At 72.0% G+C, this 433680-nt stretch carries 400 protein-coding genes, 1 tRNA gene, 1 rRNA gene, 8 pseudogenes and 1 riboswitch (1 of these 411 running past the window's edge); of the genes and pseudogenes, 244 read left to right on the forward strand and 166 right to left on the reverse strand.

The features are described 5' to 3' along the window. The 7 genes from BMY97_RS11300 to BMY97_RS11330 form a co-directional block, all read right to left on the reverse strand. Window positions 1-680 carry the 5' portion of a 3-hydroxyacyl-CoA dehydrogenase NAD-binding domain-containing protein gene (locus BMY97_RS11300; RefSeq protein WP_091616574.1) on the reverse strand. It extends 268 nt beyond the left edge of the window, so the window shows 680 of its 948 coding nt (coding positions 1-680); the start codon lies at window positions 678-680; the stop codon falls past the left edge of the window. Further along, the gene (locus BMY97_RS11305) at window positions 677-1423 is read right to left on the reverse strand and encodes an acetoacetate decarboxylase (protein ID WP_091616576.1); all 747 of its coding nucleotides are present in this window, start codon (window positions 1421-1423) and stop codon (window positions 677-679) included. The genes BMY97_RS11300 and BMY97_RS11305 overlap by 4 nt, the downstream gene beginning before the upstream one ends. Before the next feature lie 5 nt (window positions 1424-1428). Further along, a complete protein-coding gene (locus BMY97_RS11310; protein WP_091616578.1) occupies window positions 1429-2202 on the reverse strand; it encodes a crotonase/enoyl-CoA hydratase family protein in 774 nt (257 codons plus the stop codon). Between the two features lie 31 nt (window positions 2203-2233). Next, window positions 2234-3391: a CaiB/BaiF CoA transferase family protein gene (locus tag BMY97_RS11315; RefSeq protein ID WP_091616580.1), complete on the reverse strand. Its 1158-nt coding sequence runs from the start codon at window positions 3389-3391 to the stop codon at window positions 2234-2236. 126 nt (window positions 3392-3517) lie between these two features. After that, a complete protein-coding gene (locus BMY97_RS11320) occupies window positions 3518-4426 on the reverse strand; it encodes a LysR family transcriptional regulator (protein WP_091616582.1) in 909 nt (302 codons plus the stop codon). Window positions 4427-4490: 64 nt separating this feature from the next. Beyond that, window positions 4491-5264, reverse strand: a complete 774-nt coding sequence (locus tag BMY97_RS11325; RefSeq protein WP_091616584.1) for an SDR family NAD(P)-dependent oxidoreductase — start codon at window positions 5262-5264, stop codon at window positions 4491-4493. A gap of 95 nt (window positions 5265-5359) precedes the next feature. Next, on the reverse strand, window positions 5360-5896 hold the full coding sequence (locus BMY97_RS11330; protein WP_091616587.1) for a TetR/AcrR family transcriptional regulator: 537 nt from the start codon (window positions 5894-5896) through the stop codon (window positions 5360-5362). 89 nt (window positions 5897-5985) lie between these two features. On the opposite strand from BMY97_RS11330, the gene BMY97_RS11335 reads away from it, so the two are divergent. Further along, a complete protein-coding gene (locus BMY97_RS11335; protein ID WP_091616589.1) occupies window positions 5986-6375 on the forward strand; it encodes an ester cyclase in 390 nt (129 codons plus the stop codon). Here BMY97_RS11335 and BMY97_RS11340 read toward each other — a convergent pair. From BMY97_RS11340 to BMY97_RS11385, 11 genes are all read right to left on the reverse strand, one after another. Continuing rightward, complete coding sequence (locus BMY97_RS11340; protein ID WP_091616592.1) at window positions 6338-7747, reverse strand: sensor histidine kinase; 1410 nt, start codon at window positions 7745-7747, stop codon at window positions 6338-6340. The two genes, BMY97_RS11335 and BMY97_RS11340, sit on opposite strands and share 38 nt — an antisense overlap. Next, window positions 7744-8430 carry a response regulator transcription factor gene (locus BMY97_RS11345; RefSeq protein ID WP_091616594.1) on the reverse strand — a complete coding sequence of 229 codons (687 nt, stop codon included), beginning with the start codon at window positions 8428-8430 and terminating at the stop codon, window positions 7744-7746. The genes BMY97_RS11340 and BMY97_RS11345 overlap by 4 nt, the downstream gene beginning before the upstream one ends. A 50-nt stretch (window positions 8431-8480) precedes the next feature. Beyond that, entirely contained in the window at window positions 8481-8675 is a 195-nt protein-coding gene (locus BMY97_RS11350; protein WP_091616596.1) for a hypothetical protein, read from the reverse strand. Then, window positions 8672-9097: a hypothetical protein gene (locus BMY97_RS11355; RefSeq protein WP_091616598.1), complete on the reverse strand. Its 426-nt coding sequence runs from the start codon at window positions 9095-9097 to the stop codon at window positions 8672-8674. The genes BMY97_RS11350 and BMY97_RS11355 overlap by 4 nt, the downstream gene beginning before the upstream one ends. 103 nt (window positions 9098-9200) lie before the next feature. Then, window positions 9201-10352, reverse strand: coding sequence for a M20 family metallopeptidase (locus BMY97_RS46975; protein ID WP_177231283.1), 1152 nt, complete (start codon window positions 10350-10352; stop codon window positions 9201-9203). Next, window positions 10349-11356 carry a ketopantoate reductase family protein gene (locus BMY97_RS46980; RefSeq protein WP_177231284.1) on the reverse strand — a complete coding sequence of 336 codons (1008 nt, stop codon included), beginning with the start codon at window positions 11354-11356 and terminating at the stop codon, window positions 10349-10351. Before BMY97_RS46980 ends, BMY97_RS46975 begins: the two co-directional genes overlap by 4 nt. Beyond that, window positions 11343-12140: an SDR family NAD(P)-dependent oxidoreductase gene (locus BMY97_RS11365; protein ID WP_091616600.1), complete on the reverse strand. Its 798-nt coding sequence runs from the start codon at window positions 12138-12140 to the stop codon at window positions 11343-11345. The genes BMY97_RS46980 and BMY97_RS11365 overlap by 14 nt, the downstream gene beginning before the upstream one ends. Continuing rightward, complete coding sequence (locus BMY97_RS11370; RefSeq protein ID WP_091616602.1) at window positions 12141-13445, reverse strand: MFS transporter; 1305 nt, start codon at window positions 13443-13445, stop codon at window positions 12141-12143. It lies immediately after the preceding gene. Beyond that, window positions 13442-14338 (reverse strand): polysaccharide deacetylase family protein, encoded by an 897-nt coding sequence (locus BMY97_RS11375; protein WP_091616604.1) that lies wholly within the window; start codon window positions 14336-14338, stop codon window positions 13442-13444. Before BMY97_RS11375 ends, BMY97_RS11370 begins: the two co-directional genes overlap by 4 nt. After that, a complete protein-coding gene (locus BMY97_RS11380) occupies window positions 14335-15348 on the reverse strand; it encodes an Lrp/AsnC family transcriptional regulator (RefSeq protein ID WP_091616606.1) in 1014 nt (337 codons plus the stop codon). Before BMY97_RS11380 ends, BMY97_RS11375 begins: the two co-directional genes overlap by 4 nt. A gap of 68 nt (window positions 15349-15416) precedes the next feature. Continuing rightward, complete coding sequence (locus tag BMY97_RS11385; RefSeq protein ID WP_091616608.1) at window positions 15417-15989, reverse strand: TetR/AcrR family transcriptional regulator; 573 nt, start codon at window positions 15987-15989, stop codon at window positions 15417-15419. A gap of 52 nt (window positions 15990-16041) precedes the next feature. On the opposite strand from BMY97_RS11385, the gene BMY97_RS11390 reads away from it, so the two are divergent. From BMY97_RS11390 to BMY97_RS11405, 4 genes are all read left to right on the forward strand, one after another. Beyond that, complete coding sequence (locus BMY97_RS11390; RefSeq protein WP_091616610.1) at window positions 16042-16491, forward strand: SRPBCC family protein; 450 nt, start codon at window positions 16042-16044, stop codon at window positions 16489-16491. Window positions 16492-16557: 66 nt separating this feature from the next. Continuing rightward, window positions 16558-17130: a TetR/AcrR family transcriptional regulator gene (locus BMY97_RS11395; protein WP_091616612.1), complete on the forward strand. Its 573-nt coding sequence runs from the start codon at window positions 16558-16560 to the stop codon at window positions 17128-17130. Window positions 17131-17166: 36 nt separating this feature from the next. Further along, window positions 17167-17538, forward strand: coding sequence for a winged helix-turn-helix transcriptional regulator (locus tag BMY97_RS11400; RefSeq protein WP_091616614.1), 372 nt, complete (start codon window positions 17167-17169; stop codon window positions 17536-17538). A 112-nt stretch (window positions 17539-17650) separates the two neighbouring features. Continuing rightward, entirely contained in the window at window positions 17651-18535 is an 885-nt protein-coding gene (locus tag BMY97_RS11405) for an alpha/beta fold hydrolase (RefSeq protein WP_091616616.1), read from the forward strand. A 9-nt stretch (window positions 18536-18544) separates the two neighbouring features. On the opposite strand, the gene BMY97_RS11410 is transcribed toward BMY97_RS11405, so the two are convergent. Genes BMY97_RS11410 through BMY97_RS11425 form a run of 4 tightly spaced genes read right to left on the reverse strand, consistent with a single transcriptional unit; the run spans window position 18545 to window position 22246 of the window. Further along, entirely contained in the window at window positions 18545-19204 is a 660-nt protein-coding gene (locus BMY97_RS11410; protein WP_091616617.1) for a response regulator, read from the reverse strand. After that, window positions 19201-20331 carry a sensor histidine kinase gene (locus tag BMY97_RS11415; RefSeq protein ID WP_245787268.1) on the reverse strand — a complete coding sequence of 377 codons (1131 nt, stop codon included), beginning with the start codon at window positions 20329-20331 and terminating at the stop codon, window positions 19201-19203. Before BMY97_RS11415 ends, BMY97_RS11410 begins: the two co-directional genes overlap by 4 nt. 47 nt (window positions 20332-20378) lie before the next feature. Continuing rightward, window positions 20379-21029 carry a response regulator gene (locus tag BMY97_RS11420; RefSeq protein WP_091616621.1) on the reverse strand — a complete coding sequence of 217 codons (651 nt, stop codon included), beginning with the start codon at window positions 21027-21029 and terminating at the stop codon, window positions 20379-20381. Further along, window positions 21026-22246: a sensor histidine kinase gene (locus tag BMY97_RS11425; protein WP_091616623.1), complete on the reverse strand. Its 1221-nt coding sequence runs from the start codon at window positions 22244-22246 to the stop codon at window positions 21026-21028. The genes BMY97_RS11420 and BMY97_RS11425 overlap by 4 nt, the downstream gene beginning before the upstream one ends. Before the next feature lie 167 nt (window positions 22247-22413). Here BMY97_RS11425 and BMY97_RS11430 point away from each other — a divergent pair, with 167 nt between their 5' ends. From BMY97_RS11430 to BMY97_RS11450, 6 genes are all read left to right on the forward strand, one after another. After that, complete coding sequence (locus BMY97_RS11430) at window positions 22414-23895, forward strand: ArnT family glycosyltransferase (protein ID WP_091616625.1); 1482 nt, start codon at window positions 22414-22416, stop codon at window positions 23893-23895. Then, window positions 23892-24506, forward strand: a complete 615-nt coding sequence (locus BMY97_RS11435; RefSeq protein ID WP_091616627.1) for a GPP34 family phosphoprotein — start codon at window positions 23892-23894, stop codon at window positions 24504-24506. Before BMY97_RS11430 ends, BMY97_RS11435 begins: the two co-directional genes overlap by 4 nt. Before the next feature lie 184 nt (window positions 24507-24690). After that, window positions 24691-25857: an acyltransferase family protein gene (locus BMY97_RS11440; RefSeq protein ID WP_177231285.1), complete on the forward strand. Its 1167-nt coding sequence runs from the start codon at window positions 24691-24693 to the stop codon at window positions 25855-25857. Window positions 25858-25896: 39 nt separating this feature from the next. Beyond that, window positions 25897-26151, forward strand: coding sequence for a zinc ribbon domain-containing protein (locus tag BMY97_RS45910; RefSeq protein WP_143086183.1), 255 nt, complete (start codon window positions 25897-25899; stop codon window positions 26149-26151). Window positions 26152-26156: 5 nt separating this feature from the next. Next, window positions 26157-27182, forward strand: coding sequence for an aminotransferase class V-fold PLP-dependent enzyme (locus BMY97_RS11445; protein WP_091616631.1), 1026 nt, complete (start codon window positions 26157-26159; stop codon window positions 27180-27182). A 34-nt stretch (window positions 27183-27216) separates the two neighbouring features. After that, window positions 27217-27885: a hypothetical protein gene (locus BMY97_RS11450; RefSeq protein WP_091616633.1), complete on the forward strand. Its 669-nt coding sequence runs from the start codon at window positions 27217-27219 to the stop codon at window positions 27883-27885. Between the two features lie 41 nt (window positions 27886-27926). On the opposite strand, the gene BMY97_RS11455 is transcribed toward BMY97_RS11450, so the two are convergent. Beyond that, window positions 27927-28862, reverse strand: coding sequence for a ferritin-like domain-containing protein (locus BMY97_RS11455; protein ID WP_091616635.1), 936 nt, complete (start codon window positions 28860-28862; stop codon window positions 27927-27929). Between the two features lie 134 nt (window positions 28863-28996). Here BMY97_RS11455 and rimP point away from each other — a divergent pair, with 134 nt between their 5' ends. The 7 genes from rimP (at window position 28997) to BMY97_RS11490 (ending at window position 35847) form a co-directional block, all read left to right on the forward strand. After that, window positions 28997-29542 carry a ribosome maturation factor RimP gene (rimP, locus tag BMY97_RS11460; protein ID WP_091617077.1) on the forward strand — a complete coding sequence of 182 codons (546 nt, stop codon included), beginning with the start codon at window positions 28997-28999 and terminating at the stop codon, window positions 29540-29542. After that, window positions 29539-30585: a transcription termination factor NusA gene (gene nusA, locus BMY97_RS11465; RefSeq protein WP_091616637.1), complete on the forward strand. Its 1047-nt coding sequence runs from the start codon at window positions 29539-29541 to the stop codon at window positions 30583-30585. Before rimP ends, nusA begins: the two co-directional genes overlap by 4 nt. A 23-nt stretch (window positions 30586-30608) precedes the next feature. After that, window positions 30609-30995 carry a YlxR family protein gene (locus tag BMY97_RS11470; protein ID WP_091616639.1) on the forward strand — a complete coding sequence of 129 codons (387 nt, stop codon included), beginning with the start codon at window positions 30609-30611 and terminating at the stop codon, window positions 30993-30995. An 82-nt stretch (window positions 30996-31077) separates the two neighbouring features. Continuing rightward, window positions 31078-34140: a translation initiation factor IF-2 gene (gene infB, locus BMY97_RS11475; RefSeq protein WP_091616641.1), complete on the forward strand. Its 3063-nt coding sequence runs from the start codon at window positions 31078-31080 to the stop codon at window positions 34138-34140. 71 nt (window positions 34141-34211) lie between these two features. Further along, the gene (locus BMY97_RS11480) at window positions 34212-34505 is read left to right on the forward strand and encodes a DUF503 domain-containing protein (protein ID WP_091616643.1); all 294 of its coding nucleotides are present in this window, start codon (window positions 34212-34214) and stop codon (window positions 34503-34505) included. 27 nt (window positions 34506-34532) lie between these two features. Then, window positions 34533-35009 (forward strand): 30S ribosome-binding factor RbfA, encoded by a 477-nt coding sequence (gene rbfA / locus BMY97_RS11485; protein ID WP_091616645.1) that lies wholly within the window; start codon window positions 34533-34535, stop codon window positions 35007-35009. A gap of 4 nt (window positions 35010-35013) precedes the next feature. Further along, the gene (locus BMY97_RS11490; RefSeq protein ID WP_091616647.1) at window positions 35014-35847 is read left to right on the forward strand and encodes an alpha/beta hydrolase; all 834 of its coding nucleotides are present in this window, start codon (window positions 35014-35016) and stop codon (window positions 35845-35847) included. 21 nt (window positions 35848-35868) lie between these two features. Here the strand turns inward: BMY97_RS11490 and BMY97_RS11495 are convergent, their stop codons facing one another. Next, window positions 35869-36252, reverse strand: a complete 384-nt coding sequence (locus tag BMY97_RS11495; protein WP_245787269.1) for a hypothetical protein — start codon at window positions 36250-36252, stop codon at window positions 35869-35871. Window positions 36253-36277: 25 nt separating this feature from the next. After that, entirely contained in the window at window positions 36278-37159 is an 882-nt protein-coding gene (locus BMY97_RS11500) for a LysR family transcriptional regulator (RefSeq protein ID WP_091616651.1), read from the reverse strand. Between the two features lie 87 nt (window positions 37160-37246). Between BMY97_RS11500 and BMY97_RS11505 the strand changes: the two genes are divergently transcribed. After that, the gene (locus BMY97_RS11505; protein WP_091616653.1) at window positions 37247-38581 is read left to right on the forward strand and encodes an aspartate aminotransferase family protein; all 1335 of its coding nucleotides are present in this window, start codon (window positions 37247-37249) and stop codon (window positions 38579-38581) included. On the opposite strand, the gene BMY97_RS11510 is transcribed toward BMY97_RS11505, so the two are convergent. Next, window positions 38578-39615 (reverse strand): TRM11 family SAM-dependent methyltransferase, encoded by a 1038-nt coding sequence (locus tag BMY97_RS11510; RefSeq protein WP_177231286.1) that lies wholly within the window; start codon window positions 39613-39615, stop codon window positions 38578-38580. The genes BMY97_RS11505 and BMY97_RS11510 overlap by 4 nt on opposite strands. 25 nt (window positions 39616-39640) lie before the next feature. Here BMY97_RS11510 and BMY97_RS11515 point away from each other — a divergent pair, with 25 nt between their 5' ends. Both BMY97_RS11515 and BMY97_RS11520 read left to right on the forward strand, forming a co-directional pair. Next, window positions 39641-40654: a DHH family phosphoesterase gene (locus tag BMY97_RS11515; protein WP_091616655.1), complete on the forward strand. Its 1014-nt coding sequence runs from the start codon at window positions 39641-39643 to the stop codon at window positions 40652-40654. 570 nt (window positions 40655-41224) lie between these two features. Then, complete coding sequence (locus BMY97_RS11520) at window positions 41225-42580, forward strand: MATE family efflux transporter (RefSeq protein WP_281246897.1); 1356 nt, start codon at window positions 41225-41227, stop codon at window positions 42578-42580. Window positions 42581-42591: 11 nt separating this feature from the next. On the opposite strand, the gene BMY97_RS11525 is transcribed toward BMY97_RS11520, so the two are convergent. The 3 genes and pseudogenes from BMY97_RS11525 to BMY97_RS49765 all read right to left on the reverse strand — a co-directional run. Then, window positions 42592-43701, reverse strand: a complete 1110-nt coding sequence (locus BMY97_RS11525; protein ID WP_091616659.1) for an FAD-dependent oxidoreductase — start codon at window positions 43699-43701, stop codon at window positions 42592-42594. Between the two features lie 47 nt (window positions 43702-43748). After that, window positions 43749-44309 (reverse strand): Clp protease N-terminal domain-containing protein, encoded by a 561-nt coding sequence (locus BMY97_RS49555; protein ID WP_425425265.1) that lies wholly within the window; start codon window positions 44307-44309, stop codon window positions 43749-43751. 54 nt (window positions 44310-44363) lie between these two features. Then, window positions 44364-44720: pseudogene (locus tag BMY97_RS49765) on the reverse strand (Clp protease N-terminal domain-containing protein); the annotation flags it as partial. A gap of 68 nt (window positions 44721-44788) precedes the next feature. On the opposite strand from BMY97_RS49765, the gene BMY97_RS11535 reads away from it, so the two are divergent. Together BMY97_RS11535 and BMY97_RS11540 are read left to right on the forward strand one after the other, a co-directional pair. Further along, window positions 44789-45148: an excisionase gene (locus BMY97_RS11535; protein ID WP_091616663.1), complete on the forward strand. Its 360-nt coding sequence runs from the start codon at window positions 44789-44791 to the stop codon at window positions 45146-45148. A gap of 598 nt (window positions 45149-45746) precedes the next feature. Then, window positions 45747-46574 carry a PhzF family phenazine biosynthesis protein gene (locus BMY97_RS11540; RefSeq protein WP_091616665.1) on the forward strand — a complete coding sequence of 276 codons (828 nt, stop codon included), beginning with the start codon at window positions 45747-45749 and terminating at the stop codon, window positions 46572-46574. A 282-nt stretch (window positions 46575-46856) separates the two neighbouring features. On the opposite strand, the gene BMY97_RS11545 is transcribed toward BMY97_RS11540, so the two are convergent. Then, complete coding sequence (locus tag BMY97_RS11545; protein ID WP_143086184.1) at window positions 46857-47357, reverse strand: Rv1352/Rv1906c domain-containing protein; 501 nt, start codon at window positions 47355-47357, stop codon at window positions 46857-46859. Between the two features lie 374 nt (window positions 47358-47731). On the opposite strand from BMY97_RS11545, the gene BMY97_RS11550 reads away from it, so the two are divergent. The 10 genes from BMY97_RS11550 to BMY97_RS11595 all read left to right on the forward strand — a co-directional run bounded on the left by BMY97_RS11550 (window position 47732) and on the right by BMY97_RS11595 (window position 57631). After that, window positions 47732-49054, forward strand: a complete 1323-nt coding sequence (locus tag BMY97_RS11550) for an MFS transporter (RefSeq protein ID WP_091616669.1) — start codon at window positions 47732-47734, stop codon at window positions 49052-49054. 23 nt (window positions 49055-49077) lie between these two features. Continuing rightward, window positions 49078-49992 (forward strand): tRNA pseudouridine(55) synthase TruB, encoded by a 915-nt coding sequence (gene truB / locus BMY97_RS11555; RefSeq protein WP_091616671.1) that lies wholly within the window; start codon window positions 49078-49080, stop codon window positions 49990-49992. 43 nt (window positions 49993-50035) lie between these two features. Then, complete coding sequence (locus BMY97_RS11560; protein WP_091616673.1) at window positions 50036-51004, forward strand: bifunctional riboflavin kinase/FAD synthetase; 969 nt, start codon at window positions 50036-50038, stop codon at window positions 51002-51004. Between the two features lie 125 nt (window positions 51005-51129). Then, window positions 51130-51603 carry a helix-turn-helix domain-containing protein gene (locus tag BMY97_RS11565; RefSeq protein WP_091616676.1) on the forward strand — a complete coding sequence of 158 codons (474 nt, stop codon included), beginning with the start codon at window positions 51130-51132 and terminating at the stop codon, window positions 51601-51603. A 3-nt stretch (window positions 51604-51606) separates the two neighbouring features. Further along, window positions 51607-52086, forward strand: a complete 480-nt coding sequence (locus BMY97_RS11570) for a 2'-5' RNA ligase family protein (protein WP_091616678.1) — start codon at window positions 51607-51609, stop codon at window positions 52084-52086. Between the two features lie 131 nt (window positions 52087-52217). Next, window positions 52218-52487 carry a 30S ribosomal protein S15 gene (gene rpsO / locus BMY97_RS11575; protein ID WP_091616679.1) on the forward strand — a complete coding sequence of 90 codons (270 nt, stop codon included), beginning with the start codon at window positions 52218-52220 and terminating at the stop codon, window positions 52485-52487. Window positions 52488-52721: 234 nt separating this feature from the next. Continuing rightward, a complete protein-coding gene (locus tag BMY97_RS11580) occupies window positions 52722-54977 on the forward strand; it encodes a polyribonucleotide nucleotidyltransferase (protein ID WP_091616681.1) in 2256 nt (751 codons plus the stop codon). A gap of 100 nt (window positions 54978-55077) precedes the next feature. Continuing rightward, the gene (locus BMY97_RS11585) at window positions 55078-56442 is read left to right on the forward strand and encodes a M16 family metallopeptidase (RefSeq protein ID WP_091616683.1); all 1365 of its coding nucleotides are present in this window, start codon (window positions 55078-55080) and stop codon (window positions 56440-56442) included. Next, the gene (dapB, locus tag BMY97_RS11590; RefSeq protein ID WP_091616685.1) at window positions 56439-57188 is read left to right on the forward strand and encodes a 4-hydroxy-tetrahydrodipicolinate reductase; all 750 of its coding nucleotides are present in this window, start codon (window positions 56439-56441) and stop codon (window positions 57186-57188) included. The genes BMY97_RS11585 and dapB overlap by 4 nt, the downstream gene beginning before the upstream one ends. Further along, window positions 57185-57631 (forward strand): tetratricopeptide repeat protein, encoded by a 447-nt coding sequence (locus BMY97_RS11595; RefSeq protein ID WP_091616687.1) that lies wholly within the window; start codon window positions 57185-57187, stop codon window positions 57629-57631. Before dapB ends, BMY97_RS11595 begins: the two co-directional genes overlap by 4 nt. Before the next feature lie 56 nt (window positions 57632-57687). Here the strand turns inward: BMY97_RS11595 and BMY97_RS11600 are convergent, their stop codons facing one another. Then, window positions 57688-58209, reverse strand: a complete 522-nt coding sequence (locus BMY97_RS11600; protein ID WP_091616689.1) for a YqaA family protein — start codon at window positions 58207-58209, stop codon at window positions 57688-57690. Window positions 58210-58372: 163 nt separating this feature from the next. Here BMY97_RS11600 and BMY97_RS11605 point away from each other — a divergent pair, with 163 nt between their 5' ends. Continuing rightward, window positions 58373-58858 (forward strand): GtrA family protein, encoded by a 486-nt coding sequence (locus BMY97_RS11605; RefSeq protein ID WP_091616691.1) that lies wholly within the window; start codon window positions 58373-58375, stop codon window positions 58856-58858. Here the strand turns inward: BMY97_RS11605 and BMY97_RS11610 are convergent. Further along, a complete protein-coding gene (locus tag BMY97_RS11610; protein WP_091616693.1) occupies window positions 58835-59389 on the reverse strand; it encodes a GNAT family N-acetyltransferase in 555 nt (184 codons plus the stop codon). The two genes, BMY97_RS11605 and BMY97_RS11610, sit on opposite strands and share 24 nt — an antisense overlap. A 62-nt stretch (window positions 59390-59451) precedes the next feature. Here BMY97_RS11610 and BMY97_RS11615 point away from each other — a divergent pair, with 62 nt between their 5' ends. Beyond that, the gene (locus BMY97_RS11615; RefSeq protein ID WP_091616696.1) at window positions 59452-60666 is read left to right on the forward strand and encodes a winged helix-turn-helix domain-containing protein; all 1215 of its coding nucleotides are present in this window, start codon (window positions 59452-59454) and stop codon (window positions 60664-60666) included. Between the two features lie 4 nt (window positions 60667-60670). On the opposite strand, the gene BMY97_RS11620 is transcribed toward BMY97_RS11615, so the two are convergent. From BMY97_RS11620 to BMY97_RS11630, 3 genes are all read right to left on the reverse strand, one after another. Continuing rightward, window positions 60671-60976 (reverse strand): ADP-ribosylglycohydrolase family protein, encoded by a 306-nt coding sequence (locus BMY97_RS11620; RefSeq protein ID WP_245787270.1) that lies wholly within the window; start codon window positions 60974-60976, stop codon window positions 60671-60673. A gap of 205 nt (window positions 60977-61181) precedes the next feature. Next, window positions 61182-62282: a DUF4097 family beta strand repeat-containing protein gene (locus tag BMY97_RS11625; protein ID WP_245787271.1), complete on the reverse strand. Its 1101-nt coding sequence runs from the start codon at window positions 62280-62282 to the stop codon at window positions 61182-61184. Window positions 62283-62293: 11 nt separating this feature from the next. Continuing rightward, entirely contained in the window at window positions 62294-62806 is a 513-nt protein-coding gene (locus BMY97_RS11630) for a toxin-antitoxin system HicB family antitoxin (RefSeq protein ID WP_091616700.1), read from the reverse strand. Between the two features lie 127 nt (window positions 62807-62933). Between BMY97_RS11630 and thyX the strand changes: the two genes are divergently transcribed. From thyX to BMY97_RS11660, 6 genes are all read left to right on the forward strand, one after another. Further along, the gene (thyX, locus tag BMY97_RS11635; protein ID WP_091616702.1) at window positions 62934-63686 is read left to right on the forward strand and encodes an FAD-dependent thymidylate synthase; all 753 of its coding nucleotides are present in this window, start codon (window positions 62934-62936) and stop codon (window positions 63684-63686) included. After that, the gene (locus BMY97_RS11640) at window positions 63686-64084 is read left to right on the forward strand and encodes an ACT domain-containing protein (RefSeq protein WP_091616704.1); all 399 of its coding nucleotides are present in this window, start codon (window positions 63686-63688) and stop codon (window positions 64082-64084) included. Before thyX ends, BMY97_RS11640 begins: the two co-directional genes overlap by 1 nt. A gap of 164 nt (window positions 64085-64248) precedes the next feature. Further along, window positions 64249-65490 (forward strand): Nramp family divalent metal transporter, encoded by a 1242-nt coding sequence (locus BMY97_RS11645; RefSeq protein ID WP_177231287.1) that lies wholly within the window; start codon window positions 64249-64251, stop codon window positions 65488-65490. 86 nt (window positions 65491-65576) lie between these two features. Further along, window positions 65577-67073 carry a serine/threonine-protein kinase gene (locus BMY97_RS11650; RefSeq protein WP_091616706.1) on the forward strand — a complete coding sequence of 499 codons (1497 nt, stop codon included), beginning with the start codon at window positions 65577-65579 and terminating at the stop codon, window positions 67071-67073. 114 nt (window positions 67074-67187) lie between these two features. Continuing rightward, the gene (gene dapA / locus BMY97_RS11655; protein WP_091616708.1) at window positions 67188-68201 is read left to right on the forward strand and encodes a 4-hydroxy-tetrahydrodipicolinate synthase; all 1014 of its coding nucleotides are present in this window, start codon (window positions 67188-67190) and stop codon (window positions 68199-68201) included. After that, the gene (locus tag BMY97_RS11660) at window positions 68198-69895 is read left to right on the forward strand and encodes a ribonuclease J (protein WP_177231288.1); all 1698 of its coding nucleotides are present in this window, start codon (window positions 68198-68200) and stop codon (window positions 69893-69895) included. Before dapA ends, BMY97_RS11660 begins: the two co-directional genes overlap by 4 nt. A gap of 78 nt (window positions 69896-69973) precedes the next feature. Here BMY97_RS11660 and BMY97_RS11665 read toward each other — a convergent pair whose 3' ends face one another. The 5 genes from BMY97_RS11665 to BMY97_RS48320 all read right to left on the reverse strand — a co-directional run bounded on the left by BMY97_RS11665 (window position 69974) and on the right by BMY97_RS48320 (window position 73234). Then, entirely contained in the window at window positions 69974-70366 is a 393-nt protein-coding gene (locus tag BMY97_RS11665; protein WP_091616710.1) for a RidA family protein, read from the reverse strand. 13 nt (window positions 70367-70379) lie between these two features. Next, window positions 70380-71327 carry an EamA family transporter gene (locus tag BMY97_RS11670; RefSeq protein ID WP_091616713.1) on the reverse strand — a complete coding sequence of 316 codons (948 nt, stop codon included), beginning with the start codon at window positions 71325-71327 and terminating at the stop codon, window positions 70380-70382. Between the two features lie 41 nt (window positions 71328-71368). Next, a complete protein-coding gene (gene wrbA, locus BMY97_RS11675; RefSeq protein WP_091616715.1) occupies window positions 71369-71983 on the reverse strand; it encodes an NAD(P)H:quinone oxidoreductase in 615 nt (204 codons plus the stop codon). A 55-nt stretch (window positions 71984-72038) separates the two neighbouring features. Then, window positions 72039-72869 carry a lysophospholipid acyltransferase family protein gene (locus BMY97_RS11680; RefSeq protein ID WP_091616717.1) on the reverse strand — a complete coding sequence of 277 codons (831 nt, stop codon included), beginning with the start codon at window positions 72867-72869 and terminating at the stop codon, window positions 72039-72041. 137 nt (window positions 72870-73006) lie between these two features. Continuing rightward, the gene (locus BMY97_RS48320) at window positions 73007-73234 is read right to left on the reverse strand and encodes a hypothetical protein (RefSeq protein ID WP_245787272.1); all 228 of its coding nucleotides are present in this window, start codon (window positions 73232-73234) and stop codon (window positions 73007-73009) included. Here BMY97_RS48320 and BMY97_RS11685 point away from each other — a divergent pair. The 4 genes from BMY97_RS11685 to BMY97_RS48325 all read left to right on the forward strand — a co-directional run bounded on the left by BMY97_RS11685 (window position 73224) and on the right by BMY97_RS48325 (window position 77932). Continuing rightward, entirely contained in the window at window positions 73224-75578 is a 2355-nt protein-coding gene (locus BMY97_RS11685) for an FtsK/SpoIIIE family DNA translocase (protein ID WP_245787273.1), read from the forward strand. The two genes, BMY97_RS48320 and BMY97_RS11685, sit on opposite strands and share 11 nt — an antisense overlap. Before the next feature lie 179 nt (window positions 75579-75757). Continuing rightward, on the forward strand, window positions 75758-76888 hold the full coding sequence (locus BMY97_RS11690) for an AAA family ATPase (RefSeq protein ID WP_245787274.1): 1131 nt from the start codon (window positions 75758-75760) through the stop codon (window positions 76886-76888). Next, window positions 76885-77448, forward strand: coding sequence for an RloB family protein (locus tag BMY97_RS11695; protein ID WP_091616721.1), 564 nt, complete (start codon window positions 76885-76887; stop codon window positions 77446-77448). The genes BMY97_RS11690 and BMY97_RS11695 overlap by 4 nt, the downstream gene beginning before the upstream one ends. A 43-nt stretch (window positions 77449-77491) precedes the next feature. Continuing rightward, entirely contained in the window at window positions 77492-77932 is a 441-nt protein-coding gene (locus BMY97_RS48325) for a hypothetical protein (RefSeq protein ID WP_245787275.1), read from the forward strand. On the opposite strand, the gene BMY97_RS11705 is transcribed toward BMY97_RS48325, so the two are convergent. Continuing rightward, window positions 77925-78551, reverse strand: a complete 627-nt coding sequence (locus BMY97_RS11705; protein WP_091616723.1) for a nitroreductase family protein — start codon at window positions 78549-78551, stop codon at window positions 77925-77927. The genes BMY97_RS48325 and BMY97_RS11705 overlap by 8 nt on opposite strands. Continuing rightward, complete coding sequence (locus BMY97_RS11710; RefSeq protein WP_177231289.1) at window positions 78551-79075, reverse strand: amino-acid N-acetyltransferase; 525 nt, start codon at window positions 79073-79075, stop codon at window positions 78551-78553. The genes BMY97_RS11705 and BMY97_RS11710 overlap by 1 nt, the downstream gene beginning before the upstream one ends. Before the next feature lie 172 nt (window positions 79076-79247). On the opposite strand from BMY97_RS11710, the gene BMY97_RS11715 reads away from it, so the two are divergent. The 9 genes from BMY97_RS11715 to atzF all read left to right on the forward strand — a co-directional run bounded on the left by BMY97_RS11715 (window position 79248) and on the right by atzF (window position 92144). Further along, window positions 79248-81296: an acyltransferase family protein gene (locus tag BMY97_RS11715; protein WP_091616725.1), complete on the forward strand. Its 2049-nt coding sequence runs from the start codon at window positions 79248-79250 to the stop codon at window positions 81294-81296. Between the two features lie 575 nt (window positions 81297-81871). Further along, window positions 81872-84520, forward strand: a complete 2649-nt coding sequence (locus BMY97_RS11720) for an AAA family ATPase (RefSeq protein ID WP_091616727.1) — start codon at window positions 81872-81874, stop codon at window positions 84518-84520. A gap of 314 nt (window positions 84521-84834) precedes the next feature. Then, window positions 84835-86289, forward strand: coding sequence for a 30S ribosomal protein S12 methylthiotransferase RimO (gene rimO / locus BMY97_RS11725; protein ID WP_091616729.1), 1455 nt, complete (start codon window positions 84835-84837; stop codon window positions 86287-86289). Then, window positions 86286-86951: a CDP-diacylglycerol--glycerol-3-phosphate 3-phosphatidyltransferase gene (pgsA, locus tag BMY97_RS11730; protein WP_091616731.1), complete on the forward strand. Its 666-nt coding sequence runs from the start codon at window positions 86286-86288 to the stop codon at window positions 86949-86951. Before rimO ends, pgsA begins: the two co-directional genes overlap by 4 nt. Beyond that, complete coding sequence (locus BMY97_RS11735) at window positions 86951-87436, forward strand: CinA family protein (protein ID WP_091616733.1); 486 nt, start codon at window positions 86951-86953, stop codon at window positions 87434-87436. Before pgsA ends, BMY97_RS11735 begins: the two co-directional genes overlap by 1 nt. A 100-nt stretch (window positions 87437-87536) precedes the next feature. Then, window positions 87537-88010, forward strand: a complete 474-nt coding sequence (locus BMY97_RS11740) for a helix-turn-helix domain-containing protein (RefSeq protein ID WP_177231290.1) — start codon at window positions 87537-87539, stop codon at window positions 88008-88010. 227 nt (window positions 88011-88237) lie between these two features. Further along, window positions 88238-89083, forward strand: coding sequence for a PspA/IM30 family protein (locus BMY97_RS11745; RefSeq protein ID WP_091616736.1), 846 nt, complete (start codon window positions 88238-88240; stop codon window positions 89081-89083). A gap of 34 nt (window positions 89084-89117) precedes the next feature. Next, the gene (gene pspM / locus BMY97_RS11750; protein ID WP_091616738.1) at window positions 89118-90137 is read left to right on the forward strand and encodes a phage shock envelope stress response protein PspM; all 1020 of its coding nucleotides are present in this window, start codon (window positions 89118-89120) and stop codon (window positions 90135-90137) included. 267 nt (window positions 90138-90404) lie between these two features. After that, complete coding sequence (gene atzF / locus BMY97_RS11755) at window positions 90405-92144, forward strand: allophanate hydrolase (protein ID WP_218156766.1); 1740 nt, start codon at window positions 90405-90407, stop codon at window positions 92142-92144. Here the strand turns inward: atzF and BMY97_RS11760 are convergent. From BMY97_RS11760 to BMY97_RS11775, 4 genes are all read right to left on the reverse strand, one after another. Then, the gene (locus BMY97_RS11760) at window positions 92113-93144 is read right to left on the reverse strand and encodes a quinone-dependent dihydroorotate dehydrogenase (protein WP_091616740.1); all 1032 of its coding nucleotides are present in this window, start codon (window positions 93142-93144) and stop codon (window positions 92113-92115) included. The genes atzF and BMY97_RS11760 overlap by 32 nt on opposite strands. Window positions 93145-93190: 46 nt before the next feature. After that, on the reverse strand, window positions 93191-93751 hold the full coding sequence (locus tag BMY97_RS11765; RefSeq protein WP_091616742.1) for a GNAT family N-acetyltransferase: 561 nt from the start codon (window positions 93749-93751) through the stop codon (window positions 93191-93193). A gap of 435 nt (window positions 93752-94186) precedes the next feature. After that, window positions 94187-94990: a DNA-formamidopyrimidine glycosylase family protein gene (locus BMY97_RS11770; RefSeq protein WP_091616744.1), complete on the reverse strand. Its 804-nt coding sequence runs from the start codon at window positions 94988-94990 to the stop codon at window positions 94187-94189. 3 nt (window positions 94991-94993) lie between these two features. After that, window positions 94994-95851 (reverse strand): ParA family protein, encoded by an 858-nt coding sequence (locus tag BMY97_RS11775; RefSeq protein WP_091616746.1) that lies wholly within the window; start codon window positions 95849-95851, stop codon window positions 94994-94996. 116 nt (window positions 95852-95967) lie between these two features. Between BMY97_RS11775 and BMY97_RS11780 the strand changes: the two genes are divergently transcribed. From BMY97_RS11780 to BMY97_RS11790, 3 genes are all read left to right on the forward strand, one after another. Further along, on the forward strand, window positions 95968-96699 hold the full coding sequence (locus tag BMY97_RS11780; protein ID WP_091616748.1) for a class I SAM-dependent methyltransferase: 732 nt from the start codon (window positions 95968-95970) through the stop codon (window positions 96697-96699). A gap of 63 nt (window positions 96700-96762) precedes the next feature. Then, window positions 96763-97980, forward strand: coding sequence for a DNA polymerase IV (locus tag BMY97_RS11785; protein ID WP_091616750.1), 1218 nt, complete (start codon window positions 96763-96765; stop codon window positions 97978-97980). Between the two features lie 1497 nt (window positions 97981-99477). Continuing rightward, complete coding sequence (locus tag BMY97_RS11790) at window positions 99478-99888, forward strand: DUF3040 domain-containing protein (RefSeq protein WP_091616752.1); 411 nt, start codon at window positions 99478-99480, stop codon at window positions 99886-99888. Window positions 99889-100100: 212 nt separating this feature from the next. Here BMY97_RS11790 and BMY97_RS11795 read toward each other — a convergent pair whose 3' ends face one another. From BMY97_RS11795 to BMY97_RS11810, 3 genes are all read right to left on the reverse strand, one after another. Continuing rightward, window positions 100101-102674, reverse strand: coding sequence for a transglutaminase TgpA family protein (locus BMY97_RS11795; RefSeq protein ID WP_091616754.1), 2574 nt, complete (start codon window positions 102672-102674; stop codon window positions 100101-100103). Window positions 102675-103002: 328 nt separating this feature from the next. Further along, window positions 103003-104268 (reverse strand): DUF58 domain-containing protein, encoded by a 1266-nt coding sequence (locus BMY97_RS11805; RefSeq protein ID WP_091616758.1) that lies wholly within the window; start codon window positions 104266-104268, stop codon window positions 103003-103005. 27 nt (window positions 104269-104295) lie between these two features. Further along, window positions 104296-105375 carry an AAA family ATPase gene (locus BMY97_RS11810; RefSeq protein ID WP_177231291.1) on the reverse strand — a complete coding sequence of 360 codons (1080 nt, stop codon included), beginning with the start codon at window positions 105373-105375 and terminating at the stop codon, window positions 104296-104298. A 272-nt stretch (window positions 105376-105647) separates the two neighbouring features. Here BMY97_RS11810 and BMY97_RS11815 point away from each other — a divergent pair, with 272 nt between their 5' ends. The 17 genes from BMY97_RS11815 to BMY97_RS11900 all read left to right on the forward strand — a co-directional run bounded on the left by BMY97_RS11815 (window position 105648) and on the right by BMY97_RS11900 (window position 124621). Then, window positions 105648-106010, forward strand: coding sequence for a hypothetical protein (locus tag BMY97_RS11815; RefSeq protein ID WP_091616760.1), 363 nt, complete (start codon window positions 105648-105650; stop codon window positions 106008-106010). Then, entirely contained in the window at window positions 106003-106560 is a 558-nt protein-coding gene (locus BMY97_RS11820) for a DUF3558 family protein (RefSeq protein ID WP_091616762.1), read from the forward strand. Before BMY97_RS11815 ends, BMY97_RS11820 begins: the two co-directional genes overlap by 8 nt. 77 nt (window positions 106561-106637) lie before the next feature. Next, window positions 106638-107207 carry a PPE domain-containing protein gene (locus tag BMY97_RS11825; RefSeq protein ID WP_091616764.1) on the forward strand — a complete coding sequence of 190 codons (570 nt, stop codon included), beginning with the start codon at window positions 106638-106640 and terminating at the stop codon, window positions 107205-107207. Continuing rightward, window positions 107204-107989 carry an ESX secretion-associated protein EspG gene (locus BMY97_RS11830; RefSeq protein ID WP_091616767.1) on the forward strand — a complete coding sequence of 262 codons (786 nt, stop codon included), beginning with the start codon at window positions 107204-107206 and terminating at the stop codon, window positions 107987-107989. The genes BMY97_RS11825 and BMY97_RS11830 overlap by 4 nt, the downstream gene beginning before the upstream one ends. Window positions 107990-108700: 711 nt before the next feature. Next, a complete protein-coding gene (gene mraZ, locus BMY97_RS11835) occupies window positions 108701-109132 on the forward strand; it encodes a division/cell wall cluster transcriptional repressor MraZ (RefSeq protein ID WP_091616769.1) in 432 nt (143 codons plus the stop codon). Between the two features lie 219 nt (window positions 109133-109351). Further along, window positions 109352-110308, forward strand: coding sequence for a 16S rRNA (cytosine(1402)-N(4))-methyltransferase RsmH (gene rsmH, locus BMY97_RS11840; RefSeq protein WP_091616771.1), 957 nt, complete (start codon window positions 109352-109354; stop codon window positions 110306-110308). Continuing rightward, window positions 110305-111009 carry a cell division protein FtsL gene (gene ftsL, locus BMY97_RS11845; protein ID WP_091616773.1) on the forward strand — a complete coding sequence of 235 codons (705 nt, stop codon included), beginning with the start codon at window positions 110305-110307 and terminating at the stop codon, window positions 111007-111009. Before rsmH ends, ftsL begins: the two co-directional genes overlap by 4 nt. Then, entirely contained in the window at window positions 111009-112943 is a 1935-nt protein-coding gene (locus BMY97_RS11850; RefSeq protein ID WP_177231292.1) for a peptidoglycan D,D-transpeptidase FtsI family protein, read from the forward strand. The genes ftsL and BMY97_RS11850 overlap by 1 nt, the downstream gene beginning before the upstream one ends. A 291-nt stretch (window positions 112944-113234) precedes the next feature. Next, window positions 113235-114779, forward strand: a complete 1545-nt coding sequence (locus BMY97_RS11860; RefSeq protein ID WP_091616777.1) for a UDP-N-acetylmuramoyl-L-alanyl-D-glutamate--2,6-diaminopimelate ligase — start codon at window positions 113235-113237, stop codon at window positions 114777-114779. Beyond that, a complete protein-coding gene (locus BMY97_RS11865) occupies window positions 114776-116305 on the forward strand; it encodes a UDP-N-acetylmuramoyl-tripeptide--D-alanyl-D-alanine ligase (protein ID WP_091616779.1) in 1530 nt (509 codons plus the stop codon). Before BMY97_RS11860 ends, BMY97_RS11865 begins: the two co-directional genes overlap by 4 nt. Beyond that, a complete protein-coding gene (gene mraY, locus BMY97_RS11870; RefSeq protein ID WP_091616781.1) occupies window positions 116302-117384 on the forward strand; it encodes a phospho-N-acetylmuramoyl-pentapeptide-transferase in 1083 nt (360 codons plus the stop codon). Before BMY97_RS11865 ends, mraY begins: the two co-directional genes overlap by 4 nt. Window positions 117385-117402: 18 nt before the next feature. After that, window positions 117403-118809: a UDP-N-acetylmuramoyl-L-alanine--D-glutamate ligase gene (murD, locus tag BMY97_RS11875; protein ID WP_091617088.1), complete on the forward strand. Its 1407-nt coding sequence runs from the start codon at window positions 117403-117405 to the stop codon at window positions 118807-118809. Further along, a complete protein-coding gene (ftsW, locus tag BMY97_RS11880; protein WP_091616783.1) occupies window positions 118796-120289 on the forward strand; it encodes a putative lipid II flippase FtsW in 1494 nt (497 codons plus the stop codon). The genes murD and ftsW overlap by 14 nt, the downstream gene beginning before the upstream one ends. After that, window positions 120286-121410 carry an undecaprenyldiphospho-muramoylpentapeptide beta-N-acetylglucosaminyltransferase gene (murG, locus tag BMY97_RS11885; RefSeq protein WP_091616785.1) on the forward strand — a complete coding sequence of 375 codons (1125 nt, stop codon included), beginning with the start codon at window positions 120286-120288 and terminating at the stop codon, window positions 121408-121410. The genes ftsW and murG overlap by 4 nt, the downstream gene beginning before the upstream one ends. Then, window positions 121403-122830: a UDP-N-acetylmuramate--L-alanine ligase gene (gene murC / locus BMY97_RS11890; RefSeq protein ID WP_091616787.1), complete on the forward strand. Its 1428-nt coding sequence runs from the start codon at window positions 121403-121405 to the stop codon at window positions 122828-122830. The genes murG and murC overlap by 8 nt, the downstream gene beginning before the upstream one ends. Further along, a complete protein-coding gene (locus BMY97_RS11895) occupies window positions 122827-123708 on the forward strand; it encodes a cell division protein FtsQ/DivIB (protein ID WP_091616790.1) in 882 nt (293 codons plus the stop codon). Before murC ends, BMY97_RS11895 begins: the two co-directional genes overlap by 4 nt. A 76-nt stretch (window positions 123709-123784) precedes the next feature. Beyond that, window positions 123785-124621, forward strand: coding sequence for an NAD(P)H-binding protein (locus BMY97_RS11900; RefSeq protein ID WP_091616792.1), 837 nt, complete (start codon window positions 123785-123787; stop codon window positions 124619-124621). A 327-nt stretch (window positions 124622-124948) separates the two neighbouring features. Here BMY97_RS11900 and BMY97_RS11910 read toward each other — a convergent pair whose 3' ends face one another. Next, on the reverse strand, window positions 124949-125383 hold the full coding sequence (locus BMY97_RS11910; protein ID WP_091616796.1) for an OsmC family peroxiredoxin: 435 nt from the start codon (window positions 125381-125383) through the stop codon (window positions 124949-124951). 241 nt (window positions 125384-125624) lie between these two features. On the opposite strand from BMY97_RS11910, the gene BMY97_RS11915 reads away from it, so the two are divergent. Beyond that, window positions 125625-126101, forward strand: coding sequence for a DinB family protein (locus tag BMY97_RS11915; protein ID WP_091617090.1), 477 nt, complete (start codon window positions 125625-125627; stop codon window positions 126099-126101). Here BMY97_RS11915 and BMY97_RS11920 read toward each other — a convergent pair. Further along, a complete protein-coding gene (locus BMY97_RS11920; protein WP_091617089.1) occupies window positions 126088-126873 on the reverse strand; it encodes a DUF1295 domain-containing protein in 786 nt (261 codons plus the stop codon). The two genes, BMY97_RS11915 and BMY97_RS11920, sit on opposite strands and share 14 nt — an antisense overlap. Further along, entirely contained in the window at window positions 126873-128141 is a 1269-nt protein-coding gene (locus tag BMY97_RS11925) for an SAM-dependent methyltransferase (protein ID WP_091616798.1), read from the reverse strand. The genes BMY97_RS11920 and BMY97_RS11925 overlap by 1 nt, the downstream gene beginning before the upstream one ends. An 83-nt stretch (window positions 128142-128224) precedes the next feature. Here BMY97_RS11925 and BMY97_RS11930 point away from each other — a divergent pair, with 83 nt between their 5' ends. From BMY97_RS11930 to BMY97_RS11980, 11 genes are all read left to right on the forward strand, one after another. Continuing rightward, window positions 128225-129496 carry an NAD(P)/FAD-dependent oxidoreductase gene (locus tag BMY97_RS11930; protein WP_091616800.1) on the forward strand — a complete coding sequence of 424 codons (1272 nt, stop codon included), beginning with the start codon at window positions 128225-128227 and terminating at the stop codon, window positions 129494-129496. Window positions 129497-129504: 8 nt separating this feature from the next. Beyond that, window positions 129505-130284, forward strand: coding sequence for a DUF1365 domain-containing protein (locus BMY97_RS11935; protein ID WP_091617091.1), 780 nt, complete (start codon window positions 129505-129507; stop codon window positions 130282-130284). Continuing rightward, on the forward strand, window positions 130277-130897 hold the full coding sequence (sigK, locus tag BMY97_RS11940; protein WP_091616802.1) for an ECF RNA polymerase sigma factor SigK: 621 nt from the start codon (window positions 130277-130279) through the stop codon (window positions 130895-130897). Before BMY97_RS11935 ends, sigK begins: the two co-directional genes overlap by 8 nt. Continuing rightward, complete coding sequence (locus BMY97_RS11945) at window positions 130894-131658, forward strand: anti-sigma factor (protein WP_091616804.1); 765 nt, start codon at window positions 130894-130896, stop codon at window positions 131656-131658. The genes sigK and BMY97_RS11945 overlap by 4 nt, the downstream gene beginning before the upstream one ends. A 242-nt stretch (window positions 131659-131900) precedes the next feature. Next, window positions 131901-133202: a cell division protein FtsZ gene (ftsZ, locus tag BMY97_RS11950; protein ID WP_091616806.1), complete on the forward strand. Its 1302-nt coding sequence runs from the start codon at window positions 131901-131903 to the stop codon at window positions 133200-133202. A gap of 119 nt (window positions 133203-133321) precedes the next feature. Beyond that, the gene (gene pgeF, locus BMY97_RS11955; protein WP_091616808.1) at window positions 133322-134029 is read left to right on the forward strand and encodes a peptidoglycan editing factor PgeF; all 708 of its coding nucleotides are present in this window, start codon (window positions 133322-133324) and stop codon (window positions 134027-134029) included. Window positions 134030-134075: 46 nt separating this feature from the next. Continuing rightward, window positions 134076-134807: a YggS family pyridoxal phosphate-dependent enzyme gene (locus BMY97_RS11960; protein ID WP_091616810.1), complete on the forward strand. Its 732-nt coding sequence runs from the start codon at window positions 134076-134078 to the stop codon at window positions 134805-134807. Window positions 134808-134887: 80 nt separating this feature from the next. Further along, entirely contained in the window at window positions 134888-135481 is a 594-nt protein-coding gene (locus BMY97_RS11965; RefSeq protein WP_091616812.1) for a cell division protein SepF, read from the forward strand. Between the two features lie 114 nt (window positions 135482-135595). Further along, entirely contained in the window at window positions 135596-135871 is a 276-nt protein-coding gene (locus BMY97_RS11970) for a YggT family protein (RefSeq protein ID WP_091616814.1), read from the forward strand. A gap of 52 nt (window positions 135872-135923) precedes the next feature. Then, window positions 135924-136775, forward strand: a complete 852-nt coding sequence (wag31, locus tag BMY97_RS11975) for a DivIVA-like cell division protein Wag31 (RefSeq protein WP_091616816.1) — start codon at window positions 135924-135926, stop codon at window positions 136773-136775. Between the two features lie 190 nt (window positions 136776-136965). Then, on the forward strand, window positions 136966-137643 hold the full coding sequence (locus tag BMY97_RS11980; RefSeq protein WP_091616818.1) for a hypothetical protein: 678 nt from the start codon (window positions 136966-136968) through the stop codon (window positions 137641-137643). A 13-nt stretch (window positions 137644-137656) separates the two neighbouring features. On the opposite strand, the gene BMY97_RS11985 is transcribed toward BMY97_RS11980, so the two are convergent. Then, on the reverse strand, window positions 137657-138403 hold the full coding sequence (locus tag BMY97_RS11985) for an ArsR/SmtB family transcription factor (RefSeq protein WP_091616820.1): 747 nt from the start codon (window positions 138401-138403) through the stop codon (window positions 137657-137659). A 101-nt stretch (window positions 138404-138504) separates the two neighbouring features. Here BMY97_RS11985 and BMY97_RS49105 point away from each other — a divergent pair. From BMY97_RS49105 to BMY97_RS12030, 10 genes and pseudogenes are all read left to right on the forward strand, one after another. Then, window positions 138505-139092 (forward strand): annotated as a pseudogene (locus tag BMY97_RS49105) (MFS transporter); the annotation flags it as partial. Between the two features lie 157 nt (window positions 139093-139249). Continuing rightward, on the forward strand, window positions 139250-139843 hold the full coding sequence (locus BMY97_RS49110; protein WP_281246898.1) for an MFS transporter: 594 nt from the start codon (window positions 139250-139252) through the stop codon (window positions 139841-139843). Window positions 139844-139883: 40 nt separating this feature from the next. Continuing rightward, window positions 139884-140486 carry a dihydrofolate reductase family protein gene (locus BMY97_RS11995; RefSeq protein WP_091616822.1) on the forward strand — a complete coding sequence of 201 codons (603 nt, stop codon included), beginning with the start codon at window positions 139884-139886 and terminating at the stop codon, window positions 140484-140486. 287 nt (window positions 140487-140773) lie between these two features. Further along, entirely contained in the window at window positions 140774-143953 is a 3180-nt protein-coding gene (gene ileS / locus BMY97_RS12000; protein WP_091617092.1) for an isoleucine--tRNA ligase, read from the forward strand. A 231-nt stretch (window positions 143954-144184) separates the two neighbouring features. Then, window positions 144185-145816 (forward strand): penicillin-binding transpeptidase domain-containing protein, encoded by a 1632-nt coding sequence (locus BMY97_RS12005; protein WP_218156767.1) that lies wholly within the window; start codon window positions 144185-144187, stop codon window positions 145814-145816. A gap of 173 nt (window positions 145817-145989) precedes the next feature. After that, window positions 145990-147468, forward strand: a complete 1479-nt coding sequence (locus BMY97_RS12010) for a potassium/proton antiporter (protein WP_091616826.1) — start codon at window positions 145990-145992, stop codon at window positions 147466-147468. An 85-nt stretch (window positions 147469-147553) separates the two neighbouring features. Beyond that, window positions 147554-147668, forward strand: a riboswitch (SAM riboswitch). Between the two features lie 40 nt (window positions 147669-147708). Further along, window positions 147709-149058 (forward strand): aminotransferase class V-fold PLP-dependent enzyme, encoded by a 1350-nt coding sequence (locus tag BMY97_RS12015; RefSeq protein ID WP_091616828.1) that lies wholly within the window; start codon window positions 147709-147711, stop codon window positions 149056-149058. Between the two features lie 30 nt (window positions 149059-149088). Further along, a complete protein-coding gene (locus BMY97_RS47760) occupies window positions 149089-149742 on the forward strand; it encodes a hypothetical protein (RefSeq protein ID WP_218156768.1) in 654 nt (217 codons plus the stop codon). Window positions 149743-149766: 24 nt separating this feature from the next. Further along, window positions 149767-150405 carry a signal peptidase II gene (gene lspA, locus BMY97_RS12025; protein WP_177231293.1) on the forward strand — a complete coding sequence of 213 codons (639 nt, stop codon included), beginning with the start codon at window positions 149767-149769 and terminating at the stop codon, window positions 150403-150405. Next, a complete protein-coding gene (locus tag BMY97_RS12030; RefSeq protein WP_091616832.1) occupies window positions 150402-151328 on the forward strand; it encodes an RluA family pseudouridine synthase in 927 nt (308 codons plus the stop codon). The genes lspA and BMY97_RS12030 overlap by 4 nt, the downstream gene beginning before the upstream one ends. Here the strand turns inward: BMY97_RS12030 and BMY97_RS48330 are convergent. Then, window positions 151325-151963 (reverse strand): annotated as a pseudogene (locus tag BMY97_RS48330) (AsnC family protein); the annotation flags it as partial. The gene BMY97_RS12030 and the pseudogene BMY97_RS48330 sit on opposite strands and share 4 nt — an antisense overlap. A gap of 9 nt (window positions 151964-151972) precedes the next feature. Between BMY97_RS48330 and BMY97_RS48335 the strand changes: the two are divergent. Then, a complete protein-coding gene (locus BMY97_RS48335) occupies window positions 151973-152200 on the forward strand; it encodes a hypothetical protein (protein WP_245787304.1) in 228 nt (75 codons plus the stop codon). Window positions 152201-152605: 405 nt separating this feature from the next. On the opposite strand, the pseudogene BMY97_RS49570 reads toward BMY97_RS48335, so the two are convergent. Then, window positions 152606-152725: pseudogene (locus BMY97_RS49570) on the reverse strand (AsnC family protein); the annotation flags it as partial. Between the two features lie 1224 nt (window positions 152726-153949). Between BMY97_RS49570 and BMY97_RS12040 the strand changes: the two are divergent. The 5 genes from BMY97_RS12040 to BMY97_RS12060 all read left to right on the forward strand — a co-directional run bounded on the left by BMY97_RS12040 (window position 153950) and on the right by BMY97_RS12060 (window position 161163). Beyond that, a complete protein-coding gene (locus BMY97_RS12040; RefSeq protein WP_091616836.1) occupies window positions 153950-157267 on the forward strand; it encodes a DUF885 domain-containing protein in 3318 nt (1105 codons plus the stop codon). Between the two features lie 13 nt (window positions 157268-157280). Further along, window positions 157281-158486, forward strand: a complete 1206-nt coding sequence (gene fahA, locus BMY97_RS12045; RefSeq protein WP_091616838.1) for a fumarylacetoacetase — start codon at window positions 157281-157283, stop codon at window positions 158484-158486. A gap of 76 nt (window positions 158487-158562) precedes the next feature. After that, on the forward strand, window positions 158563-159603 hold the full coding sequence (locus BMY97_RS12050; RefSeq protein ID WP_091616840.1) for an LLM class F420-dependent oxidoreductase: 1041 nt from the start codon (window positions 158563-158565) through the stop codon (window positions 159601-159603). Window positions 159604-159886: 283 nt separating this feature from the next. Beyond that, window positions 159887-160921 (forward strand): Ppx/GppA phosphatase family protein, encoded by a 1035-nt coding sequence (locus BMY97_RS12055; protein WP_091616843.1) that lies wholly within the window; start codon window positions 159887-159889, stop codon window positions 160919-160921. A 41-nt stretch (window positions 160922-160962) separates the two neighbouring features. After that, window positions 160963-161163, forward strand: a complete 201-nt coding sequence (locus BMY97_RS12060; RefSeq protein ID WP_091616845.1) for a hypothetical protein — start codon at window positions 160963-160965, stop codon at window positions 161161-161163. 61 nt (window positions 161164-161224) lie between these two features. Here the strand turns inward: BMY97_RS12060 and BMY97_RS12065 are convergent, their stop codons facing one another. The 6 genes from BMY97_RS12065 to BMY97_RS12090 form a co-directional block, all read right to left on the reverse strand. Beyond that, on the reverse strand, window positions 161225-163549 hold the full coding sequence (locus BMY97_RS12065; RefSeq protein ID WP_091617094.1) for a glycoside hydrolase family 65 protein: 2325 nt from the start codon (window positions 163547-163549) through the stop codon (window positions 161225-161227). 62 nt (window positions 163550-163611) lie between these two features. Beyond that, a complete protein-coding gene (locus BMY97_RS12070) occupies window positions 163612-164343 on the reverse strand; it encodes an HAD family hydrolase (protein ID WP_091616847.1) in 732 nt (243 codons plus the stop codon). Between the two features lie 9 nt (window positions 164344-164352). Beyond that, the gene (locus BMY97_RS12075; protein WP_091617095.1) at window positions 164353-164721 is read right to left on the reverse strand and encodes an ArsR/SmtB family transcription factor; all 369 of its coding nucleotides are present in this window, start codon (window positions 164719-164721) and stop codon (window positions 164353-164355) included. A gap of 64 nt (window positions 164722-164785) precedes the next feature. Beyond that, window positions 164786-165976 (reverse strand): ROK family transcriptional regulator, encoded by a 1191-nt coding sequence (locus tag BMY97_RS12080; RefSeq protein WP_091616849.1) that lies wholly within the window; start codon window positions 165974-165976, stop codon window positions 164786-164788. Between the two features lie 114 nt (window positions 165977-166090). Beyond that, a complete protein-coding gene (locus BMY97_RS12085; RefSeq protein ID WP_091616851.1) occupies window positions 166091-167398 on the reverse strand; it encodes a carotenoid oxygenase family protein in 1308 nt (435 codons plus the stop codon). A 4-nt stretch (window positions 167399-167402) separates the two neighbouring features. Next, entirely contained in the window at window positions 167403-167963 is a 561-nt protein-coding gene (locus BMY97_RS12090) for a hypothetical protein (RefSeq protein WP_091616853.1), read from the reverse strand. Between the two features lie 89 nt (window positions 167964-168052). Here BMY97_RS12090 and BMY97_RS12095 point away from each other — a divergent pair, with 89 nt between their 5' ends. The 4 genes from BMY97_RS12095 (at window position 168053) to BMY97_RS12110 (ending at window position 173062) form a co-directional block, all read left to right on the forward strand. Next, window positions 168053-168583, forward strand: coding sequence for a PadR family transcriptional regulator (locus BMY97_RS12095; protein ID WP_091617096.1), 531 nt, complete (start codon window positions 168053-168055; stop codon window positions 168581-168583). Between the two features lie 307 nt (window positions 168584-168890). Then, complete coding sequence (locus tag BMY97_RS12100) at window positions 168891-171176, forward strand: xanthine dehydrogenase family protein molybdopterin-binding subunit (RefSeq protein WP_091616855.1); 2286 nt, start codon at window positions 168891-168893, stop codon at window positions 171174-171176. A gap of 26 nt (window positions 171177-171202) precedes the next feature. After that, window positions 171203-171658 (forward strand): (2Fe-2S)-binding protein, encoded by a 456-nt coding sequence (locus tag BMY97_RS12105; RefSeq protein ID WP_091616857.1) that lies wholly within the window; start codon window positions 171203-171205, stop codon window positions 171656-171658. Window positions 171659-171817: 159 nt separating this feature from the next. Then, complete coding sequence (locus BMY97_RS12110) at window positions 171818-173062, forward strand: PucR family transcriptional regulator (RefSeq protein WP_091616859.1); 1245 nt, start codon at window positions 171818-171820, stop codon at window positions 173060-173062. A gap of 35 nt (window positions 173063-173097) precedes the next feature. Here the strand turns inward: BMY97_RS12110 and mgrA are convergent, their stop codons facing one another. Beyond that, window positions 173098-174126, reverse strand: a complete 1029-nt coding sequence (gene mgrA, locus BMY97_RS12115) for an L-glyceraldehyde 3-phosphate reductase (RefSeq protein ID WP_091616861.1) — start codon at window positions 174124-174126, stop codon at window positions 173098-173100. 388 nt (window positions 174127-174514) lie between these two features. On the opposite strand from mgrA, the gene BMY97_RS12120 reads away from it, so the two are divergent. Continuing rightward, window positions 174515-175396 carry an AAA family ATPase gene (locus tag BMY97_RS12120; protein WP_091616863.1) on the forward strand — a complete coding sequence of 294 codons (882 nt, stop codon included), beginning with the start codon at window positions 174515-174517 and terminating at the stop codon, window positions 175394-175396. After that, a complete protein-coding gene (locus BMY97_RS12125; RefSeq protein WP_091616865.1) occupies window positions 175393-176781 on the forward strand; it encodes a vWA domain-containing protein in 1389 nt (462 codons plus the stop codon). The genes BMY97_RS12120 and BMY97_RS12125 overlap by 4 nt, the downstream gene beginning before the upstream one ends. Here the strand turns inward: BMY97_RS12125 and add are convergent. Next, entirely contained in the window at window positions 176759-177742 is a 984-nt protein-coding gene (gene add, locus BMY97_RS12130) for an adenosine deaminase (protein WP_091617097.1), read from the reverse strand. The two genes, BMY97_RS12125 and add, sit on opposite strands and share 23 nt — an antisense overlap. Before the next feature lie 147 nt (window positions 177743-177889). Here add and BMY97_RS12135 point away from each other — a divergent pair, with 147 nt between their 5' ends. Then, complete coding sequence (locus tag BMY97_RS12135; RefSeq protein WP_091616867.1) at window positions 177890-178096, forward strand: antitoxin; 207 nt, start codon at window positions 177890-177892, stop codon at window positions 178094-178096. A 190-nt stretch (window positions 178097-178286) separates the two neighbouring features. Here the strand turns inward: BMY97_RS12135 and BMY97_RS12140 are convergent, their stop codons facing one another. Next, complete coding sequence (locus BMY97_RS12140; RefSeq protein ID WP_245787276.1) at window positions 178287-178886, reverse strand: TetR/AcrR family transcriptional regulator; 600 nt, start codon at window positions 178884-178886, stop codon at window positions 178287-178289. 118 nt (window positions 178887-179004) lie between these two features. On the opposite strand from BMY97_RS12140, the gene BMY97_RS12145 reads away from it, so the two are divergent. Next, on the forward strand, window positions 179005-179751 hold the full coding sequence (locus BMY97_RS12145; protein WP_091616871.1) for an SDR family NAD(P)-dependent oxidoreductase: 747 nt from the start codon (window positions 179005-179007) through the stop codon (window positions 179749-179751). Between the two features lie 42 nt (window positions 179752-179793). Here BMY97_RS12145 and BMY97_RS12150 read toward each other — a convergent pair whose 3' ends face one another. Together BMY97_RS12150 and recQ are read right to left on the reverse strand one after the other, a co-directional pair. Further along, window positions 179794-181062, reverse strand: a complete 1269-nt coding sequence (locus BMY97_RS12150; protein WP_091616872.1) for an FAD-binding protein — start codon at window positions 181060-181062, stop codon at window positions 179794-179796. Between the two features lie 73 nt (window positions 181063-181135). Further along, window positions 181136-182959, reverse strand: a complete 1824-nt coding sequence (gene recQ, locus BMY97_RS12155; RefSeq protein WP_091616873.1) for a DNA helicase RecQ — start codon at window positions 182957-182959, stop codon at window positions 181136-181138. Window positions 182960-183144: 185 nt separating this feature from the next. On the opposite strand from recQ, the gene BMY97_RS12160 reads away from it, so the two are divergent. Further along, on the forward strand, window positions 183145-183573 hold the full coding sequence (locus BMY97_RS12160; RefSeq protein WP_091616874.1) for a DUF6314 family protein: 429 nt from the start codon (window positions 183145-183147) through the stop codon (window positions 183571-183573). Between the two features lie 22 nt (window positions 183574-183595). Next, window positions 183596-183979 (forward strand): VOC family protein, encoded by a 384-nt coding sequence (locus tag BMY97_RS12165; RefSeq protein ID WP_091616875.1) that lies wholly within the window; start codon window positions 183596-183598, stop codon window positions 183977-183979. A 3-nt stretch (window positions 183980-183982) separates the two neighbouring features. Here the strand turns inward: BMY97_RS12165 and BMY97_RS46985 are convergent, their stop codons facing one another. After that, window positions 183983-184150: a hypothetical protein gene (locus tag BMY97_RS46985; RefSeq protein WP_177231294.1), complete on the reverse strand. Its 168-nt coding sequence runs from the start codon at window positions 184148-184150 to the stop codon at window positions 183983-183985. A gap of 181 nt (window positions 184151-184331) precedes the next feature. On the opposite strand from BMY97_RS46985, the gene BMY97_RS12170 reads away from it, so the two are divergent. The 3 genes from BMY97_RS12170 (at window position 184332) to BMY97_RS12180 (ending at window position 186108) form a co-directional block, all read left to right on the forward strand. Further along, complete coding sequence (locus BMY97_RS12170) at window positions 184332-184970, forward strand: hypothetical protein (protein WP_091616876.1); 639 nt, start codon at window positions 184332-184334, stop codon at window positions 184968-184970. Window position 184971: 1 nt separating this feature from the next. Then, complete coding sequence (locus tag BMY97_RS12175) at window positions 184972-185463, forward strand: hypothetical protein (protein WP_245787277.1); 492 nt, start codon at window positions 184972-184974, stop codon at window positions 185461-185463. Window positions 185464-185601: 138 nt separating this feature from the next. Beyond that, window positions 185602-186108, forward strand: coding sequence for a mycothiol transferase (locus BMY97_RS12180; protein ID WP_091616877.1), 507 nt, complete (start codon window positions 185602-185604; stop codon window positions 186106-186108). Window positions 186109-186135: 27 nt separating this feature from the next. Here BMY97_RS12180 and soxR read toward each other — a convergent pair whose 3' ends face one another. Beyond that, window positions 186136-186603, reverse strand: coding sequence for a redox-sensitive transcriptional activator SoxR (soxR, locus tag BMY97_RS12185; RefSeq protein WP_091616878.1), 468 nt, complete (start codon window positions 186601-186603; stop codon window positions 186136-186138). Between the two features lie 109 nt (window positions 186604-186712). Here soxR and BMY97_RS12190 point away from each other — a divergent pair, with 109 nt between their 5' ends. Then, window positions 186713-187306, forward strand: coding sequence for an NADPH-dependent FMN reductase (locus tag BMY97_RS12190; protein WP_091616879.1), 594 nt, complete (start codon window positions 186713-186715; stop codon window positions 187304-187306). A 42-nt stretch (window positions 187307-187348) separates the two neighbouring features. On the opposite strand, the gene BMY97_RS12195 is transcribed toward BMY97_RS12190, so the two are convergent. Beyond that, window positions 187349-188500 (reverse strand): N(5)-(carboxyethyl)ornithine synthase, encoded by a 1152-nt coding sequence (locus tag BMY97_RS12195; protein ID WP_091616880.1) that lies wholly within the window; start codon window positions 188498-188500, stop codon window positions 187349-187351. Window positions 188501-188666: 166 nt separating this feature from the next. Between BMY97_RS12195 and BMY97_RS12200 the strand changes: the two genes are divergently transcribed. Then, window positions 188667-189137: a DUF5994 family protein gene (locus BMY97_RS12200; RefSeq protein WP_091616881.1), complete on the forward strand. Its 471-nt coding sequence runs from the start codon at window positions 188667-188669 to the stop codon at window positions 189135-189137. A gap of 46 nt (window positions 189138-189183) precedes the next feature. Next, window positions 189184-189540 (forward strand): hypothetical protein, encoded by a 357-nt coding sequence (locus BMY97_RS12205; protein ID WP_091616882.1) that lies wholly within the window; start codon window positions 189184-189186, stop codon window positions 189538-189540. A gap of 6 nt (window positions 189541-189546) precedes the next feature. Here BMY97_RS12205 and BMY97_RS12210 read toward each other — a convergent pair whose 3' ends face one another. From BMY97_RS12210 to BMY97_RS12220, 3 genes are read right to left on the reverse strand one after another with little or no spacing between them, the layout of a single operon-like run. Then, window positions 189547-190044, reverse strand: coding sequence for a hypothetical protein (locus tag BMY97_RS12210; RefSeq protein WP_091616883.1), 498 nt, complete (start codon window positions 190042-190044; stop codon window positions 189547-189549). Further along, window positions 190041-191483, reverse strand: coding sequence for a sensor histidine kinase (locus BMY97_RS12215; protein WP_245787278.1), 1443 nt, complete (start codon window positions 191481-191483; stop codon window positions 190041-190043). Before BMY97_RS12215 ends, BMY97_RS12210 begins: the two co-directional genes overlap by 4 nt. 13 nt (window positions 191484-191496) lie before the next feature. Continuing rightward, window positions 191497-192183 carry a response regulator transcription factor gene (locus BMY97_RS12220; protein WP_091617100.1) on the reverse strand — a complete coding sequence of 229 codons (687 nt, stop codon included), beginning with the start codon at window positions 192181-192183 and terminating at the stop codon, window positions 191497-191499. 111 nt (window positions 192184-192294) lie between these two features. Here BMY97_RS12220 and BMY97_RS12225 point away from each other — a divergent pair, with 111 nt between their 5' ends. The 4 genes from BMY97_RS12225 to BMY97_RS12240 all read left to right on the forward strand — a co-directional run bounded on the left by BMY97_RS12225 (window position 192295) and on the right by BMY97_RS12240 (window position 196164). Further along, entirely contained in the window at window positions 192295-193200 is a 906-nt protein-coding gene (locus BMY97_RS12225; RefSeq protein ID WP_091616884.1) for a phosphatase PAP2 family protein, read from the forward strand. Between the two features lie 45 nt (window positions 193201-193245). Next, entirely contained in the window at window positions 193246-194115 is an 870-nt protein-coding gene (locus tag BMY97_RS12230) for a LysR family transcriptional regulator (RefSeq protein ID WP_091616885.1), read from the forward strand. 72 nt (window positions 194116-194187) lie between these two features. Then, the gene (locus tag BMY97_RS12235) at window positions 194188-195252 is read left to right on the forward strand and encodes a tartrate dehydrogenase (RefSeq protein ID WP_091616886.1); all 1065 of its coding nucleotides are present in this window, start codon (window positions 194188-194190) and stop codon (window positions 195250-195252) included. A 27-nt stretch (window positions 195253-195279) separates the two neighbouring features. Next, window positions 195280-196164 carry an alpha/beta fold hydrolase gene (locus tag BMY97_RS12240; protein ID WP_091616887.1) on the forward strand — a complete coding sequence of 295 codons (885 nt, stop codon included), beginning with the start codon at window positions 195280-195282 and terminating at the stop codon, window positions 196162-196164. A 186-nt stretch (window positions 196165-196350) separates the two neighbouring features. Here the strand turns inward: BMY97_RS12240 and BMY97_RS12245 are convergent, their stop codons facing one another. Next, a complete protein-coding gene (locus BMY97_RS12245; protein WP_091616888.1) occupies window positions 196351-197328 on the reverse strand; it encodes a pirin family protein in 978 nt (325 codons plus the stop codon). A gap of 68 nt (window positions 197329-197396) precedes the next feature. Here BMY97_RS12245 and BMY97_RS12250 point away from each other — a divergent pair, with 68 nt between their 5' ends. Continuing rightward, window positions 197397-197936, forward strand: coding sequence for an RBBP9/YdeN family alpha/beta hydrolase (locus BMY97_RS12250; protein ID WP_091616889.1), 540 nt, complete (start codon window positions 197397-197399; stop codon window positions 197934-197936). Here the strand turns inward: BMY97_RS12250 and BMY97_RS12255 are convergent. After that, window positions 197905-198726: an alpha/beta fold hydrolase gene (locus tag BMY97_RS12255; RefSeq protein ID WP_091616890.1), complete on the reverse strand. Its 822-nt coding sequence runs from the start codon at window positions 198724-198726 to the stop codon at window positions 197905-197907. The two genes, BMY97_RS12250 and BMY97_RS12255, sit on opposite strands and share 32 nt — an antisense overlap. Before the next feature lie 61 nt (window positions 198727-198787). Beyond that, on the reverse strand, window positions 198788-199930 hold the full coding sequence (locus tag BMY97_RS12260; RefSeq protein ID WP_091616891.1) for a zinc-binding metallopeptidase family protein: 1143 nt from the start codon (window positions 199928-199930) through the stop codon (window positions 198788-198790). 127 nt (window positions 199931-200057) lie between these two features. Between BMY97_RS12260 and BMY97_RS12265 the strand changes: the two genes are divergently transcribed. After that, the gene (locus BMY97_RS12265; RefSeq protein ID WP_091616892.1) at window positions 200058-200993 is read left to right on the forward strand and encodes a hypothetical protein; all 936 of its coding nucleotides are present in this window, start codon (window positions 200058-200060) and stop codon (window positions 200991-200993) included. 45 nt (window positions 200994-201038) lie between these two features. On the opposite strand, the gene BMY97_RS12270 is transcribed toward BMY97_RS12265, so the two are convergent. Continuing rightward, the gene (locus BMY97_RS12270) at window positions 201039-201296 is read right to left on the reverse strand and encodes a MarR family transcriptional regulator (RefSeq protein WP_245787279.1); all 258 of its coding nucleotides are present in this window, start codon (window positions 201294-201296) and stop codon (window positions 201039-201041) included. 71 nt (window positions 201297-201367) lie between these two features. Between BMY97_RS12270 and BMY97_RS12275 the strand changes: the two genes are divergently transcribed. Continuing rightward, window positions 201368-201565, forward strand: a complete 198-nt coding sequence (locus BMY97_RS12275) for a hypothetical protein (RefSeq protein WP_091616894.1) — start codon at window positions 201368-201370, stop codon at window positions 201563-201565. A gap of 226 nt (window positions 201566-201791) precedes the next feature. Here BMY97_RS12275 and BMY97_RS12280 read toward each other — a convergent pair whose 3' ends face one another. Beyond that, window positions 201792-202283, reverse strand: coding sequence for a GNAT family N-acetyltransferase (locus BMY97_RS12280; protein WP_091616895.1), 492 nt, complete (start codon window positions 202281-202283; stop codon window positions 201792-201794). Window positions 202284-202559: 276 nt separating this feature from the next. Beyond that, the gene (locus tag BMY97_RS12285) at window positions 202560-203000 is read right to left on the reverse strand and encodes an Lrp/AsnC family transcriptional regulator (RefSeq protein WP_091616896.1); all 441 of its coding nucleotides are present in this window, start codon (window positions 202998-203000) and stop codon (window positions 202560-202562) included. A 152-nt stretch (window positions 203001-203152) separates the two neighbouring features. Between BMY97_RS12285 and BMY97_RS12290 the strand changes: the two genes are divergently transcribed. From BMY97_RS12290 to BMY97_RS12300, 3 genes are all read left to right on the forward strand, one after another. Continuing rightward, the gene (locus tag BMY97_RS12290) at window positions 203153-206611 is read left to right on the forward strand and encodes an indolepyruvate ferredoxin oxidoreductase family protein (RefSeq protein WP_245787280.1); all 3459 of its coding nucleotides are present in this window, start codon (window positions 203153-203155) and stop codon (window positions 206609-206611) included. A gap of 97 nt (window positions 206612-206708) precedes the next feature. Further along, complete coding sequence (locus BMY97_RS12295) at window positions 206709-208550, forward strand: FUSC family protein (RefSeq protein ID WP_091617101.1); 1842 nt, start codon at window positions 206709-206711, stop codon at window positions 208548-208550. 57 nt (window positions 208551-208607) lie between these two features. Beyond that, on the forward strand, window positions 208608-211262 hold the full coding sequence (locus tag BMY97_RS12300; protein ID WP_091616898.1) for a protein kinase domain-containing protein: 2655 nt from the start codon (window positions 208608-208610) through the stop codon (window positions 211260-211262). A gap of 1 nt (window position 211263) precedes the next feature. Here the strand turns inward: BMY97_RS12300 and BMY97_RS12305 are convergent, their stop codons facing one another. Both BMY97_RS12305 and BMY97_RS12310 read right to left on the reverse strand, forming a co-directional pair. Beyond that, entirely contained in the window at window positions 211264-212022 is a 759-nt protein-coding gene (locus BMY97_RS12305) for a DeoR/GlpR family DNA-binding transcription regulator (protein WP_091617102.1), read from the reverse strand. Between the two features lie 60 nt (window positions 212023-212082). Further along, the gene (locus tag BMY97_RS12310; protein WP_091616899.1) at window positions 212083-213270 is read right to left on the reverse strand and encodes an acyl-CoA dehydrogenase family protein; all 1188 of its coding nucleotides are present in this window, start codon (window positions 213268-213270) and stop codon (window positions 212083-212085) included. A 164-nt stretch (window positions 213271-213434) separates the two neighbouring features. Between BMY97_RS12310 and BMY97_RS12315 the strand changes: the two genes are divergently transcribed. The 7 genes from BMY97_RS12315 to BMY97_RS12345 all read left to right on the forward strand — a co-directional run bounded on the left by BMY97_RS12315 (window position 213435) and on the right by BMY97_RS12345 (window position 220343). Beyond that, a complete protein-coding gene (locus BMY97_RS12315) occupies window positions 213435-214028 on the forward strand; it encodes a TetR/AcrR family transcriptional regulator (protein WP_091616900.1) in 594 nt (197 codons plus the stop codon). 100 nt (window positions 214029-214128) lie between these two features. Beyond that, window positions 214129-214202, forward strand: a tRNA-Leu gene (locus BMY97_RS12320). A gap of 198 nt (window positions 214203-214400) precedes the next feature. After that, on the forward strand, window positions 214401-215657 hold the full coding sequence (locus BMY97_RS12325; RefSeq protein WP_177231295.1) for an eCIS core domain-containing protein: 1257 nt from the start codon (window positions 214401-214403) through the stop codon (window positions 215655-215657). Then, window positions 215636-215983 (forward strand): hypothetical protein, encoded by a 348-nt coding sequence (locus BMY97_RS12330; protein WP_091616902.1) that lies wholly within the window; start codon window positions 215636-215638, stop codon window positions 215981-215983. Before BMY97_RS12325 ends, BMY97_RS12330 begins: the two co-directional genes overlap by 22 nt. Window positions 215984-216160: 177 nt before the next feature. Further along, the gene (locus BMY97_RS12335) at window positions 216161-217369 is read left to right on the forward strand and encodes a PucR family transcriptional regulator (RefSeq protein WP_091616903.1); all 1209 of its coding nucleotides are present in this window, start codon (window positions 216161-216163) and stop codon (window positions 217367-217369) included. Window positions 217370-217522: 153 nt separating this feature from the next. Beyond that, complete coding sequence (locus tag BMY97_RS12340) at window positions 217523-219856, forward strand: molybdopterin cofactor-binding domain-containing protein (RefSeq protein ID WP_091616904.1); 2334 nt, start codon at window positions 217523-217525, stop codon at window positions 219854-219856. A 10-nt stretch (window positions 219857-219866) separates the two neighbouring features. Continuing rightward, the gene (locus BMY97_RS12345) at window positions 219867-220343 is read left to right on the forward strand and encodes a (2Fe-2S)-binding protein (protein WP_091616905.1); all 477 of its coding nucleotides are present in this window, start codon (window positions 219867-219869) and stop codon (window positions 220341-220343) included. Between the two features lie 360 nt (window positions 220344-220703). On the opposite strand, the gene BMY97_RS12350 is transcribed toward BMY97_RS12345, so the two are convergent. Both BMY97_RS12350 and BMY97_RS12355 read right to left on the reverse strand, forming a co-directional pair. After that, window positions 220704-221786 carry an aldo/keto reductase gene (locus tag BMY97_RS12350; RefSeq protein ID WP_091616906.1) on the reverse strand — a complete coding sequence of 361 codons (1083 nt, stop codon included), beginning with the start codon at window positions 221784-221786 and terminating at the stop codon, window positions 220704-220706. 66 nt (window positions 221787-221852) lie between these two features. Further along, a complete protein-coding gene (locus BMY97_RS12355; protein WP_091616907.1) occupies window positions 221853-222311 on the reverse strand; it encodes a VOC family protein in 459 nt (152 codons plus the stop codon). A gap of 113 nt (window positions 222312-222424) precedes the next feature. Here BMY97_RS12355 and BMY97_RS12360 point away from each other — a divergent pair, with 113 nt between their 5' ends. Next, window positions 222425-223408, forward strand: a complete 984-nt coding sequence (locus BMY97_RS12360) for a helix-turn-helix transcriptional regulator (RefSeq protein WP_091616908.1) — start codon at window positions 222425-222427, stop codon at window positions 223406-223408. Window positions 223409-223586: 178 nt separating this feature from the next. Then, entirely contained in the window at window positions 223587-223745 is a 159-nt protein-coding gene (locus tag BMY97_RS46990; protein ID WP_177231296.1) for a hypothetical protein, read from the forward strand. A 13-nt stretch (window positions 223746-223758) separates the two neighbouring features. Here the strand turns inward: BMY97_RS46990 and BMY97_RS12365 are convergent, their stop codons facing one another. Further along, complete coding sequence (locus BMY97_RS12365; RefSeq protein WP_091616909.1) at window positions 223759-224733, reverse strand: helix-turn-helix transcriptional regulator; 975 nt, start codon at window positions 224731-224733, stop codon at window positions 223759-223761. 254 nt (window positions 224734-224987) lie between these two features. On the opposite strand from BMY97_RS12365, the gene BMY97_RS12370 reads away from it, so the two are divergent. Continuing rightward, window positions 224988-225749, forward strand: a complete 762-nt coding sequence (locus tag BMY97_RS12370; protein ID WP_091616910.1) for a response regulator transcription factor — start codon at window positions 224988-224990, stop codon at window positions 225747-225749. 108 nt (window positions 225750-225857) lie between these two features. Then, a complete protein-coding gene (locus BMY97_RS12375; protein ID WP_091616911.1) occupies window positions 225858-226769 on the forward strand; it encodes an AraC family transcriptional regulator in 912 nt (303 codons plus the stop codon). Here BMY97_RS12375 and BMY97_RS12380 read toward each other — a convergent pair. Continuing rightward, window positions 226742-227392 (reverse strand): hypothetical protein, encoded by a 651-nt coding sequence (locus BMY97_RS12380; protein WP_091616912.1) that lies wholly within the window; start codon window positions 227390-227392, stop codon window positions 226742-226744. The genes BMY97_RS12375 and BMY97_RS12380 overlap by 28 nt on opposite strands. Before the next feature lie 237 nt (window positions 227393-227629). Here BMY97_RS12380 and BMY97_RS12385 point away from each other — a divergent pair. The 7 genes and pseudogenes from BMY97_RS12385 to BMY97_RS12415 all read left to right on the forward strand — a co-directional run bounded on the left by BMY97_RS12385 (window position 227630) and on the right by BMY97_RS12415 (window position 234035). After that, window positions 227630-229504 (forward strand): annotated as a pseudogene (locus tag BMY97_RS12385) (peroxidase family protein). Between the two features lie 15 nt (window positions 229505-229519). After that, window positions 229520-230848 carry a cytochrome P450 gene (locus BMY97_RS12390; protein WP_091616913.1) on the forward strand — a complete coding sequence of 443 codons (1329 nt, stop codon included), beginning with the start codon at window positions 229520-229522 and terminating at the stop codon, window positions 230846-230848. Between the two features lie 24 nt (window positions 230849-230872). Next, complete coding sequence (locus BMY97_RS12395) at window positions 230873-231409, forward strand: hypothetical protein (RefSeq protein WP_091616914.1); 537 nt, start codon at window positions 230873-230875, stop codon at window positions 231407-231409. Between the two features lie 24 nt (window positions 231410-231433). After that, a complete protein-coding gene (locus BMY97_RS12400) occupies window positions 231434-232057 on the forward strand; it encodes a hypothetical protein (RefSeq protein ID WP_143086186.1) in 624 nt (207 codons plus the stop codon). Next, window positions 232054-232824, forward strand: a complete 771-nt coding sequence (locus BMY97_RS12405) for a hypothetical protein (protein WP_091616916.1) — start codon at window positions 232054-232056, stop codon at window positions 232822-232824. Before BMY97_RS12400 ends, BMY97_RS12405 begins: the two co-directional genes overlap by 4 nt. 98 nt (window positions 232825-232922) lie before the next feature. Then, window positions 232923-233363, forward strand: a complete 441-nt coding sequence (locus tag BMY97_RS12410; protein WP_091616917.1) for a nitroreductase family deazaflavin-dependent oxidoreductase — start codon at window positions 232923-232925, stop codon at window positions 233361-233363. A 15-nt stretch (window positions 233364-233378) separates the two neighbouring features. Continuing rightward, entirely contained in the window at window positions 233379-234035 is a 657-nt protein-coding gene (locus BMY97_RS12415; RefSeq protein WP_091616918.1) for a TetR/AcrR family transcriptional regulator, read from the forward strand. Here BMY97_RS12415 and BMY97_RS12420 read toward each other — a convergent pair. Genes BMY97_RS12420 through BMY97_RS12435 form a run of 4 tightly spaced genes read right to left on the reverse strand, consistent with a single transcriptional unit; the run spans window position 234006 to window position 237518 of the window. After that, a complete protein-coding gene (locus BMY97_RS12420; protein ID WP_091616919.1) occupies window positions 234006-234899 on the reverse strand; it encodes a cyclase family protein in 894 nt (297 codons plus the stop codon). The genes BMY97_RS12415 and BMY97_RS12420 overlap by 30 nt on opposite strands. Continuing rightward, window positions 234896-235375 carry a VOC family protein gene (locus tag BMY97_RS12425; protein ID WP_177231297.1) on the reverse strand — a complete coding sequence of 160 codons (480 nt, stop codon included), beginning with the start codon at window positions 235373-235375 and terminating at the stop codon, window positions 234896-234898. The genes BMY97_RS12420 and BMY97_RS12425 overlap by 4 nt, the downstream gene beginning before the upstream one ends. Before the next feature lie 10 nt (window positions 235376-235385). Further along, window positions 235386-236165, reverse strand: coding sequence for an SDR family NAD(P)-dependent oxidoreductase (locus BMY97_RS12430; protein ID WP_091616921.1), 780 nt, complete (start codon window positions 236163-236165; stop codon window positions 235386-235388). Between the two features lie 12 nt (window positions 236166-236177). Next, window positions 236178-237518, reverse strand: coding sequence for a class-II fumarase/aspartase family protein (locus tag BMY97_RS12435; protein ID WP_218156769.1), 1341 nt, complete (start codon window positions 237516-237518; stop codon window positions 236178-236180). 158 nt (window positions 237519-237676) lie between these two features. On the opposite strand from BMY97_RS12435, the gene BMY97_RS12440 reads away from it, so the two are divergent. From BMY97_RS12440 to BMY97_RS12475, 7 genes are read left to right on the forward strand one after another with little or no spacing between them, the layout of a single operon-like run. After that, complete coding sequence (locus tag BMY97_RS12440) at window positions 237677-238618, forward strand: thiamine pyrophosphate-dependent dehydrogenase E1 component subunit alpha (RefSeq protein ID WP_091617104.1); 942 nt, start codon at window positions 237677-237679, stop codon at window positions 238616-238618. Then, window positions 238611-239585: an alpha-ketoacid dehydrogenase subunit beta gene (locus BMY97_RS12445; protein ID WP_091616922.1), complete on the forward strand. Its 975-nt coding sequence runs from the start codon at window positions 238611-238613 to the stop codon at window positions 239583-239585. The genes BMY97_RS12440 and BMY97_RS12445 overlap by 8 nt, the downstream gene beginning before the upstream one ends. A gap of 36 nt (window positions 239586-239621) precedes the next feature. After that, a complete protein-coding gene (locus BMY97_RS12450) occupies window positions 239622-240929 on the forward strand; it encodes an MFS transporter (RefSeq protein WP_091616923.1) in 1308 nt (435 codons plus the stop codon). A gap of 43 nt (window positions 240930-240972) precedes the next feature. Continuing rightward, on the forward strand, window positions 240973-242412 hold the full coding sequence (locus BMY97_RS12460; protein ID WP_143086187.1) for a single stranded DNA-binding domain-containing protein: 1440 nt from the start codon (window positions 240973-240975) through the stop codon (window positions 242410-242412). Window positions 242413-242428: 16 nt separating this feature from the next. Beyond that, window positions 242429-243403, forward strand: a complete 975-nt coding sequence (locus tag BMY97_RS12465; protein ID WP_091616926.1) for a sugar ABC transporter substrate-binding protein — start codon at window positions 242429-242431, stop codon at window positions 243401-243403. Next, entirely contained in the window at window positions 243397-244887 is a 1491-nt protein-coding gene (locus BMY97_RS12470) for a sugar ABC transporter ATP-binding protein (RefSeq protein ID WP_091616927.1), read from the forward strand. The genes BMY97_RS12465 and BMY97_RS12470 overlap by 7 nt, the downstream gene beginning before the upstream one ends. A gap of 14 nt (window positions 244888-244901) precedes the next feature. Continuing rightward, window positions 244902-246122, forward strand: coding sequence for an ABC transporter permease (locus BMY97_RS12475; protein WP_091616928.1), 1221 nt, complete (start codon window positions 244902-244904; stop codon window positions 246120-246122). Here BMY97_RS12475 and BMY97_RS12480 read toward each other — a convergent pair. Together BMY97_RS12480 and BMY97_RS12485 are read right to left on the reverse strand one after the other, a co-directional pair. Further along, entirely contained in the window at window positions 246108-247115 is a 1008-nt protein-coding gene (locus BMY97_RS12480; RefSeq protein WP_177231298.1) for a LacI family DNA-binding transcriptional regulator, read from the reverse strand. The two genes, BMY97_RS12475 and BMY97_RS12480, sit on opposite strands and share 15 nt — an antisense overlap. After that, window positions 247112-248227, reverse strand: a complete 1116-nt coding sequence (locus tag BMY97_RS12485; protein ID WP_091616930.1) for a Gfo/Idh/MocA family protein — start codon at window positions 248225-248227, stop codon at window positions 247112-247114. Before BMY97_RS12485 ends, BMY97_RS12480 begins: the two co-directional genes overlap by 4 nt. A 51-nt stretch (window positions 248228-248278) precedes the next feature. Between BMY97_RS12485 and BMY97_RS12490 the strand changes: the two genes are divergently transcribed. Beyond that, window positions 248279-249481, forward strand: a complete 1203-nt coding sequence (locus BMY97_RS12490; RefSeq protein ID WP_177231299.1) for an extracellular solute-binding protein — start codon at window positions 248279-248281, stop codon at window positions 249479-249481. 6 nt (window positions 249482-249487) lie between these two features. On the opposite strand, the gene BMY97_RS49115 is transcribed toward BMY97_RS12490, so the two are convergent. From BMY97_RS49115 to BMY97_RS12505, 4 genes are all read right to left on the reverse strand, one after another. Beyond that, the gene (locus BMY97_RS49115) at window positions 249488-251008 is read right to left on the reverse strand and encodes an alpha-L-arabinofuranosidase B (protein WP_091617105.1); all 1521 of its coding nucleotides are present in this window, start codon (window positions 251006-251008) and stop codon (window positions 249488-249490) included. A 153-nt stretch (window positions 251009-251161) separates the two neighbouring features. Beyond that, window positions 251162-252142: an aldo/keto reductase gene (locus tag BMY97_RS12500; protein ID WP_091616932.1), complete on the reverse strand. Its 981-nt coding sequence runs from the start codon at window positions 252140-252142 to the stop codon at window positions 251162-251164. A gap of 70 nt (window positions 252143-252212) precedes the next feature. Beyond that, on the reverse strand, window positions 252213-252380 hold the full coding sequence (locus BMY97_RS46995; protein WP_177231300.1) for a hypothetical protein: 168 nt from the start codon (window positions 252378-252380) through the stop codon (window positions 252213-252215). Then, the gene (locus tag BMY97_RS12505; RefSeq protein ID WP_091616933.1) at window positions 252377-253438 is read right to left on the reverse strand and encodes an alpha/beta hydrolase family protein; all 1062 of its coding nucleotides are present in this window, start codon (window positions 253436-253438) and stop codon (window positions 252377-252379) included. Before BMY97_RS12505 ends, BMY97_RS46995 begins: the two co-directional genes overlap by 4 nt. Before the next feature lie 104 nt (window positions 253439-253542). Between BMY97_RS12505 and BMY97_RS12510 the strand changes: the two genes are divergently transcribed. Beyond that, window positions 253543-254139 (forward strand): TetR/AcrR family transcriptional regulator, encoded by a 597-nt coding sequence (locus BMY97_RS12510; RefSeq protein ID WP_245787281.1) that lies wholly within the window; start codon window positions 253543-253545, stop codon window positions 254137-254139. A gap of 31 nt (window positions 254140-254170) precedes the next feature. Here the strand turns inward: BMY97_RS12510 and BMY97_RS12515 are convergent, their stop codons facing one another. Both BMY97_RS12515 and BMY97_RS12520 read right to left on the reverse strand, forming a co-directional pair. Next, window positions 254171-256471 (reverse strand): beta-xylosidase/alpha-l-arabinosidase, encoded by a 2301-nt coding sequence (locus tag BMY97_RS12515; protein WP_091616935.1) that lies wholly within the window; start codon window positions 256469-256471, stop codon window positions 254171-254173. Beyond that, window positions 256468-257517: a LacI family DNA-binding transcriptional regulator gene (locus tag BMY97_RS12520; RefSeq protein ID WP_091616936.1), complete on the reverse strand. Its 1050-nt coding sequence runs from the start codon at window positions 257515-257517 to the stop codon at window positions 256468-256470. Before BMY97_RS12520 ends, BMY97_RS12515 begins: the two co-directional genes overlap by 4 nt. 162 nt (window positions 257518-257679) lie before the next feature. Between BMY97_RS12520 and BMY97_RS12525 the strand changes: the two genes are divergently transcribed. From BMY97_RS12525 to BMY97_RS12535, 3 genes are read left to right on the forward strand one after another with little or no spacing between them, the layout of a single operon-like run. Next, the gene (locus BMY97_RS12525; protein ID WP_091616937.1) at window positions 257680-258972 is read left to right on the forward strand and encodes an extracellular solute-binding protein; all 1293 of its coding nucleotides are present in this window, start codon (window positions 257680-257682) and stop codon (window positions 258970-258972) included. Next, entirely contained in the window at window positions 258969-259895 is a 927-nt protein-coding gene (locus tag BMY97_RS12530; protein ID WP_091616938.1) for a carbohydrate ABC transporter permease, read from the forward strand. Before BMY97_RS12525 ends, BMY97_RS12530 begins: the two co-directional genes overlap by 4 nt. After that, a complete protein-coding gene (locus tag BMY97_RS12535) occupies window positions 259895-260713 on the forward strand; it encodes a carbohydrate ABC transporter permease (protein WP_177231319.1) in 819 nt (272 codons plus the stop codon). Before BMY97_RS12530 ends, BMY97_RS12535 begins: the two co-directional genes overlap by 1 nt. Here BMY97_RS12535 and BMY97_RS47000 read toward each other — a convergent pair. Further along, complete coding sequence (locus BMY97_RS47000) at window positions 260691-260831, reverse strand: hypothetical protein (protein WP_177231301.1); 141 nt, start codon at window positions 260829-260831, stop codon at window positions 260691-260693. The genes BMY97_RS12535 and BMY97_RS47000 overlap by 23 nt on opposite strands. A gap of 60 nt (window positions 260832-260891) precedes the next feature. Here BMY97_RS47000 and BMY97_RS12540 point away from each other — a divergent pair, with 60 nt between their 5' ends. Genes BMY97_RS12540 through BMY97_RS12550 form a run of 3 tightly spaced genes read left to right on the forward strand, consistent with a single transcriptional unit; the run spans window position 260892 to window position 264147 of the window. Beyond that, a complete protein-coding gene (locus BMY97_RS12540) occupies window positions 260892-262199 on the forward strand; it encodes an alpha/beta hydrolase (protein WP_091616940.1) in 1308 nt (435 codons plus the stop codon). Window positions 262200-262210: 11 nt separating this feature from the next. Next, window positions 262211-263449: a kynureninase gene (kynU, locus tag BMY97_RS12545; RefSeq protein ID WP_091617106.1), complete on the forward strand. Its 1239-nt coding sequence runs from the start codon at window positions 262211-262213 to the stop codon at window positions 263447-263449. Window positions 263450-263493: 44 nt separating this feature from the next. Next, a complete protein-coding gene (locus BMY97_RS12550; protein ID WP_245787282.1) occupies window positions 263494-264147 on the forward strand; it encodes a maleylpyruvate isomerase family mycothiol-dependent enzyme in 654 nt (217 codons plus the stop codon). A gap of 39 nt (window positions 264148-264186) precedes the next feature. Here the strand turns inward: BMY97_RS12550 and BMY97_RS12555 are convergent, their stop codons facing one another. The 6 genes from BMY97_RS12555 to pstC all read right to left on the reverse strand — a co-directional run bounded on the left by BMY97_RS12555 (window position 264187) and on the right by pstC (window position 272669). Continuing rightward, window positions 264187-265377, reverse strand: a complete 1191-nt coding sequence (locus tag BMY97_RS12555; protein WP_091616942.1) for an IS30 family transposase — start codon at window positions 265375-265377, stop codon at window positions 264187-264189. Between the two features lie 71 nt (window positions 265378-265448). Beyond that, on the reverse strand, window positions 265449-267314 hold the full coding sequence (locus tag BMY97_RS12560) for a peptidase S8/S53 subtilisin kexin sedolisin (RefSeq protein WP_245787283.1): 1866 nt from the start codon (window positions 267312-267314) through the stop codon (window positions 265449-265451). A gap of 832 nt (window positions 267315-268146) precedes the next feature. After that, window positions 268147-269685, reverse strand: coding sequence for a substrate-binding domain-containing protein (locus BMY97_RS12565; RefSeq protein ID WP_091616944.1), 1539 nt, complete (start codon window positions 269683-269685; stop codon window positions 268147-268149). Between the two features lie 16 nt (window positions 269686-269701). Then, entirely contained in the window at window positions 269702-270520 is an 819-nt protein-coding gene (locus tag BMY97_RS12570) for a phosphate ABC transporter ATP-binding protein (protein ID WP_091617107.1), read from the reverse strand. 5 nt (window positions 270521-270525) lie between these two features. Further along, window positions 270526-271689, reverse strand: a complete 1164-nt coding sequence (pstA, locus tag BMY97_RS12575; RefSeq protein WP_091616945.1) for a phosphate ABC transporter permease PstA — start codon at window positions 271687-271689, stop codon at window positions 270526-270528. Then, entirely contained in the window at window positions 271689-272669 is a 981-nt protein-coding gene (gene pstC / locus BMY97_RS12580; protein ID WP_091616946.1) for a phosphate ABC transporter permease subunit PstC, read from the reverse strand. Before pstC ends, pstA begins: the two co-directional genes overlap by 1 nt. 133 nt (window positions 272670-272802) lie before the next feature. On the opposite strand from pstC, the gene BMY97_RS12585 reads away from it, so the two are divergent. After that, the gene (locus BMY97_RS12585) at window positions 272803-275085 is read left to right on the forward strand and encodes a hypothetical protein (RefSeq protein WP_091616947.1); all 2283 of its coding nucleotides are present in this window, start codon (window positions 272803-272805) and stop codon (window positions 275083-275085) included. Beyond that, a complete protein-coding gene (locus BMY97_RS12590; protein WP_091616948.1) occupies window positions 275082-275990 on the forward strand; it encodes a sortase in 909 nt (302 codons plus the stop codon). Before BMY97_RS12585 ends, BMY97_RS12590 begins: the two co-directional genes overlap by 4 nt. Before the next feature lie 72 nt (window positions 275991-276062). Here BMY97_RS12590 and BMY97_RS12595 read toward each other — a convergent pair whose 3' ends face one another. From BMY97_RS12595 to BMY97_RS12605, 3 genes are all read right to left on the reverse strand, one after another. Next, entirely contained in the window at window positions 276063-277151 is a 1089-nt protein-coding gene (locus BMY97_RS12595) for a substrate-binding domain-containing protein (protein WP_091616949.1), read from the reverse strand. Window positions 277152-277299: 148 nt separating this feature from the next. Continuing rightward, complete coding sequence (locus BMY97_RS12600) at window positions 277300-277698, reverse strand: DUF1508 domain-containing protein (protein ID WP_091616950.1); 399 nt, start codon at window positions 277696-277698, stop codon at window positions 277300-277302. Between the two features lie 150 nt (window positions 277699-277848). Further along, entirely contained in the window at window positions 277849-279522 is a 1674-nt protein-coding gene (locus BMY97_RS12605; RefSeq protein WP_091616951.1) for a TIGR04141 family sporadically distributed protein, read from the reverse strand. A gap of 505 nt (window positions 279523-280027) precedes the next feature. Between BMY97_RS12605 and BMY97_RS12610 the strand changes: the two genes are divergently transcribed. Beyond that, window positions 280028-280567, forward strand: a complete 540-nt coding sequence (locus tag BMY97_RS12610; RefSeq protein ID WP_091616952.1) for a Uma2 family endonuclease — start codon at window positions 280028-280030, stop codon at window positions 280565-280567. A 3-nt stretch (window positions 280568-280570) separates the two neighbouring features. Here the strand turns inward: BMY97_RS12610 and BMY97_RS12615 are convergent, their stop codons facing one another. Then, window positions 280571-281545 carry an Lrp/AsnC family transcriptional regulator gene (locus BMY97_RS12615; protein WP_091616953.1) on the reverse strand — a complete coding sequence of 325 codons (975 nt, stop codon included), beginning with the start codon at window positions 281543-281545 and terminating at the stop codon, window positions 280571-280573. Window positions 281546-281672: 127 nt separating this feature from the next. Here BMY97_RS12615 and BMY97_RS12620 point away from each other — a divergent pair, with 127 nt between their 5' ends. Continuing rightward, entirely contained in the window at window positions 281673-283130 is a 1458-nt protein-coding gene (locus tag BMY97_RS12620) for an FAD-dependent monooxygenase (protein ID WP_091616954.1), read from the forward strand. Between the two features lie 18 nt (window positions 283131-283148). Here the strand turns inward: BMY97_RS12620 and BMY97_RS48355 are convergent, their stop codons facing one another. Beyond that, entirely contained in the window at window positions 283149-287639 is a 4491-nt protein-coding gene (locus BMY97_RS48355; RefSeq protein WP_245787284.1) for a CHAT domain-containing protein, read from the reverse strand. A gap of 45 nt (window positions 287640-287684) precedes the next feature. Here BMY97_RS48355 and BMY97_RS12630 point away from each other — a divergent pair, with 45 nt between their 5' ends. Genes BMY97_RS12630 through BMY97_RS12640 form a run of 3 tightly spaced genes read left to right on the forward strand, consistent with a single transcriptional unit; the run spans window position 287685 to window position 290525 of the window. Beyond that, a complete protein-coding gene (locus BMY97_RS12630) occupies window positions 287685-288035 on the forward strand; it encodes a hypothetical protein (RefSeq protein ID WP_091616955.1) in 351 nt (116 codons plus the stop codon). A gap of 4 nt (window positions 288036-288039) precedes the next feature. Further along, window positions 288040-288936: a hypothetical protein gene (locus BMY97_RS12635; protein ID WP_091616956.1), complete on the forward strand. Its 897-nt coding sequence runs from the start codon at window positions 288040-288042 to the stop codon at window positions 288934-288936. 29 nt (window positions 288937-288965) lie between these two features. Next, a complete protein-coding gene (locus BMY97_RS12640) occupies window positions 288966-290525 on the forward strand; it encodes a tetratricopeptide repeat protein (RefSeq protein ID WP_091616957.1) in 1560 nt (519 codons plus the stop codon). A gap of 33 nt (window positions 290526-290558) precedes the next feature. On the opposite strand, the gene BMY97_RS12645 is transcribed toward BMY97_RS12640, so the two are convergent. Continuing rightward, window positions 290559-291230, reverse strand: a complete 672-nt coding sequence (locus tag BMY97_RS12645) for a TetR/AcrR family transcriptional regulator (protein ID WP_091616958.1) — start codon at window positions 291228-291230, stop codon at window positions 290559-290561. 50 nt (window positions 291231-291280) lie between these two features. Then, entirely contained in the window at window positions 291281-291787 is a 507-nt protein-coding gene (locus BMY97_RS12650) for a MarR family winged helix-turn-helix transcriptional regulator (RefSeq protein ID WP_091616959.1), read from the reverse strand. 89 nt (window positions 291788-291876) lie between these two features. On the opposite strand from BMY97_RS12650, the gene BMY97_RS12655 reads away from it, so the two are divergent. Both BMY97_RS12655 and BMY97_RS12660 read left to right on the forward strand, forming a co-directional pair. Beyond that, entirely contained in the window at window positions 291877-293508 is a 1632-nt protein-coding gene (locus tag BMY97_RS12655) for a CocE/NonD family hydrolase (RefSeq protein ID WP_245787285.1), read from the forward strand. Window positions 293509-293658: 150 nt separating this feature from the next. Beyond that, window positions 293659-294816 carry an alpha/beta hydrolase gene (locus BMY97_RS12660; protein ID WP_091616960.1) on the forward strand — a complete coding sequence of 386 codons (1158 nt, stop codon included), beginning with the start codon at window positions 293659-293661 and terminating at the stop codon, window positions 294814-294816. Between the two features lie 43 nt (window positions 294817-294859). Here BMY97_RS12660 and BMY97_RS48360 read toward each other — a convergent pair whose 3' ends face one another. Then, complete coding sequence (locus BMY97_RS48360) at window positions 294860-295201, reverse strand: alpha/beta fold hydrolase (RefSeq protein WP_342744028.1); 342 nt, start codon at window positions 295199-295201, stop codon at window positions 294860-294862. Between the two features lie 702 nt (window positions 295202-295903). Between BMY97_RS48360 and BMY97_RS12670 the strand changes: the two genes are divergently transcribed. The 4 genes from BMY97_RS12670 to BMY97_RS12685 are packed head-to-tail and all read left to right on the forward strand — an operon-like array spanning window position 295904 to window position 300768. Beyond that, window positions 295904-297325: a family 2B encapsulin nanocompartment shell protein gene (locus BMY97_RS12670; protein WP_177231303.1), complete on the forward strand. Its 1422-nt coding sequence runs from the start codon at window positions 295904-295906 to the stop codon at window positions 297323-297325. After that, on the forward strand, window positions 297322-298719 hold the full coding sequence (locus BMY97_RS12675) for a family 2B encapsulin nanocompartment shell protein (protein ID WP_091616961.1): 1398 nt from the start codon (window positions 297322-297324) through the stop codon (window positions 298717-298719). The genes BMY97_RS12670 and BMY97_RS12675 overlap by 4 nt, the downstream gene beginning before the upstream one ends. Before the next feature lie 40 nt (window positions 298720-298759). Continuing rightward, a complete protein-coding gene (locus BMY97_RS12680) occupies window positions 298760-299620 on the forward strand; it encodes a geranyl diphosphate 2-C-methyltransferase (protein ID WP_091616962.1) in 861 nt (286 codons plus the stop codon). 29 nt (window positions 299621-299649) lie between these two features. Continuing rightward, on the forward strand, window positions 299650-300768 hold the full coding sequence (locus BMY97_RS12685) for a family 2 encapsulin nanocompartment cargo protein terpene cyclase (protein WP_091616963.1): 1119 nt from the start codon (window positions 299650-299652) through the stop codon (window positions 300766-300768). 13 nt (window positions 300769-300781) lie between these two features. On the opposite strand, the gene BMY97_RS12690 is transcribed toward BMY97_RS12685, so the two are convergent. Beyond that, window positions 300782-302053 carry an amidohydrolase family protein gene (locus BMY97_RS12690; RefSeq protein ID WP_177231304.1) on the reverse strand — a complete coding sequence of 424 codons (1272 nt, stop codon included), beginning with the start codon at window positions 302051-302053 and terminating at the stop codon, window positions 300782-300784. A 115-nt stretch (window positions 302054-302168) separates the two neighbouring features. Here BMY97_RS12690 and BMY97_RS12695 point away from each other — a divergent pair, with 115 nt between their 5' ends. Continuing rightward, window positions 302169-302636 (forward strand): MarR family winged helix-turn-helix transcriptional regulator, encoded by a 468-nt coding sequence (locus BMY97_RS12695; RefSeq protein WP_245787286.1) that lies wholly within the window; start codon window positions 302169-302171, stop codon window positions 302634-302636. Between the two features lie 22 nt (window positions 302637-302658). On the opposite strand, the gene BMY97_RS12700 is transcribed toward BMY97_RS12695, so the two are convergent. Continuing rightward, a complete protein-coding gene (locus tag BMY97_RS12700; protein WP_091616965.1) occupies window positions 302659-303438 on the reverse strand; it encodes an isocitrate lyase/PEP mutase family protein in 780 nt (259 codons plus the stop codon). Between the two features lie 30 nt (window positions 303439-303468). Next, window positions 303469-303939 (reverse strand): winged helix-turn-helix transcriptional regulator, encoded by a 471-nt coding sequence (locus BMY97_RS12705; RefSeq protein WP_091616966.1) that lies wholly within the window; start codon window positions 303937-303939, stop codon window positions 303469-303471. A gap of 91 nt (window positions 303940-304030) precedes the next feature. Here BMY97_RS12705 and BMY97_RS12710 point away from each other — a divergent pair, with 91 nt between their 5' ends. The 9 genes from BMY97_RS12710 (at window position 304031) to BMY97_RS12750 (ending at window position 312282) form a co-directional block, all read left to right on the forward strand. Then, a complete protein-coding gene (locus tag BMY97_RS12710) occupies window positions 304031-304624 on the forward strand; it encodes a dihydrofolate reductase family protein (protein ID WP_091616967.1) in 594 nt (197 codons plus the stop codon). 35 nt (window positions 304625-304659) lie between these two features. Continuing rightward, window positions 304660-305037 (forward strand): PPOX class F420-dependent oxidoreductase, encoded by a 378-nt coding sequence (locus BMY97_RS12715; RefSeq protein ID WP_091617112.1) that lies wholly within the window; start codon window positions 304660-304662, stop codon window positions 305035-305037. A gap of 171 nt (window positions 305038-305208) precedes the next feature. Next, a complete protein-coding gene (locus BMY97_RS12720) occupies window positions 305209-305820 on the forward strand; it encodes an ANTAR domain-containing response regulator (protein WP_091616968.1) in 612 nt (203 codons plus the stop codon). Window positions 305821-306276: 456 nt separating this feature from the next. Beyond that, complete coding sequence (locus BMY97_RS12725) at window positions 306277-307455, forward strand: branched-chain amino acid ABC transporter substrate-binding protein (RefSeq protein ID WP_091617113.1); 1179 nt, start codon at window positions 306277-306279, stop codon at window positions 307453-307455. A 94-nt stretch (window positions 307456-307549) separates the two neighbouring features. Further along, the gene (locus BMY97_RS12730; RefSeq protein ID WP_091617114.1) at window positions 307550-308560 is read left to right on the forward strand and encodes a branched-chain amino acid ABC transporter permease; all 1011 of its coding nucleotides are present in this window, start codon (window positions 307550-307552) and stop codon (window positions 308558-308560) included. Continuing rightward, window positions 308557-309696: a branched-chain amino acid ABC transporter permease gene (locus BMY97_RS12735; protein ID WP_091616969.1), complete on the forward strand. Its 1140-nt coding sequence runs from the start codon at window positions 308557-308559 to the stop codon at window positions 309694-309696. The genes BMY97_RS12730 and BMY97_RS12735 overlap by 4 nt, the downstream gene beginning before the upstream one ends. Further along, window positions 309693-310622 carry an ABC transporter ATP-binding protein gene (locus BMY97_RS12740; RefSeq protein ID WP_091616970.1) on the forward strand — a complete coding sequence of 310 codons (930 nt, stop codon included), beginning with the start codon at window positions 309693-309695 and terminating at the stop codon, window positions 310620-310622. The genes BMY97_RS12735 and BMY97_RS12740 overlap by 4 nt, the downstream gene beginning before the upstream one ends. Further along, a complete protein-coding gene (locus BMY97_RS12745; RefSeq protein ID WP_091616971.1) occupies window positions 310609-311322 on the forward strand; it encodes an ABC transporter ATP-binding protein in 714 nt (237 codons plus the stop codon). Before BMY97_RS12740 ends, BMY97_RS12745 begins: the two co-directional genes overlap by 14 nt. Before the next feature lie 156 nt (window positions 311323-311478). Beyond that, a complete protein-coding gene (locus tag BMY97_RS12750) occupies window positions 311479-312282 on the forward strand; it encodes an alpha/beta hydrolase family protein (protein WP_091617115.1) in 804 nt (267 codons plus the stop codon). Here the strand turns inward: BMY97_RS12750 and BMY97_RS12755 are convergent. Both BMY97_RS12755 and BMY97_RS12760 read right to left on the reverse strand, forming a co-directional pair. After that, window positions 312251-313222, reverse strand: coding sequence for a LysR family transcriptional regulator (locus BMY97_RS12755; RefSeq protein WP_091616972.1), 972 nt, complete (start codon window positions 313220-313222; stop codon window positions 312251-312253). The two genes, BMY97_RS12750 and BMY97_RS12755, sit on opposite strands and share 32 nt — an antisense overlap. Before the next feature lie 5 nt (window positions 313223-313227). Next, a complete protein-coding gene (locus BMY97_RS12760; protein WP_091616973.1) occupies window positions 313228-313668 on the reverse strand; it encodes a PaaI family thioesterase in 441 nt (146 codons plus the stop codon). Window positions 313669-313730: 62 nt separating this feature from the next. On the opposite strand from BMY97_RS12760, the gene polA reads away from it, so the two are divergent. The 3 genes from polA to BMY97_RS47010 all read left to right on the forward strand — a co-directional run bounded on the left by polA (window position 313731) and on the right by BMY97_RS47010 (window position 317989). Further along, complete coding sequence (polA, locus tag BMY97_RS12765; protein ID WP_177231305.1) at window positions 313731-316472, forward strand: DNA polymerase I; 2742 nt, start codon at window positions 313731-313733, stop codon at window positions 316470-316472. Window positions 316473-316623: 151 nt separating this feature from the next. After that, window positions 316624-317196, forward strand: coding sequence for an EF-hand domain-containing protein (locus BMY97_RS12770; protein WP_091617116.1), 573 nt, complete (start codon window positions 316624-316626; stop codon window positions 317194-317196). 361 nt (window positions 317197-317557) lie between these two features. After that, window positions 317558-317989, forward strand: a complete 432-nt coding sequence (locus BMY97_RS47010) for a MarR family winged helix-turn-helix transcriptional regulator (RefSeq protein WP_177231306.1) — start codon at window positions 317558-317560, stop codon at window positions 317987-317989. A gap of 462 nt (window positions 317990-318451) precedes the next feature. On the opposite strand, the gene BMY97_RS12780 is transcribed toward BMY97_RS47010, so the two are convergent. The 5 genes from BMY97_RS12780 to BMY97_RS12800 form a co-directional block, all read right to left on the reverse strand. Then, window positions 318452-319024, reverse strand: coding sequence for a TetR/AcrR family transcriptional regulator (locus BMY97_RS12780; protein WP_091616976.1), 573 nt, complete (start codon window positions 319022-319024; stop codon window positions 318452-318454). Between the two features lie 11 nt (window positions 319025-319035). Continuing rightward, window positions 319036-320931, reverse strand: coding sequence for a YhgE/Pip domain-containing protein (locus tag BMY97_RS12785; protein ID WP_091617117.1), 1896 nt, complete (start codon window positions 320929-320931; stop codon window positions 319036-319038). 41 nt (window positions 320932-320972) lie between these two features. After that, window positions 320973-321632, reverse strand: a complete 660-nt coding sequence (locus tag BMY97_RS12790) for an ABC transporter ATP-binding protein (protein ID WP_091616977.1) — start codon at window positions 321630-321632, stop codon at window positions 320973-320975. A gap of 107 nt (window positions 321633-321739) precedes the next feature. Continuing rightward, a complete protein-coding gene (locus BMY97_RS12795) occupies window positions 321740-322600 on the reverse strand; it encodes a GNAT family N-acetyltransferase (protein ID WP_091617118.1) in 861 nt (286 codons plus the stop codon). A 67-nt stretch (window positions 322601-322667) separates the two neighbouring features. Continuing rightward, a complete protein-coding gene (locus tag BMY97_RS12800) occupies window positions 322668-323558 on the reverse strand; it encodes a class I SAM-dependent methyltransferase (protein WP_091616978.1) in 891 nt (296 codons plus the stop codon). Window positions 323559-323854: 296 nt separating this feature from the next. Between BMY97_RS12800 and rpsA the strand changes: the two genes are divergently transcribed. Beyond that, complete coding sequence (gene rpsA / locus BMY97_RS12805) at window positions 323855-325366, forward strand: 30S ribosomal protein S1 (RefSeq protein ID WP_091616979.1); 1512 nt, start codon at window positions 323855-323857, stop codon at window positions 325364-325366. Window positions 325367-325468: 102 nt separating this feature from the next. On the opposite strand, the gene BMY97_RS12810 is transcribed toward rpsA, so the two are convergent. Then, on the reverse strand, window positions 325469-326101 hold the full coding sequence (locus BMY97_RS12810; RefSeq protein WP_091616980.1) for a TetR/AcrR family transcriptional regulator: 633 nt from the start codon (window positions 326099-326101) through the stop codon (window positions 325469-325471). Window positions 326102-326311: 210 nt separating this feature from the next. Between BMY97_RS12810 and BMY97_RS12815 the strand changes: the two genes are divergently transcribed. The 3 genes from BMY97_RS12815 to BMY97_RS12825 are packed head-to-tail and all read left to right on the forward strand — an operon-like array spanning window position 326312 to window position 328431. Next, on the forward strand, window positions 326312-326971 hold the full coding sequence (locus BMY97_RS12815; protein WP_091616981.1) for an HD domain-containing protein: 660 nt from the start codon (window positions 326312-326314) through the stop codon (window positions 326969-326971). Between the two features lie 4 nt (window positions 326972-326975). Then, window positions 326976-327416 (forward strand): OsmC family protein, encoded by a 441-nt coding sequence (locus BMY97_RS12820; RefSeq protein ID WP_091616982.1) that lies wholly within the window; start codon window positions 326976-326978, stop codon window positions 327414-327416. Between the two features lie 43 nt (window positions 327417-327459). Next, window positions 327460-328431 carry a GlxA family transcriptional regulator gene (locus tag BMY97_RS12825; RefSeq protein ID WP_177231307.1) on the forward strand — a complete coding sequence of 324 codons (972 nt, stop codon included), beginning with the start codon at window positions 327460-327462 and terminating at the stop codon, window positions 328429-328431. Between the two features lie 10 nt (window positions 328432-328441). Here BMY97_RS12825 and BMY97_RS12830 read toward each other — a convergent pair whose 3' ends face one another. Continuing rightward, a complete protein-coding gene (locus BMY97_RS12830) occupies window positions 328442-328660 on the reverse strand; it encodes a hypothetical protein (protein WP_091616983.1) in 219 nt (72 codons plus the stop codon). Window positions 328661-328877: 217 nt separating this feature from the next. On the opposite strand from BMY97_RS12830, the gene coaE reads away from it, so the two are divergent. Together coaE and thrS are read left to right on the forward strand one after the other, a co-directional pair. Continuing rightward, window positions 328878-330065: a dephospho-CoA kinase gene (gene coaE / locus BMY97_RS12835; protein ID WP_091616984.1), complete on the forward strand. Its 1188-nt coding sequence runs from the start codon at window positions 328878-328880 to the stop codon at window positions 330063-330065. A 175-nt stretch (window positions 330066-330240) separates the two neighbouring features. Further along, window positions 330241-331458: pseudogene (gene thrS, locus BMY97_RS12840) on the forward strand (threonine--tRNA ligase); the annotation flags it as partial. Here the strand turns inward: thrS and BMY97_RS12845 are convergent. From BMY97_RS12845 to BMY97_RS12870, 6 genes are all read right to left on the reverse strand, one after another. Continuing rightward, on the reverse strand, window positions 331455-332081 hold the full coding sequence (locus BMY97_RS12845; protein ID WP_091616986.1) for a response regulator transcription factor: 627 nt from the start codon (window positions 332079-332081) through the stop codon (window positions 331455-331457). The pseudogene thrS and the gene BMY97_RS12845 sit on opposite strands and share 4 nt — an antisense overlap. Then, window positions 332078-333418 carry a sensor histidine kinase gene (locus BMY97_RS12850; RefSeq protein ID WP_245787287.1) on the reverse strand — a complete coding sequence of 447 codons (1341 nt, stop codon included), beginning with the start codon at window positions 333416-333418 and terminating at the stop codon, window positions 332078-332080. Before BMY97_RS12850 ends, BMY97_RS12845 begins: the two co-directional genes overlap by 4 nt. Beyond that, on the reverse strand, window positions 333415-334932 hold the full coding sequence (locus BMY97_RS12855) for an ArnT family glycosyltransferase (protein ID WP_425425263.1): 1518 nt from the start codon (window positions 334930-334932) through the stop codon (window positions 333415-333417). Before BMY97_RS12855 ends, BMY97_RS12850 begins: the two co-directional genes overlap by 4 nt. A 103-nt stretch (window positions 334933-335035) precedes the next feature. Then, the gene (locus tag BMY97_RS12860; RefSeq protein ID WP_091616988.1) at window positions 335036-336544 is read right to left on the reverse strand and encodes a glycosyltransferase family 39 protein; all 1509 of its coding nucleotides are present in this window, start codon (window positions 336542-336544) and stop codon (window positions 335036-335038) included. A 2-nt stretch (window positions 336545-336546) separates the two neighbouring features. Further along, the gene (locus BMY97_RS12865; RefSeq protein WP_245787288.1) at window positions 336547-337272 is read right to left on the reverse strand and encodes an ABC transporter permease; all 726 of its coding nucleotides are present in this window, start codon (window positions 337270-337272) and stop codon (window positions 336547-336549) included. A gap of 25 nt (window positions 337273-337297) precedes the next feature. Beyond that, window positions 337298-338203, reverse strand: a complete 906-nt coding sequence (locus tag BMY97_RS12870; protein ID WP_091616990.1) for an ABC transporter ATP-binding protein — start codon at window positions 338201-338203, stop codon at window positions 337298-337300. A 204-nt stretch (window positions 338204-338407) separates the two neighbouring features. Here BMY97_RS12870 and BMY97_RS12875 point away from each other — a divergent pair, with 204 nt between their 5' ends. Further along, a complete protein-coding gene (locus tag BMY97_RS12875; protein ID WP_218156770.1) occupies window positions 338408-338989 on the forward strand; it encodes a TetR/AcrR family transcriptional regulator in 582 nt (193 codons plus the stop codon). Here the strand turns inward: BMY97_RS12875 and BMY97_RS12880 are convergent. Beyond that, entirely contained in the window at window positions 338986-339504 is a 519-nt protein-coding gene (locus BMY97_RS12880; RefSeq protein WP_091616991.1) for a ribonuclease FAU-1 family protein, read from the reverse strand. The genes BMY97_RS12875 and BMY97_RS12880 overlap by 4 nt on opposite strands. 487 nt (window positions 339505-339991) lie before the next feature. Here BMY97_RS12880 and uvrB point away from each other — a divergent pair, with 487 nt between their 5' ends. Then, window positions 339992-342151, forward strand: coding sequence for an excinuclease ABC subunit UvrB (gene uvrB / locus BMY97_RS12885; RefSeq protein WP_177231308.1), 2160 nt, complete (start codon window positions 339992-339994; stop codon window positions 342149-342151). 261 nt (window positions 342152-342412) lie between these two features. Continuing rightward, the gene (locus BMY97_RS12890) at window positions 342413-342772 is read left to right on the forward strand and encodes an MmcQ/YjbR family DNA-binding protein (RefSeq protein ID WP_091616993.1); all 360 of its coding nucleotides are present in this window, start codon (window positions 342413-342415) and stop codon (window positions 342770-342772) included. 467 nt (window positions 342773-343239) lie between these two features. Here the strand turns inward: BMY97_RS12890 and BMY97_RS12895 are convergent, their stop codons facing one another. Continuing rightward, window positions 343240-343632 (reverse strand): MerR family transcriptional regulator, encoded by a 393-nt coding sequence (locus tag BMY97_RS12895; RefSeq protein WP_091616994.1) that lies wholly within the window; start codon window positions 343630-343632, stop codon window positions 343240-343242. A gap of 490 nt (window positions 343633-344122) precedes the next feature. Here BMY97_RS12895 and BMY97_RS12900 point away from each other — a divergent pair, with 490 nt between their 5' ends. Further along, the gene (locus BMY97_RS12900; protein WP_245787289.1) at window positions 344123-345292 is read left to right on the forward strand and encodes an MFS transporter; all 1170 of its coding nucleotides are present in this window, start codon (window positions 344123-344125) and stop codon (window positions 345290-345292) included. Here BMY97_RS12900 and BMY97_RS12905 read toward each other — a convergent pair. The 4 genes from BMY97_RS12905 to BMY97_RS12920 are packed head-to-tail and all read right to left on the reverse strand — an operon-like array spanning window position 345289 to window position 350284. Then, window positions 345289-346050 (reverse strand): ATP-binding cassette domain-containing protein, encoded by a 762-nt coding sequence (locus tag BMY97_RS12905; RefSeq protein ID WP_091616995.1) that lies wholly within the window; start codon window positions 346048-346050, stop codon window positions 345289-345291. The two genes, BMY97_RS12900 and BMY97_RS12905, sit on opposite strands and share 4 nt — an antisense overlap. A gap of 9 nt (window positions 346051-346059) precedes the next feature. Then, complete coding sequence (locus tag BMY97_RS12910) at window positions 346060-347025, reverse strand: ABC transporter permease (protein WP_218156771.1); 966 nt, start codon at window positions 347023-347025, stop codon at window positions 346060-346062. Then, complete coding sequence (locus BMY97_RS12915; RefSeq protein WP_218156772.1) at window positions 347022-348050, reverse strand: sugar ABC transporter substrate-binding protein; 1029 nt, start codon at window positions 348048-348050, stop codon at window positions 347022-347024. The genes BMY97_RS12910 and BMY97_RS12915 overlap by 4 nt, the downstream gene beginning before the upstream one ends. Continuing rightward, complete coding sequence (locus BMY97_RS12920; protein WP_218156773.1) at window positions 348047-350284, reverse strand: formylglycine-generating enzyme family protein; 2238 nt, start codon at window positions 350282-350284, stop codon at window positions 348047-348049. Before BMY97_RS12920 ends, BMY97_RS12915 begins: the two co-directional genes overlap by 4 nt. A gap of 280 nt (window positions 350285-350564) precedes the next feature. Between BMY97_RS12920 and BMY97_RS12925 the strand changes: the two genes are divergently transcribed. Beyond that, the gene (locus tag BMY97_RS12925) at window positions 350565-351569 is read left to right on the forward strand and encodes a LacI family DNA-binding transcriptional regulator (RefSeq protein ID WP_091616997.1); all 1005 of its coding nucleotides are present in this window, start codon (window positions 350565-350567) and stop codon (window positions 351567-351569) included. Here BMY97_RS12925 and BMY97_RS12930 read toward each other — a convergent pair. The 4 genes from BMY97_RS12930 to BMY97_RS12945 form a co-directional block, all read right to left on the reverse strand. After that, window positions 351566-352969: a S28 family serine protease gene (locus BMY97_RS12930; RefSeq protein WP_091616998.1), complete on the reverse strand. Its 1404-nt coding sequence runs from the start codon at window positions 352967-352969 to the stop codon at window positions 351566-351568. The two genes, BMY97_RS12925 and BMY97_RS12930, sit on opposite strands and share 4 nt — an antisense overlap. A 96-nt stretch (window positions 352970-353065) precedes the next feature. Continuing rightward, window positions 353066-353821, reverse strand: coding sequence for an enoyl-CoA hydratase/isomerase family protein (locus tag BMY97_RS12935; protein ID WP_091616999.1), 756 nt, complete (start codon window positions 353819-353821; stop codon window positions 353066-353068). 64 nt (window positions 353822-353885) lie between these two features. Further along, the gene (locus BMY97_RS12940; RefSeq protein WP_091617000.1) at window positions 353886-354824 is read right to left on the reverse strand and encodes an ABC transporter permease; all 939 of its coding nucleotides are present in this window, start codon (window positions 354822-354824) and stop codon (window positions 353886-353888) included. Next, complete coding sequence (locus BMY97_RS12945; protein ID WP_091617001.1) at window positions 354821-357691, reverse strand: alpha/beta fold hydrolase; 2871 nt, start codon at window positions 357689-357691, stop codon at window positions 354821-354823. Before BMY97_RS12945 ends, BMY97_RS12940 begins: the two co-directional genes overlap by 4 nt. Window positions 357692-358068: 377 nt before the next feature. Between BMY97_RS12945 and BMY97_RS12950 the strand changes: the two genes are divergently transcribed. After that, window positions 358069-359034, forward strand: coding sequence for a TerC family protein (locus BMY97_RS12950; RefSeq protein ID WP_091617002.1), 966 nt, complete (start codon window positions 358069-358071; stop codon window positions 359032-359034). A 38-nt stretch (window positions 359035-359072) separates the two neighbouring features. Next, on the forward strand, window positions 359073-361025 hold the full coding sequence (locus BMY97_RS12955) for a S9 family peptidase (RefSeq protein ID WP_091617003.1): 1953 nt from the start codon (window positions 359073-359075) through the stop codon (window positions 361023-361025). Between the two features lie 69 nt (window positions 361026-361094). On the opposite strand, the gene BMY97_RS12960 is transcribed toward BMY97_RS12955, so the two are convergent. The 3 genes from BMY97_RS12960 to BMY97_RS12970 form a co-directional block, all read right to left on the reverse strand. Further along, entirely contained in the window at window positions 361095-361751 is a 657-nt protein-coding gene (locus BMY97_RS12960) for an RES family NAD+ phosphorylase (protein WP_091617004.1), read from the reverse strand. A gap of 50 nt (window positions 361752-361801) precedes the next feature. Further along, a complete protein-coding gene (locus BMY97_RS12965) occupies window positions 361802-362383 on the reverse strand; it encodes a DNA-binding protein (RefSeq protein ID WP_091617005.1) in 582 nt (193 codons plus the stop codon). Window positions 362384-362757: 374 nt separating this feature from the next. Then, on the reverse strand, window positions 362758-363735 hold the full coding sequence (locus tag BMY97_RS12970) for a LacI family DNA-binding transcriptional regulator (RefSeq protein ID WP_091617125.1): 978 nt from the start codon (window positions 363733-363735) through the stop codon (window positions 362758-362760). A gap of 95 nt (window positions 363736-363830) precedes the next feature. On the opposite strand from BMY97_RS12970, the gene BMY97_RS12975 reads away from it, so the two are divergent. Continuing rightward, entirely contained in the window at window positions 363831-365315 is a 1485-nt protein-coding gene (locus BMY97_RS12975; protein ID WP_091617006.1) for an FGGY-family carbohydrate kinase, read from the forward strand. Here BMY97_RS12975 and BMY97_RS12980 read toward each other — a convergent pair. Further along, window positions 365303-365989 carry a helix-turn-helix domain-containing protein gene (locus tag BMY97_RS12980; protein WP_177231309.1) on the reverse strand — a complete coding sequence of 229 codons (687 nt, stop codon included), beginning with the start codon at window positions 365987-365989 and terminating at the stop codon, window positions 365303-365305. The two genes, BMY97_RS12975 and BMY97_RS12980, sit on opposite strands and share 13 nt — an antisense overlap. Before the next feature lie 576 nt (window positions 365990-366565). Between BMY97_RS12980 and BMY97_RS12990 the strand changes: the two genes are divergently transcribed. From BMY97_RS12990 to BMY97_RS13015, 6 genes are all read left to right on the forward strand, one after another. Continuing rightward, a complete protein-coding gene (locus tag BMY97_RS12990; protein WP_143086191.1) occupies window positions 366566-366964 on the forward strand; it encodes a hypothetical protein in 399 nt (132 codons plus the stop codon). 48 nt (window positions 366965-367012) lie between these two features. Further along, entirely contained in the window at window positions 367013-367351 is a 339-nt protein-coding gene (locus BMY97_RS12995) for a hypothetical protein (RefSeq protein ID WP_091617008.1), read from the forward strand. Beyond that, a complete protein-coding gene (locus tag BMY97_RS13000; RefSeq protein WP_091617009.1) occupies window positions 367351-368565 on the forward strand; it encodes a putative T7SS-secreted protein in 1215 nt (404 codons plus the stop codon). The genes BMY97_RS12995 and BMY97_RS13000 overlap by 1 nt, the downstream gene beginning before the upstream one ends. Beyond that, window positions 368565-368912 (forward strand): SRPBCC family protein, encoded by a 348-nt coding sequence (locus BMY97_RS13005; RefSeq protein ID WP_091617010.1) that lies wholly within the window; start codon window positions 368565-368567, stop codon window positions 368910-368912. Before BMY97_RS13000 ends, BMY97_RS13005 begins: the two co-directional genes overlap by 1 nt. Window positions 368913-369491: 579 nt before the next feature. Then, a complete protein-coding gene (locus BMY97_RS13010; RefSeq protein ID WP_091617011.1) occupies window positions 369492-369989 on the forward strand; it encodes an MmpS family transport accessory protein in 498 nt (165 codons plus the stop codon). Window positions 369990-370136: 147 nt separating this feature from the next. Beyond that, window positions 370137-370916 carry an ABC transporter permease gene (locus tag BMY97_RS13015; RefSeq protein WP_091617012.1) on the forward strand — a complete coding sequence of 260 codons (780 nt, stop codon included), beginning with the start codon at window positions 370137-370139 and terminating at the stop codon, window positions 370914-370916. On the opposite strand, the gene BMY97_RS13020 is transcribed toward BMY97_RS13015, so the two are convergent. After that, entirely contained in the window at window positions 370913-371599 is a 687-nt protein-coding gene (locus BMY97_RS13020) for a histidine phosphatase family protein (RefSeq protein ID WP_091617013.1), read from the reverse strand. The two genes, BMY97_RS13015 and BMY97_RS13020, sit on opposite strands and share 4 nt — an antisense overlap. Window positions 371600-371614: 15 nt before the next feature. Further along, complete coding sequence (locus BMY97_RS13025; protein WP_091617014.1) at window positions 371615-373492, reverse strand: Na+/H+ antiporter; 1878 nt, start codon at window positions 373490-373492, stop codon at window positions 371615-371617. 80 nt (window positions 373493-373572) lie between these two features. Between BMY97_RS13025 and BMY97_RS13030 the strand changes: the two genes are divergently transcribed. Further along, complete coding sequence (locus BMY97_RS13030; RefSeq protein ID WP_091617015.1) at window positions 373573-374988, forward strand: carboxylesterase/lipase family protein; 1416 nt, start codon at window positions 373573-373575, stop codon at window positions 374986-374988. Window positions 374989-375013: 25 nt separating this feature from the next. Here the strand turns inward: BMY97_RS13030 and BMY97_RS48365 are convergent, their stop codons facing one another. After that, window positions 375014-375184, reverse strand: coding sequence for a hypothetical protein (locus BMY97_RS48365; RefSeq protein ID WP_245787290.1), 171 nt, complete (start codon window positions 375182-375184; stop codon window positions 375014-375016). After that, window positions 375181-375612, reverse strand: a complete 432-nt coding sequence (locus BMY97_RS48370) for an NUDIX hydrolase (protein WP_245787291.1) — start codon at window positions 375610-375612, stop codon at window positions 375181-375183. The genes BMY97_RS48365 and BMY97_RS48370 overlap by 4 nt, the downstream gene beginning before the upstream one ends. 2 nt (window positions 375613-375614) lie before the next feature. Here BMY97_RS48370 and BMY97_RS48375 point away from each other — a divergent pair, with 2 nt between their 5' ends. Then, window positions 375615-375833 (forward strand): hypothetical protein, encoded by a 219-nt coding sequence (locus tag BMY97_RS48375; RefSeq protein ID WP_245787292.1) that lies wholly within the window; start codon window positions 375615-375617, stop codon window positions 375831-375833. A gap of 269 nt (window positions 375834-376102) precedes the next feature. Here the strand turns inward: BMY97_RS48375 and BMY97_RS13040 are convergent, their stop codons facing one another. The 3 genes from BMY97_RS13040 to BMY97_RS13050 form a co-directional block, all read right to left on the reverse strand. Continuing rightward, window positions 376103-376477 carry a YchJ family protein gene (locus BMY97_RS13040; protein WP_091617016.1) on the reverse strand — a complete coding sequence of 125 codons (375 nt, stop codon included), beginning with the start codon at window positions 376475-376477 and terminating at the stop codon, window positions 376103-376105. A gap of 178 nt (window positions 376478-376655) precedes the next feature. Then, on the reverse strand, window positions 376656-377135 hold the full coding sequence (gene rnhA / locus BMY97_RS13045; RefSeq protein ID WP_091617017.1) for a ribonuclease HI: 480 nt from the start codon (window positions 377133-377135) through the stop codon (window positions 376656-376658). A 60-nt stretch (window positions 377136-377195) separates the two neighbouring features. Beyond that, a complete protein-coding gene (locus BMY97_RS13050; protein ID WP_091617018.1) occupies window positions 377196-378023 on the reverse strand; it encodes an HIRAN domain-containing protein in 828 nt (275 codons plus the stop codon). 139 nt (window positions 378024-378162) lie between these two features. Between BMY97_RS13050 and BMY97_RS13055 the strand changes: the two genes are divergently transcribed. The 5 genes from BMY97_RS13055 to BMY97_RS13075 all read left to right on the forward strand — a co-directional run bounded on the left by BMY97_RS13055 (window position 378163) and on the right by BMY97_RS13075 (window position 384662). After that, complete coding sequence (locus BMY97_RS13055; protein ID WP_091617019.1) at window positions 378163-378948, forward strand: DUF1684 domain-containing protein; 786 nt, start codon at window positions 378163-378165, stop codon at window positions 378946-378948. A gap of 315 nt (window positions 378949-379263) precedes the next feature. Next, the gene (locus BMY97_RS13060; protein WP_218156774.1) at window positions 379264-379788 is read left to right on the forward strand and encodes a DUF4365 domain-containing protein; all 525 of its coding nucleotides are present in this window, start codon (window positions 379264-379266) and stop codon (window positions 379786-379788) included. Then, window positions 379785-380888 carry a hypothetical protein gene (locus tag BMY97_RS13065; RefSeq protein WP_091617021.1) on the forward strand — a complete coding sequence of 368 codons (1104 nt, stop codon included), beginning with the start codon at window positions 379785-379787 and terminating at the stop codon, window positions 380886-380888. The genes BMY97_RS13060 and BMY97_RS13065 overlap by 4 nt, the downstream gene beginning before the upstream one ends. Before the next feature lie 40 nt (window positions 380889-380928). Beyond that, the gene (locus BMY97_RS13070) at window positions 380929-381528 is read left to right on the forward strand and encodes a hypothetical protein (RefSeq protein ID WP_091617022.1); all 600 of its coding nucleotides are present in this window, start codon (window positions 380929-380931) and stop codon (window positions 381526-381528) included. Continuing rightward, window positions 381525-384662, forward strand: coding sequence for an ATP-binding protein (locus BMY97_RS13075; protein ID WP_245787293.1), 3138 nt, complete (start codon window positions 381525-381527; stop codon window positions 384660-384662). The genes BMY97_RS13070 and BMY97_RS13075 overlap by 4 nt, the downstream gene beginning before the upstream one ends. Window positions 384663-384670: 8 nt before the next feature. Here the strand turns inward: BMY97_RS13075 and BMY97_RS13080 are convergent, their stop codons facing one another. Next, window positions 384671-385348, reverse strand: a complete 678-nt coding sequence (locus BMY97_RS13080) for an MBL fold metallo-hydrolase (RefSeq protein WP_091617024.1) — start codon at window positions 385346-385348, stop codon at window positions 384671-384673. A gap of 474 nt (window positions 385349-385822) precedes the next feature. Here BMY97_RS13080 and uvrA point away from each other — a divergent pair, with 474 nt between their 5' ends. Further along, on the forward strand, window positions 385823-388684 hold the full coding sequence (uvrA, locus tag BMY97_RS13085) for an excinuclease ABC subunit UvrA (protein WP_091617127.1): 2862 nt from the start codon (window positions 385823-385825) through the stop codon (window positions 388682-388684). 110 nt (window positions 388685-388794) lie between these two features. On the opposite strand, the gene BMY97_RS13090 is transcribed toward uvrA, so the two are convergent. After that, entirely contained in the window at window positions 388795-389472 is a 678-nt protein-coding gene (locus tag BMY97_RS13090; protein ID WP_091617025.1) for a fibronectin type III domain-containing protein, read from the reverse strand. A 939-nt stretch (window positions 389473-390411) separates the two neighbouring features. On the opposite strand from BMY97_RS13090, the pseudogene BMY97_RS48380 reads away from it, so the two are divergent. The 3 genes and pseudogenes from BMY97_RS48380 to BMY97_RS13110 form a co-directional block, all read left to right on the forward strand. Next, window positions 390412-390945 (forward strand): annotated as a pseudogene (locus BMY97_RS48380) (sigma-70 family RNA polymerase sigma factor); the annotation flags it as partial. Next, a complete protein-coding gene (locus BMY97_RS13105) occupies window positions 390942-391634 on the forward strand; it encodes an anti-sigma factor family protein (protein WP_091617027.1) in 693 nt (230 codons plus the stop codon). The pseudogene BMY97_RS48380 and the gene BMY97_RS13105, both read left to right, overlap by 4 nt. Window positions 391635-391646: 12 nt before the next feature. Further along, window positions 391647-392087, forward strand: coding sequence for an SRPBCC family protein (locus BMY97_RS13110; RefSeq protein WP_091617028.1), 441 nt, complete (start codon window positions 391647-391649; stop codon window positions 392085-392087). Here BMY97_RS13110 and BMY97_RS13115 read toward each other — a convergent pair. Further along, window positions 392075-393514 (reverse strand): DHA2 family efflux MFS transporter permease subunit, encoded by a 1440-nt coding sequence (locus BMY97_RS13115; RefSeq protein WP_091617029.1) that lies wholly within the window; start codon window positions 393512-393514, stop codon window positions 392075-392077. The two genes, BMY97_RS13110 and BMY97_RS13115, sit on opposite strands and share 13 nt — an antisense overlap. Before the next feature lie 114 nt (window positions 393515-393628). On the opposite strand from BMY97_RS13115, the gene BMY97_RS13120 reads away from it, so the two are divergent. After that, window positions 393629-394045, forward strand: coding sequence for a winged helix-turn-helix transcriptional regulator (locus tag BMY97_RS13120; protein WP_091617030.1), 417 nt, complete (start codon window positions 393629-393631; stop codon window positions 394043-394045). Window positions 394046-394143: 98 nt separating this feature from the next. Here the strand turns inward: BMY97_RS13120 and BMY97_RS13125 are convergent, their stop codons facing one another. Then, entirely contained in the window at window positions 394144-395505 is a 1362-nt protein-coding gene (locus BMY97_RS13125; RefSeq protein WP_091617031.1) for a cation:dicarboxylate symporter family transporter, read from the reverse strand. Window positions 395506-395660: 155 nt separating this feature from the next. Here BMY97_RS13125 and BMY97_RS13130 point away from each other — a divergent pair, with 155 nt between their 5' ends. The 4 genes and pseudogenes from BMY97_RS13130 to BMY97_RS45935 all read left to right on the forward strand — a co-directional run. After that, window positions 395661-397295, forward strand: a complete 1635-nt coding sequence (locus tag BMY97_RS13130; RefSeq protein ID WP_091617032.1) for a sensor histidine kinase — start codon at window positions 395661-395663, stop codon at window positions 397293-397295. Next, window positions 397292-397966 (forward strand): response regulator, encoded by a 675-nt coding sequence (locus BMY97_RS13135; RefSeq protein WP_091617033.1) that lies wholly within the window; start codon window positions 397292-397294, stop codon window positions 397964-397966. Before BMY97_RS13130 ends, BMY97_RS13135 begins: the two co-directional genes overlap by 4 nt. Next, window positions 397967-398293 carry a hypothetical protein gene (locus tag BMY97_RS49575; RefSeq protein WP_425425264.1) on the forward strand — a complete coding sequence of 109 codons (327 nt, stop codon included), beginning with the start codon at window positions 397967-397969 and terminating at the stop codon, window positions 398291-398293. Continuing rightward, window positions 398251-398349 (forward strand): annotated as a pseudogene (locus BMY97_RS45935) (IS481 family transposase); the annotation flags it as partial. The gene BMY97_RS49575 and the pseudogene BMY97_RS45935, both read left to right, overlap by 43 nt. A 111-nt stretch (window positions 398350-398460) precedes the next feature. Here BMY97_RS45935 and BMY97_RS13145 read toward each other — a convergent pair. Genes BMY97_RS13145 through BMY97_RS13180 form a run of 8 tightly spaced genes read right to left on the reverse strand, consistent with a single transcriptional unit; the run spans window position 398461 to window position 408440 of the window. After that, complete coding sequence (locus tag BMY97_RS13145; RefSeq protein ID WP_091617034.1) at window positions 398461-399849, reverse strand: beta-N-acetylhexosaminidase; 1389 nt, start codon at window positions 399847-399849, stop codon at window positions 398461-398463. 2 nt (window positions 399850-399851) lie between these two features. Continuing rightward, on the reverse strand, window positions 399852-400718 hold the full coding sequence (locus BMY97_RS13150) for a carbohydrate ABC transporter permease (RefSeq protein WP_091617035.1): 867 nt from the start codon (window positions 400716-400718) through the stop codon (window positions 399852-399854). Beyond that, the gene (locus BMY97_RS13155; protein ID WP_091617036.1) at window positions 400709-401665 is read right to left on the reverse strand and encodes a carbohydrate ABC transporter permease; all 957 of its coding nucleotides are present in this window, start codon (window positions 401663-401665) and stop codon (window positions 400709-400711) included. Before BMY97_RS13155 ends, BMY97_RS13150 begins: the two co-directional genes overlap by 10 nt. A 5-nt stretch (window positions 401666-401670) precedes the next feature. Beyond that, window positions 401671-402954, reverse strand: coding sequence for an extracellular solute-binding protein (locus tag BMY97_RS13160; RefSeq protein ID WP_091617037.1), 1284 nt, complete (start codon window positions 402952-402954; stop codon window positions 401671-401673). 17 nt (window positions 402955-402971) lie between these two features. Then, window positions 402972-404114 (reverse strand): lactonase family protein, encoded by a 1143-nt coding sequence (locus BMY97_RS13165; RefSeq protein WP_091617038.1) that lies wholly within the window; start codon window positions 404112-404114, stop codon window positions 402972-402974. A 38-nt stretch (window positions 404115-404152) separates the two neighbouring features. Then, on the reverse strand, window positions 404153-405544 hold the full coding sequence (locus tag BMY97_RS13170) for a GntP family permease (RefSeq protein WP_091617039.1): 1392 nt from the start codon (window positions 405542-405544) through the stop codon (window positions 404153-404155). Then, window positions 405541-407136: an N-acyl-D-amino-acid deacylase family protein gene (locus BMY97_RS13175; protein ID WP_091617040.1), complete on the reverse strand. Its 1596-nt coding sequence runs from the start codon at window positions 407134-407136 to the stop codon at window positions 405541-405543. Before BMY97_RS13175 ends, BMY97_RS13170 begins: the two co-directional genes overlap by 4 nt. Further along, on the reverse strand, window positions 407136-408440 hold the full coding sequence (locus tag BMY97_RS13180; protein WP_091617041.1) for an amino acid deaminase: 1305 nt from the start codon (window positions 408438-408440) through the stop codon (window positions 407136-407138). The genes BMY97_RS13175 and BMY97_RS13180 overlap by 1 nt, the downstream gene beginning before the upstream one ends. A 152-nt stretch (window positions 408441-408592) precedes the next feature. Here BMY97_RS13180 and BMY97_RS13185 point away from each other — a divergent pair, with 152 nt between their 5' ends. The 3 genes from BMY97_RS13185 to BMY97_RS13195 are packed head-to-tail and all read left to right on the forward strand — an operon-like array spanning window position 408593 to window position 410710. Continuing rightward, complete coding sequence (locus BMY97_RS13185) at window positions 408593-409534, forward strand: sugar kinase (protein WP_245787303.1); 942 nt, start codon at window positions 408593-408595, stop codon at window positions 409532-409534. Window positions 409535-409568: 34 nt separating this feature from the next. After that, on the forward strand, window positions 409569-410327 hold the full coding sequence (locus BMY97_RS13190; RefSeq protein WP_091617043.1) for an IclR family transcriptional regulator: 759 nt from the start codon (window positions 409569-409571) through the stop codon (window positions 410325-410327). Next, window positions 410327-410710 (forward strand): RidA family protein, encoded by a 384-nt coding sequence (locus tag BMY97_RS13195; RefSeq protein WP_091617044.1) that lies wholly within the window; start codon window positions 410327-410329, stop codon window positions 410708-410710. Before BMY97_RS13190 ends, BMY97_RS13195 begins: the two co-directional genes overlap by 1 nt. Before the next feature lie 45 nt (window positions 410711-410755). Here BMY97_RS13195 and BMY97_RS13200 read toward each other — a convergent pair whose 3' ends face one another. From BMY97_RS13200 to BMY97_RS13210, 3 genes are all read right to left on the reverse strand, one after another. Then, window positions 410756-411754, reverse strand: a complete 999-nt coding sequence (locus tag BMY97_RS13200) for a 1-aminocyclopropane-1-carboxylate deaminase (protein ID WP_091617045.1) — start codon at window positions 411752-411754, stop codon at window positions 410756-410758. Then, window positions 411751-412398, reverse strand: coding sequence for a GntR family transcriptional regulator (locus tag BMY97_RS13205; protein ID WP_245787294.1), 648 nt, complete (start codon window positions 412396-412398; stop codon window positions 411751-411753). The genes BMY97_RS13200 and BMY97_RS13205 overlap by 4 nt, the downstream gene beginning before the upstream one ends. 122 nt (window positions 412399-412520) lie before the next feature. Then, the gene (locus BMY97_RS13210; protein ID WP_091617046.1) at window positions 412521-412880 is read right to left on the reverse strand and encodes a DUF1844 domain-containing protein; all 360 of its coding nucleotides are present in this window, start codon (window positions 412878-412880) and stop codon (window positions 412521-412523) included. A 232-nt stretch (window positions 412881-413112) separates the two neighbouring features. Here BMY97_RS13210 and infC point away from each other — a divergent pair, with 232 nt between their 5' ends. The 6 genes from infC (at window position 413113) to pheT (ending at window position 419984) form a co-directional block, all read left to right on the forward strand. Further along, complete coding sequence (gene infC / locus BMY97_RS13215; protein ID WP_091617047.1) at window positions 413113-413724, forward strand: translation initiation factor IF-3; 612 nt, start codon at window positions 413113-413115, stop codon at window positions 413722-413724. Window positions 413725-413802: 78 nt separating this feature from the next. Further along, entirely contained in the window at window positions 413803-413997 is a 195-nt protein-coding gene (gene rpmI, locus BMY97_RS13220) for a 50S ribosomal protein L35 (protein ID WP_091617048.1), read from the forward strand. 67 nt (window positions 413998-414064) lie between these two features. Beyond that, on the forward strand, window positions 414065-414442 hold the full coding sequence (gene rplT, locus BMY97_RS13225; RefSeq protein WP_091617049.1) for a 50S ribosomal protein L20: 378 nt from the start codon (window positions 414065-414067) through the stop codon (window positions 414440-414442). Continuing rightward, complete coding sequence (locus BMY97_RS13230; RefSeq protein WP_177231323.1) at window positions 414439-415251, forward strand: TrmH family RNA methyltransferase; 813 nt, start codon at window positions 414439-414441, stop codon at window positions 415249-415251. The genes rplT and BMY97_RS13230 overlap by 4 nt, the downstream gene beginning before the upstream one ends. A 1113-nt stretch (window positions 415252-416364) precedes the next feature. Further along, window positions 416365-417420 (forward strand): phenylalanine--tRNA ligase subunit alpha, encoded by a 1056-nt coding sequence (gene pheS / locus BMY97_RS13235; RefSeq protein ID WP_091617050.1) that lies wholly within the window; start codon window positions 416365-416367, stop codon window positions 417418-417420. After that, window positions 417420-419984: a phenylalanine--tRNA ligase subunit beta gene (gene pheT, locus BMY97_RS13240; protein WP_091617051.1), complete on the forward strand. Its 2565-nt coding sequence runs from the start codon at window positions 417420-417422 to the stop codon at window positions 419982-419984. Before pheS ends, pheT begins: the two co-directional genes overlap by 1 nt. A 293-nt stretch (window positions 419985-420277) precedes the next feature. On the opposite strand, the gene BMY97_RS13245 is transcribed toward pheT, so the two are convergent. After that, entirely contained in the window at window positions 420278-420967 is a 690-nt protein-coding gene (locus BMY97_RS13245) for a DNA alkylation repair protein (RefSeq protein WP_091617052.1), read from the reverse strand. Between the two features lie 130 nt (window positions 420968-421097). On the opposite strand from BMY97_RS13245, the gene BMY97_RS13250 reads away from it, so the two are divergent. From BMY97_RS13250 to BMY97_RS13305, 12 genes are all read left to right on the forward strand, one after another. Then, a complete protein-coding gene (locus tag BMY97_RS13250; RefSeq protein ID WP_091617053.1) occupies window positions 421098-422690 on the forward strand; it encodes an alpha/beta hydrolase in 1593 nt (530 codons plus the stop codon). 193 nt (window positions 422691-422883) lie between these two features. Beyond that, window positions 422884-423369, forward strand: coding sequence for a helix-turn-helix domain containing protein (locus BMY97_RS13255; protein WP_091617054.1), 486 nt, complete (start codon window positions 422884-422886; stop codon window positions 423367-423369). A 476-nt stretch (window positions 423370-423845) separates the two neighbouring features. Beyond that, complete coding sequence (gene argC, locus BMY97_RS13260) at window positions 423846-424874, forward strand: N-acetyl-gamma-glutamyl-phosphate reductase (RefSeq protein ID WP_091617055.1); 1029 nt, start codon at window positions 423846-423848, stop codon at window positions 424872-424874. After that, on the forward strand, window positions 424871-426031 hold the full coding sequence (argJ, locus tag BMY97_RS13265; protein ID WP_091617056.1) for a bifunctional glutamate N-acetyltransferase/amino-acid acetyltransferase ArgJ: 1161 nt from the start codon (window positions 424871-424873) through the stop codon (window positions 426029-426031). Before argC ends, argJ begins: the two co-directional genes overlap by 4 nt. Then, a complete protein-coding gene (gene argB, locus BMY97_RS13270; RefSeq protein ID WP_091617057.1) occupies window positions 426028-426948 on the forward strand; it encodes an acetylglutamate kinase in 921 nt (306 codons plus the stop codon). Before argJ ends, argB begins: the two co-directional genes overlap by 4 nt. Further along, the gene (locus BMY97_RS13275; protein ID WP_091617058.1) at window positions 426945-428162 is read left to right on the forward strand and encodes an acetylornithine transaminase; all 1218 of its coding nucleotides are present in this window, start codon (window positions 426945-426947) and stop codon (window positions 428160-428162) included. The genes argB and BMY97_RS13275 overlap by 4 nt, the downstream gene beginning before the upstream one ends. Beyond that, the gene (gene argF, locus BMY97_RS13280; RefSeq protein WP_091617059.1) at window positions 428162-429088 is read left to right on the forward strand and encodes an ornithine carbamoyltransferase; all 927 of its coding nucleotides are present in this window, start codon (window positions 428162-428164) and stop codon (window positions 429086-429088) included. The genes BMY97_RS13275 and argF overlap by 1 nt, the downstream gene beginning before the upstream one ends. Then, window positions 429085-429585, forward strand: coding sequence for an arginine repressor (locus BMY97_RS13285; protein ID WP_091617060.1), 501 nt, complete (start codon window positions 429085-429087; stop codon window positions 429583-429585). Before argF ends, BMY97_RS13285 begins: the two co-directional genes overlap by 4 nt. A gap of 61 nt (window positions 429586-429646) precedes the next feature. Continuing rightward, window positions 429647-431062 carry an argininosuccinate lyase gene (argH, locus tag BMY97_RS13290; RefSeq protein ID WP_091617061.1) on the forward strand — a complete coding sequence of 472 codons (1416 nt, stop codon included), beginning with the start codon at window positions 429647-429649 and terminating at the stop codon, window positions 431060-431062. Window positions 431063-431155: 93 nt separating this feature from the next. Continuing rightward, entirely contained in the window at window positions 431156-431785 is a 630-nt protein-coding gene (locus tag BMY97_RS13295; RefSeq protein ID WP_091617062.1) for a DNA-3-methyladenine glycosylase, read from the forward strand. A 32-nt stretch (window positions 431786-431817) separates the two neighbouring features. Beyond that, window positions 431818-433098 (forward strand): tyrosine--tRNA ligase, encoded by a 1281-nt coding sequence (tyrS, locus tag BMY97_RS13300; protein ID WP_091617063.1) that lies wholly within the window; start codon window positions 431818-431820, stop codon window positions 433096-433098. Between the two features lie 359 nt (window positions 433099-433457). Beyond that, window positions 433458-433680 (forward strand): 16S ribosomal RNA (locus BMY97_RS13305); the annotation flags it as partial.

Consider the following 433680-nt stretch of genomic DNA (forward strand, 5'->3'; position numbering starts at 1 on the left):
CAGCGGATGCCGAGCGAATTCGTCATCACCGCGTCGAGGTCCTCCGGCGTGACCACGCCTTGCTCGACGAGGTAGATCGCCTCGCGGTTCAGCGCGTTCTGCAGCCGGTTGCCGACGAAGCCGGGCATCTCCTTGCGCTCCACCACCGGGACCCGGCCGAGGAAGGCGTAGAAGTCCACCGCCGCCTGCACGGCGTCCTCGCTGGTGCGCTCGCCGGGCACGACCTCCACGAGCGGGATCAGGTGCGGCGGGTTGAACGGGTGTCCGATCAGGACTCGCGACGCATCGGTGAGGTCGCCGGTGAAGGCCGTCGAGGGGATCGCGGACGACGAGCTGAGCAGGAGGGCGTGCGACGGGGCCTCGGCCACCAGGGTGGCGAACAGGTCCTTTTTGAACTCGACGCTCTCCGGTCCGTTCTCCTGCACCGCATCGGCGCCGCGGACCGCTTCGGCCACACTGCCGGCGAGCTGCACCCGATCGGCCAGGCCGTCGACATCGAGGCCCTGTGCGGCCAGGTGCGGGGTGAACTCGGCCAGCGCGGCGGCCACCGCCTCGGCCAGGTCCGGCCGCGGGTCGCTCACCCGGACGGTCAGGCCGTGGCCGGCGAACAGCGCCGTCCAGGACAGGCCGATGGTGCCGGCGCCGATCACTGCTGCTGTCGTGAAACTGGTGTTCTTCATCGCCGGGCTCCCGTCAGGTAGTCGTGGACCGGCTTGACGGGGGCGAGGGTCAGGTCGGTGAGGATGTGGCTCGCGGAAACGACTTCGAGCACCGGCAGGTCGGCCAGCGGCGCGAGCACGTGCTCGAACAGCTGCAGGCGCGCCGGGCCGGTCCAGGCCTCCTTGACCACCACGTCGGTGATCTCGGTGCGGACCAGTTCCATCACCCGCGGCGAGCCGTCGTAGTCCGGGATCGTCTTGAGCATGAACGTCGGCACGGTGATCTGGGCGGTGGCTTCGGCGGTGTCGAGCCGGTTGTGCTTGTAGCCCATGGTCGCGGTGGCGACGCGCAGGCTGCCGTAGTCGAGCGTGCCGACCAGGGCGCCGTTGTCGACATAGAGGTTCGGCGCACCGATGGTCTTCGGGTACGCGCTGACCTCGCGGCCGGACGCGGTGGCCGGGAAGTTGTCGAGGTACATCGCGTGCAGGTACTCGCCGTGCTCCCCGTCGAGGACGACCGGGATGGCCTGGCCGGACTCGGTGTACGGGCCGTAACCGCTGACGTCGCCCATCTTCATCACCTCGAAGCGCACCAGCGGCTCCTCGAACTTCAGCGGCTCCGGGACGACGGCGCGCAGGGCGTCGGCATCGGTGCGGTAGACGATGTTCAGGTATTCGCGGTCGGTGAACCGCGGCACCACCGGCGCGAACGCGGGGTTCACCAGCGGGGTGGTGACGTGCTGCCGGACTTCCGATTCCTTCATGACTTCTACCGTCCCGTCCACTTCGGAGCGCGGCGCTCGGCGAAGGCGGTCATGCCCTCGCGGACGTCGGCCGAGGCCATCAGCGGCCCCATTTCCTCGCGCTGCGCGGCGAACGCGTCGGCGTCCGGCACACCGTCGGCGGCGCGCACGATCTTCTTCACGGCGGCGAGCGCCAGCGGGGCGTTCGCGGCGAGTCCTTCGGCCAGCTGAAGCGCGACGCCGGCCGCATCGCCCGCCGGGACCACCCGGTTGGCCAGGCCCAGCTCACCCGCGCGGCGGCCGGTCACCGGCTCGCCCGTGAGCAGCAGCTCCATGGCCAGGTGGTGCGGGATCCGCTTGGGCAGCCGGATCACCCCGCCGCCCGCGGCGATCAGCCCGCGCTTGACCTCGGGCAGCCCGAAGCGCGCGTCTTCGGCGGCGACGATCAGGTCGCAGCCCAGCGCCAGCTCGAAGCCGCCGCCCATGGCCCAGCCCTCGACGGCCGCGATCAGCGGCTTGGTCAGCGAGGCCTCGGTGAGCCCGCCGAACCCGCGGCCCGGGATCTCCGGTGACTCGCCGTTCAGCGCGGCCTTCAGGTCCATGCCGGCGCTGAACGTGCCGTCGGCTCCGGTGAGGACGCCCGCCCGCAGGCCGGGGTCGGCCTCCAGGGTGTCCAGCGCCTCCGCCAGCCCGGCCGCGACCGCCGCGTTCACGGCGTTGCGGGCCTTCGGGCGGTCGATCGTGATCAGCAGGGTCCCGCCGATCCGCTCGGTGCGCACAGTGTGCCCTTCGGTGCTCATGACTTCACTTCTCTTCTGTGACAAGGGGTTTTCAGCGACCGGCCAGCTCGGCCAGCACGGCTTCGGTGTCCTGGCCCGCGACCGGCGCCGGACGGCGGATCGAGGCCGGGGTGGCGGAGAACCGCACCGGGATGCCGACGGTGCGGATGGTGCCCTCGGTCGGGTGCTCGACGGTGTCGAGCAGGTGGCCTTCGCGGACGTAGGCGTCTTCGTGCGCCTGGTCCAGCTCCAGCACCGGGGCCATCGGGATGCTGTGCTTCGCGCACACCTCGGCCCACTCGGCGGTGGTCAGCGCCGGGGCGCACTCGTCGATCAGCTCCGCGAGCGCGTCGACGTCGGCGTTGTCGATCGCCTCGCCGTTCACGCGCGGGTCCTCGGCCAGGTCGGGCCGGCCCGCTGCGGCGAAGAAGTCGCGGAAGTTCTGCGGGTTGTAGGGGATCACGCAGGCGAGGCCGTCCTTGGTGGGCGCGGCGCGGTGGCCCTTGGACATCGACAGCGGGAAGCCCGTGGGCCCCTCGGCCGGCTCGAACACGTGCCCGGCGAGGTGCTCGACCAGGTTGAACGCGATCAGCGTGTCGGTCATCGGGATCTCGACCTGCTGGCCCTCGCCGGTCTTGTCGCGGTGCAGCAGCGCGGCGAGCACGCTGTAGGCGATGGTCAGCGACGAAACCTTGTCGCCGAGGATCGTCGGCAGGTACACCGGCTTGCCGATCGCGCGGTTCGCGATGTCGACCAGCCCGGACGCGGCCTGCACGGTCTCGTCGTAGGCGGCGTTGCCGGCGCGGTCGGAATCGCTGCGGAAGCCCTGTGCGTGGGCGTAGACCAGGCGCGGGTTGCGGGCGGCGACCTGGGCGTAGTCCAGGCCGAGCCGGGCCAGCGCGCCGGGGCGCATGTTGGTGATCAGCACGTCGGCGGTGTCGATCAGCTTCAGTGCCTGCTCGCGCTCGCCGGCGTCCTTCAGGTTCAGGGCGACGCTGCGCTTGTTGCGGTTCACGTTCAGGTTGAGCGGGGTCATACCCGGCGTGGTGCGGTACCGGCCGACCCGCACGGTGTCGGCGGGGGACTCGATCTTGATCACGTCGGCGCCCAGGTCACCGAGGATCTGCGCCGCGTACGGGCCCATCACCACGGTCGAGAGGTCGATCACCCGCACCCCGTCCAGCGGGCCGGCGGTCTTCGTGTCGTCCATCTTCTTCCCTTTCACGCCTGCGGTTTCTTGCTCTGCCACCGAAGTTAGTGGCGAACGCAGGGAAAGGGAATGATCGAAATGCTCGGAATGGTATGACTGCGGTGGTCATACCATTTTTTGGAAGGTTTAGCTGGTCAGCGGCTCGGCGAAGACCTCGCGCGCGGCGGCGACGAGGTCCGCGAGGTCGCCGGAGTCGCCCCGGTCACGTCGCCAGACCAGGTTGGTGTCCAGCTCGGGCCGGAAATCCGTGAACGGCAGCACGGCCATGTTCTCCAGCCGGTACAGCTGCATGGGGCTGGCCTCGTCCAACATGGAAATGGAGAAGGCGAGCCCGGAGGAAATGATTTCGGAAACGCCGCCGTAACCGGTGTTGGACAGTTTGATGCGTTTTTTGATGCCGAGTGAAGTCAATTGGTGGTCGAGCTGCTCGAAATACGCCGGGGTGGATTCCTCGGGTGAGGCGACGTAGGCGTAGCCGGTCAGCTCCGAAAGGCTCACGGCTTCGCGCCCGGCGAACTGGTCGGCCGGGACGACGGCGCCGAGCCGCTCGGTCATCACCGGCAGCGAGTCGAGCGCCGGGTCGGCGACCGGCATCCGGGCCAGTGCCAGCGCCAGCTTCCCCTCCTGGACGGCGGCGAGCAGGTCCGGGCTCGCCCCGGGCCAGCGCTTCAGCTCGAACCGGTCGCGCACGCGCTCGGCGAGGGCGTTCACCCGGTCGCGCAGGTCCGGGTGCACCCCGGCGGGCATGCCGAGGAAAACGGTGCTGCGCTGGGGTTTCGTCGCCTCGCGCAGCCGCCACGGGATGGCGTTCACCTGCTCCAGGATGTCGCGCGCCAGCGGCAGCAGCGCGGTGCCCGCGGGAGTGAGCGTGACGTGGTGGGTGCTGCGGTCGAACAGCTGCTGGCCCAGCTCGTGCTCCAGGTCCTTGACCCGCTGGCTGAGCGGCGACGCGGCCATGTGCAGCCTGCGGGCGGCGGCGGAGAAGTTGAGCTCCTCGGCGACGGCCACGAAGTAACGCAGGTGCAGCATTTCCACGGCGGTCAGCCTAACGGCCGGTGGCGGCCGGGCCGGGACTCCGCCACCCCCGCCGTGACCGGGTTCACCAGGTCGGGACGAGCCCGCCGTCGATCCGGAGGTCCGCGCCGGTGACGTTCGCGGACCGGTCGCCCGCCAGGTAGAGCACCGCGTCGGCGACTTCCTCGGGCTGGGTGAACCGGCCGGTGACCGAGTCCTTCGCCGCGCCCCGCACCACGTCGTCGGCGGTCTGGCCGGTGGCGCGCGAGACGGTGTCCGCCACGCCGCCTTCGCCGAGCCACAACGCGGTGGCGACGGGGCCGGGGCTGATGGTGTTCACGCGCACGCCGTCGCCGCCGACCTCGCGCGCGAGTGCTTTGCAGAAGTTCGCCAACGCCGCCTTGGCCGCGCCGTAGTCGATCACCGCGGGGTCGGCGAGCGTGCTGTTGACCGAGCTGACGGTGATGATCGAGCCGCGCCCGGCGGCGAGCATCCCGGGCAGCACGGCGCGGGTGGCGCGGACGGCGGCCATCAGGTTCAGCTCCAGCGACCGCGCCCACAGCTCGTCGGTCACCGCCAGGAAGCCGCCGGTGCGGGCCGGCGCGGAGCCGACGTTGTTGACCAGGATGTCCACCCGCTCGCCCGCGGCGGCGACCAGCTCGGCCGGCCCGCCCGGCTCCGCGAGGTCGACCTCCACCACGCGGACGGCGTCACCCAGCTCGGCCAGCTCGGGGCTCGACCGGCGCGCGCCCGCGACCACGCGCACGCCCTCGTCGGCCAGCCGCCGCGTGACGGCGAGCCCGATACCCCGGCTCGCTCCGGTGACGACCGCGATGCGGCCCTTGAGTCCCAGGTCCATGACCGGCTCCGTCCTCGCGGCCGGCACCGGTCGCGGCCGGTCGAGCGTAGCCGTCGGGGGAGGGGGAAGCGCCGGAATTGTGCGGCTTGCGGGGATCAGGCCGGTGCGCTGCCGCGGCGCAGCAGGGTCAGCAGGTGGTCCGTGCGGGCCGCTGGCGCGCCCGAGAGCGCGATCCCGGTGGCCAGCAGGAGCAGGTCCAGCGGCTCGACGTCGCCGGCGAGCCGGGCGCGGGCGGCGAGCGCGGCCGCGGTGGCGTTGATCGTCCCGTGCCACTCGGCGAACCGGGCCTCGCGGTCGCCTGGTTCGTCCGAAATGGACAGTGCCAGCTCGCGTTTGTCCTTGACGTGCTCGACGAACCGGCGCAGCCACTGGTACAGCGCTTTGTCCGGGTCCGGCGACGACAGCAGTGCTTCGCCTTCCGCGCGCAACGTTTCGACCTCACCCGCGTAAACGGCGGCGAGCAGTTCCCGGCGGTTCGGGAAGTGCCGGTACATCGTCGCGTTGCCGACGCCGGCGTGCCGGGCCACCCGGTCGAGCGGCGCGCCCGGCCCGTCCGCGGCGAAGACCTCCCGTGCGGCGGCGAGCAGCAGGGCGCGGTTGTCCCGCGCGTCCGCCCGGAGTTGCTTGGCCATCAAGGACTCCTTGCCAATCGGGGAGGTCCCCGGTTAGTGTACGGGCGGTCAACCGGGGAACTCCCCGGTTAGCGTCGGAAGGAGCGGTCATGGAACCGGCCGAGGTGCACCGCCTGGTGGTCGAGCACGCCTTCACCGAGGAAGGCCTGCGCTACCTCGCCCCGGACGTCGTCGACCATCGCGGCGGCGCGGGCGGCGACCACGTGGGTCTCGACGCCTGGCGGGAGAAGTGGGAGGCCTTGTCCCGCGGTGATTTCACGCCCGGATTGAGCGAGCTGTCCGTGCGCGTCGAGCAGAATGTCAGCGCGGGCGAGTTCTCCGTGAACCGCTACACCAGCTCCGGCACGGAGACCGCCACCGGGCGCCGTTATTCGGTGACCAGTATGGACATGATCCGGGTGCGCGAGGGCCGGATCGTCGAGCACTGGGCGCTGATGGACGTCACGGACCGGGCGGCTCAGCTGCGATCGGACCGGTAGCCATCGGGTCGCCGGTGATCGGCAGGGTGATCGTGAACGCCGCCCCGCCCTCGGGTGCCGGGCCGGCGGTCAGCGTGCCGCCCATGCGCGTGACGAGCGCGTGCACCAGTGCCAGCCCGATGCCGGAGCCGACCGGGCGGCGGTCGCGGTAGCGGGCGTTCAGCACGCCGCGCTGGAACGCCACGTCGTAGTCCTCCGGCGCGAGTCCGGGGCCGCCGTCGCGGACGGACAGGCGCGCGTCCGGTCCCGCGGTGAGGGCGAAGACCATCGGCGCGCCCGCGGGGGTGGCGCGCAGGGCGTTTTCGGCGAGCCCGTCGACGACCTGGTGCAGCCGCCGCGCGTCGGCGACCACGGGCACCGGGGCGTGGGGGAGCAACACCGACAGCGGCACGTTTTCGCGCTCGCAACGCAGCTGCCAGACCTCCGCGCAGTCGCGGACCAGTGCGGTGAGGTCGATCGTCGCGAGGTCGAGGCGGAACTCGTCGGCGCCGAGGCGGGCGAGTTCGAGCAGGTCGCTGACCAGCCGTTCGAGCCGCTGGGCTTCGCGGTGGATGGTCTGCCCGGCGCGGCGCGCGTCCGGGCCTTCGGCGACGCCGTCGGCGATCGCCTCGGCGAAACCGGTGACCGCGGTGAGCGGCGTGCGCAGCTCGTGCGAAACCGAAAGCAGGAATTCCCGCTGGCGGGCTTCGCTGTGGGCGAGCGCGTCGGCCAGCGCGTTCAGCGAGCCCGCGACCTCGGCGACCTCGGCCGGGCCTTCCACGGGCACGCGCACGTCACGCCGCCCGGTGCGCAGGCTCCCGGCGACGGCGGCCGCGCGGCGCAGCGGACGGCCCAGCAGCCGCCCGCTCACGAACCCCGCCACGGCGGCCACGAGCAGCCCGATGCCGAGCGCGAGCGCGATGTTGCGCACCAGCGCGCGTTGCGTGGCCTCACCGCTGCGGGTGGGCTGGACCAGCGCGAACGCCGCCCCGGACCCGCCGACGTCACGGACCTCCACGAGGTACTGCACCGAATCGATGGTCACCCGCGCCGAGTGGTCCTGCCCGGACGCCAGCCCGGCGCGCCCGGCCGCGCGCACCGGCACCGCCTCGCCGACCTCCTGCCCGCCCGGGCGCCGCACGACCACCGCGATGCCCTGGCCGCGCACCACGTCGGCCACCTTGCCGACGCCGAGCCGGTTGCCGATGCCGGTCGGGTCGAGCTGGCTGGCCACGACGTCGGCCTGGGCCTTCAGGGACTGCTGGAGCACGGTGTCGCCGGTGGTGCGGACCAGCCGCGCCGCCACCAGGCCCGCCACGATCACCGCGACCCCGGCCACGGCCAGGCACACCACGGTGATCCTCAGCGCGAGGGTGGTCCGCGGCCGGCTCACCCGGCGTCCGCCGCGTAGCCGATGCTGCGGACCGTCCTGATCGGACTGTGCTCGCCGAGTTTCGCGCGCAGCTGGGCCACATGCACGTCGACGGTGCGGGTGCCGGCCGCCGCGGCGTACCCCCAGACCGCGCTCAGCAGCTGGTCGCGCGAGAGCACCTGGCCGGCGTGGCGGACCAGGTACGCGAGCAGGTCGAACTCCGTGGACGTCAGCGTCGCCTCCTGCTCGCCCGCCCACACCCGGCGCCCGGCGAGGTCCACGCGGACGCTGCCGCAGGTGTGCGTCTCACTCGCCCCGGCCGGGCCGGACGCGCGGCGCAGCACGGTGCGCACGCGCGCGGCCAGCTCACGCGGGCTGAAGGGCTTGGTGAGGTAGTCGTCGGCGCCGATTTCGAGGCCCAGCAGGCGGTCCAGCTCGTCGTCGCGGGCGGTGACGAACAGCACCGGCGTCCAGTCGCCCGCCGCGCGCAGTGCCTGGCAGATCTCGATCCCGTCCATTCCGGACAGTCCGATGTCGAGCACCACGGCCACCGGCCGCAGCCGCTTGATCGTGGCGAGCGCGGCCGAGCCGTCGGCCTCCACGTGCACCCCGAACCCGTCGCGCCGCAGGTACAACGCGGCGAGCTCGGCGATCGCGGCCTCGTCCTCCACCACGAGGACGAGGCCGCGCCCAGCTGACCCCATACGGGCTCCCGTCTCCTCGGCCGGCTACGTCGGGGGAGACGCTACGCGGGTCACGGCGAGCCGTCGCCCGCCATGTCGGAGCCGATGCCGTCGAGGGTCGACTGGATGCCGTTCAGCTCGCTGGTCGCCGCCGCGCCGCCGTCGGGCGCGGCCGAGCCGCCACCACCAGCGCCGTCGCACGCGGTGACGCCGAGGAGCACGAGCGCGGCCGCCCCGACCGCGGCCGCGAACCGCGCTGTCCTCACTTCGTCCCCGCCGGCTTGCAGTGCGCCGAGGCGAAGGCGTCGAGCTTCTGCTTGGCGTCGGCGAGCTGGCTGATCCGGGCCTGACGCTGGTCGGCGCGCTTCTGCAGCCGGTCGGCCGCGGCGGTGTGGCCCTTGGCCTTCTGGTCGGCCGAGCGGGCCTTGAGGTTGGCCACGGACCCGGCCACCTCGGCACCGCCGTTGATCCGCTGGGTCAGGTTCTGGGTGCGCTTCTGCAGCTTCGGCACCCAGTCGCCGCAGACCTGCTGCGATTCTTCGGGGCTCAGGGTGATCGGCGCGACCGCCGCCGGCTGTGACGGCGGCGGGCTGGTCTGCGCCGAAGCCAGTGGCGTGATCGCCAGCAGCCCGGCCGCGATTCCGCCGCCCGCCAGCGCCAGCCGCCGCGTCCAGGTGGTTGTCCGCATGGTGCTCCTTCCCGTGACCGGAGTCTTTCCGGGCATGGGAAGGAGCCTCGCGCCCCGGTGTTCGGGGGGTGTCGGGCGAATGTTCGGGTTCGGTAAAGGCGGCTCAGGCGGTGCCGAGACGGTGCAGGACCGCCGCGGCCAGCGCCGTGCGTTCCAGCATGCCCTCGACGCTGATGTGCTCGTGCCGGGCGTGCGCGCCGTCGCCGACGGCGCCGAAACCGTCGAGGACCGGGTGGCCCAGCGCGGCGACGAAGTTGCCGTCACTGGCGCCGCCGACCGAGCACTCGCGCAGGGTGACGCCGAGGTCCGCGGCCAGCTCGCGCGCCACCTCGAACAGGCTCGCGATGGCCTCCGAACGCTCCATCACCGGCCGGTTCCAGCCGCCCTCCACCGTGACCGTCGCCCGGGGGTCGTGGGCGGTCAGCGCGGCCAGGCCGGCGTCGATCCGGGCGGCCTCCGGCGCGCTGGTCACGCGCACGTCGATCTCGCCCCGGGCCGCGCCCGCGACCACGTTCTGGCGGCTGCCGCCGGAGATCACGCCGACGTTCACCGTCGTGCCCGCCGCCGGGTCGGACAGCGCGTGCAGCGCCAGGATCGCCCGCGCCAGCTCGTCGACGGCGCTCGCGCCCTTCGCCGGGTCGAGGCCGGCGTGCGATTCGACGCCGGCCGCGTGCACCTGGAAGAGGCCGACGCCCTTGCGCGCGGTCTTGACCGCGCCGTCCGCGCTCGCCTCGAACACCAGCGTCGCGCGGGTGCCCGCGGCGGCCGCCTCGATCACCGGGCGGGAGGCGGGGCTGCCGATCTCCTCGTCGCCGTTGAGCACCAGCCGCACCGCCGGGCGGGGGAGACCGGCGGCGTCGAGCGCCCGCAGCGCCCACACCGCGTGCACCAGCCCGGACTTCATGTCGAAGACCCCGGGCCCGCTCGCCCGGTCACCGTCCACAGTGAACGGCCACCCGGCGAGCGTGCCCAGCGGCCACACCGTGTCGTAATGGCAAAGCAGGAGGACGGGCTGCCCGCCGGACCCGGGGTAGTCGTAGACCTTGATGTCGCCGTGACGGCCGCCGTCGAAGTCGCGCACCGAAGCGGGCTCGCCCAGCCGCTCGCGGAGCCATCCGTCCACCCAGGACAGTCCGCGGTTCAGGCTTTCCTTGTCGTCGCTGGGGGTTTCGATGCCGACGTACTCGGCGAGGTCGGCGAGCAGGTCTTCGCGGTGCGCGCGCACCCACTCGTGCAGGTCCCGGATCCCGGTCACAGGTGCCGCTCCAGTTCGTTCAGGTGGTCCTCGGACATGGGCGTGCCGGCTTCGACGTCGCCCAGCCGCTCGAGCATCGCCGAGAGCAGCGGTACTTCGACGCCGAGGCGGGCCGCCTCCTCCAGCACCGGCGCGTAGTGGTGGTGCACCTCGACCGGGCGATGGCGGACGGCGATGTCGCGCCAGATCCCGCTGCGGTCCTTCGGCTGGGTGCGCAGCCACGCCACCAGCCGGTCGGTCGCGGCCTCGCGTCCCGCGGCGCCCGGTCGGTACGCGGCCGGGTCGAACTGGTCGAACGGCTCCAGCGTCCGCGCGCCCGCGACGGCGAAGACCTCCGCCGTGATCGTGTGCATCAGCGGCCGGTGCCGGTCGATCAGGTCGGCCATCGGCGCGTCGGCGAGCGCGGTGGTGGTGAGCATCGCGCCGAAGCCGAGCTTCGACCACAGGTAACCCTCGACGTTCGCGGTCGCCTTCGCCGGGCCCCACGCCTGAAGGTCGGCGACGACCTCCTCGACGCGGCCGGTGATCCGGCCGTCCGGTTCACCGACGACCAGCGCGCCCAGCCCGCCGTCGCGCACCACCCCGGGCTCGACCACGTCGGCGAACAGGTTCACGAACGCGCCCACCGTGCGGCCGGCGCCGACGAACGACGCGATCAGCGCCTCGTTCAGCCCGTTCTGCAACGACACCACGAACCCGTCGCGGGCCAGCCGCGGCTCCAGCCACTGGAGCACCGGCTCGGTGGCCTGCGCCTTCACCGCGAGCAGCACCCGGCCCAGCTCCGGCGGCGCCTCCTCCGGGACGAACGCCGGGACCTCCACCCGCTCGTCGCCCTCGGGCCGCCGCAGGGTGAGGCCGCGCTCCCGGATCGCGGCGACGTGCGCGGGATCGGCGTCGACGATCACCACCGGGTGCCCGGCACGCGCGAGGTGGAACGCGAGCGTCCCGCCGATCGCGCCGCCGCCCACGACGGTGTAAGCGCGGCGCTCGTCAGACCCGGACATCCTGCCCCATTCCCTGCTGTGCCAAGGTTTCCCCGGCCCAGTGCAGCGGCAGCCCGGTGGTGCCCGCGGTCGAGCCGCCGTCCACGCGCAGCACCGCGCCGGTGATCCACCGGGCCTCGTCGCCGGCCAGCCAGAACACGGCGTCGGCGATCTCGCGCGGCTCGCCGCGGCGGCCGAGCGGGTTCACCGCCACGGCCGCGGCGTAGGCCTCGGTGACCGGATTGGCCTCGCTGTCCACGGTGACGAACCCGGGGCTGACGGCGTTCACGCGGATGCCGTGGCCGCCCAGCTCCACCGCGCACGCCTTGGTCACCATCTCCAGCGCGGCCTTCGACGTCGCGTAGTGCGCGGCGCCGGGCCGGGCGCGGGTGGCCGCGCCCGAGGAGATGTTGACCACCGCGCCCGGCATCCGGCTCGCCACGTGCTGCCGTCCGAACGCGACAGTGGTGAGCAGCGCGGCGCGCACGTTGACGTCCTGCACCCGGTCCCAGATCGCCGCCGTCATCTCCAGCAGCGGGGTGGCCGGGTAGCTGCCCGCGGCGTTGACCAGCACGTCCACCGGGCCGGCGCGGTCGACGAGCCCTTCCGCGTACCCGGTGTCCGCGAGGTCGCCCGGCAGTTCGGCGACCTCGGCGCGGTGCCGCTCCCGCAGTCGCGAGGCCACTGTGGACAGTTCCGCCGGACGGAGGTCGGACAGGACGAGCCGGGCGCCCGCGGCGGCGAACCGGTCCGCGATCGCGGACCCGATCCCGCCGCCGGCGCCGGTGACGAGCACGGTGCGCACTCAGATCTCCTTACCCTTGGTTTCCGGCATGGTGAGGTACACCGCGACGCCGATCAGCGCGGCGACCGCGACGTACACCCACACGAGATCGCCGTGGTGGTCGGCGTTGAGCCAGGTCGTGACGTACGGCGCGGTGCCGCCGAAGATCGCCACGGCCAGCGCGTACGGCAGGCCGATGCCGGTGGTCCGCACCTCCGCCGGGAACTGCTCGGCCATGATCACCGCGCAGTTGGCCGAATAGCCGACGATCAGCACCAGGCCGATCAGCTCGATCACGAACACGCTCCAGAACCCGTTGGACAGGAAGTGGAACGCGGGCCAGGCGAACACCAGGAACCCGGCGGCGAAGGCGGTCATCGTCGGCTTGCGGCCGATCCGGTCGGACAGCAGGCCGCCGAAGGGCAGCAGCACGATGAACACGACGATGGCCAGCGTGTTGGCCAGCAGCGCGGTCTTGAGCGGGATGCCGGTGGCCAGGTGCGCGTACGTCGGCATGTAGGTGACCCACACGTAGTAGATCAGCGTGCCGGCGATGGTCACCCCGGCCACGCGCAGCGCGGCGCCCGGGTGGTCGCGGACCATGGCGACCAGCGCGTTGCGCCTCGGTCCTTGGCGGATCCGGGTGAACGCCTCGGTCTCGTGCACCGAGCGCCGCAGCCACAGCCCGACCAGCCCCAGCAGCCCGGCGAGGCCGAAGGCCAGCCGCCAGCCCCAGCCGTGCAGGTCCGCGTCGGAGAGCGTGGAGTTGAGGATCGTGCCCAGCAGCGCCGCGATGAGCGAGCCCGCGCCCACCGACACCTGCTGCCAGGACCCGGCGAACGCCCGTCGCCCGGCCGCGGCCGACTCGATCAGGAACGCCGACGAGGAGCCGAATTCGCCGCCCGCGGAGAAGCCCTGCACGAGCCGGGCGAGCAGCAGCACGATCGGCGCCGCGACGCCGATGTGGGTGTAGGTCGGGCACACCGCGATGACGATCGACGCCCCGGCCATCAGCGAGATGGTGAGGGTGAGGCCCTTCTTGCGGCCGTGGCGGTCGGCGTACGCGCCGAGCACCGCGCCGCCGACCGGGCGCATCACGAACCCGACGGCGAACACGGCCAAAGTGGACAGCAGCGCCGTGGTGCCGTTGCCGCCGGCGAAGAACTGCCCGGCGAACACCGGGGCGAACGTGGCGTAGACGGCCCAGTCTACCCATTCGACGGTGTTGCCGATGGCCCCGGCGAAGATCGCCTTGCGCTGCTGCGGGTTCAGCCGGTGCGTGGCCGGGGCGGTATCCGATGTGGACGAAAAAGAAGTGCTGGTCATGGCTGCGCTCCGGCCGCGGTGAGGACGTGGTCGACGATCTGGGCGTGCGTGGCGAACCACACGCCCTCGTGGCCGCTGATGTAGTCGAGCAGTTCGGCGAGCACGGCCAGGCGGGAGCGGTGCCCGATGATGTGCGGGTGCATGGTGAGCTGGAACAGGCCGCCCTCGGCGTACGCGGCGTCGAACTCGTCCTGCCAGATGGTCAGCACCCCGCGCGGCGGCGTGTACGGCCGCAGCGAGGCGAACCGGTCCATCATGAAGTACGGCGCGTCGTCGCGGATCCACTCCACCGGCAGCTCGACGATCCCGGTCGGCTTCCCCTCGGCGAGCAGCTCGTACGGCTCGTCGTCGGCCATCAGCGAGGAGTCGTACTTCAGGCCCAGCTCGCGTGTGATGTCGAGGGTGTGCGCGGAGAAGTCCCACGACGGCGTGCGGATGCCCACGGGACGGGTGCCGGCCAGGCGCTCCAGCACGTCGGCGGCGCGGAAGGCGAGGTCACGCTCTTCGGTCGCGGTCAGCGCGGTGTTGCGCTCGTGGATCCAGCCGTGCAGCGCCACCTCGTGCCCGGCGTCCACATAGGACTTGACCTCGCCGTCGTGCAGCAGGGCCGAAACGGCGGGCATGAAAAACGACGACGGGGCGTGGAAGCGGTCCAGCAGGCGCAGGATGCGCGGGACGCCGACGCGCGCGCCGTACTCGCCCTGAGCGAGCTTGCCGGGCAGCACCTCGCCGTCGCGCAACGCCGGAGTCTCGTGGTCGGAGTCGAAGGACAGCGCCACCGCCACCTTCGCCCCGCCGGGCCAAGCGTCCGGGCGCAGCGAACGCCCGGCGCGGACGCGGTCGACGTGCCCCCGCCAGGTCGGCTCGTCCCACAGCCACGGTTGTCCGCTCACGCTTCCTCCAAGGTGGCCCGGGGCTCCGGTGTCGGCGCCCAGGCGCGTTTCAGGGTCGAGACCTGCAGGGTCACGTCGGCCTCCCGCAGCCCGGGCAGCGCGCCGACGACATCGGTGGTGTGCCGGTACAGCTCGCCGTAGTGGCGCAGCACGATCTGGCCGACCAGGTTGAACCGGCCGGTGGTGGCGGACAGGTACTTGGTGCCCGGGTGCGCGGCCAGCTGCTGGCCCGCGCGGTCGAGGTCCTTGGGCAGCACCGAAAGCCAGAGCATGAACTCCAGCGCGTAGCCGAACATCGCGGGCTCGGCGAGCGTGCGGAAGCGCAGGCAGCCGCGGCGCACCAGTGAGTCGACGCGACGGGCCACAGTGGACTCGCTGGTGCCGGCGTGGCGCGAGACCTCCTTGAACGACAGCCGCCCGTCCTCGCCGAGCGCGGCGCAGATCGCCAGGTCCAGCTCGTCGAGCTGCTCCGGCGGCCGTTCCCAGTGCTGCTCCTCGAACGGCCGGACCTCCGCTCCGCGCAGCTCGGTGACGGCTTCCGGGGACAGCTCGCCGGAGTCCCAGTCGTGGTTGGAGGTGAACGTGCGCATCACCGCGAACGTCTCGGCGTCACGCAGGTTCCCGGCCGCCGGGAAGCCGTCGAGCTGGAGGCGGACGGCGTCCTGGTAGGTCGGCAGCACGAATTCGGCCGTGCAGTCGGCACTGCCGGCGAGCATGGTGGCGTAGCGGACATCCGGCCGCGCGGCGAGCGCTTCGGTGACCTTCGCGGCCGTGCCGGGGTGGCACCGCAGCCGCGTCAGCACCGGCACGCCGAGGCCGCACCGCAGCACGTCGACCACGCCGATCACCCGCAGCTGCCCGCTTTCGGTCAGCTGCCCGGCCCGCCGCAGCACGGTGGACTCGCTCGTCCCGACGTGCCGCGCGATGGCGCCCCACGAGGCCCGCCCGTTGAGCTGCAACGCGGAGACGATCCGCCGGTCCAGCTCGCTCACCCTGACCTCGTCCTGCATGAGAGGCATCCTGAATGCAGGAAAACGTCAAGTCAAGGGGGTTCGGTGCATGAAACCAGCGTGTTACCTCAATGGCGGTGCTGGGCCGGGGCGGCTCGGCCGGGCGCGTAGCCGAGCAGGAACTGCTCCATCGCGGCGTCCACCGCCGCCCGGTCGCCGGTGGTGACGAGGTCCAGCAGCAGCCCGCGCGCGACCGCCAGCCCCAGCCTCGCCTGCGCCGCGCGGTCCGGCTCGGGCACGCCGAAACGGGCCAGCAGCGCTTCGAGCGGGGGCAGCCAGCCGGTGATCACGCGATCGAGGAACTCGGCCGTCGCCGGGGTGCCGCCGAGGGCTTGGCCGTAGAGCTGGAAGAAGAGCTTTTCGTTGTGCCGCAAGGCTTCGTCGGTGAGACGGCGCCAGAACGCGCGGGCGGCTTCGGCGGGTGGCAGACCTGGGTCGAGGTCGTCGAGGGCGGCGCGCTGGCGGCGTTCGACCTCGCGGGCGACGGCGGTGAGCAGGCCCTTGCGGGAGCCGAAGTGGTAGATGAGCATCCGGTGGCTGGTGCCGATCGTGTCGGCGAGTGCGCGCAGGCTCTGGTCCGCGCCGCCGTGGGCGATGTGCTCGACGGCCGCGGCCAGGAGCCGCTCCCTTGCTTCCGACATGTACCAGATGGTACGTGTACCACGTGGTACACGCATGCGGAGGAGGCCGATCATGGTGCAGCGCATTTCGGTGCGGGGACGGACGTCCGCGGACCCGGCGACGGTGTACGCGCTCTTGCGCGACGGAGCGAGCTGGCCGGGGTGGTCGCCGCTCGGCTCGTTCGAGCTGCTTCAGCCCGGAAACGACGAACGCGAGGGGCTCGGCGCGCTGCGGGTGTTCCGCACCGGCCGCACCCGCTCGTGCGAGGAAGTGATCGCGCTGGAGCCCGGAAAACGGTTCGGCTACGCGCTTCGCAGCGGCCTGCCGTTGCGGGACTATCGCGCGTACGTCGACCTGACCCCGGACGGCGAGGGCACGGCGATCCACTGGCACTCGACGTTCACCGGCAAGGTCCCGGGCACGGGCTGGTTCTACCGGCTGGTGCTGGGCCGCTTCATCGCGCGTACGGTGCGGGGCCTGGTCGCGGCGACCGATGCGGCCGGGGCGGCCACTGGCAAATAGAGTAGGCGCATGTCAGCGCCACGACGGGGGACCACCGGCCGCACCCAGGAGGAGCGCAGCGCCGCGATGCGGGTGCGGCTGCTCGACGCCACCGTCGACTGCCTCGTCGAGTACGGCTACGCGGGCACCACGACCACCCGGGTCGCCGTCCGCGCCGGCGTCACGCGCGGCGCGCAGGTGCACCACTTCCCGACGAAGGCCGACCTCGTCACGTCCGCGATCCGCCACCTCGCCGAGAAGCGCACCGAGGTCGCGATGGCCGAGCTGGACCGGCTGCGCGCGTCGGCCGATCCGGTCGGCGACGCGCTGCAACTGCTCTGGGAGATGCACCAGGGCCCGGTTTTCACCGCGACCGTCGAGCTTTGGGTCGCTTCGCGCACGGACGACGACCTGCGCCGTCAGATGGCGCTCGTCGAGCCGATCGCCACCGAGAGCCTGGTCGCGTTCGGCCGGGCCGTGCTGCCGGCGCAGGCGAGCCACGCCGAGTTCCTGCATTCGGTGTACACCGCGATGGACGTGATCCGCGGCATCCTCATCGCCAGCTGGGCCACCCGCGACCAGGACGGCCTCGACGCCCGCTGGGCCCGCGCCCGGCGGCACTTGCGGGTGCTGTTCACGGCCCTGCTCGACTCTCCCTGACCCTGTTACTCTCCCGGGGAGAGTAAGGAGGCCCGCGTGCAGGGGAACCCGTACGACCGCGATTGCCCGACCCGGCAGCTGCTCGACCGCATCGGCGACCAGTGGACGGTGCTGATCGTCGGCGCCCTCGTCGACGGCCCGCTGCGCTTCACCCAGATCGGCAAGCGCGTCGAGGGCATCTCGCAGAAGGTGCTCACCCAGACCCTGCGCAGCCTGGTCCGCGACGGCATCCTCACCCGCACCGCGTACCCGGTGATCCCGCCGCGGGTGGACTACGAGCTGACCACGCTGGGCCGCGACCTGTCCGAGCCGCTGGAGCTGCTGGACCGCTGGGCCCGCCGCCACATGGACCAGGTCTCGGCGGCCCGGGCGGCATTCGACGCGGAGCACACCCCCGCCTCGGCCTGACCCATCGCGTCCCCCGCGCGAGCTACGGGCAAGTGCGCTCTCGATGGTGACGATTCCCGGTCCCCGGATCCGTAGCTTTCCCGGCAACGATCCGGTTCACCAGGAGGACGCAATGACCCGTTATGGCAGGCTTTCCGCGGTGCTCGCGCTGTGCCTGATGGCCGGGGCGGTGCTTGCCGGGTGCGACGAAGCCTCCGACGCGGGCCCGGCCGCGCCGTCTGGCGTCAGCGCGTTCAATGGCGTCAAGAAGATCGAGGTAGACGGCAAGTCGGTCAACGTGTCCTGTTCGGGCTCCCAGGCGGCGGGCAAACCGGTGGTCGTGCTGGTGGCCGGGGCCGGTGACGGGCTGAAGACCTTCGAAAGCCTCCAGCAGACCCTGAGCGCGAAGAACCGCGTCTGCTCCTACGACCGCCTCGGCGAGGGCGACAGCGCTCAGCCGGACGGGCCGCAATCCTTTGACAGCACCGGAAAGGTGCTGACCGGGGTGATCGGCCAGCTCACCGGCGGCGCCCCGGTCGTGCTGGCCGGGCATTCGCTCGGCGGGCTGATCGTCGGCCGGTACGCGCCCGCCCATCAGGACCGGGTCAAGGGCGTGGTCCTGCTGGACGCCACCTCGCCGGCCCAGTCCGCGGACCTCGAGAAGGACATTCCCGCGTCCGCCACCGGCGCGGCGGCGGACCTCCGTGACCAGACCCTGGCGGTACTTCGGGGCGACAGCCCGGAAAAGCTCACGACCCCCGACGGCGACGTCGCGTCGGCCGGGAGCATTCCGGCCGAGGTGATCCAGCACGGCACGGCCTATCTCGCCGACAGCGTCCCCGAGTACGGGCCGGCGCTGGAGCGGTCGTGGTCCGACGGCCAGAAGAAGTGGCTCGGGCTCTCCAGCCGGTCCAACCTGAGCATCGCGACGAAGAGCGGGCACTACATCTACCGCGACCAGCCCGATCTCGTCGTCCGGGCGATCGAGCGCGTCACTTCCGAGGCCGCGCCGGTGTAAGCGGGTTCGTCAGGTGACCAGGCCGTGGCGGTAGGCGTGGACGACCGCCTGCACCCGGTCGCGCAGCCCGAGCTTGGCGAGGATCCGCGAAACGAAGGTCTTCACGGTTTCGTGGCTGATCACCAGCGCCTCGGCGATCTCGCGGTTGGACAGGCCGTCCGCGAGGAGGCGGAGCACTTCCAGCTCGCGGGCGGTCAGCGGGCTTTCGGGCGCGGTGCCGGCGGCGGGGCGGATCCGGGTGGCGTACTTGCCCACGAGCCGCCGCGTCACCTCCGGGGCCAGCAGCGCCTCGCCGGCGGCCACGGTGCGGATTCCGTGCAGCAGGTCCTCGGGCGGGGCGTCCTTGAGCAGGAACCCGCTGGCCCCCGCGCGCAACGCGTCGTAGACGTACTCGTCCAGGTTGAAGGTGGTCACCACGAGCACCTTGGCCGGCTGCGGCACGCCGGCGCCGGCCAGCAGGCGGGTGGCCGCGATCCCGTCGAGCACCGGCATGCGCACGTCCATCAGCACGACGTCCGGGCGCAGCCGGCCGGCGAGCTCGACCGCGGCCCGCCCGTCCCCGCAGTGGCCCGCGACCTCGAGGTCGGGCTGGGCGTCGATGATCGTCACCAGCCCGGTGCGGATCACCACCTGGTCGTCGCAGACCAGGACCCGGGTCGGCGCGGTCACGGCCGGTTCCCCTCGGGAATGCGCGCCCGCACGGAGAAGCCGTTCCCGCTCCGGCCCGCGCTGAAGTCGCCGCCGAGCACGCCGACCCGTTCGCGGAGACCGGCCAGGCCCCGCCCGCTCCCGCCGAGTGCCGCGGCCGACTCGACGGACTCGTCCGTGTTGATCTCGACGGTCGTCTCGTCGGCGCGGTACCGGACTTGCACGGAGGTGCGGCTGCCGTGCGCGTACTTAAGCGCGTTCGTCAGCGCTTCCTGCACCACGCGGTAGGCCACGGGACCGGCATTGCCGACCGGCGTGCCCTCTTCGGTGAACTCCACCGGCTGCCCGGCTTCGCGTGCCTGCTCGACGAGCGGGCGAAGCTCGGCCGAGGACGGCGTGCCGTGGCCGGGGTCGAGCACGTCGAGCAGGCGCCGCAGGTCGGTGATGGCCTGCCGGCCGGTGTCGGTGACCACGGTCAGGGCCTGGTCGAGCCGTTCCGGCGCGCCGGTGAGGTACCGCGCGGCCTCGGACTGCACGACCATCGCCGTCACGTGGTGGGTCACGACGTCGTGGAGCTCATGGGCGATGCGGGCGCGCTCGGCGGCGCGGCTGTCCTCGGCGACCCGGCGGCGGCGTTCGGCCTCGGCGGCGCGGGTCGAGCGCAGCCACCTCCCGACCGTCCAGGCGAGGGCCAGCGCCAGGTAGAACATCACGTAGTCCTCGAGGGTCTCGCCCGGGCCGAGCGAGGAGAACGTGATCGCCGCCGCGACGTACGCCGACGAGAACGCGAGCACGGTGACGCGACGATGCCGCTGCAGCCGCGAGCCGGTGTTCAGCAACGCGAGCGGCAGCGCCGAGCCCGCGAACGAGTGGTAACCACGCAGCTGGTCGACGAGAAAACCCAGTGATACCAGCACAAGGCAGGTGACCGGCCACCGACGGCACACGGTCAGCGGGAGGCCCTGGGCCGCGATCGCCACGACGGCAAGCACGTCGTAGGGCCGATCGGGCAGCCCGCCGAACACCGTGCCGTGATGGTGCAGCGCCGGCACGAGCGACCCGGCCACGAGCAGCAATCCGATCGGGATGTACCAGGCCCCGCCACGGAACCGGAGCCCGAACTCCAGGCCCCGCCGAAGAGTGATCACGGGGGAAAGCCTAGCCGCGGCGCCGGGAAGTTCTCCAGGGCGCACCGTCAGCGTGCGACCAGGCCCGCTTCGTGGGCCAGCAGCCCGGCCTGGGTGCGGTTGGCGCATTCGAGCTTCACCAGCATCCGCGAGACGTAGCTCTTCACCGTCGCCTCGGCCAGGTGCAGCCGGGCGGCGATGTCCGCATTGGACAGTCCTTCGCCCAGGCAGGCCAGCACATCCCGTTCCCGCTCGGTCAGGCCGGTGGTGCGGCGGCGGGCGTCGTCGCCGCGTTCGCGGCCGTCCGAGGACAGCGCGACGAGCCGGCGGGCGGCCGAGGGGGAGAGCACCGTGTGCCCGTCGGCGGCCACGCGCACCAGCCCGATCAGGTCCTCCGGCGGCGTCGACTTGACCAGGAAGCCCGCGGCGCCGGCGCGCAGCGCGCGGATCACGTACGTGTCGGCGTCGAACGTCGTCAGCGCGACCACCGCGGGCGGCTCCGGCAGGGCGGCGATGCGCTCGATCGCGGTCAGCCCGTCGACGCCGGGCATCCGCAGGTCCATCAGCACCACCCGCGGCCGGTGCCGGACGACCATTTCGACGGCCTCGGCGCCGTCCCGGGCCTGGGCCACCACGTCGATGTCGCCGGCCGAGCCGAGGATCGCCCGCAGGTGGGCGCAGACCATCGGCTCGTCGTCGGCCACGAGCACCGTGATCACCGCGGGAGACCTTCCTTCGTCGGGACGTAGGCGGGCAGTATCGCACCGACGGCGAACCCCCCGCCGGGTGCGGGCCCGGCCTCGAGCCGTCCGCCGACCAGCTCCACCCGCTGCCGCAGCCCGCTCAGCCCGGCGCCCGAGCCGGAGCCGGCCAGCGCCGGGTCGGGCGGCCGCGTGCCGCGGGTGTTGGTGACCGCGACGTCCAGCCCGCCCGGGTGGTAGCGCAGCGAAACCTCGGCCGACGAGCCGGGCGCGTGCTTGCGCACGTTGGTCAAGGCCTCCTGCACCACGCGGTACGCCGTGCGCGCGACCGTCGGGGAGACCGTGGCGGGGTCGCCGGTCACCGAAAGCCCGGTCGCCACCCCGATCGCGACGGAGCCGGCCACCAGCTCGGCCGGATCGCCGACCGGGGCCGGGGCCGCGGGCGGTGGCTCGACGTTCGCGCCGTTGCGCAGGACGCCGACGAGGTCGCGCAGTTCGTCCAGCGCGTACGCGCCTTCACGGCGGATGTCTTCGGCCGCGCTGCGCACACCCTCGTCCGCCGACGTGACGCGCAGCGCGCCCGCGTGCAGCACCATCAGGCTGAGCCGGTGGGTGACGACGTCGTGCATCTCGCTCGCGAGCCGCCGCCGCTCCTCCGCGCGGGCCTGCTCGGCGAGCAGGTGCTGTTCGCGCTCGGCGCGCTCGGCGCGGTCGCGCAGGGACCGCAGCAGCTGCCGCCGGGCTTCGAAGTACATCGAGACCGCCACCGGCAGCGCGGTGGCCAGCAGGCCGAACGGGGTGGTGTTCCAGGCCGGGTTCCACGGCCGGGTCGCGAGCAGCGCGAGCACCCCGGCCAGCCACAGCAGCCGCCGGCGGTCCAGCAGCCGGGCGGCCTGGCTGAGCACGACCGGGGTGATCGTCGGGACGGTCATCAGCGTCGGCTGGACGGCGGGCACCAGCAGGCCGGGGGAGAACAGGTCCGACGCCAGCATCGCCAGCGCGGCCACCACGAGGAAACCCGCCACCTGAGCGGGGAACCGCAGCAGGAGCAGCACCGAGAAGTCGCAGACCAGCTGGAGCACCAGCGGCGCGTACGGCCCGAGGGCGCCGGGGCTCGGGCCCGAAGCCAGGAACAGCCCGGTGTCGATCAACGCGAACGCGAGCGCGGAGCCCAGCAGCCAGAGCCCGTCGAACGGCCGGGGCCAGAGGCCTCGCCTGCGGCCGGATTCCTTCACGCGGCCACGGTATCCGCTCGGCCGCGCGCCCGCGCCGGACCCGCACCGGCCGGGGGACCACCGTCGACGAAAGTTGCGGGCGCCCGCCCGGCGGGCAACTTTCGTCGGCCCGATCGGCTACCGAGCGCGCTTACGCGCACCCGGTCCGAAGCGGTGGACTCGGACCCATGACGAGTGAAGGGCTTACGACGGAACGCTCGCCCGTCCACGCCGCGGCGCGGGAGGTCGAGGCGTTCGCCAGGGGACCGGTGTTCGTGATCGCCGTGCTGGTGGCCGCGGTCCTGGTGGTGACCAGCACGCGGTACGCGCACGGCTTCGACGAGCTTTATTTCCTGGTGGCCGGTCGAGATCACCCGGCCTGGGGGTATTTCGACCAGCCACCGCTCGTCCCGCTGCTCGCGGGCACGCTGGACCGGCTGTTCCCCGGCTCGCTGATCGCGTTCCGCGCCCCGATGGCGCTCGCGGCGGCCGCGGGCGTGGTGGTCACCGCGCTGACCGCGCGTGAGCTGGGCGGCGGCCGCGGAGCCCAGGTGATGGCGGCGGGCGCGTACGCGACGTCCGGCCTGATCGTCATCAGCCACTGGGTGGCCACGTATGTGCTCGACCCGTTCCTGTGGACGGCGGTGGTCTTCCTGCTGGTGCGGTGGACCCGGACCCGGCGCGACGGCCTGCTCGTCTGGGCCGGGGTGGTGACGGCGGTGTCGCTGGAGACGAAGTTCCTCATCCCGGCGCTGTGGGCGGCGGTGCTGCTTTCGGCGCTGGTGCTCGGCCCGCGTCAGCTGCTCTCCCGGCCGAAACTGTGGCTGGGCGGGCTGATCGCGGTCGTCGCGACGATCCCGGCACTGGTCTGGCAGGGCACCCACGGCTGGCCGTACGCGCACATGGCCGACGTCGTTTCGGCGGAATTCCCGGGATACCTCGCCTTCGCACGGGACGGCCTACTCGGCGCCGGCGTGGGCATCGGCGTGCTCGCGCTCCTGTACGGCGTGTGGCGGCTGCTGCGGTCGCCGGACCTGCGGCCGTACCGCTACCTCGCCGTGGCGCTGCTGCTGGTGACCATCGCGGTGCTGCTCACCCACGGCCGCTCGTACTACCTGATGAGCGTCTACTCGCTGCCGTTCGCGGCCGCGGCGACGGAGTTCTCCCGGCGGAAGCTGGTGCGGTGGTGGAAAACGCCGGTGTGGCTGGCTTTCGTCCTCTCGGCCGCGGTGACCGTGGCGGGGCTGCCGGTGTGGCCGGCTTCGATGAAGGCAACCACGTTCGGGCCCCTCTCGCTGGGCACCGTGTTCGCCGGGGGCGAGACGGCGCAGAAGGAGGTGGCCGACGGCGTCGGGCACACCTACGCCGCCCTGCCGCCGGAGGTGCGCAAGCAGACGGCGGTGTACTCGGAGATCTACCCGTTCGCCGCCGCCGTCGAGTACTACGGCCCGCAGTACGGGATCGACGACGTCTACAGTGGACACCGGGGTTACTGGTACTTCGACCGGCCGCCGGACTCGGCGCGCGACGTGCTGTTCGTGGGCTTCGACCCGAACCTGCTGCGGCCGTACTTCGCGTCGGTGACCGAGGTGGTGCCCGGGCTGATGTGGCTGTACTCCGGGCGGAAGCAGAATTGGGACCGGATCTGGCCGAAGGTGAGAGCGCAGTGACACTTTCCTTGCCCACTCGCGGTTATCTGCTCGCCTGCGGGGGGACCAGGGGACGGATCTCCGGCCGCCGCCGGGTCGCGATGCTGGTGCGCGCGGCCGTCGTCACCGACCTGCTGCACCGGGGCCGGCTGGCCGACCACGGCGGCAAGGCCGGCGTGACCGGCCGGGGCCCGACCGGCGACCTGCTGCTCGACGACGTGCTGGCGAACCTCGCCGAGGACGGGCCGCGGCCGTGGCGTTCGCTGGTGCGCCGCGACGGCGCGGACACCCTGAGGTCGCTGGAACTCCAGCTCGTCGCGGCCAATCTGCTGCGCGAGCGCAAGACGGGGCTGCTCGGCCGTTCGGTGCTCGAACTCGCCGACCCCGCGGCGGCGCGGCGGGAGCGGGCCCGCGTCGAAGCCGCGTTGCGAGACCCGGTGTCCGAAGTGGACTCCGGTGACGCGGCGCTGGCCACTCTCGCCGCGGCGGCGGGTATCGGCTTTTCCCCCAGGGACTTTCGGGCAGATTCGGCCCGGCTGGCGGAGCTGGCCGGACGCGCGGGCCCGGCCGTGCCCGCGCTGCGGCGCCTGGTCCGGCGGCAGCGCGCCGTCCGGTCCGGCGGCCACGGCTGAGGGTTCGCTGCGCGACCGTCCACATCGGCTGCGTGACATCGCGCGCGAAGGAGACGGGCCTTTCGGACACGGTTGACGGTTCCCGGGGGCAGCCCGGCCCGGGACCCACGGCGCGCCAAGGATTCTCGTGCCAGCGTCGGAATCACCGCGACTCCGGCCGAGTCCTTGTGCGAAAGGTTCCGTTGTGGCTGTTGAGACAACGGGCAGGTTCGTCGGCGACCTCCGTGACCCGGCGCCTGCCGAACGGCTCCTGTGGCCCGATGTGGCCAAGGGTGCCTGCATCGTGCTGGTGGTGCTGTGGCACGTGATCATGAAGCAGTACCTGCAGATCGACTGGCGGATTTCGACGCCGCTGCCCGGCGCGTGGGGCGCGGCGGGTGAACTCCTGCTGCCGTTGCGCATGCCCCTGTTCTTCGCGATTTCCGGGTTCTTCGCGGCCCGCGCGGTCAACCGGCCGTGGCGCACGGTCGCCCGTTCCCGGGTGGCCAAGTTCTTCTACCTCTACGTGCTGTGGCTGTCCGTGCACACGCTGGTGCTGTCGTTCTTCCCCGGCTTCGCCACCGAACACGCCGGGAGCGTGCTCGAATTCGTGTCGCAGCTGACGATCACGCCGACGAACCTCTGGTACCTCTTCGCGCTCGCCGGCTACTTCGTGCTCGCCAAGCTCTCGCGGCGGCTGCCGTTCTGGATCATGCTCGCGGCGGCGTTCGCCTTGTCCGCCACGGCATCCGCCGGGCTGGTCGCCGTCCCCGGCGATCGCGGCGGGCTGTACCAGAACCTCTTGTTCTTCCTCGCGGGCAGCTACGGCACTTCGCTCGTCAAACGCATCGCCACCGAGGCGAGCTGGCTGCGGTTCGCCCTGATCGGCGTGCCCTACCTCGGCGTGCTCGCCGCGGTCGACCACTTCGGCCTGAAGACGGTCTTCGGCCTGTGGCCCGTGCTGAGCCTCGTCGCGATCGTGCTGGGCGTGACGGCGGCCGCGCTCGTCACGCGATGGGAGCGGCCGGCGAACGCCATCGCGAGCGTCGGCAGGCGGACGCTCCCGATCTACGTCATCCACCTGCCGCTGGTCGCCGTGCTGGACGCGGTCCTGCACGATCCGCTGTCCTCGCTCGGCCCGGCGGCGCAACTGGCCGTCGCGGTCCTCGACCCCATCGTGCTGGTCGCCGCGATCGTCGCGCTTTGCCTGCTGCTGCACCGGATCCTGCCCTCGGCGTGGGTCTTCGACCTGCCCGCGCGCCGGTCCGCCGAACCCCCGCGAGCTCCGGCCCCCGACGACCGCAACGCGTCGGCGCAGACGATGCCGCTCTACTCGGTGCGGCGCCCCCAGGCCTTCCCGGGGCCGCGGTAGGGGCGTCTCCGGCAGCCCCGGCCTGGCACCATGGGGCGCATGGGAGCAAAACTTCGGCTGGTCACCGTGCGCGGGCGCGCGTTGCGGTGTGTGGTCTGCGGGCACCGGGAATTCTCCTCCCGCGAGGTGAAGCTGAACAGCACCGGCGCGGAGTTCCTCGGCCTGGGCTGGGCGAACCGGTCGGCCCTCGCGGTCATCTGCGGATCCTGCGGCTACGTGCACGAGTTCGCGGGCCCGCGCCCGGACCTGTGGCGTCCCGAGCAGGGCTACCCGGCCGAAGTCGAGGTCGACTGATTCCGGTGGCACAGGCTCGCGTCTGGGGAAGCGGTCACTTCACCGTCCCCGAGGGATACCTCAACACGCCCAGCATCGGGATCCCGCCCGCGGCGGTGGGGGAGGCCGTGGCCGGCGCCGTGGAGCGATGGCGCGCCGGGGGTGACTCGCCGTCGGGGTTCGACGAGGCCGTCGCGCGGTCGCGGAGCGGGTTCGGGCGGCTGGCCGGGGTGCCGGCGGAGCGGGTGGCGATCGGGGCGTCGGTCTCCCAGCTCGTCGCGAACGTCGCGGGCGGGCTGGGCGAAGGCGCGCGCGTGCTGGTCGCGGAGAAGGACTTCACCAGCGTCACCTTCCCGTTCGCCGCGCGGCCGGGCACCCGGCTCACCGAGGCGCCGCTGGCGAAGCTCGCGGACCACGTCGAGGGGCACGACCTCGTCGCGGTGAGCCTGGTGCAGTCGTCGGACGGGTCGGCGCTGGACGTCGCGGCGCTGCGGGCGGCGGCCGACAGCGCGGGCGCGGCCGTGCTGCTGGACGTCACGCAGGCCGCCGGGTGGCTGCCGCTCGACGTCGCCTGGGCCGACTGGGTCGTGTGCGCCGGCTACAAGTGGCTGTTCTCCCCGCGCGGCTGCGCCTGGCTCGCTGTGCACCCGCGGGCGCACGAGCGCACCCGGCCCGTCGCCGCCGGCTGGTACGCGGGCGACGACCCCTGGAAGTCCGTCTACGGCCTGCCGCTGCGCTCGGCGCCTGACGCCCGCGCGTTCGACCTCTCGCCGGTCTGGCTTTCGCACCTCGGCGCGGCGGAGGCGCTCGACTACGTCACGGGGCTGGACCTCGCCGCGGTCCGCGACCACAACACCGGCCTCGCCGATGCCCTGCTCCAGGCCCTCGGACGGCCGGCACGGGGGTCCGCGATCGTGTCGCTGGAGGCGGACCCGGCGCGGGTCGCCGCCGCCGGCGTCGTGTCCGGGTTGCGCGACGGCCGCGTCCGCGTCGGATTCCACCTCTACAACACCGCTGACGACGTCGAACGCCTTCTCACCGCATTCGGGTGAAGCCGCCGGACGCGGTGAACTACGGTATGTGCCCGTGGCTGGTCCCCATTTCACCTCTGATCCCTCGGACACGGCACCGCTCGGCGCGGTCCCCGCGCACCCGGGGCCGCCTGCGCCTGGCCGTGGCCCGGCCCGGGACAACCGCACCCTGCTGCTGCGCGGTGCGGGCCTGGTCGCGATCGCGGTGGTGTCCGGCCTGATCTGGTTCCTGATCCGGCACGACAGCACGCCTGAGCCGGTCGCGCAGCCGCCCGCGAAGACGAGCGAGTTCGACTACAAGCTCGTCGAGGGGCCGAGCAAGTCCACCGACTGCGCGGCGAAGTCCTACGGCCAGGCACAGAGCTACTTCAAGAACACGCCCTGCACCTCGCTGTCTCGCGCGCTGTACACGGTGCAGTACGGCGACGCGAAGGCGCTCGTCTCGGTGGCGCTGGTGTCCATGCCGCAGGCGAGCCAGGCGGCCGAGCTCAAGGCGCTGACCGACCAGGACGGCACCGGCAACGTCACCGACCTGGTGCGCGACCACACCTACAAGGCCGCCGGCGCGCCCAGCGTGGGCGGTGAGCAGGCCGCGTACGAGTCCCAGGTCAGCGGCTCCGACGTGACCATCGTGCTCACCGACTTCTACGCCAAGCACAAGGACTCGGTCCTGCTCAAGCGCATCGCCAAGGACGCGCTCCAGCTGTCGGCCAAGCTGCGCTGACGGATGCCGCGTTCCCCTGGGGGCGCGCGGCATCCGCCGGGCTAGGACCTCTGGCCGGGCAACGCGATCGCGGTCGGCTTCTCGCCGGCCTGCTGGCGCCACGGCGTGCCGCGGCGGGCGGCCGCGATGAGCGCCTGAAGCGCCATGCCGCGGACGCCCTTGTCGTCGGTGCGGTTCACGACGCCGAGCCACGCCGCGGCCGAGTCGGCTTCGGCGGTCGCGACCACGGAGGCGGCCGAAGCGGCGTCGGTGACCGGCTTGGCCGGCACGTACGCGGCCTCCGGCGCCACCGGCGTGCTGCCCGCGGCGGTGATCACCTGGATGAGCACGTCGCGGCGCGCGGTGTGCTCGGCGCGGCCGCTCTTGAGCGCGTCGCCGAAGTCGGCCGGCAGGAACGCCGTGACCAGCCCGTACACCCAGAGCGCGGCGTGCTCGGTGGCCAGCGCCTTCTGCAGCGGGTCGACGGCCTCGGCGGGCACGCTGCCCGACGGCGCGGCGATCGGCTGGGCGTCGTCGCCCCGGCCGATCGACGGCGCGACGCGCTGGAGCGCCGCGCAGCCGGCGGCGACCGATGCCACCAGCCCCGCGCGGTAGGCGGGCAGCGTGGGCACCAGGTCCTCGGCCTGCTTGCGGACGGCCGCGAGCCGGTCCTTGAAGCCGGACAGGTCCGCCGGCTCGGGCGCGGGGGCGGGCGTGGTCTTGGGCTGCGGCCGGTTGAGCCGGTCCACTTCGGGCTTCAGGGCGGCGGCGTGGGCGGCGCGGGCGTCGGCGATCTGGCCGGCCACGTCGCCGCCCGCGCCGGAAGCGAGCTTGCGCGCCGCCGCGGCGTCCGCCTGGGCGGCGGCCAGCAGCGGGGCCAGCGGGTCCGGGGTTTCGTCGGTGCCCGTCGTGCAGGCGGCGAGCGGGAGGGCCACGGCGGCGACGGCGCCGAGGCGCAGGACGGAGCGCCGGCTGAGGTCGGTCGGTCTTGCGGTCACGTCGGCCCATCCTGCCAGGCCCGGCACCGGCACCGCCGCTCGCGCGTCCCGGCGGGGTCGCAGGATAAGCTGGTCCACCACCGACCACCGTCGTGACCAGCCCGCGTCACCACCGCCGAACAGGAGTGCTCCACGTGCCCAACGAACTCGCCAGCCGGCTGGAGCCGTTAGTGGCCGAAGCCGTCACCACCGCGGGTTTCGACCTCGATTCGCTCGAGGTGCAGCAGGCCGGCCGGCGACAGCTGGTGAAGGTCGTCGTCGACTCCGACGACGGGATCGGGCTGGACGAGGTCGCCGAGGTCAGCCGCAAGGTGTCCGCGGTGCTCGACGAGAACGAGCACGTGCTCGCGAGCGCGTACACCCTCGAGGTCACCTCGCCCGGGCTCGACCGGCCGCTGACCCAGCCGCGGCACTGGCGGCGCGCCAAGTTCCGCCTGGTGCGGATCACCCCGGCCGAGGGCGCCGAGTACGTCGCCCGCGTCGGGCACGCCGGCCAGGAGGCCGCGCGCGTGCTCGCCGGCGGCAGCCTCCAGGACGTGGCCTACGCGTCCGTGGCCAAGGCCGTGGTGGAGATCGAATTCAAGCAACCACCGGCGGAAGACCTGAAACTGCTGGAAGAAGACGCGTCCGGCCAGAGCACCGCGGCCGGCCAGACCGAGCCGAAGGAGGAGTCGAAGTGAACGTGGACATCGCCGCGCTGCGCGCGATCGAACGGGACAAGGACATCCCCTTCGACACGGTGATCGAGGCCATCGAGACGGCCCTGCTCACCGCGTACAAGCACACCGAGGGCCATCAGGCGCACGCCCGCATCGACATCGACCGCAAGACCGGCCTCGTCCGCGTCCTCGCGCACACCCTCACCCCCGAGGGCGAGGTCGACGAGGAGTGGGACGACACCCCCGAGGGCTTCGGCCGGATCGCCGCCACCACCGCGCGCCAGGTCATCCTGCAGCGGCTGCGCGACGCCGAGCACGAGAAGACCTTCGGCGAGTTCTCCGCCAAGGAGGGCGAGATCATCGCCGGCGTGGTGCAGCGGGACGCGCGCGCCAACGCCCGCGGCATGGTCGTGATCCAGGTCGGCGACACCGAGGGCGTGCTGCCCTCGGCCGAGCAGGTCGCGGGGGAGTCCTACGAGCACGGCACCCGGATCAAGGCGTACGTGGTCGGCGTTTCGCGCAGCAACCGCGGGCCGCAGATCATGCTTTCGCGCAGCCACCCGAACCTCGTGCGCAAGCTGTTCGCCCTCGAGGTCCCGGAAATCGCCGACGGCGCCGTCGAAATCGCCGCGCTGGCGCGCGAACCGGGGCACCGCAGCAAGATCGCGGTCCGGTCCACCATCGCCGGGGTGAACGCCAAGGGCGCCTGCATCGGCCCGATGGGCGCGCGCGTGCGCAACGTGATGAGCGAGCTGGCCGGCGAGAAGATCGACATCATCGACTACTCCGAGGATCCGGCCCGCTTCGTCGGGAATGCGCTGTCGCCCGCGAAGGTTGTCTCCGTACGTGTCGTGGACGAGCGGGCGAAGACGGCGCGGGTCGTGGTGCCCGATTTCCAGCTTTCGCTCGCGATCGGCAAGGAAGGGCAGAACGCCCGCCTCGCCGCCCGCCTCACCGGCTGGCGGATCGACATCCGCAGCGACTCGGCGCCCGCCGAGGGCGAGGGTGATCAAGACCACGCCGGGCAGGCGCGGCCCGCCGCGACAACCGGTTCGGCTGAGTGAAGGTCGAAGCGCTAGACTCTGAGATGGTTCAAGGCCCGCGGCGGGCAGCCGACCCCCAGTGTGACCCGGGTTCCCCGGTACGCACGTGTGTCGGGTGCAAGACGCGGGCCGTGATCGGCGAGCTGCTGCGAGTGGTCGCGGTGGACGGGCGGCTGGTCGTCGACGAACGTCGGCGGCTGCCGGGCCGGGGAGCGTGGTTGCACCCCGGGCCGGGCTGTCTGGCCAAGGCCGAGCGGCGGCGGGCGTTCCCCCGGGCACTCAAAGCCCAGGGAGTACTCGACGCGGCGGGGCTGCACCACCACCCGGCGCTGACCGCTCTCACAGCGCGAACCGCGGAGACCGGAACCGGGACGTACCCGGAACCGACAGGAATCAAGGAAGCAGGTCGACCCGTCATGAGTCAGCCGTGAAGCTGAAGCCATGAACGCGCGACAATAAGGACGAGGTCAGCGGGTGTCTTCACCGCCTGGCCTCCCCTAGATGAGGAGAGCTGTGCCAGGCAAGGCCCGTGTTCACGAGCTCGCGAAAGAGCTCGGCATCACCAGCAAGGACGTTCTCGCCAAGCTCAAGGAGCAGGGCGAGTTCGTGAAGTCCGCGTCGTCCACGGTCGAGGCGCCGGTCGCCCGCCGCCTGCGCGACGCGTACCCCGCCAAGGGCGGGAAGAAGCCCGCACCCACTCCCGGACCGCCGGCCCGCCCCGCGGCGCCCGCCGGAAACGGGAGTCCGACCGCTGCCCCGAGCGCCCCGCAGGCCCCCCAGCCCGCCACGCCCGCGCCGCAGCAGAACCAGCAGCAGGCGCCTGCCGCGAAGGCGGCCCCGGCCGCTCCCGCGACGCAGTCGTCCGGGCCGCGCCCCGCGGCCCAGCCGGGCGGCGGACGCCCCGGTCCCGGCCCCCGGCCGGGCCCGCGCACGCCCGCTCCCGCCCCGGCTCCGGAGGTGCGTGAGGTGCCGGCCGCCAAGGCCGAGCCCGCCGCGCCGTCGGCGCCGGTCCCGAACGAGACCGCCAAGCCCGCCCCGAAGCAGGACGCCGCCGCGGCGTCTTCGGGCGCGTCCGGCTCGGTCGTCCCGCCGCGGCCGCAGGGCCCCAAGCCCGGTGGCCCGAAGCCCGGCCCGCGCACCCCGCGGGTCGGCAACAACCCGTTCGGCGTCGGTTCCGGTTCCCCGGCCCCGCGCCCGCCGCAACGTCCCGGCCCCGGCCAGGGCGGCGACAACCGGCCCCCGCGTCCCGGCGGTGCCGGTGGCGGCGGTGACCGGCCCGCGCCGCGTCCCGGCGGTGGCGCCGGCGGCAACCGGCCGACCCCGGGCAACATGCCCCCGCGCCCGAACCCCGGCATGATGCCGGGCCGGACCCAGCGTCCGGCCGGTCCCGGTGGCGGCGCCCGCGGCGGTCCTGGCGGCGGAGCCCGTGGTGGCCCCGGTGGCGGCGCCCGTGGCGGTCCCGGTGGCGGCGGCGGTGGCTTCCGCGGCGGTCCCGGTGGCGGTGGCGCCGGTGGCGGCTTCCGCCCGGGTGGCGGCGGCGGTGCCGGTGGCGGCGGTTTCCGTCCCGGTGGCGGCGGTGGTACCGGTGCCCCGGCCGGCGGCGGCGGTTTCCGCGGCGGCGGCGGTCGTGGCGGCCCCGGTGGCCGTGGCGGCACGGCGGGTGCCTTCGGGCGCCCCGGCGGCCCCTCGCGCAAGGGCCGCAAGTCGAAGCGGCAGAAGCGCCAGGAGTACATGGACAACATGCAGGCGCCCAGCGTCGGCGGCGTCCGCCTGCCCAAGGGCCAGGGCGAGACGATCCGGCTGCCGCGTGGTGCCTCGCTGACCGACTTCGCCGAGAAGATCGACGCCAACCCGGCTTCGCTGGTGCAGGTGCTCTTCCACCTCGGCGAGATGGTCACCGCGACGCAGTCCGTGTCCGACGACATCCTCGAGCTGCTCGGCGGCGAGATGAACTACGTCGTCCAGGTCGTGTCCCCCGAGGAGGAGGACCGCGAGCTGCTGGAGACGTTCGACATCACCTACGGCGACGACGCCGGTGGCGAGGAGGACCTGCAGGTCCGGCCGCCGGTCGTGACCATCATGGGTCACGTCGACCACGGTAAGACCCGCCTGCTGGACACGATCCGGAAGACGAAGGTGCGCGAGAGTGAAGCCGGTGGCATCACCCAGCACATCGGCGCCTACCAGATCGAGACCGAGCTCGAGGGCACCCCGCGGCTGATCACCTTCATCGACACCCCGGGCCACGAGGCGTTCACCGCCATGCGTGCCCGTGGCGCCAACTCCACGGACATCGCGGTGATCGTGGTGGCGGCCGACGACGGCGTCATGCCGCAGACGGTCGAGGCGATCAACCACGCGCAGGCCGCCAAGGCCCCGATCGTGGTCGCGATCAACAAGATCGACAAGGAGGGCGCGAACCCGGACAAGATCCGGCAGCAGCTCACCGAGTACAACCTCGTGGCCGAGGAGTACGGCGGCGACACCATGTTCGTCGAGATCTCCGCGCGGGAGAACATCAACATCGATGGTCTCCTCGAGGCGATCCTGCTGACCGCGGACGCCGCTCTGGACCTCCGGGCCAACCCGGACATGGAGGCCCAGGGCGTCGCGATCGAGGCCCACCTCGACCGCGGCCGCGGCCCGGTGGCCACGGTGCTGGTCCAGCGCGGCACGCTGCGCGTCGGCGACTCCGTCGTCGCGGGCGATGCGTACGGCCGAGTCCGCCGCATGGTGGACGAGCACAACGTGGACGTCACCGAGGCGCTGCCCTCGCGTCCGGTCCAGGTCATCGGGTTCACCTCGGTGCCCGGCGCGGGCGACACCTTCCTGGTGGTCGACGAGGACCGCGTCGCCCGGCAGATCGCCGAGCGCCGCTCCGCTCGCACCCGCAACGCGCTCAACGCGTCGCGCCGCAAGCGGGTCAGCCTCGAGGACCTCGACTCCGCCTTGAAGGAGACGAGCAGCCTCAACCTGATCATCAAGGGTGACAACTCGGGTACCGTCGAGGCGCTGGAAGCGGCGCTGCTGCAGCTGGACGTCGGCGAAGACGTCGAGCTGAACGTGGTGCACCGCGGTGTCGGTGGCGTGACCGAGTCGGACATCGACCTGGCGACCGCGTCCGACGCGATCGTGCTCGGGTTCAACGTCCGGGCCCAGGGCAAGGCGACCGAGCGGGCCACCCGCGAGGGCGTCGACGTCCGGTACTACACGGTCATCTACCAGGCGATCGAGGAGATCGAGCAGGCCCTGAAGGGCATGCTCAAGCCGGAGTACGAAGAGGTCGAGCTGGGCCGCGCGGAGGTCCGCGAGGTCTTCAAGTCCTCCAAGATCGGCACGATCGCCGGCTGCCTGGTCATGTCCGGCGAGATCCGGCGCAACGCCCGGGCCCGCCTGCTCCGCGACGGCACCGTCGTGGCGGAGAACCTGCCGGTCAGCTCGCTGCGGCGGTTCAAGGACGACGTGGTCGAGGTCCGTGAAGGGTACGAGTGCGGTCTGACGCTGGGCTCGTACGGTGACATCAAGGTCGGCGACTCGATCGAGACCTACGAGCAGCGGGAGAAGCCCCGTTCGTAACGGCTCCGGGTTCGGGGTGCGGTTCGCGCCGCACCCCGGACCCGGCCGGAACGGCACAACATTCACTGCCTATGTACGTCGGCGCCTTGGAGCTCGACATCCTGCTCGACGACATCCATTCGTTGAAGCAGAAGCGTTCGGTGATCAAGCCGGTGGTGGCGGAGGTGCGCAAGCGCTTCGCCGTGTCAGTGTCCGAGGCGGGGCATCTCGACCTGCACCGGCGCGCCCTGATCGGGGTGGCCGTCGTCGCCGCGGGTGGCGAACACGTCCGCGACGTGCTCGACTCGTGCGAGCGGTACGTGGCCTCGCGACCGGAGTTCGTCCTGCTGTCGGCGCACCGCCGGCTGCTGGGCCCGGACGATTAGACAAGCACTGCCAGAAGGGGAAGTTCCATGGCCGATCCGGCTCGGGCCCGTAAGCTCGCCAAGCGGATCTCGCAGATCGTGGCCTCCGCCATCGAACACGAGGTGAAGGACCCGCGGCTGAACTCGGTGACGATCACCGACACCAAGATCACCGCGGACCTGCACGATGCCACGGTCTATTACACGGTGCTGGGCGAAAGCCTCGACGCGGAGCCGGACTTCACCGGTGCCGCGGCGGCGCTCGAGTCCGCGCGCGGGGTGCTGCGCACCAAGGTCGGTCAGGGCACCGGCGTCCGCTACACCCCGACCCTCGCCTTCGTCGCGGACAGCATCCCCGACGACGCCCGCCGGATCGAGGAGCTGCTGGCCAAGGCCCGAGAGGCCGACGCCGAGGTGGCCCGCCGCTCGGCTGGCGCGCAGCACGCCGGCGAGAGCGACCCGTACAAGGCGCCGCGCGTCGACGAAGACGACGAGGACTTCGCGGAAGAGGAGACCCGGGGCTGAAGCGATGCGGTGGGGGACCGATGTCTCGCGACGCGGCGTGCTGCTCGGCGGCACCGCGGCGCTTGTCGCCGCCTGCTCCGGGCGCGCCGCCCCGGTGGGTGCTCCGGCCCCGCTCAGCCCGCCCGCCGGCTCGCCGGCGCTGACCCAGCCGGTCACGATCCAGCGGCGGCACTCGGCCGCGCGCGGGCGGGACGTCGACCTGGTGCTGATGGCGCCCGAGGGCGTGCCCGCCTCGGGCCTGCCGGTCTGCCTGGCGCTGCACGGCCGCGGGGCGAACGCGCGCACGTTCCTCGATCTGGGCGTGCCGCAGATGCTCACGGACCTGGTCCACGCGGGCGCGAGGCCGTTCGCCGTCGCGGCCGTGGACGGCGACCACTACTGGGTCGGCAACGGCACCGGTGACGACCCGCAGCGGCTGCTGACCGACGAGGTCCCGGGCTGGCTCCAGGCGAGCGACCTGCGCCCGGTGACCGGCGTGCTCGGCATCTCGATGGGCGGGTTCGGCGCGCTGGACCTGGCCCGCCGCCGCCGTGACCTGACCGCCGTCGCCACCTGCAGCGCCGCGCTCTTCCGCACCTGGTCCGAGGCCAAGGCCCGCGGTGTGTTCGCCGCCGAAGCCCAGTGGCAGGCCGCCGAACCGCTGGAACACCTCGACGAGCTGCCGCCGGGCACCCTGGGCGTCTGGTGCGGCGCTTCGGACCCGTTCCTGGCCGCGAACCGCCGCCTGATCGACCGCGCCGGCCCGGTCACCTCGAGCATCACCCCGGGCGCCCACACGGATTCCTATTGGCGCGGCGTCCTTCCCGACGCCCTGCGCTTCGTCGGCGAACGCCTGTAGCGTCCATCCACAGTGGACGGATCAGCTGTCGGTCTTCTTGGCGCAGGTGACCGGCTGCCCGGCCGCGGCCGTCGTCTTGGCCAGTTCCTTGGTCTTGTCCAGCAGGATCCGGCAGGTCAGTGCGACGTCGCCGGACGGGGTGGCGGTCACCTTGGCGTCCTGGCCCGCGCTGACGACGACGTCCAGCTTCCACGGCAAGCCGAGCGGGCCGGTCAGCTCGTGCTGGGACACGTTGTCCTGGTACCGGTCGACGGACTCGGCGTAGGCCAGCTTCGTCACCGTCCCGGAGTTCCCGGCGGTCAGCTCGTAGCTGATGGCCCAGGACTTGCCGGTGGGATTCGAGCAGGCGGTGAGGCCGGCGAAAAGCGCGAGGATCGCGGTCGCGAGAGCCATTCTCTTGATCACCCGCGGAGCGTACTGCGGCTCGGCTTCACGCGCTGCGCGTGCGAAGGGCGTCGAGGACCACGTTGACGGCGGCACGTGGGGGAGAGCCGCGGCGGACGGCGGCGGTGATCGTGCGGGTGACCGGGACCGTGAGCTCCCGCGTCGTGACGCGGAAGCGCGGGTCCACGGCCAGGCCGGGCAGCAGCGCGATCGACAGGCCGGCCTCGACGTGCTGCAGCGTCAGCAGGTAGTTGCTGAACCGGCACACCACCCGCGGCTCGAACCCCGACTCGCGGCACAGCCGGGTGGCCAGGTTCGCCATGTAGGACTGGGGTTTCTCGAACGCCCAGGACTCGCCCGCGTAGGCGGCGAGGTCCGCCGGCCCCCGCCCGGCCCGCCCGGGCGGCAGCACCAGCACCACCGGATCGGTGGTCAGCGGCACGAGGTCGACGTCCGGGCCCAGCGGCTGCTCGACGAAGTCGGTGGTGGTGATGATGATGTCCGCGTCGCCGGCCCGGAGCGCGGGCAGGCTCTCGTGCGGCTCCAGGTCCAGCAGCTCGACCTGGAGGTGCGGGTGCGCGCCCGCCAGCCGCGTGACGGCCGGCACCGCCAGGGAGTGCACGGCGCTCTGGAACGCGCCGAGCCGCACCCGTCCCACCGGCTCGTCGCCGAGGCTGCGCAGCTCCGCCTCGACGGTCTCCATGTGGTCCAGCACCGCCCGCGCGCGGCGGGCCAGCACCAGCCCGGCCGGGGTCAGCCGGACCCGGCGGCCGGTGCGTTCCAGCAGCTGGGTGCGGGTTTCCGCCTCCAGCACGGCGAGCTGCTGGGACACACTCGACGGGCTCAGGTTCGACGCCTGCGCGACCGCGCGGATGGTGCCGAGCGAGTCGAGCCGGCTGAGCAGCGACAGCCGCCAGGGGTTCAGCATCCGCCCATTCTTGTTCGGCGAACCCGAACAGCACAGCCGGAATCGTGAGATGGACGTGACGCTCGCCCCGGCTTTACCGTCGAAGCCATGGCTGCCCCCACCTCCGCCCCGTCGTCCACCGAGACCTTCTGGGCCGACGCCGACCGCCACCTGGTCCGTTATGCCGGCGCCGGCGATTTCACCCGCGAGATCATCAGCCGCGCCGAAGGAAGCTTCCTCCACACCGAGGACGGCCGCCGGATCCTGGACTTCACCTCCGGCCAGATGAGCGCGATCCTCGGGCATTCGCACCCGGAGATCGTCGAGACCGTCCGGCGCCAGGTCGGGGAGCTCGACCACCTGTTCAGCGGCATGCTGAGCCGCCCCGTCGTCGACCTCGCCCGCCGGCTCGCCGGAACGCTGCCCGCGCCGCTGGAGAAGGCGCTGCTGCTGACCACCGGCGCCGAGTCGAACGAGGCCGCGATCCGGATGGCCAAGCTCGTCACCGGCGGGCACGAGATCGTCTCGTTCGCGCGCTCCTGGCACGGCATGACCCAGGGCGCGGCGGGCGCCACCTACAGCGCGGGCCGCAAGGGCTACGGCCCCGCCGCGCCGGGCAACCTCGCCATCCCCGCGCCGCACGCCTACCGGCCGGACTTCACCACGCCGGACGGGGGCCTCGACTGGCGCCGTCAGCTCGACTTCGGCTTCGACCTGGTCGACGCGCAGTCGACCGGCAACCTGGCCGCCTGCATCGTCGAGCCCATCCTCAGCTCCGGCGGCGTGATCGAGCCGCCGCCCGGTTATTTCGCGGCGCTGCGGGGCAAGTGCCGTGAGCGCGGCATGCTGCTGATCCTCGACGAGGCCCAGACCGGCTTGTGCCGCACCGGTTCCTGGTACGCGTTCGAGCGGGACGGCGTGGTGCCGGACATCCTCACGCTGTCGAAGACGCTCGGCGCCGGGCTGCCGCTCGCGGCCGTGCTGACCAGTGCGGAGATCGAGCAGGAGGCGCACGAGCGCGGGTTCCTGTTCTTCACCACCCACGTCGCGGACCCGCTGGTCGCCGCCGTCGGCACCACGGTGCTGGACGTGCTCACCCGCGATCGCCTCGACGAGCGCGCCGCGGCCCTCGGCGCGTTCCTGCGCGCGGGCCTGGAGCGGATCGGCGCACGCCACGGGGTCGTCGGGGACATCCGCGGCCGCGGCCTGCTCGCCGGGCTGGAGCTGGTCGTCGACCGGGAGACGAAGGAGGGCTCCGACGCGCTCGGCGCCCTGGTCACCCGCCGTTGCCTGGAACTGGGGCTGCACATGAACATCGTGCAGCTCCCGGGCATGGGCGGGGTCTTCCGCATCGCCCCGCCGCTGACCGCCACCGAGGACGAGCTGTCGCTCGGTCTGTCCATTCTCGACGAGGCCATCGGCGACGCGGTCGCGCGCCTCTAGGCCGGTTTGGCCGCCACCACGAGGTCACGCACGATGGCCTGGTCCACGCGGTGCGCGAACTCCTCGTACGGCCCGCCCTCGCGGACCTCCAGCCCGGCCCGCTTCAGCACCGCGACGAGTTCTTCGCGGGGCAAGACGTTGGTGTTCCAGGAGATCCCGAGCGCGCCGCCCGGGCGCAGCACCCGCGTCCACACGGGAACGGCGGCGGCCAGGAGATCGCGCGGGCTGCGGGCGAGGCCGGCTTCGCGGTGGCTGCCGTGCTGGACGCCGTACGGAGCGTCTGTGACGACGAGGTCCACCGAGTTCGGGCGCAGCAGCTCATCGGCGGTGAGGGTGTCGGCGTTGAAGAAGGTGAGGTGGCGCGTGTCGCCGGAGCGGTAGGCGTCCTTGTCGAAGGCGTACTCGACGTCGAGCCGCCGCCCGAGCCGGACCTTGTTGCGCCGCAACGGTCCCGAGTCGGCAGTGTGCTTCACGCGCTTGGTGCGCAGCCAGGTCTTGAGGAAGGCTTCGTAGGCCTCGAAGTCCTTGCCGTCGACGTCGAGGCCGATGGCGTCGAAGCCGTACATCACGGCCTGGTTGAGCGTGGTGCCGCGGCCGCACAGCGGGTCGAGCAGGCGCAGCGGGCGGCTCGGCCACGCGGCCGGCGCGTCGGTGGCGAGCAGGGTGATGTTGAGCAGCAGCTTGGTGAACTGCTCGTTCGTCTTGCCCGGGTACTTCTGGATCGTGAGCAGGTCCGAGTCCGTCTTCGCCAGCGGCTTCACGGCGACCGGGCGCAGCACGCCCTCGCCTAGTTCGAACAGCGCGTACAGCGAGGAGAGGTTCGACAGCAGCGCGAGGTCGTCCCCGGTCAGCGGGGCGGGGCTGGTGAACTTGACGTACCCGACGCCGCCCAGCTCCACCTCCTCGACGTCCGAGAGCCCGGCGGCCAGCCCGGCCGCGCCGAAGACCGCCAGCTCGGCGCGCAGCAGCGCGGGGGACGAGGCGGCGTAGACCCGATTGGCGGACGGGTGCACGAGGATCACGTACTCAGGCATCCCGCAGAGCGTAGCGTGACGCACTGTGACAGCTACTTTGGCGCAGGACATCGAGGCCGCGGTCGCACTGCTGGCCGGGGCCACCGACGTGACCTTGCTCGGGCACGTGCGCCCGGACGCGGACGCGCTGGGCAGCGCGCTGGCGCTCGGCCGGGTGCTGCAGCAGCGCGGGGCGAGCGTGCGGGTGTCGTTCGGCGAGCCCGACGAGGCGCCGGAGACGCTGCGCTGGCTCGACGAGGGCGGCCTGCTGACCCGGGCCGACGCGCTGCCGCCGTCGGAGCGGCTGCTGGTCGCGCTGGACACCCCGACGCCCAAGCGCCTGGGGCGGCTCGCGGCGCGGGTCGACGCCGTCCGCGCGGCCGGCGGTGACGTGCTGGTCGTCGACCACCACGCGACCAACGCCCACTACGGCACCCATCACGTGGTGGACGAGAGCGCGGAGGCGACCGCGGTGCTCGTCACGCGGATCATCGAGGCGCTGGGCGCGCCGATCGACGAGCCGGTCGCGCGTTGCCTGTACGCCGGGATCGTCACCGACACCAGCGGCTTCCGGCGCGCCAGCCCCGAAACGCACCGGATCGCCGCGCGGCTGCTGGAGGCGGGCGTCGACCCCGGCGAGGTGGCCCGGCGGATCGTCGACGATCACCCGTTCGCCTGGCTGCCGATGCTGTCCGCGGTGCTCGCGGAGGCGCGGCTGGAGCCGGATGCCGCGCAGGGCTTCGGATTCGTGCACGCCGTGGTCCGCTCGGCCGCGGCCGAAACCGTGCGCAGTGAAGAGGTCGAGTCCGTCATCGACGTCGTGCGCGCGACGCGTGAGGCGGGCGTCGCGGCGGTGCTGAAGGAGGCCGGGCCTTCGCGCTGGATGGTGTCGCTGCGCTCGGCGGGCGGGGTCGACGTGTCGGTGGCCGCCGCGGAGTTCGGCGGCGGCGGACACCGGATGGCCGCCGGCTGCACGATGGAGGGCACTTCGGACGAGGTGCTGGCGGGGCTCCGCGGGGCACTGGGGCGGGCGCCGTTGCTGGGGCCTCGGAATGCCTGAGCCGGTCCAGTTCGAGGCCGGCTTCCTGAACGACCCGGTGCGCGCGTACGCACGGCTGCGCGAGGCCGGCCCGGTGCACCGCGGCTGCGAGCTTGTGATGGTGGGCGGCCGGAGGCCCGTGCCTCACGGGCGGGCGGAAACCGGTTGCCGCGGCCGAACGGAGATGGGTGGCCGGAGACCCGCAGCCGTGGGCAGGGGGAAACTGGTGGCCGCGGGTGGTCGAAAGCCCCTGCCCCATGGGTCGGCGGGAACTCGTGACTGTGGTCGGACGGAACCTCTGGCTGTGGGCGGCCAGCAGCTCGTGGCCGCCAGCGGCGGGAAGCTCGCCCCCGCGGGCGCCTGGAAACCGAGCACTGTGGGTGGCCAGCAGCTCGTGGCCGCAAGCGCCCAGCAGCCCGTGCCCGCGAGCGGCAGGCAACTCGCGCACCGTGGGTAGCCAGCAACTCGTGACCGCAAGCGCCCGGAAACCCACAGCCGCGACCAGCCAAACTCCGGGCCGCCGACCGGCCCGCAACTGTGATCCGCAGCGACCCAGCCGAAACTGTCGGTGCCGGTGGTTACCCTCCGGAGGTGCCCGAAAAAGCCCCGTTGTCAGAAGCCCCGGAGCCGAGGACCGGCCCCGGCCCCGGTGACCGCATCCCGGCCCGGCGCGTGCTCGGCCTCGCCGTGCCCGCGCTCGGCGTGCTGGCCGCCGAACCGTTGTATGTCCTCGTCGACACCGCCGTGGTCGGGCACCTCGGCGCGCTGCCGCTGGCCGGGCTCGCGCTCGGCGGGGTGGTGCTGTCGCAGATCTCCACGCAGCTGACCTTCCTGTCGTACGGCACCACTTCGCGCACCGCGCGGCTGCACGGCGCCGGGCGGCGCTCCGAAGCCGTCAGCGAGGGGGTGCAGGCCACCTGGCTGGCGATCCTCGTCGGGCTCGTGCTGCTCGTGGCCGGGCAGCTGCTCGCGGGGCCGATCGCCCGCGCGCTGTCGGGCAGCGACGAGATCGCCGCGGCCGCCGTGTCATGGCTGCGGATCGCGTTGTTCGGGGCACCGCTGATCCTCGTCACCATGGCCGGCAACGGCTGGATGCGCGGGGTGCAGGACGCGGCCCGGCCGTTGCGTTATGTGCTGGCGGGCAACGGGATCTCGGCCGTGCTGTGCCCACTGCTCGTGTATGTCGCGGATCTCGGGCTGGAGGGCTCGGCGATCGCGAACGTGGTGGCGCAGGTCGTCTCCGCGTCGATGTTCCTCGTGGCGCTGGCGCGCGAGCGCGTGCCGCTGCGGCCGGACTTCGGCGTGATGCGCGCGCAGCTCGCGCTCGGCCGCGACCTGGTGCTGCGCAGCCTCGCCTTCCAGGCGTGCTTCGTGTCCGCGGCGGCCGTCGCGGCACGGACGTCCACCCAGGCGGTCGGGGCGCACCAAGTCGTGCTGCAGCTGTGGACCTTCCTCTCGCTGGTGCTCGATTCCGTCGCGATCGCCGCGCAATCGCTGGTCGGCGCGGCGCTCGGCGGCGGGGCCGCGCGGCAGGCGCGGGGCGTGGCCACGCAAATCGTCGCGTACGGGCTGATGCTGGGCTGCTTCCTGTGCGTGCTGTTCGCCGCCCTGTCCACCACGCTGCCGCACGCGTTCACGTCGGATCCCGGGGTGCTCGGCGAGATCCCGCACGCCTGGTGGTTTTTCGTTGCCCTGCAACCGATCGCGGGCGTCGTCTTCGCCCTCGACGGGGTACTGCTGGGTGCCGGCGACGCCGCTTTCCTGCGCACCGCGACGCTGGTCAGCGCCGGCGTCGGCTTCCTGCCGCTGATCTGGCTCTCACTGGCCTTCGGCTGGGGGCTGACCGGCATCTGGGTCGGCCTGTCGCTGTTCATGGTGCTGCGCCTGGCCGCGGTCCTCTTCCGCTGGCGCTCGGGACAATGGGCGGTGGTGGGCGCCGTGCGCTGAACCGAAGGCCTTCAGGCCGGTTGGAAGAACGCCAGCATCCGCCGGGCGGCGTCCGGTGCGGTCAGGAGTTCCTGCATGTCCGCGGACATCCGGGCGGCCGCACCGGTGCGGTCGAACATCTCGCGTTCGAAGTCCCGGACGGCGGCGGGAAAGTCGTCCGGACGCGTGGCCAGCGCGAGGCCGAGCCGAGCCCCGTCGAGCAGGGCCATGTTGGCGCCCTGCCCCACGGGCGGCATCAGGTGCGCGGCGTCGCCGAGCAGGGTGATGCCCGGTGTCGACGGCCAGGTCAGGCCGATCGGGAGGGTGGTGATCGACCGTGGCCGGACCGTGTCGTCGCAGGCCGCGATCAGTGCGGTGAACCGGGGATCCCAGCCGGCGAACTCCTCGATCAGCCGTGTCCGCGCGGCGGCCGGGTCGTCGAACGGGATCCCGCTGGTGGCGATCCAGTCCGCGGTGGTGCGGTAGAAGCTGAGGTAGACGCGGACGCGGCCGTCGCCATTGCGTTGTGCCGAAAGGGATTGCCCGTCGCCGAGCACCCAGTAGTTGCCGCGCCCCACCATCGCCGCGAGGCCGGGGTGGGTCCGGTCGATGTCGGGAATGCCGAGCTCGACGACGTGCTGGCCGGTGTGCGCCGGGCGGGCGTCGGTGAGCAGCGCGCGGACCCGGGACTCCGCGCCGTCGGCTCCGACCAGCAGCTCGTACGTCGTGCTGCGCCCGCCGGAAAAGTGCGCCCGCCCGTGGCCGGCGGATTCGAAGGTGTGCCCCCAGCGCACCGTGTGCTCGGGCAGCGAATCGAGCAGCAGGCCACGCAGATCGGCGCGGTCGACCTCGGGCCGCGCGGACGGGGCGTCGTCGGGCGTGTCCTCCCGCAGCAGCAGGGTGCCGTCCGGCTCGAGCAGCCGCATGTCCTGCCCCTCCGGACGGGCGATCGCGTGGAACCGGTCGATCAGGCCGGCTTCGCGCAGCGCCCGCTGCCCGGAGTGGATGTCGAGCATGCCGCCCTGACCGCGGGCGCCGCGTGACGAATCCCGTTCGTACACCGCGGCGTCGATACCGTTCAGGTGCAGCACCCGCGCCAAGGTCAGACCGCCCAGACCGGCTCCGACGATGGCGACGGTCACGCTCGCGTCCGATCGGTTTTCTTTCCCGCCAACGGTTTCCGGCCGGTTCACCGGCGGAGCCGGGGGGCGAGCACCGAGCGCACGGCCTTGGCCACCTTGCCCGCGGCGGATCCGCCCTCTTCTTCGGCTTCCGGTTCCAGCACGCGCTGGAACTGCCCCAGCAGCTGGTTGACCGACCGCCAGAGCGGGACGAACAGGCCGGCGACCGGCCCGGCGCCCCGGATCGCACCGTCGGACAGCTCGGTGACCTTCTTGGCGAGCGCGACCGTGGCCGGGTCCCGCAGGATCAGGTGCACCTCCTCGTCGACGAGCCGGAGTTCCATCTGGCGGGCGGCGGTCTCCTCCGGGTTGGCGTCGGTGGTCGTCTCCGGGTCGAGTTCGTCGATCTTGGCGGCGACCGCCGCCGGGTCGACCCCGAGTTCGCGCAGCACCTTGGCCGCCATGCTGTTCTCCGCCCGCAGCATCGCCTCGAGCAGGTGATGGCTGCCAACCGCGGAGCCACCGGCCAGCGCGCTGGCGGTGGACACGGTGTCCTCGGTGGCGCGGGTGCCGGACGGCCACGGGCTGCCGGCCGGGACCTCCTGCGCTCCCGCCAGCTCCGCCAGCACCGTGGCCCGGATCTTGCTGATCGGGGTGATCCGCTCGGCCAGCGCCTTCGCGCCGACGCCGTCACCCTCCGCGACCAGCGCGAGCAGGATGTGCTCCGTGCCGATGTAGTTGTGGTGCAGCTGCAGCGCCTCACGCAGCGCGAGTTCCAGCGTCTTCTTCGCGCGCGGCGTGAACGGGATGTGGCCGGTCCGCTCCTCCGTGCCGGGCTTGACCACCGCGGCGATGTCGGCCCGCGCCGTCTCCTGGTCGTACCCGAGCTGGTGCAGCGCCTTCGCCGCGATGCTGTCCGGCGAGTCGAGCAACCCCAGCAGGATGTGCTCCGTGCCGATGTAGCCGTGATTGAGCCGCCTCGCCTCTTCCTGGGACGCGACGACTACCTGACGGGCCTTCACCGTGAATTTCTCGAACATGCTTCCATGGTTGCAACCCTGTCAATACAGTGATATTGACAGGGTCACTGTGCTGGAGGGAGGGTGTGATGGAGTCACCGTCGGACTGGGAGGACCGGCTCGCGCGCTGGCAGAACGAGCTGGAGCTGTTCGAGCGGCTGGACGAGGCCCCCTGGGTCACGCTGGCCAAGGCGGAGGCCGAGGCCGGCGTCTCCCGCTCGGCCCTGCGCTCCTGGTACCGCAACGGCGAGATCGAGTCCCGGCTGGTGGACGGCCCCAACGGCCCTCAGCGCCTGGTCCGGCTCGACGCCGTGATCGATCGCGCCGCCGCGTCACCGCGGATCCAGCGCCGGGCGGAACGGGAAGTCAGCCTGGAAGCCCAGGTAACCCTGCTCCGCCACCGGGTCGACCAGCTCGAGCTGCGGCTGGCCGCACTGGAACGGAAGTAACCGGCCCGGCCGAGGCGGCGTCACCCGGCTGGAACCGCGCGGCGGAGGCGATGCCAAGGGCCCGGAACCTTGCGGTGCGAGTGGCGGCGATCGGCCGGAACCCCGCGCCGGGAGCTGCGGCACCCGGCCGGAAGCGCGCCCGGAGCAGCGGCGCCCGGCTGAAACGGCGCGGCGAGGGTTGCGGCGCCCGGCTGGAACCGCGCGGCCGGTGGGGTGGCAACCCGTGCGGCGCCAGCGGTGGCAATCGGCCGGAACTGCGCGACGGAGGCGATGCCAATCGGCCGGAATCGTGCGGTGCGAGTGGCGGTACCCGGCCGGAATCGTGCGGCGCGAGTAGTGGCGATCGGCCGAGCGGCGCGGCGGGAGCGGTGGCACCCGGTCGGAACCCCGCGGCTGGGGCGGTGGCACCCGGCCGGAATCGTGCGGTGCGAGTGGCGGTACCCGGCCGGAATCGTGCGGTGCGAGTGGCGGCACCCGGCCGGAACCCTGCGGCGCGAGTGGCGGCACCCGGCCGGAACCGCCCGGCAGGAGCGGCAGCAACCGTCCACAGGCCGGAATTCGCTGGCCCGACCGGCTCCTCGATGCCACGGTGGGGGCCATGCTCATGTTCCACCAGGTCGACGTCTTCACCAGCCGGTTCCTGCTCGGCAATCCGCTGGCCGTGGTGCACGGCGCCGAGGGGCTCACCGACGGGCAGATGGCCGCGTTCGCTCGTTGGACCAATCTCAGCGAGACGACGTTCCTGCTGCCGCCGGTGCACGCGGACGCCGACTACCGGGTGCGGATCTTCACCACCGGGGGCGAGCTGCCCTTCGCCGGGCATCCGACGCTGGGGTCCGCGCGGGCGTGGCTCGAAGCCGGCGGCACGCCGAAGGCCGCGGACCTGGTCCAGGAATGCGGGGCCGGGCTGGTGCGCGTGCGGCGCAGCGCGGGGGACCGGCTCGCGTTCGCCGCGCCGCCGCTGATCCGTGGTGGCGACGTCGACGCCGTGGACCTTGATCAGGTGAAGCGCGCACTGCACCTGAAGGACGAGGACGTCCTCGGCGCGCAGTGGGCCGACAACGGGCCCGGGTGGCTCGCGGTCCTGCTCAAGGACGCCGACACGGTGCTCGGGATCGAACCGGACCCCGCCGCTTTCGGCGAGCACGACAAGATCGGCGTGGTCGGCCCCCATCCGTCCGGCGGCGAGGCCGCGTATGAGGTCCGCGCGTTCGTCGGCGCCGCCGAGGACCCGGTGACCGGCAGCCTCAACGCCGCGATCGGCCAATGGCTGATCGGCACCGGGCAGGCTCCCGAGTCCTACGTCGCCGCCCAGGGCACCCGCCTCCAACGCCGCGGCCGCGTCCACGTCGAACGGGCCGGCTCCGACATCTGGGTCGGCGGCGACACCGTCATCGGCATCACCGGGTCGGTCCGGTTGCCGTGACCACGGCCCACGGGGCGTGCTCGGCGACCTCACGGCCCAGCTAGCCGACGTGGCAATCCAGGGCCACCTGGTTGACCTGGACCTCGATGACCATGCGGATACGTCCGCGTCCCTATCCTGCTGAATCGCCCGCTGGAGCGATAAAAGGTCGACGTGCAGGTTTGTAGTCCTGGGGTCGGGGCGCCCCGGCCGCTGCCTGGCATGCAGCGTCCACTGCCGCCCGTCTCGGTACCGTTCGCCGCCGGTGCCCATGGGGATCGGCGTGCCAGCCGGGTTCGCTCATCAGGACTTCGTGAAGTCGCAGCCCTGGACCCGCACGTACTCGCCCGTCTTCACGGTGAACCGCGCAGGCCCTTGGGTGTTGTCGTTCGCGAGGATCGAATCCACCGAGCCGGAGTCGTTCTTCGCGCGCTGCCAGTAGCAGTTCGGGATGGGCGACCCGGCCCGCGGCCCGGTGCTCTTGTAGGTCCCCGGCGCGATGTCCTCGCCGACCTTGTAGGTGCCGTCCCCGAACGAGGTCTTCGGCCCGGCGGGCGCGGCGGGCTGAGCCGGCGCGGCGTTCTGCACGGGGGCGGCCGGGGGTGCCGCGGTCACGGTCACCGTCGTCGGGCTGCCGCTCGCCGCGGTCGGCGTGCTGCTGCCGCTGTTCCCGATGATGAGGCCGAGGATCAGCGTCGCCGCCATTCCGAGCAGCCACGGCCACCGCTTCGGTTTCCGGGCCGGTGCCGGGCCGGCGGGCGCAGGCGGCGGGACGGGCTGCGGGTACGGCTGGGGGCTGGACACAGTGGGTCTCCTTCAGTGAGGGGCACGAAAAGGTCGAGATGATCAAGCGGGCTGTTACGGGACGTCAGCCACCAGCCGAGCAAGCGACCGACAAGGGCGACACTGACCATCAGCCACGTCCGGTAGACGGCGAGCCGGCCGGGGAGCCGGGTGACGCGCCGGTGCTCGCGGCGGCGAGCGCCATCATCAGGCTCCGATTTCACCCCAGGGCCTGTCAGCCTTCGCCGCCCCTGGAACACCTGGATGAACGCCGTGTGGGATGCCGCACAGTCGGTACGTAACGGCTATGTTTCGAGCTTGCTGAGGCGATACAACCATCGAGGCGGCAGCGTGGGCGTCGTCCCCTGACGGTCCGCTACCTCCTGGAGGAACCCTTGTCGCCCGGCCGCGCCACTGTCCGGTCCTGGCTCATCTGGCTCACCGCGGTCACGGTCTACCTGCTGGCCGTGTTCCACCGCACCTCGTTCGGCGTCGCCGGGTTGCAGGCGGCCGAGCGGTTCGGCGTCGGCGCGGCCGCGCTCGGCACGTTCACCGTGCTGCAGGTCGGGGTCTACGCCGCGATGCAGATCCCCACCGGCGTGCTCGTCGACCGGTACGGCCCGCGGCGGGTGCTCACCGCCGCCGCGCTGATCCTCGGGCTCGGCCAGCTGCTGCTCGGCGTCGCGAGCAGTTACGGCGTCGGCCTTCTCGCGCGCGGGGTGCTCGGGCTCGGCGACGCGCTGACGTTCGTCAGCGTGCTGCGGCTCGTCGCGGCCCACTTCCCGGGACGGCAGTACGCGCTGCTGACGTCGTTCACCTCGGCGGTCGGCTACATCGGCAACCTCGCCGCCACCGTCCCGCTGACGCTGCTGCTCGACGGTCCGGGATGGACAGTCACGTTCCTCTCCGTCGGCGCGATCACCTTGCTGTACACCGTTCCCGTGCTGCTGCGGGTGCGCGACACCCCGCTCGGCGTGCCCGTGCCGGTCCGCGAGCCGGTGCGCCCGGCCGAGCTGGCGCGCCAGGTCCGCACGGCCTGGCGGGTGCCCGGCACCCGGCTGGGCTTCTGGGTGCACTTCACCACCATGTTCGCGCCGAACGTGCTGACGCTGCTCTGGGGCGTGCCGTTTCTGGTGCAGGGACAGGGTTTGCCGCCCGCGACGGCGAGCGCGCTGCTGACCGTGTTCGTCTTCGGCTCGATGGCGGGCGGCCCGCTGCTGGGCACGCTGATCGGGCGGCGGCCGTCCCTGCGGATGCCGCTGGTCGGCGGGTACCTCGGCGGCGCCGCCTTGGTGTGGGCCGTGCTGCTCGGCTGGAGCGGGCCGCTGCCGGTGGGCGTGCTGGTGCCCGCGTTCGCGTTCCTGGCGCTGGGCGGACCGGCGTCGATGATCGGCTTCGCGCTGGCCCGTGACTACAACCCGATGCACCGCGTCGGCACCGCGACGGGGGTGGTGAACGTCGGCGGCTTCGTCGCCACCACGATCACCGCGCTGGCCGTCGGCGTGCTGTTGCAGTGGACGGGCGGCAATTTCCGGGTGGCGCTGCTGGCCGTCGTGGTGGTGCTCGCGCTGGGCACCGCCCGGATGCTGGTGTGGTGGCGCCGCGCCCGCGCGCACCTGTTCGCGGCCGAGGCCCGCGGCGAGGCGGTGCCGGTGCGCATCCGCCGCCGCCCGTGGGACACCGTCCCCGAACCGGCCCGCCCGGCTGTGGCCGCCTGACCGCGTCCCATACAGTTTTGCCCGTGTCCCGCCCGAAAGAACCGCGCCGCCCCGCTCCGCCGCCCGGTCTGCTGATCGTCGACAAACCGTCCGGGATGACCTCGCACGACGTGGTCGCGCGCGCCCGGCGGATCATGGGCACCCGCAAGGTCGGCCACGCCGGCACGCTCGACCCGATGGCGACCGGCGTGCTCGTGCTCGGCATCGAGCGCGCCACCAAACTGCTCGGCCACCTCGCCCTCGACCGCAAGACCTACCTCGCCACGCTTTCGCTCGGCAGCTCCACCACGACCGACGACGCGGAGGGCGAGACCCTCACCGAAGCGGAGCCCGGCGCCGTCGCGAAGGTGACCGACGAGCGGATCGCCGAGGGGATCGCCGCGCTCACCGGCGACATCCAGCAGGTGCCCAGCGCGGTCAGCGCCGTGAAGATCGACGGCAAGCGCGCGTACGCCCGCGTGCGCGCCGGCGAGGAGGTCGTCCTCCCGCCGCGGCCCGTCACCGTCTTCCGCTTCGACCTGCTGTCCACCCGTCGCGAGGGCGACCGGGTCGAGCTGGACGCCGTGGTCGAGTGCTCGTCCGGCACCTACGTCCGCGCGCTGGCCCGCGACCTCGGCGCCGCGCTCGGCGCCGGCGGTCACCTGCGGGCGTTGCGGCGCACCACCGTCGGCCCGTTCACCCTGGCCAAGGCCCGCACGCTCGACCAGCTCGAAGAAAAGCCGGAGCTGTCGCTGGACCTCGACGCGGCCGTTGCCGCCGCGTTCCCGCGCCACGACCTCGACGCCGCCGCCGCGCGCGCGGTCCGGCACGGCCAGCGCATCCCGGCGGTCGGCATCGAAGGCACGTACGGCCTGTTCGCGCCGGACGGCCGCGTGCTCGCCCTGGCCGCCGACACCGACGGTGCGGCCCGGTCGGTGGTGGTCCTGCTCCCCGCATAGGGTGGGCTCCGAGCAGACACCGGCGCGGGGAGAGTTGAGGACAGTGCAGCGGTGGCGTGGCCTGGGAGACCTCCCGGGCGGCTGGGGACGGTGCGTGGTCACCATCGGCGTGTTCGACGGCGTGCACCGCGGGCACCAGGCGCTCATCTCGCGCACGGTGCGGGCGGCGGCCGAGCGCGGGCTGCCGAGCGTGCTGCTGACCTTCGACCCGCACCCGTCCGAGGTGCTGCGCCCGGGCAGCCATCCCGCGCAGCTGACCACATTGCGGCGCAAGGCCGAACTGGTCGAAAGCCTGGGCATCGACGCGTTCGCCGTGCTGCCGTTCACGCTCGACCTGTCGAAGCTGAGCCCGGACGAGTTCGTGCACGAGGTGCTGGTGGACCGGCTGCACACGGCGGCCGTGGTGGTGGGCGACAACTTCACGTTCGGCTTCAAGGCGGCGGGCGACGTCGCGCTGCTGCGGCGGCTCGGCCAGCGCTTCGGTTTCGTGGCCTACGGCGCGGAGCTGCAGGGCCGTTCGCTCGCCGAGGGCGACCGCGCGGCCAACGACATCACCTTCTCCTCCACCTACGTCCGTTCGTGCATCGACGCGGGCGACGTGGTGGCGGCGGCCGACGCGCTCGGCCGCCCGCACCGCCTGGAGGGCATCGTCGTCCGCGGTGACGGCCGGGGCCACGACCTCGGCTACCCGACGGCGAACCTGTCCACGCCGCGGTTCGCCGCCGTGCCCGCGGACGGCGTCTACGTCGCCTGGTTCACGCGCTCGTCGGACCCCGGGCGACGGCTGCGCGCGGCCGTCTCGGTGGGCACGAACCCGACGTTCTCCGGTCGCGAACGCACCGTCGAGGCTTTTGTGCTCGACGTCGACGAGGACTTCTACGGCCAGCACGTGGCGCTCGACTTCGTGACCCGGTTGCGCGACCAGGTGCGCTTCACCCGCTCCGAAGACCTGGTCACGCAGATCGACGACGACGTCGCCCGCACCCGCAAGGAGCTGGCCGCCGGCGACTGAGCGTGTTCCCCTGGTCGGGCACACCGCGGGGCGGAAAGGGCAGTTCCGGTCACCTGGAGGCCGCCGCGGTGGCAAGATACTCACCGGCGGTACCGACGACGTGGGGCTGAGGGGGAGCGGAACGGGTGGAGGACCACAAGATCGTTCAGCGGAACGTGGCGCTGCAGCGGGAGTGGTACGGGGAGCCGCTCGGTGACCGTGTGCGCAGGCTGGTGGTGGCCTTCGACGTGTCCCAGGCATTCCTGGCCGAGGTGCTCGGCATCAGCGCGCCGATGCTCAGCCAGGTGATGAGCGGGCGGCGCGCGAAGATCGGCAACCCCGTGGTGCTCGCGCGGATGATCATGCTGGAGCGCAAGATCCTCGTGCCCGAGGTCGCGGCGGGCAACCGCGACGCGATGCAGTCGGCGCTGGAAGACGTGCGCGACGCGCGGCCCACGGTCGGCCGGGACAACATCCCGCTCGGCTCCGACGACAAGACGGTGCTCGCCGCGCTGCGCGAGCTGGCGGAGGACGAGGACCTGACCGAGGCGGCCAAGCGCCTCGACGACGAGTTCCCGGCGATCGCCGACCTGCTCCGCCGCGCCGGGGCGAGCCACTAGCCGGTGCGGCTGTTCTCCGCGCTGAGACCGCCGGCCGACGTGGCCGCCGCGGTGGCGGACGCGCTCGGTGATGGCGATCCCGCGCTGCGCTGGGCCGAGCCCGCGGGCTGGCACGTCACGCTCGCGTTCTACGGTGAAGCCGACATCGCCGAGCGCACCTCGTTTCTGAGCGCCGCGCTGGCCGGGCGGCCGCCGGTCGAGGTCCGGCTCGGCGCCGCGGGAACGTTTCCGGGCGTCCTGTGGTTGGACTGCGCGGGAGACGGCCTCGCCGGCCTCGCGTATGCCGCGGGCGCGGAGTCCGGCCGCCCCTACCGCCCGCACCTCACCCTCGCCCGGTTCCCGCGGGAAAACGGCCCGGGGGAGTGGCCGCGAAGGCTCGCCGGGTTCGCCGGCCGGACCTGGAGCGCGGGGCGCGTGGTGCTGATGGCGAGCGACGGCCGGCCGTACCGCGAGGTCGCCGCATTCGGCCTGCACCGCGCCTGAAGGAGCAGATCACACGGCTGGTAATCTCGATGATCGGGTCCGGCTGCAGTCCGTGGCGGCCGAGACCGGCTACCCGGCCGCGCAGCGCGGCCCGGGCCCCACGGCACTGATGAGTATGAGGAGTTACCCCAGTGGCACTGTCCACCGATGAGAAGAAGACGATCCTGGCCGAGTACGGCTTGCACGACTCGGACACCGGATCCCCCGAGGCGCAGGTCGCGCTGCTGACCAAGCGCATCGTCGGGCTCACCGAGCACCTCAAGGAGCACAAGCACGACCACCACTCCCGTCGTGGCCTCCTGCTGCTGGTCGGCCGTCGCCGCCGGCTGCTGAACTACACGGAGAAGGTCGACGTGGCGCGGTACCGAGAGCTGATCAAGCGCCTCGGCCTGCGCCGCTAGCTGTAACCCGAGGGGGAGCGACCGCCGGTCGCTCCCCCTCGGCCCAGCACCACCCACAGGCGGCGCGAGCGCGCTGGAGGAACCGTCCGCCGGTCCTCGGTAGTGGTTCCCGGGCAGACGGCCCGGGGGCTTCGATCGAAGACCGGCCTCACTCCTCGAGCGTCCTCAGGCGAAACGGGTCCCAGGATGGGAGACTCGCGACCGTACGAAGGAACTAAAGAGGAGATACACCCTATGACCGACTCCACCGGAGTCACCGTGTTCGAAACCGAAGCCGTTCTCGACAACGGCCGTTTCGGCACCCGCACCGTCCGCTTCGAGACGGGCCGCCTGGCCAAGCAGGCCGCCGGCGCCGTGGTCGCGTACCTCGACGAAGAGACCATGCTGCTTTCCGCCACCACGGCGTCGAAGCACCCGAAGGAGCACTTCGACTTCTTCCCGCTGACGGTGGACGTCGAGGAGCGCATGTACGCCGCGGGCCGCATCCCCGGCGCGTTCTTCCGCCGCGAGGGCCGCCCGTCGACCGACGCGATCCTCACCTGCCGCCTGATCGACCGGCCGCTGCGCCCGTCGTTCGCCGACGGCCTGCGCAACGAGATCCAGGTCGTCATCACCGTCCAGAGCCTCAACCCGGACGACCCGTACGACGTGCTGGCGATCAACGCCGCCTCGGCGTCGACCCAGATCGCCGGCCTGCCGTTCTCCGGCCCGGTCGGCGGCGTCCGCGTCGCGCTGATCGAGGACCAGTGGGTCGCGTTCCCGACCTGGTCGCAGCTGGCGAAGGCCACCTTCAACATGGTGGTCGCGGGCCGGATCGTCGCTGATGACGTCGCGATCATGATGGTCGAGGCCGAGGGCACCGAGCAGACGCTCGACCTGATCGCCGCGGGCTCGAAGGCGCCGGACGAGGTCTCGGTCGCCGAGGGCCTCGAGGCCGCCAAGCCGTTCATCAAGGTCCTGTGCGAGGCGCAGCAGCGCCTGGCCGCGGACGCCGCCAAGCCGACCGGCGAGTTCCCGGTCTTCCTGGCCTACGAGCAGGACATCTACGAGGCCGTCGCCGCGATCGCGACCGACGAGCTGGCCAAGGCCCTGCAGATCGCCGGCAAGCAGGCCCGCGACGCCGCGACCGACGAGGTCAAGGCCACCGTGCTGGCCAAGGTCGGCCTGGGCGAGGGCGAGGCCTTCGAGGGGCGCGACAAGGAGATCGGCGCCGCGTTCAAGGCGCTGTCGAAGAAGATCATGCGCAAGCGCGTGCTCACCGACAAGATCCGGATGGACGGCCGCGGCCTGACCGACATCCGCTCGCTCTCGGCCGAGGTCGCGGTGATCCCGCGGGCGCACGGCTCGGCGCTGTTCGAGCGCGGCGAAACCCAGATCCTGGGCGTCACCACGCTGAACATGCTCCGCATGGAGCAGCAGATCGACTCGCTCTCCCCGGAGACGCACAAGCGCTACCTGCACCACTACAACTTCCCGCCGTTCTCCACCGGTGAGACCGGCCGCGTCGGCTCGCCGAAGCGCCGCGAAATCGGCCACGGCATGCTCGCCGAGCGCGCCCTGGTGCCGGTGCTGCCGAAGCGGGACGAATTCCCGTACGCGATCCGCCAGGTCTCCGAGGCGCTGGGCTCCAACGGCTCGACCTCGATGGGCTCGGTCTGCGCGTCCACCATGGGCCTGTACAACGCCGGCGTGCCGCTCAAGGCGCCGGTCGCGGGCATCGCGATGGGCCTGATCTCGGACGAGGTCGACGGCGAGACGCGCTACGTCGCGCTGACCGACATCCTCGGCGCCGAGGACGCCATGGGCGACATGGACTTCAAGGTCGCCGGCACCAAGGACATCATCACCGCGCTGCAGCTCGACACGAAGCTCGACGGCATCCCGTCGGAGGTCCTCGCGGCCGCGCTGAAGCAGGCGAAGGACGCCCGGCTCACCATTCTCGAGGTCATCGCCGAGGCGATCGACGGCCCGGACGAGATGAGCCCGTTCGCCCCGCGCGTCACCAGCGTGAAGATCCCGGTGGACAAGATCGGCGAGGTCATCGGCCCGAAGGGCAAGATGATCAACTCGATCACCGAGCAGACCGGTGCCGACATCTCCATCGAGGACGACGGCACGATCTACGTGGGCGCGGCCGACGGCCCGTCGGCGGAGTCGGCGATCGACATGATCAACGCCATCGCCAACCCGCAGCTGCCCAAGGTCGGCGAGCGCTTCCTCGGCACCGTGGTGAAGACGGCCGCGTTCGGCGCGTTCGTCTCGCTGCTGCCGGGCAAGGACGGCCTGGTGCACATCTCCAAGCTGGGCAACGGCAAGCGGATCAACAAGGTCGAGGACGTGGTCAACGTGGGCGACAAGCTCCGCGTCGAGATCGCCGACATCGACAACCGCGGCAAGATCAGCCTGATCGTGGTCAAGGAAGACGACGCTGCCCCGGCCGCCGAGTCCGCCGACGCCCCGGCCGAGGCCGAGAAGGCCGAAGCCAAGTAAGACACCGCTTCGCCACAGCGCGTAGCAGAAGCAGTTGTCCGTGAAGGCCTCCTTACCCGCGCTGGTAAGGGGGCCTTCACGGCATGTGAGTAAGGAACCCATGGCACGGCAGGTTTCCGGGCACGAGCAGCCCGTCGGCAGCACCCGCACGCTCGAGTCCACTTCGGACGGTGCGGTGGTCAGGCGGAGCGTGCTCCCCGGCGGGCTGCGGGTGATCACCGAGCACGTCCCGGCCTCGCGCTCGGCCACGGTCGGGCTGTGGGTGGGCGTGGGCTCGCGCGACGAGCCGCCGGCCGTCGCCGGGGCCGCGCACTACCTGGAGCACCTGCTGTTCAAGGGCACGGCCAACCGCGACGCGACGCAGATCGCCGAGGAGATCGACGCCGTCGGCGGCGAGTTCAACGCGTTCACCGCCAAGGAGCACACCTGCTACTACGCGCAGGTGCTCGACGCGGACCTGCCGCTGGCCATGGACCTGGTCACCGACGTCGTCTTCGAGGCGCTCTGCACCGACCGCGACATGGACACCGAGCGCAGCGTGGTGCTCGAAGAGATCTCCATGCGCGACGACGACCCCGAGGACCTGCTGCACGAGACGTTCGTCGGCGCGATCCTCGGCGAGCACTCGCTGGGCCGTCCGGTGCTGGGCACCGAGCAGTCCATCACCGACATGTCCCCGGCCGCGCTGCGCGGGTTCTACAAACGCCGGTACACGACGGGGCGGATGGTGCTGGCGGTGGCGGGCAACGTCGAGCACAGCCAGGTGCTTCGCTTGGTGCGCAAGGCGTTGCGCGACCGGCTGAACGGCGCGGGCACCCCGGTGCCGCCGCGGGCCGGGCGGGCCCGCGTCCTCACCGTGCCGAAGCTGGCGCTGCACACCGACGACACCGAGCAGGCGCACGTGATGCTGGGCCTGAAGTCGTTGTCGCGCCACGACGAGCGGCGGTTCGCGCTGTCGGTGCTCAACGCGGCGCTCGGCGGCGGCATGAGCTCACGGCTGTTCCAGGAGATCCGCGAACGGCGCGGGCTGGCGTACCAGGTGTACTCCTCGGTCGCGAGCTACGCCGACACCGGGCACATGGCCGTGTACGCGGGCTGCCAGCCGGAGAAGCTGGGCGAGGTCGCGGGCGTGATCCGCGAGGTGCTCGACCAGGTCGCGGCCGACGGGCTCGGCGAGGCCGAGGTGGCGCGGGCCAAGGGCCAGCTGCGCGGCGGGCTGGTGCTGGGCCTGGAGGACACGGCTTCGCGCATGTCGCGCATCGGCAAGAACGAGCTGAACTACGGGCAGTACCTCGGCGTGGACGCCACGGTCGCGCGGATCGACGCGGTCACCACCGAAGAGGTGTGTGCGCTGGCTCGCACTCTGCTGCGCCGCCCCGGTGGCGTGTCGGCCGCCGCGGTGGTGGGGCCGTACGCTCACGCCGACGACCTGCCGGACGACCTGCACGAGGTGATCGCGTCATGACCGAGTCCCCGATCCGCGTCGGCGTGCTGGGCGCGCGCGGCCGCATGGGCCAGACGGTGGTGGACGCCGTCGAAGGGGCGCCCGGCCTGGAAGTGGTGGCCGCGCTCGACGCGGGCGACGACTTCGCGCCGCTGTCCGCCGCGCAGGTGGTCGTGGACTTCACCCATCCCGACGGGGTCATGGACAACCTGAAGTACTTGGTGGAGCACGATTTGCACGCCGTGGTCGGCACCACCGGCTTCAGCGAGGAGCGGCTGGCGACCCTGCGTTCGCTGCTGGCGCCGAAGCCGTCGCTCGGGGTGCTGATCGCGCCGAACTTCGCGCTCGGCGCGGTGCTGGCGATGCGCTTCGCGGCCCAGGCGGCGAAGTTCTACCAGTCCGCGGAGATCATCGAGCTGCACCACAACCGCAAGGCCGACGCGCCGTCCGGCACCGCTTCGCACACTGCGCGGATGATCGGCGCCGCGCGCAAGGCCGCCGGGCTCGAGCCGGGACCGGACGCGACGACGTCCGGGCTCGACGGTGCCCGCGGCGCGCTGATCGAGGACGTGCCGGTGCACTCGGTCCGGCTGCCCGGGCTGGTGGCGCACGAGGAGATCCTGTTCGGCGGCGTGGGGGAGACCCTGACCATCCGGCACGACTCGCTCGACCGGACCTCGTTCATGCCCGGGGTGCTGCTCGGCGTGCGCTCCGTGGTTTCGCGGCCCGGCCTGACGGTCGGCCTGGAGAACGTGCTCGACCTGTGAGGGCCCGCAACGTCGCGCTGCTGCTGACCGCGGCGCTGGTGGTGTACCTGGTGCTGCTGGCCGACCGGGCGGTGGCGTTGTTCGCCACCGGGTCGGCGGCGGGCATCGCGCTCGGCGTCGGGGTGTTCCTGCTGCCGCTGCTCGGCGTGTGGATCGTCGTGGCCACTTGGCGCTCCGGCGTCCAGATCCAGCGCCTTTCGCGGCGGCTGGACGCGGAGGGCGGCCTGCCCGACGTGTCCGACCTGCCGCGCCGCCCGTCCGGCCGGGTCGACCGCGACGCCGCCGACGCCTGGTTCGAGGGCCGTCGCGCGGAGGTCGAGGAGAACTCCGGCGACTGGCGGGCCTGGTACCGCCTCGCCTACGCCTACGACATCGCGGGCGACCGGCGGCGGGCCCGCGCGACCATGCGCAAAGCCGTCGACCTGGAAGCCGCCGACCGCTGACAAAAACAGGGGTCGGCGCGAATTAGGGGTTGTCCTGACCGCCGATCCGTGCCGGGTCAGTGCAGCCAGCCGGCGAACAGCGCGGGTGACGCGGCGAGCAGGCTGAACCGCACCCAGCGCCCGGCCAGCCCGGCGGCGAGGAACGTGCTCATCCGCATCCGCACCATCCCGGCCAGCACGCTGGTGGCCATGAACGGCGGCAGCCCGACCAGCGAGCTGACCCCGTACGTGCCCGCCATCCAGTTCGGGTGCCGCTGGCAGCGCTCACGCAGGGCTTCGACCTTGCCGCGCAGCACCTTCGTCCGCCGGCGCCAGCGCTCCCGGCGCTCGCTCGGCGGCCGCTCGCGGACCCGGTGCAGCCGATCGTGGAGGAACTGCGGCAGCTTGATGCTGCCGCGCGCGGCGAGGAAGTACAGCAGCTTCCCGGCGATCTGGCCGACCGCCACGGCCGCGCCCAGCCACAGCCAGTGCGGGTTGTGCTGGCTCGCGCACAGGCCCACGACGAACAGCTCGGCGTTCACCAGCGGCACGATGGCCGAGCCGAACGCGACGCCGAAAGTGATCAGCAGCCAGCCCATCGTGCCTCCCCCCGTCCGCGATTCCGGGTGATTCCGGTCATTCCAAGCTAGCAGGCGTCACGAAAAGGTCACGGGGGTTAACCCCCCTCTTCGGCCGGGGGCGGCCACCAGAAGATCACGTGGACGTCGTTTTCCGGCCACCTGCCGCTGCCAGTCTGGCCAGGTGACCGACGCGTCTTTCGCCGATCGCTTCGCCGGTGCCTGCGCGGCGGTCGTGCGGGTGCTGCCGTTCGGCCTGTCCCGGATCGTGGCCCCGAGCTTCCTCGGCTTCGCCGTGATCAACGGCTGCACTTTCGGCGTGGACCTGCTTCTGCTGACGCTGCTGCACGGCGGGCTGGGCTGGCCGGTCTGGCTGGCCATCAGCCTGTCGTACGTCGTGGCGTTCGGGCTGAGCTTCGTGCTGAACCGCGCGCTGAACTTCCGTTCGCACGCGCCGGTGGGACGGCAGGCGGTGCTCTACGTCGTGGCGATCGGCGTCAACTACGCGGCGTTCCTGCTCGGCGTGGGGGCCGGGCTGAGCGCGCTGGGGGTCGAGTACCACCTGGCGCGGCTGGTCGCGGGCGCCTGCGAGGGCGTGTTCATGTACTGCGTGCTGCGCTGGGTGGTGTTCGCCCCGCGCGAGCAGTCAGTGCGCGAGCTCCAGCCGTAGCGTGCCGGTGAGCCGGACCTCGCGCAGCATGCCGCGGCCGGTGTCGAGGGTGCGGACGGTGCCGTCGGGGTTCCATCCGGTGCGGCGGTAGAAGCCGAGGGTGGCGTGGTCGGACTGCGCGACCCAGGTGATGCCGCGGTCCAGGCCCGCCTCGCGCAGCCCGCCGGCGGCCGTGCCGAGCAGGCGCCCGGCGTGCCCGCGGCGGCCCCAGCGCGGCTCCACGACCAGCGCCGCGATGAGCCCGGTGGCGTCCTCGGGCGCGCTGCCGTCCGCGGCTGCGGCCTCCTCCTCGGGCGCCGGTCCGGCCACGCAGTAGCCGACGGTGAACTCGCCCTCGGTGGCCAGGTAGACGAGCGAACCGGGGAACTCGATCGTCTCGGCCCAGGTGCCTTCGAGGTCGGCGGCGTCGAGTTCGTCGATGGCCTCGGCGCCCAGCAGGTCGGTGTAGGCGGCCCGCCAGGTCAGCCGCTGGATCCGGGCGATCTCGGCGGCGTCGGAAGGGGTCGCGGGACGGACTTCGGCGGCACTCACGCGGGCAATCTACCCGGCGCCCGCCCGAAACTGTCGGGGGTGGCTGGCACCATGGCGGGATCATGCAGACGATCAGCCTTCCGGTGGCCCGCCGCACGGCGCTGGCCGCACAGGGGTTCGCCGACCCCCGCCCCGCCACGGCCCCCACCCGCCGGCACCTGGCCAAGGTGCTGTCGCGGGTCCAGCTGCTGCAGCTGGACTCCGTGAACGTCGCCGTGCGCGCGCACTACATGCCCGTGTTCTCGCGCCTGGGCGCGTACGAGCCGGCGCTGGTGGACGATGCGGCGTGGTCGCACAGCGCGCGCCGTCCGCGGCTGCTGGTCGAGTCGTGGGCGCACGAGGCGAGCCTGCTCCCGATGGAGGACTGGCCGCTGCTGCGGTCCGGCGCGAAGCGCGACGGCTGGTGGCGGAACTACACGCGCGTGGTCGAGACCGTGCCCGGGCTGCTGGAAGACGTGCTGGCCGTGGTCAAGGAGCAGGGGCCGATCGGCGCGGGCGGGATCGAGAAGGCTCTGGAGGCCGAGGTCGCCGGCCGTGGCCCGGGCGCGTGGTGGGAGCGCTCGGTGGTGAAGAAGGCGTGCGAGTACCTGTTCGGGCTCGGGCAGCTGACCACGGGCACGCGGCGTTCGTTCGAGCGGCTGTACGACCTGACCGAGCGGGTGGTGCCGCCGGAGATCCTGTCCCGGCGGGTGAGCGCGGACGAGGGCGCACGGGGCCTCATCGACCGCTCGGCCCGCGCGCTGGGCGTCGGCACGGAAACCGATCTGCGGGACTACTACCGGCTGGGCCCGGAGGTGGCGCGTCAGGCCGTCGCGGAGCTGGTCGAGGCGGGCACGCTGGAGCCGGTGCAGGTGCAGGGATGGCGCGCGGTGGCGTACCGGCACAGCGAAGCGCGCACCCCGCGTTCGGTCACGGGCCGCGCGCTGCTGTGCCCGTTCGACCCGCTGATCTGGGAGCGCGACCGCACCGAGCGGCTGTTCGGCTTCCGCTACCGCATCGAGATCTACGTCCCGGAGCCCAAGCGCGTCCACGGCTATTACGTGTTCCCGTTCCTGCTCGACGGCGCGCTGTCCGCCCGCGTCGACCTGAAATCCGACCGTGCGGCCGGGGTTTTGCGCGTGCAGGGCGCTTTCGCCGAGCCGGCCGTCGACCAGCGCCGGGTCGCCGCCGAGCTGGCGGGGGAGCTGGCGCACATGGCTTCCTGGCTCGGGCTGGACGGTGTTGTGGTGGGGAAGCGGGGTGACCTGGCCTCGGCGGTGAAGAAGGACGTCGGCTGACGTTTCAGCTGCCGATTGACGTCGCCGTGCTGGGCGCCGAGCAGGTGCGGCGCAGGGCTTCGGTCGTCTCCTCGTGGCCGGGATGCCCGGCGAGTTCCCGCATCGCCTGCGGCGCCGCGGTTTCCAGTGATTCGCCCGCGACGAGGTGCGTGATCACGGCGGCTAAGGCACCTGCCGCGTAGTAACCCGTCGGGTGGCCGTGGGTGAGCTGGGCGCAGTTGGCGGCGAGCCGGAACGCGTACTCGTTGCGAAAGTCCTCCGCGGTGAACAGCGACAGCTGGGTTTCGTCCGTGATCACCGCGTCGGTCACCAGATCGGTGATTGCTGTCTGCCGCGTCGGATCCCCCTCGTTCCGGGGCACTGATCCTGGCAGAACCTCCCGCGGCGCGAACCGTCCCGGCCCGCCGCTTTCCTCAAGCGAGGCGATAAACCTTTACCCCGCAACACAATGAACGCACGAAGCGGCGGGCCGGACCGGTCACCCCCTGACCGGTCCGGCCCGCCGCCTCCCCCTTTCAGCCGGCCGCGCGGGTGACTACCGCGTTGCCCGTGCCGGTGCGCGCGCGGACGCGCAAGGCCACGCCCGCTTCGGGTGGCACGTCGGAGACCTCCAGCTCGCTGGACACCCGGCCCGCGGCCGACGCCAGCTCCACCTCGGCCGCGACGCCGCCGCGGATGCCGACCCGGACCTCGCCCGAGCCGGTGATCAGCTCGAGCGAGCCGGACGCCGCCTCGGCGACGGACAGGTCGCCGCTGCCGGTGCGGGCCATGACCTCGCCCGCGACCGCGCCCAGCCAGACGTCACCCGTGCCCGTGGCCAGGGTCGCCGACCCCGCCACCGACGACGCCTCCACCGAGCCGCTGCCGGTGCGCAGCTGCAGCCCCGCGAGGGTCGGGCCGAGCTTCACGCCGCCGGTGCCGGTGCGCACGATCGCCGAGCCGTCGGCCCGCTCCAGCACGACCTCGCCGGAGCCGGTGAGGATGTCGGCGCGGCCCGCGGAGCCGGTCACCGTGACGTCCGCCGCCCCCGCGCGGACCTCCACATGCGACCCGGACGGCGCGTGCACCTTGACCGACAGCGGCACGTTGCGCAGCTGCCACGCCTTCGGGGCCCGCACCACGAGCCGGTTGCCCGTCTTCTCGATGCGCGACTGCTGCACGGCATCGGCGGCCGAGCCGCTCGGGTCGACGCCCAGCTGGTCGCCGAACCGCTCACCGACCCACGACAGCAGGTTCGACACCCCGCTGACCCACGGCGGCTGCTCGCCCGCGTCGTGCCGCAGCTCGACGCTCGCGCCCGACTCGCGGTCGAGCACCAGCTCCACCCGCCCGATCGTGACGCCGACGTCCAGCTCCAGCGGCCCGTCCGCGTCGAACTCCTGCGTCCGCGCGGTGCCGGTGGACTCGCCCACCGGACGGCCCGATTCCGTGGCGGGCTCGGCAGCAGGCGCCGCGCCGGTTTCGGTGGCGGCTCCTGCGGCAGTCTCGGCAACGGGCTCCGCGTCGGCTCCGGCGGCAGCCTCGGCTCCCTGGCTGGACCCGGCGTCGGCTCCGGCGGCAGCCTCGGCGGCGGACGTGGTGCCCGCCGAGGTGGTGTCCTCGTTCTCGTCGCTCATGAATTCCCCTCCTAGCCCTCGACCCAGCCGTGCAGCTTGGTCTCGGTGCGGCTGCTGCCCTGGCGCCACTGCCCGTGGCGCTGGTGGTGCTGCTGCTGGGCCTGGCCGAGCGCCCCCTGCACGGCCTGCGCGACGAACGTGTTCAGCGACACGCCCTGCGCGGCCGCGGCCTGCTCGGCCTGGCCCTTGATCTGCTCGACCAGCCGGAGCGTGATGCGCGTGATGTCACCGCCGTCCAGCGGCGGCGGCGTCTGCGGGCGCTCCGGCGGCGGGGCCTCCTCGGCGCCCCCGGTGACGACCACGCGGACGTCGCGGCCGTCGAGGCGGACGTCCACCACCTGGCCGGGCAGGGCGGCGGTCACCTCCGCGGCCAGGTCGGCCAGCGCGTTCATCAGCGTCAGCCGGACCGCGGGTTCGAGCGCGGCCGAAAGCAGGGCGGCCGCACGCCGGGTCTGCTCGTCCCCGGCGGAGGCCGTGTTCGCGAGGTCTTCGCGAAGGTTCGCGATGTACGGCGTCAGGTCCATGACACCACTATGACGTCATCTGTGGCGTCAGTCAAGAAACTCATGACACCACGCGGTGTCATACCGGGACTGTCGGGGGTCCCGGTTACGCTGCCGTTCGGAGTCGCAGAGGAGAGGGAGTGCTGACGTGGCCGAGACCGTGTCGCCGAGGGTGCAGCTGATCGCGAAGACGGAGTTCTTCCCGCCGGAGGACGTGCCGTGGTCGACCGACGCCGACGGCGGCCAGGCGCTGGCCGAGTTCGCCGGGCGCGCCTGTTACCAGTCGTGGAAGAAGCCGAACCCGAAGACGGCGACCAACGCCGGCTACATCGACCACATCATCGAGGTGGGGCACCTTTCGGTGCTGGAGCACGGTTCGGTGAGCTTCTACATCACCGGCATCTCGCGCTCGCTCACCCACGAGCTGATCCGGCACCGGCACTTCTCGTACTCGCAGCTTTCGCAGCGGTACGTGCCGGAGAAGAACGCCGCGTTCGTGGAGCCGGAGGTGATCGCGAACGACCCGGAGCTGCACGAGAAGTTCCTCAAGGCCGCGCAGGCCAGTGTCGACGCCTACACCGAGCTGCTGGCCGGCCTGGAGGACAAGTTCTCCGACGCGCCGAGCGCCACGCTGCGCCGCAAGCAGGCCCGTCAGGCCGCCCGCGCGGTGCTGCCGAACGCCACCGAGACCCGCATCGTCGTCAGCGGCAACTACCGCGCCTGGCGGCACTTCGTCGCCATGCGCGCGACCGAGCACGCCGACGTCGAGATCCGCGCGCTGGCCATCGACTGCCTGCGTGAGCTGCAGAAGGCCGCGGCCAACGTGTTCGCCGACTTCACCATTTCCACGCTGCCCGACGGCACTGAAGTCGCGTCCAGCCCGAAGGTCCTCGAAGGCTGATGAAACGCCTCGCGATCGACGTCCGGCCGGGGGACTACTCGGTGGTGCGGCTGCCCGCCGACGCGCCGGTGCCGGCCGAGCTGCTGGTGCCCGGCGAGCCGGCGCTCGTCTCGGTCACCCGCACCCCGGAAGAGCTTTCGGTGATCTGCCCGACCGGCCGGGAGCCCGAGGGTGGGGTGGTCGAGCACGGCTGGCGGCTGATGAGCGTCCGCGGCCCGCTGGAGTTCACGCTCACCGGCGTGATCTCGGCGCTGGCCTCGGAACTGGCCGCGGCCGGTGTCGCCCTGTTCTCACTGTCCACTTTCGACACCGATCACATCTTGGTGCGCTCGGCCGAGCTCGAACTCGCTGTGAAGGCGTTCCGCGACAGCGGTCACGAGGTCGCGCTGCCCGCGTAGCGCATCCGTCGGTGAAGGCCCTTCGTCCACCCTCGGGCGAGGGGCCTTCGTCGTCGCAGCGAACCGTTCTGGCCGGCGCAGTGGCCGACAACACCCTTGCTTCGCAAAGTTCGGCACGCCTAAACTTCAATTTAGGGAACCCGACAGTCGGCGAGGGGGACGTGATGGCGGTGGCGGAAGCGGCGCGGCCGCGCCGGCTGGCCCGGTTGCGGGCGGGGTCGGCGCTGCTGGGCCCCGCGTTCGTCGCGTCCATCGCCTACGTCGACCCCGGCAACGTCGCGTCCAACATCAGCGCGGGCGCCCGGTTCGGCTACCTGCTGGTGTGGGTGATCGTCGCGGCCAACCTGATGGCCGTGCTGGTCCAGTACCTGTCGGCGAAGCTCGGCCTGGTCACCGGCCGCTCGCTGCCCGAGGTGCTGCGCGAGCGGATGCCCCGGTCGGCGCGGCTGGCCTACTGGGCGCAGGCCGAGGTGGTCGCGGTCGCCACCGACCTGGCCGAGGTGGTGGGCGGCGCGATCGCGCTCAACCTGCTGTTCGGCCTGCCGCTGGTCGTCGGCGGGCTGATCACCGGCGCGGTTTCGCTGGTCCTGCTGGCGGTCCAGGACCGGGGCGGCCAGCGGACCTTCGAACGGGTCGTCACGGGGCTGCTCGCGGTGATCGCCATCGGGTTCCTGGCCAGCCTGTTCGTGGCGCCGCCTTCGGCGTCCGGCGTCGCGGGCGGCCTGCTGCCGCGCTTCGAGGGGTCCGGCAGCGTGCTGATCGCCGCCGCGATGCTCGGCGCCACCGTGATGCCGCACGCGGTCTACCTGCACTCCGGCCTGGTCCGCGACCGGCACGGGGCGGCCGGGCCCGAGCAGCGGCAGCGGCTGCTGCGCGCGACGCGCGTCGACGTCGGGCTGGCGATGCTGCTGGCCGGCGCGGTGAATCTCGGCATGCTGCTGCTCGCCGCGACCAACCTGCAGGGCCGGACCGGCGTCGACTCGATCGAGGGCGCGCACGGCGCCGTCGCGACAGCGCTGGGCCCCGGCATCGCGCTGCTGTTCGCGATCGGGCTGCTCGCTTCCGGGCTCGCGTCCACCTCGGTGGGTGCCTACGCCGGCGCGATGATCATGGAAGGCTTGCTGCGCAAGCGATTCCCGATCCTGCTGCGCCGCCTGGTCACGCTCGCCCCGGCGATCGTCGTGCTCGGGCTGGGCGCCGACCCGAGCGCGGCGCTGGTGGTCTCGCAGGTGGTGCTCTCGTTCGGCATCCCGTTCGCGCTCGTGCCGCTGATCCGGCTGACCTCGGACCCCGCGCTGATGGGCGCGGAGGTGAACCGGCGCCCGACCGCGGTGGCGGCCTGGCTGGTCGCGGCGGTGATCATCGTGCTGAACGTGGTGCTGATCTACCTCACGTTCACGGGCTGAAACCGGGCGAACACGGCGGAACCGGGAGCGCGGCCGGCGGGTCGGACTACCATCCGCGCGACCCCGGACCGAGGAGCACCACCGCAGTGACCGACGAACAGACGCGCCCGCACGACCCGACCGGCCCGGCTTCCGGAGCGCGGGTGGTCGCCGGCCGCTACCGGCTGCTCGGCGAGCTCGGCCGCGGCGGCATGGGCGTGGTGTGGCGGGCGCAGGACCAGGTGATCGGCCGTCCGGTCGCGATCAAGGAACTGCGGCTGCCCGACAGCGAGGGCTCCGCCGTGTTCTCCGAACGGGTGCTGCGCGAGGTGCGCACCGGCGGCCGGCTCAACGACCCGGCCGTGGTCACGGTGTTCGACGTGGTCACCGACGGCGGCACCACCTGGATCGTGATGGAGCTGGTGGAGGCCCCGACGCTGGCCGACCTGGTGCGCGGCCAGGGCCCGCTGCCGGCGGCGCAGGCCGCGGCGATCGGGGACCGCGTGCTCGCGGCGCTGCAGGCCGCGCACTCCGCCGGGATCGTGCACCGCGACGTCAAGCCCGCGAACATCATGGTCGCGCCGGACGGCCGCGTGAAGCTCACCGACTTCGGCATCGCGCACGCCATCGACGACCCGCGGCTGACCACCTCGGGAACGATCGTCGGCTCGCCGGCTTTCATGGCCCCGGAACGGGTCGAGGGCCGCGAGGCCATGCCGGAGTCGGACCTGTGGTCGCTCGGCGCGACGCTGTTCTTCGCCGTGGAGGGGATGGTCGCGTTCGAACGGCCGACCACGGCGGCGACCCTGCACGCGATCATGACCGAGGTCCCGTACCTCACCCGGGGCCGCGGCCCGCTCGCGGCGGCGGTGCTCGGCCTGCTGGTGGCCAAGCCCGAGGCCCGGCTGACCGCCCCGCAGGCCCGCGCGCTGCTGGCCACCGCCGCCGGCCAGTCGCCGACCCCGGCGCCCGGCAGCGTGACGATGCCGCACCCGGGCGCCCAGCCGATGACCCGCGTGGCGCCGCAGCCGCCGAAGCGCGGCAGGCGCGGCTGGTGGCTGGGCGCCGCCGCGGTCCTGGTCGTCGCCGCCCTGGCCGGCGGGTTCTTCCTCGGCAAACCGGTGTGGTCGCCCAAGACCGACCCGCAGATGCTGCCCACCGTCACCTACGGCCCGGACGGCTACCTCAAGACGGCGCTGGACAACTACCAGCCCTGCTACAACGCCGTGGTCCAGCCGGGGATCGTGATCGGCGACGACAACAACGTCGAGTGCAAGAAGAGCCACACCCTCGAGGTCTACGACAGCGCCGACGCCCTGCCCGTCGAGAGCTACAGCAGCGACGACGCCCAGGTCGCCGCGTACCCCGGGCTCGACGCGATCAGCCGGGCCGCCGAGGCGCGCTGCGCGACGTCGTTCACCTCCTCGGTGGTGCCCGCGCCGCAGCGCGCCGGGCTCACCTACCGGGCCCTGGTGCCGACCGAGCGCGAGTGGAACCTGACCCCGGAGAAATCGAGCGACAGCCCGAGCCGCGAGTTCCACTGCGTGCTCGCCCGGGCCGGCAACGGGCAGATCCCGGCGCAGATCACCACCAAGGTCAAGTAGCGCCGCGCGAAGAGTTCCGGCACCCGCGCGCCGGGGGAGGAAAATCTCCGCACTTCCCGGCGCTGCACCAGGTCGGGACGGGGTTGACTCCCTTGAGGAGGTACCGTCATCACCATGTCCACTCCACCTACCGCAGCGCCCGGACGGCCGTTCGGGCGTGTGCTCACCGCGATGGCCACCCCCTTCGACCGGGAAGGGGCGCTGGACGTCAAGCGAGCCCAGGAGCTCGCCGAGCACCTCGTGGAGCTGGGCAACGACGGCCTGGTCCTGAACGGCACCACCGGCGAAAGCCCGACCACCAGCGACGAGGAGAAGACCACGCTGGTCCGCGCCGTCGTCGAGGCGGTCGGCGACCGCGCCACCGTGGTGACGGGCGCCGGCACGAACAACACCGCGCACAGCATCGAGCAGGCCCGCGCCGCCGCCGAGGCGGGCGCCCACGGCCTGCTCGTGGTCACGCCGTACTACTCGCGGCCCAGCCAGGCCGGGCTGTTCGCGCACTTCACCGCGGTCGCGGACGCCACCGAGCTGCCGGTGATGCTCTACGACATCCCGCCGCGCTCGATCGTGCCGATCGAGGTCGACACCCTGCTGCGGCTGGCCGAGCACCCGCGGATCCTCGCGGTGAAGGACGCCAAGGGCGACCTGATCGCCGGCTCCGAGGTGATCGCGAACAGCCAGCTCGCCTACTACTCCGGCGACGACGGCCTCAACCTGCCGTGGATCGCGATCGGCGGCGCGGGCGTGGTCAGTGTGATCGGCCACGTGGTGGCAGGCCGGATCCGCGCGATGATCGACGCCTACGAGAACGGCGACACCTCCACCGCGCGCACCAACCACCGCGGCATGCTGCCCGTGCTGCGGGCGTTTTCACGGGTCGGCGGGGTCACCTTCGCCAAGGCGGCGCTGGGGCTGCGGGGCTTCGGCATCGGCGACCCGCGGCTGCCGATCGTGCCCGCGACCGAGGAGCAGCTGCAGCTGATCGCCGCCGATCTTGCCCAGGGCGGCGTGCCGCTGGGCGACACGGCGGCCCCGGACTGGCATGGTGCACGGGTGGCACAAGCAGATTCCCAGGCGGCCTACGTCGCCCCCACTTCACACACCAGCGTTGGGACCCTGCCCCGGTGAGCTCACTTCCCCCCGGCCCCGGCCCCACGAACCTCCCGCCCAAACTGCCCGAAGGGGCCCTGCGCGTGGTCGCGCTGGGCGGCATCGGCGAAGTCGGGCGCAACATGACCGTCTTCGAGTACGACGGCAGGCTGCTGATCGTCGACTGCGGCGTCCTGTTCCCCGAGGACACCCAGCCCGGCGTCGACCTGATCCTGCCGGACTTCCGGGCGATCGAGGACCGGCTCGAGGACATCGACGGCCTGGTGCTCACGCACGGGCACGAGGACCACATCGGCGCCGTCCCGTTCCTGCTGCGGCTGCGGCCGGACCTGCCGATCTACGGCTCGCGCTTCACCAACGCGCTGCTCGCGGCCAAGGCCAAGGAGCACCGCCAGCGGCCGAAGCTGATCGAGGTGCGCGAGGGCGAGCGGCGCAAGGTCGGCGCGTTCGACCTCGAGTTCTTCGCCGTCAACCACTCGATCCCGGACGCGCTGGCGGTCGCCATCCGCACCCCGGCGGGCGTGGTCCTGCACACCGGTGACATCAAGCTCGACCAGCTGCCGCTGGACGGCAGGCTGACCGACCTGGCCGGCTTCTCCCGGCTCGGCGACGAGGGCGTGGACCTGTTCTGCGTCGACTCGACCAACGCCGAGGTGCCCGGGTTCGTCATGCCGGAGCGCGACATCGGCCCGGTGCTCGACGACGTGATCCGCCGCGTGGACCAGCGCGTGATCGTCGCCTGCTTCGCCAGCCACGTGCACCGCGTGCAGCAGGTGCTCGCGGCCGCGGTGCGGCACGGCCGTCGCGTCGCGTTCGTGGGCCGCTCGATGGTCCGGAACATGGGCATCGCGGCCGACCTCGGCCTGCTGGAGGTGCCCGAGGGCCTGCTCGTGGACCTCGACCAGGCGAGCACGCTGCCGGAGAGCAAGGTCCTGTTCGTTTCGACCGGGTCGCAGGGCGAGCCGCTCTCGGCGCTCTCGCGCATGGCGCGCGGCGAGCACCGGCAGATCTCGATCCGCTCCGGCGACACCGTGGTGCTGGCCAGCTCGATGATCCCGGGCAACGAGACCGCGGTGTTCGGCGTGGTCAACGGCCTGACCCGGCTCGGCGCGAACGTCGTGCACCAGGGCAACGCCAAGGTGCACGTCTCCGGGCACGCGTCCGCGGGCGAGCTGCTGTACCTGTACAACGCGGTGCGCCCGAGCAACGTGATGCCGGTGCACGGCGAGTGGAAGCACCTGCGCGCCAACGGCGAGCTGGCCATCCGCACCGGCGTCGCGCCGGAGAACGTGGTGATCGCCGAGGACGGCGTGGTCGTGGACCTGGTCGACGGCAAGGCCTCCCGCACCGGCCGCGTCGAGGTCGGTCACGTGTACGTGGACGGCCTCTCGGTCGGCGACGTCGGCGAGTCGACCCTGTCCGACCGTCTGGTGCTGGGCGAGGGCGGCTTCATCTCGATCAGCGTCGCCGTCGACTCCAGCACGGGCCGCGCGGTCAGCAGCCCGACGGTGTCGGGCCGCGGCTTCTCCGACGACCCGAAGGCGCTCGACGCCGTCGTGCCGCTGGTGGAGATGGAGCTGGCGCGCACCGAGGCCGAGGGCATCACCGACACCCACCGCATCGCGCAGGCGGTGCGCCGGGTGGTGGGCCGCTGGGTGGCCGACACCTACCGCCGCCGCCCGATGATCGTGCCCACGGTCATCCCGGTCTGAGCACCCGATCCACCCGGAACGCCGCCGATCCCTTGTGGACGGCGGCGTTCCGCGTTTTCCGTTACAGGCGGCGTGGGGTCATGCCTGGGTGATCGCGAGTGCGTCGATCTCGACGCGCGCCCCCGGGAGGACCAGCCCGGCGACCTGTACCAGCGAACTCGCCGGGAGTGGGCCGCCGGCGAGGAACTCGTCGCGTGCGGTCCGGACGGCGCCGAGGTCCGCGAGGTCGGTGAGGAAGTAGGTCAGGCGCAGGAGATCCCGCGGCGCGGCGCCGGCGGCCCGCAGCGCGGTGCCCAGGTTGGCGAACACCTGCCGGGCCTGGGCGAGGCCGTCGGAGGAGTCCACAATGGACCCGTCGGCGTCGACCGGGAGCTGTCCCGAAACCGCCACCAGACGGCCGGCCCCGGCCACGGCGTGGCTGTAGCCGTTGACCGGGCCCAGGCCCGGCGGCCGTTCGAAGCGTTCGATCATGGCGTTTTCCCCTTCAGGTGACTGTCTTCGAATTGGCCTGCACCAGCAAGGCGCCGCCGAGCAGGATCGCCGCGCCCAGGGCCTGGGGCCAGGTCAGGGCTTCGCCCAGCAGTGCCCAGGCGAGGACCGTCGCGAGCACCGGTTCGGCCAGTCCCAGCACGCTCGCCACCGGGGCGGGCAGGTGCCGCAGCGCCGAAATGCTCAGCAGGTACGGGAAAACCGTCGAAAGCAGCACCACGCCGACCACCAGGAGCCACAGCGGCGTCGTCCACGGCCCGAACGCGACGGCATCGGCCAGCAGCGGCCACGGCACGGTCCACGGCGGCGCGACCACGCACACGACCACGGTGCCGATCACCATGCCCCAGGTGACCAGGCCCAGCGGGTCGCGGCCGGCCACCGCGCGCTCGCCGATCAGGAAGTAGCCCGCCGAGCACACCCCCGCGCCGAGGCCCGCGAGCAGGCCGACGGTGTCGAGGCTGATGCCCTCCCAGACCTGCGCGACGAGCGCCAGGCCCGCCATGGCCAGCGCGATCCCGCCCCACATCGCGCGCGGCAGCCGCGTCCGGCGCACGAACCGGACCCACAGCGCGATCAGCACCGGCGAGGTGAAGTCCAGCAGGATCGCGATGCCGACCGGGATCCGGGAGGCGGCGATGAAGTAGAGCAGCTGCGTCCCGGCGACACCGAGCAGCCCGTACGCGACCAGCATCGGCCATTCCCCGCGACGCACCTTGAGCGTCTGCGGGGCGAACAGCGCCGTGCCTGCGAGCAGCAGCAGGCCCGCGAAGCCGATCCGCAGCGTCGCCGCCTGTTCCGGGGTCAGCCCGGCGAGCATGGTCGGCTTCCCGAGGATGCCGGACGTGCTGAACAGCAGCGCCGAAGCCAGCACCAGGACACTGCCGCGCCCGCGGTGCGGGACGTGGGGCCGCGGGGCGACGGCGGCCAGTTCGGTGGTCACCGCGCGACCCTACGGCCGTCTTCCGGTGCGTCGATACCGATTTACTGCTGGGCTTTCAGCCCGGTGGCCACGTGGGTGGTGATCGTGGCGAGCCGCTTGCCCTGCCGCCGCAATGCGCCCAGCGCCAGCTCGTCCGGCGCCGCGGACTTGCGCGAGACGAACGAGCCGCCGTACGGGTTGCCGGACTCCTTCAGGTGCGGGTCGCCGTAGCCGAGCGGCACCACGATCGCGCCCCAGTGGTAGAAGATGTTGTTCGTGGCCAGCACGGTCGCCTCCAGCCCGCCGTGCGTGGTGGACGCCGTGGTGAACGAGGTCGCGACCTTGTCGGCCAGCTTTCCCTGCGCCCACAGGCCACCGGTGCTGTCCAGAAAGGACTTCAGCTGCGCGGGCGGGCCACCGAACCGGGTCGGGCCGCCGACCGCGATGCCCTCGGCCCACTCCAGGTCGGCCAGCGTCGCGTACTCGTGGTGCGGGCCGGCGTCCACCCACGCCTGCCAGCGCGGATTGCTCGCCACGGCCTCGGGCGGCGCGGTCTCCGGCACCGTCCGGAGCCGGACCTCGGCCCCAGTTTCGCGCGCGCCCTCGGCCAGTGCGGACGCGAGCGCGGCGGCGTTTCCGGTGGCGCTGTAGTAGACGACGAGAATGCGGGTACTCACGCTTCGCGACTCTAGGCCAGGCCCCGGCCCGGTCCCATGATCCGGAACACGGCCGTCATCGCGACGGCTTGGCCTGCCCGGGTTTCCAGGGACTGACGGTGTCCGTCGGCCGGGTCGGGTCGGTGAACCGCGGCCGCACGGGCTCGTCGCGGCGCAGCGGCACCAGGCCGTCGGTGATGGCCTGCATGATCTTGGCGTGCGCGCGCACACCCGCGCCCGGCCGTTCCGGTTCGACCCCCGACAGGTCGACGGGGTCGCCGAAGTGCACCTTGAACCGCGGCCGCCGCAGTGGCGCGCTCAGCCCCGAACGGGCCAGCGGCACCAGGTCGGCGGGCCCGTTCACGGTCTCGGTGCCCCAGTAGACGGCCTCGTGCGCGCCCCACTGGCTGATCGGGATCACGGGCACGTCCGCACCCAGCGCGAGCCGCGCGGCGCCGGTCTTGCCGCGCTCGGGCCACAGCCCGGGATCGTGGCTGATCCGGCCCTCGGGGTAGACGATGATCGGCTCGCGGGTGGTGCGCAGCTGCTCCACGGCCTCGGCGAACTGCCCGACCGCGGTCGCCGCCACCTGGCGGTCCACCCGCAGGTGCCCGCTGACGCGCAGCGCCGGGCCGATCAACGGCGCGTCGAGGATGCCCCCGGCCAGCATGAACCGCGGGTTGATGCCGATCCGCTTGCACGCCGCCATCAGCACGAACGCGTCGAACACGCCGATGTGGTTCGCCGCCATCAGCAGCGGGCGGCCGCGCAGCGCGGGCGGGATCGAGCCGGACACGGTCAGCCTGCCGACCAGGTTGACCAGGCCGCGGTCGATGTTGAGCATCGTCCGCCAGATCGCCGGGGCGCGGCGCGGAGCCGGGGAATCGTCCTGCTGCAGCGCGAACATGCGCAGAGTTTGCCATGGCGGCGGGTACCCCCGATGGGGTGGTTCCGGCACCAGGGGCCCTGAATCCGGCACGCGGGCCGGGGGCGATTGTTTCGCCTGTGCTGAGAGTGGCGCATGGGACTATCGGCCCGGGCCCGTTACCGTGGAGGCATGGCTGGGTCGGCGACGAGGAAGCGGAGCAGTTCGAGCAGCGGCGGGAAGGCACCGGCGCGTGGTTCGCGTACCCCGGCGAAACCGCGGTCGACGGGCTCCGGCTCACGTTCACGCCCGTCGTCTTCCTCCCGCAGGCCTTCGTCCTCCGCGCGCAGGCCGGCTTCGCGAAAGCGCTCCTCTTCCGGCGCGTTCGGGCGGGGCGTGCGCGGCACCTGGAACCTGCTGGCCAAGGGCCTCGGCACGCTGGCCCGCACGGTCGGGCGCACCCGTGAGCTGGAGGCGGAGCACCGTCGTGACGGGCTCGCGCTCGGCCTGATCGCGCTGGCGATCATCGCCGCCGTGGGCGTGTGGTGGCGCGCCGCCGGGCCGATCGGCGCCGCCGTGGAGGTCGCGACGCGCACGGTGCTCGGCGCGGGCGCGGTGACGCTGCCCCTGGTGCTGGTCGTGGTCGCGGTCGCGCTGATGCGCTCGGAGCCGGACCCGGAAACCCGGCCGCGGATGGTCATCGGCACGCTGCTGGTGGTGCTGTCCGTGCTCGGGATGCTGCACATCTTCACCGCGCTGCCGGACACGAACGCGGGCCGGATGTACGCCGGCGGCGTGATCGGCTGGTTCTCCGGCGGGCTGCTCACCCAGGGCGTGACCACCTGGGTCGCGGTGCCGTTGCTGATCCTCGCGCTGCTGTTCGGCGTGCTGGTGTTCACCGGCACGCCGGTGCGCGAGATCCCGCACCGGCTGCGCACCTGGGGCCTCGACGAGGAGGAGCTCGCCGACGTCGAGGCCGAGCGCGATGCGGCCGCCGCTGCCGAGCGCGAGGCCGACGCGGTCATCGAAGCCGACCCGAAAGCCGCGCGGCTGCGCAAGCCTTCGCGTCGTCGCCAGGGCCGCGGCGAGCAGGACGGCGAGCAGCTGGACCTCGACGCCGCGCTCGCCGAGACACCCACCCCGTTGCGCCCGCCGAAGCCCAAGCCGCCGATGCCCGCCGCCGAGGTGCCGGAGAAGAAGCCTAAGAAGGCGCCCGAGCCGCCGATGGCGATGACCCGCACGGTCGAGGGCGACTACCAGCTCCCGCCGCCGGACCTGCTGAAGCTCGGCGACGTGCCGAAGTCCCGCAGCAAGGCCAACGACGCCATGATCGAGGCGATCACCGGCGTGCTGGAGCAGTTCAGCATCGACGCGCAGGTCACCGGCTTCACCCGCGGCCCGACCGTCACCCGGTACGAGGTCGAGCTGGGCCCGGGCGTCAAGGTCGAGAAGATCACCGCGCTGACCAAGAACATCGCGTACGCCGTGGCCACCGACAACGTCCGGCTGCTGGCGCCGATCCCCGGCAAGTCCGCGGTCGGCATCGAGGTGCCGAACTCCGACCGCGAGATGGTGCGCCTCGGCGACGTCCTTCGCGCGCCGACCACGGTCAAGGACAACCACCCGATGGTGATCGGGCTGGGCAAGGACATCGAGGGCCACTTCGTCACCGCGAACCTGACGAAGATGCCCCACCTGCTGGTGGCCGGCTCGACCGGCTCCGGTAAGTCCAGCTTCGTGAACTCGATGCTGGTGTCGCTGCTCGCGCGGTCGACCCCGGACGAGTGCCGGATGATCCTGATCGACCCGAAGATGGTCGAGCTGACGCCGTACGAGGGCATCCCGCACCTGATCACGCCCATCATCACCCAGCCGAAGAAGGCCGCCGCCGCGCTGGCCTGGCTGGTGGAGGAGATGGAGCAGCGGTACCAGGACATGCAGGTCAACAAGGTCCGGCACATCGACGACTACAACAAGAAAGTCCGCTCCGGCGAGATCACCGCGCCGCCGGGCAGCGAGCGCGTGTACGCGCCGTACCCGTACATCATGGCGATCGTCGACGAGCTGGCCGACCTGATGATGACCGCCCCGCGTGACGTCGAGGACGCGATCGTCCGGATCACGCAGAAGGCGCGCGCGGCCGGCATCCACCTGGTGCTGGCGACCCAGCGGCCGTCGGTCGACGTCGTCACCGGCCTGATCAAGACCAACGTGCCCTCACGGCTGGCCTTCGCCACGTCCTCGCTCACCGACTCGCGGGTCATCCTCGACCAGCCGGGCGCGGAGAAGCTGATCGGCATGGGCGACGCCCTGTACCTGCCGATGGGCGCGGGCAAACCGGTGCGCATCCAGGGCGCGTTCGTCGGCGACGAAGAGATCGCCGCCGTCGTCAACTACGCCAAGGAGCAGGCGCAGCCGGAGTACCAGGACGGCGTCACGGCGCAGAAGGCCGGCGAGAAGAAGGAGATCGACCCGGACATCGGCGACGACCTCGACGTGCTGCTGCAGGCCGCCGAACTGATCGTCACCTCCCAGTTCGGCTCGACGTCGATGCTGCAGCGCAAGCTCCGCGTCGGCTTCGCGAAGGCCGGCCGCCTGATGGACCTCCTCGAAAGCCGCGGCGTCGTCGGCCCCTCGGAAGGCTCGAAGGCCCGCGACGTGCTGATCAAGCCGGAAGAACTGGAGTCGGTCCTCTTCATGATCCGCGGCGGCGACGCCCCCGAGCCGGCCGGTGAGGACGAAGAGTTCTGACTCCCCTCCTGATGGCCTTCAGGCCGTTCTGTGCGGTTTACTGGTACAGAACGGCCTGAAACTGTCAGAAGGAGGTGGTCCGGGTGCTTCGGAGTTTCCGGCTGGGCAACCATCGCTCGTTTCGGGACGAGCAGGAGCTGCTGCTCATGCCCGCCCTGCCGGGGGACAACCGGCCGGCCGTGCCGGTGGCCGCGATCTACGGTGCGAACGCATCGGGCAAGTCGAACCTGCTTGACGGCCTCGCCCTGGTCAAAGAGCTGGTGGCCGGCCGACGGCTGTCGGGGGCCGGCCGGCTGTGGCAGGCGGTCCCCGCCACCGGGCTGGAGATACAGAAACCCTTTCGGCTCGCCTCCGGTATGGGGCAGGAGCCGTCCGTCTTCGTGACGGAGATGCTGGCGGACGGTGTTCCCCACACATACGGCTTCGTCCTGAAGGGCGGTGAAATTCTCGAGGAGTGGTTGTACTCCTATCCCGAGAAGCGCAAACGCCTGCTGTTCGAGCGGTCCGGCTCGAAGATCAAGACCGGCAGCACTCTGACGGAGGTCCGCGCGAAGATCGGGCTGCTGGAGGAGATCATCCGGCTGAACACCTTGCTGCTTCGCGAGTGCGAGAGGCTGGACCTCGGCCCGCTGGCTGTTGCCCACCGATGGTTCCAGCAGCGGTTGAACGTGGTCGAGCAGAACGAGCCGGCCCAGGGAGGATTTCTCAGCCAGTGGGTCGGCGGCTACCTCGTCGAGAAGCCGGAGCGGTTCGACCGGGTGCTGTCGCTGCTGAAGGTCGCCGACGTGGGCATCGTTGACATCATGGTCCTGGACCGGTCGGGCTATCACGGTGACGAGAACCGGCGCGAGCTGGAGGTCCGGCTGGCGCACGGACCGCAGCAGGAGTTCTTCGATCTCGCCGACGAATCGGCCGGGACCCGGAACTGGCTGGAGTTGCTGCCGTCGGTGGTGGACGCCCTCGACCAGGGAGCGGTGCTCGTGGTCGACGAACTCGAAACCAGCCTGCATCCCGCTCTGGTGACCAGGCTGATCGGGCTCTTCCGGGACGAAGCGACCAACCCGCTGGGTGCGCAGCTGATCTTCACGACGCACGACACCAGCCTGCTCGGCACGATGCTCGGCGGTGATGTCCTGGCGCGTGACGAAATCTGGTTCGTGGACAAAACCGCCGAGGGGGCCAGCGAGCTGTATCCGCTCACCGATTTCAAACCTCGTAAGGACCAGAACACCGAACGGCGTTACCTGGCGGGCGCGTACGGTGCGGTGCCGGTGCTCGGCGACTTCGCGGAAGCGTTGCAACGCGGATGACTCGTCGCGAGAACACGGCTCGCCGGCGCCGTGCGTTCCGCGAGGAGCGCAGATCGCTGCTCGTGGTTTGTGGTGCTCTCGCCACGGAGCCGGCCTACTTCGAGGGCCTCAAACGGGATCGGCGCAACCCCGCCGTCACTATCAAGATCAAGGCCAGGCCGACGGACCCGGAAACTGTTGTCAATTTCGCGGCCGGCCTGCGGGACCGTGCCGCGGGAACGCACGACGAAGTCTGGTGTGTGGTCGACGTCGACGAGTTCGACGTGAGCCGGGCGCTGGTCCAGGCCCGGCGGCGCGGAGTCAACCTCGCCGTCTCGAATCCGTGTTTCGAGTACTGGCTGCTTCTGCACTTCGAGACTTGTGCGGCTCCGATGACCCGGTACCGCGAAGTCGAGCGGCGCTTGCGGAGGCATCTCCCCGAGTACCGCAAGTCCGGGCTGCGGTTCGAGGACTTCGCCGGCGGGGTCGACGCTGCCGTCAATCGGGCCGGTAGCTCACCGGCCGGGCACGAGATCAATCCTTCGACTCAAGTCGGGGCCCTGGTCTCGAAGATGATCTGACCCCGGGTGCAACCCCGGCCGCCGCCGGTCCCGTCTGCACACCATGGACGCCAAGAGGCTCGCTCTGACCATGGGGACGCTGGTCGTCCTCGCCGCGGGCGCGGGGAGTTCAGTGGCCCTCGCGCAGACCGGTGGGGGGCCGGCGGCGCCGCCACGGCCGGCGGTCGCCGGCACCGTCACGGCCGATCCCGGGCACGACGTCTCGCTCGCCACCGGGCAGGCGGCCGAGCTGAGCACCAAGGACATCACCGTCCGCTACACCCGGCTGGTCGAGGACTCGCGCTGCAAGCCGGGGCTGCACTGCATCTGGCAGGGCGACGCGATCGTCGCCGTGACGCTGACGCAGCCCGGCCGCGGGGAGCGCACCGACACCGAGCTGCACACCGGCCGCCGCGGGCCGCACGCCACGACGTTCGCCGCGGCTCGGGTCGAGCTGGTGGGCGTGAGCGTCCGCGGCGACCGGATCACCCTGCGCGTCAGCTGAGCGGCTCGCCCCAGTGATCGAGGAACGCGACTTCCGACAGCGGCCGTCGCGCGGCCGGCTTGAAGTCCGGCACCGTGGTGTACGCGACCGGCAGCAGCCCGGCCTGCGTGTAGCCGTCCGGCACGCCCAGGATCTCCGCCGCCTCCGCCTCGTGCTGCAGGTGGTACGTGGTCAGCGTCGAGCCGAGGCCGCGCGAGCGCAACGCCAGCTGGAAGTTCCAGACCGCGGGGAAGATGCCGCCGTAGAACGCGGCGTCCACCGCGTTGTCACCGGCCGGGCGCCCGCGCAGGCACGGCACCACGAACACCGGCACCCGCTCGATCACCTCGACCAGGTACCGCCCGGACGCCAGCGCCCTGGCCGTCGCCGGGCTGTCGTCCGCCTCCGCCGCGCGGGCGGCCAGGTAGGCCTCGCCGACCCGGCGGAACAGCGAGGCCAGCCGGTCCTTGACGCCCTGGTCGCGCACGACCAGCCAGCGCCAGTCCTGCTGGTTGCCCGGGGTCGGCGCCTGCAGCGCCAGCTCCAGGCACTCCGCGAGCACGGCGGGCTCGACCGGGCGCTCGAGGTCGAGCTTGCGGCGCACGGCGCGGGTGGTGCTGAGCAGGTGGTCGGTGTCCATCAGAACTCCAGGAGCATGCGTGAGTTGCCGAGGGTGTTCGGCTTGACGTAGGGCAGGTCGAGGAACTCCGCGACGCCCGGGTCGAGCGAGCGGCGCATCTCCTCGTAGACCTCCTGCGACACCGGCGTCCCGTCGATCTCGACGAAGCCGTGCCCGGAGAAGAAATCCGTCTCGAAGGTCAGCACGAACAGCCGCTTGAGGCCCAGCTCGCGGGCTTCGTCGACGAGCCGCCCGACCAGCCGGTGGCCGATGCCCTGGCCGCGAGCCGCCTTGTCCACCACGACGGTGCGCAGCTCGGCGATGTCCTCCCAGAGCACGTGCAGCGCGGCCGCGCCGAGCACCTCGTCACCGGAGCCGACGACGACCCAGAACTCCTGGATGGCCTCGTACAGCGTGACCAGCTCTTTCTCGAGCAGCACGCGGCCCGCGTCGGAGTCGACGAGCGCTTTGATCTTGCGGACGTCGGCTATCCGGGCGCGGCGGACGGCCGGGTGGGCTGAGTCGGGAGGCACACCGGCCAACATATCGATCCGCCCGCCCGGCGCCGCCGACGGCTCGATCGGGGGACCCCCGGATGCGCCGCCGCCCAGGCCGTGACGTATAGCTAGTGCACGCAAACAACCGTGCCGTCACGTCCGGCCATCGCACCAGCGGAGTACGCGCATCGAGGCGCGGCGACCAGGGGGAGGGACACCCATGTCCGGGACCACGGCGGCGACGGCCGAACGGTCCGGCGGCTCCCCCGCCGCCTCGGCCGCGCAGTCCCGGTTCCGGCCCGAGCTGCAGGGCGTCCGCGCGCTCGCCTCGGTGCTGGTGGTCGTCTACCACGTCTGGCTGGACCGGATCTCCGGCGGCGTCGACGTCTTCTTCCTGGTCTCCGGCTTCCTGATCACCGGCCAGCTCTACCGCGCGTCGCTGCGGGGCCGGATCGAGCTGCGGCCGATGTGGGGCCGGATGATCAAACGGCTCCTCCCGGCCGCGATGACCGTGCTGCTCGCCGTGGTCGTGGCCTCGGCGCTGCTGCTGCCGGAGGACCGCTGGTTCCAGACCATCCGCGAGGTCTTCGCCTCCGCGCTGTTCTACGAGAACTGGCAGCTCGCCGCCGACTCGGTCGACTACTTCGCCCAGCACAACACCGCGAGCGTCGTCCAGCACTTCTGGTCGCTGTCCATCCAGGGCCAGTTCTACCTGCTGTGGCCGGTGATCTTCCTCGCGCTCGGCCTCGCTGTGCGCCGCTTCGGCTGGCCGCTGCGCCGCACCGTGAACGTCATGCTGGTGACGCTGTTCGCCGCTTCGCTCGCGTACTCGGTCTACCTCACCGCCGCCGACCAGCCGCTGGCCTACTTCCACGGCCTCACCCGCGTCTGGGAGTTCGCGCTCGGCGGCCTGATGGCGATGTTCCTCGACACCGTCACGCTGCCGCGCCGGCTGCGCATCCTGCTCGGCTGGGTCGGCGTTGCCGGGCTCGTGCTGTGCGGCATCGTGCTGCGCGTCGACACCGTGTTCCCGGGCTTCATCGCGCTGTGGCCGACGCTGTCGGCGGGGCTGGTCCTGGTGGCCGGCCAGACCGGCAGCGGCTTCGGCGCGGACCGCTGGCTGAGCTCGAAACCGTTGGGGTACCTGGGAAACATCAGCTTCTCGCTCTACCTGTGGCACTGGCCGGTGCTGGTGTTCTACCTGATCGTGCGCGAACGCGAGGCCGTCGGCCTGCTCGGCGGCGCGGTGGTGGTCGGAGTGTCGTTCGCGCTCTCGGTGCTGACCTACCACTTCATCGAGAACCCGATCCGGCTGTCGAAGATCGGCTCGGTGAAACGCTGGGGCGCCTACCGGTTCGCCGTCCTCGCGCTCGCGCCGGTGCTGATCGGCGCCGGCGTCTGGGGCGGGTACACCACGGCGCAGGCCAACTACTCCATCGCGCTCGGCGACCCCGACCATCCCGGCGCCGTCGCGCACACCCCGGGCTTCGTCTACCGCGGCTCGCCGTCGCCGTCGGTGGTGCCGCCCACGCTGAAGCTGCCCGAGGACTGGGCCGGCATCACCGACGACCAGTGCACGACGTCGCCGCGCAACGACGATCTGAAGGTCTGCACGCAGAACCCGGCCGGACCGCCCGCCAAGCGCGTGGTGCTGGTCGGCGACTCGCACATGCAGCAGTACCTCGCCGCGTTCCTGCCGATGGTGCAGAGCGAGGGCTGGCAGGTCACCTCGATGCTCTACGGCGCCTGCCCGTTCTCCGCGACCTCCGACCTGATGCCGGGCGACCAGCCCTGCTTCGACTGGAACAAGGCCGCGGCCGCCGAGATCGTGGCGATGCACCCGGACGCCGTGGTGACGCTGGGCAGCCTGAACGTGGGCGCCGGGATCACCGAGACCACCCCGCAGGGCTTCCTCGACCGGTGGGCGAGGCTGGACCGGGCCGGCATCCCCGTGGTGGCGCTGCGCGACAACCCGCGCTTCGGTTTCGACGTGGCGGGCTGCGTCGCCGAGCGGACCCCGGAGGACCCGGCCTGCGCCCGCGACCGCGACGACCTGCTGCCCTCGGACCCGTCCTACACGACGATGCCGAACGTCCCCGGCAACGTCTCGTTCCTGGACTTCACGGACTACTTCTGCGACGTGGACGTCTGCCCGGCCACGGTCGGCAACGTGCTGGTGTACATGGACGACAACCACGTCACCGCGACCTTCCTGACCACCTTGTCCCCCATCGTGGACAAGCAGATGAGCGCCGCCTTGAAGTGGTGATCACCGCTCGTTGACGCCCGCCCGTATGCTGTCGGGCCGGGAGAGGCGACACGGGGGAGCGGGGCACGATGACGCGCGCGGGGTGGGACGCGTTCGAGGCCGCCCAGGCGGAAACCGCCATGGGCCGCACGGCGATGCTGATGGGGCCGGACGGCACGTCGTGGCTGCTCGTTCCCGGGCAGCCGGTGCAGTGGACCCGGCCCGGCGGAGCCTGGCAGTTCGGCACGGTCCCCGCGGATCCCGGGTACCGCGCCGCCACGCGGATCGTGCCGGCTAACGGTTTCGGGCAGGCGGGCCCGGCCTCCGGTCCGCGTGCCCGGCCTGGTCCGCCGGTTCGGCCCGGCCCGCTTGGCCAGCCTGGCCTGCCGGGCTCGGCCGGGCAGTCTGGCCCGCCGGTTCAGCCCAGTCCGCCTGGTCAGCCGGGCCCGCCGGTTCAGTCCGGCCCGCCGCCCGTCCGGAGTGGTCCTCCCGGGCCGAATCGGCCCGCCGGCGCTGCGCCGCCCGCAGCCGGTACCGCCGGTCCGCCGTCCGGCCCGGTTCCGCAGCCGGCGCCCGCGCGCCCGGCCGAGGCCCCGGTGCGGGTCGAGAGCCTCGCGGGCACGGCGTTCGTCGCGGGGGCCGAGCCGGCCGGCGAGTTCGTGCGGCGGGTGGTGCAGGTCGTCGCCTGGGCCGACCGCAGCAGGCACGGCACCCAGGACGGCCGGGGGGAGCCGCCGCCGGAGCCGGTGGGGCCGAAGGACAAACGCGGCTACCTCGACGACCTCGCCCGCAACACCCGCTCGATGACGTTCGACCTGCTCTCGGCCGGGAACCGGATGTGGGAGCGACACGCGCAGGAGCAGTACGAGAAGGCGCACGCCGAGTGGGTCGTCGCGATGCAGGAGTGGGCGCAGCAGAACTCGGGCACGAAGCAGCCGAACCCGTTCGTGCTGCTCGTCGGCGAGCCCCACACCGGGCAGCGCCGGCTGTGGCGGACGCTGCAGCTCGCGCTCAGGACCGCCGGCGTCGGTTTCGAGGCCGAAGTGGCGGCGACCGCCCCGGACCTGCTGGCCGCGGCCGGCGACGAGCCGGTCGAGGTGGTGCTCCGCGATCACGTCTCCGACCAGCGGGATCCGCCGCTCATCCTGATCGAAGAGGCCGATGCCCTGTTCGCCAAGGAGCCAGGCGGCGTTCTGCGCGCGCTCCGGGACTACGCGCACGACCAGGACAGCTGCCGCCTGCTCGTGCTCGCGGGCACCGAGCGCGTGCTCGAGGTCCTGCGCACCGAGGCGCCGGACTTCGCGCAGACCGTGATCCAGTACCGGATGCCGCGGTTCGCCCAGTCCGGCCGGACGGCCGCGCTGCTGGACGTGATCGCGGCCGAACGCTCGTTCGTGCTGCCGCCCGCGGTGCGGGATCGCCTGGTCCCGCTGGCCGGGGGTGCCGGCAACGGCGCCCGCGGGGTGGAGGCGGTGCTCGACGCGGCCGCGCGGGGGGCCGTCGCCGACGGGGTGTCCCCGGACGGCCGGGTCCACCTCGGGATGGAGCACGTCGCGCCGCTCGCCGCCGCGGCGGAGCAGCGGGCGGGCCGCCCGGTCGAGGAACTGCTGGCCGAGCTGGACGCGATGATCGGGCTCGCCCCGGTGAAGGAGCGGGTGCGGGCGCTGGTCTCCGAGGCGGCGATCGACGCGCGGCGCCGGGACGCGGGCCTGCCGGTCACGGTCCGCAGCCGGCACCTGGTGCTCACCGGCAACCCGGGCACCGCGAAGACGACCGTCGCCCGCCTGATCGGGAAGATCTACCAGGCGCTCGGGATGCTGTCCAAGGGCCACGTGGTCGAAGTGGCCCGGCCGGACCTGGTCGGCGAGTACCTCGGGGAGACGTCGAAGAAGACCCGCGCGGTCTGCGAACGGGCGACCGGCGGCGTGCTGTTCATCGACGAGGCGTACAGCCTGTCCCTGGACAAGGAGGACGAGTACGGCCGCGAGGCCGTCGCCGAAATCCTGGTCCAGATGGAGAACCACCGCGACGACCTGGTGGTGCTCGTCGCGGGTTACCCGAAGGAGATGGACGGCTTCCTCGAGTCGAACCCCGGCCTGCGGTCGCGGTTCTCGTCCCGGATCGAGTTCCCGGACTACAGCAACGACGAGCTGGCCGCCATCTTCCGGTCGATGGCCGAAAGCCAGGGTTATCAGCTCGACGGCGATCTCGTCGGGGCGTTGCCCGAGGCGATCCGGCGGATCCCGCGCGGCCGGGGCTTCGCCAACGGCCGTTCCGTGCGCGGGCTGCTGGAGGCCGTGCTCGGGAAGCAGGCCGGACGGCTCGCCGCGCAGCCCGCCGGGCCCGACTCCGCGCTGGCCCTCCTGGTCGCCGCCGACCTGCCGGGGGAAGCCGGGGTCGGGGTCGCCGACGACGCCGGGCCGCGGCGCGGTCTCGAAGAGCTGCTGGCCGAGCTCGACGGCATGATCGGCCTCGACGGCGTCAAGCAGCGGGTCCGGGCGCTGGTCGCGGAGACCCGGATGGACGCGCGGCGCCGCAAAGCCGGGCTGCCGGTCGGGGCGCGCAGCCGGCACCTGGTCTTCACCGGCAACCCGGGCACGGCCAAGACCACGGTCGCGCGGCTGATGGGCCAGCTCTACCGCGAGCTGGGGGTGCTGCCGTCCGGGCACCTGGTCGAGGTCGCGCGTCCGGACCTGGTCGGGGAGTACCTGGGGCAGACGGCGCCGAAGACCCGCGAGGTCTGCGAACGTGCGATCGGCGGCGTGCTGTTCGTGGACGAGGCGTACACGCTGGCGCAGGGGACCGGGTCCGACTACGGCCAGGAAGCCGTCGCCGAATTGCTGGTGCAGATGGAAAACCACCGCGAAGACCTGATCGTGATCGCCGCGGGCTACCCGGCCGACATGGACCGCTTCCTGGACGCCAACGCCGGCCTGCGCTCGCGTTTCGGCGGCACCGTCGAGTTCGTCGACTACGACAACGCCCAGCTCGCCGCCATCTTCACCGCCATGGCGGCCGGGCAGGGCTACCGGCTGGCCGAGGACCTGACGGCCGCGCTGCCCGGGGCCATGGCCGGCCTCGACCGCGGCCGCGGGTTCGCCAACGGCCGCTCCGCCCGGGCCTTGCTGGAAGGCGCGATCGCCGCGCAGTCCCTCCGGCTGGCCGGCCCCGACGTCGACCTGGAGTCGGTCGGCGACGCCGAGCTGACCCTGCTGACCGCGGCCGACCTGCCCTCCCCGGGGTAAGCCGGGGGGCCGGGCTGGATTGTGGTGCAGGTGCAATGCGCCACGGTCATCGCGCGGGCTGGACCGCTGTGCGGGAGTGCCGCGTTCGACTGTCGCGCGTGGGTGGCCAGGCCGGACCGCTGCGCAGGTGCATTGCGCTGCGCCATGGTCACCGCGCGTGGGTGGCCGGGCCGGAGCACTGCGCCCGGCCACCATGCGGGGCAACCGGCCTGAGCCGCTCCGCAGGATCATCGCGCCCCCGCCACCGGGCCTGTCTCCTCGTCTGGGCGACGCCGTCGCCGCCTGGCCGGACCCCGGCGGCTACGCTGAACGTCGTGCCTTCTCCCACCACTGAGCCCGCCACCGAGCCGGCCACCGGCCGTCGTGTCTCCCTTGTGACGCTGGGCTGTGCCCGCAACGAGGTCGACTCCGAGGAACTGGCCGGCCGCCTGGCGGCCGGGGGCTGGGAGCTGGCCGCCGACCCGGAGGACTCCGACGTCGTCGTGGTCAACACGTGTGGCTTCGTGGAGTCGGCGAAGAAGGACTCGGTGGACACGCTGCTGGCCGCCGCCGACACCGGGCGCAAGGTGGTCGCGGTCGGCTGCATGGCCGAGCGGTACGGCCACGAGCTGGCCGACAGCCTGCCGGAGGCCGACGCGGTGCTCGGCTTCGACCACTACGCCGAGCTGTCCGATCGCCTCGACGACGTGGTGGCGGGCCGCAAACTCGCCTCGCACACCCCGTCCGACCGCCGGAAGCTGCTCCCGATCAGCCCGGTCCAGCGCCCCGCGGCGAGCGAGTCCGTCGAGGTCCCGGGGCACGCCCAGCACGGCTGGGGCCCGCGCGTGCTGCGCACCCGGCTGGACACTTCGCCGGTGGCGGCGCTGAAGATCGCGTCGGGCTGCGATCGGCGCTGCTCGTTCTGCGCGATCCCGTCGTTCCGCGGTTCGTTCGTGTCGCGGCAGCCCGACGAGATCGTCGCCGAGGCGCGGTGGCTCGCCGAGAACGGCGTCAAGGAGCTGTTCCTGGTCAGCGAGAACTCCACCTCGTACGGCAAGGACTTCGGCCGTGACGGCGCCAGCGCGCTCGAGCGGCTGCTGCCCCGGCTGGCCGAGGTCGAGGGCATCGAGCGAGTGCGCGTGTCCTACCTCCAGCCGGCCGAGACGCGGCCGCAGCTGGTCAAGGCCATCGCGACGACGCCGGGCGTCGCGGACTACTTCGACCTTTCGTTCCAGCACTCCAGCGAGCAGGTGCTGCGCCGGATGCGCCGGTTCGGCTCCACCGACTCCTTCCTCGCGCTGACCGAGCAGATCCGCGAGTACGCGCCGGAGGCGGGCATCCGGACCAACGTGATCGTCGGCTTCCCCGGCGAGACCGAGCACGACCTGGCCGAGCTGGAGCGCTTCCTGACCGGCGCCCGGCTCGACGCGGTCGGCGTGTTCGGCTACTCCGACGAGGACGGCACCGAGGCCGAGACCTTCGACGGCAAGCTGGACCCGCAGGAGGTCACCGCCCGCGTCACGCGGATCTCCGCGCTGGTCGAGGAGCTCACCGCCCAGCGCGCCGAGGACCGCATCGGCACCTTCGTCGACGTGCTGGTGGAGCAGGCGGCCGAGGACGGCGAAGACGCCGTGGGCCGCGCCGCGCACCAGGCCCCCGAGGTCGACGGCGAGTGCGTGATCCTGGAGGAGGAGCCGGCCCTGAAGCCCGGCGACCTGGTCCGCTGCGAGGTCGTCGAATCGGCCGGGGTCGACCTGGTCGTCCGCCCGGTACCGGACGCCGACCGGTGAGTGCCGCCCCCAGCGACGCCGGCGAGGGCATGACCCGCGACGGGCCGGCCCCCGCCCGCCCCGCCGAGGCCGCCGCCCAGGTGCCGGAGCCGACGCCGGTCCCGACCCTCAACCTCGCCAACCTGCTGACCCTGTCCCGGCTGGTGCTGGTGCCGCTGTTCGTGCTCGCGCTGTTCACCGGCGACGGCGCGGACACCACCTGGCGGCTGATCGCGACCGGCCTGTTCGCCATCGCCTCGGCCACCGACCAGGTGGACGGCTGGGTGGCGCGCAAGTACGGCCTGATCACCGACTTCGGCAAGATCGCCGACCCGATCGCGGACAAGGCGCTGATCGGCGCCGCGCTGGTCGGGCTGAGCGTGCTCGGCGAGCTGCCCTGGTGGGTCACGATCGTGATCGCCGTGCGGGAGATCGGCGTCACGCTGCTGCGGTTCTGGGTGATCCGCCACGGCGTGATCCCGGCCAGCCGCGGCGGCAAGGCCAAGACGATGACCCAGATCCTGGCCATCGTCGTCTACCTCCTGCCGCTGCCGGCCGGCGCGGACCCGGTCCGCTGGGCGCTGATGGGCCTGGCCGTGGTGCTGACCGTGGTCACCGGCGTCGACTACCTGGTGCGCGCGGTCCGGCTGCGGGCCGCGGGCCGTCGCGCCACCGGCGCCTGATGCCCGCCGTGCCCGACCTGGACGGCCAGGCCGCCGGTTTGGTGGCGGCGCTCACCCGGCGTGGTGAGACGGTGGCCGCGGCCGAGTCGCTGACCGCGGGCCTGGTCTGCGCCACGCTGGCCCGGATCCCCGGCGCGAGTGCCGTGCTGCGCGGCGGGCTGGTGGTCTACGCCACCGAGCTGAAGCACGTGCTCGCGGGCGTCGACGAAGCGCTGCTGGCCGCTCGCGGCGCGGTCGATCCCGAGGTCGCGGCGCAGCTCGCGGCCGGTGCCCGTGACCGCTGCGGAGCGACCTGGGGCCTGGGCCTGACCGGCGTCGCCGGGCCGTCGGCGCAGGACGGGGTGGCCCCGGGCACGGTGCACATCGGGCTCCGCGGGCCCTTCGGGCCGACTGTCCGTACCCTGGTGCTGACCGGTGACCGTGACGCCGTCCGGACCGGCTCCGTGAGCGCCGCCTTCACGCTCCTCGAGGAACAACTAGACTGAACGTGGCGTTCGCCCTTGGCGTACGCATGGTTCAAGTCCTGCGCCCGGGGCGCCGCTCTGGGTAACGTAGGAGGCACCAGTTCGGGAAGGGAGGCGCGTGATGACCGTGCTGTTGCGTGAGGCGATCGGTGATCGGCTCCGTCATGCCCGCACCAACCAGCGTCGAACGCTGCGTGACATCTCTCGCGCCGCCAGGGTCAGCCTCGGCTACCTGTCCGAGGTCGAGCGTGGCCAGAAGGAGGCGTCCAGCGAGCTGCTGGCCTCCATCTGCGACGCCCTGGAGCTTCCACTCGGCGAATTGCTGCACAAGGTCGCGGCCGATGTGTCGGCGCTCGACAAGGTCGAGGTCGCCCCGGTGGACGAGCGGGTGGTCGAGGGCGCACCCCGCGAAACCGTGCCGGAGCGCGCCGCTGAGACCTCGGCCAAGGCCGGCGGGTTCGAGGGCGGCAGCCTGGTGTCCGAGCTGATCGGCGACGATCTGTCCGACCTGCGGCTTTCGCCGTCGCCCCGGCTCAACACCACCCTGCGGACCACGATCGGCGCGCCGAAGCTCGCGTCGACCATTGCCGCATAACCACGTTTCGTGAACGGACGGCTCCGGGTTGTCACCCGGGGCCGTCCGTTTGTGTCCGGTGTCGATCAGGGCCAACCCTGAATTCCCCCGGGGTCGCCTGGAACGACGGGGACCGACCTGACACGATGGAACCCAACGCCGGGGTCGGGACGTTGTGTGACTAGGGGAGTGACGCCCCACCTCGAGGTAACTCAGGCCCGTGGGACGCAAGAAGGCAGGCGGAGGAGATGGCCAACCCGTTCGTGAAGTTCTGGAAGTACATGATGGCGGCGTTCTCGTCGAAGATCGACGAGCACGCCGACCCGAAGGTACAGATCCAGCAGGCCATCGAGGAGGCACAGCGCAATCACCAGGCGCTGACGCAGCAGGCCGCCTCCGTGATCGGCAACCAGCGCCAGCTGGAGATGAAGCTCAACCGGCAGCTCGGCGACGTCGAGAAGCTGCAGGCGTCCACCCGTCAGGCGCTGGTGCTGGCCGACGAGGCCCGCGCCAAGGGTGACGAGCAGAAGGCGACCGAGTTCGAGACCGCGGCGGAGAGCTTCGCCGCGCAGCTCGTCACCGCCGAGCAGAGCATCGAGGACCTCAAGACCCTGCACGACCAGTCGCTGCAGGCGGCCGCGCAGGCCAAGAAGGCCGTCGAGCGCAACGCGACGATGCTGCAGCAGAAGCTGGCCGAGCGCACCAAGCTGCTCTCGCAGCTGGAGCAGGCGAAGATGCAGGAGCAGGTCTCCGCTTCGCTGAACCAGATGAGCGAGCTGGCGGCGCCGGGCAACACCCCGTCGCTGGAGGAGGTCCGCGACAAGATCGAGAAGCGCTACTCCACCGCGCTGGGCTCGGCCGAGCTCGCGCAGAACTCGGTCCAGGGCCGGATGCTCGAGGTGCAGCAGTCCGCCACGCAGATGGCGGGCCACTCGCGGCTGGAGCAGATCCGCAACTCCATGCGCGGCGACTCGGTCGCGCAGGTGACCGACGGCGGTGCCGCGGCGAAGGCCCCGGCCGCCGCCAACAGCGCCGACATCCAGCGGGAGATCCAGGCCCGCGTGCAGGCCGAGCAGGGCAAGAACCCGGCCTGACCCAACAGGCCGAACCACTCCGGGGGCGTGTGTCATGGGCAGTAGCGGCAGACGGCGGGACTTCAGCGAGTTCAACGCCAAGCTCGAGAAGCACATCGAGCGGCTGCCCGACTACGCCCAGCGGGCGCAGGAGAAAGCCCAGCGCGCCCAGGAGAAGCTGCAGCGGTACTTCCCGCCGGCCGAAGAGGCCGGCGGGAAGCCCGCCGCGCAGCCGAAACCCGGCAACTTCCAGCACCGGCCGTCGCCGCCGCGGCCGATCGTGCGGCGGCCGTCCACCGTGCCCGCCACGTTCGCCGCGGTCGCCGGGCAGGTGCCCGCGGTCGCGGAGGCCCGGGCGAAATGGGACCGCTGGAACCAGCCCGCCGCGAAGCTGGAGCGGCGCAAGCGGCGCACTTCACGGGTGCTCACCCTGTGGGTCCTGATCACCATCATGCTCGGGGTGCTGACCGTGCTCGCCGGGACCGGGCTGCTCGCCTCCGGCACGCCGGAGATCGCCCAGGCCGTGCTGGCCGGGTTCGGCACCCTCGCGTTCGGCACGCTCAGCGTGCGGACCGGCCTGAAGCTGCGCGGCCTCAACAAGGTCCAGCTGCCGTCCGCGCCGAGCGGGCCCCCGCCGCTGCCCGCGGCCGGTTCCGTGGCGCGGGAGCCGATGGAACGGCTCGCGGAGTCCGAGGCCTCGCTGGGCGAGCTGCTGAACCAGCTGGCCGTGCCGTCCTCGCTGGGCACGTTCGCCGTGCCGGAGGTGTCGGTGGCCGACGCGAGGGCGACGGCCGAGCAGGCCGCGCTGGCGCTGCGCGGGCTCGCCGGGCGGATCCAGGCCATCGAACGCGGGCGGAACTCGGCGCCGGACCGGGAGCGCGGCGCGCTGGACGCCGCCGTGGGTAAGCTGCGGGAGCAGCTCGACGACGGCATCGAGGGCTACGGCAGCCTGGTCGCCGCCGCGGGCCGCGCGGTCGCCGCCAGCAGCGACGGGCTGGGCACCTCGCGGGAGGCACTGACCGACGCGACGGACCACCTCGCCGGGCTCGCGCTGGCGCTGTCGGACCTTACCTGACCTGATCCGCGGTTTTCCGCCCGGATGGCCGAGTTTGAAGCCCGGTCGGCGGGATCGACGCCGACTACGCGTGACTGCGCAGGTTTCGATTGCGGTATCGAAACAATCGTGTAATCGGAAACGTCTGGCCACGGAAACGTTGGCTGTTTAACGTTTTTCCTATGCAGTCAGTGGTGGCACCCGCCAGGAACGGTGTCGAGGCCTGAGGTTCCGCGGCACCGGACGTACACAGTGGACTTTCTCGAAGCGCCGAGGAAAGGACGCCCCGTGACCACGCTCCCGCCGGAAACCGAACCCGTCCCCGTGCCCCCGCCCAGCGCGCACCAGCGCGTGGTGGCCGCCTTCGAGCGGATCGGCGTCCTCGACCGCCCCGACATCTGGATCACCCTCCGCGCCCAGGAGGAGGTGCTGGTCGACGCGAAGGCCGTGGACGAGCGCGTGCACGCGGGGGAGCACCTCCCGCTGGCCGGGACGGTGCTCGCCGTCAAGGACCTCGTCGACGTCGCCGGCACCCCCACCACCGCGGGCTGCCCCGGGTTCTCCCGCGCGCCCGTGACCAGCGCGACCGTGGTCTCCCGGCTCACCGCGGCGGGCGCCGTGGTGCTCGGCAAGACCAACCTGGACCAGTTCGCGTCCGGGCTGGCCGGCACCCGCAGCCCGTACGGCGCGGTGGCCTCGGCGCTCGACCCGGAGAAGGTGGCGGGCGGGTCGAGCAGCGGCTCGGCCGTCGCGGTGGCGCTGGGCATCGCGGACCTGGCGCTCGGCACCGACACCGGCGGCTCGGGCCGGGTGCCCGCGGCGCTGAACGCGGTGATCGGGCTCAAGCCCACGCTCGGGCTGGTGCCGAAGACCGGGGTGTTCCCGGCTTCGCCGTCGTTCGACTGCGTGTCGTTGTTCGCCCGCAGCCTCGCCCTCGGCCAGCGCGCGCTGGCCGTGATGACCGGTCCGGACGGGCTGGACCCGGCCGTGCGCGAGTGGCCCGCCGACGTCCGGCTGAGCGCCGGGCAGCGGCCCCGGGTCGCGATCCCGGACGAAGCCGGTCTGGCCGCCCTCGGCGACGCCGCCCGCCGGGCGTTCCACGTTGCGGTGACCGCGCTGGAGGCGTCGGGCGCGATCATCGAGGCCATCGATGTCAGCACCCTGCTCGACGCCGGGAAACTGCTCTACGGCAGCGCTTTGGTGGCCGAGCGCTACGCCTCGGCCGGGGAGTTCCTCGCCGGCGGCCCGGAAGGAGCGGATGCGACCGTCTCCGGCATCGTCGCGGCCGCAGGCACGCATCTCGCCCACGAGCTGGCGGACGCGCAGACCCGTGTGGCCGAGCTGCGCGCGGAGGCCCGGAAGATCCTCGCTGGCCAAGACGCCCTGCTGCTGCCCACGGTCACCGACCATCCGGCCATCACCGAGGCGCTGGCCCACCCGGTCGGCGTCAGCAGCCGCCTCGGCACGTACAGCATGTTCGTCAACGTGCTCGATTTCGCGGCCGTCACGGTGCCGGTGGCGCCGGGGGACCAGCGGCCGTTCGGCGTGACGATCGCCACCCGGGCGTTCGAGGACCAGATCGGGATCGACCTGGCGGCGGTGCTCACCGGCGAGCAGGAGCGCGAGCCGTATCCGGCCGACGGGGTCGACGTCGTGGTGTTCGGCGCGCACCTGCGCGGCCAGCCGCTGCACGGGAGCCTCGACGGCGCCCGGTTCACCGGCCCGGTCCGGACCGCCGAGCGGTACCGCATGGTGCTGCTGGAGACCGAACCGCCGCAGCCGGGTGTGCTCCCGGGCGGGACGGGCCTCGACGGCGAGCGCTGGCGGCTCTCGCCCGGCGCGTTCGGCCGGTTCGCCGCCGGGCTGCCGGAGCCGCTGGTGCTCGGGCGGGTCGAGCTGGAAGACGGCAGCACCCCGCTCGCGGTGCTGGCAGACTCGGCCGCCGCGGGGGAAAACCTCGACCGGTACGAGTCGTGGCGCGGCTACCTGCGCTTCGTCAGCACGGCCGGCCTGCGATCCCCCGGCTGACCCGGCGGACCAGCCCCGGCCCGTGCAGCGCGAACCCGGAGTAGAGCTGGACCAGCCCGGCCCCGGCGTCGAGCATCCGCGACGCGTCGTCGGGGCCGAGGATGCCGCCGACGCCGATGATCGGCAGCCGGCCGACGGTGCGCTCGTGGACGAACCGGACGACCTCCAGCGACCGCGCGGTCAGCGGCCGCCCGGACAGGCCGCCGGTCTCCGCGGCGAGGTGCGCTTCGGCCGGGGCGACGCCTTCGCGGGAGAGCGTGGTGTTGGTCGCGATCAGCCCGGAGACGCCGTGCTCCAGGCAGACCTCCAGCAGCTCGGCGAGCGCGTCGTCGGTGAGGTCCGGCGCCACCTTGACCAGCAGCGGGGTGTTCCCGCCCAGCTCGGCCGAGGTCCGGCGCAGCTCGGCGAGCAGCTCGGCCAGCGCGGTCCTGTCCTGCAGCTCGCGCAGCCCGGGGGTGTTCGGCGAGCTGACGTTGATCGCGAAGTAGTCCGCGTACGGGTGCAGTGCGCGCAGCGAGAAGCGGTAGTCCTCAACGGCGTCGGCGAGCGGGGTCACCTTGGACTTGCCGATGCTGATCCCCAGCGGCACCCCCGGCTTGCCCTGGGCGGCCAGCCGGTCCGCGAGTGCTTGCGCGCCTTCGTTGTTGAAGCCCATCCGGTTGATCACGGCGTCGCTCACGGGCAGGCTGAACAGGCGCGGCTTCGGGTTGCCCGGCTGCGGGTGCCGAGTCACGGTGCCGACCTCGACGAAGCCGAAGCCCAGCGCGGGCCACGCCGCGAGCGCCCGGCCGTTCTTGTCCATCCCGGCGGCCAGGCCGACCCGGTTGGGGAAGCGCAGGCCGAGGAACGTCACGGGATCGTCGGTGCGGTAGACCGGGCTCAGCGGGCGGAGCGCGGGCGCGGTCCGGCTCAGCAGGGTGACGGTGCGCTCGTGCACCAGCTCGGGGTCGTGGAACGCCAGCCGGTACAGGGCGGGCCGGACGATCTTGTCGAAGAGCACGGCCCCATGCTGCCCCATCGGCCGGCGCCCGGCGTCCGGAACCCGGTCAGCGTGTGGCCTTCCACTCGTCTTCGAGCATGGCGTAGACCAGTTCGTCGGTCCACACGCCCTTGACGATCTCGTTCTCCCGGAGATGGGCCTCCTTGCGCATCCCCAGGCGCTCCATGAGGGCCCGCGACGCGGTGTTGCGCCCGTCGCACCGGCCGACGATCCGGTGCAGCCCCAGCTCTTCGAAGCCCAGCCGCAGCAGCTCGGTGGCCGCCTCCAGCGCGAGGCCCTTGCCGTGGTGGTCGGGGTGGAAGACGAAGCCGATCTCGCCCTGACGGTGCTCGGAGCTCAGGTACTCGAGGTTCAGGTCGCCGATCAGCTGGCCGGTGGCGGCGAGCTCGACCGCGACGGCGAGGATCTGGCCGTCCTGGCTGAGGGTCGAGCTGTGCACCCGTTTCGCGAGGGCGGCGGCCGACTCGGCGCGGCTGCGCGGGCCCCAGTAGAGATAGCGGGCCACGTCGGCGCGGGACTGGAACGAGTTCAGTGCGTCGAGGTCGTCCGGCGTGAACGGGCGCAGGATCACCCGGCTCGTGGTGATCGGGTAGTCGGGCCTGAGCATGCCGTTCAGGCTAGCCACTTTCGGCCGTTCGGTGTATCCGTTCGCCGACGGCGATCGCCGAAGCCGGGCAAACGAGCGCCGGACGGTCGGCGGCGATCGTCCGGCGGCGGTACTTCGTATATGAAGGGGTGCTCCCGGGGCGGCTCCCGGACGCCGTCAAACGTCCGAGCCCGAGCCGGACCGGTGCTCAAGAGCCCCGGGAGCCCGGTGGCTGCCTGGTATTTCGCTATCAGGCACACACGCGAAGCAGGCGATGAGCCGAAGGTGGCTCGTGTTGTATCGCTGCTCAAAGTCCCTACGCGTGCTATCCGCTAGCGGACAGTCACCTCACGAGTCCTGTGTGAATACAACTTAGGACCACCTCCTCTCTCGTGTAAGACCACGCTAACCGCGAACCTCGGTGCGCGGCAACATCAATTACGCGAACACCGCGCGTCAGTCCGCCGGCTGCGGTCCGGGCTGGCAGCGGGGGCAGAACCAGGTCGGCCGCCGCCGGACGCCGTCGCCTTGTCCCGCCACCCGCACGCGCCCTCCGCACCGGAAGCAGCCCGGCCGGGTCCGCTCGTACACCCAGGTGCGCCGGCCCCGGGTGGGGTCGCCGGTGGTCACCTGCTCGTGGCGCCACGCGTTGGCGAGCAGCAGCTTGCGGGCCAGCGCCACGGCTTTCGCCGCGTCCACTTCGGACACCGGCGTCCACGGGGAGACGCCGAGCAGGAAGCAGATCTCCACCTTGTACAGGTTGCCGACGCCGGCCATGATCCGCTGGTCCAGTAAAGCCTCACCGAGTTCGCGGCCCGGCTCCGCGGCCAGCGCCGCCGTGGCCCGGGCCGCGTGCTCGTCCGTCCACTGTGGATCAAGCAGGTCGGGGCCGAGGTGGGCCACGAGGCCCGGGGCTTCCGCGGACGGCACGAGTTCCAGGTCGTGCAAGCGGAAACCGACGGCCTGCACGTCGGACGTCGCCAGGATCACCCGCGCGTGATGTGCTGGCGTCCGCCACTTCGCGCCGGCGCGGTAGATCTCCCAGCTGCCGTCCATGCGGAGGTGACTGTGGAGGGTCAGGTCGCCGGAGAAGCGCGTGAACAGGTGCTTGCCGACGGTGCCGACCCCCAGCACGTCGCGGCCGGACAGGTCCACAGTGGCCAGTGCGGGATGACGGAACTCACCGCGCAACAGCGTTTTCCCCGCCAGTGCTTTGTCCAGCAGCTTCCCGGCGAGGAAGACGGTGTCACCCTCGGGCACGGCTCAGCCCGCGTTGCCGGAGACTTCCGCCGGCGTGTCGGTGGGGTCCTCTTCGCCGCGTACGCGGTGCCGCCCGGCGCGGCTGGAGCGCAGGATCTTGGCCAGCACCATGTTGAACGTCAGCGCGATCTCCTGCGCGCCGGGCGAGTGCCACTCGTGGATCGGGCTGCACGCGCCCTGCGCCTGCTGCACCGCCAGCCGGTCCGGGATCGCCGTGGGCATCACCAGCGAGCCGAAGTTCTCGCGCAGCTCCGCGACCCGGAACTGGTGCTCGTAGGAGCGCACGCGCAGCTTGTTCACCAGCACCCCGATCGGGCGCAGGTCCGGGTTGTGCTCCTCGCGGATCCGCTCGATCGCCTCCAGCGCGCGCTGGGCGCCCGCCACGGCGTACATCGTGGGCTCGGTGACGATCAGTGCGCTGTCGGCCGCGACCAGCGCCGACTTGGTCAGCCGGCCCAGCGACGGCGGGCAGTCGATGATCACCAGCTCGTACGGGTCCTCGCGCAGCGGCCGCTGGTGCAGCTCGTCCAGTGCGCGGGACAGGTTCTCCAGCCGGCGGCCGTCGGGGCCGGGCTCGTTGAGCAGCTCCAGCTCCTCCGCGCCGACCAGGACGTCGACCTCCTCGGACCACACGCTCGGCGCGATGGCGCGCTCCAGCACGGCGCGGGCCGGGGTCTCGAGGACGTCGGCGAGCGTCGCCTCGGTGTAGGGCGGGTCGAGCGAGGTGGTGGCGTTGCCCTGCGGGTCGAGGTCGGCGACGAGGGTCCGGGTTCCCCTACGCAGAGCGGCCGACGCGATACCGAGCGCGACCGTCGTTTTGCCGACGCCACCCTTGAGGCTGAGTACGGCGACCGTGTGCACTCGGCACAGCCTACGGCCCGTTCGGCGGATCGGTCCCCAGGAAGGTGTCGAACGCCGCTACCGGGCGGTATGGGTCACGGCGAGTGACCGGCGGGCGGGCACTACCCTGTCCGACTATGAAGACGGACACCGTGGCCGCCCGGGGTTCCGGCGCCGTTCGCCGGGCACTCGAGACGGAGCTGCGCGCGGCCCGCGCCCGGGGCGTGGAGCAGCCCTCCGTCGTCGACGTCGGCGGCGGCAGCGGCGGCTGGGCGGTGCCCTTCGCGTCGGCCGGCTGCCTCGTGACGGTGGTCGAGCCCAACCCGAACGCGCTGGCGACGCTGCGGCGGCGCGCGGAGGAAGAGGGCGTCTCGCACCGGATCACGGTGATCGCGGACGACTCCGACGCGCTCGCGGCCCACGTGCCGGCCGGCTCGGCCGACCTGGTGCTGGCCCACGGCCTGCTCGAAGTGGTCGACGACCCGGCCGTGGTGCTCGCCGCGCTGGCGGCCGCCGTCGCGCCCGGCGGGGCGGTTTCGGTCCTGGTGGCCAACCGCAACGCGGCCGTGCTGCACCGCGCGCTGGCCGGCCGGATCGCCGAGGCCCAGCGGCTGCTCGACAGCGAAGACGGGGTCATCCCCGGCGAGCGCGACACCATGCTGCGCCGGTTCGACAGCGCCGGGCTGACCGGCCTGCTGGTCGCCGCCGGGCTGGAAGTGACCCTGCTGCGGGGCGACCGGGTGATCTCCGACGTGGTCGCGGGCGAGGTGCGCGACGACGAGCTGGCGGAGTTCGAGCTGGCCGCGGCGGCGGTGCCCGCGCTGCGCGACGTCGCGGGCCGGCTGCACGCGATGGCCCGGCGCGCCTGAAACTGTCGGTGGTCCCGGGTAGCGTCCGCGGACGTGGGGAGAAACACCGAACTGCCCAGCGGGATGGCCCGCTACCGCGTCACCACCGGTGCCGCGGCGCTGCCGGACGACACCGGCTGCGCGATCCTGCACGTCGACATGGACGCGTTTTTCGTCTCCTGTGAGCTGCGCACGCGGCCGGAGCTGGTGGACAAGCCCGTGGTCGTGTCCGGCGGCGGGCCGCGGTCGGTGGTGGCCGCGGCGAACTACCCGGCGCGCGAGTTCGGCGTGCGGTCCGCGATGCCGTTCTCCACGGCCAAGCGGCTGTGCCCCCAGCTGGTCTGCATCCAGCCGACTTCGGGGCTGTACGGCGAGGTTTCGCGTGGGGTGATGGACATCTTCCGCGACCTGACGCCGTTGGTGGAGCCGCTGAGCCTGGACGAGGCGTTCCTGGACGTCGGCGGCGCGCTGCGGCGGCTGGGTGCCACTCCGGCGCAGCTGGGCGCGCGGATCCGCGAGCGGGTGGTGGCCGAGCACGGGATCACCTGCTCGGTGGGCGTCGCGAAGGTCAAGTACGTCGCCAAGCTCGCCTCGGGCATGGCGAAGCCGGACGGGATGGTGGTCGTGCCGGCGGCGGAGACGCTCGCGTTCCTGCACCCGTTGCCCGTCTCGGCGCTGTGGGGGGTCGGGCAGCGGACCGAGGAGCACCTGCGCCAGCAGGGGCTGCACACGATCGCGGACGTCGCGGCGGCCCCGCCGGCCCGGCTGCGGCGGTCGCTGGGCCGCGCGGTCGGCGACCACCTGTGGGCGCTGGCGAGCGGCCACGACGACCGCGCGGTGGTGCCGGAGTCGGCGGAGAAGTCGATCGGCGCGGAGCGGACCTTCGAGGTCGACCTGCACAGCCGCGCCGAGCTGGGGCTGGAGCTGCTCCGGCTCGCCGAACGGGTCGGCGCCACGCTGCGGGCCCGCGGCCTGCGCGGCCGGACGGTCTCGATCAAGGTGCGCTTCGCGGACTTCCGCACAATCACCCGTTCCCGCACCCTGTTCACCGCCACCGACGTCGCCCGCGACATCCACCGCACCGCCGTCGACCTGCTCGCCGAACACGCCCCGACCGGCGCCATCCGCCTGATCGGCGTCCGCGTCGAAGGCCTGGACACCGCCGAAGCCGGCGAACAACTCCTCCTCGCCTCAGCCGAACCCCGCTGGCGCGACGCCGAAGTAGCCGCCGACGTCGCCCGCTCCAAGTTCGGCGCATCCGCAGTCCGCCCGGCGTCGCTACTTTCGCCACGGGAGCAGTGACGCTCACGGTGCGGCGGCCTCCGGTGCGCGGGCCGGGCTGCCGTGTGGTGGGGCCGCAGAGTTACGAACCGCCGGGCCGTGGGGCTTCGGGGCGCGGGGCTGTGGGCCCGCGAGCTGCCGGGCCGTCGGGCTGCTACGCCGCCGAGCTGTGGGCCCGCGAGCCGCTGGGCCGCCGGACTGCGAGCCACCAGGCCGCAGGCACGCGAGCTGCTGGTCTGCCGGGCTAAGAGTCGCCAGGCCGCCCAGGCCGTATGCCCGCGAGCCGCTGGGCCACCGGGCTGCTGGGCGGGCCGGACTGCCGGGCTGTGGGCCCGCGAGCCGCCGGGCTGCGAGTTGCGGGGCCGCTGGGCTGCCGAGCGTTGGGGCTGCGAGCCGCACGCCAGCAGGGCTGTGGGGCCGCCGGGAGTCGGGCTGTAGGCCCGCGAGCCGCTGGGCCACCGGGCCGCAGGGCGGTGGGGCCGCAGGACTACGAGCCGCTGGGCCGTGCGGCTGTCTGACCGCCAAGCCGCCGGACTTTGGGGCCGCGAGCCACGAGCCACGAGCCTCGGGGGCTGTGGGCAGCTGGTTGCGAGCCGCCGGACCGCCCGGCGGTGGGCTGCGGGGCGCGGGGCGCGGGGCCACCGGGCCGCAGGGCGGTGGGGCCGCAGGACTACGAGCCGCTGGGCCGTGCGGCTGTCTGACCGCCAAGCCGCCGGACTTTGGGGCCGCGAGCCATGAGCCACGAGCCTCGGGGGCTGTGGGCAGCTGGTTGCGAGCCGCCGGACCGCCCGGCGGTGGGCTGCGGGGCGCGGGGCTGTGGGCCCGCGAGCCGCTCTGCTGCCGGGCTGCGAGCCCCCGCGCTGCCAGGCTGCCGGGCTGCCGGGCCGGGCTGCGGGCCGCGCGCTACCGGACCGCGAGCCGCCGGGCTGCCGGGCGCCGAGGTGTGGGGCCACGAGATGTGGGCCGCGAGTTGTGGGGCTGCCGGACTGCGAGCTGCCGCGCTGCCTGACGCCGAGTTGTGGCGCTGCCTGGCGTCGAGTTGTGGGGTCGCGAGTCGTGGGGCAGCCGAGCTGTCGGGCCGCAGGGACCTGGGGCAGCCGGGCTGTAAAGCAGTCGGGCCGCAAGCAGGCGGGGCCGCAAGAGCCGCAGGGGCGCGAGTGGATCCCGCGGCGCCCCGGCAGGGTGGCTGGCCGCCCCGTGCGGGTGATGGGTGGCGGGGCCGTCGTGTGGTCGCGGGGAGTGGTCGGCGGGGCGGGGGAGGGTGCGCGGCGGAGGTCGGCGCAGGGTGTTCGGGGGGTTCTCGACCTGGTGAAGGGCGTGAGATCGGTCGCGGTGACGGTCTGTCAACCCACGTCAGTCGAGATTTCCCCCAATTCGATCCCTTCTGGATACGGGATCGGGTAGTCGGACGCGCGCGGGGCTCGTATCCTGGACAGTGCCACCCCGCCTGGGGTTGGCTGTTGGGTCCAGGACGTTGCGCGGCCCGGCGCCCGCGACAGCTGTGCCGGAGGAGGAAAGATGCCACTCTCCGAGCATGAGCAGCGGCTGCTCGATCAGATCGAGCGCGAGCTCTATGCCGAGGACCCCAAGTTCGCATCGACGGTGCGTGGCACCCGGATGCGCCGCCCCGCTCGTCGACGGCGCATCCAGGGGATCGTCCTGTTCGTGCTGGGCGTCGCACTGCTGGTGCTGGGGGTGGTGGTGCCCGTGCTGCGGGTCGCCGACATCCCGTTGATCAGCGTGCTGGGGTTCCTCGTGATGTTCTTCGGGGTGATGATGGCCGTCACGTCCATACGCCAGGGTGACAGTGGCAAGGACAACGGCGGCCCCCACAGCAGCGGGGGAGGCGGCGGCAAGCAGTCGAGCCGTCGCAGCTCGTTCACCCAGCGCATGGAGGAACGCTTCCGCCAGCGCTTCGAAGAGCAATAACACACCGCCACCTTCGAGATCCGCGCTTCGCCCTCCCCGGGGCGGAGCGCGGATTTCTCGTGTGCGCGCAAAGACCGGCACCGCCGCACGGTGATCGGGCCGGCCCCCACGGTCAGGAGCGGGGGCGCACGGCGCTGGAGTCAGGCGCGAACCGCACGCCCTCGGCTGATCGCAAACGCTGCGGCAAGACCGGAATCGGAGCCCCAGCGGCCTCAGGAACGGCGGCGCAGCACCGACTTCGGGAACAGCCGTCCGCGCCAGGGCAGCGGGGCGGTGCGGCCGAGGCCGCGGCGCAGTTCGTCGAAGGCCGGGGCCAGGTGCGGGTCCGGGGCGGGCACGTCGCTGTACCAGGTCTTCTCGACGGCGCCGATCACCGCGCGCAGGCTCTCGCGGGCGGGGTCGTCCAGGTGGTGGCTCGCGGCGATCTTCTGGCCGGCCACGCGGACGGTGTCGCTGTCCGGGATCGGCAGGCCCCGGTCGGCGCACTCGGCTCTGAGCTCCCGCCACGCCGCGTCGGCCGCGCCGGGGGCGTGGGCCGCGATGGCCTGGAGACGGCGGCGGCGGAAGAAGTCCCGTACGGCGGCCGGACCGCCGATGCCCGCGAGCAGGACCACCACGATCAGCGCGAACCACCACGCCACCAGCGCCGCCAGGAAACCCGCCGCCGCCACGAACAGCACGCCCGCGGCCAGCGGCAGCCACAGCGCGGCCAGGTGGACGCGGTCGTCGGCCGGGACCGCGGTGGGGGTGCGGACCAGCAGGGTGCCGTCCGGCGTCGCGTCCGGTGGCGGGACGCCGGAGCCGGGCGACTGGCCACCGGGGCCGCTCCGACGGCGCGAGGAGCGCAGCAGGTACGCCGCCAGCACCGCCAGCCCGCCGAGCACCGCCAGCACGAGGGCGAGCGCGATCAGCCAGCCGTTGCTCGACCCCTGATCCGGCGCCGGCCCGGGGGCGGCCTGGCTCTGGCCCTTGTCCAGCGGGTTGTTCGCGGTCGGCGCGCTGGACTTCGACGCGGTCGGCAGGTCGTCGGTGGCGTTCGGCTGCTGGGAGCTGGAGTCGTTCTGCTGCAGGTACGGCGGGACGATGCCGCGGCCGTCGGCGAGCGGCGTCGGGTCGAAGCTGACCCAGCCCTTGTCGCCGAAGTACGCCTCGACCCACGCGTGCGCGTCCTGCGAGCTGATCGACTGGTAGTCGCCCTTCTGGACGCCCGGCGTGAAGCCGATCGCGACGCGCGCGGGGATGTGCGCCACGCGCAGCATCACCGCCATCGCGGACGCGTACTGCTCGCAGTAGCCGCGCTTGCCGTTGAGGATGAAGTCGGCCAGCGCGTCGGCGTCGGTGGCGTCGGCGGTCTTCGTGTCGTAGACGAAACCGTTCTGGGCGCTGAAGAACTGCCACAGCGCGTTGGCCTTGTCGAAGTTGTTGGTCTGGCCCGCCACGATCTGGTCGGTCTTCGCGATCACCCGCGGGTCGACGCGGTCGATGGTCGTGTACGCCGCCGGCACCTCGTCGGACTTCGGGTCGGTGACGCGCAGTTCGGCGGCGGTCGGCTCCTTCAGCGAAGCGGTTTCGGTGTACGGCGGCGCCGGCTCGCTCTTCGTGGTGAAGACGGCGCCGCTGACCCGGTCGTACAACCACTGCGGCGAGACGCCGCGCAGCGCGCGCGGGGCGCCGTAGACCGGCAGCCAGTTGTCGACCCAGCGGGTGGGCTCGATCTGGATCTGCCGGGAGACGCCGGTGCCGTCGTCGCCCGGCGCGGCGGGCAGGGTGGCGCCGGCGAGGACGCCGGTCTGGGCCTGGCCGCCGCCGCGCAGGCCCCAGCCCTTGTTCGGGGTGTAGGTGTCGAGGGTGAACGCGCGCAGCAGCCGCCGGTCCGAGCCGAGGCCGCGGACCTGGAACAGCTCGGTGTTCGCGCCCTGGTCGAGCAGGCCGCGCAGCTGCGTGAACGGGGCGACGCCGAAGCCGCCCGCGCCGTTCCCGCCCGTTCCGCCGCTGGCGCCGAACGGGATCTTGCCGACCGTGCCGACCACGGTGATCCCGCCGCCGAGCAGGCCGAGCACGATCGCGGCGCCGACCACGGCCACGGGGGCCTGCAGTGCGCGGGCGGGGCCGCCGGAGCCCGGGGCGTCGCGGTTGCGCCAGCGCCGGTGCCGGTGGCTGCCGTCGATGGCGAGCAGGCAGGGGAACGCGGCCGCGCCGAGCAGGAACGTCCACCACGGCAGCAGGCTGTCGGACAGCGCCGCGGGCACCGCGTAGACGCACAGCAGCACCAGCCCGGTGGCGGCCGGCGCCGCGGCGGCCACCGCGAGCGTGTCGACGAGCACCGCGACCAGGCCGATCGCGATGGTCACCAGGCACAGGATCGGCTGCGTGCCCTCCACCGGCGGCAGCCCGGTGCGGATCTGCTCCGCGGACGCCGCGAGCGTCGCCTGCAATTCCCCGAACGCGGTCGGGCCGGGGAAGATCTTGAGGACGCCCTGCGTGGTGAACGCGCCGGTGATCAGGAACAGCAGCACCAGCAGCTGCCCGAGCCCGACGACGATGGTCGGGGCCCGCAGCGAGCGCAGCGCCAGCCCGGTCGACGCGACCAGGATGACGGCGACCAGCAGGTACCCGAACCACGCCCAGCCGTTCACCACGCCGGTCAGGGAGGTGGCCGCGCAAAGCGTCGCGCCACCCGCCGCGGCCGGCGGCAGCACGCTGCTCGACCACGGCGCCGCCGGTGCCGGGGGCTGCGGCGTGGGAGTGTGCGGAATCGGCGGCCGCGGCGGCGCGGTGGCGGTCATCGGGCACCGCCGATCAGCATGCCGCGGCTGTGGCTGCTCGCGCGATGGCCGTGCCCGGGCTCGGCGGGGTTCGCGGTGGTGAGGGGGGTGGCCGGGTTCATCGGGCACCGCCGATCAGGATGCCGCGGCTGTGGCTCGCGCGGGTGGCTGCGCTCGGACTCGGCGGGGTTCGCGGTGGTGAGGGGAGTGCCCGGGTTCATCGCGCACCGCCGATCAGCACGCTGGAGCTGTCCGTGCCGCGCCCGAAGTGCCCCGATATGGCGTTGGTCGCGGTCGACGCATCCACTGGAGCGTTCGGCGGGGTTCGCGGAGGCGAGCGGAGCGGTGGTCATCGGGCACCGCCGATCAGGGCGCCGCGGTTGGAGCCCGTGCGGCAGAGGTCGGACCAGACTTGGGGCATGGACGACTGCGGCGAGGCGATGACCACGCCCCAGCCGGCGGCGCGGAGCAGTTCGGCCGAGTCCTCGGTGGCCGCCGCGCGCTGGTCGGGGGTGCCGGCCCAGGCGGGGGTGTCCAGCAGGACCGCGAGGCTGCGGACGCCGCGGCGGCGGTAGCGGGACAGCTCGTGCACGGACTCCGCGCTGACCGTGCCCAGCACGGCGATCAGCTCCTGGCCCTCCGCCGGGTCGTGGCCGAGGGTGATGTCGCGCTGGTGCGCGGGCTGCAGCGCGGCCAGCGCGTCGAGCACGACGTTGTCGTAGCCCTCGCCGCCGTCTCCGGGGGCGTCGGCCAGGGTCAGGCCGTGCTCGTTGACCAGCCGGACGCGGTGGCCCGACCGGCGCAGGTGCAGTGAAACCGAAGCGGCGAACGAGACGGCCCACTCCAGGCTCGCCGCCGGGCCGGTGCCGTGGTGGGCGGCCGCGCGGTGGTCGAGCAGCACGGTGGTGCCGCCGCGCCACGGGCGCTCTTCGACGCGCACCATGATCTCGTCGCGGCGCGCGGTGGAGCGCCAGTGCACCTTCCGCATGTCGTCGCCGGTGCGGTAGTGCCGCACGATCACGTCCGGCTCGCCCTGGCCGGCGTGCAGGCGGACGGTGCCGTCGTCGCCCGCGCCGGCGCCGGACCCGCCGGGCAGCCCCCACAGGGCCACCACCCGCGGGACCACGACCAGCCGCGAGTGGCCGATCAGCTCACGCTCGAACTCGCACAGCCCGAACGGGTCCGTGATGGTCGCGCGCAACGGGCCCACCTGCTGGATCCCGCGCATCACCGGCTGCAGCGGGTAACGCAGCAGCACCCGGCGGTCGTGCGGCAGCCGCTCGACGACGAACCGCGGCCGCGAGCCCAGCGCGTACGGCACGCCGTCCTCGAGCAGCACCTCGCCGCCCGGCAGCCGTCCGCTGCGCCACAGCTCGAGGTGGACCTCGCTGCTCGCGCCGACGGCGACGCGCTCCGGCCGCAGCGCCCGCGCCGCGCCGAGGCGCAGCCGGGTGGCGGAGATGAACGCGGCGACCAGCAGCGGCAGCGCCACCACGAAGATGGCGACGCGCAGCAGGTCGCGCTCGTTGAGCACCAGCGAGCACACCGCCGCGGCGATGCCCGCGGCCAGGAGACAACGGCCGCGGGTGGTGAGGCCGGACAGTGCACGCAGCATGCGGTTCTTTCTGCTTCTGGGTTCGGGCTACTGCCGGGTCCCGGCCGAGCCCTGCGGGACGGGGACACGGTGGAGCACGGCGCGCACCACGTCGGTGGCCGACCGGCGGGCCGCGTGCGCCTCGGTGGTGAGCACCAGGCGGTGCGCCAGCACGGGCACGGCGACCGTGTGCAGGTCGTCCGGGACCACGTACTCCCGCCCGGACAGCGCGGCCTGCGCCCGAGCGGCCCGCACGAGGTGCAGCGTCGCGCGGGGCGAGGCGCCGAGCCGGATCTCCGGCACCTGCCGGGTCGCGGCGGCCAGGTCCACGGCGTAGCGGCGGACCTCCGGGGCCATGTGGATCGTGCGGACCGTCTCGATCAGCCGCTTGACCGTCTCGCCGTCGGACACCGGGCCCAGGTCGGCCATCGGGTTGTGCCCGGAGTGCTCGTCGACCATGGCCAGCTCGGCCTGCTGGTCGGGGTAGCCGATGGACACCCGCGCGGTGAACCGGTCGCGCTGGGCCTCGGGCAGCGCGTACGTGCCCTCCATCTCGATCGGGTTCTGCGTGGCGATCACCATGAACGGCTCGCCGAGCGTGTACGTGCTCGTGTCGACCGTGACCTGGTGCTCCTCCATGCACTCGAGCAGCGCCGACTGCGTCTTCGGCGAGGCCCGGTTGATCTCGTCGCCCACCACGATGTTCGCGAACACCGGGCCGGGGCGGAACTCGAACTCACCGGTCTGGCGGTTGTAGATGGAGACGCCGGTGACGTCGCTGGGCAGCAGGTCCGGGGTGAACTGGACGCGGCTCACGGTGCAGTCGATCGACCGGGCGAGCGCCTTCGCCAGCGAGGTCTTGCCGACGCCCGGCACGTCTTCGACGAGCAGGTGGCCCTCGGCCAGCAGCGTCACCAGCGCGATCCGGATGACCTCGGGCTTGCCGACCAGCACCCGCTCGACGTTCGCCGCGATCCGGCGGGCCGTGTCGTGCAGCTCGTCGAGGGAGGCTCTCGGTGCGTAGCCGTTCTGTCGCCCGATCGGGTCGTCCGCCGCCGGATAGGCGGGCTGCCCGGTCGCCTCGCCCGGTGTTCCGGCGGGGGAAGCGGACTGGATTCTCGACGTCACTCGTCCTCCTGGTGGCGCATGGCTGTGCGGGTTTCACCGGCTCCGCCGGGTCGCTCGCTGTCCACGCAGCGATCAGCCTTCTCCTCAGTGTGTCAAACCTGGGCGAACTCGGCGGCGCAACCCCGCGAACACCTCCTGATGACGCTCTGCCACGGCCTTGGTTGCGCCGTTCGGGTGAGCAGGAGCGCGTTTTCGGGTGCTCCCGCTGACACACTGCTCTCACGTATGCTCCGAAACCGAGGTCGCTCGACTACGGAGAGGCGTAACCGCTCATGAGCGCACTGCCCGACGTGCCGGGCCTGACCGGCTCTGCCCGCGGCGGCTTCGCCGTGGCGCCGGAACTGGCCACCGACACGTACGCGAAGCTCGGCGCGCTGCAGGACGTCGTCGGCGAGATGGTGCGCGAGGCCAAGGTGCTCGGCCGTTCGGTGCCGCTCGGCAGCGGCTATGCGGGCGAGGTCGGCGACTTCATGGCGAAGTACGGCATGAGCGGCGGCGAGGGCTCGGCGGTCGAGCAGCTCACGTCGTTCGGCAAGGAGCTCGAAGGCCTCAAACGGCGGATCGCCGGCGCGCTCACCAAGTACCAGGACCAGGACGACGACGCGGCCGGCGGGGTGGACTGCTCCGGTGGCTGAGCGCAAGACGTTCCTCCTGCTGGTCCCCGCGCTGCTCGTGCTCGCCGCCTGCGGTGCCCGGATGCCCGCGAGCCAGAACGCGATGGCCGCCCACGCGCAGCCCTCGCCCGAAGGCGCCGCGCCCCAGACCACTGCGCCGGCCGCCCCGACGTCGCTGGCCCAGCTCGACCCGTGCGCGCTGCTTTCGCCCTCGGACCGGTCGACGGCCGGGCTGACGCAGCTGGGCAAGCCGAAGACGGTCGGCGAAGCCCGGGCCTGCGACTGGACCGTGCCGGCCACCTTCGGCGTCACCGTCACGCTCGACGAGAACGCCGGGCTGGCCAACCTCGACGTCTCGCGGGGCACTCGCACCAAGAAGAAGGTGGGCACGCACCAGGCGGTGCAGCTGGTGGACCGCAAGGCCGCCGACGGCACCTGCGCGGTGCTGCTCGGCGTCGGCGGCTCCGCGAGCGTGCAGGTCGACGTCAGCAATGCGACCTTCTCCGACAGCACCCTCGCCTGCCGCCGGGCCACCACCGTGGCCGGGCTGGTGGAGCCCAAGCTGCCCTGACCCCCACCGACCCCACCGACCCCACCGACCCCACCGACCCCGCTGATCCCGCTGTCCCGTGAAACGGAAGGTGTGCCGTGTCCGCTGCAGAGCCGGCCGTCCCGGAGCCGACGGCCCGGTACGAGTCCTACAGCCACGAGGCCCTGGCCGCCCAGGTCGAGCAGGGCAACGACCCGGTGTCGGCCGGTGAGGCCGGCGCGCGCTGGACCGAGCTGTCCGGCCGGTTCCGCGACTCCACCGCCGAGCTGGCCTCGCTGGCCGCCGGCAGCCAGGAGTCGTGGCAGGGCGAGGCCGGTGACGCGATGCGGGCGGTGCTCGGCCGAGCCGCGGCCTGGCTCGGCGACTCGGCCGCGGTGGCCGGTGTGGTCGGGGAGTCCGTGGCGGGCCAGGCCGAGGTCGCCGCGCGGGCCCGCGCGGACATGCCGCCGCCGGTGGAGTACGACCCGGCGGCGATGATCCGCTCGGCCGCGGCGAGCGGGAACGTGCTGGCGCTGGCCGGGCTGTCGGCCGTGATGGACGCCCGCCGCGCGGAAGCCGAAGCGGCGCGGCAGAAGGCGATCGACGTGCTGCACACCCGGGACGCCGCGTTGCACGGCCTCGTGCCGCGGGTGGTGTTCCCGGTGGCCCCGGAGCTGGGGCCGGCTTGATCCGGGTCTCCGCGTCGGCGTTCGACGTGCTGTGGACCGACCTCGGGCTCGGGCGGCCGCCGGTGCCGCTGGCCGTGCGCAGCGTCGGGTCCACTGAGGACGAACGGGCGGTGATCCGGGCCGAGGTCTACCGGAACCTCGGCGAGCGCGGGCTGTTCGACGGGACCGCGCTGGATCCGGCGCTGGAGAACCGGCTGCGGCTGCTCGACGGCGCCGAGCGGTTCGTGGCCTGTGAAGCGCTGGTGGACATGACGGCGGAGGTGCCGTTCCGGGCGGTGGCCGCGGTGCGCGGACGGTCCGGGGTGCTGGCCGTGCAGCCTTCGCAGACGATCGCGTTGAGCGGAATCCGCGGCGGCGAGCTGGGGACGGCGATCGTCGAAGTGCTGCCGGAACTGGGCGCCGGGCCGGGGTACGGCGTGAGCTTGCCGGCCGGGACGGTCGCGGCAGCCGAGGATCCGTCGTTCGGCGAGCGGGGCGCCCGGTCGGCCGCGGCGGCGTCGGCCGACGGCCCGGGCGCCTCGGCGGCGTCGGCGGCCCAGGTCCGGGAGGTGCTGGCCATCCAGGCCCGGCCGGTCTACGCGGCGGGCCAGTTCAGCGCGTACGCGCGGGGCGGCGACGGGCGGGTGGCCCGGGTCGGCGGGCTGACCTGGTTCGACACCGACCTGGGCGCCTACTGCGCGACCACCTCGGCAGGCCGGGGCGGGCAGGAGTGGGTGAACGTCTCGCCGGTGGACGGCAACCGGCTGGCCGAGCGCGTCGCCGGACTGTTCTCAGTGGACTGAGCCTCCCCGAACGGCGATGAAGCGGCGCACGACGCTCGGTGAGCGCGGCGCGATGGTCGGCGGTGAGGCGGCGCGGTGAGGTCGGCGCGGTGGTCGGTGGGGGCGGCGCGGTGTGGCGGCGCGCGGTGGTCGGCGGGGAGCCGGCGCGGCGAGGCTGGCGCGGTGGTCGGTGGGGGCAGCGCCGCGTGGCGGCCAGAGATGATCGGCGGTGGCCGCGGCGCGGTGAGGCGGCGCGCAATGGTCGTTGGGGAGCGGCGCGGCGATCAGCGGAGAAGCGGCTCGGTGAAGCGGCACGAGGTGATCGGCTGAGCGGGCGCATTCGTCTCCGCCGGACTGCCCGCCGGGAGCGCCCCACCCGGCCCCACCGCGGTCCCCACGGGTCCCCACCCGGGTCCCCACCAGGCCCCACCACGGCCCCGGATCCGGGCGGAATGGTGCTCACGCGGACGAAAAATGGACGCTCGACCGCCTCCCTCGGTTGCTCGGCGCCCCCGCGGCGGGGGATCTTGGCCACGGGGCCCCACTCGCCCCCCACCAGCACCCACCGCGCTGACCTGCGTAAACGACAGACACGACGGAGTGGTGGACGCGTTTGTCGCGTTGACTGTGGTGAAAAGTGGGGTACGGTGGTGGCTAGTGGGGCAGAAGGGAGCCCCGTAGCCGGAGCCGGAGTGGTTCGCCAAGCCGGAGCCGGCAGGGAGGTGGAAGCCGATGTTCCTCGGCACCCACACCCCGAAGCTGGACGACAAGGGGCGGCTCACGCTTCCCGCCAAGTTCCGCGACGCCTTGGCCGGCGGGCTGATGATCACCAAGGGGCAGGACCACTGCCTCTTCGTCTTCCCCCGCGCCGAGTTCGAGCAGATGGCTCGGAAGGTCGCCGACGCCCCGTTCACCAACGAGGCGGTCCGGGCCTACCAGCGCTACCTGTTCGCCGGAACCGATGAACAACGCCCGGACGGGCAGGGGCGCATCGCGATCGCGTCCGAGCTCCGGCGTTATGCCGGGCTCAACAAGGAATGCGTGGTGATCGGCGCGATCACCCGGCTGGAAATCTGGGACGCCCAAGCGTGGCAGGGCTACCTGGACGAACACGAGGACAGCTACGCGAAGGCTCGAGAGGAAGTTCTACCGGGCGTCTTCTAGGGGACGCAGCCAACGGAGCACCTGCGTCGTCGGGGGACGAAGGTAGGCCGTGGCCGCGCCGCCGGAGGCCCGCCCACCGCGGATGCCGTGAGGCCTCTGTCCGCTCTTTGGCCCTGGCGCACCTTCCCCGGTGCCAGGTCAGCAAGCGGGCGGACAGGGACCTGACGGCATCCGCCGCATCTTCCCCGGGGTAGCGGCACACGGAAGGGGGGAGAAGCCATGACGACCGGCCACGAGCACGTTCCGGTACTGCTGGACCGGATCATCGAGCTGTTCACCCCCGCGTTCGCGGATCGCGACGCCGTGCTGGTGGACGCGACCGTCGGCCTCGGCGGCCACTCCGACGCCCTCCTCGAAGCCTTCCCCCGCCTGCGGCTGGTCGCGCTGGACCGCGACCCCGCCGCGCTCGAGCGCTCCGGAGAGCGGCTCGCGCGGCACGGTGCCCGCGTCGACTTCGTCCACACTGTCTACGACGGACTCCCGGAAGCGATCGAAGGCCTCGGACTGTCCCGTGTGGACGGCATCCTCTTCGACCTCGGCGTGTCCTCGATGCAGCTGGACCGCGCCGAGCGCGGCTTCGCGTACTCGAAGGACTCCCCGCTGGACATGCGGATGGACCCGACCACCGGCTTCACCGCGGCCGACGTGCTGAACACCTATGCGCCAGGCGAGCTGATCCGGATCCTGCGCGACTACGGCGAGGAGAGGTTCGCGCAGCGGATCGTCCGGGCCGTGGTCAACGAGCGGGAGAAGGAGCCGTTCACGCGCAGCGGGCGGCTGGTCGAACTGCTCTACGACGCCGTGCCCGCGGCGAGCCGCCGCACCGGCGGCCACCCGGCCAAGCGCACGTTCCAGGCGTTGCGGATCGAGGTCAACGGCGAGCTGGAGGTGCTGCGCCGGGCCATGCCCGCCGCGCTGTCCGCGCTCGCCATGGACGGCCGCATCGTCGTCGAGTCCTACCAGTCGCTCGAGGACCGCCTGGTCAAGCAGGCGCTGGCGGCGCTGGCGAAGTCCCGGACGCCCGAGGGGCTGCCGGTCGAGCTGCCCGGGCACGGGCCGGAGCTGAAACTCCTGACGCGAGGAGCCGAGAAGGCCGACGAGGGCGAGATCGAGCACAACCCGCGCGCCGCCTCGGTGCGGCTGCGGGCAGCACAGAGGATCGGAGAGCCGCGATGACCGCACCCACGAAGTCCCGTCGCCGATCGGGCGAGCCGGCGACCCGCCGGCGCGAGCAGGCGGGGACGACGGTCGAGCTGGAGCCGGAGACCACCCAGCCGGCGGTGGCGCCACGCCGCGGGACGCGCGGGCGGACCACGGCGGCGGAGCGGGCGTACGCACGCCGCGCCCAGCGGGCCGATCTGCTGCAGCAGCGCGGGCCGAAGCGGCCGGAGGCCAAGGCCGAGCCGCTGAAGGTCACGCCCAAGGTCCGGCGCGGGCTGCGCTGGCCGCGTTCGCGCGCGTCCTTCGTGCTGATCATGATGGGGCTGCTCGTCGCGGGCGTCGCGTCCACGCTCTGGCTGACCACGCAGGCGATCGCCGACTCCTACCGGCTCGAGCAGCTCCGGACCACCAACGCGAGCCTGGCCGAGACCAAGGACCGGCTCGAGCGCGAGGTCGCCAAGGCGCAGTCGCCCGCGTCGCTCGCGCCCGCCGCGAAGCAGCTGGGCATGGTGCCCGGCGGCGACCCGGCGCGCCTGGTCGTGGGCCCGGACGGCAAGACCACGCTGGTCGGCCAGCCGCAGAAGGCCCAGGGCGACGACTCGCCGGCGCCCGTCGCGCAGCCGGTCGCCCCGGCGGCCGGGACCCAGGGCGGCGCCCCGATCGAAGGTGACCAGCCCGCGGTGCCGGCCGGCACCGCGGGCCAAGGGGGACAGTGATGCCGGCAGGACGTTCGAGCCAGGCGCGGGCGCGCGCGGCGGGCAGCGCGCGGCGCACCTACGCCGCGGGCACCCGCCGCGCGGTCGCCAAGCGCGGCAACGGCGGGCACCGCGGCCGGTTCTCCGCCGTGCGGCTGCTGCTGGTCGCGCTGATGGTGATCGCGGGCGGGAAACTGGTGCAGGTGCAGTGGTTCGAGGCGCCCACGCTCTCGGCCGCGGCCGAGCGTCAGCGCACGCTCACCATCGACATCCCGGCCCAGCGCGGGTCCATTGTGGACCGTAATGGCGCGAAGCTCGCCTTCAGCGTCGAAACGCGCACGCTGTCGGTGAACCTCAAGGCACTGCACAAGGCGATGGACGACTACGCCGCGAAGAACCCCACCAAGGGGCGGAACTTCGAAACCGAGGTCACCTCGGCGGCCAAGTACATCTCGTCGAAGGTGCCGAACCTGATCACCGAGCAGGAGCTGCTGACGCTGCTGCACAAGCCGGGCTCGTTCACCTATCTGGTGAACGACGTCGAGCCCTCGGTCGCCGACGACATCGTGAAGAAGTTCGCGTGGATCGGTGTCGAAAAGCGCGCCAAGCGCGAGTACCCGGGCGACACCCTCGCGTCGAACATCGTCGGGCTGGCCAACTGGCGGATGGACGACCCCGACGTCTCCAAGCACAACCTGCACGGTGTCGTCGGGCTGGAGCAGTCGCGCGACAACGACCTGGCGGGCACGCCGGGCCGCGAGATCGTGAACACCCAGAACGGCAACGACAACCTGTACCTGCCGGGCACCGAGCACGTGCTGCAGGCCGCCATCCCGGGCTCCGACCTCGAGCTGACCATCGACTCCGACCTGCAGTACGAGCTGCAGCGGCAGCTGGGCGACTACGTGGCGCAGTCGCACGCCAAGGGCGGCCAGGCCGTGGTCATGGACTCCCGGACCGGCGAGGTCTACGCGCTGGCCGACGACAAGACGTTCAACCCCAACGACCAGTCCACCTTCCAGGACGAGCTGCTCAACAACCGCGCGGTGACCACGCCGTTCGAGCCGGGCTCGGTGAACAAGGTCGTCACCGCCACCGCGGCGATCGACGACGGCGTCGCCACGCCCACGTCCACCACCTCGGTGCCCGGCCAGCTGAAGGTCGCCGACGCCACCGTGCACGACGCGTGGGTGCACGGCACCGAGACGTTCACCACCGCCGGCATCTTCGCGAAGTCGTCCAACATCGGCACCCTGCTGCTCGCCCAGCAGGTCGGCCCGGACCGCTACTCGGCGCTGCTGAAGAAGTTCGGCATCGGCCAGCGCACCGGTCTCGGCCTGCCGGGCGAGAGCCCCGGTTACGTGCCCGCGCGCAACCAGTGGTCGCCGACCACCTTCGGCAACCTGCCGATCGGGCAGGGCCTGTCCATGACCGTCGTGCAGATGGCCGGGATGTACCAGGCGATCGCGAACGACGGGCTGCGCGTGGAGCCGCGGATCGTGAAGGCGAAGAAGAACCCGGACGGCACCCTCGTGCCGGAGCCCGCGCCGAAGACCGTCCAGGTGGTCAGCCCGCAGACGGCCAAGACGGTGCGCGACATGCTGCGCGCGGTGATCCAGGACGGCAAGGGGCTCAAGGGGTCGCAGGCGGGCACCGCGCCCAGCGCCGGGCTGGACGGGTACCAGATCTCCGGCAAGACCGGCACCGGCCAGCAGGTGGACCCGCGGACGAAGGCCTACAGCGACCACCTGTACAACATCACCTTCGCCGGCATCCTGCCCGCCGACCACCCGCGGTTCGTGGTCGGCATCCGGCTCGACGCGCCGGACACCACGCTGCCGGCCGGGCACTCGGCGGGGCCGCTGTTCCACAACATCGCCTCGTACCTGACCCAGCGGTACCAGATTCCGCTGTCGGACGGGACGGCGCCCGAGGTCCAGCTCGTCGAACCCTGAGCGGCACCTGCCCCGCGAGTCCGTCAAGGCCTCCTCACCCGCGTGCGGCGCGGGTGAGGAGGCCTTGACCGCGTGCGGGCGGCGATCGTCCACATCGGCTGGTGCCGGTGCGGGAAGTCCTTGCGCCGTAACGATCTCCGTGGCCGCCATTAGCACATGTGCCGCCACCGCACACATTGGCCGTACCGCCTTGGGTCACCCGAATGCGACCTCGGTAACCTCTCGGGCGTGTCCGTGTCCTCGTCCCAGCCCCAGAGCGGGCCGGCTGCCCCGTCCCTGCCGGACAGCCCGGTGAAGGCGGTCCCCGCGCCGCCGCGCCCGGCCCGGATCGAACCGGTGCCCCTGGCCACCCTGCTCGCCCGTGCGGGCGCGCGGCTCATCGCCGACCGCCCCGAGGCGGCCGACCTCGCCGTCGCCGGAACCACGCTGCGCGCCCAGCACGTGCTGCCCGGCGACCTGTTCGCCGGCCTGCCCGGCGCCCGGGCGCACGGCGCCGACTTCAGCGACCAGGCCGTGGCCGCCGGGGCCACCGCGGTGCTCACCGACCCGGCCGGGGCCGAGCGGCCCGCCCTGCGCGACGCGGGCGTCCCGATCCTCGTGCACCCGGACCCGCGGGCCGCGCTCGGCGAGATCGCCGCCTGGATCTACGGCGAGCCCTCGCTGCGGCTGTCCGTGCTGGGCGTCACCGGCACCTCGGGCAAGACCACCACCTCCTACCTGGTCGACGCCGGGCTGCGCGCGGCCGGGCTGACCACCGGGCTGATCGGCACGGTGGAGACCCGGATCGCGGGCGAGCGCCTGGTCAGCGGCTTCACCACGCCGGAGGCGCCGGACCTGCAGGCGCTGCTCGCGGTGATGCTGGAGCGCGGCGTCACGCACGTGCCGATGGAGGTCTCCAGCCACGCGCTCGCGCTGGGCCGGGCGAACGGCACCCGGTTCGCGGTCGGCGCGTTCACCAACCTCTCCCAGGACCACCTGGACTTCCACCACGACATGGCCGAGTACTTCGCCGCCAAGTCGCTGCTGTTCGACGGCCGCTCCACCACCGAGGTCGTGGTGGTGGACAGCGCGTGGGGCCAGGCGCTGCTCACGCCGCAGACGGTGACCGTGTCGATCGAGCCGGGCACCGACGCGCTGTGGCGCGCCTCGGACATCGAGGCCACCCCGGCCGGTGAGCAGACCTTCACCCTGCACGGGCCGGACGGGCTGGCCGCCGCGGCGAAGATCCCGCTGCCCGGCACGTTCAACGTGGCCAACGCCGTGCTCGCCGCCGCGATCCTGGGCAGCGCCGGGGTCGAGACGGCCGACATCGTCCGCGGGCTCGGCGCGGTCGAGGTGCCCGGCCGGATGGAGCGGGTCTACCTGGGCCAGGACTTCACCGCGGTGGTCGACTACGCGCACAAGCCCGCGGCCGTGGCCCAGGGCCTGGACGCGCTGCGCGCGCGCACCGACGGCCGGATCATCACGGTGCTCGGCTGCGGCGGCGACCGCGACACCGCGAAGCGCCCGATGATGGGCGAGGCCGCCGCGCGCCGCAGCGACGTGCTGATCGTGACCGACGACAACCCGCGCTCCGAGGACCCGGACGCGATCCGCGCGGCGATGCTCGCGGGCGCCCGCGGCGTCGGGCCGTCCCAGGGCGGCGAGGTGCTGGAGGTCGGCGACCGCCGCGAGGCCATCACCCACGCCGTTTCGCTCGCCCGCGCGGGCGACATCGTCTTCATCGCCGGCAAGGGCCACGAGACCGGTCAGGAGATCCAGGGTGTGGTGCACCCGTTCTCCGACCGGGACGAGCTCGAGGCCGCCATTCGCAAGCATCTCGAGGTGAGTGCGTGATCGAGCTCAGCCTGGCCGAGATCGCCGACGTTGTCGGCGGCCGGCTGCACGGGACCGACGGCTCCCCGGTCGTCACGGGGAGTGTCGAGTTCGACACGCGGAAGCTGGGCCCGGGCGGGCTGTTCATCGCCCTGCCCGGCGAGCGCGTGGACGGGCACGACTTCGCCGCGCAGGCAGTGGCGGCCGGCGCCGTCGCCGTGCTGGCCGGCCGGGAGGTGGACGCGCCCGCCATCGTCGTGCCGCCGCTGCCCGCCGGGCAGGCGCACGAGCGCTCGGTCGCGCTGGCCGGCGACACCGACGGCTCCGGCGCGGCCGTGCTGGCCGCGCTGTCCAAGCTCGCCCGCCACGTGGTGGACCGGCTGGCGGCGGACGGGCTGACGGTCGTCGGGGTGACCGGCTCGTCCGGCAAGACCTCGACCAAGGACGTGATCGCGCAGCTGCTGGAGCCGCTCGGCCCCACCGTCGCGCCGCCCGGCTCGTTCAACAGCGAGCTGGGCCACCCGTGGACCGCGCTGCGCGCCGGCCGCGACACGAAGTACCTGGTGCTGGAGCTGGCCGCCCGCGGGCCGGGGCACATCGCCGAGCTGGCCGCGATCGCGCCGCCGAAGATCGGCGTGGTGCTGAACGTCGGCACTTCGCACATCGGTGAGTTCGGCTCGCGCGAGGGCATCGCCAAGACCAAGGGCGAGCTGGTCGAGGCACTGCCGGAAGCCGGTGTCGCGATCCTGAACCTGGACGACCCGCTGGTCGCGGCCATGGCGAGCCGCACCTCCGCCCGCGTCGTCGGCGTGGGGGAGACGGCCTCGGCGCAGGTCCGCGCCGCCGAGATCACCCTCGACGACGAGGCCCGCGCCTCGTTCCGGCTGATCACCCCGGCGGGCGAAGCGCCGGTGAAGCTGCCGCTGCACGGCGAGCACCACGTCGGCAACGCGCTGTCCGCGGCCGCCGTCGCGCTGGAGCTGGGCGCGACGCCCGCCCAGATCGGCGAGCACCTGTCCGCGCTGCAGCGGCGCTCGGCCCGGCGCATGGAGGTCACCACCCGCGCCGACGGCGTGACCGTCCTCAACGACGCGTTCAACGCCAACCCCGAGTCGATGCGCGCCGGGCTCAAGGCGCTCGCGTCGATGAGCGCGTCGGGCCGCCGGTCCTGGGCCGTGCTCGGCGTGATGGGCGACCTCGGCGCGGACGCGGTCAACGAGCACGACGCGATCGGCCGGCTGGTCGTCCGGCTCAACATCGACAAGCTCGTGGTGATCGGCCCGCAGGCCGCGGCCATGCACCAGGGCGCGTTCCAGGAGGGTTCCTGGGGCGAGGAGTCGGTGCTGGTGCCGGACGTCGAGGCCGCCGTCGCGCTGCTGCGCGAGCAGCTCCGCCCGGGCGACATCGTGCTGGTCAAGGCGTCCAAGGTGGCCGGCCTCTGGCGGGTGGCCGAGGCGCTGCTCGCCGATCCCCCGGAAGCTCCCCCCTCCGCACTGCCCCCTTCCCCGTCCCCCTCCTCCGAACGCTCGAACGGTGGTCACGCGTGATCAACATCCTGATCGCGGCCGCGGCGGGCCTGCTGGTCTCCATCCTGCTCACGCCCTACCTGATCCGGGTCTTCTCCCGGCAGGGCTTCGGGCAGGAGATCCGCGAAGAAGGCCCGCAGGGCCACAAGTCGAAGCGCGGCACCCCGACCATGGGTGGCGTCGCGATCATCATCGCGATGGTCGTCGGCTACTTCGTGGCGCACCTGGTCAGCTGGCTCGGCAACTCGCACAGCGCGGCCCCGTCCGCGTCCGGCCTGCTGGTGCTGATGCTGGCCGTGGGCCTGGGCATCGTCGGCTTCCTCGACGACTTCATCAAGATCCGCCGGCAGCGCAACCTGGGCCTGAACAAGACCGCCAAGCTGGTCGGCCAGCTCGTGGTCACCATCGTGTTCGCGGTGCTGTCGCTGCAGTTCGCCGACGAGCACGGGCTCACCCCGGCGTCGCAGAGCCTGTCCTATGCGCGTGACCTCGCGCTGATCACGTTCCCGTCGATCGTGTTCGTGATCTTCTGCTACATCGTGATCTCCGGCTGGTCGAACGCGGTGAACTTCACCGACGGCCTCGACGGCCTGGCCGGCGGCGCCGCCGCGATGGTGCTGGCGACGTACGTGGTGATCTCGTTCTGGCAGGCCCGGCTGTCCTGCTCGCCCAACCCGGCGCCCGCCTGTTACGACGTGCGGGACCCGCTGGACCTGGCCGTGGTCGCCGCGGCGGCCACCGGCGCCTGTGTCGGCTTCCTGTGGTGGAACGCCGCGCCGGCCAAGATCTTCATGGGCGACACCGGTTCGCTCGCCCTCGGCGGGCTGGTCGCCGGCCTGTCCATGACCACCCGCACGGAATTGCTCGCCATCGTCATCGGCGGCCTGTTCATGGTCGAGATGATCTCGGTGGTCACGCAGATCGCGGTGTTCCGCACGACGCGGCGGAGGCTGTTCCGGATGGCGCCCTTCCATCATCACTTCGAACTCGCCGGGTGGGCGGAAACCACGGTGATCATCCGGTTCTGGCTGTTGTCCGCGATCTGCTGCATGTTCGGCCTCGGGCTGTTCTACAGCGAGCAGCTCGGCTTCGGGAGCTAGGCCTTGTCCCGAGCCGCACTGGACCTCGCGGGCCGGTCCGTGCTCGTCGCGGGCGCCGGGGTCACCGGGAAGTCGGTGGTCCCGGTCCTGCGCGAGCTGGGCGCGCACGTCACGGTCACCGACGGCAACGCCGAACGGCTGGCGGAGCTGGCCGGCCTCGGCGCCGAGCTGGTGCCCGGGCTGACCGAGCCGCCGCCGGGCACGGCGCTGGTGGTGACCAGCCCCGGCTGGCGGCCGGCCTCGCCGCTGCTGGTCGCGGCGGCCGGGGCCGGGGTCGAGGTGATCGGCGACGTCGAGCTGGCCTGGCGCGTCGGGCAGCTGCGCGAGCGGCCGCCGTCGTGGCTGGTGATCACCGGGACCAACGGCAAGACCACCACCGTCGGCATGCTGGAGTCGATGCTGCGCGCGGCCGGGGTCGACGCCGTGACCTGCGGGAACGTCGGCTACGCGGTGCTGGACGCGGTACAGGCGGGGCACGCCGTGCTCGCCGTGGAGCTGTCCAGCTTCCAGCTGCACTGGTCCTCGACGCTGGCGCCGGACGCGTCCGTGGTGCTCAACCTGGCCGAGGACCACATCGACTGGCACGGCTCGATGGAGGAGTACGCCGCGGCGAAGGGCCGCGCGCACACGCACTCGCGCATCGTCGTGCACAACGCCGAGGACGACTGGTCCACCCGGCTCGCCGAGGAACACGCGCCCAAGAGCGCCCGCCGCGTCGGGTTCCGGCTGGACACGCCGTCCGCCGGTGAGCTCGGCCTGGTCGAGGACCTGCTGGTGGACCGGGCTTTTGTCGCCGACCCGGCGACCAGCGCGGAGGAGCTGGCGACGCTGGCCGACGTGCGCCCGGCCGGGCCGCACAACGTCGCGAACGCACTGGCCGCCGCCGCGCTCGCCCGCGCCCACGGCGCAAGCCCCGAGGCCGTCCTCAAAGGACTGCGCGAGTACCGGCCCGCACCGCACCGCGCTTCCGAGGTCGGCGAGATCGACGGGGTCCGCTACGTCGACGACTCCAAGGCCACCAACCCGCACGCGGCCGCCGGTTCACTGCGCTCGCACGCCAGCGTCGTCTGGATCGCCGGCGGCCAGCTCAAGGGCGCCTCGATCGACGAACTCGTGGCCTCGATCGCCGGCCGCCTGCGCGGGGTTGTGCTACTCGGGGTGGATTCACCCGTGATCGCGGCCGCTGTGGCGCGACACGCGCCGGATGTCCCGGTGAACAGCCTCCGTCCGGGTGACGATGAGCCCATGACTGCGGCGGTGAGTGCGGCCAGCGCGATGGCTCGCCCTGGTGACGTGGTGCTCCTCGCTCCCGCCGCGGCGTCGTTGGACATGTTCCCGAGCTACGGCGCGCGCGGCGACGCGTTCGCGAGCGCGGTGCGTGTCCTGGCCGACGGTGCGGCGGGGGCCCCGAATGACGGCAGTTGACGAGAAGAAGACCGAAGACCGGCCGCGGCGGCGGGAGCGCAAGGAGAGCCCGTTCGTGGCGTTCCGCTCGGCGCTGACCGCCTGGCTGTCCCGGCCGCTGGCGTCGTTCCACCTGGTGCTGGCGCTGACCGGGGTGCTGACCGTGATCGGCATGGTCATGGTGCTGTCCGCGTCCTCGGTCGCCTCCTACGACCCGAAGACCGGCAGCGGCGTCTACTCGATGTTCTTCCGGCAGCTGATGTTCGTCGCGATCGGCTCGGTCGTGTTCTGGGTCGGCCTGCGGGTGAAGCTGGACCGGATCCGCCGGATGTCGGCCACCATGGTGGTCGTCTGCCTCGGCCTGCTGCTGCTGGTGCTCACCCCGCTCGGCTCGACGGTCAACGGCTCGCAGGGCTGGTTCAAGCTGGGCGTGTTCACCTTCCAGCCGGTGGAGGCCGCGAAGGTGGCGCTGGCGTTCTGGGGCGCGCACATCCTGGTGATCAAGTACAACGTGATCCACCAGTGGCGGCACCTGCTGGTGCCGGTGGTCCCGGTCGCGCTGGTGATGTTCGCGCTGGTCATGCTGCAACCCGACCTCGGCGGCACGATCACCCTGGCCGTGGTGCTGCTGGCCCTGCTGTGGTTCGCGGGCGCGCCGAAACGGCTGTTCGGCGTGCTGCTCGCGGGCGGCCTGGCCGGCGTGCTGGTGCTGGCGATCATCGCCCCGTACCGGCTCAAGCGGGTGATGTCGTTCCTGTCGCCGAACGCCGACACCACGGTCGAGGGCTACCAGGCGAACCAGGCCAAGCTCGCGCTCGCCGACGGCGGCCTGTTCGGCAAGGGCCTCGGCCAGGGCGCGTCCAACTGGGGCTACCTGCCCAACGTGCAGAACGACTTCATCTTCGCCCTGATCGGCGAGGAGCTGGGGTTCGTCGGCTGCGCGGTGGTGCTGGCGCTGTTCGCCGCGGTCGCTGTGGTGGGCCTGCGCATCGCCACGCGCAACATCGACCCGTGGATCCGGATCGTGTCCGGCACGCTCACCATGTTCCTGGTCGCGCAGGCCGCCATCAACATCGGCTACGTCGTCGGCCTGCTGCCGGTCACCGGGGTCACGCTGCCCCTGATCTCCTACGGCGGCACCTCGCTGGTGATCACCATGCTCATCATGGGCGTGCTCGCCAACGCCGCCCGGCACGAACCGGAGGCGGTGGCCGCACTGCGTTCGCAAGGCCCGGGTAAATTCGGACGCCTGCTGCGGCTGCCCGCGCCCGATCCGTACCGCCCGCCGACCACCCGCAAGGGACAGGCCGCGCGGGGAACGGCGTCGGGGGCGAAGACAGCCCGGCCGGCGCCGCGCACCGCCCGGCCCGCACCGGCACAGGAGCGTCGCCGGACGGTCCGGCAACCCGCGCGGCGGACCACCACCGCGCGCACCAGCGCGGCGCGGACAACAGCGAACCGCGGGGCCAGGGGCACCGCGAACCGGAGAGGTACTTGGTGAGTAAGCCCGTCAAGGGAGCCGAGCGATCGCCCGTCGGCAAGGCGCCGACGGTGGTCGTCGCCGGAGGTGGCACTGCCGGACACATCGAACCCGCGCTCGCGCTGGCCGACGCCGTGCTGCGGCTGCGGCCCGACGCGAAGGTGGTGGCGCTCGGCACCGAGCGCGGCCTGGAGAACAAGCTGGTGCCCGCCCGCGGCTACCCGCTCGAGCTGATCCCGCCGGTGCCGCTGCCGCGCAAGCTGAAGCCGGAGCTGCTCGGGCTGCCGTTCAAGGTCCGCGATTCGGTGCGCCGCACGCGTGAGGTGCTCGAGCGCGTCGGCGCCGACGTCGTGGTCGGCTTCGGCGGTTACGTCGCGCTGCCGGCGTACCTGGCCGCGCGCGGCCGGACGCCGATCGTGGTGCACGAGGCCAACAAGGCGCCGGGCCTGGCCAACAAGGTGGGCGCGCGGTTCGCCACCCGGGTCGCCGTCGCCGTGGCCGGCACGCCGCTGCCGAAGGCCGAGGTCGTCGGCATCCCGCTGCGCCGATCGATCACTTCGCTGGACCGCGCCGCGCTGCGCGCCGAGGCCCGCAAGTTCTTCGACCTCGACCCGGACGCCCCGACCCTGCTGGTGTTCGGCGGCTCGCAGGGCGCGGCGTCGATCAACGCCGCCGTCTCCGGCGCCGCCAAGGAGCTGGCCGACGCCGGCATCGGCGTGCTGCACGCGCACGGCCCGAAGAACACCCTTGTGGTGCAAGAGTTCCCGGGCCGCCCGGCGTACGTGCCGGTGCCGTACCTGGAGCGGATGGACCTGGCCTACGCCGCGGCCGACGTGGTGGTGTGCCGCTCGGGCGCGATGACCGCGGCCGAGGTGTCCGCGGTCGGGCTGCCCGCGGTGTTCGTGCCGCTGCCGCACGGCAACGGCGAGCAGGCCGTGAACGCGCAGCCGGCGGTCGACGCCGGGGCCGCGCTGATGGTGACCGACGCCGACCTCTCGCCGGGCAAGATCGCCGAGCTGGTCGTGCCGCTGGTGGTCGACGCCGCCCGGGTCGCGGCGATGAGCTCGGCCGCGGTCGGGCTGGGCCACCGCGAGGCCGACGAGACGCTGGCCAAGATCGTGCTGGAGGCCGCCGGTGCCTGAATCAGCCGAGGAACCGCGGCTCCCGGAGGAGCTGCGCCGCGCGCACCTGATCGGGATCGGCGGGGCCGGGATGTCCGGCATCGCCCGGATCCTGCTGGCCCGCGGCGCGTTCGCGTCGGGCTCGGACGCCAAGGAGTCCCGCGCGCTGCTTTCGCTGCGCGCGCAGGGGGCGGAGCTGTTCGTCGGGCAGCGCGCGGAGAACCTGGACGCGCTGCCCGAGCCGCCGTCCGCCGTGGTCGTGTCGACCGCGATCAAGGAGACCAATCCGGAGCTGGCCGCGGCGCGTGAGCGAGGCATCCCGGTGCTGCACCGCGCGCAGGCGCTGGCCGGGCTGATGGCCGGGCACCGCGTCGCCTGTATCGCGGGCACGCACGGCAAGACCTCGACCACCTCGATGCTCACCGTCGCGCTGCAGCACTGCCGGATGGACCCGTCGTTCGCGATCGGCGGCGACCTCAACGAGTCCGGGGCGAACGCCCACCACGGCGGGGGCGGCATCTTCGTCGCGGAGGCCGACGAGAGCGACGGCTCGTTCCTGACCTACACCCCGTCGGTGGCGGTGGTGACGAACGTCGAGCCGGACCACCTCGACCACCACGGCACGGCCGAGGCGTACGTGCGGGTGTTCACCGAGTTCGCCGCCCGGATCGAGCCGGGCGGCCTGCTGATCGTCTGCGCCGACGACGAGGGCGCGGCCAAGCTGGGCGACGAGGCCGAGGCGGCGGGCGTGCGCGTGCGCCGCTACGGCCGCGCGGCCACGGACGCCGGCGACGCCCGGGTGCTCGACTACACCCCGGCGCCCGACGGCGGGGTCGTGCGGATCGCGCTGGACGGCGAGGAGCTCGACGTCCGCGTCGCGGTGCCGGGCGAGCACATGGCGCTGAACGCGATCGCCGCGCTGCTCGCCGGCGCTGAGCTGGGCGCCCCGGTGGCCGGGCTGGCCGAGGGGCTGGCCGCGTTCGGCGGGGTCCGCCGCCGGTTCGAGTTCAAGGGCCGCGCGGGCGACGTCCGGGTCTACGACGACTACGCCCATCACCCGACGGAGGTCGACGCGCAGCTGCGCGCCGTGCGGACCGCCGCGGGGGAGGGCCGGGTGCTGGTGGTCTTCCAGCCGCACCTGTACTCCCGCACGCAGACGTTCGCGCGCGAGTTCGCCGAGGCGCTGTCGCTGGCCGACGAGGTCGTGGTGCTGGACGTCTTCGGCGCGCGTGAGGAGCCCGTGCCCGGGGTCACCGGTGCGCTGATCGCCGACCGGGTGCGCGGTTCCGTGCGTTACGAGCCTGCGTTCGACGTCGCCGCCCGCCTGGTCGCCGACCTGGTGAAGCCGGGTGACCTCGTCGTCACCATGGGCGCGGGCGACGTCACGCAGCTGGGCCCGGAGATCCTGGCCGAGCTGGACCGGCGGACCGCCGGCGCATGAGCCCGACCAGGGAGCACCGCCGGCCGCCCGAGTCCGAGCAGGGCGAGCGGGACCGGGCTGCCCTGGCGCGGGAGCGGCGGGGACGGCGTTCGGAAGAGGAGCGGCGCCGTACGCGGTCGAGCCGTTCGCCGCGTTCGGCCGCCCCGGTTTCGGCTTCGGGTTCTGGTTCTGGTTCGGCGAAGCGCGTCCGGCCCACCCGGCGCGCGGAGATCCGCCGCCGCTGGGTGGCGCTGCTTTCGGTGGTCACCCTCGTCGCGCTGGTGTACTTCCTGTTCTTCAGCTCGCTGCTCGGCGTGAAGAACGTCGCCGTGCAGGGCGCGAAGCAGGTGTCGGCGGACCAGATCCGGGCGACCGCGGCGGTCCCGGCCGACAAGCCGATGCTACGGGTCGACGTCGACGGGATCCGTGACCGCGTGGCAGCCATGTCCGGCATCGCCACGGTGGACGTGTCGCGCTCGTGGCCCAGCACGGTGGAGATCGCGGTGACCGAGCGGGCGGCGATCGCGTTTTTCGACAGCGGCCCCGGCGGCGACGGTTTCCACCTCGTCGACGGCGGCGGCGTCGTGTTCAAGACGGTCAAGGCCAAGCCGCCGGGCCTGCCCGAGCTGAAGCTGCCCAAGGTCTCCGCCGACGACCCGGTGACCCGCGCGGTGACCGCGGTGCTCGGCGTGATCCCGCAGGCCATGCTCAAGCAGGTCACCACCGCCACGGCGCAGACGCCGGCCAGCGTCGAGTTCACCCTGGCCGGCGGCCAGACGGTCCGCTGGGGCGACGCCGGGAAGGCCGACCGCAAGGCCGAGGTCCTCGCCGCCCTGCTCACCCAGCCGGGCAAGGTCTACGACGTCTCGGCGCCGGAGCTGCCGACCATCAGCTCCTGAGTTCTTCCACTGGCCCCCTGTTCTCCGTATAGCGTACGGTGTTGTCGTTCGTACGTCATACGAGAAAGGGGACCGCATGACGATCCTGGTAACGGGCGCGACCGGCAACGTCGGGCGGCTGGTAGTGGACGAGCTGGTGGAACGGGGCGTCGCGGTGCGGGCGCTGACCGTCGACCCGGAGCGGGCGGCGTTGCCCGAAGGCATCGAGGTGGTGGTCGGGTCACTGGCGCGGCCCTCGACGCTGCCGGTGGCGTTGAAGGGGGTCGAGGCGGTTTACCTCGCGCCGATGGCCCGCACGGTCACCCGGTTCTGCGAGCTGGCCGCCGAAGCGGGGATCCGGCGGGTGGTCGCGCTGTCCGGCAGCAGCGTCGGCCAGGAGCACGAGGGTTCGAGCGGGCACGGGTTCGAGGCCGTCGAGAAGGCGGTGGCGGCCGCGGGCTTCGACTGGACCTTCCTGCGGCCGGGCATGTTCATGAACAACACCCTCGGCTGGGCGGGCTCCGTCCGCGAGGCCGGGGTGGTGCGCACGGCGTTCGGCGACGCGACCCAGACGCCGATCGACCTCCGCGACATCGCCGCGGTCGCCGCGCAGGTCCTTGTCACGCCTGGGCATTCCGGTGCCACGTATGTCCTCAGTGGACCGCAGTCGGTCACGCAGCGGGAGATGGCGGCGGCGATCGGGGCGGCGCTGGGGCGGGAGGTGCCGTTCGTGGAGCTGACCCGCGCCGAGCAGCACGCCGAGTGGGTGGCCCAAGGGTTCCCCGACCGGGTCGCCGACTGGCTGCTCGACGGGTTCGCCGGCTCGCTCGAACACCGGGAGGCGCCGACCGGGGTCGTCGAGCAGTTGCTGGGCCGCCCCGGGATCACCTACGCCGAGTGGGCGGTGGCGAACGCCGCTGCGTTCGGCGGCTGAAGAGGCCGGCGGCGGTCGGTGGGCTGGAGGCGGTTGGCGGGCGCGGCGCCTTGGCTGAACGGGCTGGCGGCGGTCGGTGGGCTGGAGGCGGGCGGCGGGCGCGGCGCCTTGGCTGAACGGGCTGGCGGCGGTCGGCGGGCTGGCGGCGGTCGGCGGGCGCGGCGCCTTGGCTGAACGGGCTGGCGGCGGTCGGCGGCTGAACGGACCGGCGGTCGGCGGGCGCGGCACCTTGTCCGCCAAGACTTTCGCCGGCCGGTGATGGTCCACTCCGGACAGTGCGAAAGGCCCTCTCGTCCGCCGGGCGAGAGGGTCTTTCGCGGCGGGGCGTCAGGCGAGCGCCGCGTCCAGGGTGATCGTGGTGCCGGACAGGGCCTTCGACACCGGGCAGGTCTTCTCGGCGGTGGAGGCCAGCTCGGCGAACTGCTCCGCCGTCACGCCGTCCAGCTTGGCGCGCAGGGTGATCGCGATGCCGCTGATCTCGAAGCCGCCGCCCTGGGCCGGGCCGAGCGTGACCTCGGCGGAGACGTCGATGGACTCCGCCTCCAGCTTCTGCGACTCCAGCACGCCGGACAGGTTCATCGCGAGGCACGAGGAGTGCGCCGCCGCGATGAGCTCCTCCGGGCTGGTCTGGCCGTCCGGGTTGCCGGCGCGGGTCGGGAAGGACACGGCGAACGTGCCCGCGTTGGACGAGTCGAGCGTGACCTCGCCCTGGCCCTTCTGCAGTCCGCCGGTCCAGTGGGTGGTCGCGTCGCGGCTGGGCATGGTGCCTCCTCGTGGGTTCTTCCGTAAGGTGTGCCGTAAAGGTAGCGCGCAACTACATTGCGCGCAAGTTATCTCGGGAAAACCTGTCGTACCCATGCGGCAGACTGCTCGCATGACCGAAACGACCGACCCGGCCGCCCGGGCCGACCCGACTGCCCCAGCCGATCCGGCTCCTGCCGCCACCGTCCCGGCCGCACTCCCGGCCGCCCAGTCCGGGCCGCCCGAGCGGCCCGATCCGCCGATGGCCGGCGACGAGCGCGCGCAGCTCACCGGCTTCCTCGACTTCCTGCGCGCCAGCGTGGTCTGGAAGTGCTCCGGCCTCACGGACGAGCAGGCCCGCCGCTCGCTGCTGCCGAGTGAGCTGACCACCATCGCCGGGCTGCTCGGCCACCTCACCCTGGTGGAGAACTACTGGTTCCGCGTGGTCCTCGACGGCCGGCCGGACGAGTGGGCCGAAGCACTGGAGCTGGACCCCGACGCCGAGTTCCGCGCCGCCCACCGCACCCCGATCGAGCGGCTCATCGCGGACTACCAGGCGGAGGCGGCGCGGTGCCGTGAAGTCGTTGCCGCGCGGGCGTTCGACGACACGGTGGTGTACAAGGAGCGGGAGCCGCTCACCGTCCGCTGGGTCGTGGCGCACATGATCGAGGAGACCGCGCGCCATCTCGGCCACCTCGACCTGCTGCGCGAGCTGACCGACGGGCTCACCGGGGAGTGAGCCGCTTCGGCGGCAGCGGGAAGAAGCCGCTCGTCCGCTCCACGTAGTGGGCGTATCCGGGCCGGCTGAGGTGCATTCCCTTCTCCAGCATGGGTTTTCCGGTGCCGCGGGCGAGCGTGAAGGTCATCACGACGGGGGAGAGGATCGTGGCCGCGCCCGGCCAGGTCGAGCACGCCAGCAGGTAGAGGCCCCACCAGACGCAGGCGTCACCGAAGTAGTTCGGGTGCCGGGTGTAGCGCCAGAGCCCGGTGTCGAGCACCTTGCCGCGGCTGTCCGGGTCGGCCTTGAAGCGGCGCAGCTGGTCGTCGCCGACCGTTTCGAAGGCGAAGCCGATCAGCCAGACGGCCACGCCGATCCAGCCCAGCAGACCGAGCCCGCCGCCGTACATCGCGAACTGCACGGGCAGCGAGACGAACCAGAGGACCACGGCCTGGAACAGGTAGACGCGCACGAACATCCGCGCGGCCGCGCGGTCGCCGGCGGCCGCCACCATCCGCGCGTACCGCGGGTCCTCGGGTTTGCCGTGGTTGCGCAGGTGCAGGTGGACGGCGAGCCGCACCCCCCACACCGCGGTCAGCCCCGCGGTCACCAGCCGCAGTGACAGCGGGCCGCTGCCGAACGGGAACGCGACCACCGCGATGATCACGAAACCGAGGCCCCAGAACGTGTCGACGGTGTCGTAGCGCCCGCGCAGCCGGGCCACGCCGAACGTCGCGGCGCCCGCGACCAGCGTGACGCCGGCCGTGATCGCGACGAGCGCGCCGAGCCCGATCACAGCCACTCCCGGGTGGCGGGCAGGCCGCTGTCGCCGTCCGCCGAGGAGCGCACCGCGAGGATCTGGTCCACGCCCATCCGGTTCTCCTCGAACGCGAGCGCGCCGCCGACCAGGTACAGCCGCCACACCCGCGCCCCGGCCTCGCCGATCAGCGCGACGGCCTGGTCCCAGTTCTCTTCGAGCGTGTCGAGCCACGCCCGCACGGTCGGGGCGTAGTGCTCGCGCATCGCGTGCACATCACGGATTTCGAAACCGGCCTTCTCCACGTGCCCCAGTGTGCGGCTCAGCGGGCGCATGGTCATGTCGGGCGCGATGTAGCGCTCGATGAACGCGCCGCCGCCGGGCGCCACCGCGCCGCGTGACATCTGCTGCAGCAGCAGCCGGCCGGTCGGCTTGAGCATGCGGAACAGGATCCGGGTGTACTCGGGGTAGTTCGCCTCGCCGACGTGCTCGCCCATTTCGATGGACGCGACGGCGTCGAACGGCTCGTCGGCCAGCTCCCGGTAGTCCTGCTGCCGGACCTCGACGCGGTCGGTCAGGTCGTGCTGCGCCAGCCGCGCCTTCACGTGCTGCACCTGCTCGGCCGAGAGCGACACGCCCACCGCCGTCACGCCGTGGTGCTTCGCCGCGTGGACGAGCAGCGAGCCCCAGCCGCAGCCGACGTCGAGCAGCCGCATGCCGGGCCGCAGCCCGAGCTTCTGGCAGATCATCTCCAGCTTGTCGTGCTGGGCCTGCGCGAGGGTGTACCCGGGCTCGTCCGAGGTCCAGTACCCCGACGAGTATGCCATCGACTCGTCCATCAGCAGCTGGTAGAAGGCGTTGGACAGGTCGTAGTGGTGGGAGATGGCGGAGCGGTCGCGCCGCAGGCTGTGCAGCACGCCGGTCAGCCTCGCCTCTTCCGCGGGCGGCTTGGGCGGGAGCCCGGCGACGCCGAGCCGCGCGGCCAGCGAGACTGCCTCCGCCCAGTCGCGTGGCGCCAGCTTGACCCGGCCCAGCTCGCCCGAGCGCGTGAGCGCCCAGATCCGCCGGAACCCCTCGGTGAGGTCGCCCTCCACGTCCAGGTCACCGGACACGTACGCCCGCGCGAGGCCCAGCTCGCCGGGCGAGTACAGCAGCCATCGCAGTGCGCGGCGGTTCTTCAGGACCACGGCCGGGCCGTCCGGGCCCACGCGCTCGCCGTCCCAGGTGCGGACGGCGAGCGGGAGCCGGGTGCCGAGCAGGCGTTCGACGAAGGTGGCCAGGCGGGTCGCGGAGCTTTTCGGCATGTCCGGGATTCGCCGCCGCCCGGCGGGCGGATGGGTCGGAACTTCGCACCCATCCACCGTCCGGGCGGCGCCGAATCCCTGACGTGCACCACACCACGGGACAACGCATCGCCGTCATCGGCAGCGGCGTGGCCGGCCTCACCGCCGCCTACCTGCTGCAGCGCCGCCACGAGGTCCTGCTGTTCGAAGCGGACGACCGGCTCGGAGGGCACGCGCACACCCACGACGTGCCCAGCGCGCACGGCGGCACGATCGGGGTGGACTCCGGCTTCATCGTCCACAACGAGCGCACCTATCCGACGCTGCTGCGGCTGTTCGGCGAGCTGGGGGTGCGCACCCAGGAGACCGAGATGTCGATGAGCATCCGCTGCGACGGCTGCGGCCTGCAGTACGCCGGCGCGAAGGGCCTGCGCGGCCTGTTCGCCCAGCGGCGCAACCTCACCGACGCCCGGTACCTGCGGATGCTCGTCGAGGTCAAGCGCTTCCACCGGCACGCGTCACGGCTGCTGTCACGGCCGGACGTCGGCGACGTCACGCTGGGGGCGTTCCTGGCCATCGGCGGCTACCCGGCCTACTTCGTCGACCACTTCATCCTGCCGCTGGTGTCCACGGTCTGGTCCGCCGACCGGACGGACACGCTGCGGTACCCGGCCCGCTACCTGTTCGAGTTCCTCCGCAACCACGGCCTGCTCTCGGTGAAGAACTCGCCGACCTGGCGGACCGTCGTCGGCGGCTCGCGGGAGTACGTCGAGCTGGCGGCCAAGCAGCTGACCGCGGTGCACCTGTCCACGCCCGTGCGCTCGGTGACGAGGCTCGCCCGCGGCGTCGAGGTCCGCGACGACGCCGACACGCCCCACCGCGTCGACCACGTGGTCATCGCCACGCACGCCGACCAGGCGCTGCGGCTGCTGGGCAAGCCGACCGCGGCGGAGCAGGACGTGCTCGGCGCGTTCCGCTACTCCCGCAACGAGGCCTGGCTGCACACCGACACGAGTGTGCTGCCCACCGTCGCGGACGCGCGGGCCGGCTGGAACTACCGCACGCCGGTGTGCGGCGCGGACAGCGACGCCGTGCAGATCAGCTACGACATGAACCGGCTGATGCGCCTCGACGAGCCCGAGGGCTACGTCGTCACGCTGAACCCGCACGCCGAGCCCGCCGACGGCTCGGTGGTCGCGAAGATGGACTACGAGCACCCGGTCTACACCCCGGAATCCGTTGCCGCGCAACGTAAATTGGCTGAGCTGAACGACGGTGTGGTCGCCTTCGCCGGTGCCTACCACGGCTGGGGCTTCCACGAGGACGGCTGCGCTTCCGGGCTCCGGGCCGCGGAGAGCTTCGGGGCGACCTGGTGACCACCGTCGTGCACCGGACCGCCCCCGGCCGCACCGTCCTCGACAGGGCCGTCCTCCATGGCGCGGCCCTGTACGACGCGACGGTCGGGCACGTCCGGAGCGCGGACCCGCCACACGCCTTCGCGCACCGGATGTACCTGTGGCACACCGACCTCGACCGGCTCCCGCGGCTGCCGTGGTGGCTCCGGCCGTTCGCCCGGTTCGACGCCCGCGACCACTTCGCGCCGGATGCCGGCGGCACCATCCGGTCCAAACTGGACGACTGGCTCGCGGTCCGCGGCGTGAACCTGCACGGCGGGCCGGTCACGATGCTGGCCTCCGCGCGCGTGCTGGGCTACGTCTTCAACCCGATCACCGTCTACTGGTGCCACACCCCGGACGGCGCGCTCGAGTGCGTGGTGGCCGAGGTGCACAACACCTACGGCGGCCGCCACGCCTACCTGCTGCGCCCCGGGGCCGACGGCCGGTCCACTGTGGACAAGGAGTTCTACGTGTCCCCGTTCCAGGAGCTGGACGGCGAGTACCGGATGCGCCTGCCGCACCCGGAAGCGCTGCTCGACCTGACCGTGGCGCTGCACCGGGGTGAAACGACACCATTGGTCGCTACGCTGAGGGGAGTCCGGCGGCCCGTGGACCCCCGCTCGCTCGCCCGGGTGGTGCTCGGCAGGCCGCTGCAGCCGCAGCGGGTGTCGGCCCTGATCCGGCGCCACGGCATCACGCTGTGGCGGCGCAAGGCGGCGATCGCCGTCCGGACCCCGCAGAACTCCGGAGGACAGCTGAATGGATGAGACCGCCCGCCCGCGCCGGGTGGCCGCCGTGCCACCCGTGCCGGGCGAATCCGGCGCACCGGCGGCGCCCACGCCCGAGGAGCTGATGGGCCGGGTCGCCAAGGGCGACGAGCGCGCGTTCGAGCTGCTCTACGACCAGCTGTCCGGGCCGGTCTACGGCCTGGTCCGCCGGATCGTGCGCGACACCGCCCAGTCCGAGGAGGTGGCGCAGGAGGTCCTGATCGAGCTGTGGAAGACGGCCACCCGCTACTCCGCCGACAAGGGCAGCGCGCTGAACTGGGCGATGACCCTGGCCCACCGCCGGGCCGTGGACCGGGTCCGCTCCGCGCGGGCGAGCACCGAACGCGAGCAGAAGGCGACGTTCGAGGCGGCCAGGGAACGCCCGTTCGACGAGGTGGCCGAGTCGGTCACCGCGAGCCTGGAGCGCTCGCAGGTGCGGCGGTGCCTGAAGTTCCTCACGGAGCTGCAGCGCGAGTCCGTGCTCCTGGCCTACTACCAGGGCTACACCTACCGCGAGGTCGCCGACGTGCTGGCGACCCCGCAGGGGACGATCAAGACGAGGATGCGTGACGGGCTGATCCGGCTGCGCGACTGCCTGGGGGTGACGGCATGACGACGCCGGACATGCACACGTTGACCGGTGCGTACGCGCTCGACGCCCTGTCGGACATCGAGCGCGCGCAGTTCCGCCGCCACCTCGAGCAGTGCGAAGCCTGCGCGCAGGAGGTCCGTGAACTGCAGGCGACCGCGGGACGGCTCGGCGCGGCGATGGCCGAGGAGCCGCCGCCCGAGCTGAAGAACCGCGTGCTCGCGGCGATGCGCACCACCCGCCAGCTCCCGCCCGACATCGTGGCGGAGCCACAGGAGGAGCCGCGCGCCCGCCGTCGCTGGGCGCTGGGCGTCGCCGCGGCCGCCGCGGTCGTCGGCCTCGCGCTGGCCGGGGTGTTCGGCGGCGTCGCGCTGCACACCCAGGGCCAGCTGACCACCGCCCAGCAGCAGCTCGGGCAGGCCCGCGACCGCTACCAGCCGGTGTCGCAGCTGCTGGCCGCGCCGGACGTGAAGACCGCGCACACGGCCGCGTCCGGTGGCGGCGGCGGGACCGTGCTGGTCTCGAAGCAGCTCGACCGCATGATGTTCCTGGAAGACGGCCTGCCGCCGTACCCGGCTGGGCACGTCTACCAGGCCTGGCTGATGGGCCCGGGCGTCGAGCCGCGCCCGGTCGGCCTGCTGCCCGGCGGCCCGGACGGCTCGCTCGTCATGGCCGACGGGCTCGGCCGCGCCGACCAGGTCGGGATCAGCGTGGAGCAGGCCGGCGGCTCGCCCACCGGGAAGCCGTCGTCCGACGTCGTCCTCGTGCTGCCGATGCCGGCGTGATTTTCCGGCTGTAGCAGACCGCCGGGCGCCGCCTCGCCGGCGCCCCTGCTCTTGCGCCCGCGTTCGTGTTGTGGCAAAACACCTTTGCCGCACACGGCGTGGCTACTGGATTCGAGCCAGCCCGGTGCCTACCGTCCTGCTCTAACGCCGGTGGTTGACATAACTCTGATTCTCGAGTTGAGGGTGAGGGTTGCGGCTCCGGCGGGCAGCACGAGCACATCACGATCAGGAAGGCGGACCCGATGACGCCCCCGCACAACTACCTTGCGGTGATCAAGGTCGTCGGCATCGGCGGCGGCGGCGTGAACGCCGTGAACCGGATGATCGAGGTCGGCCTCAAAGGTGTCGAGTTCATCGCGGTGAACACCGACGCCCAGGCACTGCTCATGTCCGACGCCGATGTCAAGCTCGACATCGGCCGCGAACTCACCCGTGGCCTCGGCGCCGGCGCCGCGCCCGAAGTGGGCCAGAAGGCCGCGGAGGACCACCGCGAAGAGATCGAAGAGGTCATCAAGGGCGCCGACATGGTGTTCGTGACGGCCGGCGAGGGCGGTGGCACCGGAACCGGCGGCGCCCCCGTGGTCGCGCAGATCGCCCGCAAGCTGGGCGCGCTGACCATAGGCGTCGTCACCCGCCCGTTCACCTTCGAGGGCAAGCGCCGCGGCAAGCAGGCCGAGGACGGCATCCAGCAGCTGCGCAACGAGTGCGACACGCTGATCGTGATCCCGAACGACCGGCTGCTGCAGCTCGGCGACATCGGCGTGTCCCTGATGGACGCGTTCCGCTCGGCCGACGAGGTGCTGCTCTCCGGTGTCCAGGGCATCACCGACCTGATCACCACGCCGGGCCTGATCAACCTGGACTTCGCCGACGTGAAGAGCGTGATGTCCGGCGCTGGCTCCGCGCTGATGGGCATCGGCTCGGCGCGCGGGGAGGGCCGCGCCATCCAGGCGGCGGAGAAGGCGATCAACTCGCCGCTGCTGGAGGCGTCCATGGACGGCGCCCACGGCGCGCTGCTGTCCATCGCGGGCGGCTCCGACCTCGGCCTGTTCGAGATCAACGAGGCCGCTTCGCTGGTGCAGGAGTCCGCGCACCCGGACGCGAACATCATCTTCGGCACGATCATCGACGACTCGCTCGGTGACGAGGTCCGGGTCACCGTGATCGCGGCCGGCTTCGACGCGGGCGCGCCGACGCACAAGAAGCTCGACCCGCCGGCGTTCGGCTCGCGCTCGGGCGGCAGCACGGCCACCGCCACCTCCGGGCACGTGGGCAACGGGCAGCCGCTCGCCGCGCCGCCGTCCGGGGCCACGCCGGTGCCGCCTTCGAGCGGCTCGGGCTACCCGGTCGCGCCGCCGCGCACGCACCCGCCGCTCCCGCAGCCCGGCACCCCGCCGGGCGGCCTGCCCCAGCCGGGCGGCGGCTCGCGCGGCTACTCGCCGATCGGCTCCGGCAACGGCGGCAGCCTGCCCAGCCGTCCGGCCACGGTGCACGACGACCCCTCCGACGACGAGGTCGACGTGCCGCCGTTCATGCGCCGGTAAGCACCGTTTTCCCGCGGCGAAGGCCACCTCGGACCGATCGAGGTGGCCTTCGCCGCGTTCGTGGCCCCTGGGCGGGAAACGACCCTGGGTCCAAGACGACGCAGTGGGAGGATGGCCGGGTGCGAGTACGACGAGTGGTCACGACCAGGGCGGGCGGCGCTTCCCGCCCGCCGTACGACACCTTCAACCTCGGCGGCCATGTCGGTGACGAGGACGGCGACGTCTTCGCCAACCGCAAGCGGCTGGCCACTGAGCTGGGCCTGGCCGAGGACCGGCTGGCCTGGATGGAGCAGGTGCACGGCCGCACGGCGACGATCGTCGACGGCACCGAGACCGCCGCGGCCGAGGCGACCGACGCGCTCGTGACGGCCGAGCCCGGCGTCGCGCTCGTGGTGCTCGTCGCCGACTGCGTGCCGGTCCTGCTGGCCGACCCCGAGGCCGGCGTCGTCGCGGCAGTCCACGCGGGACGGGTCGGCGCGCGCGTCGGCGTGGTTCCCGCGGCGCTGGCGGCGATGCGCGAGCTGGGCGCCGAACCCGGCCGCACCGAGGCCCTGCTGGGCCCGGCCATCTGCGGCGACTGCTACGAGGTGCCCGCGGAGATGGCGGCCGACGTCGAGAAGCACGTTCCCGGCAGCGCGGCCAAGACCCGCAAGGGCACGCCGGGCCTCGACCTGCGCGCGGGGCTGTGGCGGCAGCTCGCCGACCACGGCGTCGGCAAGATCGGCGTGGACCCGCGCTGCACCGCGGAGGACAAGACGCTGTTCAGCTACCGCCGCGACGGCACCACCGGCCGGATCGCGGGCATCACCTGGCTGGAGGCCCAGTGAGCGGAGCGGCCGTCGTGTGTCCACAGTGGTCCGGCGGGGGTGCCCGATGACGGACGACCGCCAGGGCGAGCTGGCCGCTTCCCTCAAGGCGGTCGAGGAGCGGATCGCCGCCGCCTGCGCGGCCGCCGGCCGGGCCCGCGGCGAGGTGCGCCTGCTCGGCGTCACCAAGACCTTCCCGGCGGCCGACGCCGCCCTGCTCACCGACCTCGGCCTGACGCAGCTCGCGGAGAACCGCGACCAGGAGGCCGGGCCGAAGGCGGCCGAGGTGGCCCGGCTGCGCCCGGACGCGGCGCCGCGCTGGCACATGGTCGGCAGCCTGCAGCGCAACAAGGCCCGCTCCGTGGTCCGGTGGGCGGCCGAGGTCCAGTCGGTCGACTCCGCCCGGCTGGCCGACGCGCTCGGCCGGGCCGTCGGTCACGCACAGGAGGCGGGGGAGCGCGCCGAGCCGCTCGACGTGCTGATCCAGGTGAGCCTCGACGGTGACCCCGCGCGGGGCGGGACGCCGCTCGGCGACCTCGCCGCGCTCGCCGACCACATCGCCCGTGTGGGGGAGTTGCGACTGCGCGGCGTGATGGCCGTGGCCCCCCTCGGCGAGGACCCGGACCGCGCGTTCGCCCGCCTGGTCCAGGCATCGGGGCGGCTGCGTGAAGATCACCCGAATGCCGTAGAAGTCTCCGCCGGAATGAGCCATGATCTCGAACAGGCGATCACGCACGGCTCGACCTGTGTGCGTGTCGGAACCGCGCTGCTCGGTGGGCGCGGTTTAGCCTCGCCGTAGGGAGTCCGCGTGGCCGTCACGTTTCGTGTGCGGCCGGGTGGGGTAGCACGGTGCGGGAGCGGCTAGGGCTAGGGAGAGGCATGAGCGCGCTGCAGAAGCTGAAGGCCTACTTCGGGATGGTGCCCGCAGACGAAGACGGCTACGAGGTCGAGGACGAAGAGTACCGCCGTGGTTACGACGACGAGTACGACACCTACGACGAGCCGCCGGCACGATCCAGGTCACGGTACCGCGAGGCCGATGACACGTACGACGAGCCCGCGCCGCGGTCCCGGTCACGGTCGGTCACGGCCGAGCCGACCACGCACGGCGCGCTGGCCGTCGACCGCCAGCCCGAGCCGGTCGCCCGGCTGCGCCCGCTTTCGGAGCCGGTGCGGACGCCGGCGCGCGACGCGCTCAGCCGGATCAAGACGCTGCACATGACGAGCTACGTCGAGGCGCGCCAGATCGGCGAGCACTACCGCGAGGGCATCCCGGTGATCATCAACCTCACCGAGATGGAGAACGCGGACGCGAAGCGGCTCGTCGACTTCTCCGCGGGGCTCGCCTTCGCGTTGCGGGGCTCGATGGACAAGGTCACCAACAAGGTGTTCCTTCTCTCACCGCCGGACGTCGACGTGACGGCTGAGGACCGCAGGCGGATCGCCGAGGGCGGATTGTTCCTGCGCGGCTGATCAGGCCGGACCGCTGAGCGCAGCAGAACGTGATTTTGTCGACTCGATGGGATGTCGCGGCCGCTGGCTGCGGCTTCTCCGTGGGTCCCCCGCTAGAGTGGTCGCGTGAATGCTGTGTGGCTGGTGGTCTGGTACGTGCTGTTCGCCTTCTGGCTGCTCTTGACGGCGCGTATCGTGATCGAGCTTGTGCGCACCTTCGCGCGTGAGTGGCGTCCCGCCGGAGGGGTTGCGGTCACGCTCGAGACCATCTACACAGTGACCGACCCGCCGGTTCGTCTGTTCAGACGAATGATCCCGATGGTTCGGATCGGCGGGATGGGACTGGACTTATCGATTATGGTGCTGCTGTTGGTTGTGTTCTTTGCGATGCAACTGGCAACTCCCAGGTGATCGGGGAAACTTGGGTGGACCCTGCAGGCCATGGAGTGCGTGAGGTGATCTGATGTCGTTGACCCCCGCTGACGTGCATAACGTCGCGTTCAGCAAGCCGCCCATCGGCAAGAGGGGCTACAACGAGGACGAGGTGGACGCGTTCCTCGACCTGGTGGAGACCGAGCTTGCCCGGTTGATCGAGGACAACAACGAGCTGCGGCAGCAGGTCGAACAGCTCGACAACGAGCTGGAATCGACCCGCGGTGAGCTCGAGAACGCGAAGGTGAGCGGTCCACCGCCGGTGCGGGAAGAGCCCTCCCGCCGTCTGGCGCCCGTGCCGCCCCCCGCTTCGGCGATGGAGCAGACACAGGCCCATTCGATGGTCGGTGGTGACAGTGGCGAGCCGAACGTCCAGGCCGCCAAGGTCCTCGGCCTGGCCCAGGAGATGGCCGACCGGCTGACCGCCGAGGCCAAGACCGAGTCCGACGGCATGCTGGCGGAGGCTCGGACCAAGTCCGAGCAGCTGCTCTCCGATGCCAGGGCGAAGTCCGACTCGATGGTCAACGAAGCCCGCACGCGGGCCGAGACCATGCTGAACGACGCGCGCACGCGGGCCGAGACGCTGGAGCGTCAGGCCCGTGACAAGGCGACCACGATGGAACGCGAGTCGCAGCGCAAGTACACCGAGACGATGAACAACCTGAACGCCGAGAAGGGCGCTCTGGGCAAGAAGATCGAGGAGCTGCGCACGATCGAGCGGGAGTACCGCACGAGGCTGCGCGGATTCCTCGAGTCCCAGCTGCGTGAGCTCGACGACCGTGGTTCGGCGGCGCCGGCTTCGGCCTCGTCGAACTCGGGCCAGCCGGCCGGCTCCGGCAACGGCCAGGGCTACTCGTTCGGCCCGCGGGCCGAAGCGGGCTGAGTCTTGTTGTGTGACAGTTTCGCTGTGTGACGTTCTCGCTGTGTGACAGCCCCGTCGTCCGCCGGATCCCGGCGACGGCGGGGCTTTCGCCGTGCGCGCGGTCGTGCCCGCCACGGAAAGCACTTGCGGGAGTACGGGGCGTGGGCGTTTCGTGACCGGAGTATTCCACCGGTTCGTGCTCTAATTCAGCGTGCTCTACATCGTCCTCGTTCTGGTGCTGGCGGCGCTCGCGCTGCTCGTCACGGCCCTCATCACGGCCACCTCGCTGTGGGCCTGGGTCTCCATCGGCCTGTCGGTGCTCGCCGGGCTGATCCTGCTCGTCGACTGGCTCCGCCGCCGCAAGCGGGCCGCCGCGGCCGAACCGTCCACGGAGGACAGTGCCGACGCCGAGGACAGCGCGGACGCAAAAGACACCAAGGACGCCGGGGACACCGCCGAGGACGCGGACAAGGAAGACGCGGAGGCGACCGCTCTCCTCCCCTCCACGGGTGAACTCGGCGATCCGGCGGACGTGCCGGACCCGGTGATCGAGCCGGAAGACGAGCCCGAACCGGCCGCTGCCGAGACCACTGCCGCGGACTCGCCCGCGCCCGCCGCGGCTGTCGCGACCAAGATCACCAAAGCGGATCCCGCCCGTGAGAACGCTCCCGGCGAGGAGGAGACGGCCGCCGACGATCTGGCGATCGTCTCGGACCTCGAGGACGAGGTGGTCGTCGTCGACGAGTACCCCCGCTACCACCTGGTGGACTGCGGCTGGCTCTCCGGCCGCGACACCATCCCGATCGCCGTCGGCGAGGCCCGGCAGCTCGGCTTCACCCCGTGCGCCCGCTGCGGCCCGGACGCCGTGCTCGCCGCCGCCCACCGCTGAAGCCGCGCTTTCCTCAGATCGTCACACCCAGCACGTCACGCAGAGCGACCGCGCCCTCCGGGGTGAGGCGGACGGCTCGGTGGGCCTCCGCGCGGCGGCGCAGCCAGCCCGCGTCCAGCAGCCGGCCGGTCAGCGCCGCGCCCAGCGCGCCCGCCAGGTGGTGGCGCTGCTCGCTCCAGTCGAGGCAGAAGCGCAGCAGTGGGCGGCGGCTCGCGGACACCGCGGCGAGGTCCACCCCCAGCGCGCCGAACACGGTCCCGGCGGCCGGGCCCAGTGCGTACGGATGTTCCTTGAGCTGTGCGGAAATCCGGTCCCCGTCGCGACGCGTCGTGTCCGGCCGGCCATCCACGGTGACCAAGGCGTCCCGCTCCAGCAAGGCCGCGGTGACGGCGACGCCCAGCCGTCCGGCGACGTGGTCGTAACAGGTCCGCGCGGACCGAAGGGCCTCCGCCCGCGTGCCCTCCTTCAGCGAACGCACCGGCCGGGCGGGGGAGAATCGCGCCAGCGTCTCCAGGAGTTCCGGCGCCGGGCCGGCGAGCCGGTAGAACCGGTGCCGCCCGGAGCGTTCCGCGGTGAGCAGGCCCGCGTCGAGCAGTTTGGCCAGGTGCGCGCTGACCCCCTGCGCCGAAAGGCCGGCTTCGGCCGCGAGCACGGACGCGGCCAGTGAACGGCCGTCCGCGAGCGCCAGCAGCACGCGCACCCGCGCCCGGTCGGCGAACAGCGCGGCGGTGCGGGCGATGTCGGCGTCTCCTTCGAGCATGCCCCCAGGGTGCACCCGGCACACTTCCACCGCGACGGAAGTTTTCGCGCGGTCCACTGGGGACCATGCGATCCGCCGTCCTGATCACCATGTGCGCCGGGATGTTCCTGGTGCAACTCGATGTCACCGTCGTCAACGTCGCCCTGCCCACGATCGGCGCCGAGCTGAACGCCGGGCTCGCGCAGCTGCAATGGGTGGTCGACGGCTACTCCGTGGTGCTCGCCGCGCTGTTGCTCACCGGCGGCGCGCTCGGCGACGCACTGGGGCATCGCGGGGTGGTGCTCACCGGGCTCGCGGTGTTCGGCGCGGCTTCCGCGCTGTGCGGTCTCGCGGGCAGCGCCGCGTGGCTGGTCGCGGCCCGCGCCGCGCAGGGGGCCGGCGCCGCGTTGCTGCTGCCCGGGACTCTCGCCGTGATCACCGCGGCCTTTCCCGAACGGCGTGAACGCGCTCGTGCGCTGGGCGTCTGGGCGGGGGTGTCGGCGCTCGCGCTGCCGGCGGGCCCGCTGCTGGGCGGCGTGCTCGTCTCACTGGCCGGCTGGCGGCCGGTGTTCTGGCTCAACGTGCCGATCGCCGCGGTCGCGATGGTCGCCACGCGCCGGCTCGTCCCGCCGGGCGTCCGGAAACCGGGCCGCGTCGACCTGCCGGGCGCCGTGACCGCCGCGGTCGCGCTCGGCTCCGGCACGTACGCGGTGATCGCCGGGCAGCCCCTCGTCGCGGTGCTCGCGGTCGCCGCCGCCCTCGCGTTCGCCGCCGTCGAACGCCGCGCGCGGGAGCCGATGCTGCCGTTCGACGTGCTGCGCTCACCGGCGACGATCGGCGCGAACCTGGTGTCCGCCGTGGCGTTCTTTGGGCTTCGCGGTCCTCGTGCTGACGCTCTACCTCCAGCGGGTGCTCGGCGCGTCCCCGCTCGGCGCCGCGCTGGCCGTGCTGCCGCTGTTCGTCCCGCTGTCGGTGCTCGGCCCGCTGAGCGGACGGCTCACCGGCCGGTTCGGCCCGCGGCCGCTGATGGTGGCCGGGCTCCTGCTCGGCGCGCTGGGCCTGCTGAACCTGCTGCGGATCGGGACCGCGAGCGGGTACCCGACCGTGCTGCCGACGCTGCTCGGCCTCGGGCTCGGCATGGGGCTGCTCACCGCCGCCGTCGTCACCGCCGCGGTGGCGGACGTGCCTTCGTCGAGCGCGGGCGTCGCGAGCGGGGTCAACAACACCGCGCGACAGGCCGGCGGCGCGCTCGGCGTGGCCGTTTTCGGTGCGGTGGCAGGAGAACCGGCCGCCCGCGGCGAGTTCGTGCACGGCCTGCACGTGCTCGGGGTGGTGGCCGCGGCGCTCTGGCTCGCTGCCGCGGCGCTCACGTTGGCGACCCAGCCCCGCCGTCTGGCTGTGTCCCGAATGCCCGCACCGGCCGATGTCGATCCGGGCGGCCGCCGTTCGTGTAGGGGGTGACGGGCCGCCCATCCGGCCCGCGCGAGCGGAGGGAAAACCGATGCGTTCGATCAGCGTCACCATGAGCGTCACTCTCGACGGCGTCGTGCAGGGCCCCGGCCGTGCGGACGAGGACACCCGCGGCGGTTTCCCCCACGGCGGGTGGGGCACCGGGTACCAGGACGAGGTGCTGGCCCGGGAGATGGGCCAGGGCATGAGCCGGCCAGGGGACATGCTGCTCGGCCGGCGCACCTGGCAGGACTTCAGCACCGCGTGGGGACCCCGCGACGACGGCAACCCGTTCACCACCCATCTGAACGCCGCGACCAAGTACGTCGCCTCGACCACCCTCGAGGACGCCGGCGCGTGGCCGAACTCCGTGCTGCTGCGCGGCGACGCCACCCGGACCGTGGCCGAGCTGAAAGCCCGGTCCGGCAACGACCTGTCGGTCATCGGCAGCGCCTCGCTCGTGCGCGGGCTGCACGCGGCCGGCCTGATCGACCACTACACGCTCCTGATCCACCCGGTGACCCTCGGCTCCGGCACCCGCCTGTTCGACGGCGTGGCGCCCCGCACCGAGTTCACCCTCACCCGGAGCGTCGTCACCACCCGAGGAGTCCTCATCACGCATTACGACCGTCGAGACAGCGGGAGCGCGCGGTGACGCCGGGTCACCGCCAACCCGCTTGCGCCCGCCAGCTAACCTGGAGTCAGCAAGGCGCTGATCCGGCCATCACCGGGGAGCCTCCGGAAGAACAGGGCGCGGCGCGCCCCCAGTAGACCCGGACGGGTGCGGCCCGTGACAGCCGTCCACGAGTGGCCCGGAGCGGAGGTTCGCCCCGGGCAAGCGGGGTGGTACCGCGTGGCGTGCGAGCGTCTCGTCCCCGTGTGGATGACCGGTGTGGCACCGGCCGTCCGTACGCGAGCGACGAACGCAAGGAGCGCACCCGGATGTACCCCCAGGCCCAGCTGGACGGAGCGGCCGGAACGAACGCCGTCCCGTCCCAGCCCTCGTTCCCCGCGCTGGAGCAGCGCGTCCTCGAATACTGGGAGAGCGACCGGACGTTCCAGGCGTCGATCGACCAGCGCCCGGCCGGGGCGAACGGCGACAACGAGTTCGTCTTCTACGACGGCCCGCCCTTCGCGAACGGCCTGCCGCACTACGGCCACCTGCTCACCGGCTACGTCAAGGACATCGTCCCGCGCTACCGGACGATGAAGGGCAACCACGTCGAGCGCCGGTTCGGCTGGGACACCCACGGCCTGCCCGCCGAGCTCGAGGCGATGCGCCAGCTCGGCATCACCGAGACCACCGAGATCGAAGAGATGGGCATCGCGAAGTTCAACGAGGCTTCGCGCGAGTCCGTGCTGCGCTACACCGACGAGTGGCAGGACTACGTCACCCGCCAGGCCCGCTGGGTGGACTTCGAAAACGACTACAAAACGCTCGACGTCACCTACATGGAGTCGGTGCTCTGGGCGTTCAAGCAGTTGTGGGACAAGGGACTCGTCTACGAGGGCTACCGCGTGCTGCCCTACTGCTGGCGGGACGCGACCCCGCTGTCCAACCACGAGCTGGGCATGGACGCGGACGTCTACCGCAACCGCCAGGACCCGGCGGTCACCGTCGGCTTCCGCCTGGAGGGCAACGGGAACGAGCTCGACGGCACCTACCTGCTGATCTGGACGACCACCCCGTGGACGCTGCCGTCCAACCTGGCCACCGCGGTGCACCCCGAGGTGGACTACGTCGTGGTGGAAAGTGAGAACCTGCCCGGCAAGCGGTTCCTGCTCGCCGAGGCGCGGGTCGCCGCGTACTCGCGCGAGCTGGGCGAGGAGCCGGCCGTGGTGGCGCGCTACACCGGGGCGCAGCTGCTCGGAAACCGTTACGCCCCGCCGTTCCCGTACTTCGTCGGCACGGAGAACGCGCACCGGGTGCTGTCCGCGGACTACGTCACCACCGAGGACGGCACCGGTGCCGTGCACATCGCTCCCGCCTACGGCGCGGAGGACAAGGTGGTCACCGACGCCGCCGGGATCACCCCGGTGACGCCGGTCGACGCGCACGGCAAGTTCGACGCCACCGTGCCCGACTACGAGGGTCAGCAGGTCTTCGACGCCAACGCCGAGATCGTCCGGGACCTCAAGAACGGCACCGGTTCCGCGGCCCGCCAAGGCGCGGTGCTGCTGCGCCACGAGACCTACGACCACTCGTACCCGCACTGCTGGCGCTGCCGGAACCCGCTGATCTACCGCGCCGTTTCCTCGTGGTTCGTCGCGGTGACGCAGTTCAAGGACCGGATGGTCGAGCTGAACCAGCAGATCACCTGGTACCCGGGCAACGTCAAGGACGGCCAGTTCGGCAAGTGGCTGGAGAACGCCATCGACTGGTCGATCTCCCGCAACCGCTACTGGGGCTCGCCGATCCCGGTGTGGCAGTCCGACGACCCGGCGTACCCGCGCACGGACGTGTACGGCTCGCTCGACGAGCTGGAGCGCGACTTCGGCGTGCGCCTGGACAACCTGCACCGGCCCTACATCGACGAGCTGACGCGGCCGAACCCGGACGACCCGACCGGGAACTCGACCATGCGCCGGGTGCCCGAGGTGCTCGACGTCTGGTTCGACTCGGGCTCGATGCCGTACGCCCAGGTGCATTACCCGTTCGAGAACGCCGAGTGGTTCGAGCACCACTACCCGAGCGACTTCATCGTGGAGTACATCGGCCAGACGCGCGGCTGGTTCTACCTGCTGCACGTGCTCGCCACCGCGCTGTTCGACCGGCCGGCGTTCCGCACCTGCATCTCTCACGGCATCGTGCTGGGCTCCGACGGGCAGAAGATGTCCAAGTCGCTGCGGAACTACCCGGACGTCAACGAGGTGTTCGAGCGCGACGGCTCCGACGCCATGCGCTGGTACCTGATGGCGAGCCCGATCCTGCGCGGCGGCAACCTGGTCGTCACCGACCGGGGCATCCGCGACGCCGTGCGCCAGGCCGTGCTGCCGCTGTGGAACTCGTACTACTTCCTGGCCCTGTACGCGAACGCCGAGGGCGTGGACGGCAAGTGGCGCACGGATTCCACGCACCTGCTCGACCGGTACGTGCTGGCCAAGACCCACGAGCTGGTCACCGACGTCGAGTACGCGCTGGACAACTACGACATCGCCGGCGCCTGCCAGACCGTCCGCGACTTCCTCGAGGTGCTCACGAACTGGTACGTCCGGCGCTCGCGGGACCGCTTCTGGGCGGGGGAGCAGGACGCGATCGACACCCTGCACACCGTGCTCGAGGTGACCTGCCGCGTGGTCGCGCCGCTGCTGCCGCTGACCACGGAGACGGTGTGGCGCGGGCTGACCGGCGGCCGCTCGGTGCACCTGACCGACTGGCCGAACGCGCTCGACCTGCCTTCGGACGCGGCATTGGTGACCGCGATGGACCGGGTGCGCCAGGTGGCGTCTTCGGCGCTTTCCCTGCGCAAGGCGAACAAGCTGCGCGTGCGGCTGCCGCTGGCGCGGCTGGTGGTGGCGGCGGGCGACGTCGAGGCGCTGCGCGAGTTCACCGACATCCTGCGCGACGAGGTGAACGTCAAGTCCGTCGAGCTGACCGCCGACGTGGCCGCGCACGGCGAGTTCGAGGTAGCGGTCAACGCGCGGGCGGCCGGGCCGCGGCTGGGCAAGGCCGTGCAGCAGGTGATCAAGGCGGTCAAGGCGGGCGACTGGACCACCGGCCCCGGCGGCGCGGTCGTGGCCGCGGGCGTCGAGCTGCTCGACAGCGAGTACGACCGCCGTCTGGTCGCCAAGGACGGCGGCGCGGCGGCCGAGCTGCCCGGCGGGAGCGGCCTGGTCGTGCTCGACACCGAGGTCACTGCCGACCTCGCCGACGAGGGCGTGGCCCGTGACCTGGTGCGCGTGGTGCAGCAGGCCCGGCGCGACGCGGACCTCGACGTCGCGGACCGCATCACGCTGGTGATCGACGCGCCGGAGGCGACGGTCGCGGCCATCCGCAAGCACGAGGAGTTCGTGGCCGCCGAGACGCTGGCCACGGCGGTGTCCTACGGCGAGGCGCCCGGCGGCTTCGAGGGCACGGTCGGCGAAGGCGTGAAGGTGCGCGTGGCGGTCGCCAAGGCCTGACCCCGGCCTCTTCCCGGCGCCGGTCACGAATCGGCGTCGGGAAGGCCGCTTTCCCTCCAGTGCTGGCCATTGTTACCAATCCGACCACAGTCACGGCGAATCGGCTGTACACAAGGGGGCACTTCGTGTCCGCCTACTTTTGGCCGGATTGGTAACAGGTTCGCCTCGCGCGCGATGGGCAAGCTGGGCCGGGTGCGCGAACGCCGCACGGGGCCAGGGGGAGAGTGCACGGTGAGTCCTGCGGGCAAAAGAGGCGTGCTGATCGGCGGCGCCGTCGCGGTGGTCGCGATCGTGGTGGCGGCGGTGGTCCTGCTCAGCGGGGGGAGCCCGGCTCCGGCAGCGTCCTCACCGGGAGAGACACCGGCGTCGGACGTGGTGCAGGCGCCCGATCCGACCTCGGCGGCGGACCAGTACCTGAAGGCCCTGGCCTCGAGCGACACCGAAGGCGCGAGCCGGCTGACCGACGACCCGTCCGGCTCGGCTGCGGTCCTGCGCGACGCCTGGGCCACGCTGAAGCCGACCGGGATGCAAGCCAAGCTCGGGACGGTCGGCGCGCCCGCCGGGGACAAGGCGCCGGCCGCGTACACCCTGACCTGGACGCTCGGCGCTGGTCACGTGTGGTCCTACGACGGCACGTTCGACGTCGTGCGCTCCGGCCCGGAATGGCGGGTGCACTGGACGCTCGCGGCGCTGCAGCCGAAGCTGCAGGCCGGGCAGCGCCTGGTCGTCGCGACCTCCTCGGGCGACGAGCCCGCGGTGGTCGACCGCGACGGCAAGCCGATCCTCGTGACCGGCGCCGGTGGCCTCCACTCGGCCGAAGGCGCGGCGTTCCCGCTGCTCCAGTCCGCGCTGACCGGGCAGGTCCACGCCACCTCCTCGGACGCGTTCGCGGTCGAGCGGGTGGACGCGTCGGGCAAGAACCTGGAGACGCTGTTCGGCAAGACCACCAGCGGGACGCAGGCGCTGAAGTCCACGCTGAGCGTCGCGGTGGAGTCGGCGGCGCAGTCGGCTGTGGACGGTTTCAGCGGCAAGGCCCTGATCGTGGCGATCCAGCCGTCGACCGGCGGGGTGCTGGCGGTGGCGCAGAACGCCGCGGCCGGGACCGGGCCTTCGGCGCTGAGCGGGCTGTACGCGCCCGGCTCGACGTTCAAGATCGCGACGGCGACGGCCGCGCTGGAGGCCGGGATCGCGACCCCGGACGCGTCGCTGCCCTGCCCGCTGACCGCGCGGATCGGCACCCGGACCATCTCCAACGAGGGCTTCGACCTGGGCACGGTCCCGATGCACCGGGCGTTCGCGAAGTCGTGCAACACCACGTTCGGCACCCTCGCTTCGCAGCTGCCCGCCGACGGGCTGGCGAAGGCGGCGAGCCAGTACGGCCTGAACGCGGACTTCGACATCCCCGGCGTCGCCACCGAAACCGGCAAGGTGGTCCCGGCCGCGGGTGCCGACGAGCAGGTCGAGGACGGCATCGGCCAGGGCACGGTGCAGGTCAGCCCGTTCGGCGAGGCGCTGATGGCCGCGACGGTGGCGGCGGGCAAGGCCGTGACGCCGAGCCTGTGGTCGGACCCGGACCTGGCGACCAAGGTGTCGACGCGCTACACCGCGCCGCCCGCGGGCGTGCTGGCTTCGGTGCGCACGATGATGCGGGAGGTGGTCACCGGCGGCACCGCGACCGGGCTGTCCCGCTCCGGCACCGTCTTCGGCAAGACCGGCACCGCCCAGTTCGGCTCCGGCGCCGAGGCCCACGGCTGGTTCACCGGCTATCGCGGCGACGTCGCCTTCGTGGTTTTCCTGGAGGGCGCCAACGATTCCGGGCCCGCCGTCACGCTGGGCGCGAAGTTCCTGGCCGGGGTGAAGTAGCCGACCGTCTTGATTGGACAGAGAATCGCCGCGCTGCGTAGTGCTTTCACGACGCTCGGTGCCGCTCGGGCGTCCTAGCATGCCAGTTGTCCGAATTATCCGGTGGTACACGAAAGAGTGAGCACCTCCGCTCATTATCCTGGACTCCGGCGGAGACCGGGAGGGAGCGGACGATGGATCAGCTTCCCGTGCTTCTGGGGGTCGGCGGCGTGGTGCTGCTCTCGTCCGTCGTCGCGGTGCGCGTCTCGATCCGGCTCGGGTTCCCGTCGCTGCTGCTGTACCTCGCGATCGGCGTGGTGCTGGGCGAATCCGGGTTCGGCATCCGGTTCGACAACCCCGCCCTGACCCAGTCCCTCGGCCTCGCCGCACTGGTCATGATCCTCACCGAGGGCGGCCTGACCACGCGGTGGGCCTCGGTGAAACCCTCGCTGGGGCGGGGAATCGCACTGTCCACAGTGGCCGTTGTGCTGAGCGTCGCGATCACCGGCGCCGCCCTGCACTGGCTGCTGGGCCTCGACTGGCGGCTCGCGCTGCTGTGGGGCGCGGTGCTCGCGTCCACCGACGCCGCGGCGGTGTTCTCCGTGCTGCGCTCGGCCGGGGTGGGGAAGCGGATCGTCGGCACGCTGGAGCTGGAGTCCGGCATCAACGACGCGCCCGCGTACATCGCCGTCGTTGTGCTCGCTTCCGGGGCCACTGTGGACTGGTCGTTGCCACTGTTGGTGATTTACGAGCTGGCCGCAGGGTTGGGGATCGGGCTGCTGTTCGGCTGGCTGGGCGCGATGGCGCTGCGGCGGGCTGCGTTGCCGGCCACCGGCCTGTACCCGCTGGCGACGGTCGCGGTGTGCGTGGTGGCGTACTCCTCCGGGCAGCTGGCGCACGCTTCGGGCCTGCTCGCCACGTACGTCGCCGGCGTGGTGCTGGGCAACTCCAAGCTGCCGCACCGCTCCGACACGCTCTCGTTCGCCGAAGGGCTCGGCTGGCTCGCGCAGATCGGCCTGTTCGTGCTGCTCGGCTTGTTCGCCTCGCCGAGCCGGCTGCTGGAGACGCTGGTGCCCGGCCTGGTCGCGGGCGCGGTGGTGCTCCTGCTCGCGCGGCCGCTGTCGGTGGTGCTCTCGATGCTGCCGTTCCGGCTGCCCTGGCGGGAGCAGGCGTTCCTGTCCTGGGCCGGCCTGCGCGGGGCGGTGCCGATCGTGCTCGCGATGATCCCGCTGTCCGAGGGCGTCCCGGGCGCCGAACAGCTGGTCGACGCGGTGTTCGTGCTGGTCATCGTGCTGACGCTGCTGCAGGGCGCCACCCTCTCCCCGCTGGCCCGGCTGCTGGGCCTGGCCAAGCCGGCCGAGGCCTACGAGATCGAGGTCGACGCCGCGCCGCTGGACGAGCTGGGCGCCGAGCTGCTGCAGGTGCGCATCCAGAAGGGCTCGAAGCTGCACGGCGTGTACATCTCGGAGCTGGGCCTGCCCGTCGGCGCCACGGTGAGCCTGATCGTCCGCTCCGGCGCGGGTTTCACACCGCAGAAGACGAGCCGCCTGCAGGTGGCCGACCAGCTCCTCGTGGTGACCACCGCGAGCGTCCGGGACGCGGCGGAGCGCCGGATCCGCGCCGTGGACCGCGCCGGTCGCCTGGCCCGCTGGCGCGGCGAAGACGGCCGCTGACTCCTCCGCCGAACGTGTGACCGCGGTCTCAGATCGCGGGACGGGGCTGGCTTGCACCCACTCCGTTCGGTTACCTTCGGAAACAGGTCATGAGTGCCAGCGCGAAGCCCCGGCTTGCTGGCCGGCAACCCTCCTACCGCGGTGGGGTGCCCCGGGTGAGGACCAGGCCGGTCGCGTATCGCGGCAGGCAAGCGCGGACCCCTCGCCGGGGGTCCCCCGGATTGCCGAGGAGGCACCCTCATGACTCTCGCCCTCGATCGCTCCTGCCCCGCTGAAGCTCTTGAAACCGTTGCGCCCCAGCCGATCCCGGCCGTCGCCGGGGCGAGCCTGCGGGTGCCGCTGGTGACCGGCGGCGAGATCGGCTACGCGAACCTCGACCACGCCGCCAGCGCGCCGTGCCTGGACGCCGTGCGCACGGCCGTCGACGAGTTCCTGCCCTGGTACGCGAGCGTCCACCGTGGCGCCGGCTTCGCGTCGCAGGTCTCGACGCGGCTGTACGAGCGCACCCGCGACATCCTTCGCCGCTTCGTCGACGCGCGCGGCACCGACACCGTCGTTTTCACGCGCAACACCACGGATTCCTTCAACCTGCTGGCCCGCGCCTTGCCGCAGAACACTTCCGTGGTCGTGTTCGACACCGAGCACCACGCCGCGCTGCTGCCGTGGCGCGGCCGGAACGTCCGCCGCGTCCGCCTTCCGCGCACGCGGCTCGCGGCAGTGTCCATTGTGGACGAAGCGCTCGCGGGCTGCCCGCAGGGCCCGCGGCTGGTGGTGGTCACCGGAGCGTCCAATGTGACCGGTGAACTGCTCCCGGTGGCCGAGATCGCCGCCGTGGCAAGGAAACACGGCGCCCGCATCGCGCTCGACGCCGCCCAGCTCGCGCCGCACCGCCGCATCTCGCTGCGAGAGCTGGACGTGGACTACGTCGCGCTTTCCGGCCACAAGCTGTACGCGCCCTTCGGTGCCGGGGCGCTGATCGGCCGCGCGGACTGGCTGCGCGCCGCCACGCCGTACCTCGCCGGCGGCGGCGCGACCAAGCTCGTCACCGAGGAGGCCGTGGTCTGGAACTCGGGGCCGGAGCGGCACGAGGCGGGTTCGCCGAACACCGTTGGCGTGTATGCGCTCGGGGTCGCGTGCGAGCAGCTGGCCGCGCGGTGGGACGCCGTGGGCGAGCATGAGGCCGAGCTGCTGGAGCGGCTGCGCAAGGGCCTGGCCGGCATCCCCGGCTGCGCCGAGCTGCGGCTGTTCGACGCGCCGGTCGACCGGGTCGGCACGGTGAGCTTCGTCGTCGACGGCTTCGAGCCCGGCTGGCTCGCCGCGGTGCTGTCGGCCGAGTACGGCATCGGCGTCCGCGACGGCGCCTTCTGCGCGCACGTCGCCACGAAGCGCCTGATCGGCGTGGCCGGCGGCGACGGGCAGCAGGCCGTGCGCGTCAGCCTCGGCCTCGGCAGCACGGCGGAGCACGTGGACCGCCTGGTGCTCGCCCTCCGTCAGATCGCGGCCCGTGGCGCGCGCTGGCAGTACGAGAAGGTGGACGGCCGCTGGGCGCCCGTCGGGGACCCGCGCGAGCTGCCGCCGTTCTGCTCCTGAGCGCCCGGCCGGTCCGCTAGGCTCCGGCGGATGGGGAGAGTGCCGCGGTACGCGTTTCCATTGGCCCTGCTGGGTTTCGCCGAGCTGGTGCTGATCGGGGTGCAGCTCGCCACCACGCAGAACCGGCCGATGCCCTACGACGTCGCGGTGGCCGTGTCGGGGAGTTCGGGCTTTGCCGCGCAGCAGCTCGTGGCCGGATTTGGGTCGGTGACGTACTCCCCCAGCCAGCCGCCTCTCGTCCCGGCGAGGTCGGTGCCCGCGCCGTTCGCGCCCTCGACCGGCTGGCTGATCATGCTCGCGCTCGTGGTGGCGGCCGTCCTCGCCGGGTACGCGGTCGCCGCCCGCCGGGCCGGGACGCCGTACCGCACCGGCCGGTTCGCGCTGGCGCTGGTGGGCGGGGTGCTGGCCGTGCCGCTGCTCGACCTGCTCGCGTTCACGCAGTTCGGCCTCCCGGCCGAGGTGCGCGGCCCGGCGCTCGCGGCGCTCGGGCTGCTGCTGCTCGCCTGGTACGAACGCAGCGTGTTCGTCGCGGTCGTTTCGGTGCTGTTCGCGGTCCTCGCCGCGGTGCTCCTGCCGTCGCTCGCCGGGGTCGTGCTTTCGGGCGCGGTTCTGCTGGCGGCGGCGTTCGCGGCGGTCGCGGGGCCCGCGAAGTGGCGTCCTCGGCCTGCCGCCGAGACCGGCTGAGCCCGTAACGTGGACAATGGTCGGGTGAGCACCGAGTCCTCCTCCTCCGAACACCACGTCGAGCAGCCTGCCGAGGCCCCCGAACCGGCTCCGGCCGAGGCTCTGGCGCCGGCGGAACCCGAGGCCGAGCCGGCCGCCCCGCTGCCCAAGCGCCGGGTCGGGCTGGTGTTCGCCGTCGCCGTGGTCATCTGGGTGATCGACCTGGTGACGAAGAACCTGGTCGCGGCGAACCTGGAGGGCAAGGAGCCGGTCCGCATCCTCGGCGGGCTGATCTACCTGCAGGTGATCCGGAACCCGGGCGCCGCGTTCTCCATGGCCACCGGCATGACCTGGGTGCTCGCGCTGGTCGCGGCGGCCGTGGTGGTCGCGATCATCTGGCTCTCGCGGCGGCTGCGCTCGATCGGCTGGGCGATCGGGCTGGGCCTGGTGCTCGCGGGCGCGCTCGGCAACCTGACCGACCGCATCTTCCGCGCCCCCGGCCCGCTGCGCGGCCACGTCGTCGACTTCATTTCGGCGTTCGCCCCCAACGGCGAGGGCTTCGCGATCTTCAACATCGCCGACTCGGCCATCTGCTGCGGCGGGGTGCTGATCGTCCTGCTGTCGTTGCTCGGCAAGGACTACGACGGCACCTCCACCCGTACCAAGAAAGAGGAATCCGCGTGAGCGCCCGGATGCTGCCCGTCCCGGACGGGCTCGACGGGATGCGCGTGGACGCCGGGCTGGCCAAGCTGCTCGGCCTTTCGCGCACGGTCGTCGCGGAACTCGCCGCGGCCGGCGAGGTGCTGCTGGACGGCCGGCCGGCCGGCAAGTCCGACCGGCTCGCCGCCGGCGGGCTGCTGGAGGTCACGCTGCCCGAGCCGGCGAACCCGGTCGAGGTCGTCGCCGAGGCCGTCGAGGGCATGCGGATCCTGCACGACGACGACGACATCGTCGTGATCTCCAAGCCGGTCGGCGTCGCCGTGCACCCGAGCCCGGGCTGGACCGGGCCGACGGTGGTCGGCGGGCTGGCGGCCGCGGGGCTGCGGATCGCGACCTCGGGCGCGGCCGAGCGCCAGGGTGTCGTGCACCGGCTCGACGCGGGCACCACGGGCGTGATGGTGGTGGCCAAGAGCGAGCACGCGTACACCGTGCTGAAGCGCGCGTTCAAGGAGCGCACCGTCGACAAGGGTTACCACGCCGTGGTCCAGGGCCACCCGGACCCGACGCGCGGCACCATCGACGCCCCGATCGACCGCCACCCCCGCCACGACTACAAGTTCGCCGTGGTCGCGGGCGGGCGCCCGAGCGTGACCCATTACGAGGTGGTGGAGGCGTTCCGCGCCGCCTCGCTGGCCCACGTCAAGCTGGAGACGGGCCGGACGCACCAGATCCGCGTGCACTTCTCCGCGCTGCGCCACCCGTGCGTCGGCGATCTGACGTACGGCGCGGACCCGGTGCTGGCGCGCAAGCTGGGACTGACCCGCCAGTGGCTGCACGCCCGCACGCTCGGCTTCGCGCACCCGGCCGACGGCCGCTGGGTGGAGTTCGAGGCGGAGTACCCGGACGACCTGGCCCACGCCCTGCAGCTCCTGCGCGACGAGAACTAGAGCTCGACCGCCCAGGTCAGCGTGCGATCGTCCGGTTCGGGGCGCGGGCTCCAGCGGACCGAGACCACGCGGGTGGCGTCCGGGAGGATGTAGACGGTGTGCCCGCCGAGCGTCTCGCCCGGCCGCACCCCGATCTTGTGCGGCGGGCGCGAAGTGAGCGAGACCGGCGCCTTGCCGACCGTGCTCCCGTCTTCGGTGACGAGTTCGAGGTAGTTGTCGGGCAGCGACGCGAAGCCGACCGAGCCGCGGTTGGTGATCTCCGTGTGCACGACCACGGACCGCTCGCCCTCCTCGAGCCGGTAGCCGGCCGCGCCGAACAGGTAGTCCGCCGGGTCCTGGACCTCCAGCAACTGCACGGTGAGCTGCTCACCCTCGAGCCCCTCGGTCGCCAGCACCTCGCCGATCCGCCCCCGCTTGCCCCCGGGCGGCCCGGCCCGCCGCGGCTCGTCGCCGCGCGCCCAGGACGCCGTCTGCGGCACGCCCCAGGTGCTCACGAGGGGATGGGACGGTGCCCCGGGTTGGTGGCCTTGCACTGCGTACGGTCCTGAGCCGGACCCGGGCACTCCCGCGTACGGCCCGGAGGTCGCGCCGGGCTGGGGCTGGGGTGCTCCGGGGTAGGGGCCCGACGGTGTGCCTTGGACAGCGTGAGCTCCGGACGGCCCACCGTGGACGGCCTGCCCCTGCGCGAACGGCGCCATCACCGGCCCGCCCCCGGCAAACCCGTTGGACGGCTGCTGGGACATCGCCCCGGACTGCGGCTGGTGCTGCTGCGGTTGTTGGTGCTGGTGCTGGTGCTGGTGCTGTTGGTGCTGCGACATCGGCTGCAGGGGTGCCTGTCCGGGCTGGTGCTGTGGTGCCTGCCCGGTCTGTGACTGCTGGGGAGTCTGGCCTGGCTGGTGCTGGGATGCTTGCCCGGTCTGTGGCTGTTGGGGAGTCTGGCCCGGCTGTTGCTGCTGGTGCTGGGGTGCCTGGCCCGGCTGCTGCTGAACCCCTTGCCCCGACGGGGATTGCTGCTGTGACAGGAACTGCTGAGGCGCCAGCGGCTGGGATTGGTGCGGCTGGATTTGCTGCAGTGACGGTTGCTGTGGCGACGGGTACTGCTGCGGGAACGCCATCGCCCCGGACGGCGGCTGCGCCGGCACCGGTCCCGACGACGGCTGCTGCGCCCCCGCCTGAGCCCACGACGGCGGTGCGGCCGAAATCGCGGCCCGCAACCCGCTGGGATCACTCTCGACCCCGACCAGCAGCGGCAGCCCACTCCCGGACAACGCCACCAGCCGATACGCGACCTCCCGCGGATCCATCCCGACCTTGGCCGCCAGCTCGTGCACCGCGGCCTTGCCAAGCTCAGCGAGCGCGGCAAGCAGTCGAACGTCGACGGGATCGGTCACGGCCACTCCCCGAACGCTACCGCCTCACCTCCCCGGATCGCGCCCGAACCACCCGTGTCCCGCCCCCCTCCCACCCCGTTCACCGGCTTTCACCCCCTTCGCGCGCGGCGGGCTCCTCGGCTCAGGCCGCTCCTGGGTTCCCTGGTGCTGGCTGTGCCTGGGTTCCGCGGTGCTGGCTGTGCCTGGGTTCCCTGGTGCTGGCTGTGCCTGGGTTCCGCGGTGCTGGCTGTGCCTGGGTTCCGCGGTGCTGGCTGTGCCTGGGTTCCGCGGTGCTGGCTGTGCCTGGGTTCCGCGGTGCTGGCTGTGCCCGGGTTCCCTGGTGCTGGCCGTGCCCGGGTTCCCCGGCTCAGGCCGTGCCCAGGTTCCGCGGTGCTGGCCGTGCCCGGGTTCCCCGATGCCGGCTGTGCCCGGCGCGCCTGGGTTCCTGGCCATGCCCGGCGCGCTTGGGTTCTCTGTTACTCGCCGCGCCTGGTGAGCCGGGCTGTGTTTGGCCGCTCCCGTTTTCCCGGCTCCTGCTGTCCCAGCCCCGAGGCGCATCGGCTCTGGCCGCGCCCGGGTTACCCGGTGCCGGGCGCGCCTGGGGTTCCCTGTCACTCACCGCGCCCGGCGTGCCGGGCTGCATTGGCCGCTCCCGCTGTCCCAGCTCGCGCCGTCCCAACTCGAGGCGCACCGGACCATGCCAGGTCGACCTATCGCCCGCTGCATTGCCTCGCCGTTCGAGTCCCACCTGCCCGCTCACTGCACCGCCACTTCGCGCGAGCCGCCTTCATCCCGAGATCGCCTACCCGCCACTCACCGCGTCACCTCCTCGCTCGAGTTCCGCCCGCCCAAACCGGTCCACCCGTCGCTCACCGCCTTGCCCCGCTGCTCGGGCTGCCTTCATCCCGAGCTCGCCCAGTTGTCGCTCACCGCGTCACCTCCTCGCCTGAGCCTCACCTGTCCGAACCCCACCCACCTGTTGCTCACCGCACTGCTCGCCGCGCGAGCCGCCTTCATCCCGAACCCGTCCACCCGTCACCCACCGCAGCACCTCCCCGACCGGACCACACCCGGCCGCCCCGCGACCGGATCCCGTCGCGGCCCGGGTCGCACGGGGAGTGACCGCCGGCGGCGAAAAGCGCCGTTCTCCCAGCGTGAACGGGACTCTCGGGCCAGGTGACCCCGACCGGAGCGGATGTCCATTAGGGTCGGAAAGGCACCTGCGCCACCGAACCTGGGGGTCCGAATCCGATGACCGTGGTCACTGTTCTCGCCGGCGAGTTCGTCGACGAGTTGTTCGCCGTCGAGCCGCTTACCGCGGCGTTGCTGGGCGTCCGGCCGGACGCGCCGGGTCTTGACGATCCGAGCGCCGAGGCCGAGGCCGCTCATCGTGGGCGGCTGTCCGCGTTACTGGAGCGGGCGCGCGCGGTCGAGGCCGCGGGCTTGTCCGGCGAGGACCGCGTGACGCGTGAGGTCCTGGTGCACTCCATCGAGGGCCGGCTGGACCTGATCGACAGCCATTTCACCGAGTTCACCGTCAGCGATCTGTTCGTCGCGCCCGCGGCGGGGCTGCTGTCTTCGTTGCCGATGGTCTCCGTCGCGGGCGGGGCGTCGGCGGAGGCGCACCTCGGGCGGCTCGCCGGGATCCCGGCGTATCTGCGCGCGATCGCCGAACGGCACCGGGCGGGGATCGCGGCCGGGCGCGTGCCGGTCGCGCGGCTGGTGCGGGGCGCCATCGCCCACCTGGACCGCTACCTCGCCGAGCCGGCGGGCGATCCGCTGCTGCGCCAGCCGGCGCCGGACGAGGAGTTCGCAACCCGCCGCGAGGAGCTGCTGCGCGACGTCGTGCACCCGGCTTTCCGGGAGTACCGCGACTTCCTCGAGGCCGAAGTCCTGCAGCACGGCCGCCCGGACGACCAGGCCGGCGTCTCCTGGCTGCCCGGCGGCGACGAGATCTACGCCCGCCTCGCCCGCCTGCACACCACCACCGCGCGCGGCCCGCAGGACCTGCACGACACCGGCCTCGCCGTGATCGCGGGCCAAGCCGAGCAGTACCGCGAACTCGGCGCGCGCGTGTTCGGCACGCGGGAGCTGCCCGAGATCTTCGACCGGCTGCGCAACGATCCGAAGCTGCGCTGGTCCAGCGCCGGTGAGCTGCTCGACACCGCCCGCTCGGCGATCACCCGCGCGGCCGCCGAGTCCCCGAAGTGGTTCGGCCGGATCCCGGGGCAGCCGTGGACGGTCGAGGCGGTGCCGGAGGACTCCGCGCCCGGCGCGCCGCCCGCGTACTACATGCTGCCCGCCGCCGACGGCTCCCGGCCGGGCACCTACTTCGCCAACACTTACGAGGCCACCGAGCGCTTCCGGCACACCGCCGAGGCCACGGCGTTCCACGAGGCGATCCCGGGCCACCACTTCCAGCTGAGCACCGCGCTGGGGCTCACCGACCTGCCGCTGCTGCGCCGGATCGGCGACTTCACCGCCTACACCGAGGGCTGGGGCCTCTACACCGAGCGCCTCGCCGACGAGATGGGCCTGTACTCCGACGACGTCGCCCTGCTCGGCATGCTCACGCTGGAGTCGATGCGGGCCGGGCGGCTGGTGGTCGACACCGGCCTGCACGCGCTGGGCTGGAGCCGCCAGCAGGCGATCGACTACCTGGTCGAGAACACGCCGATGGCGCCCGTCGAGATCGAGGCCGAGGTCGACCGGTACATCGGCTACCCCGGGCAGGCGCTCGCGTACATGGTGGGGCGCCTGGAAATCCAGCGCATCCGCGCGGCCGCGGAAGCCCGGCTCGGGAGCCGGTTCGACGTGCGGGCGTTCCACGACGTCGTGCTCTCCGGCGGCGCGATGCCGCTTTCGGTGCTGGACGGCGTGGTGTCCGAGTGGGTGGCCGGGCACGGCGACACCGTCAACGGGCTGGCCGAGGACCTGCTGGAGCTGGACTTCGAGCGTCAGCCGCTCGAGCGCACGATCTACGGCCTGCCCGGCGACCACGACAAGCTCGGCGATCCCAGCCTCGCCGGCGCGCAGCGGTACCGCGCCGCGTACGACGCCATTGCCACACGCGCCGAGGCGATCGGCCGCGCCGGGCTGTCGTCCGCCGAGATCGTGACGCGCGACGTGGTGATCACGCGCGCCCGCGGTGTGATCGACTCGCTCGACTCGCGCCTGTCCGGCTTCGCCGTGAGCGACGGCTTCAGCGCGCCCGCGCTGTACCTGCTGATGATCCTGGCCGAGCTGAAGCCCGACGACGAGGAGAAGGCCCGCGGCCATCTCAGCCGCCTCGGCGCGGTCGGTGCCTACCTCGACGCCCTGATCGAAGCCCAGCGCGCCACGATGGCCGAAGGCCTGGTGCCGCCGGACTTCCTGGTGAAGATCGGAATCGGCTACGTCGACCGTTACCTCGAGGCCGACACCGATCCGCTGCGGGTCACGCCCGTGGCGGAGATCGAGGGCTTCGCCGAGGAGCGAGACCGCCTGCTCGCCGAGGTGGTGCACCCCGCTTTCGCGCGCTACCGGGCGTTCCTCGCCGACGAGGCGCTGCCGCTGGCCAAGCCGGAGACCGAGCCGGGCATCGGGCACCTGCCCGGCGGCCAGGAGAAGTACCAGGGCCTGATCCGCGCGGAGACCACCACCGAGCGCACCGCGCAGGACCTGCACGACACCGGCCTGAGGGTCGCCGGGGAGCTCGCGGCGGAGTACCGCGAGCTGGGCGCCAGGATGTTCGGCACGGCCGAGCTGCCGGAGATCTTCGAACGGCTGCGGTCGGACCCCGAGCTGCGCTGGCGGGACGGCGAGGAGCTGCTCGACAGTGCCCGTTCCGCAGTCACCCGCGCGGAAGCCGTTGCGCCGCAATGGTTTTCCCGGGTCCCGGCGGCCAGGTGCGTGGTCGTGCCGGTGCCCGAGGCCGAAGCCGCGAGCGGCACCATCGCCTACTACCTGCCGCCCTCGTTCGACGGCTCGCGCCCGGGCACGTACTACGCCAACACGTACGAGGCGAGTTCGCGGCCGCGGTTCACCAGTGAGGCCATCGCGTTCCACGAAGCCGTGCCGGGGCACCACTTCCAGCTCTCCTTCGTGCAGGAGCTGACCGGCCTGCCGATGCTGCGGCGCGTGGTGCCGTTCACCGCGTACCTGGAGGGCTGGGGCCTCTACGCCGAGCGGCTCGCCGACGAGATGGGCCTCTACCTCGACGACCTCACCCGCCTGGGCATGCTCACCCAGGATTCGATGCGGGCCGGGCGGCTGGTGGTCGACACCGGCCTGCACGCGCTGGGCTGGAGCCGCCAGCAGGCCATCGACTACCTCATCGAGAACACGCCGATGGCGAAGCTCGAGATCGAGGCCGAAGTGGACCGCTACGTGGCGAACCCCGGCCAGGCGCTCGGCTACATGGTGGGGCGGCTGGAGATCCAGCGGGTGCGGGCCGGGGCCGAGCGGGCGCTGGGCGCGGACTTCGACATCCGCGAGTTCCACGATGTGGTGCTGGGCAACGGGATCCTCCCGCTGTCTACTTTGGACGATCTGGTGACGGAGTGGGTTTCGGCCCGCGCCGGCCGGTAGGAGGAGATCCGCGGTGACCTGGCTCGACCTCGCCGACGACACCCTGTTCGGCCTGGACAACCTGCCCTACGGCGTGTTCTCGCGCGGGGCCGGGCCCGGCCGGCGGGTCGGTGTCGCGGTGGGGGAGCACGTGCTCGACCTGTCCGCGGCGGCCGAGGAGGCCGGGGCGCCGTTCGCGGGGCTGCTCGCCGGCGGGGTGCTGAACCCGTTGCTGGCCGCGGGTCCCACGACCTGGCGGGCGGTGCGCGAGCAGGTCCGGGAGTGGCTGGCCGGGCCGCGGCACGCCGACCGGGTCGGGGCGCACCTGGTGCCGCGCGCGGAAGTGAGGAACCACCTGCCGTTCGAGGTCGCCGACTACGTCGACTTCTACTCGAGCGAGCAGCACGCGATCAACGCCGCCGCGATCCTCTTCGGCGCCGAGGCCGCGCTGCCGCCGAACTGGAAGCGCCTGCCGATCGGCTACCACGGCCGGGCCGGCACCGTGGTGGTGTCCGGCACGCCCGTGGTCCGCCCGAGCGGGCAGCGCAAGCCGCGCCGGGACGCCGAGCCTTCGTTCGGGCCGTCGAGGCTGCTCGACATCGAGGCGGAGGTCGGCTTTGTCGTCGGTGTGCCGTCCACCATGGGCAAACCCGTGCCGGTCGGGGACTTCGCCGAGCACGTTTTCGGCGTGTGCCTGGTGAACGACTGGTCCGCGCGCGACATCCAGGGCTGGGAGTCCCAGCCGCTGGGGCCGTTCCTCGGCAAGTCGTTCGCCACCTCGGTGTCGCCGTGGATCGTGCCACTCGACGCGCTGGAGCACGCCCGCGTGCCGCAGCCGGCGCAGGAGCCCGAGCCGTTCGAGTACCTGCGCGGCGCCGAGCCGTGGGGGCTGGACCTGGCGCTGGAGATCCGCCTCAACGGGCACCTGGTGTCCAGCCCGCCGTTCGCCACCCAGTACTGGACGGCGGCGCAGCAGCTGGCGCACCTGACCGTGAACGGCGCGAGCCTGCGCACCGGCGACCTGTACGCGTCGGGCACGGTCACCGGCCCGGCGAAGGAGCAGCGCGGTTCGTTCCTGGAGCTGAGCTGGGGCGGGCGGGAGCCGTTCGAGCTGGCCGGCGGTGAGACGAGGACGTTCGTGGAGGACGGCGACGAGGTCGTGATCAGCGCGACCGCGCCCGGCCCCGGCGGGCGGCGGATCGGCTTCGGCGACGTGCGCGGGCGGGTGGTGCCCGGCTGAGCCCGGCCAGGCCGCGGCTTCGTGGTAGACATGAGCGGGCGCTTAGCCGGTGGACCCTGTGCGGAATGAGGCGAGGATGCGGATCGGGACGGGAATCAACTACTCGGGTGGCTTCGCCGAGAGCGTCGCGGACATCGTGGAGCTGGAGAAAGTCGGGCTGGACATCGCGTTCGTGCCCGAGGCGTACAGCTTCGACGCGGTCAGCCAGCTCGGTTATCTGGCCGCGAAGACCGAGCGGGTCGAGCTGGCCTCCGGGATCTTCCAGATCTACACCCGCACCCCGAGCCTCACCGCGATGACCGCGGCCGGGCTGGACTTCGTCTCCGGCGGCCGGTTCACGCTCGGCCTGGGCGCGTCCGGCCCGCAGGTCATCGAAGGCTTCCACGGCGTGAAGTACGACGCGCCGCTGGGCCGCACCCGGGAGATCATCGAGATCTGCCGCCAGGTGTGGCGCCGCGAGCGCGTGGTCCACGACGGCAAGCACTATCAGATCCCGCTGCCCGCCGACCAGGGCACCGGCCTCGGCAAGCCGCTCAAGCTGATCAACCACCCGGTGCGCGAGCGGATCCCGATCCTGCTCGCCTCGCTGGGCCCCAAGAACGTGGCGCTCACGGCCGAGCTGGCCGAGGGCTGGGAGCCGATCTTCTTCCACCCGGAGAAGGCCGCCGGCGTCTGGGGCGCGTCGCTCGCCGAGGGCAAGGCCAAGCGCGACCCGGCGCTGGGCGAGCTGGACGTGTACGCGGCCCCGGCGCTGGCCATCGGCGAAGACGTCGATCACCTGCTGGACCAGGTGCGCCCGCTCCTCGCGCTGTACATCGGCGGCATGGGCGCGCGCGGCCGGAACTTCTACAACGACCTGACCGTCCGCTACGGCTACGAGGCCGAGGCCAAGCTGATCCAGGACCTCTACCTCGACGGCAAGAAGGACGAGGCCGCCGCGGCGGTGCCGGTGGAGCTGCTGCGCGCGATTTCGCTGGTCGGCCCGGCCGGCTACGTCAAGGAGCGGCTGGCGGCGTTCGCCGAAGCCGGGGTGACCACGCTGAACGTCAGCCCGCTGCTGCCCGGCCGGGAAGCTCGGGTCGCCGCCGTCGCGAAGCTCAAGGAACTCATCGGCTGAGCGAGCGGCCGGTGCGTCTGAGACCACTCGGGAAAGGGGCGTGGACCTGCGGGTCTGCGCCCCTTTCCCGAGTGGTCCCCGTCACATCCGAACGCGGGCGCTGAGCTGGGCAAACGTCCGATTGGGTTATTCTCCTGTGATCGGGCGGTGTGCCGCGGGCGGAAATTCGCCGCCGCGCCCGCGCTGAAATGCCGTAATTACCCGGCGATCCGGACTGCGGCAGGTGTAGTAAAGGTGTTTCGGGGGAAACCGGGGCGGATACGGAAGCGAGGTAGACCGGACTGTGCGCAGCATCGCGGGGCCCGCTGTCGGCGTGCTGGACGTGGGGTCGTTCGGCGCGAGTCTTGTCGTGGTCGAAGAGGGCGGCACGCCGCTGGAGCCGGCGCTGACCCACCAGACCCGGCTGCGCCTCGACCGTGAGCTCGACGACGAGGGCCGGCTGAGCCGTTGTGGGATCGACGCGATCTCCGCCGCGGTGGAGGCCGCGACCGCGACCGCGGCCCGCCACGGCATCACCGACGTCTTCCCGCTGGCCACGTCTTCCATCCGCGACGCCGGGAACGTGCGCGAGGCGGTCCGCCGGGTCGCCCACGACACCGGCGTCGAGCTGCAGTTCCTTTCCGGCCGTCGGGAGGCAGAGCTGGCGTACGTCGGCGCGCGCCGCTGGTACGGCGCGGCGAGCGGCCCGTTGCTGGTGCTGGACATCGGCGGCGGCACCGTGGAGCTGGCCGCGGGCCACGGCGAGCAGGCCGGGTTCGCCCGTTCGCTGCCGCTGGGCGCGCGCTCGGTGACGCGCGACTGGCTGCCGGCCGAGCCGCCGGTGCGGTTCAAGCGGGTCCGGGCGCTGCGCGAGTACGTGCTGGAGCAGGTGACCGAGGCGCTGGGTGACGTGACGGCCGAGTTCGCCGGCCACCGGGTGGTCGGCTGCTCGAAGGTGCTGCGGCAGCTGGCGCGCTTGGCGGGCGACCGGCCGGGCAAGGCCCGCGAGCTGTACCTGGACGACCTGCGCGCGTGGATCCCGCGGCTGGCCGCGATGCCGTCTTCGCGGCGCGCGAAGCTGCCCGGCATCACCCGCCGGCGGGCGGAGCAGGCGCTGGGTGGCGCGGTCGTCGCCGAGGCGCTGCTGACCGTGGCGGGCGGGCCGGTGAGCATCTGCCCGTGGTCGACGCGCGACGGGCTCCTGCTCACCCTGCTGGACCAGCTGACCCTGGACGACCCCGGCAAGTCCCGGCCGAAGCCCGCCCAGTCCAAGGCGCCCCGGAAGGCCCAGTCTCGGAAGGAACAGTCTCAGAAGGCGCACTCGCGTCCGGCCGCGTGAAACCCCTGGTGCGGCCCGGCTAAAGCGGGTATCCCGGAGCCATGAGCCCCCGCAGCGAGCTGTTCCCGCGTGACCACCGCGACGACGAGGAAGACGACCTCGGCGCCCTGCCCGATCCGACGCGCCTGCGCGGGGACGTACCGTCCGTGCCGGGCCCGGACCTCACCCCCGCCTCCACGAAGGACGTCGACAGCCCGCCCGGCACCGAAGAGCCCTTCGGCGACGGCACCTCGCCCGCCTGAAGCGCCCCCTCCGAAACGAACCCACTGTTGCGTTCGCGGAGAACGCCACAGCAGTGCGCGGTCACTTCTGCTGAGTCGCGAACTGCCGGACCCGGTCCGGGGTGCGCCGCATCGGGTTGCGCCCGAGCGGCTGGTGCGGCGCCGGGCCGGGGTCGATGGCCGGGATCGGCAGTTTCACCGGGGTTTCCGTCACGGTGAAGCGCTCGCCGTGGTGGACCAGCTCCAGTGGCTCGCCCTCCAGGACGTGGTAGGTGGCCTCGTCGTGGGTGATCTCGACCTGGAACCGGGTGCCCCGGAAGGCGAGGCGGAACTTGAGGCTGCCGAGCTGCCGCGGCAGCCGGGGCGCGAACGACAGCTGGCCGCCGTGGTCGCGCAGGCCGCCGAAGCCCGCCACCGCGCCCTGCCAGGCACCGGCGAGCGAGGCCATGTGCAGGCCGTTGCGGACGTTGTTGTGCACGTCGTGCAGGTCGGTCAGCGCGGCCTCGGCCAGGTAGTCGTAGGCCAGGTCCAGGTGCCCGACCTCGGCGGCGATCACGGCCTGGGTGCCGGCCGAGAGCGAGGAGTCGCGCACCGTGCGGGCCTCGTAATACGCGAAGTCGCGCGCCTTCTCGTCCGGGCTGAACGAGTCGCCGCACAGGTGCAGCGCCAGCACCAGGTCCGCCTGCTTCACCACCTGCTTGCGGTACAGGTCGAAGTACGGGAAGTTCAGCAGCAGCGGGTAGAAGTCCGGCTCGGTGGCCGCGTAGTCCCACTCGTCGTGCTCCAGGAAGCCCTCCGACTGCGGGTGGATGCCGAGTTCCCGGTCGTAGGGCACGACCATCGCGTCGGCCGCCGCGCGCCAGGTGTCGAGCTCGGTGGTGTCCGCCCCGAGCTCCCGCGCGAGGTCCGGCCGCCGCGTGCACACCTCCGCCGCGGCGAGCAGGTTCCGCCGCGCCATCAGGTTCGTGTAGATGTTGTTGTCCGCCACCGCGGAGTACTCGTCCGGCCCGGTGACGCCGTCGATGCGGAACTTCCCGTGCCGGTCGAAGTGCCCGAGTGAGGCCCACATCCGCGCCGTCTCCACGAGCAGCTCGGCGCCGTGCAGGCGCTCGAAGTCGTCGTCGCCGGTCGCGTTGAGGTAGCGCACCACGGCGTCGGAGATGTCCGCGCTGACGTGGAACGCCGCCGTGCCCGCCGGCCAGTACGCCGAGCATTCGGCGCCGTTGATCGAGCGCCACGGGAAGGCGGCGCCGTGCAGGCCGAGCTGGGTCGCGCGCTCCCTTGCTTTGTCCAAAGTGGAGTGACGCCAGCGGAGGGCGTCCCGCGCCGCGTCCGGCGTGGTGTAGGTGAGCACCGGCAGCACGAAGGTCTCGGTGTCCCAGAACGCGTGCCCGTCGTAGCCCGGCCCGGTCAGGCCCTTGCCCGGGATCGCCCGGCTCTCCCCGCGGGCGCCGGCCTGCAGCAGGTGGAAGAGCGCGAAGCGGACGGCCTGCTGCAGCTCGGGGTCGCCCTCGATCTCGATGTCGGACGTCGCCCAGAAGTCGTCGAGGAACTGCTGCTGCTCCTCGACCAGCCCGTCCCAGCCGGTCTTGCGCGCGCCGCCCAGCGCGGCCTCGGCCTGCGCGCGCAGCGCGGGCACCGACCGCTGCGCGGACCAGCCGTAAGCGAGGTACTTGGTGATCCGCAGCCGCCCGCCCTTCGGCACGTCGACGGCCACGGTGAGGCGCGCCAGGTCGTCCTCGGCGTGGATGCGCGTGCTGATGCCGTCGTCCACCTCGATGTGGTGGTCCATCGCGGCCGCCATCCGCAGCCCGGACACCCGGGTCCGGTGCACCAGCACCGCCTCGTAGTCCGCCGCGTGGCAGAACTCGCCCACCAGCGGCGAGTCCAGCGCCGCCGCCACCCGCGGGTCGTGGGTGTCCGACTCGACCGGCTCGTTGGCCAGCAGGTCGGACTGCACCACCAGCTGCAGGTCCTCGTCGAGCGGCTCCACCTCGTACCGGATGGCGGCGATGGCCCGCTGCGTGAACGACACCAGCCGCTCGGTCGTCACCCGGACCCGGCGGCCGGTGGGGGAGGACCACTCGGTGGTGCGGCGGAGCGTGCCCGTGCGGAAGTCGAGCACCCGGTCGTGCTCGCTCGCGACGCCGTAGCGCATGTCGAGCGGCTCGTCCTCGACCAGCAGCCGGATGACCTTGCCGTCGGTCACGTTGACCACGGTCTGGCCCGCTTCCGGATAGCCGTAGCCGCCCTCGGCGTACGGCAGCTCGTGCTGTTCGTAGAAGCCGTTCAGGTAAGTGCCGGGCAGCCCGCGCGGCTCCGCCTCCTCGAGCGTGCCGCGGAGCCCGATGTGGCCGTTCGACAGCGCGAACGCGGATTCCGTGCGCTGCAAGGCATCCACGTCCATGCCGCGCCACCGCAGCTCCCACGGGGAGCACTCGTAGCCGCGCGCCGTCAGGTTCAAGTCGGTCACTTGTCCTCCAGCAGTTCGGCCAGGTCGTCGACCACGACGTCGGCGCCGTGCGCCCGCAACTCGTCCGCCTGGTCCGCGCGGTTGACTCCGACCACGAAGCCGAACCCGCCCGCTTTTCCGGCCTGCACCCCGGACTGCGCGTCCTCGAACACCGCCGCGTGCTCCGGTGTGACGCCGAGGGCCTTGGCCCCGGCCAGGAACGAATCGGGGGCCGGCTTGCCCTTGAGCCCGTCGCGCCGGATCACCAGCCCGTCGATGCGGGCCTCGACGAACTTGGTCAGGTCGGCCGCGTCGAGCACCTTCGCGCCGTTCGCCGAGGAGGTCACCACCGCGATCCGCAGCCCCGCGTCGCGGGCCTTTTCCAGGTAGCGCACCGATCCCGGGTACGGGTTGACGCCGCGCTCCTCGATGATCTTCAGCACCAGCTCGTTCTTGCGGTTGCCGATGCCGTTCACGGTCGGCGCGTCGACGGCGTCGTCCGGCGTGCCTTCCGGCAGCTCGATCCGGCGCGAGCGCAGGAACTCGCGGACGCCGTCGGCGCGCGGGCGGCCGTCCACGAAGGACGCGTAGTCCTGGTCGGTGAACTCCCGGAAGGACGCACCGTCCCTGGCGCGCAGAAACTCGTCGAACGTCCGTTTCCACGCCTCGCGGTGCAGCACGGCCGTCCCGGTCAGCACCCCGTCGAGGTCGAAGAGGCAGGCGGTGATGGTGTCGGGCAGTCCGATCATGCCGCCAACCTACCGGGCCGGGCCGTCTTCCGCGGGCTTGTCCGGGTGCGGGCGCACGTGGTGGATGAGTTCGTGCACGGTGGCGTCGGCGAGCCGGTAACGCACCACGCGTCCATCGCGGTGCGCGGTGACCAAACCGTGCGCGCGAAGCAGCCGCAACGCCTGCGAGACGGCGGTGTCGGTCATACCCGTGGCCGCCGCGAGGTCGGTGACGCTGATTTCCCGCGCGTAGTGGATGGACACGAGCAGCGCGAGCCTCGACGGGTCGGCCACGACGGCGAACCGCCCGGCCCACTCGTCGATCACCGCCCGGTCGCCCAGCCCCGCGACGGCGGCGGCCACGCGTTCCGGGTCGATCAGGCGCCGGTCCGGCTCGATGCTCACAGCGGGGATGATTCCACCCGCCGGGCCCGGCGACCAGTTCGGCCGGCGCCGGGCCCGCTCACGAGCGCCGTTCGAACACCAGGCCTTCCGCGGCGCGCAGGCCGACGCTGATGGCGCCGGCCAATACCGCGTCGTCACCCAGCTCGCCCTGGACGACGGTCGGGACCAGCGGGGTGAACGCGCGCAGGGCGCGGTCGATGGGCTCCAGCAGGAGGTCGGCGGCAGTGCCGACGCCGCCGCCCAGGACGATCAGCTCGGGGTCGATCACCGCGGCCACCGACGCCACGGTGTAGGCGAGCCGGTCGGCCTCCGCCTCGACGGCGCGCTGCGCCAGCTCGTCGCCCTCGCGGGCCAGCCGGAACACCTCGCGGGCCGATTTCGCCGTGCCCAGGCCGAGTTCACGCGCGCCGCGCACCACGGACTGGGCCGCGGTCGCCTCCTCCAGGTGGCCCCGCGCGGGCGGCTCGCCCGGCTCGTCGGCCGAGCGCATGCGGCCGTAGGGCAGGTAGCCGATCTCGCCCGCGGCGCCGGTCGCACCGCGGAACACCCGGCCGTCCACCATCAGGCCCATGCCGACGCCGGTGCCGATGGTGATGCAGCCGAACACCGAAGCACCCCGCGCCGCACCGCTTTCCCCCTCGCCGACGGCCGTGAGGTTCGCGTCGTTCTCCACCATCAGGTCCGGGCCGAGCGCGGCCTCCAGGTCGTCCAGCAACCCGGCGCGGCCCCAGCCGGGCAGGTTCGGCGCGTGCCGGAAGCACCTCTTGGCCGGATCCGCGACGCCGGGGGAGCCGAGCACCCGCACCACGATGTCCCCGGCGCTCAGCCCCGCCTCCGCCACGATCTCGGCCGCGAGCTTGCCGACGGCGGCGACCAGCGCGCTGCCGGACCGCGCGGTGTTGCGCGCGTCCCGCCGCGCCACCGTGGTCCGGCCGAGGTCCGACACCGCGACCCGCAGGTGTTCGCGCCCGATGTCGACGCCCAGCACGTAACCCGCTGTGGGGTCCGCCTCGTAGAGCACCGCGGAACGGCCGGTGCCGGTCGAGGTGTGCCCGGTCGCGCGCGCGAGCCCGGCGGCTTCCAGCGCCAGCAGCGCCTGGCTCACCGTCGGCTTCGACAGCCCGGTGTCCTTGGCCACCTGCGGCCGGGTCGCCGGGCCCCCTCGGCGCAGCAGGTCGAGCACCGCCCGCTGATTGATCTTGCGCATCCCGGCCGGCGTGCCGACCGGCGGAATCCCCGCGCCCACCACCTGCAGCCCGCTTCCTCACGTCGTCCCGATGCCCCTTGGGCAGGAAACCTTCTTATCGAGTCCCCGACGCGACGATACGGGGCCTTTCTGTGGAACCGGGGGACGCCGCGCTGATCAGGCGTCCGGCAGCCAGTTCCCGTGGAAGCCGGCCGGCACGCGCTGCGGCAGGCGCACGGTCGCGACCGGCGGCGCGGCGACGTTCTGCGCGTCCAGCACCACGAGGTCGCTGGAGCCGGCGGTCGCGTCGTAGACGTAGGCGAGCAGCCAGCCCGCGCCGCCCGGGGTCTCGTCGGCGGGCACGAACACGGCCTCTCCCGGGATGCGGCCGGTCTCGAACCGGTGCTCCTCGACGGCGCCGGTGTGCAGGTCGTGACGCAGTAGCGAACTGCGCTCCTCCGGCCCGCGAGAGGCGGTGAGGTGGCCGAACCGGACGTCGGCGCCGGCCAGCCGGTCGTCGATCCGGGGGAACTCGGCGCGGCGGTCGTCGAGCCGGTCCTCGGTGACGGTGCCCGCCGCCGGGTCGACCGTCCAGCGCCACAGCGTGCCGTCCGGCTGCGGGCGGCCGGGCGCGAACATGTGGTCGTACCGCACCACGTGCAGCACGATCCGGCCATCGGCGGTGTCGTGCGCGTTGAGCGTGTGGAAGACGTAACACGGGTCGATCGTCAGCCAGCGGACGCCGGCCGCGGGGGCGTCACGGCGCAGCACGCCGAGCCGGGCGCCGTAGGTTTCGCTCCAGCTGTAAGGGATGCCGTGCCCGACCGACGCCCGGTCGAACACCACCGGCAGGTCGAAGAACACGGCGTGCGCACGGGTGAGCGCGAAGTCGTGCATCATGGTCAGCCCCGGCACGTCGATCGGCTGCTTCACGACGAGGTTCCCGGCGGCGTCGGCCCGGTAGTAGCTCACGTGCGGCGCGGTCATGCTGCCGTAGCCGAAGAAGTGCAGTTCCCCGGTCTCCGGGCAGATCTTCGGGTGCGCGGTCATCGAATCGGCCAGCTCGCCGCCGAAGTCGTACGGCCCCACGGTTTCCAGCTCCCGCGTGATCTCGTACGGCAGCGAGGACTCGACGAGCGCGAGCGTGCGCCCGGCGTGGTTGACCACGTGGGTGTTGGCCTCGCCGTTGCGCAGGTTCCGCGAGCCGTCGGCGTTGTACAGCACCGCTTCCGGCCGGTCGAAGCTCTCGGTGCGCACCCAGCGGTTGCGGTACCAGGCCGCGCGGCCGTGCTCCAGCCGGACGCCGTGGACCATGCCCTCGCCGGTGAACCAGTGCGCGCTGGCCTGGCGCGGGTTCGGGCCGTTGCGCAGGTACCAGCCGGTCAGCTCGGGCGGCAGCGCGCCGGTGACGGGCAGGTCGTACGCGGTCAGCTCGTCGTGCACCGGCGCGTAGCCGCCGGTCATCTGGAAGTCGCTGGTGGTCATGGGTTCACGCGGCTTTCCGGGCGCGGGCCTGAACGATCTGGCGGTAGCGGACGGTGAACGCGGCCGGGACGGCGAAGCCGAGCACCTTGATCACGATCAGGGCGGCGGTCGCGTGCGGCGCGGCGCTCAGGAGCACCGTCGAAGCGATCCCGGCGACGGTGAAGCTCGCGGCCCACACCGCGGTGATGACGACGTTGACGCGCAGGAAAGCCGGGTTGTCCCACACTGCCGGCGGCACCATCGTCTTGGCGATGCCGAGGGTGAACGGCCGGCGCACCGCGATCGAGCCCCACGCGGTGACCGCGAGCCAGATGTCGGAGAGCGCGCCCACGTAGTCGTGCAGCGGCGAGCCGGGGTCGGCGAAGGACAGGACGGTCAGCGCCGCGAAGAACACCGTGGCGGACAGCTCGATGACCAGCGTGTCCCAGGCCTTGCCGCGCCGGCGTTCCAGCCCGAGCAGGCCGGCGGCGAGGACCAGGCCGACCAGGCCCGAGTACCGCCAGTCGAACTGGGTGGAGACCACCGCGAAGACGATCCACGGGATGAAGCTCTTGAGGTAGTTCATGACGTCCTCCCTCGATGTTCCACTACTGACATGTCATAGTTAAAACGTCCGAGCTGGACATGTCAAGAGTGGAAGGTAAGATGACCGGCATGAGCCTTCGACACGCGGTGCTCGGCCTGCTGGCCGAACAGTCCGGCAGCGGCTACGACCTGCTCAAGCGCTTCCAGACGGCGATGGCCAACGTGTGGTCCGCCACCCAGAGCCAGCTCTACGGCGAGCTGGGCAAGCTGGAGAAGGCGTCGCTGATCAAGGTCGCCGACGAGGGCCCGCGCGGGCGCAAGGAGTACGAGATCACCGAGGCGGGCCAGGAGGAGCTGCGCGCTTGGCTGCTCTCGCCGTACGACCCGCCCGCGCCGCGCAGTGAATCGCTGCTGCGGCTGTACTTCCTGGACGCGGTTTCGACGGAGCAGGCGCAGGCCTACGTGACGGGCATGGGGGAGATCGGGCAGCGGCGCCTGGAACACCTCGATCGGCTGGAGGCGACGGTCGACTGGGACAGCGCCTCGGTTTACGGCCGGCTGGCGTTGGAGTGGGGCAAGCGCTTCTCGCGGATGCAGGCCGAGTGGGCGGAGTGGTCGGTCGCGCAACTCAAGGACTCCCCGGGCGTTCAGGGGGACTGAACGCCGGGGCTGTCGCCGCTGTGTCCGAAGTGGACGCTCCGGTGGCGGCCGGCCCAGCCGCGGTTCCGCCGTCCGCAGGAGGGCGCACGGCCGTTCCGACCAGTCCCGACTGTGGCGCGGCGCACATTGGGGGTCCGCGCGCTGTCATCTCGTCACACAAATCAGTCGACATGACTACTGCGCGTTGCGCCGGTTCTGTCACGTGCTTAGCGTGACCCGCGTCTTGCCCGATTTCCCCGTTTCCACCCCGTCCGGGCTGCGCCGGTGCAGCGGTGCTTGCCCGCGCGAGCCCCCGAAGGGATTCCCGATGGCCAGTCCTGTCACCCGCCCCGGCGAGCACGGCGAGGCCGCACCGGACGACGCGCCGGACCACGCGCCGGACGAGCAGAGCCGGGTCGGCCGCCGCCGCTTCCTGACTTACCTGGTCGCCGCCCCGACGCTGACCGTCGCCACGAAGCTCTCCTTCGACGCCCTCGCGCCCGCCGCGGCCGAGGCCGCCGTGCCGACCCTGCCGCAGCCCGCGGACATCCTCGACCTCGGCGACGTGCTGACGCTCTCGTGCGCGCCGACGTCCGGGATGCTCGTGCTGGAGGTGACCACCGGCGGGCACGTGCGGCTGCAGCTGCCGCGCGCGGAAGTGGGGCAGGGCATCAACACCGCGTCCGCGATGCTGGTCGCCGAGGAGATGGACCTGCCGCTCGAGATGGTCGACGTGGTGCTTTCCGACGCCCGTCCGGAGCTGCTGTTCAACCAGCTCACCGGCGGCTCGAACACCATCCGGTCGCTGTACGGCCCGATCCGCTCCGCCGCGGCGACGGCCCGGGCCCGCATGGTGGCCGCGGCCGGCGCCCAGTGGAACGTGCCGGTGTCGCGACTGTCCACACGCGACGGTCTGGTGCGCGCCCCGGACGGGCGCAAGGCCTCCTACGGCGAGCTGGCCGGCCCGGCCTCGCGGGCCGCGCTGCCGGTCGCGCCGGTCCAGCCGAAGGCCGAGTCGGCGCACACGCTGGTCGGCACGCCGACCTCGCGCAAGGACGCGCTGGCCATGGTCACCGGCAAGCAGGTCTACACCCTCGACCTCGACATCCCCGGCGCCATGCCGGTGATGGTCCGGCGCCCGCCGACGATCAACGGCACCGTGAAGAAGGTCAACAACGAGGCCGCCGTGCGCGCGATGCCCGGCATCATCGACCTCGCCGTGGTGTCCACCGGCGTCGCGGTGATGGCGGAGACCTTCGGCCAGGCGCTCGACGGCAAGAACGCGCTCGACGTCACCTGGAACGCGGGCACGGTCGACAGCGAGGACAACGCGTCGATCCGGAAGAAGCTCCAAGCGGCCGCGCTGCCGTTCGTGGTGCCGCCGCTGCTGACGCAGTACGTGGACGGCGAGTTCGACTTCGCGTTCGTGAGCCACGCACCGATGGAGTCGAACTCCGCGGTCGCCGACGTGCGCGAGGACAGCGCCACCATCTGGGCCGGGCTGAAGTCGCCGATCGTGGCGAAGCAGACCATCGCGCAGGAGCTGGGGCTGCCGGAGAACAAGGTCACCGTGCACGTCCAGCAGGGCGGCGGCTCGTTCGGCCGGCGGCTGTTCTTCGACGCCGCGCTGGAGGCCGCGCACATCTCGCAGGCGATGAAGAAGCCCGTGCGGCTGATGTGGAGCCGCATCGACGACATGCGCCACGGCCGCGCGCGGGCGGCCAGCCACCACAAGATCCGCGCGACCTTCGCGCTCGGCCAGGTGCTCACGTTCGAGCACCGCGTGGCCAGCGTCGAGACCGACTGGGGCCACGGCCTCGGCGAGATCCTCACCGCGTTCGCCGCGAAGCTGCCGGTGGGCGGCAACCTCAGCTTCGCGCAGACGGTGTTCCTGCTGACCGTGAAGTCGCCGTACAACTTCGGTGTCACCACTCAGCTTCTCAACGAAGTGCCGCTGAAGTTCCACACCTCGGCGTGGCGCTCGGTGTACTCCGCGAACACCCGCGGCGCCGAGGAGATCATGGTCGACGAGATCGCCGCGAAGCTCGGCAAGGACCCGCTGGAGTTCCGGCGCGAGTTCATCAAGGAGCCGCGGCAGAAGGCCGTGTTGGACAAGGTCGCCGAGCTCGGCGAGTGGGGCAAGAAGATGCCGAAGGGCTTCGCGCAGGGCATCGCGGTGCACGGCGAGTACAAGTCCTACGCCGCCTGCCTGGTCCAGATGGACGCCCGCGACCCGAAGAACCCGCGCGTCACCAAGGCCACCATCGCCGTGGACGTCGGCAAGCCGGTCAACCCGCGCGGGTTGCAGTCGCAGATGCTCGGCGGGCTCACCGACGCGATCTCGACCACGCTCACCGCGGGCCTGCACATCGACAAGGGCCTGCCGTTGGAAGGCAGCTACTCACAGTTCCACTACGCGCGCCAGAAGAACTCGCCGCCCGAGGTGAACGTCTTCGTGATGCCCGCCAACGGCGGCGACATCGGCGGCGCGGGCGAGCTGGGCCTGCCGGCGCCGGTCGGCGCGATCGCCAACGCCTACGCCCGCGCCACCGGGATCAAGCCGCGCAGCTTCCCGATCAATTTCCCGGTCGACTTCGACCCGTTCCCCCGCTGACCGTCCCCCTGCCACGAGGAGTTCCCATGCCCCAATACAGCTTCGCGGTGAACGGGAAGACCGTCACCGTGGACGCGCCCGCCGACCTGCCGCTGCTCTGGGCGCTGCGCGACAAGCTCAAGGTCCGCGGCCTCAAGTACGGCTGCGGGATCAACGTCTGCAAGGCCTGCACCAGCCACCTCGACGGCGAGGCGATCAACCCGTGCGTCACGCCGGTCTCGGAGTGCGAGGGCCGCCAGGTCACCACGATCGAGGGCCTCGCCGACGGCGACAAGCTGCACCCGGTGCAGGAAGCCTGGCTGGAGCAGGACGTCGCACAGTGCGGCTACTGCCAGCCGGGGCAGATCATGGCCGCGGTGGCGTTGCTGAAGAAGACGAAGAACCCGACCGACGCCGACATCGACGCGATCCAGAACGTCTGCCGGTGCGGCTCGTACTTCCGGATCCGCGAGGCCATCAAGGCGGCCGCGGCCAAGATGTGAGCCGTTCCGCGGATGCGGCAGGTGCTCCAGGCTCCTTGCCGCATCCGCGGAGGCTGTCATTTTTCACCCGGACGTGACGGTGCCGGTCGTGTTAGCTGTCCTTCCGGGCGGGCTCGACGAAGAGCCCCCGCGTGGTCACGCCCGGCCTGGAGGGCATCGATGCAGAACCGGACTGCGCCTCGCGGCGGTCTGACCCCCGTTGTCGCCGCGCTCGCGGCCGAGGTCGAGCGGGAGCTGCCCGAACTGGTCGAGGCCACCACCCGGCAGATCCTCGAGCAGATCCCGGTCTACCGCGAGCAGCGGTTCCTGACCCGGACCGAGCTGCGGAAGTCCGTGCGCGTCAACATCGAGTTCGTGCTGCACACGCTGCAGGGCGGCGAGGCACCCGATCTTTCCCAGGCCCGGGCCGGCGGCCGTGCGCGGGCGTTGCAGGGCGCGCCGCTGCCCGAGGTGCTGCGTGCTTACCGGATCGGGTTCACCGAGGTGTGGCACCGGTTCGTGGCGCTCACCGCGCGCGGGGACCAGCAGGACCTGGCCGGTCTGGTGGCCGTGACGTCCGCGATCTGGGCGCTCATCGACGACTACGCCGAGGCGCTCACCCTCGCCTACCGCGACACGTCCGCGGAAGTGGTCGTCGCGCACCAGAATCGCCGCTCCGCTCTGGTCGAGGCCCTGTTCGCCGGCGGCGCCGCGACCGAGGGCAAGCTGTGGGACATCGCGCGTGTGCTGGAGCTGTCCCTGGACGGCACCTTCGTCGTCGTCGCGGCCGAGACGCCCCGGCTGGGCCACGAGCCGCTGCCGCAGATCGAACAGCGGCTGCGCGCGGCCCGGCAGGCTTCGGCCTGGCGCCTGACACCGGACCTGCAGGTCGGCATCGTCTCGATGCGGGATCCGCTGGCCGCCAAGGTGATCGTGGACCTGACGGGCGCGGAGCCGGTCGGCCGCGTCGGGATGAGCCCGGTGTTTTCGGGGCTGGGCAACACGGCGCGGGCGCTGCACTTCGCGCGGGTGGCGCTGTCCAGCCTGGCTCCCGGCGCGTCCGGGCTGGTGCAGTTCACCGAATCGCCGCTCGCGGGCCTGGTGGCGAGCGCGCCGGAAGCGTCGGTGCAGCTGGCGCACCACGTGCTCCGCCCGATCCTCGACCTCCCCGGCGACGACCGCAACGTGCTGCTCCTGACCCTGCGCGCCTGGTTCGACTGCCAGGGCTCGACGAAGCTGACGTCGGAGCGGATGTTCTGCCACCCCAACACGATCCGCCACCGCCTGCGCCGCGTCACCGAGGAGCTGGGCCGCTCGCTCACGGATCCCGCCGACATCGCCGAACTGGGTGCGGCCCTGCGGGCGCTGCACTTGTTCCCGGAGACGGCGCACCTGCCGACGCCACGGCCGACGCCCGGGGGCTGACCGACGGCCGGACAGCCCCGGGTCGTCGAGGACGGTCAGGCGTCGCTGGAGCGTTTCCAGAGGTTGATGTCCGCTTCGGTGGCGTACTTGTCGATCTCGGCGAGTTCCCCGGGGGTGAAGTCGAGGTTCTTCAGGGCCGCGACGTTGTCCTCCAGCTGGCGGACGCTGCTGGCGCCGATGAGCATCGACGTCATGCGCGGGTCCCGCAGGCCCCAGGCCAGGGCGAGCTGCGCGAGGGACTGGCCGCGGCGGGCGGCGATCTCGGCCAGCGCCCGGATCTTCGCCAGCTTGTCCTCGGTGATCGTGTCCGGGTCGAGCGACTTTCCTTGTGCCGCGCGGGAATTCTCGGGCACGCCCTTGAGGTAGCGGTCGGTGAGCAGGCCCTGCGCGAGCGGCGAGAACGCGATGCAGCCGGCGCCGGCGTCCTCCAGCGTGTCCAGCAGGTGGTCGTCCTCGGTCCACCGGTTGAACATCGAGTACGAGGGCTGGTGGATCAGCAGCGGCGTGCCCAGTTCCCGCAGCAGGCGGGCGGCCTCGGCGGTGCGCTCGGAACGGTAGGAGGAGATGCCGACGTACAGGGCCTTGCCGGAGCGCACGGCCCGGTCGAGCGCGCCGACCGTCTCCTCCAGCGGCGTCTCCGGGTCGACGCGGTGCGAGTAGAAGATGTCGACGTAGTCCAGGCCCAGGCGGCCCAGCGACTGGTCGAGCGAGGCCAGCAGGTACTTGCGCGAGCCCCAATCGCCGTACGGGCCCGGCCACATGTCGTAGCCGGCCTTGGTGGAGACGATCAGCTCGTCCCGGTAGGGCTTGAAGTCCGTCGCGAGCAGGCGGCCGAAGTTCTCCTCGGCCGAGCCGTAGGGCGGCCCGTAGTTGTTCGCCAGGTCGAAGTGCGTGATGCCCAGGTCGAACGCGCGCCGGGTGATGGCCCGCTGGACGTCCAGGGGACGGTCGTGCCCGAAGTTGTGCCACAGGCCCAGCGAGATGGCGGGCAGCTTCAGCCCGCTGCGCCCGCAGCGTCGGTAGGGCAGGGAGTCGTATCGGCTGGTCGCCGCAACATAGGTCACGCCCGGATGCTAGCCGTTTCACGCAAGGCTGCTGTGTAGCGGAAGGAACACGGCCGCGCGTCGGGCCCGGCCGAGCGCGGGCGGGGTGTTCCCGCTCACGGCCGTTGCGCTGCCCCTGCGAGGCGAAAGGCACGCTCCTGGCCGGATCGAAAAAGAAGACAACACCACCGCCACCGGTGCCGGGATCGCGGTAAACCCGCCGGGGGACGGATACGTGTCCGGCCCGGGGGTGAGTAGCCGGCCGCGTGTCGGGTAAGGATCCGAGCCGGTGCGCTGCCGCCTGGCGCGAGAGCCGCGCACGGCTACTGAGCGTGCCGACCCACCTGGGGAGGGGGAGTCCCGGCGGCCCGTCCCGCATAATGGGGTAAGCAAACGCTTAGGAGGTCGCGTGGGTACCGGGTTCTTCTCCTCCGTCGACGATGTGTCGGCGAAGCTGGCCGAGGCCGGCTATCTCGCGTCGACGGCGGTGGCGACCACCGTGTTCCTCGCCGATCGGCTGGGCAAGCCGTTGCTGGTCGAGGGGCCGGCGGGGGTCGGGAAGACCGAGCTGGCCAAGGCGGTCGCCGCGGTGAGCGGGTCGCGGCTGGTGCGGTTGCAGTGTTACGAGGGCATCGACGAGGCCCGCGCGCTGTACGAGTGGAACCACGCCAAGCAGCTGCTGCGCATCACCGCCGGTCGAGAGGAGACGTGGGAGGACGCGCGCACCGACATCTTCGGCGAGGAGTTCCTGCTGCGCCGCCCGTTGCTCACCGCGATTTCCGGCACCGAGCCGACCGTGCTGCTGATCGACGAGACCGACAAGGCCGACATGGAGGTCGAGGGCCTGCTGCTGGAGGTGCTGGGCGACTTCCAGGTCACCGTCCCCGAGCTGGGCACGATCACCGCGACGCGGGAGCCGTTCGTGGTGCTGACCTCGAACGCCACGCGCGAGCTGTCCGAGGCCCTGCGGCGGCGCTGCCTGTTCCTGCACATCGACTTCCCGGACGAGGAGCTGGAACGCCGGATCGTCCGGCTCAAGGTGCCGGGCGTCGACGCCGTGCTGGCCGATTCCGTGGTCCGCGTGATCGCCGCGCTGCGGGCGATGGACCTGCGGAAGCTGCCGTCGGTGGCGGAGACCATCGACTGGGCGCGAACCCTGCTGGAGCTGGGCGCCGGCACGCTCGACGAGCAGGTGGTGCGCGAAAGCCTCGGCGTGGTGCTCAAGCACCAGGACGACATCGTCAAGGCCGGGGCCGGGCTCAAGCTCGACCAGGTGCTGGACGCGTCGTGACCGCTCCCGGCGTCACGGAGCGGCTGACCGGGTTCGTCCGGGCGCTGCGGTCCCACGGCATTGCGGCCGGGCCGAGCGAGACCGTCGACGCGGCGGCCGCGCTCGAGGTGCTCGGGTTCGACGACCGGGAGCTGGTCCGCGAGGGGCTCGCCGCCGCGCTGGTACGCCGGGACGGGCAGCGGGCGGTGTTCGACGCGACGTTCGACCTGTATTTCCCGGCCGGGGTCGGGACGCCGGAGCTGGCGCGCGAGGACCGGCCGCGTGACCTCCAGCAGCTGCGGGACGCGCTGGGCGCCGCGCTCGCCGAGGGCGACGAGCAGACCCTGGCGCAGCTCGCCGGGCTCGCGGTGGACATGCTCGGCCAGTACGGCGCCGGGTCCGGGCCGGGCGGCGGCTTCTCCGCGCACCAGACCCTCGACCGGCTCCAGCCGCAAACCCTGATCGCGCGGGTGCTCGCGGCCCTGCGCGCGGGCGGCGGCGCTCCGGCCGGAGAGACCGGGGAAGCGTTCACGGACCGGCTCACGCGGGACGAGATCCGGCGCCGGGTCGAGGGTTTCCGCGGCCGGGTGCGGACGGAGGCGCGCCGCCGGGCGGCGGAGGTCCGGGGCCGCGAGCGGGTCGCGCAGCACGCCATCGCGCCCGCCGCCGACCGCGTCGACTTCCTCGTCGCCAGCCGCGCGCAGCTGGCCGAGCTGCGCCGGACCGTGCAGCCGCTGTCACGCAAGCTCGCCACTCGCCTCGCCGCGCGGCGCAAGCGCACCACCCGCGGGCAGATCGACCTGCGGCGGACGCTGCGCCGCTCGCTGACGACCGGGGGAGTGCCGCTGCGCCCGGCGTACCGGCACCGCCGCCCCGGACGGCCGGAGATCGTGCTGCTGTGCGACCTTTCCGGCTCGGTGGCGGGGTTCGCGAACTTCACCATGCTGCTGGTGCAGGCCTTGCGTGATCAGTTCAGCAAGATCCGGGTGTTCGCGTTCGTCGACAGCACGGACGAGGTCACCCACCTGGTCACCACCGGCACGGCCGACCCCGAGCACCTGGGCGCGCGCATCCTGAGCGAGGCGGCGGTGGTGCGCTGGGACGGGCACAGCGACTACGGCGGCGCGCTCGGCCAGTTCGCGGACCGCTGGCTCGACGCCGTCGGCCCGCGCACCTCCGTGCTCGTGCTCGGCGACGCCCGCACCAACGGCGGCGACCCGAACCTCGACGCGCTCCGCACCGTCCGCGACCGTGCCCGGCACGTGTTCTGGCTCAACCCGGAGCGCCGCGCGCTGTGGTCCACGGGCGACTCGGCCGCCCTCGCCTACGCCGAGCTGGTCGAAATGCACGAGTGCCGCACGGTGCAGCAGCTCAGTGCGCTCGTCACGCGCCTTCTCCCGGTGTGAGCCAGGCCGAAATCCCTTGGTGCAGAGCCGTTTTCGTGGCCTCGGGCGCGAAGGAGGCGGTGACGCCCGCGGCGGCGATCGCGGCCAGGCGGGTGTCGTCGTAGCCGAACGCGGCGCGGGCGCGGGCGAACTCGTCGGTGAGCGTGGCGCCGGTGACCGACGGGACGTCGGTGTTCAGCGTGACGGCCAGGCCCGCGTCGACGAGCCGGGGGAGCGGGTGCGCGGCGAGCGAGGGCACCAGCCCGAGCGTGACGTTCGACGACGGGCAGACCTCCAGCGCGACGCCCCGCTCGCGCACCTCGGCGACCAGCGCGTCGTCCTCCAGGATCCGGATCCCGTGGCCGATCCGCTCGCTGTGGCCGAGGTCGAGGGCCTCGCGGATGCTGCCGGGGCCGGCGTCCTCCCCGGCGTGGTGCACGAGGTGCAGGCCCGCCTCGCGGGCCCGATCGAAAACGGCCGCGAACGGCTTCAGCGGGTACCGCTCCTCACCGGCCAGGCCCAGACCGGCCACGCCCTCGTGGCGGAGCGCGAGGTCCAGCGTCCGCTCGGCCCGCGCCACCGGCCGCCGTCGTGAGTGGTCGAGCAGCACGCGCCATTCGAGGCCGGTGCGCGCGCCGCCTTCGGACAGTCCTTTGAGGACGGAAGCCAGCGGCATTTCCAGGTCCCCCAGCCGTTCCCCGTGTGCGGCGGCGGTGAAGGTCACCTCGGCGTAGCGTGTGCCCTGCGCGAACTCGTCCTCGCAGAACTCCCGCGCGACCCGCTCGAAGTCCTCCGGCCGCCGCAGGCAGGCGCGGATCAGCGAGTTGTAGTCGGCGAACGCGCGGAACCCGTCGAACGCCGGCGCCTCGTCGGGCCGGGGCACGCCGTTGGCGCCGGCCAGTTCGCGCAGGGTGCCGGGCCGGACCGTGCTTTCGAGGTGGACGTGCAGGTGCGCCTTGGGGAGGGCGGCGAGGTCGCGCATGCCCGTGATCATGCCGGGGCGGCGCGGCCGGGGTCGCGTGGTTTTCGGTTGATACGGCGCGGTGCCGATGTCCGGAATGCTCGGCTTCCGGGAACCGCGGGTGGCCGCCGGGCGTTGAACGGGCGAGGAACAACGGGAGGATCTCTCATGGCACTGATGAAACGCCTGGCCATCCTGGCCGGCGCGGCGGGCGTCGTCCAGTCCTATGCGCGCAAGAACCCGGAGAAGGTCAACCAGGTCGTGGGCAAGGCCGCCACCTTCGTCGACGAGAAGACGAAGGGCAAGTACCACAGCCAGCTCAGCGGCGCGGTCCGCAAGGTCGGCGACGCCACCCGGCCTCGTCCCGGGCACTGACCCGGAAGTTCACCGGCCCTGCGAGCGCGCTGGCCCGGTGAGCACATCGGCTCGGTGAGCGCCCTGCCCTGCGGCGCGCCGACCCCGCGTGCCCACTGGCCCCACGGGTTCACTGGCCGCGCGGGCTCACTGGCCCCGCGAGCCCGCCCGCCCCGCTGGCCGACCGGCCGCGGGGGTTCGGGCACCATGCTCAGGCGGGTGGCCGGTTTCCGGGTGGCCAGTTCTCCAGTGCTGCGTCGGCCACCTGCTGGAGTTCGTCGTGCCCGGCGCCGCCGGCGGCTTGGACGGCGATGCCGTTCGCCACGGTCATGAGGTAGCGGGCGAGCAGTCCGGTGTCGGCCTCCGGTGGCAGGTCGCCTTCGTCGACGGCCCGCTGGAAGCGGTCCCGCAGGCGTGAGCGGGCTTCTTCGCGCCAGAAAGCCAGCGTGTCGCGCGCCGGGCGCCCGAGGTCGCCGGCGGCCAGCGCGCCCTGCACGGCCAGGCATCCGGCCGGGAAGCCGGGACGGGTGGTCGTGCGGACCGAGCCGGTGAGGAACGTCGTCGCCACCTGCCGGGCGGTCGGTTCCTCCAGCGCCTGGACCGTGTAGGCGGCGGGACCCTCGGCGTATCTCCGCATCGCCTTGCGAAACAGCTCTTCTTTGTTGCCGAAGGCCGCGTACATGCTGGTGCGGGTGATGCCCATGGCGCCGGTCAGGTCGGTGAGGCTGGCGCCTTCGTAGCCCTGCTCCCAGAACACCAGCATGGCGCGCTCCAGCGCCTCGTCGGCGTCGAAGCCGCGTGGCCGGCCCATCGGAGTCTTCTCGGCGGATGCCATCACCAACAGACTCTACCCCTTCGGTACCGATCGGTTCAGAAGTGCTAGGTTCGACTTCGGTACCGATCGATACTGAAGTAAGGGGACTCAGCCCATGGGAAAGCTCGAAGGCAAGACCGCCGTGATCACCGGCGCCGCCACCGGGATCGGGCAGGCCACCGCGGCCCGGCTGGCGGCCGAGGGCGCGCACGTCTTCCTGGTCGGCCGGCGCAAGGCCGAGCTGGACTCGGCCGCCGCGTCGATCGGGCCCGCGGCCACCGCGGTGCCGGGTGACATCGCGGACCCGGCCGACCTGGACCGGCTCTACGACGCGGTCCGCGACCGCGGCCGGGGCCTGGACGTGGTGTTCGCCAACGCGGCCACCGCCGCGTTCGCGCCGCTGGAGGAGGCCACCGTGGCGCAGTACGAAGAGATCTTCGGGATCAACGTCCGGGGCACCTGGCTCACCGTGCAGAAGGCGCTGCCGCTGTTCAACAGGGACGCCTCGGTGATCCTCAACGCCTCCATCCGCGCCGACGACGGCTGGGAGACCTACGGCCTGTACTCGGCGTCGAAGGCGGCGATCCGGTCGCTCGCGCGAACCTGGGCCAACGAGCTGAAGGACCGGGGCATCCGGGTCAACACGGTCTCGCCGGGCGCGATCGACACCCCGGGCATCAACCGGGCCGTCGGCGAGGAGAACGCGGCCGCGGCCAAGACCGAACTCGCCGCGGGCGTGCCGATCGGCCGGATGGGCCGCCCGGAGGAGATCGCCGCCGCGGTGGCCTTCCTCGCCTCGCCCGAGAGCAGTTTCGTGCTCGGCGCGAACCTGGACATCGACGGCGGCGAGAACCAGTTCTGATCAGGGCGCGCTGCGGCGTGCGGCGCGAACACCCGCACGCCGCTAGGCGCCGGCGTCCCCGAACACCGTCCGGCGGACGAACGGGGTGCGGAACTTCCCGCCCGGGTCGAGATCGGTGATCAGCGCCCGGAAATCCGCCATCCGCGGATAGTGCTCGCCGAGGGCGCTGCGGTGGAAGAGCTTGCCCCAGTGGGGGCGCGCGCCGAACGGGGCGAGCCGCTCTTCGAGCAGTGGCAGCAGGGCTTCGACCTCGGGCTGGCGCGGGCGCCAGGTGAAGTGGAAGGCCACGCGGTCGCCGCCCTGCGCCGGGCTCAGCCACAGCTCGTCGCCCGCGATCGCGCGGATCTCGGACACCAGCAGCACCGGGGCCAGCCGGTCGGCGATCCCGCGCACCGCCTCCATCGCGGCCACCGCGTCCCGGTACGGCACGAAGTACTCCGACTGCAGCTCGTCGCCGACACTCGGGGTGAACGCGAGCGCGAAGTGCGGGAGCCGCTCGTACCACGGTCCCGGCACTCCGAGCTGCGGTGTGGTGTGGCCGACCGGGACCCCGGCGGCGGGCACCGGGTGCCGGGGCCCGCCGGCCGGGATCGCGCCGTGCAGCGTGGCCGGCGCGGGCAGGCCCGGCTCGACGCGGCTCTTGACCCAGGCCGCGCCGATCTTGTCACCGGCCCAGTCCGTGAACAGGCTGACGCTGTACCCGGCGTCCTCGATTTCGTCGAAGTGCGCGGGCAGAGCGGCCCAGGGCAGGCCTTCGAAGACGTTCTGGCGGACGTCGAACGTGGGCACCAGATCCAGGGTCAGCCGCGTGACCACGCCGACCGCGCCGAGGCTGACGACCAGCCCCGGGAAGACGTCCGGGTCCCGCTCCCGCGAGAAGGCCCGCAGCTCGCCGTCCGCGGTGACCAGCTCCAGCGCCGAAACGGCCGACGCGAGCCCGTGCAGCCGCCGCCCGGACCCGTGGGTGCCGGTGGCGACGCTGCCCGCCACCGTGATGTGCGGCAGCGAGGCGAGATTGGGCAGCGCGAAACCGGCTGCGTGCAGCTGCCCGACGAAGTCGCCGTAGCGCGCCGAACCGCCGACGGTCGCGGTGGCGGCTTCGGCGTTGATCTCCACCGGGGTCTTGAGCGCGGCCAGGTCGAGCAGCAGCCCGCCGGGGACGTCGGCGATGTCGTTGAAGCAGTGCCTGCTGCCCAGCGCCTTGACGGTGGCCGCGGTCGCGACCGCCGCCCGCACCTCGTCCACCGTGCGCGGGGCCAGCACCGTTTCCGCGGCGTAGCCGTGGTTTCCGGCCCAGTTCGACTCGCCCACCGAGATGCCTCCTGCTGTCCGTGCCTACCCGACGAGGCCTGCTCACTCAGACTTATCCGCCACCGGCGTGTGCTCACTCCTCGGCCAGCGAAGCCAGCACGCCTTCCCCGTACTTGGCCAGCTTGTTCTCGCCGACTCCGCTGACCGTGCCGAGTGCCTCCAGCGATCTCGGCCGCTCGGTCGCGATCTGGCGCAGGGTCGCGTCGTGGAAGATCACGTACGCCGGGACGCCCTGTTCCTTCGCCGTGGCGGCCCGCCAGGCGCGCAGCCGCTCGAACAGCGGCGCCGCCTCCTGCGGCAGCTCGACCGCGGCGGTCTTGCCGCGGGTCCGCGACGTGCGGGCGCCGGCCGGGCGCTCCGGCTCGCGCCGCAGCATGACTTTCCGCGAGCCGCTCAGCACTTCCGCGCTGGCCTCGGTCAGCACCAGCGAGCCGTAGTCGCCCTGGACCGCGAGCAGGCCCTGGGCCAGCAGCTGCCGCACGACCGCGCGCCATTCCGACTCGTGCAGCTCGGTGCCGATGCCGAACACCTTGAGCGTTTCGTGCTGGAACTGCGTGACCTTCGGCGTGGTCTTGCCCAGCAGGATGTCGGTGAGCTGGCCGGCGCCGAAGCTCTGCCGCCGCTCGTTGCGCAGCCGGACGACGGTGGAGAGCAGCTTCTGCGCCGGGATCGTGCCGTCCCACTGCTCCGGCGGGGTCAGGCAGGTGTCGCAGTTGCCGCACGGCTGCCCGGCCTGGCCGAAGTAGTTGAGGATCTGCACGCGGCGGCACTCGACCGTCTCGCACAGCGCCAGCATGGCGTTCAGGTGCGCCGCCTGGCGCCGCCGGTGTGCCTCGTCGCCCTCGGAGCTGTCGATCATCTTGCGCTGCTGCACCACGTCCTGCAGCCCGTACGCCAGCCACGCGGTGGACGGCAGCCCGTCGCGGCCCGCGCGGCCGGTCTCCTGGTAGTAGCCCTCCACGGACTTCGGCAGGTCGAGGTGCGCGACGAAGCGGACGTCCGGTTTGTCGATGCCCATCCCGAACGCGATCGTGGCGACCACCACCAGCCCGTCCTCGCGCAGGAACCGCGACTGGTTCGCCGCGCGGACGCGCTTGTCCAGCCCCGCGTGGTACGGCACCGCCGGGATTCCGTTCTGCACCAGGAAATCCGCGGTCTTCTCCACCGAAGCGCGCGACAGGCAGTAGACGATGCCCGCGTCGCCCTTGTGCTCGGTGCGCAGCAGCTCCAGCAGCTGCTTCTGCGGCGAGGCCTTGCCGACGATCCGGTACTGGATGTTCGGCCGGTCGAAGCTCGCGACGAAGTGCTTCGCGCCGTCGAGGTTCAGCCGCGCGGAAATCTCCTTGTGCGTGGTCTCCGTGGCGGTCGCGGTCAACGCGATGCGCGGCACGTCCGGCCAGCGCTCGTGCAGCGAGGACAGCATCAGGTAGTCGGGCCGGAAGTCGTGGCCCCACTGGGACACGCAGTGCGCCTCGTCGATGGCGAACAGCGCGATCTTCCCCCGGTCCAGCAGCCGCACGGTCGACTCGACCGAAAGCCGTTCCGGCGCCAGGTAGAGCACGTCGAGGTCACCGGAGACGAACGCCTCCTCGACCCGCTGCCGCTCGCCGAAATCCTGCGTGGAGTTGAGGAAACCCGCGCGCACGCCGAGGTTGCGCAACGCGTCGACCTGGTCCTGCATCAGCGCGATCAGCGGCGAGATCACCACGCCGACGCCGGGCCGCACGAGCGCGGGAATCTGATAGCACAAGGACTTCCCGCCACCGGTGGGCATGAGCACCAGCGCGTCGCCGCCGGAGATCACGTGCTCGACGATCTCCGCCTGGTCGCCGCGGAAGGCGTCGTAGCCGAACACCCGGTGCAGGGTTTCGAGCGCGGAGGTGGGGGCGGCCGCCATGGCCGGGTCGGGGTGAGCCACCCGGCCGATTCTAGGCCGGGGGCCCGACAGAGTTCGGCCGCCCTGGCCGTCCTGGCGCGAGTGTCCCGTTCACCGCGCCGGGCGTGACCCTCCGTGTCAGGCGGTTCTGTGATCCTTCCCCGTCCGGGCGGACGGGAAACCGGCCGCGGGCGCAGAATGGCCGGGTGCCCTTCGCCATCACCGACCTCACGGCGCACTTCGCCGGCTCTTGGCGGCTGTCGAGGGAAATCGTGGCCACCGACGGCGAGCCGATCGGCACGGCGGACGGCGAGGCGGTCTTCACGGTCGAGGACGGCGTGCTCGTCTACCGCGAGACCGGCCGGATGCGGCTCGGCGCGTACACCGGCCCGATGAGCCGCACCCTGCGCTACCACCCGGCGGGCGGCGGCCGCGCCGCGGTGCACTTCGACCACGGCGGGTTCTTCCACGACCTCGACCTGAGCACCGGCGCCTGGGCGACCGACCACCCCTGCCGCGACGACATCTACCGCGGCGAGTACCTCGTGCTCGACGCCGGCCACTGGCGGCAGGAGTGGGTGGTCACCGGACCGGCCAAGGACCACGTGATCACCACCCGCTTCACCCGCGGCTGAGCCGGAACCGGAAGGACCCCTGATGCGCATCGACCGCCTGGACCACCTCGTGCTCACCGTCGCGGACGTCGACGCCACCGTCGTCTTCTACACGCGGGTGCTCGGCATGACCGAGGTGACGTTCAAGGGCGGTCGCAAGGCGCTGGCGTTCGGCCGGAGCAAGATCAACCTGCACCAGGCCGGGCACGAGTTCGAGCCGAAGGCCCGGCGCCCGGCCGCGGGCAGCGCCGACCTCTGCCTGATCACCACGGACACCCTCGACGAGGTGCAGGACGACCTCGCCCGCGCGGGCGTGCCGGTGGAGGAGGGGCCGGTGGAGCGCACCGGTGCGACGGGCCCGATCCTCAGCGTTTACTTCCGCGACCCGGACGGGAACCTGATCGAGGTCAGCCGGTACCTGCGCTGAGCCTCACCGGCGGCGGTTGCGCAGGAACACCAGCAGCACCACCACGGCCGACGCCGCGCAGGCGAGGGCGATGAGCGCGGTCGCCCAGCCGGGGATCGGCACGCCGGCGACGCTGCCGGAGCCGGGCAGCACGGCGTACGACACCGTTTCCAAGCCCAAGCCCCCGTGCACGGTGGTCCTCCCGATTCGCCGGATTCGCGCTGGTGCCCCGACGGTACCGCATCCGGCGGCGCCGGTACGGCCACTCGGCCGAAAGCGCTTGGCCTGACGGCGATTCGTGTTTCCCCGCCGCGCCAGGGGGAATCCAGCAGCCAACGGGGGGCTTCGACAACACCCAGAAGGAGTTCGTGCGATGCCCACATGGCTGATCGTTGTCATCGTCGTGGTCGCCGTGGTGGTGATCGCCGCGGTGGCCTGGCTGGTGCTGCAGGAGACGCAGCGCAAACGGCTGCAGCGGAAGTTCGGCCCCGAGTACAACCGGGCGGTGGAGGAGAACGAGAGTCCCCGTGCGGCACAACGGGATCTGGCCGATCGAGAGCGTCGCCACCGGGAACTCGACATCCACCCGCTCTCACCGTCCACTCGCGAGCGCTACGCCCAGCGGTGGGCGCTGATCCAGGAGAAGTTCGTCGACCAGCCCGCGGGCGCCGTCGACGAGGCGGACGAGGTGCTGGTCTCGCTGATGGCCGAGCGCGGTTACCCCACCGAAGGCTACGACCAGCAGCTGTCGGACCTTTCGGTGCGGCATTCGAGCACCCTGAAGCACTACCGCGCGGCGCACGACACGCACACCCGGCACGCGGAGACCGCTCTGTCCACCGAGGAGCTGCGCGACGCGATGGTGCACTACCGCACCGTTTTCGAGGACCTGCTGACCGACGGCGCCGACCGTCCTCACGGGACCGATCGCGAGCAGGCCGCCGTGCGGGGCGGGAACCGCCACGAGGGCGGCAACGAGCGCAGCACCGACGAGCGCAACGGAGGACGCTGACATGACCGACCACCAGACCCGCGGCCTGAGCACCGCCGACCTGGCCTCGACCGCACAGGGGAGCGGAACCCGGGACGTCGCCGACGAGCCGCGAAGGTCCAGTGTGGACACCGAAAGCCCAGTGCGCACCGGAGGATCACTGGACACTGTGGACACCGAGAGCACCGGGGAGGCCGGCGCCAGGTCCGGCGCGCACACCGCGGACCGGCGCGCGGCAACCGAAGACGCCCCGCCGCTGTTCGACGGAGAGGCCGTGACGAGCTTCCGTGGCCGTTGGCAGGACGTGCAGACCGGCTTCGTGGACGACCCGCGCCGCGCTGTCCGTGACGCCGACGAGCTGGTCGCCGCCGTGATCAGCGCGCTGGCCTCCTCGTTCGCCGAGCACAAGGGCGACCTCGAGGCGCAATGGCGCGACGGCGAGCCGGCCACCGAGGAACTGCGGGTCGCGCTGCGCCGGTACCGCTCGTTCTTCGACCAGCTGATCGGCTCGTAACCGCGACCGGGTTTCTGCACGCCGGGCACCGGGCCACTCGGCTCGGTGCCCGGCTTCGCGTCCGGCACTGGGCCCCGTCGTTTCCCCGGGGCATGATCGGGGTAGCAGACTTGAGGATCAAGCCGAGGAGGAACGCGGATGAACGTGGCCGAAATGCTGGCAGACGGCTTCAGCCGGATCCAGGGGGTGGTGCACGGGGCCGTCGACGGCCTGACCGGCGAGCAGCTGACCGCCCGGGTGGGCCCGGACGCGAACTCGATCGCCTGGCTGGTCTGGCACCTGGCGCGGGTGCAGGACGACCACGTCGCCGGCGTCGCGGGCACCGAGCAGGTGTGGACCGCGCACGACTGGCACCGCCGCTTCGGCCTGCCGTTCCCGCCCGCGGACATCGGTTACGGGCACAGCAGCGCCGACGTCGCCGCCGTTCGGGCCGATTCGCCCGAACTGCTCACCGGCTACTACGACGCGGTGCACGAGCAGACCGTCGCCTGGCTCTCGGAACTCCGCGAGGCCGATCTCGACCGGATCGTCGACGAGCGCTGGGACCCGCCGGTGACGCTCGGGGTGCGGCTGGTCAGCGTCCTGTCCGACGACCTGCAGCACGCCGGTCAGGCCGCGTACCTGCGCGGCGTGCTCCTCGGCTGAGCACGAGGCGACCAGGCCGAGCCCCGCTCAGGCGTAGCCCTCCGCGCGGTGGTCCGGGAGCCGTTGCGGACCGGGGCCGACCCGGCCGAGCTGGTCGCCCGGGTTGGCCAGGCGGCACTTCGTCAGGGACATGCAGCCGCAGCCGATGCAGTCGCTGAGCTGGTCCCGCAGCTGTTCGAGCTGCCGGATGCGCTCGTCGAGGTCATTGCGCCAGCACTGCGAAATCCGGTCCCAGTCGACCCGGGTGGGGGTGCGGTCGTCCGGCAGCAGGCCCAGCACCTCGCGGATCGTCGACAGCGGCATGCCCACCCGCTGCGACATCCGGATGAAGGTGACGCGGCGCAGCGTGTCGCGCCGGTAGCGCCGCTGGTTGCCCGCGGTGCGGCGGCTCCGGATCAGCTGCTCGTCCTCGTAGAACCGCAGTGCCGACGCCGGGACGCCGCTGCGGCGGGACAGCTCGCCGACGCTCAGGTCCGGCAGTTCGGTTTTCGTCATGCCCTCAGTCTGCCCGGATGCGGGGCTTGACTTCAAGGGAGCTTGAGGTTTCAGACTGGGCCGGACGGCGGGAAGTCCTTTCCCTGCCGCGAAGCACAGGAGGAAAACAGTGTCGGAAGCTCCCGTCCGGGTCGCCGTGGTCGTCGGCAGTGTCCGGGAAGGACGGTTCGCGCCCACGGTGGCGAGCTGGTTCACCGAACAGGCCGGCCGGCACGGCGGATTCGAGGTGGACGTCGTCGACGTCGCCGATCTCGCGCTGCCACTGGTGATGCCCGGCCGCGGGTCGGCACCGGCCCCGGAGGTCGTCGAAGAGGTGGCGAACCTGAGCGCCCGGCTCGCGGCCGCCGACGCGTTCGTGGTGATCACGCCCGAGTACAACCACAGCTACCCGGCCTCGCTGAAGAACGTCGTGGACTGGTTCATGGCCGAATGGCGCGCGAAGCCGGTGGCTTTTGTTTCCTACGGCGGGATTTCCGGCGGCCTGCGCGCCGTCGAGCACCTGCGGCAGGTCTTCGCCGAACTGCACGCGGTGACGATCCGGGAGACCGTCAGCTTCCACGGCGCGCACGGGCAGTTCGACGAAAACGGCTCGCCCAAGGACGCGCCGGCCACCGCCGTCGCCGCGAAGGCGCTGCTGGACCAGCTGGAGTGGTGGGCCCGTTCGCTCGCCCAGGGCAGGGCCGCGCGCCCCTATCCCGCGTGACGCCCGGCGCGGGCGGATTCGCGCCGCCCGCGCCGGCGCCGGTCAGCCGCGGACGTGCGGGTAGTCCGGCGAACGGTGCTGGAACGCCAGGATCGCCGGGTTGTGCACGTGCCCTTCGCGGATCTCGATCGCGCGCCGGACCGTCTCGCTGACGTCCCACGCGGGCGGCCCGGAGAGCACCGGGCGCAGGTGCGGCAGCAGGGCCTCGCTGATGTCCCAGCTGGCCGAATCCCACAGGTACGAGGGGCTGTGGTCCACCGCGTAGTAGGTGACGTCGCCGCCGACCACGAACGCGGGATCGGTGAAGGTGGTCGGCCGCGCCCAGCTGAAGCCCATGCCCTCGTCGCAGGAGACGTCGACGATCAGGCTGCCCGGCGCGAACGCGGCCAGGTCTTCTTCGAGCAGGAACGTCAGCGGCGCGTCGGTGTCCTGCAGCACGCAGTTGACGACGATGTCGTGCTCGGCGAGGAACCCGGCCAGCGGCACCCGGCCGTGCTCGGTCAGCGCGTGGCTGCGGCGGGGGTCGCCGGGGTTGTTGGCGTCGTGCTCGAAGTGGACCATGTTCGCGGAGTGGATCGGCGAGCCGACCGCGGACAGGCCGCGGCCGGTGAGGACGTCGACGTCGTGGATGCCGAGCGCGTTCAGCGCCGTCACCGAACCGCGCGCGGTGGCGCCGAAGCCGATCACGACCGCGCGCAGCCGGCGGCCGTAGTCACCGGTCGAGCCGATCAGCTGCAACGCGTGCAGGACCGAGGAGTAACCGGCGATCTCGTTGTTCCGGTGGAACACGTGCAGGCCGAACGAGCCGTCGCCGTTCCAGTGGTTCATCGCCTCGAACGCGATCACGGTCAGCTGCCGGTCGATGGCCAGCTGGGTGAGCTTGTCGTCCTGCACGCAGTGCGGCCAGCCCCACAGGACCTGGCCGGTCCGCAGCTCCGCGAGGTCTTCGGGCAGCGGCTTGGCGAGCAGGACCACGTCGGTCTCCGCGATCAGCTCCTCGCGGGTGCGCAGGCCGGCGACGAGGCCGGCCAGCTGTTCATCCGGGATGCCGAAGCGCTCCCCGTAGCCTTGTTCGAGGTAGATGGTCGCGCGCAGGTCCGCGTCGATCCGGTCGAGATGGCGGGGATGGATCGGCAACCGCCGTTCGTTTTCCTTGCGCGAGCTGGAGATGACTCCGAGACTGAGCTGGTGCACGTTGGCCCCTTTGCTAGAGACAAGTCTTAACACAGAACGTCGCGCGGATGGCGGGGTGTAGTGTTCGGGGCAGCCCCAGAGCATTTCGCGCGCAGGCGCCTCTGCCCGCGCCGGCCTCGGGCGACCAGGCCGGCCGGTTCGCCCGGCCGGGGACGGGAGCGCCGGCATGCCGTCGGGCCCGCAAACAATCACCACCGCACCGGAAAACACCGCCCAGGGCAGGGAAACCACGGCCGCGGCTGACCGGGTGCGGCTCAAGCCCGAAGGCCCGTCCTCGGGTCAGGTCGACGGTGCCTGGTGGCCGCGTTCGGACGACTTCGTCGCCGAGCTGCCGGCCCTGCTGGCCGAGCTGGAGCCGTCGCTGAAACGTGTCGAACACGTCACCTACAGCCTCGCCGATCGCGCCGTGGTCGCGCGCCGGCTGCCGGAGAACCGGTTGGTGCGCCTGGAAGGATTCCGGGCCCAGACCGCCGGCACCGTGACCGTGGTCGGCCCCGAACGGCGGCTGACCCTGCTGGTCGTCCCACCGGCCACCGATTCCGTGCTCGCGCACCGGGTGCTGAAAACCGCGGCGGAAAAGGGGAATTCGGCGACCGTCGAAACGCTGCTGGCCGAATGTGACGCGCCGGGACGGTAGGTCGCGGTGAGTCCAAGCCTGGCGGGAGCCGCGGGCGGGGCCTTTCGTGGCACTGTCCGAAGTGGACCGGCGGTCGAGGGCGCCCTCCAGCGCCGGGCGCAGCAGCATCGCGTGTTCGCCGAGCTGGCTGCCGCTGGACCGCCGCCTTCGCACGGCTGAGACCAGTGCGGACCGTGCGCGCGCCGGCGACCAGGACTTCGGTTACCTGCTGCGCAACGCCGTGGTCGGCGACCGCTGGGCGCGCAAGCTGCACGAGACGTACGAGGCCCGGCTGGACGAGGTCGAGGCGGCCGCGCTGACCGGCGCGGTGCAGGCCGCGCTCGAGGCCAACCTCGACCAAGCCGGCCGCCCCCGCGTCCGAGCTGGCGCTGGCCACCGTGCGCGGTTCCTGCCCACGGAGTGAGCCGGCTCAGCCGGTGCCGCATCCCACCTGGGTGGCGGTCAGGTCGGGGCCGGCGACGGTGATGCCGCCGGTACGGACGAACTGGCCCTCGGCCGTCAGCGCCGCGATCGTCGTGCAGGCGATCTGGCTCAGGCCGTCCGTGCTCAGCTTCCGCAGCGGGTAGGGCACGGTGACCGTCGGGGTGCCGTCGGCGGAGGTGATCTCGACCTGCGGGCTGACGCCGGTGGGCAGCTGCGAGACGTAACCCGACTTCTGCTCTTCGTCGCTCGGCCCGGTGAAGAGCTGCGCCAGCGCGACCTCCGGGGTCCTCGTCCCCGGCCACGAACGTTGCACGGGGGCGAGCTGCCCGTCCAGCAGGAAGTACAGCGTCAGCAGGTCGAACCGGGAGCCGGACACCGCCGGCGCGGGCCCGGCCGGGATGACGCCGGTGGGCTGGACGCCGCAGCCCGCGGCCAGCAGCGCGACGGCGGCCAGTGCGGTGAGTGTCCTTCTGCGCAGCTTCATCGAGGCTCCGGGGGACGGGCGCGGCGCGGCAGGCGCAGCACGAACCGGGCGCCGTCGAGGGTGTTGCCCGCCTCGATGTCGCCGCCGTGCAGGCGCGCGTTCTCGCGGGCGATCGACAGGCCGAGCCCGCTGCCTTCGGACCGGGCGCGCGAGCTGTCCGCCTTGGTGAACCGGTCGAACACGTGCGGCAGCACCTCGGCCGGGATGCCGGGGCCGTGGTCGGTGACCGCCAGCGTGACCGTCGTCCCGTCGCTGCCCAGCCGGACCTCGACCGGCGGCTCGCCGTGGCGCAGTGCGTTGCCGACCAGGTTGGCGACCACGATGTCGAGCCGCCTCGGGTCGAGCGTCGCGACGATGCCGGCGGGCAGGTCCGTCACGATGCCGTCCGCGGCGGACCAGCCGCGGGCGCCGATGCTGTCGGCCACCGCCGTGGCCACGTCCCACTCGTCCAGCCGCAGCTCGGCGCGGCCGGCGTCGAACCGCGAGATCTCGACCAGGTCCTGCACGAGCCGGGTCAGCCGCCGGGTCTCCGCCGACACCAGCCGCGCGGCGACGGCGGTGTCCGCGGGCAGCTGCTCGGCGTCCTCGTCCAGCACGTCGGTGACGGCGTTCATCGCGGCCAGCGGCGTGCGCAGCTCATGGGAGACGTCGGCGACGAACCGGCGTGCGTCCGCCTCCATCGCCCGCAGCGAGCCGACGGTCCGCTCCAGCTCGGCCGCGGTGCTGTTGAACGTGGTGACCAGCTCGGCCAGCTCGTCGGAGCCCTTCGCGGGCAGCCGGACGTCGAGCTGGCCGTGGCCGAGCTTGCGGGCCGCGGTGTTGAGCGCGCGCACCGGCCGCAGCACCTGCCGGGCCGCGAGCAGCGCCAGCGCCACCGCGATCGGCAGCGCCAGTGCCGCCGTCTGCCAGGCCCGGACGGCGAGCTGGTTGATCGAATCCTCCTGCGCGGTCAGCCAGACCCACGCGTAGACCTCGACGCCGGTGTGCTCCGTCGCGCCGGCGGCGGTCTGCTCCAGCACCGGCATGCCGATGAACAGCATCGGGATCCCTTCCTCGGTCACCCGCTGGAACTGGACGGTCTCGCCGGCGGCCACGGCCCGGCGCAACTCGGCCGGCACGGCCTGCGGCGTGAAATTGCTGCCCCCGGTCAGATCCCGGTAGACGACGATGGGGTTGCCCTTGAGGTTCTTCAGATTGTTCGCGAACCGGTCGAGCTGCGCCTGGTCCGGGGGCAGCCGGAGCTGCGGGAGGTAGACGGTGACTTGATCGCGCAGCTGGGTCATCGCCGGGTCCTGCACCCCGGACAGGATAGTGGTGCGGGCCGACACGTAACTCGCGCCCGCCGCCGCGGCCGCGCCCACCAGCGTCATCGCCGCGAACGAGAGCACCAGCCGGGGCCGCAGCCCGGCCAGCCACTGCCGTAACCGGTGGGCTTTCACCAGCGGCGCCGGTTCACGAGCGGCCGAAGCGGTAGCCGAACCCGCGCACGGTCTGCACGTGGTCCGGCCGGGCCGGCACGTCCTCGATCTTCGAGCGCAGCCGCTGGATGCAGGCGTCCACCAGGCGGGAGTCGCCGAGGTAGTCGTGCTCCCAGACGGCCGTGAGGATCTGCTGGCGGCTGTGCACCTGCCCGGGCGTGCGCGAAAGCTCCAGCAGCAGCTTCAGCTCGGTGGGGGTGAGCGCGACCGGCTCGCCGCGTTTGGTCACCTGCATCCCGGCGCGGTCGATGACCAGGTCGCCGTGCTGTTCGGCGTCCTTCTCGCGGGCGTCGTGGTCGGCGGTGGCGCGGCGCAGCACGGCCCGGATCCGCGCGTCCAGCACCCGCGGCTCGACCGGCTTGACCACGTAGTCGTCGGCGCCCGCCTCCAGCCCGGCGACGATGTCGAAGTCGTCGCTGCGGGCGGTGAGCATGATGATCGGGATCTGCCCGGCGGCCCGGATCCGGCGGCAGGTCTCGAACCCGTCCATGCCGGGCAGCATCAGGTCCAGCACCACGATGTCCGGCCCCCGTTCGGCCACGATCTCCAGGCCCCGCTCCCCGGTGCCGGCCGTGTGCACGGTGTGGCCCTGGCGGCGCAGGGCCAGCTCCAGTCCCTCGCGCACGGACGCGTCGTCTTCGATCACCAGGAGCTCCACCACCCGGCACATTATTCGGAACGGCGGGTTCCGGAGCCAACCGGGGCGGTTCTGTAGCGAAACCATGACACTGCTCTGACGGGACCGAGAAAAGCCGCGCCGAGACTCGCGGACATGGTTGTGATGTTCTCCGAAACACCTTCGGCCACCTCGTCCACCGCCCCGCGCCACGCACTGGTGACCGCGGCCGCGTCACGGACCGTCCTGCTGATCGCCGCCGCGGCCGGCTGCGCGGTGGCGTTCGTCGTGGCGTACCTGCTTTTCGTGCGCACGGCTTCGGGGCAGCAGGCGGAAAACGGCGTGGTGCGCAGCGCCCAGTCCAGTCGCCGGTCCACTGTGGACTGGGCTGCCCCGTTGCAGCACGCCGACCTGGTGGTCGCGCTCGGCGGGGTCGCGGTGCTGGTGCTGGCCATCGCGCTGGCGCGCCGCCGCTTCGCGCTCGGGGTCACCGCGCTGGTGCTGCTGGGCACCCCGATGCTGGCCGCGCAGCTGCTCAAGATCTACGTGCTCGACCGGCCCGGCCTGAACGACGGGTCGGCGGTCGCGAGCCACAACAGCTTCCCGAGCGGGCACGTCAGCGCGGCCACGGCGGTGGTGCTCGCGCTGGGCGTGGTGCTGCCCGCCCGGTTCCGCACCTGGGTGCTCGCCGGGGGTTCGCTCGGCGTCGCCTGGGTCGCCGCGGCGACCGTCGCGCTGGGCTGGCACCGGCTCTCCGACACCGTCGGCGGCTGCCTGCTGGTCGCCGCCGTGGTGTGCGCCGGCGCGGCGGTCGTCTCGGCCCGCCGCCCGGACGCCACGGGGGTGGCGCCGGTCCCGGTGCTGGTCACGCTGCTCGCGCCGTCGGCCCTCGTGCTGGGCGGCTACGCGGTGCTGGCCACCGCCACCTCGGCCGCCGCGCAGTTCGTCGCCGCCATGGTGCTGGCCGCGGCCTGCTCGGCCGCGGTGGTCCTGCTCGTCGCCGGCCCGCTCCGGCGCGTCAACTTCGACCCGGCACGCGCGGGTTCGCGGCTGAGCCGCTGACCGGCGCCGCGCTATCGTCACAGGCGCGGAGTGAGGTGAGGAGAAGTGGACGCGCGGCAGCTGGAGTACTTCCTCGCGGTGGTGGACCACAGCGGGATGAACCGCGCCGCGTCGGCGCTCCACGTCGCGCAGCCCTCGTTGTCGCAATCGGTCCGGGCGCTGGAACGCGACCTGGGCACCGCCCTGTTCGACCGCGTCGGCCGCCGGCTGGTGCTCACGCAGGCGGGCCACGCGCTGATCGAGCCCGCGCGCCAGGTGGTGCGGGGGCTGGCGGCCGCCCGGGCCAGCGTGGACTCGGTGGCCGGGCTGGAGGTCGGCCGGGTCGAAGTGGCCGCGATGCCGTCGCAGGCGGTCGAGCCGCTGGGCGGGATGATCCGCCGGTTCACCCGCCGCCACCCCGGCCTGTCGGTGGCCGTGCGCGCCGCGTTCACCCCCGCCGAGGTGCTCGCCCTGGTGCGCGGCGGCGCCACCGAGATCGGGCTCGCCGCCGGGCCGGAGCCGCTCACCGCGGCCGGGGTCGAGGTCGTCCCGCTGGGCCGGCAGCGGTTCGTGCTGGTCGCGCCGGCCGGCGCGCCGTTCGACGGGACCGTGGTGCGCCACGGGGACCTGGCCGGGCAGCGGATGATCGTCGGGCAGCCCGGCACCGGGATGCGCCGGCTGGTCGACGACCTCCGCGCGGGCGGGGTGGACCTGGTCGACGTGGTCGAGACCGAGCACCGCGAGGCCATCCTGCCGCTCGTGCTGGGCGGCGTGGGCGTCGCGCTGCTCGCCGACTCGTGGGCGCCGCTGGCCGAGCGGGCCGGGGCCCGGGTGCTCGACCTCGACCCGCCCGCGTACCTGCACCTCGCGCTGCTGCACCGCGCCTCGGGGCTGACCCCGCCGGCGCAGGCCTTCCTCGCCTGCGCGAGGGACTGATAGGCCCGGCCGATAAGCCGGGCCGTGATCAGGTCTTGGACGCCGCCCGGCCCGCGCTGGTGGCATGGGGGCATGACCAACCACCGCATCGCCCTGATCCCCGGTGACGGGATCGGCCGCGAGGTGACCCCGGCGGCGTGCGCCGTGCTCGACGCGGTCGGGGCCCGCCACGGCATCACCTTCGCCTACGACGAGTTCGACTGGTCCTGCGCGCGTTACCTCGCCGAGGGCGCGATGATGCCCGCCGACGGGCTCGACCGCGTCCGCCACCACGACGCGATCTTCCTCGGCGCCGTCGGGCAGCCCGGCGTGCCCGACCACGTTTCGTTGTGGGGCTTGCTGATCCCGCTGCGCCGCGGCTTTCGCCAGTACGTCAACCTGCGGCCGATCCGCGTGTTCGAAGGGGTCGAGAGCCCGGTGCGCGCGGCGCGGCCCGGCGAGGTGGACCTGGTGGTGGTGCGGGAAAACGTCGAGGGGGAGTACAGCGAGATCGGCGGCCGGCTGAACCGCGGCTTCCCGGACGAGCTGGCCGTGCAGGAGGCGGTGTTCACCCGCGCCGGCGTGACTCGGGTGGTCGACTACGCGCTGGGCCTCGCCGAACAGCGCGGCGGGCGGCTGACGTCGGCGACGAAGTCCAACGGCATCGTGCACACCCTGCCGTTCTGGGACGAGCTGGTGGCCGAGCGCGCCGCCGCCCGGCCCGGGGTGGCGGTCGAGTCCGAGCACATCGACGCGCTCGCCGCGAAGCTGGTGCTGGACCCGGCGCGGTTCGACGTGATCGTCGGGTCGAACCTGTTCGGCGACATCCTGAGCGACCTCGCGGCCGCCGTCGCGGGCGGCATCGGCATGGCGCCCGCGGCCAACATCAACCCCGGGCGCGAGCACCCGTCGATGTTCGAGCCGGTGCACGGGTCCGCGCCGGACATCGCCGGGCGCGGGATCGCGAACCCGGTCGGCGCGATCTGGACCGCCGCGATGCTGCTGGCGCACCTCGGCCACGCCGACGCCGCCGCCGAGGTCGAGTCGGCGATCGCGGACGTGTTCGCGAAAACCGCGCTGCGGACGCCGGATCTGGGCGGCAGCGCCACTACCGTTTCGTTCACCCGCGCGGTGCTCGACGCCGCCGGGGTGGGCTGAGGTGTTGTCCGAGCCGGAGGTGTGCCGATGAGTGTCCCGCTGCCCAGTCCGTTCGAGCACCGGACGGTGGACGCCTGCGGTGTGCGGATCCACTGCGCGATCGGCGGTGAGGGCCCGCCTTTGCTGCTGCTGCACGGATATCCGCAGACGCACGTGATCTGGCACCACGTCGCCCCGGTGCTCGCGCGGCGGTTCACCGTGGTGGCCGCCGACCTGCGCGGCTACGGCGACAGCGACAAGCCCGCGCCCGGCCCGGACGACGCCGAGTACGCCAAGCGCGCGATGGCCGCCGACCAGGTGTCGCTGATGCGGGAGCTGGGCTTCGAGCGGTTCGCCGTGGCCGGGCACGACCGCGGCGGCCGGGTCGCGCACCGGATGGCGCTCGACCATCCCGCCGTCGTCAGCCGGCTGGCGGTGCTGGACATCGTGCCCACGCGGCACACCTTCGCCCACGCCGACGCCGCGTTCGGCCTCGGTTACTACCACTGGTTCTTCCTGGCCGCGGGCCACGGGATCCCGGAACGCCTGATCAGCGGCGACCCGGAGTTCTGGATCCGCGCGCGGATGGGCGCCCGGCACGCCGGCGGCACGGCGTTCGACCCCGCGGCGCTGGACGAGTACGTCCGCTGCTTCGACCCGGCCGCGATCGCGGCGTCCTGTTCGGACTATCGCGCGGCCACCTCGATCGACCTGCGCCACGACGACGCCGACGCGGCGGCGGGCCGCCGGATCACCGTGCCGCTGCTGGCTTTGTGGGGCGAGCGCAGCTTCGTGGGCCGCAGCTACGACGTGCTCGACGTCTGGCGTGGTTATGCCGCCGACGTGCGTGGTCGCGCGTTGGCTTCGGATCACTACCTGCCGGAGGAGGCGCCGGTGGACGTCGCGCGGGAGTTGGTGGAGTTCTTTGGCTGAGCGGGGGTTCAGTGCGTCGGATTGCTGCGCGGCTTGATCCGCATGGTGAGTGGCGCCGGTGCGACGTGTTCGAGGTCTGGCGTGGTTATTCCGCCGACGTCCGCGGCCTCGGACCAATACTTGCCGGAGGAGGCGCCGGTGGACGTCGCGCGGGAGTTGGTGGAGTTTTTTGGCTGAGCGGGGGGCTCACCGTGCCGGATTCCCCCGCGGCCGGATCCGCACGGCGGGCAGCACCGGCGCCGGGATGCGCGGCGCGCCCGGCACCTCGGGGATCGCGCCGAACTGGTCCGACCCGGACTGCCAGGCTTCGCGGAAGGCGACGACTTCCTCGTGCGTGCGGGCCACGAAGTTCCACCACATCAGGATTTCCTCGCCGAACGGCGGACCGCCCAGCACCAGCACGCGCGCCGGGCCCTCGCCGGTGTTGGCCAGCTCCAGCTTGGCGGCGCCGGCGTCGAGGAAGCCCAGCTCGGTGCCGGCCAGTGCGGTGCCGGCGAAGGTGACCGACCCGGTGTCGACCAGTACGCCGTGCTCGAACGCCGGGTCGGCGTCAAGCGTGAGGCGCGCGCCCGGATCGAGGGTCAGCTCCGCGCCGAGCAGCGGTGTGAACGTCTCCACCGGCGAGGTCTCGCCCGCGAGCGTGCCGAGGAAGACCCGCGCGGTGGCGCCGTCGAGAACGGTGACCGGCGGGACGTGGTGCTGGAAGCCGCGGGCGGCGTGCCGGTGCTCGCCGGGCAGCGCGACCCAGAGCTGGACGCCGTGCAGCGTCGTGGTTTCCGGCGTGGAGACCTCGGAGTGGCAGATGCCGTGCCCGCCGGTCATCAGGTTCAGCTCGCCGGGCCGGACCATCGCGTGGGAGCCGAGGCTGTCCCGGTGCTCGATCTCGCCCGCGAAGAGCCAGCTGACGGTCTGCAGCCCGGTGTGCGGGTGCGAGCCGACGGCCATGCCGCCCGAAACGCGCGTGTCGTCCGGGCCGTAATGGTCGGCGAAGCACCAGGCGCCGATGAGGGAACGGCGGCGCTGCGGCAGCGTCCGGCGCACCGACATCGCCCGCACCCCGCCGAGCGGCACCTCGCGGGCCTCGAGGACCTGGACCCGGCCCGCTTCCCCGGCGGGGCCGGCGCCGCAGGTCAGCTCGCCGGGCGCGGCTTCGATGTTGCTCATCGCGGTGGACCTCCGGTGGTTGTCACGGCCTCGGCGATCACGTTAGCCGGAACTCCGATAATGGCGGCATGAGCGTGGTGTTCGTGGACGGGTGGTACGGGCCGGATCCCGGCGACTGGCAGTCGGTGTGGGCGGATCGGCTGCCCGGTTCCTCGCGGGTGCTCCAGGACGACTGGGAGCACCCGGAGCGGGCGGGCTGGGTGGCTCGGCTGGACGAAGCCGTCGCCGCGCTCGCGGAGCCGCCCGTCCTGGTGGGGCACAGCCTGGGGGCGCTGACCGTGCTGCACTGGGTGGCCGCCGGCGCCGCCCGGCCGGTGCGGGGCGCGCTGCTCGTGACACCCGCCGACGTCGAGGAAAACCAGGAGCCGGCCCTCGCCGGCTTCGCCCCGATCCCGCGCGGGCGGCTGCCGTTCCCGTCGATCCTCGCCGCCAGCGCGAACGACCGGTGGATGTCGCCGGCCCGCGCCGCGTACTTCGCCGCGCAGTGGGGCGCCGAGTACGTGTCGATCGGCGAGGTCGGCCACCTGACCGGCGCGTACGGGCCGTGGCCGGACGGTGAGCCGTTGCTGGCTGGTCTCAGCGGAGGGCGAGCAGCCAGTCCAGCGTGACCGGGACGGTTTCGAGGATCGAGATGTGACCGTCTCGGGGACGGAGCCACAGCTCGGCGTTCGGCAGGCCGCGCAGGAGCGATTCGGCGTGGGAAGCGGGGATCACGCGGTCCGCGCCGCCCTGGGCGAGCAGCACCGGGGCGGTGACGGCCGCCGGCTCGAAGCCCCACGGCGAGGTGAACGCGACGTCGTCGTCCGCCTGGGCCTCGGCGCTCCCGCCGGCCGCGCCGGCGTCCTGGCCCAGCGAGGCCCACGTCGTCTCCAGCGCTTTCCAATCGACGGGGAGGAACTGGTCCTCGTTGAACTCGGCCGCCTCGCCGTGGGCCAGCCTCGCTTCCCTGCCTTCGCGGCCCGCGCGCGGCCCGCCGTCGTCGATCATGCCCGCGTACCAATCGAATTCCTCGGTGTACGGCGCCGGGCTCGCGTAACACGTCACGCCCGAAACCCGGTCGGGCAACAGCGCGGCGCACGCCAGCGCGTGCGGCCCGCCACCGGACGCGCCCATCGTCGCGAACCGGCCGACGCCGAGCGCGTCGGCGAGCTGCCGGACGTCGTCGGCCGCCGACGCGACGGTGCGTCCCGGCTGAACCGCCGAACCGCCGTAACCGGGGCGGCCGTAGGAGATCACCCGGATGTCCCGCGCGTCCGCGGCCTCGACCAGCGGGGGCAGCAGCGCCCCGGTCTGCGGCGTGCCGTGATGCCACACCACGGTCAGCGCGGCGCCGCGGCCGGTGTCGTGGACGCGCAGCGCGCGGCCGTCGGCCAAGGTCAGATCCCGAGTGGTCCCCATGGCGGCGATCGTAGCCACGGGGCTCGTGAGTGGCTACGACGGTGAGAACCGCCCGGAACACTCACGAGCTGTTCCACGCCTGGAAAACCAGGGCCGGATGGGCCAGCAGGTCCACCGCGGTCCGGCCGAGCGCCGCGGCGGCCGCCAGCAGGACGGTGCGCCCGCGCGGGGACGCCGCGGCGGCGGCGAACTCACGCGGGCGATCGGCGTGCCCCGGGTCGACGATCGCGATCAGCGGCCGGATGGACGGCACCCGGATACTCACCTCGCCGATCGCCGAGCCGCCCGCGAAAACCCCGGGGTCCGGCGGGGTCGAGTGGATCCCGCACGCGGCGAGGTGCCGGCTGAACCGCCCGGACAGCACGGGGTTGTCGCGAAAGTGCGAGCCGGCGTCCAGCTGCTCGACGACGGCCTTCGCACCGGTGGCCAGCGCCGCCCCTTCGGCGCACGCGGTCACGTCGGCCGTCAGCCGGTCGAGTTCCGCCGTGGTCCGGGCGTGCAGCCCGAACCGCCCCTCGGCCAGGTCCGGCACGACGTCGGTGGTCTCGCCGCCGCGCGTGACGATGCCCTGCACACGCGCGCCCGGTGGCAGCCGCGAGCGCAGGGCCGCCACCCCGGTGAACGCCTGGATCAGCGCGGCGAGCGCGTCGATGCCCGGCTCCGGGGCGGCCAGGCCGGCGCCGCGGCCGTGGAACGTCAGCCGCAGCTCGGCCCGGGCGGCCAGCGGGGTCCACGTCCAGGAGTGCGCGCCCGGGTGGAACACCAGCGCCGCGTCGGCCTCGTCGAATACGCCGGCCCGGGCCGGGGCGGTCTCGTCGGCCGGGCAGCCGACGACCAGCAGCGACCCGGGGTCGCCGCCCAGCACCCGGCGCGCGGCCAGCGCCGCGCCGAGCCCGGCCGCCGCGACGAGGTTGTGTCCGCGCGCGTGGCCCAGGCCGGGCAGCGCGTCGTACGCCAGCAGCAGCGCGACGCACGGACGCCCGGCGCCGTACCGCGCGGTGAAGGCCGTCGGCACGCCCGCGACGCCGTGTCTGACGTCGAACCCCTCGGCCGCCAGCTCGGCCGTCAGCCGCTTCACCGCTTCGTGCTCTTCACCAGCCAGCTCCGGGTTGGCGTGCAGCTCGCCGGCGAGCGACCACAGGCGCTCGTCCAGACGCTCAATCTCCTGGTCCACCCGCTCGTGGCGGGCTTCGTCGGGCTCCATGCGCGGCTACATACCCACCCGCGGGCCGTTTTGACCGCGACCAGTGGGTAATTCGACCGTGGGCGTGAGGGTTCCGGTGGGGAATTCTCGATGCCGACAACGACGGGCGAACCGGGACGGAGCAGCCATGACAGCGGGGACTTACCGGGTGGTGCCGGCCGAGGTGTCGTCGATCGTGAAGAACGTGGAGGGCCTCGGCGCCTCCGCCCTCTCGGCGACCCGCGACCTGGAGACGCTGGTGATCGACGCGCTGTCGTTCGCCGGCATCGGCAGCGGGGTCGCCGCGGCGAATTCCACGCTGCAGTCCCAGATCGGCTCCGCGCTGGGCAAGCTCGTCAGCCTGATCGGCGAGGTGAACGGCAAGGTCCAGACCGCGGCCAACGGCTACACCGACGCCGACAGCGCCGTCGCCGAGGGCTTCGGCGGCGGGACCCGGACCGCGCAGGCGGCCACTCCGGCTACCGGCGGGGGCGCCGCCGCACCGGCCGCCGCGCCGACGCAGCTCGACTCCCGCGTCGTCGACTCGATCATGCAGTCCGAGGGCGCGACCGGCGAGCAGGGCGGGGTGCCCGAGGCCTACGGCTTCCGGCAGAACATGCACAACGGCTACGACCAGATCATGGCCGCCCGGCAGCAGTACGGCATCGGCAGCGCCGAGGAGCACGCCGTCGTCGCGGACCTGATGACCGGCAACGCCCGCCAGGCCGGCGCGCTCAACTTCACCGACCCCGGCACGCAGGCCGCGGTCATGTCCGGGGCGCACATGCGGGGCGCGGGCGGCGTCCGCGCGATCCTGAACCACATGGGCGGCGCGGACATCGTGCAGAGCGCGCGGACCCTCGACCCGGCCGCGGTGCAGCAGATCCAAGGCCTCTCGCCGCAGGAGTTCCAGCAGCAGTTCCACGACGCCCGGATCGAGTACGACCAGCAGGTCTACGGCGGCACGACCACCCACCAGGGCGGCCACACCGCGAACTGGTGGGACCGCTACGGCAACGGCCTCACCCAGCGCTACGACCGGGAGCAGCAGGAGTTCCTGGGCTTTTCCCAGCCCCGGCACTAGCCCGCTCAGCGCTCGCCGCAGCCGCTCGGACACCGGTCCGGGCAGCTACCGGCTTTCGTCGCCCAGCGTCGGCAAGTGGCCGGAAAAGTCGTCGGCCAGCCGGGTGAGCAGGCCGCGCTTCTCGAGCCCGTTCACGTGCCGGGTGACGTGCAGGCCCACCACCTGCATCCGGGCGGCGATTTCGCCGACGCGCAACGGCTGTCCGGCCAGCTGGAGGGTGGCGAGCACGGTCATCGCGGGCCGCTCCAGCGTGAGCCCGGCGGCTGCGAGCGCTTGCTCGAAGGGCGCCCGCGGCTCAGCCATCGCGAGCGTCCGGAAGCGGAGGCTCGCGCCCGGCATATTCCGCCTGCCGTGGTCAGCCCAGGAGGAGAACCATGACCAGGACCGTGCTCGTTTCGGGGACCGGCATCGCCGGCCCCGCCCTCGCGTACTGGCTGAACCGGTACGGCTTCGAGGTCCGCGGCGGCGGCTACCCGATCGACATCCGCGGGACGGCGGTCGAGGTCGTCCGCCGGATGGGCCTGCTGCCCGAGGTCCGGGCCACGACGTCGAGCTGCGCCGCGGTGACCTGACCGGCCTGCTGTACGGCGCACGACCACGAAACCGGGGTCGACGTGACCTTCCGCAGCGCCGGCAGCGCACCTTCGACCTGGTGATCGGCGCCGACGGGCTGCGCTCCCACGCCCGAAGCCTGTTCTTCGACGTGGTCAGCCAGATCCACCTGCCGGCGTGGTCGAAGGGACGGGTCGCGCTCGTCGGCGCCGTTTGCCCCCGCCGGGACCGGACCCGGCGTGCCGATCAGGCCGAACGGGACGGGTGCCTGACCTCGCGGACCATCTCCAGCGCGGGCCGCGGGTACCGCACGGTGCCCGCCGCGGCGAACCCGTGCCGCCGGTAGAGCGCGATGGCCGCCTCGTTGTCGTCGAACACCTGCAGCCGCAGCCGCCGGGCGCCGCAGCTCAGCGCCCAGCCGGCGACGGCCTCGATCAACGCGTCGCCGACGCCGTGCCCGCGCGCGAAAGCCGCCACGTACATCGAATGCAGGCTCACGGTGGCGTTTTCGTCGGGCACGGTGCCGCTGGCCATCCCGGCGTCGTGCCCGCCGACCTCGGCCAGCACGTTGAACGGCAGGTCGAGCAGCCGCTGCCGCCAGCGCGCCTCGGTGTCACCCTCGCCCTGCCACTCCGCCAGCCGCGCGCCGAACGCGTGCGGTGCCTCGCCGAGCGCGATGAGCCGCAGCGCCCGCCAGTCGGCCCAGTCGTCCACCGTGAGTTCCCGGATGACCGTCATACCCCCACGATCACCCGGGAAAGCGGGGCTGGGCAAGGGAGTTTCGGGCCGGCTGGTTCGCCACGCCGAGCCCGAGGAACTCGAATCGGCTCAGCTCGCCTTCAGCCGCCCGACCGGCAGACTGCCTGGCACGACAACCCGGGCAGCATGCACGCCTGGAGCGTGCAATGCAGCGCAAAGCCGGTCACTGAACTGCGGCGACGCCTGATCCACTTCCTGCCCGCCAGAGCGAAGTGTATAACGCCCTATACAGTACTACGACCGCCGCGCCTCCGGTCAGGCCGGTTCGGTCGAGCTGCCGAGGGTGATAAACGTCTTGGTGCCCATCACCCCGCCCGAGCTGCGGATGGCGTCGATGACCTCGCGCAGGTGCGTCACGTCCTTCGCGCGGATGTGGCACAGGGCGTCCGGGTCGCCGGCGATCAGGTAGACGGCCTGGACCTCGGGCAGGTCGAGGGCGAGCCGTTCGATGTCCGGTGGGCGGGTGCGGCCGGTGTAGCGCAGCTCAGTGAACGCTTCGATGCTCCAGCCGAGCTTCGTGTAGTCCACTTTCGCGGTGAAGCCGGTGATCACGCCGGCGCTCTGCAGCCGGTCCACGCGGCGCTTCACCGCGGGCAGCGAGAGGCCGACCTCGGCCGCCATGTCGGCGTACGACCGGCGGCCGTCGAGCCGCAGGAAGCCGATCAGCCGCAGGTCGATGTCGTCTACCGCGCTCATCGAGCCTCCGCGCAAGAAATCGAACAGGACCGTCGTTCCACGTTACATAGTTGCGTGCCACCCGTCGGAGTGAACACGGATCTTGCACCGTGAGAAAGTGTCGGTTCTGCTGTGTGCCACCCCACAGGTCCCCGAGCGAGAGGAGCGCCACCGTGCTCACGGAACCGGTTTCGCTGGACGACAAGTACGTCGCCGACCACGGGCGGGCGCTGATGTCCGGGGTGCAGGCGCTCGTCCGGCTGGTGCTGGAGCAGCGGCGGCTCGACGGGGCGCGCGGCCTCGACACCCGGGCGTTCGTCTCGGGCTACCAGGGCTCGCCGCTGGGCGGGCTCGACCAGGAGCTGGGGCGGGCCAAGCGGTTCCTCGACCCGGCCGGCGTGGTCTTCCGCCCCGGGGTGAACGAGGAGCTGGCCGCCACCGCGGTGGCCGGCACGCAGCTGCTCGGCAACGTGCCGGGCCGGCGCCACGCCGGGGTCACCGGCTTCTGGTACGGCAAGAACCCGGGCCTCGACCGCGCGGCCGACGCCATCCGCCACGGCAACCTGGCGGGCACGGCGAGCCTCGGCGGCGCGGTGGCGTGGATCGGCGACGACCCGGCGTGCAAGTCCTCGACCGTGCCCAGCTCGTGCGAGCCGATGGCGCAGAGCCTGGTGATGCCGCTGCTCGCGCCGGGCAGCGTGCCGGAGATCATCGAGTTCGGCCTGCACGCGGTCGCGCTTTCGCGGGCGAGCGGGTTGTGGACCGGGCTGAAGATCGTGGCGGACATCGCCGACGCGTCGGCCACCATCGACGTCGGCGCCCTGCGCCACGGCATCCCGATGCCGCCGGAAACCCAGCGCCCGACCGGGCCGGCGCTGGTCGGCGCCCCGGCGCTGGACGCCGAGCACGACCAGCTGACCCGCCGCCTCGAGCTGGCCCGCGCGTACGCCCGGGAGACCGGCCTGAACCGCGTCACCTTCTCCGCCCGCGCGCCGAAGCTGGGCGTGCTCGCGTCGGGCACCGGGTACGCCGTGCTGCAGCGGGCGGTGCAGGACCTGGGGCTCGACGAGGCCGCGATGGACGCGCTCGGCCTGCGGCTGATCCGCTTGGCCATGCCTTACCCGATCGACGCCGGTGCGCTGGCGGAGCTCACCGAGGGCCTCGACGAGGTGCTGGTGGTCGAGGACAAGGTGCCGTTCCTCGAAGGGCACCTCAAGGAGGCGCTCTACCGACGGCCCGGCGCGCCGAACGTCGTCGGCCGCCGCGACGAGAACGGCCGCCCGCTGCTCACCGCGCGCGGCCAGCTCGGTGCCGAGGACGTCGCCCGCGCGCTCGCGAAGCGGATCGAGGCCGTCGTGGGGCCGGACCGGCTGCCGCGGGCGGCCACTGTCCACTTGGGTGCGATCGCGCCGCCGCGGCCCGCGCGGATCGCCCTGCCGACGGCGACCGCGCCGCGCACGCCGTTCTTCTGCTCCGGCTGCCCGCACAACGTTTCCACGCGCACCTCGGACGACACGCTGGTCGGCGTCGGCATCGGCTGCCACGCCATGGTGGCGATCGACGGGGCGGGCCGCGGCCACCAGGTCGGCCTCACGCAGATGGGCGGCGAGGGCGCGCAGTGGCTCGGGCTCGCGCCGTTCACCGACGACCCGCACTTCGTGCAGAACCTCGGCGACGGCACGTTCCACCACTCCGGCTCGCTCGCGATCCGCGCGGCCGTGGCTGGTGGCGTAACGATGACGTACAAGCTGCTCTACAACGACGCCGTCGCGATGACCGGCGGGCAGCGCGCCGAAGGCCGGATGGACGTCCCCTCGATCACGCGGCTGCTGGCCGTCGAGGGCGTGCGCCGGATCGTGGTCACCACGGACAGCCCGGCGGACTACCGCGGCATCACGCTCGACCCGATCGCCTCCGTGCGCCATCGTGACGATTTCGCCGAGGTGGAGGCCGAGCTGTCCGCGACCGAGGGCGTCACCGTGCTGATCCACGACGACCGGTGCGCGGCCGAGGAGCGGCGGCTGCGCAAGCGCGGCCAGCTGCCCACCCCGGCCGAGCGCGTGGTCGTCAACGAGCGCGTGTGCGAGGGCTGCGGTGACTGCGGCGACGTGTCCACCTGCCTTTCGGTGCGGCCGGTCGACTCGGAGTTCGGCGCCAAGACGCGGATCCACCAGTCCTCCTGCAACAGCGACTTCACCTGCCTCAAGGGCGACTGCCCGTCGTTCCTGCTCGTGACGCCGGGCGCGCCGCGGCGGCGCGAGGCGCCGGAACTGCCGGTGGCGCTGTCCGATCCGGCGTCACGTCTGTCCGAAGTGGACAGCGTGCTGCTGCGGATGCCGGGGGTCGGCGGCACCGGCGTGGTGACGATCTCGCAGGTGCTCCAGATGGCCGCGCACCTCGACGGCCGGTTCGCGGCCGGGCTGGAGCAGACCGGGCTGGCGCAGAAGGGCGGCCCGGTCGTCTCCGACGTGCGGATCTCCAAGACCCCGCTGGTCGGCTCGCTGCGCGCGTCGCGGGCCACGGTCGACGTGCTGGTGGGCTTCGACCTGCTCGGCGCCGCCGACGCGGGCAACCTCGCCACCGCGCGCGCCGGGCACACGGTCGCCGTGGTGAACACCGCGGTGGTGCCGACGGCCGCGATGGTCACCCACCGCGTCGTCCTGCCGGGCTCGCCGGACGACGCGCTGGAGCAGATCGCCGCCGTCACCGCGGACCTGCTGCCGCTGGACGCGAACCAGCTGTCCGAGACGCTGTTCGGCGACCACATGCCGGCCAACATGCTGCTGATCGGCGCCGCCTACCAGCACGGCGCGGTGCCGATCTCGGCCGACGCGATCGAGGCCGCGATCCGGCTCAACGGCACGGCCGTCGACAAGACCCTGGCCGCGTTCCGCTGGGGCCGCGCCGCGGTGCTCGACGCGGCTGCCGTCCGGGAAGCCATCGCCGCGCCGGCAGTGGCGCCGGTCGAGGTCGGCGCCGTCGCCGCGTCGATCGCTTCCGGTGATCTGGAGGCCGTGCTGGCGCCGCGGGTCGCGGACCTGATCGGCTTCCAGGACGAGGCGCTGGCCCGCCGGTACGCCGCCGAGGTCCGCCGGGTCGCCGCCGAAGCGGCCGGGCGCACGGACGAGGAGACGGGCGCGCGGATCGGCACGGCGTTCGCGAAGGGCCTGCACAAACTGCTGGCGTACAAGGACGAATACGAGGTCGCGCGGCTGCACCTCGACCCGGTGGAGCGGGCTCGCCGTGAAGCGGAGTTCGGCACCGACGCGGACGTCGCCGTGCTGCTGCACCCGCCCGTGCTGCGCGCGATGGGGATGAAGCGCAAGATCCGCCTGCGCGGCCGCACGGCCACGGTCGCCTTCCGGGCCCTGCGCGGCGCGCGCCGGCTGCGTGGCACGAAGGCCGACGTGTTCGGCTACGCCCGCGTCCGCCGCGTGGAGCGCGCGCTGCCAGGGGAGTATCAGCACCTCGTCGACCGCGCGCTGGCCCACCTGGACGAGAAGACCGCCGAAGCCGTCACGGAACTGGCCGCGCTGCCCGACGCCGTCCGCGGGTACGAGGACATCAAGCTGGCCGCCGTGGCGCGGTTCCGGGAGCGCGCGGCGGAGCTGCTGGAGACGATCACGGCCTGAGCCGCCGTCGCGTCCACAAAGGACGCGGGACCCGCGGTGGCGGGCCCGGGCCGGGGGTGCGAGGCTCCTGCCGGAGATCGACGACGGTGAGGTGGGCGTGAACGCTCTGGCGCGCGGCGGCGGGATGCTCGCCGTCATCCTGGTGGTGGTCGGCGGGACGGCGGGGATCGGCGCGGCCGTCGGGCTCGGCGGGACGATGATCCTGTCCGGGCTGACCGCCCTGTTCTGCTTCATCGCGGCGAACGGCGGGCCGTTGCGGCCCGACCTGCGGCTGCTGGCGGTGTTCGCGCCCGCGGTGATCGTCGGCGCGGCCGGGCCGAGGCTGCTCGGCCAGTTCTCGGTGGTGGCGGCGGTGGCGCTGCTGACGCTGGTGGTGTTCGTGTCCGCGCTGCTGCCCGCGCTCGGCGCGCGGTTCGTGACGGTCGGGCTCGGCCTGGGCATGGCGTCGGTGTTCGGCTACGGCTTCCAGCTGACCGGCTCCGCGAGCACCGCGCAGATCATCGGGGCGCCCGCGCTCGCCGTGGCTGTGGTGTTCGTGCTGCGGCTGCTGATGGGCCTCGGCGACCCCGGCAAGCCGACCCGCGCCGCGCTGGCCGACGCGCTGGCCGGCCCGGACTCCGGCAGCGCCGAGCGGGCGACCCGGCTCTGGCTGGCCGACCGGCCGCGCGCCTGGCAGGCCCGGGTGCTCGGCGCGGGGCTACGCGCCCACGGCACCACCGCGGTGCTGGGCGACCGGCTCCGCGCGCTGGACCCGGAGCCGTCCGAAGCGGTCACCGCCGTGCTCGCCGCGGCCAAGGAGGAGCTGGCGCGGATCGCCGAAGCCGTCCGCGAGAAGAACGCCCCGGCCGAACTCGCCGCGGTCACCCGCGTCGAGGTGACCGTGGACCTGCCGGGCGAGACGCGCCGGCTGATCGACGAGCTGTGGACCGCGGTCGAGGCCGTGCACGCGGCGGCCGCCGTCCGGGATGAGTCCACTGTGGACTTCCCGCGCCACCTCGTCGAGGAAGCCGTGCGGCACGAGGCGGCCGGTGCGCTGTCGTGGCGCTCGGCCCAGCTGCGGCACGCGGTCCGGTGCGCGCTGGGCATGCTGGTCGCGGTCATCGTGGCGAGCCTGCGGCCCGGCGACCCGCTCACCGTGTCGTTCCTGATGACCACGTACGCGATCATGCAGCCGGAGTGGCGCGACACCCTGTCGAAGGCCTGGCAGCGAGGCGCGGGCGCGGTGGCCGGCGCCGTGGTGCTCGCGCTGGTGCTGTGGCTGCTGCCGCATTCGGCGCTGCTGCCCGTCGGGCTCGTCGCGCTGCTCGTCGGATTCCCGTTCATGCAGACGAAACCCATGGTGTTCAACGGGTGCATCGTGCTGATGAGCGTCGGGGTGAACGCGACCACGCGGCACCTCGACGCGGTGTCGGTGCTCGTGGAGTACCTCCTGCTGGTGCTGCTGGCCGTGGTGATCGGCCTGCTGTTCGGCTTCGCCGCCGTGCCGGGGGTGCCGAAGCCGTCGGTGGCGCGGCGGTTCGCCGACGCCACGGCCGCGATGGGCGACCTGCTCACCGCCGTCGCGTCCCGGCTGCGCGGCGAACCACCGGCGCAGCGGGAGCTGGGCCTGCGGTTCCGCGCCGCCGTGCGCACACATCAGGACCTGCTCAGCCCGGAAGCGGGCAGCCGTCAGCCGGACGACGCCCAGCGCGAAGCCCTCGACGAGGCGGCCGACGGGCTGCGCGGGCTCGCGTCGTCCGCGGGCGCCATGCTGCGCGGCGGCTCGGCCGGGCTGGCCGCGTTCGCCGAAGGCGCCGCCCGCGCGCTGGCCGACGGCACTGCGCCGCCCGCGCTCCCGGAGCCCGCCGACGACGAGCAGCGCCTGGTCGCGGACCTGATCCTCGCCGACGTCCTGCGGGTGCAGCACGCCCGGCCGGTGCTCGCGCCCCAGTCGTCGTAACGGCATGATCTTGGCGGATGGGGGACCGGTCCCGGTTTCGCGGCTTATGGTCGGCCTGTGACGGAAGAGGGAACGGTCCACCTGGGCCCGTACGCGCTCGAGTCGATGATCGGCGCCGGCGGTATGGGCGAGGTGTGGCGGGCGCGCGACACCGAGCACGACGACCGGCTCGTCGCGCTCAAGCTGCTGCCCTCCGGGCTCGCGCTGGACCCGGCGTTCCGGGCGCGGTTCCGCCGTGAGTCGAAGCTGGCGGCGGCGCTGCGCAGCCCGCACGTGGTGCCCATCCACCGCTACGGCGAGGTCGACGGGCGGCTGTACCTCGACATGGAGCTGGTCGGCGGCCGCGATCTGTCCACTGTGCTCATCGAGGACGGGCCGCTGCCGCCCGCCCGCGCGGCCTCGGTGGTGGACCAGCTGGCCGGCGTGCTCGACCTGGCCCACGGCGACGGTCTCGTGCACCGCGACCTCAAACCGTCCAACGTGCGGGTCCTCGACGACGATTTCGTGTACCTGTTCGACTTCGGCATCGCGAGCCGCCCGGACCTCACCGCGACCGGCGGGTCCCGGATCACCGGGACGCCGGACTACATGGCGCCCGAACAGTTCGAGACCGGGCCGGTCGACCACCGCGCCGACGTCTACTCGCTGGCTTGCCTCTTCTACACCTGCCTCACCGGCCGCCCGCCGTTCGTCACGGGCAGCCTCCCGGAAGCGATGCGGGCCCACCTCGACCAGCCCCCGCCGCGACCCGCCGCCGAACACCCGTTCCTCCCGCCGGAGTTCGACGCCGTGGTCGCCACCGGCATGGCGAAACGGGCTGAAAACCGTTACGCCACAGCGGGTGCGCTGGCATCAGCGGTCCGGGCGGCACTGTCCGGGACCGCGGCGCCGACGGTCGCGCCGCCATCGGGTCAGCCCGATGCCGGACCCGATGCCGGACCCGGAGCGGTGCCGCCGGTCCGCAGGCTTCAGCCCACCCGCAGCGACGGCTTCGCACCGGGTGGCAGCTTCGGGGCTGGGAGCCCTGGCGCGCCCGCGCCCCGCGGTGGGCCTGGGAGTGCTGGCGGGGCTGGGAATGCTGGCGCGCCCGCGAACGGCGGTGAGCCTGGGAACGCTGGTGGGCCTGGGGGTGGCGGTCCGCCCGGGGGCGCTGGTGGGCCTGGGGGTGGCGGTCCGCCCGGGGGCGCCGGTGTGCCTGGGAGTGCTGGCGGAGCTGGGAATGCTGGCGTGCCCGCGAACGGCGGTGTGCCCGCGAACGGCGGTGGGCCCGCGAATGCCGGTGGGCCTGGGAGTGCTGGTGGGGCGGGGAGCGCTGGCGTGCCCGTGCTCGGCGGTGTGCCCGGGAGTGCTGGTCTGCCTGGGGGCACCGGTGGGCCTGGGAGTGCTGGCGGGGCTGGGAATGCCGGCGTGCCCGTGCCCGGCGGTGTGCCCGGGAGTGCTGGTCTGCCTGGGGGCGCCGGTGGGCCTGGGAGTGCTGGCGGGGCCGGGAATGCTGGCGTGCCCGGGACCGGCGGCGGCAATCAGTGCTTCGCGCGCAGTGGCGGCTCCGGGCCCGGGCTCGGGAACGTCGGCGGCCCCGGGAACAGTGGCGGGCCGAGCCGTGAGGGCGGGCCCGCGCGTCGTCGGCTCCGGGTCGTCGCGCTGGTCGCCGTGGTGCTGGTGCTGGGTGGCGGGATCACGGCCGCCGCGGTGGCCGGGCAGTCTCGGCAAGTGGCGGGCACGGCTGTGCCGGTCGCGTCGGGGGCGTCCGCCGGAACACCGTCGGCAGGGAGCCCGCCCGCGGAATCGCCGGTTGCGAAGCCGAAGCCGGCGGTCCTGCCGCCGCTGCCTGCCGGGACCGTGAGCAGTGTCCCGGTCGGCCAGGCGCCGTTCGGGCTGGCCGTGGCGCCCGATGGCCGGCGGGTCTACGTCGCGGACGAGGGTGGCGGGACCGTCAGCGTCGTCGACGTGGCCACGAGCGCGCGCGTCGCGACGATCCCGATGCCCGGCAACCCCTCCGGCGTGGCCTTCACCCCCTCCGGCGACGCGGCGTGGATCGCTGTGCCGCAAGGGTTGCAGCAGATCGATACCGCGACGGCCACCGTCCTGCGGACCGTGCCGCTGCAGGCCCGCGCGTACTCGATGGCGATCTCCGCCGACGGCCGGTTCGGCTACACGGCGCTGCAGCGCGACGGGCTCGTGGTGGAGGTCGACCTGCGCGCCGGCGTGGTCACCCGGCGGTACCCGATCACCTCGCCGGACTTCGTCGCGCTGTCACCGGACGGGACCACCCTCGCGGTGACCAGCTTCGACGACCCGAACCTGGTCCTGCTCGACCGCGCGGACGGCCACGTCGCCGCCACCGTTCCGGTGGGCGGCCCGGCTTTCTCGCCGACATACAGCCCGGACGGCCGGCACCTGTACGTCGCCGAAGCCGATCGGCCCCAGGTGGATCTGGTCGACGTCGCCTCGCACAGCGTCACCGGGACTGTCACGTTCGACAAACCGGCCGTCAACGTCGCTTTCGCACCCGACGGCCGGACCGCCTACGCCCACGGCGAGGGCAACGTGCTGACGATCATCGACGTCGCCACCGGCAAGACACGCGGGACCCTGCCGGTGACGGCGGACAACTCGGCCTCGGTCGCGCTCGCGCCGGACGGGAGCCGCGCGTACGTGGTCGACCAGGACCGCGGGGTCCTGCTCGTGGCGGCGCTGCCCGCGGGCAAGTGACTCAGGCGACGTACACGTGCACGCCGAGCCCCGCCAGCTCGCGCCGCTGGTCTTCGGGAGCCGACTCGTCGGTGACGATGGCGCCGAGGTCGTCCGCGGCGCACACGTGGGCGAGCGCGGCGTGGCCCCATTTCGAGCCGTCCGCCGCGAGGATCGACCGGCGCGAGATGGCGAGCGCCTGCTGTTTCACCTCGGCGTCGCTGAGGTCGAACGCGGTCAGGCCCGCGTCGAGGCTGAAGGCGCACGCACCCAGCACCGCCACGTCGAACCGCAGCGACCGCATCGACGCCAGCGCCAGCGGGCCGGCCAGCGCCAGCTCGCCGGGGCGCGGTTCGCCGCCGGGCAGCAGGATGCGGACACTCGGCGCGTCGACGAGCGCGAGCGCGGCGTGCAGCGAAAGCGGCATCACCGTCACCGGCCGGTCGCGCAGCCACTTCGCGACCTCCAACGCCGTGGTGCCGCTGTCGAGGAGCACGGTTTCGCCGTCGGAGATCATCGACGCCACCAGCGCGGCGATCGACTGCTTGGTGTCGGCGCCGGTCGCCAGCCGCGCGTCGAACGGCGGCTCCACCCCCGTCGGCACCACCGGGACGGCGCCGCCGTGCACCCGCCGCAGCACGCCGTGCGCGGCCAGCACGTCGAGATCCCGCCGCACGGTCATCTCCGACGCGCCGGTCGCCTGCGCCAGATCGGCCACCGCGACCTGCACGGATCCCCGCAGCCGCTCGACGATGACCTGCCGGCGTTCAGCACTTCTCATGCGTTCATACTCGCACGCCACGATGGTCGTTCGCACACTCCTGGTGTGCTAACGCCCACCTCAGAACTTCACGTAGTCCGAAAGGATCGGGAACTTGCCGGCCAGCTCGTAGTCGCCGATGAGGGCGTTCTTCACGTCGAGCGAGTCGTGCGAGCCGAACGTCCTGGCGTTGCGCCAGAACCGGTCGAACCGGTAGCGGTTGGACGTGCTGCGCGCGCCGGTGAGGTCGTGCAGGCGCGAGGAAACGTCGAGGCCCGCGCGGGTGCTGGCGACCTTCGAGCGGAACCCGCGGATGCCCATCTCCCCGGCGTCCACGGGCGGGTCTTCCAGCTCGGCGGCGGTGGCCACCATCAGCGCGCGTCCGGCGGCCAGCTCGCTCGACATCTCGCCGAGCTGCCGGTGGATCAGCGGGTCGGCGGCCGCCGACCCGAACCTCGGCATGCTCGGCCGGTCCAGCTCGCGCAGATAGCCGACGGCCGCCTCGAACGCGCCTTCGCCGATGCCCTGCAGGATCGCCGCGTGCAGGAGCATCACCGCGCACAGGAAGTACGGGTCCGGCTCGTGCGAAGCGAAGTGCCAGCCGTCGGGCACGAACACGTCGCGGTAGACGATGGTCTGGCTGAAAGTGCCGCGCTGGCCCATGTTGTCCCAGTCGCCGCGGGCCTCGAGCGCGGGATCGTCGAGCCGGATCAGCGCGTGGTGGCGGGCGCTCGCGCCGTCCGGGCCGGCCAGCGCGAAGCTGACGCAGGCCAGGTCGCGGCCGCCGCCCCCGCTGTCGGTGTTGAACGTCTTGGTGCCGCTGACGACCAGGCCGCCGTCCACCCGGCGCCCGGTCACCGGGCCGGTGCCGCCGGTCTCGGCGTTCGACGCGACGAGCCGGCGTCCTTCGTGCATCAGCTCGCCGGCCAGCTGCCGTTTGGTCCCGGCGTCGAGGTCCGAGCCGTACAGCTCGCGCGCGACCAAGGCCGTGGTGGCCCAGCACTGGCCGGTGGAGCCGTCGGCCGCGGCGATCTCCGTGATCGCCTCGACGGTCTCGCGCCAGCCGCCGTACGGGCCGCCGTCCCACAGCCCGCCGAACTCGGCCGGCACGCTGATCCGGTGCAGCCCGGCCTCGCCGAGCAGGCGCATGTTCTCCGTGGGGTCGGCGCCCTCGGCGTCGATGCGCGCGGCGTCCTTCGCCAGCCGCGGCCGCAGTTCGCGCGCCCGGTCCACGACCTCGCGGCCGGTCTGGGGCAGTCCGTCGGTCATCGGCTCTCCTCACGGATCTCGCCGCGGTCGTCGAAGACCCACGGCTCGGATTCGGTGCGGTGTCAAGGGTTCCGGTGCCCGGCGCGAGAACGGGCCGGGACCGTATCGTCCCGACGACCCTAGGCGGGACGATACGGTCCTGTCCAGTGCTAACATCGCCGCCCATGCCGGAAATCAAGCGCCGAACGCCCACGGGCGCCGCCGTCCTTCGGCAGGACCTGACGGATTCCATCGTCGAGGCCGTCCTGGACGAGCTGGCCGAGAAGGGCTACCAGTCCCTGTCGATGGACGCCGTCGCGCGCCGCGCCGGCGTCGGCAAGAGCGCGCTGTACCGGCGCTGGCCGTCGAAGCTGGAGATGACCGTCAGCACGTTCGCGGAACTGGGCGTGCCGCCGGCGGCGATCCCCGACACCGGCTCGTTTCGCGGCGACCTGCGCGCAGTCCTCGACGCGGTACTGGACTGGTTGGGCGACCCGCGCATCGGCCCGATCTTCACCGACCTGCTCGGCGTCGCCCGCACCAACGAATCACTCGCCCGCGGCCTCACCGACGACATCGCCGCCCCACGCCGCGCACTGGGCATGGAGGTCCTGGACCGCGCCGTCGCCCGCGGCGAAATCCCCCCGGACATCGACCGCGAACTGGCCCTGGACGTGTTCGCCGCGCCGGTCTTCTGGCGCCTGCACGCCCGGCGCGAACCGGTCACCCCGGAGTACCTCGACCAGGTGGCCGACCTGATGGTGAAGGCCTTCACCTGACGCCCAAGGCGGTGCCGCACAACGCTTCCCCCCACCACCCGGAAGCCCGACCCCGGCGCCCGCGTGGCCGGGGTGATCGCGTAGAGTTTCCGGCAGCCACGCCCCCGTAGCCCAACTGGCAGAGGCAACGGATTCAAAACCCGTCCAGTGTGAGTTCGAATCTCACCGGGGGCACGCCACCTCGCCCCGTTTCGAACGGGATGGGCGCCGATCGGACATCGTGACGGCCTGGCTCGCGGATCGTATCCGCCGAGACTGCCCCGAGTCGGAAACCGCCTCCCGCCCGATGTGGCGAACTGTCCGAAATGGACTGGCAGGTCAGCGGACCCGTCGGTGACGGTGTGGTGACGCTCGGGCGGTGGTATGCGGGACATGGAGCATGCCCGTCCCGCGACCGAACCGACACCGGCCCGGGTGTCCGTGCCGGACATCGTGCCGGAGGTGCTGCGCGAGCCGGGACGCCCGCTGGACCGGGCGATCCAGGCTCACGCCGAAGCCGACCTGCGCTGGGACTTCAGCCGGGTACGGGTGCACACCGGTGATCGGGCCGCGAGTTCCGCGCGGGCCATCGGCGCGACCGCGTACACGCTCGGCCAGGACATCGTGTTCGGCGCCGGGCGGTACGCGCCGGGTACCGCCGAGGGGAACCGGCTGCTCCGGCACGAACTCACCCACGTGCGCCAGCAGCCCGCGAGCCCGCCGGGTCGTCCGCTGCGCGTCGGCGAGCCGCACGCGGCGGCCGAGCTGCAGGCCGGCCTGGTGGACACCGCGGGCGTGATCCGGCGCCAGACCGACCCCGAGAGCCTGACCAGGCAGCAGATCCTCGAGCTGTTCGGCCAGTCGACGTCCAAGGACGACTTCATCCTCAAACTCGGTCTCGGCCCGGTCAGCGACGACCGGCTCGGCGCCTACCTGCTCGGCAAGGGGTTCACGCCGGCCGCGGAACGGGAGGACCCGGCGATCGCGGCCATGCCGCACGTGGAGCCGGGCCGCCCCGGGGACGAGATCGTGGGGCGCGTCATCCAGCGGGAGTCGCCGGACATGATGGGTTTCGTCGGCACCTACGAACGCGGCACCGCGCGTGAGCTGGACGAACGGCAGGCGCAGGCGAACGAGCGGACCAACCTGATGATCATGGGGAACTTCATCAGCATCCTGGGCGCCACGCACCTGGACACGATCACGCCGAGGATGGGCGAGGTGCAGATCGAGCACCGGGCCGCGCCCACTCCGCGCTCCGCCGCGGGCAGGCGGCTGGCGCGGGCGCTCGGCCCGGAACCCGGCCCGCGGCCGATCCCGGGCGCGACCGAGGTCCCGCAGGCCCGCGAGCTCGCCGTGTCGAGCCCGCGCCTGCTCGGCGAGTACGAACAACTCGCGAATGCCAAGATCCCGGGCATCGTGACCGAGCTGACCAAGAGCCCGCGCCGGACGCCCAACCGAGCGCGGCTGGCCCGGCTGGGTGCCGATTTCCAGGCGTTGATGAACGAGGTCGGCAACGCGTCCACGCTGAATCCGGGCCAGCGCCGGCGCGCGGAGGCGATTCTGGACGAGGCCCGTCCACTGGGCAAGCAGCAGTACACGGACCTGCGCGGCCGGTCAACCAGCGGTTGCGGCAGGACAAGCAGCTGAACGACATCGCGCAGCGGCTGATCAGGATGGGTGACGCCGTCGACGACGGGCGCGGCGCGCTGAAGGTGCGGATCAGGGACAAGAGCACCGGCACGGTCGGCTACGAGCCGCTCAACCTCGAACACCGCATCCGCGAGACCGACAACCCGTGGGCCACCAAGTCACCGGGCAACCTGGTGGTCACCGACGCGCCGCAGAACCAGCAGTACCTGGAGAGCCTGCGCGAACTCGGGTCCATCTGGCCCAGCGGCGACCGGGTGGAGAGCTTCGTCGTCAAGCACGGGCTCAACAAGGAGGGGGTGGACTTCCGCCCGGGTGCCCGGTGACGCGGCAGGGGGCCGTCCGCTCGGCTCCCCGGCCCGTCAGTCCACATCGGACAGGCCGGGCCGGAGTGCCGTAAAATCCCGCAGGGGACATAGGCTGACAGCCACCTCGGGTGATTCGGGCCGATCCGCACGGCCCTCGGCTCCGAATCCCTGCGCGGGTGACGATGGTGGGTGCGGATGGCTGAACTGCGACCGGATGGCGGCGACACGGCGCGGTCGCTCGCGGTGAGCGTGCTGGACCGGCTCGACCAGCTGACCGATGTCCTGGTCTCCGTGATCGGCGACCAGAATCCCGGTTACAGCCTGGTCGACGTCGTGCCGCGGGACGATTTGTGGCATTCGTGCCACGACAACCTCCGGCGCGTGCTCCAGCTCGTCGGCCATGCCGGCGACGCCGAGGACTTCTACGACGCGGCGCGCGCGACCGGACGGCGCCGGGCCGAGCAGCAGCTGCCCCTCGACGATGTGCTGCGGTCCTTCCGCATCGGCGGGCGCCTGGTCTGGCAAGCGCTGACCGAGCAGGCGCGGGCGGCCAGAGAGGTCAACAACGAGGCCATGCTCGACCTCGCGACCCGGGTGTGGGAGGTCGTCGACGCGATCTCGGCCCAGGTCGCCCAGGCCTACCACGCGGCCGAGCGCAGCCTGGTGCGCGCGGACGAGCAGCGGCGCGCGTCGTTGTGGGAAGGGCTGCTGCAGGGGCGGGCCGTCGACGCCGGGTTCGCCTACGAGGCCGGCCGCACTCTCCGGCTGCCGGTCTCCGGGCCCTACGTCGTCGTGACGGCCGCGGGTCCCGGCGGTGCCGACTGTGTCGAACCGCTGGGTGCCGCGCTCGAGAAGGCCGGCGCGGCGTCGGCCTGGCAGCTGCGGGCCGACGTGCTCGTCGGCTTGGTTTCGCTGCCCGGCCGCGACGTCGCCAAGGCCGCCGCCGCGGTGGGGTCCGTGCTGAGCTCCGCGGCCGGGGTGTCGCTGGCCGTCGACGGGCTGGCCGCCGTGCACACCGCCTACCGCCAATCGGTCCTGGCGATGCGGACCGTGCCGCCGGGCCGGACCGAGGTCGTGTGCCTGGCCGAACGCCTTCCCGAGGCCTTGCTGCTCAGCTCGCCGGAATTGACCGATTCCCTGCTGCAGACCCACTTGCGCGGCCTGCTGGACCTGGGCGGGCACGAACGCGGCTTCCTGCTGGAAACCCTCGCGACCTGGGTGGGCACCGGCGGTTCGGCGACGCGCTCGGCGCAACTGCTGCACTGCCACCGCAACACCGTGCTCAACCGGATCCACCGCATCGAAGGACTGATCGAGCAGCGGCTCACCGGCGGGGAACTGACGCTGGAGCTGGGGCTGATCGTGCGCGCCCTGCCGTTCCTCCCGCCACCGCGCGTGCCCTGACCGGCACTGACTGTGCACCGTGCACAACGGCACTAGGCCAAACGTAGGCAGCCAGGGCATTCTTTCGGCGGCGTGACCTGTGTAACACTCCGGCCGGCGGCGTTCAGCCCCGCACTTCTCCGACACCGCCGTTCGAGAGGAAACCAGCCGCTCATGGCCCACCACGTCCCCGCCGCGCAGCCACCGGACGAGCCCGAATCGCGCACCCTCGGCCGCCGCCGCTTCCTAGGCTTCGTGCTCGCCGCCCCGACGCTCGCCGTCGCCGCGCAGGTGGGCGCCGCCGAACTCGCGCCCGGCCGGGCCGAGGCGGCGATCCCCTCACTGCCGCAGCCGGAAGACATCTTCGACCTCGGCGACCTGCAGAATCTCGCCGCCCTGCCGACCTCGGGCCTGATCACCGTCCAGGTCGGCACCGACGGCCGCGCGTCCTTCGCCGTCCCACGCGCCGAGGTCGGGCAGGGGATGACCACCGCGGTCGCGATGATGATCGCCGAGGAGCTCGACCTGCCACTGGACCAGATCGACGTCACCCTCGCCGACGCCCGGCCCGAGCTGCTGATGAACCAGCTCACCGGCGGGTCGAACTCGATGCGCAGCATCTACACCCCGGTCCGCACCGCCTCGTCGATCGCCCGGCAGCGGCTGCTCGCCGCGGCGGCGGCGCAGTGGGGCGTTCCGGTGTCGCAGCTGACCACGTCCGCCGGGACGGTCCGGGACTCCAGCGGCCGGCAGGCGGGGTACGGCTCGCTGTCGAAGGCCGCCGCGTCCGGCAAGACGGTCAGCGTGGTCGCCACCTTGAAGTCGCCCTCGGAGTTCAAGGTCCTCGGCACGCCGCAGAACCGGCTCGACGCGCACGCCGCGGTCACCGGTCGCAAGCAGTTCACCCTCGACGTCGCTGTCCCGAACGCCCTGCCGACCATGGTCGCGCGACCGCCGACGATCAACGGGACGCCGCGGGCGATCGCCAACGCGGCGCAGGTCAAGGCGATGTCCGGGATCACCGACGTCGTCGCCATCTCGCACGGGGTCGCGGTGCGCGGCCGTACCTTCGGCCAGTGCATCGACGCGATCCGGGCGCTGAAGGTCACTTGGGGCCCCGGCACGGTGGACGGCGAGTCGGACGCGACCGTGCTCGGGAAGCTCAAGGCCGCGCAGCTGCCGATGGCCGTGCCCGGACTGCTCGACCAGTACCTCGACGCGGAGTTCACCTTCGCGGCGGCGAGCAACAGCCCGCTGGAGACCGGCTCGGCGATCGCCGACGTGCGGCCGGACAGCGCGGAGATCTGGTCGTGCCTGAAGGTGCCGATCGTCGCGCAGGAGGACATCGCCAAGCAGCTGGGCCTGCCGCAGGACGCGGTGAAGGTGCACGTGACCCAGGGCGGCGGCTCGTTCGGCCGGCACCTGTTCCACGACGCCGCCGCCGAAGCGGCCGAGGCGTCGCAGAAGATGGGCAAGCCGGTCAAGCTGATGTGGTCGCGCACCGACGACTTCCGGCAGGGCCGCATCCACCCGATGTGCGTGTCGCGGGTGCGGGCGACCTACCTGCTGGGCAACGTGATCAGCTTCGAGCAGCGGCACACCAGCGTGGAGACCGAGTTCAGCCACGGGCTCGGCGAGATGCTGACGGCGTTCGCCTCCCGGCTGCCGATCGCCGGGAACCTCAGCTTCGCGGAGTCGATCTTCCTGCTGAGCCAGTCCTCGCCGTACAACTTCGGCGTGACCACCCAGCTGCTCAACGAGATCCCGCTGAAGTTCAACACCGGCAGCATGCGCAACATCTACTCGCCGAACGTGGTGACCGCCGAAGAGCTCGTCGTCGACCAGCTGGCGAAGAAGTTCGGCAAGGACCCGCTCGCGTTCCGCCGGGAGTTCCTCAAGGACGCCCGGCTGCGCGCGGTCCTCGACAAGGCCGCGCAGGCCGGGAACTGGGGCCGGGCCATGCCCGCCGGCACCGCCCAGGGCATCGCGCTGCACTCCGAGTACCGCGGTGCGATCGCGGTGCTGGTCGAGATCGACTGCCGGCCCGAGACCGTGAACCGCAAGGTCCCCGACGCGGTCACCGGCCCGCGGGTGACGAAGGCGATCGTCGTCGTCGACCCCGGCTTCGCGATCAACCCGCGTGGGCTGGAAGCGCAGATGATCGGCGGGCTCAACGACGGCATCGCGATGTGCCTGACCTCGAGCGTGCACATCAAGGACGGCATCCCGCTGGAAGGCAGCTGGGACGAGTACTTCTACACCCGGGAGTGGAACACCCCGCCGGAGATGCAGGTCATCGTCATGCCCAACACCTCGTCCAGCCCGAGCGGCGCCGGCGAGCTCGCGGTCGCGCCGTCGTTCGCCGCGGTCGCGTGTGCCTACGGCCGGGCCGTGGGAAAGATGCCGACCTCGTTCCCGATCAACCACGGCACGCTCAGTTTCGAGCCGTTGCCGCTGCAGCCGTCCACGCCGCCGTCGCCCACCGACGGCCTCGACCACGCCTTCTGAGGAGCCAGCCGTGCCGCAACACACCTTCAAGGTCAACGGCCGGCAGGTCACCGTCGACGCCGACGACGACCTCCGGCTCCTCTGGGTCCTGCGCGACCTGCTCGGCATCACCGGGCCCAAGTACGGCTGTGGCCTCGACGTCTGCAAGGCGTGCACCAGCCACATCAACGGGAAGGCGTTCAACCCCTGCTCGGTGCGGGTCGCCGACATCAAGGACACCGACGAGATCACCACGATCGAAGGCCTGCCCGCGACCGTCGGGAAGGACCTGCACCCCATGCAGGAGGCGTGGCTGAAGGTGGACGTCGCCCAGTGCGGTTACTGCCAGCCGGGCCAGATCATGGCCGCGGTCGCGAAGGTCAAGCAGGCCACCGCCGCGGGCCACGCCATCACCGACGCCGACCTGGACGAGATCCGCAACATCTGCCGGTGCGGCACGTACGCCCGGATCCGGGAGGCGATCCAGGCGGGGGCCGCGAACATGTAGGCGGGGGGCACCTCGTCCGGCCGCCGGTCCTGAAGACTCCGCCGGCGAAACACGCATCACAGCCCCTGGCACGCAATGTCCGTCCTCATGGGTGAGATCCTGAACGGCCCTGCCCGGTGCTGAACACGTCCATGGCCATCCGCAGTCTTGACAGGCTGCGCTAGCCGTCGCGGAGAAGTTCGGCTAACTCGTCGAGGGAATCGACGAGTTGGCCGGCGTCGCGCTGGACCAGTTGGTCATCGGCCCATAGACCCTCGAGAAGAACGCACGAGGCGGCTTGACCACACCCGCTCGTCGGAGGCGGCGATGCCGTCTACGGATAGATTCGATGCCCGCGCAGCTCGTCGGTGAGATTCGAACTCACACTGGACGGGTTTTGAATCCGTCGCCCCTGCCAAGACGGGATGAGTGCCCTGCCCGAGTTCCAGCGGTCCGCCGGCGAAGTGACGGCTGGGCGAGCGCCGGTGGGACGTAAGCCACGTCGATCGGTCCGAGGTCGACACCCGGTGGGACGATTTCGTCCAGGCGGTCGAGCAGGTCGGTGCCGAGGACGGTGTCGGCGCCGGCGAGCAGGTCCTCGAGTTGTGCAGGCGTGCGGGGGCCGATGATGGCGGCGGTGACGGCCGGATGGGCGGTCACGAACGCCAAGGCGAGGTGGGGCAGCGAAAGGCCTGCTTGGGAAGCAAGCTGGGCGAGGGCTTCGACGGCGTCGAGTTTGCGGGTGTCGGTCAGGTGCTGCCGCGCCCAGTGGAGGCGGCCGGGTGACGGGGTTTCCGCGCTGTCCTTGCGGAGGCGGCCGGCGAGCAGGCCCATCGCCAGCGGGCTCCACACCAGGACGCCCAGGCCGTGGCGTTCGCAGACCGGCAGGATTTCGCGTTCGACGCCGCGGTTGAGGATCGAGTAGTGCGGCTGTTCGGAGCGGAAACGGGCCAAGCCGCGCCGTTCGGCCACCCATTGGGCTTCCACGATGTCCGAGGCCGGCAGGTTGGAGTGGCCGATCGCGCGTACCTTGCCCGCGCGCAGCAGCTCGGTCAGCGCGCTCAGGGTTTCCTCGACGTCCGTGCCGGGTTCGGGGTGGTGGGCCTGGTAGAGGTCGATGTGGTCGACACCCAGGCGGCGCAGCGAACCTTCGACGGCGGACACGATCCACCGGCGGGAGCTGCCGCGCTGATTCGCGCCGGATCCCATGGGGCCGTTGAACTTCGTGGCCAGCACGACGTCGTCGCGCCGGCCGCGCAAGGCTTTGCCGACGATCTTCTCGGACTCGCCGTCGCCGCCGTAGACGTCGGCGGTGTCGATGAGGTTGATGCCGCCGTCGAGGGCGCGGTGGACGAGGCGCACGCAGTCGTCGGGATCGGGATTGCCGTACGGGCCGAACATCATCGTGCCCAGGGCGTAGGCGCTGACCTGGATGCCGGTCCGGCCGAGCGGGCGGGTCTGCATGCGGTGCTTCTCCTGTGCGGTGCGGGAGTGCGGCCGGGGGAGCGGCCGCACTCCTCGGGGTAGGGGTCAGTACGCGGCCGGGACGTTGACGATCCAGGTGACGCCGAAGCGGTCGGCGAGCATGCCGAAGGCGGGCGCCCACTGGGCCGGGCCGAACGCCTCGATCACGGTCGCGCCCTTGGCCAGGCCCTCCCACAGCGGGGTGACCTCCTCGATGCTCTCGCCGCTGACGGACAGGAAGAACGGCTCCTTGGTGATCGTGGTGCCGTTTTCACGACGGGTGCTCGGCACGCCCGGGGCCGCCGGCGCGTGCTCGCCGGGCACGTCGTAGGCCATGACCCGGAAGCCGTTGCCGGCGACGACCTGGCCGAACACGACGTTCGTGGCGCCGGGCAGCTCGGCGGGCATGCCGAAGTCGGCGTACGTGGCGACGGTGAGCTGGCCGCCGAAGACCGACTGGTAGAACTCCAGGGCTTCGCGGGCCTCGCCGTGGAAGTTCAGGTGGGCGACAGCGTTGAGCGACATGGGTTTTCGGTCCTTCACGAGTGATTCCTGGTGCCGGAGGCTTCCGGCGACAAGAACCACGATGTCAGCGGTACAGGTCAGAGAACGTCCGCTACTTGTGGCAGGGTGAAAACATGCCCATCGCCTCCTCGACGACGACCTCCAGCCGGCTGCTGTCCCTGCTGTCCATGCTGCAGGCCCGCCGCGACTGGCCGGGCGGCCTGCTCGCCGAGCGGCTGGGCGTCAGCGAGCGGACCGTGCGACGCGACGTCGACCGGCTGCGCGAGCTGGGTTACCCGGTCCAGGCGGTCAAGGGCCCCGACGGCGGCTACCGCCTGGAAGCGGGCAGCCAAATGCCGCCACTGCTGTTCGACGAGGAGCAGGCGGTCGCGCTGGCCGTGGCGCTGCGGATCGCCGTCGGGACGGGCGCGGGCATCGAGGAGGCCGCCGCGCGGGCGCTGGCCACGGTGCGGCAGGTGCTGCCCTCGCGGTTGCGGCACCGCGTCGACGCACTCGAGATCAGCGCGGCCGCGCACGGCGCCGATCCCCAAGTCGACACCGCGGTCTTGCTGACACTCAGCGCCGCGGTCCGCGCCGGGGAGGAGCTGCGGTTCGATTACCGTTCGCCGGGCCGCCCCGAGCAGGCCGGGCCGCCCCGCCGGGTGCAGCCGCACCACCTCGTGGTGCGGGCCGGTCGCTGGTACGTCGTCGGCTGGGACCCCGACCGCGAAGACTGGCGGACCTACCGGGCCGACCGGATGACACCGCGTTTCCCGACCGGGCCACGGTTCGCCCCCCGTGAAGTGCCGGGCGGCGACGTGGCCGCCTTCCTGTCGGCCCGGTTCAAGGGCTCCGAGGGCGCCGACGCCTGGCCCTGCCGCGGCGAGGTGATCCTCGACCTGCCCGTGGCCGAGGTGGCGCCGTTCGCCGGTGACGGTGTCGTCGAGGAATTCGGCGCCGACCGGACCAGGCTGACGTCCGGGTCCTGGTCCTGGGCCGCGCTCGCGGCGGCGCTGGCCCGCTTCGACACCGAGATCGAAGTGGTCTCCCCGCCGGAGTTGCGGTCGGCGTTCGCCGAGCTGTCCCGTCGCGCTGCCCGCGCCGCGCGGGCCGGATAGGAGTTTGCACGCAGCGGCAACGTTTGTGCACAGCGACGGCAGCCGCGGCCGTTCGTCCGGGCGAGAATGGCCAACGTGCTCAGGTGGGTGGATCTGCGGTCCCGGAGGCCGTGTCCCGCGTGCCGGGGCCGCGTTCTCGCCCTGTTCGCGCCGCTGGGCCTGCGAAACGGAGTCCGCTGTGTGGAGTGTGGTGGTGCCGGTCATCCTCGCGACGGCGGCGGTGTTCGCCGTGACCAGGTTCCGGGCGGCGGGCCGCAAGCTCGATGAGCTGCTGGCGGAGATCGACGAGCGGGAACCTCCGGCGGACGAGGGCCGTGCACCGCGCCCGGACCGCTGACGGATCGGCGCGCTCACCCCGGATGCTCCTCCCGGTGGCGCCGGATTTCCCTTGCCGCGGAACGGAAATCTCCCGGGCTGGCGCCGAATTCCTTGGTGAACGCCCGGGTGAAGTGGGACTGGTTCGCGAATCCGGCTTGACGGCTGATGCTTCCGATCGTTTCGTGCGCGCGCCGGGCGTCGAGCAGCATGGCCCTGGCGCGGTCGAGCCGGGCGCCGCGGAGGTAGCTCGCGACGCCCTCGCCGCCGAAGATCTCGTAGAGCCTGGTCCGGGAGATGTGGTGCGCCCCGGCGACCTCGTCCACGGTGAGGCCGGTGTCGGACAAGCGGTTGTCGAGGTATTCCATGATCTGCTCGCGCCGGGCGTCGCGGGTCAGCGCGTGGTCCGGGTCGCGGCCGAGCAGCGACCGCAGCACCAGATCGGCCAGTCCGCTCAGGTAGTGCATGGTCCCCACCGCCTCCGCTTCGCCGGACCGCGCGAGCTCCGTCGCCGAAACCGAGAGCAGCCGGCGGAGCGAGGGATCCAGCGGAACGGACTGCATCAGCATCGGCCTGAGCTCGCGGTACGGAACGGTGAGCCGGTCCAGCGGCACCCAGAGCCCGGTCGTCCGGCCGCGCTCGCGGCTGAGCGCCTCGTGCGTGCCGGCTCCGCCGACCACCAGTTCGCCGTGGTGGTGGGTGAAATCCGACCGTCCGTTGCGGACAGTCCACGGCGTGCCTTCGCGCAAGTACAGGGCCGCGGTCTCGCCCAGCTCCTCCTTCAGCACCCGGACCGAGGGCAGTTCGCCGTGCGCGATCGCGAACTCGTCGATCCGGACGACGCCCACATCCGCGTGGTGGTCCGCCTGCTGCGGGCTGGCCAGCGCCACCGAAGTGGTGTCGATCTTGTCCAGCTCGTGCTGGAACTGCGTCCAGGCGATGCCGCCGGGGGTCCAGCCGAGGGTGTGCCGCTGGATCAGGGGGCGGAGGGGACTGTCCGGCTGGGACACGCCGTCACCTCCGCGGGCCGCCCGGTGTATTCAGGTGGGATAGGCGTGATTCTGGGACTCACCGGTCCGGAAGTCAAACAAGCGTTAACGGCTCATCCCTCTCCCGGGTGACCGGGAAAATGCACGCTTCGGCAAAAACCGGTACAGCCGAACCACCGGGCTCGTGCCGTTCTGCCATACAGTGGGCGGCCATCCGAGGTCACCAGGAACCGTTTCCCGTTGCCGGTCCCGCACTCGCAGGAAGGGACGAAAATATGACGCAGGTCGAAATTCGGGAACCCGCGGCCGATTTCCCGTTGCGGGCGAACGCCCGGGCCGCCGCCGGTTCCGGCCGGGTCCTGGTCGTCTGCCCGTCGCTGTTCGTCCGCGAGGGCATGACCCGGCTGCTGGAGCAGTCGGGCGGCGACGCCGTCGTGCACGCGGCCGCCACCATGGACGCCGGGCTCCAGCTGGACCGGCTGCTGCGGCCCGCGTTCGTCTGGGTGCACGAGGAGGCCGATCCGCATTTCGGTTTCGTGCGGCTGTTCGCGGAAAGCCGCCATGACAGCCGGGTCGCGGTGCTGCTCAAGCCCGGGGAGCGGGTCCGCGAGCGGGCCTCGCTCGCCTTCGAGACCGGCGCTTTCGCGGCGTTCGACGCCTCGTCCGCGGTCGATCAGCTGCTGGACGGCCTGCGCCTGGCCATGCGGGGCCGCCCCCATCTGCCGTCTTCGCTGCGGCCGCCGGACGGCCACGGCGCCGTGGCCCGCCCGGTCCGCCGGCTGCTCACCGGCCGCGAGGTCCAGGTGCTGCACCTGATGGCGGAGGGCCTGCAGAACCGGCAGATCGCGGACCTCCTGTTCATCTCGGTGGAGACGGTGCGCACCCACGCGAAGGCGACGATGCGCAAGCTCGGGGCGCAGAGCCGCGCCGACGCCGTTTCGCGCGGTTTCCGGCTGCGCATCCTTTCCCCCGAAACCTTTCCGGCCCCGGTGCTTTTCCCGCGGCCGTCGAGAGCGGATTTCCCGATTCGCGGATAGCCCCGGCTTGCCTGTCCGTTCGCCCTTTTTGCCGATTCGTCCCGGCGGGTTCCCGCCCGCCGCCCGCCGCCCCGACACTGGGCGCAGGCGAGGCGAGGAGAAACCGGGATGGAAGTCTGCCAGGCGCTGCGGCGGCTGCTCGGCGACGTCGAGATCGAGCACGTTTTCCGCGACGCGCCGACCACTGTGCGCCTCGAGATCCGGGCGGGCGCGGAAACCGCGATCGGGACCGGCGCCCACGATCTGCTCCGCGGCACCTGGCAGATCGGCGGGGGCGGCAAATCGATCTTCCTCGCCGTGTTCGATCAGGCGCGGACCACCGTGCTCACCCAGGGGCGCCGGATCGACGTCCCGGCGGGCCACCTGTTCGCGGGCTCGTCGGAGGTGCCGTTCACGGTGATCCAGGAGGGCGCCTGCCGGTGGCACGTCATCCGGGTCGGCGGATCGCTGATCCAGCTACCGCCCGCGACCGTCGATCGGGTCCTCTACCGGCCGTACGCGCTGAGCCCGCAGGCGCGCCAGCTGATCGAGAACATCATGCCGATCACCGCCGGGCTCGACGGGGACGGGCAGCCGGCGGTCGATGTGGCCGGCCTCGACCACTATCTGAGCGGGCTGGCCGAGCTGATCCTCCGCTCGATCCACGCCACCGGGCCCGACGCGGGTCCCGGGACGGCGCGGCGGGAGCACATCGAGCGGTACATCCGGCGGAACCTCACCGACCCCCGGCTCTGCGTCGGCTCGGTCGCCGCCGCGCACGCGGTCTCCCGGCGCCGGCTGTACCAGCTGTTCGACGGTGCCGGCGTCGCGCGCTTCATCCGGCGGGCGAGGATCGACAAGGCGAAGGCGCTGCTCGCCGATCCGGCGTATCGGGACCAGAGCATCAGGCAGATCGCCGAGTCGGTCGGCATCCGCAGCGCGCAGCATTTCTCCCACCTGTTCCGCGAAGCGACCGGCGAGTCGCCGCTGTCCTTCCGCCGGAATGCGGTCATTCAGCTCGGCGAGCGCAGCGCGAAATAGCCGACTTTCATGAACCGGTCGCCGGGCAGCCGGTAGAGGATCTTGCCCAGATACGCGCCGGGCACCAGCTGGACGAGCTCGTCGCGGATATCCCGGATCACCAGCCGCGGGTTGCCCGAATTGGCGTAATCGATGGCCAGGACGCTGAGGTCGGGATCGTTTTTCCCCCGATCGGGGTAAGCGCTGAAATCGAAAGCCAGCACGCCGTCGGTGCCGTCGGTCATGGAGTACAGCGGCCAGAGCAGTTTCGCGGGCAGTTTCGCCGTGCGGGGCATCCGGTTCACGCCGCCGGTCGCCCCGAAGCGTTTGCCCTGCCAGGGCATCCACATCCCGGTCAGCAGGCGCACGGCGTTGTCCAGCAACGGATTCGTCGTGGTGGTGACCAGGATTCCCTCGGTGGAGCCACGCAATCCGTCGGGCGGGTCCCCGTGCCGGAACAGTTCGTTGAGTTCCCCGTCGGCCGCCGCGCGGTTCGTGGCGGCTTTGGCCGAGAGCTCTCGGCACCAGTCCCAGGCCCGCGCGGCCGCCGGCTCCCGTGCCGTGGCGGCCAGTTCCCTGATCCCGAGGAGCCGCCGCGCCACGGTGGCGGCCGCGGAATCGCCGGCCGTGCGTAAGTCTTCCATGGGAACAGTGGACTCGGCCGGGGTGCATTTCGGAATACCTCACGAAGGGGAGAACGGCGATTGTGGCCGGTGATCCGGGGTACGGTTCGCTTTCCCGAACCCGAGACGGACCGATTCCGGGGCGGACATCACCGAAGATGTGAGGATGTGGGCCGGATGGTGGATCAGGGAAAGCGCCGGGTGCCGAATCGGCTGGGCGGGCGGCAATGGCACCAGCTTCCGGCGCCGAAGATGCCGATGCCCGCGCAATTGGCCGCGTTGCCGCTGCACCTGGGCACCTTGATCAGGATCCGGCGGAAGCTCCGGGAGGAGAATCTGTACGAGGTCCCGCTCGAGGCGAACCCCGCCGCCCCGGCCGAGCCGGTCGAGCCACCGGAGGAAGCCCTGCGCGCCAGGACCCCGGACGGCCGGTGGAACGACCTGTCGGACCCGGAAATGGGCAGCGCCGGCACACCGTTCGGCCGGAACGTGCCGCCGCACCTGACCCGGCCGGACACCCGGATCATGATGGACCCGAACCCCCGTGACATCAGCAACCTGCTGCTGGCCAGGGACACGTTCAAGCCCGCGCACATCATCAACGCGCTGGCCGCCGCCTGGCTGCAGTTCGAGAACCACAACTGGTTCTTCCACGGCACCGGCGACCCGGCCGACTGCATCGAGATCCCGCTGTCCGAACAGGACGACTGGCCCGAGCGGCCGATGCGGATCCGGCGGACCCCGCGCCATCCCTGCTCCCACACGAAGACCGACCGCGCGCCGGCGTACGTCAACGAGGAAACGCATTGGTGAGACGCTTCGCAGCTCTACGGCACCGGTGCGGCGAAGCAGAAGAGCATCCGCAGCTACGTCGACGGCAAGATCAGGGTCCAGGACGACGCCCGGCTCCTGCCGCACGACGAGCTGCCCGGCGTGGACCTCACCGGGATGACCGAGAACTGGTGGACCGGGGTCGCGATGCTGCACACGTTGTTCTCCCGTGAGCACAACGCGATCTGCGACGCGATCAAGAAGGAGCATCCGGAATTCGGCGACCAGCGGCTGTTCGAGGTCGCCTGGCTGACGAACGCGGCGCTGATCGCCAAGATCCACACCGTCGAATGGACGCCCACGGTGCTGCGGCACCCGGCGCTGCAGGTCGGCATGCGGGCCAACTGGTGGGGCCTGGCCGGGGAGACCGTCGGCCGGACGCTCGGGCGGTTCAGCGACCGGGACGTGGTGAGCGGCATCGTCGGCTCCCCGCCGAGCCACCACGGGGTGCCGTTCTCCCTGACCGAGGAGTTCGTCTCGGTCTACCGGATGCACCCGCTGATCCCCGACGACTGGTCGTTCTTCGACCTCGAAAGCGGCCGCCTGGTGGAAAAGGCCTCGTTCACCGACATCCAGGGCGCGGCCACCCGGGCGTTCATGGACAAGTACTCCATGGCCGATCTGTACTACTCGTTCGGGCTGGCCAACGCCGGGCGCGTCTGCCTGCACAACTACCCGAACGCCCTGCGCCGGCTGCACCGGATCGACGGCCAGCTGACCGATCTGGCCACTTTGGACATCACCCGTGACCGCGAGCGCGGCGTGCCCCGCTACAACGACCTGCGCGAGGCGCTGGGCATGCCCCGGGCGAAGACGTTCGCCGAGCTGACCCCGAACCGGAAGTGGGCGGCCGAGATCGACCGGCTGTACAAGGGTGACGTCGACCTGGTGGACACGATGGTCGGGATGTACGCGGAAGAACCGCCGCTGGGCTTCGGGTTCTCCGACACGGCGTTCCGGATCTTCATCCTGATGGCGTCGCGCCGGCTGCAGAGCGATCGGTTCTTCACCTCGCACTTCACCCCGGAGGTGTACACGAAAACCGGGTTCGACTGGGTGCGGAAGACCACGATGAAGGAGATCCTGCTGCGCCACCACCCGGAGCTGGCGACCGCGCTGGAGCACGTGGAACTGCCCTTCGCCCCGTGGCCGGTGTCCTCGGACGAGGGGGGAGGCGGCCTGGTCCCGGACCGGCTGAAGGCCGGGGTCAAGGCGTTGAACCTGCTCAAGACCGTCGCGCGGGCGCCGCTCGACGACACCCGGGAGCCGCCGCTGTTCGCCCCGCAGCCGAAGTTTCCCTGATGGAGGGTGCCGCCCATGGTCCGCGAGTTCCCCGAGCTGAGCCTGCCGGAGAGAGTGGTGTTCACGGCTCTTCAGATCGCGCCGAACACTCTGGCCGGGTTGTTCAGCCAGCGCGACAACCTGGTGAAGGCCTTCGACAGCCTGGGTACCGAGGTGCTCGCGGCTCGGCTGCTGGCGGAACTGCGGGCGGCTCACCCCGGCGACGCGCTGTGGGCGCGGGTGCTCGGCGACCGGACGCTGCTCGTCTTCGGCGAGCCGTTGCTGCGGGAGGTGCTCGACCGGTCCGGGGACGACTTCGCGTCGGACCCGGCGGTGAAACTGCGGGGGATGAGCCACTTCCAGCCCGGCGCCCTGACGATTTCCCACGGCGAGAAGTGGCGTGTGCGCCGGGCGTTCGCCGATGCGGCGCTCTCGCCGGGGAGCCGTGTCCATCCGCTGGCGCCGCAGTTCTTTTCCGTGGTGCGGCGCGAGATCGCGGTGATGAAGGAGGGGGCGAGGGCGTACCTGCTCGACTGGGGCCGGTTCGAGGAAACCGTGGAACGCATTGCGCGCCAGGTGATCTTCGGCTCCCGGGCCCGGGACGACGGGGCGCTCACCGCGGCGCTGCACGCGATGATGGCCGAGGCGAACCAGGTGAACGGGCTCCGGAAGTCGAGGCACTTCGATCCGTTCTACCGGCGCGTGGCGCACTACGTCCGGGCCGCGGAACCGGGCAGCCTGGTTTCCCGGCTGCCGCCGGCTCCGGAGGAGGTCAGCGCGCTCACCCAGGTGACGCATTGGGTGTTCGCGATGTCGGGCACGCTGGCCGCCAACGTGTTCCGGACGCTGGCGGCGATCAGCGGCCAGCCCGCGCTCGAGCGGCAGGTGCGCGGCGAACTCCGGTCGGCCCCACTCACGACGGCGTCCGATGTGGATGGACTGAAGCACCTGGAATCCTGTCTGCACGAGAGTATGCGGCTCTGGCCGACGACGCCGATGTTCGGCCGGCGGGCCACCGCGGCGACCACTCTCGGCGGGGTGCCGATTCCCGCGGGAACGCCGGTGCTGGTGGTGAACTCGTTCAATCACCGGGATCCGGTGTCGGTCCCGGACCCGGACGCGTTCGTGCCGTTGCGCCAGACCGGCATCGACTACCGGTTCAACCAGTTCGGCAACGGGCGGCAGGGCTGCCCTGGACGTGACCTCGCGGTATTCCTGGCCAAAGCCATTCTGGCGGAGCTGCTGACCGGTTGCCGATTCGTCGAACAGGCGCGATCGAGTCTCGTCGAGGGCGGTCCGATGCCCGTCACGCTGAACCATTTTCTGCTGTGCTTCGCGATGGAGCCGGTGAAACAGATCGCATGACTCCGAAGAAAGGATCGACTGATCATGGAGAACAATTCCGCAGAGGTGGCCGCGCCGAAGCACGGCCGGAGATTCAAGACCGTCATGGCCGGGATCGGGGTCGCCGTCGGGGCGATGGCCCTGACCGGCGGCGCCCTCGCGGCGTTCACGATCCAGGGCGGCGGCGACGCGTCCGGCCGGGCGCTGGGCGCGGGTGACCTGAAGGCCCTCGTGTTCACCCAGGTCGCCGATCCTCAGGGCGACCTGCTGCCCGGCGGCACCGGCGCCGCGTCCTTCACCGTGGCGAACGCGAACGGGTTCGCCGTGCAGGTGAACAAGATCAGCCTCGGCGGGCTGACCGTGGAGCCGGTCGCCGGGCAGACCTGCGGTCCGGAGAACTTCAGTGTGCCCACCGGGCCCATCACCCTCGCCAAGCCGCTCACCGTCCCGGCGAATTCGACCGCGCAGACCGGCTCCATCCCCGGCGCCATCAGCTTGTCGGCCGATGCGGGCAACGGCTGTCAGGGCGCGAAGGTGGTCGTGAAGGTCACCGCCATCGATGCCGTGACGGCAGCGGGATAGCGAGCCGGCGGGGTGCGAGCGGGCATGAGACGACCGATGCTTCTGGTGAGCGCGATACCCGTGGTCCTGATGGTGGGCGGCGTCGCGGCGGCCGCGGAACCGGTCACGCTGAACGCGGTGAGCGAGCCGGTGGCGGACCTCCTGCCCGGGCGGACCGGCTCCGCGCAGTTCACCGTGATCAATCCCAACGGGTTCGGCGTGCGGCTGGTGTCACTGTCCTTCGACCGGGTGAAGTCCTCCTCGAACCCGGTGGGCTGCCCGGCCGGCCTGCTCGCCACCCACGACCGACAGCCGGCCGGCGGGCTTTTCGTGCCGGCGTCGGGCCGGGCTTCCTTCGCCGTGCCGGGGGCGCTGACCCTGTCCGCGGCGGCGACCGACGCGTGTCTCGGCGTGACGTTTGTCGTCGAGGCCCGGGCCGAGGGCGTCGAGGATGACCGGGGGGCGAGCGCGGTGCCACCGACGGGCCAGGAGGGCTCGGGGCCGGTCGGCGCGCCGGCGAGCAACGGCGGCCCTGGCCAAGGGAAACTGGCGTTCACCGGGGTCTCGCTCGCCATGCTGGCCGGGGTCGCGCTGGCCTTGCTGCTCGCCGGGATCACGGCGCGGCTGTCCGGAGCCCGGCGTCGTCGCGCGCAGGGGGCGCGGCGATGAACGGCGGCCGGAACGTCAAGGCGGTGGGAGGCCCGGCCGGCCGGAAGGCGCTGCTGCCCGGTGTGCTCGCGACGTTGTCCGCGCTGGCATTGAGCGTGGCTTCGTCTCCGACGGCCGCGGCCTCCTACGGCCTGACCGGGTCCGGCACCGCGAGCGGCCGGGCCGGCACGCTGATCCGTCCGGACGGTCTCATCTGGACCGACACCGGCGGCAGCTGCCTCGGAACCGATGCGCGCATCACCTTCGCCCCGCCGCAGCCGGGCGTGACCTACCAGATCCGAATGGTCGGCAAAGGGAATCACCCGGACGGGAACTACCACCCGATCGCGACCGTGGTCACCTTGGCCGGTCCGGTTGTGAACCGGCCGTTGCCCCGGGGAGGCGCCGATCCACGGCTGGAGTACCTGTTCGTGCAAGCCACGCTGGGCAACTGGGTGAGCAATTCCCACGTCGTGGGCTGTACGCCGACGAAACCGGGCGTGGTCAGGGAAGTACCGCCCGCGGTCATCCCGATCTGGGGTCTTCCCGGCTACAACGGGGCGGACACGCCGAACAACCCGAACACGCCACCGCCGCCGAGCCCGGCTCCGCGATCTGGCGCCGCCGGTGCCCCCACGGGGGCCGCCACCTCCGCGCCGACAGCGGAAAGCGCCGCTCCGCCAGGAGCCGCCGAGACCACCGCCCCACCGGTCCCGACGGAGACGTCGTCCGAGGCACCGCCGTCTCCGGCAAGCGGGTCCGGCTCATCCTCGGCCGCATCCGGCTGACGCGGCCGGCTCGGTTGCCCGGTGCGCGCCACGCCGGCATGAAACGGGGTATAGTCCGTTTGACCGTACAGTCGATCAACGAAAGAGTTGGTGGAGTCATGCCTCTCACCGGGGAGTACGAGCCGGGCGCGTTCGAGTTCAGCCGTAACCAGGTGGACCTCTACGAGAGCTCCGGCGGCACGGAGGGCACCGACAACCAGGGTGCGCCCGTGATCGTCCTGACCTCGCTGGGCGCCAAGACCGGCAAGATCCGCAAGACGGCCCTGCAGCGGGTGGAGCACGAAGGCGAGTACGCGGTCGTGGCCTCTTTGGGCGGTGCACCCAAGAACCCGGTCTGGTACTACAACGTGAAGGCGAACCCGCACGTCGAGCTTCAGGACGGCCCGGTCAAGAAGGACTACCGGGCCCGGGAAGTCGACGGCGACGAGTACGCCACCTGGATCGCCCGGGCCATCGAGGCATGGCCGGACTACGCGGAGTACCAGAAGAAGACCACCCGCCGGATGCCCGTCTTCGTCCTGACGCCGTTCGACGCGTAGGCAGCATCGGCGCGCGTGAAGGAATTTCTGCCGCAGCTGGGCAAACCACGTCCGGAGCGCGCGGACGCCGTCCGCAACCGGGCGCTGCTGCTGGCGGCGGCGCGGGCGCTGGTGGCCGAGCGCGGGGCGAGCGACGTCACGATGGACGAGCTCGCCGCGCGGTCAGGGCTGGGCAAGGGCACGGTCTTCCGCCGGTTCGGCAGCCGGGCGGGCATCTTCCAGGCGTTGCTGGACGAGGAGGAACGCTCGCTGCAGCAGGCCGTCATGGCCGGCGACCCGCCGCTCGGCCCCGGCGCCCCGGGGCTGGAGCGGCTGGTCGCCTACGGGACCGCGCGGATCGGCTTCCTGTTCGACAACCACGAGATCGCCCGCGCCTCGCTCGACGGCGGGCAGAAGATCCCCGCCGGCGAATCCCCGTTGTCCCGCTTGCACATCCGGATGCTGCTCGGCGAGATCCGGCCCGCGTTCGGGGATCTCGACGTGCTCGCCGCCCAGCTCACCGGCGCCCTCGACGGGCCGCTGATGCTCCAGCTGCCCACCGAAGACCTTTCGTCCGCCGCGGCCGCGCGACAGCGGAAGCGGCTCATGCAGGGCTGGACCGAACTCGTCACCCGGCTCTGCGCCTTGCCGCACCGCGGGCCTTCAGAAGAGGCACACGGGGTTCACCGGTGACCCGGTGCCGCCGGGGATGCGCAGGGGTGCGGCGGTGAGGAGGAATTCGGCGGTGCCCAGCTCCGCGCAGACGCGGTGGAGGCCGGCGAGGCGCGGGCAGTCGAGCAGCACCAGCCCCATGGCGACGAGGCCGATCTGGTGCAGCGGCAGCGGGACAACGCTGCTGGGGAACGGGATCTGCTCGACGCAATCTCCACTGTAGACGGCGACCTCGCGGTCGTGGAGCCACGGGAGGCAGGTCGCGTCGAGACCGGCGCGGTGGCCGGGGTCTTCGGTTCCCTGTTCGGCTTCGCGTCGTTCGAGTCCGATATGGACGAAGACCGCGTCGCCGGTCCCAACGGTGGTTCCGGAGCGGCGCTCGGCCGCGTCCAGATCGCCGGCGGTGACCGGTTCGCCCGGTTCGAGGAACGGCACGCCGCGGGCCGCCGCCACGTCGAGCAGCACGCCGCGGGTGACGATGCCTTCGCGCTGGGCGAAGATCGAACCGGTGCGAAGTCCTTGGGGGCTCAGCAAATCCGCGGAGGTGCGGCCGTTGTAGCCCCGGCCCTGCCAGAAGACGTGGGTGATGGCATCGAGGTGGGTGACGGCGAACCCGTGCGGCGCGAGCTCGAAACTGTCCAATGCCGACACCGGGCTGGTCGAGTCGAAGAGCATCCGGTGCCGGAGCGGGTCGGTGTTGAGGCGATCGGGGCTGGTGGACAGGTCCCGCCCGATCGACACGACGCGTCCGTGCCGGACCAGCGCGGCCGCGGCGCGCCGGTTGGCGTCGGTGATGTAGTTCAGGGTGCCGAGTTCGTCGTCCGGCCCCCATTTGCCGGTGTTGGAGCAGCGGTCGAACAGGGCGACGAGCTCCTCGTCCGTCACGAGGCTTCTCCTTGGGTGCGAAGGGGCGGCTGAACGAGTTCGAGCACGATCCGGTCCGGGTCTTCGAGGTAACAGGTGAACCCGCCGGTGTTGACGCCGGCGGTGATGGCGTTCGGCGGTGAGTAGAACCGGACGCCGGCGGCGGTCATCCTGGCGTAACGGTCGTGGATGTCGTCGACGGTCAGCGCGAGGTGCGCGGCGCCGGGGTTGCAGATCTCGGCCTCGCCGCGGGTGCCCCGGGGCTGGACGTACTCGACGAGCTCGAGGTCGTGGGTGGACCGCCCACGGGGCTGGCCGGGCACCACGAGCTGGGCGATCCGCAGGTGCGCCTGCGGGTACCCGACCAGCTTGCTGGTGTACTCGTTGCTCTGTTCCTGGGCGTGGATCAGCTCGAGGCCGAGCTGTTCGGTGTAGAACGCCACTGATTTGTCCAAATCGGACACCGTGAAGCTGAAGTGCCAGACGCCGTGGAGCACGTGATCACGCTCAATTCATTTCGAGGCCGCCGCAGACGTTCACGGCCTGGCCGGTGATGTAAGCAGCCGACGGCGAGAGCAGGAAGCCCGCCGTCTCGGCCACTTCGGCGGGGGAGACGATGCGGCCGAGCGGAATCTGCGCGGCCTGGTGGTCGAACGACTGCTGCGGGGTGATGTGCTCGATCTTCGCCTTCGCCTGGTGGATCGCCCGGGTCATGTCTGTGTCGACCACGCCGGGGCAGATCGCGTTGACGGTGATCGTGTGCTCCGCCAGCGCCTGCGCGGCCGAACGGACGACGCTGATCACCCCGGCCTTGCTGGCCGCGTAGTCCGCGGCCGTCGCGCGGGCGCCCCGGCCGGCGACCGACGACACGGCCACCATCGCGCCGCCGCCGTGCTCGCGGGCGCGCCGGGCGACGGCGCGCAGGACCAGGAACGTGCCCTTGAGGTTCACCGCCATCGTGCGGTCCCAGCTGTCCTCGTCGAGGTCGAGGAACGGGCTGTTGCGGATCACGCCGGCCGCGGTGACCGCGAGGGTCACCGGGCCCAGGTCGTTCTGCGCGCTCGTCACCGCTTCCTCGACTGACGCGCCGGACGTGACGTCCACTGGGTACGCCAGCGCGGTCCCGCCGGCCGAGTTGATCAGCTTGACTGTGTCCCCGGCCGCTGCCGTGGCGATGTCGGCGACGGCCACGTTCGCGCCTTCGGCGGCGAGCAGCTGGGCGCACGCACGCCCGATTCCGCCGCCCGCGCCACTGATGAACGCGGTCTTCCCGTCAAAACGTCCCACCGGACCTCCTTGTCAGGTTTCGCTTGTGTGCCACAGTTCCAGGGCGGCGTCGACCGTCTCCTGGGGGCGGCCGAGGTAGGACTCCGGCCGCAACTGCTCGATGTCGGCGGCGATGTCCGCGGGCAGGGCACCGCGCAAGGCCGTGGACAGCGGTTCGCCGGTGGCGCGGCACTGCTGCACCGCCGCGTACACCACGTCGTGCGCGTTCTCCCGGCCGAGCCGGCCGGCCAGCCGCATCATGTAGGCCTCGGCCATGACCAGCCCGCCGTCGGCGGCCAGATTGGCGCGCATGGCCTCCGGGAAGACCTGCAGGCCGCCCGCGATCGAGGCGCAGGTGCGCAGCGCCGCCGCGGACAGGGCGACGACCTGGGGGAGCACCTGCCACTCGGCCTGCCACTCGCCGGCCGCGCGTTCGTGGCCCGCCTCCATCACCCGGAACAGCGCCGAGCTGAGCGCGCCGGTGGTGGCGGACAGTCCGATGACCGCTTCGGATTCGATCGGGTTGACCTTCTGCGGCATCGTGGAGGACGCGCCCCGGTGGTGCCCGGAGGCCTCGCCGACCTCGGCGATCTCGGTGCGCGACAGGTCGACGACCTCACGCGCGAACCGGGCGCACGTCGCGGCCGTCAGCGAGCAGACCAGGCCGAACTCGGCGAGACCGTCGCGAGCCACGTGCCAGGGCACGTCGGTCGTCCCCAGCCCGAGCAGCTCCGCGACCCGGGCGCGCAGCCGGACGGCCTGGTCCCCGTAAGCGGCGGAGGTGCCGCCCGCGCCGAACAGGGAGACGATCGCGACCCGCCGGCGGGCCGCGGAGAGCCGATCACGGTGGCGGGCGAGCTCGCCGAGGAAGGTGGCGAGCTTGGCGCCGAAGGTGGTGGGCACGGCCTGCAGCGCGTGGGTGCGTCCGGCGATCACGGTGCCGGTGTGCGCCTTGGCCAGCCGGGCCAGCGCGTCGCCGAACCCGCCGAGCAGCTCGCCGAGGCGGGCCGCGGCCTCGTCCAGCTGCAGCGCCAGCCCGGAATCCATCACGTCCTGCGTCGTCGCGCCATAGTGGACCCGGCCGCGGTGCGCCTCGGGCAGCGCGGCGTCGAGCTGGCGGACCAGCGACAGGATCGGGTAGCCGACGGTGCGGGTCTCCTTCCACAACCGGTCCAGGTCGATGTTCGCCATCTTCGCGGCGCCGGCGACGGCCATGGCGTCCGCGCTCGTGATCACGTCCAGTTCGCCCTGTGCCGCCGCCAATGCGGCCTCGACCCGGAGCCAGGCTTCGACCGTGGCCTCCTCCGACAGGATCGCCGTGATGCGCTCGTCGCCGTACAAGCCGACCAGCATCTCGAAACGCTGCGGGCCCATCGCCCTCCCTCGCTCGCTGTGGTGACCGGATCGGTCAATCGATTGTCTGACCCTACGACGCCGCTCGCGCCGATTCAATGCCCGGTGCCCGTTGCGTGTGCCGAGGCCCTGTGTTTTAGTGAGATCAATCGATTGACTGGACGACCGGAGAGGTGTCGATGACGACGGATCGGCTGGTGGCTGACCTGCGGGCGATGTGGCGGATCAGGGCGTTCGAGGAGCAGATCCAGGCCCTGCACAAATCCGGGGACGTCCGGGGTTCGGTGCACCTGTGCATCGGGCAGGAGGCCGGCCCGGTCGGCGCGTGCGACGCGCTCACGGAGTCCGACGCGCTGTTCGCGACCTATCGCGGGCACGGCTGGGCGATCGGCCGCGGCACGCCGTTGCGCCCGCTGTTCGCGGAACTGCTGGGCCGGGCCACGGGAGTCAACGGCGGGCGCGGCGGTTCGGCGTACTTCAGCGCGCCGGAATACGGCTTCTACGGCGAAAACTCGATCGTCGGCGGTGGCGCCTCGCACGCGGTGGGCGCGGCACTGGCCGGCAAGCACGACGGGACCGGCCGGCTGGCGATGACCGTTTTCGGTGACGGCGCGATGAACCAGGGCGCGGTGCACGAGGCGATGAACTTCGCCGCGGTGTTCGGCCTGCCGGTGCTGTTCCTGTGCGAGAACAACCGGTATTCGGAGCTGACCCCGATTCGCGACATGGTGCGCAACGAGGCGCTGACCGAGCGGGCCGCCGCGCTCGGCCTGCCGGCCACCCGGATCGACGGCAACGATCCCGCGGTGGTGCGGGAGACCGTCGCCGGCCTCGCCGAGGCCGCACGCGAAGGCGGCGGGCCCGCGTTCGTGGAGCTGATCACGCAGCGGCTGGTCGGGCACTACATCGGCGACGTGCAGCAGTACCGGACCAGGGACGAACTGGAGGCGGACGGCCTGGTCGAGCCGATCGCGGTGGCCACCGCCGGGGCGGCCGGGTCCGGAGTGGACACCGGAGCACTGGAACGCGAGGTCCGGGCGGAGGTCGCGGCCGCGGCCGAACAAGCGCTGGCGGACCCGGCCGCCGAGGTCCGGACGGTCAAGGAGCACCTCTATGCCTGAGCTGAACTATTCCGGCGCCGTCAACGCGGCGCTGCGCCGCTGTCTCGAGCAGGTCCCGGAAACCCTGCTCTACGGCGAGGACGTGGCCAAGCCGGGCGGGGTGCACGGGGTGACCCGGCGGCTCTGGAAGGACTTCGGGGACCGCGTGTTCGACACGCCGATCAGCGAGTCGGCGATCCTCGGCTCGGCCGTCGGCGCCGCGATGATGGGACGGCGGCCGATCGTCGAGATCATGTGGGCCGACTTCTTCCTGGTGGCGCTGGACCAGATGGTCAACCAGGCCGCCAATATCCGGTACGTCTCCGAGGGGCGGCTGAAGGCGCCGCTCGTCGTGCGGACCCAGCAGGGCAACTCGCCCGCTGCGTGCGCACAGCATTCGCAGAACCTCGAAGCCCTCTTCACCCACACCCCGGGGCTGCGCGTCGCGATCCCCTCCACTCCGCAGGACGCGTTCGACGTGATGGTGTCCGCCGTGTACAACGACGACCCGGTGGTCGTGATCGACAACCGGACGCTGTACTTCGGTGCCAAGGAAAACGTCGTGACCGATGCCGCGCCGAAGCCGATCGGCGGGAGCCACGTGCGCCGCACCGGTCCGGCGGCGACCGTCGTCACCTGGGGCGCGATCACCCACCAGGTCCTGGCCACGGCCGACCGCCTCGCGGAGGAGGGCGTCCGGCTGACCGTTCTCGAGACCCCTTGGCTGAACCCGTTCGACCACGACGCGCTGCACCGGTCCCTTGTGGACACCGGTGGGCGGCTCGCGGTGGTGCACGAGGCCAACACCACCGGCGGCTTCGGCGGTGAGGTGATCGTGCGCGCCCTCGAAGCGGGCGTTCTTTCCGGACGTCCACTGAGGATCGGCACCGACGACTCCCGCATCCCCGCCACCCCCGAGCTCGCGGCGGCGCTCATCCCCGGCGCCGACCGGATCCACGCCGGGCTGAAGCAGTTCGCCGCGGGCTGATTTTCCCCTGCTGTCCCCACCCTCCCGGAGTCAACGATGACCAAGGTCCGCTACCAGGTGTTCGCGATGAACTTCGTCGCCTGCCTGATCAACTACGGGGACCGGATCGCGCTCTCGGTCGCCGCGCCGTTCATCCTGGCGGAGTTCCACTTCTCGCCCGCGCTGTGGGGCGTGATCCTCAGCGCGTTCTTCTGGACCTACTCGCCCTTTTCGCTGTTCGGCGGGTTCATGGTCGACCGGATCGGCGTGCGCAAGGCCTACACGGTCTGCATGCTGGTGTGGTCGCTGACCATCCCGCTCACCGCCAGCGCGTGGAGCGCGGGATCGCTGATCGTCGCGCGGCTGCTGTTCGGCGCGGGGGAGGGGCCGCAGGCGCCGATCAGCACGAAGCTGACCGCGAACTGGTTCCCGATGCGGCAGACCTCGACGATGCTCAACCTGGCCCAGGCGGGCACCACCATCGGCCCGATCATCGCGACCCCGCTGGTGGTCTGGGCGAGCACGACGATCGGCTGGCGGCCGACCTTCGTCGTGCTCGGCGCCCTCGGCCTGCTCTGGTGCGCGGTGTGGTGGTTCGTCGCGCGGGACCGGCCGGCCGGGCACCCTCGGTCCGACGCGGCGGAACGGGCCTACGTCGTCGCCGACCACGAGGTCGTGCCGGGCGAAACGGCTGCGGCGCCGCGGTTCTGGGCGCTGCTGCGCACCCCGTTCGTCCTCGCCCTCGCGATCGCGTTCTTCGCCTACTCGTGGGTGCTCTTCATGTTCCTGACCTGGTACCCGACCTATCTCGTCGACGCCAGGGGCGTGAGCAAGGCGGAGCTGGGCGGGATCGCGACCATTCCGTGGGTCGCGGCGACGGCGGGCCTGATCACCGGGGGATTCGTCGCCGACCGGCTCGTCAAACGCACCGGAAGCTTTGTGCGGCCGCGCAAGTGGATGATCGTGGTGAGCCTGATCGCGGTGGCCGTCTGCTTCGGGCCGTCGCCGTTCGTCCGGTCGCCGTCGCTCGCGATCGCGCTGGTGTGCGTCGCGATCTTCTTCCTGCTGGCCAGCTACCAGTACCAGGCGCTGATCGTCACGCTCGTCCCGGCGAGCCACCGGGGCCGCCTCGCCGGCGTGATCCAGATGTGCTCGACGCTGGCCGGAATCCTCGCCCCGATCGTGACCGGCGCCGTCGTCGAGTCGACGGGCAGCTACACCTCGGCGTTCCTGATCGGCGGGGTCCTGTCGGTGATCGGGGCGCTCGCGGTCGTGGCGCTGGTGAAGGACAAGACGAGGCTTGACATCCGCTCCCCGGAACACGAGGCTGTACGAAGCCCATCGGTCAATCGTTTGTCTGATTGACTTCGACAACGCGGTCAAACGTTTGATCTCAGAAGGGGATCTCATGCGCGGGCAGCTCCGATCGGCGGTGCCGGTGGCCGCCGGCACCGCCGCGGCTCAACCGGCCGCGAGCGCCGGTGGACCCGTCGTTCTGCCGGTCGCCCCGGACGGACGGGGCGGTGACTGTTCGGCGTTTCGCCCGGGTGGCCTCTTCGACGCCCGGCGAGTGGTGCGGGCTCTCGTCGATCGGACGCGGGGCGACGTAGTCGTCCAGCTCGCCGGCGGGACCTACCGGCTCGACCGTCCGCTGGCGCCGACCGATCGTGATTCGGGACAGCACGGCCACCAGGTGATCCGGCAGGCGGCGCCGGTCCCGAACGACGCCCGCAGCAGGCAGTTGTACGTCGACGGCGCACGGGCCCCGATCGCGCAGGGGCCCGCCCCGGTCGTGCTGACCCGCAACGACGGCGACTGGACCGAGTCACGCTGCCGGGCTGGCGCCGTCTCCGGCGCGCGCCTCACGATGCAGCAGGCCTGCTGGGACAACGTGACGGACCGGCCCAAGCCGCCGCTGCAAGCCGGGGCCTATTTCCCCGATCTAGCCTCCACCGCGATGCCCACCCGGCTCGAGAACGCCTCCCTGCCGCACCCCGGACAGTGGTGCACTTGCCCGTTCGGCGCGAACGCTGAGGAATCGGCCAACGTCACCTGGCGCGCCGCGCACAACGTGACCAACACGTTCACCCACCTCGGTGCCGCCGGTCTCGCCTTCGCCTACGGCAGCCAGGACAACCTGGTGCGGGGCAACGTGTTCAGCGACATCCCGGGCACCGGCCCGATGCTGGGCAGTTCGAACGACCCGCATCCCGCCGACGTCGGGGAGATCGCGTTCGTGCCGTGGGACGGCGTCGACAGCGGGGCGAGCGCCGGGCACCTCGACCGGCCCGCGCACCCGGACCTGACCGGCAGCATCAACGCCGGCGACACGACCTACCTGGAAGGCCACCAGGATCGCACGATCCCGAAAGCCGACGGGAGCATCGACGAGGAAGCCGGTTTCGCGCACGGGACCCGCCTCCGGTTCCAGGGCAACTACGACGCGGACCCGATCGCCGTTTGCCCCTGCGGCGACAGCGCGATCGATCCGCAGTACCCGGGCAACCACCAGCTGCCGCTTCGCCCTGGTGCCGCGGACCTGCCGCGTGACGTGCTCGCCGGCGCCGGTCTCGAACCGGCCTTCCGCCTCCTCGCCGCAGCAGGCGGTCCGAAGGTCGTTTCGGTGACCCCGCGCTCCGGACCGGCGACCGGCCCCACCGGGGCTCTGGTGATCGGCTCCGGCTTCACCACCGACGCGGCCGTTGTCACCGGCGGCGGCGCGCCGCAGGTCGCCGACACCGTGCGTGTCCAGGTCGATCAGGAGACGTACGACGGCTCGCCGCGGGCGAACGCGGAGCTTGCCGGAGCCGAGTTCTACGACGCGTCCGGCACGCGTCCTGGCCACTAGCAACCGTGGAGGATCGATGAAAGCCAGAGTTCTCGCCGCCGTCGCGGCCGGTTCGGCGCTCCTGCTGGCCGCCTGCGACTCGCCCGACGCCCAGCCGCCGGCCGGGTCGGGGCCGCTCACCATCGGGCTGGCGAACCAGCAGGAATCCGTGACCTTCCCGGCCGCCATAACCAAGGGCGCCAAGGAAAAGGCCGCGCAGCTGGGGATCAAGCTCGTCGACCTCGATTCCCAGGGCGACCAGCAGAAGCAGGCGGGCCAGGTCCAGGACCTGATCGCCCAGCGGGTGAGCGGGATCCTGCTCGTGCCGCTGTCACCGGGGCCGGCGCAGGCGCTGGCCGACCAGGCCGACGCCGCGGGCATCCCGGTGGCCACCGTGCACGGTTACGTCGGCGCGGACCGCGAGGTGTCGGACCCGTACCGGAAGCTGAAGTTCGTGCTCGACGAGAACGAGGCCGCCGCCGGCGGCACGGCCGGGAAGATGGCGCTCGATGCGCTGCCGCAGGGCGGGAAGGTCGCCGTGATCACCGGTGCGGCGGGATTCGTCGAGAACACCACCAGGGTCACGAAGTTCCGCGCCGCCCTGGACGGCGCCGGTGCGGGAAAGTACCAGGTGGTCGCCACCCAGCCGGGCAACTGGACCAAACAGGACGGTCAGTCGGCCTGCCAGAACGTGCTGGCCGGGAATCCCGGCATCGGGCTGTTCTACGCCATCTCCGACGACATGGCGGTGGGCTGCTCCGCCGCGGTGAAGGCCGCCGGCTCCAGCGCGAAGATCATCGGCGTCGGCGGCTCGGCGAGCGGCATCGCGGCGATCAAGACCGGTGACCTGTTCGGCACGGTCTGCTACAAGCCGCACGACGAAGGCGCGATGGCCGTGCAGATGATGCACGACGTCCTCACCGGCAAGGCGGCCACGCCGCCGAAGACCACTTTCTACGACACCCCGGGCATCACCGGGGCCAACGTCGGCAGCTGCGTGCCGCAATGGTGACCCCGCTGCTGGCGGCCGAAGACGTCCGGAAGGTCTACGCGGGCGGGACCCAGGCGTTGCGCGGGGTGTCGCTCGCGGTCGGGCCGGGCACGGTGCACGGCCTGATCGGCGCGAACGGCGCCGGCAAGTCCACGCTCATCAAGATCGTGTCCGGCGTCGAACCCGCCACCGGGGGAACGCTGCGCTGGCGGGGCGAGCCGGCAGCGTGGGACAGCCCGGCCGGCGCGCTCGCCGCGGGACTGGCCACAGTGCACCAGCACACCCCGCTCGTCGGGTCGCTCAGCGTGCTGGACAACGTTTTCCTCGGCACCCAGACCCGGCTGCGCTGGGACGCCGGGGCGCGTGAGGCGGAGCTGGCGCGGCTGTGCGAGCGCGTCGGGTACACATTGGACGCTCGTCGGCAGGTCGACACGCTCTCGGTCGGGGCCCGGCAGATGGTCGCGATCCTGCAGGCCCTGACCCGGGATCCGGCGCTGGTGCTGCTCGACGAGCCGACCGCGGCGCTCTCGCCCACCGAACGCGCGGTCCTGTTCGCCGCGATCCGGCGGCTGCGTGGGCAGGGGACCGCGTTCATCTACGTCTCGCACTTCCTCGACGAGATCCTCGAGCTCACCGATCAGCTCACCGTGCTGCGTGACGGGCGGGTGGTCGCCGACCGGCCGACCGCCGGAATGTCCAAACCGGACCTCGTCACGGCGATCGTCGGCGCCCGGCTGGCCGCGGTCGAGGAGCCGCCGGAACCCGCGGCGCGCCAAGGCGAACCGCTGCTCGAGGTCGCCGGCCTGGGTTCGCCCGGACGCTTCGGCCCGGTCGATCTGACGGTGCGCGCCGGTGAGGTCGTCGGGCTCGCCGGCCTGCTCGGCAGCGGGCGGACGGAACTGCTCGAAGCGATCTTCGGCACGGACCGTTCGGCGACCGGGGTGGTGCGGGTCGCGGGGCGCGCGCTGAGCGGGCACAGCCCGAGGGCGGGGGTCCGCGCGGGGCTGGCGCTGGTGCCCGAGGACCGGGCGCGGCAGGGACTGCTGCGCGACTGGTCGCTCACCCGGAACGTCTCCCTGCCGTACCTGCCCAGCCTGTCCTGGCGGCGCCTGCTGCCCGACCGGCGGCGGGAGGAAGAGATCGCCGATCGCGCGGTCGCGGACCTCGGCATCGTCACCGGCTCGACCGAGGCACCGGTCGGAAGCCTGAGCGGCGGCAACGCGCAGAAGGTCGTCTTCGCGAAATGGCTGTACGGGCCGGCGAAGGTCTTCCTGCTCGACGAACCGTCCGCGGGCGTCGACGTCGGCGCCAAGGCCGACATCATCGGGCTGATCCGGCGGCTGGCCGCCGCCGGGAAGGCCGTGCTCATCGTCGCTTCCGAATTCGAGGAACTCCTCGGCGCCTGCGACCGCGTCCTGGTGCTGCGCCGGGGCCGGCTCACCGCGCAGCGCCGGGCCGCCGACACCTCCCTGCACGAACTCACCGCGCTCGCCAGCGGTCTGTGAAAGGACCCGCCCCCATGCCCACCCCAGGTCCCGTCCGCGGCTGGCGCCGCACCCTGTCACTGCGCAGCGCGGGCGTCGTTTACGCGCTGATCGGCCTCGTCGCGGTGCTCACGATCACCTCGTCGCTCCAGGGCCGCCCGCCGTACCTGGCGAGCGTCAACCTGAGCAACATCCTGGACCAGGCCGCACTGATCGCGATCATGGCCGTGTTCATGACCCTCGTGCTGATCACCGGCAACTTCGACCTGTCGGTGGCCTCGACGGCGGCGCTGTCCGGCACCGTCGCGCTGGAGCTGGTCGACCGGTACGGCGTGGCGGCCGCGGCCGCCGGGGCACTGGGCACGGGGCTGGTCGTCGGCGTGGTCAACGCGGTGCTGGTGCAGAAGGTCGGGGTGAACGCCTTCATCGTCACCCTCGGCACGCTGACCGCGGTCCGGGGCGTGGTCCAGGTGATCCTCGACGGCCAGTCGATCGCCGCGGTGAACCCGGCACTGCACGATTTCGCCACGGCGCGGTTCGCCTTGCCCGTGCCCGTCGCGATCATCCTCGGGCTGGTCCTCGTCGGGCTGCCGGTGTTCGCCGTGCTGCGCTCGCCGGCGCGACGCCGAGCCGTGAGTGCGGCCGCCGGTCCGGTGGTCGCGGGGGTGCTACTCGTGTTCGTCGCCGTCGCCCAGCCGAAACTGCTCTCCCAGACGACGCCGGTGTGGCTGCTGCTCGTCCTCACGGTGGCGGCCGGCGCGGTGCTGCGCTACACGGTGATCGGCCGAAATCTCTACGCGGTCGGCGGAAACGCCGAAGCGGCAAGGCTTTCGGGCATCGACGTCGACCGGTACAAGATGGGCGCGTTCGTCCTCAACGGACTCGTCGCCGGGCTGGCCGGCCTGCTGTACGCCGGGCGGTTCAACTCCGTCGACCCGACGGTCCTCACCGGAGGCGAGCTGACGGTCATCGCGGCCGCGGTGCTCGGCGGCACCTCGCTGCTCGGCGGGTCCGGCTACGTCGCGAAATCCGTGGCCGGCGCGCTGATCCTGTTCACCCTCAGCAACGGGTTCAACGTGCTGAACATCGGCTCCAACTACCAGAACGTGGTCCAGGGCGGGGTGCTCGTCGCCGCCGCGGCGCTCTACACCGCGACCAGCTCACGAGGACGGGCCTTCCTGAAAGCACGGTTCACGAAGGCATCCGCCGAACAGCCTGACGCCGCGAAGGAGAACGCGGTTTCAGGCTCGCGCTGAGGTGCTGTCCCGCACGATCAGCTCGGTTTCGGTGCGCACCACGGTCCGGCCGCTGCCGGAGTCCTCGCCGAAGAGGGCGAGCATGCCCTGGCGGCCCATTTCCGCCAGCGGCATGCGCACGGTGGTGAGCGCCGGAGCCAGGTTCGCGGCCAGCGGGATGTCGTGGATCGTCGCCACCGAAACGTCTTCCGGCACCCGGACGCCGAGCTGGCGGGCCGCGCTGAGCGCCCCGACCGCGGCCGCCACGTTCGCCACCAGCACCGCCGTGGGCGGCTCGGGCAGGGCGAGCAGCTCCCGCATCGCCTCGGCGCCGGTCTCGCTGGTGTAGCCGTCCCCGGCCACCAGCGCCGGGTCGGGGGTCAGCCCGCCGGCGCGGAGCGCGCCCCGGTAGCCGTTGAGCCGGCGGCGCGCGGTGTCGCTGTTGCGCGGGCCGCGGATGTGCGCGATCCGCTCGTGTCCCAGGTCGGTCAGATGCCGCACGACCAGCGCGCTCGCCCGTTCGTCGTCGGCGAGGATCATCCGCTCGACCCCGGGCACCCGCTGGTTGACCGAGACGATCGGGCGGCCGGTGTGCCGCAGTGCCTCGATCGCCTGCGCGGAAAGCTTGTCGGAGGCCAGCAGCAGGCCTTCGACGCGTCCGGACGCGAGCATCCGGACGTAGCGTTCCGGGTGGTCTTCGTTCACCGTGCCGGTGAGCAGCACCGTGTCCCGCGCGGCGGCCGCCTGCTCCGCGCCCTTGATGATCTCCGCGTAGATCGGGTTCGCGAAATCGGGGATGAGCAATCCGTAGGTGCCGGACTGGGCCGTGCGGAGGCTCCGCGCGGCGGCGTTCGGGTGATAGTCGAGCTCCTGGATCGCCGCCAGCACGCGATCGCGGGTCTCCGGCTTGATCACCAGCCGGTCGTCGTCGTTGATCACCCGCGACACCACGGACTTGTCCACCCGGGCCAGTTTCGCGACGTCCGTGAGCGTCACGCGCTTCGCGCTGGTCATCCGAGCTTCTGCGTCTCGCCGGTGGCCATGGCCGCGTAACACGCCTCGACCAGCCGGACCGTTTCGACCGCGTCCGCGGCGTGTGTCGGTGCCGTGGGGCCGCCGGCGATCGAGGAGAGCAAAGCGCGCATCGGCCCGGCGAAGGCGTCCGGGATCCATCGGGAGGTCACCGGATAGGGTACCCACCCGTCGGTCGGGAGCACGGTGCTCTGCACCTCCAGCGTGTCGGGGCGGCCGTCCGGATAGTCATACAACAGGCCGATGGTCCCGCGCACGCTGCCCGCCGACCCGTCGATGCGGAACCGCGCGTGGTGGTCGCCGGTGAGGTTCTCGTGGTTGACGTGCACGAGCGCGCGGCGGCCACCGGGCCAGAGCATGGTCGTCATCGTGCGGGTCTCCCCGGCCGCGGCCTGCCCCGGGCGCCGGGAGCCGGCGCAGAACACCCGCTCCGGGCTGCCGAAGAGCGCGCGGATCGTGTCGAAGTAGTGGATCGAGTGGTAGAAGAGGTCGAGCTTGGGGGAGTTCAGCAGCCAGTCCCAGGCCGACCAGTCGGTGCTGATGTCCACGTCGAAGGTCACGGTGGTGACTTCGCCGAGCCAGCCGGCCTCCGCGATCGCCCGCGCGGCGGCCATCCCTTCGCCGTAGCGCATCTGATGATTGACCACGAGCTCGCGCCCGGTCTCGGCGGCGATCCCGGCCAGGCGGCTCGCCGTCGCACTGTCTTCGGCGAGCGGCTTCTGTGCCAGCACGTGCTTTCCGGCGCGCAGCGCACGCTCGGCCAGCGCGGGCTGCGCGTGCGGGACCACCGCGATGTCCACCACTTCGATGGACGGGTCCGACAGCAGCTCGTCCACGGTGCGCACCGCGGGCAGGTCGAATCGCGCCCGCACCTCCTCGGCCCGCGCGGGGTCGAGGTCGCAGATCGCGGCCACGGGCACGCCGTGGCGGCGGTAGGCCGGAAGGTGGGCGACCTGGACGATCGCACCCGCGCCGAGCACCCCCACCGGGCGCCGGAGCGCCTCCGGGATGCTCAGCTCGCACGCCGCCGCGATCGGGGTGAACAGGTCCAGCACGGGTCGCTCCCTCGGAATCCGGTCAGTGTCTTCCCCCATGACAGCACCTCGTGATAGGAACAGTCAAACGATTGAGCGATGGGAGCGGCCATGGCCGGCACAACGGTGCTGAAGGTGCTCGGGCGGAAGTTCGACGGGTTCGAGCGCGCGTTCACCGCCCAGCTCGGCGCGATCGCCGAGCCGGCCGCGTTCGAACTGGCCGAGATCGGCGACCTCCAGCGGATCGTGCTCGACGAGGACGGCGCGACCTCCGGGGACTACGACGTGCTGCTGCTCATCACCGACTGGCTCCCCTCGCTGATCGAGTCGGGCAAGCTCGTGCCGCTCGATTTCGGGGACACGCCGCCGGAGGGCTGGCCGTCGGCCTGGGTCCCGTCCTTGCGGGCATTGCAGACGGGGCCCGACGGCCGGAACTACGGCGTCGCCTATCACGACGGCCCGATGCTGCTGATCTACCGCAAGGACCTGTACGAGAGCGAAGCCGAGCAGGCGGGCTTCCGCGAGCGGTTCGGTTATCCGCTGGCCCCGGCGACGACCTGGGCCGAGTTCCGGGACCAGGCGCTGTGGTTCGACCGTCCGGCCGAGGGCCTGCGCGGCACCGTCCAAGCGGGATTCCCGGACGAGCACAACAATGTGTACGACTTCCTGACTCACCTGTGGAGCCGCGGCGGGGAGCTGATCGTCGGCGGGAAGTCCGGTTTGGACTCGCCCGCCGCGCGCGAGGCGATCGCGTTCCTGCACGACCTCTGGCACGTCAGCAAGGTGGTCGACCCTGCGGCGGCGCGGTGGGACAGCGTCGAGTCCGGGGTGCGTTTCGCCGCCGGTGAAGCCGCGATGATGGTGAACTGGTGCGGATTCGCCGCGTTGTCCGCTGAAAAGTACTCGCCTACGCACGGTCTCGTCGGCTGCGCGCCGACGCCGAGCGGGCTGGCCGGCGCCGTGACGATCAACGCCTACTGGGTGCTCGCCGTTCCGGCCGGGGCCGAGGACCCGCGGCGGTCGGCCGACCTGATCCGCCGGCTGACCACGCACGAGATGGACGTGCGGACCGCGCTCGCCGGCGGCTCGGCGACCCGGCGGGACTCGTGGGCGGCGCCCGAGGTCCAGGCCGTCGCGCCGTACTACGCCGTGCTCGAAGCCGCCCACGGCAGCGCGCGCTCCCTGCCCGCCGATCCGCGGTGGCCGCGGATCGGCGCGATCCTCAACGAGATGATGCGCGCGGTGGTCGTCGACGCGGCCGGGGAACAAGCGCTCGGCCGCGCCCACGAAGAACTCACCGCGCTGCTCGGCTGAACCGCCTCACGCCCAGGGCTGAGCGACCTCCCAGGTGGTGTCGTCGGCCCATGACGTCGTGGTGTCCCAAGGATTGCTGCCACCGTTGTGTGCGATGTAGACAGTGCTGTCGTAGTGCCGGATGTAGTAGCCCGGATAGTTGTCGGACTGGAACGAGGTGTAGGAACCGCTGTTGCCGCCGGCCGGGCAGAAGGTGGCGTCGTTGGCCAGCAGGGCGCTGCCGTCGTCGGGCTGGCGGTGCAGCTGGTAGTTGGCGTGGCGGAGGTACTCGCCGGGGTAGTTCTTCGATTCGAACGAGAGGCAGGAGTTGTTGGCCAGGCCGCGGCGGACGATCCAGGTGGCGTCGTTCTTGTCCAGCGCGGAACTGTCCGCCGTGATCACCGAGGTGATCGCGTCGCCGGCGGAGTGGCGCAGGTAGCGCGTGGTGCAGCAGGCGGTGGTCGCGCGCAGGGAGATCGACGAGCCAGGGGTGAGGGCGCCGCCGGCGACGCCGTTCGAGCCGCCGTAGCCGGCGGAGACGATGCTGGACTGCACGGCGCTGTCGGCGGCGTCGGTCGGGACGCCGGCGGTCATCACGCCTTCGAAGAACGAGCCGACGTCGGCGTTGCTGTTGTCGCCGCCGGTGCCGAGGACGATCGCGCCCTCCTGGTGCAGCGGCGAGTAGGTGTTCCGGACGGTCGGCTCGGAGCCCGAGTACGTCGTGGTCAGGTCGCCGTTCTGCGCGTCGCCCCGTTTCAGGGTGAAGTGGTCCTGGCCGTTGTTGCTCAGCATCGCCGTGACGTACGGGGTCGCGCCGGGGCCCGGGTCGCCGGCGTTGGAGCCGGTGTTGGACTGGAAGAGCCCGTTCTCGAGGTCGGCGGCCACCCAGGGGCCGGATCCGTTGCAGTTGCCGAACTCGCAGCGCAGGCCGAGGTACACCGCGTCCATGTGGCCGTCGCCGGTGTCCTGGTTGTTCGTCTCGGCGTTGCCGTAGTCGAAGCAGCAGCCGCCGTTCACGTGGGTCGCGGAAGCCACCATGTACATGCCCTCGGGCTGGCCGTTGACGGCGACGCCGCTCGTGCTGTTGTCCCGGTAGCCCATGCCCGAGGTGATTTCGACGCCGTACGCGGTGTGCCCGCCGATGCTGATCGGCAGCGCGTCGGCCGGGGCTCCGACGTCGGCCGCGCCCGCCCCGCCCGCACCCTCGATGGTGAGGTCGTTGTGCCGCGGCGACTGGTCGTAGATCTCGGAGATGATGCAGGACGTGTTGGCACAGAAGGAATCCTGCGCGGCCCCGTTCGCGATGCCGCCCGGCGAGAGCAGCCCGATGTCGGTCGTGGCCCCGTCGGCGCGGCGCACCTGGTAGAGCGGGCCGTTGTAGGCGGCGTAGAGCGCCCGCACGGTGCTGTGCGCTCCGACGCAGGGCGTGCCGGCCGAGCCGTAGATATCGCACGGCAGCGATGACGCGGCGCCCGCCGATGCCCCGGCGAAAGCCAGGCCGGTGAGCATGAGCACGACGGACAGCAGGATGTTCCGCAGGCGTTTCATGGCGTGCACTCCGGCCTCGGGGACGGTGGGGAACACGATTTTTACATCGTTGGAACAACGTTGTAAAGGTCCGGATGGGGGGCTGCGGGCAGTGTTCGGCGCCGCCAGGGACCCGGGGCCGGAACGGCCGGATTCCCGTTGCCGCGGAAGGGATCAGAAGAACGTGGGCTGACGCGTGACGTACGGCTCTTCGAGGGCGCTGACCTCCTCGGCGGTGAGCGTGAGGTCGAGCGAGGCGACGGCGTCGGCGAGGTGGTGCGGTTTGGTCGCGCCGACGATCGGGGCGGAGACCACCGGGTTCTTCAGCACCCAGGCCATCGCGACCTGCGCCATCGACACGCCCCGGGCTTCGGCGATGCGCTGGATGGCCTGGACGATGGCCTGGTCGCTGTCCAGGAAGATCGGCCGGTCCTGCTGGTCGGCCGTCCGGTTGAGCTCGGCGCGCGGGGTGGTGCGCTCGCCCCACGGCCGGGTGGTCAGGCCGCCGCCGAGCGGGCTCCACGGGATGCTGCCCACGCCCTGGTGGGCGAGCAGGCCGAACATCTCGCGCTCCTCCTCGCGGTGGATCAGGCTGTACTGGTCCTGCATCGAGACGAACCGGGTCCACCCGTGGGCCTGCGCGGCGTGCTGCATGGTGGCGAACTGCCAGGCCCACATCGAAGACGCGCCGAGGTAACGGGCCTTGCCGGCCTTGACCACGTCGTGCAGCGCTTCCATGGTTTCCTCGACCGGCGTCTGCGGGTCGAAGCGGTGGATCTGGTAGAGGTCGACGAAGTCGGTGTTCAGCCGCCGCAGCGAGGCGTCGATCTGCTCCATCACGGCCTTGCGGGACAGCCCCGCCCCGCCCGGCCCCTCGTGCATCGGCGCCCACAGCTTGGTGGCCAGCACGACGTCCTCACGCCGGGTGTACTCGCGCAGCGCCCGCCCGACGATCTCCTCCGAGGTGCCGAGGCTGTAGATGTTCGCGGTGTCCCAGAACGTGACGCCGAGTTCGACGGCCTGGCGGAAGATCGGCGCGGCCGCACCGTCGTCGAGCGCCCAGGGCGTCCTCTTGACGGGATCGCCGAAACTCATGCAGCCCAAGGCGATCCGGCTGATCTTGAGCCCGGATTGGCCCAGTCGGGTGTACTCCATCGTTTGCTCCTTCTCGAAGACCTCGACACGAGCCTTCCAGCTGGAGCGCGGTCCGGGTCAAGTCCCGGATTCAGCCGGCGGCGGCGCCCCAGGTGTCGGTGGTGATCGGCTGGGGATTGGCGCGCAGCCGCCCGTGCTGGTCGTAAGGCAGGCTCAGGGAGACGACCTTGCCGTCGCGGACCAGCGCGGCCGCGGCGCGAACCTGTTCGGGGCCAACGAGATTCAGCGCGCCGGTCATCGCACCACGCCGGTGAGGGCCTGCTTGAGCCAGCCGGCGACGGTGGCCATGGCCTGCGGCAGTTTGGACGCCGCGCAGTGCCCGGTGTCCGGGATGAGCTCGACCGTGGTGTCCCGGCGGCCCTCGAACACAAGCGTGTCGTGCTGCGGCACGTGGACGTCGTCGGCGCCGTTGATCACCAGCATGGGGGCGTTGACGTCCTGGTCGAGCAGCGGGCGCAGCGAGAAGCCCCGGCGGCGCTCGGCCAGTTCCTCCAGAGTGGGCTCCTGCTCGAAGCCCATGGCGTTGCCGACGATCCCGGCCATGCCGAAGTGGCTCGGCGGCCCGCCGGTGAAGGCGGCTTCGACCGGCCCGCCGAGCACCACGGCGGCGTCGACCTCGCCGGCCAGCCCGGACCGGGCCGAGTAGTACCCGCCCATCGAGATGCCGAAGTGCGCGACCACGCCGTTGCCCAGGGTCCGGGCGTGGGCGATCAGGCCGCGGACGATCTCCGCGCCGCCGTCGGCGGTCATCGGCACCGCGGATTCGCCGGTGCCCGCGATGTCGAAGGCCGGCACCCGCACGCCGAGCTGCTTCGCGACCGTCACGAAGGCCACATGCATGTCCATCTTCCAGCTGTCCACGCCGCCGCTGGCGAGCACGACCGGGGCGTCGGACGGCAGGCCTTCCGGCGCGAACAGGTGCACCGGCACCTGCGTCGTCCCACCCTGGAACGGCAGCTCGAGCACCTCACGCCGGAAGTCCACGCCGAACTGCGGGACGGCGAGCAGGTACTGCTCGAGCTGGCCGGCCAGTGCGGCGCGCTTGGCCTCGTCGGCCAGGGTGGGGAACTTGGCCCAGCCGTAGGCCAGCGCGGCCTGCTGGTGCGAGCCGGCTCCGGCGTAGGCCCGGGCGAGTTCCGACCACTCGTGCACCCAGCCGCCCGGGGCGTCCGGCCACATGTCGGTGACCGCGGCGCGCACGGCGTCGACGTCCGCCACGGGCAGACCGGTGTTGATCATCTGCGGGTACCGCTCGCCGAACAGCTCGGCCGCGTCCAGCGGCCACTGATAGGACATGACGACCTTCTTCCGCGGCCCGGCCGCTAACGCAGTTCTATTGCTTTAGCGGACCGTACCTCCGCCTGAGGGCAAACGCAACATGTGTGCGTTAGAGTGCACCGGTGAGTCAGAACGAGATGCGGAGCCCGGTGGCCCGCCGCTCCGGCGGCCGATCGGCGCGGGTCCGGGCCGACGTCCTGGCGGCCACCCTGGAGGCCCTGGCCGAACACGGCACCGGCGCGCTGACGGTGAGCGAGGTCGCCCGGCGCTCGGGCGTCCACGCCACGTCGATCCAGCGGCGGTGGGGCACGCTGCAGAACCTGATCCTCGACGCGTTGCTGAGCTACAGCCAGGAACAGCTGCCGACCCCCGACACCGGAAACCTCCGTGACGACCTGATCGCGCTGGCCCGGCTGATCGCGTCCTATTTGGACACACCGCTCGGCGTCGCGCTGGCCGAGGCGATGGTCGCGGCCGACGACGACCCCACCCTCGCCGACAGCCGCGCCCAGTTCTGGCAAGGCCGCTACGAGGCCACCCGCATCGTCGTCCGCCGCGCCGCCGACCGTCACGAGCTGGCCGCGGACGCCGATCATCAGCTGGCTCTCGAACTTTTGGTGGCACCGCTGCACTTCCGGGCGCTGCTGACCCGGCAGCCGATCGACGAGGGCTGGATCGAGCGGATGGTCGACGTGCTCCTGCGGGGATTGGCCCGATGAAGGCAAAAGCGGCCGGGTGCGTAGCCCGGTCTCAGCCGGGCAGTTGCGTGACGGTGACGGGAGTGTCCAGGACCCGGTCGTGGCCGGCTTCGCGGACTGGGCCGGTGAGGTCGAACGAGCCGGTGCACGGCAGGTCCGCGGACGAGCGGCCGACGAGCACCTCGATGGTTCCGGGTTCGACGATCCGGCGGAGGTCGAGACCGGTGAAGGCGGTGCGGTCGGCGTGCAGGGTGAACGTGACCCGCGCCCGGCGCCCGGGGTCGAGCGGGACCCGGGCGAACCCGGCCAGCTCCAGGACCGGGCGGGTGACCTGGGCCTGGACGTCGTGCAGGTAGAGCTGCACGGTCTCCTCGCCGGCGCGCCCGCCGGTGTTGTGCACGGTGACCGAAATGGACAGCCGGCCGTCGGTCGGGATCTCGCTCGCGCTCAGGTCGAGGCCGGCGTAATCGAAGCTCGTGTAGGACAGGCCGTGGCCGAAGGGGAACAGCGGCGTCGGGTCGAGGTTGCTGATGCCTTCGCTGTACCGGCCGAGCGGCGGGCTCAGGTAGGTGCCCGGCGAACCCCCGTGCTGCCGGGGGATCTGCACCGGCAGGCGCCCGGACGGGGTGATCCGTCCACTGAGGACACCGGCCAGGGCGCCGCCACCCTCTTCGCCGGGCATGAACGCCTGGACCAGGGCCGCGGCCCGGGCGGCGTAACGGCCGAGTGCGTACGGGCGGCCGGAGACGACCACGATCACCACCGGGGTGCCGGTGGCGAGCAGGACTTCGAGCAGTTCGTCCTGCAGGCCGGGCAGGCGCAGGTCGGGCGCGTCGCAGCCTTCGCCGGACGTGCCCTGGCCGAACAGGCCCGCGCGGTCTCCGACGACGGCGATGCACACCTCGGCGTCAGCGGCCGCGGCGGCCGCGGCGGCGAACCCGGAGCGGTCCTCCTCGCGGACGGGGCAGCCCTGCTGTGCGCGCACCTCGGCGCCGGCGAGTTCCTGGCGCAGGGACTCCACAAAGGACGGTGCGATCACCCCGATGCCGATTTCCGGGTGCCGGGGCAGGACGTGATTGGGATACGAGTAGCAGCCCATGAACGCCAGCGGGTCGTCGGCGCAGGGGCCGACGACCGCGAGCTTCCGCGCGGCCAGGGGAAGCACCCCGTCGTTGGCGAGCAGCACCACTGACTTCTCGGCGACTTCCCGGGCGATGGCCCGGTTTCGCGGCGAATCGAGGTCGATCGGGGCCGCGTCCGGGGTCCAGCCCGGGTCGAGCAGCCCGAGTTCCGCCTTCTGCCGCAGCAGCCGCCGCGCGGCGCGGTCGACGAGGTGCTCGGGCACCTCCCCGGCGCGCACGAGCCCGGCGAGTTCCTTGCCGTAACACAGGCTGTCGGGCAGTTCGACGTCGATGCCCGCGGCCAGCGCCAGCGCTCCGGCCGCACCGGCGCTGTCGGCCACGTGGTGCATGCTCTTGAGGAAGGCGATGGCCCAGTAGTCGGACACGACAACCCCGTCGAAGCCCCATTCGTCACGGAGGATGCCGGTCAGCAGCTGCTCGCTCGCGGCCGCGGGGACCCCGTCGAGGCCGACGTAGGCGTTCATCACCGAGCGGGCCCCGCCGTCCCGGATCGCCCGCTCGAACGGCGGCAGGATGACGTCGCGCAGCTCGCGTGGCCCGATGGACACCGGCGCGTGGTTGCGTGCGCCGCGTGAGGCGGAGTACCCGGCGAAATGCTTCAGCGTCGCGATGATGCCGGTCTTCTCGAGACCGCGGACGTAGGCGGTGCCGAGCGTGCCGACCAGATACGGGTCCTCGCCGAGGGTTTCCTCGACGCGGCCCCAGCGGTAGTCGCGCACGACGTCGAGGACCGGGGAAAGTCCTTGGTGGACACCGACCGCGCGCAGGTCTCCGGCGATGGCGGCGGCCATGCGCTCGACCAGGCCGGGGTCGAAGGTCGCGGCCCAGGCCAGCGCGGTCGGGTAGACGGTCGCGCCGAGGGTGGTGAACCCGGTCAGGCACTCCTCGTGCACGATCGCGGGAATGCCGAGCCGGGTCTCGGTGACGATTTCCCGTTGCAGGGCACCAAGCCTGGCCACCCCGTCGGCGGCGCTGACCGGCGCGGTGCCGAAGACCCGGGTGAGGTGCCCGATGCCGTCGGCGCGCACCTGCTCGAACGGGACCCCGCCGCGGGCGAACACGTCCTGCATCGGGGCGACGTTCCCGCTGACCTCCGGGTTGCCCGGCCACGCGCTGCCGAGCTGGGCGAGTTTCTCGTCGAGGGTCAGCTCCGCCAGCAGCGCGTCCGCGCGTTCGCCGGGGGACAGGGCGGGGTCAAGCCAGCGGCTCATCGTGCTCCTTCGTCCGGTGCGGGGCCGGTCGACTCGCGGACGACGAGCTGCGTGGCGAGTTCGACGTGGTGTGAATCGAGGGTGTCGCCGGTGATCAGCTTGAGCAGGGTGCGCACGGCGACGCGGCCCATGTCCTGCAGCGGCTGGCGGATCACGGTCAACGGGGGAGTGGCGAGGCGGGCGAGCATGGTGTCGTCGAACCCGATCACGCTCAGGTCCTGCGGGACGCGCAGGCCGCGGCGGCGGGCGGCCTCCAGCACCCCGAGCGCGGTCGCGTCGCTGGCCGCGAACACCGCGGTCGGCGGGGCCGCCAGTGCCAGCAGGCGGTCGCCGATGTCGAGCCCGTCCGGATGGCCGAACTTGCCGTGGCGCACCAGTTCCGGGTCGAACGCGACGCCGGCGTTCTCGAGCGCGGCCCGGTAGCCGTGCAGCCGGGCCTGGCTGCAGGAGGCCCCGGGCGGGCCGCCGGCGAACGCGATCCGCCGGTGCCCCAGCCGGAGCAGGTGCTCGGTGGCGGTGATGCCGCCGGACCAGTTCGTCGCGCCGACGCTGGTCACCTCGGCCCGGGGCAGGTTCAGCGGGTCGATCACGACCAGCGGCAGCCCGGCGTTCTCGAAGCTCTCGACCTGCCGGAGGGACAGCTCGGAGGTGACCACGATCAGCCCGGACCGGTCGTTGCTCTTGAGCCGCTGGGCCCAGTGGTTCTCCGCGGTCAGCGGGCCGGCGGACTCGGCGGCGGGCATCCGGCCCACGACCACGTCGATGCCGAACTCGGCGGTCGCGTCGGTCACGCCGCGCAGCACCTCGAGCGCGTACGGGCTGACCAGGTCGTCGAACACGATGTCGACCAGCGGGGAGGGCGTGATCGTCCGGCGCCCGTTCTGCGGCACGTAGGCCAGGTCCCGCAGCGCCGCTTCCACCTGAGCCCGGGTGTCCGCGGCCACGTCCGCCCTCCCGTTGAGGACCTTGGAAACGGTCGGCAGCGAGACGCCGGCGGCCTCGGCGACCGTGGCGAGTGTGGCGCGCTTCCGGGGTCCGGCGGGCATCGGTGTTCTCCTATCGAAAAGTTTCGAGAGCAATACGTCCCTGTGGAGGGCCAAAGTATCACTTGACGACGGAGAATTTCTAGTTTAGGTTTCGGCCCACCCCAGAGTGTTTTCGAAACTTTTCGAACCCCGTTTCGGACCCTTCGATGAGGAAGGTGCACCATGACACCGGGCACACGCCGGACCACGCGCATCGCGGCCGGGCTGGCGGCACTGCTGATCTTCACCACCGCTTGCGGCACCAGCGGCCCTTCGGGCGCGAGCGGCGGCAAGCCGACCGCCTGGGCCCTGACCGGCGGCGACGAACAGGTCTTCCGCACCTCGTTCGCCGGCGCCGGGATCGACGGCCAGTTCTTCGGCAATGACGCGTACAAACAGAAGATCCGCTCCGCCGTCGGCGCGGGCCAGGCCCCGACCCTGGTGTTCAGCTGGGGCAACGGCGGTCTGCTCAAGTCCTGGGTCGACGCCGGCAAGATCATGGACCTGACCCCCGAGGTGGCGAAGAACCCGGCGCTCACCGGGCGCTTCCTGCCGGCCGTGGCGAAGTCCGGGGTCATCGACGGCAGGACCTACGCCGTGCCGAACAACAGCATGCAGCCGGTTTTCCTGTACTACAACAAGGATCTCTTCGCCCGGGTCGGCGCGCAGCCGCCGAAGACGTGGGACGAGCTGATGGCGGTGATCCCGAAGTTCACCGCGGCCGGGATCGCGCCGTTCTCGCTCGGCGGGCAGAGCAAGTGGCCGCAGCTGATGTGGGAGGAGTACCTGGTCGACCGGATCGGCGGGCCCGGGGTCTTCGGCGCGGTCGCGGCGAACAAGCCGGGCGCCTGGTCCGATCCGGCGATCCTGGCGGCGAACCGGAAGATCCAGCAGCTCGTGGACGCCGGCGGGTTCGTCAAGGGCTTCAGCTCGATCAGCACCGACAGCAACGCCGACACCGCCCTGCTCTACACCGGCAAGGCCGCGATGTACCTGATGGGCTCGTGGGCCTTCCCGACGATCAAGCAGGCCGATCCGGACTTCGCCGCGAAGCAGCTCGGCTACACCACTTTCCCGGTCGTCGCGGACGGAAAGGGGAACCCGGCGGACATCGTCGGCAATCCCGCGAACTACTGGTCCGTTTCGGCCGGGGCTTCGGACGCGCAGAAGCAGGCGGCGGTCCAGTACCTGCGTGACGGTGTCATGAGCGACACGTATGTCGACGCCCTCCTGGCGGGCGGGTCGGTGCCGCCGGTCAACGGGATCGAGGCGAAGCTGGCCAAGGCCCAGGACCCGCAGTATCTGTCCTATGTGTACGGTCTGGCGCGCGACGCGCCGAACTTCCAGCTCTCCTGGGACCAGGCCGTGTCCTCCGGCCAGGCCGACGCGCTGCTGAACAATCTCGACCAGGTGTTCCTCAAGCAGATCACGCCCGAGCAGTTCTCGGCGAACATGAACGCGACGATCGGGAAATGACCCGGTCCCTCGTCCGGGAGCGGACCGCCGTGCGGAATGGACCTCGCACGGCGGCCCGCGGCGCCGCGCCGCACCCGGTGATGATCGCGCCCGCGCTGCTGTTCTTCGCGATCTTCGCGCTGCTCCCGCTCGGGGGAGTGGTGGTGCTGAGCCTGATGAAGTGGGACGGCATCGCCGACCCCGCCTGGACCGGGCTGGGCAACTGGGCCGCCGCGCTGTCCGACCCGGCCACCTATCACGCGATCGGCCTGAGCGTCCGGGTGATGGTGGTCAGCTGGCTGTTCCAGACGCCGGTTTCGCTGCTGCTGGGCGTGCTGACCGCGGGCCGCGGCCGGTACCGCGCGGTGCTGGGCGTGCTGTACTTCCTGCCGCTGCTGCTGTCCTCGGCCGCGATCGCCATCGCGTTCAAAGCCCTGCTGGACCCGAACTTCGGGCTGAGCCGCGCGTTCGGCGTCGCCGCGCTCGCCCAGGACTGGCTCGGCGACCCGACGCTGGCGCTGTACGTGGTGATCTTCGTGATCGGCTGGCAGTTCATGCCGTTCCACACGCTGCTGTACCAGGCGGGCGTCCGGCAGATCCCGGCGCAGCTCTACGAAGCCGCCCAGCTCGACGGCGCCGGCCCGGTGCGGCAGTTCTTCCACATCACCCTGCCCCAGCTGCGCTACACCATCCTCACCTCCTCGACCCTGATGCTGGTGGGCTCGCTGACCTACTTCGACCTGGTCTTCGTGCTGACCGGCGGCGGCCCCGGTGACGCGACGCGGTTCCTGCCGCTCGACATGTACCTCAACGGTTTCTCGAACAACGACATGGGCCGCGCGAGCACCCTGGCCGTGCTGCTGGTGGTCGCCGGCCTGGCGCTTTCGCTCGGCCTCGCCCGGTTCGCCCGCTTCTCGCGCGGCAGCCAGCAGGAGGGTGCATGATGCGGGCCCGCCCCAACGTCGCCGGCGGCCTCGGCGGTTTCGTGTGGCTGCTCATCGTGCTCGTGCCGGTGTACTACATCGTCGTGACGAGCCTGCGCGGGCAGCGCGGCTTCTTCGACGCGAACCCGCTGGCGCCGCCCGCCGACCCCACCCTCGAGAACTACCGGCTGGTGCTGGGCAACGACTTCCTGCGCTACCTGGTCAACAGCCTGACCGTCACGGCGGGCACGGTGGTGCTCACGGTCGCGGTTTCGCTCATGGCGGCCTACTACGTGGTGCGGGGCCGCACGCGCCTGGCCGGCTTCGGCTACACCGCGTTCCTTTTAGGACTGGCGATCCCGCTGCAGGCGACGATCATCCCGATCTACTACCTGATCACCCGCGCCCACCTCTACGACACGCTGCTCGCCATCATCCTGCCGTCGGTGGCCTTCGCGATCCCGCTGTCGGTGGTGATCCTGGCCAACTTCCTGCGCGACGTGCCGAACGAGCTGTTCGAGTCGATGCGCGTCGACGGCGCCGGGCACTGGCGGATGCTCTGGAGCCTGGTGCTGCCCATGGTCAAGCCGGCGATGGTCACCGTCGCGGTGTACGACGGGCTGAACGTGTGGAACGGCTTCCTGTTCCCGCTGATCCTGACCCAGAGCGCGGACCAGCGGGTGCTGCCGATGGCGTTGTGGGCGTTCCAGGGCCAGTTCCGGGTCAACATCCCCGCGGTGCTGGCCGCGGTCGTCCTGTCCACGTTGCCGGTGCTGGCCCTGTACATCCTCGGACGCCGTTACCTCGTCACCGGCCTCACCGCGGGGTTCGGCAAGTGACGGGCCTCAGCCGGGGCAGGAGCACCCGGCGCAGCGCGACGGCCACCTCCAGGATTCCCTCGCTCGCGAGGAGGTCGACGTGCCGGTAGCGCATGGCGTGCACGATCCGCAGCCGCACCCAACGATCGCATATTGTGCTACCGTTCGCAGAGTATGAGAACGATCCTGGGGGGTAGCGATGGGAACAGATCCGGCGGTAGTCGCGACGGCGGTCGTGGAGCTGGCGAGAGAAGGGCGTTTCGCGGACATCGAAGAGTTGTTCGCCCCGCGCTTGCGGGCAGCGGCGCCCCCGCCGACGCTGCGAATGGGCTGGGAAGGCCAGATCTCCAGGCTCGGCTCGATCACCGCGGTCGGCGAGCCGGTCCGCGAGCCGGCCGAGGCGGGCCAGGTCCGGGTCACGGTTCCGGTGACGTGCGATCGCGGTGGGCTCACGGTGGTGCTCTCGGTCGACGACACCGGCATCCTGCACGACCTGGTTCTCGCGCCGCCGGCCGCGACGTGGGCTCCGCCGCGTTACGCCGCTCCCCGGAAGTTCCGCGAGCACGAGATCACGGTCGGCTCCGGACCACTCGCCGTGCCCGGCACGCTGACCCTGCCCCGGGGGCGCGGCCCGCACCCGGGCCTGGTGCTGCTCACCCCGGGGCCCGCCGACCGGGATCTGACCACCGGGCCGAACAAGCCGTTGAAGGACCTGGCGTGGGGGCTGGCCGGCCGGGGGGTGGCGGTGGCGCGCTTCGACAAGCTGAACCACGTCCACCGGCAGGCCGGCGCCGAGCCCGGCTTCACCATGGCGGAGGAGTACGTGCCGCACGCGGTGGCCGCGGTTCGCCTGCTCCAGCGGCAGCCGGGCGTCGATCCGGCCCGCGTGTTCCTCCTGGGCCACAGCGGGGGCGGCAAGGCCGCGCCGCGGGTCGCCGCCGCCGAGGCTTCGGTCGCCGGCCTGGTGATCCTCGCCGGCGACACGGTGCCGTTGCCTCAGGCCATCGTGCGGGTCGGCGATTACCTGGCCGAACTGGACCCCGGTCCGGCCACGGCCGCCGCGGTCGAGTCACTCCGCCGGCAGGCCGCCCTCGTCGAAGATCCCGCCCTGTCACCGAAAACCCCGGCCGCGGACCTGCTCTTCGGCTGGCCGGCCTCGTACTGGCTGGACCTGCGCGGCTACGACCCGGTCGCCACCGCGGCCGGACTGGACAAGCCGATGCTCATCCTGCAGGGCGGCCGCGACTACCAGGTGACCGTCGCCGGCGACCTCGCCCGCTGGCAAGCGGGCCTCGCCCACCGGCCGGACGTCACCATCCGGATCCACGCCGCCGACGACCACCTGTTCTTCGCCGGGACCGGCCCGTCCACGCCCGCGGACTACGCATCGCCCCGGCACGTCGACCCGGCCGTGATCGACGGCATCGCCGACTGGCTGGCACTCCGCCGGCGTCCGATCGCCCGGCTGCGGCACTTCGCTGTCCGGCCGGGAAAACCCGCTGTGTAACGATGGGCCGCATGACTCTCGGTCCGGAAGATCGCACTGCCGCCGAGGCGCTGGACGCCCGTGATCCGCTGGCGTTCGCGCGCGGGCGGTTCTCGGTGCCGGAAGGCGTCGTCTACCTGGACGGCAACTCGTTGGGGGCGCTGCCTTCCGGGGTGCGGGCGGCGGTGCTGGACGCGGTGGACCGGCAGTGGGGACAGGACCTCATCGGCTCCTGGAACGGCAACGGCTGGTGGACGCTGCCGGAGCGGGTCGGCGATCGGATCGGCGCGCTGGTCGGCGCGGCGCCGGGGCAGACGATCTGCGGTGACTCGACGAGCGTGCAGCTGTTCCAGGCGCTCACGGCGGCCGCGCGGCTGCGGCCGGACCGGCGCGTCCTGCTGACCGACGCCGCGAACTTCCCGACCGACCAGTACCTGGCCGACGCCGTCGCGCGCCTGCTCGGGCTCGAGGCCCGCCGGGTCGACCCGGCCGCGCTGGAGGTGGGCCCGGACGTCGCGGTGGTGGCGCTGAGCGCCGTCGACTACCGGACCGGGGAGCTGTGGGACGTCGAGGAGATCACGCGGAAGGCGCACGCGGCCGGCGCGGTGGTCGTCTGGGACCTGTGCCACGCCGCCGGCGCGCTGCCCGTGGACCTCGACGGCCTGGGCGCGGACGCGGCGGTCGGCTGCACCTACAAGTACCTCAACGGCGGCCCGGGCGCCCCGGCCTGGCTGTACCTCCCGCGTCGGCATCAGCAGGCGGCCGACCTGCCCCTGACCGGCTGGACGGGCCGCGCGGACCCGTTCGGCCTGGCCGGGGCCTACGAGCCGGCCGAGGGCGTGGCGCGGGCGCGGATCGGCACGCCGCCGGTGCTGTCGATGGTGGCCGTGGAAGCGGCGCTGGACGTGTGGGACGGGGTGGACCTGGCGGCGGTGCGGGCGAAATCCCTGGCGCTGGGCGATCTCCTGATCACGATGGCGGACGGGCTGCGCGAGTACGGGCTGACCGTGGTGACGCCGCGTGCGGGCGCGCGCCGGGGTTCGCAGGTGTCGCTCCGCCACGAAAAGGCTTACGAACTCGGCCAGGCGCTGATCACCAGGGGAGTGGTGGGCGACTTCCGTGCGCCCGACCTGCTGCGGCTGGGCCTGGCGCCGCTTTACCTGCGGTACGTCGACGTGTGGGACGCGATGCACGCGCTGGCCGGGATCCTCGCGGCGAACGAGCACGAGGCCCCGCGGTACCGCCGTGACCAGACGGCGGTCGTGACCTGAGGCGATCTTTTAAGCTGCGGGCCAGTCCACGACGAGGGGGAACCGTGCCCGAACTGCCCGCTGACGATCGTCGCGCCGGGGTGTGGCCGCTGGTGCACGCCGAACGGGCCGCGCTGGCCGACGATCTCGCCGACCTGACCGGCGAGCAGTGGGCGACGCCGTCGTTGTGCGAAGGCCTGACCGTTCGCGAAGTGCTGGCGCACGTGAGCGCGGGGGCCGGCCTCGGCCCGCTGCGGTGGCTGGCGGGGGTGATCCGCTGCCGGTTCGACTTCGACAAGCAGGTGCTGATGCGGCTGCGCGAGCAACTCGGCTCGTCCCCGGCCGAGACGCTCGCCCGGTTCCGCGACCGCGTCGCGAGCACCACCAAGCCGCCGCTGCCGATCCTGGCGATGCTCGGCGAGGTGATCGTGCACGGCGGTGACATCCGCCGTCCGCTGGGCCTCCACCGCGAGATCCCGATCGGCACGCTCACCACAGTGGCCGAGTACTACGGGCAGTCCGACCAGGTGGTGCTGGCGCGCGGCCGCGTCCGCGACCTCCGGCTGGCCGCCACGGACGGCCCGTTCACCACCGGCCCCGCCGACGCACCGCTCGTCTCCGGCCCCACCCTCGCCCTGATCATGGCGATGACCGGCCGGGCCGCCTGCTGCGACGATCTCGAAGGTGCCGGGGTGGCGGCCCTGCGTTCCCGCTGCTGAAGGCTCGTGAGTGTTCATGACGGTTGGAACCGGGTGGATTCAGGCGGTCGTCGTAACAGGGTCTTGTGTGGACGGTAGCACCGTGAGGCGTTCGGCTGGGGTGTCCCAGCCGAGCGTTTTGCGGGGGCGGCCGTTGAGTTCGGCGGCGACTTTCGCTAGGTCAGTGGGTGTGTGGACGGACAGATCGGTGCCTGTGGGGAAGTACTGGCGCAGCAGCCCGTTGGTGTTCTCATTCGACCCACGCTGCCAGGGCGAGTGCGGGTCGCAGAAGTAGATCGCCATCTCGGTGGCCATCGAGATCCGGGCGTGCTGGGCCATCTCGGTGCCCTGATCCCAGGCCAGCGACGGGCGCAGCTCCTCCGGCAACCGCCGAATCATGGTGATCATGGCTTCGGCGGTTGCGGCGGCGTCTTTGCCCTCGGGCAGGTGCAGCAGCAGGCAGAACCGGGTGGTGCGCTCGACCAGAGTCCCGATCACCGAACGACCGTCCTTGCCGACGATCAGATCACCCTCCCAGTGCCCCGGGACGGCCCGGTCGGCGGCCTCGGCCGGCCGCTGAGAGATCGGCACCATCCCGGCGATCTTGCCGTGGCGGGCGCGGCGTCCGTCGGGGGTGCGCTGGGGTGTGCGGATCGCTCGGCCGGTGCGCAGGCATACAGCCAGCTCCCGCCGCAGCCCGCCGCGGCCCTGGACGTCAAGGGCCTGGTAGATCGTTTCGTGGGTCACGTGCATCCTCGGCTGGTCGGGGAAGTCCCGTTTCAGCCTGGCAGCGATCTGCTCGGGCGGCCACAGTGCGGTCAGGTCCTGCTGGACGCGGTCGTGCAGGACCGGGTCGATGGCCAGTTTCGCGGGTTTCGGTCGTGTCGCGCGGTGTTCGGCGGCGTGCTGGGCGGTGCTGGCCCGGTATCCGGTGGTGGTGCTGTTGCGGGCCAGTTCCCGCCCGATCGTGGCGCGGTGGCGGCCCAGCCGCCGCGCGATCTCGGCGTTCGGCAGGCGCTGGGCGTGCAGGACCATGATGTCCTCCCGCTCGGCCAGGGACAGGTAACGGCCCGAGCAGGCCGATGGCGCGTTGGTGATCACGCCGCCAGCCTGCTCGAACAACCGCCGGCCACTCGCCGGCGACACGCCGGCCGCGATCGCTGCCCTCTCCACGGGCAACCCGGCCCGTACATGATCCCAGAACGCCACCCGCCCCTGCCGGAGCAGCCAGCGTCGACGTTTCCTTCCCATCACAACACCTCCAGTGCCAGGTGTTGCAACAACCGCTAGAACCCAAGCCGGCATAAACACTCACGAGCTTTTCAGTACAGCGTCAAGCGATAAGCACCGGACTGCGCGGTGCCCGCGAACAGGTACCGCCCGTCCGCGCTGACTGTCAGCGAGAGCACCCGGGAGTCGGGCAGCGTGCCGGGCAGCGGGGACCAGGTGCGGCCGAAATCGGTGCTGCGCAAGACACCCGCGCCGTCCGCGCTGCCCGCGAACCACACGCGAGGGTCGAAGGGGTGCGCCACGATCCGGCTGAACTCGCGCGGGTCGGAGCCGTCGTGGACCTGGCGGAACGTGCGGCCGTTGTCCTCGCTGAGCCGCAATCCGTTGCCGCCCAACAGGATGCTGCCCCAGGGGCTGAGCGAAAGCGCGCTGACGGGCTGATCGGAAACCTGCGTCCAGGTCTTGCCGCCGTCGTCGGAGCGGAACAGGCCGCTGGTGCCGCCGCCCCAGACGCGGTCCGGGTTCCACGGGTCGCCGGCCAGGGCGAGGAAGCCGGGGGCCGCGGACTTTTCCCAGTGCTGCCCGGCGTCGGAGCTGCGGTAGAGCACGTAGCCCGTGTCGGTGAACGCCGGGATCAGGAGCCGGTCCGGATCGGCCGGGTGCGCCAGGATCGCCTGGGCCGAACCCGCGATGGGCTTGCCGATCAGCTGCCAGGTGCGGCCGCCGTCAGCACTGCGCAGCACGTCCAGGCTGAAGCCGTTCTTGGTCACCTGCCAGGCCACGTCCGGCCGGCCCGGGGAGACCGACAGGAACGCGTTCTCGTGCAGCCGGTCGCCGGGATGCGACTGCCACGAGCGCGTCGACGGGGTGATTTTCCCTTGCGGCAGCGCGGAATTGTAGATCTCCTGCACCCCGGCGGCCACCACGCTCTGCCGGAGGTACCCGGTCGTGACGAGCTGGCGGATCGACTCGCCGGGCACGCCGAGCTGCTGGTAGCCGCTCTGGCCGCCGTCGGCGTACACGCCCCGGTACACCGCGGAGATCAGCGTGACCGCCGGTTTTCCCGCTCCGGCCGGGAGGTCCACGATGTCGGTGGTGCCCTCACCGGGCGCGGGAACGGGCTTGCGGGCCCACGTCCGGCCGCCGTCCGCGCTGACGTCCAGGTCCTGGTACGTGCCGACGTAGAGGCGGCCGCCGACGAACCGCGGTTCATGCAGGGGCTGGCCGGTGGGGTCGTCGCGCAGCACCGTCCAGGTCCGGCCGCCGTCGGCGGAGCCCCGCAGCTGGGTGCCGACCGTGACCACGAGCTGCCGTCCGTCCGACGCGACCTGCGAGACCTCGCCGTCGGTCCGGTAGACCTGCTCGGCCGTCGGGTGCTCGCCGGTGACGCCGCGGATGGCCCACAGCGCGTAGTCCGGGTGGACGGTGGTGAAGTAGGCGTCGTCGCCCGCCAATGTCAGTTTCAGGTCGCCGACCGGAGCGGCGATCCCTTGCCGCGGCCAGGTTCGCGGCACGTCGCGCCAGGTCGCGCCGCCGTCGGCGCTGATGCTGATCCCGTCGAGGTTCTGCACCACGATCGTGCGCCCGGCCGGGTCGGTGGCCAGGCCGAAGGCGCCGTCGGGGTACCACTGCCGCAGCGTCTGCCAGGTCCGGCCGCGGTCGGTGGTCGCCAGCAGCTCGCCGCGCCACTTGACCGGGAAGTCCACCGGGGTGTTGGCCACGGCCAGCATCCGGTCCGCGTCGGCCGGGTCGACGAAGAACCCCTGGATCGACGTGTCCTGCGGCAGCCCCCGCCGCGCGGACCAGGAGGCGCCGCGGTCGTCGGAGAGCCACAGGGTGGGCGGGCTCGGCTCCATCACGGCGAGCTCGGCCGGGGAGCCGGAGACGCCCAGCAGCCCGCCGATGCTGTTGGGGCCGACGGATTCCCAGCCGCCGCGAGGCCGTGCGGTCGCATTCACGCCGGCAGCAGGCTGATGGGGATCGGGTGCGGCGGTGGCCACGGCGGTCGTCCCGGTGGAGACGAGCAGCGCCAGCAGCCCGAGAACAAGCGTGCTTCTGGTCGCCGGTCTCAGTGCGCGTCTGGTGGTCGATCTCAGGGTCATGCGGGTGATCTTGGCCCGGCCACGCGACGCCGTATAGCGGCATTCGTCCGATCTTCGGGTCATTTTCCCGAACTGTGGCACCGTGAGCCCGGGCGGGCAGGCGATGTCCCCCAGGACACCGTCCGCCGGCCCGCACCGGCGGCGAGAGTCGTGGCCATGACTGCTTCCCACGGCAAGGCCACCACCGGCAGCGGGATCCACATGTGTGAAGACGGCCCCCGCGCTCCTGCTCCTGCACGGCACCGCCGCGTCGTTGCGCAGCTGGGACCCCGACGGTCCCGCTGCCGATCGGGCCCCACCGGGCGATCCGGGCCGACCTGGCCGGGTGCGGCCGCTCGGCTCCCGACCCCGCGGGTTACGCGCTTCCGCACCAGGCTCGCCGCGGCACTGGACCGGCTCGGCGTCGCGCAAGCCGTCGTGGCCGGCCACTCCAGAGGCGGGCTGGTCGCCACCGCGCCGGCCGTGCAGCGGCCGGACCTGACCGACTGGCAGCTGCGCGAGCGCCGCGTTCCGCGTGGGGTACGAGATCCCCAGACACTCGTGGACGAGGCATGGACCTCCGCACGTTCGCCGCGACCTCCCGGGCGGGCCGCGGCTACCGCCGGTGGCGCTCCTCGTTCGCTGCCCGGCTCCGGCCACTCGCCCCGCCTCGAAGGTCCACAAAGGACAGTCGCGTTGCTCCGGTCCTTCACCGCCGCTTGATCCGCCGGATGCCGCGCAGGAGCAGCGGAGCGCAGATCGCCGCGAACAGCACCAGGGCGGCCCAGGCGCCGAAGCCGCCGAAACCGCTGCCCTGGTACGCGGCGGGCTCGGCGTTGCGCCAGTCGGTCGAGCCGCCGTTGGCGTCGGTGGCGTCGGGTGCCGAGGAGCTGGGGCCCGCCGACGTCTGGGGTCCGGTCGAGGCGCCCGGGCCGTTGGCGCTCGGCTTGGCGCCGCCGGAGCCGCCGTGGGTGAGGGCGTTGACGCCGCCCAGGCCGGCGAAGGGGTCCTGCGGGGCGGTGGCGCCGGCGCCGAGGCTGCCGTGGAACGTGGGATTGGCGCAGTTGCCCGCGTTCAGCTGCTTGGCGGGCCGCCCGGTGAGGCGGGCGTTCGCGTTCATCATCTCCTGCGACAGGTTCGGCGGCAGCGGCGAATACCCGATGCGGGCCATGTTGATCTGGCCGTCGCAGGCGACGTGCTCGATGAAGGCGCTCATCGTGTCGGTCTTGGACGCGTCGGGGTAACCGCCCTTGCAGCTGTCGCGCCCGCTCGCGCACGGGGTCATCAGGTAGGAGTACGCCGAAATCGGGTACGTCAGCGGGTTCGGGTTCGTGTACACCCCGGACAGCTCCTGGCTCAGGTCGGGCCGCAGGTTCGCCTTCGTCAGCGCCGCCGCGATGTTCGCGGCGTAGGGCAGGGTGTACTGGCCGGACTGGTTGTCCACCCACGCCGTGGGCGCGTTGTACTTCTTGGCGTAGCCGAATTCGTCGTAGCCGATGGAGAACGGGACGCTGCCGTTGGCGACGGTCTGCGCGATCTGGTCGGAATCGGCGAACAGCCGGTAGAAGTCCGCGTCCGGGCCCATCGTGGGCAGCTGGATCGGGCGGACGCCCGGCGGCAGCGGGCCGATGCCCTTGTCGGCGTTGCGGCCGACGAACGCGTTGTACGCGCCGGCCGCGACGTGCGCCACGAAGTCGTAGAACAGTGCTGTGGTACCGGATTGGCCACTGCGCCCGATCAGCGTGATCGGCTGGTCCGGCAACGCGAAGCCGCCGTTGGTGGTCGTGATCGCCGGGTCGTTCCAGCGCGTGATGTCGCGGGAGAAGATCCGCGCGATGGTCTCCCGCGTCAGGTGCAGCGAGTCGACGCGGCGGCCGGCCGCGTCGGTGACGTTGTACATCACCGCGACCGCGCCCGCGACGTCCGGGACGTACTGGTACCCGCGCTGGTTCGCGCTCAGCCCGCCGCCGCCCGCGGCCTGCAGCGAGCTGACTTCGGCCTCGGTGCCGGCGAAGTCGACGGTGCGGTCGCCGTACTGGTTCACGCCCGCGGGCGAGCCCAACGCACTGTAGTTGACCGGGATGCCCTGGGAATTGGCGCCGTTCTGCCAGTCGCTCATGGCGAGCCCGACGTAGGTGGACCCGGATCCGTTGACCTGGACGAAGGCCTCGGCGGCGGGGGCCAGCAGTAGCTGCCCCGCCAGCAGGAGGGCGGCGCAGCCGAGTACCGGCCAGCTCTTGCGGTGCATCAGAAAAGGCTCCCGGTCAGCCGAAACGGCCGTTGACGTAATCGTGGGTGCGGCTGTCCTCGGGCTCGCCGAAGATCTGCTCGGTGGACCCGTGCTCGACGACGCGCCCCGGCTCGTTCTCCCCGGCGAGGAAAAACGCGCAGTGGTGCGAAACCCGTTGGGCCTGCTGCATGTTGTGCGTGACGATCACGACGGTGACCTCGTCGGAGATCTCCACGATCGTCTGCTCGATGCGCCGGGTGGAGGTCGGGTCCAGCGCGGAGCAGGGCTCGTCCATCAGCAGCACGTTCGGCTGCACCGCGAGCGAGCGCGCGATGCACAGCCGCTGTTGTTGGCCGCCGGACAGCGCGCCGCCGGGGGAGTGCAGGCGGTCGCGCACCTCGCGCCACAGCCCGGCCCGCTCGAGGCTCTGCTCGACCAGGCCGTCCTTGTCGCCGCACTTGACGCCGGCCAGCTTGAGTCCGGCGAGCACGTTGTCGCGAATGGACATGGCCGGGAACGGGTTGGGCTTCTGGAAGACCATGCCGATCCGCAGCCGGGCGTGCTGGGCGCGGGTGCCCTCGGCGTAGATGTCGGCGCCGTCCAGCAGCACCTCGCCCGCCAGGCTCGCCGAGGGCACCAGCTCGTGCATCCGGTTGAGGATGCGCAGGAAGGTCGACTTGCCGCAGCCCGAGGGCCCGATCAGCGCGGTCACCTCGTGCGCGGGCATGGCCAGCGAGACGTCCTCCAGGACCAGCCGGTCGCCGAACCAGGCGTGCACCCCGCGGGACTCCAGGGCCGCAGCGCCGGGCGGCGGCCCGCCGACCACGCGCACGGGCTGGGGGGCGTCGAGGATTTCGGTCACCGGGCACTCCTGGGTTTGGTCCTGCGGCCGGACCAGCGTTTGCGGCCGATCAGCCGGGTCAGCGCGAACAGCGCGAAGATCAGCAGGATCAGCACCAGCGCGCCGATGTACCCGCGTTCCTGCGCCGAGGCGAGGGGTTCTTTGATGTAGCGGTAGACGAAGCGGGGCAGGCTTTCCTGCGGGTCGCCGAACGGGTTGTAGTTCATCGACAGCGAGCCGAACGAGGTGAACAGCAGCGGCGCGGTTTCGCCGACCACGCGGGCGATGCCGAGGATGATGGCGGTGCTCACGCCGGTGCGGGCGGTCGGCAGCACCACCGACCACACCGTGCGCGCGCGGCTCGCGCCCAGTGCCAGCGACGCTTCGCGCAGGCCGTCCGGCACCAGCCGCAGCACCACGTCGACGGTCCGGGTGACCGTCGGCAGCATGATCATCGTCAACGCCAGCGTCGCCATGAAGCCGGAGAAGCCGGACTGCACCGGCGGCAGGATCAGGGCCGCGTAGACGAACAGGCCGGCCACCACCGAGGGCAGGCCGCTCATCGCGTCCACGAAGATCCGCACCGGGCGCCGGAAGCGCGACCGGGTCTCGTTGAGGAACACCGCGGTGAGCACCCCGAGCGGGACCACGAACACCAGCGCGAGCGCGGTCTGCTCCAGCGTGCCGACGATCGCGTGCAGCCCGCCGGTCGCGGTCGCGGGATCCGTCGGCGCGACCGAGGACATGTCGTGGGTGAAGAACGCCAGCCGCAGGCTCGGCAGGCCCTTGGTGATGATGTAGCCGAGCAGGAACAGCAACGGCACCAGCAGCCCGGCGGCGCCGCTGACCACCACGGCCGACACCAGCCGGTCCGTCGCGGCGAGGCGCCCGAGCCGGTCGCGGGTGACCAGGTACAGCATCGCCAGGTAGAGCAGATACGCGACGACGAGGTCCGCGAGCCAGCCCGGCGAGGTGAGCAGCTCGTGCATCACGAACCAGGTCAGCAGGGTCGCCGACACCGCGCAGCCCAGCGCGACCCAGCGGTCCTGCGGGGTGGTGGCCGAAGTGCGGCGCCGGACCGGGGGCGGGGCCGGCGGCCCGGGAGTGTCCACTGTGTCCGATCCGGTGAGATCGTCCACAGTGTCCTCAGCCGGGTCGAGTGTGTCCTTGACGGTGGTCATCAGGCGTCCACTCCCACTCCGGAGCGGCTGCGGGAGATGATCACCGAGGCGGTGAAGTTGGTCGCCAGCGTGAACACGAACAGCACCAGCCCGGCCGCCATCAGCCCGTTGAGGCCGATCCCGGACATGCCCGCGTTGTTGGCGATGAACCCGGAGATCGTCGCGCCGCCGAATTCGAGCAGGTGGCTCGTCACCGCCGGAACCTGGGGCAGCAGCAGGGAAACCGCGATCGTCTCACCGAGCGCGCGGCCCAGGCCGAGCATCGAGCCGCCGACGATCCCGCCGCGGCCGAACGGCAGCACCACCGCGGCGACCATGCCCCAGCGCGTGCTGCCCAGCGCGAGGGCCGCTTCCTTCTCCCCGGCCGGGGTCTGGGTGAACACCTCGCGGATCACCGAGGTGGTGATCGGGATGACCATCAGCGAGACGACCAGCCCGGCGACGAACATGGAGTTGAACAGGACCGCGCCCGGCTTGGTTTCGAACAGCGGGAACCAGCCCAGGTTCGACGTCATCCACTCCGAGAGCGGCGTGATGTAGGGCCGCAGGAAGCTGAAGCCCCACAATCCGTAGAGCAGGCTGGGAATCGCGGCGAGCAGGTCCACCAGGCCGGTCAGGAACCCGCGCATCCGCCCGCTCGCGTAGTCGCTGATGAACAGCGCGGCGAGGATCGACAACGGCACCGCGAACGCCACCGCGATCAACGCGACCACGATCGTGCCGTAGATCAGGCCGAGCACGCCCAGCTGCCCGGACGCCGCGTCGAACTGGATGGTCGAAAAGAAGCCGAAGCCGCTGATCTGGAAGGCCGGAACCGAGCGGTAGACGAGGAAGAAGCCGATCACGACCAGGAGGCCGAGAACCGACAGGCCGGCACCGGTGGTCACGCGACGGAACGCGCGGTCGGCTCGCGACGGCACGTCGGCGATCGCCAGTGGCTCCGGGGGCGAGGCGCCCGGAGCGGGTGTCGTGACAGTCACGGCAGCAGTATTCCGACCACTGGCACGCCGAAGTTGGACGAGCAGCGAAGGCCCGACGGCGCGTTCGTGAACCGCTTCGCGCCTTCCCCCTGCTTTGTTGACGGGGCGGACCGGGCTGGGGAGGTTGGGCAGCATGAACGGCTTGAGACGGGTAGTGCTTGTGTTCGCCAGTGGCCTGCTGGCCGTGCTGGGCCTCGCGGTGGTGCCGTCCGCGTCCGCCCAGACCACCACCCCACCACTGACCTACACGGTCCAGACCAGTGGCGCCGACCTCGCGCACGCGCAGGACGGGGACCCGCTGCACATCACGGTCTCGGGCCTGCCCGCCGACGCCACCGCGACCTTCTACGTCTGCCCGGCCCAGCTTCGCGACTCGCTGCTGAAGTCGCAGCTGGACCCGGTGACCAAGAAGCTCGTCTGGGTGCCCGACCCCTCGCTGGCGAACCGGGTCAACGCCTATTGCGGCAGCTTCAACGACGAGCTGTCCGGCGCGCCGTTCCAGACGCCGCGATCGGAACGGGGCCGCAGCGCCCTGACCCAGTCCGTCGTGTTCGACACCTATGTGCCGCGGGGTACTTCCGCGCCGAAGAACGTCAGCTTCGACCCGGAGTTCACCACCCTGAACCCGAGCGCGACGATCCCGTGGCCGGCGAACCCGGACAAGAAGCAGTACTCCTACACCTGCGACGACGCGCACCCGTGCACGATGATGCTGAAGCTCACGGGCAAGCCGGCCGGTGCCACGGCCGCGCAGACGGTCTACGACAGCTCGATCAGCTTCACCGCGAGCCCCCCGGGCCTGAAGATCCAGGGCTGCGGCGGCGTGGGCGCCGGCACGGTCACCGCGAGCATGCCGGAGCGGTTCGGCCGGACGGCGGTGGCCTGGAACCAGTTGCTGTGCGCGCCGACCAAGGCGGCGCAGCCGGCCAACATCCTGGCCGAGACCGAGGACACCGGGCTGACCTCGTTCGACAAGGGCGATTCCGACGTGGTCTTCACCGGTTCCGGCGGCGCACTGGCGGCCCAGGACGTGCGGGCCCGCAGCTACGTCCCGGTGGCGCTCAACGCCACCGTGCTCGCCGCCGTCGGCTGGACCCCGACCGACCGCTCGGACAGCGGCGCGGCGCTGGTCGCCCGGCTGGCCTCGAACCTCCGGTTCAGCTGGGACGACGTGGCGAACATGCTGAGCAAGGGCGGCGAGCTACCCGACGCCGGCGGCCGCGGCGGGATCTTCACCAACGGTTCCGCACTGGTGACCCGCAACCCCGCGCTCGCCGCGATCAGCGGGCCCACCAGCCCGGTCCAGGCGCCCGACGCCCGCGCCGGGCACTCGGACAGCACGTTCTACGGCGTCACCGGCGAATCCGGCCCCGGCTCCGTCCCGCTGGCGCTGAGCGGCAAGCTGGCTGGCCTGCCCGCGTGGACGTACGGCAATTTCCGGAGCCCGCAAGGGGATCCGCTGGCCGGCAACGGCAAGCCGGTCGGGGTCGTCAGCGACCTCAACACACTCAACCTCGGTGACGACGGCGTGCACAACGTCGACGCCAAGACCGGCCGGATCAACGTCCGCAAGCAGGTCAGCAACACCACCCTCGGCACCGGGATCGAGTGCACCAACGGCTGCCTGAACTGGGTGGTCACCGACCTGGCCACGGCGACCGAATACGGCTGGACCCCGGTCGCGCTGCCGAACGGCAAGGGCGGTTACATCGCGCCCACCCCGGCCACGCTGCAGGCCGCGGCCGCGCACGCCAAGCCGGCCAAGGACGGCTCGCTGGAGATCACCGGGGCCGCCGACGATCCGAACGCCTACCCGCTCACCTTCGTGGAGTCCATGGCCGCGCCGGTGAACCCGCTGGTCGACGCGTCCTGCGCGCCCGAGAAGGCGAAGCAGGACCAGCTCGCGACCTTCCTGAAGGCGGCCACCAACGGCGGCCAGAACGGGATGGGCCCGGGCATGGTGGCGCTGACGCCCGATCTCCTCTCCGCCGCGCAGGACGCCGCGACGAAGGTGGGCACGGGCACCGCCGCGTCGGCCTGTCACGAACAGCAGGAGGCGCAGAACCCGGCCGCCGACGGGCCCGGACCGGGTGCCTCCGGCGGGCCGGTGGGCGGCGACCTCGGCGGCAACGGGCCGGGCTCGGGCGCTTCGGCCACCGGCCCGGCGCAGGACGCCGCCCTCACCATGAAGGCGCCCACCGCGGCGAGTGTCCAGGCGGCGCGGAACCTGGCCGACGGGGTCCGGATCCCGCTGTTCCCGGGCGCGGGCGCGCTGGCGGCGCTGATCCCGCTGCTCGCCCTCGTGGCGCTGGTGCTGCTGCCGTCCTCGACCGGCTACCTGACCGCCGGGAAACCGTTGCCGCCCTGGGTGAACCGGTTCGCCCGCCGGCTGCGGACGCTGCGGGGCCGGGCATGAGCACGCCGACCGCCACCCCGGCCGCGGCTGCCCCGCCTTCGGTCGCGCCATTGCGGTTTGGTCCCAAGTGGACGGTGGTGACCGCGGTGGGCTGGCTGGTCACCACGGCGGTCTGCTTCGGGCTGGTCGCGTACGCGCTCGGCCCGATGCTGGCCAACAACGACCAGCGGGCCGCGTTGTCCGCCATCCGTGCCGCGATGGCGGAGGCCCAGGGCGCGACCCGCACCCTGCTCGGCGCGGCGCCGGTGACGAAGCCGCCAGAGTTCGGTTCGCCGGTGGCCGTGCTGGAGATCCCGAAGCTGCGGGCCCAGCAGGTCGTGCTCGAAGGCGCCGAACCCGGCCAGACTTCGTCCGGTCCCGGGCATATCCCGGGCACCTCGGGGCTCGGCCAGCCCGGCAACTCCGCCGTGGCCGGCCGCTATTCCGGTTACGGGGCCCCGTTCGCGCAGCTGGGCGAGCTGGCCAAGGGCGACCAGATCGTGGTGGCGACCACGCAGGGCCGCTCCGTGTACACCGTCACCGAGACCGCGACCCGCGACCTGAACGAGGACCGGGACTACGGCCGCACCGAAAACGACCGGCTCACCCTGGTCACCTCGGCGAGCTGGTGGCCGGGCTCGGCCTCGTCGGCCACGGTGGTCACCGCCGTGCTGGAGGGCAAGCCGTTCCGCCCCACGCCCCAGAACGGCCGGGCGGACGCGCAGGACGGCCGCACCGGCGACAGCGGTGCGTGGGCCCAGCTGATCCTGGCCTTCGGCGGGTTCGCCGCCGCGGCCGCGGGCGCGACCGTGCTCTACCGCCGCTGGCGCCCGGTTTCGACGTACGTCATCACCGCTCCGGCGCTGCTGGCACTGGCGGTCCTGGCGGCGACGGCGGTGTGGCGGTTGTTGCCCGCCTGGGCCTGAAGTCATGGGGGCAGAAGGAACCGGCCCGGACGGGAAAACCCCGTCCGGGCCGGTTCTTGTGCTGCGGGCAGGTCAGCCGAGGGTGCAGGTGACACCGTTGGCGTCAGCGGCCAGCGGCTTGAAGCCGAACTTGGTCAGCGTGGCGGAAAGGCTGCCGGAGCACAGCTTGCTCGGGCCCGCCGCGTCGAAGCCGACCACGTTCAGCGCGGCGTCGAACGAAGGCGAGCGGGTGTCGAGCACGAAGTACACCGTGCGAGCGCCCAGGAAGCCGTCGGCGAACGCCGGGACCAGGTTCGGGGCGGTGCCCGAGACCGGGGCGCCGTCCGAGCCGGCATCGGTCAGGGTGCCCTCGAAGAAGCCGGCGCGCTTGTCGGTCACCGCGCCGTTGCCCTGCGCGACGAACTGGGCCACCGAGTACGGCGCGATCGCGGTCGCCTGGTCGGCGGCCGGGATGGTGTCGCCCTCGTTCTCCTGCATGCGCTTGATGGTGACCGGCTTCGTGGTCGGGTCGAAGCCGAGCACGGTGCCGGTGAAGAACGCCAGCGTGCCGGAACCGGCCTGGGGCAGGTAAACGGTGATCGGGGCGTTCGCGCCGCCGACCGCGCTCCAGTTGGTGATGACACCGCTGTAGATGTCGCGCAGCTGCTGCAGGGTCAGGGTGACGCCGGCGCCCGAGCCGGTCGACGAGGCGGCCCAGGAGACGCCGTCCTTGCCGAAGCCGTAGTAGCGGAAGGTGGACGGGTCGCTGGACGACGGGCCCGAGGAGGAGCGGGCGATGTCGATCGAGGCGCTGCCGGCCGCGGCGGCGGTGTCCAGCGCGGTCTTGCCCGCGCTGGAGCCGTTGGGCGGGAGGTTGCCGGGGTTGGTGTAGGTGGTGCCGCCGTCGAAGGCGTCACCGGGCACCACGAAGGACGTGTTGGGCGCGAGCACCGGCGGGACGGTGACGTAGTTGTCGGGGTCGGTGTTGGTGGCGCTGTCGGCGTTGGCGGCGGCGAAGATCGCGCCGGTGACGTCGGCGATCGTGTCGGAGCCGACGGCCGCGACGACCTCGGGGATGCCGTTCGGGCCGGGGACCGCGTTGGCGGTGCCCGGGATGAGAAGGGCGGCGCCGGCGGCGACGGCGGCGGTGATGCCCACGAACCGGGCAGTACGAGCACGCATGGGTTGTACTCTCTCTGTCTGGTCTAGACCACGGGATTCCGGGGCCGTGACCAAACCTCGTCGAGCCCGGCAACGCCGGGCGGTTGGTTGCCTTCCCGCCCGACGGCGCGCCGGTTAATGCCCGACGAACGCACGCGCGGTTACCCTCTTATCCCGGCAGCGGGTATTTGGTGCGCCAGTCCGTGATCCGTCCGTCCCCGACGGACTCCGCGGCTTCACCGGCGGCGAGGGCGAACCGGTCGTAGCCCCGCTTCGCTTCGATGCGGCGGCCGTAGGCGTGGCTCGCGGTCGCGATCGGCCCGCTGCCGGCGTGCAGCACCCACCGCCAGTCGATGCCGTGGTCATGGGTCAGTTCCAGGCGGCTGCGCCCGAGGTTCGCGCACAGCCACTGGACGGCCGCCACGCATTCTTCGCCGCTGCGGTAGTCGACCGTCCCCAGTCCCAGCGACGCGTTGTTGCTGCCGAGCAGCCTCCATCGGGTCGCGTCCCCGCGCCCGCCGATCAACTGGAATCTCGGTGTCCGGCGTGGACTCGCTGCGCTGTTCATTTGTCGCGTCCCCAGTCCGCACGGAGGCCATCCGGTGAAAGGCCGTCCTAGGCACCAGGAACATCGTCGGGCGGGCAGGGGAAAGTTACCGCCCACGTTTAAGGCGTGACGGCGGAAAAATGAACAACGGCGCAAATACGGCCGTTCGGTCTAGCGCTTTCGGCGGCGAGTAGCCGGTTGTGCGCGCGCAGTGCGCTTCGGCACGTACGGGATATCGGCGAACCGGAGCGTCGCCTGAAGGCCCCGCACCGAGCGGTCGAGGCGCAGGAGCGCGATCTGCGAAAGGGTGAACAGCTCGTCGACGTGCCAGGCCCGCCCGGCGGCGGCGAGCACCACCGTGCGCGGCGCCTCGGCCAGCACGCGATCCGGGTCGGCCGCCGACACCTTGGCGGCGAGCTGCGCGAGCGCTTCCGGCTCGTCGTGCAGGGCTTCGGCGGACACCAGGGCCTGGGTGTAGAGGTGGCTGGCCGCGGTGGCCCGGCCGAGCCACTTCACGTGGATCAGCTCGTCGTCCGGGCCGAGCAGATCGCACAGCTCGAACCGCGGGTGCAACGGCGTGGTCGCGAAATCCCGGTCCAGGCACAGGAATCCCGGCTCCTCGGCGACCCGGTGGCAGTACCGGTTCTCGTCGTCGGACTCGCCGCTGGGCCGCCAGGTGACGTCGGGCCAGATGTACTTGCGCGACAGCAGATCCGCGACCTGGGCGCGCATCTGCTCGACGTAGGTCTCGCCGATCCGGTACCAGCGGCCCTGGTGGAACACGTACCGGACGTGGTCGATGGTCGTCTCGAACACCAGCCAGCGCGCGACCGGCAGCGGGGTGCCGGTCTCCTGCTCGCCGGCCTCGTCGGCGCAGGTGACCACGCGCCCGGCGCGCAGGGCCTTGACCCGCCGTTCCACCGGGATCTCGGCCAGCCGCGCGGTCAGGTGCTCCAGCTCCAGCCGCGCCTCGACGTGCAGCGGGCCGCCCGCGCCGAGCCCGGTGATGCGGAACGAGCCGGCGTTCTCCGCGTCGTGCACCGCGGCCCCGGGCCAGGTCAGGCCGAGCGGCCCGGCGTTCTCGCCATCGAGAGCTTCGGCGAGCCGCTGTTCGAGCGTCGGCACGAGCCGGTGGTGCCGTTCCAGCGGCCGGGTCTGCGCCACGAACCGCAACGCCGATTCCGCGTCCGGCTCGTCGACGACCGCGCCCACCGCGTCGAGGTCCGCGAGGAACGCGTCCGGCTCCTTCGCCAGCGGCGCCCAGAGGGAGTTGCCGACGCGGATCCGATAGCGCTTTCCGGTCACGCGCCCGTAGGTGAGGTCGGTCAGGTCCGCCGAGCCGGCCAGCCGGTTCACCAGGTCGCCGTAGGGCTCCAGACGGAACGCCGACAGCTCGCCGCCGCCGGGGATGGAGATCTGCGTCGCCCGCGCCGAGACGTCGAGCGCCGCGCTCGCCACCAGCCCGAGGTCGAACGGGTCCAGCCGGCGGATCCCGAACAGCAGGCCGAAACCCTGCTCGACGTATTCGTCGTTCAGCACCAGGTGCCCGGCGCCCCAGGCCACCGCGTAGGTCCACGGTGGACGCGGGACGAGCAGCACCGCGAACGGCAGCGTCGAAGGCAGCTCGAGCCGGTTGCCGGTGAGCGCGGCGGCATGCGGGACCCATTGCGGCATCTCGGTGCGGAAGGTCCCGGCGACGAGCCGGGCCGCCGTGCCCGAGAGGTCGACCGGGAGGTCGGTGGTGACCTGCTCGGGCGTCAGCGAGACCAGCAGGTCGTGCTCGGCCGCGGTGCCGTCGAGCCGGAAGAGGGAGACCGGTTTGCTCGGAGAGGGCAGGGCAGGCATCAGACCACCACCGAAAGGTGTGTATGGGGCGATGACGATCCAGGATAAGCCGGGCATCCGGACGCCCGGTTAATCACACAGAGCGAATGCCGGGCGGAAGGGTGAAATCGGGTTTAACCCGACCCGCCGAAGCTCTCGTTCGTCGAGCAATGGTATCGTTTCAGCAGGTTTTCGGCAGACGCTTTTTTTGAACGTACTCGCAGCTCAAGCGTCCGACAGGTAAGCGGTAAGTGTCGGATGGGGTGCCGGTGAATGGCCTTTTCGAAAATACTGTAACAGTGCTCGAATGGCCGTATTCCGGTCCGGTTCTTGCGCTGCCCGGGGTTGTTTCTCCGCCTTTTCGTCACGGATCGTGAGTGTTGATCGCGACGGCCGGGCCGCCGGATGGGCCAGACGGGCGCGAAACGCCCCGGGTGACGGCTCGCGGTGGCGGGTGCGCGCGTCTACTCTGGCGTAGTCGTTTTCCGGTCGGCCCGCTCCTGGGGGCAGCATGGTGGTAGTCCCGATGTTCGCGCACGGCGACCGTCTCACCCGTCGGGACCTGGAGACGATCTCGGATGAGCGACGTCGGTATGAACTCCTGGACGGGACTCTTCTAGTGAGCCCCTCCCCGCGCCCGCTGCACCAGAGGGTGGTCGCGCGCCTGCTCGCGGCGCTCACCCCGGTCTGCCCTGCGGACTGCGAGGTCCTGCCGGCCCCGGTCGACGTCGTGCTCGACGAGTACACCGTGATGATCCCCGACGTCGTGGTCGGCCGCCGCGACACGTTCACCGAGCGCGCGCTCGTCGGCGTCCCGGTGCTGGCGGTCGAGGTGATCTCACCGTCCAGCCGGCACATCGACACGCACCTCAAGCCGGCGCGGCTCGCCGAGGCGCGCTGCCCGTACTACTGGGTGATCGACCCGCGCGCGCCCGGCATCCGCTGCTTCCGCTTGGACGGCAGCGAGTACACGCTTGACGCCGAAGCGACCGGCGAAGAGGTCGCCCGGCTCGAACTGCCGTACCGGCTGGACCTCAGCCCCGCGGACCTGGTGTCCTCGTACTGAGCCTCATGGCCGGCCTTGTTTGGCGGCCCGTTTGACGGTCCGGATCACCGGTGCCGTCTCGATGTGCGTGACGGCGGGCAGGGCGGCGACCGCGGTCGTCAGGTAGCGGTACAGCTCCCGCTGGTCGGCGCAGACCACACTCGCGTACAGGTTCGTCGGCCCGGTGGTGGCCGCGGCGAACGCGATCTCCGGGTGCCCGGCCAGTGCCTTCCCGGTCTCCTCCAGGTGCGCCGGCGGCACCGAGAGCCACAGCATGGTCCGGGTGCCGAGGCTGAACAGCCTCCCGTCGACGTCGAGGTCCAGGTACAGCGCCCCGGATTCGCGCAGCTCCCGCATCCGGCGCCGGACCGTGGTCGGCGACCAGCCGGTGGCCGCGGCCAGCTGCTCGAACCCGGCCCGGCCGTCGGCGGCGAGAGCGGCGAGCAGTTGCCGGTCGCCGTCGTCGAGCCGCACCGGTCCCGGCCGGTGCGGCAGCTCGGGGTGCGGGCGCAGCAGCTCGACCGCCTCCCGGCTCAGCGAGCCGCGCTTGGCGATCAGGCTGTCCGGGCCGCCGTAGAACGCGTGCAGCACCGAATGCGCGGTGACGCCCTCGACGCGTTGGGTGCGGGGGAGTTTGGCCAGCAGCAACGCTTCGCTATCGGCTTCGCTCTCGGTGTCGACCGTGCAGGTGATCTCGGTGCCGCCCGAGGTGAGGCTCACCCAGGACGTGTCGGGGCGGCGCGCCAGCGCCTCGGCGACCGGCACCGCCGCCCCGGGCGCGCAGCGCACCCGGAGGAACCACTGCACCGCGCCGAGCGCGGCCGGCGCGACCCCGCCGAGCACCCGCAGCGCCCCGGCCGAGCGTAATTTCGCGTACCGGCGCGCGATGGTGCGATCCGACACGCCAAGTGCCTCGGCAATAGTGCTGAACGGGGCCCTTCCGTCGATCTGGAGGGCACGGACGAGCTGACGATCCAGCTCGTCGTAGTCGGATTCCACCAGCCTGACGGTATCTGGTGTCGGATAGCAGTGCAATCACGTCGGTTTCTGGCTCGGCCGATCGGTGGGCGGGAGTGTGGGGCTGGTCCGGAGCGGACAGGAAAACGCCGAAGCACAAGGGGAAACCATGGACACGGACGTACTGATCGCCGGCGCGGGACCCACCGGATTGACGGTGGCCAACGAACTCCGGCTGGCCGGGGCCGCGGCCGTTGTGGTCGACAAGCTGCCGCGGGGCAGCGACCTGTCGAAGGCCGGTGGCGTGCAGTCCCGCACCCAGGAGGCGTTCGACCAGCGCGGCCTGCTGGAACCGTTGCTGGCCACCGGGGAGCACCCGGCCGGCCTCGCCCACTTCGGCGGCATCCACCTCCCGCTCACCCGGGACCGGCACCGCTTCCCGTGGCGCTCGATCCCGCAGGTGGTCGTCGAGCGATTCCTCGAGGAACACCTTGCCGGGCAAGGCATCCATGTCCGGCGCGACCACGAGCTGACCGGTCTGGAGCAGGACACCGACGGGGTCACCGCTTCCTTCGCCGACGGCACCGCGATCCGCGCCCGCTACCTCGTGGCCGCCGACGGCGGGCGCAGCACGGTGCGTTCACTGCTGCGGGCCGGGTTCCCCGGCCAGGCCGGCACGTCGACCGTGATCGCCGCCGACCTGCGGCTCGGCGGGGCCGAGCAGACGATGATCCACCGCTGGAACGACGAGGGGGACTGGGCGCACCTGTTCCCGCTCGGCACCGACCCGCAGGGCCGGCCGCTGCTCCGGCTCGCGATGGGCGGCCCGGGCCGGGCCCGTCCCCGGGACGTCCCGATCACCGAGGACGAGATCCGCGACGGGCTGCGCGCGGTGTTCGGGCTCGAAGTGCAGCTGCTCGAACTGCGTTACGCCCGCCGCATCACCAACGCGGCCCGGCAGGCCGCGCAGTACCGGCACGGGCGGGTGTTCCTGGCCGGCGACGCCGCCCACGTCCACCTCCCGCTCGGCGCGCAGGGCATGAACACCGGCATCCAGGACGCGCTGAACCTCGGCTGGAAGCTCGGCGCCGCCGTGCGCGGCCACGCGGCCGACGGCCTGCTCGACAGCTACCACGCGGAACGGCACCCGGTCGGGGCGGCCGTGCTGCGCAACGTCCAGGCCCAGAGCCTGCTGATGGACTGGGAAGGCACGCGCGCCCCCGAGGTCACCGCCACCCGCGAGCTGTTCACCGCGCTGGCGCAGCTGCCGCAGGTCCAGTACCAGCTCGACGACATGCTGTCCGGGATGGGCATCCGCTACGCACTGCCGGGCGTCGAAGGCCAGCCGCTCGCCGGGCTGCCCGCGCCGGACCTGGACCTCGACCTGGATCCCGGCCCGGCCCGGGTGAACGAGCTGCTGCGCTCCGGCCGTGGCCTCCTGCTCGACCCGGCCGGCGTTTTCGCCAAGGTGGCCGGCCTCTGGTCCGGCCGGGTCGACCGCGTGGTCGGCGGCACCGAGCCGATGCTGGTCCGGCCGGACGGCTACGTGGGCTGGGCCGGCGGCGCGGACAGCACCGGCGACGGCCTGGAGGCGGCGTTCGGCCGCTGGTTCGGCGAGCCCCGCTGAACAGTCCTCAGTGGACTGTCAGGCGCCGCTGTGCACCAGGCCGGCCCAGAGGTCCGGCCGGTCCGGATGGTCGTCCCGCAGCCGGAGCGCCACTTCACGCAGGGCGGTGGCCGCTTCGCCGGCGTCCGCGCGGTCGGGCAGGTTCCGGTAGAACAACCGCGCGGCGTCGGCGGCGATCCGGTCGGACAACGGCCAGAGCCCGCCGACGACGTGCCGGAACCCGGCGAGGTGGAAGGCGGAGGCGAGCGTCACGGCTTCGTCGGCGAGCAGCTCCCCGCCGTGCGCGGTGGAACAGGCGGACAGGTAAGCCAGTTCGGCGCCGGGCATCCGCAACTCGCCGATCCGCGACACCGGCAGGCTCCCGTCGGGCAGCTGGAGGTGAGCCAGCGACGGGCTGACGGGGCTGGCGCCGGCGTGACAGGCGAAGTGCACCCAGGTGCTGTCGGCGAGCGCGTCCAGGAGGACGGGAATCGTGGCCTCCGCCCCGGACAGCACCCGCGTGCCGGGATGGGCCGCATGCAGTTCGGCGGCTTCGGCCGCGGTGCCCGGCAGATCAGGCAGCCCGGGCGTCTCCGACACAGCGACGGTCAACTGCCTGCGAACCCGCGCCGGCGGCCGGGCCCGCGCGTCCGCGAGGGCCCGCAGGGTGGGCGTGTAGGACGACACCATCAGGTCCAGCGCCCCCAGCTGCCCGGCCCGCCCGGCGGCGTGCAACGGGAAAACCCCGAGCCGGCCGACCGGAAGCCACCACACCCGCGCGAGCGACCGGGCGGCGCCGGGTTGGGCCGCACTGGGTTGGCTTGCGGTGGGTTGGGCCGCGTTGGGTTGGCTTGCGCCGGATTGGGCAGCGCTGGGTTGGGCCGCGCTGGGTTGGGCCGCGCTGGGTTGGGCCGCGTTGGGTTGGGCCGCGTTGGGTTGGCTTGCGCCGGATTCGGCAGCGCCGTGTTGGGCCGCGCTGGGTTGCGCCGCGCCGGGTCGGGCGGCGTCGGGCTGGATCGCGCCGGGTTGGGCTGCGTCGGGCTGGATCGCGCCGGGTTGGGCTGCGTCTGGTTGGGCGGCGCTGGGTTGGGTCGGGCCGGGTTGGGTCGCGCCCGGCTGGGTCGGGCCGGGTTGGGCGGCGCTGGGTTGGGTCGGGCCGGGTTGGGTCGAGCCGGGTTGGGCGGCGCTGGGTTGGGCGGCGCCAGGCAGGATCGCGGCGACCGGTCCGGCCACCGCGTCCCAGAGCCATTCGAGGATTTCGGTCACCACGCGGGCTTTGCGCAGGCTCGCGGTCAGGCCCGTGGCGTGGGTGGCGTCCAGCAGTTCGGCGGCCCGGGTGCCGACGGCGTGCTCCGTCAGCAGCGGCAGTTCGAGGTGCACGGGCTCCGCGTCCGGGGTGATCACCAGCGCGTCGCCCTGGGTCAGGCCTGGGTTGACGAGCACGATGGTGCCGTCGGCGGCGGCGTGGCGGAGGTCGGCCGGTCGCGGGGGTTCGAGGAACCGGGCGAAGCCGTCCTGCTGCCGGATCCGGGTGAGCAGCTCTTCGCGTTCGGCTCGGAGCCGGTCGCGTTCGCCGACGGTGGCGCCGGGCCGGTCGAGGCGGTCCCGGATCTCGGCGAAGCCGGCGGCCAGGCCAGGGTGCCGCTCCTGCAGTTCGCTGAGATCGGTGCGCGCCCCCAGCCGTCCCGCCACCACGACGGCGCGCCCGGCCTCCGCGATCCCGGCGGCCCCGGCCGGATCCCCCGCCGCGAAGTGCGCGGCGACGGCGCGGCCGACGAGGCCGGAGTGCTGGATCAGCCGGAACTCCTGGTCCGGCCAGCGGACGTCGCCCGGGGTCAGCAGGGGCAGCTGGGCCACGGCGAGGTCGAGCAGCCGCACCGCGAGGTCCGGCTGCCCCGCGTCCGAGGCCAGCGTCCCGGCCAGGTGCGCCGGGCTGATCAGGTCCGGCGGTCGCGAGGAGGCCGCGGCGCGCGCGATTTCCCCGGCGAGGCCTTCGATCGTGGCGCGATCGACGGCGCCCGGATCGGCCCGGTGCCGGAGGAACCGGCACGCGGCCACCACTTCGAGACACGCGATCACGAGCACCGTGCCCTCGGCCGCGGCCAGCGCCTGCTCGGCGAGCTCGAGGGCCCGGCCGAGATCGGCGGGATCGCCGCCCGGCCGCTGGTATCGGGTGAGGTGAATGCCGCTGAGGTTGCGCAGGTGGCGGATCCGGTCCGGGTAGCCCTCGGGCATCCCGGCCACGGCCTGCTCGCCGAGTTCGAGCTGACGGTCCAGGTCGGCTTCGCGGTGCTCGAGCCGGAACCGCAGCTGATAGGCCTCGCCGAGCGCGGACAGGTAGTTCGTCCTAAGTGGACTCTCGCCGGCGCTCGCGGCCACCGCTCGCTCGCCCATTTCCACCGCGCGTTCCAGATCGACCGGGTCGGTCAGCCGGAGCGAGCGCTGCAGGTAGGCGGAGCCCAGCTCGGACAGGCAGAAGGCCCAGCTGCCGGTCTCCTGGTCCGCGAGCAGCACCGCGCGTTCGGCGTGCGCCACGGCCAGGTGCAAGTCCTCCTGGTCACCGTCGCGCTCGTAGCGCAGGCGGTGGATCTGGGCCAGCATGGACAGCCGCATCGCCAGATCGGGGCTGTCCTCGTCGGTGGCGACGACCGCTTCCTCGGCCGTGCGCACGGCCTGGCGGAGATCGTCCGCGGAGTCCGTCTGGCCGTACCGGAGCCGGTAGCCGATCGCCTGGTCCGCCAGCCGGTGCGCCCGGTTCGCGTGGTCGGTCCCGACCAGCTGCCGGTCGGCCTCGACCAGCCGGTCCAGGTCGGCCGGCCGGCCGAACCGCGTGAACCGCAGGTGCAGCGCCGCTCTCAGCGCGGACACCCGGCGGGGCGCCGGTGCGATCGCGACGCTCTGCTCCGCGCGGTCCACGGCCGGGTCGAGCAGCGCGGCCGCCCCGCGTTCGAACCGCGACAGGTACAGGGAACTGAGGTCCGCCAGGAAATCCGCGCGTTCGCCGTCGCTGTACGAGCCGCCCCCGACCGCCGCTTCGAGGAGGGTTTGCGCCCCGTAGAAGGCCACGGTGTCGTTGCTGTCCAAGGCATACCGCAGCACCGCGCTGCCGATGTGGCCCTGTCCCTGTGGTTCGGCCGCGGGCCCGAGGATCCGCCGGAACGCGGGCGGGATCTGGCTCGGTTCGATCGCCAAGTCGACGAACAGCCCGACGGCGCGGGCGAAGTCGGCGGTGACCACGTCCGGATCCGGGGCAGCGCGGTACCGGAAGTAATGCAGCCAGGCGAGCGCGTACAACGCCCGCGCCCGCCGCTCGCGGTCCACGAGCTGGGCCGCCACGAGCAGCCCGTCGAGGGTGCCCTCGGCCACCTCGGTCGCGCGCCCGCCGCGCTGGTGCTCGTCCAGCGCCCGGTTCACCTCCGCCAGCAGCAGTTCGAACGACGGCCCGCCGCGGTCGCCGTCCCGCAGCGAACGCGCGGTGGCGAGGGCGTCCTGCCGGGTTTTCCGCCGGGGGTCACCCGCGGGCGTCGAGGCGACGCTCTGCTGCGCGAGGTCCAGCGCGCGATCGAGGTCCGGCCGGTTCGCCGCGCGTTCGAAACGGGCCCGGTAGGCGAGCCCGAGGCCGTGCAGCGCCGCCGCCCGGTTCGGGTGCTGCGAAGGGGTCTGCTGTACCGCGCGCTCACCCACATCGAGGGCGCGTTCCAACGCCGCGGGCTCGCCCGTGTGCTCGTAGCCCGCCCGGTGGAACATGCCCAGATTGGCCAGGAGAATCACGTGGTACGGGTCGTCGGGCGGGCAAGCACCGACGGCCAGCTCGGCCATGGCGATCGCCTCGCCGAGATCCGCCGCCCCGCCGTCGCGCCGGAAACGCTGGGACAACGCGGCGCTCAGATTGCCCAGCAGCTGTGGACGGTAGGGCGCGGTCTCGTCGGCTTCGGCCACCGCGCGGGTGAGCGTCTCGATCGCGCCGTCGAGATCGGCACGGTTTTCCGTCCTCACGTGGCGCATGAGCAGCGCCGCGCCGAGGTTGCTCCGCGTCTGCGCCGACCACTCGCCGCCCACCTCCGGCGCGGCCGCGGCCAGCAGCCGGACGCTCATGTCGAGCAGCACCGGATCACCGGCCTGCTGCGCGCGCTCCAGCAGCTCGGCGCCGCGCGCCGCCTGCTGACCGGCGTCCGCGGCCGGGCCGATCAGCGGGCGCAGCCCTTCGGGGACAACCCGGGGATCGCCCGAAAACGGCCACAGCAAGACCAGCGCCGTGGCCAGATCGAGGGCGCCGTCCGGGAGCCGTTGCCAGCGCAGGTAGTGCAGCCGCCCGGCGACCTGGTCGGCGGCCGCGAGGCGCCGCCGTTCGGCCCGGGTCGGGGCCGCCGGGTCCGCGGGACCGGCGAGCTCGCGCAACCGCACGGCATCGGCCAGCACGGCCTCGTCGAGCACCGGGTCCGCCTGGCCCGGCCGCCGGTCGCCGTCGAGCGCATCCTGGACGCGGTGGAGCAGATCATCGAACGGCATGGCCCCCACCCGCACGGACATCTCGCTACGATCCGATCAGCGTAGCGCGAGGGAAAGGACAGCCGGGTGGATCCAGCCGAGCGGAGTGCGCTGACCGCGCTGTGCGCCGAGCTGCCCGAACTGCGGGCCGAATGCGCGCGCCGCCCCGAACCCGCCCGTGTGCTGGCCGTCATCGAAGCCGAGGCCCGCGCGCGCCGCCCGATCACCGCGTTGCTGGAGCAGCTGCTGGGGACCCCGTCGGACGAGACGGTGCGCCAGCGCTCGCTGAGCAGCCGGCTGCCGGGCAGCGGACCCGGCCGGGCCGACGAGGAGCGGTTCGGCTGCCCCGACGGCGCGTGCGATCGGCTCGCGGCCGCCGAACCGGCCGGCCCGGTCCCGCGGTGCCCGCTGACCGGCGACCGGCTGAAACCCGTCTGACGCCGTGCGCACCTTTTTCGAGGAGCTGGCGAAGAAACTCGCCGACCGCTGGGTCGGCCTGCTCCTGCTGCCCGGTGCGCTGTTCGCGCTCACTGCCTGGCTGGCGGCCCGGCTCGGCCAGGCGCACGCCCTCGACTGGACGCGGGCTCCGGCGGCCGCGACGCTGGCGTCGATCGGCCGTCTTTCCGGTGGCGCGCAAGCGATCCTGGTCCTCGTGGCCCTGCTCGCGGTGACCGGCGCGGGTCTTGCCGTGCAAGCGCTCGCGGCGCTCACCCGCGCGCTGTGGCTCGGCCGGTGGCCGCGCCTGTTCGCCCGGCCGCAGGTGCGCCGCCGCCGGCGTCGCTGGGAGCGGCTGGTCGCGCGGCGCCGGGAGCTGGAAGCCGCATACCCCGGTGACACCCGGACGCCGGACCAGCAGGAGCGGATCGACGACGCGGCCGCCCGGATCACCCGGTTCGCGCTCGCGCGGCCGGGGCGGCCGACGTGGCTCGGGGACCGGCTGCACGCCGTGGAACGGGTGGCGCTCGACCGGTCCGGGCTGGACCTGGCGTTCGGCTGGTCCCGGCTGTGGCTGGTGCTGCCGGACCCGGCCCGGGCCGAGATCACCGCGGCGAGTTCGGCCCTGACCTCCGCGATCGCGGTCGGCACCTGGGGCTGGCCGTACCTAATGCTGGGCGCGGTGTGGTGGCCGTCCGCGGTGCTCGGGGCGGTGGTGCTGCTGGCGGGCTGGGCCCGGGCGCGCCCGGCTGCCGACGACCTGGCCGCGCTGTCGGAGGCCGCGGTGGACCTGCACGGCCGGACGCTGGCCGTCGCGCTCGGGGTGGCCGGCGCCGAATCCCGTGGCCCGCTCACCCCCGGCGAGGGCGAGCGGGTCAGCCGCCTGCTCCGCAAGGGACGCTGACCGGACGGCGCGAACAACGAGGAGGACGCATGAGCTTCGACCGGGCCGTGAAGAAGGTCAGCAAACGTCTCTCGGCGTACGAACGCACCATGGCCGCGCAGGACACCGCCAAGGCGATGCGGGAGATCGCCGATCCGGCCGCGCTCGCGGAAGCGGCGAAGCTGTGGCGGGAGGCGCAGCCCGCCGACGCCGCCCGGCCCAGCCACCTCGAAGCCCTCCGACTGGCCGAAGCCCGGCGGTGCCTGGGAAAACTGCACCTCTACCGCGCCACCGCGATGCCTTCCGGGCAGCTGAGCCGTGAACTCGCCCAGGGGCTGGGCTACCTGGCGCCGATCGCGGACCGGCCCGGTGCCGTGCCGCCCGCGTTCAAGCAGCTGCTCGGCCCCGACGCGGACCCGGACCAGCAGGGCGGCCTGGCCGCGGAAATGCTGGGCGCGGACGCCGACGCCGAGGACGGGGTGTTCGCCGACGCCGTGGTCGCGTTGCTGACCGAATCCGTGGCGGCCACCCCGCGGAGCAGCGCCGGGTACGTCACGAGGCTGTCCAACCTCGGCGCCGCGCACCTGTCGCGGTACCACCGCACCGGCGACGCGGCCGAACTCGACGCCGCGAACGAGCTGCTGGACCGGACGGTCGCGGCCGCCGGGCGGTCGGACCGGAACCTTCCGCTCTACCGGTTCAACCTGGGCAGCAGCTGGCTCGACAAGTACCTGCTGAGCCGGTCGCCGGTCGACGCGCTGGCGGCCGCCGGCCTGCTCGACCAGGCGCTCGACGGCCTGCCCCGCACCAGCGGCCTGCGCCGGGACGTGATGTCCATGGCCATGACCGCGCACCGCGCCTGCGTCGCCACCGTCGCCGGCAGCGCGGAAAACCTGGAGCGCGCGTTGAAGCTTTGCCGGCAGCTGCTCGAAACGGCGGAGGAGGGCACCGGCGACCACGCGAAGTTCCGGACCGAGCTCGGCGTGCTGCTCCTGCAGCGTTTCCTCGACGGCGGCCCGGACCTGGACCTGGACCAAGCCGTCGAGTCGCTGCGGGAGGCGGTCGTGGCCACCCCGGAGGACCATCCCGAACGCGCGGAACGCCTGTCCCGCCTCGGCACCGCGCACCGGCGGCGCTACGAGGTCCGCCAGACCGCGCAGGATCTGGAACTCGCCGTCGCGTGGGGGGAGCAGTCGGTGGCCGCGCCGTGCGCCCGTCCCGCGGACCGGGCCGGGCACTACTCGAACGTCGGCCTGGCCTACCGCGAGCGTTACCAGTGGTTCGGCGAGCCCGGCGACCTGGACCGCGCGGTGGCCTACGGCGAGGAGGCGGTCCGGATCCACCCGGCGGACGACCCGGACCGCGCGATCGCCCTGCACAACCTGGGCACCGCCTACCAGCGCCGGTTCGAGCGCGGCAACGCCCGCGCCGACATCGACCTCGCCGTCGACGTCGCCGAGCAGGCCGTGGCGGCAACCTCGCCGGGACACCCCATGCTCGCGGAACGGCTGGCGGGCCTCAGCCGCGCGTACGAGGCACGCCACACCCTCAGCGGCGACCCGGCGGATCTCCTTCGCGCGCAACGGGCCGGCAACGGGCAGCGGCCCTGAAACCGCAGCGTCTCGACGGAGACGAGAGCGCGTCTAGCCGAGCGTCCCGACGCCGGCCAGGATGAGGTCGACCCCGGCGAGGAACTGGTCGCGGTCGTCGTGCTCGACGAGCTGCTTCGCGATCTGATGCACAAACGGGTACTTCGCGGGGTCGAGCCGCACCCACTGGTCGACAACGCCGGAAAGGAAGGCCGTCCGGTCCGTGCCGGGCTCGACCAGGCGGGCGTTCGCGGCGTTCTGCCCGGCGACGCCGAGGGAGTAGTTCACGAGCGCGGACGCGGCGCCGAACTGCGCCGATTCGGGCACGCCGAGCGCCTTGAGCTGGCCGCCCATGCCTTCGAAGAGCTGCAGCATCGCGAACTGCCACGGCTCGCCCGCGATCTGGGCGCCCACCCAGGGGTGCGCGTCGATCGCGTCGAACAGCCCCAGCGCCATGGTGCGGATCGCCTCGCGCGGCTCCGTGCCCTCGGGCACGTCGGTCATCACCCGGGCGATGACGTCGCCGGTGGCCGCCGCGAGCAGGTCGCCCTTGTTCTCGACGTGCCAGTAGATCGCCCCGGGCCCGGTGGCCAGGCGCTGGGTGAGCGCGCGGAAGGTCAGCGCGCGCTCGCCGTCGGTGTCGAGGATTTCGATCGCCGCCTCGACGATCCGCTCCTTCGAGAGCGCGTCCGCGCGCCGTTCGGTGCGCTGCCTCCTGGTCGCCATCGGCCCCGTCCTGAACTGGCTGGAACTTTGTTCCAACAATACGGCGTCCCTCAGCCGCGCACCCGGGCCGTCGACCCCAGCGCGGTGCCGATCACGCGGAAGGCGCGGGCCACGTCGGCGCGCTGCCGGTCGGTCAGCGTGGCGATGGCCTCGTCCTCGAGCACCAGACGGCGGGGCATGACCTGGTCGACCGCGGCCGCGCCCTGCTCGCTGATGGTGACCAGCGCGCTGCGCTTGTCCGCCGGGTTCGCCACCCGCTGGACCAGCCCGCGCCGCTCCAGCTTCGTCAGGGTCTTGCTCAGGGCGGCCGCGGACTTGTCCATGGTCTGGGCCAGCCGCCGGGCGATCACCGGGGACGGTGCGTGGCGGAGGTGGAACAGCACGTCGAACTCGGCCGAGCTGATCGGCGAGGTCTCGAAGACCGGTTCGAGCAGCAGTTCGAGCATGGCGTGGGCGCGTTTGAGCCCGCCGAACAACGTCATCGGGGCCAGGTCGAGATCGGGGCGCGCCGCTCGCCACTGATCCCAGGTGATCGCGGCTGCGTCGCCGTCCGCCATGGTCAGCTCATTTCGTCAACTAGTAGACTACCTGTGTACTATAGCGGGTCCGCGCGGCTGAGGAGCGGGCACGGTTCGAAGGAGAACACATGCCCCGGAACAGAACCGCCGGCTGGCCGGCCCGGATGGCAGACCGCCTCCAGAGCAAGACAGTGGGCCTGGAGCCCGCTCGTAACCGGTACACCGTCGAGCGCGGCCTCGAAGTGCCCACACGGGACGGCGCCGTCCTGGTGACCGACCACTACGCGCCGGTGGGCGACCCGCTGGGCACGGTGCTCGTCCGGTCGCCCTATGGCCGGGGCCTGCCGGAAAGCCTTTTCCACGGCCGGATGCTGGCCGGGCGCGGGTACCACGTCCTGGTGCAGAGCGTCCGGGGCACCGGCGGCTCCACCGGGCCGTTCCGGCCGATCGCCCAGGAGGCCGCGGACGCCCAGGACGCGGTCGCCTGGCTGCGAGCCCAGTCCTGGTTCGACGGGCGGCTGGCCACCCTGGGCGGCTCCTACCTCGGCTGGACGCAGTGGGCGCTGCTCCAGGACCCGCCGGCCGAGCTGCGCGCCTGCGTCGTCCTGGTGGGGCCGCACGACTTCGCCCGGGCGGTCCGCGGCGGCGGCGCGCTGGCGCTGGCCGACTTCCTGGGCTGGAGCGCCGCGGTCGAGGCCCAGGGGACCGGCGGGCTCCGCGGCCTGCGTGAGATGGCCGCCGCGCGCAGGCGGACGGCGGCCGCACTCAGCCGCCGCTGGTCGGCCGCCGAGGCCGCGGCGGCCGCGCTGAACGGGCGCGGCACGTGGTTTTCCGAGTGGCTGGCCCACGAAGACCTCCGAGATCCGTTCTGGGACGCCTACCGGGCCACGTCCGTGCTGGCCGAGGTCGCCGTCCCGACCCTGCTCATCGGCGGGTGGCGGGACGTGTTCCTGGAGCAGACCCTGGAGCAGTATTCCGCGCTCTCGGCGCACAATCCCGAGGTCGGCCTGACCGTGGGACCGTGGACCCACCTCGACACGGCGGTCAAGGCGGCGAAGGTGACCGACGCGGAGGCACTGGCCTGGTTCGACTGCCACCTCGGGAAAACGGGCGCGCGCCGGGGCTCGAAGGTCCGGGTTCACGTCACCGGCGCAGGGGAGTGGCGCAGCCTGCCGAGCTGGCCGCCGGAGACCGTCGACTGGACGCTGTACCCGAACGCGGACGGCTCGCTCCCCGAGACCCGCGCCGAGGACCCGAGCGAATCCCGCCTGGTCGAATTCCCTTACGACCCCGCCGATCCCACCCCCGCGGCAGGCGGGCACCACATGTCACCCGGCGCGGGCAGCGTCGACAACCGCGAGCTGGAAGCGCGGGCGGACGTGATCACCTTCACCTCGGCCCCGCTGCCGGCGGACGTGGAGGTGTTCGGCCCGGCGCGGCTGCACCTGGCCCTGCGCGGCCACCAGGCGGACAACGGCGTCTTCGTGCGGGTGTGCGATGTGGACACTCGCGGCCGGTCGTGGAACATCTCCGAGACCTTCCGCCGTGCCACCGCTGCCACCGACGGCGTGGCCGAGCTGGACCTCCTGACCAGCCCGTGTGCCCATCGTTTCCGGGCCGGGCACCGGATTCGCCTCCAGGTCTCCGGCGGGGCCTATCCCCGTTACGACCGCAACCCGCGCGCGGCCGGATACCGGGTCGACTGTGATCTCTCCGCACTGCACCTGCCGATCGCGGGCACCGCTGGTATGGTCAACTAATAGTTGAACGGTTAACGATCTGGCAGGGCCCTTCGTCCGGGTGAGATCTTCACCGGAACGGGCAGGCCGCGAGTCGGCTGCATCCGGTTGGCTCGGCCATCGTCGCCGGCCGTTTTCCGGTACCGCGAAACCCACGACCAGGAGTCCCTCATGCGATCAGCCAGGCTTTCCCTGGGCGCGCTCGCCGTGGTGGCGGCGCTCGCCGTCGCCGCGTGTTCGGGCGGCTCGACCGAAGCTTCCCCCGGCTCGTCAGTGCCCAGCTCGTCCACCTCGTCGTCCGCCTGCCCGAGCAGCCCGGCCCCGGCCGGCCCGCCCGGCGCGGGCCCGGCCGGGGCGCCCACCCCGCAGGTGAAGCTGGTGGTCCCGGTAGACACCAGCACCAGCACGGTGCTCAAGCCGGACCCGGCCCAGCAGATCCAGTGCGGGAAAGTCCAGGTGGACACCAAGGACAACGTGGCGTTCGCCGCGCCGAAGCTGGCCGACGGCAAGACCAAGCAGCTCCGGATGGACATCCAGGTGCCGCGAACCCCGGGCCCGAAGCCGCTGGTGGTCTACGTGCCCGGCGGCGGTTTCGTGCAGGCGGACAAGCAGGGCAACCTCCCACTGCGCACCTACGCCGCGGACGCCGGGTTCGTCGTCGCGAGCATCCAGTACCGGGTGCAGCCCGACGGCGCGACGTACACCGACAGCATCGCCGATGTGAAGTCGGCCATCCGGTACTTGCGGGCGCACGCGTCGGCCTACCAGATCGACCCGGGCAAGGTGGGCGTCTGGGGTGACTCGGCCGGCGGCTACCTGGTCGCGATGGTGGGGGTGACCAACGGCGACAAGCGGTACGACATCGGGGACAACCTAGACCAGAGCAGTGATGTGCAGGCCGTGGTCGACAAGTTCGGCGCCTCCGATCTGTCCAAACTGGAGTCGGACTACGACGCCGCTTCGCAGCAGGCGGCGGCCGGGCTGATGACCGTCGTGGGCAAGTACGTGAACGGGCCGGCCAGCACTCAGCCGGCGTCGGCCACCCCGGCGGCCATCGCCGCGGCCAACCCGATCACCCACGTCAAGCCGGCCGATCCGCCGTTCGTGATCTTCCACGGCAGCGCCGACACGCTGATCTCGCCCAGCCAGACCCTCATGCTGCAGAACGCGTTGAAGGCGGCCGGGGTGAAGAGCACCCGGTACGTCGTCGGGGGCGCCGGGCACGGCGACCTGTCCTTCACCGGTGACACCAAGAGCGCGCTGCAGTGGACGTCCGCGAACGTCGCCGCGCCGTTGCTCGACTTCCTGAACCAGAGCCTGAAGGGCTGAGCCGTGCGGTGCCCGCCTCACCGCGAGGCGGGCACCGTTCCGGTCAGAGCGCCGCCGCGGCCTGCTTGACGAGGCCGGCGACCAGACCCGGCTGCGACTCGTAGATCGCGTGGCTGCCGGGCACCTCGACGACGGTGGCCCCGGCCCGCTCGGCCATCGCGCGCGGGGCCGGCGGCGGGATCATCCGGTCGTCGGTCGCGACGAGGTACCAGGTGGGCCTGACCCGCCAGGCCGGCTCGCCCACGACCCCGGCCAGCGCCTCGACGGCCCACGGGACCTGCGCGTCGGCCAGGAAGGCCGCGCGGTCCGCGGGCAGCTCCCCGGCGAACGACTCGTGGAACTGCTCCCGGTCCAGGAAGAGGAAACCGTCCTGCGGGGGCAGGATCGGCGGGACCGGGGCGCGGGTCGGCGATCAGGGTGTTGACCGACTCGCCCTCGTCCGGGGCGAAGGGCGTGACGCAGACCGGCGCGGCGACGTTTTCGTGGGTTCCCGCCGCACTGCGGCGGCACCGCCGGTCGGGGGCGGCCGGGATCCGGCGGCTTGTTCAACGCTCCGGCCGGGGTCGCCGGCGTCTCTCCGCCTCCGGCCGCACCGCGGGGTACCGGCCGGCCGGAGTAGTCCGGTTGTCGCGACATCGAATTCGTTTTCACCAAGCGTGATCCACCGTCACCCGGCCGGGCATTTCCCTGGTTCCCGGTGAAACGACGGCGTTATTGGCGTGGCGTTTATCAAGGGAAATGTCCCCCGATTCACCGAGTCCGGTTTGTGCCGTATCCGGGACGTCGTTCGCCCGGTCGACGGAGCGCCGGGCCCACGCTCGGGAATCGCGTGGTTTTCCCGGTGACTCTTCCGTTCCGGCCGCTAGGCCGATCGGGCGGCCCGGCGCGCCCAGGGGTCTCGGCTGAGTGTTTTCCCCGCGTGGACCGGCATTCGAGTGACTCCGGCCGTGACTCGAACGTGGCCTTGTGCGGCTAATCCGGCTTGCTATGTTGGACCAGGCGGAGCTGCTGAACCGACCGATAATCGCCACTTTTTCCGCTGATCTCCGTATTTCTGTCCCCGGACTGACGATGGGTGGATCTCACTGTGACCGTGACCGAATCGGACGCCGCTGCCGGCAGCGCGCCGGACGCCGGGAATCCGCAGCTGAGCCTGGGCCGCGCCGCGGCGCGCAAACTGGCTACGACGACCAAGTCCGTTCCGCAGATGCAGGGGATTTCCTCCCGCTGGCTGCTGAAGGCGCTCGACTGGGTGCAGGTCAACGGCGGCGCCTACCGGGTGAACCGGCGGCTGAGCTACACCGTCGGCGACGGGCGGGTGACGTTCGAGAAGGTCGGCGACCAGGTCCGGGTCGTCCCGGCCGAGCTGGGGGAGCTGCCGCCGCTGCGGGGCTACGACGACGAGGAGGTGCTGCCGGAGCTGGCGCGCCGCTTCACCCAGCAGGAGGTCGCGCCGGGTGACGTGCTGGTCGAGTTCGGCCACCGGGCCGAGCAGGTTTTCCTGATCGCGCACGGGAAGATCGGCAAGACCGGCCCCGGCCAGTACGGCGACGAGACCACGCTCGGCTCGCTGAAGGACGGCGACTACTTCGGTGCTCAGGTGCTGTTGTCCGCCGACGGGATCTGGGAGTTCACCGCGAAGGCGCTCACCTCGGGCACCGTGCTGACGATGTCGCGCCAGGCGTTCGAGCAGGTGCTGGAGCAGTCCGACTCGCTGCGGGCGCAGATCGAGAGCGCGTCCGACACCGGCGGGGCGGCCAACGAGCACGGCGAGGCGGAGATCGACATCTCCTCCGGCCACGACGGGGAACCGTTGCTGCCGGGCACTTTCGTGGACTACGAGGCCTCGCCGCGGGAGTACGAGCTGAGCGTCGCGCAGACCGTGCTGCGGGTGCACACCCGGGTCGCGGACCTCTACAACCAGCCGATGGACCAGACCGAGCAGCAGCTGCGGCTGACCATCGAGGCGCTGCGCGAGCGCCAGGAGCACGAGCTGGTCAACAACACCGACTTCGGCCTGCTGCACAACTCCGACTTCGCCCAGCGCGTCCCGACCCGCACCGGCCCGCCGACCCCGGACGACTTCGACGAGCTGCTTTCCCTGGTGTGGAAGGACCCCGGCTTCTTCCTGGCCCACCCGCGCACGATCGCCGCGTTCAGCCGGGAGTGCAGCAAGGCGGGCATCTACCCGGCCGGCGTGGACATCGGCGGCCACAAGGTGCCGGCCTGGCGCGGGGTGCCGATCTACCCGTGCAACAAGATCCCGGTCAGCTCCACGCGCACCAGCTCGGTCCTGCTGATGCGCACCGGCGAGCAGAACCAGGGTGTGGTCGGGCTGCGCCAGATCGGGCTGCCCGACGAGTACGAGCCGGGCCTGAACGTCCGGTTCATGGGCGTGTCCGGGCAGGCCATCATCTCCTACCTGGTCAGCACCTACTACTCGGCCGCCGTGCTGGTGCCGGACGCGCTGGCCGTGCTCGAGGCCGCGGAGATCGGCCGCGAAGGATGACCGCCACCGAGCCGCTCACCCGGGCTGCCGAAGCCCGGCTGAGCCTGGGCACGGCCGCCGCGCGCACCCTGGCGACCACGACCAAGACCCGGCCGCAGATGCAGGGCATCAGCCCGCGCTGGCTGCTGCGGATGCTGCCCTGGGTGGAGGCCGCCGGTGGCGCCTACCGGGTCAACCGCCGGCTGACCTACACCGTCGGCGACGGGCGGGTGAGCTTCACCAACGTCGGCGCCGACGTGCGGGTCGTACCGCAGGAATTGGCGGAACTGGCTCTGCTGCGCGGTTTCGACGACGAGGACACGCTCACGGCGCTGGCCGGCCGGTTCGTGCAGCACGAGTACGCGGCCGGTGAGGTGATCGTGCGCCACGGCGGCCCGCTGGACGAGGTGGTGCTGGTCGCGCACGGCAAGGTGGCCAAGGTGGCGCCGGGCGAGTACGGCGACGAGATCACGCTCGCCACCTTGGCCGACGGGGACCACTTCGGCGACGAGCTGCTCAGCGGGATCAGCCGCAACTGGCCGTTCACGGTCAAGGCGGTGACCCCGGTGATCGTGCTGACCCTGCGCGCCGAAGCGTTCGCCGACCTCAACGGAAGGTCCGAGCGGCTGCGCGAGCACGTGCGGGAAATGCTGGCAGCGGGGGAAAAACCGCAGAACGCCAAGGGTGAGTCCGAGATCGAGATGTCCTCGGGCCACGACGGCGAGCCGCTCCTGCCCGGCACGTTCGCCGACTACGAGACCTCGCCGCGGGAGTACGAGCTGGCCGTCGCGCAGACCATCCTGCGCGTGCACACCCGCGTCACCGACCTCTACAACGAGCCCATGAACCAGCTCGACGAGCAGCTGCGGCTGACCACCGAAGCCCTGCGGGAGCGGCAGGAGCACGAGCTGGTCAACAACCGCGAGTTCGGCCTGCTGCACAACGCCGACCTCAAGTCCCGGTTCCAGACCCGCTCCGGCCCGCCGACCCCGGACGACCTGGACGAGCTGGTCAGCCGCCGTCGCAAGACGAAGTTCTTCCTCGCCCATCCGCGCGCGATCGCCGCGTTCGGGCGGGAGTGCACGCGGCGCGGGCTGTACCCGGAGGGCACCGTGGTCGAGGACAAGGCGGTGCCCGCGTGGCGCGGGGTGCCGATCCTGCCGTGCGACAAGATCCCGGTCTCCGAAGCCGGCACCACCTCCATCCTCGCGATGCGGACCGGGGTCGAGGACCACGGGGTGATCGGGCTGCACCAGACCGGCCTGCCCGACGAGGTCCAGCCCGGCCTCAACGTGCGGTTCGAGGGCATCAACGACCAGGCGGTGGCGTCCTACCTGGTCAGCGCCTACTACTCGGCCGCAGTGCTCGTCCCGGACGCGCTCGGCGTGCTGGAGAACGTCGAGATCGCCCGCTGAACTCGCTTTTGCTTGTCTGCCAACGAAAGGAAGCACACCCGTGACGATCGCCCGTCCCGCCCCCGCCGAGGTCCTGCGCACCGAATACCAGAAGTCCGTGGCGTCCTACTGGAACAAGGAGAAAGACCCGGTCAACCTGCGCCTGGGCGACGTCGACGGCCTCTATCACCACCACTACGGCATCGGCGAGGTCGACCAGTCGGTGCTGGAGGGGCCGGAGGAGACCCGGGACGAGCGGATGATCGCCGAGATGCACCGGCTGGAGACGGCGCAGGCCGAGGTGCTGCTCGACCACCTCGGCGACGTCTCGCCCGGCGACCGGCTGCTGGACGCGGGCTGCGGGCGGGGCGGCAGCAGCATCATGGCCAACCAGCGGTTCGGCTGCCAGGTCGACGGGGTGTCGATCTCGCAGAAGCAGGTCGACTTCGCCAACGGGCAGGCCGAAGCCCGCGGCGTCGAGGACCAGGTCCGCTACCACTTCCGCAATATGCTCGACACCGGCTTCGAAACCGGTTCGCGCCGCGCCATCTGGAACAACGAGAGCACCATGTACGTGGACCTGTTCGAGTTGTTCGCCGAGCACGCCCGGCAGCTGGAGTTCGGCGGCCGCTACGTCACCATCACCGGCTGCTACAACGACGTGACCGGCGGCCGGTCCAAGGCGGTCGCGCAGATCGACCAGCACTACACCTGCAACATCCACCCGCGCAGCGCGTACTTCAAGGCCATGACGGCGAACAACATGGTGCCCATCTCCGTCGTCGACCTGACCGCGCAGACCATCCCGTACTGGGAGCTGCGCGCGAAGTCCTCGGTGGCCACCGGGATCGAGGGCCCGTTCCTCACCGCCTACCGCGAGGGCAGCTTCCACTACCTGCTGATCGCGGCCGACCGCGTCTGACTCGCCCGAGGACCCCCTGGAGTGAAGCGATGACGGACCCGCACCGTGCCCTGTCCACCCTGCTGGCCGGCCCGACCGGGCTGGGCACGTCCGCGGCGCGCCTCGGCGCCCGGCTCACCGAGGTCCCGCTGCCGGACCCCGGGCCGGGCGCCGGGGATTCCGATCCGGCTTACACGTACCGGACTTGGGGCGACGGCAGTGCTTCGCCGTTGTACTGCCCGGTCACCGAGCGGATCAACGATCCCCTCGGCGAGGAGGTGGACCGGCGGCTGATCGCGTGGGCGGGGGAGGTCGGCTTCGACGAGCAGGAGGCGGAGCAACTCGGGAAGGCCGGGTTCGGGCGGCTGGTCATGCTCGCGCACCCGGACTGCGAGGACCCGGACCGGCTGCTGATCTCGGCGAAGCTCAACGCCGCGTGGTGGGCCGCCGACGACCTGTACGCCGACGACACCGCCCTCGGCGCCGTCCCGGAGAAGCTGCCGCCGCGCCTGGCACTGGCGATGGCGGCGATGGACCCGGTGCCGCCCGCGGGCGAGTTCAGCCGGGAACTCGACGAAACCCTGCGCGGCGACCGGGTTCTCGTCGCGCTGCGCTCGGGTGTCGACCACCTGCGGCAGTACGGCAGCCCGGCCCAGGTCCAGCGCGTGAACTACTCAACCTTCACGATGTTCGTGTCCTGGAACGCCTACGCCGCCTGGCAGCACAACGACGACCCCCCGCCCGCGTGGGAGTACCTCGCCGCCCGTCAGCACGACAGTTTTTACACGTCCATGACCCTGATCGACGTCCTCGGCGGCTACGAGCTGACCGCCAACCTGTTCTACGAACCGCGCGTCCGCCGCGCCGCCATCCAGGCCGGCACCGCGTCCGTGCTCGTCAACGACCTGCACTCGGTGGCGAAGGACCTGGCCGACGAGAACCCGCCCGCCAACATGGTCCTGCAGGTCGCCGCCGACCGGTCCTGCCCCATCGAAGAGGCCACCGAGATCACGGTCGACCTCCACAACCAGATCGTCCGCGACTTCCAGCGCACCCACCGGGCCCTGGAACCCGTTGCCTCAGCCGAACTCCAGCGTTTCCTGCACGGTCTGCGGGCATGGATGGGCGGCGGGTTCGAGTGGCATTCGACCAGCCCACGGTACCAGTAGCGCGGCGCTCGGGTCAGGCCGCGGGCTGACCCCAGCTCGCCCGCCCGGCCCGCAGGGTCCCGATGTGGTGGGCACGATCGGTCAGATGCGTGATGTCCGCGTACGGGTCGGCGTCGAGCAGCAGCGCGTCGGCGACGGCTCCGGCGGTGATCGTGCCCGGTGCGGTCGCCTGCGGGCCGATCTTTTCGGCCGAATGGCGGGTGCCTGCCGCCAATACCGCGGGCAGCGGCAGCCCGGCCTCGGCCAGCAGGTGCAGTTCCCGCAGCAGGGCGACGGGCGGCGACGGCAGCAGCATGGCCACGTCACTGCCCGCGGTGATCTTCACCCCGGCGTCGTGCATCAGGGCCAGCGTGCGCATCGCGTAGTCGAAGCGGATGTGGGAGTCCCGGGCGGAATGCCGGGGGAACTCGTGCCCGTAGAGCGGGCGGCTGGTGATCGCCGGCAGGTCTTCCGGCTTGGCGAAGCCGCCGTCGACCAGCTTCCGCAGATAACCGGCCTCACCGTTGTGCGCGAGCTGCTCCCAGGTGACCAGGGTGGGGCAGTAGTAGGTGCCCGTCCCCGCCAGCAGCGCTGCGACGTCGCGGGCTTCCGCGTCGCTGGTGGGGTCCTGCGGCTGGAAAGCGTGTTCGATGCCGTCCGCGCCGGCGGCCACCGCCTCCTCCAGATCGAGGCGTTCGTGGACGTGCACGAGCACCTTTTTGCCTTTCTCGTGCGCGGCCGCGACGATCGCTTTGAGGGCGTCGAGCGGCAGCTTGTCCGGCGCGCCGGGCTCGCCGTCGTAAATGCATTTGATGAAGTCGACCTGATCGGCCAGCTCCAGCGCCTGCCGGTGGGCGACGCCGGCATCGTCGACCTGGTGGGCGATGGGGGCCCGCGCCGGATCGTCCAGGACCGGCCAGCCGCGCACACCGGTGAACACCGGCCCGGCGAAGAACAACCCGGCCGCGGGATCGGTGGCCTTGCCGCGGTAGTCGCGGGCGGCGAGCTCGATGTCCAGCGGGCCGCCGAGGTCGACGACGGTGGTCACCCCGGCGCTCAGGAAGTCGGTGAGCAGCTGGGAGACGTACGCCGCGCGCTCGTGCTCGGGCTTGGCGGAGGCGAACCCACCCAGGTGGGTGTGGCTTTCCCACAGACCCGGCACCAGGTAGCCGCCCCGCGCGTCGAGCACCGGGCCGCCGGCCGGCCGCGGGCCGGTCGCCGGGCGGATGGCGCTGAACCGCCCGTCGGCCACCACTACTTCGGCATCGGCGAGCGGGCCGGCCGCCTCCCCGTCGATGACGGTCACATTGCGAATGATCACGAGTGTTCCCCTGCCCGGAAACCCACTACATAGGCTCCTATGTTTCGGACTGTATAGGTACCTATGTATCAGGTCAAGGGAGTCCTCTACACTTCGCGGCGTGCCGCACCCCAGGATCGACTCCGCGCCCGCCGCGCTGATCAACATCGCCTCGCGCGCGTTGACCCGGGTCAACGACCAGCGGCTGCGGCCGCTCGGGCTGACCTTCGCGCAGATGCCCGTGCTGGTGGCGCTGAGCAAGGCGGATGCGTTGTCCCAGAAGGAATTGGCGGTGCTGGCGCGGATCGAGCAGCCGTCCATGGCCCAGCTGCTCGCCCGGATGGACCGCGACGGCCTGATCCGGCGCGGCCCCGCCCGGCACGACCGGCGCGTCAGCCTGATCTCGCTGACCGAGGACGGGCGGGCCAAGCTCGCGCAGGTGAATTCGGCGCTCTTCGAAACCAACGACCAGGCGTTGAAAGGCTTCAGCGCCGGGGAAACCGATCTCCTGTTGGACCTGTTGAGAAGGCTCGTCGCCAATCTCGACGAGAATCCGCCCGCCAGTGAGACGGATGCGGCGGCGACGTGAGCACGGCACCGCCGCCGTCGGCTCAGTTCAGCTTGCGAGTGCCGGCCGGCAGCCCGCCGCCCGCGTAAACGTCTTCGGCGAGCTTGGCCAGCGCGGTGAGCGCCACGTTCTGGCTCCACGGCCCGTAGGAAACCCGGGAGACGCCGAGCTTCTGCGCGGTGTCCAGCGGGATCGAGCCGGGGATGCCGATCAGGTTGACCTTGCGCTCGCCCAGCGCTTCGACCAGCCGGCCGACCTGGGCGGCGTCGAGCTTGCCCGGCACGAAGAAGTTCGACGCGCCGGCGTCGAGGTACGCGCGTCCGCGGGTGATCGCCTCGGCCAGCACCTCTTCGGGGTCGCGGCCGGCGCCCTTGACGAACGCGTCGGTGCGGGCGTTGAGGACGAAGTCCACACCGGCGGACTGCGCGGCGGCGACCGCGGCCTCGACGGCCTTCACCGACTCGGCGAGCGGTTTCATCTGGTCTTCGAGGTTGCAGCCGACTGCGCCGGCGTCGATGGCGCGGGCGACGGTGCCGCCCGGGTCGCCGTAGCCGGCCTCCAGGTCGGCGGTGACCGGGAGGTCGCCCGCCGTCCGCACGATCAGCGCGACTTCGGCGATCATCTCGTCGCGGGGGATCTTCTCGCCGTCCGGGTAACCGCGCGAGGCGGCGATGCCGTGGCTCGGCGTGGCGAGCGCCTGCGTGCCGGGCGTCTCGGCGACGACCTTCGCGGTGATCGCGTCCCAGACGTTGACGACGAGCAGCAGCTCCGGCGCCGCGTGCAGTTCCTGCAGGCGCACGGCTTTCTCAGCGGTGGAAGTCATGCCCCCCAATCTAATCCGGCCGCGGGCCGGTCACCGGGCGCCGCCGGGACCGGGACCGGCGCCAGGACCGGGCAGCACGTCCACGTCGCCCTCGTGCATCGGTTCGCCGCAGTGCGCGCAGCGCAGCTCGACGCTGCTGATCTCGCCGCAGGCGTGGTGGCGGTAGAGCACCGGCGGGCCGGCCTCGCCCGCGAGCCACCGGTCGCCCCAGCCGACCATGACCATCAGCAGGTCGACGAGTTCGGCGCCCTTCCCGGTCAGCACGTACTCGTAGCGCGGCCGCTGGTCGTACGGCTGCCGCTCCAGCACCCCGTGTTCGACGAGGTGGTTCAGCCGCTCGGTCAGCACCTTCCGGGAGATGCCGAGGTCCGCCTGGATCTGCTCGAACCGGTTCGCCCCGACGAAAACGTCCCGCAGGATCAGCGGCGACCAGGGTTCCCCGATGACGTCGAGGGTCCGGGCGATCGAGCACGCCATCTCACCGAAGTTCGTCCGCTGCATGAAGCCAGTCTACGCGCTGGGGTTCCCTAAGGGAACTTCGAATGCTACGGTACTTGAGTCTCCTGAAGGAACTCCGGAAAGGACCACGGCGATGAGCAAGGTCTTCAGCGCCCACGCGGTGTCGGTCGACGGGTACATCACCGGCCGGGACCCCCGCGCCGGGCACGGGCTCGGCGACGGCACCGCGCTCTTCGACTGGTACTCCGACGGCGACACCGCCAGCCGGGTGTTCGACGGGTTCAAGCTGAGCGGGCCCAGCGCCCGGGTTTTCGACGCCATCGCCGAACGGGTGGGCGCGACCGTGGCCGGGCGCGCCACCTACGACGACTCCGACGGGTTCGGTGGCGGCGGCCCCCACCCGAGCGCCCCGCTGTTCGTCCTCAGCCACCGGCCGGTGCCGGGGCTGGGCGAGCGGCAGACCCTGGTCACCACCGGCATCGAGGACGCGGTCGCGGCGGCGCGCGAGGCCGCCGGCGACCGGGACGTCGCCCTGATGGGCGGCGGGGTCGTGACCGAGGCGCTGAACGCGGGACTCGTCGACGAGCTGGTGCTGCACCAGGTGCCGATCCTGCTCGGCGCCGGGCGGCCGTTCTTCCGGGAGCTGCCCGCGCACGTCCGGCTGCGCCTGGTCGAAGCGGTGCCCGCCGCGGGCGTCACCCACCTGCACTATCAGGTCCAGCGCTAGAAACCCGGTAGCAATCATTGAAGGAGCTGACCACCATGCTCGATCCCGACGTCCGCCGCGTGCTCGACGGCACGCCCATCGCCCACCTCGCCAGCGTGCTGCCCGACGGCGGCCCCCACTCCGTCCCGGTCTGGATCGGCACCCACGGCGACCACGTCGTCGTCCTCACCGGCCCGGGCTCGCGCAAGGCCCGCAACCTCCGGCGGGACCCGCGCGTCGCGATTTCCCTGACCCCGGCCGACAACCCGTTCCAGCCGGTCGTCCTCCGCGGCCGGGTCGTCGAGTGGCTCGACGGCGACGCCGCCTGGGAGATCGTCGACCGGATCGCGGTGAAGTACATCGGCGCTCCTTACTCACGCGAGGAAGCGCGGGTGGTCGCCCTCATCGAGCCCGACCGGCAGAGCGCGGGCTGAGCAGCCCGGCGCGACTGTGCCGTTTGGACGCGGGTCCTGTTCGGAAGCGGCGGTGTCACGCCCGCCACTTCGTGGTGAACGCCATCCTCGCTTCTGGATCGTTCCCGGTAGGCTTCGGGTTCGCGGTTCACCGCGTGTCCATCGTCCCGCCGAGCCTTCAGGAGGACCCCGGTGACCGAACCGGCTACCGAGGCCAGCGATGCCGTCACCGTGCCGCAGCGTCGGGTGCTCGTTGCCGAGGACGAGGCGCTGATCCGGCTCGACCTGGTCGAAATGCTGCGCGAAGAGGGCTACGAGGTCGTCGGCGAAGCCGGTGACGGGGAGCAGGCCATCGCGCTGGCCACCGACCTCAAGCCCGACCTCGTCATCCTCGACGTCAAGATGCCCAAGCTCGACGGCATCGAGGCCGCTTCCAAGATCACCGGCGACCGGATCGCGCCCGTGGTCATCCTCACCGCGTTCAGCCAGCGCGACCTGGTCGAGCGGGCCCGCGACGCGGGCACCATGGCCTACCTGGTCAAGCCGTTCGCGAAGCGCGACCTGGTGCCGGCCATCGAGCTGGCCGTCAGCCGCTTTTCCGAGCTGCAGGCGCTCGAAGCCGAGGTCGCCGGCCTGACCGACCGGCTCGAGACCCGCAAGGTGATCGACCGGGCGAAGGGCCTGCTGATGAGCCGCCAGGGCCTCACCGAGCCGGACGCCTTCCGCTGGATCCAGCGGACCGCCATGGACCGCCGCACCACGATGAAGGCGGTGGCGGAAGCCGTGGTGGAAAGCATCGGCTGAGTCCTTCGCACCAGCCAAGCCGGAACGGGCGCGACCAGGGGGTCGCGCCCGTTTTGGCATACCCAGGGTCGCGCCGGGCTGCCGGAAAGGGCCGAAAGGGCAGGTTTGCTACCGTGTCGGCCGGGAGTTCGTGCGTTCGGCCGATCAGGGGGAGCGAGGCGGCTTAGGCTGCCTACACAGACCAGGCCGTGGGTCAATGGTCCGGTAGTGGTGTTACCGCGCACTCAGGGTTATCACCCGATTGTCACAATGGGACGATCGGGTGTAAATCATCCGTTAATACTCGTGACGACCGTCACGATGTGGATACAAGACTCTGCGTGACTCTGTGCAACGCCCCGCCGGGCGGCTACTTTCAGCGGCCAGTCAGGTCCCACGAGGGACAGGCCGTTCGTTCGGGCGGCTGGTTGGCATTTGGAGGAACGAGTGCAGAAAGCACGACTCACGAAGGTCATCGTGCTCGCCGCCGCCGGGGTCATCTCCCTCAGCGCGTGCGCGGCGCGTGACAACAGCGGCTCGGGTGGTGACGCCAGCTCGGCGCCGCAGGCCGCGGCCCCGTCGGCCGCCGCCAACGCCGCCGACCCCGCCGGCGACGGCAAGGCGCAGTGCGCCCCGACCTCCATCGCGTACGCGGGCACCATCAACGGTGCGAACGCCGCGCTGGGCCAGAACATCCTCAACGGCGCCAAGCTCGCCGTCGACCAGCACAACAAGGCGAACGCCGGCTGCCAGGTCAAGCTGGAGCAGTTCGACACCGAGGGCACGCCCGACAAGGCGCCCGGCATCGTGACCCAGATCGTCAACACCGCGGGCATCATCGGTGTCGTGGGCCTGCCGTTCTCCGGCGAGTCCAAGGCCGCGGGCAACATCTTCAACAGCGCCGGCCTGGTCACCGTGACCCCGTCGGCCACCAACCCCTCGCTGAGCGAGAACGGCTGGAAGACCTTCTTCCGAGGCCTGGGCAACGACAACACCCAGGGCCCCGCCGCCGCCAAGTTCATGACCGGTGAGCTGGGCGCCAAGAAGGTCTGCGTCATCCAGGACGACTCGGACTACGGCACCGGCCTCGCCACCTCGACCATCAAGGCGCTCGGCAGCGCGGTGTCCTGCCAGGACAAGGTCAAGACCAAGCAGACCGACTTCTCGGCCGTGGTCAACAAGATCAAGGGCGACAAGCCCGACGCGGTGTTCTACTCCGGGTACTACCAGGAGGCGGCCCCGTTCGCGCAGCAGCTCAACGACGCCGGCGTCACCGCGAAGTTCGTGGGCCCGGACGGCGTGAAGGACGACGAGTTCGTCAAGGGCGCCGGTGACGCCGCCAAGAACGCGTACTTCACCTGCCCCTGCGTCCCGGCGGACCAGTTCACCAAGTTCAGCGACGCGTACAAGGCCGAGACCGGTAAGGACCCGGGCACCTACTCGCCCGAGGCCTACGACCTCGCGACGATCCTGCTGAAGGGCATCGACTCCGGCAAGAAGGACCGCGCGGGCCTGCTCGACTTCGTCAAGAACTACGACGGCCAGGGCATCACCAAGCACTTCAAGTGGAACGACCACGGCGAGCTGTCGTCGACCACCGTGTGGACCTACAAGGTGGAGAACGGGAAGATCGTCCGGAACACCGAAATCAAGTAGCGCAACGCTTCCGTTCCAGTTACCGGGGTGTGCGCTCGGCGGCTAGATCCCGCCGGGCGCCCACCCCGGACCCACATGGAGAACTAGTGTGTCGATGACTCATGAGCTGAGCTCGCTCGTCCTGGCACAGGGCGGCGGCTGGATCACCTTCGACGTGAAGTCGTTCCTGGACCAGTTCTGGGACAACACGTTCGACGGGCTCGCCTACGGCAGCATCTACGCGCTCGTGGCGCTGGGCTACACCCTCGTCTACGGCGTCCTGAAGCTGATCAACTTCGCCCACTCCGAGGTGTTCATCTACGGCGCCTACGCGACGTGGTTCACCTTCTACGGCCTCGGTTTCCGGCCCGGCAGCACCCCCGATCTGCCCGTCTTCGAGCTGATCGGGTTCCTGCTGCTGGCGCTGATCGCGTCGATGGCGGTCTCCGGCGGCACCGCGGTGGTGCTGGAACGGGTCGCCTACCGTCCACTGAGGAAACGCGGGGCGCCGAAGCTGGTCTTCCTGATCACCGCGATCGGCGCGTCCTTCGTGTTGCAGCAGCTCATCTTCATCTGGCGCGGCGGCAACGCCGAGCAGGGCATCCGGCTGATGCGCAACGACCCGGTGTTCACCGTCTTCGGCGGCAGCGTCACCAGCGTCACGATCATCACGGTGGTCGCCGCGGTGGTGCTGATGCTGGCCGTGAACTACTTCGTCAACAAGACCAAGTTCGGCCGCGGCATCCGCGCGGTGGCGCAGGACCCCGACACGGCGATGCTGATGGGCGTGAACAAGGAACGGGTCATCACCACGACGTTCCTGATCGGCGGCCTGCTGGCGGGCGCGGCGGCGCTGTTCTACATGATGAAGATCCCGCAGGGCGCGGCGTACCAGGGCGGCTTCCTGCTCGGCATCAAGGCGTTCACCGCCGCGGTGCTCGGCGGCATCGGCAACCTGCGCGGCGCGCTGCTCGGCGGCCTGCTGCTCGGCGTCGTGGAGAACTACGGCCAATCCCTGTTCGGCGGCGGCTGGCGCGACGTCGTCGCGTTCGCGCTGCTGGTCCTGGTGCTGATGATCCGGCCCACCGGCATCCTCGGCGAGTCGCTCGGAAAGGCCCGGGTATGACAACGACCCTTCCCGCTCCGGCGCCGGCCAAGAGCCGCCGCCCGGTCCGCGAATGGTGGAACAACCTCAGCCGGCTGCAGCAGTGCGCCATCCTGATCCCGCTGGTGGTGCTGATCTACCTGCTGCCGATCCTGAACCCGCCGATCCTGACCACGCAGCCCGGCTACAACTTCCCGATCGCGATGTTCGAGGTGGCCCGCTACGCGCTGGTCGCCATCGGGCTCAACATCGTGGTGGGCCAGGCGGGCCTGCTGGACCTCGGCTACGTCGGGTTCTTCGCGATCGGCGCGTACGTGATGGCGCTGTTCACGAGCCCCGACTCGTCGCTGTCGAAGCTGCCGTTCCTGGTCGTGCTCCCCATCGCGATGGTGATCACGATGATCTTCGGCGTGATCCTCGGGACTCCGACGCTCCGATTACGCGGGGACTACCTCGCGATCGTCACGCTCGGGTTCGGGGAGATCGTCCGGCTGCTCGCCGACAACATCGAACCGTTGCGCGGCAACAGCGGGTTCTCCGGCGTCGGGCACCCGCCCGGCGCCAAGGCCGACGGCACGCCGCTGTTCAACAACTCCGACGGCGTCCCGTGGTACTGGCTGTGCGTCACGATCATCATCATCATCCTGTTCGTGGTCGGGAACCTGGAGCGCAGCCGCGTCGGCCGCGCCTGGGTCGCGATCCGGGACGACGAGGACGCGGCCGAGATCATGGGCGTGCCGACGTTCAAGTTCAAGATCTGGGCGTTCGTCAGCGGGGCGGCGGTCGGCGGCCTCTCCGGCGCGTTGTACGCGGGGCAATTGGGCTTCGTGAACAACCAGAAGTTCGACGTCGTCACGTCCATGCTGTTCCTGGCCGCGGTGATCCTCGGCGGCGCGGGCAACAAGGTCGGGGTGCTGCTGGGCGCGGTGGTGGTGGCCTACGTGCCGCTGCGGTTCCAGGCGATCGCGGAGTACAAGTACCTGATCTTCGGCCTGGCGCTGATCGTCCTGATGATCTTTCGCCCCCAGGGCCTGCTGGGCGCGCGGCAGCGGCTGCTCACCTACGGCAGGCTGGCGTACCGGCGGCTGCTCGGCAAGGGTGAGCAGATCAGCAGCGACGGCTCGCTGGCCACGGACAACCCGGGAGAGAAGGCATGACCGTCCCTGGCAACGGCACCGGCCCGGAGGTCCCGGCCGAGGGCGGCCTGGTGGCCGAGGTCGCCCAGATGAGCGCCGACCAGCTCGCCGAGCACGAGGCCGAGGTCGCCGAGGTCGTCGCACCGGACCGTGAGATCGACGTCGCGATGGGGAACACCCTGTTGCGCGTCGACGACGTGACGGTGCGCTTCGGCGGGCTCGTCGCGCTGGACGCGGTGTCGTTCGACATCCGGCGCGGGGAGATCCTCGGCCTGATCGGGCCGAACGGGGCGGGCAAGACCACCTGCTTCAACGCGATGACCGGCGTCTACCGGCCCAGCTCGGGCCAGGTGCTGCTGGAGGACAAGCCGCTGGGCAAGGCCTCACGGCACGGCATCACGCAGCTCGGCATCGCGCGGACGTTCCAGAACATCCGGCTCTTCAGCGAGATGACGGCGCTGGAGAACGTGGTCGTCGGCACCGACGCGCGGCACCGCACCAGCCTGCTCGGCGCGCTCGTGCGGTCCCCGCGGCACCACCGCGAGGAGAAGTCCGCGATCGAGAAGGCGATGGCGCTGCTGGAGTTCGTCGGCATCGCCGACCGCGCCGCCGACCGGGCGAAGAACCTGCCCTACGGCTACCAGCGGCGCCTGGAGATCGCGCGGGCGCTGGCCACCGAGCCGAAGCTGCTGTGCCTCGACGAGCCGGCCGCCGGGTTCAACCCGGCGGAGAAGGAAGAGCTCATGGGGCTGATCCGGACGATCCGCGACGACGGCTACACCGTCCTGCTGATCGAACACGACATGAAGCTCGTGATGGGCGTGACGGACCGGATCGTGGTGCTGGAGTTCGGCAAGAAGATCGCGGAAGGGGTGCCTGCCGAGATCCGGGAGAACCCCGCCGTGATCGCCGCCTACCTGGGGGTTCCCGACGATGACGTTGCTTGAGCTGTCCGATGTGTCCGTCCACTATGGCCGGATCCAGGCCGTGTCCGGGCTGTCCATCACGGTCGACGAGGGCGAGATCGTCACGCTGATCGGCGCCAACGGGGCCGGGAAGTCCACCACGATGCGGGCGATCTCCGGCATCCGGCCGCTTTCCGGCGGCTCGATCCACTTCGCCGGAGAGGACATCTCCCGGCTGCGCGGTGACCTGCGCGTGGTCCGGGGGATCTCGCAGTCGCCCGAGGGCCGGGGGATCTTCCCCGGCATGACGGTGCTCGAGAACCTCGACATGGGCGCGTACGCGCGCAAGGACCGGAAGAACCTGCAGCCGGACTTCGACCGCGTCTTCGAGCTGTTCCCGCGGCTCGCGGAGCGCAAGACCCAGGTCGGCGGCACGATGTCCGGCGGCGAGCAGCAGATGCTCGCCATCGGCCGCGCCCTGATGGCCAAGCCGCGGCTGCTGCTGCTGGACGAGCCGTCGATGGGGCTCGCGCCGCAGTTCATCCAGCAGATCTTCCGGATCATCACGGAGATCAACAAGCAGGGCACCACCGTGCTCCTGGTGGAGCAGAACGCGCAGCAGGCGCTTTCGCGGGCCCACCGGGCGTACGTGCTGGAGACCGGGCGGATCACGAAGTCCGGCACCGGCCAGGAACTGCTGGCCGACAACAGCATCAAGGAGGCCTACCTCGGCGTCGGCTGAGGACGGTCTGTTCCGGGGAAGCCCCTTCGCGCACGCGAGGGGGCTTTCTCTGCGTCTCGATCACAACCGCCGGTTGTGCTCGGCCGCGAAACGGCTGTTGGACGCACCCCCTGGCCAGGCGGTTTGCTGGAGGCACAAACCACCTGGGAGGACAAGATGGACACGACGGAGCAGATCCAAGGCGTGGCGGCGGGAGTGCCGTTCGTGGCGTTGCCGCCGGCCGGCGGGGCGGCGACGGGCGCCCTGGTCGTCGGCTGGCACCTGATGGAGCCGCCGGCCAGCGAGCAGGCGATGGCCGCCGCGGTGCCGATGACGGGCGTCGACGCGTGGCGGGTGTACCTCGGCCTGCCGCTCACCGGCGCGCGGCTGCCGGACGGCGGGTACGACGAGTTCTTCCGGCTCGCGAGCGAAGACGCGGTGCTGAACGTCAACGGTCCGGTCACCGACCAGGCCGCCGCCGAATTCCCCGCCGCGGTGGCGGAGCTGCGCCGCCGTCTGTCCATCGTGGACGGTCCGCTCGGCGTGTTCGGCGGCTCGGCGGGCTCGGCGGTGGCGCTGGAGGTGCTGGCGCGCGGCGAACTCGACATCGCGGCCGGCGCGGTGGTGAGCCCGGTGGCGCAGCTGGCCCCGGTGATCGGGCGCAACGAACGGTCGTACGGCGTCACTTACCCCTGGAGCGAGGCCTCGCACGCCGTCGCGGCCCGGCTGGACTTCGTGCGCCGGGCGGGCGAGCTGACCCAGCCGCTGCTGCTGGTCGTCGGCGGGGAGGACGACATCGCGTTCCGTGAGCCGTCGGCCGCGCTCAAGGCGGAGCTGGGCGAACGCGCGGAGCTGGTGGTCGTCGACGGCATGGGGCACCAGTTCGCCGAGGCGCCCGGGATCGAGGCCGCGCCGCAGAACGCCGACGCCCGGCGCGTCGACGAGGCCTTCACGGCGTGGTTCGCGCGGCACCTCCGGTGAACGCGGCGAGGTCGGCTGCGGGGAGCCAGTCGCGCGCCGGATCGTAGGCGCACCATCGTTCCTCGCGGCTGGTCCGCCCGGCCAGCGCCAGCAGCCGCCGCAGGGCCGGCGCCGGACGGCCTCGCCGCCAGACCAGCGACCAGGGGAACAGCGGCGACGGCTCGAACGGCAGCACCCGCAGGTTGAGGTCGGGCGCCAGCTCCATGTCCGCCCCGGCCAGCGTCACCCGCGGCTTGCCGTACCGCGTCTGCTCCAGCGTGTGCCGCAGGTCGTAGCTGACGCCGGAGTCGTCCACCGGCACGCCGAACGCGGCACACAGCTCCCGCAGGTAGGACAGCCATTCGGCCGGGCCGCCGAGCTGCGGCAGCCAGATGCCCTCCTCGCGCAGGTCCGCCAGCCGCAGTCCGGCGGCCCCGGCCAGCGCGTGCTCCGGCGGGAGCAGTGCCACCAGCGGCTCCAGCCGGATGACGCGGTGCTCCAGCTCGGCGGGCAGCTCGCGGCCGAAGCCGGTCACGCGGCCGATCGCGACGTCCAGCTCGCCCCGCGCCAGCGGGTCCACGGCGTGCGCGAAACCGTGCCCGGTGCGGCGTTCCACGCGCAGCCCGGGATCGCGCTCGGCGATCCGGCGCAGCAGGAACATGGGGGACAGGCGGTTGTCCACGAGGTCGAGGCGCAGCGGCCGCTCGCCCATCGCGGCGACGGCCGCGTCGGCCGCCCGCACCAGCTCACGGGCGTGCGGCAGGAAGCGCTCGCCGTCCGCGGTCAGCTCCACGGCCCGGTTGGTGCGCGCGAACAGCCGCACCGACAGGGCGTCTTCGAGCTTGCGGATCCGCTTCGACAGTGCTTGCTGGGTCAGGAACAGCGCCTCGGCGGCCCGGCTGAAGTGGCGCTGCTCGGCCGTCACCACGAAGGCGCGGACCTGACCGAGGTCGAGGTCCACCGGGCTCAGGCGCCCGGCGGCTTGTCCCGCACGACGCAGGTCAGCCGGGCGGTGCAGGTGCGCCGGCCCTCGTCGTCGGTCAGCACGATCTCGACGGTGATGGTGCCGCGGCCGACGTGCAGCGGGGTGGCGACCCCGGTGACGGTGCCCGAGCGGACGGCCCGGTGGTGCGTGCAGGACAGCTCCAGGCCCATCGCGGCGCGGTCCGGGCCCGCGTTCAGCGCCGCGACGGTCGAGCCGATCGACTCCGCCAGCGTCGCGTTCGCGCCGCCGTGCAGCAGGCCGTACGGCTGCAGGTTGCCCTCGACCGGGATCGTGCCGACCACCCGCTGCGGGGTGACTTCGAGCAGCTTCAACCCGATCTTGTCGTTCAGCTGCTGGCCGGCGGCCGCGGGGTCGATGCCCGCATAGCTGTCCAGCCTGATGTCACCGGCCTGCTCGGTCACGCGCTGCTCCTCAACCTATGCGACCCGTAAGAGTGTCGGACCCTCACCTTAGACTCGCTCCCGTGAGCCCGAGTGAGAACCGAACCACAGCCAAGACCACCGGCGACACCAGCACGGCCGAGCGGCCCCGGCTGCTGCTCATCGACGGTCATTCCATGGCCTACCGTGCCTTCTTCGCCCTGCCCGCGGAGAATTTCAAGACCAAGACCGGGCAGGTCACCAACGCGGTGTTCGGGTTCACCTCGATGCTCATCAACCTGCTGCGCGACGAGGCGCCGAGCCACCTCGCGGTGGCGTTCGACCTCTCGCGCAAGACCTTCCGGTCGGCGGCGTTCGCCGACTACAAGGCCAACCGCAGCACCACGCCGGACGAGTTCCGCGGCCAGGTGGACCTGGTCAAGGAGGTGCTCGAGGTGCTGGGCATCCCGTCGCTGACGAAGGAGAACTTCGAGGCCGACGACATCATCGCCACGCTCACCACGCAGGCCGGCGCCGAGGACTTCGACGTGCTCATCTGCACCGGCGACCGCGACGCGCTGCAGCTGGTGAACGAGCACGTCACCGTGCTGTACCCGAAGCGCGGCGTGTCGGACCTGGTCCGCTTCACCCCCGCGGCGGTGGAGGAGAAGTACGGCCTCACACCGCGGCAGTACCCGGACTTCGCGGCGCTGCGCGGCGACCCGTCGGACAACCTGCCGGGCATCCCCGGGGTGGGGGAGAAGACGGCGGCCAAGTGGATCCGGCAGTTCGGCTCGCTCGACGAGCTGATCGACCGGATCGACGAGGTCAAGGGCAAGGTCGGCGACTCGCTGCGCGAGCACCTGTCGTCGGTCACGCTGAACCGGCAGCTCACCGAGCTGGTCCGCGACGTGGAGCTGGACAAGGCGCCCGAGTCGCTGGAGCTGCGGCCGTGGGACCGGGACGCGGTGCACCGCCTGTTCGACGAGCTGGAGTTCCGCGTGCTGCGCGACCGGCTCTTCGCCACGCTGAGCAGTGCCGAGCCCGAGGCTGAAGAGGGCTTCGAGGTCTCCGGCTCCGCGCTCGCCCCCGGCGGGCTGGCCGAGTGGCTCACCGCGCACGCCGGCGCCGGTGAGCCGGTGGCCCTGTCCTTCCGCACCACCGGCACCTCGGTCCGCTCGGACCTGCGGGCGATCGCCTTCGCGGCGCCGGACGGCGAGGGCGCGTACGTCGACGTCACGACCATGGACGAAGCCGACGACCGGGCACTCGCCGCCTGGCTCGCCGAATCGGGCGTCCACAAGATCGGCCACGACCTGAAGGTGCCGCTGCACGCCGTGCGCGCCCGCGGCTGGACGCTCGCCGGGCTGGTGCTGGACACCGCGCTCGCGGCGTACCTGGTGCGGCCGGGCCAGCGCACCTTCGAGCTGGACGACCTGGCGTTGCGCTACCTGCACCGTGAGCTGCGGTCCGAGTCGGGCGAGGGCGACGGCCAGCTGTCGCTGCTCGACGGCGGCGCGGAAGAGCTGGAGCAGAAGGAGATCCAGGAGGAACTGGTCAAGGCCCGCGCGGTCTTCGAGCTGGCCGGCGCGCTCGGCAAGGAGCTCGACGAGCTGGGCGGGTCGAAGCTGCTGGCCGAGCTGGAGCTGCCGCTGCTCGAGGTGATCACCGAGCTGGAGGCCGCGGGCATCGCCGTCGACGTCGAGCAGCTCACCGAGCTGGAGGCGCACTACCTCAGCCGGGTCACCCAGGCCGCCGACGAGGCGTACAAGGTGATCGGCAAGCAGATCAACCTCGGCTCGCCCAAGCAGCTGCAGGTGGTGCTGTTCGACGAGCTGGGCATGCCGAAGACCAAGCGCACCAAGACCGGTTACACCACCGACGCCGAGGCGTTGCAGAGCCTGTTCGAGAAGACCGAGCACCCGTTCCTGCAGCACATGCTGGAGCACCGCGACGCCACCCGGCTGCGCACCACCGTCGAGGGCCTGATCAAGTCGGTCGCCGACGACGGGCGCATCCACACCACGCTGCAGCAGACCATCGCGGCCACCGGGCGGCTGTCCTCGGTGGAGCCGAACCTGCAGAACATCCCGGTCCGCACCGAGGAAGGCCGCCGCATCCGCGACGCGTTCGTGGTCGGCGAGGGCTACGCGGAGCTGATGACCGCGGACTACAGCCAGATCGAAATGCGGATCATGGCCCACCTTTCCAAGGACGAGGGCCTGATCGAGGCGTTCAACAGCGGCGAGGACCTGCACACGTTCGTCGCGTCGCGGGCGTTCTCGGTGCCGGCCGAGGAGATCACGGCGGAGCAGCGCTACCGGGTGAAGGCGATGTCGTACGGCCTCGCGTACGGGCTGTCGGCGTATGGACTCTCGCAGCAGCTGCGGATTTCCACCGAGGACGCCAAATCGCAGATGGAGGCGTACTTCGCCCGGTTCGGCGGCGTCCGCGACTACCTCCAGTCGGTTGTCGGCGAAGCGGCCAAGAGTGGTTACACCGAAACGATCTTCGGCCGCCGCCGTTACCTGCCGGACCTCAACAGCGACAACCGCCAGCGCCGCGAGATGGCCGAGCGGATGGCCCTGAACGCCCCGATCCAGGGCAGCGCCGCCGACATCATCAAGGTCGCGATGCTGAACGTCCACGGCGCGCTGGCGAAGGCGGACCTGCGCAGCCGCGTCCTGCTCCAGGTCCACGACGAACTGGTCCTGGAAATCGCCGAAGGCGAGCGCGAAGAGGTCGAGAAGCTGGTCCGCGAGGGCATGGGCTCGGCGTACGCGCTGGCTGTCCCGCTGGAGGTTTCGGTCGGCTACGGCCGTTCCTGGAACGAAGCCGCCCACTGATCGGACGCTCGCGCGTTCACATCCAGTCACCGCCGGAATCACCGTTCCGTGTCGCCGCCGAACCCGGCTGCCGGTAGTGGTGATCTTGGTGCGGGACAACGCTGAGTTCTCCGGCGGGTCCCCGGCCAAGGGGGACCGGAAGGGACGGACGATGGCGAGCGAACTGCAGAGACGCAAGATCACCACGGTCTTCGGCGCGATGGACGCCGACGGGGACGGATTCCTCACCGAAGCCGATTTTGCCGCGCTCGCGCAAAGGTGGGTCGCCGCGCGCGGGGCGCACGCCGGCTCACCGGAGGTGAAGCGGCTGTCGGAGATCATGCTGGGCTGGTGGACGACCCTGCTCGCCGCCTCCGACGTGAACCGGGACGGCCAGGTGACCGTCGACGAGGTGCTGCTCGTCGTGGACCAGCTCGGCGACATGCCGGACGCGGTCACCGGCACCGCCGCCGCGATGTTCGAGGCGATCGACGAGAACGGCGACGGCCGCATCTCCCAGAGCGAGTACCGCCGCCTGATCGAAACCTGGAACGGCACCGGCACCGGCACCGCCACCGCCACCGCCACCGACGAGATCTTCCCGATCCTCGACCTCGACGGCGACGGCTACCTCTCGGCCGACGAGTTCGCCGAGCACTGGACGGAATTCTGGGCCGGCAACGACCCCGACGCCCCGGGCACCTGGGTCTTCGGCCGCTTCGACCTGCCGCTGCCCGCCCGCTGACCACTGCCGGCGGCACCAGGGCGCCCACCTGCCCACACCTGGGCGGCCCAGTGCCGCACCGGAGCTGCCGCCGCCCACGGCGGTGTTGTTGCCGCGCGGAGGTGTTGTTGCCTACGGAGCTGTTGTTGCCGCGGGGCTGCTGTCGCCTATCCGTGCGATCAGGCAGCCGAGGCACCAGATCCCGGACACCATCCACGAGAAAGGAACGGCCACGACCGCGCTGAAGAACCTCCCCTGCGACCGCCTGTTCACTGCGGATTCCGTACCCGCCACCATCTCGACCCCCGATCACCCCGCGCCGCCCCCGGCGGCCGCCGCGCCGGACACGCTCCCCGGTCACCCCGCAGCGCCCGGAGAACCCTTGCCCTACCAGGAATCCGCGCCACCGGCCGGGTTCTGGCTGCATCAGGCTGCGCTCGCCTGGCGGGCGCAGCTCGACGTCCGGTTGCGGCCGCTCGGGCTCACGCCCACGCAGTTCCTCCTGCTGTCCTCGGCGGACAGGCTCGAGCGCCGTGACGGCCCCGCCACTCAACAGGAGGTCGCGGAGCAGGCGGGCGCCGACCGGATGATGACCTCGAAAGTGTTGCGGCTGCTGGAAAAACGCGGTCTCCTGAGCCGGACCGCGCACGAGTCCGACGCGCGGTCGATGCGGGTCGCGCTCAGTGCGGACGGGCGGGTGCTCGCGGAGCGGGCCGCGGCGATCGCGCGGGAGTTCGACGACGCGTTCTTCGGCGCCGGAGCCCCTTTGCTGTGCAAGGAACTCCAGGCGGTCGCCGGAATACGGGGGCGGTGAACGGCGTCGCACCTCGGCCGGGCCGCTGCGAGCGCTGCTGCGGATGCCGTCACCCGGCAGCGGGAGATCCAGCACAGGAGGATTTCCCCACCGTGGCAAAGAAATCCGGTGAGCCGGGCGGTGTGGCAGAGTCGAACGGGTGAGGCCTCGCTCCGGCACGGTCCAGTGAACCCGGGGGCAGGTCGCCAAGGCCCAGCACTCGCGCGCCGTGATTCACCCGGTCACCCGCCCGCCCGGCGGTACCGACGCCACCGCTCCGGCACTTAGCGTCACCTGTGTTGGTGTCGATCGAACGGAGGACTGGACATGATCAAGCGGCTGTTCAAGGTCGTCATGCGTCACGGGTGCTGCTCCGCGTGCACCGGCAAGGGCTGCGGCTGCTGCGCCAACTGCCACTGACAGCGCTGGACTGACAACGGTGGGTGGCCGCGCCGGTCCCGGCCGGCGCAGCCACTCAACGGGTCAGGCCCGGCCGAGGCCCCGCACCAGCACCATCACCGCGTCGCGGACCTCGTCGCGGGTCCGGCCCGGCTGGAACACCTGCCAGTCCAGCGCCACCACCAGCATGGTGCCGAACAGCCCGGCCGCGGCGGTCGGGATGGCGACGCCCGCGGGCAGCCGCCCGGCGTCGTCGAGGCGCTGGAGCTGGCCCTTGACGATCGAGATCAGCTCCTCGCGCAGCAGGGCAAGCGTGTCGTGCCACTGGCCCGGCGTCCGCCACAGCTCGCTGACCAGGATCTGCGAGAACCCCGGGTACTCGGCGATGAACGCCAGCGTGACGTCGATCTGCGCCTCGAGCACGGTCAGCGGGTCGGCGTCCGAGACCGCCGCCCGCAGCCGCCCGGCCGCCAGGTCGACGCCGTAGCGCAGCAGCCCGTCGATCAGCCCGTCCTTGGACCCGAAGTTGTAATACACGGTGCCCTTGGCGACACCGGCCTCGGTGGCGATGTCGTCCACGGTCAGCCCGACCAGGCCCCGGCTGGCCGAAAGCCGCAGGGTCGCCTCGAAGAGCTTCTGCTTGGTCGCTTCTCTCACGGCCGCGGGCGCTACAGGCTCAGCTCGGGCTTGAGCGCCGAGACCGACCACACGCGGTGCTTGCGCGCCGCCAGCGTGGACAGCAGGACCCCGCCCACCAGGTAGGCCACCAGCACCCCGATGTCACCGAGGATCTGCAGTGAGGCGCCGGTGTAGAGCAGGTGGCGGAAGCCGTCGATCGCGTAGCCCATGGGCAGCACCACGTGCAGCGGGTACAGCGCGTCCGGGATCGTCTGCCAGGGGAACGTGCCGCCCGCGCTGACCAGCTGCAGCACCAGCAGCACCAGCCCGAGGAACTTGCCGACGGCGCCGAAGAACGCGTTCAGCGCGTGCACCACCGAGGTGAACGCCAGCGACACGAGGATCGCGAAACCGATGGCGCCCAACGGATGCGCGATGTGGATGCCGACCAGCCAGGTCACCGCGGCGAACAGCACGATCACCTGCGCGATCCCCAGCACGGCCGAGGACAGCCAGCCGCCCAGCGCCACCCGGATCGGCGACGCGCCCGCGGTCAGCGCCCGCGTGGACAGCGGCCGGATCAGCAGGAACAGCACGAACGCGCCGATCCAGGTCGCCAGCGAGATGAAGAACGGCGCGAGCCCGGCGCCGTAGGTCCCCGCGGACGCGATGCCGTTGGAGGTCACCGCCACCGGATCGGCGATCGTGTTGGCCGTGGCCGTCCGGGTCGGGTCGTCCGGGTTCGGGATCTGCTTGAGCCCGGCCGCGAGCCCGTCGCGCAGCTGCGCGGCCCCGCTCGCGAGCTGGTCGGTGCCGGTGACGGCGGTCTTCTCCCCATCGTTCAGCTTCGCCGCGCCGTCGCGCAGCTGGTTCGCGCCGTCGGACGCCTGCGCGATGCCGCTGGTCAGCTGCGGCGAGGCGGCGGCGAGCTGCTGCGCGCCGTCCGAAACCTGGCGCGCGCCGCTCGCGAGCTTCGCCAGATCGCCGTTCGCCGCCTGGATCTTGGTGTTCGCCTGGTCGACGGGCGAGCGCAGCTGGTCGGCCCGCGCCAGGATCGCGTTCGCCTGCGCGTCGGTGAGCCCGGCGTTGTGCAGGTCGGTGTTCAGCTGCGCGCGGTAGCTGTCGAGCTGGCTCTGGATGCCGGACGACGCGGAGGCGGCGAGCGAGGCGGCGTCGGCCACCTTCTGGTTGCCGTCGGCGACCTGCCCGGCGCCGGACGCGAGCTGCTGGGTCTGGCTCGGCAGCTGCGCGGTGCTCGACTTCAGCGTGCCCAGCCCGGTGGCCAGGGTGCCGGACCCGGTGGCCAGCTGGCTCGCGCCGTCGGCGAGCTGGTGCTGCCCGGTCTGCAGCTTCGCCGCACCGTCGGCGAGCTGCTGCGCGCCGCTCGTGGCGTCGGAGATCTTGCCGTAGATGGTGGAGAACCCGACCAGGAACCGGTCGGCGGCCTCGCTGCCCACCTTCTCCTGGATGGTCTTGCGCACCTGGTCGGCCACCTGCTTGGCGATGGTGCCGGCCAGGTAGTTGTTGGAGTCGTTGGTGGACAGCGTGATCGTGGCCTGCTGCGGGGTGAAGTTGCCCGAGGACAGCAACGCCGCGGAGAAGTCGCGCGGGATGCCGATGGCGAAGGAGTACTTGTCGTCGCGCACGCCGTCGTTGGCGTCCTTTTCGGACACCTCGTGCCACTGGAAGGTGCCGGACTTCGTCAGCTCGTCGGTGACCTCGCGGCCGATGTTGCGCTCCGCGCCGCTGGAGTCCTTGGCCCCGGCGTCGGTGGTGTAGACGGCGGCGGGCAGCTTGTCGAGCCGGCCGTACGGGTCGTAGTTCGCGTACAGGTAGAACGACGCGTACAGCAGCGGCACGAGCACGAGCGCGGCCATCGCCAGCTTCGGCAGGGTGCCGGCGGACAGCCGGCGCAGTTCGTTGAGCGCGATGCGGAACGCGTTCAGCCCGCCGGCGCGCTTGCCGTCGCCCTGGTCCTCGGGGATGGTCATGCCTCGTCTTCTCCTTCGGTGCTCACGAGCAGCCGCACCGGTTCGGGCTGGTCGGCCGACCCGATCAGGGCCGGCGGGTAGGGGAGGGCGGAGACCGGCGTGGTCGCGGCGAGCACGACCACGGCCAGGCCGCGCTCGGCGTGCTCCCGCGCGACCGCGGCCCACGACTCGACGTCGCTGGTGTGCCGGTCGGGGGTGTCGAGCACGAGTACGCGGATGCCCCGGCGCTCGGCGGCCAGCGCGGCCAGCAGCCGGGTGCGCAGCGCGGGCTCGAGGTTCTCGAAGCGGCTGTTCGCGAACGGCGCGGCGTCGTGCGCGGCGAGCCAGCGCGCGACGTCCTCCTTGCCGGCCGGGCGGTGGGCCAGCGCCAGCTCTTCGCCCGCGACCACGCGCAGGGTGAGCGCTTCGTCGGGCTCGCTCACCTCGCGTGCGTCGACGACCGCCACGAGGTCGCGGAGGTGCCCGTCGACGTCCGTGGTCACCGTGCCGGTGGTCGGCTTGACCCGGCCGGCGAGCGCGAGGCCGAGCGCGGTGATCCCGACGCCGGGCTCGCCGTGGACGATCGTCAGGCAGCCGTCCTCGGCGGTCAGCGAGGTGGGCGGCAACAGAATGCCGTGGGCGCCCGTCAAGGACACCCGGTCGGCTCGTACCTGCACGGGGGAGCTCCTGCCTCTTTTGAACTGACCGGTCAGTTCAAAAAGCTAGACCCCCAGGTCGGCACGCGGCAAGCCAGGCGGGCCCACGTCACACCACCGGGTGACGGTCACCGCAGCGCGGTCGCCGGGTGCGCCTCCCAGGAAGTCCACAGTGGACGATAACCCTGCCGGTGCCAGAACACCGACGAGAGCGGGTTGGTCGGGTTGTAGTAGAGGTACGTGGCGGTGGCGCCCGCGCCGAGCAGCTCCCGGTGGACGCGCGCCATCAGCGCCCGGCCGACGCCGGAGCCGCGGTGCCCGGCCACGGTCACCAGGTTGTTCACGTAGCCCCAGCGCCCGGGCGGCAGCAGCTCGGCCGCTTCGGCGCCCTCGCCCGAGTCCACCCACGCGCACTGGGCGAGGGCCACCGGCTCGCCTTCGGCTTCGGCCAGCCAGGTCAAGGGCTCGTCGAGCGCGTGGCGCAACGCGGGCGCGAGCAGCTCGGCGGTCTGTTCCCGCCGCCGGTGCGCGACGAGCCCGGTGTAGTCGAACGTCGCGGTGCAGAGCGCCAGCACGGCGTCGAAGTCGGCGGGGCCGGCAACGCGGATGGCGGCGTCGCCCGGCGCTGGGGCCGGCGGCGGGCCCTCGGTCCGCACGGCGAGCGCGGACAGCGGCGCCAGCCCGTGGTCGAGGAAGGCGCGGATCGCCTCGGCGTCGCGGCTCGGCCAGTTGACCACGCACGCCGAGTCGGAGCCCGGCGCCTCGGCGTCCACCCGGGACCGCAGCTCGCCCAGCAGCAGGTCGAAGCCCTCGGTGCCGGCGGTGCCCGCGTCGGGGAAGAGCTGCCAGACCTCGGCCGCGGACCACAGCAGCGGGGGATCGCCGGGCCCGTGCCGGTGGCGCTGCACCCCGCCCGCCACCCGCGCGCCGTCCGCCGTCGCCACCTCGATCCGGTCGCCGAGCGCGGGCGGCGCGGGCGGCGGCAGCATCGGGTCGAGCGCGGAGAAGCGGGTCAAACCCTCGGTGGCGGCCACGAGGACGGAGCGTAGCCGCGGGTCAGGCGAGGCGGGTGCGGAAGATGGCCGTGCCCGGGAAGAGCTTGCCGCGCAAGGGGCTCCACTGGCCCCAGGTGCGGGTGTGGCCCGCCGGCCACTCCGGCTCCACCAGGTCCTCCAGCGTGAACCCGGTCCCGGCCAGCGCGCGCACGTAATCGCCGAGGGTCCGGTGGTATTCGACGTACGTGGCTTCGCCGGCCTCGTCCACTTCGAGGTACGGCGTGCGGTCGAAGTAGGGCTGCGTGACGGTGAGCCCCTGCGGGCCCGGGTCGTCCGGGAAGATCCACCGCATCGGGTGAGTCACCGAGAAGACCCACGGCGAGCCCGGCCGCAGCACCCGCCGGACCTCCGCGAAGACCGTCTCGATCGAAGGGACGAAGGGCAGCGCGCCGAACGCCGAGCAGGCGGCGTCGAAGCTGCCAGAGGCGAACGGCAGCACCTCGGCGTTGGCCTGCACGAGCGGGACCGCGACGCCGGTGCGCTCGTTGCCCTCTCGGGCGTGGCGCAGCATCCCCGCGGACAGGTCGGTGGCGACGGCGGCCGCGCCCGCCGAGGCGAGCCAGCGCGAGCACGCGGCCTGGCCGCAGCCGACCTCGAGCACGCGCTTGCCGCGGACGTCGCCGAGCAGGCGCGCTTCGGCCTCGCGCACGCCCTCGGGGCACCAGACGAAGTCGGCGTCGCCGAGGAAGTCGCCGTGGGCGGCCTGGTAGTCGTCGGCGTCGGCGTCCCACCAGGCGAGGTTCGCGGCCGCGGCCTCGGCGCCGCCGACCGCCCGGTAGGCGACGCCGGTGGTGCCGAGCTGCTGCTCGGCGTGCTCGTGGCGGTCCCCGTCCGGCACCGTCGCGGGCACCTCGTCCGCCAACCCTGTCGGCACCGCTGCGGGCTCGGGCATGCTGGTCCTTCGGGGAATGTGGGGCCGGGGTCCGGCGTTGCGGCGAGGGTACCGGCCGGGGAGGAGACCCTGATTGTGTCCCCTACCGTGGCCCGCGTACGATAAGTGTTAGCGCAGTGGGTTCGCGCTGCCTGGGTTCATCACCTGCCGGGGCCGCGCACCGTTTGCGGATCATGCCGCGGTCGTTCACTGGTGGGCGTTTGCTTGTCTGACGGTCGTCGCATGCCTCGTTCTCACCGCTTGCTGCGCCGCCAACTGCAAACCCTACGATCCCATCCACCGGAGCAACCCGCCTAATGACCACCGACATCGCCACCGCCCCGACCGCGCCGACCGGCGCCCCCCAGGTCGCCATCAACGACATCGGGTCGGAGGAAGACTTCCTCGCAGCGATCGACAAGACGATCAAGTACTTCAACGATGGGGACATCGTCGAAGGCACCATCGTCAAGGTCGACCGCGACGAGGTCCTGCTCGACATCGGCTACAAGACCGAGGGTGTCATCCCCTCGCGTGAGCTCTCCATCAAGCACGATGTCGACCCGGCTGAGGTTGTCACCGTCGGCGATGAGGTCGAAGCCCTGGTTCTCCAGAAGGAGGACAAGGAAGGCCGTCTGATCCTGTCCAAGAAGCGCGCGCAGTACGAGCGCGCCTGGGGCACGATCGAGGAGCTCAAGGAGAAGGACGAGCCCGTCAAGGGCACCGTCATCGAGGTCGTCAAGGGCGGCCTCATCCTGGACATCGGCCTGCGCGGCTTCCTGCCCGCGTCGCTGGTCGAGATGCGCCGCGTGCGCGACCTGCAGCCGTACGTCGGCCGCGAGCTCGAGGCGAAGATCATCGAGCTGGACAAGAACCGCAACAACGTGGTCCTGTCCCGCCGCGCCTACCTGGAGCAGACCCAGTCCGAGGTGCGCAGCGAGTTCCTCAACGCGCTCGCCAAGGGCCAGGTCCGCAAGGGCGTCGTGTCGTCCATCGTCAACTTCGGTGCCTTCGTGGACCTGGGCGGCGTCGACGGCCTGGTGCACGTCTCCGAGCTGTCCTGGAAGCACATCGACCACCCGTCCGAGGTCGTCGAGGTCGGCCAGGAGGTCACGGTCGAGGTCCTCGACGTCGACATGGACCGCGAGCGCGTGTCCCTGTCGCTGAAGGCGACCCAGGAAGACCCGTGGCGCCAGTTCGCCCGCACCCACGCGATCGGCCAGATCGTGCCGGGCAAGGTCACCAAGCTCGTCCCGTTCGGCGCGTTCGTGCGCGTCGAGGAGGGCATCGAGGGCCTGGTGCACATCTCCGAGCTGGCCGAGCGCCACGTGGAGATCCCGGAGCAGGTCGTCCAGGTCAACGGCGACGTGATGGTCAAGGTCATCGACATCGACCTCGAGCGTCGTCGCATCTCGCTTTCGCTGAAGCAGGCGAACGAGGGCGTCACCACCGAGACCGAGTTCGACCCGACCCAGTACGGCATGGCCGCCGAGTACGACGCCGAGGGCAACTACATCTACCCCGAAGGCTTCGACCCGGACACCCAGGAGTGGCAGGACGGCTTCGACAAGCAGCGTGAGGAGTGGGAGCGCCAGTACGCCGAGGCGCACACCCGTTACGAGGCCCACATGAAGCAGGTCGTCAAGGCCGCCGAGGCCGACGCGGAAGCGGCGGCCGACGCCGCGACCGGGGTCACCAGCAGCACCAGCTCGGGCGACAGCGGCGAGCAGAGCTACACCTCCGCTCCGGCCGAAGCCAAGAGCGGCGGCACGCTGGCCAGCGACGAGCAGCTCGCGGCCCTGCGCGAGAAGCTCTCCGGTGGCGCGTGATCTAGTCCCGTAGAACGCCGCGGCCCCGGTCCGAATCGGACCGGGGCCGCGGCGTTTTTTCAGGCGGTCTTTCTCAGACAGAGCGTGTTTTCTTGGTGCGTCTCAGGTGCGGAGGCCGAGGCCGGTGCACATCGCCCGCACGCCGGTGCGGTAGACGTCCTCATTGGCCTCGTCGGTGTTCTCGATGAACCAGTCGCTCAGCGGGGTCTGCGAGCGCATTGTCAGCTCCACGCTGACCAGGCCGTGCATCGACGTCCACAGCAGGTAGCCGAGCTGCTGCAGGTCCATGCCGGGCTCGCTGATCCGGCGGATCTTGTCCACGAACATCACGAACGTCGTCCGCATCACCGCGGTGCGCAGGTCCGGGTCCGGGTCGAAGTCGTGCACCGAGCGTTCGTACATCAACGCGTAGCGCGCCGGGTTCTCCAGCGCGAAGCGGCGGTAGGCCAGGGCCACCTCGATGAGGTCGGCGAGGCCGTCTTCGGTCTCGGGCGGCACGTCGAGCAGCTGCTCTCGCATCAGGTCGAAAGCGCGCTCGTACAAGGCGTCGAGCAATCCGGTGCGCCCGCCGAAGCGGGTGTACACGGTGATGGTGGAGGCGCCGGCCGCCTCGGCGACCCCGCGGACGGTGAGCCCGGCGACGCCCCGGTCGGTCAGCACCGCCAGCGCCGCGTCGAGGAACCGCCTGCGGCTGTTCTGGTCGGCCGGCTGCACGGACAGATGGCGGGTGGCCATGCCCTCACCCCCTTCGCAGGTGCCGCGTAGGACAGCGTTCAAGTCCGCGTACGCCTGCCGAAGATACGATATCCGCGCCGTCTTGGGAACTTCACCCTCCGGCCCGATCTGTGGGATGTTCGTCCCAGGGACAGCGGGCCGGTCCGCCCGGGCGCTGGCACCGTCGGGGTGGCCCGGCCATTCGGTGCCGGAACAGGGAAAGGCCCGGCCATGACCGCCACTTCGGTCCCCCGCATCGCGGGTGTGCGAATCCCCGACAGCAAGCTCGCCACGGATGCCGCCGCTTTCGTCCGCGACACCGCGAGCCCGTTGCTCTACGACCATTCCGTGCGGGTCTTCCTCTTCGGCGCGCTGCAGGGTGAGCGCCGGGGCCTGGTCTTCGACGCGGAACTCCTTTACGTCGCGGCGCTGTTCCACGACATCGGCCTCGTCGACGGCCACCGCACCGACCGCCGCTTCGAGCTGGACGGTGCCGACGAAGCCCGCCGCTTCCTGCTCGCCCACGACGACGCCGACGACACCGCCGCCGAGCGCGCGCGGATCGCGTGGACGGCCATCGCGCTGCACACCACGCCCGAGATCCCGGCGCACATGGAGCCGGAAGTCGCGCTGGTGACCGTGGGCGTGGAGTACGACGTGCTCGGCATCGGCTACGAGGACCTGGGCGCCGAGGCCCGCGCCGCCGTGGTCGCGGCCCATCCGCGGCCCGACTTCAAACGGCGGATCCTCGCGGCGTTCGCCGACGGCCTCCGGGACCGTCCACAAACGACGTTCGGCAACGTCAAGGCCGACGTGCTCGCGCGGTTTGTGCCAGGCTTCGCCCGGCAGGACTTCGTCGAGACCATCGAGAACTCCAAGTGGGAGGAATGACCGGATGACCCAGCCGGAGCCCGGCACCGTTGTCGTCACCGACGCCGGCGGCGGCCGCTACACCCAGCGGATCACCACCGCGGCGCACGAGTTCGCCGCCGACGAGCCGCAAGCGGCCGGCGGCGACGACGCGGGACCGACGCCGTACGACCTGTTGCTCGCCTCGCTGGGCTCCTGCACGGCGATGACCCTGCGGATGTACGCCGACCGCAAGGGCATCCCGCTCGTGCGCACCACCGTCCGCCTGCGCCACGACCGCATCCACGCGCGGGACTGCGAACGCTGCGAGACGGAGGCCGGCATGCTGAGCCGCATCACCCGCGAGATCTCCTTCGAGGGCGACCTGGACGACGAGCAGCGCGCGAGGCTGCTGGAGATCGCGGACAAGTGCCCGGTGCACCGGACGCTGACCCACGAGATCGCCATCGAAACCCGGGTGGTCTGAGGGCGTGTTGCGCCGGGGCCGCCCGGACGGCGAGGCTGAGGGCATGCGCTCCGGACGCGTGGTGGTCGTCGTCTACGACTCGGTGCGGCTGCTGGACGTCACCGGCCCGCTCGAGGTCTTCGGCATGGCCAACGAGCACGGCGCGGAGTACGAGCTGCTGACCGCGTCCCCGGGCGGCGGCGACGTCCGCACGACCACCGGCACGCGGCTCGGCGCCGACGTCGCGCTGGAGGAGGTGACCGTCGAGGACGGCACCCTGGTGGTGCCCGGCGGCCCGCACTGGCAGGCGACGGTGGCCGACGAGCCGTTGCTGGCGCAGGTCCGCCGCCTGGCCGGGCAGGCGCGGCGCACGGCGTCGGTCTGCGCGGGCGCCTTCGCGCTGGCCGCCGCGGGACTGCTGGACGGCCGTCGCGCGGCGACCCACTGGGAGTTCGCGGACCAGCTCGCGCGCCGCTATCCGGCCGTCGAGGTGGACAGCGACGCGATCTTCGTGCGCGACGGCCCGGTGCTCAGCTCCGCCGGCGTCACGGCGGGCATCGACCTCTCGCTCGCGCTGGTAGAGGAGGACTTAGGCGCCGAGGCGGCCCGGCTGGTGGCGAAGCACCTGGTGGTGTTCCTGCAACGGCCGGGCGGCCAGTCGCAGTTCAGCGTGCGCCTCACCGCCGGTCAGGCCGGGCCCGAGGTGCTGCGGCGGCTGATGGACCGCATCACCGCCGACCCGGCGGGGGATCACAGCCTGGCCTCGCTGGCCCACGGGGCGGGGGTCAGCGTCCGGCAGCTGACACGGCTGTTCCGGGAGCAGGCGGGCACGTCGGCCGCGAAGTTCGTGGAGAGCACACGGCTGGAGGCGGCGCGCCAGCTGCTCGAGCGCGGGACGGATCCGCTCGACGTCGTGGCGCGAAGCACCGGCTTCGGCTCGCCGGAGACCCTGCGGCGGGTGTTCACCCGGGAATTGGGCGTGCCGCCGAGCGCGTACCGGGCGCGGTTCCGCACCGCCGCGCGTCCCCGGCCGTGAAGGAGCCGCCTCAGGTGGTGCGGACGACCGCCGGGACCCAGATGCGTTCCAGCGCCGCGGCGCGGGCCCGGCGGCGCAGGCCGGCGAAGCTGTGCTGGGCAGGGACCAGCAGCGCGCTCAGCCAGGTCCGCCGGTACTCGGCCAGCGCCTCCGCCACGGGGCGGTACCCCACGCAGTGCACCAGCCCCGGTGTGCCGAGCCGGTGCTTCCCGACGTGCTTATCCGCCATCGTTCCTCCGTGTGGGCGACCCGTCCGCCGCGCACGCTACGCACTCGAGGCGATAAACCCGGGTAATGGCCCGGCGTGTCACCCAAATCAGGTGAGCGGCCCACCACTATGTCCTTGCTTTTCCACTTGAGGTGTGCGTCCACCCGTGCGGGTGCACGTGCAGGAGGCCTGACCTCCCCTGATCGGGTGACAGCGGAGGCTGGTTAGGGTGGCCCCCATGCTGCGAGTGGGATTGACGGGCGGAATCGGCGCGGGCAAATCGACGGTGGCCACCCGGCTCGCCGAGCACGGCGCGGTGCTCGTGGACTCCGACAAGATCGCGCGTGAGGTCGTCGAGCCCGGCACCCCGGGACTGGCCGCTGTCGTCGCGGCCTTCGGCGAGGACGTGCTCGCCGGAGACGGCTCGCTGAACCGGCCCGCGCTCGCGGCCAAGGCGTTCGCCGACGAGGAGTCCCGGAGGCGGCTGAACGGGATCGTGCACCCGCTGGTCGGCGCGCGCACGGCCGAGCTGATGGCCGGGGCGGCCGCGGACGCCGTGATCGTGCACGACATCCCGCTGCTCGTCGAGGGGCACCTGGCCCCGGCGTACCACCTGGTGGTGATCGTCGACGCGCCGATGGAGGTCCGCGTCCGGCGGCTGGTCGAGGCCCGCGGCATGGCCGAGGCCGACGCGCGCGCCCGCATCCGCGCCCAGGCCAGCGACGCCCAGCGCCGCGCGGTCGCCGACGTCTGGCTCGACAACGGCGGCGCGCAGGACATCGTGCTCGCCGAGGTCGACGCGCTGTGGGCGGACCGGCTGGTGCCGTTCGAAGCCAACGTGCGGCTGCGCCGGCCGCGGCCCCCGATGTCGCCGGTCATCACCCCGTACGACACGACGTGGCCGATGCAGGCGGAGCGCCAGCTCGCCCGGCTGCGGCAGGCCGCGGGGGACCGGCTGCTGCGCGCCGACCACATCGGCTCGACGTCGGTGCCGGGGCTGCCCGCGAAGGACGTCCTCGACCTCCAGCTGACGGTGTCCTCTTTGGACGATGCCGACGCGATCGCCGGCGCGGTCTGCGACGCCGGCTTCCCGCTCCTGGAGGGCGAATGGGTCGACGACCCGCAGGAGGACGGCGCGGCCCCGTGGCCGAAGCGGGTGCACGTCGGCGCGGACCCGAAGCGCGCGGTGAACGTGCACGTGCGCTCGCCGGAGACGCCCTCGTGGCGGCTCGCCCTGTTGTTCCGCGACTGGATCCGCGCGCACCCGCAAGAGCGTGACGCGTACGCGGAGCTGAAGCAGCAGCTCGCCCGCAAGCACGCTGCGGACGGCACTATCGAGCACTACGCCGATGAGAAGCAAAGCTGGGTGAACGCCGCCTTCACCCGCGCCGAGGTGTGGGCCGCGCAGACGTCCTGGACGCCGTAAAAGCGGATGCGCACGGGCGTGGCCGCGGTTAGCGTGTCCCGTATGAAGCGCGCCGCATCGACGACCACGCCGGACACCGACCCGGCGCGCTGACACCTGAGCAGTAGCGAAACCCCGGGGCGGGTGCCCCGGGGCTTCGCCGTGTGGTCACCCGTCTCCCGCCCGTGAGGAGACCACGATGCCTGATCACCGCAAGCTCGGCCGGGAACTGCACCTGTTCGCCACCGATCCGCTGATCGGCGCCGGATTGCCGTTCCTGCTGCCCGATGGCGCCGTGCTGCGCCACACCCTGGAGGAGTACGTCCGCGACCTCGAGCGCCGCGCGGGCTATCGGCACGTGTATTCGCCGGTGCTCGGCAAACGCGAGCTGTACGAGCGGTCCGGCCACTGGGCGCACTACCGCGAAGACATGTTCCCGCCGATGCGCGTCGGCGGCGAGGAAGTGGTGCTGCGGCCCAGTTTGTGCCCGCACCACGCGCTCGTCTACCGCTCCCGGGCGCGCAGCCACCGCGAGCTGCCGCTGCGGATCGCGGAGCTGGGCGGCATGTACCGGGCCGAGCTGTCCGGCGTGCTGGGCGGGCTGAACCGCGTGCGCGCGATCCAGCTCAACGACGCGCACCTGTTCTGCACCCCGGACCAGGTCGCCGCCGAGGCGCACGGCGCGCTGGAGCTGATCCGGCGCGTCCACCGGGACCTCGGCCTCCGCCCGGCGCGCTACCGGCTTTCGCTGGCCGGCGAAGGCGGGAAACACGCGGGATCGCCCGAGCAGTGGGACCGTGCGGCCGCGCTGCTCGTCGAGGCGCTGGACAGCAGCGGCATCGAGTACGAGGCGGTGGCGGGGGAGGCGGCGTTCTACGGCCCGAAGATCGACGTCCAGGTCGTCGACAGCGCGGGCCGCGAGTCCACCCTGTCGACCGTGCAGGTCGATTTCCACCAGCCCGAGCGGTTCGACCTGCGCTACACCGGCCCGGACGGCGCCGCGCACCGCCCGGCGCTGGTGCACCGCAGCGTGCTCGGCAGTCTGGAGCGCGCGATGGCTCAGCTGGTGGAGGAGCACGGGGGCGCGTTCCCGCCGTGGCTCGCGCCGGTCCAGGTCCTGGTGCTGCCGGTGTCCGACGCCCAGCTTCCCGAGGCGTCGGCGCTCCTGGAACGGTGCCTCGACGCGGGCCTGCGCGCCGAGCTGGCGAGCCCGGACCAGGGCAGCCTCGGCGCCCGCGTCCGCGCCGGCCGTCTCGTTCCGTACCAGGCAGTGCTCGGCGCCGCCGAAGCCGCCGGCGGGCAGGTGGCGCCGCGCCTGCGTGACGGCCGGAAGGTGGACGCACTGGACGTCGGCGAGTTCGTCGCCCGGGCGGCCGCGCGGGTCGCGGACCGGGGGAGGGAGCTGTGGGGCTAGGAGCCGAGCAGCCCGCGTTCGAAGGCGACGGCGACGGCGGCCGCGCGGTCCTTCACCCCGAGCTTGGCGTACGCGTGCAGGAGGTGGGTTTTCACCGTCGCCTCGCTGATGAAGAGCTTCTTCGCCGCGTCCTTGTTGGTCGAGCCGCGGGAGACCAGTGAAAGGACCTCGATTTCGCGCTGGGACAAGGGTTCCTTCGCCGGTGCGCGCATCTGGCCCATGATCCGGCTGGCGACGGCGGGGGAGAGCACCGCTTCGCCGCGGGAGGCCGCGCGGACGGCGCGGAACAGCTCCTCGCGCGGGGAGTCCTTGAGCAGGTAGCCGGTAGCGCCCGCCTCGATGGCCGGCAGCACGTCGGAGTCGGTGTCGTAGGTCGTCAGGACCAGCACCCGCGCGGGGTTGTCGAGGCGGGCCAGCTCGGTGATGGCGGCGACGCCGTCGGTGCCGGGCATGCGCAGGTCCATCAGGACGACGTCGGGCTTCAGGGACTCGGCCAGCGCCACCGCCTCGCTGCCGTTCCCGGCTTCGCCGAGCACCTCGAACCCGTGCTCGCCGGTGAAGATGCCGCGCAGCCCGTCGCGGACGATCGGGTGATCGTCGGCGATGAGCAGTGTGATCGTCACGCGGACGCCCCCTCGTCGTCGGTGTCCCCGGGCAGTGTTCCTTCGGGCAGTGTCGCAGCCGGGACCGCGGGCAGGTTCACCGAGATCGCCGTGCCGCCGCCGGGCTCGGACTCCACGTGCAGGGTGCCGGCCAGCCGCTCGACGCGCCGTCGCATCCCGGGCAGCCCGAAACCGCCTTCGGCCGGCGGCGGGGCCTCGGGGTCGAAGCCGACGCCGTCGTCGCGCACGTCCAGCGTCACCTCGTCGCTCATGTACGAAAGCGTGAGCCCCACCCGGTCCGCCGCCGCGTGTTTGGCCACATTGGACAGTGCTTCCTGGGTGATGCGCAGCAGGGTCGCCTCCAGCTCGGGGTGCAGGGCCTCGGCGGTGCCCGTGGCGGTGAAGTCCGCCCGGACGCCGGTGCGCTCGCCCCACCGGCGCGTCACCTCGGCCAGCGCCTCGGGCAGCGTCGCCGATTCCAGCGGTTCCGGCCGCAGCGCGCCGACGGACCGGCGGGCGGCGGTGAGGTTCTCCCGGGCCAGCTCGGTGGCGGTGCCGAGGTGGCGCCGCCACTCGGCCGGATCGGCCTCGGCCTGCGCGGCCGCCTCGAGCTGGGTGATGATCCCGGTGAAGCCCTGAGCGAGCGTGTCGTGGATTTCCTGGCTCAGCCGCTGGCGCTCGTCGAGCACCCCCGCCTCACGGGCCTGGGTGAGCAATTGCCGTTGCAGGCCAAGGTTTTCCGCCTCGGCCGCGGCCAGCTGGTCGAGCATCCGCTTGCGTTCCTGGCTCTGCCGCCCGACCGCGGCGAACACCGCGCCCCCGCCGCCGATCGCCGCCGTCTGCACCAGGATCAGCGTCACCATGACGCCCGGCGAGGTCGTCAGCGAGTGCACCGGCCCGCCGACCGAGACCGTGTTGATCAGCAGCGAGGTGATGCCCACGCCGAGGATCGCCACGGGCACCGGGCTCATCCGCATGGCGGCGAAGAACGCGAAGATCATGAAGACGAAGAAGGGGGACTCCCGGGCCTGCAGCGCCGTCGCGAAGCCCACCACTCCGACGAAGGTCAGCACGGCGAACACCGGGCGTTCGCGCACGCCGGGGTGCGGCAGCACGGTGGTGAGCAGCAGCCACACCGCGGCGCCGCCCGCGAGGGCCAGCGTGACCGCCCGGTGCCCGGCCGTCTGGTTCGCCGGCAGCGTGCTGAGCAGGACCGGGACGAGGAGGAGCACGAACCCGAACACGGTCTCCACCCGGGTGAACCACTGGTGCCAGCGCAGCCCCGGATTCGGCGCGAGGGGCGGCATCAGCGAACGGCCCCAGTCCACCTTCACGTCGTCGGCCCGCCGGGATCTCATGCCTTGAGGTCCTTGAGCTGGGGCCAGAGCACGGACCAGGCGTCGAGACGTCCGGTGAGCCGCCAGATCGGCATGTTCCGGCTTGAGTTGGGCACGCCGAGCCGGTTGTCGACGCGTGCCACGACCTTCGCCGACTGGAAGTGTTTCGCCAGTTTCGACGGGTCTCTTCCGACGAAGAGCACGGTGTCCATGTCGTTGGCGGGGCGCCCGAAGTACCAGAAGCCGCGGCTGGGGCTGTACGCCTCGGGCAGGTCACGCTCCGGCCCGTACCGGTCGAGGGCGCCCGCCTGCCAGTAGCCCGCGGTGACGAGCGCGGTGTGGTCGCGTTCGCCAGGCGGCAGCAGGCGGTACGCGCCGGCGACGGAGTCCGCCAGGTCGGGCCAGCCCACCTCCTCCACGGCGTACGCGGGGTGCGGCGCGTCGGGATGCTCGACGAGCCACTGCACCGGCCAGACCGGCAGCGCGTACGGCAGGCTGTACAGCGCGGAGAGCACGAACACCGGCCAGGTCGGCACCCAGCGCCACCACAGCGCGGGCCGCCGGTGCTCCAGGTGCACGGCGGCCGCGGCCCACAGCAGGCCGAACATGCCCGCGGCGTAGTAGAACCGCCCGTTGACGACGATGAACACGACGACCAGCCCGAGCGTCGTCCAGCCGAGGAACCGGTACGGCCGCAGCCGTTGGGCGCCCAGCAGCACCGAAAGTCCATAAAGGACGCCCAGGGCGCCGGTCACCAGGCCGGCCCCGGCCAGCAGGCCCGGCACGAACTCCGCGCGGCCGCCGCCCTCGTCGACCTCCTTGGCGATGGCGTCGCCCATGCCGAGCTGCGGCCAGCCGTTGGCGGTCTGCCACCACAGCGTCGGGACGCAGGCGAGCGCGGCGATGCCGGCCCCCGCCCACAGTTTCGGCCGGCGCAGCAGCTCACGCGGGCCGAACACGAGCGAGGCCACCGCGGTCACGGCCCAGAACGCGCCGATCAGGAACTTCACGTTGAGCGCGACGGCGGTGACCAGGCCCAGCCACAGCAGCAGGTTGTCGTCACGGGTCCGAAGCCAGCGCACCAGCAGCCACAGCGCCGCCGTCCACAGCACCGGGTCCACAGTGGACGTCGCGAGGTAGTGGCCGCTGCCTGCGAACTGGCCGCAGATCGCGAACGCGGCGGCCGCGCGGGTCTGCGCCCGCCGATTGCCGCCGAGTTCCCGCGCGATCAGCGCTGTCAGCACCACCCCGGCGGCGGTGACCAGGATCGCCGGGAGCCGGAACACCACCAGCGAGCCCGGGGCGATCGTGTTCATCAGCCACGCGATCAGCGGCAGCACCGGCGGCTGGTCGGCGTACCCCCAGGCCAGGTGCTTGCCCGCGGCGAGGAAGTACAGCTCGTCGCCGAAGTAGCCGTAACGGCCGGCGGTGGCGAGCAGAATCGCCGCGGTGCCGGCCGCGAGCAGCGCCACGGGCAGCCGCGCGAACTCCGCGACGTCGCCGGTGGGCTTGGCGCGAGCGCCGGCCGTGGTCACGGCTTCCATCCTGCTCCCCGTCCGCTGTTCGGGCCTGACGAGCCGCACCCTACGGGGGCGGGCCCGGCGCCGGGCCGCTCGCTGTGGCGCCGGGCACACCACCTCAGCGGGTGATCAGCTGCGGCCAGATCCGCGGCCACGGCTGGAGCCGCCCGCTCGCCAGCCAGATCGGCAGGCCCTGCTCCACACTCGGCACGGCCGCGCCGGTGTCCACCTTGCCCGCCGGGCGCAGGTCGGCGAAGTGGCCGAGCAGGGGCCGCGGGTCGGTCCCGACGAACAGCACGTCCCGGGCCGAATCCGGCGGCAGGACCAGCGTGGCGTACCCGCGGCTCGGGCTGGCCGGCTCCGGCAGGCCGAGCGCGGGGCCGAAGTGGTCCAGCGCGCTCGCCGTCCAGTAGGACTCGGTGACCACGGCGGTGTGGGCCGGGTCGGGCACCTTCGCGAACGCGTCCGCCACCGAGCGCGCCGTCTCCGGCCAGCCGATCTCGGCGGACGCGAGGATCGACCTCGGCAGCCCCGGGTGCTCCGTCAGCCAGGCCTGCGGCCACACGGGCAAGGACTGGGGGACCGCGATGACCAGCGCCAGCAGGTACACCGGCCAGGTCGCGATCCAGCGCCACCAGCGGGAGGCCCGGCCGCTCTCCAGCTCGACCGCGGCCGCGGCCCAGCACGGCGCGAACATCCCCGCGATGTAGTACGCGCGGCCGTTGGCCAGGATGAACACCGCGGCCAGGCCGATCGTGGTCCAGGCGAGGAACCGGTACGGCCGCAGCCGCTCCGCGCGCAGCAGCCGCCACAGGCCGTAACAGAGCAGCACGGCCCCGACCGGCAGGCCGGCGACGAGCAGCGCCTCGGGCAGCCATGCCACCCGCCCGCCCAGGTAGTCGCTGACCTCCTGCGAGATGGCCTGGCCCATGCCCAGCTGCGGCCAGCCGTGCGTGGCCTGCCAGACGAGCGTCGGGACCAGTGCCGCCGCGGCGATGGCGGCGCCGAGCCACAGCTTCGGCCGCCGCAGCAGCTCACGCGGGCCGAAGACGAGCAGCGCGATCCCGGCGATCAGCCAGAAGCCGCCGATCAGGAACTTCGTGTAGAGCGTGAGCGCGGTGACCACGCCCGCCCAGACCAGCAGGCCGTCGGCTCGAGTGCGGACCCAGCGGACCAGCAGCCAGAGCAGCACCGTCCACAGGAAGGGGTCGAGCGTCGAGGTCGCCAGGTAGTGCCCGCTGCCGATGAACTGGGTCGACACCGCCAGCGTCGCCGCGGTGAGGGCCTGCGCCTTGGTCCCGCCGCCGAGCTCGCGGGCGATCAGCGCGGCGAAGACCACCGCGGCGGCCATCGCCAGGATGGCCGGGATCCGCAGCACGAACGGGGAACCGGGGACGAGCGCGTCCATGGTGCGGGCGATCAGCGGCAGCAGCGGCGGCTGGTCGACGTAGCCCCAGGCCAGGTGCCGTCCGGCGGAGAGGAAGTACAGCTCGTCGCCCATGTAGCCGTAGCGGTTCGCGGTGAGTCCCAGCAGCAGGGCGAGCAGCGCGGCGAGGACGAGCACGGGCGTGCGGGCGAACGGGGCGACGGCGCGCGTCGCCGGGACGGTGGTGGTGGTCGCGGTCATCGTCACTCCCAGCGGAAGAATCGGGCGGCGAGCACGGAGCAGGCCACGGTGACCGCGGCCATCGAGCCCAGTTGCAGCAGTTCCGGCGCGTGACCCGCCGCGGTCTCGCGCAGGGCGTTGATCGTCGCGCCGAGCGGCAGGACGTCGGCGACGTGCTGCAGGAACACCGGCAGCTGCTCCTTCGGCACCCACACCCCGCCCAGCGCCAGCATCGGGAAGAACACCAGCGCGCCGATGCCGCTCGCGGCCCGGGCGGTCGGCGCGAACGCGGCGACCAGCAGGCCCACCGAGAACAGCGCCGCCGCGCCCAGCACCACCGAAAGCGCGAAGCCGCCGAGATTCCGCGGCAACGCCATGCCGAGCGCGATCCTGCCCACCCCCACGACGAGCAGGATCACGACGGCAGCGGCCACGAGGTTCACGATCAGCTGCGCGGCCAGCAGCCGGGCCGGCGGCACCGGGCTGGCGGAAAGCCGTTTCAGCACGCCCTTTTCGCGGTAGCCGGCCAGCGCGGCCGGGAACAGCGTCACCGCGAGCATCGCGATGACGATCGCCACCGCCATCGGGGCGATCAAAGTGGACAGCGGCGACTGGCCGCCGAACTGCGCGCTCGGGTCCTTCGTGCCCGGGATCAACCCGAACACCAGGATCAGGGCGAGCGGGATGCCGATCACGGTGGCCGGCGCGCCCGGGTCGCGGAGGAACAGCTTCGCCTCCACGGCGGTCATCTTGGTGAGCATCAGCGTGGTCCCCTCAGTCCAGTTTCCGGCCGGTGAGCGCGACGAACGCGTCGTCGAGGTTCGCCTGGTCCACCCGCAGCTCACCGGCGATCACCTGGTTGCGGGCGAGGAACGAGGTGACGGTGTGCAGCGCGTTGCCGCGCCCGGTCACCACCAGCTGCCCGCCGCGGCGCTCGACCTTCAGCACGTCGGGCAGTGCCTTCAGCCGCGCCAGGTCGACCGGCGCCGACGGGCGGAAGCGGATGCGCTGCTCGTCGTCGACCCGCCCGACCAGCCCGGCGGGCGTGTCGATGGCGGCCACGCGGCCGGAGTCGATCACCGCGATCCGGTCGCAGAGCCGCTCGGCCTCCTCCATGAAGTGCGTGACCAGCAGGATCGTCACGCCCTGGTCGCGCACCGCCTCGATCAGCTCCCAGGTGTCGCGCCGCGCCTGCGGGTCGAGGCCGGTGGTGAGCTCGTCGAGCACGGCGATCTCCGGGCTGCCCACCAGCGCGAGCGCGATGGACAGCCGCTGCTTCTGGCCGCCGGAGAGATTCTTGTACGCGGTGTCGCGCTTGTCGGCGAGGCCCAGCGTGGCGAGCAGCTTCTCCGGGTCGGCGGGCTCGCGGTAGAAGGAGGCGTACAGGTCGATCGCCTCGCGGACCCGCAGGCGGTCGGGCAGCTGGCTCTCCTGGAGCTGGATGCCGACGCGCTGGCGCAGCTCGTGCCGGTCCTCGCGCGGGTCGAGGCCGAGCACCGAGAGCGTGCCGCCGTCGGCGACGCGCAGCCCCTCCAGGCACTCCACCGTGGTGGTCTTGCCGGCGCCGTTGGGCCCGAGGATCCCGAAGATCTCCCCGCGCTCCACGCTGAACGACACGTCGTCCACCGCGATCTTGCCGCCGTACCGCTTGTGCAGGCGCTCGACTTCGATGACCGGCATCGCGCCCTCCCCTCCTGATCGGTTCGTCGCTGAAAGACTCCCGCGGGGAGGGGCCCGCGCGGATCGCCGGAACGGCCAGAACCCGGCTCCACCGGCAGGCGGCCGGCATCCACCGATCGGTGGATACGGGCGGTTTTGACCGCGCCGCCGCTGCGTGTTACTTTTCGATACGAAACGGTTTCGTATCTTAAGAGGGGTGGTCGGGTGAACGGCTCACTGGGCAGGCCGCGTGATGCGAGCCGCGACGTCGCGATCCTCGACGCGACGCTGGCGCTGCTGACCGAAAACGGTTACGAGCAGCTGTCCATCGAGGCGGTCGCGGCCCGCTCGGGCGCGGCGAAGACGACGATCTACCGCCGCTATCCTGACAAGGCGGCCCTCGTCGCCGCCGCGGTCGACCATCGCTCGCCGGTCACTCCGCCCGAGCTTCCCGGCGACGACCTCCGCTCGGATCTCCTGGTACTCGTCACCTGGCTAGCGCGGCAGATCGCCGAGCAGGAGATCGGCCTGCTCGGGGCGCTGTTCGCCGGGATGCGCGGCGACCCGGGGCTGGCCGGGGAAATGCGCCGCATCCTGCGCCGCGACGCGACCGCGATGACCGGCCGGCTGCCGCGTCAGGCGTCTTCCGGCCTCTTCGCCGAGGTCGCCCCGGCCGTGATCGTGCACCGCGTCGTCTTCGTCGGGGAGCCCTGCGACGAGCGCTTCGTCGAGCACCTCGTCGACGACATCCTCCTGCCGCTCCTGCGTGGCCCAACCGGCCGTCCGGTCGCGGAGCGCGGCCGCTAAGGGTGCCGCCGCCAGGTCAGCGTGACGTCCTTTGTGGACAGCCAGGCGGCGAGGTCATAACCGTGCCCCGCGAGGCCTTCGACAGCGGCGTACGTGGCTTCAAGCGCGTACTCGGCTTCGGACTGCGGCAGCAGACCCTCCGCGACCGCCGCGACCAGCTCGTCGTTGTCGATGACGCGCACCGACACTTTGTCCTTGAGCACCAGGTCGAGGTAGAGGTCGGTGGCGATCCAGCGGGCCCCGTCCCGGCGCACGCGGACCACGTCGAGGTAGAAGTCCTGGTCCCGCTCGTGTCCGGGATTGAACCAGAAGTCGGTGACGCGCAGCCCCAGCGCCGGCAGCAGCCACGACTCGAGGTAGCTGAACTGGGCCCGCCCGGGCGCCGGGCGGGCGAGGTAGAGGCCGAACGGCTGCTCGCGGAACTCCTCCACCTCCCGCGCGACGCCCTTGGGATCGACATTGACGCGAGCGGCCGGGTCGAAGACCTCGATCTTCGGCGGGTGCAGGTCGGTCATCCGCTCATCTTGCCCTGCGCGGGGCCGGAACCGGACGTTTCTCACCCGGGTCGCGCCCGGATCGGCCGTCCCACACCCGGCCGGTGGGCCGTCGGCCGTCGTGCGCTGGCCATCGTGCGCTGGCCCGGGGGTGCTCTTGCCTCTTGCCCGGACTGACCTGGCTGGTCGTGACGAGCCTGGCTGGGTTGTGCTGATCTGGCTGGTCGTGACGAGCCTGGCTGGGTTGTGCTGATCTGGCTGGTCGTGACGAGCCTGGCTGGGCCGCGCTGATCTGGTCGGGCCGCGCTGATCTGGCTGGGCCGCTGATCTGGCTGGGTTGCGCTGACTTGGCTGGGTTGCGTCGACCTGGCCGGGCCGCACCGACCCGGCGAGCCCGGTGCCGCACCTGCCTCCCCGGACCGTCCGCGACCCCTTTCACCGCAGGTCGCGGGCCCATTACCGACTCCGCGACTGAAAACTGTCGGTGGGTCGGCTTACTCTGGTTCTCGTGGCTTTCGCAACCGAACACCCCGTCCTCGCCCAGTCCGACTTCCGGCCGGTCTCCGACGTCCCCCGGTCCGGCGGCCGGTTCGAGGTCGTCAGCGACTACCAGCCCGCCGGTGACCAGCCGGCGGCCATCGACGAGCTCGAGCGCCGGGTCCGCGCGGGCGAGAAGGACGTCGTGCTGCTGGGCGCCACCGGCACGGGCAAGTCGGCGACCACCGCGTGGCTGATCGAGCGCGTGCAGCGGCCCACGCTGGTGATGGCGCCGAACAAGACGCTGGCCGCGCAGCTGGCCAACGAGCTGCGCGAGCTGTTCCCGCACAACGCGGTCGAGTACTTCGTCAGCTATTACGACTACTACCAGCCCGAGGCGTACATCGCGCAGACGGACACCTACATCGAGAAGGACTCGTCGATCAACGACGACGTCGAGCGGCTGCGCCACTCCGCCACGATGAACCTGCTCTCGCGCCGCGACGTCATCGTGGTGGCCAGCGTGTCGTGCATCTACGGCCTGGGCACGCCGCAGTCCTACCTCGACCGGTCCTCGATGCTGAAGGTCGGCGAGCGGCTCGACCGCGACGTGTTCCTGCGCGCGCTGGTGGATGTGCAGTACACGCGCAACGACATCGCGTTCGCCCGCGGCACGTTCCGCGCCCGCGGCGACACGGTGGAGATCATCCCGGCGTACGAGGAGCTGGCCATCCGGGTCGAGTTCTTCGGCGACGAGATCGAGAAGCTGTACTACCTGCACCCGCTCACCGGCGACATCGTGCGCGAGATCGACGAGGTCCGGATCTTCCCCGCCACGCACTACGTGGCCGGCCCGGAGCGCATGGAGAAGGCGATCAAGGGCATCGAGGAGGAGCTCGAGCTGCGCCTGGCCGAGCTGGAGCGCCAGGGCAAGCTGCTGGAGGCCCAGCGGCTGCGCATGCGCACGGCGTACGACATCGAGATGATGCGCCAGGTCGGGTTCTGCTCCGGCATCGAGAACTACTCGCGACACATCGACGGCCGGCCGGCCGGCTCCGCGCCGGCCACCCTGATCGACTACTTCCCGGAAGACTTCCTGCTGGTGATCGACGAGTCGCACCAGACAGTGCCGCAGATCGGCGGCATGTACGAGGGCGACATGTCGCGCAAGCGCAACCTCGTCGAGTTCGGCTTCCGGCTGCCCAGCGCCACCGACAACCGGCCGCTGACCTGGGAGGAGTTCTCCGACCGGATCGGCCAGACGGTGTACCTCTCGGCGACGCCGGGCCCGTTCGAGATGGGCCAGGCGGCCGGCGAGTTCGTGGAGCAGGTGATCCGCCCGACCGGCCTGGTCGACCCGAAGGTGGTGGTCAAGCCGACCGAGGGCCAGATCGACGACCTGGTGCACGAGATCCGCGAGCGCGCGGAGAAGGACGAGCGGGTGCTGGTCACCACGCTCACCAAGAAGATGTCCGAGGACCTCACCGACTACCTGCTGGAGCTCGGCATCCGGGTGCGGTACCTGCACTCGGAGGTCGACACGCTGCGCCGCGTCGAGCTGCTGCGCCAGCTGCGGGCCGGCGACTACGACGTGCTCGTCGGCATCAACCTGCTGCGGGAAGGCCTCGACCTGCCGGAGGTGTCGCTGGTCGCGATCCTCGACGCGGACAAGGAAGGCTTCCTGCGCAGCGGCACCTCGCTGATCCAGACCATCGGCCGCGCGGCCCGGAACGTCTCCGGCGAAGTCCACATGTACGCCGACAAGATCACCGACTCGATGCGGCACGCCATCGACGAGACCGACCGCCGCCGCGCCAAGCAGGTCGCCTACAACGAGGAACGCGGCGTCGACCCGCAGCCACTGCGCAAGAAGATCGCCGACATCCTCGACCGCGTCTACAGCGAAGCCGAGGACTCCGAAGAGACAGTCGCCGTCGGCGGCTCCGGCCGCAACTCCTCCCGCGGCAAGAAACCAGAGCAGGGCGACCGCGTCCGCAGCTCGGGCATGCTCGTCGACAAGGACGTCTCGGGCATGCCGCGAGCCCAACTGGCCGACCTGATCCAGCAGATGACCGACCAGATGATGCAAGCCGCCCGAGACCTCCAGTTCGAACTGGCCGCCCGCCTCCGCGACGAGGTCTCCGACCTGAAAAAGGAGCTGCGCGGCATGGACGCCGCCGGAATCAAGTGACCCACGGACCCCAAGCGAGTCGCGATGACCAGGCGCGCCGGGAAGACCACGTGGGTCGCGGGAACCAGGCGAGCAGCCGCCGATGATCGCCGGGCGCGCACTCGACGCTGCCCGAGTGGCTGCCACGGCAGCCACTCGGACCTCTGCCGCCCCGAGAGCCGCCACTCCCGCCACTATCGCGGAGGCCGCGTACGTGGGCGAGGCCGCCGAGCGCGTCACCCCCGAGCCCATGAACGGCGTCTGTCCGTGGTACCCGCACTCATGACCGTCGAGGACGTGATCGCGTACTGCCTGGCGAAGCCGGGCACGGAGGAGACTTACCCCTTCGGCGACCATGTCCTCGTGGCGAAGGTCGGAGGCAAGGCCTTCGCCTTCATCGGACAGAACGCCCCACCCTCGGTCGGCTTGAAGTGCGGCGCCACCGAGGAGGAGGCCGCGGAACTGCGGGCTCGCTATCCGTCCACGGTCACGGTAATGGCCTACCTGGGCCGCTACGGCTGGAACAGCGTCGCCCTCACCGCCACCGTTCACACCACCGTGCCGCCCACCGAACTGGCCGAACTACTGGACGCCTCCTACGACGCGGTAGTAGCCAAGCTGCCGAAGTCGCGCCGCCCCTGAACCCTTCGCCCGGTCGCCGCGCACCGGGATCCACAAAGGACATACCGCGCGCATGCCCTGCCGCGCGGACGCTTTGCCCAGCTGCCCAGCCGCTCGACCGCCAGCCCTGCCGCCGATGCTTTACTGGCCCGCCGTGCCGCCCTGCCGTGCCGCCCTGCCGTGCCGCCCTGCCTCCCGCCCTGCCGCCCTGCCGCCGGGCCGCCGGGCCGCCGTGCCGCCGGGCCGCCCTGCCGGCCGGGCCGCCGGGCCGCCGTGCCGCCGGGCCGCCCTGCCGGCCGGGCCGCCCTGCCGGCCGGCGTGCTGCCGTGCAGTCCTGCGGCCGCCGCCGCCGCCCGCCCGCCCGACCATCCGTCCGACCGCCCGGCCGCCCGGATGCCTCGGCGCGGATGGGCTTGCCGCGCGGATGCCTGCCCGGTCGGCTTCCCACACCGCCGTCGTTCTGCCGCCCGGGGTAGCGGAGCCAGGTCTCAGGCTGGTGCCTCGACGAGCACGTCCGGTGGGTTCCCGTCGCGGACTGCGTTCAGGTACTCGGCGATCGCGTCGCGGTTGTGGGTCAGGCAGGTGATGCGGGAGGTCATGCGGTCGAGTTCGTGTTCCAGGGTCGCGATCATCTCGGGGGTCGCGTCGGGGAAGTAGAGGGCGCGGGGTTTGCCGAGGCAGGGGAGGATCTGCTTGATGATCCGCGTCGGCAGGCCGGCGTCGAGCAGACCGCGGATCTGCAGCACCCGGTCGACGGTCGCCTCGTCGTATTCGCGGTAACCATTGGGGGAGCGGCTCGCCACGATCAGCCGTTGCTCCTCGTAGTAGCGCAGCAGCCGACGTGGTGTGTCCGTCCGCGCGGACAGCTCCCCGATACGCATGTGCCCCGCCTCACTCCTCGCTCGATTGACCTTCACATCCATGTGATGGTTCGAGCATACGACCATGCGAATCCGCCGGAAGCCGCACCGCAATGCGCGCCTCGAAGCCAGCCGCAAACCCAGCCGCGAGTCCAGGCCCAGCCGTGAGCCCCGGTCGGGCTCCGAGCCTGAGCCCAGCTTCGAGCCGAAGCCCAGGGCTGATCGCAGCTCCGAGTCCAAGCCCAGCCGTGAGGCCCGGTCGGGCTCCGAGCCTGAGCCGAGCCTCGAGCTGAAGCTCAGGGCCGGGTGCGGCCCCGAGTGCAGCCGCCAGTCCGGGCTCAGCCGTGAGGGCCGGTCGGGCTCCGAGCCTGAGCCGAGCCTCGAGCTGAAGCTCAGGACCGCGCCCAGCCCCGAGCCCAGCGTCCGGCTCAGGACCAGGCCCAGCACCGGGCCTACCCCCAAGCCCCCCACCAAGCTCCCCATCCGCGCTCTCCTACCCCTCGCCACCGCTGTGTTCCTCACCAGCCTCACCGAGACCCTGCCCGCCGGAGTCCTTCCCGGCCTCAGCGCGGGGCTGGGCGTCAGCGAGCCGGCGGCGGGGCAGGCCGTCACGGTTTACGCGCTCGGCACTGCCCTCACCGCCATTCCGCTGTCCGCCGTCACCTCGGGCTGGGGGCGCAAGCGGTTGCTCCTCAGCGCGATGGCGGGGTTCGCGGTGGCCAACACCGTCACCGCCGTCTCGGGGAGCTATCCGCTGACGATGGCGGCCCGCTTCGTGGCCGGGGTCGCGGCTGGGCTGGCGTGGGCGCTGCTGGCCGGGCACGCGCGTGGGCCCGCGCCGGAACCGTTGCGGGGCAAGGCAATCGCGCTCGTGATGACCGGTATCCCGGTCGCCTTGTCGTTCGGTGTGCCTGCTGGGACGTTCGCCGGTGGCGCGTTCGGCTGGCGGGCTCCGTTCTTCGCCATGACGGTGCTCGCGGCGGTCACGCTCGCCTGGATCGCCGCGCTCGTCCCGGAGCAGCCCGGGCGACGCCACGAGAAGACACCAGTGCTCAAGGCCCTCGCCGTCCCCGGGGTCGCTCCGGTGCTGGCCGTGACGCTCGTTTTCGTGCTGGCACACACGATCCTCTACACCTACGTGGCCACCTTCCTGGGCACGCTGGGCCTGGGCGGGCAGACGGACCTCGTGCTGCTCGTCTTCGGGCTCGCCTCGCTGGTGAGCATCGCGGTCGTGGGCGCGCACATCCACCGGTGGCTGCGTGTGCTCACCCTCACCGGTACCGTGCTGGTCGCGGTGGCGGCCGCGGTCCTCGCCCTCACCGGCGGCAGCCCGGCACTCGTCTACGTCGCCGCCGCGTTGTGGGGCCTCGGCTGGGGTGGTGTCCCGACGCTCCTGCAGACCGCGGCCGCCGACGCCGGCGGCGAGCAGGCCGACGCCGCCCAGGCCATGCTCGTGACCCTGTGGAACGCGGCGATGGCCGTCGGCGGCGTGGCCGGCGGGATCCTGCTCGACGCGTTCGGGGCGCGCGTTTTCCCGTGGAGTGTGCTGGTGCTGCTGGCCCCGGTACTCGCCGTGGTGGTTTCGGCCCGGGCCCACGGCTTCCCGCGAACCCGCCCGCGAACCCGCCAGCGAACCCGCCAGCGAACCCGTCGGCAAGCCCGGACCACGCTGCCGAGCTAGGCCGGGCTGTCTCCCTCGATCGCCCCGGTGATCAGCCCGACCAGTTCGTCACCGCTGGTGCCGGCGACGGTGCGGCGGGCCGCGGTCCGCCCGCGCCGCAACACATACGCGGTGTCCGCCACGCGCAGCACCTGCCCCATGTCGTGGCTGATCAGCAGCACGCTCACCGACGCGTCCCGCAGCCGGCCGATCAGCCGCTCCACCGCGGCGGTCTCGCGGACGCCGAGCGCGGCCGTCGGTTCGTCCATGATCACCAGGGTCTCGCCCCAGTTGGCCGCGCGGGCGATCGCGATGCTCTGCCGCTGCCCGCCGGACATCCGCCGGACCGTCGCGCGGACGTCCGGCACGTGCACGTCCAGCCCGGACAGGATGTCCCGGCTCCGGGCGATCATCGTTTTGCGGTCCAGCCTCCGCAGCGGGCCGAACCCGCGGGTCAGCTCGCGATTGAGGTAGAGGTTCTGCCACACCTGCAGATCCTCGATCAGCCCGAGTGACTGGTACACGGTCTCGATGCCGAGGTGCCGCGCTTCGTCCGGCGAACCGAGCCGGATCGGCTCGCCGCGGAACCGCATCTCGCCGGCGTCCGGTGGGTGCACCCCGGTCAGGCAACGCACCACAGTGGACTTTCCCGCCCCGTTGTCGCCCAGCAGCGCGGTGACCTCGCCGGCCGCCAGTCTCAGATCCACGCCCTGCAGCGCCCGTACCGCGTCGAAAGACTTGCGCAGCCCGGTGATCTCCACCAACGCCCTGTCCGCCATGAACGTCCTCTACTTCTGGAACCGGGAGATGAAGGCCGCGCCGAGCACCACGGCCCCGACCGCGACGGGTTGGTAGTACTGCGAAATGCCGAGCAGGGTGAACCCGTTGATCAAGCTCTGCAGCAGCACCGCGCCGGCCACCGAGCCGACCACCGACGCCTTGCCGCCGAACAGGCTCGAACCGCCGAGGACCACCGCGGCGATGGAGCTGAGCAGCAGATCGGTCTGCAGGCTGGGGTCGGCGCCGCCGGTGCGAGCCACGAACAGCACGGCGGCGACCCCGCAGGCGAGCCCGGAACCGGCGTACGCGATCAGCCGGACGCGCGTCACGTGGATGCCCGCTTCCCGCGCGGCTTCGAGATTGCCGCCGGTGGCCAGCAGGTAGGTCCCGGTCCGGGTGCGGAACAGCAGGTATCCCACCAGCGCGGCGATCACGAAGGCCACCACCCAGAACCAGCGCACCGGGCCCACGCCGGCCAGCGCCAGGTCCCGCAGGAACGGCGAGTTCACCGGGACGGTGTTGCCGCCGGTCAGCAATAGCGTGATGCCGCTGACCACGGACAGCGAGCCGAGGGTGACGATGAAGTCGGTCATCTTGAGCCGGGCCACCAGCAGCCCGTTCACCACGCCCACCGCGAGCCCGGCCAGTATCGCGAGCACGATGGCCGGGACCAGCCCCCAGCCCTGGTGGTAGGCGTACCCGAGCACGGCCGCCGCCCAGGGCAGGTTCGATCCCACGGAAAGGTCGATCCCGGCCACCGTGACCACCAGCTGCTGGCCCATCGCCAGGACCAGCAGGATCGCCGCGGACACCAGCAGGTCGCTGATGTTGCCCGCGGTGAGGAAATCGGGGGTGGCGATGAAAAACGCGAGGAACACCACGACCAGCCCGATCGGGGCGGCGAACCGCGCCGCCGCCCCGGCCGTCAAGCGCCGGCCGGGCCGCTCCACCTCCTGGGTGCCGGCCGTGCTCACTTTCCGTCCAGCGGGTTGGCGAACGGCACGAACGGCTGCGGAAACGCGCTGATCGCCTTGTCCGCGTTGGCCGGCTCGATCAGCTGGATCGGCGCGACGATCCGGGCCGGCACGCTCTGCTTCGCGGCCAGCCGGGTGCAAGCCTGTACAGCCAGCTGGCCCTCGGCGTAGGGATACTGCGAGATGGTGCCGCTGAGCGTGCCCGCCTTCACCGCCTGCAACGCGGCGGTGATGCCGTCCACCGAGATGATCGAGACCTTTCCGGTCAGGCCGGCGTTGCGCACGGCTTCCGCCGCGCCGAGGCCCATCGTGTCGTTCGCGGCGAAGATGCCGGTGATCTCCGGGTGCGCGCGCAGGATGGCCTCGGTGACGGTCTGGGCCTTGGCCTGGTCGTAGTCGGCGGGCTGGGTGGCCACGACCGTCAGCTTGCCCGCCACTTCCTGGGTGAAGCCCTGCTGCCGGTTGATCCCGTTCTGCTCGCCGGCGATGCCCTGCAGGATCGCCACGTCGCCGTGCCCGCCGGTGCGCTGCAGCAGCGCCTGCCCGGCCTGCTTGCCCGCGGACAGGTTGTCCGAGCCGATGAACGACGCGTAGGACACCCCGGCCTGCTGCGAGGCGGCCGGATCGATCTGGGTGTCCAGGTTCAGGATCGGGATCTTCTTCTGGGCCACCGGGACCAGCGGGGTGATCACGTTGGTCGCGTTCACCGGCACCACGCCGAAACAGCCGTAGTTCTGCCCGGCCAATGTGGACAGTTTGGCGTTCTCCCCGGTGGAGTCCGTTTCGGACTGTCCGGCTTGGACGTTCACCTCGACGCCCAGCTTCTTGCCCTCGGCCACCGCACCGTCGCGCAGCGCCGCCCAGTAGGGGTTGGTGAAATCCCGGGTGACGATGGCGATCCGGAGGCCGCCGTTCGCGCTCTGCCCGCCCCGGCCGCAGGCGGCCGAGCCCAACAGGGTGAGCACGACGGCCGCGACGGTCAGGAGGCGCATCGGGTGCTGGTGCATGCTGGTGCCTTTCGTCATTCCGGCCCGTCGGCGACGGTGCGGAAGCCGATGGTGGCCGACCGGTCGAGGCTCGGCGCCATCAGCAGGTACTTGTTGTGCCGGTCGAGCCGGTAGGCGTCCTGATCGGACGGGAAGTACCAGCTCGCGCCCTGCGGCCGGTAGTAGGAGCCGCCGCGGACCACGGCGGCGGCGGTGTGCCGGTCGGTGAACTCGTTCGTCCACTGCCAGACGTTGCCGACCAGGTCGAGCACGCCGAACGGGCTCGCCCCGGCCGGATGCGCGGTCACGTCCGCGGGCCCTGGAATACCGTCTCGCGTGGACGTGGTGGCCGGCACCCGGCTCGCGTCGAAAGTGCTGCCCCACGGGTAGATCCGGCCGTCGAGGCCCTGTGCGGCGTACTGCCATTCCCATTCGTTGGGCAGCCGCTTGCCCGCCCAGTCCGCGTACGCTCGGGCATCCTCGATCGACACCCAGGTGACCGGTTTGGCCGCCCAGCCGGACCGGTACCGGGGCTGCCGCGCGGCCGGCCAGTCCCAGTCCTTGAGGAAGTTGTGGTCGTCCCGCGGGTGGTAACCGGTGGCGGCCAGGAACTGCCGGTACTGCTCGTTGGTCACCTCGGTCCGGTCGATGTGGAAGGCGCGGATCGAGAGCACGTGGCTGTGGTTCCGGGCCGGCCGGCTCTCCCACGGGTATTGCACGTCGACCCCGAAGCCGTCCGGGCCTTCGATTTCGGTGCCGCTGACCGTGAACGGGAAATCCGCGGCCGGAATGGCCACCATGCCCGGCGGGGTGCCGCCGCGGGGCACGGCCGGGCGGATCGGCGTCATCTTCTGCGGCACCGTGATGTTCGCGGTGGAGAAGCTGCTCAACGGTTTCGCGGTCATCCGGCGCATCTCTCGCAGGAATCCGCCGAAACCCTGCGGCAACGCGGAATCGGGGCCGGCCAGGACCGCGCCGAAGCCCTCGGCCTCGATGGTGAACGAAAGGGTCGCGGTGCCGCCGGCGACCCTCGGGCGCAGTTCGACGCCGTGGTAGACGTCGTAGTAGCGCAGCCCGGCCTGGTGCGGTACCGCGAGCTGATTCCCTTCGGCAGCCTGGCCGCTCCGGTTGACCAGTGTCCACAGTGTACGTTCGCCACCCGGCCACTTGCTGGCGAAGACCGCGGAGTTCTGCATCGTCGGGGTGTGCGGTTCCCATTCCTGGCTGACCAGCAGGTCCGCGAATTCGCGTTCGATCGCCGAGACCCGGCGGGTGGCTTCGCAGTCCCGGTCGGTCATCTGGTTCCAGATGCCCCAGATGCTCTCCCAGGATTCCAGCCCGGTGCCGTTGAAGAAGGCCGCCTGCAGCATGTCGATCTTGCTGGTGGACCAGCGGTTGTTGACGTGCACGGTGTGCCGCGGCTCGAGCCATTTGGTCAGGCTGACCTCCGGCGTGTACGGGAAGCCGATGTCCTGGTGGGTCTCCGGGTCGAGGTTCCAATAGCCCCAGCTCTGCGTGTTCCACTGCAGGGCGGCGTCGTCGCCCGCGCCCAGCTCCGGTTCGAGCACAAGCGGATTGCCCTGGTCGAGCGAGGCGGTGAAGTAGTCCTCGGTGACCTCGCGCATGGTGTCGCCGTTGAGGCCGTCCGCGCCGATCTCGGCCATGGTCGCGGGCAGCACGGCCGCCCAGGGCAGGCCGGGGTCGCGGGTGCCGACGTCCCAGGGATGGATGGGGAACAGGACCTTGACGCCGGCCCGGTGGAAGTCGGCCACCATCTCCCGCAGCGCGCCGATACCGCCGGGCAGGTCCCGGAACATCCGGTCGGTGTTGCGGTCGTCCACGCCGATGTTCGGGTAGGTGGGCCAGACCAGGACCGAATCGATGCCGCCGTAGCGCTGCCGCAGGCCGGCCAGGTACTTGTCCACGGTGTACCGGCCGGTGGCCCGGTCGTAGAAGTCGAGGTCGTGCACCATCATCTGCGGCTGGACGGGATTGCGCTGCGCCCAGGCGAGTTCCGGGCGGCGGTAGTTGCGGTCGTCGTAGCCGAGCTGGGCCCGGCGGCCGGTGCGCCACTGCCGCATCGCGGCCAGCCACGCGGTGGCGTCGGACGGCTTGCCGGGGCCGGCGATCCGGATCCACCGGAACTGCAGCGGGTACCCGGCCGCGGCCGCCGGACCACCGGTGAACAGCGGCGTCACGACGGCACCGGCCGCGGCGAGCGCCGCAGTCCGGAGGGCGGACCTGCGGGACAGTGCGAAAGCGTGGTCGTGCATGAGCGTTCCCTTCGCCGTTGAGGGGCCGTGTGAATCCGCTCGTTGCCTGCCCGGCTCGTCTGCAGCCGTGGCCTGCCGGCGGGTTGCCCGCGGCGGCCGGCCCGGTCGAAGAGCTCCGGTACGTAATCGATTGCGTAACCTGGCTGGGAAACATTGAAGACCCGCGGTTTCCGGTCTGTCAAGGGCCAAGCGGGCGGACCCGGCGACACGCGGCGGGTCGGCTTGACGTCCGGGACGTAATCGATTACAAAGCTCAAGCGCCGGAGCGAGGAGGTGTCCGATGGCGGTGACCGTCGCCGACGTCGCTTCGCGCGCCGGCGTGTCGACGGCGTCGGTCTCCCGGGCGCTGTCCGGTGCCGACGGGGTCAGCGACGCGGTGCGGGAACGGGTCATCGCCGTCGCCGAGGCGCTGGGCTACCGGCCGAACACGGTCGCTCGATCCCTGCGGACCACCCGGACGCAGACTATCGGACTGATCCTCCCTGACGTGGTCAACTCGTTCTTCGGGGAGCTCGCCTGGGCCATCGAGGAGGCCGCGCACCAGTACGGCTACAGCGTGATCCTGTGCAACGCCAACGAGGAGGCCGAACGCCAGGACGCCTACCTCGAGCTGATGCTGGCCCGGCGAGTGGACGGCCTGCTGCTGACCCCGGTGCTCGGCGAGTCCTCCGCCCTGCAGGCCGCGGCGCGTCAGGGGGTGCCGATGGTGCTGGTGGACCGCGCGGTGCCGAAGATGACGGTGCCGGTGGTCCGGGCGGACGGCCGCCGGGCGATTTCCCGGCTGGTGGACCATCTGGTGGACCTGGGGCACGAGCGGATCGCGGTGATCACCGGCCCGCGGGGCACGCTCACCGGCCGGGAGCGGCTCGCCGCCTTCCGCACCGCGATGCGGGCGCGATCCCTCGACCTGCCCCGTGAGCTGGTGCGGTTCGGCAACTTCCAGGCCGACAGCGGCCGGCGCGCCGCCACCGGGCTGCTCGACCTCGACGAGCCGCCCACCGCGGTGTTCGCCATCGACAACCTGATGGCACTGGGCGCCCTGCAGGAAATGCGCCGGCGCGGGCTGCGGATCGGCTCCGACATCGCGGTCAGCGGATTCGACGACCCGCCGTGGTTCCAGCTGCTGGACCCGCCGCTGACCACGGTGTCGCAGCCGGTCGGCCGGATGGGCGCGCTGGCGCTGGAGATGCTGATGGAGGCGATCGGCGGCGGCCGGCCCGAGTCCCACCTGCTGGACTGCGAGCTGGTCGTCCGGGCCTCGTGCGGGGAGCCGGCCGAGCCCTAGAGCCGCGGCCGCTCGGCCGTGAGCGGATCGGCATCAAAGCCCGGGAAGCCGGGGAAGCCGGCGAAGGCTCGCGCGGTCGGCGGCGGCTGGGCGGGCAGCCCGGCCCAGCGGCGGATCGTCGCCGTCGCCTCGGCGGCCTGCGTGGCGGGCAGCTGCGCGATGTTCGACCCGTGGTTGCCGCCCGGCACGAAGTAGCGGTAGGAGTCCTTGCTGCCGAAGCCGAGTTCGAACGGTTCCGCGCCCCAAGGGTCGTTCGAGCCGTAGACGAACAGCAGCTGCTTTCCCTGCGTCTTCACCCAGAAGTCGACGTCCGGCATCGCGAGGTAGTCGAAGCGCGGCAGCTTCACCGAAGCCGGCACGAACGTCGCGGGCGCGTCGGCGCCGGGGTAGCGCAGCAGGTCCCGCAGGTAGCTGTCGTACGCCTCGGGCGAGCCGAGTTGCACCGCCGCCTGGTAGTAGTACGGGATGTAGGGCTCCAGCTGCTGGTCGGAGTAGGTGTTGAGGCTCTCGACCTGCTCGAACCAGGACCAGACGGCGGCCGCGGGCGCGCCCGGCTTCGGCACCGAAGCGCACGCCGACGCCGGCTGGTACTGCCAGAACGCGAAGTACGAGTCGATCACCGAGATCTCGAGCGACTTGTCCACCGAGCCGACGATCGAGAACGTGTAACCGTTCTTCGCCGCGTCGGCCTTCGCCAGCTCGCCGAGTTCGTCGCGCCGTTTCAGCGCGTCACGCTGGATCGCCTTGAGCGACGCGCGGCAGGCGGGATCGCCGACGTGCGCGAGGAAGTCGTTGTAACGGTCGAGCGGGTCGATCACGTCGTTCGGCGCGACGTAGGGGATGGTGCCGTCGACGTCGCCGGGGAAGAACCGGCGGAAGTAGGTGGCCGTCATGCCGCCCTTGCTGCCGCCGGTGGCGAGCCATTTGCCCGGGTAGATCCGCTTGAACGCCTGCACGGCGGCGTGCTCGTCGGCCGCGGCCTGCCAGATGGTGAGCTGCCGCGACCAGTCCGCGGGCTCCGGCCGTGACGGGGTGAAGTAGCGGTATTCCATGGAGAGCTGGTTGCCGTCGACGATCTTCGTCGGCTCCGAGCGGTTGGGCGCGGTGGAGACGTTGTAACCGCTGGTGAAGGCGACCGTCGGGGCGCTGAAGTCGCGGTGCAGCAGGGTGAACCGCTGCTCGAACGACGGCCCGTGCGGGTTCCGGTGGTCCGCCGGCTGGGTGAGGGTCAGCTCGAAGAAGCGGAACCCGGCCGGCGCCGGGTCCTCGGACACGACCGTCAGCCCGGGCACCTTGGCGAGCTCGGCCTTGATGTCGCGGTCACCAGCGGCGCCCGCGACTCCCACCAGGGCCGCGGCCGAAATCAGAACCGTCGACAAGACGGTGAGCAGCCTGCGCACAGTGTCCTCCGAACGCCCGGACCATCCCCAGCCGTCGGATCCTCACAGACCGCCCGGAGCGGGGCAAGCCACCAAGGTCGGTTCTTTCCCGGCGCGTCAGGACCGCAGCACTCGGTCCACATAGGACTTCACGGCGGCCAGCGCGGCCTCGGAGCACCACATCCGCTCGACGCCGTCGTCGTCGGACACCCGGTTCTCCGCGATCCGCTGGTGGTAGGGCCGGTGCAGCTGCGCCTTGGTGAGCGCGAACGGCTCGGCGGGCAGCTCGCCCAGCCGCGTGGCCAGCTCGCGGGCGCGGCCGAGCACCTCTTCGGCCGGTGCGATCTCGTCGACCAGGCCGCGGGCCAGCGCGTCCTCGCCCGGCACGGTCGCCCCGCTGTAGATCAGGCCGGGCAGCGGGTTCGTGCCGTACGCGCAGCGCAGGATCTCCAGCGCCGCGATCGGGAACGGCACGCCGACGAGCAGTTCCGTGACGCCGAGCCGGGCCGGCCCGGCGGCGAGCACCCGGTGGTCGCACGCGGCGGCCAGCACCAGCCCGCCCGCGATCGCGTGCCCGTTGACGGCGGCCACCACCGGCCGCGGGAAGCCGAAGACCGCCAGCAGCGCGTCGGACAGCGCGGGCAGGAACTCGCTGACGTAGCCGGCGCCGCCCTCGTCGATGCTGAGCAGGTCGACGCCCGCGGAGAACATCGAGCCGGTCCCGGTGAGCACGACGGCCTTGGCGCCGGCGGCTTCGGCCTCCCCGAGCTGGAGGACCAGTTCCCGGCAGGTGGCCGTGTCGAGGGTGTTGCCGCGGCCGTGATCGAGGGTCACGAGGGCGACGCCGGCGTCGAGTTCGAGATGGATCGTCACGCCGGTGACCGTACCGTCCTCCGGCCGCCCGCGTCGGGCGACGGGCAGCCGGAGGGCGGGCGGGTCAGCTCGTGATGTCCTTGCGCGCGAACCGGCGGCCGGCCAGCAGCAGGAACACCGTGCTGTAGATCAGCGACGACAGCACCCCGCTGGCCATGTTCGACCAGTCGATGTCGGTCGAGATCAGGTCGATCCAGGCGAACGAGTAGTGCGTGGGCAGGTAGTTGCGCAGCCCTTCCAGCGCGGTGATCTGGTCCAGGATCTGCGACAGGATCGCCACCAGCACGGCGCCGCCGACCGCGCCGAGCGGCGCCTCGACCGACACGCTCAGCAGCAGCGCCAGCCCGGCCACCCAGGCCAGCTGCACCACGATGTACACAGTGGACAGCAGGAGCGCGACCATGCTCTGGCCGAAGGTCACCGAGTCGCCGGTGGGGCTGATCGCGTCGCCCGTGCCGTACCAGATCACGCCGACCAGCAGCGAGACCAGCGGCAGCAGCACCAGCGCCGCGGCGGACAGCAGGCCCGACACGATCGCCTTCTGCCGCAGCACCCGGTGCCGCGGCACCGGGATGGCGAGCAGGTACTTCAGGCTCGACCACGAGGATTCGCTGGCCACCGTGTCGCCGAAGAACAGCGCCACGATCATCGGCAGCAGGAACGTCCCGGACACGAACAGCGCGAGCACCACGAAGTTCGGCGCGCTCGCCGTCGCGAGGTCCACGAACCCGCCCGAGCGGGCGTTCGGGTTCGACTGCCCGATCTCGAACGCCACCACGAGGATGAACGGCAGGAGCACGACGAACCCGAGCACCAGCTGGGTCCGGCGCCGCTTGAGCTGGCGCTTGAGCTCGACGCCGAGCCGCAGCGTGCGGTCGGCGCGGTAGCCGGCCACGGCGCCGTCCGGGCCGACCTCCGCCCGTTCGTGCGACGCGAGGTCGCTCAGCTCCTGCAACGCGGCCGGGTCGGTGTGCACCCCGCCGGAGCTGTTGGTGTCGTTCATGAGTTCTCTCCGACCAGCTGCAGGAACGTGTCTTCCAGCCGGCGCCGCGGCCCGGCCTGCTCCACCGCGACTCCCGCGCGGACCAGTGCCGCGACGGCCTCGGCGCGCGGCAGCCCGTCGAGGTTCGCGTGCACCAGCTCGCCTTCGACCGCGACGTCGGTGACGCCGTCGAACGCCTTCAGCGCCGCGGCGGCCGCGGCCGGGTCGCCGACCCGGAACGTCGCCTCGCCGCTGGCCGCCGCCAGCTCGCCGACCTCGCCCGAGGCCACCAGCGTGCCGCGGTGCATGACAACGACGTGCGAACAGGTCTGCTCGACCTCGGCCAGCAGGTGGCTCGAGACGACCACGGTGCGCCCCGTGGCGGCGTAGCGCTGCAGGACCTCGCGCATCTGGTGGATCTGGGGCGGGTCGAGCCCGTTGGTCGGCTCGTCGAGCACCATCAGCTCCGGCAGGCCGAGCATCGCCTGGGCGATCGCGAGCCGCTGCCGCATGCCCTGGCTGTAGTTCTTCACCCGCCGGTCCACGGCGTCGCCGAGCCCGGCGATCTCCAGTGCCTCGGCGAAGTGCGCCTTCTCCGCGGGCCGTCCGGTGGCCGCCCAGTACAGCTCCAGGTTCGTCCGGCCGGACAGGTGCGGCAGGAAGCCGGAACCCTCCACAAAGGACCCGATCCGCGACAGCACCGGCGCGCCCGGCGTGATCCGGTGGCCGAAGACGCGGATCTCGCCCTCGGTCGGGGTGATCAGGCCCATCAGCATGCGCAGGGTGGTCGTCTTGCCCGCGCCGTTGGGCCCGAGCAGGCCGAGCACCTGGCCCGGCTCGACGCGGAAGGACAGGTCCTTCACCGCGACGAACCCGCCCGCGTACTGCTTGCGCAGCCCGCTGATCACCAGCGGGGTGTGCGCCAGTTCGGGGTCGACGTCGTGCGAACGCCGGCGGCGCAGCGCCGCGAACGCCAGCGCCGCGACGGCGACCAGCAGGGTCGCGCCGATGCCGATCAGCTGCCCGGCCGGCGCCGGCGTGCCCACGGAGACCCCGGGCACGACCGGCACGGCCAGCGCCGAGCCGGGTGCGAGCCCGATCCGGAACACCCCGGGCTGGCCCGGCACGGAGTACGACTGGTCGGTGGTGCCGACCACGAGCCGCAGCGAGTGGCCCGCCTCGATCGGCCGCACGATGCCGGGCAGGGTGACCGTCACGTCGACCGGGGTGCCGTCCGCGGGCAGCCCGCCGACCCGGAACGGGGCCACGGCGTTGGCCGGCAGCACCCGGGCGCCGTCCGTGCCCACGTCGTAGAGCTTCGCGAACAGCACCGCCTCGGGCAGCGGGTGCGCGGGGTCGGCCGCCACCCGCAAGTGCACTGTGGACGATCCGGCGACGAGCAGCTGGCTGCCGAACGGCGCGGTACTGAACTGGGCCGCCTGGCCCGCCGGGTCCGTGCTGAACAGCGGCGCCAGCCGGGACGAGCTCCCCGCGAGCCCGTTCAGCCCGGGGATGCCGCTGACCGCGGCCGGATTCGCGCCCGCGGGACGCACTGCCGATTGCACCGGGCCGGTGAGCGCGACCTGCCGCCGCTCCGTCCCCTGCCCGGTGAGGCCGGGGTAGGCGTCGGCGTTGACCGTGCGCACCGACGGTGTGCCGTTGGCCCGCAACGTGCCCTGCACGTCGTAGCTGAAGCCGGTGCCGGGGTCGCTGCCCTCTCCGGTGAGCGAGTGCCAGAGGAAGTCGCCGATCTTGGTGCGCAGCTGCGGGCCGGGGGTGCCGCCGTCGTGGCCGCCGGTGTACCAGATGGTCTTCACCTTGCCGCCGGCCGCGCTGATCTGGCGCGCGGTGGCGTCGGACTGGTCGAGCCCGAACAACGTGTCGCTCTCACCCTGCACCAGCAGGGTCGGCGCGGTGATCTTGCTCGTCACCGAAGCGGGGGAGACCCGGCGCAGCAGCGCGACGGTCTGCGGGCCGGCCTTCCCGGTCGTCGCCAGCTCGGTGTAGGCCTGGCAGACCTCGGCGGTGAACCGGCCGCACGGGTCGGCCGCGGGCAGCTGCGACGCCTGGCCGCCCGCGGTGGGGGCCGCCGCCTGTGGCGCGGTGCCCGACCCGCCGGCCGTGGTGCCGGAGTCGTTCGTCTCCTGCCCGGCTTCGGGGGCTTCGGCGGACGGGGACCCGCCCGACGGCGCGCCGGAGCCGGCGGAGAAGAAGATGCCGGCCCAGGTCTTCTTGAACACCCCGCCGGGGGCGAACTCGCCGGCCGCCGGGGTGCCCGCCGCGGGCGCCTGCGCCGCGGCCGCGTTCGGCACCAGACCCTGGGCCAGGTCGTTGTAGGTGATCACGGGCGCGACGGCGTCGATCCGCTTGTCCGTGCCCGCGAGCAGCAGGGACAGCGCGCCGCCGTAGGAGGCGCCGGTGACCGCGACCTTCGGGTCGCCCTTGCCGTCGGTGAGCACGTCCTTGCTCGCGGCCAGGTGATCCACGAGCCGGCTGGCGTCGGCGACCTCGGCGTTCGGATCGTTCAGGCCGATCTTGCCGGTGCTGCGGCCGAAGCCGCGCGCCGACCAGGTCAGCACGACGAAGCCGCGGCCGGCCAGCTCCCGCGCCTGCGGGTCGACGCTGGACTTGTCCCCGCCGAAGCCGTGGGCCAGCAGGACGGCGGGCGCGGGGGTCTTCTCGGGCAGGTAGGTGGTCGTGTCGATGCGGACCTTGTCCGCCGAGCCCGGCGCGGCCGGGAGCTCGAGGACGGCGTCCTGGGTTCGGACGGCGGACGGCGGCGAGCCGCTGGTCGTCCAGACGACCACGGCCGCGGCGACGACCACCACGACCGCGGCCAGCGCGGTGAAACGGGCGCCGCGCGTGCGAGGGAGCGGGATTCGGGGCACGCGCCGACGTTATTGGAGTTTTGCTGAGAGCGTCGCGGCGGGCTCACACGAATCCGACATCCCGGCCACGCCCGTCACCCGTCCGGGAGCCCATCCCGGCCCCGCGCGCTGTACGCCCGGGAAGCTGCCCTGGTCGCGCGCGCCGTCCACCCGGGACGGCGGTGACCGGGCTAACACCGCCGGACCGGTGACGCGGGCAACCTCCGCTGGCGTTTGCGGGCCGTAACCGGCACACTGAACTCGCTGTGAGGGGAGTATTCCTTCGCGGCGGTGTCGTCAGCACGGTGGCTCAGGCCCCCGGCACCGTCGGTCGCTGGTGAAAGCGGCGGAAGAGACCTCCGGTTAGTTGCTGCTGTGCACTATCCGGAGGTTGTTTCATGACTGTCCCCCTGTGGCTGTGGATCGCAACGGTCGGTGGCATTCTGGCCCTGATCGCGATCGACCTGTTCATCGTCGACCACAATCCACACGAGGTGACCACCGGTGAGGCCGCCCGCTGGGTGATCTTCTACGTCGCCTGCGCGGTCCTGTTCGGCATCGGCGTCTGGGTGTTCGCCGGGCACAACTCCGGCGTCGAGTTCTTCACCGGGTACATCACCGAATACTCGCTCAGCGTCGACAACCTGTTCATCTTCATGATCATCATGGCCTCCTTCAAGGTGCCGGCGATCCACCAGCACCGGGTGCTGCTCGTCGGGATCCTGCTCGCGCTGGCCATGCGGAGCGTGTTCATCGCCGTCGGCGCCGCGCTGATCGCGCAGTTCGTGTGGGTCTTCTTCCTCTTCGGCGGGGTGCTCATCTGGACCGCGGTCAGCATGCTGCGCAAGAAGGACGAGGAAGAGGAGTACCAGGAGAACGCCGTCACCCGGCTGGTGCGGAAGTTCTTCCCGGTGACCGACGACTTCCACGGGCACAAGTACACGGTCAAGGTCGGCGGCAAGCGGATGATCACGCCGATGCTCGTGGTGATCGTCGCGATCGGCTCGGCCGACCTGCTGTTCGCGGTGGACTCGATCCCGGCCATCTTCGGCATCACCCAGGAGGCCTTCCTGGTGTTCACGGCCAACGCGTTCGCGCTGATGGGCTTGCGCCAGCTGTACTTCCTGCTCGGCGGGCTGGTCGAGAAGCTGGTGTACCTGACCTACGGCCTGGCCGTGATCCTCGCCTTCATCGGCGCGAAGCTGTTCGTGCACGCGCTGCACGAGTACCAGGTGGCGCCGGACTGGCTGGACATCAACAACTGGATCTCCCTCGGCGTGATCGTGGTCGTGCTGACCGTGACCACGGTGGCGAGCCTGGCGAAGGCCAAGCGTGACGAACGCGCCGGGCTGCCCGCGAAATAGGTCGTTCGCGTTGCTAATGATCCGGTACGGTCGTCGGCATGCGTCCTGCCGACATCGAAGCCCTTGTCGTCCCCGGCCGTCCCGCGCTGCGGGGTGAGCTGCTGATCACCGCGGTGCAGCGCCCGGACCTGGAGTCCGACTCCGGGCACAGCGCGCTGCACCGGGTGGACCTCGGCGGCGGGGAGGGGCCGTGGACCCACGGCCCGCACGACGCGGCGCCGTCGATCTCACCGGACGGGCGCTGGGTCGCGTTCCTCCGGGCCGGCGAGGGCACGGGCGCCGACGGCAGCCCGCAGGTGCACGTGATGCCGACCGGCGGCGGCGAGGCCAGGCGCCTGACGTCATTGCCGCTGGGCGCGGACGCACCGGTGTGGGCGCCGGACTCGCGCCGGCTCGCGTTCACCGCCCGGCTGCCGGAAGCGGGCCGCTACGGCACCGCGGACGCCGACGGCAAGACGCCTGAGCCGCCCGCCGAGGCTCCGCGCCGGATCACGCGTTTCGACTACCGCATCGACGACATCGGCTTCCTGCGCGACCGCGTGAAGCGGCTTTTCGTGCTGGACACCGACATCGACACTGCCGCCGCCGAGCTTGAGCCCGTTTCGCCCGCCGGCTACGACGTCGACCATCCCGTGTGGACACCCGACGGCGAGCGCGTGGTCGTGGTGGTGCCGCAGGACTGGGACCGGGTGGAGACCGACTACCGCGACCTGGTCTCGTTCCCGGCCGCGGGCGGCGAACCCGAGCTGCTCGTGCAGTGCCACGGCGCCGCCGATCTGCCGGTGTTCGGCCCGGACGGCACCCTGTTCTTCTACGGAGTGTCCTATGAGGACGGTCATTTCGAGGCCAACAACATCGGCCTGTACGCCGCCGTCCCCGGCCACGACGGCCCGGTCAAGGCACGCCGGCTGACCGACATCGAGACGGTCGACCTCGAAATCGGCGCGGGCCCGGCGATCCCGCTCGGGGACGAGGTGCTGGTGGTCGCGCGCGACCGCGGCGCGGCCGAACTGCGTGCCGTGCCGGTGACGGCCGACGCGGCGCCGCTGGTCAGCCTGCGAGTGCTGCACGGCGGTCACCTCGCGGTCCGCGGGTTCGCCGCGGACGGGGACACGGTGGTCGCCGTGGTCGCGACGCCGGAGACCTCCGGCGACGTCGTGGTGCTCACCGCGGCCGGTGGGCCCCGCGTGCTCACGGACTACTCGAAGACGTTGCGGGACAAGGGTCTTTGCGCGGTCGAGGAGCTGAACACCACCGCGCCCGACGGCTATCCGGTGCACGGCTGGCTGGTGCTGCCCGAGGGCGAGGGCCCGCACCCGGTGCTGCGCGTCGTGCACGGCGGCCCGTTCGCCCCGCAGGACTGGGCGGTGTTCGACGAGGCGCAGGTGTACGCCTCCGCCGGGTACGCGGTGGTCCTCGGCAACCCGCGCGGCTCGGCGGGTTACGGGCAGAGCCACGGCCGCGCGATCACCCACGCGTTCGGCACCGTCGACGTCGACGACGTGCTGGCGCTGCTGGACAAGGCGCTGGAGCGGCCCGACCTCGACCCTTCGCGGGTCGGCATCATGGGCGGCTCGTACGGCGGGTTCATGACCAGCTGGGTCGCCTCGCACCACCCGGAGCGGTTCAAGGCCGCCTGGAGCGAGCGCGCGGTGAACGCGTGGGACTCGATGGTCGGCAGCTCCGACATCGGCTACACCTTCGTCGACTCCTACATCGGCTCCGACCCCGAGGTCCAGCGCGACCGCAGCCCGCTCACCTACGCCGCGGACATCTCCATCCCGTTCGCCGTGGTGCACTCCGAGCACGACTGGCGGTGCCCGCTGGAGCAGGCGCAACGGATGTTCGTGGCCCTGCGCAAGGCCGGCGCCGACGCGGAGTTCCTGCTGTTCCCGGGCGAGGGCCACGAGCTGACCCGCTCGGGCCGGCCGCGCCACCGCGTGCAGCGGTTCGAAGCCGTGCTCGAGTGGTGGTCGCGGCACCTGGGCTAGGCGGTTGCGTTCGGGCCGAGCCGGGGCCGGGGCACCGTGACCGGGCAGGGGAAGCGGAATCACGCGGTGCTAGTTGAGCAGCGTGTAGTTCAGCTCTTCGCAGACCCGGCCCAGCGGCACGTCGAGGCCGGGGTGGTCCAGGGGCAGCAGCACGTCCGGGGCGATCGGCAGCGCCGCGCCCGCGGGCGGGTCCCACAGGCACAGCGACGGGTCGCCGGCGTCCATCGAGGAGCGGTACCAGAGGCCGTCGAGGTCGGGCAGGGCCGTGCGGATCGCGCGGGCCCAGGCCTGGGTGATCTTCTTCGGCCCGCTCGAGATCTCCTGCGAAGCGCCCACCCGCGTCGGCCACAGGCCGGTCAGGTCGAGCAGCCGCAGGGTCCGCGTCGGCCGCACGACGACCAGCCGCGGGCCGCGGGTCTTCCGGTCGACGGTCGAGCTGGTCTGGAAGACCTCGGCGACGCTGGTGCGCACGGTCAGGCCGAAGTACAGCACGCCGTTGGCCGGGTCGGTGACCGGCTGGCCGCCGCGGCCGGGCGGCTGCTGGTCGAACCGCCCGTGCGGGAGCGGGCCGGTGTAGCGGAACGTGTTCCACTGCTGCGGGTGGTTGCCGTGCGCGGTGAAGATCCGGACCAGCCTGGTCTCGGGCTGCACCGAAACCACGTCGTGGCTCCGGTCCAGTTCCTTGACCAGGGCGGATCGTGCGGGCGGCAGGGGGAGCCGGGCCATGCGTCGGGGGTCGTCCGTCCTGTGTGGGTGATCTTGCTCTTCGGCTCAGCCTAGAACGGCGAGCCGAGCGTGGCGACGAGGCGGGCGAGGACTTCGGGGTCACCGCCGGACAGCAGCCACTGCCGCGGGGTCGCGGGCCGGTCGCTGATCACCAGGTCGGCCTGCGGGGTGTTCATGAACGCGGCGACGACCAGCGCCGGCTGGTCCTCGGGCACCGCGCGCAGCACGACCTCGAGGCCGGGCAGCACGCCCGCGCCGTTGAACTGCCAGGACGGCAGCCGCCAGCCCTGGTCCTTCCAGCCGGTGAGCCGGCCTTCCTTGAGGCGGTGCCGGATGCGGCTGTCGTCGACGCCGAGCGCCTGCGCGGCCTCCAGCACGTTCAACGCGGAGTCCGCGAGCACGGCGTGCGCGGCGACGGTGCGCGCGCGGAAGTCCGGCTCGTCCTCGTGCCGTGGCGAAAGGTCGAGCCCGACGTCGGCGAGCGCCGCCCGCTGGTCGGGCGAGAAATAGTGGGACGGGTCCGGATTCGGGGGGGAAAGCCGGCGCGCCGCGTCCTCCACAAGCGTCAAGAACTCGTTCGCGTCGGCCTTGAGGCCGGCTTTGGCGAGGACGTTCTCCAGCGCGGGTGACATGCGCCCAGACTAGCTCGTGTGTGCGGGTTCGTGCGGTTCGTCACCGGATCTGTGGGTGAATTCACCAGAGATCGACACGGAGTGCACAGCATCAAACACGATGCGTAGGCGATTGGGTGACAGTGTGCCCAGGACGTGGCCCGGTTGTCCAGGCTTTCGCGTGCTTGACACCCCGACGTGGCGCCTTTACGTTCGTTTGGTAATCGATTTCCCGCCTCGGGGTGCTGCCGCTCCGGTGTCCTTCGGGCACCGGCGCTGGGGGGTCAAGGGGGTGGGGCGTGCCTGGGGGCCGGCGCCATGCCGGCCCACCAGGCACGTCGTTCGCCCACGGAGCCGGCGGCGGCCGGGGGCCCCGCCCTGCTGGCGGCCGGGGCTCAGCGGCGCGAACTCTGCCGTTCGATCAGCCGGGCTTCCAGCGTGGTCGTGGTGGGCGCGCGGGTCCCGTCGGCGATCCGGGCCAGCAGCAGCTGCGCGGCCACGCGGCCGATGTCGTACGCGGGCTGCGCGACGACCGTCAGCGGCGGGTCGATGAGCGTGGCCCAGGGGGCGTCGTCGAAGGAGACGATGCCGACGTCGCGGCCGGGGCGCAGGTGGCGGCCGGTGAGCGCCTGCAGCACGCCGATGGTCATGGTGCTGTTGGCGACCAGCAGCGCGTCCGGCGGCTCGGGCAGGTCCAGCAGGTCCAGCGCGGCCAGCCGGGCGCCCTCCGCGCGGTACTCGGTGCGGCGGAACAGCGTGGTGTCCTCGCCGACGGCGTCGCGGAAGCCGTCGAGCCGGTCGTCGGCGGTGCGCACGCCCGCGGGGCCGCTCAGGCAGCCGATCCGGCGGTAGCCGCCGTCGGCGAGGTGGCGGGCCGCGTCGCGCGCGGCGCGGCGGGTGTCGACCAGGACCTGGTCGCCGTCGGGCCCGTTCAGCGGGCGGTCGACAGCCACCACCGGGGTGCCCTGGCGGCGCAGGTGCTCGACGTTGGTGGAGCGGCCGGTCGGCGACAGCACCACGCCCGCGACCCGCTCCTGCAGCGCCACGTCGATGTAGCGGCGCTCCTTGTCCTCGTTCTCGTCGGAATTGCACAGCACCACGGAGTACCCCGAGACCTGCGCGAGGTCCTCCACCCCGCGCGCGATCGCCGTGAAGAACGGGTTCTCGACGTCGGAGATGATCAGCGCGAGCACCGCCGTCTCCTGGCGGCGCAGGTTCCTGGCCAGCCCGTTCGGGTGGTAGCCCAGCTCCTCGGCGGCCAGCAGCACCCGGGCCGCCAGCTCCGGGTCCACAGTGGACTTCCCGTTCAGCGCCCTCGACACGGTCGCCGTGGAGACCCCGGCCCGCGCCGCGACGTCGCTGATGGTGGCCACCACGACCTCCTCGTCCCAGGCTCGCTTGACACCCTGCAGCGTCGAGAATAGCGTCCCGGGTAATCGTTTACCGTAACCTTACCCAGGGAGTCGCGGTGGCTCCGGGCCTGCTGCTCGGTATCGACATCGGCACGTCCGGCTCCAAGGGCGTCCTGGTCGCTGCGGACGGGACCATACTTGCGCGCGCCGGCCGGCCGCACACCACCTCCCGTCCGCATCCCGGCTGGTTCGAGCACGACGCGGAGGCGGTGTGGTGGGGCGACTTCGTCTCGCTGTGCCGCGAGCTGGTCGCGGCGGCGGGCGACCGGCCGCTGGCGGGCCTGGCGGTGAGCGGCATCGGCCCGGTCCTGCTGCCCGCGGACGCGAGCGGCCGTCCACTGCGCCCCGCGATCCTCTACGGCGTCGACACGCGGGCGAGCGCCGAGATCGCCGAGCTGACCGCGGAGCTGGGCGAGCAGTCCATTGTGGAGCGTTCGGGCAGTGCGCTGTCCAGCCAGGCCGTCGGGCCCAAGTGGCGCTGGCTGTCCCGGCACGAGCCGGAGGTCGCCGCGCGGGCCGAGCTGTTCCTGATGGCCGGCTCGTACCTGGTGCTGCGGCTGACCGGCGAGTACGTGCTGGACCACCATTCGGCCAGCCAGTGCGACCCGATGTACGACCTGCGTGCCGGGGCGTGGGCCGAGGACTGGGCGAGGCTGGTCGCGCCCGGCGTCACGCTGCCGCGGCTGCTGTGGCCGACGGAGGTGGCCGGCACCGTGACCGCCGAGGCGGCGGCCGCGACCGGGCTCCCGGCCGGGCTGCCCGTCACGGCCGGCACCGTCGACGCCTGGGCCGAGGCCGCCAGCGCCGGGGTGCGCGCGCCCGGCGACACGATGATCATGTACGGCACCACGATGTTCCTGATCCAGACCGCGGCCCGGCCCCGTCCGGTGCCCGGGCTGTGGGCGACGCGCGGCGCGTTCCCCGGCACGTTCTCGCTGGCCGCCGGGATGGCGACGTCCGGCGCGATCACCGACTGGCTGCGCGAGCTGGTCGGCGGCGAGTTCGCCGAGCTGGTCGCCGCGGCGGGCGACGTGCCCGCCGGGAGCCGCGGGCTGCTGATGCTGCCGTACTTCGCGGGGGAGCGGACCCCGGTGCCGGACCCGGACGCGCGCGGCGTGGTGGCCGGCCTGACGACGTCGCACGGCCGCGCCGAGCTGTACCGCGCGGCGCTGGAGGGAACCGCGTACGGGGTGCGGCACAACCTGGAGGCGATGGGCGAGGCGGCGGGACGGCGACTGGTCGCGGTCGGCGGCGGGACGCAGGGCCGCGTGTGGACGCAGATCGTCAGCGACGTGACCCGGGCCCGCCAGCACGTGCCGGCCGAGACGATCGGCGCGGCGCTCGGCGACGCGCTGCTGGCCGCCGTCGCGGTGGGGCTGGGGCCCGACGTCGAGGCGTGGAACCCCGTCGCCGCGGTCGTCGAGCCGGATCCGGCGCGCGCGGACGTCTACGACGAGTTCTACGCCCGCTACCGGGCCCTGCACCCGGCGACGGTGGAGCTGCAGCATTTCCTTGCCGCGCACCAACGTCAGGAGAAGTAGGCGCTCGGTGCCAGGCCGGTGAGGGCGCGGCAATCGCGCGCGAGGTGCGCCTGGTCGGCGTACCCGGCCGTGGCCGCCAGCTCCGCGAGGCCCGTGACGCGCGGGGCGGCCGCGATCGCGCGCTGGAACCGGCTGACCCGCAGGTAGGTGGCCGGGCCGTAGCCGACGGCGATGGTGAACCGGCGCCGTAGTTGGCGTTCACTCAGTTGTTGTCCGGCCGGCGGGAGCGCGCCGACCCGCGACGGGCCGCGCTCCAGGTGCGCGAGAACCGCCGCGACGGCCGGGTCGGGCTCCGCGGGACGCCGCCGCACCACCTCCGAGAGGGACAGCGTCCCGTCCAGCACCCGCTCGGTCAGCACCGCGCCCTCGTGGCCCCACAACGCGGCCAGCGGGACGCGGGTGTCGCGCAGCTCGTCCGCCGCCACGCCCAGCACGCCGGCCGCCGCGCCGGGCCGGAAGCGCAGGCCGTGCAGCACCGCGCCGGGCGTGGTGACCGAGGACCAGGCCCCGGTGTCCGGCCCCGCGACGAACACCTGGCCGTCGCCCGCGACCAGGTCCACGCAGCCGTCCGGGACGATCCGCTGCGGACCGCGCGGAGCCGACCGCCACACGCAGCGGACGGCCCGCCGCACCGCTTCCGGCGGCAGGCTTTCGGAATACACGGTCGAGATCATCCCCGGTGGGTACGACAGAATGCGAGCCATGACCCCGATCGACGCGCTGGCCTGGGTGCACGTCCGGGGACCCGTTGAGCTTCCGCTTCTTCACTCTGCTCGACGAGGAGGCCGACGGGTTCGCCCGACGGCCGTCGCGTGCGCATGACCTGCTACACCGCCGACCACACGGGCGAGCCGAAAACTTGTTCATGGCTCGGAAATCCCTTGGACGAGGGCATGAAGACGAGCCAGGTCGACCGGCAGGAGTGCCTGTGCCCGCGGTGCCTGGCAGAAACCCGCACGGATCTGAGGATCCTGTGCCAGCCGTGACGCCGAGTGTGCCGTCGTGATCTCCGGAGGCGGCGAGGGTGGTGGGCGGCTGTGTCGGTCGGGAAGTCGCTGGAGAGTGTCCGGCTGGCCGCGAGTCAGGCGGAAAGGCTGGATATCGAGTCGAGTTGGCGGCTGTGGCCGTCCTGGAAGCTGGCCCAGCGCGGTTGCCCGCTTTCTCGGATAGCGCGCCGCCGGCTGAGTGCTTGCGCTGGGTAGTTTCCGATCTCGCACCTTGCGGTCGCACGGTCACCTATGGTGTCAATTGTGAGTGAGCGGGAGGGAGATGCGGCGCTGGCGGTCCTCGCATGGGAGGTATGGCAGGGGTATCGCGGCCTCAGTGACTTCATGGACGGCTTCGCCAGAGCTGTGGTGTGGGCTCGGCGGAGCGAGCAGCCGGGTTTGCTCGTGACCGACACGGGCTCGCGGGGCCGTTGGATGCCGGTGTTCTCAACTCCTGATCGGCTCGCCGCGCACGTCGGTGACGGCTACTTCTTCTCGGCGTCGGGCGCCGAGTTGCTGAGCCTGGTGCCCCTCGGTGTCGGGTTGATGCTCGACCCGGATGACGTACACCGATTCCCCATCTTGGCCCGCGTGGCTCCGCCGGAGGCGGTCGCCGGCACGTGGGTGGAGGTTGTGGGGATGCGGCGTCGGCAGAACTGTTGAGAGGTCCGACCGGATTCCGGTCCGGCTGCGGCAAGGAGGGGGAGATCGATGGACGGTCCTGGGTTTCATGTCGATGTGGGCGTGCTGGAGGCTGCGTCGAAGAATATGAAAGACCTGTGGCACGGCCAGGACGATTTCGAGCTGCGCGGGTTGTGCGGCGAGCCGGAGCTGTACGGGCACGGCGGGGTTCACGATGCGCTGGCCGACTTTTGCGGACAGTGGAGCGTGGGGCTGGATGCGCTGTGCGACCGCGCGAATGGCCTTGCCGACACGCTGGGCAAGGCCGCGCAGGCGTATCGGGCTGTTGAGCACGGCAACACGGCCGCGTTGAAGGTGGATCCGGGCACGGACGCCGTCACGCCCGATCCGCCGATGGCTGGGTACTGATGAGCGAACTCGGCCAGACCGCGGACCCGAAAGCACTGATTCCCGGAGACCCGGGTGCGGTCTTCGAGAACGTGCGAGTGCTTAAGAGCCGTGCGGATACCGTCACTGCGGTTGGAGAGGCGCTGAAACGCATCGACACTGGCAGTTGGACGGGCCAGGCCTCGGACAAATTCCATGAGGATCATCAGACCGAGGTGCCGCGTTGGCTGGAGGGTTCGGACTCGCTTCAGAGCGCCGCTGCGGCAATGGAGGATTTCGCCAACACCTTGCAGTGGGCACAAAGCCAGGCGTCGGAGGCCATCGCCAGGTGGCAGCAGGGCGACGCCACGACGGCTCAAGCGAAGACTGCCCATGACAAAGCTATCACTGATGCCGAGGCCGAGACGAAGGCGAACCAGCAGAACGGCGACCCGACGGTGGTCCAGCCGCCAGCGTTCACCGACCCCGGCGAGGCGCAGCGGCAGGCCGCCCGGGAAATCCTGGAACGAGCACGCCGGCAGCTCCAGGACGCGGGAAACAGCTGCGCGGAGACGCTTCGCCTCGAAGCGTCCCTCGCGCCGCAGGACTCGCAAAAGCAATCGGACAGCAACTTTTTCGGCGGTATCTGGGACACCATCTCCGGGGCGGGCAAGGGGTTGTGGACCCTGGTTTCCGATCCTGCCGAGACCGTCGTGGCGATGGCGGACAACATCGCGCATCCCGTCGACACGTTCAAGAACATCGTCGCCTGGGACGACTGGGCAAGCGGCCACGGAGATCGCGCCCTCGGGAAGATGGTCGGCGGTGTGCTGCTGTTTGGCGCAGGCAAGGCTGCCAAGGACCTGCTCGGCAAAGGCGAGCACGCAGGAGGCGGCCGTGTGCCCGATGCCAAGCCCGCGAAGGTGGGCGAAGAACGAACAGCCGCAATCCGCGATATTGTGACCGATAAAAGCGGAGAGCTTCGAGGTGATCACGGGAGAAGTAGGGGTGTTCGAGTTGTTGACAGGTCCGAGTTTGACGGCATTTTAAATGAAATGCGAACAAAGTTGGGTGAACCAGACCGTGTTGTCACGACGTCCAAGGGGACGATTGAGACCTGGAAGATCAGTGATGACCCCCGAGCTTATGCGGCGTTCAGGACATACAGTGAAACGGGCGGCGACACCATCGACATCAACAGCGTCAAAGATCTCGAGGGTATTCGACGGTTCCATATTTCAAATGAGGAAAATTGATGAACATGCCTCCCGGGTTCGAAGAGGACTTTCAATATCTCATGGAGTACGCCAGTGAAGACTGGGTGGGTATGGCGCCCCTGTCTGCGACCGCTTCCGCAATGGCGGGGAAGCACCCCACGCTGGAGCAGGAGATATCATCTCTTCTAAAGCTGGTCAGCGAACTCATGGATCACGGTGCCTTGCCGGGGGATCTCATCAAGGATTACCCTGATTTTGTTCCTTGGGTTGGGACAAAGGCGGAAATTCTGGAAAGGATCGAACGCGAGACTCGGGCTCTCGGCGATATGCCGGTTTCGGGCGAGGTGGCATGGTTCCATGTCGTGGATGAAAATCTTCGCGTTTAAGCAGGTGGATGATTAAGGCGGCTGTTCCAGTCGCCGTGCGTTGTGCCGGTCGTGGCAGGTCTTGCACGGAGTCGGTGCCAGGCATCGGGGTCGGGCGCGCCGAGGGCGATGAAGTCTCGCCGGGTTTCGGGGTGGTGGTCGGCCACTGTGGCTGGTCGGTCGCAGCGGGTGCAGGGTCCGGGGCGGGGCCCCTTTCAACTCTCGTCCGGGTCAACGCGAGGGGACCCTGGCGGCGCGGGACCTACCCGCGAAAAGGGGGCCAGGTTGCTGACCTGCGCAGACCCGGTTCCGTGCGTCATTGGGGTGAAAGTGTGCTCGCGGCCGCGTGCCCGCCCGCGGGACAGCGCGTCCTGCGGATGCTCGCCGACGCCGGACTGGTCGACTGACGCTCCGTGACCGGGCATCACGACACCGTTATCGGCATCGTGCGTGGTGGACCGTGGGTCTGTGACTCATGGGGGCACCCGAAAGGGTGAAGTTCCGGTAACTTTCCCGACTCGGCTAACACCGCGTGACGTCCGGACGAGAAGTAGACGTCGTACTCGATGGAAGTGCGCTCGAACGAGAGAAGACCTCTCCATGAGTGTTCCCGCCGCGACCCCTCCGGAGCCCGCGCCGGGGCGTCCGGGTCCGAGCCGCTTCCGGCCGTCCGGCAGCGTCGTGGTCGTGATCGGCGTGATCGCGGTGGCGTTCGTCGTGGCCTCGTACGTCATGCCGAAGGCCGCGCCCGCGGCCGACGAGGGCCCGGCCACCCCGGTCGTCGGCATCGCCAAGGCCGAGCCCGTGGTCCAGCCGGCCACCCACACCGTCGTCTACCAGCTCCTCGGCCCGGCCGGGGGCGCCCGGAACCTCACCTACGTCGCCACCGGCGCGGACCTCGAGCAGCTGGCCGCGGTCATCACGCCGTGGTCGTTCACGGCCACCCGCACCGGCCCGGCCGGCCAGGTCCAGTTCTCCAGCCTGGCCGCGCAGAACACCGGGCCGGGCGAGCTGACCTGCCGCATCGTCGTGGACGGGGTGCTCGTCGCCGAGAAGTCCGTTTCGGGGGAGGGCCGCCAGCTCAGCTGCACCGCCTGAGCCGGGCTCGCGCCGTGCCGCCGGGGGTGTGAACGGCGCGAGCCCGCCCGTTTCGGAAGAGGGCCGCCAGCCCAGCTGCACCGCGCAAGCCCGGACCGGCCAGGGCCTGAACGCCGCGGTCCGCGCGGCTCGGGCAGGATCACCCGGGTGAACGCCGCGATCGGATTCGGGCCAGCGCTGCTGGTGGTGCTGGCCGTGCTCGCACTGGCCGGGGCCGCCGTCGTGCGCTTCGGCGAACTGGGGCAGGGGCGGGCGGTGCTGATCGCCGCGGTCCGGGCCGTCGCGCAGCTCGCGCTCGTCTCGCTGGTGATCACGGTGATCCTGCGCTCGGGCTGGCTCACCGGGCTGTTCATCCTGCTCATGTACTCGATCGCGGTGTACACGTCGGCGTCGCGGATCGGGGTGCCGCGCAAAGCGCTGCCGTGGGTGGCGGCCGCCATCGCGTCCGGGGTGGCCCCGGTGCTCGCGCTGGTGCTGGGCTCCGGCGTCGTCCCGCCGCAGCCGATCGCCGTCGTGCCGGTCGCGGGCATCGTGATCGGCGGGACCATGACCGCCACTTCGCAGGCCGCCCGGCGCGCCCTCGACGAACTCAAGCAGCGGCACGGCGAGTACGAAGCCGCGCTGGCACTGGGTTTCCTGCCCCGGGCGGCCGCGCTGGAGATCTGCCGCCCGTCCGCCGGGCAGGCGCTGATCCCCGCGCTGGACCAGACGCGCACCGTCGGCCTGGTCACCCTGCCCGGCGCGTACGTCGGCGTCCTGCTGGGCGGCGCGAGCCCATTGCAGGCCGGCACGACGCAGGTGCTGGTGCTGCTCGGCCTGCTCGCCGCCGAGGCGGTGGCGGTGCTGGCGACCGTCCAGCTCGTCGCGGCCGGGTGGATCCTCCGCGACGAGCGGCCGGCCCGGGCGCGGTGGTTCTCCCGGCGTTAGCCCAGCGGGGCTTCCAGGTGCGAGGTGTCGTTGAAGCGCCGCACGATCCACCGGTCTCCGTCGATCACCAGGTGCGAGACCGACCCGTTGTCCGCGTTGAGGAAGGTGAACCGGTCGACGGCTCGGCTCGCCTGCGCGAACACCTCGCCGATCACGCCGCCGTGGGTGAAGACCGCGACGCGCCGGTCCGGGTTCGCCGCGGCGATCCGCAGCAGCCCGGCGCGCACGCGCGCGCCGAACACCTCGTCGGATTCCGCACCGGGGATGACGTCCCAGCGCTGCTCGGCCCACAGCCGGTCGACGATGGGGTGGCCGTCGGTGGTGTGCCGGCGGAAGAGGCCGTTCTCCCAGTCGCCGAGGTGGACCTCGCGCAGGTCCGGCTCGACCGACGGCGTCAGGCCGAGCTTCTCCGCCAGCGGCGCCGCCGTCTGGACGGTGCGGCGCAGCGTGGTCACATACAGCGCGTCGATCCGCTCGCCCGCCAGCCGGGCGCCCACCCGGGTCGCGTGGTCCCGGCCCTCGGGCGCGAGGTCGGGGTCGGCCTGGCCGTCGACGAGGTCGAACGGCGCGCCGGCCCGCGCCGGCATGGATTCCCCGTGGCGTACCAGGAAGATCTCGGTGGCTCCGGGCGACGGGCGGAACCGGAACTGGCGGTATTCGACTTCCTGCTCGGGCGTGCTCATGGCCCCGACCCTAGTTCAGCCCAGTTGCAGGTCCACGAAACACCAGCGCCAGGTCTCGCCCGGCTCGTAGCTGCGCATCACCGGGTGCCTGCTGTCGTGGAAGTGCTGGGTCGCGTGCTTGCGCGGTGAGGAGTCGCAGCAGGCGACGTTGCCGCATTTCACGCACATCCGCAGGTGCACCCAGGTCGTGCCCTCCGCGATGCACGCCGCGCAGCTGTCGGCGGAACTCGGCTCGACCGTCTTCCAGTCGTGCGAAAGGTGCTTGCACGAGCCGGCGGTCGCGGCCGGGGTGCTCAGCTCACGTTCGTCCACCAGCGGTTCCTCCTCATCGCGGTCGAGCATCGATTCCTCGATGTCGAGCCGGGCCAGTACCCGCCGCAACACGTCGTCGTCGGCGGTCCCGTTGTCGCGGGCGCTCAGGAACTGCGCACGCTCCACCTCCAGCAGCTGCACGCGCAGCCGGCGGTAGGCGTCGCTGGGCGTCTCCGCGAGCGTGCTCTGCCGTCCGAGCTGCTCCCAGGCCGAGTCGGCGCGGTACTGCAGGCGGTCCTGGAGCCGCTGGATCACCTCGGGCGGGTCGTCGGGCGTGCGCAGCTCCTCCAGCCGGGCCAGCGCCACGCGGGTCATGTCGTTGAGCACGGCCGCCTCCTGCAGCGCGTCCTCCGCCGGGTCCGGCCGGGGCAGCCGCAGCCGCCGGATCAGCAGGGGCAGCGACATGCCCTGCACCAGCAGGGTCCCGGCGACCACCACGAACGCCGCCAGGACGAGGACCGCGCGCTGCGGGGTGTCGGCGGGCAGCACGAACGCGGCGGCCAGCGTCACCACCCCGCGCATGCCGGCCCACGCGATCACCGCCGAGTAGCGCCACGGCCAGATCTTCGCCCGCGCGGAGTGCAGCCGGTGGCTCAGCCGCTTGGACAGGCCGATGCCGATCATCCACAGCACCCGCGTCACGATCGTCGCGCCCAGCACCGCCGCGCAGATGCCCACGAGCTCCGCGAACGACAGCCCGCTCTTCGCCACTTCGGCGAGGATCCGGCGCAGCTGCAGGCCGATCAGCAGGAAGACCATGTTCTCCAGCAGGAACTGCACCGTCTGCCAGTTGAGCCTGCTCGCCAGCCGCGACGAGCCGGACAGGATCCGCGGCGAACGGTGGCCCAGGATCAGCCCGGCGACGACCACCGCCAGCACCCCCGAGCCGTGCGCCGCCTCGGCCGCCAGATAGGCGACGAAGGGCACCGCGAACGAGAGCGCCGTGTCGCTGACCGGGTCGTCCATCCGCGCCCGCACCCACGACGCCACCACGCCGATCACGCCGCCCACCACGGCGCCGCCGACGGCCGCGAGCAGGAAGTCGAGCCCGACCTGCCACAGCGTGACCGAGCCGGCGATGGCCGCGATGGCCGTGCGCAGGGCGACCAGCGCGGCCGCGTCGTTGAACAGGCTCTCGCCCTCCAGCAGCCGCACCAGCTTGCGCGGCATGCCGACGCGCCGGGCGACGACGCTCGCGGCCACCGCGTCCGGCGGCGCCACCACCGCGCCCAGCGCGATGCCGGCGGCCAGCGGCAGCCCGGGGACCACGGCCCCGGCGGCCAGCCCGACGCCGAACGTGGTGAACACGACCAGTCCCACCGACAGCAGCGCGATCGGCCCGCGCAGCTTGCGGAACGCGATCAGCGAGGTCTGGATGGAGGCCGAGTACAGCAGCGGCGGCAGCAGCCCGAGCAGCACGACTTCGGGGTCGAGCTGGAACTCCGGCACCCCCGGCACGTACGAGGCGGCGACCCCCACCGCCACCAGGCACAGGGGCGCCGACCAGTCCAGCCGCCGCGCGATCGCCGTGACGAGGAGGACCGTCACGACCAGCCCTACCAACCCTGCCGCGAACTCCACGGGGTAATCATCACCCGGGACCCCGCGGCCGCGCTCACGGGAGCCCCGGAATTGTCGGTGGTGATCGTTAGGCTGGCCGCGTGAAGACAGTCGAGGTGCGCGGCGGGGCCGTGCGAGGGGAGACCCCAGAGGGGATCGCGGTGTGGCTCGGTGTGCCGTATGCCGAGCCACCGGTGGGCGGGCTGCGCTTCCGCGCGCCCCGCCCGGCACCGCCATGGGCGGGCGTCCGCGACGCCACGAGGTTCGCCGCGCGGGCGCCGCAGCCCGAGCTGACCGGGCGCGGCTTCACCGGAGACGAAGACTGCTTGTACCTGAACGTGTACGCGCCGGCTGAGCCCGGGCCGCACCCGGTGCTGGTGTGGATCCACGGCGGGGGCGGGGTGATGGGCGCGCCGCACCAGTTCGACCCGTCGGCGTACGCGCGGCGCGGGGTCGTGGTGGTGACCGTGGCGTATCGGCTGGGCGTGCTCGGCCTGCTGCACCTGCCGGGGGTGTCCGACGGGAACCTGTCGCTGCGGGACCAGGTGCTGGCGCTGGAGTGGGTGCGGGACAACGTCGCGGCGTTCGGCGGCGATCCGGCGCGGGTCACGCTCGCGGGGCAGTCGAACGGCGGCCGGACCGTCGGCACGCTGCTCGCCGTGCCCGCGGCCCGCGGGCTGTTCCGGCAGGCGATCGTGCAGAGCGGCACCGGCGTCGGGTCCGTGGTGCACACGCCGGCCGAGGGCGCCGCGGTGGCTTCGGCCGTGCTGGCGGACCTCGACGTGCCGGCCGAAGCGCTCGCGACCTTGCCGGTGGAGCGGATTCTCGAGGCGCAGCAACGGGTCGCGGCCGCGTCGGGCACATTGGTGACCTATCGCGTGGTGGTCGACGGCTCGCTGGTGCCGGAGCGGCCGGGGGAGGCGGTCGCCGGGGGAGCGGCGCGGGAGGTCCGGGTGCTGGCCGGCACCACGGCCGACGAGCAGGACCTGTTCTCCTGGCTGCAAAGCGGTGGCGCGAACCTGCTCGGCGCAGGCTCCACGATGCTCGACGCCGCCGCGATCGAGCGGATGACCGCCGCGTACCGCGCGCTGCTGCCGGACTGGCCCGAGGACCAGCTCCGCAACCGCGCCCTGACCGCGGGCGACTGGTGGCTGCCCGCGATCCGCCTGGCCGAGACCCAGCACGCGGCGGGCGGCGCGGCCTGGATGTACCGGCTGGACTGGCGGATCGCCCCGCGCGGCCACGGCCTCGGCGCCCCGCACGGCCTCGACCTGCTGCTGATGTTCGACGACGTGGCCAACCGGAACTGGCGTTTCCTGTTCGCCGCGAAGAAGCCGGACCCCGCGCGCCTCCAGGCGGTCGCGGAGGAGATGTTCGAGGCCTGGCACGCCTTCGTCACCACCGGCGACCCCGGCTGGCCACCGTACGAGCCGGACCGGCGGATGACCCGGCTGTTCGACGACGTCACCCGGACCGTGCCGGACCCGGATCGCGAACAGCGGCTGTTGTGGGAGTGAGGTCGATTCGATGAGGAAATGACGGTCACCGGCAGCGTCGATCAACGGGCTTTTCGCCTGAGCGCCTGACCTGGGCGAGCGCCGCGGCGCGGAGACAGAGCAGCAACGGGAGGGATCCGTCGTCGCGCAGCCGCGCGGGCAGCGCAGTCCCGGCTGCGAGCTCACGGCCGATCACGGCGAGGTCGAGCATCGTCACGCCTGCGCTGTACAGCCGCGCCGCGTGGACGGCGGGCGGCCAGCGTGGCGCTGTCGACCGACAGCGTGGTGACACCGAAGAATTCCGGTTTGGCGCCGCGCTTTATCCAACGCGCGAAGCCGGTGAGGCGAGGTGATCTCATCGGCGTGGACGCCGGACTCCTCGCGCAGCTCGCGTTCCATGCCCGCGCCGACGGCGGTGTGCAAGAGCCGTCGCTCGCCGCCATCGGCTGTGCGCAGGTCGCGGGGCTCCAGCGAACCGCTGCCCGACGGCGCGAGCAGCAGCCCGCTGACCGAGTTTCGCGCCGACTGCCGGACGGCGACGAGTTTGCCGTCGGTGGTGAAGGCGATCGTCGAGACGCCGGCCAGCGTACGCAGCGCGCCGAGCCGAGCCCGCCAGTTCTTCGCGGCGCAGGTCGTACTCCTCACCGGTGCCGGTCCTGGTGATCCGCAGCGAGGCGAGTTCGTTGGAGCAGACGGCGTCGAAGAATCGGGCGCAGTGCAACTCGATCGGCGCCGGGCGCGCGCCCGTGACGGGCAATGGTTCGCTGCGCATGCCGACGATCGGGCCGTTGAACAACAGGCGCCCGCGGGCGCGCAGCGAGAGAACGTGCGGCGCGGTGGCCTTGAGCTTCGGCGGCAGCCGGTAGGGCTCCGTCGGTGACGGTGATGCCGAAGGTCTCCTCGCTCAGCGCCGTGTCGATGGCGGTGAACTCGTAACCGGCCGGACGTCACGCACGAGCGTCACGATTCCCAGCGCCAGCGCGACGATCGAAAGCACCACGCCGAACGCGCTGGGACAACGCCGATCGCGGACACGGCGACCGGTCACTCACCGGAGCCGACGAAGGTCAGGTAGTCCGCCTTGGCCCGGGCGCGGCGGGTCAGTTTCCCCATCGCCGCTTTGTTCAGCACGCTTTCAGCGCGCGTCGAGGTAGAACCAGCGACCTGCTTCGCGGACGAAGCGGCTGTTCTCGTGCTGCGCGTCGGACCGGCCTTGGAGACGGTAGTGTGCGCGGAACTCGACCGTGCCCTCGTTCTGCAGCAGCCCGCCGCCGGTGCGGCCGATGATCTCCAGCCCGGTCCACACCCGATCGTCGTCCAGCCGCAGCCGCTTCGGCCGGGTCGTCGGGTGCCAGGTTCCGAGCAGGTACGCGGGATCCCCGACGGCGAACGCGCAGTACCGCGAACGCATCAGCAGCTCGGCGGTGGGGGCGGTCCGGCTTCCGTCGTGGAACCGGCCGCAGCAGAGGTCGTACGGCTCGCCGAGGCCGCAGGGGCAGGAGGTGCTCACCCGACCGATTGTGTCTCCAGCTCCCGCACACGGGCGACCCAGGTGGCGAACCGCGCGGGATCGCTGCCGTCTCGCGCGAGCCGGGTTCGAACGCCGAACAGTTGCCCGCGCCAGAACGCGAGCGTGACGTGCGTGCCCTACGCCTGGCCGGTCAAACCGCATTCCGGTCCGGCCATGGTCACGCCCGGGCGCGCCGTACCCCGGACTCGGCGGCTTCCTTCGCGCCGCGCACGGCGAGCTGGTCCGCCTTCTCGTTCTCCGGCAGGCCCGCGTGCCCCTTGACCCACAGCCACTCGACCTGGTGCCGCTCGCCCGCGGACTCGAGGCGCTGCCAGAGGTCGGCGTTCTTCACGGGCTGCTTGGCCTGGGTCTGCCAGCCGTTCTTCTTCCAGCGGGCCACCCATTGCGTGATGCCGTTGCGCACGTAGGTGCTGTCGGTGTAGATCCGCACCACCGACGGCCGCTTGAGGCTCTCCAGCGCGCGGATCGGCGCCATCAGCTCCATGCGGTTGTTGGTGGTCACCGTGGTCTCGCCGCCGTACAGCTCGCGCTCGTGCCGGCCGTACCGCAGGTACGCGCCCCAGCCGCCGGGCCCGGGATTGCCGCTGCAGGCGCCGTCGGTGTAGATCTCCACTGCCTGTTCGTTGTCCTCCGCCACGCGGCGACCCTACCGATCCGGCCCGCGGAGGCCACGGAGGCTCGGCCGCACGCGGTCAGTTCACCGGCCCGGCGGCATCCGCAATTCGACCTCGACGCCTTTCGCGGTCCTGATCGTGAACGCTGCACACGTGACCGAGAGTCCCTGGCCGGTCAGCGCCCGCACCCGGTCGCCGTACCGCTGGGACATCGCGTGCGTCAGCTCGCCGACCCGCGCCCCGTCCAGCCGGACCTCGATCGCCTCCTGCCCGCGGTACTTCCCGCTTCCGATGCGACAGAAGGAAAGCGACGCGATCACGGCCCGCGGCTCGCCCCCGGGAGCCGGCGCGTAGCGCGCCAGCACGTCCTGGTGCGCGTGCTCTTGGGTCACCCTGCACGACCAATCGTTGCGCAGCAGCACCGCTCCCTCCACCCGGCGGGCGACGAACGGCTCCGCGAGCCCGAGCGCGACCTGCAGGTCACGCGGCCGGGAGAGGTGCAGGTAGATGCCGTAGAACCTCTCGCCGCCGCCGGTGATCCGCGCGGCGCAGGTGCCCACGAAACCGCGTTCCCCCAGCGCGAGCAGCGAAGGCTGATACTCGGCCGCGAGTTCCCGTGGCAGGTAGCCGACTCTGAACGGCTTCCCGTCGATCAAGACGTCGACGCGTACGGCGTGATGGTCCCATTCGTTTTCGGGCTCGGGCGTGAGCGCTGCCGTCACGGGGAGATGCTCGTCGAACTCCTGACCCGCGACCTGGCCGCGCGCGGCGGCGAACAGGGCAGGCTGGTAGTGCGATTCCCCGGCGACCGGGAACCGTCCGTCGTCCGGCAACGGCAGGTAATCCGGCGCGTTCCGCGGCGGCGCGGTCAGCGCGACCGCCGGTGCCCTCTTGGTGAACAGCGACCACATCGTCGACCTCCTGGTAGCGCCAGGTAGTCGCCCGCCCGGCACCGCCCGTTACGAGCCACGTGCCCGCATGCTGGGAACGGGAATGCCCCTGTCTCCCGGACGTTCCCCCTGACAGCAGGGCCGACGAAAGGGGCACGTGATGACCGTGGACTTCGCCCGCGAGTGGCAGGACTGGAAGACCGGGCGCGAAACCGACCTCGCCGATCCGTACGGGTGGCTGGCGCTCGTTTCGCTCGACTGGCTGGAGAACGCCCCGCGCGCGTACGCCGGGCTGCCCGGCCGCTGGTGGCAGGACGCGGACGCCGCGTACGTCGACCCGGACGGCGGCGAGCTCGTCCACGACGGCGAGCCGATCACCGCGGTGCGCCGGTTCGAGCTGGTCAACAGCGGCGCCGGCACCCGCGTGACGGCCGGCGACCTCGAGATCGAGATCGCGCGCCGGTCCGGGTACCTGATCCGGGTGCACGACCCGAAGGCGCCGGTGCTCCAGGCGTTCCACGGCGTCCCGTCCTACGGCCCGGACCCGGCGTGGTCCGTGACGGCGCGGTTCGAGCCGTTCGACTCGCCGCGGCCCACGACAGTCGGCGCCGTCGTCGAAGGGCTCAGCCACGTCTACACCGCGCCCGGCCTGGTCCGCTTCGAACTCGGCGGCGAGGAGCACACGCTCACCGCGTTCAACGGCAAGAACGGCGGCCTCAACATCCTCTTCACCGATGCCACCAGCGGCGTCACGACGTACGCGGCCAACCGCTCGCTCCCGGTCGCCGCCCCGTCCGCCGACGGCACGGTCACGCTGGACTTCAACCGCGCCGTCAACCTGCCCTGTGCCTTCACGGACTTCGCCACCTGCCCGCTCCCGCCCGAGGGCAACCGCCTGCCGCTGGCGGTGGAGGCGGGGGAGAAGGTGCCGTACGAACGCGGCTGAAGCCGCCGATTGTGCCATTGCCCGGCCGTGCCTTGACGGGACAATTCCTGTCGTTTAAACGCGGGACGGTGAAGTCGATCATTCCGCCGGGTGGCGCGCGTGGCTGACGCGGCCCGGCGGACCTGCGCGTTTCCGGTTTCTGTCGCGTTTGTGTCAGGGAATCAGTACCCGTCATCGGGGCCTGGTTCGTCGAATGGTTTCGTTTCTCGATCGTTGCCGCCGGTGGTCCATCCGGGTTTCATCCGCTGACAGCGAATATGCTTCCGCGTAAGCTCTCCCCCGCCGCTCTTCATGATCACAGCCGGGGGAGGTTGTGTGCTGGAAACCTTGGTTCGCCACGGTAATTTCGGTGAGGACTACGTCCGCACGCTCGCCTCCGCGGCGGGCTTGTTCGTGCGCGCGTACAGCCTCGAGCGCGACGGAATCGATCTCGGGATTCGTTTCCCCGGCCGCGTGAACGGCGTCGCTTCGCCGGGTATCGAAGTGCAGATTCGGGCGTGGCCGGACCCGCGCGAAGCGCCATCCGCAGCGGAATGGGACTTCACCGGAATCACAGAGGTGCAATTCAACCGCATCGCGGGCGACGACTTCACCATCCCGCGGTATCTGCTGCTGGTCAGGGTTCCACAGGAAATCGGCGAGTACGCTGAATTCCGCACGGACGGAATGCTCTTCCGGCATCTGGCCTACTACTGGTCGGGCCGCGACGAGGCCCCCGTCGACGAGCCCAGTCCCGAGCGCCACCGGTCCGTGCGGGTGCCGGTCGCGAACGTGCTGACCGTCCGCAGCCTGCGCGCGCTGGTCTGCTCGGTGCGGCCGCAGGACGGAAGCGTCGCATGACAGGCGACCTCGGCGTCTCGGCCATCGCGGACTACCTGCGGGAAACCGGCTGGCAGCGCCGTCCCCTCCAGTGGCGCGGCGCGTCGATCTGGACGCGCGAAGGCGCCGACGTCCTGGTCCCCGCCCGCGACGGCATGGGCGACGGCGACCTCCGTGTGCGCGAGATCCTGGACGTGCTGGCCGCGGTCGAGGACCGGGCACCGGGCGAGATCGCGCAGGACATCGGCTCCGCCCCGGCCGACACCCAGCAGCTCACGATCTTCCCGCCCGGGCGGGCCTCAGGGTTCGCTAGCTTGAGGCAGACGCTTGGTGTCCTCGCCGGTCTCGGCGAAACCTTCTTGGAGGCCACGCGCGCCGTGTTCAGGCGAAACCCGGCGGCTTTCGGGGACGGGACCGCGGAGGACGTCGACGGGTTCATGGCCGGGATCCAGATCGGCGCGGGCCGCCCCGGCAGCTACATCATCCCGGTGCAGGTGCCGCTCGACGGGCCGGAAGGTCCGAGGCCGCCACTGGGTCGGCTCGTGACCCGCGAGCTGCACAGCGCGGTGTCGTTTCTGAGCGGCCGGAAGGAGCCCTTACCGGGCCCGCTGTCGCCGGCTCTGTGCGACGCGCTGGCCGGCCTGGCCGACGAGTCCGGCGAGCGCCCGTTCGAGATCGGTTTCGGCTGGTCACGCCGGTTGCCGTCGGACATGCCGGCGGCCACGTACCGGTTCGAGGAAGACTCGGGACCCCGCTTCCGAGCGACCGCTGAAAAGCTCCGGCACGCCGAATCCTCGGCTGTGCTCCGCCAGAGCACAGCGTCGGCCTCGGACATCGGGCTTGCCCGGCATGTCATCACTGCGACAGGCCTGATCGAGACCCTGCACCGCGACCAGCCGGACGGCGATCAGTGGACGATCGACGTCCGGGCCGACTCACCGCTGACCGGCACCTCGCGGCGAGTGCTCCATGTGCAGCTGCCCGATCGAGCTGTCTACGAGGCCGCTCTCGCGGCCCACCGCCAGGAGCGTCGCGTCCGCCTTGCGGGGGACGTGACCATCCACCCCAGAAGAACCGAATTGCGCGTCGCCGACGCGACGGGCTTCGACGTACTCGACTGACCCGTACTTCGACATCGACACGGACAGAAGGAGTGGCGTAATGCCGGAGGGCAAGCTGAAGCTGTCACAGCGTGAAGTGCTGTTCGCACTGATGGCACTGGCTCGTGACGTGACGAACCCGGAGCTTCGCGAGCTCTGCGGTCTCACCCTGGTCGGCGCGGATCGTCGCGGCCTGAACGATCAGCAACTGGTGGACAGCGTGAAGGTCGGGCCCGCCTTCCGCCACAGCCTCACCGATCGTGGCTGGCGGTGGTGCCAAGACGAGTTTTCCCAGAGCGCCGCGGAAGACGCCAGGCCGCTCGAGCGAGTCGTCTATCTGGTCTTCTCCCGGTTGGAGAAGTTCTTCGAGCGCCGGAAGATCACCGTGACCGAGGTGTTCGTCGACCTCGCAGAACGGATCCGCAAGGAGTACCACGAGCTGGCCGCCGAGCCGAGCGCCTGGGTGAGCCTGACCGACCTGCGCTCCATGCTGGGCGACGCCCCGCGTGAGGAAGTCGACCAGGCGCTGATCACCCTCGACGGCACCAAGAACGTCACGCTCATGCCGGAGTCCAACCAGAAGACCCTCACCGCTGCCGATCGCGCGGCCGCGGTCCGAATCGGCGGTGAGGACAACCACCTGATCGCGATGGCGGAATGATGGACCCGGAGCAGCGGGACGCCCTGAAGGAACTGCACTTCGAGACGACCCTCACCCAGGAGGATGTGTGGACCGACCCGCCGGTCCACGTCGGGTCGCTGAACGCCGACGCGCAGGCGATGATCCTCAAGGGCGTCCGCGACGCCAGGGACGGAAACGGCCGGAGCCCGATCGGTGTGGTCCTCCAAGGCCGCAAAGGGGCGGGGAAGACCCATTTGCTCGGCTGGATCCGTCAGCAGCTGCGGACGAGCGGAGGCTACTTCTTCCTGAGTAATCTCGGCAGCAGTGACGATTTCTGGTCGACCATCGTCGACGCGCTGCAGCAGGGGCTGAACCAAGACGGCGAAGAGGGGCAAAGCCAGCTGGGCACCTTCCTCAACCGGCTGGTCACCAGGGCCGGGTTGCCGCCCCAGCTGATCGCCCCGCTCCTCGGGGAAGAGCGGCTGGAGCCGAGGAACCTCGACGAGCTCATCATCGCGTTACGGCGGTTCGACCGGCGGGTGATGATGGATTGCCAGGACACGTTCCGGGCACTCGCGCTGTTCGGTTGCGCACACCCGGCGCTCAACACCATCGGCCGGGACTACCTGACCTCGCCTGCCGAACTCGCCACCGAGGAACGGACGCGGTGGGGCTTCCGTGCCCGTCCGCCGACCCCGCAGCAAGTGGTGTCCGAAGTGTCGAAGCTGCTCGCGCTCACCGGACCGAGCGTCATCGCGGTCGACCAGATCGACACGCTCGTCGCCATGTCGGACAAGGAGACGGCCGGCCTGGAGAAATCCCGGAGGCAAGGGGCCGTCGACGTGATGATCGGCGAGATCGCGAACGGCCTCATGCAGTTGCGCGAGGAGACCCGTCGCACGCTCACGATCGTCGCCTGCCTGCCGACTATCTGGGACACCATCAGGGACAAGGCCCCCGACACGGTAAAGGACCGGTTCTTCCCGTCACAGCCGCTTTCCCGCATTCCCGACCGCCGGACCGGGCGGCAGCTCGTCGTCTCGCGGCTGGCTCACACATTCTCCCGGATCGGCTTCGTCCCGCCCCATGAAACCTGGCCGGTGGGGGAGTCGGCCTTCGCCGATGTCCAGCAGTACACCCCGCGCCAGATCTTGAACCGCATCGACCAGCACGTCGAATTCTGCCTGCGGAGTGGGGAGATCCACGACCTGGCCGCTTTCGCCGAGGCCGCGGTCGAGAGCCCACCGGACCGGGGTTTCCTTTCCGGCGAGCTGTCCGTGCCTGCCGCAGCCGACCTGACACCCTTCGACAACCGGTTCGAAGAGCTGAGGCGGAGCGCCGACGTGACTGATCCGCTCAACGCGACGATGGAGGACCGGCTGATGCCGGGCCTGCTTTCGGCCGGGCTGACCGCGTGGACGTTGGAGCGTGGTTCGGAAAAGGAGTGGTCGGTCGACCCGGCCTCCACGGCGCAGCCCGCGGTTCTGCATGCCCGGCTCCGCTTGACGATCGACGCGGAGAAGGAGGCCGAGGAACATTGGTCGTTCCGCGCGATCGCCGGCAACAGCCCGATAGCGGCGGTCAGCCGGCTGAAGAAGGCGATCAAGGAGTCCGGGATCCAGCTCGGGTCGAACCGCAAGTTGGTGCTCGTGCGCAACATCCCGTGGTCACGGGGCGCGGCTACTCAAGATCACCTCAAGCTGCTCCGTGAAAGCGGTGGCCTGTCGGTGCCCCTGACGGAGCTTGACCTACGGGTCTTCTCGGCATTGCGCGTGATGCTGGAGGAGAAGAAGCCCGGCCTGTATGACTGGCTCGCGGCGAGACGCCCGGCGGCCGGCACCGAGCTGTTCTCGACTGTCCTGCCGGAGACGCCGAAGCCGGAGCACACGGCATTCGACGCCGCTCCGGCCGAACCGCCGGAAACAGCGGCCGAGCCTGACGACGGCGTGCCCATGGTGCCGGTGGGAAGGCTCGTGGCCGATCAGGCCGTGGTCGGCATCCCGCTCGAATCGCTTCGGAAGCACGTGATGATCTTCGCGGGCTCCGGTACGGGCAAGACGGTGCTGATTCGCCGGATTGTCGAAGAGTGCGCGCTGCTCGGTGTTTCCTCGATCGTGCTCGACCCGAACAACGACCTGACCCGTCTCGGCGACGCGTGGCCCCAGACGCCGGAAAGCTGGCACCAGGGGGATGTCGAGAAGGCGCGGCGATACCTCGACGACACCGAGGTGATCGTGTGGACCCCGGGCAAGCGAACCGGCCGGCCGCTGGCTTTCCCGCCGCTGCCCGATTTCGGTGAGGTGCGAGACGACGTCGACGAGTTCGACTTCGCGATCCGCGAGGGAGTCAGCCTGCTGGCCCGGAGTGCGCGGGTGGACGGAACCTCGGCGCCGATGACCCGGAGCCGTGCGGTACTCAACGAATCCTTGCGGTACTACGGCGAAACCGGGGGCCGGGACCTGAACGCGTTCATCTCCGTCCTCGCCGATCTGCCGGACGGCGTGAGCAAGCAGGACCGTGCTGCGGCGATCGCGTCCGATCTGGCGAACACCCTGCGGGCTGCTCAGGTGAACGATCCCTCGCTGGACGGCACGAGCGATCCAGTCGATCCCGGGTCGCTGCTGACACCGTCTGCTGGGAAGAAGGCCCGCATATCGGTGGTCAATCTCGACGCGCTCTCCTCGCTGCAGGAGCGTCAGGTCTTCGTCAACCGGCTGCAGCTGGAGCTGTTCGCGTGGATCAAACGGCATCCGGCCGGCGACCGCCCGCTGGGCGGACTGCTCGTGATGGACGAGGCGCAGGACCTCGCCCCGTCCGCGGGCAAGACGCCCAGCACCGAGAGCAGCATCCGGCTGGCGTCGCAAGCGCGGAAGTACGGTCTGGGTCTGATTCTCGCCACCCAGGCGCCGAAAGCCGTGCACAACCGGGTCGCCGGCAACGCGACAACGCAGTTCTTCGGCCGGCAGAACTCGCCCGCACACCTGGAGGCGACGAAGGAAATGGCCCGGAGCAAGGGACGCGACCTCCACGACCTCGGCCGGCTGTCATCGGGCGAGTTCTACGTCACCGCGGAGAATTTCAGCATGCAGAAGGTGCTGACCCCGCTCTGCCTCAGCCACCACCCGCGCAGCCCGCTCACACCGGAGGAGGTTCTCGACCGGGCTCGGCTGTAGGGCTCAGCTCACCAGCCGCGCTCGCGCCACTCCGGCAGTTTCGGACGCTCGGCCCACAGCGTCGAGTCGTCCCCGTGGCCCGGGTAGAACCACGTGTCGTCCGGCAGTTCGTCGAAGATTCGCGCGGAGACGTCGTCCAGCAGGGACTTGAAGTCCTCCGGGGACGTGGTCCGGCCGATGCCGCCCGGGAAGAGCGAGTCGCCCGTGAAGAGGTGGGGGTGGCCGGTCGGGTCGCGGTAGAGGAGGGCGATCGAGCCGGGGGTGTGGCCGCGCAGGTGGATTACCTCCAGCGTGACCTGGCCCACCTTCAACGTGTCGCCGTGCTCCACCAGGAAGTCCGGGGGGATCGGCAGCGGCTCGGCGTCCAGGGGGTGCGCCGCGGTGTTCGCGCCGTTCGCGCCCGCCACCGCGCCCAGGGCCTGCCAGTGGTCCTGGTGCTGGTGGGTCGTCACGACGGTGCGCAGCGCCGGGCGATCCGGGCCGTGCCCGATCAGGTCCGAGATGCGCTCCGGGTCGTTCGCCGCGTCGATGAGCAGGGCTTCGTTCTCGGCGCGGCAGACGAGCAAGTACGCGTTGTTGTCCATCGGCCCGACCGAAAGCTTCGTGATGGTCAGCGCGTCCAGCGTGCGTCGCGCGGCGTCGCCGCCCGGTTCGACGTGCCCGGTGTAAGAGTCGACGATGTTCACGAGAGCACACGGTAGCCGGGGTGGCGCCGTCGCTTCCACCCGCACACGTCGGCTCGTGATGACCACTGGCGGTACCGCCGCGGCGGCCAAGTCGCACCGATCGTGTGGTGATCTGCCTCGCCCGGGGTGCTGCCACTCGTACCGGCAGTCGCTCGCCGCGATCGGTACTCTGGTGTCGGACTTGATTTCCCGCACGACGCGGGGTTCCCGTGCCTCCCCACGGGTTGCCCCGGCGGTCACCGGGCCAGGCAGGGTCTCGTATGGTCTCCAGCTGGTGCACCGGGAACCGGGCCGCTGCCTGGCCGGACCTCGGCGCCGGCATCCCGGCAGCCGCTGGGAAGCCGGAAAACCGCAGGTCGAGACAGTGGAGCCCGTTTTTGTCGGTGGTCCGTCCTAGCATGGACGCGGCCGCTCGTGCAGGACTTCCACCGGGCCGGCCTCCGCAGCTGAGAATGAAACTGAAGGGACGTGGGCGTGGCTGATCGCCTCGTTGTTCGCGGTGCCCGCGAGCACAACCTCCGCGGCGTGGATCTCGACCTGCCCCGCGACAGCCTGATCGTGTTCACGGGCCTGTCCGGGTCGGGCAAGTCGAGCCTCGCCTTCGACACCATCTTCGCCGAGGGCCAGCGGCGTTACGTCGAGTCGCTGTCGGCGTACGCCCGGCAGTTCCTCGGGCAGATGGACAAGCCCGACGTCGACTTCATCGAGGGCCTCTCGCCCGCGGTGTCGATCGACCAGAAGTCCACCTCGCGCAACCCGCGCTCCACGGTGGGCACGATCACCGAGGTCTACGACTACCTGCGGCTGCTCTACGCCCGCGCGGGCAAGGCGCACTGCCCCAAGTGCGGCGAGCTGATCAGCAAGCAGACGCCGCAGCAGATCGTGGACCAGGTGCTCGAGATGGACGAGGGCACCCGCTTCCAGGTGCTCGCGCCGGTGGTGCGCGGGCGCAAGGGCGAGTACCTCGACCTGTTCCAGAACCTGCAGCAGCAGGGCTACGCGCGCGTGGTCGTCGACGGCACGGTGCACCCGCTCACCGACCCGCCGAAGCTGAAGAAGCAGGAGAAGCACCAGATCGGCGTGGTGATCGACCGGCTGAGCGTCAAGACCAGCTCGCGGCAGCGGCTCACCGATTCGGTGGAGACCGCGCTGCGGCTGGCCGACGGCCTGGTCGAGCTGGAGTTCGTCGACCTGCCGGAGAACGACGCGCACCGCGTGCGCGGGTTCTCCGAGAACCTGGCCTGCCCCAACGGGCACCCGCTGGCGATCGAGGACCTCGAGCCGCGCTCGTTCTCCTTCAACTCGCCGTACGGCGCGTGCCCGGAGTGCACCGGCATCGGCATCCGCAAGGAGGTCGACCCGGAGCTGGTGGTGCCCGACGACGAGCTGTCGCTGGGCGAGGGCGCCATCGCGCCGTGGGCGGGCGGCCAGAGCGCCGACTACTTCATCCGGCTGCTCGAGTCGCTGTCGGAGGCCGTCGGCTTCCGCATGGACACGCCGTGGCGCAAGCTGCCGGCGCGGGTGCAGAAGGCGGTGCTGCACGGCGTCGACGAGCAGGTGCACGTCCGTTACCGCAACCGCTACGGCCGCCAGCGCTCGTACTACGCGGCGTTCGAGGGCGTCATCCCGTTCCTCGAGCGGCGCCAGGAGCAGACCGAGTCCGAGTTCATGCGCGAGCGGTACGAGGGCTACATGCGCGAGGTGCCGTGCCCGACCTGCCAGGGCACCCGGCTCAAGCCCGAGATCCTGGCCGTCACGCTGGAGCACGGCACCCAGGGCGAGCGTTCGATCGCCGAGGTCTGCGCGCTGTCGATCGACGAGGCTTCGCGGTTCCTCGACGAGCTGGTGCTCGGCCCGCGCGAGGCGATGATCGCCGGCGCCGTGCTCAAGGAGATCCAGGCGCGGCTGCGGTTCCTGCTCGACGTCGGGCTCACCTACCTCTCGCTCGACCGCGCGTCGGGCACGCTGTCCGGCGGCGAGGCGCAGCGCATCCGGCTCGCCACGCAGATCGGCTCCGGGCTGGTGGGCGTGCTGTACGTGCTGGACGAGCCGTCGATCGGCCTGCACCAGCGCGACAACCACCGGCTGATCGAGACGCTGACCCGGCTGCGCAACCTCGGCAACACGCTGATCGTGGTCGAGCACGACGAGGACACCATCCGCTCCAGCGACTGGGTGGTCGACATCGGTCCGGGCGCGGGCGAGCACGGCGGCCACATCGTCCACAGTGGACCGTACAAGAAGATGCTGAAGAACAAGGAGTCGATCACCGGGGCGTACCTCTCGGGACAGCGCCGGATCGAGGTGCCCGCCCTGCGGCGGCCGATCGACAAGAAGCGGCAGCTGACGGTCGTGGGCGCGCGGGAGCACAACCTGCGCGGGCTGGACGTGTCGTTCCCGCTGGGCTGCCTGGTGTCGGTCACCGGCGTGTCCGGCTCGGGCAAGTCCACGCTGGTCAACGACATCCTGGCGCAGGTACTGGCGAACAAGCTCAACGGCGCGCGCCAGGTGCCGGGGCGGCACACGCGGGTCAACGGGCTGAACAACGTCGACAAGCTGGTGCGCGTCGACCAGTCGCCGATCGGGCGGACCCCGCGGTCCAACCCGGCCACCTACACCGGTGTGTGGGACCACGTGCGCAAGCTGTTCGCGGCCACCACCGAGGCGAAGGTGCGCGGCTACCAGCAGGGCCGGTTCTCGTTCAACGTCAAGGGCGGCCGCTGCGAGGCGTGCGCCGGCGACGGCACGATCAAGATCGAGATGAACTTCCTGCCGGACGTCTACGTCCCTTGCGAGGTGTGCAAGGGCGCGCGGTACAACCGCGAGACGCTCGAGGTGCACTACAAGGGCAAGACGGTCTCCGACGTGCTGGACATGCCGATCGAGGAGGCGGCCGGGTTCTTCGAGCCGATCAAGGCGATCCACCGGCACCTGCAGACCCTGGTCGACGTCGGCCTCGGCTACGTGCGGCTGGGCCAGCCCGCGCCGACTCTGTCGGGCGGGGAGGCCCAGCGCGTGAAGCTGGCGAGCGAGCTGCAGAAGCGCTCCACCGGCAAGACGGTCTACATCCTCGACGAGCCGACCACCGGCCTGCACTTCGAGGACATCAGCAAGCTGATCGGCGTGATCAACGGGCTGGTGGACAAGGGGAACACGGTGATCGTGATCGAGCACAACCTCGACGTCATCAAGACCTCCGACTGGATCATCGACATGGGCCCGGAAGGCGGCTCGGGCGGTGGCACGGTCGTCGCGGAGGGCACGCCCGAGTACCTGTCAGAGGTCGCGGAGAGCTACACCGGCGAGTACCTCCGCACGGTGCTGAACCCGGCCTGACGCTGAACCTGTCCTGACGTGCTCGGTGCCGGCTCCCGCCGAGAGCCGCCGCCGAGTACGTTGCAGCTTCGTTTTTCCGGCGGGGATGGCTTCCGCGGCGGGCCGGCCGATCAGCCCTTGCCGGTGGTGCGGTGCACGACGGGGGAGAGCGGGCCGTAAGCGAGGGCGCGAACCCGGAAATCCGAGCCTTGCTCGCCGGGCAGCAGGGACAGGGCGCAGGTCGTCGTGTCCGGGTCCGTCACCTCGACGGGGGTGAAGCCGGTCGTGCCGGGCTTGCGGAGTTCCAGCAGGAAACCGGCTTCGCCGGTGGTGTGGTCGGTCCAGGTGAACACCACACTGCTGTCCTCGCCCGGGGTCGCGCGCAGGTCGGTGGGTGCGTCGGGAGTCAGGACTGGGGCGGGCGCGCCCGCGGTGGAGGGCTGGCTGGGCGCGGTGCCGCTGCTCGCGGCGGTGGGGCCGACGTTGATTGCCGCTGACACCGGGCCGGAGAACGGCCGGACGCGGTAGTAGAACGGCGTCTCCGGGATCAGGTCGGGGTGGGTGTAGCTGGTCTGGTCCTGGGGCAGGAACTGCAGTGTGGTCCACGGGCCGTCCGTGGCGTTGGCGTATTCGAGCAGGTGGCCGGCGACGCCAGTGCCGGCTGCGGGCCAGTGCAGGACGATGTCGGTCGGCGAGGTCAGCGTCGCGGTGAGGGCCGGGGGCTGGGCGATCGGCGGGGTGGCCATCGGCGCGGGTGACGAGCAGGCGGCGGCGAGCAAGGCTGCCGACGCGACCAAGGCGGTGAGCACGAGCCGCCTGGTCCGCGCAACCAGGCCGGCTCGTTTGAACGGCGCCGCCGGCAAACCCAAGCAGGGCTTGGGAACCAAGGCGGCCCGCGCGAACAGACTGCCCGGCGGGATCGCGATGACCGGCAGTGCTGAGGTGGCTGGTGGGGCTGAGGCGCCCGGTGGGATCGCGATGACCGGCAGTGCTGAGGTGGCTGGCGGGGCTGAGGCGCCCGGTGGGATCGCGATGACCAGCAACGCTGAGATGGCTGGCGGAACCGAAGCGCCTGGCGGCACCGAGGCGGCTGGCGGGACCGAGATAGCCGGAGCGAGGGGCGGGCGGCGGGACTTCTCGGGCACGGCAGGCCTCCGGAACGTGCTGGCGGCGGCGGTGCCGGGCCAGCTTAGGAACCGCGCCCCGTGAGCGACAAGACACGTTCCGGTGACCGGGAGCACGCCGGTGAACCGTTCGGCGCCGGTATCCGTGTGGAAGGTGCCGGGGATCCGCACCGGCACGGAACAGCGAAAGGGGGCGGCTCCCGGGTGAACACGGCGGTGGCACTGGGGCGACAGGATTTCGTGGCCGGGGCCGCGACGGTCCACGGCTCGACGGATCGGGGCGTGACGGCTCAGGGCGCAGCGGTCCGGGGCACTGCGGTCCGAAACGCAGCGGTCCGGAGCGCGGTGGTCCGCGCCCAAGCGGTTCGGGCAGCGATGGTCCGAAGCTCGGCGACCCGAAGCTCGGCGACCCGAGGCGCGGAGACTCGAACGGCAGAGACCCGAGGCGCGGAGGCCACAGGCGCGGAGACTCGAACCGCACAGACCCGAACCGCACAGACCCGAACCGCACAGACCCGAACCGCACAGACCCGAACCGCACAGACCCGAACCGCACAGACCCGGAGTACAGCATCGCCCTCGACCACTCGGGATGCCGCCAGGAGGTCGAGGGCGGCGAGCGGGCGGGGCCGGCGCAAGGCGGGTGAGGAGCTGGTCGAGCGGCTCTACACCGAGCACGGGCGGAGCCTGCTGGCCTACGCGACCCGGCTGACGGGCGATCCCGCGGCCGCCGAGGACGTGGTGCAGGAGACGCTGATCCGGGCGTGGAAGCATGCCGGCGACCTGACCGCGGACGGTCGCGGCTCGGTCCGCGGGTGGTTGCTGACGGTGGCGCGGAACCTGGTCACCGACCGGGCGCGAGCACGGGCGTCGCGGCCGCAGGAGGTGACCGAGCAGCCGGAAGGGCTGGCCACGCCGCCGGTGCAGCGGGACCACGCGCAGCGGGTCGTCGACTCGATGGCGGTGCTCGAGGCGCTCGAAGACCTGACGCCGGAGCACCGTGATGTGCTGGTGGCGATCTACTATCGCGGGAGGTCGGTCGCCGAGGCGGCCGAAGTGCTGGGGATCGCCGCCGGGACGGTCAAGTCCCGGACCTACTACGCGCTGCGGGCGTTGCGCGCGGCGATGGCGAGTGCCGGAACGGAGGCAGCAGGATGAGCGCGGTCGAACAGGAGCACACGCAGCTCGGCGCCTACGTCCTCGGTGCGCTGGACCCGGCCGACACCGACGAGTTCGAACGGCACCTGGCGACGTGCGAGCAGTGCCGTGGCGAACTGCGCGAGTTCGGCGCGCTGCGCGAAGCCCTCGACCTGGTGCCACCGGAGGCTTTCCTCGACGGCCCGCCCGATGCCGGCGACCTGCTGCTCCAGCGGACCTTGCGCCAGATCCGCGTCGAGGCTGGACCGGCCGTACGGCGGAACGGGCCGCACCGGGGGCTCACCCTCGCGGCGGCCGCGGTGATCGCGGTGGTCGTCCTCGGCGGCGGGGTGGTGATCGGCAGGCAGACCGCGCCGGCGTCGTCGCCCGTGGCGCAGGCCCCGGTGCCCGGCACCCGCGAGGTGGCCGCGACGAACGCCGCCACGGGCGCGAGCCTGACGGCGTCGGTGATCCCGGCGGCGGGCTGGGTGAAGGTGCACGCGGCGTTCAAGGGCATTCCCGCGGGCGAGAAGTGCCAGCTCGTGATCACGTCGAAGACGGGCCAGCAGTGGGTGGCCGGCAGCTGGCAGGTGTCCGGGAAGGCGGCTTCGCCGGGCTTCGACGGCTCGGCGGTCGTGGCGCCCGAGGACGTCGCCTCGGTCGGCATCGTCACGCTCGACGGCCGCGACCTGGTCTCGGCCCGGGTCTGAGCAGGAGCGGGCGTGGGCGCGGAGTACCGGTTCCGGAGCACCTGGTGGCTCCCGGCCGTGCCCGCGTCCCGCGTCTTCGACGCCGTGGTCGACCTGGAGTCCTACCCGCGCTGGTGGGCCGACGTCCGGTCGGTGCGGCAGGTCGACGGCGACACCGCGGAGCTGGTCTGCCGCTCACGGCTGCCGTACCGGCTCGTCATCGCCATGCACCGGGAGCAGCAGGATCCGCGCGCGGGCCACGTCCGCGTGCGGCTGACCGGCGACCTCGAGGGCTTCCTCTCCGGTGACCTGCAGCCGGTCGGCGAGGGCACCCGGCTGGTGATCACGCAGCAGGTGCGGGCCCGGAAACCGTTGCTGCGCAAGCTGGACGTGGTGGCCCGGCCGTTCTTCCGCGCGAACCACGCGTGGATGATGCGCCGGGGCCACCGCGGCCTGGCCGCCTACCTCGCCTGACCCGCCACGCACAGCTCAGGCGTCTCCTCGGCCGCGCGGGGACGGCGGGCCAGCACGACCGCGGCCACCACGGCGGCGAGCACCACGAACCCGGCGCTGAACCCGTACGCGAGCCGATACCCCGACGCCAAAGCCTCTCGCGCCCCGACGTCCGCCAGCCCGGCGGTGCGCGAAGCCGCGACGGTGGCCAGCACCGCGGTGCCGACGGCCCCGCCGACCTGCTGGGTGGTGTTGATCAGACCCGACGTGACGCCCGAGTCGGCCGGGGAGGCGGCCGACATCGCGAGTCCCATCAGCGCCGGGATCGCCGTGCCCGCGCCGGCGCCCATCAGCACCAGCGACGGGAGCACGTGGACGAAGTAGCTGCCCGAAGCCGGCGCCTGGGTCAGCAGTCCGAACGCGACGATCACCACCACCAGCCCGGCCACCAGCACTGCCCGCGGGGAAAACCGCGCGCTGAGCCGGTCGGACAGCCAGAGCGAGCACAGCGCGATCACCACCGGTGTCGGCAGGAACGCGACACCGGTGCTCAGCGCGTCCAGGCCCAGCACCTTCTGCAGGTACAACGCGGTGACGAACTGGAAGCCGAGGAACCCGGCCACCATCAGCACCATGGTCAGGTTCGCGCCCGCCACCGCGCGGACCCGCAGCAGCCGCAACGGCAGCAGGGGCGTGCGCGCGCGGGCTTGGCGCAGCACGAACCCGGCCAGCAGCACCGCGGCTGTGGCGAGCGGCAGCACCGTCCCGGCCGTCCAGCCGTGGTCGCCGGCTCCGGCGATGCCGTACACCAGCAGCATCACGCCGCCCGTGACGAGCACCGCGCCGAGCGCGTCGATGCCCGAGCGCAGCCCCGTGCCGCGGTCCGCCTCGACCACGAGCAGCGTGAGCACCAGCGCCGCGACGCCGATGGGCAGGTTGACGTAGAAGGTCCAGTGCCAGTTCAGCGACTGGGTGAGCGCGCCGCCGGCGACGAGGCCGATCGACGCGCCCGCCGCCTGCGTGAAGCTGTACACCCCGATCGCGCGGGCCCGGGCCGGGCCCGGCGGGTACATCGTCACGATCATGCCCAGCACCACCGCCGACGCGAGCGCGCCGCCGACCCCTTGCGCGAACCGCGCCGCGACGAGCACCCCGGCGTCGGTGGCGAGTCCGGCGGCCAGCGAGGACGCGGTGAACAGGACCAGCCCGGCGAGGAACACGCGGCGCCGGCCCACCAGGTCGCCCAGCCGCCCGGACAGCAGGAGCAGCCCGCCGAACGCGACGAGGTACGCGTTCACCACCCAGGCCAGCCCCGCGGCGGAGAAGTCCAGCTCGGCCTGGATAGACGGCAGGGCCACCGCGACGATGCTGCTGTCGAGCACCACCATCATCGAGGCGGCGCACAGCACTCCCAGCGCCACGGCCCGGGAACGGGCGGATTCCGGCATTTTGCGTCCTCCCAGAACGGTCATCGAAGAGTTTCCCCAGGTCGTGCTCAGGGCATCTCTTGTTACAGCGACCATCATGTGTGACCATCGGGGAGCGCGTAAGGAGGCACTTTCATGTCCCAGAGGAACAGCGCTGTGACCGACCAGGCCGGTGCCACGGACCCGGAGAAACTCGCGGTCTGCACGGTGCTCGAGGCGATCAACCGGATCAGCGGCAAGTGGGCGATCAGCATCCTGCTGGAGGCGAGCCGCGGCCCGGCCCGGTTCACCGAACTGGAGCGCGCGATGCCCAGCATCAGCCGGCGCATGCTCACGCTGACGCTGCGGAACCTGGAGCGCGACGGGCTGCTGGTGCGCACCGTGTACCCGACCGTGCCGCCACGCGTGGAGTACGAGGCGACGCCGATGGCGCGCGAGCTCTACGACAGCCTGTCGGGCGTGGTCGACTGGGCCGAGCGGCACCACGAGGCGATCGCCCTCGCGCGTGAGGCCTACGACGGGCACGCCGGCTGCGCACCGGCCCGGAAATGAAGGTGTGCCGTGTTCCGTGAGCACGGGGGACGCTCACGGAACACGGCACACCGGCGTCTCGCGCCCGCCGAAGCCAGGTCAGGCGGGCGCGGAACGGGTCAGCTGCCCGCGGCCACCGGCTCGGGCTTCGCCTCGGCGGCGGGCGGCGGCTTCTCGTCGAGCAGGGTCGCTTCGTCGAACGGGGCGTTGCCCGCGAACACCTGCTGCGACTTGCCGCGGTCGAACTCCTTCATCCACGATCCGATGAGGACGGTCGCGACGGCGTTGCCGGCGAAGTTCGTCAGCGCGCGGGCCTCGGACATGAACCGGTCGATGCCGAGGATGAACCCGACGCCGTCGACCAGTTCCGGCCGGTGCGACTGCAGGCCGCTGGCGAGGGTGGCGATGCCGGCGCCGCTGACGCCCGCCGCGCCCTTCGACGCGAGGATCATGAACAGCAGCAAGGTGATCTGCTCGCCCAGCGCCAGCGGTTCGTCCTGCGCCGTGGCGATGAACAGCGTCGCCATGGTCAGGTAGATCGCGGTGCCGTCGAGGTTGAACGAGTAGCCGGTGGGCACCGTGATGCCGACGACCGGCTTGCTGACGCCGAGGTGCTCCATCTTCGCGATGAGCCGCGGCAGCGCGGACTCCGAAGAGGACGTCGACAGGATCAGCAGGAACTCGCGGCCCAGGTACTTGAGCAGCCGGAAGATGTTCACCCGCGCGCCGAGCCACAGCACCGCGCCGAGCACGCCGAACACGAACACCAGGCAGGTCAGGTAGAAGCCGAGCATGATCACCAGCAGGCTGCGCAGCGCGCCCCAGCCGGTGGCGCCGACCACCGCGGCGATCGCGCCGAACGCGCCGACCGGTGCCGCCCACATGATCATCGACAGGATGCGGAACACCAGCCGCTGGATGTGCTCGATCCCGCGCAGGATCGGCTCGCCGCGGGGGCCGAGCTTCTGCAGCGCGAACCCGGCCAGCAGCGCGATCAGCAGCGTCTGCAGGACCTGGCCCTCGGTGAACGCCGAGACGAAGCTCGTCGGGATGATGCCGAGCACGAAGTCGACGCCGCTCTCGGCGCCCTTGGCCTGGTCGTGCACCTTGGACACGTCGGCGGGGTTGAGGTGCAGCCCGGCGCCCGGGTGCAGCAGGTTGCCCACGACCAGGCCGATGGCGAGCGCGAACGTCGACATCACGATGAAGTAGACCAGCGCGGTGATGCCGACCTTGCCGACCTTCGCCGCCTTCGCGACCGAGCCGATGCCGAGCACGATGGTGCAGAAGATGATCGGCGAGATCATCATCTTGATCAGGTTGACGAAGCCGGTGCCCAGCGGGGCCAGCTGCTTGCCGACGCCCGGCGCCAGCAGCCCGACGGCGACGCCGAGGACCACGGCGACGATCACGGCCAGGTAAAGGTAACGCGTCTTGTCGCGCTTCGGCGCGGACGCGTCGGGGGTCGGTGGTGTAGGCACCGTTGCCTCCAGCTCGAGGGGGGTGGAACGCCGGTCACTATGCGGGCTGCCTATGACCAGCGTCACCCTTCTGTTCATTGAGTTCGCGTGATCGCTTCGGTCCGGTTCGGACACCGGGTACCGCCGGGGGAGGCCGGGTGTGCTGGTATGGGCTCGTGCCCACGACGTCACGGACCCGGTCGAGCCGGTGGAGCCTCGCCCGTCAGCTGCTGGTCCTGCAGCTGGCCGTGATCCTCGTGCTCGTCGCCGGCGGGATCACGATCGCCTACTTCGACTCGCGCCGCACGACGAACGACCGCGCGAGCCAGCAGTCGCTTTCGGTGGCGCGCGCGATCGCCGACGCCCCCGACGTCGCCCGCGCGGTGTCCACACCGGACCCGAGCGCGACGCTCCAGCCGTTCGCGGCGCGCGTGCTGGCCGATACCGCCGTGGACTTCGTGACGATCATGTCCCCGGCGGGCATCCGTTACACCCACCCGAATCCGGCGTTGATCGGGCAGCCGTTCCTGGGCCACATCGAGGCGGCGCAGCAGGGCGGCGTGGTCACCGAGACCTACACCGGCTCGCTCGGCCCGTCGGTCCGCGCGGTGGTGCCGGTGTTCGACGCCCGGCACCGGGTGGTCGCGCTGGTGGCCGTGGGCATCACGATCGCGGCGATCTCCGCGGAGCTGCGGGATCGCTTGTGGCCGCTGGTCGGGGTCGCGGCCGCGGTGCTGCTGGTCGGCGCGTGCGGCGGCTGGCTGGTGAGCGCGCGGCTGCGGCGCCAGACCCGCGGCATCGCGCCCGGCGAGCTGAGCAACCTGTTCGAATACCACGAAGCCGTGCTGCACTCGGTCCGCGAGGGCGTGCTGCTCGTGGACCACGAAGGGCGCGTCGGGCTCTGCAACGACGGCGCCCGCACGCTGCTCGGCTTCCACGCCGACCCGGTCGGCCTCCCGCTGGACGAGCTGGGCCTGCCGCCGGAACTGGCGGCCGCGTTCACCGCCACCGAAACCGGGCCGTCCGAGCCGGCCCGGACCGAGCCGACGCAGGCCGAACAGCTGCACGTCACCGACTCCCGGGTGCTCGTGGTCAGCACGACGACGGTGCGCTCGGGCGGGCGCGCGCAGGGCACCGTGGTGCTGCTGCGCGACCACACCGAGCTGCAGACCCTGACCGGCGAGTTGACCACCGCGCGCAGCCTCGCGGAGGCGCTGCGGTCGCAGGCGCACGAGGCGGCGAACCGGCTGCACACCGTCGTCTCGCTGGTGGAGATCGGGCGGCCGGAGGACGCGGTCGAGTTCGCGACGGCGGAGCTGGCGCTGGCCCAGGAGCTGACCGACCGGGTGATGGGCTCGATCGCCGAGCCCGTGCTTGCCGCGCTGCTGCTGGGAAAGGCGGCCGAGGCGAGCGAACGCGGGGTCGAGTTCACCATCACGCCGGACACGGTGATCGAGGAGGACCTCGCGATCACCGGCCGGGACCTGGTGACCATCCTGGGAAACCTGGTCGACAACGGCATCGACGCGGCCGTGCGGGGCGCGGGCGGGCGGCCCGCCGTGGTCGTCACCGCGCGCTCCGAAGACGGCGGGTTGTTCCTGCGTGTCGCCGACAACGGCCCGGGGGTGCCGGAGGAGGCTGTGGGGGACATGTTCCGCCGGGGCTGGTCCACCAAGGCGGCCGAGGGCCACGGGCTCGGGCTGGCGCTGGTCGGCCAGGCCGTGCGGCGGTACGGCGGCAGTGTCGACGTCGGCCGGGACGGCGGCGCGGTGTTCACCGTCCGGCTGCCGAAACAGGAGGCGCCACGGTGATCCGCGTGCTGGTGGTGGAGGACGAGCCGGTGGCCGCCGAGGCGCACCGGGTCTACGTGGAGCGGCTGCCGGGGTTCGCCGTCGCCGGCGTCGTGCACTCCGGCGGCGACGCGCTGCGGTTCTGCGAGCGCGAGCCGGTCGACCTCGTGCTGCTCGACTTCTACCTGCCCGACACCCACGGGCTCGCGGTCTGCCGCTCCCTGCGCGCGGCCGGGCTGCCCATCGACGTCATCGCGGTGACCTCGGCGCGGGACCTGGCGCTGGTGAAGGCGGCGGTGTCCGTCGGGGTGGTGCAGTACCTGCTCAAGCCGTTCACTTTCGCTTCCCTGCGGGAAAAACTGGAGCGGTACGCGGAATTCCGGCAGGCCTCCGGCGAGGCCGGCGGGCAGGCCGAGATCGACCGGGCGCTCGCGTCGCTGCGCACCACCGAGCACCCGCCGCTGCCGAAGGGCATGAGCGCCCAGACTCTGGAGGCGATCACCGACGCGCTGGCCGGGGCCGGCGAGGGGCTGTCGGCCGGCGCGGCCGCGAGCGCGATCGGCGCGTCCCGCGTCACGGCCCGCCGCTACCTCGAATACCTCGCCGACAACGGCCTCGCCCAGCGCGAGCCGCGGTACGGCCAGGTGGGCCGCCCCGAGGTCTGGTACCGGCTGAAGTCCACCAGCTCGTGAGTGTTCCGGACGGTTCTCACCCTCAGCGGCACAGGAGTGTGGCGGATCCTGCACCGCCTCGACATGGGCCGGTTGCCGTCCTCGCAACGCTACAAGCGGCATGACTGCCGCTGGAAACGCTATGAGAAGCAACGACCGGGCCACCAGGTACAGGTCGATGCGAAATTCGTCGAGCCGCTGCCCACGGCAGCAGCCACCGGTGTGCCGATCACGACCGGCGGCGGGCGCGGGAAGTTCTACCAGTACACGGCCATTCAGCGCTCCACGGGCACGTGCTCGACAAGGGCATCGAGCACCGCTACATCAAGCCCCGCACACCACGGCTGAACGGCAAGGTCGAGCGTTCCCACCGGATCGACGCCAACCTCTTCAACGCCGAACTCAAGGAATGGCAGGGGAGAGACTGCGCCAGAAGACACAGACCGAAGCCCCGGCCGTGTAATCAATCACCCTCAGCGGCACAGCCGGTGAGAACCGGCCGGAACACTCACGAGTCAGCGGGGCCGGCCCGGCGCGTCGGGGCGGGTCTGCCACGGGTGGGGGCCGTCGAGGGGCCGGTACTCGACGCCGAGGGCGTCCAGGCGGGGCAGGTGGTGGTCGCGCAGGCGGGGCAGGAACTCGGTGAAGTCGCGGTCCGCCGGGCTCCACGCGACTTCCGCGAAGGCGGACAGGCGCGGGAAAGCCGCGTAGTCCACCCGCCGCGCCGAGTCGAGGTGCTCGGTCCAGACCTGGGCCTGCACGCCGCGCAGCCGGGGGCTGGTCAACGCCGGCTCGTAGCCGTACACGTCCTCCAGCGTGTGCAGGTAGCCGACGGGGATCGGTTCGTCCGGGTGATCCGACTGGCGGTGGTCGAGGTAAAGGTGCTCCTCCGAGCAGAGCACCACGTCGTGGCCGAGCGCCGCGGCCCGTTCCCCGGCGGTGTCGGACTGCCACGCGCCGATCAGCATCGACGGCAGGCCCTCGATCTCCAGCACCTCGTCCCAGCCCATCGGCTGCCTTCCGCGCGACACCAGGTGCGCGGCGATCTCGCGGACGAACCGGCCGTGCTCCCCGGTCGCGCCCGGCACCTCGTCCCCGCCCAGCGCGATCACCGGTGACGGGAAAACGTCCAGCACGTGGTCGAACACCGTGCGGAAGAAATCCACTGTGGACTCCGACGGGTCGAGCAGCGAAGTGCTGATACCCCAGGAGGTCCACACCTCCCAGTCGGCGTCCGGGTCCGGTCCCAGCTTCGGGTACGCGGCGATGGCGGCGCGGGCGTGGCCGGGCACGTCGATCTCCGGCACTACCGTCACGGCGCGGGAAGCGGCGTACGCGACGATCTCGCGCAGGTCCTCGGTGGTGTAGAAGCCGCCGTGCGGACGTCCGTCGCGTTCCGGGCCGTCGTGCCGTCCGACCATCGACGAACGCCGCCAGCCGCCGACCGACGTCAGCCGCGGGTAGGCCGGCACCTCGATCCGCCAGCCCTGGTCGTCGGTGAGGTGCAGGTTCAGCACGTTCAGCTTGTGCGCGGCCAGCAGGTCGACGAACCGCAGCACCTCGGCCTTGGTCCGGAAGTGCCGGGCGACGTCGAGCAGGCAGCCGCGCCAGCCGTGCCGGGGGTGGTCCCCCACCACCCCGCAGGGCAACGTCAGTCCACTGTGGATGGAAGCGGCGCGGAACGCGTCCGGCCCGGCCAGCTGCCGCAGCGTCTGGCGCCCGTACACCTCGCCCGCGGCATCGGCGGCGGACAGGGTGACGCCGTCGGGCGTGATCTCCAGCCGGTAGCCCTCCGCGGGCAGCTCAGGCGCGGCGGAAACCGAGACCGGCGCCGGCCACGGGCAGCGGCCCGGCGTGGCGGAGACCGAGACCGGGCGGGGGAGCAGCGTGTCGAATCCGGGCATGATCAGCCTTTCACCGCGCCGGACATCCCGGAGACGAGCCGGCGTTGCACCAGCACGAAGAACACCAGGACGGGAATGGTCATCAGGGTGGACGAGGCCATCATCGCGCCCCAGTCGGTGTCCTCGGGCTTGAAGAACACCAGGATCGCCTGCGGCAGCGTCTGGTTCTCGGTCTTGGAGATGATGAACGTCTTGGCGAACAGGAAGTCGTTCCACGCGTGGATGAACGCGAGCACGCTCACCGCGACCAGCCCGGGCGCCACCAGCGGGAACAGGATCTGCCAGGTGAAGCGCATCCGCGACGCGCCGTCCAGTTTCGCCGCTTCCTCCAGTTCCACCGGCACCGCCGCGACGAAGCCGCGCAGCATCCAGATCGCGAACGGCAGGCTGAACGCCAGGTGCACCAGCACCAGCGAGCCCAGCTCGTTGAGCCCGAATTCCGGCGCCACCGCGCCGATCGAGCGCATCAGGAAGAACAGCGGGATGGTCAGCGCCTCCACCGGCACCATCTGCGCCACCAGGATCATCACCAGCAGCACCGTCCGGCCGCGGAACCGGAATCGCGTGAGCGCCACCGCGGACAGGAACGAGAACAGCAGCGAAAGCACCACCACGGCCAGCGCGACCACCAGGCTGTTGAGGAAGAACCGGCCGAAGCCGGACACCGTCAGCACCCGCTCGAAGCTGTCCAGCGAAGGCGCCAGGGTCCACGGCTTCGGGTTCGCCGTCTGGATCTCCCCGGCCGGCTTGAACGCCGAGAGCACCATCCAGTACAGCGGGAACGCCACCAGACCGGCCACGACCACCGTGATGATCTCGGCCACCAGCCGGCCGGGGCGGCGGACGCGCCGCGCGGTCATCACAGCCATGCTTCGCTCCGGCGCTGAGACCGGACGTACAGCCCGGTGATGGACAGCAGCAGCACGGTCATCACGACTCCGATCGCCGAGCCGAGGCCGTACTCCTGCCCGGCGAAGGCCTGCTGGTAGGCGTAGACGTTCAGCACGAGGTTGCGCCCCGCGACGCCGCCGCCGTTGGTCATCACGTAGATCTGGGTGAACACCTTGAAGTCCCAGATGATCGACTGGATGGTCGCGATCATCAGCAGCGGCCGCACCATCGGCAGCACGACCGTCCAGGTGGAACGCCACAGCGAAGCGCCGTCGAGCGACGCGGCCTCCAGCACCTCCTCCGGGATCGCCTTGATCCCGGCGTACATCGTCACCAGCACGAACGGGAACGAACACCAGATCACCTCGGCGGCCACCAGCCCGAACGCGCCGAAGGTGCCGAACGTCCAGGAATGGTGCGCCATGCCCGTGAAGCCGACACCCGAGAGCACTTCGTTGACCAGGCCGAAGTCGGTGTCGAAGAGGAACAGCCACACGTACGAGCCGGCGATCGCGGGCGTCGACCACGCGCCGAGCGAGGCCAGGAACAGCAACGTCCGCGGCACCGCGCGCACCCGGCTGGCGAGCACCGCCAGCGCCGTCCCGACCACCAGGCTGCCGAGGACACACGCGGCGGCGAACCCGACCGTCTTGCCGAGCACGGTCCAGAACTGCACGTCGGACAGCAGCGCCGCGTAGTTGTCGAAGCCGAGGAACACCAGCGGCGCCGCGCCCGCGGCCTGGGGCTGCCCGTAGTCGTAGAACGAGATCAGCACCAGCTGGTAGATCGGGTACACCAGCAGCGCGGCGAGCAGGATCCCCGCCGGCAGCAGGTAGAGCACGGCCGCCCGGCCGTCCCGGCGCCGTCTCGGCCGGCGAGGCGCGGGCGGGGCCGGGACGGCGACGGGCAGTTGCTGCGTGACCACGGCGGCTAGCCGAAGTTCTTGTTCATCGCGGCCGCGGCGTCAGCGAGCGCGCCCGCCGGGTCCTTGCCGCCGGTCGCGATCTGCTGCACGGCCGTGGGCAGCACGTTCTGGCTGTCGATCTTCGACCACGCCGGGGTGCTCGGCACGAACTTCGTGCCCGCCTTGAGGCTGTCCACGAACGGCTTCAGCGTCGGGTCGCTCGCGGCCAGCTTCTCCTGCACGCTGCCCAGCGTGGGCAGATTGCCCATGGCGTTGTACATCTTCTCCTGGTACTTGGCGCCGGCCAGCAGCTCGGCGAACTGCACCGCGAGCCCGTGGCGCTTGCTCGCGCCGAACACGCCCAGCAGGTTGCCGCCGGCGAACGCGGGCGCGACCGAGCCCGGGGTGGTGCCGGGCAGCGGGACCACGGCGTACTTGCCCTTCACCGCGCCTTGTTCCACGGCCTTGCGGTTGAAGTCGCCACCGATGGTCATGCCGGCCTTGCCGCCGGCGAACGCCGTCACGCTCTGCGTGCCGGTGAGGTTCGCGCACGCCGACGGCGGGCAGATGTCGTCCTTCAGCAGCCCGGCGTACTGCGTGATGCCCGCCTTCGCCGGTTCGGACTCCACAGTGGACGTCCACTTCCCGTTGTCCTGCTTGGCGATCTCACCGCCGTTGGCCCAGATGTAGGGCAGCATCGCGTAGGTGTACTTGCCGCCGACGGAGATGCCGTACAGATCGGGCTTGGCCGCGCGGATCTTGCGCGCGTCCTCGGTCAGCTCGGCGAGCGTGGCCGGCGGCTTGAGGCCCAGCTCGGTGAACACGTCGGTGCGGTAGTAGAGCGCGCGGATGCCGGTGTACCAGGGCAGGCCGTAGGTCTTGCCGTTCGCCTTGGCGGTGTCGAGCACGGTCGGCAGCAGGTCCTTGCCCTCGCTCCACGACGAGATGTTTCCGGTAAGGTCGGACAGCGCGCCGGTCTGGGCGTAACTCGCCACGTCGGTGTTGCCGAACTCGGCGACGTCGGGGGCGTTCGACGGGTCGTTGAAGGCGCCGGAGAACTTGTCGGCGCGGCCCTCGACCGGCACCCACTGCACATCCACGTCCACGCCGGCGTGCGCGGCCTTGAACTCGGCGATGGCGTCCTTCACCGCGGCTTCCTTGGGCGCTCGGCTGGCTTCGTCGAACAGCCAGACCCGCAGCGTGCCGGTCTGGTCGTCGCCGCCCGACGCGGCGGGGGCGGACTGGGTGGGCGCGCAGCCGGCCAGCAGGGCCAGCGCGGCGACGGCGGTGAACGTGCGGCGCAGTCTCATGGATGGGCTCCAGGGATTCAGGCGAAGAAGACCGAGTTGACCGAGGGGACGGCGAGCGAGCCCGCGACGGCGCCGGGGAGTCCGGTCGAAGGGTCGCGCGGCAGCCAGGTGACGGTGCCGGAGCGTTGGTTCGAGACGTAGAACCAGGCTTCGTCCGGGGCGAGCGCGAGGTGGCGCGGCCAGTTGCCGCCGGTGTCCACACTGGACGCCAGCGTGATCGCCGAGCCGTCGGCGGAAACGGTGAACGTGGCGATCGTGTTCGGGCCGCGCACGGTGGCGTAGGCGAACTTCCCGTCCTTCGACACCGCCATCTCCCCGGGGAACAGGTCGCCGGTGCTGCCCGCGGGCACGGCCGGGACGACCGCGATCGGCGTCAGCTTGCCCGCCGCCGCGTCCCAGCTCAGCACCGTGATCTCCGGCCGCAGCTCCTGCGCGAGGTAGGCGAACCGGCCGTTCGGGTGAAACGCGAGATGGCGCGGCCCGGCGCCGGAGGGGAGCGTGACCTGCTGGTGCAGCGCGAGTTTCCCGGTGGCGACGTCCAGGGTGTAGACGTACACCGAGTCCGCGCCGAGGTCGACCGAGAGCACCCACCGGCCGGTGGGGTCGTTGACCACCTGGTGCGCGTGCGGGTCGCGCTCGGGGCCGACGTGCTGCTGCAGGTCCGTCGCCGCGCCCAGCTTGCCGCCGTCCTCGATCGGCAGCACGACCACGCTGCCCGAGCCGTAGTTGGCGGCCAGCACGTACTTCTGGCTGGAGTGCACGGAAAGATGGGTCGGCGCGCTGCCCTTCGACGGCGTGCTGCCCAGCAGCTTGGGGTCGGTCACATTGCTGATGTCCAGCGCCGAGACCGCCCCGTCCGGGTCGCCTTCGTCGGTGGCGTAAAGGATCCGGCCGTCGCGGCTGCGGTCGAACCACGACGCGTCCGGCACGCCGGCGACGGTGCGGACCGGCGTGAGCGCGGGCTCGGAGCCCGCGCGGGTGACCACGTCGAGGCCGTGGCCCGCAGGCGGCGTGCTGGTGTAGCTGCCGACATACGCGGTGGTGCCGGCCGAAGGGCGGCACACCAGCGGCGCGGCGTTCGCGAGCTGGGTGCCGAGAACGGTGCCCAGGCCCGCGGCGCCGGCCGCGCCGAGGAAGGTGCGGCGGGAAAGTCCTGACATCGTGGTATCTCCCAACGGTGAAGGGGACCAGAGGTGGTTCAGACCACCAGCATGGCCAATGCTGCCACGGCGAAACCGCTGACGGAAAGGACTGTTTCCAGCGCAGTCCAGGTTTTCAGCGTGTTCGGCACGGTCAGCCCGAAGTAGCGGGACACGATCCAGAACCCGCCGTCGTTCACGTGCGAGGCGATGATCGAGCCGGCCGAGATCGCGACGACGACCAGCGCCAGCTGCGCCTGCGAGTAGTGCAGCTGCATCACCGTCGGCGCGACGATGCCGCTGGTGGTGACGATCGCGACGGTCGCCGAGCCCTGCGCGATGCGCATGCCGCAGCTGATCACGTACGCCGCCAGGATCACCGGCAGCCCGGCGTCGCCCAGCGAGCCGGCCACGGCCTGGCCGATGCCGGTCGCGGACAGCACGGCCCCGAAGAACGAGCCCGCGCCGACCACCAGCAGGATCATCGCGACCGGCCGCAGCGCCGCGGCCGAAAGCTCGCCCAGCTGCGCGCCCGTCATCCCGCGGCGACGGCCCAGCAGCCAGGACGCCAGCAGGGTGGCGATCGTCAGCGCGATCGCCGGGGTGCCCAGGAAGGCCGCCACCCCCGCGGCACTGGAGTTCTTGGGCAGCAGGATGCTCCCGAACGTGCCCGCGAGGATCAGCACCAGCGGGATCGCGATGATGCCGCCGACCAAGCCCAGCGACGGGGGGTTCTCACTTTCCTCTTCGGCGTCACCGGCGAGCTTGGCGAATTCCTCGGCCAGCGGCACGTTCACCCGCTTGCCGATCCAGGTCGAGTACAGGATGCCGCCGATGAACCAGGCCGGGATGCCGCAGATCGTGCCCATCAGGATCAGCCAGCCGAGGTCCACGTGCAGGAGCCCGGCGGCCGCGACCGGGCCGGGGTGCGGCGGGATGAACGCGTGCGTGATCGACAGTCCGGCCAGCAGCGGCATGGCGTACAGCACGATCGAGCGGCCGCCCTGCTTCGCCGCGGCGTAGACCAATGGCGCCAGCACGAAGATGCCGATGTCGAAGAACACCGGGATGCCGAAGATCAGGCCGGACAGGCCCATCGCCAGCGGGGCGCGCTTCTCCCCGAACGAGCGCAGCAACGCGGCGGTGAGCACCTTGGCGCCGCCGGATTTCTCCAGGATCGAGCCGAGCAGCGTGCCCAGGCCGATGATCGCCGTGATGTGCCCGAGGATGCTGCCGAACCCCTTCTCCAGCAAGGAGTCCGAGGTCTTCTGGGCCGTGCCGACCAGGGTGCCCACGGGCAGCCCGGCGGCCAGCGCGGTGAGCAGGCCCACCACGATCAGCGCGATGAACGGCTCGACCTTCACCTTGATGATCAGGACGAGCAGCACGGCGATCGAGACGGCGGCGAGCGTGAGCAGCCCGCCCGTGGTGGTTTGCAGCCAGTGGATCATCGGCCCCTCCCGGGGTGACGAAGAGAACGGCCGGCCAGAGCGCCGGTGGGGTGGCCGTCCTCGATCGCGGCGACGCCGTTCACGAAGACGTGGGGGATCCCTTCGGCGGGCTGCCTCGGGGCGTCGAACGTGGCGGTGTCGGCGACCGTGGCGGGGTCGAAGAGCACCAGGTCGGCCGCGTACCCGGGGCGGACGAGCCCCCGGTCGGCGAGCCGCAGCCGCCGTGCCGCGCGCCCGGTGAGGTGCGCGACGCAGTCGGCCAGCCCGAGCACGCCCAGGTCACGGACGTAGCGGGCCAGGTAGCGGGGGAACGTGCCCCAGGAGCGCGGGTGCGGCCGGTCGCCGACCAGCAGCCCGTCGGAGCCGCCGGTGTGCGTGCGGTGCCGCATGATCGCCTGCACGTTCTCCTCGTGCCCCACGTGCATCAGGCAGGAGGTGCCGAGGCGCTCGTCGAGCAGGGTGTCGAAGTACAGCTCCGCGGGCGGGCGCCCGGCGGCCCGCGCGGACGCGGCGACGCTGTGGCCCACCAGCGCGGTGTTGCCCGCGTTGCGGACGCCGTTGATCTCGATGGCGTCCCAGTCGATCGGCACGCCGTGCGCACCGTCCGAACCGGACTCCTCGATCTCGGCGCGGATCCGCTCGCGGATGTCCACATCGGACAGCCGGGCCAGCGTCGCGTCCAGCCCGCCCTCGGTGGCCCAGCTCGGCAGCAGGGCGGAGAGGTAGGTGGCGCCGGGCAGGTACGGGTAGGTGTCGAGGGTGATGTCGCAGCCGTCGTCGAGCGCGTCGTCCAGCAGTCGCAGCAGATCCGGCGCCTTGCCCTTGTTGACGGAGAAGTTCATCGTGGCGTGCGCGAGGTGCAGCGGGCAGCCCGAGCGGCGCGAGACGTCGACCATCTCCGCGAACGCCTCCAGCGCGCCCTTGCCGTAGCTGCGGTGGTGCGGGCTGTAGTAGCCGCCGTGCTCGCCGACCACGCGGCACAGCTCGACCAGCTCGGCCGTGTCGGCGTACATCCCGGGCGTGTAGGTGAGGCCGGACGACATCCCGAACGCGCCTTCGCGCAGTCCGGTCGCCACGAGTTCCTTCATCCGCGTCAGTTCCGCGTCTGTGGCAGGCCGGTCCTCCCAGCCCAGCGCGAGCATTCGCACGGTGCCCTGCGGCACGAGGTAGGCGGCGTTCACCGCGACGCCCGCGTCGAGCCGGTCCAGGTACTCGCCGACCGAGCGCCAGTTCCAGTCGAAGCCCGCCGGGTCGTCGTTCCAGCCGGCGAGCTGCTGGCGCAGGGCTTCGAGCACGGTGTCGTCGACCGGCGCGTAGGAGAGCCCGTCCTGGCCGAGCACCTCGGTGGTGACGCCTTGGGAGACCTTGGCGAGATGGTCCGGCTTCGCGAGCAGCTGCAGGTCGGAGTGCGAGTGCATGTCGATGAAGCCCGGCGCGAGCATGAGCCCGTCGGCGTCCAGGACGCGGCCGCCGGTCAACGAGCCGGGCGCGGCGACGTCGGCGATCCGGCCGTCGGTCAGCCCGACGTCGTGGCGGGCGAGTTCGGCCCCGGTGCCGTCGGCGACCTGCGCCCCGCGGATCACCAGGTCCATCAGAACCACGTCCGCACGAAGTCGGTGACGGTCTCGCCGTCGGCGCCCACCACCGGGACCAGCGGCCACTTGTCGAACGTCGTGCACGGGTGCGAGAGGCCCAGCCGCACCCAGTCGCCGACGTTCACCGGCGAGCCGGGCGGCAGCGTCAGGAACGTGTGCTGGTCGTTCATCTTCGGCACGGTGTGCCCGGTCAGCTCGGTGACGACGCCATTGCGGCGCAGCAGCTGCGGTTCCGGCATCCCCTCGTCGAACGGCAGGTCGCGCTTGCCCGCGGTGAGCAGGGCGAGCGTGTCCGACGGCTTCGACGTCACCTGCGCCCACCCGTGCAGCGCGGGGCGGAAGCCCTCGACCCCGGTGATGCGCGGGTGCTCGCCGAGCGGGGAGATCTCGCGGTAGAAGCCGTCGTCGTGGGTGACGTACGCGCCGCTGCGCAGGATCGGCAGCACGTCGAGACCGTCCGGCCAGGGCTTGGTCAGCTCGTCGGCCACGCGGTCGAAGTACGCGCTGCCGCCGCCGGTGACGAGCACCTGGCCCTCGGCGAGCAACCCCTTGCCCGCCAACGAGATCGTCAGATCACGCAGATCGTCCACATAGGAGCTGATCTTCGCCAGCGCCGTTTCGTCGGTGTCGTGCGAGAGCGAGCCTTCGTAACCGCCGGTGCCGCGCAGCCGCAAGACCGGGCTGTTCGCGGCCGCCTCGGCGATGGCGAGCGCGGTCGCCGTGTCGCGGACGCCGGTGCGGCCGCCGTCCGCGCCCAGCTCCACCAGCACGTCGACCGGTCGCGGCGAGCCGGCCAGCGCCTCGGTCATCAGCTCGACGCTCCGGACCGAGTCGACCCAGCAGGCGAACTCGAAGCCCGGGTCCGCGGCCAGCTCGCCGGCCAGCCAGCGCAGCGCGGACGGGTCGACCAGCTGGTTGGCCAGCATGATCCGGGGCACCCCGAACGCGCGGTAGACCCGCAGGTGCCCGGCGTTCGCGGCGGTCAGGCCCCACGCGCCGTGCGCGAGCTGGCGGGCGAACAGCTGCGGCGCCATCGTGGTCTTCCCGTGCGGCGCCAGCGCGATCCCGCGGGCGGCGCACCAGCCGGCCATCGTTGCCAGATTGTGCTCCAGCGCGTCCGCGTCGAGCACGACGAAGGGGCCGAAGAAGCCGTCGTCGAACAGGTTCGCGCGACGGGCCGCGGCCTCGTCGAGGGTCAGCCCGGCGAGCGCGGGCGCGATCGACCGGAACCGCCAGTCGATCCGTTCTTCGCGGCCGGCTCGGACGGCGGCGGTCAATGCGGCGTTCTCGGGATTGTCCATGAGTGGTCGACCTCGGTTGCGTATGTTGCAACGAACGTTGCGCAGAATGCGCGACATAGGTGTAGCATCCGGGTCGCTAACGGTCAACGGGGTGAAGAACGGGGAGACATTCAGTGACCAGCGCGCCCGAGGTGCTCTGCATCGGCGAGTCGATGGCCCTGTTCGTGCCGGCCGAGCCCGGCCCGCCGGACGAGGTCCGCAGCTGGCTGCGCACGATCGGCGGCGCGGAGTCCAATGTGGCCTGTCACCTGCCCGCGCTCGGGGTGCGCAGCGGCTGGGTCAGCGCGGTCGGCGACGACCCGTTCGGCCGCGCGCTGGTCCGCGAGGTCGCCGCCGCCGGGGTCGACGTCAGCGGCGTCGTGGTCGACCCGGTGCGCCCGACCGGCTTGTACATCAAGGAAAGCGGGGCGCAGGGCAGCCCGGTGCGCTACTACCGGGCGGGCTCCGCGGCGTCCGGGATGGGGCCGGGCCTGCGGTCCCGGCTGGACCTCGGCGGCGTCCGGGTGCTGCACCTGTCCGGGATCACGCCCGCGCTCTCGGACAGCTGCCTCGCGCTGGTGCGCGCCCTGCTCGACGCGCCGCGCGGCGACCTGCTGGTGTCCTTCGACGTCAACCACCGCCCGGTGCTGTGGGCCGATCGCGACGTCTCGGTGCTCGCGGAGCTGGCCGCCAAGGCCGACCTCGTGCTGACCGGCGACGACGAGGCCGGGCGGGTGTGGGGGACCGGCGACCCCGCGCGGTTGCGCGAGCTGCTGCCCGCGGTGCGCACGCTGGTCGTCAAGCACGGCGAACACGGCGCGACGCTGGTCGAGGGCGACGCGCCGCCGTTGTTCGCGCCCGCGCTGCGCGTGGACGTGGTCGAGCCGGTCGGCGCGGGAGACGCCTTCGCCGCCGGTTTCCTGGCCGCCACCCTCCGCGGCGCCGATCCGGCGACCCGCCTGCGCCGCGGCCACCTCCAGGCCGCCGCCACCCTGCTGACCCACGACGACGTCGGCACGCCGCTGGCCCCGGACGTGCTGGACCGGCTGCTGCGCGCGGACGACGACGAGTGGGCCGCCGCGCGGCTGACCGCGGAAGGGCTGGTGCTCGCATGAGTCCCGCCGACGTGTTCTTTCCCGCGGAGGCGGCATGAGCCAGAGCTTGGACCGGGCGTTGACGCTGCTGGCCGGGCTGGCGCAGGGCGCGAAGACACTGGATCAGCTGGCCGAAGAAGTCGGCGTGCACAAGACCACCGTGCTGCGGCTGCTGCGCACGCTGGAGTCGCACCACTTCGTCCGCCGCGAGGGCACCCGGTACTACCGGCTGGGCAGCGCGTTGTTCGACCTGGCGAGCCAGGCGCTGGAGGACCGTGACGTCCGGCGCAGCTCGGCCGAGGCGCTCGCCGCGCTGAACGAGCGCACCGGCCACACCGTGCACCTGGCGACCTACGAGGACGGCGAGGTCGTCTACATCGACAAGTACGAGGGCCGGCATTCGGTCCGGATGTACTCGCGCATCGGCAAGCGCGCGCCGCTGCACTGCACGGCGGTGGGCAAGGTGCTCGTCTCGGCGATGCCCCGCGAACGGCGTGAGGCGCTCGCGCGCAGCATCGACTACGTGGTGCTGACGCCGAACACGATCAGCTCACCCGAGGCGTACCTCGCCGAGCTGGACAAGGTCGCCGAGCGCGGCTACGCAGTGGACAACGCCGAGCACGAGGACTTCATCCACTGCGTCGCCGCGCCGATCCGCGGCGGCGGGGGAGAGGTGCTCGCCGCGGCGTCGATGTCCGTGCCGAAGGTGCTGCTCGACTACGAAGGCCTGCTGGCGCTCGTGCCGGAGCTGCTGGCGGCCGCGAAGGAAGCTTCCGTCCACAGTGGATGGACGGAGAACGGAAAGGGGTCATGATGGGCAAGACGGCGATCACCACCGAGAACGCGCCGAAGCCGCCGGCGAAGTTCTCGCAGGCCGTCCGCAAGGGCAACATCCTCCAGGTGGCCGGGATGGTCGCCTTCGACGCGGCGACCGGCGCCATCGTGGGCGACGACATCGCGGGGCAGACCCGGCAGGTGTTCAAGAACCTGCAGACGGTCCTCGCGGAGGGCGGCTCGAGCCTCGACGACGCCGTGATGGTGCGCGTCTACCTCACCGACACGAGCCACTTCGGCCCGTTCAACGAGGTCTACAACGAGCTGATCGGCGAGGCCCCGCAGCCGGCCCGCACGACCGTGTACGTCGGCCTGCCCGCCGGTCTCCTGGTGGAGATCGACGTGCTGGCCGTCCTCGACTGACGCCGGGCGGTGCCGGGGCCTTTCCGCGAGGCCCCGGCACCCTGGTCAGCCCAGCACGCTGGTGTACGCGTTGATCGCGGGCTGGCCGCCGAGGTGGGCGTAGAGCACGTTCGAGGTGGGCGGAATTTCGCCGCCGCGCACCAGATCGATCAGCCCGGCCATGGACTTCCCCTCGTACACCGGGTCGGTGATCATGCCCTCCAGCCGCGCGGCGGTGCGGATCGCGTCCAGAGTGGACTCGTCCGGGACGCCGTAGACGCCGGCGTGGTACCGCTCGTCCAGCAGCACTTCGCCGATGCCCGGCGCGCCGACGAGATCGGCCGTCGCCTTCGCGATGCGGGTGATCTGGTCGCGGGTCTCGCCGGGCTTGGCCGAGGCGTCGATCCCGAGCACCTTCCGCGGCCGCCCGCTCAGCGCCACGCCCGCCACCATGCCCGCCTGCGTGCTGCCCGTCACCGAGCAGACCACGACGGTGTCGAAGAAAACGCCCAGCTCCCGTTCCTGCTGCTCGAGTTCGAGCACCCAGTTCGCGAAGCCGAGCCCGCCGAGCGGGTGGTCCGAGGCGCCGGCCGGGATCGCGTACGGCTTCCCGCCGCCGGCCTCGATCTCGGCGACGACCCGTTCCCAGCTCTCCTTGAAGCCGATGCCGAAGCCCGCGTCGACCAGCCGGACGTCCGCGCCGAGGAGCCGCGAGAGCTGGATGTTGCCGACCTTGTCGTGCAGCGGGTCGTGCCAGTCGACCCAGCTTTCCTGCACCAGCACGGCTTTCAGCCCGGCGCGCGCCGCCGCGGCCGCGACCTGGCGGGTGTGGTTGGACTGGATGCCGCCGATCGAGACGAGCGTGTCCGCGCCCTGGGCGAGCGCGTCCGCCACGAGGTACTCGAGCTTGCGGGTCTTGTTGCCGCCGTAGGCGAGGCCGGAGTTGAGGTCCTCCCGCTTGGCCCACACGGCCGCGCCGCCGAGGTGCTCGGTCAGCCGGTCGAGCCGGTGCACCGGCGACGGGCCGATGAGCAACGGGAAGCGCGGGAAGCCGGCGAGCGTCATGGCGTCTCCAGGAGGTTCTCGAGGTCGGACCAGATGGTCGAGGTGACGGCCGCGGCCCGTTCGGCGTCGCCGTCCGCGATGGCGTCGATCAGCTCGTTGTGCCGCTGCACCGAGCGGTGCGCGGGCAGGGAAATGAACCGGGCGTGTTCGAGCCGCCGCAGCAGCGGTGTGTGGCGGTCGATCGTCGTGGCCACGGCGCGGTTGCCGCACACGCGGACGGGCACGTCGTGCAGCTCGTCGTCGGCCGCCATCGCGGCCGCGACGTCACTGCTCCCGATGGCCGCCGCGAACCGCTCGTTGGCCGCCCGCATCTCCGCGACGTGCGCGGGACCGAGCCGGGGGAGCGCCTGCCGCACCGCGAACTCGTGCAACGCGCGCACCAGCTGCACCGCGTCGCGAACGTCATCGTCGACGAACTCCGCGACCCGCGTGTAACTCTGCGGCTTCGAGTCGACGAGCCCGTCCCCGGCCAGGCGGAGCAACGCCTGCCGCACGGGCGCCCGCGAAAGCCCGAGCTCCCGGGCGAGGAAGGCGTCCCTGAGCGCGGTGCCGGCGGGCAGGGTGCCGTTGATGATCGCTTGCCGGATCCGCTCGTACGCCTCGTCGCGCAGCAGCGGCCGGTCGACTTTCGGGAGGGGATTCACAACTGAAATGTTAGATGTCAGTTGGAGACGGCCGCAAGGACCTCGGCGGTGACCTGGCCTTCTGCCCCCGGAAACGCCGAAGGCCCGTCCGCTTCGTGCGGACGGGCCTTCGGAAACGACGCTCAGTAAACTGGGCCGGTGTACTTCTCGCCCGGGCCCTGGCCCGGGGGGTCGGGCACGACGGAGGCCTCGCGGAACGCCTTCTGCAGCGACTGGAGCCCGTCGCGCAACGGGCCGGCGTGCAGGCCGAGGTACTCCGCCGAGGCGGTGATCAGGCCGGCCAGCGCGGTGATCAGCCGGCGGGCTTCGTCCAGGTCGCGGTGGGGCGAGGTGGCCGGGTCGGCGTCGGCGAGGCCGAGGCGCTCGGCGCCCGCGGACAGCAGCATCACGGCCGCGCGGCTGATCACCTCGACGCTCGGGATGTCCTCCAGGTCGCGGACGTCCGGGGAATAGGGGGGCGGTGGCGAAGGTTGATCTGACACGTCTGGTACCCTTCCACGAGCGACCAGCCCCTGAGCGATCGGGGGCGGCAAGTGGAGCCCCGCTCCCACCCGCGTCACCGCCTCAGGTGTCCGGGTCCGGTCTCGCCGAAGCGGTGAATGCCTTCCGGCTTTCCTCGTTTTCGGCGAAGCGTTCGGTCAGTATGACCGGGCGCGATCGGAGACAGAGCGGGCCCCGTGAACCGGTGAACACCGGTGGCGGGGCCTGATTCATGTGGGCACCAGGTCGAAAACGAGAAGTAGTCACTCGGACCAAGGAGGCCCCATCAGCTCCGAGACACGCATCAACGAACGTATCCGGGTGCCGGAGGTCCGACTCGTCGGGCCCAACGGCGAACAGGTCGGCATCGTCCGGATCGAGGATGCGCTGCGGCTGGCCCAGGAGAACGATCTCGACCTCGTCGAGGTCGCTCCGCAGGCACGTCCGCCGGTATGCAAGCTCATGGACTTCGGCAAGTTCAAGTACGAGAGCGCGCAGAAGGCCCGCGAGTCCCGCCGCAACCAGCAGCTGACCGTCATCAAGGAACAGAAGCTGCGGCCGAAGATCGACCAGCACGACTACGAGACCAAGAAGGGTCACGTGTCGCGGTTCCTGGCGGCCGGCAACAAGGTCAAGGTCACGATCATGTTCCGTGGGCGTGAGCAGTCCCGGCCGGAGCTCGGTTTCCGGCTGCTGCAGAAGCTCGCCGACGACGTGACCGAGCTGGGCTTCGTGGAATCGTCGCCCAAGCAGGACGGTCGCAACATGATCATGGTGCTGGCCCCGCACAAGAACGTGAAGCCGAAGGCCGTCAAGGCCGAGGCTCCCGAGGCTCCCGAGGCGTAACCCGCCTCCAGCGCCGACCAGCACAGTCAGCGGCACACCGGTGCATCCGGTGTGCCGCCGCACGGAAGAGGACAAACCATGCCGAAGATGAAGACGCACAAGGGTACGTCCAAGCGGATCCGCGTGACGGGCACGGGCAAGCTGCGCCGCCAGAAGGCCGGCCGCCGCCACCTGATGGAGAAGAAGTCCAACCGCCTCACCCGCCGGCTCGAGGGCACCACGGAGCTCGCGAAGACCGAGGCCGGCCGGGTCAAGCGCCTGCTCGGGATCTGACTCTCCGCCGTACCCGTACCAATCACCCCGGGGCCTGGACGCCCCCTGAAACCGACAGGATGGACCAGTGGCACGCGTCAAGCGGGCGGTCAACGCCCAGAAGAAGCGTCGCGCAACTCTCGAACTGGCCAGCGGCTACCGCGGCCAGCGTTCGCGGCTGTACCGCAAGGCCAAGGAGCAGACGCTTCACTCGCTCAACTACGCCTACCGCGACCGCCGTGCGCGCAAGGGTGACTTCCGCCAGCTGTGGATCACCCGCATCAACGCGGCCGCTCGTGCCAACGGCGTGACCTACAACCGGTTCATCCAGGGCCTCAAGGCCGCGGGTGTCGAGGTCGACCGCAAGATCCTCGCGGACCTCGCGGTCAACGACGCCACCGCCTTCACCGCGCTCGCCGAGCTCGCCAAGGCGAACGTCAACACCGGCGAAGCGAAGTCGGCCTGACCGGCAGTTCTCAGCGACCCGGGGCGGAGCCGTTCACCGAACGGACCCCCCGGGTCGTTGCTGCGCGCAAGCTGACGCGGCGCGCGGAACGGGACAAGACCGGCCGTTTCCTGGCCGAGGGCGCCAACGCGGTCGACGCCGCGCTGGCCTACGGCACGGTGCACGAGCTGTTCGTCACCGAGCGCGCCGCCGCCGCGCACCCCGCGCTGCCCGCCGCGGCCGCCGACGCGGGCGTCCGGGTCTCGCCGATCACCGACCGCGCCGCCGACGGCCTCTCGGAAACCGTGACGCCGCAAGGCCTGGTGGCGGTGTGCTCGCTGGTCGACCGTCCACTGGAGACAGTCCTGCCCGGCGCCCGGCTCGTGGTCGTCCTGGTGGACGTCGCGGAGCCCGGCAACGCGGGCACGGTGGTCCGCGTGGCCGACGCCGCGGGCGCCGACGCCGTGATCCTGGCGGGCGACACGGTCGACCCGCACAACGGCAAGAGCGTCCGCGCCGCCGCCGGCAGCACCTTCCACGTGCCGATCTCCCGCACCCGCGACGTGGCTTTCGCCCTGGACTCCCTGAAGACCGCCGGCCTGCGCACCCTGGCCGCCCACGGCTACGCGGAAACCTCCCTGGAGACAGTCACCTTCGACGCCCCCACAGCCTGGATCTTCGGCAACGAGGCCCACGGCCTCCCCGCCCACATCCTCGCGGCAGCCGACGCCGCAGTGAAGATCCCCTTGTACGGCAAGGCGGAAAGCCTCAACCTGGCCACCGCAGCCGCCGTCTGCGTCTACACCGCCGCGATGGCCACCCACCGCTGACCGCCCCTGTTTTTGGGCCCTGGTCCCACTTTCCGGCCTTTTGTCTGGCTTCTCGGCCCTTCGCCTCGCTTTCCGGCCTTTCGTCCGGCTTCTCGGCCTGCGTCTGGCTGCTCGGCCCTTCGCTTCGGTTCCCAGCGTTCCTCCGGCCCAGCGCGCTCTCCCCGGCTTGGCCCTTCCCCTTTCCAGCCAAGCCTCTCCCTTCCCAGACCAGACCGGCCCGACCTTCCCGGCCGCCCCGATGCGGCCCTTCCCCCAACCGGGTCGCTCTCTTCTCGGCGCGGCCTGGCTGCTCGACCGGGTCTTTCTCTTCTCGGCGCGGCCTGGCTGCTCGACCGGGTCGCTCCCTTCTCGGCGCCTTCCCGCCGCTCGACCGGGTCGCTCCCTTCTCAGCCCCTCCCGCCCGGCCCGGCGTGGCCCGTCCTGCCTGGCCTCGCCTCACTTCCCGGCTCAGCCTTCTCGGCTTGGTCTCCGCATTCTTCGGCTCGGCTGGGCCTGGTTCTCCAGCCAGGGCTCCTCACCTCTCGCCTCCCTTGCTTCAACCCGCTGCTTCAACCCGCCCGGCTGGTTTCCCGTGCAGGGTGTTGCGCCACTTGCTCCCTGCGCCTGACCTTCTTGGTGCCGGGCAGGTCCGCCAGACCTCTCACCCGGCGTTGCCAGACGGCCCACCCCACCGGCACCCGACCTCATCGCTCAGGTCCGGCCGCCAGAGCCACATCGCCCTCCGTCGCCGCCGCTGGTCCGGCTACTTCTGCCGAGCCGCCTCCGCCCGGCCCGCCACCCGCCGCTCACCGCCCGTCATCCGCCGGCGCATCACCTCGCCGCCCGTCGCCCGTCAGCTGCCGGGTTCAACCCGAGGGCGGCCCGCCGTGGGCCGGGCAACCCGCCGCCGTTGGCCTGCGGTAGATCTCCGCGCCGCGCCGACGCCCGGTGGGTCACCCGATCTTCGGCGCGGCGCCGGGGCCGGGCGCGGTGATCCGGCGCGACCGCTCCGGAAGCGGAGGGTGAGCGGCCGGGCCGGGGGGCCGATCCCCTAGACTGGGCTGCCCGATGTGCACGTGCGGCTTCCCGCCCGCGTGCCGCCGCCCAACCAGTCCCAGTGGACGCCGAGGAGTCATGTCCGGAGCCACAGACAAGCCGGTCGAGGTGCTCGCACCGGAAACCCTGCGCGCGGCGATCAAGGCGGCCGAAGAGGCCTTCGCGGCCGCGGCCGATCTGGACGCGCTCGCCGCCGTCAAGCCGGCTCACCTCGGTGACCACGCGCCGCTGATGCTCGCGCGCCGGGAGATCGGCGGCCTGCCCAAGCAGGAGAAGGCCGAGGCGGGCAAGCGGGTCAACGAGGCGCGCCAGGCGATCCAGGCCGCCTTCGACGCACGCCGCACCGTGCTGCAGGCCGAGCGGGACGAGCACGTGCTGCGCGAGGAGGCCGTCGACGTCACGCTGCCGTGGGACCGGATCCCGCGCGGCGCCCGGCACCCGATCGCGACCCTGTCCGACCGCGTCGCCGACGCCTTCATCGCCATGGGCTACGAGGTCGCCGAAGGCCCCGAGCTCGAGGCCGAGTGGTTCAACTTCGACGCGTTGAACTTCGGCAAGGACCACCCCGCGCGCCAGCTGCAGGACACCTTCTACGTCGGCGAGGAGGAGTCCGGCCTGGTGCTGCGCACGCACACCTCGCCGGTGCAGGCCCGCAGCCTGCTCCACCGCGACCTGCCGGTGTACGTCGTGTGCCCCGGCCGCACCTACCGCACGGACGAGCTGGACTCCACGCACACCCCCGTGTTCACCCAGGTCGAGGGCCTCGCGGTGGACAAGGGCATCACCATGGCGCATCTCAAGGGCACGCTCGACGCGTTCGCGCGCGCCATGTTCGGCGAGAACTCCAAAACCCGCCTGCGCCCGCACTTCTTCCCCTTCACCGAGCCGTCGGCCGAGGTCGACGTGTGGTTCGAGCAGAAGAAGGGCGGCCCGGGCTGGGTCGAGTGGGGCGGCTGCGGCATGGTCAACCCGAACGTGCTGCGCGCCTGCGGCGTCGACCCCGAGGTGTACTCGGGCTTCGCGTTCGGCATGGGCATCGAGCGGACCCTGCAGTTCCGCAACGGCATCCCGGACATGCGCGACATGGTCGAGGGCGACGTCCGTTTCACCCTTCCCTTCGGAACGGAGGCGTAGTGCGAGTCCCGGTGAGCTGGCTGACCGAGCACCTCGACGTGGGTGCCGAGGTCACGCCCCAGGACCTGGCCGACGCGTTCGTGCGGATCGGGATCGAGGTCGACGAGCTGAGCGAGCTCGGCCCCGTGACCGGTCCCCTCGTGGTCGGCCGCGTGGCCGAGATCGAGGAGCTGACGGGTTTCAAGAAGCCGGTCCGCTTCTGCCGCGTCGAGGTCGGCGAGGAGGCGTCCGAAGAGGACACCGTGCCCGCGGACGAGGATGACGACGAGGACGACGACGCCCCGTTCGAGGACGAGGGTCCCCACGGCATCCGGACCCGCGGCATCGTCTGCGGCGCCCGCAACTTCGCCGAGGGCGACCTGGTCGTCGTCGCGCTGCCCGGCGCGGTGCTGCCGGGCGACTTCGCGATCGCCGCGCGCAAGACCTACGGCCGCGTCAGCGACGGCATGATCTGCTCCGCCCAGGAACTGGGCCTCGGCGACGACCACACCGGCATCCTCGTGCTGCCCTCGGGCACCGCCAGCCCGGGCGACGACGCCAAGGAACTGCTCGGCCTGTCCGACACCGTCATCGAGGTCACGCCGACCCCCGACCGCGGTTACGCGTTGTCGATCCGCGGCCTGGCGCGCGAGCTGTCCAACGCGCTCGACGTCCCGTTCGGCGACCCGGCCTCGCTGGAGATCCCCGCGGCCGAGGGCGACGCGTGGCCGGTCCGGGTCGAAGACCCCGAGGGCTGCCCGCGGTTCGTGCTGCGCCGGGTGAAGGGACTCGACGCGACGGCGCCCACGCCGTGGTGGATGCGGCGGCGCCTGATGCTGGCCGGGATCCGGTCGATCTCGCTGGCGGTCGACGTCACCAACTACGTGATGCTCGAGCTCGGCCACCCGCTGCACGCGTTCGCGACGTCCGCGATCCAGGGCGACCTGGTGGTGCGCCGCGCGAAGCCGGGCGAGAAGCTGACCACTTTGGACGACGCGGAGCGCAAGCTCGACGCCGACGACATCGTGATCGCCGACGACAGCGGCGTGATCTCGCTGGCCGGCACCATGGGCGGCGCCAGCACGGAGATCACCGCGGAGAGCACCGACGTCCTGCTCGAGGCGGCGCACTGGAACCCCGCGTCGATCAGCCGCACGGCCCGCCGCCACAAGCTGTTCTCCGAGGCGGCCAAGCGGTTCGAGCGGTTCACCGACCCGGCGCTGTGCGCGGCCGCGGTGGAGCTGGCGGCGCGCCTGCTGCGGCAGTACGGCGACGCCGCGATCCAGCCCGGCCGCACCGACGAGGGCGGCGTCGCGCCGAACCCGCCGGTCACCATGCCGATCAACCTGCCCGACCAGATGGCCGGCGTGCGCTACCAGCGTGGTGTCACCGTGAAGCGCCTCGGCCAGATCGGTTGCCGGGTCACGGTCAGCACCAGCGACGAGGGCATCTCCCTCGTCACGGCCACTCCGCCGACCTGGCGCGGCGACCTCGTGCAGCCGGCCGACCTGGTCGAGGAGGTGCTGCGGCTCGAGGGCTACGACAGCATTCCGTCGCAACTCCCCGCCGCACCCGCCGGCCGTGGCCTCACCGACACCCAGCGCCGCCGCCGTGGCGTCGCCCGCGCGCTGGCCGAGGACGGGTACGTGGAGGTGCTGCCCTTCCCGTTCGTCTCCGACTCGGTCTGGGACGCCTTCGGCCTGCCCGCCGACGACGTCCGCCGCAACACCGTGCGCGTCCGCAACCCGCTCGAGGCCGACCAGGACCGGATGGCCACCACGCTCCTGCCCGGCCTGCTGGACACGCTGCAGCGCAACGTGTCCCGCGGCATGAAGGACGTGTCGCTGTTCCACATCGGCCAGGTCGTGCTGCCGAAGCCGAACCAGCTCAAGGTCCCGGACCTCGGCGTCGAGCACCGCCCGACCGACGAGCAGCTCGCGGTCCTGGAGGCCGCGGTGCCCGCCCAGCCCGTGCACGTCGCCGTGGTGCTGACCGGTCGCCGCCGCCGTGCCGGCTGGTGGGGCGAGGGCGAGCCGGCCCGCTGGGCCGACGCCGTGCAGGCCGCGCGCGTGGTGGCCGAGACCGCCGGCGTCGAGCTGACGGTGCAGTCCGCCGACCTCCTGCCGTGGCACCCGGGCCGCTGCGCCCAGCTACGCGTGGGCGACTGGCCGGTCGGCCACGCCGGCGAGCTGCATCCGAAGGTCGTCGAGGCCCTCGGCCTGCCGCCCCGGACGGTCGCGATGGAACTGGACCTGGACGCGATCCCGCTCCCGGACTCGCGCCCGGCCCCGAGCGTGTCGGCCTACCCGCCGGTGCTCCTCGACGTCGCCCTCGTCGCAGCGACGGACGTCCCGTCGGCCGACCTCGCCGACGTCCTCCGCACCGGCGCCGGCGAACTCCTCGAAGAGATCACCCTCTTCGACGTCTACACCGGCGAACAGGTCGGCGAAGGCAAGCGCTCCCTGGCCTACAAGCTCCGTTTCCGGGCCCCGGACCGCACGCTGACCGTCGACGAAGCAACCAAGGCCCGCGACGCCGCACTCGCCGCCGCGGGCGAGCGCTTCGGCGCCACTCTCCGCGCCTGAGCCACCGCGAGCCCGCCCCTTCACCGGGCGCGGTGCTTCGCCACCCTGGTCCGGCCTTCCGTGGGCTGGGAGCACTGCCCTTCGCAGACTCCCGGCCCACGGACGTTTCCGGCCTCGGCGCTTTCGCTCGCCCGGGGACGCGCTCACAGCTCCCGGTGCACTCGCGCGGTGCTCACGGCTGCGGCGAAGACTCCTGTACGCGGAGTGCGCTGAAGCCTGCTGTGCTGCCCGGTCGACCGGCGGCCTCTCCGTTGTCCAGCTTCCCTCCCGTGCTTGATTCTTTCGCGGACCACTCAGGACAGGTGCTTCAGTGCCTCCCGTGTGGACAGTCCGGACAGGTCCGGGTGGCTGGTGACGAACTCGCGGACCCAGTCCGGCGCCGTCCGGGCGTAGTCGCGCAGGGCCCAGCCGATGCCCTTGCGCAGGAAGAAGTCCGGGTCGCCGATATTGGCCTCGACGACGGAGGTGAGCAGCACCCGATCGGTGTCCTCCTTCGCGCTCACCTGGCAGATCACGGCCGCGCGGCGCCGCCAGCGATCCGGGTCGGTGGCCCAGCGCAGCAGGAGCGGCGTGACCTCGGCCCGGTCACCGCGCAGGATGGGGCCGACCCGGCGGATCGCGAGCTCGTCCACGTAGTCCCACCAGGCTCCGCCGACGATCATCTCCTCGTACAGTCCGAGCAGGCCCGGCCCCTGCCAGCCCCGGTAGGCGCGGTGGCCGGAAAGATCGATTGCGGCGTACCTTTCCTCGCGAAATTCGGCGTCTCGCCACAGCCGCCGCACGGTCGCCGTGAATGTCACCCGATCGGGCAATGGATGAGCGGACATCACACCTTTCATCAGCACGCTCCGCTGCGGTTTGGGTACTCCGCGAAACGGCATCGCCGACTTCATGTACGCCTGCATGGCCGCTGCTCGCACCGGATCCGCCAGTTCGGTGAGCCCCGTTCGGACGGCCGAGATCAACGCGGTGTCCGCGCCCATTCGGGGTCACCTCCGTAGCGCCAAATACCGACGAAAGGTGGATGGCGTAACTCGTGTCGTGCGAGGAGATTGTTGCGGGTTGTCGGTAGTTTCGACGAATTCGGGTTGCTCGCGGACGAAAAGGAACTCTGTGAAGAAAATCGTTGCCGTGCTCGCCGCCGCGGCTGTCGCGGTCGGCGCGCTGGCCGCCGCTCCCGCCGCCACAGCGGCACCGGCCAGGACACCGGACTTCACGCCGGCGCCGATCAATTGGGGCGACTGCGCTTCGGCGAGCCTCAAGAACGCCGGCGCCCAGTGCGGCTTCCTCGTGGTCCCGATGGACTACGCGAAGCCCGCGGGCGCCAAGGTGGAGGTGGCCGTCTCCCGCATCAAGCACAAGGCCGCCCAGTACCAGGGCATCATGCTCGTGAACCCCGGCGGTCCCGGTGGCTCCGGCCTCGGCCTTTCGCGGCTCGGGCAGTCGGTGCCGAACCACGCCGGCGACAGCTACGACTGGATCGGGTTCGACCCGCGCGGTGTCGGCTCCAGCAAGCCGGCCGTGACCTGCGACGGGAACTACTTCGGCTACGACCGCACGCCGTACGTGCCCAAGACGCCGCAGATCGAGCGCGCCTGGCTCGGCAAGGCCCAGGGCTACGCGAAGGCGTGCGCCAAGAACGGCGCGATCCTCGACCACATCAAGACCACCGACGTCGCGCAGGACATGGACAGCCTGCGCAAGGCGCTGGGGGAGAAGCAGATCAACTACTACGGCTTCTCCTACGGCACCTACCTCGGGCAGGTGTACAGCACGCTGTTCCCGGGGAACGTGCGCCGCATGGTGCTCGACGGCAACGTCGACCCGCGCAACGTGTGGTACCAGGCCAACCTGGACCAGGACGTGGCCTTCGACCGCAACATCAAGATCTACTTCGGCTGGCTCGCGAAGTACGACAGCGTCTACCACCTCGGCAAGACCGCCGCGGCGGTGGAGAAGCTCTGGTACGACCAGCAGAAGAAGCTCGACCGCACGCCCGCGGGCGGGGTGATCGGCGGAGACGAGTGGACCGACGTCTTCCTGCAGGCCGGCTACTACGTGTTCGGCTGGGAGGACATGGCCAAGGCGTTCGACGGATGGGTCCACCGCGGTGACTGGCAGACGCTGAAGGCGCTCTACGACGACTCGAACCCGCCAGGCGACGACAACGGCTATGCCGTGTACAGCGCTGTGCAATGTTCCGACGTGCAATGGCCGACGAACTGGAACCGCTGGCGCCTCGACAACTGGACGACCTACTTCCGCGCTCCGTTCGAGACGTGGGGCAACGCCTGGTTCAACGCCCCGTGCGTGAACTGGCCGGCTAAGTCGGGCAAGCCGGTGCACGTCGACGGCAGCAAGGTCGACGGCGCCCTGTTGATCAGCGAGGAACTCGACGCGGCGACGCCCTATGAGGGCAGCCGCGAGGTACGGAAGCTGTTCCCGAAGTCGAGCCTGATCAGCGCGCCCGGCGGCACCACGCACGCCGGCTCGCTGTCCGGTGTCGCGTGCGTGGACGACAAGGTCGCCGACTACCTCGCGACCGGCAACCTGCCGAAGCGCACGCCGGGCAACCATTCCGACGCGCAGTGCGAGCCGGTGCCCCAGCCGGTTCCCGCCGGGGCGGCGGGCGGTCAGCCGAAGGCGGACACCCAGCCAGGAGCGCAGATCAAGCAGGACGCGCTCGCGCGGCTGCTCCACTTCTGAGCCGTTCTCCCCGGTGCCCCGGTCTGGTCCGCCAGATCGGGGCACCGTTCTTTTCCCTCACTCACCGAGCCTCCTCGGTCGCTGTTCGTGGTCGATGGAGACGGTACGACGAGGGTCCGACAATTTCGGAGCGCAGCTGCCCGCGCACACCCCGTGAGCAAAATTGTCGGGGGTCGGCGCTAGCGTCCCCGGCATGACGATCATCGAAGAGCACCGGACCGAGATCCGGTCAGGAAACGTCCAGTACCAGATCACCGTCGTCACCCGCACGGGAGCGGCCGAACAGCAACGCGTCGTCGTCACCGTGGGTGGTGAGGGGCCCGGCGGCGAACTCGTCGCGGAAGGCCGGCTCGAACTCGACTCCACCGCGGTGCCCGCCGTCGCCGAACTGCTCGGCGGGAGCCTCCTGGCCTTCTCCGGCGGGGCCGGCGGCGGCCGCCGAAGAACCGGGCAACGGGCCGCCCAGCAGGGCAGGCCGTGGACCGAGGAGATGGACGCGGAGCTGGAACGCCGCTGGCTGGCGGGCGATCCGGTCGGCGACCTCGCCCGCGACTTCGAGCGCACCCCCGGTGGTATCCGCGCCCGCCTGCCGCGGGTCGGCTGTGATCCGGAGAAGCCCGGCAACCACCTGCCGATGCCGCCCAGTCTCCGCGAGGAGCCGGGAGGTGACGAGTTCTGAGTCCGCCCCGGATGCCCGCTCCGGTGCGGGCATCCGGGGGAGGGGCCGTCAATGGGAGCCACTCGGAGGTCGAGATACGGCGGAACGGCGGTATCGCGGCGTGATTGCCCGGGCTCTCGGCTGGCCGGTCAGCGGACCGGCGGCCCGGAAGTCGGCCGGCCAACCCACTGGCTGGCCGGGGGCCGCTGCGGTCCGGCTGCCCTCCGGGTATTCGTCCTGCCGCGTGGCCGGATCCGGGAACGGGCGTCGCCGGGGTGCGGCCGTGCTTCGGGCGTGAGTTGCCGGAGCGGGGGTAGCGCCCCGCCTCGGCGATCAGGCGGTGCAGCGAAAACAGTGCCGACAAAGTGTTTGGAGGAGCGATGACAAGGCGGGCAGTCGCGCTGCGGCGTCGGTCGTCGGTCCGGCGGGGCAGGCGGTGGAAGAGGCGAGCAAAACCCTGTTTGTTTGAGATTGCACCATCGTGCATAATCATGCGTATGACGGTGAAGATCGCGGTTGCCGGTGCGAGCGGGTACGCGGGCGGCGAACTGCTGCGCCTGCTGCTCGCCCACCCCGAGGTCGAGATCGGCGCGCTGACTGCGGCCAGCAGTGCCGGAACCACGCTGGGCACGCACCAGCCGCACCTGGTGCCGCTGGCCGGGCGCCTGCTGGCGGAGACGAGCCCGGACACGCTCGCAGGCCACGATGTCGTGTTCCTCGCGCTGCCCCACGGCCACTCGGCGGAGATCGCGGCCCGGCTCGGGCCCGAGGTGCTCGTCGTCGACCTCGGCGCCGACCATCGGCTCGCCGATCCGGCCGATTGGCAGCGCTGGTACGGCGGCGAGCACGCCGGCCAGTGGCCCTACGGGCTGCCGGAGCTGCCCGGCGCGCGCGAGAAGCTCGTCGGCACCAAACGTGTCGCGGTTCCCGGCTGCTTCCCGACGGGCGGTTCACTGGCTCTCGCGCCGGCGCTGGCCGCGGGGCTGGTCGAGCCGGACGTCACGGTCGTTTCCGTGACCGGCACGTCCGGCGCGGGCAAGAGCCTCAAGCCGAACCTGCTCGGTTCCGAGGTGATGGGCTCGGCCAGCGCGTACGGCGTCGCCGGGGCGCACCGGCACACACCGGAGTTCGCGCAGAACCTGTCCGCCGCGGCCGGACGGAAGGTCAGCGTTTCGTTCACGCCCGTCCTCGCGCCGATGCCGCGCGGGATCCTCACCACGGCCAGCGCCCCGCTGGCCGGCGACGTCGACGAGGCGGCCGCGCGAGAGGTCTACGAGAAGGCCTACGACGCTGAGCCGTTCGTGCAGCTGCTGCCTCCGGGCGTCTGGCCCGCGACCAGCGCGACGCTGGGCTCGAACAACGTCACCCTGCAGCTCGGGGTGGACGCCGGCGCCGGCCGCCTGGTCGTCGTCACCTCGATCGACAACCTGACCAAGGGCACCGCGGGCGGTGCCGTCCAATCGATGAACCTGGCGCTCGGCTTCCCCGAGGCCACCGGACTTTCCACCGTGGGAGTGGCACCGTGACCGTCACCGGCCCTCAGGGCTTCCGCGCCGCCGGCATCGCCGCGGGCATCAAGGCCTCCGGCGCACTCGACCTCACGCTGGTCGTCAACGACGGCCCGCTCGACGTCGCCGCGGGCGTGTTCACCCGCAACGTGATCAAGGCCGCGCCCGTGCTGTGGTCGCAGGAAGTGCTGAAGCAACAGAAACTCAAGGCCGTCGTGCTCAACTCCGGTGGCGCCAACGCGGCCACCGGTCCCGGCGGCTTCCAGGACACGCACGCCACCGCCGAAAAGGTGGCCGGGGCGCTCGGAGCCGGGGCCATCGAGGTGGCTGTGTGCTCCACCGGCCTGATCGGCGAGCGGCTGCCGATGGACGCCGTACTGTCCGGAGTGGACAGTGCTTTCAAGGCTCTGGACACCGGGTTGGAGGCGGGTCTGAACGCCGCCACCGGCGTGATGACCACCGATACCAAGCCGAAGCAGGCGTTCGCGAAGCACGCGGACGGCTGGAGCGTCGGCGGCTTCGCCAAAGGCGCCGGCATGCTGGCGCCGAACCTGGCCACGATGCTGTCCGTGCTCACCACGGACGCCGTGGTGGGCAAGGAAACCCTCGACCGCGCCCTGCGCGCCGCCACGCACGTCACCTTCGACCGGCTCGACGTCGACGGCGGCACGTCCACCAACGACACCGTGCTCGTGCTGGCCTCCGGCGCGAGCGGCACCGAGCCGGCCGAGGCCGAGCTGACCGAGCTGCTCATCACCGTGGCCCGTGACCTGGTGCTGCAGCTGCGGGCGGACTCCGAGGGGGCGACGAAGGACGTCGACATCACCGTCCGGGGCGCGGCTTCCGAGGCCGACGCCGAGGTGGTCGCCCGCACCATCGCCGAGGACAACCTGGTCAAGACCGCGCTGTTCGGCTCCGACCCGAACTGGGGCCGGATCGCGATGGCGCTCGGCCGCGCCCCCGCGCGCATCGACCCAGAGACGCTGTCGATCACGATCAACGGCGCCACGCTGTTCGCCGCCGGGACCACCGCCGAGGACCGCTCGGCCGCCGACCTCTCGGGCCGCGCCGTCGTGATCGTCGTCGACCTCGGGGTCGGCGACGCCGCGGCCACGGTCTACACCACGGACCTCTCGCACGGGTACGTCGAAGAGAACAGCGCGTACTCGTCATGACCGCCCCCGATTCGCTGGTTTCCGCGGACGACCGGCTCTCCACCGCGGCCGAGAAAGCCGGGGTGCTGATCGAGGCACTGCCGTGGCTGCAGCGATTCCACGGCGCCACGGTGGTCGTCAAATACGGCGGCAACGCCATGATCGACGATCGCCTCAAGGCCGCGTTCGCGCAGGACATGGTGTTCCTGCGGCTGGCCGGCCTGCGCCCGGTCGTGGTGCACGGCGGCGGACCGCAGATCACCGCGATGCTCACCCGGCTCGGCGTCGAGGGCGAGTTCAAGGGCGGCCTGCGCGTGACCACCCCGGAGACGATGGACGTCGTGCGGATGGTGCTGGTCGGCCAGGTCAGCCGGGAGCTGGTCGGGCTGATCAACGCGCACGGGCCGTATGCGGTCGGCATCTCCGGCGAGGACGCCCGGCTGTTCACCGCCGAGCGCAAGCAGGCCACTGTGGACGGTGAGCAGGTCGACATCGGTCTCGTCGGCGAGGTGGCGGCGGTGAACCCGGACGCGGTGCTCGACATCGTCAACGCCGGGCGCATCCCCGTGGTGTCCACCGTGGCCCCCGACATCGACGGGGTGGTGCACAACGTCAACGCCGACACCGCGGCCGGCGCGCTGGCCGCGGCGCTGGACGCCGAGAAACTGGTGGTGCTCACCGATGTCGAAGGCCTCTACGCCCACTGGCCCGATCGCACCTCGCTGATCGACCGCATCGGCGTCGACCGGCTGGAGAAGCTGCTGCCGGGCCTGGCCAGCGGCATGATCCCGAAGATGGAGGCCTGCGTCCGCGCGGTCCGCGGCGGCGTGCGCGGCGCCCACGTGATCGACGGCAGGCTCGCCCACTCCGTGCTGCTCGAGGTGTTCACCTCCCGCGGTATCGGCACCATGGTCCTTCCCGAAACGGAGCTCCCGTGACCACTCTGACGTCCAATGTGGACGGCCGGCAGCACTGGCAGTCGGCCGTGATGGACAACTACGGCGCCCCCGGCCTCACGCTGGTCCGCGGCGAGGGCGCGAAGGTGTGGGACGCCGACGGCCGCGAGTACGTCGACCTCGTCGGCGGCATCGCCGTCAACGCGCTCGGCCACGCGCACCCGGACGTGGTCCGCGCCGTCAGCGAGCAGATCGCGACGCTGGGCCACACCTCGAACCTGTACGTGAACCCCGTCGCGGTCGAACTGGCCGAGGCACTGCTGGACGTCGCGGGGCTGACCGGGCAGGGCAAGGTGCTATTCGTCAACTCCGGCGCCGAGGCCAACGAGGCCGCGTTGAAGATCAGCCGGCTCACGGGCCGCAGCAAGGTCGTCGCCGCCGAGGGCGCGTTCCACGGCCGCACGATGGGCGCGCTGACGCTCACCGGCCAGCCGGCCAAGCGCGAACCGTTCGCGCCGCTGCTGCCGGGTGTCACGCACGTGCCGTTCGGCGACGTCGAGGCGCTGCGCGCGGCCGTCGACACCGACACCGCGGCCGTTTTCCTGGAGCCGGTGCTCGGCGAGGCCGGCGTGGTCCCCGCGCCGGACGGCTACCTGCAGGCCGCGCGGGAGATCACCAAGGCGGCCGGCACGCTGCTCGTGCTCGACGAGGTGCAGACCGGCATCGGCCGGCTCGGCACCTGGTTCGCCTTCCAGCAGGTCGGGATCGTGCCCGACGTGATCACGCTGGCGAAGGGCCTCGGCGGCGGGCTGCCGCTCGGCGCCGTGATCGGCGTCGGCCCGGCGGGCGACCTGCTCAAGCCGGGCCAGCACGGCACCACCTTCGGCGGAAACCCGGTGTGCTGCGCGGCCGGTCTCGCGGTGCTGCGCGCGATCGCCCGTGACGGCCTGCTCGACCACGTTTCCTCGCTGGGCAAGGACATCGCGGCCGGTGTCGAGGCGCTGGGCCACCCGCTCGTCGGCGGTGTCCGCGGCGCGGGCCTGCTGCTCGGCATCACGCTCCGGCAGCCGGTGTCCGCCGCGGTCGCGAAGGCCGCGCAGGACGCGGGTTACCTGGTCAACCCGGTCGCGCCGGACACCCTCCGGCTCGCGCCGCCGCTCGTGCTCGGCGACGAGCAGGCCCGCGGCTTCCTCTCCGCCCTCCCGGACGCACTCGACAGCGCCACCCCGAAGACCACCACGAAGGAAACCGACTGATGCCCCGCCACTTCCTCCGCGACGACGACGTCAGCCCCGACGAGCAGACGGCTCTGCTCGACCTCGCCGACCGGCTCAAGGCCGACCCGCTCGGCACCAAGGCGCTGGCCGGCAAGACGGTCGCCGCCATCTTCGAGAAGAACTCCACCCGCACCCGGTTCTCGTTCGAGGTCGGCATCAGCCAGCTCGGCGGGCACCCGGTGATCGTGGACGGCCGCTCGATGCAGCTCGGTCGCGAGGAGACCATCGAGGACACCTCGCGTGTGCTGTCGCGCTACGTCGACGCCGTGGTTTGGCGCACCTTCGCGCAGAAGCGCATCGACGCCATGGCTTCGGTCGCCTCGATCCCGATCATCAACGCGCTCACCGACGAATTCCACCCGTGCCAGGTGCTCACCGACCTGATGACCATCCGTGAGCGCAAGGGCAAGCTCGCCGGGCTCACGATGGTCTACCTCGGCGACGGTGCCAACAACATGGCCCACTCGCTGCTGCTCGGCGGGGTGACCGCCGGCATGCACGTGCGGGTCGTCTCGCCCGAGGGCTTCCAGCCCGACCAGCAGGTGGTGCTCGACGCCAAGCACCGCGCCGGCCCGACCGGCGGCAGCGCGACGGTGTTCACCGATCCGCACTCCGCGGTCGATGGCGCCGACGTGCTGGTCACCGACACCTGGACGTCCATGGGCCAGGAGAACGACGGCCTCGACCGGGTGGGCCCATTCCGTGCGCTGCAGGTCAACACCGAGCTGCTCAAGCGCGCGGCGGACGAGGCGATCGTGCTGCACTGCCTGCCCGCGCACCGCGGCTGGGAGATCACCGACGAGGTGCTCGACGGCCCGGCCAGCGCCGTGTGGGACGAGGCCGAGAACCGGTTGCACGCGCAGAAGGCCCTGCTCGTCTGGCTGTTCGGGCAGCTGGGACGATGAGCGGCAGCCGGGTCGGGCGCCAGGCGCGGATCACCGAGCTGGTGGCCACGATGGCCATCCGCAGCCAGACCGAGCTGGCGAAACTGCTGGCGGCCGAGGGCATCGAGGTCACCCAGGCGACGTTGTCGCGGGACCTCGACGAACTCGGCGCGGTCAAGCTGCGTGGTGCCGACTCGGGTGCCCCGGTCTATGTCATCCCCGAGGACGGCAGCCCGGTCCGCGGAGTGCAGGGTGGCACGGCGAGGCTCGCGAAGCTGCTGGCCGAGCTGCTCGTCTCGGCGGACTCCTCCGGCAACCTCACGGTCCTGCGCACGCCCCCGGGCGCGGCGCAGTTCCTGGCCAGCGCCATCGACCGGGCGGCGCTGGAAGAGGTCGTCGGCTCCATCGCCGGCGACGACACGGTCGCGGTGATCGCGCGGGAGCCGTTGACGGGCAAGGACCTGGCCGAACGCTTCGCCGCACTCGCCCAGCGCTCGTCCGCCCTCGACGCGGAGTGAACGGATTTCAGCCGAGGAAAGCCCGGGTACCAGCCCGGGGCGTTACGACGAAAGGCAAGCAGTGAGCGGGAAAGACCAGCCGGTGCAACTGTGGGGCGGGCGGTTCGCCAGCGGCCCGGCGGAGGCGATGGCGGCGCTGAGCGCGTCGACGCACTTCGACTGGCGGCTGGCGCCGTATGACATCGCCGGCTCGCGGGCCCACGCGCGGGTGCTGCGCAAGGCCGGGCTGCTCACCGACGCCGAGCTGGCGGGCATGATCGAGGCGCTGGGCGCGCTGGCCGGCGACGTCGAGTCGGGGGCGTTCACCCCGACGGTCGCCGACGAGGACGTGCACACCGCGCTGGAGCGCGGCCTGCTGGAGCGGGCCGGCACCGACCTCGGCGGCAAGCTGCGGGCCGGCCGTTCGCGCAACGACCAGGTGGCCACGCTGTTCCGGATGTGGCTGCGCGACGCGGCCCGCCGGATCGTCGCGGGCACGTTGGACGTCGTCGATGCGCTCGTGTCGCAGGCTCAGCGGCACCCGGACGTGATCCTGCCCGGCCGCACGCACCTCCAGCACGCGCAGCCCGTTCTGCTCGCGCACCATCTGCTGGCCCACGGCCAGGCGTTGCTGCGTGACGTCTCGCGGCTGCGTGACTGGGACGTCCGCACGGCGGAGTCGCCCTACGGCTCGGGTGCGCTGGCCGGCTCGTCGCTCGGGCTCGACCCGGAGGCCGTCGCGACGGAGCTGGGCTTCGACACGAGCGTGGAGAACTCGATCGACGGCACCGCCTCGCGGGACTTCGCCGCCGAGTTCGCGTTCTCGGTGACGATGCTGGCGGTGAACCTGTCCCGGATCGCCGAAGAGGTGGTCATCTGGAACACCGCCGAGTTCGGCTACGTCACGCTCGACGACGCGTGGGCCACGGGCAGCTCGATCATGCCGCAGAAGAAGAACCCGGACGTCGCTGAGCTGACGCGCGGCAAGGCCGGCCGGCTGATCGGCAACCTCACCGGCCTGCTGGCGACCCTCAAGGCGCAGCCGCTCGCGTACAACCGCGACCTGCAGGAGGACAAGGAGCCGGTCTTCGACTCCGTCGAGCAGCTGGAGCTGCTGTTCCCGGCGATCGCGGGCATGCTCGCGACGCTGACCTTCCACACCGACCGGCTCGCCGAGCTGGCCCCGGCGGGCTTCACGCTCGCCACCGACATCGCGGAATGGCTGGTGCGCCAAGGGGTTCCGTTCCGGGTGGCGCACGAGGCGGCGGGGGAGAGCGTCCGGGTGGCCGAGGGCCGCGGCGTCGGCCTCGACGAGCTGACCGATGAGGAGTTCCAGGCCATCAACCCGGCGCTCACGCCGGCCGTGCGCGAAGTACTCACCGTCGAGGGCTCGGTGCGCTCGCGCAACGCCCGCGGCGGCACCGCGCCCGAGCGCGTCGCCGAGCAGCGCGAACGGTTGGTGGAGCGGGCCGCAGCCCATCGGCAGTGGCTGAAGTAGGTTCTCCGCCCGGCCCGGCGCTCGGCTTTCGATGATCGAGCGCCGGCGCCCGGTAGCCGCTGGCTAGGCTGTCGGCGGACGAGGGGAGCGCACGTGGACCGGTTGTTCCGGCGCGAGGAACTGGCACTGGACCCGGTCGACCTGGCGCACCTGCTGCTGGGCGCGGTGCTCGAGGCCGACGGTCCCGACGGCACCGTCGGCGTCCGGCTGGTCGAGGTCGAGGCCTACCGCGGAGCCGACGACCCGGCGTCGCACTGCTACCGCGGGAAGACCCCGCGCAACGCGGTGATGTGGGGGCCGGCCGGGCACCTGTACGTGTACTTCGTCTACGGCATGCACTTCTGCGCCAACATCGTCGGTACCGAAGAGGGCCAGCCGGGCGCGGTGCTGCTACGCGCGGGCGAGGTCGTCCAGGGGCTGGACCTGGTGCGGAAACGGCGGCCGAACGCGCGGGGGACCGGCGAGCTGGCCAAGGGCCCGGCGATCCTGACGTCGGTGCTGCGGATCGACCGGGCGGAGAACGGCGTCGACCTCACCGACCCGTCTTCACCGGTGCGGCTGCGCGTGGGGGAGCGGGTGCCCGCCGAGCGTGTCCGCAACGGGCCGCGGGTCGGCGTCGCGATGGCGATGGACACCCCGTGGCGATTCTGGGTGGAGGGCTCACCCGCCGTCTCGGCCTACCGCCGCGGCGGGAAACGGCGGCAGGCGCGCCCCGCGGGATAGTCGGTTGACCTGGTGCGGGAGTATCTACAGGTGTGAGTGAGCACATCCTTGACGAGCTGTCCTGGCGCGGCCTGATCGCGCAGTCCACCGACATCGACGCCCTGCGGCGCGAACTCGACCAAGGCCCCCTCACCCTGTATTGCGGCTTCGACCCGACCGCGCCCAGCCTGCACGCCGGCAACCTCGTCCCACTGCTGATGCTCAAGCGCTTCCAGCGGGCCGGGCACCGGCCGATCGTGCTGGCCGGCGGCGCCACCGGGATGATCGGCGACCCGCGCGACACCGGCGAGCGCACGCTGAACACGCTCGACGTCGTCGCCGAGTGGGCCGGCCGGATCCGCGGCCAGCTGGAGCGGTTCGTGGACTTCGACGATTCGCCGACCGGCGCCGTCGTGGAGAACAACCTCAACTGGACCGGCCGGCAGAACGTGCTGGAGTTCCTGCGCGACGTCGGCAAGCACTTCCCGGTCAACACGATGATCAACCGGGAGACGGTGAAGCGCCGTCTGGCGTCCGACGGGATGTCCTACACCGAGTTCAGCTACCTGCTGCTGCAGTCGCAGGACTACCTGCAGCTCTACCGCCAGTACGGCTGCAAGCTGCAGGTCGGCGGCTCGGACCAGTGGGGCAACCTGGTCGGCGGCGCCGATCTGATCCGGCGGGTCGAGGGCGGCGTCGCGCACGCGCTGACGGCGCCACTGGTCACCGACGCCGAGGGCCGGAAGTTCGGCAAGTCCACCGGCGGCGGGAACCTGTGGCTCGACCCGGAGATGACCTCGCCGTACGCCTGGTACCAGTACTTCGTGAACGTGGGGGACGCCGACGTCATCCGCTACCTGCGGATGTTCACGTTCCTCGCGCAGGAGGAGATCGCCGCGCTGGCCGAGGACACCGAGCAGCGGCCGCACCTGCGCTCGGCGCAGAAGCGGCTGGCGGAGGAGTTCACCAACCTGGTGCACGGGGCGGACCAGACCCAGCAGGTCATCGCGGCCAGCCAGGCGCTGTTCGGCCGAGGTGAGCTGGGTGAGCTCGACGCGAAGACGCTCGACGCGGCCATGGCCGAGGTGCCGACCGGCGAGGTCGCGCCGTCGGGTTCGGACGGGCCGACGATCGTCGACCTGCTGCTCGCCGCCGGCCTGGTCGACAGCAAGGGCGCCGCGCGCCGCACGGTCAAGGAGGGCGGCGCGTACGTGAACAACGTGAAGATCGCCGACGAGGAGTGGAAGCCGTCGTCGGCGGACGCGCTTCACGGCCGCTGGCTCGTGGTGCGGAAGGGCAAGCGCAACGTCGCCGGCGTGAGCGTCGGGGCCTGATCCCGGCTCTTGGCCCGAAACAGGGGTCTGACCTGCGGGAACGCGGTTAAGGTACCCCCCTGTTTCGGGCCCCGGACGGCCATGTAAAGTTCTCCAAGTCGCCAGGGAAACCGGGTGGCTGCCGGGACACGAACCAAGCTCTCACCGGAAGGTGATGGAGTGGGTGTCTCATCAAAAACTGCTAGGAATGACTGCTTCGGTTGAGGCTGGGCCCGGTGGGGCTCTGGTTTCGGTTGGGGTGTGTTGCTTGAGAACTCAACAGTGTGCTAGTGAACTAAGCCAGTAGAGCTTATATGAAACCCCCTCGTCGGGGTTTCCTTTGAGAATGATTGAGAAAATAGTCTCGATCGAACTGTTCATTGTTGGAGAGTTTGATCCTGGCTCAGGACGAACGCTGGCGGCGTGCTTAACACATGCAAGTCGAACGCTGAAACCGCTTCGGTGGTGGATGAGTGGCGAACGGGTGAGTAACACGTGGGTAATCTGCCCTGTACTCTGGGATAAGCCTTGGAAACGGGGTCTAATACCGGATATCACATCTCCTCGCATGGGGGGTTGTTGAAAGTTCTGGCGGTACAGGAT

The organism is Amycolatopsis saalfeldensis (assembly GCF_900110575.1).
GTDB lineage: Bacteria > Actinomycetota > Actinomycetes > Mycobacteriales > Pseudonocardiaceae > Amycolatopsis > Amycolatopsis saalfeldensis.

Excerpts from the sequence above, each read along its gene's own strand:
- BMY97_RS11305 (WP_091616576.1), bottom strand. The coding sequence starts at position 1,423 with ATGAAGGAATCGGAAGTCCGGCAGCACGTCACCACCCCGCTGGTGAAC.
- BMY97_RS11310 (WP_091616578.1), bottom strand. The coding sequence starts at position 2,202 with ATGAGCACCGAAGGGCACACTGTGCGCACCGAGCGGATCGGCGGGACC.
- BMY97_RS11315 (WP_091616580.1), bottom strand. The coding sequence starts at position 3,391 with ATGGACGACACGAAGACCGCCGGCCCGCTGGACGGGGTGCGGGTGATC.
- BMY97_RS11325 (WP_091616584.1), bottom strand. The coding sequence starts at position 5,264 with ATGGACCTGGGACTCAAGGGCCGCATCGCGGTCGTCACCGGAGCGAGC.
- BMY97_RS11330 (WP_091616587.1), bottom strand. The coding sequence starts at position 5,896 with ATGGCCAAGCAACTCCGGGCGGACGCGCGGGACAACCGCGCCCTGCTG.
- BMY97_RS11335 (WP_091616589.1), top strand. The coding sequence starts at position 5,986 with ATGGAACCGGCCGAGGTGCACCGCCTGGTGGTCGAGCACGCCTTCACC.
- BMY97_RS11345 (WP_091616594.1), bottom strand. The coding sequence starts at position 8,430 with ATGGGGTCAGCTGGGCGCGGCCTCGTCCTCGTGGTGGAGGACGAGGCC.
- BMY97_RS11355 (WP_091616598.1), bottom strand. The coding sequence starts at position 9,097 with ATGCGGACAACCACCTGGACGCGGCGGCTGGCGCTGGCGGGCGGCGGA.
- BMY97_RS46980 (WP_177231284.1), bottom strand. The coding sequence starts at position 11,356 with ATGTCCGGGTCTGACGAGCGCCGCGCTTACACCGTCGTGGGCGGCGGC.
- BMY97_RS11370 (WP_091616602.1), bottom strand. The coding sequence starts at position 13,445 with ATGACCAGCACTTCTTTTTCGTCCACATCGGATACCGCCCCGGCCACG.
- BMY97_RS11380 (WP_091616606.1), bottom strand. The coding sequence starts at position 15,348 with ATGCAGGACGAGGTCAGGGTGAGCGAGCTGGACCGGCGGATCGTCTCC.
- BMY97_RS11385 (WP_091616608.1), bottom strand. The coding sequence starts at position 15,989 with ATGTCGGAAGCAAGGGAGCGGCTCCTGGCCGCGGCCGTCGAGCACATC.
- BMY97_RS11390 (WP_091616610.1), top strand. The coding sequence starts at position 16,042 with ATGGTGCAGCGCATTTCGGTGCGGGGACGGACGTCCGCGGACCCGGCG.
- BMY97_RS11395 (WP_091616612.1), top strand. The coding sequence starts at position 16,558 with ATGCGGGTGCGGCTGCTCGACGCCACCGTCGACTGCCTCGTCGAGTAC.
- BMY97_RS11405 (WP_091616616.1), top strand. The coding sequence starts at position 17,651 with ATGACCCGTTATGGCAGGCTTTCCGCGGTGCTCGCGCTGTGCCTGATG.
- BMY97_RS11430 (WP_091616625.1), top strand. The coding sequence starts at position 22,414 with ATGACGAGTGAAGGGCTTACGACGGAACGCTCGCCCGTCCACGCCGCG.
- BMY97_RS45910 (WP_143086183.1), top strand. The coding sequence starts at position 25,897 with ATGGGAGCAAAACTTCGGCTGGTCACCGTGCGCGGGCGCGCGTTGCGG.
- BMY97_RS11470 (WP_091616639.1), top strand. The coding sequence starts at position 30,609 with ATGGTTCAAGGCCCGCGGCGGGCAGCCGACCCCCAGTGTGACCCGGGT.
- BMY97_RS11480 (WP_091616643.1), top strand. The coding sequence starts at position 34,212 with ATGTACGTCGGCGCCTTGGAGCTCGACATCCTGCTCGACGACATCCAT.
- rbfA (WP_091616645.1), top strand. The coding sequence starts at position 34,533 with ATGGCCGATCCGGCTCGGGCCCGTAAGCTCGCCAAGCGGATCTCGCAG.
- BMY97_RS11490 (WP_091616647.1), top strand. The coding sequence starts at position 35,014 with ATGCGGTGGGGGACCGATGTCTCGCGACGCGGCGTGCTGCTCGGCGGC.
- BMY97_RS11500 (WP_091616651.1), bottom strand. The coding sequence starts at position 37,159 with ATGCTGAACCCCTGGCGGCTGTCGCTGCTCAGCCGGCTCGACTCGCTC.
- BMY97_RS11505 (WP_091616653.1), top strand. The coding sequence starts at position 37,247 with ATGGCTGCCCCCACCTCCGCCCCGTCGTCCACCGAGACCTTCTGGGCC.
- BMY97_RS11510 (WP_177231286.1), bottom strand. The coding sequence starts at position 39,615 with ATGCCTGAGTACGTGATCCTCGTGCACCCGTCCGCCAATCGGGTCTAC.
- BMY97_RS11535 (WP_091616663.1), top strand. The coding sequence starts at position 44,789 with ATGGAGTCACCGTCGGACTGGGAGGACCGGCTCGCGCGCTGGCAGAAC.
- BMY97_RS11540 (WP_091616665.1), top strand. The coding sequence starts at position 45,747 with ATGCTCATGTTCCACCAGGTCGACGTCTTCACCAGCCGGTTCCTGCTC.
- BMY97_RS11580 (WP_091616681.1), top strand. The coding sequence starts at position 52,722 with ATGACCGACTCCACCGGAGTCACCGTGTTCGAAACCGAAGCCGTTCTC.
- BMY97_RS11585 (WP_091616683.1), top strand. The coding sequence starts at position 55,078 with ATGGCACGGCAGGTTTCCGGGCACGAGCAGCCCGTCGGCAGCACCCGC.
- dapB (WP_091616685.1), top strand. The coding sequence starts at position 56,439 with ATGACCGAGTCCCCGATCCGCGTCGGCGTGCTGGGCGCGCGCGGCCGC.
- BMY97_RS11600 (WP_091616689.1), bottom strand. The coding sequence starts at position 58,209 with ATGGGCTGGCTGCTGATCACTTTCGGCGTCGCGTTCGGCTCGGCCATC.
- BMY97_RS11615 (WP_091616696.1), top strand. The coding sequence starts at position 59,452 with ATGCAGACGATCAGCCTTCCGGTGGCCCGCCGCACGGCGCTGGCCGCA.
- BMY97_RS11625 (WP_245787271.1), bottom strand. The coding sequence starts at position 62,282 with ATGAGCGACGAGAACGAGGACACCACCTCGGCGGGCACCACGTCCGCC.
- BMY97_RS11630 (WP_091616700.1), bottom strand. The coding sequence starts at position 62,806 with ATGGACCTGACGCCGTACATCGCGAACCTTCGCGAAGACCTCGCGAAC.
- BMY97_RS11640 (WP_091616704.1), top strand. The coding sequence starts at position 63,686 with ATGAAACGCCTCGCGATCGACGTCCGGCCGGGGGACTACTCGGTGGTG.
- BMY97_RS11645 (WP_177231287.1), top strand. The coding sequence starts at position 64,249 with ATGGCGGTGGCGGAAGCGGCGCGGCCGCGCCGGCTGGCCCGGTTGCGG.
- dapA (WP_091616708.1), top strand. The coding sequence starts at position 67,188 with ATGTCCACTCCACCTACCGCAGCGCCCGGACGGCCGTTCGGGCGTGTG.
- BMY97_RS11665 (WP_091616710.1), bottom strand. The coding sequence starts at position 70,366 with ATGATCGAACGCTTCGAACGGCCGCCGGGCCTGGGCCCGGTCAACGGC.
- BMY97_RS11680 (WP_091616717.1), bottom strand. The coding sequence starts at position 72,869 with ATGTTCGCGCTGCAGCAGGACGATTCCCCGGCTCCGCGCCGCGCCCCG.
- BMY97_RS11695 (WP_091616721.1), top strand. The coding sequence starts at position 76,885 with ATGACTCGTCGCGAGAACACGGCTCGCCGGCGCCGTGCGTTCCGCGAG.
- BMY97_RS48325 (WP_245787275.1), top strand. The coding sequence starts at position 77,492 with ATGGACGCCAAGAGGCTCGCTCTGACCATGGGGACGCTGGTCGTCCTC.
- BMY97_RS11705 (WP_091616723.1), bottom strand. The coding sequence starts at position 78,551 with ATGGACACCGACCACCTGCTCAGCACCACCCGCGCCGTGCGCCGCAAG.
- BMY97_RS11710 (WP_177231289.1), bottom strand. The coding sequence starts at position 79,075 with ATGTTGGCCGGTGTGCCTCCCGACTCAGCCCACCCGGCCGTCCGCCGC.
- BMY97_RS11715 (WP_091616725.1), top strand. The coding sequence starts at position 79,248 with ATGTCCGGGACCACGGCGGCGACGGCCGAACGGTCCGGCGGCTCCCCC.
- BMY97_RS11735 (WP_091616733.1), top strand. The coding sequence starts at position 86,951 with ATGCCCGCCGTGCCCGACCTGGACGGCCAGGCCGCCGGTTTGGTGGCG.
- BMY97_RS11740 (WP_177231290.1), top strand. The coding sequence starts at position 87,537 with ATGACCGTGCTGTTGCGTGAGGCGATCGGTGATCGGCTCCGTCATGCC.
- BMY97_RS11745 (WP_091616736.1), top strand. The coding sequence starts at position 88,238 with ATGGCCAACCCGTTCGTGAAGTTCTGGAAGTACATGATGGCGGCGTTC.
- pspM (WP_091616738.1), top strand. The coding sequence starts at position 89,118 with ATGGGCAGTAGCGGCAGACGGCGGGACTTCAGCGAGTTCAACGCCAAG.
- BMY97_RS11765 (WP_091616742.1), bottom strand. The coding sequence starts at position 93,751 with ATGCTCAGGCCCGACTACCCGATCACCACGAGCCGGGTGATCCTGCGC.
- BMY97_RS11780 (WP_091616748.1), top strand. The coding sequence starts at position 95,968 with ATGAAGACGGACACCGTGGCCGCCCGGGGTTCCGGCGCCGTTCGCCGG.
- BMY97_RS11785 (WP_091616750.1), top strand. The coding sequence starts at position 96,763 with ATGGCCCGCTACCGCGTCACCACCGGTGCCGCGGCGCTGCCGGACGAC.
- BMY97_RS11790 (WP_091616752.1), top strand. The coding sequence starts at position 99,478 with ATGCCACTCTCCGAGCATGAGCAGCGGCTGCTCGATCAGATCGAGCGC.
- BMY97_RS11795 (WP_091616754.1), bottom strand. The coding sequence starts at position 102,674 with ATGACCGCCACCGCGCCGCCGCGGCCGCCGATTCCGCACACTCCCACG.
- BMY97_RS11805 (WP_091616758.1), bottom strand. The coding sequence starts at position 104,268 with ATGCTGCGTGCACTGTCCGGCCTCACCACCCGCGGCCGTTGTCTCCTG.
- BMY97_RS11815 (WP_091616760.1), top strand. The coding sequence starts at position 105,648 with ATGAGCGCACTGCCCGACGTGCCGGGCCTGACCGGCTCTGCCCGCGGC.
- mraZ (WP_091616769.1), top strand. The coding sequence starts at position 108,701 with ATGTTCCTCGGCACCCACACCCCGAAGCTGGACGACAAGGGGCGGCTC.
- rsmH (WP_091616771.1), top strand. The coding sequence starts at position 109,352 with ATGACGACCGGCCACGAGCACGTTCCGGTACTGCTGGACCGGATCATC.
- ftsL (WP_091616773.1), top strand. The coding sequence starts at position 110,305 with ATGACCGCACCCACGAAGTCCCGTCGCCGATCGGGCGAGCCGGCGACC.
- BMY97_RS11850 (WP_177231292.1), top strand. The coding sequence starts at position 111,009 with ATGCCGGCAGGACGTTCGAGCCAGGCGCGGGCGCGCGCGGCGGGCAGC.
- ftsW (WP_091616783.1), top strand. The coding sequence starts at position 118,796 with ATGACGGCAGTTGACGAGAAGAAGACCGAAGACCGGCCGCGGCGGCGG.
- BMY97_RS11895 (WP_091616790.1), top strand. The coding sequence starts at position 122,827 with ATGAGCCCGACCAGGGAGCACCGCCGGCCGCCCGAGTCCGAGCAGGGC.
- BMY97_RS11900 (WP_091616792.1), top strand. The coding sequence starts at position 123,785 with ATGACGATCCTGGTAACGGGCGCGACCGGCAACGTCGGGCGGCTGGTA.
- BMY97_RS11910 (WP_091616796.1), bottom strand. The coding sequence starts at position 125,383 with ATGCCCAGCCGCGACGCGACCACCCACTGGACCGGCGGACTGCAGAAG.
- BMY97_RS11915 (WP_091617090.1), top strand. The coding sequence starts at position 125,625 with ATGGCCGGCGACGAGCGCGCGCAGCTCACCGGCTTCCTCGACTTCCTG.
- BMY97_RS11925 (WP_091616798.1), bottom strand. The coding sequence starts at position 128,141 with ATGCCGAAAAGCTCCGCGACCCGCCTGGCCACCTTCGTCGAACGCCTG.
- sigK (WP_091616802.1), top strand. The coding sequence starts at position 130,277 with ATGGATGAGACCGCCCGCCCGCGCCGGGTGGCCGCCGTGCCACCCGTG.
- BMY97_RS11945 (WP_091616804.1), top strand. The coding sequence starts at position 130,894 with ATGACGACGCCGGACATGCACACGTTGACCGGTGCGTACGCGCTCGAC.
- ftsZ (WP_091616806.1), top strand. The coding sequence starts at position 131,901 with ATGACGCCCCCGCACAACTACCTTGCGGTGATCAAGGTCGTCGGCATC.
- BMY97_RS11960 (WP_091616810.1), top strand. The coding sequence starts at position 134,076 with ATGACGGACGACCGCCAGGGCGAGCTGGCCGCTTCCCTCAAGGCGGTC.
- BMY97_RS11965 (WP_091616812.1), top strand. The coding sequence starts at position 134,888 with ATGAGCGCGCTGCAGAAGCTGAAGGCCTACTTCGGGATGGTGCCCGCA.
- wag31 (WP_091616816.1), top strand. The coding sequence starts at position 135,924 with ATGTCGTTGACCCCCGCTGACGTGCATAACGTCGCGTTCAGCAAGCCG.
- BMY97_RS11985 (WP_091616820.1), bottom strand. The coding sequence starts at position 138,403 with ATGCTCGAAGGAGACGCCGACATCGCCCGCACCGCCGCGCTGTTCGCC.
- BMY97_RS11995 (WP_091616822.1), top strand. The coding sequence starts at position 139,884 with ATGCGTTCGATCAGCGTCACCATGAGCGTCACTCTCGACGGCGTCGTG.
- ileS (WP_091617092.1), top strand. The coding sequence starts at position 140,774 with ATGTACCCCCAGGCCCAGCTGGACGGAGCGGCCGGAACGAACGCCGTC.
- BMY97_RS12010 (WP_091616826.1), top strand. The coding sequence starts at position 145,990 with ATGGATCAGCTTCCCGTGCTTCTGGGGGTCGGCGGCGTGGTGCTGCTC.
- BMY97_RS12015 (WP_091616828.1), top strand. The coding sequence starts at position 147,709 with ATGACTCTCGCCCTCGATCGCTCCTGCCCCGCTGAAGCTCTTGAAACC.
- BMY97_RS47760 (WP_218156768.1), top strand. The coding sequence starts at position 149,089 with ATGGGGAGAGTGCCGCGGTACGCGTTTCCATTGGCCCTGCTGGGTTTC.
- BMY97_RS12040 (WP_091616836.1), top strand. The coding sequence starts at position 153,950 with ATGACCGTGGTCACTGTTCTCGCCGGCGAGTTCGTCGACGAGTTGTTC.
- BMY97_RS12050 (WP_091616840.1), top strand. The coding sequence starts at position 158,563 with ATGCGGATCGGGACGGGAATCAACTACTCGGGTGGCTTCGCCGAGAGC.
- BMY97_RS12060 (WP_091616845.1), top strand. The coding sequence starts at position 160,963 with ATGAGCCCCCGCAGCGAGCTGTTCCCGCGTGACCACCGCGACGACGAG.
- BMY97_RS12065 (WP_091617094.1), bottom strand. The coding sequence starts at position 163,549 with ATGGACGTGGATGCCTTGCAGCGCACGGAATCCGCGTTCGCGCTGTCG.
- BMY97_RS12070 (WP_091616847.1), bottom strand. The coding sequence starts at position 164,343 with ATGATCGGACTGCCCGACACCATCACCGCCTGCCTCTTCGACCTCGAC.
- BMY97_RS12085 (WP_091616851.1), bottom strand. The coding sequence starts at position 167,398 with ATGACCACCAGCGACTTCCAGATGACCGGCGGCTACGCGCCGGTGCAC.
- BMY97_RS12090 (WP_091616853.1), bottom strand. The coding sequence starts at position 167,963 with ATGAACTACCTCAAGAGCTTCATCCCGTGGATCGTCTTCGCGGTGGTC.
- BMY97_RS12095 (WP_091617096.1), top strand. The coding sequence starts at position 168,053 with ATGAGCCTTCGACACGCGGTGCTCGGCCTGCTGGCCGAACAGTCCGGC.
- BMY97_RS12100 (WP_091616855.1), top strand. The coding sequence starts at position 168,891 with ATGGCCAGTCCTGTCACCCGCCCCGGCGAGCACGGCGAGGCCGCACCG.
- BMY97_RS12105 (WP_091616857.1), top strand. The coding sequence starts at position 171,203 with ATGCCCCAATACAGCTTCGCGGTGAACGGGAAGACCGTCACCGTGGAC.
- BMY97_RS12110 (WP_091616859.1), top strand. The coding sequence starts at position 171,818 with ATGCAGAACCGGACTGCGCCTCGCGGCGGTCTGACCCCCGTTGTCGCC.
- add (WP_091617097.1), bottom strand. The coding sequence starts at position 177,742 with ATGCGCGACCTCGCCGCCCTCCCCAAGGCGCACCTGCACGTCCACCTC.
- BMY97_RS12135 (WP_091616867.1), top strand. The coding sequence starts at position 177,890 with ATGGCACTGATGAAACGCCTGGCCATCCTGGCCGGCGCGGCGGGCGTC.
- BMY97_RS12140 (WP_245787276.1), bottom strand. The coding sequence starts at position 178,886 with ATGGGCCGGCCACGCGGCTTCGACGCCGACGAGGCGCTGGAGCGCGCC.
- BMY97_RS12145 (WP_091616871.1), top strand. The coding sequence starts at position 179,005 with ATGGGAAAGCTCGAAGGCAAGACCGCCGTGATCACCGGCGCCGCCACC.
- recQ (WP_091616873.1), bottom strand. The coding sequence starts at position 182,959 with ATGGCGGCCGCCCCCACCTCCGCGCTCGAAACCCTGCACCGGGTGTTC.
- BMY97_RS12165 (WP_091616875.1), top strand. The coding sequence starts at position 183,596 with ATGCGCATCGACCGCCTGGACCACCTCGTGCTCACCGTCGCGGACGTC.
- BMY97_RS12170 (WP_091616876.1), top strand. The coding sequence starts at position 184,332 with ATGCCCACATGGCTGATCGTTGTCATCGTCGTGGTCGCCGTGGTGGTG.
- BMY97_RS12175 (WP_245787277.1), top strand. The coding sequence starts at position 184,972 with ATGACCGACCACCAGACCCGCGGCCTGAGCACCGCCGACCTGGCCTCG.
- BMY97_RS12180 (WP_091616877.1), top strand. The coding sequence starts at position 185,602 with ATGAACGTGGCCGAAATGCTGGCAGACGGCTTCAGCCGGATCCAGGGG.
- soxR (WP_091616878.1), bottom strand. The coding sequence starts at position 186,603 with ATGACGAAAACCGAACTGCCGGACCTGAGCGTCGGCGAGCTGTCCCGC.
- BMY97_RS12200 (WP_091616881.1), top strand. The coding sequence starts at position 188,667 with ATGCCGTCGGGCCCGCAAACAATCACCACCGCACCGGAAAACACCGCC.
- BMY97_RS12210 (WP_091616883.1), bottom strand. The coding sequence starts at position 190,044 with ATGAAGCTGCGCAGAAGGACACTCACCGCACTGGCCGCCGTCGCGCTG.
- BMY97_RS12225 (WP_091616884.1), top strand. The coding sequence starts at position 192,295 with ATGGTTGTGATGTTCTCCGAAACACCTTCGGCCACCTCGTCCACCGCC.
- BMY97_RS12235 (WP_091616886.1), top strand. The coding sequence starts at position 194,188 with ATGACCAACCACCGCATCGCCCTGATCCCCGGTGACGGGATCGGCCGC.
- BMY97_RS12240 (WP_091616887.1), top strand. The coding sequence starts at position 195,280 with ATGAGTGTCCCGCTGCCCAGTCCGTTCGAGCACCGGACGGTGGACGCC.
- BMY97_RS12245 (WP_091616888.1), bottom strand. The coding sequence starts at position 197,328 with ATGAGCAACATCGAAGCCGCGCCCGGCGAGCTGACCTGCGGCGCCGGC.
- BMY97_RS12250 (WP_091616889.1), top strand. The coding sequence starts at position 197,397 with ATGAGCGTGGTGTTCGTGGACGGGTGGTACGGGCCGGATCCCGGCGAC.
- BMY97_RS12255 (WP_091616890.1), bottom strand. The coding sequence starts at position 198,726 with ATGGGGACCACTCGGGATCTGACCTTGGCCGACGGCCGCGCGCTGCGC.
- BMY97_RS12260 (WP_091616891.1), bottom strand. The coding sequence starts at position 199,930 with ATGGAGCCCGACGAAGCCCGCCACGAGCGGGTGGACCAGGAGATTGAG.
- BMY97_RS12265 (WP_091616892.1), top strand. The coding sequence starts at position 200,058 with ATGACAGCGGGGACTTACCGGGTGGTGCCGGCCGAGGTGTCGTCGATC.
- BMY97_RS12270 (WP_245787279.1), bottom strand. The coding sequence starts at position 201,296 with ATGGCTGAGCCGCGGGCGCCCTTCGAGCAAGCGCTCGCAGCCGCCGGG.
- BMY97_RS12275 (WP_091616894.1), top strand. The coding sequence starts at position 201,368 with ATGACCAGGACCGTGCTCGTTTCGGGGACCGGCATCGCCGGCCCCGCC.
- BMY97_RS12280 (WP_091616895.1), bottom strand. The coding sequence starts at position 202,283 with ATGACGGTCATCCGGGAACTCACGGTGGACGACTGGGCCGACTGGCGG.
- BMY97_RS12285 (WP_091616896.1), bottom strand. The coding sequence starts at position 203,000 with ATGAGCGCGGTAGACGACATCGACCTGCGGCTGATCGGCTTCCTGCGG.
- BMY97_RS12305 (WP_091617102.1), bottom strand. The coding sequence starts at position 212,022 with ATGAGAAGTGCTGAACGCCGGCAGGTCATCGTCGAGCGGCTGCGGGGA.
- BMY97_RS12310 (WP_091616899.1), bottom strand. The coding sequence starts at position 213,270 with ATGACCGACGGACTGCCCCAGACCGGCCGCGAGGTCGTGGACCGGGCG.
- BMY97_RS12315 (WP_091616900.1), top strand. The coding sequence starts at position 213,435 with ATGCCGGAAATCAAGCGCCGAACGCCCACGGGCGCCGCCGTCCTTCGG.
- BMY97_RS12325 (WP_177231295.1), top strand. The coding sequence starts at position 214,401 with ATGGAGCATGCCCGTCCCGCGACCGAACCGACACCGGCCCGGGTGTCC.
- BMY97_RS12335 (WP_091616903.1), top strand. The coding sequence starts at position 216,161 with ATGGCTGAACTGCGACCGGATGGCGGCGACACGGCGCGGTCGCTCGCG.
- BMY97_RS12340 (WP_091616904.1), top strand. The coding sequence starts at position 217,523 with ATGGCCCACCACGTCCCCGCCGCGCAGCCACCGGACGAGCCCGAATCG.
- BMY97_RS12350 (WP_091616906.1), bottom strand. The coding sequence starts at position 221,786 with ATGCAGACCCGCCCGCTCGGCCGGACCGGCATCCAGGTCAGCGCCTAC.
- BMY97_RS12355 (WP_091616907.1), bottom strand. The coding sequence starts at position 222,311 with ATGTCGCTCAACGCTGTCGCCCACCTGAACTTCCACGGCGAGGCCCGC.
- BMY97_RS12360 (WP_091616908.1), top strand. The coding sequence starts at position 222,425 with ATGCCCATCGCCTCCTCGACGACGACCTCCAGCCGGCTGCTGTCCCTG.
- BMY97_RS12370 (WP_091616910.1), top strand. The coding sequence starts at position 224,988 with ATGACGCAGGTCGAAATTCGGGAACCCGCGGCCGATTTCCCGTTGCGG.
- BMY97_RS12375 (WP_091616911.1), top strand. The coding sequence starts at position 225,858 with ATGGAAGTCTGCCAGGCGCTGCGGCGGCTGCTCGGCGACGTCGAGATC.
- BMY97_RS12380 (WP_091616912.1), bottom strand. The coding sequence starts at position 227,392 with ATGGAAGACTTACGCACGGCCGGCGATTCCGCGGCCGCCACCGTGGCG.
- BMY97_RS12390 (WP_091616913.1), top strand. The coding sequence starts at position 229,520 with ATGGTCCGCGAGTTCCCCGAGCTGAGCCTGCCGGAGAGAGTGGTGTTC.
- BMY97_RS12395 (WP_091616914.1), top strand. The coding sequence starts at position 230,873 with ATGGAGAACAATTCCGCAGAGGTGGCCGCGCCGAAGCACGGCCGGAGA.
- BMY97_RS12400 (WP_143086186.1), top strand. The coding sequence starts at position 231,434 with ATGAGACGACCGATGCTTCTGGTGAGCGCGATACCCGTGGTCCTGATG.
- BMY97_RS12405 (WP_091616916.1), top strand. The coding sequence starts at position 232,054 with ATGAACGGCGGCCGGAACGTCAAGGCGGTGGGAGGCCCGGCCGGCCGG.
- BMY97_RS12410 (WP_091616917.1), top strand. The coding sequence starts at position 232,923 with ATGCCTCTCACCGGGGAGTACGAGCCGGGCGCGTTCGAGTTCAGCCGT.
- BMY97_RS12435 (WP_218156769.1), bottom strand. The coding sequence starts at position 237,518 with ATGGGCCCGCAGCGTTTCGAGATGCTGGTCGGCTTGTACGGCGACGAG.
- BMY97_RS12440 (WP_091617104.1), top strand. The coding sequence starts at position 237,677 with ATGACGACGGATCGGCTGGTGGCTGACCTGCGGGCGATGTGGCGGATC.
- BMY97_RS12445 (WP_091616922.1), top strand. The coding sequence starts at position 238,611 with ATGCCTGAGCTGAACTATTCCGGCGCCGTCAACGCGGCGCTGCGCCGC.
- BMY97_RS12450 (WP_091616923.1), top strand. The coding sequence starts at position 239,622 with ATGACCAAGGTCCGCTACCAGGTGTTCGCGATGAACTTCGTCGCCTGC.
- BMY97_RS12460 (WP_143086187.1), top strand. The coding sequence starts at position 240,973 with ATGCGCGGGCAGCTCCGATCGGCGGTGCCGGTGGCCGCCGGCACCGCC.
- BMY97_RS12465 (WP_091616926.1), top strand. The coding sequence starts at position 242,429 with ATGAAAGCCAGAGTTCTCGCCGCCGTCGCGGCCGGTTCGGCGCTCCTG.
- BMY97_RS12470 (WP_091616927.1), top strand. The coding sequence starts at position 243,397 with ATGGTGACCCCGCTGCTGGCGGCCGAAGACGTCCGGAAGGTCTACGCG.
- BMY97_RS12475 (WP_091616928.1), top strand. The coding sequence starts at position 244,902 with ATGCCCACCCCAGGTCCCGTCCGCGGCTGGCGCCGCACCCTGTCACTG.
- BMY97_RS12480 (WP_177231298.1), bottom strand. The coding sequence starts at position 247,115 with ATGACCAGCGCGAAGCGCGTGACGCTCACGGACGTCGCGAAACTGGCC.
- BMY97_RS12485 (WP_091616930.1), bottom strand. The coding sequence starts at position 248,227 with ATGGGGGAAGACACTGACCGGATTCCGAGGGAGCGACCCGTGCTGGAC.
- BMY97_RS12490 (WP_177231299.1), top strand. The coding sequence starts at position 248,279 with ATGGCCGGCACAACGGTGCTGAAGGTGCTCGGGCGGAAGTTCGACGGG.
- BMY97_RS49115 (WP_091617105.1), bottom strand. The coding sequence starts at position 251,008 with ATGAAACGCCTGCGGAACATCCTGCTGTCCGTCGTGCTCATGCTCACC.
- BMY97_RS12500 (WP_091616932.1), bottom strand. The coding sequence starts at position 252,142 with ATGGAGTACACCCGACTGGGCCAATCCGGGCTCAAGATCAGCCGGATC.
- BMY97_RS46995 (WP_177231300.1), bottom strand. The coding sequence starts at position 252,380 with ATGACCGGCGCGCTGAATCTCGTTGGCCCCGAACAGGTTCGCGCCGCG.
- BMY97_RS12505 (WP_091616933.1), bottom strand. The coding sequence starts at position 253,438 with ATGTCCTATCAGTGGCCGCTGGACGCGGCCGAGCTGTTCGGCGAGCGG.
- BMY97_RS12515 (WP_091616935.1), bottom strand. The coding sequence starts at position 256,471 with ATGAGCCGCTGGCTTGACCCCGCCCTGTCCCCCGGCGAACGCGCGGAC.
- BMY97_RS12520 (WP_091616936.1), bottom strand. The coding sequence starts at position 257,517 with ATGCCCGCCGGACCCCGGAAGCGCGCCACACTCGCCACGGTCGCCGAG.
- BMY97_RS12525 (WP_091616937.1), top strand. The coding sequence starts at position 257,680 with ATGACACCGGGCACACGCCGGACCACGCGCATCGCGGCCGGGCTGGCG.
- BMY97_RS12530 (WP_091616938.1), top strand. The coding sequence starts at position 258,969 with ATGACCCGGTCCCTCGTCCGGGAGCGGACCGCCGTGCGGAATGGACCT.
- BMY97_RS12535 (WP_177231319.1), top strand. The coding sequence starts at position 259,895 with ATGCGGGCCCGCCCCAACGTCGCCGGCGGCCTCGGCGGTTTCGTGTGG.
- BMY97_RS12540 (WP_091616940.1), top strand. The coding sequence starts at position 260,892 with ATGGGAACAGATCCGGCGGTAGTCGCGACGGCGGTCGTGGAGCTGGCG.
- kynU (WP_091617106.1), top strand. The coding sequence starts at position 262,211 with ATGACTCTCGGTCCGGAAGATCGCACTGCCGCCGAGGCGCTGGACGCC.
- BMY97_RS12555 (WP_091616942.1), bottom strand. The coding sequence starts at position 265,377 with ATGGGAAGGAAACGTCGACGCTGGCTGCTCCGGCAGGGGCGGGTGGCG.
- BMY97_RS12565 (WP_091616944.1), bottom strand. The coding sequence starts at position 269,685 with ATGCACCGCAAGAGCTGGCCGGTACTCGGCTGCGCCGCCCTCCTGCTG.
- pstA (WP_091616945.1), bottom strand. The coding sequence starts at position 271,689 with ATGACCACCGTCAAGGACACACTCGACCCGGCTGAGGACACTGTGGAC.
- BMY97_RS12585 (WP_091616947.1), top strand. The coding sequence starts at position 272,803 with ATGAACGGCTTGAGACGGGTAGTGCTTGTGTTCGCCAGTGGCCTGCTG.
- BMY97_RS12590 (WP_091616948.1), top strand. The coding sequence starts at position 275,082 with ATGAGCACGCCGACCGCCACCCCGGCCGCGGCTGCCCCGCCTTCGGTC.
- BMY97_RS12595 (WP_091616949.1), bottom strand. The coding sequence starts at position 277,151 with ATGCGTGCTCGTACTGCCCGGTTCGTGGGCATCACCGCCGCCGTCGCC.
- BMY97_RS12600 (WP_091616950.1), bottom strand. The coding sequence starts at position 277,698 with ATGAACAGCGCAGCGAGTCCACGCCGGACACCGAGATTCCAGTTGATC.
- BMY97_RS12605 (WP_091616951.1), bottom strand. The coding sequence starts at position 279,522 with ATGCCTGCCCTGCCCTCTCCGAGCAAACCGGTCTCCCTCTTCCGGCTC.
- BMY97_RS12610 (WP_091616952.1), top strand. The coding sequence starts at position 280,028 with ATGTTCGCGCACGGCGACCGTCTCACCCGTCGGGACCTGGAGACGATC.
- BMY97_RS12620 (WP_091616954.1), top strand. The coding sequence starts at position 281,673 with ATGGACACGGACGTACTGATCGCCGGCGCGGGACCCACCGGATTGACG.
- BMY97_RS48355 (WP_245787284.1), bottom strand. The coding sequence starts at position 287,639 with ATGTCCGTGCGGGTGGGGGCCATGCCGTTCGATGATCTGCTCCACCGC.
- BMY97_RS12640 (WP_091616957.1), top strand. The coding sequence starts at position 288,966 with ATGAGCTTCGACCGGGCCGTGAAGAAGGTCAGCAAACGTCTCTCGGCG.
- BMY97_RS12645 (WP_091616958.1), bottom strand. The coding sequence starts at position 291,230 with ATGGCGACCAGGAGGCAGCGCACCGAACGGCGCGCGGACGCGCTCTCG.
- BMY97_RS12650 (WP_091616959.1), bottom strand. The coding sequence starts at position 291,787 with ATGGCGGACGGCGACGCAGCCGCGATCACCTGGGATCAGTGGCGAGCG.
- BMY97_RS12655 (WP_245787285.1), top strand. The coding sequence starts at position 291,877 with ATGCCCCGGAACAGAACCGCCGGCTGGCCGGCCCGGATGGCAGACCGC.
- BMY97_RS12660 (WP_091616960.1), top strand. The coding sequence starts at position 293,659 with ATGCGATCAGCCAGGCTTTCCCTGGGCGCGCTCGCCGTGGTGGCGGCG.
- BMY97_RS12675 (WP_091616961.1), top strand. The coding sequence starts at position 297,322 with ATGACCGCCACCGAGCCGCTCACCCGGGCTGCCGAAGCCCGGCTGAGC.
- BMY97_RS12685 (WP_091616963.1), top strand. The coding sequence starts at position 299,650 with ATGACGGACCCGCACCGTGCCCTGTCCACCCTGCTGGCCGGCCCGACC.
- BMY97_RS12700 (WP_091616965.1), bottom strand. The coding sequence starts at position 303,438 with ATGACTTCCACCGCTGAGAAAGCCGTGCGCCTGCAGGAACTGCACGCG.
- BMY97_RS12705 (WP_091616966.1), bottom strand. The coding sequence starts at position 303,939 with ATGCAGCGGACGAACTTCGGTGAGATGGCGTGCTCGATCGCCCGGACC.
- BMY97_RS12710 (WP_091616967.1), top strand. The coding sequence starts at position 304,031 with ATGAGCAAGGTCTTCAGCGCCCACGCGGTGTCGGTCGACGGGTACATC.
- BMY97_RS12715 (WP_091617112.1), top strand. The coding sequence starts at position 304,660 with ATGCTCGATCCCGACGTCCGCCGCGTGCTCGACGGCACGCCCATCGCC.
- BMY97_RS12730 (WP_091617114.1), top strand. The coding sequence starts at position 307,550 with ATGACTCATGAGCTGAGCTCGCTCGTCCTGGCACAGGGCGGCGGCTGG.
- BMY97_RS12735 (WP_091616969.1), top strand. The coding sequence starts at position 308,557 with ATGACAACGACCCTTCCCGCTCCGGCGCCGGCCAAGAGCCGCCGCCCG.
- BMY97_RS12740 (WP_091616970.1), top strand. The coding sequence starts at position 309,693 with ATGACCGTCCCTGGCAACGGCACCGGCCCGGAGGTCCCGGCCGAGGGC.
- BMY97_RS12745 (WP_091616971.1), top strand. The coding sequence starts at position 310,609 with ATGACGTTGCTTGAGCTGTCCGATGTGTCCGTCCACTATGGCCGGATC.
- BMY97_RS12750 (WP_091617115.1), top strand. The coding sequence starts at position 311,479 with ATGGACACGACGGAGCAGATCCAAGGCGTGGCGGCGGGAGTGCCGTTC.
- BMY97_RS12770 (WP_091617116.1), top strand. The coding sequence starts at position 316,624 with ATGGCGAGCGAACTGCAGAGACGCAAGATCACCACGGTCTTCGGCGCG.
- BMY97_RS12795 (WP_091617118.1), bottom strand. The coding sequence starts at position 322,600 with ATGCTGCCGCCGCCCGCGCCGCCCGCGCTCGGCGACCGGATCGAGGTG.
- BMY97_RS12800 (WP_091616978.1), bottom strand. The coding sequence starts at position 323,558 with ATGCCCGAGCCCGCAGCGGTGCCGACAGGGTTGGCGGACGAGGTGCCC.
- rpsA (WP_091616979.1), top strand. The coding sequence starts at position 323,855 with ATGACCACCGACATCGCCACCGCCCCGACCGCGCCGACCGGCGCCCCC.
- BMY97_RS12810 (WP_091616980.1), bottom strand. The coding sequence starts at position 326,101 with ATGGCCACCCGCCATCTGTCCGTGCAGCCGGCCGACCAGAACAGCCGC.
- BMY97_RS12815 (WP_091616981.1), top strand. The coding sequence starts at position 326,312 with ATGACCGCCACTTCGGTCCCCCGCATCGCGGGTGTGCGAATCCCCGAC.
- BMY97_RS12820 (WP_091616982.1), top strand. The coding sequence starts at position 326,976 with ATGACCCAGCCGGAGCCCGGCACCGTTGTCGTCACCGACGCCGGCGGC.
- BMY97_RS12825 (WP_177231307.1), top strand. The coding sequence starts at position 327,460 with ATGCGCTCCGGACGCGTGGTGGTCGTCGTCTACGACTCGGTGCGGCTG.
- BMY97_RS12830 (WP_091616983.1), bottom strand. The coding sequence starts at position 328,660 with ATGGCGGATAAGCACGTCGGGAAGCACCGGCTCGGCACACCGGGGCTG.
- coaE (WP_091616984.1), top strand. The coding sequence starts at position 328,878 with ATGCTGCGAGTGGGATTGACGGGCGGAATCGGCGCGGGCAAATCGACG.
- BMY97_RS12850 (WP_245787287.1), bottom strand. The coding sequence starts at position 333,418 with ATGAGATCCCGGCGGGCCGACGACGTGAAGGTGGACTGGGGCCGTTCG.
- BMY97_RS12860 (WP_091616988.1), bottom strand. The coding sequence starts at position 336,544 with ATGACCGCGACCACCACCACCGTCCCGGCGACGCGCGCCGTCGCCCCG.
- BMY97_RS12865 (WP_245787288.1), bottom strand. The coding sequence starts at position 337,272 with ATGACCGCCGTGGAGGCGAAGCTGTTCCTCCGCGACCCGGGCGCGCCG.
- BMY97_RS12870 (WP_091616990.1), bottom strand. The coding sequence starts at position 338,203 with ATGCCGGTCATCGAAGTCGAGCGCCTGCACAAGCGGTACGGCGGCAAG.
- BMY97_RS12880 (WP_091616991.1), bottom strand. The coding sequence starts at position 339,504 with ATGACCGACCTGCACCCGCCGAAGATCGAGGTCTTCGACCCGGCCGCT.
- BMY97_RS12890 (WP_091616993.1), top strand. The coding sequence starts at position 342,413 with ATGACCGTCGAGGACGTGATCGCGTACTGCCTGGCGAAGCCGGGCACG.
- BMY97_RS12895 (WP_091616994.1), bottom strand. The coding sequence starts at position 343,632 with ATGCGTATCGGGGAGCTGTCCGCGCGGACGGACACACCACGTCGGCTG.
- BMY97_RS12905 (WP_091616995.1), bottom strand. The coding sequence starts at position 346,050 with ATGGCGGACAGGGCGTTGGTGGAGATCACCGGGCTGCGCAAGTCTTTC.
- BMY97_RS12915 (WP_218156772.1), bottom strand. The coding sequence starts at position 348,050 with ATGACGAAAGGCACCAGCATGCACCAGCACCCGATGCGCCTCCTGACC.
- BMY97_RS12920 (WP_218156773.1), bottom strand. The coding sequence starts at position 350,284 with ATGCACGACCACGCTTTCGCACTGTCCCGCAGGTCCGCCCTCCGGACT.
- BMY97_RS12925 (WP_091616997.1), top strand. The coding sequence starts at position 350,565 with ATGGCGGTGACCGTCGCCGACGTCGCTTCGCGCGCCGGCGTGTCGACG.
- BMY97_RS12940 (WP_091617000.1), bottom strand. The coding sequence starts at position 354,824 with ATGAACGACACCAACAGCTCCGGCGGGGTGCACACCGACCCGGCCGCG.
- BMY97_RS12950 (WP_091617002.1), top strand. The coding sequence starts at position 358,069 with ATGACTGTCCCCCTGTGGCTGTGGATCGCAACGGTCGGTGGCATTCTG.
- BMY97_RS12955 (WP_091617003.1), top strand. The coding sequence starts at position 359,073 with ATGCGTCCTGCCGACATCGAAGCCCTTGTCGTCCCCGGCCGTCCCGCG.
- BMY97_RS12960 (WP_091617004.1), bottom strand. The coding sequence starts at position 361,751 with ATGGCCCGGCTCCCCCTGCCGCCCGCACGATCCGCCCTGGTCAAGGAA.
- BMY97_RS12965 (WP_091617005.1), bottom strand. The coding sequence starts at position 362,383 with ATGTCACCCGCGCTGGAGAACGTCCTCGCCAAAGCCGGCCTCAAGGCC.
- BMY97_RS12980 (WP_177231309.1), bottom strand. The coding sequence starts at position 365,989 with ATGATCTCGACCGTGTATTCCGAAAGCCTGCCGCCGGAAGCGGTGCGG.
- BMY97_RS12995 (WP_091617008.1), top strand. The coding sequence starts at position 367,013 with ATGGACGGTCCTGGGTTTCATGTCGATGTGGGCGTGCTGGAGGCTGCG.
- BMY97_RS13000 (WP_091617009.1), top strand. The coding sequence starts at position 367,351 with ATGAGCGAACTCGGCCAGACCGCGGACCCGAAAGCACTGATTCCCGGA.
- BMY97_RS13005 (WP_091617010.1), top strand. The coding sequence starts at position 368,565 with ATGAACATGCCTCCCGGGTTCGAAGAGGACTTTCAATATCTCATGGAG.
- BMY97_RS13010 (WP_091617011.1), top strand. The coding sequence starts at position 369,492 with ATGAGTGTTCCCGCCGCGACCCCTCCGGAGCCCGCGCCGGGGCGTCCG.
- BMY97_RS13020 (WP_091617013.1), bottom strand. The coding sequence starts at position 371,599 with ATGAGCACGCCCGAGCAGGAAGTCGAATACCGCCAGTTCCGGTTCCGC.
- BMY97_RS13050 (WP_091617018.1), bottom strand. The coding sequence starts at position 378,023 with ATGTGGTCGCTGTTCACCAAGAGGGCACCGGCGGTCGCGCTGACCGCG.
- BMY97_RS13055 (WP_091617019.1), top strand. The coding sequence starts at position 378,163 with ATGACCGTGGACTTCGCCCGCGAGTGGCAGGACTGGAAGACCGGGCGC.
- BMY97_RS13065 (WP_091617021.1), top strand. The coding sequence starts at position 379,785 with ATGACAGGCGACCTCGGCGTCTCGGCCATCGCGGACTACCTGCGGGAA.
- BMY97_RS13070 (WP_091617022.1), top strand. The coding sequence starts at position 380,929 with ATGCCGGAGGGCAAGCTGAAGCTGTCACAGCGTGAAGTGCTGTTCGCA.
- BMY97_RS13075 (WP_245787293.1), top strand. The coding sequence starts at position 381,525 with ATGATGGACCCGGAGCAGCGGGACGCCCTGAAGGAACTGCACTTCGAG.
- BMY97_RS13105 (WP_091617027.1), top strand. The coding sequence starts at position 390,942 with ATGAGCGCGGTCGAACAGGAGCACACGCAGCTCGGCGCCTACGTCCTC.
- BMY97_RS13115 (WP_091617029.1), bottom strand. The coding sequence starts at position 393,514 with ATGCCGGAATCCGCCCGTTCCCGGGCCGTGGCGCTGGGAGTGCTGTGC.
- BMY97_RS13120 (WP_091617030.1), top strand. The coding sequence starts at position 393,629 with ATGTCCCAGAGGAACAGCGCTGTGACCGACCAGGCCGGTGCCACGGAC.
- BMY97_RS13145 (WP_091617034.1), bottom strand. The coding sequence starts at position 399,849 with ATGCCCGGATTCGACACGCTGCTCCCCCGCCCGGTCTCGGTCTCCGCC.
- BMY97_RS13150 (WP_091617035.1), bottom strand. The coding sequence starts at position 400,718 with ATGGCTGTGATGACCGCGCGGCGCGTCCGCCGCCCCGGCCGGCTGGTG.
- BMY97_RS13160 (WP_091617037.1), bottom strand. The coding sequence starts at position 402,954 with ATGAGACTGCGCCGCACGTTCACCGCCGTCGCCGCGCTGGCCCTGCTG.
- BMY97_RS13165 (WP_091617038.1), bottom strand. The coding sequence starts at position 404,114 with ATGTCAGGACTTTCCCGCCGCACCTTCCTCGGCGCGGCCGGCGCCGCG.
- BMY97_RS13170 (WP_091617039.1), bottom strand. The coding sequence starts at position 405,544 with ATGATCCACTGGCTGCAAACCACCACGGGCGGGCTGCTCACGCTCGCC.
- BMY97_RS13175 (WP_091617040.1), bottom strand. The coding sequence starts at position 407,136 with ATGGACCTGGTGATCCGCGGGGCGCAGGTCGCCGACGGCACCGGGGCC.
- BMY97_RS13180 (WP_091617041.1), bottom strand. The coding sequence starts at position 408,440 with ATGGACAATCCCGAGAACGCCGCATTGACCGCCGCCGTCCGAGCCGGC.
- BMY97_RS13185 (WP_245787303.1), top strand. The coding sequence starts at position 408,593 with ATGGCCCTGTTCGTGCCGGCCGAGCCCGGCCCGCCGGACGAGGTCCGC.
- BMY97_RS13190 (WP_091617043.1), top strand. The coding sequence starts at position 409,569 with ATGAGCCAGAGCTTGGACCGGGCGTTGACGCTGCTGGCCGGGCTGGCG.
- BMY97_RS13195 (WP_091617044.1), top strand. The coding sequence starts at position 410,327 with ATGGGCAAGACGGCGATCACCACCGAGAACGCGCCGAAGCCGCCGGCG.
- BMY97_RS13200 (WP_091617045.1), bottom strand. The coding sequence starts at position 411,754 with ATGACGCTCGCCGGCTTCCCGCGCTTCCCGTTGCTCATCGGCCCGTCG.
- rpmI (WP_091617048.1), top strand. The coding sequence starts at position 413,803 with ATGCCGAAGATGAAGACGCACAAGGGTACGTCCAAGCGGATCCGCGTG.
- pheS (WP_091617050.1), top strand. The coding sequence starts at position 416,365 with ATGTCCGGAGCCACAGACAAGCCGGTCGAGGTGCTCGCACCGGAAACC.
- BMY97_RS13245 (WP_091617052.1), bottom strand. The coding sequence starts at position 420,967 with ATGGGCGCGGACACCGCGTTGATCTCGGCCGTCCGAACGGGGCTCACC.
- BMY97_RS13255 (WP_091617054.1), top strand. The coding sequence starts at position 422,884 with ATGACGATCATCGAAGAGCACCGGACCGAGATCCGGTCAGGAAACGTC.
- argC (WP_091617055.1), top strand. The coding sequence starts at position 423,846 with ATGACGGTGAAGATCGCGGTTGCCGGTGCGAGCGGGTACGCGGGCGGC.
- argB (WP_091617057.1), top strand. The coding sequence starts at position 426,028 with ATGACCGCCCCCGATTCGCTGGTTTCCGCGGACGACCGGCTCTCCACC.
- argF (WP_091617059.1), top strand. The coding sequence starts at position 428,162 with ATGCCCCGCCACTTCCTCCGCGACGACGACGTCAGCCCCGACGAGCAG.
- BMY97_RS13285 (WP_091617060.1), top strand. The coding sequence starts at position 429,085 with ATGAGCGGCAGCCGGGTCGGGCGCCAGGCGCGGATCACCGAGCTGGTG.